Origin of the sequence: Psychroflexus torquis ATCC 700755 (assembly GCF_000153485.2) — a bacterium.
Classification (GTDB): domain Bacteria; phylum Bacteroidota; class Bacteroidia; order Flavobacteriales; family Flavobacteriaceae; genus Psychroflexus; species Psychroflexus torquis.
In genome coordinates, this window is record NC_018721.1 from 2,536,978 (window position 1) to 2,998,350 (window position 461,373).

Below are 461,373 nucleotides of genomic sequence, written 5' to 3' on the forward strand. Positions count from 1 at the left end.
CTATTTCCTGAAGAAGGCAATCTCTTTGAGAAGTGCCAGTCGAAAATGCCTGAGATCAATAGATGGCTTAAGCCTATTTTTGGGGCTGACGTGTTTAGTTTTAAAACTCATGATTTTGGATTTCAAAAGGTCCGAGACCTTTGTGGGTTCAATCAGTTTGAAGGGCAAATTGATACGGGCAAGATGATGGAAGCTTTGCTTCAAAAAGTTCAGACACTCGGCATTAAAATTTTGAATCAGGTAGACGTTAAAGGTTACTCTGAAGATCAAAATTCTGTAAAAATTGAGACGAATGCCTTTACGTTTACGTCAGCGAATTTACTTATTGCTACAAACGGCTTTGCTTCTGCCTTAGGAATTTCCAACGTGCAACCTGCAAGGAACCAGGTGCTCGTTACTAAACCTGTTAATAATCTTCAAATTAAAGGGACGTTTCATTTGGAAGAGGGTTATTATTATTTCAGAAATATAGACCAACGCATTCTTTTAGGTGGAGGTAGGCACTTGGATCTTAAAGGAGAAACGACAACGGAGATGAATTCTACTACTCTTGTGCAAGAAGCTTTGGAAAAATTGCTTGAGCAAACCATACTCCCCAGCGTTAATTTTGAAATAGAACACCGCTGGAGTGGTATACTTGGCGTTCACACCCAGAAAAAACCTATCCTCAAGCAAATTGGTCTTCGCGTGTTTTGCGGAGTGAGACTTGGTGGTATGGGCGTCGCTATAGGAAGTTTGGTGGGTAGAGATCTCGCCGATATGATAGATTAGAGGTTGCTAGTTAACATTATTAATTAGCGACTTGTCTAGAGTCGATTTTAGGATATCAAACAAAGATGATCTAGGATGTTTTACTAATTTCATATGAAGTTTGGTTTCAACAATTAATATCCTCTTCAATTAGTCTTAGAAAAATCGTTAAAAGATGAAGTTTACTACTTTAAAAAGTTTAATTGTTTAGTGAATTTAATTAATATATTTTAAAATCTTGTACCTTATACTAGATAAGTGTCAATGATTCAACCCTAAAAACGCCCGTTACCCGCTTTTAAACACTCACATTAAACATATATCCCACAAGTGCGGTTAGACCCATGGCCACGGTACCCCAGAAGGTGATTCTAAGGATAGCTTTAGAGACACTAAAGCCTCCAGTCTTTGCTGCCAGGGCTCCTAGAACAATAAGGAAAAACAAAGCAGAGCCATATAGACCATATTCCACATGGTCTAAGGGAAAGAAAAGGGTGACTAAAAAAGGGAGAGCTCCACCAATAGTAAAGGCAGCTCCAGAAGCCATCGCAGCCTGAATGGGCTTGGCTTGACTTATCTCCGTAATCCCTAATTCATCTCTAACATGGGCTGCCAAAGCATCTTTTTTGGTGAGTTCTTTGGCCACGATTAGTGCGGTTTCCTTAGAGAGACCACGGTGTTCATAAATATCGGCAAGCCTTTGTAGTTCAACTTCTGGCATCTTCTCTAACTCTATTTTCTCTCGCTCGATGTCTGCGTTTTCAACATCTGTCTGCGAACTTACCGAAACGTATTCTCCAGCAGCCATAGATAAGGCACCAGCCACTAATCCTGCTAAAGTAGCGATAAGAATAGGCTCCCTCAAATCACTGGCAGCAGCTACTCCAATAGCGAGACTCGCTGTTGATAAAATCCCATCGTTTGCTCCTAGAACAGCTGCTCGTAACCAATTACTCCTGTGGATGTAATGCTGGTGTAGATAATCGTCTAGGTCCTTAGAAGGTTCTGTCATGGGGTTTGGTTGAGCAATAGATAGAGATATTTAGTCTTATTATTTTAAAGAATCAGTTTGGTAAAGTTACTTTTTTTATAGGGAAGTCTAAATGGTATTTTAGTTAGCAGAGATTTCTGCCAGTTTTGGGCTTTTGTGTATAGGGGTGTTTTACTTTTAGATGTAGGGCGTTTTATAAAATCCCACAAGCGTATGAATTAGACTTATAAATCATCCTTTTTAATAGATGTTTACTTAAAGAGTTTCAATAAAAAGATTTAATATTTAGATCGGTAGACAAATAGACTTTGTTTTTGTGATTATAATTCTTTTCGTAAACCACACTTTTATTTTTAGTAACTAACGAAGTGGTTTAAAACTTTAACAGGTAACTAGTCATTCCAAACCCATAGCTTGATGCCTCAGTTTAAAATGGCATCTGATAAAGAGGATGTGTTTAAGGAGTCTGATTCTTCATGCCAATGGCTAGAACAGTTAATTGAGTTTCCAGCACTTATCCGTGGAGACTTGTGGTCTGGCAATTATCTGGTTAATTCACAAAATAAGCCTTGTTTAATAGATCCTGCCGTCGCTTATGCTCCTCGCGAAATGGATTTGGCCATGATGAAGCTTTTTGGAGGTTTTGATGACCGATTATTTAGTGCTTACGACGAAGCTTTTCAACTCAAATCAGATTGGAAAAAGCGAATCAAACTTTGGCAGCTCTATTATATTTTGGCACACCTCAATCTTTTTGGAGGGCATTATTACACTCAAGCTAAGGAAATAATGTTCTATTATAAATAGCTGAAGGCTTAGAGTTTATGGTTTTTATTGTAAAACATATTTCGCTAGCACTTTTTGGACATCATAAACGTTGACACCTTTATTAAACTTTTTTTGAATACTTGGGTTAGATTCACTGGAAATCCAAATTTTCAATTCCGCTTCCAAGTCAAAGGTACCTGCTGTTTCAATGCTAAACCTTGAAATACTCTTATAAGTAATGGATAGATATTCAATTTTTCGACCGGTCATTCCTTGTTTATCGACTAGGATAAGGCGTTTATTGGTAAAAATAAAAGTGTCTCGAACCAGTTTAAAACCGATCTCAATATTTTCATGTTCTGTAAGAAGTTGTTCATATTCTTTTGCCAATTGTTCTTTGTCAACGGCTCCCGCATTGCCGAGTAGTGAAGAAAATAGTCCCATTATATACTGGTATTAATCTGTCTTACTCATTTGGCTTTTCAGTTGCGCCCCGTTTATGTGGTGTCTGGACTCCACTTTTTTTAAAAATTTGAGAGTTAAGATAGTAATTTTATTCCTTGAGATTCCCTTTGATCATAAATTTTGGTAAGCAGAAAATCCGGGGTCTTGACTATTTCTGTTTATTTTATTGAATACGCTGTTGAACATATTTCATTTTACTTATTAAGTATCAGCATCTTAAATAATGGTTTAGTGATTGGTTTCATCCTGAATTTTCACTATCAATTTTAAGCTCAGAAAGTATAAGGTGTGTCGTTGGACTCCCGTATGTAATGAGTTTGTCTATAAATTGTTGAAGATGCAATTGATCACGAAGTGCTACACGCATATGTATATTATAAGGACCAGTGATTCTAAAGACTTCCTGTACTTCTGGATACGTCGTGATTTCTGATATGATATATTTAAGCTTCCCATCAAATATTTTTAACATTATAAAAACTTCTAGGCCATTCCCCATCATCGCATGGTTTAATTGAATGTTGTAAGATTTTATAACTCCTAAATCTTCTAAATTCTGAATCCGTTCACGTACGGAAGATGGGGAAAGAGCTATTTTACGACCAATTTCCGCAAATGAGGCTCTAGAATTACTTTTTAATATTTTGATTATTTGAATATCTAGATCGCTAACCATTGATTCGGTTCTTTTATTTCAAAAATAGATTTTTTATTTGTAAATATACCTTTATATCCATTCAATCAATTTTATCATTAAACCTAGCATGTTTAATTTCGACTTAAATAAATAGTCTTTTTTTTATGGATTTAACAGTTCTTTTAATCCTTACAGTCGGTGTTTTTATAGGGTTCTATGTCCAAACAGTCATTGGTTTTGCAGGGTCTTTAATTGCTTTGCCTATTCTTCTCTTGGGCATGCAATTACAAGATGCAATTGCATACATCTCAATTTTCTACTTGTTTTCAAGTGCTTTTTTAATTACCAAAGAATGGAAAAATATAGATAAAAAGATAATTTTTAAACTTGCCATCACTTCAGTAATAGGGGTTATTTTAGGAATTACATTGCTTACTTATTCAAAACCTATAGTATTAAAAAAGGGACTTGGAGTCTTTATTTTATTATATGTAGCTTATGTTTTATATGGTAAAAAGAAGATAAAGTTAAATAAAGGAGGTGTTATTAGCTTTGGAGTTATAGCTGGTTTTTTTTCAGGTTTATTTTCTACAGGAGGTCCTCTTTATGTTATATGTATAGAAAACTCTGTAAAAGATATCAAAGCATTAAGAGCAACTATGATAGGGGTTTTGGGGCTTGTTACCTTGACACGGGTTCCTGCGCTAGCTGTAAGTGGAATATTGAAATTTAGCCATTTAGAAATGACACTCTTGGTCTTCCCTGTTTTTCTATTTGCTCAATTTTTAGGGAAACGAACTTTTATAAAGATTAATGAATCTGGATTTAAAAAATTATTGATGGTTCTTTTATGTGTTTCAGGTCTTATTCTTATAGTTTAAAACCGTGGCCACAGGGCATTAGTATTTCCCATACAACAAATCAACTCTTAGTAAGAATGATATATCTAAGAAGTACCTTTCAAGGCTTGCCGCCTATGATAGCAGATTCGTTGCCAGACACCTTTGGTCATATCATTTTTCAAGAATGGTTAACGCCTAGAGGAATTTAAAAAGTAACACCATTAGAACAATTAGCCTATGTGTCAGATCTCGGTATGGGAGCGCTCGAATACAAATCTTCCTCCTGTCATGCAGAATTTATTTCAGCATCTCTCATTAACAACTTTACCATATTGTTACTCCCAGCAGTCAACGCACATCAACGAATAAACACATCACGACTTAAGCATTCATCTTCTGAATCTCCATCTCAGCAATTTGCTGCTTAAGCCAGAACCTGAAATAAATTCAGGGTTACAAATCTTCCTTCTTTTAAGCTGAATTTATTTCAGCATCTCTTATTAACAACTTCACTATATTACTATTCCCAGCAGTCAAGGCATCAACGCATAAACACATCACGAACTAACTAGTCATCTCCTGAATCTTCATCTCGGCAATTTGTTGCTTAAGCCAGACCCTGAAACGGATTTATGGTGACAAATCCTCCTTCTGTTAAGCTGAACTTATTTCAGCATCTCTTGTTAACAACTTCACTACATCGCTATTCCCAGCAGTCACCGCATCTACGAATAAACACATTACGACCTAACTAGTCATCTTCGGAATCTCGATCTCGGTAATTTTTTGCTTAAGCCAGACCCTGAAATAAATTCAGGGTGACAAATCCTCCTTCTGTCATGCTGAATTTATTTCAGCATCTCTTGTTAACAACTTCACTACATCGCTATTCCCAGCAGTCAACGGATCAACGAATAAACACATCACGACTTAAGCATTTATCTTCTGAATCTCGATCTCGGTAATTTTTTGCTTAAGCCAGAACCTGAAATAAATTCAGGGTGACAAATCCTCCTTCTGTCATGCTGAATTTATTTCAGCATCTCTCATTAACAACTTTACCATATTGTTACTCCCAGCAGTCAACGCATCAACGCATGAACACATCACGACCTAACTAGTCATCTTCTGAATCTCCATCTCAGCAATTTGTTGCTTAAGCCAGACCCTGAAATAAATTCAGGGTTACAAATCTTCCTCCTGTCATGCTGAATTTATTCCAGCATCTCTTGTTAACAACTTCACTACATCGCTATTCCCAGCAGTCAAGGCATCAACGAATAAACACATCACGACCTAACTAATCATCTCCTGAATCTCGATCTCGGCAATTTTTTGCTTAAGCCAGATCCTGAAACGGATTTATGGTGACAAATCCTCCTTCTGTCATTCTGAATTTATTTCAGCATCTCTTATTAACAACTTCACTACATTACTATTCCTAGCAGTCAACGCATCAACGAATAAACACATCACGACCTAACTATTCATCTCCGGAATCTCGATCTCGGTAATTTGTTGCTTAAGCCAGACCCTGAAATAAATTCAGGGTGACAAATCCTCCTTCTGTCATGCTGAATTTATTTCAGCATCTCTCATTAACAACTTTACCATATTGTTACTCCCAGCAGTCAACTCATAAACACATCACGACCTAACTAGTCATCTCCGGAATCTCCATCTCGGTAATTTGTTGCTTAAGCCAGACCCTGAAACGGATTTATGGTGACAAATCCTCCTTCTGTCACGCTGAATTTATTTCAGCATCTCTTATTAACAACTTCACTATATTACTATTCCCAGCAGTCAACGGATCAACGAATAAACACATTACGACCTAAGCATTTATCTTCTGAATCTCGATCTCGGTAATTTTTTGCTTAAGCCAGACCCTGAAATAAATTCAGGATGACAAATCCTCCTTCTGTCATTCTGAATTTATTTCAGCATCTCTTATTAACAACTTTACTATATTTTTATTCCCAGCAGTCACCGCATCAACGAATAAGCACATCACGACCTAACTAGTCATCTCCGGAATCTCCATCTCGGTAATTTGTTGCTTAAGCCAGATCCTGAAATAAATTCAGGGTTACAAATCCTCCCTCTGTCATTCTGAATTTATTTCAGCATCTCTTATTAACAAATTCACTATATCGCTATTCCCAGCAATCAATGCATCAACGAATAAACACATCACGACCTAACTAGTCATCTCCATAATCTTCATCTCGGTAATTTGTTGCTTAAGTCAGACCCTGAAACGGATTTATGGTGACAAATCCTCCTTCTGTCATTCTGAATTTATTTCAGCATCTCTTGTTAACAACCTCACTATATTACTATTCCCAGCAGTGAACGCATCAACGGATTAATACATCACGATCTAACTAGCCATTTCTGGAATCACCATCTCAGCAATTTGCTGCTTAAGCCAGACCCTGAAATAAATTCAGGGTGACAAATCCTCCTTCTGTCATCCTGTTCTGAAGCATCTCTTATTAACAACTTTACTATATTTTTATTCCCAGCAGTCACCGCATCAACGAATAAGCACATCACGACCTAACTAGTCATCTCCGGAATCTCCATCTCGGTAATTTGTTGCTTAAGCCAGATCCTGAAATAAATTCAGGGTTACAAATCCTCCCTCTGTCATTCTGAATTTATTTCAGCATCTCTTATTAACAACTTTACTATATCGCTATTCCCAGCAGTCACCGCATCAACGCATAAACACATCACGACCTAACTAGTCATCTCCTGAATCACCATCTCAGCAATTTGTTACTTAAGCCAATACCCTGAAACGGATTTATGGTAACAAATCCTCCTTCTGTCATTCTGAATTTATTTCAGGATCTCTCATTATCAACTTCACTGTATTACTATTCACAGCAGTCAACACATCACGACCTAACTAGTCATCTCCTGAATCTCCATTTCGGTAATTTGTTGCTTAAGCCAGACCCTGAAATAAATTCAGGGTGACAAATCCTCCTTCTGTCATGCTGAATTTATTTCAGCATCTCTTATTAACAACTTTACCATATTATACCAAATTATATTTATAATGCCGTATGAATAAATTGAATTATACTACGACGTAGCTCAGCACAGGTTTTTTGATTGATTGATTTATTGAAATAAAAAATAACTAGCATAGCCTTAGCTACGGTAATTATTTTTGATGAAAAGCAGGCGAAAAAAGCCTGTGCCGAATTCGTATCGGTAAAACGATTTATTGCGTCATTATAAGTCTAATTTGGTATTACTATTCCCAGCAGTCAATGCATCAACGAATAAACACATCACGACCTAACTATTCATCTCCGGAATCTCCATCTCGTTAGTTTGTTGCTTAAGCCAGATCCTGAAATAAATTCAGGATGACAAATCTTCCTTCTGTTAAGCTGCTCTGAAGCATTGGAGGAAACTTTGATCTTTATTTCAAGAATTTTAAACATAAAAAAAAGCCACTTAGTTTACTAAGTGGCTTTTTAAGTCGGGTGGCAGGATTACCTCCCGAAAGTCGGTGATCCTAAAATGGGGTTGTTGCTCATTAAAAGCCAAAACGCCTACAGCGTTTATAAGGCATTTTTGTATTCTCTTCGGTTTTGAAGCAAGCTTAAATCTCTAGAAAACAAAAAAGCCCTACACTTTCGTGTAAGGCTTTTAGTGGTCGGGGTGGCAGGATTCGAACCTGCGACCTCCTGCTCCCAAAGCAGGACGGATATGGTTTTCTTATTCCTTCTTACTATCTGTTTATTCCCTATACATCACATTTAGAGGTATTTATAGTTTATTTGAAACTATCTGTTATTCATCATTTTCCTTTCCTATTCACAAATTATTCACAAATAATATTTTTTGAACTCTTCACTAAACTTTTAAAAAAAAGCTCCTACAACATAAAATAATAGATATGGAAAATACAGATTCGATTACACTTAGTTTAGAACTTAACAAAAATCATAAAAATAAGCGAGGACAACACAGCGTTCGACTTTTCGTTTTTAATTCAATTACAAAAGATAAATGCTATATTAAAACACCCTTCAAACTTTTAAAAGCCGACTTTGAAGGAGCGTGGCTTAAAAAAAATTCTAAGGCAAAGTTTCGAAATCTTAGAATGGAAATGCTAAAATTCCTAGATAGTGTAGATTCATGTATCTTAGAATTGGGCAGGTTTGATAAAGATGAATTTAAAAGTGTTTTCTATGGAAATGGCCCCCAAAAAAAAGACTTAAAATATTATTACGATAAGAAGATTACTGATTTTACTGAAAGTGGTGGACTTGGTACAGCTGACCAGTATCAGTGTTCCTATAAATTCATAAAGAAATACAACAATGATAAAGTCCCTGAGTTTAATCAAATTACTCCAAAATGGTTGATTAAATTTGACAAGCATTGCACCGATAAAGGTTTACTTACAACTAGCTCGATAGGCATGTATCTAAGGTGTTTAAAGTCTATTTTTAACCTAGCTATTCACGAAGGGGCCGTCTCAAATGATAAGTATCCATTTGGAAAATTCGGTTACATTATACCAAAAGGTGAAAATATTAAAAAGGCATTGATAAAAGAACAGGTTCAAAAATTATACGAGTCAAAATCTGCAACTCCATATCAAAAAATGTCGAAAGACTTTTGGTTTTTTTCTTACCTCAGCTATGGACTTAATCTTAAAGACATTCTCATGATTAAAAATAAGGATTTAGAAGAAGGGTTTTTTTATTTTGAGAGAAAGAAAACACTTCATACTGTTAAAACTAGAATTCCCATAAAAGTATATCTCACAGATTTCACTAAAGAAGTTATAAGACAATACGGTGACTACAATCCAGATAAACCACAAGATTACGTTTTCGATATTCTGAACATAGATATGAATGATATGGAAAAACGCAAAAGGAAAAAAAATTTTAATAGAAAAATTAATCAGCATTTTTTAAAGTTTGCTAATTCAATAGGTATCCAAGAAAATGTTTCTTTTTCTTGGGCAAGACATTCTTTTGCTACAATTGCTATACTTTCAGGTGTAAGGTTTGAAGTAGTAAGTAAACGACTAACACACACTTCAGTGGAAACAACTATGCTATATTTTAAAGGATTTGAGGAGGAAACGTTTCAAGAGATAAATGACAAGATTTTAGATTTTTCGAAAAAAACTGATGCTAATGATTCAAGTAATTTAACAAAACATCTTTTATAGAAGATATTAAATGTGTAATTTTTTTTGAAAACTACTAAACTTTTTCATGAATGTCCATATAAGTATTAAATAGAATGACATGGAAAATATAAGTTTTGATGAGTTACCATCCAAAATTGGTGAAATATTGGAATATGTAAAAAGCTTAGAGGAAAAGATAGATAATCTTGAAATAAATGGAAAAAGTAAATTAAAGTACACGCTCAGTGAAGCAGCAGACTTTTTAAACTTGAAGCAAAAAACCCTTTATAATTTAATATTAACCTCGCACTTAAAGATCTTTAATTTTATGCAGCATATTTGATGCTCTCATGTTTAAAATATTTTGCTACCCTTTCGCTATCATTTTGAAGCATTTTCATATGATTCTCTAAATTTTCTTTCATTTTTTCTTGTGTTTTTGGTGCCGGTTTATCCGAGAGTCCATACTTTAAATCGCAATTCAGATATTCATCTGGGTTTCGCTCAGGTGAGTATGATGGCAGGTAAAATAGTTCTATGGTTTCGCCATTTTCTTCCGCCCATTTCTTTACAACTTTACTATGATGGACTCGTAAATTATCAAGGATTAAGAATACTTTGGTTTCTTGCGATTTGATGAGCTGTTCTAAAAATTGAATAAATACATCTGAGTTCATATTTTCTTTATATATCATAAACTGAATTAAACCCTGATTTGTAACTGTAGAAATCATGTTGATTGAAAACCGCTTCGACATATGTTTTTTAACAGGAGTTTTTCCTTTTGGAGCATAGGAACGTCCATGATGATTATTGTTTTTTACACCCGTTTCATCCCCCCAATGAATAGTTGCCTTCTCTTGTTTTGCCTTCTCTTTTATTGCTGGATATTCTTCGTCTAACCATTTTTGAACTTTTTTGGAACATTGTTCATAAGCTCTCTTTTTTGGCTTTTGAGGCGTGAATCCCCAAGCGTTGAGATAATTACCGACAGCTCTTCTTCCGATTGTAATACTAAACTCTCTTGCTATCAAATCCCTTACTGCCCTTGTAGTCCACAAAGCATAATCTAACTTTAGTTGATCGGGCATTACATCAATAATCATTTTTTGGATTGCAGCTTCTTGATCTTTATTGAGTAGTTTTCGATCTTCTGATTTGACTCCTCGTTTTTGATATGACAAAGATTTATGACCTTCTTTATTGTAAAGCTTCCACCAATCTCTAACAGTATTTACATGAACACCGTAAAACAGAGCTATGTCTTTTTTTTTATCTCCACGTTTTATCATTTTTACAGCATCCCTTCGAATTATACCTCTTTCCTGATCAGAAACACTCCTTAAGTCTATTTTTTCCATCTATAAATATACGAAATATTTAACTATAAATAAAGAACTATTGATTCGAAGTTAATACACAACAATGAAATCGCATATTGTAAGCCTTCTAAAAAAATATATTTTTTACATGAAGACCTAATGGCTTATCTCAAAAATTCAAGGTGTCAGAGCAGATATTAAAATTAGAAATTATGATGTGTTGCAGTTTTGTATTTTTAATAAAAAAAAGTCGGTGCCTATTGCCCTGCCATAGTGTTTGATTACAAATTAGCCTAAATTACTTTAGGCTTTACCGCCTATAAAATATAATACCTTTACAAAATCAGACCAGTATTTAAGTTGAAAATTTATTAACTTTAAAAACAGTCAAAAATAATTCATCAATGCCTGAAAATAGTAAACCACTAAAAAAGAGGATAGAATATCGTGGTAAGATTCTCCGTGTTTCCAGAACAGGAGGGGTTTCAGCTACTAAGACATTATCAAGAGATGGTTATGGAGCTACCATAAACACCAATCATGGTGTCAGGCTTCATAAAAAACTATTTAAAGGAGCTAGAATGGGACTTCAACGCGGGAACTTTCAATTTATAGGTCGATATGAAAGTGGTCCTTTCAACTTTAATGTTTCAAAAAGTGGTTTGAGTACTTCCATAAAAAATAAAAGAGGCTCTTATAATCTATTTAAACCCAATTACTCGAGTTTTAAATTAGCAGGTGTACAGTTAAGAGGTAAAAATGCAGCTACGCTTCAATTAATCTTTTTAGCCTTAAGTCTTTTCGTGAATATTTTTAAATTTTTATGGCGTATTTCGATGGCTGTATTGTGGTTTATGTTCTTAGCTATAAAATGGCTTGTAGATTTTTTAATTGGATTTTACAGAGGGTACACCTCTAATAATCCCACGCCCTAAAATTTGTTTTATGTAGAAAAAGTAGAACCTACTTGACTACCCTCGAAGGCAGGGAAGGTGTAATTACCAGGGGAGATCCATATAAACACGGGATGGTATAATAGAGAAGTCTGCTGAGGTCATAGTACCTACAGGAAACGAGTTGTATAAAACTGGACATGTCTCACAAGTAGGGGAGGACGGAACGTGATCCTTCCAGAAATTAGGATGGGAGCAATAGTTTTTGCTATTGGGTGACCGATTCCCTAGAAAACAGGTAGCCTGTTCAAAAAGTATGGAATCGTTTCAATTGGTGTAAAGAGCGATTGAAAAGATGGATTGCGAACCGCCGTATACGAGACCTGTATTTACGATGGTGTGAGAAGCGAAGTGACGACTTTTAAGTCGTCACCCGTCTACTCGATTGGCAACAGTTATTTTTTATTTTGTCCAAGGTTCTTTATTAGTAACATCCGTTATTTCTTTTCCATCGTAAAGGCTTATTCCTTATAACCCTGTAGATAGATTCATATTTATGTTAAGTATTTACATTATTTTTTCTAATTATTGCCAACGTTTTGCAGCTACAAGAAGTTGGCGATTTCGAAGCACTAAACTGTCTGCTACCACAAAACTTGATACGAAGCATAAAGCCTCATTTAAGCACTGAACCGCCAATTTCTTGTAGGTGCTGTTATGCGTTTGCCATTCTTTTTCGGTCATATTGTTCGTCAAATTTATTCATTATCTCTATGTATTCATTTGGTAATTTGTCCACTACAAAGTCAAGTATTTCTGTCGAAATATGTTTGTAGTAAGCCGAAGCAATTCCACCTGTAATACAAGCAATAGTATCACTGTCTCCACCTATTGATATGGCAAGTCTTATTGCGTTTTCAAAGTCCGAACTTTCAAGGAATGCTACAATTGCTTGTGGAACCGAACCCTGACAAGTAACATCAAAATTATAAGTCGGTCGTATTTCGTTAAGCGTAAAGTCAAGGTTGTAATTAAAAGTTGAAGTTATATAGTCTCTGATTTCTTGTTTTGATTTTCCTTGGCGTGCAAGAAATATTGCTGTTGCCGTAGCTTGTGCTCCTTTTATTCCTTCGGGGTGATTGTGGGTTACTTCTGCTGTCTGTTTTGCAAATTGCAATACTGTTTCTAAGTCGTCAAATGCAAAACCTACTGCACTGGCTCGCATAGCCGAACCATTGCCATAACTTCCATACGGTTTCAGATTGTCTTCTTGCAACCAATTTCTGAAATTGCCACCGTAACCACGTCCACGATATTTTCTACCATATTCCCAAATAGTCTTGGCAAAGTCTTTTTTGTCGAGTATGCAGTCAGTAACGGCAATCGTTAAGACAGTGTCGTCTGTAAAATCGCACTTTGGATTGAATAAATTAAAGTCTGTTGTCTTAATATTATTCCACTCAAAAACTGAACCTATTACATCACCAATCACTGCACCGATTATTGTGTGTGAGTTCGATTTAATTGGCGTTTTAAAGCATTTTAATTCGGAAATTGACTTGATGTAATGGGGGGTTTTTGTCATCACAGCCCATTGCAACAAGTTCGTTATATCATAATCTGTTAATTCTTTGGTATTAAGTTTTAAGCAACCTCCATAATCACCAAGAAAATAGTAATGGCGATGGTGTGAAACAATTCTACTACCTAAACAAGAATAGTGGTTACCAATTTTTGGTGTTTCAGGAAAAAAGGTACTGTGAGAAGTTTTGTTGTGTATTGCTTTACTGCTGCTTTCCTTGTCTGGGTCAAAATTCATGAATATTGCAGCTTCGTGTTCTAAATAGTCCCAAACATTTTTATCAATTTGATTAATTGGTCGTCTGTCCCAATAATGTTGAGGGTTGTAATAGAAAATTAAATCTTGTCTGTCATTTAAAGCAAAGTAGTAATGCGTAACGTAAAGTGTATTTGCGTTTTTCGTTCTTCGCAAATCATCAATAAGTTGTCCATTCATCTTTGTGTCATATCCTGAATACTCTTTCATCTGGTCGTCTTTTTATGGTTACGCATAACGTGATGTGGTCGAGTAGACCAAGGGATTTCACCCCAAGCCTCTCACAGAACCGTGCTTGAAAATCTCCCCTCACACGGCTCTTCTAATTTAATTTACAAATATAAGCTCATCCTTTATCAAGTTGGCAAATTGTAAATTAAAATTAGCCCATCCCTTTGCTCCAGTTCCATTACACAACCTTCAACACTACTACGAATGAGTCCGCCTCTGCTTATAACTTCGGTATTCTATCTCTCGATTGTTTCGATTGAATATTTCCCTTTGACTTGTAGCGAATCCTAATACGGTAGCCTTATACAAGTCTATCATCTATAAGCAGATTCCCAAGTTCCATAATTAAGCCCAAGTAAAGTTCTTGCCACCTGAATGACGCCAGCCTTACAGAAAATAAATAGGTTATCTCTGTAATTAATGTTATTGCTAACATTACTTTTCACTCCGTATCATACTCCGTAGCTTTTGACTGAAAATAGCAACTTCTCGACACCTCGTCAGTGGTTTACTTTCGTTCAACTCCATTACTCACACCTTGCCAACCTCGTGGATTGGATTCTCCTAAACGCTCAGCACCCCCGAGGCTTCGGGGCTCTTTACAACAGCACCTTTAGGGGGTTTAGAGCCATCGCCTATACAACGACTCTGATGGACCTACCATCATCTTAATTACAGCATTCAACCATTTTATTTATTGCCATGGTTGATTCTTGGCACACTATGAGCAGTTGGGGGATTTACCACCCTAACTTTTTAGTTTAGCACTCACCTTCGCTTTGGGCTTAGCCTTTCGTTTATACACCCCAAATTGCTTGTAGCCAATTTTCTGGGTTTGGCTTGCTATTCGTTTTCCCATTTGTCTTTTTCTTCCTTTTCCTCCTTTTTCTTTTTTGCTCTATTTATTAAATAAGCACCAAGAACAATAAAGCCTATACCAAACCCAATACTACTAATTGCTTGGTCAGCATAATTTGAAGTGAGACCTGCAAAACCAGTAATAACATTTATTGCACCAATAATGATTAAAATTATTCCTATAATTTTCATATCTCAATTTTTATATATTATCAGTTTCATCCTTAGTAACATCGACAAAGGCAACATCTTTTTTCTTAGAAAATAGAGTTATTATTAAACCTATAATTGGAGATAAAAACACACTAAGAGCAAAGCTCCATCCAAAACCAATTTTCCTTTTTTTACCTAATTGACCTACTAATGCTGAAAGTCCTACTAATACTATTAATCCCACAAGTTGTTCCATAATAAAAAATTTAAAAGTTAATATTTAATTCTTCTTTAGCTTTTTCTTTTAATTCAAGCAATCGCTTTATATTGTCTTTGTTCTTTGTTATTTCTTGAAATAGATTTTCAGCAATTGTATTTTTTTCTTTATCATTTGGAAAACGGTCAGGATGACATTTAATTTTTAGTTTATCATAAACCTCATTAGAATTAAATGAACTGTTTATTATATTGTCAAAATCTATTTGGTTGTCCAGTGATTCTTTTTTTAATTTTTGCTTTAAAGATTGTTTTTTGGTTAGTTTAGGTTTAAAAATTAAATATAAGATAATTACAAATTGTATAATAACAAGCCAAAACCACCAATTAACTTCCTCATTAGATTCTATATTACTTGTTTTAATAGCCTTTTTAGCGGCTTCTAAACTATTCTGCATTATTAAAATTATATTCATCTTTTTTATTTTGGCAAAGCTAAATGGTCTTTTAACTGAAATCTCACCCCGTAATTTCCGCTATCTGTTTGTACTTCTAGTGTGTCCCAACCTAGAACTATTAACCTACGTACCAATACTTCATCTGACATTACAACTTTTGCAATTTTAATTAATTCGTTTTTACTTAGCTGACGACCAGCAAAAGCTTGTATTCTAAAGCCTGTGTTCGTCCAATTAGAAAATTGATGTTTGTATTTTCTGTTACCTTTTGATATTTCAGCTTTTAAAAGAGTCGGAGCAACCCCACTTATAAAAGCATTTTTAGCAGATGAATTAAAACTCCTGACTAGATTTGACCTTACACTTCTATCTTCAAACCAATCTAAAATATCATTCCATAAATTATCTAACATATCTATTTTTTAATTTTTTCAGCTTGTTGCCAACGTGTCTCGAATATCTTGCTCTTTATTGAAAAGATCAATTCCGCTTTTAATAAATGTATGAGTTATGATTATTGCAATTATAATTTATCATATTTTCGTAATTACAGCCGTGATAATTTAGACAACTCAATAATTAATAAATCTTTATTTTTTGTAAGATTTAAACCAACAAGTTGGTCATATGCATTAAAACTAATTAATTTTATTTCGTTAATTTTAAGCTGGTCTATATCTTTATCTGTTAATAAATACATTGATGTTGCTACGTTTTGGCCATTCATATTTATCAACTTATGCCAAACAGGTGAAAGAGATAAGCCTTCAGTTCCGACTGTCTGAATAACTAAATTTCCTGATAATTTTGATGGAGATTGTTTTTTGAACAAGACAGTTGTTGTTAAAAAATATTGCTTGGTCTTAACATTTTTATATAATGACAATCCAGCTTCGTGTGAATCAGCAATGACGACAGGAGCTGGACTAAAATATTTCATAGTTACTCCATCTGGTCTATTTACTGTCTTTATATCATATTGAGAAAAGCCAATATTGCAAATAAGAAAAAGCGTTATAAAGATTAATTTTTTCATAAATAATTTATTTAAAGTTTTTTAATATTTTTATAAAGATTTTGAGAATTATTTTCCAATTCAATAATATCTTTTTCCTTCTGTTCATTAGATAGTAAAGAATATATTTTAGTTATTTTTTCTTTTAAACTTCCTTCCATAATTTCGATTAGGTTTAAGACAAGTTGGAATATTGTATTTTTTTAGACAATATAAATATCTGACTCCTTATTTTATAAGAAGTCAGATAATAAAATTAATCTTTTCTTGCAGCTTTCATTCCTGCTTTAAAACCTGTGTTATAACCATCTCTGTAAGAGTCTGAACTTTGTGGATATTCTGGGTAAGGTGGATATGGTGGGTATGGACAATAAGCATATTTTCCTTTTACATCTTTCCAACCTTCGCAATAACCATCTTTAAATCCTTCATCAAATTTAGATTCTAAAGTAACTTCGTGTTCTATTATTTCACTTTCTATATTTGTAAATGACATTAAAAAAGTTGTTCCAAGTGCCATTACCATTACTAATAATATTTTTTTCATTTTTATGAATTTTTTTACACCTACTTTTGTTTTGAGTCTTTTTTCAGTTTGTTCCGACTTTGGATGTTTGTTAATTCTGAGTAACGTTTTTTTTACACCCTGTTTTTACTGGCGTTCAGGCGGGTTTAATTTTAGTCATTCTTGCATCTAAATTAGCAATTTGTTTTTGAAGTTCGATTACTTTTCTCTTTCTTTTTTGGTCAAGATATTCGTAAACAGTAGGTGGATTGTATTGATGCTTTTTATAAAGCATATTCCAAAGTATGGTGGCTAATTTTCTTGCAGTGGCAGAAACAGCAACAGCTCTCCCTTTTCTGTAGGCAATTCTATTGAAGAAATTAGAAAGGTGGGTATCTTTTAGATTTCCAATTGAATTTGCTGCTTGTCTTAGGGCAATTTTAAGTCTATTACTACCTTTAGGTGTTCGACTGCTAAGAATTCTTCCTCCTGAGACTTTATTATTTGGTGCTAATCTAAGCCAGGATGTAAAGTGTTGTGCGTTTTGGAATTTTAAGATGCCATTTTCGCCAAGTTCACTCATTAAAGTTAGTACAGTGCCGTGACTAAAACCTTCTATAGCGTACAAATCAATTCCGTCAAAGTATTGATAAGAAATGAGGTTTAAATCTATATTTTTCGGCGTGTTTTTATTTATTCTTTTATGTACTTTCTTATCAATACAAAGGGATTTTTTCACATCATCTTGATTGATACATTGATCCAAAATCTTTTTTATTTCTATATCACATTCAAAGATTAATCTTTGTGCATCTTGATATTTTTGTAGTTCTTGTTTTAAAACAAATAAATAATCTTGACGGTTATTACTTTGTAGGGCTTTTGCTATTTCTTTTTCAGATTTTTTACAATTTCCGTGTCTCAGCTTTGCAAGTTCTTCACCGCTGGTTTGACCATTACATATTGCATTTATAATGCGTAAACCAGTGAGTCCCACAATATCTTTTACTACTACATCCAATCTAAGATTCATCAGTCTCATATTTTGAGCCATTCTTTTAGAGGCTTTTGAAGTTGTATCAATTAAATTACCACGATGCCTTACTAAGGTTCTTAGATGTTCTGTTTGTAAATCAGGCAAAAAACTTCCCCGTAAAAGTCCGAGGGTATGTAACTTTTGAATCCACATACAATCTAGTACATCTGTTTTCTTTCCTTGGATATTTTTGGTGAATTTTCCATTGGTTAGAATTACTTCTATAGCGGAATTTTGTAATTCAGTAAATAAATTTTGCCAATAGGAACCTGTAGATTCCATAGCCACAGTTTTCACGTCATTTTCAAGTAGCCACTTGAGTAATTCTTTCATATCCTCAGCGTAAACTCCAAACTCTCTTACATCTGAGAGGTCTTGATTAATTGCTACAAAATGTGAGCGACTGCCAATATCAATTCCAGCTGCATTAGGATTGATGATTTCCATTTCTAATTTTCTCTTTGCCATTATTTTTGGTTTTAGATGAATAAAAAACCCAAAGAGAATGTATATTGTAAACAAGAAAATATTCTGAACGAGATATCCATAAAGGATTCATCAGTGTAATTATCACAAGCCTTTGATAGGTCAATATCAAAGGCTTTTCACATTCCAACCAGAATTGCGCACGAGCTTTTAAGGCATCAATTTGAAATCGATCTTGCAATGGGCTAGCCAGTAAGATACAAACGTTACCTTAAAGTAATTATTTTTTTTTTGGAAAAGAGGGGAATTGCCCATAACGTATATGGTTTGTTGCGTATTTAAGCAACTAACTTAGTAAATAATTACAGACCAAGAAAATCTGCAAGGATTTTCTTAAGTAGGCGAGAACAAGCAATAAATTATATATTTTATTGCCTACAGTTGTTTTTGTATCGCCCGCTTTTCGTCCAACGTTCAGTTCTGTTTTAAGAGAGACTAACACTTAATATAAAAATTGCACTTTAATTTAAATCAATTGACATACAGTTTGTAGATAATAGCTAGTTAATGAATATTTTGATAAACAGACCTTATTATACTTATTAGTCGTTCTTCAGAAGCAAGGTATAGGTCATTATTAATTTCATTATTCCATTTATCTAATAAAATCAAGCATGCAAATTTCACAGTTGATGGTCTCGCAAAACTTAACGAAACATTACTTAAAACTGTAGAACCCAAATCGTTTGCTGTGGGAGTCATTCTTCTGCTTCTACTCTGGTACATGAAGCTTCCGGTATGTTTAGAATTATTGATTTTTGTTATTATTTTACGTGCTTTTGCTTCGCCATTTTCTCTGAAATAATCTTTGATTATGCCTTCTTTAGTCTCACTATAATTGTACATATTTTGAATTGCTAAATTAGTTCACTTTTCATAAATAACATTAACCTATTTTTAAAACTAGTAAAGTCATAAATTCCTTTATTAGCAGGTACTAATCTGTTATAATTATCTAACATAACTTCTACTAATATGTCAAAGTTTTCCATCACTGCGTTAAAATTATTTGTTGTTTTATTAGTAATTGCCATTTCTACAAATGCAGCAAAAAGTATTTCGCCATTGGCTTTTTGTATAATTTTTTCTATTAACACAGAATTTAATACATCCATTCCTATTTGTTTGTATACAACATCTCTATCATTCAAAATTTTCCTAATTACTGAATTACTGGATTTAAATGGAGATTTAAATTCGATATAATTTCTTGTCATAACTCGGGCTGTTTCACCTGGGCATCCGGGTCCACCATTATCAAGGATTTCGTAAGCTGTCATAGTTGTATTTTTTTTTAATCTGGTTTATTCCGTCAGAGTGCATTCTGCAATTGTAGGCAACATACGGATAGCACAACAAGTTGTGTTATCCGTATTTTATTTATATAAACCTAGTGAATTTTTTATGGTCTTAAAATTTTAACCAAAAAAATGTCGTTTTTATTGTTCTTTGACTAAATCAATCACATTTTTAGAGTACACACGATATTGTGATTTTTAATTCAGTGAAATTGGTCCTTTAATCATCAAAATAGAGTATTTTTGTCACAAAATTAGGGTGTTAACCCCACTAATCTATTTATGTGAAAATATTGTATACTAGAATATCGAGTCTTGACCAATCTTCCGATAGGCAAAAAGTAAATAGTAGTGATTACGATATGCTTATAGAAGATACTTGTTCTGGGAGTATTCCATTTTCGGAAAGAACCGGTGGAAAAAAAGTAATGACTTTTATAGACAAGGAGATAAAATTTGAACTGCACGTACATCAAATTGACAGACTAGGCAGAGACCTCCGTGACATAATTAACACAATACATTTATTCAATAGCTTGAAAACACCAATTTATTTTATTCAACAAGGATTGAAGACTTTAGGTCAAGATGGAAAAGAAAATCCAATTTCAAAAATGATGATTAGTATTTTAGCTACTGTTGGAGAAATGGAAAGAAACCAAATTCGAGAAAGACAGCTAGAAGGAATTTCTATTGCAAAGGCTAGGGGAGTATATAGAGGACGAAATAAAGGGACTAAAGAAAACCCAATTAAATTTTTGACCAAAACTAAGAATAAGAAAGCTACTGAATTACTTGACAAGGGCTACAAGAATGTAGAAGTTGCTAAAATCACTGGTCTTCATCAAAATACTATTACAAAAATTAAAAAGATGTCTTCAGCACTTAGCTCAAACTAATCTCTGTTTTTCTGCATTTTAACAAAAATCCTCTCTCCTTATATTTACATATTTTTTGATAGGTACATTTTTAATGTAATCTGTTACGACTATTCTTTTGTTGATTAAGCTTTGACTAATTGCGTAGGTATGTGTTTTAAAATCATTCCCAGTTTCGATTTCTATCTCAACTAACCAATCTATAACTTCTCCCTTATTTTCAACAACAGCTGCGTAAGGTCTACCCAAATCATTTCTCATGCTACTTTCAACGATTATTGTATCGTGTCTAATTTCACAATTAATTCTGCCATCTTTTTTCACAATACAATCAATATCCTTTTCTATTATTTTATAGGCTTCTATATTCAAAGTTTGGGCTATTTTTTCGATTATTGTTCTGTTGCTCCTTCTACCATTTCTAGTAACACTAAAATATTTATGTACACTTCTCTCCATCTCATAATAACTGAATTTAAATTCAATCTTTTCACTTTTGTAATGCCTGTTGCCTTTAACCTCAAATTCATTTGCTTTTTTAAGTTTGAACCCTAAGGAAATGAAAAAGTATTCTACAGTTTGTTGCATCTTTTCCACGTTAGTTTTTCTGTATTCTTCTCTTAAGCCAGGATAGCTGTATAAATAATTCTTTGTTAGAAATTCTGGTAATACATTTTTTACTGTTTTCATATCATCTTCTTTTAAGTTATAGTCAGTTGATATGAATAAGTTTAGCGGTTTATTGAATATTTAACATAATCTATTTATTATGTTAAATATTACTAATTCAGTTATTAACTTAAGAGTATCTAAAGATAAGGTAAATAAGATATGCTTAAAAAATAATGCTGATTGACCTTGAAAAGGAACTTATAGACTTGTATATAAGAAAAGAAAAAATAATAACTTGAAATTTAATTAAACATCTAATGAAGTCAATATATATAGGGGTTACAGAGTTTTCTTAGAACATATAATGACTAGACTAGTAAGACTAGAATAATAACAGCAATCTTTTTTGGTTTAGACTATTTAAAAACTCTATACATATTTATATAAATGGTTTACCATATTTAAATTCATAATTGATACTTCTCAAGAAGTCTTTTTTTATAGAAAAAAATTGAAAGAGTCTAAAAGAGAGGGTTTATAGGATATAAAACAAAGTCTACCCTTACCATTCTTTCTTTGTCAATTTTGGAGTGAAACCAAGCTCTCTATTGAGTATATTTTGCATTTCAGAGTATAATGTATCTAAATTACTTTTAGTCGTAATCAAACAATCGTGGAGTGTTATTATAGGTATATTAATTCCGTGGTTACTGTTTATTTTCCTTGCTACAATATCCAACATAAAATAGCTCTCGGTCTGTAGCATAAGATAGGAGAAGAGTTTATGATTCTCTTTTTTGAACTCATTAATCCATTTTAGGATAGTCGGAAATTCATTTTTGAATATTTTTTGCTCAATTTTGTACTGGCTTATTTTGGCATTCATCATCGAAAGAATTATTTTTTTCATAATCTTTCGTGGTTCTATCTTTTCAGTATTGAAAATACTCATGCTCTTTTTTTTAAGATATTCATCTTTATTAAAATCTTTATCTTTCTTGTCTAAAAGAGAGAGTTCATTAACAAAACAATCATAAAAAGTTCCATCTAATACTTTTTTCCCAAAAGCTTCAACCTCCTTTTTGTCCAATATATTTGCTCCTTCGCTAAACATTTTAAAAGGATACTTGATTTTAGATTGATTGATAATTGTATCCAAATATTTATTCGAATTAGGATTAGTTATCGCCTTTAAGATGTAATAACAAAAAAGTGGAACCGAATTTGATAGGTCCACTTCTGCTAAATCTTTTCCACGATAAGTAATGTAGTGCCGGAGTGGTTTACTTAAGGAGGTGATAATGGTGTGTATTCTGCCGTCAGTTTTATTATTGTAATTGATGTTAAATTCTTGGTTTAAAATAGAACATATTTGTTTGAGATTATTTCTTTGTTTAAATACCTTTTTCGTGGGGTCGAAATAACCAGTTTTAAATAACTCATCGTTCTTCATTATAGCTCCACTTTCATCAATCTCTAAATCATTATTATTGAAATACTTAGCCAAGAATTTGTACCTCCTTTTAAATTTATTATTGAAAACAATCTTATCAGGCCTTAATTTCTTAAAATACTTCAATAATTTTTTATCGGTTATTTCATAAATTCTTGCTTTACTTATAAAATAAGAAGGTGATAATTTGTAAGAATAGCATTGACCAACAGAGTATTCTTTTCGCCACAAAATCTTGTCAAACGTCCCTTGATTACTACAAAGAAACCTTAAATGCTCTTTGTAATTATAAGGGTGCTTTTCTAATATTTTTGAACATAACGCCTTCCATTCATTTTCAATATTCCCTTCAAAATCATAAGTGTTTTTAGTTAAAACCTGACTCACTAGCCAATAGAAATAATCAACATTATAATTTTTATTGGTTTTAGATTGATTCAAAATCTTGTCTATACATAGTGTTTTTGGTACTATTATGTAATATTTTTTCATCAAGTATATATATTTAGAGGGACCAATCCCTTGACTTATATTGTCAGAAATGAAAAAGTTGTGTCGTGATTTATTATTTATCTAGGAATTGATAAAAAAGAGTGATGAGTCTGCATTTATATAAATAATCTTGAACTGATTAAATTCAATTAAATGACCAGTGTGACCTAATGCTAAGACACCCAAGTGAAATACGTTAAGACATTACCGCCTTAACTAAAATTGAAAATAGACTTAGAAAGGATTCTTATATTAGATGCATAAACACTTTGATGGATGTTTCATTAAGAACCAATTTAATTGAAGTTGCCCCACCTCAGTGGGGGGATTTGAAGGGCTTTAAAGGAGTCGAAGTAGGGAGAAAGGGTAGATGGATAAGAAGTTTTAAAACTCTAGTTCGATAGCCAAATCGCTGTAGCTTCCTCTATATTTTGCCAGCGGTAAGTTTATAATTTCATCTTTTTTCCATTTTCCATTTAGCATTAGCCAAGTGCTATTCTTCTCAGAAGGGAATGACCCAATCGAAGGTTCGTAGCTGATGTGTATTTTCATTTCTCCATTTTTTCGAAGAGAATTAACTTTGTGTTTGTTTTCCTCGCTTTTAATCCAATCAACTACTAAAAAGAGTCCATTTTTTGGTATAACGATTTTAGCATTTATAACATCTTTTTCTATCCAGAAAGAACCTTCCTTAGCTACAAACCTTTCTTCATGAACAATAAGACCAGGTTCATTATTAGAATTTAAATCACAAATTTTTATTTTGAATTCTGCTTTTTCTGTTCTACAGTCAGCATATACCCGTATTTTTTTTAAATATCTAGACCCATATTCATTTTTGTATTCAAAAAACTTTGCAATTTTCCTGTTTTCATCACCACATGCGTACAAATATTTTATTTCTGACTCTGGAAAAATTATTGTTTGCTCATTTAAATCTTTTTTACTCAAATCTTCTTTGCTCATATAGTTCTTAATCTATATATAAAAATTGAGTTTTCATATTTTAAAATAAATAATATGAAATATTTAAATAGGCAAAAAAAATTTAATGAATAATCCAGCTTAATAACTCATTATAATTCAGTTAATCTAAAAATAAGGGGTAACAAGAAAGAATTTATTAAAGCTTCCTAAGGGAATACTACAAACGATGATGTATCATTATTGAACCTCCTTATAAGATACCCGCTTGGCCTGTCCTGTGCAAGGTCGAAGAGTACAGTGTTGTTGAAAGGTGCACTCTGTCAATTAATGGCGGAGCCATCCAATAGATTGGGTGTCTGGCCTTTCTTTCCTTAAACTTGGTAGCGTTGGCGTGAAAGCTCTTTTAAATTTGTAAGGTACGAGCAAACTTTAAATATGCTTGCACTTGCGTTGGCTATTTGTTTATTTCATTCAGTTTAGTTTCGAACACATTTTCTCTATGTACTTTATTATAAAAAGGCATACCAATTAATCGGTATTCTTGGTTTTGATACAATTCAATTACATTTTCCGCTTCTATTCCAATTAAAAATTGCTCTTTCCATTCGTCTTGCATTAGTAAATGGTCTCCTTTTGGCTCGATAAATAATTGATAAATAACTTCTTTATCCGAAAACTTGTCATTCATAAATACCACGAAATCTGGTTCAGTCGCTTTACCGTCACTAAATCTAAACAGTTTAAAAAATCGTTCGTTTCTAAGTAGATAAATATCTTTAAATTTTTCTTTTAGTTCGTCTAAATTATTGTGAAAATATTTCACTAAAAATTTCTCTTCAGATGAACCGTAATTCTCATTATAAGCGTACCAATCTGCATTATTTAAGTCTATAAAGTATTTTTGGTCTATATCGTTACGCATTGTTGGTTTTCCTGTTTCGGCCGTTGTATTGGTGTTTACAGAAAAAGATAATTTTTTGTCTTTAAAATACTTTCTAATAGGTTCTCTATAAAAAGATTTCGTTCCCCTGTAATCACCAAACATTGTAGAAATTTCATTAGCTATTTTTGTAGCAATAGCAATTACAATATCTAATTTTTGATTAGAAGATAACACTTTTGTGTCTTTTTGTAAACCAGTAACTTCGACTACTATTCCACCTAAGTATTTATCATTGGTAATAAAATATTCCATCGATTTTACACTTGGGAAATACTTACGAATATTGGCAAATTGGTAAAAAGGTATTTTACTTAATCCTTTATGAATTAAAGTTGTATTCCAATTATGAAATGAATGTTTATTCATAAAATTGGCTTGAACTTTATTTCGCTTTACAGAAGTGTTATCTAAAATAGTAGTACTTGCCGAACGATTGGTTCTAAGAGCATACGTATGCTTTTTTATTATATCTGGCTCTTGGTATTCTAAAAGTGTTTTAGGGCTATTCTTAACTTTTTTGTTTAAGAATATGAAACCATTTTTATATAATGAAGTTTCTTTAAACTCGTCTTTTAAAATTAAGTCTACTTCTATTTTTTCTTCTGGAAATAAACCAATTTGTCTTAAAGCCGAATTCAATTCTTGAATATATTTTGGATTGTGAGAACAATGGTAATGTAGCGTTTCGCAATTACGCAATACATTATCTAAATCATTATCGTATTTACGTTTATCTATTTCGTGATGTTCTTCTAATTTAAAAGGATAATATCTTGCTCCTCTACCAATTAACTGAGCTTCTGCAACTGTTGTTTTTCCTGGTTTATTTCCGCTTGCATCACGAGTATCATATAAACGAACAATATCGTACAAGTTTAATACATCCCAACCTTCATTTAATTTGTCTACTGCAAAAACTGCTCTATATTCGTTTTCTTTATCTTCTAAATTATTTATTACAATTTGTTTGTCGTTACTGTCATTTTTAGAGTTTACAGAGATAATTTTATCTTCCGAAAAATCTTCTCGTATTTCATCTATTAAGCCTTGTGAAGAAATATCCAAGCATCTAAAATAAGCAATTGCTTTATCTAAAATCTCATTGTCCAATTGTATTAACTTTTCCAATTTAACAACTGACATATTTCTAATTTCGTCTAAAAATGCCTTTTCCATTATGGCACTATCTTTTGTGGTTTTAGACTTAAATAATATTACGGGTTTTGCTATGATACCATTACTTGCAAATATTTTTTTTTTATACTGACTTATTAAAACTGCAACAATAGCACGTTGTATTGGTTCGTAATCTACTTGATTGGTTTGTACTTCTTTACTATAACCATCTTCTCTAAATTTCGCTAAAGGATAATTGTATAATAGTTTATTGGCATACTTACTTGCAACTGCTGGATGACTCAACTCTAAAGTTGCAGTAAATTCCATCATTATATTGTTAGGACTTGCAGATAAAATACGTTCTACTGTATGTTCCCAACTTGTAATGTTGTCTTTTTCGCCTGCTGAATGTTTCTTTTTAGTAAGTGCATTTATATGGTGTGCTTCATCACTTATTAAAACGGTTTCTTTGTCTGCAAAATCGTCAAATGTAATGCAGTTTTCTCTTGGTGCATTTAGTTTGGAATGTAAGCCTTGAATAGTAGAAAATAAAATATTTATATCTTCTGTATTGGTACTTTCAAAATTATCTACACTTGTTATATTTACATTTACGCCATCAATATTTATTTGTTCTTTAAATAAATATTTAGAGCTTTTAGGATTTAAAAAATTCTCCTTTGTTTTACGAATAATAGTATCTGTATTTACGAAGAAAATAAAATTACGATACCCTTGTTTGTACAATTCTAAAATAGCACCTGCCATTACTAAGGTTTTACCACTACCAGTTGCCATATGAAACAACACTTGTGTAGGTTTTGCCCTTAGTTTAGGATTGTTCATATAATAATTAAAAGCGGTGAAGGCTTCTTCTTGATATGGACGTGGTGCAAATTTTAAATTATTTTTTACCGTAGCGGATATCTGTATATCAATATCGCCATCTTCAATTTTAGTGGCAATACGTTTATCTAAACGTTGTACGCTTTGAGTTGGTCTAAATAAATCTGACATTAATTATTCTTTTTGTAAAATAAATAATTAAGTGCTTTGTCTTCTTTGCTTACAGTAAAGCTTTCGTCTTCTATTTCACTAAAGTTTACGTACAACTGATTTTTATCTAATATTTCTACTAAATACTGTTTCATTATTTCTAAAGCAGCCGTCTTAAAAGTATCTAAACGCTCGTTAAAAATATCTTTATTGAATTTAAAATTTAAAAATGCTTTTTCTTCCATTTCTTTCCAAACGCTTAAAACATCTTCTTTAGTTTTAGCCTCTTGTATTTTAGCAATATATTTTTGGTTATATTCTATCAATTCTGCATAAATAAAAGAACCGCCTCCTTGCCATTTTAATGATTTAGATAAGCCACCTTGTTCGCCTTCAATTACTTTTACCAGCCTGTTATATGGTAAATCTTGAATATAATCCATCTGTTCAATTCCAATATACTTTCTATTCATTTTGTGAGAAACACAAGGGGTCGTACCTGAACCAACAAAGAAATCAAGAACAATATCACCCTCGTTGGTAGCCATTTTTATAATTCTATATAATAATTCTTCTGGTTTTTTTCCATTTGTAAAGCTTACACTACCTTCATTTTGGGTGTTTTGAAAATCTATATCATCCCAGAAATCACATAATAACATTCCAAAATCTTTAATAATTGAACCATTGTAAATTACTTCGTGTACACTTTTTGATAGAGGCGTTAATTGACGACCATTGTAGAACATAGCTTCATTCTCTTCATCTTTATTTACAAAAAGGACTTGGTTTTTTAGGTTTTTAGATTTAAATTTTAAATCTTCGTTTTTATGGGACTGAGTTTGACAAATTAATTCCATATTATCTAAGTAAAACTTACGATGTGTTTTATTATTAATATTAAAATCTCTTATAGATTCTTTTTGAGAAAGTATTTTGTTTTCTTTTAAGATTTCTAAAAAAGAACTTACTGTTCCTTTATCTCTATTTAAAAAATAATTAAAATGTGTATCCCAATTACTTTTTCTTTTATATTGAGGATTAAACCTTGCTTTATTTGTTTTACGATATACTAATATAAAATCTTTCTGTTTTATTATGGTTTTGTCTTTATGAGCAGTTTTTGTTCCACTTGGTGTTGATGATTTCACAGTAATTGTATTAACGTAGTTTTCTCTTTCAAACACTTCGTCACAAACTATTTTCATATACGCTTCCTCAATTTGGTCTAAGTGTATGAAAATTAAACCATCGTCTGTCAAAAGTTCCTTTGCTATTTCTAATCTGTTAAGAATAAATGTTAACCAAGTAGAGTGATTAAAAGTGTCATTATATCTAAAACTATCATTTTCAGTGTTAAAAGGTGGGTCAATATAAATGAGTTTAATTTTGCCTCTATGAGTTTTTAATAAAGAAGAAAGTACTAAAAGATTATTACCTTTTAATATTAGGTTTTCGTCTCCTTTAATTTCTGTTACTTTATGCTCTCCATCTTTGTCGTATTTTTTGAAGTTGGTAAATGCTTTTGCATCTAATAATCTATCTACGCTGTCAGGTGCAAGTGTTTCGTTCCAAAATATTTCGTTTCTTTTTTGGTCTTCTTTGGTTTGTCCACCTTCCAATATACAATCTTTGTGTGGCCAAGCTAAAACAACATCATTTTTAGTTTTTATAAAATTGCCAGTTGAATCGTCATTTATGGTTAAACCAATTTTGTTTTTAAAAGCAGTATAACTGTCTGGTAAAAAAGATTTGTTATTTACAAAACGCTGAAACTTAATTTTATCAAAAACCAATATATTTTCTACTTCTGTAAAAAAATGTTTTTTAAATGTTGGGCTTTTAATTAGCAAACCAATTAATTGTGGTTCTACTTTTAAACCGAGTTCAATTATTTTGTTTTTGTTAAGTTGGTTGTCTATCACTAAATTTTCTTGCGTTTTTAGTAATTCTATAAGTTCGTGTTGTAGGTTTTGCATTTAAATGTTTTCTTTTTTATTAGCTATTAATAATTCAGATATATTAAAATCTAAAATACCAGCAACCTTGTATAAATCTTCTAAACTAGGTTGTCTCTTGTTTCTTTCGTATTCATTAATAGTTTGGTAGCTTTTCACCATTTTTTCCGCAAGCCAAGTTTGACTTATTCCTTTGTCTTTTAGTCCTTCTTTTATTCGGTTCATTTTAAACCTTTTTTAAATTTATCAGAAAGATAGCAAAGGTCATTGAATTATAATCAATATATTCATTGTATTGTCAGAAGTGGCGACGGGATAAAAAACAATGTGAGCCTTTTTCGCCACTCTTTTTTTTGTGCGGTTGGCTTTTTTTTGGCTTGCACCTGACGGTTATGTATATTAGCTGTAGCGTGTTTTAGCACGAACCTCTCCAAATATAAACTATCTTTTGGAAAGCCGCATATTTTCCAAATAAGAACAGACCAAGCCATAGCTTATATACGGTGTGTGTGCCCAGCATGGGCGTCTTTATTATATCGAAGATAATGTATTAATCTAGAGGGTGCAAGTCCCTTATGGGCATGGTCAACGCCTTGAGCCATTAGTAAGCTGCAAGGTTGCCAACCATGAGGTTGGGACTGAAGATTATTTGTGATTGATTAATGAGCAAATACCGCTACAAAACTAGGTACTGACGGACAGAAACCGTACACGAGGCATTTATGCACGGGTAAGCAACCAAATCATTGTAAAGCCCAAAGAATGCCAAAAGTGTATTAATGTAGATACGGCAGGAATCGAGTGAAAGAAGATGTAATTACCTGGGGAGGTCTCTTTAACCACGAGTTGGTATAATAGAGAAGTCAGCCGAAGTCATAGTAGTTAATGAGCTGAACATTAATGAAGGACCGAACAATAATGGTCTTTAATAGACAATGGAGCGTTGGTATGTTTTAAGGGCAGTTGCCTAATACCAAAATAGCCATTGATTAAGCGAGACAACTGAACGAATGAAGTATAAATGATTAAGAAATTAACATCAAAGAGAATCTATACGCAGCTTATTTCCATGTTTATCCCAACTAGGGAGCAGTGTGCAATCGTTTAAATCTACTTTACAAGCAAACGGGAAACAATACATCGGACAAGTAAAAAATTGATTTTAAGTCTTTCTTCGATGAAGTAGAACATTATGTGCTGTTAGAATTGATTTACAGAAAAGTAAAGTGCAAGCAAACCCTAAAACTATTGCGTTTATTTCTTAGAGCACCAATACTTATCAAGGGTAAATTACAGCAACGAAAGAAAGGGGTTCCGCATGGCTCTCCTTTAAGCCCTTTACTTTCAGACATCCTACTCAATGAGTTAGATAAATTACTTGAAAGTAGAAAACTAAATTACATGAGATATGCTGTTGATTTTAGTGTTTATGTAAAAAGTAAGAAAGCTGCAAAACGAGTAGGAAACAATCTATACCTGTATTTAAAGCAAAAACTTTTGTTACCGGTAAATCGAGAGAAGAGTCGTATTCGTAATCCTTTAACTTTTAGTTTACTAGGACATTCCTTTGTCGCATCCTATAAAAAGGGGTCAAAAGGGAAGTATCAATTAGTAGTAGAAAAGTCGAAATGGAGAACCTTTAAAGCAAAGCTTAAAATGTTAACCAAAAAGACAATTCCCGCTAAATTCAACGAACGAATTCATCGAATCAATTTGTTAGTCAGAGGTTGGATTAATTATTACAAACAAGCATCCATTCAAGCCAAACTTAAAAAGTTGGAAGAATGGCTAAGAAACAGACTGAGATATTGTATTTGGCATCATTGGAAAAAGCCCGAACGGAAGAGGAAAAATCTAATTCGGTTGGGGAAAGACCAAGGACAAGCTTATGCTTGGAGCAGAACGAGAATGGGAGGATGGGCAGTAGCTCAAAGTCCAATACTTGGCAAAACCATCACAATGGAGCGGTTGAAAAAGAGGGGTTATATTAGTCTAGTAGGATACTACAAACGATGATGTATCATTATTGAACCGCCGTATACGAGACCCGTATGTTCGGTGGTGTGAGGGGTGCACTCCGTCAATTAATGGAGGAGCCATCCACTCGATGTGTGCTGTGTAAGCTATAATAAAGATGGAGGTAGGTCCTCCGATGAGGGTTTTTAGGAAAACTCATCAAACCACTTCTATGACGCATCCAAGGCAACAAAGATGTGTGAAGCGATAGAAGAAAAGGCTATTTAAAATAGTCAGGTAAGGATAGAAGAGATGAGCGAAAGCGAACCTTGCGATGAAGTGACGAAAAGACTAGTTGTTGTCAAAACCTGACTTATATCGAGGAATCAGGGATAAGTGTAGAGGGAGCCTAATTACTGTCTACACGGCAACCGTCATAAAGCGGGCATGACTTCTATCTAGGCTTTATTTTGGAACCACAGGAATCCTGTGTGCTATGGGAAAAGGAAAACACAAGCAGGAAATACCTGTGAGTCGATTACTAATGAGCACATAGGTTGCGGATGAAGTTGTAGTAGCGTTGAAACTCCTGTAATGGGAGTGGAGCGAAGGACTTCAGTTATACAGTTTAAATTTAGGAACAACTTAAAATTGTAAGGATGATTTTTAAAGAACAAACAAAGTCGATCCCCATAACCAAGGAGATGGTGTGGGAATCCTACAAGAAGGTAAAAAGTAACAGAGGAAGTGCTGGAATAGACCAACAAACTCTATCGGAATTCGATAGAGTACGTTCCAAGGAACTGTACAAAGTTTGGAACAGACTAGCATCAGGAAGTTATTTTGCATCTGCGGTAAAGCGGGTTAATATCCCCAAGGCAGGGGGTAAAACCCGACCTTTGGGTATTCCCACTGTAAGCGATAGGATAGCACAACAAGTAGTTAAGCAGTACCTTGAACCTAGATTGGAATCCATATTTTCTAAAAACTCTTATGGATACCGTCCGAACAGGAGTGCACATACAGCTATTGAAATTGTACGTCTAAACGTACTGCGATATAGTTGGGTGATAGATTTAGACATACAAGAATTCTTTGAGAATGTTGACCATAGCCTTCTGTTGAAAGCTTTGGAACGTCATGTTTCAGAGAAGTGGGTGTTGCTCTACATCAAACGGTGGCTGGAAGCTCCAGTAATACTAGAAGATGGAACGGTTAAAATATCCACTGGCAAAGGGACACCTCAAGGAGGGGTGATCAGTCCACTGTTGTCTAATCTATATATGCATTACTGTGTGGATAAATGGTTAGAGAAATACTATCCACAGGTAAAGATGGTGCGTTATGCAGATGACTTGATTGTCCATTGTAGAAGCTATGAGGAATCTGTTCATACACTTGCAGTTCTAAAAGAACGTCTAACAGAGTGCGGTTTAACTGCGCATCCTGAAAAGACCAAAATAGTGTACTGCAAGAAGGATGGCAGATACCTCAAAGGGTATCCTGTGCAATTTGATTTCTTAGGATTCAGCTTTCAACCGATAAGGTTCAAATTGAAAAAGGGCGGAAGCTTCCTTCAGTTTGATTGTAAAATGAGCAGAAAGTCCAAAGTTCGAATCACAGGAGAACTCCGTAAACTTGCTTTCCATAACAAAACTCAACGTGGGATACAGGATTTGGCAAATCTGCTGAACCCTAAGCTTCGTGGTTGGATTCAGTATTATGGAAAGGTAAGTCGAAGGAGCCTACAGCCTGTGTTTTATTACCTACATAATCGTATGATCAGGTGGATATTGAACAAGTATAAACGCTTCAAAGGAAGCAAAATCAAAGCTGTAAAATGGCTTAGGTTTATTACAAAGTCTTATCCAAATTTGTTCTATCATTGGGAATTGGGGTACAAACTGGTCTAAATTTATTTAGACTTTATTGACTGTATAACAAGAGCCGTATGAATCGAGAGGTTCACGTACGGTTCTGTGAGAGGTTTAGGGGTGAAATTCCCCTTTACCTACTCGACTAGCTGCTGGGTTTTCTATTTTTTCTAAAAATGGCAATTTCTCCATAAATGTGGACAGTTCATTATCGTCAATATCTATAATCACAAGATTATTCATGCATCTTGTAAATCCTGTATATACAAGTTCTTTGTATGTTGCTTCAAGCGTGTCTTTTTGAACAATAAGAAAAAGTGTTTTTATTTCCCACCCTTTATAACTGTGTACGGTCGAGAATTTGGTAAGACCTGAGTTCATCCAAAAATGAAGTTTCTTATTCTTTCTAATTTTATCTAATTCCTTGTAGAATTTTCTTGTTTGACCATTTTTTTCTTTTAAGTGGTCGTAAAATTCTTTTGTTTCGGCCATTATATATGACCTCTCATTCGTTGCCTTTCTAAAATGGAAATCAATTTCTCGTATGGTTTCTATTGATAATGAAAGCACACAAACATCATTTGGGTGACTACCTAATTTTGTTGAATATGAACTTATGAATTCAGCTAAAACCTTAAAATCAAGAGTTCCGAAATATGTGAAGTGTACCTTATCAAAAAGAGCAGATTGAAAATCTACGTTTTCAAATTCATCAGGTATATGCTTATCTGCTAAAAATTTCTTCTGAAACTCCGAAGCAAAGGCGGTTATTGTTGGAGTTAACCTAAACGATTGATTTAGTTCTGCCCATCTTCCTGGACTGTCAGGTATAACAAGCACCTTCTTGTTTTCTACTAATGAAACTCGGTTATATATATCTTGTTTACTATCTCCAAATACAACAAATTCTCCATTATCTGTTAAAAAATACTTTTTGATTAGTCTCAACCAAACTGTTCTGTAGTCTTGAACTTCATCAATCAATATCGCAGAGTATTTTTCAATTTGGTCTTGAAAATCTTTAAATAGGTTAATATTCCCGTAATATTTGTCATTAAAGAATTGTTCTTTTTGCCAATTCTCCCAATTGTCAAAATCTTCTGGAATATCAAATTCAATTCCAAGATTATTCATCATTGAATTGAAAAAGTCGTGATAATTTAGAATATGAAAGTTTTTCCAATAGAATTCTTCTCTAACGCTGCTAATTTTGTCGTGGATATAGTTTTTGAGAGAAATGTTGTATGTTAGAACTAAAACTTTTTCGTTTGTTCGTATATGTGCGTTTACCGCTCTTTTTGCAAGGACTAAAGTTTTTCCCGCACCGACAATTCCTTTTATTTTTTGCTCTCCTTGTTTACTAGCTGAAAGCTCTAATTGTTTTTTAGTGTATTTAAAATTTCTTCCATCATCAAGAGAGTGAAATGAAGGTTTTAAGTACCTTTTAAAACTATCATATAGTTCGTTTGAGAAATTGAATGATTTTCGACTAATCCATTTTCGATATAGAAGGTCTTTTAAGTCTTTTAAGTTTAGATTATTCTTACCTATCAGTTCAATATTTTTATTTAAAAAAGTTAGATAATTTTCTTCTGACTTTTCTAATTTATCGTAAGCATCTTTCTGTGCATTTTTTTCGTTAAGAAACTCTTTTTGTTGTTCAAATGGTGAGAGTAAAAAGTCTCTTACATCATTGTCATTTTCTTTATAAAAGAATATTGCACAATTGACGATATACCAATATCTATAATCTCGTAATTTTAGTTCTAAAAGATTTTGAATATGCAAGTCATACATATTCTCCTTGTACTTCAGAACTTGAGAAATTGGAGATTTTATTAAAGCGTTATTGTAATTTACAAACCATCTTTTTCGGTAGTCTAGATGGTAGCTTTTAAGGTCCCAATCTTTTACTTCGATAATTAGAACTCCACCGCCTTTTCTCATTAGAATTATGTCTGGGCAGTCTCCGTTTAAAAACGGTTGAAAGTAGACCTCATATTCATCATTGAGGTTTTCAAGAAGAAAGTCAATCATTTTAAGCTCTCCTTCGGTTGGAGGAACTTTCAAATTTTTTATCGTTTCATATTTTGGATAAATGATTGCCATTCGTTGATTTTAACTTGCAGCTAACGTTGTTGTATAAGATTAGTTGCGTGTTTGCATGCGAGGAATTTCCGGCGGAAATTCAGACTTAGCAAACGTGCAACGGACTTTGGTAAAGTACTAATTTAGCAATTAATTTTATACGGTGTTGGCAATAGTACATTATTTTTTGTCCGCTTTGTTTTCGTTCAGTTTCTAATTCCGCCACAATTCGGCTGTTTAGCGACGCAGATTCCAACAATTCTTATTATCAGACGTTGCACTTAAAAAACCAAAAAAAATCTCCGCAATTCAGTCCAGCGTTTTAAATTCCGACATTTTTTATTAAGCTTGTCATTGGGCGCAGTCAGTCCAACGTAATTTTCCGTTCGGCAATTCAATCCAGCGTTTTGCTTTTCAGTTCCGATTTCAGTCCAGTACTTCGGCGAGCTCAGCAACCAAGTTTTTTTAGGTAGCAGTTAGTTCAACGCTTTATTTTTCTTTCCGCAATTCAGTCCGACGTTCTGCTTGGAATTCGTTCGTTCTGTTTTTATTCAGACGTTTTTTAATTCTGATTTCTGTTTTTTTTTAGTTCAGATTCAAAGAGCGATTAGTTTCAATTTAACACAGGCTTTTGCTCTGCACAGGTATTATTGCCAACGTGGGGATAACACAACTTGTTGTGTTATCCCCATTTTATTGATAATATAAACTTAGGGATTTTTTGATTGTATTAAAAGTCTTAACATTAAAAACATGCTTTACCGTGCTGATCTTCAATTTCTCCTTTATGACTCAGTAATTTTTTGAAATATTGCTTGTTGGCTATTTCGGAGTGATGGTGCAAGCTGTTTCGCTCACATGAAGCCACTTTGAAAGGTCTTATAATTAAAATTTACTTTTATTCATTCTTTAATATTAATTGATAAGATTATTTATATCAGCCTCTTTAACACTTCCCTTACTTGGGGATCCTCAATTACTTCATATTTATTTCTCCTCATCTCCAAAAGCTTATTCTCAATTGCTTTAAATTTTGTTTTTCTGTTCTTTGAGATATAAATGATAATTTCATTTTGAAAAGCACTGCTATTTTTAGTTGTTTCTATAACATGTTTCTCGATAGTTTTATAAAAGCCAATATGTTTTCCAGTTTTAATGCAGGCAAGGCTTGTGATTAATCTAATATGAACCATCAGGATGTAAATTAAGCGAGGCTCAGCTAACTTTAATGCGTAAGAAGCAAACATTATGTATTTTAATTGTTTACAGTCCTTATGGGCTTTAAATTGCAAGAATTAAAAATAGAATTTACAAGGCTTTTCACAATCAAGATAGTGGTGAAAATTTATCGCCATTCTAATCTTATGTAAATTTAGTTAAATTAGATAGTTTAAAAATTTAAGACAGACTTTAGTTTATACCTTCAGTTTTAGGCATAAAATCAGAACCTATATGATGTGCTGATTCTCCTAAAATCCCTGTTTTTCATTGGAAATATTCTCATAAATAATTTCTTCTGGCCTTGTTCTGATATATTCCTGTATTTATTATAATACTGTTAATCATTTATACACTATTGTTTTTCAAACTCACCTATTACGTCTGGTCCATCTTCCCTATGTAAGGCTACATTGGGTAGTTCCCAATTCTTAGTACCATATTCATCAATTATCATTTTACTTCTCATAATAATCGCTTCAATTTTACACCCCTTGCGTAAGCTTTATACTCTTTACTGTTTAGGAATTCCTCTTCTGTATATTCAACATCATTTAAATACCAATTTTCAACATTTTTTTGTTTTACAGCTGGACCATCTTCTCTGTGTAATTTACCATCTAACCACCATTCTTCATCACCATTATTTATTTCAACAGCTGGACCATTTTTCCTGTGTAATTTACCATTTATCCACCATTCTTTATCACCATCAAGATATACAACAGCTGGACCAACTTCTCTATGCATTTTACCATTAGGCAACTCCCAATACTCATCGCCGTTTCTATGAGTTATTAATTTACTTTTCATATCCATTTACTTGATTGTTACATATGTTATATCGCCAGATTTGAAAAAGTTTAAAAATTTAACAACAATTAGAATGGACTACGTTCCGAGAACGTGTCCTTTAATTGAATAATTAAAATACATCTATACTATCTCAAAAAAGTAATGATAGCTCTAAAAGCTAAATTTCTATATTTTATTATTTATATCTCTATACATACATACTGTGCCAATTGTGTATACATTAACTAATTGATATACAGATATATGCTGTTTATACGCTAGAGAACTCCCCCCCCTTTTTTCTTTCTTATTAATTAGTGATAAAGCCTTCTCAAAAGGCGTTTTAAGTATATAAATAAACTTTCTGTAAAATATATATATAAACCATATAGGATGCATTAAAACTGTAATTCAGTTCTCGGTTTAGTGAATCATTCCTTTCTAGGTCGGTTAAACCTCTAAAGTAGAATTATTGAAAAATAGATAAGAATAATGAAAAATTTAAAAGATTTACTAGATGAAAAAAATATTTCTTTCTCAAAAGAAATATATAATGAATTACAAAATGATGAAGCTACTATTAAGCTACCCAAAAACTTGCTTAAAGACATAAAGAAGGACTTTAAGCATGAAGACCTAAATAGCATACATAAAGACAGAGAAACTGCTTTAGAGCTAATCTATATGATGTTATCTAACTTTACATTCACGTGGGTAAGAGAAGCAAAATACAATGATAATTATGTTGATAATCGGTACATACAACTTAACAGCAGAATTTTAAAAAAACATGTTGGTAGTGGGAATGAAGAAACGAGATACAAGTTGATTTTAAAACTACTTATAGATAAAAGATATATTGAAAAAGGATTGGGTCCAAAAAGAGGTGTTAAGTCCACATCATATAAAATTAATAATAAATATTATAATGTGAATATTGAAAAACACATTTTAAACTCAGAATATGCCAAGAAACGCCATGAAATTAATATCCGAGAAAAATTAATATCCTCTCTTTATAGTACAATAGCCTTAAATGAACTTGAAAATCTATCTAGAATCGAATTACCCTGCATAAAAGAAGTTATGAAGCATCTAAAGTGCTATTCCAAATTGAAATGGACAAATAAAAAAGGGAAGCAATTGAAAGTACTGGGCAAGAAGAAACGTTTAAATCAATTCATTTATGTGGAAGATTATTTAAAATTATATGAGCTTCTAAAAAACAATTTCAACAACCCAAAAATTTTGAGTGAAAACGCAGGTTACAGAATAGCAACTAAGTTTAATATGATGCCATCTCTTATAAGAGAATTGTTTAAAGTGAAGACAAACAGTGGTAAACTAGTTGGATTAGACTTTTCTTGTTTTCATCCAAATTTGGCAATCCGTAAATTTCAAGGTGCTAATAATCAGATAGTAACGCATGAAGAAGTTGCAGAATTTCTCAAAACAAAAAAGAAATATTCAAAAAATACTGATATAGAGTTAAGACAAATAGCAAAAAAAGAACATTTATCTTTTTTCAATAAGGAGGTGAAGCACATGAAAAACAGTAGAATATATTCTTATTACGCAGAAAAATATCCTGATTTACTCAGTAAGGTAGAAAAAGATAAAATAGAAAAGGGTTATAAAAACACTTCTAGAATGTTGTTCACAGTAGAAACCAAAATAATGACAGAAATTATTAAAAAATGTCAAGCGAGAGGGATAACAACTATATATGTTTATGACGAACTGTTAGTTGAAGAATCACATGTCGATGAAGTAAAAAAAATAATGGAAAATGTCTGTAATGAACAAAAACTGAATGTCGAAATCAAATAAAAAGTACAAATTGATGTCCATTTTCTGACCTTATCACACCGGAAGGGTTGAGCGATTTTATTGCTAAGATAAAGGGTTTCATTTTTAAGTCAAGTAGCTATTATTCATTCGATTCTAGAATTTCCAGTTCTGGTTGGAGTAAATTTTGGTAACCTCTATTTCTTATTTTATTCACAACATCTTCAACTGATGAGTATATTCTTATAAAATTTAGAAAAAAGTCTATTTCACTCTGAGATAGGTATAAGCCCTCTTTAGCTCCACTTTTAAACTCATTTCAAAACAATGGATATTCTTAAATAAACAGTTTTTCAGAGATTTCGTTGACTTCAACACTTATGATTACTCCATATTTTATTAAATTAAATTTTAAATCATTTATGGACGATACGTCAGTAAATAATAGTAAAACTTTTTAATTTTCAGTTTTATATACTTAGGAAAAACAAATATATCCTCTAAAGTTTGAGGAGACAATATTTTTAAATTTTAATGAAATTCCTCTAAATCTACCTCTGATGTGCAATGAATTTTTAACTCGAAAAATTGTTTAGGTATTTTTTAATTTTCAAAGTAGGCATCCGTAGAACTAAATTTTAATTAAAAACGATTTTTATTTAACATAGTCATTCTGTTTTTAATGGTTTGACAAGTAGCTTTTTAATGTTTGAAATTCCCGAAACTGCATCTCTATCTACAAGTATTTTTAAAATCTGGCTATCTCTAATATAAGTTATCTCTTCTGTTATAACCTTACAATAGCTTTCGTCACCTTTATAAAACTCATTTACCAGTTTTTTTATACTTTTGTTTGTATTCGATTTCGTTGGTTTCATTATCTCATTCTTTTCAATAAGGTTTTTAACAGTCTTTATTGTAACTTCTCTTTCCTGACTTTTAATTTTTCCAAGAATATCAATTAAGAAAACCTCGTAATCTCCTAAGTTATAGTAATCTATTCCATTTGAATATAAAAGTATTAAAAAGTAGAGAGCCTTGTCTTTTGGGTACAATTCTACTTCTTGGTCAATATCCGGTATAAACACTTTATAACTAAGATTTCTATATTCTATGATTAGTTTAATCTTTTTTTCTTCACGTCTTTTTTTTCTTAACTCATAAAGAAAAGCACTCAAAGACGTAAGTTCTTTATCACCAAGTCTATCTAAAATATCTTCACTAATTTCCAGACCCTCAAATTTATAAATAGGAGTAGGTATAAATATCTCCAAAGGTTCAAAAGAGTTTAATTGTTTAATAAATAAATTTTTAAGGAAGTCATTTCTTTTTGTATCATCAAGATTTAGTATATCATTGATATGAACAAATTTAGCATTTAATCCATTTTCAAAAGCTTCAATCCAAAACAATCCACCTTCTTTTGTATTTTCAATGCCAAAATAATGTTCAATCGACTCTGAGAATAATTGTCTTAAATTATTCTTGTATGGTATGCTTTCGCACAAGTCTTCAAATTGATTCTTTTCTTCTCTTGTTAGGTTAAGTTTTGAAGATGCAGATTTGAAATATTTTTCTCTATCGTTTTCATTCTCCATGTCATCGATTGAAATTAATAACACCTCAGCCTCTTTTGCCAGATTTTCACAATAAGAAAGAATTGGCTTAGAAGCCTTAGCATTTTCTTCAATACTTGGTTTTAATGTATACGTTATGTTTTGTAGATATAATAAAAAACGATAATCAGGGTCTGACTTTAAGACTGGATAATATTTTGATAAAATTGTCTTCTTAGGCATGCTTTTTTTAATCATAAACTTACAACAAAAGAAGAAAAATAAAAAAATGAGGTAGAGTTTTTTATTTTTAAAAGAATAGTTAAGCTTATAGGCGATGATTTTTAATATTGATGTTAGCAAATTTAATTCCTGATATAATTAAGCTCCTCAAGATTTGAACAAGAAGAACATATCACTCATAAATTGAAAAATTAAAGGCATTATTTTATTAAACATTTAATCTTCATGTTTTTGTTAACTAAAATAAGACTATCAAGTAACCATTGTCTAGTACCATCAGTTTTTTCAACCGCTGGACTATATTTTGTATTCAATTTATCCTTTCTACCCCAGAATTTATAGCCATTAACATTTTAGAATGCTAGACCTTATTCTCTGTGGTAATTACCATTGGGTAATCTCCAATATTTAGTACCTTTTTTATCAATTGTAAATTCACTTTTCATAATGTGTTGTTTTTAGATTAATATTTGATGCAAATTTAATTGGATAGGAGGTGGGTTTTGGATTTCTGCAATATTGCAGTGATGATTTTAGCAGATGAAAAAGGAATAAATCGATATGGGTAGGTTAATTCGAGAAGTATCCTATCTACTTATTTAAATTCACCTAAAAAATAAGTCCTTCTAAATTTTTAAACTTACAAGGACTTAATTTTGATATGATTTATTTTAATAATCTGTCTAGTTTTATAGTCCTCATTTCATATTTATGTTCTTGTTCAGTATAATTTATACCATTTAGAAACCAAGCTCTTTAACAATCCTTATTTTCAACTGATGCACCATCTTCTCAATGCCATTGACCATTTGGAAGTTTCCATACTTTAGTACCGAACTTACCAATACTTAATTTAGACTTTATAATAATTGCTTTAATTTTAAATACCTCTTCCTTTTTTTATATTCTTGTTCAGTATAATTTATACCTTCTAACCACCATTCTTTATCACCATATAATAATTCCCTTGCAGGACCATCTTATCTATGTAGTAAACCATTTATGTACCATTCTTTATGACCATTCCAAATTTCCTCTGCAAGACCATCTTCTCTATGCATTTTACCCTTCACCCACCAAGGTTTTCTAATAGAGTCTTCAACTGCTGGACCATCTTCTCTATGGTATTTACCATTAGGAAGTTTCCAATATTTATCACCATATTCATCAAGAATTATTTTACTTTTCATTTAACAATTCTTTAAGTTTTATACTTCTTATTTCAAATTTGTGTTCTTGTTCAGTATATTCTATACCATTTAGAAACCAATATTTAGTACCATTTCTCAATTCAGCTGCTGCACCATCTTCTCTATGCTTTTTACCATTTAGATACCAAATTTTAGTTCCATTACAATATTCAACTGCTGGTCCATCTTCTCTATGGTACTCACCATTTATATACCAATATTTATCACCATTTTTCTCTTCAATAGCTGGTCCATCTTCTCTATGTAGCCTTTCATTTACATACCATTCTTTCCCCCCATCTTTACCTTTTATAAATTCACTTTCATACCATTCTGGAAAACAGTATTCATTAATAATCATTTTACTACACATTTAACAATTTTTTAAGTTTTTTAGACCTCATTTTATGTTTATGCCTTTGTTCAGTATATTGAATATCATTTACCCACCATTCTTTATATCCAGCTTCAGGATATTCTGTTGCTGGACCATCTTCTCTGTGCCTTTCACCATTTACCCACCATTCTTTATGTCCATCAGCGTCTATTATAGCTGGACCATCTTCTCTATGTCTTTGTCCATTAATATACCAATGTTTACGTCCATCAGCGGCTATTACAGCTGGACCATCTTCTCTATGTCTTTGTCCTTTAATATACCAATGTTTACCACCAGAATCCAATTCAGCGGCTGGACCATCTTCTCTATGGAACATAGAGGTGTTTGGTAGCATCCAAAATTTATTACCATTTTCATCAATTACTATTCTACTTTTCATAATTTGTTTTTAAGATTAATATTTGATGCAAATTTAATTGGATAGGGGGTGGGTTTTGGATTTCTGCAATATTGCAGTGATGATTTTAGCAGATGAAAAAAGTAATAAATCGATATAGGAAGGTTAATTCGAGAAGTATCTTATCTACTTATTCAAATTCACCTAAAAAATAAGTCCCTCTAAATTTTTAAACTTAGAAGGACTTAATTTTGATATAATTTATTTATAAAATCAATACTTTTAATGCTGCTACTGCGAGGATTATAAAAATACTGATACCAGTTTTACACTTACATTTTAACGCCATTATGGCTAGGATTATACAAAAAAACTGATACCAGCTTCTACACTTACATTTTAACGCCATTATGGCTAGGATTATACAAAAAAAACTGATACCAGCTTCTACACTTACACTTTAACGCCATTATGGCTAGGATTATACAAAAAAACCGATACCAGCTTCTACACTTACATTTTAACGCCATTATGGCTAGGATTAAAAAAACTGGTACCACCATTGACACTTACTTTTCGTATACCAATTGATTTTAATTTTTAGACCTCATTTTATGTTTATACTCTTGTTCAGTATATTTAATATCATTCACCCACCATTCTTTACGTCCATCATTCCATTCAACTGCTGGGCCATCTTCTCTATGTTTTTTTCCATTTATCCACCAAGACTTATAACCTCCCTTATCTTCAAATGCTGGGCCATCTTCTCTATGGAATTGTCCTTTATAATTTTTCCACTTTATATCTCCATTGTCATTTTACTTTTCATGTAATATTTTTTTAAGTTTTTTACCTCTCATTTGATATTTATGTTGTTGTTCAGTGTATTCTATACCATTTAGATACCACCATTTAACACCATTAGTACCTTCATAGGCTGGACCATCTTCCCTATGTCTCTTACCATTTATCCACCAAGTTTTATCACCATTCTTACATTCAATTGCTGGACCATCTTCTCTATGACATTTACCATTTATCCACCATTCTTTATCACCATTAGGATATTCAGCCGCTGGCCCATCTTCTCTATGTAATTCACCATTATAAAGTTCCCAAAATTTAGTACCATCTTTATAAAAAGTTAATATGCTTTTCATAATAATTGCTTTAATTTTCTACTCCTCATTTCTAATTTATAATCTTGTTCAGTATATTCTACATCATTTATATACCATTGTTTAAAACCATTCCAATGTTCAATGGCTGGACCATCTTCTCTATGTCTTTTACCATTTATCCACCAATCGTTTGACATACTATTAGTTTCCGCTGGACCATCTTCTCTATGTCTTAAATCATTTAACCACCATTCTTTAACATTACCATTCCAAGTTTCAACTGCTGGTCCATCTTCTCTATGTCTCACTCCATTTATATGCCATAATTTAGTGCCTTCGTGATTTAATTCCATTATACTAGTCATTTTTTTGTTTTTCATCCTAATAATTTTTTTAATTTTATATTCCTCATTTCTAATTTATATTCTTGTTCAGAATATCGAGTACCATTTAGATACCACAATTTAGTATCATTAGGATATTCAACTGCTGGGCCATTTTCTCTATGGTACTTACCATTTATAAGCCAAAATTTAGCAGCACCTTCACACCACTCCATTGCTGGACCATCTTCTCTATGTTTTTTACCATTGGGAAGAGTCCATTTTTTATTACCTTCTTCATCAATAGTTAATTTACTTTCCATACTAATAATTTTTTTAGTTTTCTAGACCTCATTTCAAATTTATATTCTTGTTCAGTATATTCAGTATCTTTTAAATACCAAGACTTAGAACCATCAGAATATTCTGCTGCTGGACCATCTTCTCTATGTAATTTATCATTAATCATCCAAACTTTAGAATTACTATTTTCAATGGCTGGACCATCTTCTCTATGTCTTTTACCATTTATCCACCAAGACTTATAACCTTGCTTATCTTCAAATGCTGGACCATCTTCTCTATGGAATTGTCCTTTATAATTTTCCACTTTATATCTCCATTATTATTTATACTCATTTTACTTTTCATTGTAATAATTCTTTTAGTTTTCTATCCCTCATTTTAAATTTGTGTTCTTGTTCAGTATATTCTTTACCATTTAGATACCACCATTTAACACCATTAAAATTTTCAATAGCTGGACCATCTTCCCTATGTCTTACATCATTTATAAACCAATATTTATCACCATTAGCATATTCAACTGCTGGTCCATCTTCTCTATGGAACATAGAGGTGTTTGGTAGCATCCAAAATTTATTACCATCATTATCAGTTACTATACTACTTTTCATAATTTGTTGTTTTTAAGATTAATATTTATTGTAAATTTAATTAGATAGGAGGTGGGTTTCGGATTTCTGCAATATTGCAGTGATTGTTTTAGCAGACAATTTATCGTTACAAATCAATTACTGTTCGGTTACCATGCCATCCATTTTTTTTTCTAAGTTTAGAATCAATATATCTCGCTGGTATTTCTTCAAAACCCATTTCTTTTTTCAATTCTCTTAGGGCTTTTCTACATTTTTGATAATCGTAATTCATTTCATTATAATTCCATTTGAGCTTCATCTCCATTAATTCTTCAGAAGATACATAATCGACTTTTTGACGTTTGAGTTTAAGGATTTTGTTTTTCATTTGTTTTTTGTAAACTTGTTTCGTTGCCATATTTTTTTTGTGCAAATCTATTATCATTGCTAGTGTTATTTTGATTTCTGCAATATTGCAGTGATTTAATCATCGTATTAATTCGAAACCAGTTGTTAACAAATAAGCTATTGAGTATTTATATATCTCTTCTTCTAAGACTCATCTTACCTAGAGACCAGAAGTAATAATTTCTAGTTAAACGTTCTGGGATTAAATTATCTTTGCCAATCATATCTACATATTTTAATGTTGTAGACTGTTATATAGATTAGTTTATTAAAAGTTTATTTAAAATGAAAAAAGTTGAAATTTTTATTTCATATCATTGAATACAGAGACAATAAAATTTAGCTTAATGAATGTATTTCACATTAATACAATTGTATCTAAGCCAATTATTTTATTGGGTATATTACTCGTTTTAGTGGTTTCAGGGTGTCAAAAAAAAGAACCAATCGGCACTGATACAGAGCCTAAATTCATTGAGTTAAAGAATAAGGTTAAAAGTAAAAAGGAGGAAATTTTACTTTTAATAGAGGAAATAAATTACTGAGCAAGATATTGTTTGTTTGCTGCACAACAAATGCGATATGATAAGCCTCATAATATTTGTACTGGATTCGATATTCTTCGAGACAAGGCAGAAGCTTATTCTAAAATTTCTTTAGATTCAAAAAATGTTGATGAAGCTTATGAGTATTTTAAATCTTCAGAAAATTTCTTATATAAAGCAGCAGAATTGAGCGATGATTGTAATTATAAAGAATATGACACACAGTCTATCCTATAATAAATTAGTATTGTTTTAAAATAAACCTGGATTTGATAAAGTGGAGAAAATATATTGTAGAAAATTATGTCAAAAATTTTGAGCTTAAAGTAAGTGGTAATCCTTATGACCATGAGTTTATCATTGACTTTAGTTTTAATAAGGAGGAACAAGAATATTTGGACTCTTTGTTTAATCTCAACGAATTTTTAAAGTCCAACAATCCGCTGATTGACCTGATGGATGAAGACCAAATTAAATTGGTTTCTCACCTCATTAATTTTAGTGCTATTAAAGTCGATGTCAATCAAGTAAAACAACAACAAACACTATTCACCTGTATTGTTGATTATTACCTTAGCCTACCAATAAGTGAATTAAGCAGAAATTATTTTGATTTTCAGAATGAAATTCAGCATCTATTCAAAAATGGGTACTACGTAAAGGATTCAGATATCAAATTCATGAGCCAATTTAAAGCCCGTAAAGACTCAAGACAGTTACAGTATATAATGTTTGCTTCTTTTACATTAAAGCTAGGAGAAGCTTTTAAAATAGCTATTATGATGAGTAATATCAGGCTCATTACATGCTTAACTACCATTAAGACAGGAAAACATATAGGATTTTTTAAAAATGCTGAGAGGCAAATTATAGAATTCACAAGAAATAGCAGTGCACATCAGAATGAGGTAATTAATTATATAACTAAAGAAAATAAAAAAGAATTTGAAAATGTCAAGTTGGAGCTTTTGGAGATGAGAAGGAATGTTTCTGAAGTGATTGAGGATTCCGACATCAAAGAAGTTATAAACAGAGTGATTTATACTAAATAAGAAATTTCTATAAAGGATTATCTTATTGGGCTATTATCGATAAATTCTATCCTCGATATTTAAAGTTTTTCCAAGACTTTGATGAGTCATGTGTGTTTCTAAAGAGCATTGAACTTTCGTAAAAGACCGAACGGCCTATTTGCTTTATACAGGGTTGTGAGCTGGCTTACTTTTACCTCCAGGGTCTTAACTTAATTGCCGTAGCCAACAAGCTACTCAAGCAATGTTTTGCTATCGCAAAATCTGGTAGACCTTATGATAAAAGTTACGTTTCTGTGTTGCCTAAATAAATAGCGAAAAATCAATTAAAAAAGCTCAAAGAATCAGTTATATGAATCTATGAACCTAGAATCCTAGTGTTTCAAATTAAAGTAGAAAAGAGTTGTTTTTTACCTCAGTTTTTTGTTATGCAATGGCTTTCTTACTCAATTTCTTATTAAATAATTCTGTATGTTTCGTCTCATCATCAATTAACTCTGCTAATTTCTCTATAGCATCTGATGAAAAATATACTTTTTTACGATTAGAAACTTGGTCCATTGTTTCAGTCCAAATATATTTACTTTTTGATGGTGTAACTGTACCTTCTGGTGGATTGACGACCTTAAAGTTAGAATTACTAACCCAACCTAAATGATGTATTGCTACTTTCAGTTGAACATTACTAAACTTAAATTTTGACTTCTTTTTGACTTCTTGTTCAAGACTATTTAAAATTATATGTTCCCTGTCAGTTTGGAATTCTCCAACAATCTTATAAATTGGTTTTCCTTCGTCTGTTGTTATTTTTCCAATTTCTCCTGCTGAAATAGCATTCAAAATTATATTAAATACTCCATTTTGAGTTTCGTCAATTTCAATATCACTTCCTGAAAGGATTTTATCTTTACTATTAAATCCATATACCTTATGCTGTGTAGGATTTATAATCAAAATTTCTCTTGGATTTATATCAACCATTTCGGGAAGAAGCTTTGACCAAATCTCCATAAATTCTTTACTTTTTTCATTGGCTTTTATTTGTAAAAACCTATTGAAATCAGTTGTTGATTTGTTTGCGTGTTCATTTTTACTTGAAGCACGATAATATATCGAACCTTTGGTAATTTTATATTCAGGAAAATCGTTTACTGGAATTAGAACCTGACTACTTTTCTCAATGATTAAATAATAGAATTTTTTTGTTCCGATTTGAAATATCTGTAAATCTATAGAAATACCGATTTTTACTATCTTTTCAAACTTTTGGGTTATGTCATTAAGGTCAATTTGATTTAGTAAATCAAGATTATCTATATCTAAACCTGTTTCTGTGTGAGCTCCTGATGCAGAGTCTTCATTTATTCCTAAAAGCAATATCCCGCCATCTGAATTTGAAAAAGACAATATATCTTTTGTGAAATTTAGCAGGAAATTTTCTAAAGGCGTTTTTGTTTTTGCAATATTAAGTTTCAGCTTATAATCAATTCCATTATTTTCTTTTGGAAAACGACCGTTGTCTTTTAAATCCGAAATAATTAGTTCCGTTTTTTCTTTTAATTGCTGTAAGTTCATTTATTTACTGATGTTTGTTTAGCTTGTGCCTAGCGTCTCGGCTATGGTTAGTAGGGTATTAAAAGTAAATAAACTTTAGATTAAGTACTTAGCCATAACTTTTTATTTTGTTTTATCTTTTCATTTATAAAGCTAAATCAAAAGATTTGGCGGACTTAGTTAATAATCACTAAACTTTGGATTAAACACTAAACCCGTATTAATTATATCCTTTGTTGGCAAATCGTATTTATTCCCATATTATTCTATTGTCCTCTATTTTCTCCGTTATTCGATAACCTTTGTAATCTACGAGATTTATACTTTCAGGATTAGTTTTTTGTCCTTTTTCATAATGACAATCCGTGACTTCAAATTCAATAACTTTGGTTAATTCAAATTCGTGTCTTAAAATGTCTTTTCTAACAGCAACATTACTTGTCGAAAATTTATTTCCTACACTTGGATAAATAATACATTCAAAATCAAAAGACGTTCCTTTTTGAGGATTGTCTAAAATATTTTCTGAAAACATTGCACTTATTAAATATTCATAGTGATGCTTAATAGGTTTTGAATACTCGTAACCTAATACGTGGAAATACGGTTCCATATGGTCAGTCAAAACTTTATCATGAGTTTTTTTATATTCATTGAAAGCTCTAATTGCATTTGTAGAGTTTTCGTTTACTCCAAAACCTTCTTCGCTATGAGAAATTGGATAACTGTTATATTTTCTTTCGACAGTCGGTTTCCAAACTCCAACTGTTACTTTATCTCCGATTTGTGGCTTACTTTCATTCAGAGCTGTATCAATCGTTTCAGCTCCATAAAACACATTCGTTCTTGGCGTGTTCGCTCGGTTATATTTGTTAATTTTTCTAACGATATGCATAGGTGGATATGATAGAAGACCTTTTTTGGTCAAAGATTGTTTATTACCAATCAATTGTTCGTTTATTACGACACGATAAAGTTGGTAAATAGTCAACTTGTTCGCTAAAACAGGAAAATAATTAAAAGCATAGAAGATATAATTCTCGAAATTTTTAAAGTCCTTTTGCGTGAAACTTTCAAATCCCAAGTCTTGTAAAGATTTATAAAGAATTCCGTAAAAGAGAACCAAACCTTGCATTATTTCCCTTTCGGCATTGCTAATTGGCATTCCGACTGCAAGCTTTTTAGAAATCTTTTGCTCGATAGTTTCGTGTTCTCCTTTCAACCATTTTTTAGTATCTGGGATTTTTGGTAAATCTCTAAATTCGGTTTGCCACTTCGGTTTTTTCATATGTTTGCTAAATTTCGTGTATATGGGCAGTGCGGATGAAAAATGGCTGTTGCCATTCGGTTGAGCCATTTTCTCTGTGTAATTTACTATCTAACCACCATTATTCAACTCAACTGCTGGACCATTAACTCTATTTAATTTACCATTCTTCCACCATTCCTTTTCACCATCAAGATATACAATAGCTGGATCATCTTCTCTATGGTAAACTTCGTTTGGTAATATCTAAAATTTATTTTCTTGTTTATTTTTAACCATTCTGCTTTTTATCACATCTATTTTTTCAATTTTAAAGAGGATATGACTGCTGGAAAGGCAATGAATTCCTAAAAGTTTAATGCAGATGACAAAACTTCATTTCGTTACCATAAACAGGAAGTTCATAAAATTGAAGAACCATGGGTAAAAATAAAGAAATAGTAGAAGAGGCGAAAGAAGCAACCTATCAGCTAGATAAAAAATTTGGACAAAATTCTAAAGTTCAAATTTTCATTAATATGAGGGGTCAGTTAGATTTTTTATGCTTGAAAGAAACCGAAGATTTGCCACCTAGTTATACCATATTACAAACAATTGAGTCATGGGGGCTTGAAGAACATCAAGAAAAAGAACTATTTGAAATTTTGAAAGAGTTAGGGATTAAGCTTCCATTAGATTTTTTTGAATAAATTTAATTCAGTACTCCAAAAGGTGGGGGAGGAGGCTGTAAATTAAATTCTTTGTATGTCTGAGAAGATGAAACCTTTTAATCAACAGAATGTAATATGAGCTGTCAATAATAATATATTCAATTAAAGATGCATTTTATAGAATTTTAATCACGAACCTCAGATTCAATTTTTTATTGACTCGAAATTAAAAATCTTGGCAAAAAGTCATTTTTTCAATATCAAGAGAGAGGTGAAAGAGAAAAACAGAGGTGTATTAAATGTACTTCGATGTATTTACGTATTTTTGTAATGATTGAATTTTTAGAAGAAAAATAGGTTTTACATGGGTTTTATTCACAAACTATTCACAAAAAAAAAGAGAGCTACAGAATATATATCTGTAACTCTCTCATTTTCAAGTCGGGGTGGCAGGATTCGAACCTGCGACCTCCTGCTCCCAAAGCAGGCGCGATGACCGGGCTACGCTACACCCCGAGTGTAGACTTTATTGGAATTTAGATGGATTTCACTTCATCTAAAATATATCAGCGGAGAGACAGGGACTCGAACCCTGGCGACACATGCGCGTCGACAGATTAGCAATCTGCTCCATTACCACTCTGGCACCTCTCCAATGTTTATAAGAACTTGCTCTTTTTGCGGTTGCAAATATAACTGTAATTTTGATTTTGACAAAGCGAATTGAATTTATTTTCTAGTTTCTTTTTAACTCCTTGGAGTCTGCCCTTCCAGATCAACAATAAGTTCATTCGCCTCTTTCTTTCCACTCTCTCTCCATACCATTTCACCCAAATCGTAGAGCATGTAGGTAGGAAGATTCTTTACTTTTAACGCCTTAACCAGCTGAGGGTTCTTTTCAGCATCAATTTTGATAATCCTCAACCTATCTCCTAAAGCAGCACTCACGTCTTTTAACCGGTCGTGGATACCTTCACAGTCTTCGCTCCAATCTGCAAAAAAATTGATCAGAACAGGCTTTTTCTCATCGATAATCTCACCAAATTTCGTCATCGAATTTTAATTTTATTAAACTTAGTTTAAATTACATCAACTTCCAAATATTTTAGGGTAATGTATTTACTGGGTCTGGTGTCTTTTTAAATCTCAATTTGGCTCTAAGGACCAAATAAAACATCACAGGAACTATAATTAAGGTCAAGAAAGTCGCGAAAATCAATCCAAAAATCACTGTCCATGCCAAGGGTCCCCAAAAAATTACGTTATCTCCACCCACATAAACATTTGGTGCATAATCTACAAATAGTCCAAAGAAGTCGATGTTCAAACCTACCGCTAGTGGGATTAATCCAAGTACTGTTGTGATCGCTGTAAGCAATACAGGTCTAAGTCTAGATTTACCTCCAGCAACAATTTCTTCAAAATACTGCTGTCTGGTAAGCATCTCTTCATCCTCTATGTTTAACTTTTCTTTTCGTCGGTCGATAAGGATTTGAGTATAATCCACAAGGACAATCGCATTGTTGACAACAATACCCGCCAGTGAGATAATTCCCATCATGGTCATGATAATCACAAAATCCATTTGGAATATACCAATGCCAAAGAACACCCCGCCTAAACTCAAGATCACCGCCATCAAAATGATAATTGGCTTTGAAATAGAGTTGAATTGTGCCACGAGAATAAGCAGAATCCCTCCTACGGCCAGGAGAAGTGCTTTAATAAGAAAATCTAAGTTCTCTTCTTGTTTTTCTTGTTCCCCAGTAAATTTATAATTCATACTCTCTTTCAAGTCAAAATACTGAAGCTCGCTTTCTATTTGCTGAACAATTTCATTACCGTTATAACCGCCGAGGACGTTAGAGTAAACTGTAATAACTCTCTTTAAATCTTTCCTTTTGATAGAGGAAAAGGTCGATGTTGGTGTCTTTTCTATTAAGGTAGAGATAGGTGTTTGTATGATCTTACCTTTTTTGTTTCTGAAGGTTACTGGCTGATTGAAAATTGTGTTCTCATCATACCGGGTTTTTTCATTAAATCTCACATTGATCTGGTAATCATCATCTACATCCTTATAAGTGGACGCTTCTTCTCCAAAGACAGAACGTCTTATAACTTGACCAACCTGAGCTGTAGATATGCCAAGTTTACCAGCTTTTGCTTTATCGACTCTAATGTCCATTTCTGGTTTGGATTTATTGATGTCGATTTTTAATTCTTCAATTCCATCGATGCCAGCTTCGTCGATAAATTCTCTCATGCGCTCTGCTTCAGATAACATCTGATCGTAATTCTCACCTTTCAACTCAATATTGATAGGATATCCTGAAGGAGGTCCTGCAGAGTTTTTTTCAACAACAATGGATACTCCGGGGAACCCTTTTATAGATTCTCTGACTTCGTTTAGGACTTGGCTACTTCTTACGCCTCTTCGAAGCTTAAACTCTCGCATAGATAACGTAACTTTTCCGCGATGAGGCATTTGGTTGGCTTGCCCAGCGTCTGTATTCGGATTTCCAGAGCCTTTGCCGACTTGTGAAATAGCGGACTCGACCATAAAGTTATAGCCGTCCTCATCTTCGTATTTTTTTAAAGTCTCAAAAACACGTTCCTCTACCTTCTTGGTCAGTTTGTTGGTCTTATTAATGTCTGTCCCCTCAGGATATTCTATATAAGCCATAATCTGATTTGGCTGATTTTCGGGAAAGAATAAAACTTCTGGCTGTACAATGCCAATAAACACAAAGGAGGAAAATAAAATACCTAAAGTACCAAAAAAGAAGAAGTAAGCTCTCTTTTTATATATCGCAAACTTGAGTAATTTCTCGTACGAGTTTTCCAATTTTTTTAAAGATCGGAACTGGAAGAAATAAATTGCTTTCACTAAAAATAACTTATAAACCCAAAGTAGAATAGAGGCTAATATGGCAAGATTTCCTAAACCGCGTAAGCCTCCAATATCCAAGAAAAACCCTAAGCTCAAGGAAAGAATACCTATTCCAAGAAGGATAAGACTCCATCGAATCGTTTGTTTATTTTCTAATTTATTTTCCTCAACTTTCATAAATTTTGAGGTTAACATGGCGTTGATGATGAGCGCTACAAATAGTGAAGAACATAAGACCACCGAAAGTGTGATGGGAAAGTAGATCATGAACTTACCAATGGTTCCTGGCCATAATCCCAATGGGAAAAAAGCTGCAAGCGTTGTCGCCGTAGAAGCGATGATAGGCCATGCAATTTCTCCTATCCCTTGTTTTGCAGCGGCTGTCCTACTCATGCCCTGGGCCATGAGCGAGTATACATTTTCTACAACCACGATACCATTATCCACCAGCATACCTAGCCCCATAACCAAACCGAATAGCACCATTGTATTTAGCGTAAACCCAAGTCCCGATAAGATGATAAGCGATAATAGTATAGACATAGGGATAGCTACCCCTACAAAAAGAGCATTTCTAAAGCCTAAAAAGAACATCAAAACGATAATAACTAAGAGTACACCAAAGATGATGTTATTCACTAGGTCATTCACTTGGTTTTCAGTCTTTATAGATTGGTCATTGGACAGGCTGATATTTAAGGCTTCTGGGAAATAGTTTTCTCTTTCATCATTAACGATAGTTTTAATTTTTTCTACCGCCTCAATCATATTTTTACCGGCTCTTTTTTTCACATCTAGCATGACTACCGCTTCACCGTAATTTCTAGCAAAGGTCGTAGGATCTATGGTGTGGAAATTTACCTTAGCGACGTCTCTTAAATACACTTCACCTCCATCATCTTTAACCACAATGTTGTAAAGCTCATCTGGGGATTCTATTTCTCCTAAAATCCTGATGTTCTTTTCAAATCCGTTGGATATGATGTTCCCTCCAGAGATGGTTCTGTTTTCATTACGAATAGAGGTTATAATATCGGTAAAGCTTACTTTCATAGCAGCCATTTTATAAATGTCTACGGCAACCTCTACTTCTTTTTCATCTACACCTCGGACGGTGGCCTCTTTAATTTCAGGTAGCAACTCTACCTTATCTTGAAGGTGTTCTGCAAAATCTTTTAATTGCTGAATATTATAATTACCCGTAAAGCTAATATTCAATATAGGAAGCAATTCAGATATATTAAGGTCGAACACATTGGGCTCCACCTTTGCACCATTGTCTAGTGTTGGCCAGGTAGTTTCAGATTTAACTTGGTCTACCTTGTCTTTGACAAGTTGCTTGGCGTTCTGTATTTCTACATCTTCTTCAAACTCCACAATTACCATGGAGTAGTCCTGTAAAGTAGAAGAGGTGATTTCTCGAACGCCCTTCACATCTTTAAATACTTCTTCTAAAGGTTCTGTAATAAATTTTTCAACATCTTCTACAGAAGTCCCAGGCTCAATAGAACTAACGTATATTTTGGTTTCAATAATCTCTGGAAAATCCTCTCTTGGCATTCCGTAATAAGCCATAATTCCTCCAATGAGTATAATGATGCTTATCACATATACCGTCATCTTATTGTCGATTGCCCAAGACGATAAGGCAAATTCTTTATAAGTGTTCTTTTTGGCCATTACTTACTTTTTTTGAAAGTTCAACACTCTTACTTTATCATTTTTTTTGATCGTTCTAGCGCCTTCAGCTACCACAATATCTGTAGATTTCAGACCTTCTAAAACTTCGATCTCCCCTTGATAATTTTTGCCGAGTTTTAACTCTTGGAAATTAGCGATGCCAATACTATCATTTTCCATCTGAAGAGAAAATGTAAAGGATTGTCCTGATGCATTCTCTTGCAAGATATTTTCTGGGATAACGATAGCTTGTTTGGAGGTATAGTCATTTAGTTTTAAAGTAGCAATCAAGTTGGGCTTTACAAAGTCAATACTATCTGGGATAGAGACTCGCACTCTAAAATTTCTATTGCTTTCTGAAATATTACTAGAGACTTGGGAAACCTTCCCTACAAAGCTTTTTCCTATAGCCCCAAGGGTTACAATAGCTTCAGAGCCTTCTCTGATATTACCGACATAATTTTCTGGAACATTTGCACTAACGTACATGTCTCCTAAATTCAAAATTCTAAAAATTGGTGTTTGGCCTGGGGAAACTACCTGACCTTGGTCTGTAATAATTTCATCTATTTTCCCAGAAAAAGGAGCGTAAATCACAGATTTGTTGAGTTGGCTTTTCATTTGGTCAACTGCATTATCAATTTGCTCAAAGGCTGTTTTGGCTTCAAGGTACTGTATTTCTGAACCTATATTCTCATCCCAAAGTCGCTCCTGTCTTTCGAATCTCGTTTTGGAAAGCTCTCGCTGTGCTTTCATTTCTTTCAGTTGGCTCGACTGTCCGCCATCATCAATTTTGGCTAATTTTTGTCCTTTCTTAACCTGGTCACCTTCTTTGACGTAAATATCTTTTAATACACCAGAAAACTGAGGGTAAATCATGATGTTTTGGTCTGTAGTCACGTCGCCTTGGACAGTGACATAGTGATTAAAATCTTTTGGAGCTAGACTTAAAGCTTCTACTAAGGCATATTTTGAAGAATCTTCAAATTCCACTAATTTTTTGTCCAAGGTCTTAATCTGGCTGTTGAGTTTCCTCATCGAGGTATTCAATTCCTCACGTTTTTGATTCAGTTCTGCTTTCGATCCATTTTCGACAATATCTTCGATAGACTTTTCTTTGGGACCACAAGACACACTAATAAGTAGGGAAAGTATGGTGAGGTAAGATAGATATTTCATGGGTTTAGTTTTCAAAATTTGTGAATGGAGTATTGATGATCTTTTCGATTTCTGCTTTGGAATTGATAATATCTAGCATAGATTGCAGCAATTCGTTCTGTGCAGTGTAGAGTTGTAACTGAGCTTGTCTAAGTTCAAAACTCGTACCAACTCCTTCTTTAAATTTGATTTGGTTTTTGCGCTCAATGCGTTCTGCAAGTTTCAGATTGTCTTTCGATAATTCATAATTGTCTATTGCAAATTCAAAATTGCTCTTTGCGTTATTTAACTGAAGTTTGATCTGGTTGACGGCCTGTACCTTTTGGGTTTCAGCTTTTTCCATTTCAATTTTAGCTTTTTGAGTTCGAGCACTTCGCTGAAGAGAACTGAAAATGGGAACATTTAGGCTTACCCCAATCGTGGAGAATTCAAACCAATCGGCTCGTGAACTAAAGAATTCAAAATCCTCTCCAAAACTGGTTTGTCCATAGTTTGCAAAAGCAGATAAGCTTGGCAGTGCTTTGCTTTTTTCAAGTTTCATTTCCAACTCTCGCTGCTCTACCAGATTGTTTGCAATCTTAAATTCGATGGTGTTTTCGACCTGTAAATCTTCAGTTATAATTTTTGCTTCCAAAGCTTCTCTATTGGCTAAGTTTTCTAAATCTTCCAATAATTCGACTTTAGTATAAATAGGTAAACCCAACACCATATTGAGGCTTTCTTTTGAAATATCCTTCATACGTTTGGCATTATTGAGCTGACTTTGTAATTGCTGGTAAGTAATCTGAAGTTGCTCTACATCTTCTTCCTCGGCAAGACCGTTTTCAAAAGTGATTCGTGTTTCTCTTAGGTTTTCTTTAGCAGTCTCTAGGTTACTTTCTATAATACCAATAGAGTTTTGAGTTAGTAAAACATTACCATAGGCACTCACCACATCTTTTCTTACTTGTAGCTTAGTGCGTGTTTCATTATTGTCTGAATACTCTAAGAAAGTTTTAGCAGCTTGAAGTGCAACGATATAAGAGCCGTCAAATATAAGTTGGTTAAGCGTCACCGAAGCATTCATATTTTGTCTAGGTGAAAACTCTACTGGAACAAAAGTTCCAGGCTCGCCACCTGCAAGTTCTGCTGGAAGTGGAGTTTGCCTAATGATAGGATTATATTCATAAGTTAAATCACCATCGATTTGAGGTAAACCATCGGCAGTGGTTTCCCATTTTTGTTTTAGCGCAATAGCCACATCGCGTCTGGCGTTGATGGTAGCATAGCTGCTATCAATAGCAAAATCTATAGCTTCCTGTAAGGTAAATTTATAGCTCTTCGGCTCATATTGGTCTTGAGCATATACGCTCATACTTAGTATGGCTATGAGACTGAAAATTAACTTTTTCATTCTAGTTGTTGTTTTTCTAGTTCTATTAAGCGTTGCTTTCCTTTGGTATCTACAATACTTCTTAGGTGGTATTTTAAGAATTCTTCGTAAAGTTCTTTAGGTGTAAGTTGGCTATCCTTAAAGAGTTTTTCATCTTTTAGATTTAAAATGCCTGAGATGTAGATCTTGCAGGTAAAAACTTTGTGTAAATCTTTTCTATAATAATTATCCTTTACACCACGATCAATATTTTTGCTGATGGATTCTTCCATTTTGCAAACTTGAGAATGTCGCATTTTATCGTAAATATTTGGATAATACTTTTGAAACTGAAACTGAGGCGAGGTTTTTTCATTCTTAAGCCTTTTCATTACGATTCTTTTAATCTCGAACATTTCCTCGATAGGATCTAGCTGCAGAATTTGAACTTCGTCTATTTCCTTGTGAATGCGATCTCGAATGTAATAGGCGACTTGCTCGACCAAGTCCGACTTGTTTTTGAAATAACCATAGATGGTTTTTTTGGACACACCAAGATCCTGAGCCAGATGATCCATAGTGACGCTCTTGAAACCGAATTCCAAAAACAAATCTCCAGCCTTATGTAAAATATCTTGTTTCATTTAAGAAAGCAAATCTAAGCACGGAAACTTTTTATACAAGAAAAGTTTCCAAAGTTTCGCTAAAATTTAACATTAGGCTCTAAATCATTAGGTAGGCGACTGTTGGAAAAAAATAAGACCATAGAAAAAGGCTTTATTCACATTGAATAGAGATTAAATTCAAATTATAAAAGGATAAAAATATGGTATTGAGCTGTTGTTGATATGGCATTACAGACTAACAAGCATAGCTCATCAGGATTGTGTTTGAACATAAAGCCTTGTCAAATTAAAGTTCATTGTCGTATGACTTTCTTATTAATTCTGCTTTGCTATTAATTTCTAGTGTTTTGTATATGTTTTTAATGTGTGTGCGAACTGTGTCTATGGATATAAATAAATCAATGGCAATCATTTTATAGCTTTTACCAGCGACAATGCCAGTAACTATTTCTTTTTGCCTCTCGGTAAGCACAGTGCTTTTAATCTGCTTTTGTGCAAAGTGGTTTGCTACTTTACGTGCAATAGCTGGTGACATATAAGACCCACCTAGATGTACGACCAGAATTGCTTCTAGTATTTTTTTAAGAGGTGTTTTTTTAGACAAATAGGAGCAGGCTCCAGCACATAATGCTTTATAAATACTATCGTTATCCTCAAATGTGGTGAGCATAATAATGGATACTTCGGGCAATTTCTTCAAAATTAGTGGGATCCCATCAATCCCAGACATTCCTAATAAATTGATATCTAGAAGGATGATTTCGGGATAGTTTTTAGAGAGTTTTATAACTTTAATAAAATCTTCAACCGAAGCTGTAATGAGCAAACACTCTAGGTGGGGTTGAGCATTAAAGTAGTCCTTCAGGCTCTCCTGAATTAAGGTATCATCTTCTATAATGGCTAACCTAATGCTGTCCATGTTCTAAGCTTCAAAACGGTCTAATTTTAAAAAGTACTGCTAGTATTTGTAAATATATTGTAATAAACTAGCTTGTGCAATCACATTAAGATGTGGTTTAGAGTGTGAATGGCAAAAATAACTTCACCTCAAATCCGCTTTCCTTATCAAATTCCAGTTTCCCTTTAAGGTTTACAGCTCTCATAGTCATATTAGATAAGCCTAATCCTGTTGAGGTATAGCACTCCTTTTTATTTCCATTATCTTTTACAATAAGGCAAGACCCTTTAAAGTCGTTGGTGATAGTCACAGCGACATGGGTGGCGTCAGAATGGCGTAAAATATTGGTAATCGCTTCTTTATAAATCAAAAATATATGCTGCTTGGTGGATGCTAGTAATTTTCTATTTGGGTTTTTAACGTTGAAACTATCCATTTGAAAGGAGATGTCTTTTGGTAGCAATAATTCTTCGGCCAACTCGCGCATGCGCTCTAATAAATCTTCGATGGTTTGTCGTCTGCTATCGATACTCCACACCAAATCTCGCATCTGTGAAATAGCATTCCTGCTAATGCCTGCAATTTTTTGAAGTTTAAATTTGTCGGTTTCACTGGCGTTGATTTCCATAAGTTCGGTTTGCATAGCGAGACCGGATAATAATGAGCCAACATCATCATGTAAGTCGCTTGAAATTTTTGTACGTAGTCTTTCCATAGCTAAAGCTTGTTGCAATCGATACCTAAAAATTGAGTAAGCTATGCCAGCTAAAGTCAAAAAAATAAGAGCCATAAACCACCATTTTTTATAAAATATTTGACGTACAGTAATTGGAATTGATAACATAGAAGCACTATCAATTCCTCGGGAATCTTTTCCTTTTATTTTTAAGATATAGTCACCTGCCGGCAATTGGTTATAGCGAATTGATGCCGAGTTGCCTTGGTAAAACCAGCGGTCTTCAAAGCCTTCTAGTTTAGTGCTATACGTGTTTTTTTGATTCTGAAAATAGCTTGGCATCGTCCATTTGATTTCGAAATACTGATCGTAGGGAGATAATTCTAAAGCTGTAAATTTAGTTTTGATGTAATCCTCAATAAAGCTAGATTTATTTTGGTTGTTATATCCTGACGCACTTAGAAGACTTAGTTTTGGTGGATTGGATTCCCTAAATATGTCTTTGGGCTTAAACGTGTTTAACCCGTTCATTCCCCCGAAATAAAAATGACCTCTGCTATCTTTAAAAGAAGAGGCATAATTAAACTCGAAATGTGTTAAGCCATCTTCGGTATAATAATTTTGAAAAATTTCGGTAGCTTTATCAAAATGGGATAAGCCATTATAAGTACTTATCCATAAGCCGTTAGCATCGTCTGATAGCAAACCAACCACATTGTCATTTGGTAGTTGCTGAGATTTGGTAAAGGTTTTCACTTTATTGCCATCTGCTGAAATATGGTTGAGTCCACCACCATAGGTTCCAGCCCATAGGCTTCCATCCGTATCTTCTTCGATAGCTAGGACACAATTTCGTGAAATATTTGGAGTCGTTTCTGTTGTATATTGTTTTCCTAAACGACCACTGAGATGAACTTTAAGTAACCCATTGTTTTGAGTTCCTATCCAAATAAGGCTATCTGTTTTGCTTTCTTCAAAATACCTGTAATCTGAAATATCATCGTCTATTTTAGAATCCTTAAATAAAAGCGTGCTTGTCTCATTTTCTATATCAAAAAGTGTCAATTGTGATAAACTTTGACCAAGAAGAAGCTTTCCGTTTCTCAGTTTAATCATTGGGTTTTGACCTTTAAAAGTAACGTAATTTCGAAATTCATCATAACTTTTAACGCTGCCATCCTTTAGGTTTATTTTTATTAAGGTTTCCCCTAAGGTAAAAACATGCTCTTTTTCGTCGTCTAAAACAAAAAAATTAGACGTGTGTTGAATGGCCTCTAGGTCCGCTTTATCCAATTGAATTTCTAGTGTATCCACCTTACCCTCTAGGGTTTTGTACAGAAGAATGTTGTTATTTTCGCATTTTGCAAAAATTGTTCCATTTTTATCTTCAAAAATACCGCGCATGGCATTTCCCCAACCTTCATTAGTTGACTTAAATAAGGGTTTAAAAAGTTCATCACCTATTCTTATTTTAAACAATCCATTATCTGTTGCTACCCAAAGTAATTTATTGGTATCTATATACAGATCTCTAATTATCGAATACTTAAATCGAGCTTTAAGTTGGTCTGTATAGTTTGTAAACTCACCTTCCGGACTCATCCGGTAAAGTTCATCTAATCCGGAAAACCAGATGTGTTTTTGATAATCTTCTATAGCATTATAAAATTGAATGGGTTTATCGAGGAGGCGTTTATGAGTGAGGTTGTCTTCATCAAAAATATGAATACCGCGTTCCTGTCGTGGAAAATAATAGTGAATATTGCAAGAATCATAAAAGGATACATTAAATTTTAAATCGGTTCCAAACCACTTAAAACTTGACAAATCAAAATTAGCTTCTAAATTTCCGTCGGTATCAAATTTCAAACTTCCGTTAGAGGTGTTCCATAATACGTGACTTTGAGAATCTGAAATTAATCCGGTGTAATCAACTTCTCCTCTTAAAATAGAATATTTAATTTCGAACCGATCACCATTAAATTTTTGAAGATATTGTTTTGCGTTTCCATTTTTAGCAGTTTTGTAATCATCGCTTATAATCCAAAAACTACCATCTTTATTTTTTAGCAAGCATAAAACGGAACCCATAATGTTATGAGTTTTATTGTAAGCTATCGCTTTATCAGTTATTGGATTGAGCTTAAATAGTTTTTCATTAGCTATATACCAAAGCTCATTGGTAGCATCATCAATATCGAAATCTGCCTTAATATATTCTTCTTCAATAAAAAGGGGATTACTTTTATTTGAATTATACACTTTTATATTATATCCATCATAATGCATCAAACCAACCGCTGTGCCCATCCAAATAAATTCGTTCTTGTCTTGGGTAACGGATTTGATGTCTCTATAAGGTAAACCTTGTTCAGTTGTAAAAATATCAATTTGTGAAGGGTTTTGAGCATAGACAAGATGGACTACCAAAAGTAAACCCACTTGCAATACTAAAACGAACAGGATCCTGAAGAATTTCAAAACGTGCTTATTAACTGTTTTATGAACGCTAATTTCCAAATATACATAAAGTTAACTATCAATATCACATCAATATGTGATTGACAATTAATCTATGGATACTTAATTTAGCTAATTCATAAAAACTAATAGTATCAATTCTTAAACTAAATTTTCATGAAAAAAGTAGGTGTTATCGGTGGTTCTGGATTTATTGGGAGCTATATCACAAAACAATTTTTAGATCATGGCTTTGAGGTGAAAGTGTCCTCAACCGATCTTTCTAAAAAAGAAAAATACAAACATTTAAAACAACTCAATAACTCAGATCGCTTAACTTTTAGCGAACTTAATGTTGAAAACAAAGAACAGCTGGAAACCTTTATTTCGGATTGTGAGATTGTGATTCATGGCGGAACCCCCTTTTTATTGAATTTTCAAGATGCAGATGCTCAATTGTTCAACCCAACCATTAAGGGAACAGAGAATTTTCTAGAAGTCATCAGTACGAATAAAAATATCGAAAAAGTTGTTTTTATAGCTTCAGTTGCGGGTTGGAATACCAATTTTCCATTTCCAGCGGAAGGTAAAAGTTTTACCGATACATTTGATGAAACAGAAACCCGGTTTACTTCAACCGAAAGTCATCCGTATGCGCAAGCCAAATTTATGGCTAATCAAGTGGTGGAAAAATTTATAAAAGCCAATCCAAATTTATCCTTCGAAATTACAACGGTTTCTCCTGTGGGCGTTATGGGGAAATCACTTTCCAATCGAGAAGATTCTACTTCTGGAGGTTTACAGTTTTTAATTAAAAATAAAATTGCGCCAGATGATTTTGTAAAAATGTTATTTGACAATGATATCCCATTTTCTCTGATAGATGTAGAAGATGTTGCTAAAGCTATTTTTAAAGCTGCCACAACTAAAGGCCTTCATGGAAAAGATTATCTATTGGCTAAAGAAACCTATAAAATATCGGATATGAACCTGATGCTAAATCAACAAGAGCCAAAAGAAAGTGCGGCTATTGTGTATAAAAACGATTTAGCAAAAAAAGAGTTGAATATGGATTTTAAACCTGTCAAAGACTGTTTGTATTCATTTTAATGAAAAAATACTAATAGAATTTAAAGATCAAACTCATGAAAACTAAAAAGCTATTATTTATTCTAATAATTATTGGGATAACAGCTTCCTGTACCGATACAAATACGATTAAAAAAGACATCAAAATGTACGGACAGGTTTGGCATGAATTTATAAATAAAAGGCAAATAGATAGTATAAACGACATTTATTTTGCAGAGACAAGTATAACAGTTTTAAGCTCTGAAAACAGTGGAGGGGTTGACGATTTTAACGCCTATTATAAAAACCTAATGGTGGGTTTGCCTGATCTTGAGTTTAACATTTCTAAGGTTTTCGAGCAAGATGAAAATAGTGCCTACGACCAAGATTTTATGGATGATATGGTGTTTAAGGAGCAACTAGGTATCGCATCTGGCTCTACTAATCTCACTATTATTGAGAACTTATATAAAGCCTTTGCAACTGGAGATATGCCCACAGTAGTTGGCCACATGGATTCAAACATCATATGGAACGAAGCGGAAAGCAATTCGCTTGCAGATTGTAATCCATACATAGGTTCAGAAGCTGTTTTGAATGGTGTTTTTGCTCGTATAGGTGGCATGTATGAATCTTTTGCTTTACACAATATCGAGCTACACGAAATGAGTTATGATAAAGTTTTTGCCACATTACGCTACACTCTTAAAGTAAAAGCAACAGGAAAAGAAGTGGATGTACAGGCAGCACATTTGTGGAATCTAAAGGATGGAAAAATTATTGAATTTCAGCAATACGTGGACACTAAGAAGTTAGCATATGCCGAAAAGTAATTCCAAGACACAGAAGACTGTTTATTAATATTAATCCATACACTCCATTAAAAATTTCAAAAGGTGTACTTATAATGGGTTGTAGAACAAAACTTATTCCACTACCACAGAACAGTTTTAAGGTTGACGAAGGTGATGGGCAGATTCAAATTACCACCCTGTTCAAAGGAGGAATAAAATTAACAAGTAGGAAAAATGAAATTCATCCTAAAATTGAAGAATGGATTATCAGTGAATAAGAATTATTAGAAACTAAGGGTAATTATTGGAGTGATGAATTGGAAACGGTTTACCATTTAATCTTAAGGAATAGGTCATTATAGTTAGTACAGAGTGCATAAAAAAGCAGTAGCAAAGAGTTCTACTTTATTCTGAAAAACCATTAAAAAAAGATTCGAGCTATCTCGAGAAATAAATATGGTAAAAATATTTAGAAAAATCCGACATCGTTCTATATCCGAAGGAAAAACAAAAAAATATTTACTTTATGCAATTGGTGAAATTGTACTTGTGGTTATTGGGATTTTGATTGCCTTGCAAGTAAATAACTGGAACATAGAAAAGAGCTATAAAAAAAGAGAAGCAAAATATCTCACCAATATTGTTTTGGATTTAAAGAAAGATATCGTCCGATTGGAGTATCTCGTTGCATTTAGAAAAAACAGGTTACTCGGAGATCAAAAGCTAATTCAAGAAATGAATGGTGTGCTTAATCGTGATTTAGCTGAAGTATCTAAAAATGTTGTCAACACATTAATGGAACAAAACTTCTCGCCAAACAACACGACCTTTTTAGAGCTTACAAACTCTGGAAATTTTAACCTTATAACAAATGATTCTATAAAAATATTTTTGTTAGAACTAGAAGAACTCTATAAAACCAATACTCTAAACATAGCTCATGAAACCTTTGACTATAGAGAATATATTTCAAAACCAGCAGCCAATCTTATAAGCATAGATCAACTATTTCCGGTATTTATAGGTGTAAAAACCATTGAAGAACAGCAAATAACTCGAGATAATTTTAATGCTTTGTTTAAAAGTAGAGCCTATAAAAATGGATTATTCATCATGACTTTTATGTCTAAGTCTTACATCACAGCATATGAAACTATAAAAATGAAATCAGAAAAAATCATTGAACTCATAGAACTTACAAAATAATGAAGGATTACAAATAGGTATAAAACAGTAAAACCTACATATAAATAAAAACAGATGAAAACAGCTCTTCTTACAGCCATTGCATGCCTTTTTTCAATTGTGATATACTCACAAACCTATATTACAAATGTCACGATTACTGATGTTGAAAACCAAAAAATGATTCCGAATCAAACTGTGGTTATTTCTAAGGATATCATTAGTGATATCCAATCCAGCAAAAAGATTAAAATTCCAGAAAATGCCACCATTATTGATGGCACAGGAAAATATTTAGCACCAGGATTGACCGATGCACACATTCACTTTTCTCAAAATGGCGGCTTATATACCCGACCAGACGCCATTGATTTGCGAAAATTCAGGCCTTACGAAGATGAAATTAAGATTTCAAAAATTAACATGGAAGGTAAATTGCGTCGCTATTTAAAAAACGGAATCACCACTGTTTTTGATGTGGGTTCTACGCTATACTTTCTAGAAAAAAGTAAAGATTTTGAAGATAAAGACTTTGCACCAACGATCTATATGACAGGACCATTATCAACCACATACAAGCCTGAAATTTATAAAAACTTCGCTGATGATGCGCCTTTTTCATTAACGCAAACCATTGAAGATGGGATAAAATCAGTGCAAGATCAACTGCCCTACCAACCAGATTTTATAAAGATTTGGTATATCGTTGGTGCTGACGGATTGTCCATAGAAGAAAGTGCCCGAAAAAATTTACCTATCGTCAAAGCTATTATTGATGAGGCCCATAAAAACAATTTAAAAGTTGCGGTTCATGCTACCCAGCGTATCACAGCACAGTTAGCTTTAGAAAACGGAGCTGATTTTTTGGTACATAGTGTTGACGACGAAATCTTAAAACCAGATTTTGTCCAATTAATGAAAAAGAATAAAGTGGTAATCTGTCCTACGTTAATTGTGCATGGTGGCTATGTAAATACCTTTGGTCAGAACCTTGATTTTTCTTCCTATGAGCTAAAAACCACAGAACCTCATCAATTAGGAACTTTACTAGACCTAAAGCATCTGTCAGATACTTTAACAGTAAATCGCTACAGGGCAATGGGCAATTCCAAAAAAATGTTGGCGGGTTTAAAAGTAGCGGATTCTATCAGCAGGGCTAACTTAAAATTACTATCAGATGCAGGGGTGACTATTGCCACAGGAACAGATGCCGGAAATATAGGCACCTTACATGTCTCTTCTTATTTAGCCGAACTAAAAGCCATGCAAGCAAGCGGCTTGAGTAATTGGCAAATTCTTGTGGCTTCTACCATCAATGGAGCAAAAGTTTTAAACAAAGAAAAAGAATTTGGAAGTGTTGCCGTTGGTAAAAAAGCAAATCTAATTTTATTAGATGCCAGCCCAATCGACGATCTTGAAAATCTTACCAAAATAGATAAAGTCATCAATAAAGGCAGAGTTTTTAATCCTGAAGACCTATTAAAAGATACACCAGAAGATTTGGCACAACGTCAATTGAACGGTTACAATTTTAGAAATATCGATGCTTTTTTAGAACCTTATGCAGAGGATGTTGAGGTTTATAATTTTCCAGATGAGTTGCAATACAAAGGAAAAGACGCTATGAGAAATAGCTATGCTCAAATGTTTGCAAACACACCAAATTTACATTGTGAGCTAGTGAATCGCATTGTTCAGGGCAAGATGGTTATTGACCAGGAGCTTGTGCAAGCTGGCAATCGGGTTATAGAAGCCATTGCCATGTATCATATTGAAAACGAGAAAATTCAAAAGGTATATTTTATTAAATAATTTTAAAAAAGGGCAAAGCCGAAAACCTTAATAGAGTACGGACATAAAAACCAATCAACATGAAAAATATAATAGTATTTGCAATGGTCATCCTTTTTGGTACAACCGTTTTCGCACAATGGGATTACCCAACGACCAAAAAAGTAGAAGTAATCGACACCTATTTTGGTATAGACTATAAAGACAACTACCAATGGCTGGAGGATTTAACAAATCCCGAAGTAGAAACCTGGTTTAAAGAGCAAGCAGATTTTTCCAATGCCACAATGAGCAAAATCTCTGGAAGAGATGAACTCATTGCCGAATGGCGAAAATTAGATGCCTTGCAATCAGCAACTTTTAGCGACCTAAAAAAAGTAGGTCAACGCATTTTCTTTAAAAAGCGAATGCCTGGCGATAAAGTGGGTAAAATCTATTACCGTGAAACAATGGACAGCCCAGATATCCTACTTTTTGACCCCTTAAACTTCAAAGCAGGTAAAACCTTATCCGTCGAAAGTTTTATACCCAGTTATGATGGAAAAAAACTATTGATAGGCTATTCTGAAAGTGGGGCAGAAATTTCTGTCCTTCAGGTTTTGGATATCGATTCCAACACCTTTTTACCAGATCTTATTCCTGCCACTGCAGGTGCCATGGGTTGGACTTTTGATGATAGTGCTTTTATGTATATGTGGATAAAATCTACCGACAATAAAGACCCAGAGGGGCGATTAAACCCTAAAACAAAATTGCACAAATTAGGCACAGATTACAAAACCGACGTTGATTTTTTCAGTAATGAAGCCTATCCAGATATGAATATTCCTTCCAAAGCCTATCCTTATATATCGCTTTCAAAAAACGCCAAAGACTTTGTATTTGCAGGACAGGGCACGGTTGCCAAAGAATTAATTCTGTATTATGCCCCGTTAGACCAATTTAATTCGGGAAACATTGCGTGGAAAATCTTATGCAAAGCATCAAATAAATTAATAAATGGTACATCAGACCAAGGAGGTTTGCCAGAAGTTTTTGGCACTAAAGTATATGCCATTACTTATAAAGGTGCTGAGAAATATAAACTGATTGCTACAGATTTGAAAAATCCGGACTGGGCAAATGCCGAAACCGTCGTTGCCGAAAAAGATATGAGTTTAACAGGCTATACTCGTAGTAAAGATTACCTCTTACTCAATTATAGCGATGGGATCAATTCACATCTTTTTAAATTTAATCCCAAAACAAAGACAAACACAAAAATCACTTTACCCTTTATGGGAATTGCGCGGGCGAAATGTCTCGACACTAAAACCAACGACTTTATCATAGACCTTACCTCTTGGAACAAACCCTTGACAGAATTTATGTTGAATGCCGAAACCGAAACCTTTACAGCAAGCCCTTTTAATCAAACAAACGTTTATCCTGATGCCTACAACGAACTTGTGGTAGAAGAAGTAGAAGTAAAAGGCCACGATGGCGTGATGATTCCGCTATCTATTATCTATAAAAAAGGAACAAAAAAAGACGGTTCTAATGTTTGCTTTATGCGTAGCTACGGCGCTTATGGTAGTAGTGCTAATCCTTATTTTAGTACCCTTTACAATGCACTAGTCACAAAAGGTGTGGTATATGCGGTGCCTCATGTGCGTGGTGGAGGCGAAAAAGGCGAAGCTTGGTATAAGGGAGGATTTAAAACCACCAAACCCAATACGTGGAAGGATTTTATTAGCTGTGCTGAATATATGATTGCCCAAGGCTTTACCCAATCGTCTAAATTATCTGGAATGGGCACAAGTGCAGGCGGAATCTTAATTTCAAGAGCCATTACCGAAAGACCCGATTTGTTTGCCGCAGCCATAAATAATGTAGGAACTTCTAATAAAATGAGAGGCGAATTTTCAGCAAATGGTCCTGTAAACGTGCCAGAATTTGGTACTGTTAAAGACCCCATCGAAGCAAAAGCTCTGTACGAAATGGATGGAATGCAACACGTTGTAGATCGCGTTAACTATCCCGCAGTAATTAATGTAGCAGGTTGGACAGACTCGCGCGTTGTGGCTTGGCAACCAGGAAAATTTGCAGCAGCCCTTCAAAATGCAACAGCATCTAATAAACCCGTTTTAATGAAAGTAAATTATGACAATGGCCATTTTACGGAAGACCGGGAAGTAACCTGGGCAAATTTTGCAGACCAGTTTGCCTTTGTGATGTGGCAATGTGGGCATCCCGATTTCCAACAGAAGCTTTAAAAAAGATAGTGTGTGCAAAACTTGGAGCGGTTAAAACGCTTTGAGTTTGTCCACATTTTAAATTGGAAAACCCTGCGACTATCTCAGCGTTGGTAAGGTGTGTTAGGATTAGAACCTATCGGCAATGATTTTTTTAAATCAAACAGTGGTTTTTATGTGAGATTTAATCGGAACATAAAGGAGGGGATTTCAAATTTGAGCATCAGTTCTAGTGCAACATTAAATGTTATTTTTAAGCGTAAGGAATAGATCATTATGCTTAAGTATGTAGTGCAATGGAAGGCACTATATTTAAAAGTTGTACTTCAATATGAAAAACCATAGAACATAAAAGAAGCCTGATCAAAATTTTATAACCTAAGGAAAGGTTTAAGACGAACATATTATCCACACTGAGAGAAGTTGGAGTGTAATGATAGAAAACAATACTATAACCACATAAATAAATAATTATGAAAAAAACCAATAAATACCTATGCACACTGGCAGCAGGAGTATTAATGCTAAGCCTATTGAATAGTTGCTCTGAGAAAAAAGATTCTAAAGAGGAAGTCAGCATCACAACTGAATTCAATTTAGATATTGTCAAGGCAGAAATTGAAGAGGCAAATACCAATTTTATGGCATTAGTTGCCGCTGGAGATTCCATAGGCTTAGCGAATGCCTACACCATTGATGCAAAATTCATGGGTGCTGGAGCACCATCGGTAACTGGCAGAAAAGACATTCAAACGGCTATGGCTGGAATAGTCAATTCGGGTATTACTAGAGCTGATTTAAGATTGGAAAACATTTACGGGACTGAGGATCTAATTGCTGAAGAAGGAGAACTTACTCTTTACGTGGGAGACATGGCAGTAGCAGAAGAGAAGTACATCGTCCTTTGGAAAAAAGAAGATGGGAAGTGGAAATTGTTTAGGGATATTTTCAATTCCAATTTACCTACGGAATAGTAAGCGTTTGAATTTAATGCTTAAGGTATTTATATCTGAGTGCTAAAAATCCTTCAACTAAAGTTGTACGACATCATAAATTTAATCTGGTATAACTTCTGGTGAAGAGGATTTAAGTAAGTAACTGCTCCATAAAACACTTTATAGAGGTAGCTACTTAAGTACATATTAATTTGGATTGATATAATTTCGGTTTTTGCATCATTCTAGAAACAAGGTTATGAAAGATGGTTTTCTTACTTCTAGACCTATTCAATCGATAACAAAATTCATCAAAATATCCACTAATATGGAAAGAACTTACATATGAATAGGTAGTTCTAATCCACGATTTGATTTGATGAATCATAGTGTGTAATATTTTGAAGTTTTTCCCAGAATTACTAGGTATCTGTTCGATATTAAATTCTTTAGCTATAGGTCTATATCCGCGCCACAAATCCGTGTTGATACTTGCCGTTTTTGAGATATGCTTATCAAATATTGGAAGTAATTCTTTAGCAGAAAAGTCATTTATTTGATTCACGTACATTCTTTTCACTTTTCCATTTTCTGTTAGTTCAAGGGCTACTACAGCTTTTTTTTTCTTGGTATTATAGCTTCTCCCAACCTTACCATCTTCTTTTCCACCTACCACAAATTCGTCTACCTCAACGCGATTCATCATTGGAAAGTTCTCACTAGACTTCATAGCATCACGAACCTTGTACATGAACATTCGGGCAGTATAAGGTGTAACTCCTACTCGTTTTGCCAAATAACTTGCTGATAAACTACGAGTAGTCGTTGCCATTTCAAAACAGATGATAAAAGCCTTATCTAATCCAAATTTTACTTTATGAAAAAGCGTGTTTGCAGATGCTGATTCTGTATGACTACATTTATTACAGGTACGATCATAATTGGAACGAATTTGACAAGCACTATGATTACATTTTACACATTTGAAACCATTTTCCCATTTTATTTCTGATAGGTATTCCTTACAAGAAAGCACAGAATTGAACCGAACATAAAACTCTTGGGCATTTTGCCCTTCAAAATTAATCATATAACTCTTATTTTATTCACATTCAAGATACAAAAAACTATGAAACTAAATAGCTACCTCTAACACTTTATTACAGAAGGGAAATCCCAATTTTAAAATGTATGTTTTGAATGGACTTTTAACAGGCATCAAACAAATAAATATAGAGGACTTTATAGTGTTAAAGCAGAATACTAACTTTGATAAAATTGATTTTAAAGGCATAGCATCTTATAGCGTACTTGAAAAAAAGACTATCATTTTAATAGCAATAAGAAATAAGTTTGCTCATAACCAATTGCCTAACAAAATAATAAATGATTTAGCTAATGAATTTGTTAAAAAAGAAAAAAATGAAACCTATGCTAACTATTATTTAAAGGTTTTAAAGAAAATGATTTCTGATTTAGCATAGCATATCTTAAATAAGCTCTTTGACATCCTAAAATTACAAACATAGAAAATGATTATATTTGTAATAGTATAAAGCTATTTGCTCCTTTTTTATTCGTTAAAAAAGAGCTTTACCACTTCATTAACAGGACGTTACAACAGGTAGGTTGTAACTGCCCTTATTTTGAAGGGTAAACACAACGAAATCCTGAAAATCAACTATCCTATGAAGGTTGTAACTGCCCTTATTTTGAAGGGTAAACACAACCATTTGTTCGTTAATTGGCGTAGCACTATCGTTGTAACTGCCCTTATTTTGAAGGGTAAACACAACCTCTTAATACTCTAAGTGTTAGTTTTGTTTGTTGTAACTGCCCTTATTTTGAAGGGTAAACACAACTTTGTAGTACATATTAAGAAATGTTAAAATGTTGTAACTGCCCTTATTTTGAAGGGTAAACACAACGGTTTTAGTTGCAATCAAAATTGTTTTCGTATTGTAACTGCCCTTATTTTGAAGGGTAAACACAACGCATTCTTTTGTTCGCTCCCAGCTTGCAAGTTGTAACTGCGCTTATTTTGAAGGGTAAACACAACTTTTTTGACGTAATAATTCCAAAGCTTTATGTTGTAACTGCATTTTTTAAGGCGCTATAACAGTCAGAAATATTTACAGGAATAAGAAAGAAAGGAAACTTTAGTACTTTTAGAACCCATAGAACACTCCTTATTTGATTGTTCTAAAGATTTACAGATGGAATGAAAACAAGAAAATACATCATAGATCACTGACCGAAAATAAGATTAGTAAATACCTGATTTATGCTATCGATTATATCATCCTCATGGTGAATGAAATCTTGATCGCCTTAAGCATTAATAGCTGGAATGAAAATAACAAATTAGAAAAGGAGACCTATAAAGTACTTTTATAAATGCGAGGTGAATTTTTAAGAAACATATCAAATTTGAAAAAGCCCAACTGCGTTTAGTCTTTTTTTTATTACTTCCAATATCAGGTTGATGATTAAAACATTGTAAATCTGTATTTTAGTTGGATAATTTGGTCTTTTCATCTATTCACTAATTTGGTGTAAGGTCTTTTATTATTTTGTTGTGTAAATAATTGAAACGCATCAAATCAATATAATAACACATTAAATTTTTAGATATGGAAAGTATTATAGGTTTAGGGTTATCATTCAATCCGTACAAAACGGCTGACAAACACTATTTTGGAAGTTTTTTAAATTTAGTTGAGAACAATTTGAACGCTGTTTTTGCAGAATTTAAAGAACGTATATCATATAAAGCTAAAGATGAAAATATTTCAAGTTTAATAGAAAAGCATTTTATTGATAATATGTCCATTGTTGATTATGAAAAGAAAATTTCGATTTTAAATGGATATCTGCCCATTATAGACTTTTTAGATGATGAATTAGAAAATAACCTAAACACAAGAGTTAAGAACTTTAAAAAGAACTTTATCATCTTGGCAGAAGCAATAGAAAAGCTAAGAGACTACTACACTCATTTTTATCATGATCCTATAACATTTGAAGATAACAAAGAACCTTTATTAGAATTACTAGACGAGGTTCTTTTAAAAACAATTTTGGATGTCAAGAAAAAATATTTAAAAACTGATAAAACAAAAGAGATTCTTAAAGATTCTTTAAGAGAAGAAATGGACCTCCTAGTTATCAGAAAAACCGATGAATTAAGAGAGAAAAAGAAAACCAATCCTAAAATTCAACATACAGATTCTTCACAAATTAAAAATTCTATATTTAATGATGCTTTCCAAGGCTTATTATATGAGGATAAAGGAAATAACAAGAAAACTCAAGTCAGTCATAGAGCAAAAACAAGATTAAACCCAAAAGACATACACAAGCAAGAGGAAAGGGATTTCGAAATTCCTCTTTCTACTAGTGGATTAGTTTTTCTGATGTCACTTTTCTTATCCAAAAAAGAGATAGAAGATTTTAAATCAAATATTAAAGGGTTTAAGGGAAAAGTAGTCAAAGACGAGAATCACAATAGTCTTAAATACATGGCTACACATAGAGTGTATTCTATTCTTGCATTTAAAGGTTTAAAATACCGCATAAAAACAGACACTTTTAGTAAAGAAACATTAATGATGCAAATGATAGATGAACTTAGTAAAGTTCCAGATTGTGTCTATCAAAATTTAAGTGAAACCAAACAAAAAGATTTTATAGAAGATTGGAATGAATATTTTAAAGACAACGAAGAAAATACAGAAAATCTTGAAAACTCGCGTGTCGTTCACCCAGTAATCAGAAAACGCTATGAGGATAAATTCAATTATTTTGCAATCCGATTTTTAGATGAATTTGCCAATTTTAAAACGCTCAAGTTTCAAGTTTTTATGGGTTACTATATCCACGACCAAAGAACAAAAACAATTGGAACCACAAATATCACAACTGAACGAACGGTAAAAGAAAAAATCAACGTTTTTGGTAAGTTATCAAAAATGGATAACCTTAAAAAACACTTTTTTTCTCAGCTATCGGATGATGAAAATACAGATTGGGAATTCTTCCCAAATCCTAGCTATAATTTCCTTACCCAAGCAGACAACTCACCTGCAAATAATATTCCGATTTATTTGGAACTAAAGAACCAACAAATCATTAAAGAAAAGGATGCCATAAAAGCAGAAGTTAATCAAACACAAAACAGGAATCCTAATAAACCTTCCAAAAGAGATTTGCTAAACAAGATTTTAAAAACATACGAAGATTTTCATCAAGGAGACCCAACTGCTATTCTAAGTTTAAATGAAATTCCTGCTTTACTTCATCTATTTTTAGTAAAACCTAATAATAAAACAGGTCAGCAAATTGAGAACATAATTAGGATCAAGATTGAAAAACAATTTAAAGCTATCAACCATCCATCTAAAAACAATAAAGGGATTCCTAAATCTCTATTTGCAGATACAAACGTAAGAGTTAATGCCATTAAGCTGAAAAAAGATTTGGAAGCAGAGCTAGACATGTTGAATAAAAAGCATATTGCTTTCAAAGAAAACCAAAAGGCTTCAAGTAATTATGATAAGTTATTAAAAGAGCATCAATTCACCCCAAAAAATAAAAGACCAGAGTTAAGAAAGTATGTTTTTTACAAGTCTGAAAAAGGCGAAGAAGCAACTTGGCTTGCTAATGATATCAAAAGATTTATGCCAAAAGACTTTAAAACAAAATGGAAAGGATGCCAGCATAGTGAACTGCAAAGAAAGTTAGCTTTTTACGATAGGCATACCAAACAAGACATCAAAGAGCTTTTATCTGGTTGTGAGTTTGACCATTCTCTTTTAGACATAAATGCATATTTTCAAAAAGATAACTTTGAAGATTTCTTCTCTAAATATCTAGAAAACAGAATAGAAACGTTGGAGGGTGTTTTAAAAAAACTCCATGACTTTAAAAATGAGCCTACACCTCTAAAGGGAGTTTTTAAAAATTGCTTTAAATTTTTAAAACGACAAAACTATGTAACTGAAAGTCCAGAAATCATTAAAAAAAGAATTTTAGCCAAACCCACCTTTTTGCCTAGAGGTGTTTTTGATGAAAGACCTACAATGAAAAAAGGAAAAAATCCTTTAAAAGATAAGAATGAGTTTGCGGAGTGGTTTGTTGAATACCTGGAGAATAAGGATTATCAAAAATTTTATAATGCTGAGGAATACCGAATGAGAGATGCTGATTTTAAAAAAAATGCAGTCATCAAAAAACAAAAACTGAAAGACTTTTATACGCTACAAATGGTCAACTATTTGTTGAAGGAAGTCTTTGGGAAAGATGAGATGAACTTGCAGCTTTCAGAGCTATTTCAAACTAGACAAGAGCGTCTGAAACTGCAAGGTATTGCTAAAAAACAAATGAATAAAGAAACGGGGGATAGTAGTGAAAACACTAGGAACCAAACTTATATCTGGAATAAAGATGTACCCGTTTCCTTTTTTAACGGCAAAGTAACTATAGATAAAGTAAAACTAAAAAATATTGGAAAATATAAAAGATACGAACGTGATGAAAGGGTAAAAACATTTATTGGCTACGAAGTAGATGAAAAATGGATGATGTATCTACCACACAATTGGAAAGACAGATACAGTGTAAAACCCATCAATGTAATAGACTTACAAATACAGGAATATGAAGAAATAAGAAGTCATGAATTATTAAAAGAAATACAGAATCTTGAACAGTACATTTATGATCATACAACAGACAAAAATATTTTATTACAAGATGGAAATCCCAATTTTAAAATGTATGTTCTGAATGGGCTTTTAATAGGCATCAAACAAGTAAATATACCCGATTTTATAGTGTTAAAGCAGAATACTAACTTTGATAAAATTGATTTTACAGGCATAGCATCTTGTAGCGAACTTGAAAAAAAGACTATCATTTTAATAGCCATAAGAAATAAGTTTGCTCACAACCAATTGCCAAACAAAATGATATACGATTTAGCAAATGAATTTCTTAAAATAGAAAAAAATGAAACCTATGCTAACTATTATTTAAAGGTTTTAAAGAAAATGATTTCAGATTTAGCATAGCATATCTTAAATAAGCTCTTTGACATCCTAAAAATACAAACATATAAAATGATTATATTTGTAATAGTATAAAGCTATTTGCTCCTTTTTATTTGTTAAAAAAGAGCTTTACCACTTCATTAATAGGGCGTTACAACAGGTAGGTTGTAACTGCCCTTATTTTGAAGGGTAAACACAGCCATTCCATACAAGTTTCAACATCATCAATAGTTGTAACTGCCCTTATTTTGAAGGGTAAACACAGCCAGAATCTAATTGCTGATAAGTGTAACTTGGTTGTAACTGCCCTTATTTTGAAGGGTAAACACAGCACGATGTATTGCCACTATTCAGGCGAATTGGTTGTAACTGCCCTTATTTTGAAGGGTAAACACAGCGTAAGAATGGAAGCTTTAAAACATAAGATTGTTGTAACTGCCCTTATTTTGAAGGGTAAACACAGCCTGAGTACCTACTAAACCTTCTGAAAGAGTGTTGTAACTGCCCTTATTTTGAAGGGTAAACACAGCCATAATATTTATTGTATAAAAAAACCGCTTGTTGTAACGGCCCTTATTTTGAAGGGTAAACACAGCGCTTGTGAAGGTGTTGGCAAAGCGTTGAAAGTTGTAACTGCCCTTATTTTGAAGGGTAAATACAACACCAGATTGTATATTTTGTTGTCCTACCGAGTTGTAACTGCCCTTATTTTGAAAGGTAAACACAACTTGCGATCCGTGTTGATTAATTGAATCTGGGTTGTAACTGCCCTTATTTTGAAGGGTAAACACAACTAGTTTGCTTCTATCTTTTATTACAGTCGAGTTGTAACTGCCCTTATTTTGAAGGGTAAACACAACTTTTTTGACGTAATAATTCCAAAGCTTTATGTTGTAACTGCTTTTTTTAAGGCGCTATGACAGTCAGAAATATTTACAGGAATAAGAAAGAAAAGAAACTTTAGTACTTTTAGAACTCATAGAACACTCCTTACTTGATTGTTCTAAAGATTTATAGATGGAATGAAAACAAGACATCATTAAGAGTGAAAGTATTCAAATAACTTACGAATTGAAAAAGCTGTACTAAATAAACTAACCAAAAAAGAGTCCCATTTTCATGGGAAATTAACTATGATAAAATTCTTTAGAAAAATTCGTCAAAACCTAATCATGGATAAGCAGCCTACTGGACAGGCTGGCAAGACAGGTAACTATTTTAAATACGCTATTGGAGAAATTGTACTGGTGGTGGTTGGGATTTTAATAGCATTATCAATCAACAATTGGAATGAAGCTAGAAAAGCTACTATTTTTGAAGATGAAATATTAAATTTAATAGACCAAAATTTAGAAATTGACTCTATTTCAATATCCAAAGAATTATACAAAACCAAGCAGGCTGTTGAACTCACAGATCGTTTATTACAAAAAGTGTCGCAAAAAGAGTATGGTGACAGTTTAAATAATTGGATGGGGAAAATTATTTCCTTTGAACGATTTAAATCTCAATCTAGCGCGTTTGAAGTCTTAAAAGCTAGGGGAATAGAAGCTATATCAAATAAAGAGCTGCAAATAAAATTAATATCCTATTACGACGAAAGTTTGTACAAATTATACGAAAGCCTCGATGATGTTAATGTTTCATTTAAAGCTGATTGGGTGCCTGTTATCAAAACAGATTTTTCTGATTTCAAATGGAAGGAATATTGTATACCAACAGACCCAAAGGCTTTCTTTGAAAAACCATCCTCGATCATTCTTTTTAAAATATACAAAGACAATAGATCAGGTCAAGTGGGCAATATGGAAAGTGCACTGGCCAAGTTATCTGAAATAAGAACCTTAATAAAAGAAGATTTTAAATGATTAAACTCTTTAGAAAAATGCGTCAAAGTTCACTAATCATGGAAAAGCAGCCTAATGGGCAGGGGGGTATGGCAGGTAACTATTTTAAATACGCTATTGGAGAAATTGTACTGGTGGTTATTGGGATTTTAATAGCATTATAAATTAACAATTGCAAAGAAGATAAAAGCGCTATTAAACTAACAAACCAAAGAAGATTCCCATTTTCATGGGAATTTGCCCAAGCCATTGAGAAAAAGATTTAAACACATAAAAAACGTCCCGTTAGGGATAAGCTATTGGTAAACATATAATAACGGAAAAGTTTGTGCCTTTAGGTACGACATATCATATCACGACCCTAAAGGCACGATTTTAACCTTAACCTATTGAATTCACTAAGATAAAGTCGCTAGCGGGAAGAAATAACAAACGAATTGAAAAAGCGCTATTACACTAACAAACCAAAGAAGATTCCCATTTTCATGGGAATTTGCCTAAGCCATTGTAGAAAAAGATTTAAACACATAAAAAACGTTCCGTTAGGGACAAGCTATTGGTAAACCTATACTAACGGAGAAGCTCGTGCCTTTAGGTACGATATATCAGGACCCTAAAGGCAGGTATTTTAACCTCAACATTTTTGAATTTACCAAGATAAAGTCCCTAGCGGGACCATATAACAAATGAATTGAAAAAGCCCTATTAAACTAACAAACCCAAGAAGATTCCCATTTTCATGGGAATTTGCCTAAGCCATTGAAAAAAAGATTTAAACACATAAAAACGTCCCGTTAGGGACAAGCTATTGGTAAATAGATACTAATGGAGAAGTTGTTCGTGCCTTTAGGTACGATATATCACGTACCTAAAGGCACGTTTTTTAACCTCAGGATTTTGAATTTTCCAAGATAAATTTTCTAGCGGGACTAAATAACAAACGAATTGAAAAAGCGCTATTAAACTAACACACCAAAGAAGATTCCCATTTTCATGAGAATTTGCCTAAGCCATTGAAAAAAAGATTTAAACACATAAAAAACATCCCTTTAGGGATAATTTATTGGTAAACATATACTAATGGAGAAGTTGTTCGTGCCTTTAGGTACGACATATTACATCACGACCCTAAAGGCACGTTTTTTAACCTCAGGATTTTGAATTTACCAAGATAAAGTCCCTAGCGTGACGAAATAACAAACGAATTGAAAAAGCGCTATTAAACTAACAAACCAAAGAAGATTCCCATTTTCATGGGAATTTGCCCAAGCCATTGAGAAAAAGATTTAAACACATAAAAAACGTCCCGTTAGGGACAAGCTATTGGTAAACATATAATAACGGAGAAGTTGTTCGTGCCTTTAGGTACGATATATCATATCGCGACCCTAAAGGCACGTTTTTTAACCCCAACATTTTGAATTTACCAAGATAAAGTCCCTAGCGGGACTAAATAACAAACGAATTGAAAAAGCGCTATTAAACTAACAAACCCAAGAAGATTACCATTTTCATGGGAATTTGCCTAAGCCATTGAAAAAAAGATTTAAGCATATAAAAAGCCTCCTTTTAGGGACAAGCTACTGGTAAACATATTTGGTATTAGCTGCTCTGCTTTTGCTTTTAAAAGAAACCAACTCACAATTAAACTTACAGACTAGTCCATAAAGATTTAGGATTGAACCTATTATAAAAAGTATTTAAACCCTTTTAACTGAAGTTTAAATTTACAAATACATTAAATACATTATCGGAGAAATTATTTTTGTGCTATTTTTTATTTAATTTACATAATAATGGGTGAAATACTGAATAAATAGATAAGCAATAGTGGGGGGCAATTAATCAAGAGTTGATGAAAAGTAAAATACGGTTAAATGAAATTGCAAAAATGCGAGCAAAATTAGTGCAAGCACAAAACCAAATGATAAATGGATGGATTTAATATAGTTATGGTGATTGCAATCATTCTATTCGCAAGATTAGGAGTGCGATTGGTGAAGGGATATATTAAAATGAAAGACGATAAAAAAGAAAAAGAAAATGATCAAACTCTTTAAAAAAATCCGTCAAAACCTACTTCTGGAAAATAAAACAAGTAAATACTTCAAATACGCTTTTGGAGAAATTGTACTTGTGGTTATTGGGATTTTAATAGCATTATCAATCAACAATTGGAAAGAAGATAAAAGCGAAGAAAAACAATTGCACACCAATATCATATCTATAAAGGAGGATCTACAAGAAGAATCCCTAATTATGACGACTATAATTAATACGCTTGATAATCAAGAACAAGCCTCTTTGCACATAATTCCCATTATGGAATCTGAAAATAAGGTTATTATAGATTCCTTGAAATTCATTATTGATTTCAATTCGTTTGCGACCACACCTATTTTAGTGGATAGAAATAATACTTGGGAGTTATTAACCTCTAGTGGAAAATTGGCAGAGTTCCCTGATGATGACTTACTAAAATTATTGCAGGATTATTATAATAAATACGACGAGTTAAGGACAAATTTCAACAACTCGGCAAATCCGGTTAGGTTAAAATTGAGACAGTTGAAATATGAATTATTTAGTGATTCAGAACATCGAAAGTTTTTTCCAACCGAAAGTCCAACGGTACCTAGTAAAACGCTCTATAGTTCCATTTTTGAAGACCCAACTGTGTTACCGCTTTGCCGATTTATTGGTAGCTCTGCAACTTATTTTGAAAATGAATTTGATGGATTGAACAAAGCACTTCTCGTTATTACTTATATAGATAAATATTACAGCAAAAAGTGAAAATAAAAAATGTTTTAGACCATTCGAAAACAGTTTTGTCCATCCAAAATCGAAGGTTTGCTAGACCCTTTATAAGGATACAGATAGCACAATAAACAAGGAACTATGATTAATTTTAGAACAATAAGAAAAGACCTTAAAGATGAATTAACACAATTCAAAAATTAAAAAAATGATACAACCCATAAATGCTATGAGATCATCCTTAAATCGACCAAAAAGTAAATACAGGGATTTGATAAACCTTATAGTCTTAACCATAGCAATCCTTGGGCCTTTTTTAACCGTTAATGCACAAAGCAAAAAACCTCTCATAGATTTGTTTTATGAGGCATTGAGTTTAACAGAAACAGATTCTTTAGTTAGAGAATCTGGGGATTTTTATGAATTAAGTTTGGAAAATTATGCCCTTGAAGAAATCAGCCCGGCTGCAATTATTAAAAAATTCCCCGAAGCCAAAAAATATCTAGTCAATGATTCGATAATGATTATCAAACCTTATTTTGAAATACAAGGTTTTATAGAAGATTTTTCTAAAGCAGACCCGAAGATTACCATAAAAAACTTCCAGTTTGAAAGTGATGCTTTAATTAATTTGAACCTATACGGAAAGCTTAAAGAAGAAGTATTTAATGCTTCTGATTTAAAATTTGAATACTGCCATTTCAAAAAGGAATTGCTCATCTGGTTTAGTAATTTTTCAATGACTTTTGCTCATAATACCATTGATAGGCTACAGGTCATAAATGAAACTGTTGTATCACCAAGAATAGCCATTCATAAAAATACCATTCATGTTCTTGGTATGTGGACAGCTACGCCTAGAGAGGTTATTATTGCAAATAATAATTTAGGTCTTGTTGAAATTGATAGAACCTCTGCCCGGAAATTGTTGTTTTTAAACAATACGATTACCGTTCCAAAAACTGTCAAGAAAGAATGGTACTCCACCGTGCGTGCTGGTGAGATTAGTAAATTAGTCTATTCAGGTGTGTTAAATCGAGATTCAGCTAACGAATATAGACGTTTACAAGGAAATGTGCTTTTCCAAATATCAAGTGATGAACGGTATATAAGTACTTTAGAAATTTCTGGAAATCGGTTTTTAGACCCGTCACATAAAACAGCTGTTATTTTTAATCAGTTATCTCAAAATATGGTGGTTACTAATAATGTTTTTGAGACTCCTGTGATTATGCGCCCAGTGGTGTCTAATCGTTTTGTAATGGAACAAAACCTATTTGAGACCATTACTATGGAAGCCTCTATGCCCAATACCCCACAAAACTATGTGGTTGTAGACTGGAACGACCTTAAAGGAAAATTAAACTGGCAAGAAAGCGAGGGAACGACCCCTTACTATGGCGTCAGTAAGGAAGAATTAGCAGATAAAACTCGCTTTTTTAACCTTATTGCAGGCTATAGCAGACTATTGGAAGTCTATAAAAGCTATGGAAATTTAGACGATGCCAATGATGTCTTTTTAGATATGAAGGAATTGCATCTTAAACGCTACGAATACCTCTACCAAACAGAAGGAGGAACTACAAACTTTTTTCAGTTAAACCTTAACCGTTTGCTTAAAGTATACACACGTCATGGTACCGATCCTGCTCAAGCAATGACGGCTTCCTTATGGATTATTATTTTCTTTAGTGTTATTTATTTCTTTTTCCCATCAGACTGGGACGTGTATTCAAAGTCTAAACTCATGGCCGATTTTAAGTCTTTTACAGAAAAGAATGAAAAAGGATACTTTAAGCCCTTTTTCAAGCTATTGACAGGTGTAGTATCTAGCTTCTTTAATGCCATTACCCTAAGCGTAAACAGTTTTGTGACTTTAGGTTTTGGCACAATACCGACCACAGGTCTGGCCAAGTATATTTGTATTTTCCAAGGCTTTCTAGGCTGGTTTTTACTAAGTATATTCATAGTCGCACTCATTAACCAGATACTTATTTAGGGTATGATTAAACTTTTTAGAAAAACACGTCAAAGATCACTGACCGAAAACAGATTTAGTAAACATCTAGTGTAGGTCATTGGTGAAAAAGATTTAAATACATAAAAAACGTCAGTTAGGGACAAGCTATTGGTAAATAGATACTAATGGAGAAGTTGTTCGTGCCTTTAGGTACGACATATCATATCACGACCCTAAAGGCACGATTTTAACCTTAACCTATTGAATTCACTAAGAAAAAGTCCCTAGCGGGACGAAATAACAAACGAATTGAAAAAGCACTATTACACTAACAAACCAAAGAAGATTCCCATTTTCTTGGGAATTTTCCTAAGCCATTGAGAAAAAGATTTAAACACATAAAAAGCGTCCCTTTAGGGACAAGCTATTGGTAAACAAATAATAATGGAGAAGTTGTTCGTGCCTTAGGTACGACATATCATATCACTTACCTAAAGGCACGTTTTTTAACCTCAACATTTTGAATTTACAATGATAAAGTCCCTAGCGGGACTAAATTTCAAATAAATTAATGATCCAACTCTTAAGAAAAATCCGTCAAAGTTCACTAATCGAAAACAAATTCAGTAAACATTTAGTGTAGGTTATTGGTGAAATTAATTGCTATTAGATATGGTGCTGAACTTTAAAATCAGCCTAACTCTAAATATCTAAAAAACATACCCTATCCTAAAGTCAAAAAAGTCTGCAACGTGCAGGTGCGCTTTTAAATTAAATCCTGCAAAAACGTGTTTTGTAAAAAGATAGCTGAGTCCATAGCGTTGGTATACCGAATCTGTAGAGCGATTCTGTTTAAAATAATAAACTCCTATTTGTTGGCTAAAAGTAACGCTGCCTAACCAAAACTCATGGCCTCCTAAAAACGCCCCTTGACCGAAGGCAGCATTGCTTCCTTCTAAGTTAAAGCGTTCTTTTCTGGAGTAGTCAAAAGTCCACTCGGTTCCTGCTGTTAATGCACTTCTGCCCCCTACCCATTTTGCATAGTTTCCTTGAAAACCTAAAACATAGAACTTATCTTTATCTCCCACATTGGCATTGCTCCAGCCTGAAAAATGCACCACAGACCACCGTGTTTTATCCTCTGGAGGCTCTCGCTTTCCATTTTTGGTAAGGGAGGGAAACTCAATGGGCTCTAGACTGGTGTTGAGTCCTATATTTAAACTTGGAAAATTCAATCCTTTATTGGGGGTTCTTACCCCTCCGTTAGAAATGTGATTGTATTTGGCTGCTAATCTTAGATTGAGCTTGTCTGTTAACCTGTAATTTACACCTACCCCTAATACAATCATAAAATTAAACAAGGTACTGTAGGACTCGTTTAGAGGATTACTTATTTCATCATACTGCTTGGTTAAAAAAGCACCCCCTAGGCCCATTCTTACAAATAAATTGATTCGCTTTTGAGTTAAGAAGTAAGGCTCTACATAGGCTAAAGGAATAATACCTATACCCAGCACTTCAGGGTTATCCCAATCCCAATATGCAAGGCTGACTCCTACTCTGGGAAAGCAATTGCAAAAGTCCCAAGATTCTTGCGTAATTAAGTGTTTACTCCAATCCAATTTTATGGCAAAGGGATAGGCGTCGTCAATTTGTCTAAGCGATTCTGTATGTTTTAATAAATTACCATAATCAAAACTCACCCCCAAAACCGTTGGTCTACTTTCGGTGAAAATGCCATCATCTTGAGCTTTAGTCACAAAGCTTATAACATTAAACACAATTAAAAACAGCATTAATTTTTTCATAATGAGATTGAAGTACACCAAATTAAATTATTTTTTGATGGATTGAAGTTAGAAATAATTAGCATAGCCTTGGCTACTGTAATTATTTTAATCTCTTAGGGTTTAATTACCAGCTGCTTGCAGCGTAAGTGTTAGATTTGTGTATGACCGATAGTAAATATATTCACAAATCGCATAATGTTTCGCTACTGTTTTATCATTTTGTTTTTCCTGCAAAGTATCGAAGGTTAGTTTTTGACAAAAAAGTGGATCAAACTATTAAGAAAAACTTGTCAAAAATCACTAACCGAAAACAAATTCAGTAGATATCTATTGTTGGTCATTGAGAAAAAGATTTAAACACATAAAAAGCGTCCTGTTAAGGAAAAACTATTGGGTAAACATATACTAATGGAGAAGTTGTTCGTGCCTTTAGGTACGATACATCATATCGCCTTTCTTAAGGTAAGTTTTTTAACCTCAACCTATTGAATTTATCAAGATAAATTTTCTAGCGGGACCATATAACAAACGAATTGAAAAAGTGCTATTAAACTAACAAACCAAAGAAGATTCCCATTTTCATGGGAATTTGCCTAAGCCATTGAGAAAAAGATTTAAACACATAAAAAACGTCCCGTCAGGGACAAGCTATTGATAAACATATACTAATGGAGAAGTTGTTCGTGCCTTTAGGTACGATACATCACATCACGTACCTAAAGGCACGTTTTTTAACCCCAACATTTTGAATTTACCAAGATAAAGTCCCTAGCGGGACGAAATAACAAACGAATTGAAAAAGTGCTATTAAACTAAAAAACCAAAGAAGATTCTCATTTTCATGGGAATTTGCCTAAGCCATTGAGAAAAAGATTTAAACACATAAAAAACGTCTCGTTAGGGAAAAGCTATTGGGTAAACATATAATAATGGAGAAGTTCGTGCCTTTAGGTACGATATGTCATATCACCACCCTAAAGGCACGTTTTTTAACCTCAACATTTTGTATTTTCCAAGATAAAGTCCCTAGCGGGACTAAATTTCAAACGAATTGAAAAAGCGCCATTACACTAACAAACCAAAGAAGATTCCCGTTTTCATGGGAATTTGCCTAAGCCATTGAGAAAAAGATTTAAACACATAAAAAGCGTCCTGTTAAGGAAAAACTATTGGGTAAACATATACTAATGGAGAAGTTCGTGCCTTTAGGTACGATATGTCATATCACCACCCTAAAGGCACATTTTTAACCTCAACCTATTGAATTTACCAAGATAAAGTCCCTAGCGGGACGAAATAACAAACGAATTGAAAAAGTGCTATTAAACTAACAAACCAAAGAAGATTCCCATTTTCATGGGAATTTGCCTAAGCCATTGAGAAAAAGATTTAAACACATAAAAAACGTCCCGTTAGAGACAAACTATTGGTAAATATATACTAATGGAGAAGTTCGTGCCTTTAGGTACGATATAGTGCATCACGTCCCTAAAGGTACATTTTTAACCTCAACCTATTGAATTTATAAAGATAAAGTCCCTAGCGGGACTAAATAACAAACGAATTGAAAAAGTGCTATTAAACTAACAAACCAAAGAAGATTCCCATTTTCATGGGAATTTGCCTAAGCCATTGAGAAAAAGATTTAAACACATAAAAAACGTCCCGTTAGGGACAAACTATTGGGTAAACATATACTAATGGAGAAGTTCGTGCCTTTAGGTACGATATAGTGCATCACGTCCCTAAAGGCACATTTTTAACCTCAACCCATTGAATTTACCAAGATAAAGTCCCTAGCGGGACGAAATAACAAACGAATTGAAAAAGTGCTATTAAACTAAAAAACCAAAGAAGATTCCCATTTTCATGGGAATTTGCCTAAGCCATTGAGAAAAAGATTTAAACACATAAAAAACGTCCCGTTAGGGACAAACTATTGGTAAACATATACTTATGGAGAAGTTGTTCGTGCCTTTAGGTACGATATAGTGCATCACGTCCCTAAAGGCACATTTTTAACCTCAACCTATTGAATTTATAAAGATAAAGTCCCTAGCGGGACTAAATAACAAATAAATTCATGATCAAACTCTTTAGAAAAAACCCATCAAAACTTATTTCTGGAGAATAAAACAAGTAATACCAATTTAGTTTTTTAATGTTATATCAAAAATTTGAATTATTTTTTACTTAGTTGAGGAAAAAAATATAAGCATAGCCATAGTTACGGTTCTATTTTATGACGATTAATAAGTGAAAAAGAAACTTATTTTATACGACATTTGAATGCTGATTTGGTATACCCCCTTCAAAATAAACAGAAAAACCTTAGTCATTCGCCTTAAAATGCTCCTCCCGTTTTAGGTCGGTTAACCTTCGATAAATGATGTTTTTGAAGGCTGAGGTTTCATCATTATCAAACTGGGTCTCGTAGCGTTTATAGTAGGCTAATTTTTTATTGGTATCTGTATAGAGTCGATCTGCGGCCAACGCCATTTCTACATAAGCTCTTTCAAACTTAGGGGATTCTTCTATGACGAGCTCTAGCAACTGTATACCTTCTTTTAATTTGTCTTGCTTGATCTTAGCCAGAGCCAAAGTAAAACGCTCCTGGTCTAAGCTGGTGTCCTTTAACCCAATGGAGAGCTGGGCATGGCTTTCTGCAGATTCAAAATCCTTAAGCATGGAATATACTTTTGCTAATTGATGGTGGTATCTAAAATTCTTTGGGTCCGTCCTAAGTAACTGCTTGTAGTATACAATCGACTTTTGATGTTGAGACGTATTGGCATAAGCAATCGCCATTTTCTCGACTATAAATTTTGGAGGTGTGGTGAGTCGTTCTAGATTCTCAAAAGCTTCTAAGGCTAAATTTAATTTTCGCTGTTGGTAGTAGATTTGCCCTTGTAAACCGATTATTTTTTGATTGGAAGGGTTGTAAGTAAGAGCTGTTTGGCAAGTTTCCTCTGCTTTTTTAAAACTGCGGATCTTAAAATAATATTTTGCCAAAGCATAGGCGGCAGCCTGATGACTAGGGTCTTGTTGTAAAGCCTTCAAATAAAATATATCTACAGACTTAGAGCCTCGCTCTGCTTTGGTAAGTCCTAGTTGGTAAGAGAATTCTGGATTGCTAGGATAGTGCTCGTGGAGTTGAGTAAATAAACTATCTGCAAACTTAAATTGATCATTATCTTTTAAGAGCTTGGCATATACAAATTGATATCGAGGTTTATCCTCTTCTGTGAATAAGGCCTCACTATAGGCGTCTAAAGCTTCTTTATAAAACCTTTTGGCGTGAAGACTTCTAGCTCTTAGGATTTTAGACTCAAAATGAGTAGGGGGTGAGTTTTCATAATTCTCAAGGACTTTAGAATACTCCCCCACAGCAAACAAACTATCTAGATCCTGACCAAAAGAAACTTGTACACCTCCAAAAAGGTGTACAAGAATAAGCAGGATGAAGCTTGTTTTAATCTTCATTACTAACCTTAAAAGTAATAGGCAAAGAGTAGAGAACACCTACTTTCTCACCTTTCTGTTTACCAGGTTTCATAGCGGGTAATTTATTGATGATCCGTTCCCCTTCAGCTTGGAGTATTGGATGTGGAGCCCTAGCTCTTACGTTTACTATTTTGCCAGTTTTGTCAATTTTAAATTGGACATAAACTCTATTCGTTCCTTTAAGTCCTAAACCAGATGCTAGATCGGTGTTGAAGTTCTCATTAACAAATTGACTTATCTCTTTACTCATGCATTCTTTGCGTTCATCATTAGAGTCTAAGCTTTCACAACCTGGGAAGACGGGAACATTTTCAATAACGGCGAAGGGCACATCTCCAATAGCTTCTTCTTCTATCACTTCAACGATTTCATCTTTATTTTTTATTTCTTCGAGAAATTCATCGTAAGTCTGAGTTTTAAATTTTTGAAACACAACATTATCAGAATATGTAATCTTAGTTCGCTCAGTGCTTTTTTCCTCCATTTTTTCAGCCATAAAAATCATATAAACATTTCGCCTGTAGAAATCTTCTTTGGAGTTAATCTCATTGTCTTTTTTAAATTCAAACTTGTTTGGCATATCGTCTGAAAACATTCCGTATTTTTCAACAGCGTCCTTAAGCTCATTCATATACTGGGCTTTGAGTTGTTTTGCTTCAGATTGCCCAGTAAGTTGCTGGATGTCTTCCTTGCTTTCTTCTTTACAGGCCGTGTACGTAAGCATTAAGGCAACGAGTGGTAAAATGAGAAGATACTTTAATTTACTTCTGGAATTGGAGTTCTTTTTTTGTAACATCATAAGTCTTAGTTTTAATTGTGAATGGTTAAAAAACGAGTTGGAAAACTCAAAATTTTGTGTACCAAAAGCTTGGTTAAGTAAACTTTGTGCGTACTCTTTTTTGCTTATGTGCTGAGCCGCAACGGCATCTGCTTGAAGCTCATGCACCAGTAATAGCTCTATTTTTAGCACATGATGGGCTGGACTAAGCCACAGTAAAGCGCGTACTATTTCAGAAAATAACAGATCAGCTCCATGATTGGCTTTGGCATGCTCCAGCTCATGGACTATAATTTTATCTCGCTGGTCTTCAGCAATTTGGTCTCCAATAAAAATGGAATTCCAAAAGGTAAAAGCAGTGTTGGAGGATGACAGGCTGTAACATTTTATGTTCTCTTTATAAGAGTCAAAAGTCGCTGTCGCTATAACTTGCTTAAGTTTCCAATACCCTATACTGAATTTGACGCAGAATACGCTAAAGCCTATAAGATATACAAGCTTCAAAATCGCGTCTAGACTCCAAGAGGACGTCTGGGGAGTAGAGGTTTGTCCTGAAGTCGTTAAGTTCACTTCCTCACCCATCAGAAAATAATTTTGTAATTGAGATGTGTTTTGTTCCGCAGCATTAGCACTCCCCAAATCGAAGGCCAAAAAGCCTAAGTCTAGCAGAGGAAGTATAAAAGAAAGCAGAGCAGTTCCTAGCAAATATAAGCGGTTGTAGGAATAGAAGGTTTCTTTTTTAAAAACCAGATAGAGTCCTAAAAAACAACTTTGAAAAAGGATAACATCCAAGATATAGAGTCCCATTAGTCTTCGGTTTTATCGATGTCTTTAAGTATGCTTTCCAGATCTTTGGCGCTCATATTTTTCTCTTTTACAAAAAAGGAAACCATGTTTTTAAACGATCCTTCATAGTATGAGTTTACCATCTTTTTCATACTTGCTTTCTGGTAAGTAGATTTGTCAACAAGGGCGAAATATTTAAAACCTCTGCCTGCTTTTTCATGACCTACAAATCCCTTGTCTTCCAAAATTCTTATAATAGTCGATACTGTGTTATAAGCAGGTTTAGGTTCTGGCATATCAACGATAAGCTCGGCAACACGAGCATTTTCTCTTTGCCATAAGAGGTGCATAATGTCTTCTTCGGCTCTGGTCAGTGGTCTCATAAGTTATAATTTTCAACTAATCTAAACTAATATTATAGTTAAACTACTATATTAGTTGTTAAAGTTTGTTTTTAGATGGTTTTGAAAAACCTTAAGTTTGTTCAATAATTTTGAACTTATGGCCACAATTTACCAAGTAGATGCGTTCACAGATCAGCTCTTTAAGGGGAACCCTGCTGGAGTTATGCTTCTAGAAAATGGATTTTTGGAAGAAGATCTCATGCAAAACATCGTTAAGGAAATGAATGTGTCTGAAGTTGCTTTCGTGGTTCCTAGAGAAAAAGAGTTCGATATTCGATTTTTTACTCCAAAAGCAGAAGTGCCTCTTTGTGGACATGCAACTTTATCTGCAGCGCATATTCTTTTTGAAACTGAATACGTATCCTCCTCAGAAACGATTCGTTTTAACGCGATGAAGGATGTGTTGGAAATTACATCAATAGGAGGTAAGCTTCAGATGAAGTTTCCAGAGTATGAATTAAGACCAATTTCTATTCTAGCGGCTGACCAAAATCTATTGAATATAAATGTGGAGGAAGCTTTTGGAGTAACCAACAATTGGAAGCTGTTGGTATTATCCTCGGAGGAAGAACTTCAAAAGTTTGTTCCTCAGGCTAAACAACTTCAGGATTTAGGTCTTGGTCAAAGCATATTTACAGCAGCCTCCAACACCCCAGATAGGGATATAGTTTGCAGGTGTTTTGTGCCAAATTTGGGTATTCTGGAAGATCCCGTTACAGGTTCTGCTCACTGTGCTCTAGGGGTATATTGGTCCAAAAAACTGAACACATCCTTTTTGAAATCCGAACAAATTTCTGAGCGAAAAGGACAATTAAAACTCGAGATGAAGCAGGGCAGTGTCTTTATTTTAGGAGAGGCAAAAACCGTTTTTAAAGCTGAATTTTACATATAAACCGATCTCCAATAGATTTTTTGAAAACTTCGCTCCACAACTCTGTAGACTAAACGCTCCAAAAAGTCGTCGTGTCTCATTAAGTCTTGAATTTCCTTTTCGTGAATATCTATTCTATACAACAGATGAATAAAACTTGCTGTTCTCTTATGCATTAGTTCAGAAAAGATAGGCTGTAGGCCGTTCCATAGTTCTTCTGGTGTGATTTTGGTTTGCAGCTCGATATCAGTAAGCCCTACCAAGGCGATATCTTTATTGAGTTGTTGAATAAGCTGCTCCCAAACTTCGGCGTACTTGTCCACCTGGTAGATAACCTCATTAAGCTGTGAAGGGCAATTCATTTACATCTTTCGGTTCATCAAGTTAGTGCCAAATTGGATAAGGAAGTCTTTTCCTTTTTGAGGCACCTCGATATCATCCAAACGTCCAAAAGCAATTTCAGTGTATTCTTTTATTTTGGCTGTTGTTGCTTTTCCTGCACCAGAATCTTCAAAGATTTGCTTGGCAGTTTCTATTTTATTAGAGGGGTTTTCTGGCGAAATAGTGTAGAGATGTTTCAGTTGCTCTGCGCTACTTTGGTCCGCCAATTCAAGAGCCCTTAGGTATAAGTAGGTTTTCTTGTTTTCTATAATGTCTCCGCCTATTTGTTTTCCAAAGACGGCTTGCTCTCCAAACGTGTCTAAATAGTCATCTTGGATTTGGAAGGCAATACCTAGAAGTCTTCCGAACTCATAGATTTTATTTTGTACATTTTGAGATACATCGCTTAGAATAGCGCCCATCTTTAGAGCAGCACCCACCAAAACAGCGGTTTTATACTCAATCATTTTAAGGTATTCCTCAATAGTGACGTCATCTCTTTCTTCAAAATCGACATCATACTGTTGTCCCTCACACACCTCAATAGCTGTTTTTGTGAAGAGTTCTGCTAAAGGCTTGAAATGCTCTGCCGGATAATTTTCAAACAATTGGTAGGCATTGATGAGCATTGCATCTCCAGAGAGAATTCCTGTATTGATGTTCCATTTTTCATGGACGGTTTGTTGTCCTCTTCGCAGAGGGGCGTCGTCCATAATATCATCATGTACCAAAGAAAAATTATGAAAAATTTCAATTGCTAGCGCTGCATCCATCGCTTTTTCTCGGCCTCCACCAAAAATATCGGCACTCATTAAGACCAACACAGGTCTCAGTCGTTTTCCTCCGAGTCCAAGAATATACTCTATGGGTTCATATAGATTTCTAGGTTCTTTCTTTGGAACTTGAGCCTCCATATATTCTAAAAAAGACAACTTATAAGCTTCTAAATCCAACATCAATTTTTTTGTGCTAAAATAAATCTTTTGAAGTTTCTACCTTGTTTTTTATAAAATTGTTTGCGATGGCACCCCGATTTTGTTTAAGCCTTAAGGCTTATCACATAAGTAATGATAAAATTATTCCAAAAGAAGATAGTTTTAGATAGAAATCGTAATTTTGTAAGACACATTACAAGACGTAATACCAATATGGACAAATATTCCTTTTTAAATGCGATGTCTCCATCGCTATTAGCAGATCTTTATAATCAATATTTACAAAATCCTGACGGTACAGAGCCAAGCATGAGAGCCTTTTTTCAGGGTTTCGACTTTGGTCTAGAGTCCGGAGAATCTCTTGGAGAACCCTCTAACGGAACGACAACTGTCACCCTAAACAATTCTGAAACCAAAGAAACTGAAAAGATTCAGGTGTCAGAAAATGTGCAGAAAGAATTCCAAGTTATTAACCTTATAGACGGTTATCGCCACCGAGGACATTTATTTACTAAAACAAATCCTGTAAGGGAGCGTCGTAAATATTCGCCAAAACTAGACATCGAAAACTTTGGTTTATCCCAGCGAGATCTGGATGTAAAATTTGAAGCTGGAGAAATTATAGGTATTGGTAAAACCTCCTTGAGAAAAATCATCGAGTTTTTGGAGAATGTATTTTGTGATTCTATCGGTGTAGAATACGCTTACATTCGAAATCCAAAAGAAATAAAATGGATTCAGGATAAAATTTATCACAATCAAAATAAGACTGATTTTTCTAATACTCAGAAGAAAAATATTTTAAGAAAACTGAATGAAGCTGTTACTTTTGAAACATTCCTACATAAAAGTTATGTTGGACAAAAGCGATTTTCGCTAGAGGGTAACGAATCTTTGATTCCTGCTTTAGATACCTTAATAGAAGGTGCAGCAGATATAGGAGTAAAAGAGTTTGTGATGGGAATGTCCCACCGTGGTCGTTTAAATACCTTGGTGAATATTTTTGGTAAAAGCCCAAAGACGATTTTCAATGAGTTTGAAGGCAAAGACTTTGAAATTGATGGATTTGATGGTGACGTGAAGTACCACTTAGGATGGACTTGTAAACGCCAAAGCGACTCAGGTAAAGAAATTAATCTCAACATGGCTCCCAACCCGTCTCACCTAGAAACTGTTGGTTCTATTGTGCAAGGGATAGCGAGAGCAAAGCAAGATGACCATTATTTGGGAGAAGAACAATATGTTTTACCTATCGTTGTCCATGGGGATGCCGCTATCGCAGCGCAAGGTATTGCCTATGAAATAGTCCAAATGGCACAGCTAGATGGGTATAAAACAGGAGGAACTATCCATATTGTAGTGAATAACCAAATTGGGTTTACCACCAATTATATAGATGGAAGATCCTCTACTTACTGTACAGATGTTGCTAAAGTTACCTTATCTCCTGTACTCCATGTGAATGCAGACGATGCAGAAGCGGTTGTCCATGCGATGAACTTTGCTCTACAATTTAGAATGGAATTTGGTAGAGATGTCTTTATCGATTTGTTGGGGTATAGAAAATATGGACATAACGAAGGGGATGAGCCAAGATTTACTCAGCCCAAATTATACAAGGCAATTTCTGAGCATAAAAATCCTAGGGATATTTATGTAGATAAATTGGTGGAACAAGGGATCATAAGCACAGATTACTTGGACCAATTAGAGGAAAGCGTAAAGTCTAAACTTAGCGAAGAATACGAAGACTCTAAGAAAGATGATAACGTAGTAGTTACCAAAATTCTCCAAGAAGAATGGGAGGGTTATGAAGCTGCAGATAAAGATGAGATGCTCAAGCCTGTGGATACCACCTTCGACTTGAAAGAACTTTCAAAACTAGCAGAAGCCATCACGACCTTACCAAAGGACAAAATTTTCATGAAGAAGATAAATAAGCTCATGAAAACTCGTCATTCTATGTATTTTGAAAAAAATGAGCTAGACTGGGCAATGGGTGAGCTTCTAGCTTACGCAACTTTATTGAAAGAAGGTCATGATGTTAGAATATCTGGACAAGATGTAGAGCGTGGAACCTTTTCCCACAGACATGGGGTTATCATCACTGAAAATAGCGAAGAAGAGTATATTCCCCATAATAATCTAGGTGGAGAACAATCTAAATTTTATATTTACAATTCTCTTCTTTCAGAATATGCAGTGGTAGGGTTCGATTATGGTTATGCCATGGCAAGTCCATCGTCGCTAACCATCTGGGAGGCACAATTTGGAGATTTCAGTAATGGAGCTCAAGTCATTATCGATCAATACATTTCCTCAGCAGAGGATAAATGGAAAACGCAAAATGGTTTAGTTATGCTCTTACCTCATGGTTATGAGGGGCAGGGATCAGAACATTCTTCAGCAAGAATGGAAAGATACCTTCAGTTGTGTGCAAAAGACAATATGTTTGTCGCCAACTGTACCAATCCAGCAAATTATTTCCACTTGTTAAGACGTCAGCAAAAGACAAACTATAGAAAGCCTCTCATTGTATTTACGCCTAAAAGTCTATTGAGGCATGCACAGGTGATATCTTCAAAAGAAGAATTGGCAGAGGGAAGTTTCCAAACTGTTATAGATGATGCCAAGGCTAAGGTAAAAGAGACCAAGACTCTAGTGTTTTGTTCTGGTAAATTTTATTTTGATCTTAAAAAGAGACGAGAAGAAGAAAAAAGAAATGATGTGGCTTTAGTGAGAGTTGAACAGCTCTTTCCATTGCCTAAAGAAGAGATGAATAAAATCATCAAGAAGTATAAGAATGCCAAGGATGTGGTTTGGGCTCAAGAAGAACCAAGGAATATGGGAGCCTACACACATCTTCTGTTGCAATATGATAAAACAAAAGACTTTAGAGTCTGTAGTAGACGTTTTTATGGCTCTCCTGCGGCAGGAAGTCAAACAAGATTCAAGAGAAGACACGACGAAGTTATCGATTATGTATTCGATGCTTCAAAAGACAATTGTTTAAACGACTACAAATAATAAAAACCAAGTTACGAAACACATAATATTATGGCTTTAGAAATGAAAGTCCCTTCTCCGGGAGAATCAATTAGCGAAGTTGAAATCGCAGAATGGTTAGTAAAAGATGGAGACTATGTAGAAAAAGATCAAGCTGTTGCTGAAGTAGATAGCGATAAAGCAACCTTGGAACTTCCTGCAGAAGCCTCAGGAATTATCACCTTTAAAGCCCAAGAAGGGGATGTTGTTCAGGTAGGCGATGTCGTTTGTTTGATTGATACAGAGGCAGAAAAGCCGTCTGGTGGTGACGATAAAAAAGAAAAATCTAAAGATTCTTCTAAGAACTCTTCAGAAGATAAAAAAGAAGCCCCTAAAAAAGAGGAAACGCCAGCTTCAAAGGAAACTAAAGAGGAAACGTCTTCTTCTAAAAAGACTTATGCAACAGGGACGCCTTCTCCAGCCGCTAAGAAAACCTTAGACGAAAAGGGAATCGACTCTAAAGAGGTGAAAGGGACAGGTAGAGATGGTAGAATCACCAAGGAGGATGCCATGAATGCAGAAGCGAAACATTCTATGGGGTCGCCAGGAGTTGGAAAACGCAGCGAGACTAGAAGTAAAATGTCTATGTTGAGACGAAAGGTTGCTGAGCGTTTGGTAAGTGTTAAAAATGAAACGGCTATGTTAACGACTTTCAACGAAGTCAATATGCAGCCTATTTTTGATCTTAGAACTCAGTATAAAGAGAAATTTAAAGAAACTCACGGCGTTAGTCTTGGTTTTATGTCTTTTTTCACCTTAGCCGTTGTTCGTGCGTTGGACAAATTTCCTTCTGTCAATAGTATGGTGGATGGTAAAGAAATGATTACTTACGATTATAAAGATATTAGTGTTGCCGTTTCAGGGCCTAAAGGCTTGATGGTACCAGTAATGCGTAATGTCGAAAATCTTGGTTTTAGAGGGGTTGAGCAAGAAGTAAAACGGTTGGCAACTCGCGCTAGAGATGGTAAGATTACGGTAGATGAAATGACAGGAGGGACGTTTACCATTTCAAATGGAGGTGTTTTTGGGTCTATGTTATCTACACCTATAATCAATCCTCCGCAAAGTGGGATTTTAGGAATGCACAATATTGTAGAGCGCCCAGTCGCTATAGATGGTAAAGTTGAAATACGTCCAATTATGTATGTCGCTTTATCTTACGATCATAGAATTATTGATGGTCGTGAATCTGTTGGATTTTTAGTCGCCATCAAAGAGGCATTAGAAGATCCTAAAGAATTATTGATGAACGGAAATGTAGAAAAAGCCTTAGAGCTTTAGTAAACAAGCCTTTCTAATTAAGTTATAACCCTGAAGTTTTACAAAGCTTCAGGGTTTTTTGTTTCTGTTTTAAATTGATTTTACCTTCTTTAGCTTCCGTGGGTTTCGATACATTTCTTAAGGGTTTTCGTTGGCTTTATACATCCAGCTTGGTGAGGAACATTAACTGAAGGTTATACGTTGGTTTGAATAAACCTGCATTATTCTGTAACTATTTGGTGTAAAATCGTAATTTTATCGGCATTTAATTTGGTATTAGACATGCGAATTAATCAAATTTAGACTTATGGCAGATGGAAGTTTATCACATTTTAAAGCAACCTTAGCGAGAAAACAGGAACGCAATCAAAAACGACAGGCGAGGTCCGATAGAAAATTAAAGCACAATTCCTCTGGTTCAAAAACGGAATTTGATTTCCCAGAATTATCAGAATCTGAGCTTAAAAAAGTAAAGACTGATATTCAAGCTAAAATGAAGTTGGAGAAGAAAAAACTGCTGACTAAGATTCTAATAGTTATGATTATTTTATCTTCAATATTCCTATATGTGATTTTTAAGTTCAGCTAATGACATTAACTATTTAGACAAATAAACTTCAATTCATATTTTTTAAACCAGAACAGTGCAAAAAAAAGTCCCACCTGAGTTATACCAAATTAGACCTATAATGACGCAATAAATCGTTTCTTTTTCGCCTGTTTTTCATCAAAAATAATTACCGTAGCTAAGGCTATGCTAGTTATTTTTGATTTCAATCAATCAAAAAATAATTCAATTTATTCATACGGCATTATAAATATAATTTGGTATTAAACGACAATTAACTCAGTTAAAATATGAAATCGAACACTGCCAAAATTATGAATGCTTTATTGATAGGCTTTCTGGCAGGAATTGTCATTTTTGGTGAGGTTTCTGCAGTAATTTCGAAAAATTTTGTGGTACTTATGCCTTTACTTTTTCCTATATACTTTATTTATAGGTTAATTAATAAATCAAAAAAATCAATCTGATTTAAGCTGTAAAATAAATTTGTTTCAAGCTGTAAGTGACTCGGCTATTCTACTTCAAGTACAAATAATCCGTTTTATAATCGATAACCGCTTTTCCTCTTTTAAGTATATCGGCTCCTATGATACCGTGAACTAGTCCAGCATCATGATCGCTTAGTGCCTTATTGACGTGAGTAATATCGAATAAAATCTTAACTAACTAATAAATTAATTTCAATTAAAGCAATTTGATTGTATATTTACAGCAAAACTATTGTAATGAGTGATGCTCTTAAAACAAAGCCTTTCAATACAAAAGTCAGTATTGATAAAGCTAAGCTTAGCAAAAAAAATCTTCGTAAATGGTTTTTAGTTGCCGATGGGGAGACTTTTACTTGGTCAAATAGATTAGAAAGAGTTCAGGTTATCCGTAAAGGTATCCCTTACGGCTCGATAGGGAGTATTAGTAAGAAAATCAACAGCCCTGTCAAAACAGTTTTAAATATTGTGGGGGTTCCTCAAACTACTTACAACAAGAAAAAAGGTAACCATTCTTTATTGGATAGCCGGGATAGTGAACTCATATTAAGGATTTCTGAAGTAATCGATTACGGTATTGATACTTTTAATAATGAGGATGAAAAATTTCAAAGATGGCTTCTTAAACCAAATCTCTCATTAGGGGGAAGTCCTCCAATTAAATTCTTTGATACGATAAGCGGAATAAACGAAGTGAAATTTTGTTTGACCAGAATAGAATATGGAAACTTTGCATAATGAAACTTTATCGAATTGAACGAAAAAGATATCTAAAATCGACATTGACAGGGATTGCAGCTTCGAAATCAAAAGGGTTCAGATGGAATAGTGAAGATACACGACTAGTCTACACTGCTGATACACGAGCCCTTGCCATGTTGGAAGTTTCAGTTCATTTAGACATAAGTGAAGATTTACCTGATGATAGATATTTTGTTGAAATTGAAATACCAGATGATATCTCTGCACTTGAAGTGGTATTAGTTGATCTACCAGAAAAATGGGATTCAAAACCCCCATTACTTATCACACAAATAATTGGTGATGACTTTGTTCTAAATAATGAAGCAGCAATTCTCAAAGTGCCAAGTTGTATAATTCCTCAAGAACACAATTATCTCATTAACCCACTTCATCCAGATGCTGAAAAGATTAAAGTTATAAGTCAAACATCATTGATATTTGATGAAAGATTTAAAAAATAGCACCTTATGGTTAAAGCCAATCATATACTCAGCAAGATTTAATCTACTTCAAATATAAATAACCCTTACTTTAAATAGAGGCGACTGGTTTTATAATCGATAACTGCTTTTCCTCTTTTAAGTATATCGGCTCCTATGATGCCATGAACTAGTTCAGCATCATGATCGCTTAGTGCTTTATTGACGTGAGAAAGATCAAATAAAATTAAATCGACTTTCTTTTTGGTCCACTTGCCAATGCTCACTTTGTTTCTGGTAGACGTCTTGGTAAGCATATTGGTCGCACCTGCACCAGCAGCTCTGATATTGCTATCTTCAGAAAATAAATTGAAATGCTCTGCATAACAAAAGTCGATACAAGAACTGGAAGCGCCGGTATCTATGATAAAGCTTCCTTCAACATCATTGATGAGGACTTTACATTCAAAATGATTAGTCTCAGTGCTATTCATTTTAAGTGCTTTATACTTCTTGTCTAGTAAAAATGATTTTAAGGAAGACATTTATAGAGTTTTCGGCAAATATAAAGTTTCGTTTTAAATAAATTTGCCCTTATGATAATTACAGATACACACACTCATTTATATTCTGAAGCTTTTGATGAAGACAGAGAAGAAATGATTCAAAGAGCACTAGATAATGATGTGAAGCGGTTTTTTATTCCTGCTATAGATTCAGGAACAACCCAAGCCATGTACGATTTAGAACGTCGATATCCAGAGCAAATGTTTTTGATGATGGGATTACATCCGACCTCTGTCTCCGAAACCGTAGAAGAGGAGCTAACACATGTGGAAGAACAGCTAAAGAAAAGGAAATTTTACGCCATCGGTGAAATTGGTATAGATCTGTACTGGGATAAAAGTTTCTTAGAAGCCCAGAGAAAAGCCTTCAAGCGTCAAATTCAACTTGCTAAGTCTTATAAACTCCCTATCGTGATTCACTGTAGGGAGGCTTTTGAGGAGGTGTTTGAAGTCCTTGAAGAAGAGAAAGGAAAGGACTTGTACGGTATTTTTCATTGCTTTACAGGAACAAAAGCTCAAGCCGAACAAGCTATAGGTTACCAGATGAAATTGGGAATAGGGGGTGTGTCAACGTTTAAAAACGGTAAAATAGATCAGTTTTTAAATGAAATTGACTTAAAACATATTGTTCTGGAAACAGATTCACCTTACTTAGCGCCAAAGCCTTATAGAGGGAAGCGAAATGAAAGTGCTTATGTGATGAAAGTTGCGGAGAAATTAGCAGAAGTTTACGACTTAAGTCTTGAAGATGTTGCCCTACAAACCACAAAAAACTCAAAAGAGGTCTTTGGAATCTAATATAGAATCAGTTATGTCTAAAATCTTACTCGTTTATACAGGTGGTACAATTGGGATGGTAAAAAATCCAGAAACTGGTGCCCTTGAGACTTTCAATTTTGACGAGCTTTTGTCAAATATTCCCGAGTTGAAATTATTGGAACACGATATCAGTACGGTAAGTTTTGATGACCCTGTGGATTCTTCAGACATGGATATAACAGATTATGTAAAGTTGGCGGAGTTGATAGAAATCAACTTTGAAGATTATGATGGGTTTGTCGTTTTGCATGGAAGCGATACGATGTCTTATTCAGCCTCCATGATTTCTTTTATGTTCGAAAACTTAAAAAAACCTATTATTTTCACAGGATCTCAACTTCCTATAGGTGATCTGCGCACAGATGCAAAAGAAAATTTAATCACTAGCATACAGCTAGCTGGTCTTAAAGAGCAGGGGGAAACTGTTATTAAAGAAGTTGGACTTTACTTTGAATATAAACTTTACAGAGCAAACCGAACAACTAAAGTAAATGCAGAGCATTTTGAAGCGTTCGCGTCTTCAAATTTCCCTCCTATTGCAGAATCGGGTGTTAATCTCAAGATCAGTTATGATAAATTGATCAAGCCTAATTTGAGAAAGAAAATGATAGTTCACAAGCTATTAAATGATAATATTCTCATATTGAAACTATTTCCTGGAATTAATTATAAAACTTTAAGGTATATTTTTAACATTCCGCATCTTGAGGGGATTGTTTTGGAAACTTTTGGGAGTGGAAATGCAAAAACAGATCCATGGTTTATGGAGCTTTTAAAGTCGGTTATAGATCGAGGAGTGAAAGTTGTAAATGTGACTCAGTGTGTTGGGGGATCAGTGATAATGGGCAAATACGCTACGAGTGCAGGTTTAAAAAATCTAGGAGTTATAAGTGGGGGGGACATTACCACAGAGGCAGCTGTCGGGAAAATGATGTATCTTTTATCCAAAAAATTAGGGCCTAAAGTATTTAAAACTATATTTGAAACTTCACTGCGTGGAGAAATGAATTAAAAATTAACGCTCATTTCTACTTGTAAAACTATTTTTTTTTATTTATTTGCTAATCATTACTAAAAGTTCATTTTAAAACTAGAGAGGTGACCGAGTGGTCGAAGGTGTACGCTTGGAAAGCGTATGTTCCGATTGTATCGGAACCGAGGGTTCGAATCCCTTCCTCTCTGCTATTCATATAAATTAAAACACTTAAACACTAATTATTAATTCTAAGACAGACAACAATGAAAAGATTATTTTCAATTTTAGCCATTTTGGCAATCATGGCAGTTGGTAACACAACTTTAACTGCAGCAAATACTTCTGACGTTTTTACAGAAGCTGCTGTCAATTTCGCTCAAGATGATGCGAGTGCTTCCGAAGAAGGTTCTGACGAAAGTGTAGGATTCCATCAAGAATTAAAAAACCGTTTCATTGAAGGTGGACCTGGATTTATGGGTATTGTTCTTCTTTGTCTTATTCTTGGATTAGCGATCGCTTTTGAAAGAATTATTTACCTAAACTTAGCAACAACTAATTCTAAAAAGCTTGCTCAAAGTGTTGAGGATGCTATGAAGAGTAGTGGTGTAGAGGCTGCAAAAGAAATTTGTAGAAATACAAGTGGTCCTGTAGCGTCAATCTATTACCAAGGTCTAGACAGAATGCATGAAGGCGTTGAGGCTTCTGAAAAAGCTGTAGTTGCTTATGGTGGAGTTCAAATGGGACAACTAGAGAAAAATGTATCATGGGTATCCCTATTTATTGCCTTAGCACCAATGCTTGGTTTTATGGGTACTGTAATTGGTATGATTCAAGCCTTCGACAAGATTGAAGCAGCTGGTGATATGCAACCTTCTTTAGTAGCAGGTGGTATTAAAGTCGCTCTTTTGACAACTGTGTTTGGTCTAGTTGTAGCTATTATTCTTCAAGTATTTTATAATTATATCATTGCTAAAATTGATAGCATTGTGAATGATATGGAAGATGCTTCAATTACACTTATTGACATTTTAGTTGCACATAAAAATAAATAATCAATATGAACAAAATATTTAACATCATAAAAATCGTTTTCGGTGTTGTGGGGGCTATTCTTTTTATAAGGATTCTCAACGCTGGGGACGAAGCGATAGAAGCAGATGCAGCCTTGCAATCTAGTATTTTGGCTCCGTTTATGTGGGTGTCCTACTTTATTTTAGGGGTGACCGTATTATCTGTTCTTTTCTTTGCGATTAAAGCCCTCTTTACTGGGAATATCAAAAAAACGCTGTTTTCATTAGGTGGATTTATCTTAATTATAGTTATTTCCTATGTCGTTTCTAACGGAACGGAAACAGCTTTAAGGGACGGTGGCGTTTTATCTGAGAATGGATCTAGATGGGTAAGTGCTGGATTAGTGGCCTTCTACATACTTGCAGCATTGGCCGTACTAGCTATGTTTTTATCTAGTGTGAAAAAAATCATAACCAAATAATTATGGCAAAAAGAGCAGCACCAGAGGTAAACGCTGGATCCATGGCGGATATAGCTTTCCTTTTGCTTATCTTTTTCTTAGTCACAACAACTATAGAAACGGATAGCGGAATTACAAGGAAATTACCTCCTATAGATGATGAACAAGAAGACCCACCAATATTGAAGGAACGTAATATCTTTGTTGTTCTTGTGAATGCTAATGGTGATCTTCTAGTTGAAGACGAGATTATGGAGTTTAAGAATCTTAGACAAGCCACTATTGATTTTCTTGATAATGGTGGTGGGCTAGGTGACGAAGCTTGCGATTACTGCCAAGGCCCTAGACTTACTAGTTCCTCTGATAATCCTATAAAAGCTGTCGTTTCATTACAGAATGACAGAAAAACTCAATATGGAAGATATATAGCGGTACAAAATGAACTTGTGGCCGCCTATAACGTCTTAAGAGATAGAGAGGCGAATAGGTTATACAACATCGATTTTACAGAAATGGAAGATGCTTACAACGATCCAGAATTTCTAGGGGATAAGGATAAGTTGAAGGAAAAAATTGGTGTCATAAAAAATTTATTTCCACAAAAACTATCTGAAGCAGAACCTATCTAAAACAGAACCTAAACGATAAAAATTTGAGTACTTATGTCAAAATTTAAAAAGAAAGATGATGGAGGAACTCCAGCAATTTCAACTGCATCTTTACCGGATATTGTTTTCATGCTTTTGTTCTTTTTTATGGTGGTTACTGTAATGAGAGACAATTCTCTTAAGGTTCAAAATATTTTGCCTTTCGCAGACCAAGTTGAAAAATTGGATAAGAAAAATCTGATTATGTATATCTACGCTGGGAAACCTTCACCAAGATATCAAGAGACCTTTGGTACAGAAGCCAGAATCCAATTGAATGATAAATACGCAAGTATCAACGATGTACAACAATTTATTAAAGAGGAACGTCAATCTAAGCGTGAAGAATTACGAGATAAGTTGACTACCGCTTTAAAAGTTGATAAAGAAACTAATATGGGGTTAGTATCAGATATTAAACAAGAATTGCGTAAAGCAGAAGCTTTAAAAATTAATTATACTACTAAACAAGGTGAAGCTGGGCTTAACTTAGAATAAGCTGTCGATCTCACCAAACTAAAAAAGGCATTTCTCAGTTAGAAATGCCTTTTTTAGTTTATAAACTTGCTTATCTTTCCTCTATATTTGTCATTTATGAAATTTATAGGTTTCCTATCCCTTCTCCTTTCTGTCTCTTCACTTTTTGCCCAAGATAAGCTTGAGTGGTTAAAAGAAAATAAAAATGACTCGCTCTACAGAGAGGATCAGTTTTACTTTGGGTTTAGCTTCAATTTCCTGACAGAATTACCTTCAGGTGTCGATCAATCCGGATTTTCAGGAGGTCTCATGTTCGGTTATATCCGAGACATGCCCATTAATAAACGTCGTAACCTGTCTATTGGCTTAGGGCTTGGTTTTAATCTGAATACATTTGGTCAATCTCTTCAAGTTAATTCTAATGCTGGTCAAGATATATTTCTTCCTATAAATCAAGATCAAAACTACGATGTCAACTGGTTTACGACCAATCTTGTTGAAGTTCCCTTAGAGTTGAGGTGGAGATCTTCAGATATAGATAAGTATGCCTTTTGGAGAGTTTATCTCGGTTTCCAAGTTGGCTATGTATTTCGTTTTAAATCTACTTTCAAATCTGTTGAAGAACAATATACAGTTACAGATGTTAACGCTCTCAATTCTTTTAGAACGAGCGCTAAACTTACTTTTGGTTACGGTGCCATCAACTTCTTTGTAAACATGAGCCTCATTCCCGTATTTGAAGGTGAAGTTGAGTCAACAGGAGAGCGCGTGAGCATAACCCCTATAAAAGCAGGTCTCGTATTTTTCTTTCTTTAGTTATAACCAGTAACTAAAGAAATACAATTGGGGTAAAAACCCTGCTATAATTCCTATGAAAATCTCTGGGACAGTATGTGCGTTCTGAAATAATCGAGACGAACTTACAATGCCTAGGAATAAAGTAAAGAACACTATAGACAACAGCATACTTACATGAAAGGATAAACTCAACCCAATAATGAAACAAGTTAATCCACTTATTCCTAAAGCATGAAGGCTTATCTTTACTTTAAACATACTCAAGAGCAACGAAATAATTCCAGAAAATAAGATGCCTGAGAAAAAATAAAATAGAGTTCTATAGTTGTAGACATCTATAATTCTGTTGAGCAATACTAAAATCAGAAGTATAAAAAGCATTAAAAATAGACGCCTTCCTTTGACTTTGGAAAGTTCATAATCTGAAATGAGTTTTAAATTCTTAGATATAAACAGAAAAACTACAGGTAAGAAAATGGTAAGAATGGAAATGGCAAGTAATTTTGCCATGATGAGTTGGTTATCTAAGTAATTTGGAATAGCATAAAAGTAATACAAGCACCCGAGTAATGGCATCCAGAGTGGATGACCAAGAATGGATACTGCTTTAGAAAATTGCCTTAGTGATTTCATATTTCCTTACGAAGTCTGGCTACAGGTAAATCCAATTGTTCTCTATATTTAGCAATAGTTCGTCGAGCTATAGGATAGCCTTTTTCTTTTAAAATTTGAGCCAATTTAGCATCGGTATGCGGTTTCTTCTTGTCTTCTGCATCAATAGTCATTTCTAAGATTTTTTTAATCTCCCTAGTAGATACTTCTTCTCCTTCTTCGTTTGTCATTGATTCTGAAAAGAAACTTTTAATCAAAAAAGTTCCATAAGGGGTTTCCACATATTTGCTATTAGCCACTCGAGAAATAGTACTGATGTCCATATTGATTTTCTCAGCGATATCTTTTAGGATCATTGGCTTTAAGCTCCTTTCATCACCAGATAAAAAATAGTCTTTTTGATGAATCATAATAGAATACATGGTAGAGTACAAGGTGTCTTGTCTTTGTTTTATAGCATCGATAAACCACTTTGCAGAATCTAATTTTTGTTTGATGAAAAAAACTGTTTCTTTTTGTTCTTTGGTTTTTTTAACAGATTCTTTGTATCCCTTCAGCATATTAGAATAATCACGAGAAATATGCATTTCTGGAGCATTTCTCCCATTTAAGGTCAGCTCCAGTTCTCCATCTTTTATGTGAATGGCAAAGTCAGGAATTACATGTTCTACCGATCTACTATTTCCAGAAAAAGAAGCGCCAGGTTTTGGGTTGAGATGTTCAATTTCTTCAATAGCCTCTTTGAGTTTTTTTTCGGAGATGGAAAATTTTTGAATGAGCTTTTCGTAATGCTTTTTACTGAACTTATCAAACGTTTCATCTACGATTCTATAGGCTAGGTCTACGCTCTCTGTCTTATTTTTTCTGTGAAGTTGAATCAATAAAGATTCTCTCAAGTCTCTGGCTCCTACCCCAGCTGGGTCTAGAGATTGAACTATTTTTAGGACCTTTTCTACGGTTTCTTCGTCGGTATAAATATTCTGAGTAAAAGCCAAATCATCTACAATATCTATAAGTGAACGCCTTATATAACCACTATCATCGACACTACCGACTAGAAAAAAGGCTATTTCTTCCTGATCTTCTCTAAAACTGAAGGTTTGCAATTGTGTTTTAAGAAACTGAGAAAAGGAAGTGCCAGAGGCATAAGGAACTTGTTTGTCTTCGTCATCTGCACTGTAATTATTGGCCTTTAATTTATAACTAGGAACTTCATCGTCACTTAAATAATCATCTACATCAAATTCCGTCTCAATAATATCCCTTTCCTCTTCGGCAGTTTCATTACTGAATTCATCTTCAAATTCGTCCTTTTCCTTACCTGCATCCAAGGCAGGATTTTCTTCATATTCCTGCTTTACTCTTTGCTCAAAAGCCATGGTAGGTAGCTGTATCAGCTTCATCAACTGGATTTGTTGAGGAGACAGCTTTTGTGATAACTTTAAATTTAGGCCTTGTTTAAGCATTATAGTATATTCATTTTTTTTCTTATTCGGTGGACAGCCCTTATCAAAATCAGGTTAGGTTACCACATTTCAAATCTAAAAGATTACAAACTTCTATTTATAAATTTAACGAATTTATGTGGTACTTCTGTTTCGAAACTTAAACTTTTATCAGTTTTAGGATGACGGAGTTCAAGAGAGGATGCGTGCAGCATTAGTTTATTAGATAGCGTTAGGGAACCATAAGTTTTATCTCCAACTATTGGGTGACCGATTTTTGAGAGGTGTATTCTCAGCTGATGAGTCCTCCCGGAGCTTGGCTTTAAGCTCAGTAAACTGAACTCGTCTTGGTTTATTTTAAACATCTTTTCAACGCCATAATTGGTAGAACTTTGCTTTCCATCAATATCTAGACTTATGATATCACTAAGACCTTCAAAGTGTCCTTCTACAATAGCTAAGTAGATTTTATGAACTTTATTATGCTCAAATAAAACTGACAGGTAGGATTTTGATGATAGCGTTTTAGCAATAATCAATAGGCCAGATGTTGGATTATCCAGTCTATGAACAGGCTGTGGATAGGGGAGTTTATCTTTTTCTGAAGAGGTTTTTAGATTATAGGTTAAGGCATTTTCAATGGTTTTAAAATAATTCCCATTGGTAGGATATCCTTCAGGCTTATTTACAACGGCCATAGAGTCATCCTCAAAAATAACTTTAAGTTGTAAGGGGAAAACTTTCTTTTTATAAAGAAGTTCTTCAGCAAACAACTCCAGAACTTGGCCTTCTTCTATCCAATCTGATGTTTCAGCAACCCGACCATCAAGAAAGAGGAGACCCTTCTTAATGGCCTTTTTTAAAGCGCTTTTAGTTTTAATTGAAACAAACACAGTAAATCCATAGTCCTGAAGCCTTATCTGTTTTTCTAGGGCTAAGACGTGATGACTTTCAATGCAATTTCCTGGTTTAAAATTCTGCATTTTGAGGGCTTCTAGGGTAAGGAATGACATCTCTTATGTTCGACATTCCTGTAGCAAACAACACAAGGCGCTCAAAGCCTAGTCCAAAGCCAGAGTGAACACAAGTTCCAAATTTTCTGGTGTCTAAATACCACCACAACTCTTTTTCATCTATTCCAATTTCTCGCATTTTAGAAAGCAAAACATCGTAGCGCTCTTCTCTTTGTGAACCTCCTGCAATTTCGCCAATACCGGGGAAAAGAACATCCATGGCTCTCACGGTTTTACCATCGTCATTCAGTCGCATGTAAAAGGCTTTGATATCAGCGGGGTAATCATAAATCACTACGGGACATTCAAAATGTTTCTCTACGAGATAGCGTTCGTGCTCACTTTGTAAATCTGCCCCCCATTCTTTAATGATATAACTGAATTTCTTCTTTTTGTTAGGTTTCGAATTTCTTAATATATCAATAGCCTCTGTATAGGAAACTCTTTTGAAATTATTTTTGAGGACAAAATCTATTTTTTCACGCAGAGGCATCGGTGATCTGTCTTTCTCTGGCTTAGATTTTTCCTCTTCAAGAAGTCTGTTTTCTAAGAATTCTAAATCTGACTTACAATGCTCTGTGATATATTTCAAGACCTGTTGAATGAAATCTTCGGCTAAATCTATATTGCCTTTTAAATCACAAAAGGCTACTTCTGGTTCAATCATCCAGAATTCCGCTAGGTGTCTAGTTGTATTGGAATTTTCTGCTCTAAAGGTGGGTCCAAAGGTGTATACTTTACCTAAGCCCATAGCGTAAGTCTCAGCCTCCAATTGGCCGCTAACCGTTAAATTGGTTTCTTTTCCAAAAAAATCTTGGGAATAATCAATTTCGCCATCTTTAGTTTTTGGTGGGTCTTTTAAGTCTAAGTTGGTGACTTTAAACATTTCTCCTGCTCCCTCAGCATCACTACCAGTAACGATAGGCGTGTTCACATAAAAGAAACCGTTATCATTAAAGTATTGGTGAACAGCAAAAGATAATTTGGATCGCACTCTCATTATCGCACCAAACGTATTTGTTCTTACTCTTAAATGGGCTTGCTCTCTTAATTTTTCAAAAGAGTGCTTTTTAGGTTGAAGAATGGTTTTCTTCACTTCTTCTGGATGGGCTTCTCCAAGAATGTTGATGGATTTCACTTCCAATTCTACACTTTGTCCTTTTCCCTCACTTTCTTTTAAAGTACCAGAAACAGAAATCGCAGCACCTGTTGTTACTTTCCTTAAAACTTGATCATCGGTGTTTTTAAAATCGACGACGCATTGTAAGTTTTCTAAACAAGATCCATCGTTTAAAGCGATAAACCGATTACTCCTAAAGGCTCTCACCCAACCATTAACTTTATATTCCTGTAGAACTTGATCGCTTTCGAGAAGCTCAACTACTTTTTTAATTATCATTTCATTTATTTTAAGAGAGAGGCAAATATAATTTTTTCCCTAAGGCTTTACAATACCTTTCTCTAAATAGATGAAGAGTCTTAAACTTGTACTCATTTTAGAATCTTGTGGTAATTATGCTTAAAAGCGTGTTGATTTTCATGAAAGCTTCATATCTTTGTTTAAAACCATTCTAAATAAATGTTAACGATCGCTAGTTTAAAGAAAGGACAGAGAGCTATCATTGGTGAGATGACTTCTCAGGATATACCACTCAAGCTTTTAGAAATGGGATGTTTGCCAGGAAATCATGTTGAATTGATACAAATTGCTCCCTTTAAAGACCCGCTCTACCTTAATATTAATGATACTTTTTTATCCATTAGAAGAGAAACAGCAAAGCTGATTCACATTGAACTTATTCCCGATGAGTAAACAAATAAATGTCGCTCTAGTTGGAAATCCCAACACAGGTAAAACTTCGGTATTTAATAACTTGACCGGTCTCAACCAAAAGGTTGGGAACTATCCTGGCATAACTGTGGAGAAGAAAGAAGCGGTTGTAAAACTATCCAGAAACCTGAAAGCTCATATTCTAGACCTTCCAGGAACCTACAGTCTTAATGCAACTTCTTTAGATGAAAATGTGGTCATTGAATTACTGTTGAATAAAAATGATAAAGATTACCCAGATGTTGTTGTCGTTGTAAGTGATGTTGAAAATTTAAAGCGAAACCTGTTATTGTTTACCCAAATCAAGGATTTAGGTTTACCTACCATCTTAGCTATTAATATGGCAGATCGTATGGATAGAAAAGGTATTCAACTAGATGTGGGTTTATTAGAAAAACGCCTGAAGACCAAAGTTAATCTTATAAGTGCCAGAAAAAATAAAGGGTTTACAGAGCTTAGGCAATCTATAATGGATCATCAAAAGCTATCTGTAAATCCATGTTTAGAGGCTTCAAAAATAGATAAAGAGTACTTTGAATCTTTAAAAAAAGCTTACCCTAAACAAGATTTGTACAAATTATGGTTGGTGATTACTCAAGATGTCAATTTTGGTAAAACCAATAGGAATAGGATTACATCACAAAATGGATTTAAACCAAAATCAGATTCAGAAATTAAACGCCTTCAGCAAAAGGAAACTATAAAGCGGTATCAATTTATCAATGAAACCTTAAAAGAAACCTTGACGAAGGATTTAGCTTTAGCAAAAGGCTTAAGAGCATCTATAGATAGGCTCTTGATTCATAAATTCTGGGGCTATGTCATTTTCTTAGCTATTCTTTTTTTGATTTTCCAGACTATTTATGACTGGTCGACCTATCCCATGGATTTTATTGACGAAAGTTTCTTGGCGATGAGCGAATACGTTAAAGATGTTTTCCCTTTAGGAATGCTTTCAGACCTAATTTCTGAAGGAATCATACCAGGAATAGGAGGGATCGTTATTTTTGTTCCACAAATTGCCTTTTTGTTTTTGTTCATTTCTATTTTGGAAGAAACGGGTTATATGAGTCGAGTCGTCTTTTTGATGGATAGAATCATGCGAAAATTTGGGATGAGCGGGAAGAGTATTGTCCCTCTAGTCTCCGGAACGGCGTGTGCTATACCAGCGGTCATGGCTGCTAGAAATATAGAAAGTTGGAAAGAAAGGCTAGTGACTATATTAGTGGTGCCTTTTACGACTTGTTCGGCTAGGCTTCCTGTATATCTTATCATTATAGGCTTGGTGATTCCAGATGAACGCTGGCTTGGAGTGTTTAATTATCAAGGAATTACCTTGATGCTTTTGTATCTGCTTGGGTTTGTAACTGCCATTGGTTCTGGCTGGTTAGCTAGTAAAATGCTAAAAATTGAATTTAAGTCCTACTTCGTCGTGGAGATGCCAGATTATAAGATGCCTATTTTTAAAAATGTGTTTTATACGGTGATCGAAAAAACTAAATCTTTTGTTTTTGGAGCTGGAAAAATTATTCTTGCGATTTCTATTGTTTTGTGGGTTTTGGCAAGTTACGGCCCTACGGATGATTTTGATAACGCTGAATCTATCGTTACTGCATCCTTAGATGTGACAGAGCTATCCCAAGAAGAAATCAATACTGAAATCTCATCCTATAAGCTCAAGAATTCTTATATTGGTTATGCAGGTAGAGCTATAGAACCAGCTGTTATTCCTTTAGGTTACGATTGGAAAATAGGAATAGCGATTATCAGTTCTTTTGCAGCTCGGGAAGTATTTGTAGGCACCTTAGCGACGATTTATAGTGTTGAAAATGATGATGAGCAAACCATAAAAAGCAGATTGGCAGCAGAGACCAATCCAGTTTTAGGAGGCCCATTATTCACCTTTGCAAGTGGAATTAGCCTTTTGCTATTTTATGCCTTTGCAATGCAGTGTATGAGTACATTAGCCATTGTGAGGAAAGAAACTGGAACCTGGAAATGGCCGATGATACAGTTATTTGGAATGTCAGGATTTGCTTATGTGGTTGCTTTAATAGCTTTTCAAATTTTAAAATAATAGATTGATGTTACAAGAAATTCTAGTTCTTCTTATTTTTATAACAGCCATAGCTTTTTTGATTAAGAAATTCTTTTTCAAGTCTAAAACAGCCTCGTCCTCATGTGGTTCTGGAGATTGTGGTTGTAAAGACTAGCCTTGTGAGAACGTATAAACAGTTTTTGGAGTAATGCAATAATCTAAAGCAATGTCAAAATCTTCGACCCCTAAAACACCTTCTTCCGGAGGAAAAGAGGAGAGACCTACTTTGATGACGTCTTTTTTACATCTCGATAAAAACCTGTCATAGAATCCTTTTCCATAACCAACTCTGTTCCCTAAAGTATCATATCCAAGTAAAGGAACAAAGACAAGATCCAGTTGTTCAGGATCTATTTTAATTCCGTTCACAGGTTCTGGAATCTTCCATTGGTTAAGTTTTAGTTTAGTGGTATCTGTCAATAAATAATGTTGAAGATCTTTACCTTTCATTTTTGGGATGACCACATTGGCGTCTTTTCCAAAGATGATTTGAAGTATATATTCTGTATTGATTTCCCTTTGGTTTTCAATAGCTAGAAAAATATGGTAAAATTCAAAATTCCAAATGTCGAGTTTTAAACTTTGGTTGGCAATTTGAAGGCTTAGCTCATCAATTTGGTCTAAGGACATATCTCGTCTTAGTGCTTTATACTTTTGTCTTAGACTGCTCTTATCCATCTGTGTCCTCTTTGGAAATATGAAAAATCGCATCACCTTGATAAACGATCGGGGATTGGTTAGCATTAATAATATAACCTGTGTTGCTGGCATTTACCTTATGCCTAAAACTTCCATAGGGATCTGTAATAGTGGCTACAAATTCTCCTCGTTGTACGTATTTTCCAATAGGAACTTTGATGTGAAGAAGTCCGCTATATTTAGCTCTCATCCAATAGGTGCTGGAAATAAATTTTGTTGACTCTAGAGGATCTTCAGCATTAAAATCAGATTTTAGCATGTCAAAATGTTTCATGATTCGCTTTAAACCATCTACACCGTATTTTGAAATGTGTTTGCTGCTATCTTGAGATTTACCCCCCTCGAAGAGAAGAATGGTCTTGCCCTGTTTGAGACAAGTACTCCTGTAAGAATTCTTGATAGTTGAAGAGTAAACCGTAAACGGAGCGTTGAAAACTTTGGCTAGATCCTCAGAGTCTTTGTCGGTTTTGTCTACGCGAATTTGCGCAGCATTAAAACGACTAGCACCACCCGTGTGAAAATCGAAGCAGTGATCTGCAATAGGTAGAATTTCAGTCGCAAATTGATAAGCAAATCTACTTGCTAGAGCTCCTCTTTTGGATCCAGGGAACATCCTATTAAGGTCTCTTCCATCTGGAAACTCACGTTTCATATTTAAAAATCCGAAGACATTGAGAACGGGTACACAAATAACCGTTCCACGGGTAGGCTTGTGAATGCCTTTGGCTATAAATTGCCTTACTGTTTCTACCCCGTTAATTTCATCGCCATGAATTCCAGCGGTTACCAAAAGGATAGGGCCTGGTTTTTTTGCCCGTTCTATAATTACAGGAACCTCTACTGAAGTTGTAGTGTATAGTTTTGCAGTATTAAAATTGATACGCGCTTTTTCTCCAGGAAATACTTTTCTCTCTAGGATGTGAAGAACATTTTTAGAATCGATGTGTGGCATTACACATTTTTTTCAATAAACTGTATGATAGTCCTAGCGATGTCTTTCCCCGTTGCTTTTTCAATACCTTCAAGACCAGGCGAAGAATTCACTTCCAAAATTAATGGACCTCTAGAACTCTGTAATAAATCAACTCCAGCCACTCCTAGACGCATAGCTTTAGCTGCTTTTATTGCTGCAATTTCTTCTTCGTCTGTAAGTTCAATGACTTCAGCAGAACCACCTTGGTGAAGGTTTGAACGGAATTCTCCTTCTTTCCCCTGTCTTTTCATAGCACCAACAACATGGCCGTCCACCACAAATACTCGTATATCTGCCCCTTTAGCTTCTTTGATGAATTCTTGAACAATCACTCTAGCCTGAAGACCATTAAATGCTTCAATAACAGATTTGGCTGCGTTTTTAGTTTCGGCCAAGACCACCCCTAATCCTTGTGTGCCTTCTAGAAGCTTAATAACCAAGGGAGTGCCGCCAACTTGTTGAATCACCCCATTCACATCTCTAGAATAGTTGGTGAAGACCGTTTTTGGAAGGCCTATTTTTGCTCTCGATAAAACTTGTAAGCTTCTTAATTTGTCTCTACTTCTTACCAAGGCTTCAGAATCTATAGTGCTAAAAGCTCCCATCATTTCAAACTGTCTCACAACTGCAGTTCCATAAAAGGTAACCGAAGCTCCAATTCTTGGGATAATAGCATCGGTGTCCAGAATATATTCTCCCTTATAGTATATGTTTGGATTGCGCTTTTCAATGACCAAATCACATTTTAAAGGATCTATAACCTGAACGTTATGTTTTCTTTTTTCGGCAGCTTCTACAAGTCTTTTTGTAGAATATAAATTTGGATTTCTCGATAAAATTTTAATGTTCATGCTGAAAATTATTATAGGATATATTCTTTAATTCTGGGTCGACTATAAATTTTTTATTCAAGAATTTACGCCCCAAAAGTACGGGATGTTTCATCTCTTTTCTATTGCTCAAAGAAAGTGAAATTTTATAAACTTTTCCGAAAATTTCGATGTTAGACTTTATTTCATATCTTTTTTGAGCAATTCCATTGCTGCTTTTCACTCTTATTTTATTGTAATTACTGAAAATGAAAGGCTTATGGTTGTATTTTGAATGCTCTTTATCTAAAAAGAGACAGTGCAGACCATCTTCTTTTTCCTCCATATCTTCGCAATGAATTGACGACGTATAGGCACCAGTATCCACTTTTATAGAGATATCCTTTAAGTTTAAGTCAGGAAAATTAGCTTTGTCTAATCTTCCAATAATTTTTTTCTTCATGGTATTGCAAACTACAAAAATGAAATTCAATATAATTTTAAGACTTAAATATTATTATATTTATCAAAAATTTAATCCATGTCTACCGAAGATTTTTACGAAAATATAAAAAAATCAACAAAACTTAATCACTTCGCCAACTTAGTTACCCTTGCTGCGATAGATGGAGAAATAAAGCCAATTGAGGAAAAGTTATTAAAGCGTTTTTCAAAGAAATTTGATGTTTCTGAAGAGAACTATGAAAAAATCCTCGATAATTCAGCCTCATTTCCAGTGTTTGCAATCAATTCTAAAACCCAAAGGCTAGAATATTTATTTGATCTGATAAGGATCATTTATGTGGATAGTAAAATGGACGAAGCTGAGGAATTTTTAATCATTAAATATGCTGTAGGTCTTGGTTATTCTGAAGATTTGGCACGAAGCATTGTGAACAAGTCCAAAAAACTTTTTGAAGGAAACTTTTCATTCGATTTTTATAAGCATTTTATAGAATCTGAAGATTAAGCCCCAGTAGTTTTTGCCTCTTTAGGATGAGCTGCTTTCATAAAGTCTTCCGCTTTCTCTACCATTTTATTACTTCCGCAGAAAAAAGGAACACGTTCGTGTAACTCTGTGGGTTGGATATCCAGGATTCTTTGGAAACCATCGGAGGCCTTTCCATTCGCTTGTTCAGCAATAAAAGCCATGGGATTGCATTCGTAAAGTAATCTTAGTTTTCCTTTTTCTGCACTCGAGCTTTTAGGATACATGTAAATGCCTCCTTTTATCATATTTCTGTGGAAGTCAGACACTAGGGACCCTATATATCTAGAGGTATAAGGATCATTATCGCGTTGTTCCTGGCAGTATTTTATGTAGTCTTTAACCCCTTGTGGAAAATGGATATAATTCCCTTCATTAATGGAATAAATATTTCCATCGTCTGGAAACTTCATGTCAGGATGAGAAAGATAATAAGTTCCAATAGCGGGGTTAAGCGTAAATCCATTTACGCCGTGACCTGTGGTGTAAACCAGCATTGTAGAGGTGCCGTAAATGATGTACCCCGCGGCAACTTGTTGATTACCTGGCTGGAGGAAATCCTCCATTTCTACAGGCTGTCCAGTAGGTGTAATCCGTCTATAAATTGAAAATATAGTCCCTACCGAGACATTCACATCTATATTGGAACTACCATCAAGTGGATCCATCAAGACCACATATTTGTTCTTATGATCTTTATTGTTGCCATGTACGGTTATAAAACTATCATTTTCTTCTGAAGCAATTCCACAAACAATCTCTCTATTAATGAGGGTTTGAATAAAGGTCTCGTTAGCATAAACATCCAACTTTTTCTGATCTTCACCTTGAATGTTCTGGCTGCCATAATCACCGACGATATCTACTAAACCGGCTTTATTCACCTCATGGTTAACCACTTTGGCAGCTAATCTGATAGAATTAATGAGCCTAGAGAGCTCCCCAGAGGTATATTTAAAAGATTCTTGATTTTCAATAATAAACTCACCGAGAGTTTGATTGGTTTTTTTCATAGCGAAATCGTTGTAATTGCCCCAAAAATAGAAAAAAAAACATAATGTAATCATGAAAGTGAATCGTTTTAATTTTTACTTCATTATTTTTACTTCAAAATTATTGAAAAATGGATTTCAAAGTGCGGTTTGCTACTCAAGAGGATTTACCAGATATGCTAGAGCTTATTCAAGAACTTGCTGTCTATGAAAATGAACCCGATGCTGTTCAAGTTACCATAGAAGAACTTCGCAGGTTCGGTTTTGGAGGACATCCTCTATACAAATGTTTTGTCGCCGAAGTCAATTCTAAAGTGTTAGGTATGGCCTTGTTTTATTCAAGATTTTCTACTTGGAAGGGAGAAACGGTACACCTTGAGGATTTAATTGTTACCAAACCTGTGCGAGGAAAATCTATTGGAAAAGCTTTGTTTGAGTCTGTTATAATGTACGCACAAACTCAAAAAATTAAAAGGGTAGAGTGGGTGGTACTAGACTGGAACACAAATGCTATTGATTTCTATGAAAAATATGGAGCAAAAGTTTTTAAAGAATGGCGTACCGTCCAACTTAACGAAGAGCAAATCAACCATTTTAAATCTTAAGTAAATGCAAGTATTCAAATTTGGGGGAGCATCTGTAAAAGATGCCAAAGGGGTAAGAAATGTAGCTACAGTTTTAGAAACGACAGGTCCTAAACAGAAAGTCGTTATCATTTCTGCCATGGGTAAAACCACCAATAAGCTTGAAACTATTATCTCGCTTTATTTTAGTAAAAGCAAGGATTTTTCAGTAGCGATTTCTGAACTCAAAAACGATCATTATGAAATTTTAGATGAATTGTTTGAAGACAGATCTTATCCTGTTTATACCAGAACCAATTATTTCTTTGATGAAATGTCGATTTTCTTCGATAGAAATAAGTCCCCAAATTACGATTATGTTTACGATCAAGTGGTTGGTTTTGGGGAGCTTATTAGTACGAGTATTGTTAGCTACTACCTCAAGTCTGTTGGTTTAGACAACGTGTGGCATGATTGTAGGAATTTGATAGACACAGATGACACCTACAGAGATGCTGAGGTAAATTGGGGAAATACTCAGCAAAAAATCCTCAACTATATTAATAAGGAGGAATTAAGTATCACTCAAGGTTTTATTGGCTCCGATTCTAATAATTTTACAACCACTTTAGGACGAGAAGGGTCCGATTATACAGCGGGTATTTTTGCTTATTGTCTTAATGCAGAAAATGTCACGATCTGGAAAGACGTCCCTGGCGTGCTTAATGGTGATCCTAATGTCTTTGAAAATACTAAACTCTTGGAGCAGATTTCTTATGAAGAAGCCATTGAGCTTGCTTTTTTTGGGGCCTCTGTCATTCACCCTAAAACGCTACAACCTTTGCAACAAAAAGAAATCCCGCTTTTTGTAAAGTCGTTTTATAATCCCAAAAATACAGGTACAAAAGTTGGGAAAGGTAAATTGATCAACCCTTTGTTACCCTGCTTTATTGTTAAAAAAGATTTGGTTTTTCTTTCACTTTCCACCTTAGATTTTTCATTCTTTGTAGAAGAAAATATCAGTGAGGTTTTTGCTCTTTTTCACAAACATCAAGTCAAGGTAGATCTTATTCAGAATTCAGCGATTAGTTTTTCAGTTTGTGTAGATAATAAATTTAAAAACGTAGATAAATTGATTGATATATTTAGGGCGAAATTCAAAGTTGACCATCAGAAAGGCGTCTCTCTGTTTACCATACGTCATTATGACGATGCAGCAATAAAGCATATAGTAAAAGATAAAACTGTGCTTTTAAAGCAATCGTATAAAGAAACGATTCAATTTGTAACCGTTTAATGGATTCGCTAACACAAATTGTTTTAGGTGCCGCCGTAGGAGAACTGGTTCTAGGACGTAAAGTGGGCAACAAGGCAATGATATACGGAGCCGTCGCTGGTACTATTCCAGATTTGGACGTCTTTATAGGTAATTTCTACGATACCGTTACTGCTTTAGAGATTCACAGAGGGTTTTCACATTCTATCGTATTCTCAGTTCTTATGGCTCCTGTTTTGGGTTATTTGCTGTCCAGAATTCATAAACAGGCGAGCTGGAAAAACTGGTCTTCACTTGTATTTTTGGGTCTCTTTACCCACCCGTTACTAGATTGTTTTACAACCTGGGGAACTCAACTATTCTGGCCTTTAGACCTAAGAATAGCCTTCAAATCAATTTTTGTAATAGATCCTTTATATACCTTACCATTCTTAATTTGTTTAATTGCGGCTTCAAGGTGCCAAAGAACTTCTGTAAAGCGGCGTCGATTAAATCGATTGGGATTGATACTTAGTTCTAGCTATCTTATTCTGTCTCTTGTGTCGAAAGGATTTGCCTTCGATAAATTTGAAAATGCTTTAGCCGCTCAAAACATCACCTATTCTGAACTAGAGACCAGGCCATCACCACTTAATATTTTATTATGGTCTGCCAATATAAAAACGTCAACTGCATTTCTTATTGGTGAGTATTCTATTTTCGATTCGCAACCTATTCAATTTAGAGTCTACCCTAAACAGCATGAAAAAATAGAAGGCTTATTGAAATACGAAAATTTAGAGCGGTTAACCAACATAACCAAAGGTTGGTTTATAATTTCTGAACGAGAGAATGAATTGTATTTAAATGATTTGCGTTTTGGTTTGGTAAGTTTAGATCCAGCGTCGGAGAAATTTGTGTTTTCTTATAATTTATCTGAAGTTGATAACGAATTAATAATTACTGAAGAGCCAAAAAACAGAGAGGATGTAAAGGCCCTGTTTTCTGAATTGTGGACAAGAATTAAAGGCAACTAGTCTTTTAAAATATCTATAATAACCATGTCTTCCTCATCTATAATTCTGCGTTTTAAGCGATAAGAATTATTTTTAAATTCCTTAAAAGCAGTATCCTTATCCAAAGTATCCTTTTCTCGAACAAATATATAGGTTTTATTGGGAAGAGTCTCCAGCATAAATAGATCTGGAAATTTAGGTTCTGCTTTTACAAAAGGTAAATAACCGAGAAGTTTTTCATTTCTAATTCTTTGATCCATCGTCATATTAAGTGCTACCGATTCTACAAATTCTAGGTCTGATGCTCTGTAATATCTAGACTCTGCATCAAGACTACTCCAGTAGGAGATAAGCGCATTGTATTGATCTAATACATTCTGGGTCACTTCAATCCAATCATAAGTATTTATAGTAGTGCGTTGTAAATTGATAAATTGAACAGGAGTAGATCTAATCTGATATTTAATGTTTTCAATAGTATTTTCAGAAACGGTTTGATTCACGATAAGTGTTAAACTAGAAAAAGATTCAGCTTGCCTGGTCACCGAGCTAAATATTTCTATTACCTTTTTATGGATGTTATTTAAAGAAATAGTATCTCCTTCGATACTTACATTTTCATCATTGATAATTTCAATGGTAGCGATGTTTTCAATTTTATTACTACTTTGTGCCTTTGTGTTAAAATGCAATAGGAGTATTAGAATAAACGACAATAAGTGAACTTTCATAACGTATATTTAATTCAAAAATACTTAAATATACCTATACCTAGTTTTGTTTTATGTCGTTTATACCAAATTAAACCTATAATGTCACAATAAATCATTTTACCGAAATGAATTCGGCACAGGCTTTTTTCGCTTGTAAGGTTCTAGTATTTCTGTTGAGTTTTTAGTAATTTGAAAAAGTTTTTAAAATATTTAAATATTGAATTAAAATATTTTTTTCTATTTTTGTTCTATTAACAATTAATTAATAGTCATGAAAATTAAAAAAACACTTTTTATTCTCATCGTTTCATTTTTTTCAATAGGATCTCTTATAGCTCAAGGTGGTCCTCCTGGTGGTCCTGGTGGTCCTCCGGGTTTGCCTGGATCAGGGGGAGAAACAGAAGGAACCACTTTTAATGTAAGTGACAATGACAATGCAGCTCCAATTGATGGACAAATATGGGTAGGTCTTATTGGTGGTCTGGCAATTGGTGGTTATTTCTTCATGAAAAAACGCGCGATTAAGATCGATTAAAAGATTTTGGATAAAAAATTTCTAAACTTAAGCTTACAATCACTATTGCATATTGCAAAGTGATGAGTAAGCTTTTTTCGTTTACGACATCGGTTTGGTAAGCTGCGTAACTCAAAATCACTAAATAAGACCAAATCAGCATATATTTGTAAGTGGTGAAAACACTTAAAACCAATGGTAATAACAAATACCAAGGATGTACTGTTGTAGACAGTAAATAATAGCCTGTAATGGCCCAAAGCATATGTATAAAAAGTTTTTTTAAGTCAATTTTCTTTTTTCTAAAGCTTAACCACAAAATGATTAAAAAGGCTAAAAAAGCCAGAGTTTTCCCAAAAATAGCGATAAGATTGTAGCCTGCAAATTGAAAACCAATCCATCGCAATAGATAGTAAATACTTGCATTAAATTCAAAATTATTGAAATACAGCCCCAAACTGCTTTGGTAATTACCTATAAAAGCCTCGTCCCAAAATATAAAATAGGCTCCAGCAAAACACAAACCAACAATTATATAAAAGCTTAAAGCAGTTTGTATTGATTTTATAAAACTCGTTTTCTGTTTCCTAAAAAAGGCCCACAGAAGTGGTAAAAACATGAGCGTCATCAGTTTCGAAAGTGCTGAAAGAGACCAAAATACTGCCGCAGTTTTAAATTTATTTTGTGAGAGCTGATACAGCACAAGGATAAAAAAAGCAATCATCATAACTTCAAAATGAAGATTTCCAGTAGATTCTATAATGACAAGCGGATTTAGAATAAAAATTAATATCTGTCTTTTTGGTAAATTTATTTTTTTTAAAACTTTCAAACCATAAATCAATATTCCAAGTTCTGCAATCAGATTGAAACATCTTAATAAAACAATATTTAGCAGTAGATTCTCACCAGCAATTTGCCAAGAAAACGCATAAACAAATTGCGCTACGGGTGGATAGTTTGAATAATTATTGGCACTCAGTTCGCCCATCTTATCATAAAGTAGCACATTGAAACTTTCAGAATTAAATTCTGTAGTAGTCATCAGTTCAACAGGGAGATGTGAATAAGGGTTATAGCCTTTCACTGTTAGCATGCCGTCCCAAATAAATCTATAAAAATCTTGAGATAATTCAGGAATAGCAAAAAGGAAAATGAACTTTAAACTAAAGCTTAGACCGATTAAATATTTTAATTTGACACCGCTTTGCATTAAGTAATAGGAGGTCGCAAAAGCTGTTGTGTAAAGAGAAAATAGTAACCAAAAGCTGCTTTTATCCAATCTATAGCCTATCCAATAGTAGAGAATACAAAGTAATGTCACGCAAATAAACCTCAGGAAAATATGTAAAGCTTTTGAGTTCATCAGTGATTGGAAAATAAGGTTTTAAAAGAAATATAACCAAAACCAAAGGTGAGCATCAAATGGAAAATGACCAAACCAAAATCTTGAGTTAAATAAGCACTATATAAACCATATATGAAATAACAAAAGAGCAAAAACTCTATGCCGTTAAGAATAGAAAGTTTTTTGTTGATGTATGTTTTATCTTTCCAAGTATCTGTATCAGACGAAATATTGAATTTCGGTGTGCGAATAAAAGCTGATTTTTTATTAAAATGACCTTCTAAAATCGCTAGACTATTATGAACGGAAAGCCCCATAGCAATAGAGAAAAAAGTGATAAACAAGCCTACAAACTTTAAAAAAGAAACCAATCCACCTTTATGTATTTCTTTGTAACTGGTCCAATATCCATATATAAAAATGAAGGTGCTAGATCCCATAGCTGCCAAAATATAAAATATAATATCCCAAGACTCCTGTTGAAATTTAATATAAAGGATAGGGATGCTCAAAATAGCTACGATTAGAATCAATAAGAACATACTGGAATTAAGTAAATGAAAAAAGCTGTGTAATTTAGAAAGTGGTTTTAGATCATCGCTTTTCCAAATTTTACAAAAATTCTTCTTGAAGTTTTCTGCAGCCCCTTTATTCCATCGAAATTGTTGAGACCTTGCGGCACTTAGAACGACTGGGAGTTCTGCTGGAGTCACAACATCTTTAAGATAGATAAAGGTCCAACCCTTGAGCTGGGCTCTGTAGCTTAAATCTAAATCTTCTGTAAGCGTATCTCCCTGCCAATTCCCTGCATCCAAAATGCAAGATTTTCTCCATATTCCTGCAGTTCCATTAAAGTTGATGAAATGGTCCCCATATTTTCTTCCTACTTGTTCAACGAGAAAATGAAAATCTAAAGCAAAGGCTTGTATTTTGGTCAATAGGCTGTAATTTCTGTTCACATGTCCCCAACGGGTTTGCACTACACCAATATGAGGTGCGTTAAAATGAGGAATAGTTCGCTTTAGCCAGTTAGGCTGAGGTAAAAAGTCCGCATCAAAAATCGCTATAAATTCTCCTTCAGCGACATCCAGACCCTCGCGTAGAGCTCCGGCCTTAAAATCTTTTCTATTGGTTCTATGGATGTATTTAGCATTTATACCCCCTTGAATTAAGTCTTCAGTTAGCTCTTCTGTACAATCTTTTGATTCGTCTGTAGAGTCATCGAGAACCTGAATTTCGAGTTGGGAGGAAGGATACTCTAGTTTAGAAATATTATCCAATAAGCGCTTAACTACATATTTTTCATTGTAAAGGGGAAGTTGGATAGTCACTTTTGGCCACTCTTGGGGTTCAATAGGGTTTTTTGAAACTTGCTGTTTAGCCTTTTTATAATTTAGAACAAGTTGAAGTTGTGCTAAACTGTACAGTAAAATAATCAATAAAGCAATGCTGTAAATACCAATTATAATATAGTCAAGTATCATTTAAATGTATATTTAAAAATCCAACCTAGTATCTTTATGCCAGCCATGACTGCCCCTTTCACAGTTCCAGAGACTTTAGATTGTCCTATTCGATTTCTATAACGAACTTCAACTTCAGTGTAAGACAAAGAGTGTCTTAGAGCTTTCAGTTGCATTTCTACAGTCCACCCGTAGGTTTTATCTTCCATCTTTAAATTTAACAGTTTCTCATACTTTATAGCCCGGAAAGGGCCTAGATCTGTAAATTTTGATTTAAAGAAAACTCGCATCAGTGATGTCGCTAGCCAATTACCAAATACTTGCGGAAAAGTCATTGAGCCAGACTCTCGTTTTGATTTGACTCTAGCTCCTATTACAAAATCAATATGATCATTGATAATTGGTGCGAGAATTTTATCTATTTCTTCGGAGTAGTCACTATAATCGCCATCTAAAAAGACAACTATATCGGTTTGCTGATCCAGAGTTTTTAAATAAGACAAGCCCTTCAAGCAAGCATTCCCATAGCCAGATTCGGGTTCTGAAAGAACGGTTGCACCAGCATCTGCAGCAACTTTGTTGGTGTGATCTGTAGAATTATTGTCCACGACAATAATCTCTGTCACGTGAGGAGGGATATCACCAATAACCTTAGAAATGGACTTCTCCTCGTTAAACGCTGGTATAATAACTCTTATCATCTTCATAAGCCGCGAAAATACGATTTTAGAGATATAGTCGTGTGAAACTGCAATTGATTTCAAATAATAAAGTAAACCTTAAGAGGTCTATTTTCGTAGATACATGCAGTCAAGATTAAAGTTTTTGTCATGGTTGTTTTTTTGTTGATAGATCGGAAATTGTGGTTAGCATTCCACAATTTCCTTTTTTTAAAGAAGAATTGCCAAATGATTTTAATTAAGTAGTTTTAGAAAAATTATAAATGCAACCAGACGAGCTCATTTTACAGTTGAAAAAACAGAATGAAGTTGCTTTTTTCCAAATCTACGATACGTACTCTGAACATATTTTTGGAATCATAACTAATATAGTTAAACATGTAGAAATTGCTGAAGAAGTTCTTCAAGATGTCTTCATTAAAGTGTGGAATAAATCTGACTCCTATTCCTCTGATAAAGGACTTTTTTTTACTTGGCTATTGAATATATCTAGAAATGCAGCGATAGATAAAGTCAGGTCAAAGGCTTATAAAAACAAACGTAAAAACTTTAATTTTGATGACTTCTTCTTGTTCATAAAAGAGGATATGGATTTAGATAGTCAGAGTGATGCGTATGGCCTGAGACAATTTGTAGACAGACTTAAGCCAATGTGTGTAAAATTAATCGATTTACTATTTTTTAAAGGGTATACGCAAAAAGAAGTTTCAGAGACATTAGACATCTCTATAGGAATAGTATAGTCGAGAAATAGAAGCTGCTTAAACTCACTAAGAGAAACATTAGGATAATATGAATACCAAAGACTATATAGAATCTGGATTGCTTGAGCTTTATGTTTATGGAGTACTTTCAACCAAAGAACAAGCTGAAATTGCTCATGATATAGCTAAAGATCCTGAACTTCAAGCGGAAGTAGAATCAATAGAAGCCATTTTGTTGAAGCTTTCAAAAGCAACATCTCCAGGTGTAAAACCCTCCATTAAAGAACTAGTAGTAACAAAATTAAGATCAAAATCTTTTCAACACAGACCCAAGGTAAAAATTATCACTTCTAATTACTCCTACTTTGGATGGGCTGCAGCAATTCTTTTTTTAGGGGGTATCCTTTGGTTATTGAAATTGAACCAAGATCTACAAAATGACATAGAAGTGGTGAATTCTCAATTAGAAACGAAAGAGATTCAGGTTACTGAAGTTTCACAGAAAGTTGAGACTTTGGAAGAACTGTTTTTACAAATGGGAGATCCAAGTACTCGTAAACTGACGTTGCCAGGAAATAAATTAAATGCTCCAAATAGTTCTGTAGTAGCCTTTTATACAGATGAAAAAGAAGAGCTGATTTTGGACATCAGCAGGTTGCCAGAGGCCTCAGATGGTATGGTTTATCAAGTATGGTCGTTTAAATTTGATCCTCTCACACCAAAAAGCATAGGGCTTTTAGCTGAGGCAAATTCTTCAGAAAATAAAGTGTTTAGGTTTCAGAATGTTCCAGAACCTGAAGGTTTTGGTATTACTTTAGAACCTGCTGGAGGAAGTGAGCAGCCTAATTTAAAACAACTTTACGCTTTAGGAACTATCTAAAGGAATTTAATTTAGTCTCCAGATTTCAAAATTAAGCGCAGTAGCATAAGCGATCCAAAGTATGTAAGGAATAAGAAGATATGCCGCTGTTTTATTGATAATCTTAAACCATTTGAAAGTGAGTAAGACGAGTATATTAAGAGCTATAATGGTAATTAAGCCTATAAGAGGTGACTGGTAACCAAAGAAAACAATAGACCAAGAGGCATTTAAAATCAATTGAATACCGAAGTGATAAAGTGCAGTTTTTACCCACACATGATAAAAACCTTTGCTCCAAACAATACCAGCAGAAATTCCCATTAAAATAAACAGAGCTGTCCATACAGGAGCAAACAGCCAGTTGGGAGGATTAAAGCTAGGTTTATTTAAAGTGGCGTACCAAGTATTTACACTAGTTTGAGTAGCGATGGATCCTAAAAATCCTATCCCTAAGCATATGAGTATTGCAATAAAGATTCTAACCAATGTAGAGGCTTTCATAAGTTTAGTTCTCTAAGCAAAGTATTACTATTTTTCCAGATGTGCAACGCTTAGCTTTACTAGAGTCTTTGTTTATATTTGTGTGAAATTTCAAGAATGCAAAATCAAGATTTTATATATAAGGTCACTCCTGTTTTACCAGAACTAGGAAAGTACTCTTCTGAAGCCCCTAGCAACATCGCTTTGGTAAAATACTGGGGAAAGTATGGAGAACAATTACCTAAAAATACGTCTATAAGCTACACCCTAGAAGACTGTAAGACCAAAACTGAGGTTGTGCTTAAAAAGAAGATAAAAGCTGATGATCAATTTCATTTTGAAGTGTTTTTTGAAGGAAAACGAAAAGCATCTTTTGAGCCTAAAATTGAAACGTTTCTAAAGAGAATTGAAACTTATGTTCCTTTCTTAAAATCTTTTGAATTTGAAATTCACACAGAAAACACCTTTCCACACAGTAGTGGAATAGCTTCTTCAGCTAGTGGAATGGCAGCCCTTGCTAAATGTTTTATGAAAATAGAGGTATCTGTATCTCCTGAAATTTCGAACCTATACTTAGAGCATAAAACGTCTTTTTTGGCAAGATTAGGTTCGGGAAGTGCCTGTAGAAGTACGGGGGGAAAGCTTGTAGTTTGGGGAGAACATAAGGAGATCGAAGGCAGTTCCAGCTTTTATGGTATAGATTACCCTTACGATGTCCATCCGAATTTTAGGTCATTTAGGGATTCCATTTTACTTATTGATGAAGGACAGAAGCAGGTAAGTAGTAGTCTTGGCCATAACCTTATGCATAACCATCCCTTTGCAGAGCAGCGCTTTCAACAAGCTGATGAAAATATTTTAAAGCTTAAGTCTATCTTAATTTCAGGAGATTATGAAGCATTCTTTGCTTTGGTAGAGTCAGAAGCTTTGTCTCTTCATGCCATGATGATGACAAGCTCACCCTATTTTATTCTTATGCAGCCCAACACGTTGCAGGTGATTGAGAAGATTTGTAAATTCAGAAAAGAGGAAAACGTTTATTTGGGTTTTACTTTAGATGCAGGCGCCAACGTCCATTTGTTATATCCAGAATCTTCAGAAACTATGGTGAGGCCTTTTATCGATTCTCAATTGCTACCGTTTTGCTCTAATAACAAGGTGATTCATGACCGAATTCAATTTTAACCCCACTTAAAGATTTTAGACTCAAATTGAATTAAAAGCATTAATTTTGCAGCGCAAGTAGTTTAAAGCGAGACGATATTTTTTTAATAAAAGGAGGTATTATCTCTTAATTTTCATTAATATTTGCACTATAGAATAGACGTATTCTAAAATTAACTACTATGAAAGGACCTTTATTTTATTCTAAGATATTGTTATTCGGTGAATATGGTATCATCAAAGATTCCAAAGGCTTATCCATCCCTTACAATTTTTATAACGGTGCCTTAAAAGTGGATGAACAACCGGATGCAAAGGCTGTGAAATCCAATACCGATTTAAAACGATTTTCTTTCTATTTGGAAGAATTTCAAAGTGAAGTTGATACTCCTGTTCGTTTTGATATTACAGCGCTTAATGCAGATCTTGAAAAAGGAATGTATTTCGACAGTAGCATTCCACAAGGATATGGTGTGGGGAGTAGCGGTGCACTTGTAGCTGCTATTTACGATAAGTACGCTTTCGACAAGATTACTGTTTTAGAAAATCTGACTAAAGACAAATTGCTAAAACTGAAAACCATTTTTTCCAAAATGGAATCTTTTTTCCATGGAAAATCTTCAGGCCTTGATCCCCTTAATAGTTATTTAAGCTTACCAATTTTAATTAATTCTAAAGATAATATAGAACCTGCAGGTCTTCCATCACAATCTCAAAATGGTAATGGTGCTGTATTTTTATTAGATAGCGGAATTGCTAGTGAAACCGCTCCAATGGTTCAGATCTTTATGGAAAACATGAAGCAGGAAGGCTTTAGAAATATCATTAAAGATAAGTTTGTAAAGCATACGGATGCTTGTGTAGATAACTTTTTAGAAGGCGATTTTAAAACTCTTTTTGGAAACATCAAGCATTTGTCGAACGTCGTTTTAGAAAATTTCAAACCTATGATTCCAAAACAGTTCCACGAACTTTGGAAAAATGGTATAGAAACCAACGATTACTACCTAAAACTTTGTGGTTCTGGAGGAGGTGGTTATATTTTAGGCTTTACTGAAGATTTCGAAAAAGCTAAAAAAGCTTTAGAAGGTCACAAGTTAGAAGTTGTTTACACTTTTTAAAACCGTTTAGATGTCTTGGGAGAACAAACGTATTTGGCTCAAATTCTTGAGCTTGTTCTCGGTAATTCGTGGATACAATATTCTCATTATTATTATTGCCCAATATTTGGCGTCCATTTTTATAATGGCTTACCATTTACCGTTAAGCCAAGTGGTATTCGACATTAATTTATTTCTTATTGTAGTGTCTACCGCCCTCGCAATTGCTTCCGGCTACCTTATCAATAATTTCTACGATTCCGAAAAAGACCTCATTAATCGGCCTAGTAAAACGTTGCTGGATAATTTCGTCAGCCAAAAAACCAAACTCAGCGTCTATTTTATTCTCAACTTTTTGAGTGTTATCATTGCGAGTTACATCAGTTTTAAAGCGGTTCTTTTCTTCTCCTCTTACATTTTTCTACTTTGGTTGTATTCTCATAAAATTAAACGTTATCCTTTCTTAGGAACACTCACGGCAGGCCTTGTGGCAATACTTCCATTTTTCATCATTTTCGTGTACTATAGAAATTTTGAAGAGGTGATTATAGTTCACGCTGTCTTTTTGTTTTTTATTATTCTTATTCGAGAATTAGTTAAAGATTTGGAAAACCTAAAGGGAGACTTTACATTGGACTATTCTACTATCCCTGTAAAATATAGCGTGGAATTTACCAAAAAATTGATTTCTGTTTTGGTGATTTCAACTATTGTCCCAGCCCTTATTCTTATTTTATTTTTCGACTCGGGATATATGGATTATTACTTCTTGCTCTGTGTTGTTTTACTTATTATTTTCTTGTGGCAACTTTGGAGGTCAGAACAAAGGCCACATTACTTAATCTTGCACAACCTTTTAAAATTTGTAATTGTCCTCGGTGTTTTTAGCATTATGCTAATCGATATCGAAACCCTGATAAAACGCTTCTTTTAAACTGTTTCTTCTGAATTTGCTCTGTGTTGTTTTATCCATTTCGACATCGAGCTTTAAGAATTGAGATAAGATCTATACAATCGTCTTGGACTTATACCAAATTATATTTATAATGCCGTATGAATAAATTGAATTATTTTTTGATTGATTGAAATCAAAAATAACTAGCATAGCCTTAGCTACGGTAATTATTTTTGATGAAAAGCAGGCGAAAAAGAAACGATTTATTGCGTCATTATAGGTCTAATTTGGTATTATAAATGCTTCAAGTTAGCTTTGTAATTATTGCTGCCGTGAGGCCTGAAGCTTTATCGACAACAGACGTAAAACTAAGTTTGTAGAAAGCGGCAAACTAGATATCGCAAATGAAAGAGGTGAGCAGAGGCAAATTCAGTATAAAAATTTGTCCCAATTTAAATTTACAAAGTCGTACACATAAACTGAATTATAAGACGTAGCTCAGCACAGGTTTTTTGATTGATTGAAATTAAAAATAACCAGATTAACTTTAATTACGGTAATTATTTTTGATAAAAAGCCTGTGAAAAAAGCCTGTGCCGAATTCGTTTCGGTAAAACGATTTATTGCGACATTATAGGTTTAATCCAGTATTAGTCTTCTGGGAGATATTCTAGTCTAAGGATATCGATATCCTCGATGAGTTGTTCTATTTCTTCAAGATTGGTGCCGTCATAAAAGCCTCGGATGCGTTTTTCTTTATCTACTAGCACAAAATTTTCGGTATGGACAAGGTCATATTTACCACCGTTACCTTCAGTTTTTGAAGCTAGATATTCTTTCCTAGCTAAGTTGTAAATTTGTTTTTTATCGCCAGTCACCAGATTCCATTTGCTGTCGATAACTCCTTTTTCCAGAGCATATTTTTTGAGCTGCGCAACATCATCAATTTCTGGTGTAACGGAGTGGGAAAGCAATAAAATATCTTTGTCATCTTCAAATTCATTTTGCAAAGTTTGCATGCTTTTGGCCATGTCTATGCAGATGCTCTGGCAGGTGGTGAAAAAGAAATCGGCCACATAAATTTTATCTTTATAGTCCTTTTGGGTAATGGTATCTCCATTTTGGTTCACCAGCTTAAAGTCTTTTACTTTGTGGTATTTACGAATGTACTGGACCGTCGTGTCCACAAGATCTGCAGTGACCATGCTAGGTTGGTATACTGGAAGTTTTGGAATAGGATCAAGTTGATTATAAATTAAGGTGATGATTATTCCGGAGAGAATGAACATCACTATAGCGAAAAACTTGTATTTGGCGAAAAACTTTAGCATGGCGATATAATTGCCACAAAATTACGCGTAAATACACGACTACAAAGTGTTAGAGTTACAATTAAATGTTAACTATACAGGGAAGCGATTCAAAAATTTTTTATGCCCCAATAAAAGATTACTTTTGCGACTGAAAAATTACAAATTAATGGATACATTTTTTATAAAAGCAATACAACTCTTATTGAGTTTATCTATACTTATAGTACTTCACGAACTTGGTCATTTTATACCCGCCAAGTTGTTTAAAACTCGAGTAGAGAAATTCTATCTCTTTTTTGATGTTAAATTTTCGCTCTTCAAAAAGAAAATAGGGGATACGGTGTATGGAATCGGTTGGTTGCCACTAGGAGGATATGTCAAGATTTCTGGGATGATCGACGAAAGCATGGATAAAGAACAAATGTCCAAACCGCCAGAGCCGTGGGAGTTTAGAAGTAAGCCTACATGGCAACGTCTTATTATTATGCTAGGTGGTGTAACGGTGAATATTGTCCTTGGCTTTCTTATTTATATGATGGTCTTATTCGTTTGGGGCGAAGATTACCTAGACCCAAAAGTATTTGATGATGGTCTGGAAAGTGCCGAGTTGATGAAAGACTATGGTTTTTTGGATGGCGATAAAATCTTGAATGTTGACGGGAAACCTCTGCAAAGTCAAATAGATATTAATAGACACCTTTTGTTGCGGGATGTGAATGATATTGAGGTGCAACATGCCAATGGAGCAATAGAGAGCCTCTCTATGCCAGAAGACATAGGGCAGCAGTTATTTCAATCTGGAAATTTTCAGCCTTTTTCTCCTGTTAGGAAACCCGTTATAGATAGTGTAATTCCCGATTCCCCAGCGGAAAGAGCAGGGTTGACCCAAGGGATATTGATAACAGCTGTAAATGGTGAAAAGGTAACTTACTGGCATGAGTTTAGAAAAAAAGTGAAAGCTACCGATGGCCAAGCCTTCGATCTTAGTTTCATTTCTGCCACTGGTGAAAACCAAGCTCTTAATAAAGAACTCAATGCAGAGGGTATAGGAACCGTAAATATTACCACTAACGAAGAAGGCGATATTGGTGTTTATACTTCTGCTTTTAGCCAAGAAAATATTCTGACTAAGACTTATAGTTTTGGTGAAAGTATACCCGCAGGATTCGACTTTGCCTACTGGACGCTCAACGATTATGTATCGCAATTTAAATATGTATTTACCAAAAAAGGCGCTACACAAGTTGGTGGTTTTGGAGCTATAGGAAGTCTGTTTCCAGACACATGGGATTGGCAGTCTTTTTGGACCACAACTGCTTTTATTTCCATTATTTTAGCCTTTATGAATATCCTGCCTATTCCAGCATTAGACGGAGGACATGTGGTTTTCTTACTTTATGAAATGGTCTCTGGGCGTAAGCCCAACGAAAAAGTGATGGAATATGCGCAGATAGCCGGTTTTTTCATCCTGATTGCCTTAGTTCTTTTTGCAAATGGAAATGATGTTTACCGCTGGATTACGGGAGACTAAAAAACTAATTCTTTTCCAGAAAAATATTTTGCAAGACTAAATATTGGTTTATATTTGCAATCGCAAAAGATGACAGTTCATTACATACGATAAATTCCTCCTTAGCTCAGTTGGTTAGAGCATCTGACTGTTAATCAGAGGGTCCAAAGTTCGAGTCTTTGAGGAGGAGCAAGTAAGCCTGATATGAAAATATCGGGTTTTTTTGTTTTTAAAGAATAGTGTTTCGATGATTTATAGTGTCTACATCCTGCATTCTCAAAAGCTTAATAGGTTTTATACTGGATTTACTTCAAACTTGGAAAAACGACTGGAGTTCCATCATAATGCTGAATCTCACAAGTTCACATTTAATACCAAATTAAACCGATAATGTAGCAATAAATCGTTTCTTTTTCGACTGCCTTTTATTAAAAATAATTACCATAACTAAGGCTATGCTAATTATTTTTAACTTCAATCAATCAAAAAACCTGTGCTGAGCTATGTCGTAGTATAATTCAATTTATTTATACGACATTATTAATTTAATTTGGTACGAGGCGAAGGATTGGGAAGTGTATTTAAAAATTGAATGCAAATCTAAGGGACAAGCCTTAGCTATTGAGAAACCCATCAAAAAGATGAAAAGTAAAGTATATATCCAGAATTTGAAAAAATATCCTGAGATGAAAATTCAATTGCTAGATAGATACAGTGAAAGTTCGCCCCGATAGGTATCGGGGTTGAGGAGGAGCAAGTAAGCCTGATATGAAAATATCGGGTTTTTTTGTTTTAAATTTTTTCCTTCCTTAAGTACTGGATTTACTGCTGTTCCACGAGATTTTAGCCAAAGTCAACTTTTTCCTTATAAAAATCAGGGTACCTATTTTAGATCTAAAAAGGTCGAGAAAAAGGTAACAAGGTTTTTAAAAAAGGTAACACATACTGAACTGTATATCAATTAATTAAAATTGATATGAAAACATTAATTCTATCTAAATCCTAAGTAAAATATCACATTTTCAAACTCAGAACATCACTTAAACAGATTCCGCATCGCGGCTATTGCCTTGCACGGAATGACAGTTATGAATTGGTGGCTGAGTGACCCGTTTTTTTTGTAGCGGGGTGTATTGAAGCCACGTTGAGGTAGATCTTTCGTCACTGCATTTCCCTCAAGATGACAAAGCCAGGTTGATTCTCCCGACACCTCGGGATTGGGCAATGCAAAAAAGTAATGAAAGCATTAATTCTTTCTGTAGCTTAAATAAAGAGTGAAACGTTAAGCTTAAATACACCACTTACACAGATTCCTCGTCGAAGCAAAACGGCTTCTCTGTCGGAATGACACTTATGAATTAGTGGCTGAGTGACCCGCTTTTTTTGTAGCGGGGTGTATCGAAGCCACGTTGAGGTAGATCTTTCGTCACTGCATTTCCCTCAAGATGACAAAGGCAGGTTGAATGTGATACCTCATAAAGCTTTCTTATGATCTCTAAGTGGTTTTGGGATCACTTCAGCATCTTCATTAACTTATAACTACTTCTCGATACGATTTTCTATCGAAAATCACTCGAAGTGACAGTCTTGAGGTAACAAGTTTCTCGATGTTTAGAAAACGGCCTACGAAAAGAGGTCGTAAAAATTAAAGTGAAGGTGTTGTAAAATTTTAGACTGTTTGAGACCGACTTTAGGAGGTTGAGTTTCTAAAATTTAGACATCAAGCGTAAATTTTAGACTGAAGTTCGTAAGCCTAGTCTTTTTTGTTTCTTTTTTGGGCGATGCAAAAAAGAAAGAGCAATTAAAATAGTAAAACTCAGAACATAACTTAAACAGATTCCGCATCGCGGCTATCGCCTTGCACGGAATTTGAAGCTTCTCGATGTTTAGAAAACGGCCTACGAAAAGAGGTCGTGAAAATTAAAGTGAAGGTGTCGTAAAATTTTAGACTATTTGAGGCTACCTGAAGGAGTCACTAGTCGTGAGAGGTGAGTCATGAGCTTTGTCATGCTGAATTGATTTCAGCATCTTTATTAATTAAGCTTAGACCCTGTAACAAGTTTAGGGTGACAAATATCTAGACTCTGTCAGTTTGAGTGAATTTTACTTTTGGAAAAGGTGAAATTTGTATAGAGAACTTTTTAGCTCATAACTTAAAACTACTTCTCGATGCGATTTTCTATCGAAAATCACTCGAAGTGACAGTCTCAAAGTGGCAAGCTTCTCGATGTTTAGAAAATGGCCTACTTTTTATGGAGATTAGAAAACAAAAAAGTGATGAAGAAAGGACAAAGGAGCAAAGCGCTAGTGAAACGGTTTGCTTTGCCTGAAGGAGTCACTAGTCGTGAGAGGTGAGTCATGAGCTTTGTCATGCTGAATTCATTTCAGCATCTTTATTAATTAAGCTTAGACCCTGAAACAAGTTCAGGGTGACAAATATCTAGACTCCTTAATTTGGCTGTTTTGGTTTTGTAAGGATTTCGATAATTAAACGACTAACTTTTGAAAACAATTCAATGAATAAAGGAGCAAGTAAACCTCAAGAAGATCCAAATATTATTAAATGGGCACTTAAATTTGCAGGTTCTGCAGGAATAGCCGGAATACTTTGTTGTGTTGCCCCGGCTGTTTTATTTATGTTTGGTTTAATGGGTGGCATTTACGCCATTTCCTTTGCTGATTTTTTTTATGCTGATGATGGTTCAATTGGTCTTGGTTCGTTGATATTAAGGGGCTTAGCTCTTGCTATTGGTTTATTTGGTGTTTATATGTTTAGAAAGAAACAAAACCAATGTTCAATCAATCCAAAACGTAAAAAGAAGAACCTGATTTTAATGACTACCATAACCCTTGTTCTTGGTGTTGGTATATTTCTATCCTTAGAAAAATTGTCATCTTGGTATTTTAACGAATATGTTGTCCCTGCGCAACAAGAAGAATTTAGAATGATGGATCAAAACAAAAAGTAAGCTCTAATTTATCTCGTTTTTTATGCTCTTTTAGATATAACTTTAGTATTATTTATTTCATAAGATGGGATTGGAATAGATAGTCTGTTTGTGAAAACAGAATTTAAAAAAATTCTTCGTATATAAATCACTGTATGTGCTAAGAAATAATAGTTCGTTAAGGTTTTTTAGAAGAGTATGATGAGAAAGATGAAGACACCTTTTATTATGATAAAACACCTAAAATGCAACAATAGATGAGTATGAATTATCTTATAAATTCGTAACGAATCAGTTTGGTTAAATCGATAGCTATTAGCGCTATATTTCACGCAAAGCACACAAAGAAAAAAATAAGTATTCAAATATATTTTGCGGTCTTTGCGAAAGCTTTGCGGACTTAGCGTGAAAACTTTTTATCTTGTTTAGTCCGCAAGGAGTCATAATATAATGGAGTTATAGTATAATTGACGCTTTACAATATCTGACTAGTCACAAAAAAGGAGATACCTTTCGATAACCCCTTTTTTTAATTTTTTACTGAATTAATTAAAATCTCATACCAATACCTACTCCAATAATTAGCGGATTGATATCTACATCTGCACCAACAGTCGCTCCTAAAGCAGTAGTTGCATCTACAGTTGCATCAGTTGATAATGTTAAATATTTAGCATCTACGTTTAAAAACCATTTTTCATTTAGGTCATAATCTAATCCTGCTTGAAAAGCAAATGCTACAGAATTATCATAACTTACATCATCTGCTGTAGGTCCCTCATCTGCACTATAAAATAGGGTATAGTTTAAACCAGCTCCTAAATAAGGTCTAAATCCATCTTCAGTTAAAAAATGATATTGTAATGTTAATGTTGGAGGTAATATCCAAACATCACCTAATTCAATATCTCCTGCTGCTGTAGATACTGCTTTTACATCGTGTTTAGCAGTTCCTAAAATTAATTCTGCAGACCAATTTTTGGTAAAGAAATACGTAAAATCTAATTCAGGAACAACAGCTGTAGAAATATCAATATCTCCACCAATAGTTTCAATTGTTGCACTTTCATTAGGTGCAATCGTTATTAGTCTAAGACGTACTTGCCATTTATTAAAATCATCCTTTTTTGTGTCTTCTTGTGCATTCACATTAAAAGCAAACGCTATTAAAAACAATCCTATTACTACTTTTTTCATTTGTATATAATTTAATATTTGTTGAACAAAAATACTTACGAATTAAAAAGTAAAACATGACTAAAGTCACTGATTCTAAAAAAAGTGAAATGTCTTTTTTAAATATTATTATCGTTACAAAAGAATAAATAAGAGTATACACAAGAGGACATCAAACCAATTTATGATTCCTTACCATTGACTGATTTTAACATTAAGTCGATAAATATCCAGTAGAATTAAAATAATAGGAATATGCTGAAAGTAAATCACATTAAAAAAACATCAATGACAGTGGTTTCAGCATCTTTTATTGATTAAGTAAAATGACTTCCAAATGAAACCTAAATAATTAGGGAACTTTTAGTATCTACAAGCTATCTAATTGCATTGTTTCGCCCTGTGGGTTGTATTGCTTCAACTTTTTGGAATATAAACGGCATCGATTTACAAAGTATGTTTATCTGTTCTTTCTGCCCTAATGCTTTAAGTGAAATTAGTGAAAAAAGTGAAGGCTTAAACAAACCCTTTTTTTTGATTGGCTTTCTTAAATCCAGTTGTGAGTACATCAGTTTCTTTTTGGATATGTTCCTTTTCAAAACTATCCAAATGGCTTTCAGTAACATGAACTGAACTATGTCCAAGTAATTCGCTAATCATTTCAATTTTAGCCCTTGACTGCTTTAAAACTGTTGCGAAACTGTGGCGTGCATAGTAGATTGTAACCCCCTTATTTATTTCTACTTCTTTAGCTATTTGCTTAGCGTATTTATTTATATTTTTAGTTAAGCCTTGGTAGGAAATTCTCATCTGAATTGCATTCATATTTTTGTTAATGTGTGGAAATATATAAGCATTATTATCCAAATTTGACTGCCCACATCGCTTTTCGGATTTTATGTACCGTTGCCTATATAGGTTCGTGAGGTTTTGGTACCAACCGTCGTTGAATCTCTTTGCTTAAAAAACCCTTTTTTGTTACAGTTATAAGGCAAATGGTCTAATACCAAATCATAAAATAAAGATTCGAACTTTCCAGTAGTGTTCGACTTTTCAATGTCTGTATAGCTCCACACGCTTTGCGCTGATAAGCCCATTTATTTCTTAGTCCCTAGTGCTGGGAATACCAGCATCTATAAAAAATAACTCCCTCTTTGTCGCTTTGTTCTTTATGTTATAATTTACATCTTTACTTGTCTGTAAAATATACTGCAAATGAAAAAATATTCACATATTAAACTCTAACACATATCAGGAATTAGTCCGTAACATTGGAGTGTTTACAGATATGCAATAATCTTTCTTATTTTTAAAAAAGTATGTAGTCTTTACTTTTAATTTGGCTGTTTTGGTTTTGTAAGGATTTCGATAATTAAACGACTAACTTTTGAAAACAATTCAATGAATAAAGGAGTAAGTAAACCTCAAGAAGATCCAAATATTATTAAATGGGCACTTAAATTTGCAGGTTCTGCAGGAATAGCCGGAATACTTTGTTGCGTTGCCCCGGCGGTTTTATTTATGTTTGGTTTAATGGGTGGCATTTACGCCATTTCCTTTGCTGATTTTTTTTATGCTGATGATGGTTCAATTGGTCTTGGTTCGTGGATATTAAGAGGCTTAGCTCTTGCTATTGGTTTATTTGGTGTTTATATGTTTAGAAAGAAACAAAACCAATGTTCAATCAATCCGAAACGTAAAAAGAAGAACCTGATCTTAATGACTATTATAACCCTTGTTCTCGGTGTTGGTATATTTCTATCCTTAGAAAAATTGTCGTCTTGGTATTTTAACGAATATGTTGTTCCTGCGCAACAAGAAGAATTTAGAATAATGGATCAAAATAAAAAGTAAGCTTCAATTTATCTCGTTTTTTATGCTCCTTGAATTCAACTCATAAATGTGTTCGTATGCTTTTCATTTATTATTAATTACTTCTGTTGCAGAATATTAAAAAATGCTAAAAGATAGTATTCATCATATATTTTAGTAAAATCCAGTTTAAGTTCATGAATTCTTAATTATTTTTTCTGTTTTTTTTAATTTCAGGTTTAGTGAAATTAAAAATGTATCCTCAGTGTTTTCTGTTTAATTACACTAAAAGTTTTGCGGATTTAAAGTTTACGATGTAGTTAAAAAACTACGGTGTGTTTCTACCTTTATATACTACCTATGTTGATTCTAAAAGGTTATGTAGGGTATGTCTTTTGAGACCATAAGTTTTTTGTATGTTTACTCAATAATGTAAATCGGTTTTTCAAAATTTAACTATTTTAATGAACTATTATTTTCAAATATATAAAAAATCATGCATCACGCTTCTAGCAGTGTTGGCAACTTTATGTATGTTTTCAAAAGATCATGAGTCCTTATTTATTCAAGAAGATTCTCAAATAACAGGATTAGATCGCATACATAGTTCGCCTTATTTAGCGTTTTCTCAAGGAATTATTTACGTAAAAGATAATGCTGTTTTTTATAGCAGTGAAAAAACAACTACTGCAAAAGTGGTTTATTTTTCAGGTATCAAAACACCCCCAAAAAAGAAAAAGCAACCAAATACAAGTAATCATTCTGAATTAAGTGCTAAAAAGCAATCCACTCAATTTATCTACACAATAGCTCCACAGGGCAAATTTCCTCTTCAAGGCGGAGTTTTTTCCAATTATAACTATTGCATAGCCACCGCAACAACAAATATTTTTAAAAAAAACAAACCAAGTTCTTTTACTACAAAGTACACTTATCCTACTAAAGGAGACTTGGTATATGCCGTTATTTGCAGTAAAGGGATATCACATACCTATCCATATGGTACTCCACACCATAAAATAGCTGTATTAAGAAGCTATTACTCACTACCACCACCCATAACATAAAACTAAAATAGCCTTGCCAAAGGCAGCAAAAAAGTTTCTCCTATTTAGACAAGCTTAGTGCAGCGTTTTAGGGGGGATACTAAGATGGGTTTCCTATAACTTTTACATTTACCAATTTCATTAAAATCAAATAAGATGAAAAAATTACTATTAAGCGTTATACTAATTGCAGCAAATTTTACACTAAGTGCCCAAGTAGGTATAAATACAACAGAGCCAAGAGCTACTTTAGACGTAGTAGGAGATGCAGCCACCTCATCCGTTTTAGATGGTATTTTAGCACCACGTCTTACAGAAGCCCAATTGAGAGCAAAAACCTACACTATCGCCCAAGACGGTGCTTTGGTATACGTAACAGCAGATGCAACACCAGTAGCAGGACAAACCGAAAACGTGACCACTAAGGGGTATTATTTTTTTGATGGTGATGCTTCTGTACTAAAATGGACTGGAATTGCAGAAAAAGCACCAACAGTAGTAACTGACAAAATAGTTTTTACCGCAGAGTATGCTGGCGCCGCTTTAGAGGCAGATGGTTCTGACAACCTAGGTTTTTTAACCAGTGATAATGCAGGTTCAGCATATAACTGGATGAATTATTACTCTTGGGAGAACACCCAAACAGATGGGGGTAAGAACGATTATGATATCATCTTGCGTTTTACACTTCCGGCTAATTTTGTGGGTTGGAAAACCGATGCAATTGATGTGGATTATGCTGCAACTTCAGGCGCAGATGTTCTAGCAAGTGTGTATGCAGAAGAAAATCCAACAGCTATAGCAACTTCATTAGCTCCATCAAGAGCTGATGAAAATGACTGGACCTCAACAACTATTGCATCAGATGCTGAATTATCAACTCTAGTAGCAGGAAGTACAGGAATCATTGTTTTAAAAATGACTGTAACAGATGCCGGTTCTGTAACTACGAGTATAGTACGTTTAGGAGATATTACTTTAAATTTTACAAGAAGTAACTAATTTAATACTATAACACTGGTTTTATAGTAGTGTTATGGTTTAAAACAGGATTACAATTGTATAAAAAAGTAAATCTTATAACCGAATTAAAGAAACAAATCATGATAAAAATAATAAAAATGATTCTATTTGTTCTAGGGGTAGGCAGCTTTGCTGCTACTGCTAGTACAGTAGAGACCGATAGTTTGTGTGAATCATGCACAAGTAGACCCCTTTTAAAAGAAGCTATGCCAATAGCAGATCAAAGCCTTTGTAATAAGCAAACTGTAAAAACTGACACCTATTACATAGACAAAGATGTAGTCCAGCCAGAAGTACTATCCAAAGCCATTAACAACCAAAACGAAGGAGTTTTCCATTTGTTTACCCACGGTAAACCAGGCCAACTCCTCATCAACGACAAATGGCTTAAGAAAGAAGCTATAGCGCAATTTATTAATTTAGAATTCAAAATTCAAAATTTAGAATTTCTGAATATATACGGCTGTAATTTTGCAAAAGGCGAAAAAGGTCTTGAAGCCTTGGCTTACCTAGAAAAGCAACTCGGTATTTCCGTAGCAGCTTCTACAAATGTAACTGGTAAGGATGGTGATTGGAATTTAGAGGTAGGAAATCAATTTTTTTCAGATCTTGCTGTACCAAACTATAAATACAACCTACAAAAAACAATTGCTAGCGATGATTTTAGCAGTGGGAACAGTTCAGGAGGATCGGGTTGGGTAAATAATTGGACTTTAACAGGTGAAAGTTCTTTCACAGGTGGTGAGCTTTTTATGGATGGAGGTTCGCCTTTGGACGTTGCAAGAAGACCAGTAAATTTAAGTACCGTATCATCAGCTCAATTATCACTATCTGGAAGATTTGAGGATAGTAATTCTGGTTTTAAATACATAAAATTATGAAAAGAATCTACAACTTAAGAATTAAACAAGCTTGTTTGTTTTTCTCTTTTTTAATAATACCCCTATTCGGAAGCGCACAAGTTGTTTTAGAGAGTACAACGAGTGCTTCGTCCACAAGTAGTTCCCTCACCTTTCAGCACAATAGAGGGGCTGCTGCAAACACACTAACTTTAGTATCTGTTCAATTAGGTAGACAAACCAGTATTTCCGGCAATGTTACGTATGCAGGAAATAATATGGCTCTAGTGGGATCTACTAGTATTTCAAGTGGAAGTGGTCGTCGTAATACGGTACTTATTTACAGGGCTTTTAATGTCCCAACAGGTAACCAAACCGTGTCTATTAATGCATCTGGAAATAATCGCATTGTAGCAGGTGCAACCTCTTTTTCTAATGTAAATCCAAACACACCCCTCAACGCGTATAGAGGTAATACTGGTGAATCAACTAGTGCCTCCATACCTAATATTGTTACTGGACCAGGTCAGATTGTCTTTAGTGCTATTTCGCATACCGCAAATAAAACCATAGGTTTAGGCAGTGGACAAACACAACGCTGGCAATTAAAATCAGGAACAAATGAAGATCGTGCAAAAGGTGTTGGGAGCACAAAATCTATTGCTTCTGGTGTTTCAACCTCTTTGTCTTATTCAAACCTTGATAGAGAAAGATGGGCTGCTGGAGCGGTCTCAGTTAGACCAAATCCTTGTCCAGTCTCTGGAACTGTAAATAGCACAAACATAAGTTGCGGGAATGCTACAGGGAGCATTACTATTAGTAATCCAACAGGCGCTGCAAATGGTAATTATCAATACAGATTAAATACAGGAGCGTGGCTTTCAACTTCAACTTTTACAAGCCTAGTGGCTGGTACATATAGCGTTGGTATTCGTGATGCAGATGATACCTCTTGCGATGTAACTATTGCAACTGTAACTATATCAAATACCAACAACGACAGAGATTGTGATGGTATTCCAGACAGTACAGATGTTGATGATGACAATGATGGTGTTTTAGATGTTGATGAAGGTCTTACTGGTTGTATTTCAGTTGATGATGCAATTACAAGTATAACAACTGATTTACCCTTCACAAATGATGGAGGCCTAGAGGCTACTACTTCAACTTTATTTGATGGTGATATAGACGGTCAACAATTATTTTACTTTGATAATAATCAGTCGTATCCAGGAAGTAACCAAGACATATTTGATATTGGCTTTGATCAACCAATAGCTTTAACAGAAATTATAGTTCAACTAGATAGAACAGGTTCATTTTTAGAAAGTGGTGTGCAATATAAAACTCAGGGTTTTGATGGCTCAATTTGGGTTGACCTTACTGGCACTATAACATCAGATGGAAATGCTAGCGGAAACCAAGAGGTTTTTAGCTTTTCTAGTAATACCATAGCTTACGCCAATTACCGTATTTTATGGACTGGAGGTGATCAAGTTGGTTGGGACCCTTGGATAGAAGAAATACTAGTAACTGCATTGCCTTGTTCGGGATTCAACAGCCCAGATACAGAGGGTGACAACATACCTAATCATCTAGATTTAGATAGTGACAACGATGGTATTCCAGATAATATAGAAGCACAGACATCGCTTGGATACATTGCACCAACAGGAAATGTTGGGGATAATGGCTTAGATAGTGCTTATGAAAATAATGATACCTCAACTGCAACAGGACTTACTCCTGAAAACACAGATAATACTGACCTTCCAGACTTTTTAGATTTAGACTCAGATAACGACGGTATTTTTGATGTTGAAGAATCGGTGTTTCCAGTATTAACTAATGATGGTAACGGTAAGGTTACAGGCGCTTTTGGTACTAATGGATTGTTGTCAAGTCTTGAAACAGTAGATGATTATTCTGATGTTAATGGTGCGTTTGATGATACGACACCAGCAAATGACTTTATAGATGTAGATAATGACGTAAATTCTGGTGGTGATGTAGATTATAGAGATATTGATATGGATAATGACGGCGTTTCAGACGATCAAGATGTAGATGCTGATAATGATGGGATTTTAGATAGCGTTGAGTGCAATACAAATTCTGAAATTATAATCGACGATAGTCTTATAGCCAATGGTGATTTTAATCAACCTAATGGAAATCCTTATGAAGGTGATGAAGATGCAACGAATGGTGCAGATACTAATTTTGCTCCCTCGCCCTGGGGAAGATTTGATACCCCAGACTTGAATACTGATTTGACTATCGCATTTCAGGGTAATGAAACGGCTAGAGCTTCTTTGCCCGGTTTTCAATCTTCTCCTTCAGGAGGGTCATTTATGGGTTTTAGAGATGATGAAGGTATTTTCGGGGATATTATTATAAATGATCCTGATGAAGAATTAACCGTTAGATTCCTTTATACCGAATATAGAAATCCTGGTACAACTGGAGGTAACCCGAGTGATGTTGATATTGTTTTTCGTTTTAATTCTACTTCTACAGTCACAGGACAACCAATTGGTACAGTCCCCAATTTAATTGACTCTGGAGGTACTCCTGGGACATGGGAAACACGTACTTTTACTTTGGTTCCTTCCGCTTTAGGGATTTCAACCGCTGGCACGTATAATATTTTTATTGGAAGTAATATAACTGATCTTAGAGAAATTTGGGCATTTGTAGATAACTTTGTAATTATAGAAACATCAAGTATACCTTGTCCAGATTCAGATGGAGATAGTATAGCAGATTATCTAGACCTCGATTCAGATAATGATGGTATTGCAGATATTATAGAGGCAGGAGGTTTAGATTCCAACACTGACGGTCGAGCAGACGATAATACAGATACAGACAGTGACGGTTGGGCAGACACCTTTGACCCAGATAATGGCGGCACCGCCCTTGCAGACACTAATAGCGACAGTGATTCCTACCCAGATAGAATAGACATAGATGCAGACAACGATGGTATTGTAGATGTCTTAGAAAGTCAATCTACCCTAGATTACTTTGCTCCAACAGGCACAGATGCAGATAATGACGGTATAGATGATGCTTTTGATACAGACGAAGGAGGTGCTTTTACGCAAACCTTAGCCGATACAGATAGTGATGGCGTCCCAGATATGTTTGATGATGACAGCGATGGTGATGGTGAAAGCGATACGATAGAAGCCTACGATACTAATAATGATGGTGTAGCAGATACGCTTCCTCTTGGAGCCGATGCAGACAAAGACGGTTTAGATGATGCCTTTGATTTGTTTAATTTACTCACTACTTCTACCGGTCTAAACCCAGCTAACGGCTCACAAACCGCAGGTAGTTTTCCAGATACAGATAATCCAGGTAGCGAATCTAACTGGAGGGAATTTCTTTTTAGAGACTATATGAGACATGGAAAATTCTTTAGAAATAACGTAGAACAGCCTATGGATTTTGGAAAGAGTTCAAATTAAGATTATTTCATTACTACTTGTTCCTAACGAGTAACATAAAAAGAATTTTAATAACCTTTACATATTAAAACACCCTTAACAGAGCTGTTAAGGGTGTTTTTTTGATGCTTTGTAAGCAACTCGGCTTTGTTATGTGGGACGAAGTTTCAGCATCCTAGGTCAACCACATAAATTGTCATCCTGAAACACTTCAACAAGCTCAGCGCAAAGCGTGGTCCAAGGAGACAAATCCACAAGTCATTATTCTGCTGAACTACGTTTCAGCATTTCTCGTATGCTAAAAAGTGTCCTGATAGCTGCCGACCAATTTAATTTTATGGTCCATTATCAAGTACATGTTAAACAAACCGATTCTGGTGTTACAAAAGAATTAGCAGATAGCTTAACCAGCAAGTTTTTAAATCAAATAGCATCTTTGAGCTTAGACAAAGGCACTTACAGCAAGGAAAACAAACAATATAGTGGACACTTTAATCCCTGTTGCAATTATGCCTAAAAAGGCTAAGCCAAACAAAGAAGAATAGGCAGCAGCAGCATTTAAAAAATTACGCAAGGCTCCTTGTGCTGTGGAATCAAATATTAATCAACTAGAATGGACTAGGGGAGATGTAGAGCCACCTCAATCTATTTTTATCTAACTATTCCTTTCAAATACAATGTATAGCCATAGGTTTCGGCGATGATTTTGAGGTGGGTCATAACTATTTTTTAATATAAAAAATAGTTATGCAATTCATAATATGTATAAATTAAAATATATGATAAATTGATTGCATCTTTACACTATAAATAAAAAAATTTATAGATGCGAAAAATCACGGTAGCAAAAGGAGACGGAATTGGTCCTGAAATAATGGATGCCACACTAGGAATTTTATTAGCCGCAGGTGCTAAAATTGAAATTGAAGAAATTGAAGTTGGTGAAAAAGTTTATTTAGCTGGCAATACAGCAGGTATTGCTTCTGAATCTTGGGAGACCATAAGACGAAACAAAATTTTTTTAAAAGCACCTATTACAACTCCACAAGGAGGCGGTTATAAAAGTTTAAACGTCACCACTAGGAAATTCCTTGGATTATATTCAAACGTGAGACCTTGCAAGAGTTTGCATCCATTTATAAAAACAAAGCATCCCATTATGGATCTTGTCATAATAAGGGAAAACGAAGAAGATTTGTATGCTGGCATAGAACATCAACAGACAGATGAGGTCGTGCAATGCTTGAAACTAATAAGCAGGCCTGGTTGCGGAAAAATTGTGAGATATGCATTTGAATATGCTAAACAACAAAACCGCAAAAAAGTAACCTGCTTTACCAAAGACAATATCATGAAGCAGACAGACGGTTTGTTTCATCGAGTATTCGATGAGATTGCTAAAGAGTATCCTGACATTGAAAACGAACATTGGATTATAGACATTGGAGCAGCAAAAATGGCAGATACACCAGAGGCTTTTGATGTGATCGTGATGCCAAATTTATATGGAGATGTTCTTAGCGATGTAGCCGCTCAAATAACTGGATCGGTAGGTTTGGCTGGGTCAGCAAACATTGGCGAAGAATGCTCTATGTTTGAAGCAATACATGGTTCGGCTCCTAGAAGAGCGGGACAAAATTTAGCCAATCCTTCAGGTTTGTTACAAGGCGCCATAATGATGCTAAATCACATCGGGGAAACAGAAGCGGCAGAAAAAATCCAGAATGCATGGCTAAAAACGCTTGAAGATGGGATTCATACCTATGATGTTTTTGAGGAAGGATCCAGCAAGCAAAAAGTGGGAACTAAAGAGTTTGCACAAGCTGTAATTGAAAATTTGGGACAGAAGCCTTCGATTTTAAAGCCTGTTTCATACTCTAATAATTTAGCTCTAAATCTGCCAAAATACAAAAAAAGACCTCCAGCCAAAAAGAAGCTGGTAGGTGTTGATATCTTTGTTCATTGGAATGGCGTAGATCCAGATGAAATCGGAGAAAATTTAAAAAAAATTGGCAAAAATGGAATCGAGCTTACTATGATTACCAATAGAGGTATTAAAGTGTGGCCTGATGGATTTAGTGAAACATTTTGTACGGATCATTGGAGGTGCAGATTTAAGCGTACTAATGGTTCAGAAATCACTAAACAAAATATCAATGAACTTTTAAAGTATGCAATTGATGAGAATATTGATACTATAAAAACTGAAAATCTATATGAGTTTGACGGCGTTCAAGCCTATTCAATGGGGCAAGGACAATAATAAATTAAAAAGTTTAAAAAAATGCAAACGCATCACATTAGATTGATCGATAGCTCTTATGACCTTGAAATTGCTCAGCAGCTTTTAGGTAGAATTTTTTTTCAAAAGATGGCTTTTATACAAGATCGAATCAATGAAACAGATCCAAATGACGATGATGAACTCAATCAATTGAAGTTAACACTAAGCGACCTGAATTCTGAATGCAGATCTCTTGACTTATTAATTGAAGAGCATGATGGAGAACATGTTGAGATGCAAATAGGCTGCACTATTGTGATGTCTATTAAGAAAATCGAAACAACATAAATTATCGAGTGCTTAGCTCTAAATAATTATTACAGGTTTTAGATTAAATACATCACCAATTATACCATAGAGAAAGCTTCCCTTCTCCATGGTATTTTTTTATGGTGTTCTCTGTTTGCACTTTTTCTTTCGTCTATTTTCTGAAAACTGTCATTTAGGCTTGTATAAATGTGATAGCCAAAACGAAAATGTTTAAAAATTTCATTTTCCTGATTTCATTTTGTTTAACTAAATATTGAACCGAAATGAGTGGCACAAATTGAACCGTTGTATCCAAAGTTTATTGAAGACTATATTCATTGGTATAATACAGAAAGGTTACATTCTAGTTTAGGATATCTCTCACCACTAGAAATGAAATAAAATTGAGAGGGAATATTAAAAAAGTAGCTTAATGAAATAGTCACAAATTTACTAGGTAGTCCAGACACACTTCACCTGAAGGCTTTGCACTTAGTAATTGGTTTATTTTTATTTTTTTATCGGCACTTGTACTACTAAACAAGTATTTTTTTAAACTTCACCTAAGAATAGTTCAAAAAATATAGATTTAAGGTACTTGAAGTACTGGGAATTGAATAGTATTAAACAAATATATTTAGTCGAAGAAAGACAATTACTTAATGTCGAGACTTGACCTAAGTGGACTAAAAACTAAAGCATTTAAAAGGAGGACAATTGAATGGCTAAAGCCAATATTCTCAAAAGAAACCTCCAAAAAAGAAGGGGATGATTTTCAACTTATTCTAACTTTATTACCTTATATAACGCTAGATTTACATTATATATGTAAGGTTAAATTATTACTATGAATTGTCTTTTAACAGGTGGGACTGGTATTGTTGGTAGTCACATCGTATTTGAATGGATACATAAAGCACTTGTTGAGGAATCTGTAAATCATCTTTATGTCGTCATTAGAGATGGGAATAAATCGGCACAACAGCGTTTGATCGATATTTTACAAAGCCATACTCGTCCTTGTTTTTTAGACAACTTCACTCTAGAGGCGTGTCTGGAAAAAATAACGGTTCTTTCTCATGATCTGTCTACCATTACTAAAGAGTATTTAGAGCAGTATGTCTTTGATTCGGTGATACATTGTGCGGGTTCTACTAGTTTGCTGCTTACTAGTGAATCTAAAAATAAAGTACATGCGCAAAATTATTTGGTAACAAAGCAACTCATTGAGGAGTTGCCAGAGCGTGTAACTCGATTTCTTTATATAAGTACAGCCTATTCTTTTGGTATTCAGGATAAAAAAGTAAAAGATGCCATAGAACAGTATGAGGTTACTGATTTTAGAAACCCCTATGAGAAATCAAAATATGAGAGTGAACGTTTTGTAAAAGAAACCTGCAAGGCAAAGCATATAGCATTTCAGATTTTAAGGCCAAGTATAATTTGCGGCCGATTAATTGATGCACCATTTTTTGAAACACCAAAATTTGACGTTTTCTATTCTTGGGCTATCTTTTTAGATAAATACGCCAAGAAATCTACAGAGAATTTTAGAATTTGGATCGATAAAAAGAGCGGCTTAAATATAGTCCCTGTAGATTTTGTTTCTAAAGCTGTGTTATATGCTTATTTCAATCCTGATATAAAGGAGCTTAACATAGTAAATCCAAAGCAAATACTCCATAAAGATTATGTGGGCGATGTTTTGGAGTCTTTCGACATTAATGCTTATGAGTATATAGAGGAAATGCCTGAAAACCTCACTATTTTTGAACAGTTGTACTATAAAAGTATTGGGAGCCTTTTTGAGAAATATGTGTCTGTCCCAGATTTACAGTTTCAGCCCGATCAAATTTTAAAACTGATAGATCAATTAGAGTTGGATATTAACTTGGGTGTCCACGAGAACTTCATGAACTTGATCAATTTTTCAGTTGAAAAAAAATTTCGAAAAAGTTATTAAAAAAAGATCGCTTATATTTTAAACAGGTGGATTGTGGATATGCTGAATAGTCATACTAAGCTTTAACTTCTTTTTTTTCTTTAGCTATTATGCTATTAAATAATGCCTACTTAAATTTAAATTAGTAAGATAAATATTTCGTGTTGTTGCTATTTATATTAATTCCCTACATTTATAAAAACCCAAATCATGAAGCATATTTTAGCATTTTTTCTATTCTTACTGTCACTTGCCTCCTTATCAGCTCAAGAGCACTATATCTATTGTGGAAACTTAATAGACGTAAAGTCCGGCGAAGTCTTATCCTCCAAAACAATTATCGTTAAGAATGATGTGATCCATTCTGTAGAAGATGGATTTATTAAAGTTCCTTCAAAAGCTAAATTGATTGACCTTAGAACCTCTACTGTACTTCCTGGTTTATTCGATATGCATGTTCATTTAGAATCTGAAACATCTAAAGATAATTACATCAAACCCTTTACGATGAATGAAGCGGATGTTGCTTTTGAAGCTCAAGCGCACGCAAAAACCACTTTGATGGCTGGATTTACATCGGTGAGAGATCTTGGCGGAAGCGGCGTAAATACGAGTTTGAGAAATGCCATCAATAAAGGTTTGGTAGTAGGGCCTACAGTATATTCAGCAGGAAAAGCTATTGCAACCACTGGCGGTCATGCCGATCCTACAAATGGTTATAAAGCTGACTTGATGGGAAATCCTGGTCCGGAAGATGGAGTGATTAATGGTGTTGATGAAGCAAGGCAAGCTGTACGTCAACGCTATAAAAATGGAGCAGACGTGATTAAAATTACCGCAACAGGAGGTGTTTTAAGCGTTGCGAAAAGCGGACAAAATCCTCAGTTTTTTGAAGATGAAATAAGAGCTATTGTTGAGACGGCAAATGATTATGGAATGATCACTGCTGCTCATGCTCATGGAGATGAAGGAATGCAAAGAGCTATACGAGCTGGAATCAAAACCATAGAACATGGAACCTTAATGTCTGAAGAAACCATGGAACTCATGAAAGAATACGATACTTACTACGTGCCTACTATCACCGCTGGAAAAAGTGTTGCTGAGCTCGCAGAAATTGAAGGCTATTATCCAGCCCTCGTTGTTCCTAAGGCTAAAGCTATAGGTCCAAAAATTCAAAGTACGTTTGAAAAAGCCTATAAAAAAGGAGTGAATATCGCTTTTGGGACAGATGCCGGAGTGTTTAAGCATGGGAACAATGCCAAGGAGTTTGGCTATATGGTAGAAGTAGGTATGCCTGCTATGGAAGCGATTCAGTCGGCGACGATTATTCCTGCGCAATTATTAAAGGTAGAAGCTTCCTACGGTTCTATTGATAAAGGAAAAATGGCTGATATTATTGCAGTAAAAGCTAATCCGTTAGAGGATATCTCTACAATGACAGAGGTTATATTTGTGATGAAACATGGGAAAGTGGTTAAGCGATAATCGGTTGAGTTTTATGATGCTTGCTTTTTAATTTCTTCTTGAGGATCTTGATTATTTAATAATTCTTTTGAAGTTTGCTTAGCATGCATAAAGTACAAAAAAAAACCACCTGAGGAATCAGATGGTTCTTGGGTTAATTATCTTTATTCTTTTTACGGTCTTTTACAATTTTAGCGTACATCACTACAATGTAAATCATGATAAGAACGATGCCTAAATAAATCCAATTCTCTTGAATGAATTCTGAAAATTCAAAGGCTCTATAGGATTCATTATCATGAGGTTTAGGAAGTTCACTTTGCATAATTTACAATTTTATTCAAAATTATAAACCTTTTATAAAACTACCAAAGGAATCACCAAAACTTAGTTGAGTATCGACTTGGTTTCTATCTAGTTTTTTATGAACAGATAAGCCCCAAAGGATAAATTCCATCCAAAAGTACTTTTCACCTTTTTCATAATTGGAGACATATTCATTCAGCATTTCCTCTAAAGGCTTTATTTTATCTAGAGCAGATTCATATTCTGCATTAGAGTCATCTTCAAAAAACTGAACATCGTCATTCTTCATAAACCAATTCAAAACTTTGTCATACGACTGGTCCTCATCCTGTTTTTCTAGTTTTTTGATTTCAGGAAAAAATTTGGGATATAGATTTAAAATTGCAGCTTCTATAAGTTGCTGAGCAACAAATTCAGTACCTTCTTCTTCCCCTTCATAAACCAATTCAACCTTACCAGTAATAGCTGGTATAATACCATTGAAATCACTTAATCTGAGACATGTTTTATGATCTCCATTTACAAGAGCTCTCCGTTCTGCTGTACTCATTAAGTTTTCGAAAGCAGTAATACTCAGTCGTGCACTCACACCACTTTTAGAATCTACATAATGACTCTGCCTTGCTTCAATAGAAATTTGTTCTATTAAGGTTCTTGCTAAATCTGGAACACTAATATTTTCTTTTTTGAAGTCAGACAGTTGAGCTTCCTGTTTGGTGATTTGCTTAGCAATTTCAATATCTTTAGGATAGTGTGTCAAAATTTGAGAGCCTATTCTATCTTTTAAAGGAGTAACAATACTTCCTCGGTTGGTATAATCTTCTGGATTGGCTGTAAAGACAAATTGAAGATCCAACGCCAATCTTAAGTTGAAACCTCTTATTTGAACATCTCCTTCTTGAAGAATATTGAAAAGAGCAACTTGAATTCTAGCTTGTAAATCTGGGAGTTCGTTGATGACAAAAATGCAACGATTTGCTCTGGGAATCATACCATAATGAATGACCCTTTGATCGGCATAACTCAACTTTAAGTTAGCCGCTTTTATAGGATCGATGTCTCCAATCAAGTCTGCTACAGTAACATCTGGAGTCGCTAGTTTCTCGGCGAAACGCTCACTCCTGTGCAACCAAGAAATAGGGGTGTCATCTCCTTTCTCTTCAACAAGTTCTTTGGCATATAAGGAAACAGGGTGGAAAGGATCATCGTTGATTTCAGACCCTTCAACTACGGGGATGTATTCATCCAGTAGATTTAAAAGTTGCCTTGCTATTCTTGTTTTGGCCTGGCCTCTTAAGCCTAGTAAATTGATATTATGCTTGGATAAAATAGCCTGTTCTAGTTGGGGAATAACGGTGTGTTCATAACCGAAAATCCCTTCAAATGAAGATTTATCATTTTTTAAATTATGAATGAGATTATCTCTTAACTCCTCTTTTATAGATTTGGATATATAAGAATTGGATTTTAAATCACCAAGTGTCTTTAGTGCAGTCAATTGCATATTATATTTTTTTTCGTTTGTTATTTTCGTAATCTTCAAAAATCATTTCTCCTAAACCTTTAAGTCCAGAGAAGTATGCTCTGCCTTGGTTGGACTTGGTAAATTCCCTTACAAATTTCTGTAAATAGGGATCAGAAGCAATCATAAAGGTGGTAATAGGTATTCTCAATTTTCTGGCCTGTGCAGCCATGTTGTAGCACTTTTTAGTGATGACCTCATCTAAGCCTGCACTATTTTTATAGTAGCTCCCATCTGAAAGTTTTAAGCAACTTGGTTTACCATCGGTGATCATAAAGATTTGCTTATTTGCATTTCTCTTTCTGCTTAAGATTTTCATGGCTAGTTGAAGTCCGGCCACCGTATTGGTATGATAAGGACCCACTTGTAAATAAGGCAAGTCTCCGATTTTTATAGGCCATGAATCGTTTCCAAAGACGATGATGTCTAACGTGTCTTTGGCATATTTAGTAGTGATCATTTCTGCCAAAGCCATTGCCACTTTTTTGGCTGGTGTTATTCTATCTTCACCATATAAGATCATACTATGACTGATGTCTATCATAAGCACCGTGCTCATCTGTGTTTGGTGATGAGTATCGTTGACCACTAAGTCATTTTCAGACATCTTAAATTCATCAATGCCGTGATTAACCTGTGCATTTTTGAAACTTTCGGTCATGGAAACTTGGTCAAAACCATCTCCAAACTGAAAGGCTCTTAAATCGCCTGTTTTTTCGGTGCCTAGCCCAGTATGTTTGGTTTTATGCTTGCCGGAACCGCTTCTTCTGAGTTTCCCGAATATTTGTTCTAAAGCATGCTTTCTTAAAGCTTGTTCCGTTTTATTGGTTATTTTCACTCCAGAATTACCATCTGGTTTAACTTCTTCACGGATATAGCCTTTTTTCTTTAAGTCTTCTATGAAATCATCAATCGTATACTCTTCCGTGGTAATCTCGTATGCCTTGTCCAATTCTTTGAGCCAATCAATAGCTTCATCAAAATCGCCAGAGGTATGAGTAATCAATTCCATAAAGATATCCAGCAGTTTATCAAACAAACTAGTGTTTTCTTCATGGGGTCTAAAAATGATACCTTTTCTATAATTTGCCATAGTTTAAAAGTAATTGAATTATAAGGAGCTAGGGAGTAAGATTGTGTTAAACTGTTTTTAAAACTAAACTGGTTTTTTCTACGTTTTATCGAGGTACTTGTTTCGAAATTTAACCACTAGAGCTAAGCTCCTAATGAGCATCCAAACAAAGAAGGCAATCCAAATCGCGTAGAGCTTGAGTCCCAAATAATCTAAAATTAACAGAGTTGGCCAAAACCCTAAGAATGTCGCGGCGATTAGGACGTTTCTGAGGTATTTTGCCTCTCCTAGACCTTTAAAAATTCCATCAAACATAAATGCAATAGCATTAACGGGTTGCATGATGAGAACTATCCAAAATACGGAAGAAAACAGAAGTAACACTTGCTCGTCTTTATTAAAAATAAGTCCGATTTCATCGTAAAAAAGAGCACAAGAGCTAGCTAGAATTAAAGCAATAGTTATAGCATATTTACTTATATCTTTACTGAGGTTCCAGAGCTTGGTATACGCTTTTGCACCGAGTAGTTTGCCCCCAATTGCATTTCCTGCATTGGCATACCCATCGATAAAAAAGGAAAAGAATAGCCAAATATTCATGAGTATGCTTTGTGCAGCTATGTAATTTTTTCCGTAGTCTGTAGCGTATGAATTGGCTAAGTAGATGGCGATATTTAAAGCTAAGGTTCTTAAAAATAAATTAGCAGCCATTGAAATTAGAGGCTTTAAATTGGGATTTATCTTTAAACTTGGTTTGAGATGAAAAGGAGTCTTCTTGAAGAAAAAATATAAGGCCATGCCTAGCATCACTCCCTGGGCAATTACACTTGCAATCGCGGCTCCTTCCAAGTGCAAAGCAGGGATAAAACCTTCTATTCCGTAAACGAGTAAAAAATCGAGACCTATGTTTACAGCCGCTCCAACCAAGCTGCATTTCATGGCCCAAAGTGTGTTTTGGAGACCTCTAAAGACACCGAAAATCGCAAAGGTTACTAAGGTGAGAGGAAAGCCTAAGGCTCGTATTTTGTAGTAGCTTTTGGTGTAGTCTAAAATTAATCCTTCAGCATTATACGCACTAAAGATAAGTTCAGCAAAAAAGTCAGTCACAAAGTAAATGATTAAACTCAAGATAAAATTGAGCAGGATAGTTTGGGGCACTAATGTCTTAACGGCATGCAATCGGTTAGAGCCCAAATGCTGTGAAACCATTGCTGATATAGCAGTTTTAGTTTGTGCTAAAATCCAAATAATAGCCGATAAGAAAGAGCCAACAATTCCAGCAGCAGCCAAAGCTTCAACAGCGTTTTCTTCTACATTACCAATGATGGCGATATCACTGAGAGAGATGAGGGGTTCTGCAATACCCGCTACAATGGCAGGTAGGGCAATGGTATTAATTTCCCTGAAAGAGACTTTTGGTGTTTTTATGCTTTTTTTAGAAGGCATCCATTAGGGTTTCCAATTGCATCCCTCTGGATCCTTTTATCAAAATAAATGAAGAGGCCTTAGGTTTGTATTTCGATATAAAGGCTGTCAGGTCCTTTTTAGTTCTAAATGAAGATATATTTTCAAAGCCTTTAGACGCTTCAGAAAAATGCTCACCGCAGGCAAGAATAGAATCAAAATTTAAAGTCTCACAGGTTTTTAAGATTTGACGATGTTCCTCAAGAGTAGTTTCGCCAATTTCAAACATATCCCCTAAGATAACGGTTTGTGACTGTGAACTCATTTTTTTAAAGCTTTCAAGTGCAGCCTTCATGCTCGTCGGGTTTGCATTGTAAGCATCTAACAAAATCTTTAAATCATTTTTTTCGATAACTTGTGAACGCATTTCTTCAGCCTCGAAATTTTCAATAGCTTCTTTGATTTCATCCTTTCCAACTCCAAAATAGCGGCCTACACCTATAGCAGCCGCAATGTTTTTAAAATTGTACTCGCCTATTAATTGGCTTTTAATTTGAAGATGAGAATATTCTAATTCAACAAAAGGATTGGCATCCATAAAAGTGACTCTACAGTCTGATAGCGGTTTTTCTCCAATGCTATAATTTTTGTAATTGACAGCTTTTTTAACCTGAATATCGTCGTCTCTGTTGAAGAAAATTAAACCATCATGATGAATTAAATAGTCGTAAAGTTCAGATTTCCCTTTTATGACTCCTTCTACTCCTCCAAAACCTTCCAGGTGAGCTTTTCCGAAATTGGTAATATAACCGTAGTTCGGTTCTGCTATTTTACACAGGGATTCTATCTCTTTTTGATGATTAGCACCTATCTCAATGATGCCTAAATCCAATTCAGCAGTAAACGAAAGCAGAGTTAGAGGAACGCCAATGTGGTTGTTCAAATTACCTTTAGTCGCTCTGACTTTAAATTTTTTAGAGAGCACTTCTGAAACTAGCTTTTTGGTTGTGGTTTTTCCATTACTTCCTGTGATCGCTACAATTGGTATCTTGAGTTGCTTCCTGTGGAAATGAGCGAGATCTTGTAATGTTGCTAGAACATTTTTAACAAGGATCTTACGGTCTCCTTGTAGATCTGGGTTGTCTATCACTGCAAATGAAGCTCCTTTCTCCAAAGCTTGGTCAGCATAAAGATTACCATCGAAATTATCGCCTTTTAAAGCAAAGAAAAGACAGTTAGACTCAATTTTACGAGTGTCTGTACATATGCTGCTGCTATCAACAAATTTCGAATATAAGTCTGTCATCGCTGTCATAATGAGAAATAAAAAAAGCTCCAATACAATATTAGAGCTTTTAAGTTGAAAAATAAATATATTTTAATTTCTTGTTCTTCGTCCTTTGTTAGATTTAGATCCGACTTTAGACATAGCATTTCTAAATCCAATATCATCTGTAGCCATATCTTGAGGGAAATATCTTCTTTGCGCTGGATCTAGCCAATACTCTCTATCTCTCCAAGACCCTCCTTTATAGACTCTTACATTATCATCGATAAGTGTTGTTCTGGTTGAAGATCCATCATATCGTCTGTCGATTTCACCATTTTTCAGAGTCACTTCGTTATCAGGAGAGTTGTACATGTCTTCACCTTTTACAGTATTTCCTTGCTTATTGTAATATCTTGAAGATGATTTATCACCATCTCTGAAATTAATATTATCACTTTTCGAAAATTGCGTTCTTAAATAGGTTTCTTGATCACCAATACTGGTTTGAGCTAATTCTCCAGGAATATTTCTAGCGATAATCTTACCATTGCTTAAGGTGTCATAGATAACTTCATCTGCAGTTAAAACCTTCACTTTACCTTCTTCAGTAATTGCATTTTTGGTATAAACATTTCCTCTAAAATAATTGAAGTCGTTATACTCGTTATCAAGCCTAGGTCTATATACATCAGCAACCCATTCAGAAACGTTACCAGCCATATCATAAAGGCCGTAATCATTAGATTCATAAGATCTTACTTCAGAAGTAATGTCTGCTCCGTCATCACTCCAGCCTGCTATCCCACCATAATCACCTTGACCTTGCTTAAAGTTAGCTAGTTGATCACCGATGGTTCTTCCATCTTCAGATCTGGTATATTGACCATCCCATGGATATTTTTTTCTACCCCTATAGGAATTATAATCTCTTAAAGAACTCTGCCCTAATGCAGCATATTCCCATTCGGCTTCTGTAGGTAATCTATAAGCGGGAAGAAGTTCTCCATCTCTTCGCTGCACGTAGACATTACTACTATCTGGATTATTTCTTAACTTTCTATCCGTTTCTCTTCCTCCTCTGGTAATAGAATCATTACCTCCGTACACTTTACTAGGTGCGTTAAGATAAGTTTCTGTACTAAAAATATTATCAGCACTGCTATTTTTATAGGCATCTCTTGAGGTGTACCCTTTATCTGATAGACGTTTTTCGTTAACACGGTCCGTTCTCCATTGACTAAATTCAGTAGCTTGAATCCAATTTACTCCAACAACTGGATACGTATGAAAGGCTGGATGTCTCAAATAATTATTGACCATGTTTTCATTAAATCCTAAAGGGTTTCTCCAAACCAAAGTATCTGGTAGAGCACCTGTATAAATATTTTTGTAACGTTCTTCGGTCGGAGGAAAAACTTGCTTTAACCAATCTAGATATTCTAGATACATCACATTGGTGGCTTCAGTTTCATCGATATAAAAAGATTGTACATGTTGTTGAGTTGGGGTATTGTTCCAATCATGCATGACATCATCTTTTACTCTACCCATGGTGAAAGTCCCTCCCTCCACGAAAACAAGACCTGGACCTGGCTCCTGTTCTTCATAGTCGGTTTTATAACTCACACCACCATCTCTGCCACTTAAGTCCCACCCTGTGGCTCTAGAACTACTATTGTAATCTCTAGAATTATTGCAGCTTGTTGCAAGGATGACTAGTGATACAAGGATGCAAGATTTTAAGAAGTTTTTCATAATTATGATTTTGACCAAGATTTTGTTGGCAATATAATGATTAACGAGTTATCAACAAGTATATTTTTTAGTCTATCAATTATTTTAAATCTAGCTTCAATTTTTATTATAATATACTATCATTGTAGGCTATCCGTTATAGCATTAACTAAAAGATTTTAAAAATGAAATTCTTTATTACGCTTTCATTCCTTTTTATCTATTTCATCGCTGCTTCACAAGTTGATAAAGTTAATATAAATTGGCGTAATGATAATAAAATTGCTCAATCTTCAGAAGAAAATATTGATTTATCTCAGCTAGATGCTAATTACTTTGATTATGATGATGGCAGACAAAGTTTGAATTATACTCATTTTTTTAATTTAAATTCTATTAATTATAGACTTTCAAATGTTCAATCCGTTGTGGTTTCTGAAAAGATTTCAAATCAAATAAATTCTATTCCTGATGAATTATCTTATAAATTTAAATTAGCTCAAGGACCTGACTTTACAAAGTTGGCTTTAATCTTAAACCCCTTTTATTCTGAAAACAATTCTATTTATAGAATTGTTTCTTTTGAGATTGTTCCTTCAGCCACTTCTCAATCTTCCGCAACCATTAATAGAAATGAAAATCTTTCAAGAAACACTTCTGCTGTTTCCAATTCGATATTTAATGGCGGGAATATTTCTAAGTTTTATGTTAACAACACGGGTGCTCACCGTTTGGATTTTTCATTCCTTAGAAGTTTGGGGATTACTGAAAGTAATATTCCCTCTAGTAACCTTAAAATCTTTGGGCATGGTGGAGGAATGCTCCCTTTAGTAAATCAAGACAACCTTTATTTTGATCCTCCAGAGTTATCTATCCAAGTTATTGATGGTGGAGACGGAGTTTTTAATTCAGGAGATTATATTTTGTTTTATGCAACCAATACTGAAGGGTGGAGTGAAGAAAGTGAAACCAACTTAAATCTTTATGCAGATAGGTCGTATTATTATTTGACAGTGAATTCCTCTGGGGGTAAACGCATGTCAACTTTAGGTCTGCCTGTGGCTGCAGCAACGACTACAATTACAGAATTTGATGATTATCAATTTTATGAAGTCGATGAAACCAGCTTATCACTGGTAGGGCGTAAATGGTTTGGTGATAGGTTTGATGTGGAAACTGAACGAACTTATGAGTTTGCGTTTCCTAATCTTGTTCAGTCGGAGTCTATCCAATTAAATATTAACCTAGGAGCTATTTCCCCATTAAGATCCTCTTTTACTGTTTCGATCAATGGACAGCCTCTAAACAGTCCGATTAATCTTTCGGCGACTAGAGATAATAACCCTTCAAGCGGTGCTCAGTTTTTAACCCAAGTTAATTCAAGTAACGATGAAGTCACGATACAACTTACTTACAACAAAAACGGGAATCCTGGAGCTAGGGGGTTTTTGGACTATATTTCTTTAGAAGCCAGAAGAGATCTTATCGCCAGTGAAGTTCAATTTAAATTTAAAAACACGGATGTGAGTACTTTGCCTGGTGTTGGAGAGTACCTTATCCAAAACTCTTCAGGGGTAGATCAAGTTTGGGATATCACAGATCCTATAAATCCCAGCTTTATATCAAATCCTAATGAAGCCAATACTTTTTCTTTTAAAAGCCCACTAGGATCAGCGAAAGAATTTCAGGCGGTGACTTCCACTTATTTTTCGCCAAGTATAGAATTTGGTAATGAGCAAGTTCCTCGTCAAAATTTGAAGGGGAGTATTCTCACAAATGCCCAAGGTCAGTTTCAAGACATAGATTACCTAATAGTGACACGTTCAGATTTTATGTCAGCTGCCAATAGACTTGCTCAATATAGAAGAGACACTGATGGGCTAGTAGTTAAAACTGTTACAGTTGAGGACATCTACGAAGAATTTAATTCTGGCAAACAAGACATAGGAGCTATTCGGAATTTTGTAAAATATATCTATGATAATGCCTCTTCGCCTGCAAATAGGATTAAATTTTTGGGGTTGATTGGAGATGCTTCTGTAGATTATAAAAATAGGTTGCAAGGAAATACCAATATAGTTCCTACTTATCAAAGTTTAGGAAGCTTTTCTACTACTGTTTCCTCATTTATGTCAGACGATTATTTTGTGATGATGGATCCAAGCGAAGGACAAATGGGTTCTGGTGAACTCATGGATCTAGCCGTTGGTAGAATTTTAGCAGACACTCCACAACGGGCTAATGCGATGGTCGATAAAATAATTTCTTCAGAACAAAAGGAATCATATGCGCAATGGCGAAATAATTTTGTTCTTATTTCTGATGATGCAGATGATTCTAATGATTATGGTCTGCAAGTTGATTTAGATAATCTCGGTGATGAAATTTCGGCGAACAAACCCACGGTTAACGTCAAAAAAATTCATTCTGATGCTTTCCAGCAAGTCACTAGTGCTGGAGGAAATCGATATCCAGAAGTCAACCGTTCTATAACAGACGCCATAGAGGTGGGAGCTGCTGTGGTTAATTATTTTGGGCATGGCGGGGAAGATGGCTTGGCTCAAGAGCGAATCGTTACACAAACTAATACTCAAGACTGGAGAAATCCAGCTCGTTTCAATTGTTTTGTGACGATAACTTGCGAATTCACCAAATTTGATAATCCACTTCGTATGACTGGGGGAGAGCTTACCTTTTGGAATGAAGATGGAGGAGCTGTTTCGTTAGTAACGACGACTAGGGCTATAAGTGTTTTTGCAGGAGTACAGTTTAATAATGTTTTTGCTCCCTTCTTATTTGACTTTTCAAATAATAATGAAACCATAGCTCAATCTGTAGCTAGGGCAAAACAAGACATTTCTGGAAACGGTAAGCGAATTGTCTTTTTCGTTGGAGACCCAGCGATGAAGCTCCCCCTTCCTAAGTCAAGAGTTCAATTATCTAGTATAAATGACATTTCTATAGGTCAATTTACAGATACCTTACAAGCCTTAGGTAAATACAAGTTTAAAGGTCAAATCCTAAATGCCAATAACCAACGACTTCAAGAGTATAAAGGAGATCTTTCGGTTATTGTGTTCGATAAGAGAATCGATAGACAAACCCTAGGAAACGACGGAGCTAGACGAAATGGAGAACTTGCTGTTTTAGACTTTACCACTTTAGGAGAAAGCCTTTTTAGAGGCCAAGCTAGTGTGGTTAATGGTGAGTTTGAATTTGAATTTGTGCTGCCAAAAGACACACGCTTACCCGTAGATAAAGGGAGAGTGAGTTTATATTCTTCTAGTGAAAATCAACTTGAGGAGTATAGTGGGTTTAATACCGATATTTTGATAGGGGGTTTAAATGAAGATGCACCAGAAGATAACCAAGGCCCACTTATAAATCTTTACATGAATGATGAAAACTTTGTGAATGGAGGGATAACTGATAATCAGCCATTTATTTTCGCACTTTTGGAAGATGAAAATGGGATAAATACTGCGGGAGGGATTGGTCATGATATTATAGCGATATTGGATGGAGACGAGTCAAACCCTATCGTATTAAATGAATATTATGAAGCTGAACAGGATGATTTTACAAACGGTAAGGTTTACTTTAGACTCAGAGACTTGGAAGATGGTGAGCATACCTTAAGTTTTAAAGCCTGGGATGTGTACAATAATTCTCAAACTCAAGATATTCAATTTGTAGTCGCCGGAGAAGATGAGCTTAAAATAACTCGGGTCTTAAACTATCCTAATCCATTTATAGATTACACAGAATTTTGGTTTAACCACAACCGTCCTTTCGAGCCTTTGGAAGTGATGGTCCAAGTATTTACAGTTACTGGGAAATTGGTCTGGACACAAAATCAAATTGCTAATACCAACGGATTTCTTTTTAGAGACTTAAGCTGGAATGGGCGAGATGATTTTGGTAATAAAATAGGGAAAGGAGTTTACGTCTATAAATTAACAGTCAAATCTACATTAACTCAACAAAAAGTCGAAAAATATGAAAAACTTGTCATCCTTTAAATTATATATATTTGTCAATTCAAAACTCCATATGAAATCAATACCATTATTTTTAATCGCCGTTTTATACTTAAGCAACAGTTTACAGGCTCAAGACAATAGAAGAGTCATTACTACAGGAGTCCCTGTCCTTCTTATTGCTGCAGACGCTAGGTCTTCTGGTATGGGAGATCAAGGGGTGGCCACCAGAGTCGATGCCTTTTCTCAACAATGGAATGCTGCTAAGTTTGCCTTCTCAGAAACAAAAACGGGGATAGCCCTGTCCTATACACCTTACTTAAGAGAGCTCGTAAATGATATAAATCTAGCAAATCTTTCCTATTTTAATAGGATTAATGAGCGAAGTGCTTTCGCAGCGAGTATTCGTTATTTTGCTTTAGGTGAAGTTGAATTAAGACAAACTGCAGATCAAGTTCCTAGAATTGAATCTCCAAATGAGTTTGCTATAGATCTAAGTTACTCTTTGCGTTTAAGTGAACAATTTTCTATGGCGGTAACAGGCCGTTTTATCAACTCCAATTTGAGGATTCCAACTGGAATCGCAGATGCTTCTGCAGCGAGTAGTTTTGGAGCAGACGTCTCTATGTTTTATAGAAGTGAGGAAAAGTTTTATAAAGATTTTAATGGTCGCTGGAGAGGTGGTTTAGCTATAAGTAATATCGGACCCAAAATAAAGTATGATGCTGCTGGAGATGAAAACTTCCTGCCAACTAACTTTAAAGCGGGTGCTGGTTTTGACTTTATTTTAGATGCTTCCAATACTATTGGTATACATTTAGAGATCAATAAATTATTAGTGCCGACACCACCTGTATTCGAGATTGAAAACGGTGTGTTAACCCCTGAAGCTCAACAGGCGTTTTTAGATTATAATCGTCAAAGCGAGTTTGGAGCTATTTTCTCATCGTGGGGAGATGCACCTGATGGGATTTCAGAAGAACTTCGAGAAATTACTTGGGCCCTAGGCGCAGAGTATTGGTTTGATAATAGCTTTGCGTTAAGATTGGGTTATTTTAATGAATCTCGAGACAAAGGCTTTAGAAAATTTGTAACAATGGGAGCTGGTTTTAAATATTCAACCATCAATATAGACGCCTCCTATTTGTTTTCGACTTCTACGGTTCAAAATCCACTGGAAGGAACCTTAAGATTTGGTCTTACGTTTAATATCGGAGACGGAACTTATATAGAATATTAATTATAATTAAGAAAAAAAAGGTTTTAAAAGTATCAATTGAATTGATACTTTTTTTGTCTAAATGATATAAAAAATTATGATAGAAAAAGAACTAAAAACAACTATTCAAATTTTTGATGATATAAACGAGCTCCCATTGTCTATTCAAAATCTTATGAAAAGTGCTTTTGAAGCTAGAGATAATGCATATGCTCCTTACTCAAAATTTAAGGTAGGTGCCGCATTGATTTTGGATACTGGAGAAGTGGTGACGGGTAACAACCAAGAAAATGCATCATTTCCTTCTGGGCTTTGTGCAGAGCGTACTGCTATTTACGCAGCTGGAGCAAATTATCCTAAGGCTATTATCAAAGCCATGGCAATTTCAGCAACTTCAGAAAAGCATGACGTTTTAGAACCTATAGCTCCATGTGGGGCTTGTCGACAGGCTATTGCTGAATATGAGCAAAAGCAAGAGCAACCCATAGAAATATATTTTACAGGAACGGCTGGTAAAGTCATAAAAGTAGATGCTTTACTAGACATTTTACCTTTAGCCTTTAATAATAAGTTTCTATAAAGTTAATAGTCCTCAAAGAATTTTAAATTCTTACATAAAGTATTACTTTTGTATCTTGATTTTCAATAAATAAGAGCAAATAAAATTAGGCTGTAAATGAAAAAAATAACGAAGAAGACGTATTTGAAATGGTATGAAGACATGCTGTTTTGGAGAAAATTTGAAGATAAGTTAGCTCAAGTCTATATTCAACAAAAGGTTAGAGGTTTCTTACATCTATATAATGGACAAGAAGCTATCCTAGCTGGTGCTCTTCATGTGATGGATTTGGAGAAAGATAAAATGATTACGGCATATAGAAATCATGTTCAGCCTATTGGTATGGGTGTAGACCCAAAACGAGTTATGGCAGAATTGTTTGGAAAAGCAACTGGTACCTCTCAAGGTTTGGGTGGATCTATGCACATTTTCTCTAAAGAACATCGTTTTTATGGTGGTCATGGTATTGTTGGAGGACAAATCCCTTTGGGAGCGGGTCTTGCCTTTGCGGATAAATATTTCAATACCAATGCAGTGACTTTATGTTTTTTAGGTGATGGTGCCGCTAGACAGGGTTCTCTTCATGAGACCCTTAATATGGCTGCAAACTGGAACTTACCAGTAGTATTTTGTGTTGAAAACAACGGTTACGCGATGGGAACTTCAGTAAAAAGAACCTCTAGCTCCGAAGACATTTGGAAATTAGGCTTAGCTTACGAAATACCCTCTGGGCCTGTAGATGGCATGGATCCTACTAAGGTTGCTGAGGCTCTTGATGAAGCGATTACTAGAGCAAGAGATGGAAAAGGGCCTACTTTTCTCGATTTAAAAACGTATCGTTATAGAGGTCACTCTATGAGTGATGCTCAAAAATATAGAACAAAAGACGAGGTAGAGGAATATCAAAAAATTGATCCTATTTCTAAAGTGAAGAAAACACTTTTAGATAAAAAATATGCTACCGAAGATGATCTTAAGACGATTGATAAGCGGGTAAAAGACAAAGTTAAAGAATGTGAAAAATTCGCCGACGAGTCTGATTATCCAGACAAAAACGTGATGTACGATGTTGTTTACGAACAAAAAGATTATCCTTTCATTTCTCATAAATTATAATTTAGATGGCTGAAGTAGTAAATATGCCAAGACTTAGTGACACCATGGAAGAAGGTGTTGTCGCTAAATGGCTAAAACAAAAAGGAGATAAGGTAGAGGAAGGCGAAATTTTAGCTGAAATCGAAACCGATAAAGCAACGATGGAGTTTGAATCTTTCCACGACGGTGTGCTTCTGCATATTGGAGTTGAGGAGGGTGAAGGAGCTCCTGTAGATACCCTTCTAGCCATCATTGGTGAAGAAGGAGAAGATATAAGCGATCTTATTAAAAACTCTGGCAAAGAAAATTCCTCTGATGGAAAAGCTGAGAAAACTGAAGCAGTGGATTCTACAAAATCCACTTCCAAAGAAGAAGCAATTGAAGACACTGATGAAGACGATGCCGAAGTTCCCGATGGAGTAGAGGTGGTTACTATGCCAAGGCTAAGTGACACCATGGAAGAAGGAACAGTCTCCACTTGGCTAAAGTCAGTAGGAGATGATGTAAAAGAAGGCGAAATTTTAGCTGAAATCGAAACCGATAAAGCGACGATGGAATTCGAATCTTTCTATACAGGTAAACTTCTATATATAGGTATAGGTGAAGGTGAATCTGCACCAGTTGATGATGTTCTTGCGGTTATAGGACCAGAAGGAACAGATGTTGATAAAGTTTTAAAATCTCTTAAACCCGAAGGAAAAAGTTCAAAATCAAAATCTGACTCTAGTTCAGACAAAGAAAGTGAATCATTTTCTGAAGAGACTAAAGAGGTTCCTAAGGCGTCAGCACCACTGGAGTTAGACGTTGATGAAAATGCAGATAACACAGATGAACAAGGAAGAATACTAGCCTCTCCTTTAGCTAAGAAAATTGCTGAAGATAAAGGGATAGACCTCAGAAAGGTTAGTGGATCTGGTGATCATGGAAGAATCGTGAAGAAAGATGTTGAAAACTTCAAGCCTTCAGTGCAACCAGCTGAAGTTAAAACTGAAAAAGTTTCCATAGAAGAACCAAAAGAACAACCTTCCTTACCAGTAGCTGAACTGTATACTCCTGCTGGGGAAGAGTCATTTGAAGATGTGAAAAACTCTCAAATGAGGAAAACGATCGCTAAACGATTGTTAGAATCTAAAAATTCTGCTCCTCATTATTACCTCAATATTGAGGTGGATATGGAAAATGCCATGGCTTCCAGATCTCATATCAACGAAATGCCAGACGTTAAAGTTTCCTTTAATGATCTTGTGATTAAAGCTTCTGCGATGGCATTGAGAAAACACCCTCAAGTCAATTCATCATGGGATGGTGAGGTAACTAAAATAGCAAATCATATTCACGTTGGTGTAGCTGTAGCGGTTGACGAAGGTTTACTTGTTCCTGTATTGGAATTTGCAGATCAACAGAGTTTAACTCAAATTGGCTCCAATGTAAAAAACCTTGCCGGTAAAGCAAAAAATAAAAAATTACAGCCTAACGAAATGGAGGGCAGTACATTTACAGTTTCCAACTTAGGTATGTTTGGAATTACTGAATTTACGAGCATTATTAACCAACCCAATTCTGCGATTTTATCAGTAGGTACTATTGTAGAGAAGCCAGTGGTTAAAAAAGGTGAAATTGTAGTAGGACACACCATGATTTTAACTTTAGCTTGTGATCACAGGACTGTAGATGGAGCCACGGGAGCAAAATTCTTACAAACTCTTAAAATCTATTTAGAAAATCCAGTGACAATGCTCGCTTAGATTTAAAATAATTAAAATTTTTACTGCCTTTTTAGACTCATATAGCTGTCTTTAAAGGCAGTTTTTTTATATTCACCTTATGAAAAAAATACTACTATTACTTTGCGTGGGTTTCCTTTTAGCCACTTCTAGTAAGACTTCAGCGCAAGAAGCAAAAAAACAAGTTTCAAACGGAAGTGAAGCTGTTCAATTTAAGTATTCAGCATCAACAGCTCTAGACTATTTATCTTCAGATGAATTGAATGGACGAGATACAGGTTCAGAAGAGATTGATGAAGCTGCTTCTTTTATCGAAAAAGCTTTTGTTAGTTTTGGCGTTCAACCTTATTTTGAAACTTATCGCGACTCTTTCAAGTTAAAAGAAGTCGACGGTTTCAATGTCGTTGGAGTTTTAAAATCTTCAAAAACCAATGCGAATTTAAAGCCTCTTGTGATAGGTGCTCATTACGATCACATCGGCATCATAGAGTCTGTTGAAGGGGATAGTATTGCAAACGGAGCAAATGATAACGCTTCCGGTACAGTTGCAGTACTCGAGCTGGCGAAATTCTTAGCGGATCAAGACTTAGGTAGAGATGTGATTTTCGCTCTTTTTTCTGCTGAAGAAAAAGGCTTGGTAGGCTCTAGGCATTTAGCCGAGAAAATGAAAGCCCAAGACGTCGTCCCTTATGTTGTTTTTAATATTGAAATGCTTGGCGTTCAGATGAAGGACAAGGAGTACAGAGCCTATGTTACTGGATATAAGACTTCAAATTTAGCTGAGGTTTTTAATAGTTATTATGAAGTTGAAGATCAATTTTTAGGATTTCTTCCTCAAGCTGCTGAATATGGTCTTTTCAAACGCAGTGATAATTATCCGTTTTTTGAAGTCTTTAATGTGCCTGCTCAAACCATTTGCACATTCGACTTTACCAATTATGAGTATTACCATCATGTGAACGATGAATTTGAAGAACTCGATGTGGATGCTTACCTAAAGCTTTTAGAGGACCTCAAGCCTGGCGTACTTCAATTGACAAATTCTGAAGAAAACACCGTAAAATTAAATTAATGTCAAAAACAATTGTCATCACAGGGACCAGTAGAGGAATAGGTTTTGAACTTGTTAAGCTCTTTGCTTCTGAAGGTCATACCGTATTTGCTTTATCCAGAAATGAAAAGCCCGTTAAACAGCTTGGTTTAGAAAATGTTCATGCTTTGTCTTGTGATTTGAGTGAATCTTTGAGTGTAGAAGCTGCTATAAAATATATTCAATCTCACACTCAAACTTTGGATATTCTTATTAATAATGCGGGTCAGTTTTTAAAACAAGAATTTAAAGACACCGTGATGGAAGACGTCAAGAAGGTATATGAAACCAATGTGTTTTCAGTTTTTGATGTGACTCATCGTTTGCTACCTCTTATGAATTCTAAAACTCATGTGGTGACTATAAGTAGTATGGGAGGAGTACAGGGGAGTATGAAATTCCCAGGTTTAGCGGCGTATAGCTCTAGTAAAGCAGCAGTAATTACGCTAACAGAGCTATTGGCTGAAGAATACAAAGAAAATGGGCCATCCTTCAACGTGCTAGCTTTAGGTGCAGTTCAAACTGAAATGCTCGAAGAAGCTTTTCCTGGCTTGCAAGCCCCTAATTCTGCTTTAGAAATGGCAAATTATATCAAGGACTTTTCTGAAAAAGGACAGCAATTTTACAATGGGAAATTACTGCAAGTTTCCAGTTCAACACCCTAATTTTTGAATGAAAGACACCCTCCAGAAATATTTGCCAGAGCGTTCAGTTGAACCGATTTTAGGTATGATTAAGGCCTATAATATTCAACTAAAAATAGTTAGTCAACGGCAAACTAAACATGGGGACTATAGACTAAAACCTGATGGATTTCATCAGATAACGGTGAATGCTAATCTCAATAAATATAGATTTTTAATTACTACGGTTCACGAAGTAGCTCACTTACTCGCCTTCAAGTCTTATGGATTTTCGATTAAGCCTCATGGACCAGAGTGGAAAGACACGTTTCAAAAATTGATGTTGCCATTTATCCATCCTCAAATTTTCCCCAACGATATCTTGCCGGAATTAGCGAGGCATTTCAAGAAACCAACGGCCAGTAGCGATACAGATGCAAGCCTTTCTTTAAGCCTTAAGCGCTATGATAAATCCAACGATAAAAACTATATATTTGAAATACCTGTTGGTAGCATTTTTAAAATCCACAATGGAAGGATGTTTAAAAAAGGGAAAAGGATTCAAAAGCGATACGAATGCCAAGAAGTAAATACCGGTAAAGTGTATGTGTTTCAACCCAATGCTGAAGTAGACCTTTTAAAATAGTACAATTTTATGGATGAAAAAGATAAATATGCCGTGATTATGGCTGGTGGAGTAGGCTCACGCTTTTGGCCAGTAAGTAGAACAGCTTATCCCAAGCAGTTTCAAGATATGTTAGGGACTGGAAAATCACTACTCCAACAAACTTTTTTAAGACTAAATAAGATTGTACCTCAAGATCATATTTTTATTCTTACCAACACCGACTATGTAGGTTTAGTTACCGAACAGCTTCCTGAAGTTTCAGGTCAACAAATTATCGCTGAGCCTGCGATGAGGAATACAGCTCCTTGTATTCTTCTTTCTGCGCTTAAAATTAATAAGGAAAACCCAAAGGCTAGTATGATCGTTGCTCCTAGCGATCACTGGATAGAAGATGAGGAGGCCTTTGCTAAAGACGTTAACAAAGCTTTTGAAGCCTGTTTTCATAAAGATCTCTTGGTAACTTTGGGTATAACACCAACATTTCCAAACACAGGCTATGGTTATATTAAATATGATAAGCATAACAAAGACACTATAAAGTCTGTAGAAAAGTTTACTGAAAAACCTGATTATGCTTCAGCACAGTCTTTTTTGAAAGAAGGAAATTATTTATGGAATGCAGGTATTTTCATCTGGAAGACTTCTTTTATTATCGATCAGTTTCAAAATCATCTTCCCGATATGTTTGATTTATTTAAACAGGGCTGGGGAAAATTAAATACTACCGACGAAGAAGCCTTCTTAAAAGACAATTATCCTAATTCTGAAAGTATTTCTATCGATTATGGAATTTTAGAAAAGGCAAAACAGGTTGGCGTCATCGAAGCTACTTTCGACTGGAGTGATTTAGGGACTTGGGGCTCCTTACACGATCAACTGGATAAAGATGAGAATGATAATGTAAGTATTAACGCGAGATCTGAATTTATAGAATCGTCTAATAATATTCTGAGAACTACAAAGGGTAAAATAGCCATTATAAAAGGTTTAAATGACTACATAGTTTTAGAGAACGAAGACCTCCTTGTCATACTGCCTAAAAAGGATGAACAAGACATTAAAACAATACGTAACTTAGTCATGGGTAAGTTTGGAGAAAACCTTGGTTAACTTATGGAAGACAATAAAGACAAAACCTCAGAAAACACTAAGAATGATTTAAATGCTGAATCTTCAGAAAAGGTAAAAAGCAGTTTAAAAGAGTCCTTTGGTAGCATAAAACATTTTCTTTATGAGCTTTTGGATATAGCGCATGATACGGATAAGGATGCTACTACGGAAGCTATTCTTAAAGATATTCCGTTCAAAGGGCACACGGCATGGATTTTAATATTCTCTATAATAATTGCCTCAATAGGTTTGAATGTTAGTAGTACTGCTGTAGTTATTGGAGCTATGCTTATCTCTCCTCTTATGGGGCCTATTGTTGGGCTAGGTTTTTCTGTCGCTATTAATGATGTGGACTCCTTGAGGAGGTCACTCATCAACCTTGGAGTGATGGTAGGTTTAAGTTTACTAACGGCCTTTCTCTATTTCCAGTTATCTCCTTTAACACAATTAACACCTGAGCTAGAAGCTAGAACATATCCTACAATTTTGGACGTTTTAATAGCTATTTTTGGTGGGTTAGCTCTAATTATTGCTAAGGCTAAACGAGGAACTATAATTACCGTTATTTCTGGTGTAGCCATTGCTACTGCTTTGATGCCTCCGCTTTGTACAGCAGGTTATGGCTTAGCGGTTTGGGACTTAAGTATCTTTGGTGGCGCCATGTATTTATTTACTATCAATACAATTTTTATAGCTTTAACGACGTTTTTAGTTTCAAAATTTTTAAGATTCCCCTTAGTGAAATATGCCAATTCACTAAGGAGAAAAAGAATTGCACAGATCGCTTCCTCAATTGCAGTTATCGTTATTATTCCCAGCATATATCTGTTTTATAATCTATTGAAAGAATCCTACTTTACCAATGATGCGAATACTTTTGTCCAAAAAGAATTAGAAAATTACAAACAGTCTTTTCTTCAAAAAAATTCAACAGTCATTTCTTATAATTCTGGCACAGATCCAACTATAGAAGCTTCGTTTTTGGGAAAAGAAATTCCAAAAGAAGTCATTATGTTATGGAAAGACAAGCTAAAAAATTATGCGTATTTAGAAGATACCGAGCTTAAAGTCCTCCAAAATGAAAATTCCGAAAATTTTGATCAACTCAAATATATGGTTGAATTAAAAAAGAGGGATTCTTTAGAACTTGCTATGTCTAAAGCCGAAATCGAAGATTTGCGTTACGAACTAAGGACCATGCAAAAAAGTAACAGAATTGTAAAATTCGATAGATTAGTGAAAGAGATTCAATTGAATTACAATAATGTAGTAGAGGTTAGTTTTGCTGATGTCATCAAGTCGAACTTTGAAAATATGGATACCATACCAACGTTCAGCATCAAATGGAATGCTGAATTAGATTTAGAAGAGAAGGAAATGAAACTCAATAAATTGAAAGAATGGTTATCTTATAAATTGAGCTTGGAAAATATTTCAGTACACTCCATTAACTAAAGGCCTTCTCTTTGCGAAATTCTTACTTTTTGAAATAAATTTGAGGCATAAACAAAGTCAGTTAATTTCTGATTATCAGTCTTGTAAATAGTGTCTTTGTTGCCCTCCCATGCTTTTAAGCCGTTTTCCAGATAAACGATGTTTTCACCTATTTCAAAAACTGAATTCATATCGTGAGTATTAATCACTGTTGTGATATCGTTTTCATGTGTAATTTCTTGAATAAGATTATCAATTACAGAAGCTGTTCTTGGGTCAAGACCCGAGTTGGGTTCATCACAAAATAAAAAATTAGGTTTGTTGACAATAGCCCTTGCTATGGAAACTCGTTTTTGCATTCCTCCACTAATTTCTGAGGGAAACTTATCATTAGTATCTATAAGATTCACCCTATCTAAGACTTCTTCAACGCGATTTTTCATCTCGCCTTTGGTCATTTCTGTAAACATTTTTAATGGGAAAACCACATTTTCTTCAACAGTCATAGAATCAAATAAGGCTCCGCCCTGAAACACCATCCCCATTTGTTTGCTCAACTCTCTTTTTTCATTTTTAGAAAAGTTCTGATAAGCTTTGCCGTTATATAGAATGGTTCCTTTATCTGGGATGAACAAACCAAGTAGGCACTTTAAGAAAACTGTTTTACCTGAGCCAGATTGGCCTATGATAAGGTTGGTTTTACCTTTTTCAAATACAGTATTGACGCCTTTTAAAACTTCTAGATCCTCAAAAGACTTATGTAAATCTTCGACTTTTATCATATCAACTTAATAACAATTGGGTGATGAAATAATTCATAAAAATAATAATCACACTCGTCCATACAAAAGAGGTGGTTGCTGCACGCCCTACTTCAAGTGAGCCTCCTTTCATATAGTAACCATGAAAAGCAGGAACTGTAGCTAAAATAATCGCAAAAACAAATGATTTTAAAAAGGCATAGAAGACTTGAAAAGGTATGAAGTCTTCTTGAAGCCCTGCTAAAAATTGTTCTGAACTTAAAAATCCACCATAAACACTCGCTGTGTAAGCTCCTATTATTCCAACAAACATGGAAATCGCAATGACAAATGGAAACATGCACATGGCAATAATTTTGGGAAAGACAAGGTAATTTAAAGAGTTTATCCCCATCACTTCTAAAGCATCTATTTGTTCTGAAACTCGCATAGTACCAATACTAGAGGTGATATAAGACCCTACTTTACCTGCCATAATAATAGCGACAAACGTAGGAGCAAATTCTAAGATAATAGACTGTCTCGCTGCAAATCCGATTAATGATTTGGGGACAAAGGGATTAGAAAAGTTTAAAGCTGTTTGAATAGCGATAACTGCTCCTATAAAAAATGAAATAAAGACTACTATTCCTAAAGAACTAATGATAAGGTCATCTAACTCTTGTAGAATAAGCCTCTTCAATTCTGAAGTTTTGGTCATCTTTCTAAAGGTTTCGTAAATCATGATGAAGTATTGACCAATACTTTTAATGTAATTTGATAGCATTCGCTCTAAGCCTTTTGAATTTTTGATAAAAATAGAATAAAAACACGAGGATTCAATTTAACTAAAGCATAAACTTAAAACCTCTACAACTTCCTATATTTGCATCAAAAATTAATATATCATGAAAATTGTATTTAGCCTTTTATTAGTTCTAATGACCCACATAAGTCTTTTTGCACAGCAAAACACGAAACTGGTTGTTGGTGTAGTCGTTGACCAAATGCGTTACGATTACTTAACTAAATTTGAAAACCACTATTCTGAAGATGGTTTTAAACGTCTGCAGAGAGAAGGGTTTGAAATGAAAAATTTTCATTTTGATTATGTGCCTACCTATACAGGACCTGGTCATACCTCAATATATACTGGTACAAGTCCTATGAATCATGGTATTATCGCAAATAACTGGTATGATAAATTTGAGAAAACTAGCGTGTATTGTGCCTCAGATCCTTCAGTGAATGCCGTCGGAATCGAGCCAGATAACAAAGCTGGGAAAATGTCTCCACAACGCATGTTAACGACTAGTTTTGCAGATCAAAACCGATTACACACTCAATTTAAAGGGAAGACAATTGGAGTTTCTTTAAAGGATAGAGGTGCGATTCTACCTGCCGGTCATACTGCTAATGCTGCGTATTGGTTTGCAGGATATGATCGTGGTGACTTTATTACAAGTGATTACTACATGCAAGACTTGCCACAATGGGTGAAGGATTTTAATAGGTCTGGTACAGCAAAAAGTTACCTTAAAGAATGGAACACACTTAAGGATATCTCCACTTATATTGAAAGTGGTCCCGATAAGAACAATTATGAAAACGGTTTTAAAGGGAAAGAAGAAGCTACATTTCCATATGACCTTAAGGAATTAGCGAAAGACAACGGTGACTTCGGCGTTATAAGACCAACACCATTTGGAAACGACTTACTTCTTGATTTTGCAAAAGAAGCTATTAAAAATGAAAAGTTAGGTCAAGATGAATTTACAGACGTTTTCACTTTAAGTTTTTCTAGCCCAGATTATACAGGTCATAATTTTGGAGTGAATTCTAAAGAAGTCCAAGACCTCTATATCCGATTAGATCAAAATATCGCTGAGTTGCTGAAGTTTTTGGACAAAGAAGTAGGCGAAGGAAATTACACCTTATTTTTAACGGCAGATCATGGTGCAGTTCATGTGCCTCAATTTCTTAAAGACAACAAAATCCCTGCTGGATATTTCGAAACAGGGGAGATGCAAAGCGCATTAGAAGCCCATCTAAGTGAGAGCTTAGGCCTTGTCGATATTATAGAGGAAATACAGAATCAACAAATTTTCTTAGATGACTCTAAGTTTAAAACTTATGCTGATTTTGTATCTGCTCAAAATGAAATCAAGCGCTTCTTGCTACACTACCAAAATATCGATAAAGTCTACACTAGGGAAATGCTGGAGCATAGTGACTTTAGTGGGAATCCTGCAGAACTTATTTTAAGAGGATTTCACCAGAAGCGAAGTGGAGATGTGGTTTATGTTCTTCAGAACTCGTATATATCATACTCAAGAAAAGGGTCGACACATGGTAGTGGAAATAATTACGATACTCAGGCACCGCTATTGATGTTTGGAAATGGTATTCAACAAGGTAAAACCTATACTAGATATCACATTCCAGATATCGCTCCTACTATTTCAGCCTTATTAGGAATTGCACTTCCCAATGGCGCAACAGGGAAGGTTATTTTTGAGGTGTTAAAATAAGCGCTGCTTAATTTTATGCCATCTATATTTTCTAATAAAGGCTCCTTCTTTTTCATTGATTAAGAAGGAGTTTTTTTTGTAGTTAGATTTTAAATAAGCGAGCATTGCTTTATAGAAAAAATCTAGTTTCTTTTTATTTAATGCCATTTTAAAACAGGTTAGAAAGGCTAATGCCAAACTATATCGCATTCTAAATAGAGAGATTCCAAAAACTTTTGGTAGACTTTTAGAGTAATGAAGTCCAGTGGGCTTAAGATGTTTTACAATTAGTGAATTTTTGGTTTCTACGTCCCATCCATAATATCTCGCCTTCATCTCATCAATCGTGTCCCAGCCCATAGCAGAGGTCAAGCCTCCAATATCCCTAAAGCAACTTTGGTGATAAGATTTTAAGGCTCCACGGATATGATCTGGATTGGTTAATTTTTCAATCTGCCAGACTCCATCAATTTCGATACTACAAAACCCTGCAAACATACCGAGTTTTGAGTTGGCTTCAAAAGCTTTATGTAAGGTTTCTAAATAATGATTTGGAAAAATAAGATCTGCATCAAACTTACAGAGGATATCATAGGAGCTAGCTAAACCAGCTAGACCAAAATTAAAAGCCTCTACAATTTTACTTCCAGGTTCATGGCTATAGCTTTTTTCTCTTGAGGTGTAGGTTAAATTCTCATGGGCAGAAGATAAGCTACTTAAAATTTCGGGTGTTTTATCTGTAGATCCGTCATCGACCACCAAAATATGTTTTGCCGAATAGATTTGATTCACCAATGAGGTCAAACATTTTTCAATATGGGCTTCTTCGTTATAGGCAGGAATAATAATGACGATGTCCACGGCTTAAGATTTTCTTTGGCAATATACCAAGTAATATCTAGGAGTAATTAGTCTAAGTAATGGTCTAAAGCCAATTTTTCGGACGGGATGGGTAAAGGTTTTAGCTTCTATGATTTCCCAGCCCGCTTTTTTTAATAACCAATTGAATTGCCAAGTTTCAAATTCGTGATAATGCCTGTCCCATGGATCAGTTTTACTTTGATAGGCTTTCGAAAACCAAAGTTTGAGAGGAACACTAGCAAATAGATGCTCACTCTGTACACTTTTTAGAATTTCTAATGGAGATAAGAGGTGTTCAAAAATTTCAAAAGCAGTCGTTATTTTTGCTGAAGAAGAGAAAAGTTGATTTCGATCTACATCTAAATCTTGACCTTTAGTATTTTCAACAGAAAACCCTTCCGCAGTCATGAGTTTTGAAAATGGATTTTCAACCCCAAGATCTAAAATCGTAGAAGGCGAATGAGCATGACTTTTTAAAAACTCCATGGTAATGTTGAAACGCTTTTCTGGGTAATGCTTTTCGTACATGGACAGTCTAGATTTCGTAGACTATAGCATTTATGTTCATACCTGCACCAACACTAGCAAACATAATGGTATCTCCAAGCTTTAAACTTTCGTGTTCAAAATTTCCTTTTAAAAACATGTCGTATAAAGTAGGTATGGTTGCCACGCTACTGTTTCCAAGTTTATTGATGCTCATCGGCATGATGTCTGAAGGCGTTTCTTTGTCAAACAGCTTAAAGAATCTATGGACAATAGCCTCGTCCATTTTTTCATTAGCTTGGTGGATAAAGATTTTTTTCAAATCAGTAATGGATTTGCCACTTTCTTCTAAACACGACTTCATCGCTTCAGGAACTTTAGATAATGCGAAATTATAGATTTTTCGACCGTACATTTTTATGTAGGCTCGATCATCTTCGCGTTTAGGTGAAAAGGATTTATCAAAGTAGATATAATTGGCCTCTGTCTTAGCATAGGTTGCTGACTTGTGTGCTAAAATACCACCAGACGAATCTATATTCTCAAAAACGGTAGCACCAGCACCATCAGAGTATATCATACTATCCCTATCATTGGGATCAACCACTCTCGAAAGGGTTTCTGCGCCAATGATCAAGCACCGCTTAGCCATTCCTGCTTTCATAAAGGCAAAGGAATGTATACAACCTTCTATCCAACCGGGGCAACCAAAGAGTAAATCATAGGCTACACAGCTTGGATTCTCAATTTGTAACTTTTCTTTGACGCGGGAAGCAATGCTTGGAACTGTATCTGCTTGTTGCTTATCGTGACTTACATCCCCAAAATTATGGGCAACGATAATATAATCTAGAGTTTCTGGATCTATACCTGAATCTTTTATAGCTTTTTCAGCGGCAAATGTTGCTATGTCTGACATGTTAAGTTCGCTACCAACATATCGTCGTTCCTCAATGCCAGTGATAGCTTTGAATTTTTTGATAATGACTTCAGGGGGAGCATCAAAAGCAGTTTCATCTTGATTGAAAAATTCACTTTTCAAAAAGTCTTCATTCTTTTTGATTATATCTGGGATATAGCTTCCAACACCAACAATTTTAATATTATTCATTTGTGAATACTTTTTATAGCAAGTTACTTTCAATGTAACTTAATTGTAAATATATAGACAAAATTAATCTATTTTCAAGTCTATTTTGAATTTGATTTTAGACAACTTCAAATTTTATATATATTTTTTTGTTTAAAAAGTTCTCTTTATAGTCATTCAGAATTTCTGATCTCTCCTTATATAGTCTGAAGTAAATTAAGTAAAAGGTGATAAATGAAAGCATCGTAAAAAATGCTAAAATAACCATAGATAAATCTTGAGTTTCACTAAGCCTACCGAGATGAGGAGCCAATAGTAAAGGCATGAAGATGATACCAATTTAAACCTATAATGTCGAAATAAATCGTTTTACCGAAATGAATTCGGCACAGGCTTTTTCGTCTGCTTTTTATTAAAAATAATTACCGTAACTCAGGCTATGCTACTTATTTTTAATTTCAATCCATCAAAAAATAATTCAATTTATTTATACGATGTTATAAATTTAATTTGGAATAAATGGAAATAGAATTAGTAGACACAAGAAGTTGATCTAAGTAAAAGTAGTTGTCTCTTTTCTTTAATCCTTTAATTTCCTTGTGATGTTTGCGAAAATAGAAGATCAATCCAAATATAATTACTATGATGAACACACCAGCAAGGACAAAGGGCATAGAGTCAAGTGAGATCATCGCAGAATAGATAATCAAAAAACATGCGGTTGCTAAAAACCAAAATCTCGGTTTTGATACGTTATCTCTAATTACTTTCAAAATCACTTTTTTGTAAAAGTAGGTTTTGATTTCCTTTATATAATAATCAGAAACATCTGAGAATCGAATTACACCATAATTTTTATATGCATTTTGAAGCGCCTCTTCAAAAGAAAGAGTCTCCTCTTCTTTGATTTGCTGTAAAATGTGGTCCTCCAAATCTCTAGCAATAAGTAATCTTACATCATTAAAGTCAACGTAGTGATTTTTTGTAAACTCAATGAGTCTTAGTTTTTCAGTATGAGATAAGTTCATAGTTTAAAGGTATCAGGTATAAAAAACCTCCTCAAGGTTAGTTCACTTAAGGAGGTTTTGAATCATTTTTCAATGGTAAGAAACTCTAGATATAAGCTTCTATTGGAGCACAGGTACAGGTGAGGTTCCTATCACCATATGCTTCATCAACTCGTCTGGTGGTTGGCCAAAATTTGTTTTCTGAAACAAAGGGTAATGGGAAAGCAGCTGTTTGTCGGCTGTAGTCGAAGTCCCAATGATCTGCGGTGAGCATCCCCATGGTGTGGGGTGCATTCTTCAACACATTATTAGGATTATCAACTGTACAAGTTTCTACCTCCTTTTTAATAGAAATCATAGCTTCACAAAATCTATCTAATTCTGCTTTACTTTCACTTTCTGTAGGTTCTATCATCATAGTTCCCGCTACTGGAAACGAAACTGTAGGGGAGTGAAATCCGTAATCGATAAGTCGTTTGGCAATATCTTTCACTTCAATACCATACTCTTTAAAATCTCTACAATCAATAATCATTTCGTGAGCAGCTCTTCCTTTTTCTCCAGAATACAAGGTTTTGTAATGTCCTTTTAGTCTATCTTGAATATAGTTAGCATTCAAAATAGCATACTCTGTAGATTCTCTAAGCCCTTTTTCTCCTAACATTCTGATGTAAGCGTATGAGATTAGGCATACAAAAGCAGATCCAAAAGGAGTTGCAGAAATGGAAGATATGGCATGAGTCCCACCAGTTTCTATTAAAGGATTGTTTGGTAAAAAAGGAGCAAGTTGCTTTGCAACACATATAGGACCAACTCCAGGGCCACCACCTCCATGAGGAATAGAAAAGGTTTTGTGTAAATTTAAGTGACAAACATCTGCGCCAATTCTTCCTGGACTCGTTAAGCCTACTTGGGCATTCATATTGGCGCCGTCCATATATACTTGTCCACCATGTTCGTGAATAAGGGTAGTAATTTTTCTGATATCCGATTCAAAAACACCGTGAGTAGAAGGATAAGTCACCATCAAGGCCGCTAGGTTTTCGCTATGTTCTTCAACTTTAGATCTTAAATCTTCAATATCGATATTACCTTTTTCGGTGGCGTTAACTACCACGACCTTCATTCCAGCCATAACTGCACTTGCAGGGTTGGTGCCGTGAGCAGAAGAAGGCACTAAACAGATATTTCTATGAGAATCCCCTCTGGATTTGTGATAAGCACGAATCACCATTAAACCAGCATATTCACCTTGTGCACCAGAATTGGGCTGCAATGAGGTAGCTGAGAATCCTGTGATTTCCGTTAAATAATCTTCTAAACTATTTAGGATTTCTTGATAGCCTAAAGCTTGCTCTTTTGGAGCAAATGGATGAATATTCCCCCATTGTGGGTTGGATAAAGGAAGCATTTCTGATGCGGCATTCAGCTTCATAGTACAAGATCCCAATGGAATCATGGAATGGTTTAAAGCTAGATCTTTTCTTTCTAGCCTTTTTATGTAACGCATCAACTCTGTTTCAGAGTGGTAGACATTGAAGACATCGTGGGTTAAAAATTCCGTTTGTCTACTTAATACACTAGAAGAGATGATACCTTCTTTTAAGTCTTCAAGTTTTAAAGTTTCTTTTTCATTCGCTTCTCCAAAAATACCGAGAATATCGTTGAGGTCCTCAAAAGAGGTGGTTTCATTTAAAGAAATGGAAACACTTTCAGAATCTGGATAATAAAAATTGATTTCTTTTTTTTCAGCTAAATCTTTAATCTTATCCGCATCAGCTTTGATAAGAATAGTATCGAAGTAAAGTTTATTCACTTGGTAGTATCCCAATTTTTCAAGAGCGTCTGATAGACTTACTGTTTTTTTATGAATTTGACTTGCAATATGCTTAAGACCTTCTGGCCCGTGGTATACAGCATACATTCCAGCCATGATGGCAAGTAAAACTTGAGCAGTACAAATATTGGAAGTTGCCTTATCTCTTTTGATGTGCTGTTCCCTAGTTTGTAAAGCCATTCTTAAAGAGGTATCTCCATTGAGATCTTTGGTAACTCCTATAATTCTTCCTGGGATGCTTCGCTTATAATCTTGTTTAGTTGCAAAGTAAGCAGCGTGTGGCCCTCCATAACCAAGCGGAATTCCAAAACGCTGCGTGGTTCCAACGACTACATCAACTCCCCAATTCCCTGGAGCCTCAAGTAAAACAAGGCTAAGTAAATCTGCAGCGACAGCTACTTTAATGTCATTCTCTTTTGCTTTTTTGGTAAAGTTTTCAAAATCATTAATTTCTCCACATTTACCAGAATATTGAACCAGTGTACCAAAGAAACTAGAATCAAAATCAAATTCATCATATTTTCCAATGACCAATTCGATTGCTAGAGGCTCAGATCTGGTCTGTAATAAAGCTAAGGTTTGAGGTAACACATTATCACCGACAAAAAACTTAACAACTTTATTTTTCTTTTGTCCCTTTGTTCTTACAGAATATAATAAATTCATGGCTTCAGCTGCAGAAGTAGCTTCGTCGAGTAAAGAAGCGTTGGCCAATTCCATACCTGTTAAGTCAGACACCATTGTTTGAAAATTCAGCAAGGCTTCTAGTCTACCTTGAGCAATTTCAGCTTGATAAGGAGTGTAAGCGGTATACCATCCTGGATTTTCAAAAACATTTCTTTGGATTACTGCAGGAAAAATAGCTTCATGGTAACCAAGACCTATATAAGACCTAAAAGTTTTGTTTTTTTTAGCAATAGAATTAATATGCTTAGAAAATTCATACTCAGTAAGCGGAGCGGGTAAGTCTAGCTTTTGTTCCAACTTTATATCGTCTGGAATAGTCTCGTAGATTAATTGTCCTGTTGATTCAGCTCCAACGGCTTTAAGCATTTCTTTTATGCTCTTCCCACGAGGACCAATATGTCTTGATGCAAATGACTCTATATTCATTTAAGATTTTTTAGAAATTTGGTCACAAAATTACATTATTTTAAATGAAACGATTGTTAAAGATGGATTGACTATCGTTAAGTTTTAAAGAAAATTACTTTGAATAAACTTTACTTTTGTGGGTATGAATTTTTTACAACAAACCTTTAAGTTTTATATCAATTCAAGTCTTCATGTAGCGCTTGCCGTTGTCTCTTTTACAATGGTGACTTATCAGAATTTTAATCTACCAGTGGACAGTGATATAGTGGTGTTCGTTTTTTTCTCGACAGTAGTGGCTTACAATTTTGTTAAATACTATCCAGTATTAAAATTGAAGCGTGAAACCATTACTATTGAATTGAAGAGAATAGTTTTGTTGTCCCTTCTATCCATCATTCCGTTGGGAATGATTTTAGTGACTATGACACCTGAAGTTTTTCTTTTTATCGTTTGCATGGGGATCTTAACTCTACTATATGTATTGCCTTTTTTGCCAAAGACAAAAAACCTTAGAGATGTGAGTGGCCTAAAGATATTCGTCATCGCCTTAGTTTGGACTGGAACAACTGTGGTATTGCCTTTTTTTGAGACTGGTCAAGGTTATAACCTTTTAGCTACAGAGACTATGTATTATGCCTTAAGTAGATTTTTCTTGATTATAGTGCTTACCATTCCTTTTGAAATCAGGGATACAAAACTTGATAGTCTGTACCTAAAAACACTTCCTCAGTGGGTAGGGGTTAGAAGTGCCAAAGTGATAGGAGTATTATTAAGTTTGTTATCCTTGTTTTTTTTAGTTTTAGGTGGGGAGGACTTATTCAGTCTTTATAATACATTATATATAGTGGTAATAGGATTCGTATTGTTCTCAAACCAAAACAATACTCTTTACTATTCTGCATTTTGGGTGGAGAGTTTTCCTTTACTTTGGTTTGTGTCGATTTTTATTTTCGGCTAATACTTTTGATTACCAGTCCTTTACCTTCGGATAGAATTTTAATGCAAAGAAATCGCATTATTGATTAGGTTAGAAGGGAAAAAAGGTTGTAGTTTTGCACTCCGCTAAACGAGGTGTAAGAGACGCACAGAGGCGTAAGGTAATACAGATTGGGTTATAGGGTTTGTAGAATTGGTTTTGATTTGGTTTTGATTTATTAAAGTTCTTTAAAATAAAGTTTAATTTTTTTCTTCAAAACGCCTTGTTAGGTTAAAAATAAGTATTAGGTTTGCAACCGCTTAGAGAAGCATACGAGTTTAAGATCATTTGGATATGATTTAAACAACAAGAATTAAAAGTTCATTGACATATTGAATTGACAATACAAGTAAGAGATTACTTGTAGAATTAGAAACATTAAGATTATACTCTAATATTAGAGTTGATTCCTGAGAATAAGATGTAAGAGTCGAATTTAAGAAAAGCGTTAAGATATATAAGATTTAACGATGAAGAGTTTGATCCTGGCTCAGGATGAACGCTAGCGGCAGGCTTAACACATGCAAGTCGAGGGGTAACATTGTAGCTTGCTACAGATGACGACCGGCGCACGGGTGCGTAACGCGTATACAATCTACCTATTACTAAGAGATAGCCCAGAGAAATTTGGATTAATATTTTATAGTATTATCGATTGGCATCAATTGATAATTAAAGATTACGGTAATAGATGAGTATGCGTCCTATTAGCTTGATGGTAAGGTAACGGCTTACCATGGCTACGATAGGTAGGGGTCCTGAGAGGGAGATCCCCCACACTGGTACTGAGACACGGACCAGACTCCTACGGGAGGCAGCAGTGAGGAATATTGGACAATGGGAGCAATCCTGATCCAGCCATGCCGCGTGCAGGAAGACTGCCCTATGGGTTGTAAACTGCTTTTATACAGGAAGAAAAAGGTTCACGTGTGAACTGTTGACGGTACTGTAGGAATAAGGATCGGCTAACTCCGTGCCAGCAGCCGCGGTAATACGGAGGATCCAAGCGTTATCCGGAATCATTGGGTTTAAAGGGTCCGTAGGCGGGACAATCAGTCAGTGGTGAAAGTTTGCGGCTCAACCGTAAAATTGCCATTGATACTGTTGTTCTTGAGTGCTTGTGAAGTGGTTAGAATGAGTAGTGTAGCGGTGAAATGCATAGATATTACTCAGAATACCGATTGCGAAGGCAGATCACTAACAATTCACTGACGCTGATGGACGAAAGCGTAGGTAGCGAACAGGATTAGATACCCTGGTAGTCTACGCCGTAAACGATGGTTACTAGCTGTTCGGACTAATTGCGGTCTGAGTGGCTAAGCGAAAGTGATAAGTAACCCACCTGGGGAGTACGTTCGCAAGAATGAAACTCAAAGGAATTGACGGGGGCCCGCACAAGCGGTGGAGCATGTGGTTTAATTCGATGATACGCGAGGAACCTTACCAGGGCTTAAATGCAGTTTGACAGGGGTGGAAACATCTTTTTCTTCGGACAAATTGCAAGGTGCTGCATGGTTGTCGTCAGCTCGTGCCGTGAGGTGTCAGGTTAAGTCCTATAACGAGCGCAACCCCTTTGTTTAGTTACCAGCATGTAAAGATGGGGACTCTAGACATACTGCCAGTGTAAACTGTGAGGAAGGTGGGGATGACGTCAAATCATCACGGCCCTTACGTCCTGGGCTACACACGTGCTACAATGGTAGGGACAGAGAGCAGCCACTGGGTGACCAGGAGCGAATCTACAAACCCTATCACAGTTCGGATCGCAGTCTGCAACTCGACTGCGTGAAGCTGGAATCGCTAGTAATCGCATATCAGCCATGATGCGGTGAATACGTTCCCGGGCCTTGTACACACCGCCCGTCAAGCCATGGAAGCTGGGGGTACCTGAAGTCGGTCGCCGCAAGGAGCCGCCTAGGGTAAAACTAGTAACTGGGGCTAAGTCGTAACAAGGTAGCCGTACCGGAAGGTGCGGCTGGAATACCTCCTTTTTTAGAGTATTGCATTTGATAAAATGTAATAGATGCTTTTTTAAAGGGAATCATTAAGACTTTAGTAGTAAAGTTGCTTTTGATGTTTCTAGTTGTCAATTTAATATTATTATAAGGTCTACAGTCTCATAGCTCAGCTGGTTAGAGCGCTACACTGATAATGTAGAGGTCGGCAGTTCGAGTCTGCCTGAGACTACTTAAGTCGAGGGAAGACGAGAAGTTTATCCTGAGTAGCTACTTTTTTTATAAAAAGAGCGTATCGAAGGGAGTTGCCTGAGACTACTTAAGTCGAGGGAAGACGAGAAGTTTATCCTGAGTAGCTCTTTTTTTTTATAAAAAGGGCATATCGAAGGGAGTTGCCTGAGACTACTTAAGTCGAAGGGAGTTCATCTTAGATTATGATTTAGTCATATTGGCAGGATGCATATAATGCAAACAGTCATGAAGACACTAGACATCAACTTATAATATAAAACAAGTAGTATCTAATTGGTTTTAGATATTACAACAATACTCCACCATCTATTTTATGTAAATGGTTTTTATTTATCGCCTTCGGGAGATTGATAAGGGGTTGAAAGTTCATTGACATATTGAAGATATATAAGAATACGAGAGTAAGAGAATTATTATTTCTTTTAATTAAGGAGTAAGAGTACTTTAGAGTAAAATAAATAAATAATTATCGAATAGATAAGCTTATTAAGGGCGTATGGGGGATGCCTAGGCTCTCAGAGGCGACGAAGGACGTGACAAGCTGCGAAAAGCTGCGGGGATTAGCACATATGAATTGATCCGCAGATATCCGAATGGGGCAACCCACTATACTGAAGGTATAGTATTCCGCAAGGAAAGCGAACCCGGTGAACTGAAACATCTAATTAGCCGGAGGAAGAGAAAACAATAGTGATTTTGCTAGTAGCGGCGAGCGAACGTGAAACAGCCCAAACCAATACTGTTACGGCAGTACTGGGGTTGTAGGACTACGATATCGTCATTAATAATGAACCCGAATACTTTGGAAAGAGTGTCCATAGAAGGTGACAGGCCTGTAGGGGTAAGATATTAATGATGTAGTAGTATCCTGAGTAGTGCGGGGCACGAGAAACCTTGCATGAATCAGCCGGGACCATCCGGTAAGGCTAAATACTACTGAGAGACCGATAGTGAACCAGTACCGTGAGGGAAAGGTGAAAAGAACCTTGAATAAAGGAGTGAAATAGACCCTGAAACCATACGCTTACAAGCGGTCGGAGTCTTCAATTTATTGGGGATGACGGCGTGCCTTTTGCATAATGAGCCTACGAGTTACCACCGTTAGCAAGGATAAATAATTCAGTTATGGATCCGCAGCGAAAGCGAGTCTGAATAGGGCGACTAAGTTAGCTGTGGTAGACGCGAAACCGTGTGATCTACCCTTGGGCAGGTTGAAGCTGTGGTAACACATAGTGGAGGACCGAACCCGTTGACGTTGAAAGTCTTGGGATGACCTGAGGGTAGGGGTGAAAGGCCAATCAAACTCGGAAATAGCTCGTACTCCCCGAAATGCATTTAGGTGCAGCGATTAAATAGTTTTATAGAGGTAGAGCTACTGATTGGATGCGGGGGCTTCACCGCCTACCAATTCCTGACAAACTCCGAATGCTATAAAATGTTTTTAATCAGTGAGGGCATGGGTGCTAAGGTCCATGTCCGAGAGGGAAAGAACCCAGAGCATCAGCTAAGGTCCCAAAATATATACTAAGTTGAACAAACGCGGTCAGACTGCTTAGACAGCTAGGATGTTGGCTTGGAAGCAGCCATTCATTTAAAGAGTGCGTAACAGCTCACTAGTCGAGCGGTCAGGCATGGATAATAATCGGGCATAAGTATATTACCGAAGCTATGCTCTTACAATTAGATTTGTGAGAGGTAGGGGAGCATTCTAAACAGCGCAGAAGGTGTACTGTAAGGTATGCTGGAGCGTTTAGAAAAGAAAATGTAGGCATAAGTAACGATAATGCGGGCGAGAAACCCGCACACCGAAAGACCAAGGATTCCTCAGCTATGCTAATCAGCTGAGGGTTAGTCGGGGCCTAAGGCGAACCCGAAAGGGGTAGTCGATGGACAAGCAGTTAATATTCTGCTACCTGCTTTAAATTAAACGAGACGGAGAAGGAAATCTAGTGCGTGCAGACGGAATTGCACGTTGAATCTACTGTAAGGTAGAGATAGTACACCAAAGCTACGGTGGCGGTGATAATCTAGAGGCCGTTCTTCCAAGAAAATCAATTAAAGCAGCCCGTACCGTAAACCGACACAGGTAGTTGGGATGAGAAATCTAAGGTGCTCGAGAGATTCATGGCTAAGGAACTAGGCAAAATGGGCCCGTAACTTCGGGAGAAGGGTCGCCCTCACTTTTGAGTGAGGGCCGCAGTGAAGAGGTCCAGGCGACTGTTTATCAAAAACACAGGGCTCTGCTAAATCGAGAGATGCAGTATAGGGCCTGACACCTGCCCGGTGCTGGAAGGTTAAGAGGAGATGTTAGCTTTGCGGCGAAGCATTGAATTGAAGCCCCAGTAAACGGCGGCCGTAACTATAACGGTCCTAAGGTAGCGAAATTCCTTGTCGGGTAAGTTCCGACCTGCACGAATGGTGCAACGATCTGGACACTGTCTCAGCCATGACCTCGGTGAAATTGTAGTATCGGTGAAGATGCCGATTACCCGCTGTGGGACGAAAAGACCCCGTGAACCTTTACTATAGCTTAATATTGACTTTGGATAAGTGATGTGTAGGATAGGTGGGAGACATTGAAGCGGCCTCGCTAGGGGCAGTGGAGTCATTGTTGAAATACCACCCTTTACTTGTTTGAAGCCTAACCCCGACTTAAGTTGGGGGACATTATTTGGTGGGTAGTTTGACTGGGGTGGTCGCCTCCAAAAGAGTAACGGAGGCTTCTAAAGGTTCCCTCAGCACGCTTGGTAACCGTGCGTAGAGTGCAATGGCATAAGGGAGCTTGACTGAGAGACCTACAAGTCGATCAGGTACGAAAGTAGAGCATAGTGATCCGGTAGTTCCGCATGGAAGGGCTATCGCTCAAAGGATAAAAGGTACTCCGGGGATAACAGGCTGATCTCCCCCAAGAGCTCACATCGACGGGGGGGTTTGGCACCTCGATGTCGGCTCGTCACATCCTGGGGCTGGAGAAGGTCCCAAGGGTTGGGCTGTTCGCCCATTAAAGTGGCACGCGAGCTGGGTTCAGAACGTCGTGAGACAGTTCGGTCTCTATCTACAGTGGGCGTTAGAAATTTGCGTGGATCTGACTCTAGTACGAGAGGACCGAGTTGGACAAACCTCTGGTGTATCTGTTGTTCCGCCAGGAGCATAGCAGAGTAGCTACGTTTGGAAGGGATAAGCGCTGAAAGCATATAAGCGCGAAACCCACCACAAGATGAGATTTCTTTAAAGGATCCCCAAAGACGATGGGGTTGATAGGTCACAGGTGTAAAGGCAGTAATGTCATAGCCAAGTGATACTAATTATCCATATAGCTTATCTATGAGACGATTATTAGTTTATTTTATCCTTACTTAACATCTTGTTATATATCTTTAACTATGTCACGATATTAGAATTCCCGCATTAGCTGGAACTACTTATAAAGGTGATTGAGACGTACTCAATTAACTTTAATGATTTAAGGTGGTTATAGCAACGGGGCTCACCTCTTCCCATTCCGAACAGAGAAGTTAAGCCCGTTTGCGCCGATGGTACTGCATACTTGTGGAAGAGTAGGTCGCCGCCTTCTTATACTAAACCCTTCATTGCTTAACGTAATGAAGGGTTTTTTTTGTTTATAGGATTTCCTAAATCCTCATTCTATTTAGTATTTTAGCATAAAAAAACGTGTCTCAAAAAAGCCCTCAGAAAGTAACTCCATTAATGAAGCAATACAATGCCATCAAGGACAAATATCCTGATGCGATGCTTCTCTTTAGAGTTGGCGACTTTTATGAAACTTTCGGAGAAGATGCTGTTTCTGCTTCCCGAATTTTAAACATTGTTCTTACCAATCGTAATAATGGAGGCGAACGCTCAGAACTTGCTGGCTTTCCTCATCATTCCTTAAATACATATTTACCAAAACTTGTCAAGGCTGGATTAAGGGTTGCCATATGTGACCAGCTTGAAGATCCTAAGCAGACTAAAACGATCGTCAAAAGAGGTGTAACAGAATTAATTACTCCTGGAGTCTCCTTAAATGATGATGTCTTGTCTAGAAATTCCAATAATTTTTTATGCTCGATATTTTTAGGTTCCAAACAAAACTATGGTATTTCCTTTTTAGATGTTTCTACAGGTGAATTTCTTGTTTCTGAGGGGTCGCTTGAAGACATAGATAAGCTGCTTCAAAACTTTAATCCGAGTGAAATTCTTATTTCTAAAAAGCAAAAAAATGCTTTACACGATACTTTAGGAAAACAACACCCTTTTTTTTACTTAGATGATTGGATATTTAAAACGGACTTCTCTCTGGAAGCGATTCATTCTCATTTTAAAACCACTTCAGTAAAAGGCTTTGGAGTTCAAGATTTTGAAGAAGGTTTAATTTCTTCAGGGGCTATTCTTCACTATTTATCTGAAACCAATCATTTTCAACTTGAGCATATAAACACCATTTCAAGAATTGCGAAAGAAGACTATGTTTGGATGGATAGGTTTACAATAAGGAATCTTGAATTATATCATTCTTCTACCCCTGGTGCTGTCACTCTTATCGACGTGATTGATAAAACTGCTTCAGCAATGGGAAGCAGGATGCTTAAACGTTGGTTAGCTTTTCCTTTGAAATCTGAATATAAGATTAATCAGCGTTTAGAAAATGTCAGTTTGTTTAAAAGCAATTTTGATTTGCAAACCGAGATAAGATCCTACTTAAAACAGATCAGTGATATTGAACGTTTAATTTCAAAAGTGGCGACCTTAAAAATAAACCCTAGAGAGTTGCTTCAGCTTAAAAACTCTATGGATGTTATAAAATCTTGCATGCTTTTGCTTAGAAAATCTGGCCATGAAAGTTTAAAAACAATTGCAGATCAGTTAAATTCCTGTGATGTACTTAGGGCCAAAATCGACTCAGCACTATCTGATGAACCTCCCGTTAATATTCTTAAAGGTAATGCTATTAAAAGCGGTTTTTGTGAGGAGTTAGATGATATTCGAAAAATCGCGTTCTCTGGTCATGATTTCTTAAATGAAATGTTAGAGAAAGAATCCAAGCTTACCGGTATTCCTAGTTTAAAAATAGGCAGCAATAATGTGTATGGCTATTACCTCGAAGTGAGACATGCTCATAAAAATAAAGTGCCAGAGGAGTGGACACGAAAGCAAACCCTTGTCAATGCAGAACGTTATATTACTGAGGAGCTTAAAGTGTATGAGGAAAAAATTCTTACCGCAGAGGAAAAAATTTCAACACTAGAGCAGCAGCTCTTTCATGAATTAGTGATCTGGACCCAAGATTATATCAAAGTTATACAACAAAACGCAGTTCAAATCGCACAGCTAGATTGTCTTTCTGGTTTTGCTCAATTGGCAATGGAACGTAATTATAATAGACCTATAATCAATGGAAGTTTAGAACTCAACATTAAAGAGGGGAGGCATCCAGTCATTGAAAACCAACTTAAAGCAGAAGAAGAATATATCAGTAATGATCTCTACTTAGATCAGGAGACTCACCAAATCATAATGATTACAGGTCCCAACATGAGTGGTAAATCCGCTTTACTAAGGCAAACAGCTCTCATTGTCTTATTAGCTCAAATGGGAAGCTTTATACCTGCTTCTTCTGCAGAGATCGGCATTGTAGATAAAATTTTTACTAGGGTAGGCGCAAGCGATAATATCTCTATGGGAGAATCAACATTTATGGTAGAAATGAACGAATCTGCTAGTATTTTAAATAATTTATCGGGAAGAAGCCTAGTTTTATTAGATGAAATTGGACGAGGTACAAGTACATACGATGGTATTTCTATCGCTTGGGCTATTGCTGAGTATATTCATGAGCATCCCACAAAGGCTAAAACACTTTTTGCGACTCATTATCATGAGCTTAATGAAATGTCTAAACAATTTGAACGCATCAATAATTACAATGTTTCTGTCAAAGAGCTAAAAGACAAAGTTTTGTTTTTAAGGAAACTAGTTCCTGGCGGGAGTGAACATAGTTTTGGAATTCATGTGGCTAAAATGGCAGGTATGCCTCAATTTGTTGTTCAGAAGGCTCATAAAATTTTAAAAAAACTCGAATCTTATAGAGATTTAGAAGGAGATGCGAGTCTATTGAAACAGGCAATTCAGCCAGAGCCACAACTGAGTTTTTTCAATATGGACGATCCTTTATTAGAGGAAATCAAGGATGAAATCCTCAGTTTAGATATCGACACCCTAACCCCTGTGGAAGCCTTGATGAAACTCAATGAAATAAAAAGACTACTTAAGCCTAAAGCAAAAAAGTAGATAAAGTTTAAGAAATCTTCTCTAAAAAATTATCTTTTCAGATTTTACGTAAAAGGTTTTGAAAAATCAAATAATATATTAAATTTGCACTCGCAATTAATCATGCGAAAGTAGCTCAGCGGTAGAGCACCACCTTGCCAAGGTGGGGGTCGCGGGTTCAAATCCCGTCTTTCGCTCTATTTCGCTCGGATGGTGGAATTGGTAGACACGTTGGACTTAAAATCCAATGACCATTGCGGTCGTGCGGGTTCAAGTCCCGCTCCGAGTACCAAACCCTTTGAGAAATCAAAGGGTTTTTTTATTTGATATCTATCTCCTATGCCTAGAAAACTAAAAAACAGAGAGCTCATTCGTAAAACAGATGAAGAATTTAAGGATTCTCCAAAAACTCCACTGATTTTGATTCTTGATAACATAAGAAGTCTAAACAATATTGGCTCTGTTTTTCGAACGTCTGATGCCTTCCTTATTCAAAAGATCTATCTGTGCGGCATCACAGCGACACCTCCTCATAAGGATATCCAAAAAACTGCTTTAGGAGCCACTCAGACCGTAGACTGGGCTTATGTAGAAAATACTCTAGAAGTCGTCAAAGATTTACAGCAGCAAGGTGTGAAGGTCATGTCGATAGAGCAAGCTGAAGATTCGATATCATTAAAGGACTTTAATCCTAGACAGAATCAACTCTATGCCCTAGTCTTAGGTCATGAGGTAAAAGGGGTTCAACAAGAGGTTGTAGACCAATCTGACGGGGTTCTTGAAATTCCACAATTAGGGACCAAGCATTCTTTAAACATCTCAGTAACAACTGGCATTTGTGTGTGGGATTTTATGTCAAAAACACAGGGTATTTAATTTATTGAATTTTGAAAAGTTGAAGTCTCTCTAAATTCTCTTTTACGCTTTTTCTTCCTCTACTTTTTTTTGAAGCATTTTCAATTCATCTCTAAATCTAGCAGCTTCCATAAAGTCAAGATCCTTCGCAGCTTTTTCCATAGATTTTCTCACCTTGGTCATTCTCTTTTTCAAGTCGCTTTCAGAATAATTAGCGACAGCTTCTTCTGCAGCTTCAAGGGTTGGCATTTCTATCACTTCGTAGGGTTCCTTTTTCTTTCCACTTAAGGCAGAATCCAAGGATTTTTTGACAGCCTGTGGTGTAATGTTATGTTTTATATTGTAATCAATTTGTTTTTGGCGTCTATAATCGGTTTGGTCCATGGTTTTCTGCATGCTAACTGTAATTTTATCTGCATACAGTATGCCTTTGCCTTCCAGATGTCTAGCGGCTCTCCCTATAGTTTGAGTCAGTGTTCTGTTACTTCTTAAAAAGCCCTCTTTATCCGCATCCAAAATGGCCACCAAAGATACTTCAGGTAAATCTAGACCTTCCCTCAGTAAATTTACACCCACCAAAACATCAAACACTCCTTTTCTTAAGTCAGACATAATTTCAACTCTTTCTAAAGTGTCGATATCACTGTGGATATACCGGGTTCTTATTTTTACTCTGGTCAAATACTTGGACAACTCTTCTGCCATTCGTTTGGTTAGAGTTGTTACCAATATTCTTTGATCTTTATCAACTCTGATATTAATTTCTTCAATGAGATCATCGATTTGATTCTGACTAGGTCGTACTTCTATCACTGGATCCAATAATCCTGTTGGTCTTATGACCTGCTCAACAACTACTCCACCAGATTTTTGCAATTCATAATCAGCTGGAGTAGCACTCACATAGACCACCTGGTTTTGCAAAGCTTCGTATTCTTCTAGCCTTAGCGGCCTATTGTCCATGGCAGCAGGTAGTCTAAATCCATAATCTACCAAGTTTTCCTTACGAGATCGGTCACCACCATACATAGCCCCTACTTGGGGAATGGTAACGTGACTTTCATCCACAATCATTAAAAAATCGTCTGGAAAATAATCAATCAAACAAAATGGTCTTGTGCCTGGCTTCCTTCCGTCTAAATACCTAGAGTAGTTTTCAATTCCAGAGCAATAGCCTAATTCTTTTATCATTTCAAGATCGAAGTTGGTTCGTTCCTCGATACGTTTAGCTTCTAAAGGTTTTCCTATATCTTTAAAGTATTCAATCTGTTTTCCTAGATCGATAGCAATTTGATCGATAGCTTGATTTAGGATATCAGGGGAAGTCACGAAAATATTGGCAGGATAAATATTTAATTTATCATATTTCGCCATAACCTCTTTGGTTTCAACATCAAAAGCTTCAATCTCTTCAATTTCGTCACCAAAGAAGTGAATGCGATAAGCATGATCAGCATAGCCCGGAAACACATCTAAGGTATCTCCTTTTATTCTGAAATTACCACGATTAAATAGAGCTTCTGTTCTAGAGTATAAACTTTGTACCAAACGTTGAAGAAGTTTAGTTCTTGAAATCTGCTGATCCACTTCGATAGAAATAACATTCTTTTGAAATTCTGCGGGGTTTCCAATACCATACAGACAACTTACCGAAGCAACAACTATAACATCTCGCCGTCCTGAAAGTAATGAGGAAGTGGTGCTTAGTCTAAGTTTTTCAATTTCATCATTGATGGATAGATCTTTTTCAATATAAGTTCCACTTGAAGGGATAAAGGCTTCTGGCTGGTAATAATCATAATAGGACACAAAATATTCAACGGCACTATCAGGAAAAAACGCTTTGAATTCTGAATAGAGTTGTGCCGCTAGAGTTTTATTATGAGCCAGAACCAGTGTTGGTCTTTGAACCTCTTCCACCACATTGGCCATGGTGAAGGTCTTTCCCGATCCTGTGACGCCCAATAAAGTTTGATACCGCTCATTATTATGAAGACCCTTTACCAGTTTATCGATCGCTTGAGGTTGGTCGCCAGCAGGTTTGAAATCTGATTTCAGAGTGAATTTCATAAAGTTAATTTTTGGCGAATATACTTGGAAAGGAAGTCATCGCAAACTTTCTTTATGTCCTTTGGCATTACTTTCACAAGTGAATATACTTCAAAATATAGGTAACAATTCGACTCTTTATGTTACTGAAAAATAATCTCTTTATTGGTTTTTGGTATTTTTTTGACTTGATATGGAATCAACAGAGGTAAGGTGACCATAGAACCTTCTGGAGAGTTATTTTGAATTTTGAAGACAAGTGTGGTTTCATTTTCACTTTCAAATAAAATATCAATAGAATACCCGCTGGTATTTCTAACTTCATCTGTAGCTATTAATAGTATATCTTGTTGAAAGTTGATTGGGTTTTCATCAAAATAACTTAGAAATGATTCTTTGTCTGCAAAGGTGTTTTCAAGTTCAGATTGATTGCTGATACTGAAATTTTGATTGGCTAGGGATCTATTTTCATCGTTAAAATTGCCGTCTTTGACGAATTCTAATCTAGAATCAGCTTTAGTCATATCATCCTCTGAAGAGCAGCTGAAAAGCACCATGGAAAGCAGTAGAAGAAGGATAGGTTTCATAATTCATTTTTTATTAAGAGGCTAAAAGTGGGTAAGGCATGCTTTAGTTTAATGAAAACCTTACTAAAACTTCACTCTTCACTTCCATTTGATCAAAAGATAGGTTTGGAGAATAGGTTTCATTTATAGAGGAAGCTCCTCTTATCTGTACACCAGAAGCTTTTCCTTGTAAAGCATAGGTATAGGAGTTGGTTTCCGAAATATATATCGCCTTACCAATATCTTGCCCTATAGCTTTAGACATTGCTCCAGCAGCTTCTTTTGCATTAGTTACCGCTTTTGCTTTCATCTGTGATTGAATAAGATCAATTTGAGAGTGTTCCGTTTTTCCTAAGTTGATATTAGAAATCTCAATGTCTTGTAATGCGTTTAAGACCTTACCTAAAGTAGAGGCCTGATACACCAAAAGGCTGTAGGACTTATTTTTTAGAACTTTCTGACCAGACAAAAAATAAGATTTAAAGTTACTCCCAGCATCAGCTACAAAGAGTTGCTTTTCAATATCAATAGATAGTTTTTCTAATTCTGAAATCATCTTTTGTTCCAGCTTTTCGACGCTTGTTCTTCCATTGGTATCGTCTTTAGATATTAAAATATCCAAGTAAATCCTGTCTGGACTTACTAAAGTGTCAGCGGTACCTCCAATACCAATTTAAACCTATAATGTCGCAATAAATCGTTTCTTTTTTGCCTGCTTTTCATCAAAAATAATTACCGTAACTAAGGCTATGCTAATTATTTTAACTTCAATCAATCAAAAAACCTGTGCTGAGCTACGTCGTAGTATAATTCAATTTATTCGTACGACATTATAAATTTAATTTGGTATAACTTCTATATAAGGTTGATCTATAAAGTTTTTTTGCTGAGCTATAGCGTTGGAGATACATAAGAAGAATATTAAAAAGCTGAGTAAAGATTTCATAAGGTTTCAGTTTAAAAAAGATTAAGTTAGTTTTATGTACAGGTCAGCGTTTCAAAGTGAAATTACCTGTTTCTACCCGACCATCTGAAAATTGGATGCGGAACCAATAGTCATCCGTGGGCATATTTTCACCAGTATAGGTTCCATCCCATCCCCGATCTTGATTCGTAAACGAAGCTAGCAGTTTACCATAGCGGTCATAGATCTCCAGCTGAATATTCTGTTGATTGGTTCCGGATAAACCGCTTATTTTCCAAATATCGTTAATGCCATCTCCATTGGGCGTAAAAAACTCCATAATTCCCAGTACACTCACCGTTTTTTGGGAGACTCCGCAGCCCAATTTATCGCGAACAAAAACAGTATAAATTCCAGGATTCAAGTTTTTGAATCTATTGGATTCTTGAAAGTTGATCGGTTCATTTAATGCATACTCATAGATACCTAAACTAGAACGATTAATAGTAATTTCAATAAATTTATTATCCCTTGAAGAATCTTCTACATTCACCTCAAAATCAGCGATATTGGACTCGATAACTTCAAAGGTTTTAAAGACAGAACAACTAGAATTAGGTTCTTTTATTTCAACGCTATAGAGTTCAGCTTGGTTAACTCCTAAATTTTGAGATATTTCTCCTGTAGACCATGAAAACTCATAGTTTGATGAATTTTCATCACCATTTAAGGCATCGAGGACAATTGGATTTGGGAAATCTTCAATACAATAAATAACCAACTCATCGTCCAAATTAACATCAGGAAACTCTTGGATAGTCAGATCGACCTCTACTATAGATGTGCAAATACCAAAAGTGATCACTTTAACAAATAGAGATTCTAATCCTTCGTTATTTATAAAGCTAGGAGATGTAGGTATCGGGTTATTTTCTAAATCAGCATCTTGAAAGTTTCTATAAAAAATCAAGTTGATCTCATTAGGGTTCACTTGAGTATCATTAGCGAGAATAGTATTGATTTCAGTTAAATCAAAACTAGCAAATTCCTCTTGGACTTTTTTACAAGCAATAAGCTCTGTGTTATTGTATTTTGGACCTTTATTGAAGGTGACTCGAGCTACACCTATTAAAGGACATTCGCCAGTATTCAGGTCTACTTCTAGACTATAATTTTCTTGAAGAGGAAAATTTGAACTTGTAGGTATACTTATCTCTAAAAAATATTTAGTCTCCCCAAATAAAATGTCGCCTTCCTTCTTCCAGACATAACTAGCCCCAGGTCTATCTTCATAGATCAGCGTATAGGAGTATTTGTCGCAAAGGCTTACTTCTTCTATGACTTCATCTGTGGTAGTATCAACAATAGGAATCCGTTTATTGAAAAGCGATTGGATAAAAGGAGGGAGTCCGAAAGTAGCAATTCTGCCATTAAGAGAAATCGCTCCTTGAGAGGCGCTTTGGCTATAGTTGCTAGCGGTACCAAGTTCGTTTGGATTGGTGATGACTCCTAAAGTAGAAGTACTTCTTAAAGAATGATAAATTTTACCATCAGGTCCTAGTTGAAGTGCCGTCCTAGTCACACTTAAGTTGGTGATGGATGTGATAGAACTTGGAATATCCGTAGAATTTAAATCCCATTGATAAATTTTATTGGATGTATCATCTACCGTGGCATAGGCTTTTGTTCCATCTTGGGAAAATTCTACTCCGTAAGCATTCACTCCAGCAATCAATTCAAGTGGGTTTGTAACAGCTCCAGTTAAATTATCAAAATCATAAATATAGACATTACCATCACCAAAGTCGCCATTCCCATCGATAGGGTTGAAGTTTGTGGTGTTATGAGCGATAAGTAATTTGTCTCCAAGAGGAGAGGCTTTTAAGTAACCTATAGCCGCTCTGCGATAATTAGTAACCTCTAGGAGAGGCGGGACTAATGAAATCATGGGGGTCTCATCTATCCCAGTTTGATCTATAAAAAACGCATAAAATTTATTTCTGAAGTGAGTAATTACCCATACTGAGTTGCAGTCGCTACCTCTGACGGCTGTAATTTTTTCGGAAGCTTTGTATTTTATCTGTTCAGAATCAATAACATCATAAGTGATTAGTTTCTTGTTCCTTTCACTTAGGATTACGTTTCCTAATCCGCCATCAAGGCTTAAGTCTACTATTGAATAATTCAAACCATTATTAAATCCATCATCAGTTTCTGGAACACCTTGATTAGTATCAGTATATAAAGGAATTGAATTTCCATTGCTATTTGCAGGGCCCTGATTAGGATAAGCGTTGGCGTTTTCATGGTGAGGCTCATCGATGGTAAAAACAAAATAAAGATCAGGATTTGTGGGATGAGGAACAATAAGTCCGCTGGAGGTACTGGATGGATCGCCATTTAATCCTGTGCCATTAAAATAATCTGCATTGGACATGATTTGGTGATTCCTATTCCAAATCGTTCTCCCATCGGTATACATCAATAGATTGCCATTAGCATCAGAAATCGAAGAACAGCCTTCATTAGTAATCAGCTGTCCGTTAGTAAGCGCCGAAGGTGGATTGGTGTTGAAGGTGATTCCAGCTTGGGAACCAAAATACCAGTTATTGGCTTCACCCTGAGCTAAAGCTCCCCAGAAAGATAATAGAAAAATAGAGAAGATAACTTTATTCAAACTCAGTTTTTCCTCAAATATAATTTAAAGATCTCTTTTCTGAAGGAGTTTCCAAGAGGAATAAATAAATATGAAACTCCATCCTAGTACAATTAAAACGGCAGACCATTCTACATCATAGGATTTGGTAAACTCTGAATTTAGCTGAACTGCAGTTGATTTTACAATTCCTAATCGGGTTAAGGGTTCTACAATAAGATTGCTCATGGCTTGAAGGGGGAGGAAATTAAGAATAAAATCTAAAGACTCTGCCTGAAACTTGACTACAAGCTGAACGATACCTTCAAACACCCAGATCAAAAATAAAAAGCCTAGGGCAAAGGCAGATCGCTTAAGAAGAATGCCAAAAAATAAACACATGGAGAAAAATCCTACCAGTTTGAGAAAATAGGCCAGAATATATTCTAAGTCAGAGAAAATAATTCCGATTTCGTCGTAGTCAGAAAATATCAATCCCAAGGTTAAACTCACTATAAACAAGAGAAGTGTAGAGACTAAGGCAAACGCAATAACGCCGTAAAACTTTGAAAGGATAAATTCTTTTTTGCTCAACCCATCTATTAAATTCTGCTTCAAGGTTCTATGGGTATATTCGCTAGAGACCATAGAGACAATTACGATAGCTAAAAACAACTTTAGAAAAGCCACGAAATAGGCGTTGAAATGCCAGATGTAAGGAAAGTTAAAAATCCCTTGGTCGGCAAGCCTAAAGTCTATAGAACCAAAGTTGAAACGTATAGAAGCAAATAAAGCGATAGCACTAAAGAGTAAAAAATAAATAAGACTCAATACTTTGGCCGCTTTATTATTTTTGGCTCTAGTTTAATACAGCTATTATATGTATATTTAGATTATGAACATAGATAATCTAAAAGAGGAAATACTATCACTATCCACTCTAGATCGTGATAATCTGTTAAAGGATATTACAGATTCACTTGAGCATAATCAATTGGTTGAGCGGGCTTCCCGTCGCCATATTTTAGATAATAAAATGGGCGGATGCCCACATTGTTTACATGAAAAATATGTTCGTTTTGGAGTTGACAAAGGCTCGCAGCGCTATAAGTGCAAGTCTTGCAATAGAAGCTTTACTGAATATACTGGCACTTGGATGGCGGGACTTCAAAGAAAGGATATGATTTCATCTTATTTAAGTCTTATGGTTCAAGAAAAAAGTTTAGATAAAATAAGTTCAGAATTAGGCATCAATAAAAAGACAGCCTTTGATTGGCGTCATAAGATATTAGCTTCATTCGATACTAAAAATGACGATGACCAAGACAACTTTACAGGTATTACAGAGAGTGACGAAACCTTTTTCCTAAGATCAGAAAAAGGTATGGAGGTAAAAGATAGGGAATCAAGAAAAAGAGGCGGTAAGTCTAAAAAGAGAGGTATAAGTAAAGATCAAGTTGCGGTAATTGTAACACAGGATAGAAAATCAACATTAGACCTTAGCGTGGCTAAACTCGGTCGAATAGGAAAAGTAGATATAGAAAATGCTATCGGTAAACGTGTTATAAAGGATATAACCATATTGTGTAGCGATGCCCATCACAGTTATAAAGGGTTTGCCAAAGATAGCGAAACAGAGTTCCACATCGTAAATGCATCAAAAGGAGAAAGAGTAAAAGGAAAGTATCACATACAACACGTTAATTCTACTCACAATAGAGTTAAAAAATGGATTGAAAATACCTTTTGGGGAGTATCAACAAAATATCTACAACAATATATGAATTGGTATCGAATAAAGGAAAATATAAAGTCTAGAAGCGATAGAGCCAACGCCTTTGTGGAAGAAACAATTGCTCTAGGTACATTGAAACGGTATAATCAAATCGAATCTAGATATGAAAACTTAATATCAACGCAGACCTAAACTAGAGCCTTATTTTTTAATTTATGGAATTCAATGGATAGTAGTCTTAGCATAACTGTGAATTATTGTTCTTTGGTGAGTTTTAAAAATTGTTCCTCCAAGGTTTCTTTTCGCTGGACAAGGTGAGTGAGAACGATGTCTTTATCAAAACTCTCTTGGTTTAGTAATTGAGCACTATATGGCTTTGAAAGGATCGCTTTAATGATATCCGTTTCACCTTCCTCATAACTTTCTATAGCAGGATGATTTTCTAAAAATACTTTGAGCTCACTGTTAGATTCGCTTTTCAATTCAAAAAAACCATGAGTGGCATTCATTTCATCCACGGGACCAGAATATAGTTTTACTCCTTTTCGAATCACAACCACATGCGTACAGACTTTTTCAACCTCATCCAACAGGTGAGAGGCCAAAAGAATAGTCATGCCTTCACTGGCAATTTTTTTCATGATTTCTCGAATTTGATGGATTCCCTGTGGGTCTAATCCATTGGTAGGCTCATCTAGAATAAGAATTTCTGGGTCATTCAGCAAAGCAGAAGCAATCGCAAGTCTCTGTTTCATCCCTAACGAATAACTCTTAAAATGGTCTTTTTTACGATCCAAAAGATTTACAGTCTCCAACACCTCGTCTATTCTTGAGGTATGAATGCCTTTAATTTTGCAAACCAATTTAAGGTTGTCCTCAGCACTCATGCTTGGATAAAAGTTTGGACTTTCTATAATAGCACCTACTTTTTTAAGAGCTTCATGGGTGTTAAGAGTTCCATCAAACCAATTAAATGAGCCAGATGTAGGGTTTACAACATTTAAGACTATGCCTAAAGTTGTAGATTTTCCGCTCCCATTGGGGCCAAGAATGCCATAAACGTTTCCTTTTTGAATATCGAAGGATAAATTATTAACGGCTGTAAGACTCCCAAATTTTTTAGTTAGTCCTTTTAGTTGAAGTATGGTTTCCAAAGTCAATTGATTTATTATAAGACGAGAAGCATAGAGTATTGTTACAATTTGAGAAAGCAAATTTGCTACCTTTGAAAAAAAAGAACATGGAAAAGAAACTCATGTCTAGGAAAAAACCAACGTTTCCTATCAACGTGCAACTCAATAGATATTTGCAGACTTACAATAGGAATACAAAGATTCCTGTGTCTTACGATGACTTGTTGAGATTTTCAGGTTCTATTGTGGTATACGACAGAGCAGATGAAGATACCTTGTGGGTGAGATGCTATTATTCTGATTACGAACGAGAAGAAATAGACAATAGCCTTAAGCGGGTTTACCTCATCTTACATTCTGATGGTCGAAGTGATCATATGGATTTTCTTAATGTGGATGCTATTGATTACTGCACCTTTGGAAATTCAAAGCCCTTTAGAATAAAGATAAGGAATGTACTTAATGACAACTTCACTTACTTTTACGTCAAGAAAGCAGATGCTTCCAGAATATATGGGTTGGAATTTGAACACATACTGTCTCCAAATCGCATCAATTTTTTGGTGTATAAAGACACTTTAATTGAAGAGCATATCGTTGGTATTCCAGGCGATGTTTTTATCAAAGAGCAGTTACCAAAGTGCAGCGATCGGGCTAGGAACGAAATTGCAAAACAATTTGTAAAATTTGATGAACGCTGTACTCTTAGGCTTTTAGGGGATATGCGTTCTTATAATTATGTGGTGATTCCTACTCACGATTTTGATCATGTGGATTATAAAATAAGAGCTATAGATTTTGATCAGCAGAATTACGAAGGCAACCTAAAGGTGTACCAACCTCATTTTTTTAAGGAAAATCGGTCCATGGTTAAATTGGTCTCGGATCTTCTTCAGGAGTCCTCTATAAAACAATACCAAAAAGAGGAACGTTCCCAAGTTGCTAAACGCCTTATTACTTCAGAAAAACGGTTTAGGATGTTGATTCGCAGTATGATCAAAGACAGAATCTCTTCAGAAGGAAATGTAAAAATGCTACGGAATCAACTAGTGGCCTATACCAAAGATATAAGATTTAAGCGTTGCAAAACGATGGGGCACATTTTAAAGACAGCTTTAGACTTTGTCAAGCGAAATTATTTGGAGGTAGAATAATTCAGGGATGACCTTCTTTTATAAGCTTGGTTTTTCCTATTTTTAGCGTCAAATTAAATTTATATACATGAAAAAAATCAGTTTTCTTTTCTTAGCTATAGGATTTGGATTCTTATCTATGCCTTCAGCTCATGCTCAGCTAGACAATAATCAATCCGATTTTGATGAATTTATGGACAGGTCTGGTAACCGATACCGATCTTCCTCAGGTAAACCTGGTCCAGACTATTTTCAAAATGAAGCCGATTATAATATCAAAGTCAATTTAGACCCAGAAACTCATACTGTGTCTGGTCAGCTGACGATGACTTATACCAATAACAGTCCAGAAAATTTGGAGTACATCTGGATGTATCTAGAACAAAATAGATTTACAGAAAATTCTAGAGGAACCTTAACGACTCCCGTTGAAGGCAATCGCTACAATGGCGATCCTCTAAATGGGGTTAAAATTACAAATCTCCAAGCCAAAGTAAAGAGATCGACCTCTAGTAAGCACCTTATTACCGATACGCGTATGCAAGTGTTCTTCAATAAACCTTTGAAAGCAAAAGGTGGAACTGCTGAGGTCTCAATGAATTTTGAATTTGAAGTTCCTGTAAATGGAATGGATAGAATGGGGCGTCTAAGCACAGAGAATGGAGAAATTTACGCTATGGCCCAATGGTTTCCTCAGGTAGCCGTCTTCGATGATATTGAAGGTTGGAATGTAGAGCCTTATCTAGGAGCAGGTGAATTTTATTATGATTATGGCGATTTTGACATTGAAATTACGGTGCCTCATAATTATGTTGTTGTTGGTTCGGGTGAATTACAAAATCCTAAAGATGTGATGTCTTCTATCTTGTACGATAGATATAAAAAAGCTTTGGAGAGTCAAGAAACAGTGACTTTGATTTCTTCTGAAGAAATTGGAGAGTCAAAAATGTTTGCCAATCAAAGCGGCACTCAGACTTGGAATTATGAAATTGAAAATTCAAGAGATTTTGCATTTGCTGCTTCCAAAGCTTTTATTTGGGACGGAGCACAATTTAATCTTCCTAGTGGTAAAACAGGTTTGGCTCATTCGGTCTATCCTATTGAAAGCGATGGACAAGACGCTTGGTCTAGGTCTACAGAATATAGCAAAGCATCTATAGAATACTATTCCGAAAAATGGTATGAATATCCTTATCCATCAGCTGTCAATGTTGCAGCGGATATAGGTGGTATGGAATATCCTGGTCTTAATTTTTGCAGTTGGAAGAGTAAAGGCAGTAGTCTTTGGGGAGTTACCGATCACGAATTTGGTCACAACTGGTTCCCTATGATAGTGGGGAGTAACGAAAGACGTTATGCTTGGATGGACGAAGGCTTTAATACATTCATTAATTACTACAGTACAAAAGCTTTTAACGATGGCGAATACCCTACCCGACTGAATCAACCAAGAAGTTTAACCGGTTGGTTTTTAGGCGATAATCGAGAAGGAATTGATACCTATCCAGATATGGCTAATCTTAGAAACCTAGGAATGATAGCTTATTACAAGCCAGCACTGGGATTGGTGATGTTAAGAGAATACATTTTGGGGGAGGAGCGTTTTGATTATGCATTCAGATCTTATATTGAAGCCTGGGCCTTCAAACATCCGCAACCTATAGATTTCTTCAATCATATGGAAAATGCTGCTGGAGAAAATCTGTCTTGGTTTTTTAAAGCTTGGTTTTATGGCACAGGAAATATTGATTTAGCAATTGATTCCCTAACAGAAGAAGATGGCGCCTATTTTCTAACAGTTTCCAATAAGGGCGAGATCCCTATGCCTATGCACATGCAAATCACTTTTGAAGACGGTTCCACTGAAATGAAAAGTCTTCCTGTGGAAATATGGCAAAGAAGGGACACTTGGACACATAAGTTTGAAACTGAGAAACCTATAAAATCCATTGAACTTGATCCTACAAAGATCTTGATGGACGTTAATTTCTCTAATGATAAATGGCCTTTAGATATCTATAAAGATTGATTTCTAAGTCAAACTATACACCAAAAACGACCTCAATTTGAGGTCGTTTTTTTATTCATTTAATTGAGGAATTTAGGTTATAGTTAATACCGATTTAAACCTATAATGTCGCAATAAATCGTTTCTTTTTCACCTGCTTTTTCTCAAAAATAATTACCACAGCTAAGGCCATGCCAATTATTTTTAACTTCAATCTATCAAAAAACCTGTGCTGAGCTACGTCGTAGTATGATTCAATTTATTCATGTGACATTATAAATTTAATGTAATCAGTTTTTATGGTTAGTATCAAAGTCGAACATCTATATCTTACCTACCGATAATAGCCATAATTCCAACACAATTATCAGTGATTTTAAAGTAAATACCGTTAGAGCCACCACCTCTTCATCCCTTTCTCATAAATTCAAAGCCTATCAATCCTCTAGTATTTGTTATTTACTTTGATTAGTGAAAGCACTATTTTCGGCTCTTTCAAATTTCGAATTAATCCAGTCAATTTGAATTTATTGTTTTCTAGCTTGTCTTATTAAGTCATTAACAAGTTTGCTTTTACTAGCCTATTCTTTACAATTGTCCCGATCTTTTAACCATTCATCTTTTGGTTCAGTAAATGGTATATTTTATCTGCTTATAGTTTGGTGTAAATCATACCAAAAAATCTAATCTATAGTTCTGCTCTTCTGATCAATAATGAATTAAAGTCCAGAAATACTTTCCGCAGTGACTTGTCTATCCACTTTCTTCAACAAGCCTTGTAAAACTTTTCCAGGGCCTACTTCTGTAAAGTCTGTGGCGCCATCGGCAAGCATCTGTCGCATGGTTTGTGTCCATTTGACGGGGGCGGTTAATTGTTTGATCAAATTGATTTTGATCTCCTCAGGATCAGATACTGCAGTGGTCGTTACATTTTGATACACAGGACATTTTGGAGTCTGGAAGGGCGTTGACTCTATCGCTTTAGCAAGTTCTTCTCTAGCAGATTCCATGAGAGGAGAGTGAAAAGCTCCACCTACAGGAAGCATCATAGCTCGTTTTGCACCTTTTTCTTTTAAAGCTTCACAGGCTTTTTCTACAGCGTGATGAGTCCCTGAAATCACCAATTGCTCAGGACAGTTATAGTTAGCAGGAACGACGATACCTTCTATGGTTTTGCAGACATCTTCTACTACTTTGTCCTCTAGACCAATTACTGCGGCCATGGTAGATGGATTGATTTCACAGGCTCTTTGCATCGCCAAAGCTCGCTTATGGACCAGTCTTAAGGCATCTTCAAACTCTAAAGTCCCGTTAGCGACCAAGGCTGAAAATTCACCTAAAGAGTGTCCGGCGACCATATCGGGTTGAAACGATGTACCTAAGACTTTACTTAAGATGACGGAGTGAAGAAAGACTGCAGGTTGAGTGACTTTAGTTTCTTTCAAGTCCGCTGCGGAGCCTTCAAACATGATTTTGGAAATATCAAAGCCAAGAATGTCGTTGGCTTGGTGAAATAGAGCTCTAGCTTTTTCAGACGAATTATAAAGATCTTTACCCATGCCTGTAAACTGAGCGCCTTGTCCTGGAAATATATATGCTTTCATAAAGTTGTATTTTAAAATATATGCATCAAATATACTATTTTGACGGATTTTTGAAAGACTATGATCTAAAGCTCTGCCTCGATTTATAAAAATTTCGTCAATGACATTTGTTTCTGCGAACTTTATAACCCATCTGTCAAAGATACAGTCGCAAGGGTGCTGAGAGCGTAGGGTAAAGTAGCACGAAGTTCTGGACTTCGCCTGCCTAACAAAAAAGATTCTCGACTCCGCTCGAACATAAACAAAGGGTTAGAGTTTGTTTTAATATCGAGCTGAAAGTTTAGGCTGAGTTATCGTCGAAGTGAGCTGGGTTTTGGGTAAAGCAACACAAAGTTATCGACTCCGCCTGCTTAACAAAAAAGGTTCTCGACTCCGCTCGAACATAAACAAGGTGTTGGTTTTTATTTTTTTTGAATAGAAAGGCTCGAACATCAACAAGGAGTCAAATAGCGCAGGGTTCTCGACTCCGCCTGCCTAAAACAAAAGGTTCTCGACTCCGCTCGAACATAAACAAGGTGTCAGGAAGGCTCGAACATAAACTAGGAGTCAAATAGCGCAGGGTTCTCGACTCCACCTGCCTAACAAAAAAGTTCTCGACTCCGCTCGAACATAAACAAAGGGTTAGAGTTTGTTTTAATATCGAGCTGAAAGTTTAGGCTGAGTTATCGTCGAAGTGAGCTGGGTTTTGGGTAAAGCAACACAAAGTTCTCGACTCCGCCTGCCTAACAAAAAAGTTCTCGACTCTGCTCGAACATAAACAAGGTGTCAGGAAGGCTCGAACACAAACCACTAATAAAAATTAGATAAAGATGTTTATATTTATAAGACTTATCCTTAAAAATGAAAATTTATTACGTTTACATCCTCAAATGTTCAGATGATAGTTTTTACACTGGAATGACGAATGATCTAGAACGAAGGTTTGAAGAGCATCGTTATGGACATAACAAACTAGCATACACGTTTAATAAGCGCCCTTTAGAACTCAAGTTTTTTGAAACATTCAACGACGTTGATCAAGCATTCTATTTTGAGAGAAAAATCAAAAAATGGAGCAAAGCAAAAAAGCAAGCCTTAATCGATCAGAACTGGGATAGATTAAAAGATCTTTCGATATGTAGAAATGACACTCATTATTCAAATAAGAAATAGTTTTTTTAAGGGACTATTCGAAAGGGGGTTCTCGACTTCGCCTGCCTAACGAAAAAGTTCTCGACTCCGCTCGAACATAAACACGGAATCAGGCAGGCTAGAGCATAAACAATGAGTAAAGTAGCTCAGGGTTCTCGACTTCGCCTGCCTAACGAAAAAGTTCTCGACTCCGCTCGAACATAAACAAGGTGTTGGTTTTTATTTTTTTTTGAATAGAAAGGCTCGAACATCAACATGGAGTCAAATAGCGCAGGGTTCTCGACTCCGCCTGCCTAACACAAAAGTTCTCGACTCCGCTCGAACATAAACAAGGAGTCAGGAAGGCTCGAACGTAAACAAGGAGTCAAGTAGGGCAGGGTTCTCGACTCCGCTCGAACATAAACATGGTGTAGTAGGTTGTTTTTATGAATAGAATGCTTGAACATAAACCAGGAGTCAAGTAGCACAGGGTTCTCGACTCCGCTCGAACATAAACAATGTGTCAGGTAGCGCAGGGTTTTCGACTCTGCTGGAACTTAAACAATGTGTCAGGAAGGCTCGAACATAAACAAGGAATTATAAAGGCTTGTGATTAAAATAAGCAACAAAATTTTAACACCTGTCCAAATCAGGGGAAATGAATATTATTCTTATGTTTGCAAGATGCTTAAAACAAATAACAAATCTTGGTGGTGGTCTTTATTACGTCAAACGTCGTGACTTAGATCCTGCTATGTAAATATATCATAAAGGCTTGTCTATCACGACAAGCCTTTTTTCATTTATAACATTTGAACAAACACTATGAGTTATTCACTTAAAACCACTCACCAAAAGCTTCTGGCCGATACCTTTACGCCAGTAAGTGCCTACCTAAAGATAAGGGATAGATACCCGAATTCTCTTCTTTTGGAAAGTAGCGATTACCATACCAACGATAACAGCTTCAGTTATATCTGTTGTAATCCTATTGCCCATTTCAAGGTTGAAAATGAACGGATAGAACTCAAGTATCCTGATGGCAGCTATAAACATATCGATATTGATGCTGAGGTAAATGTTACCGATGAGCTTCAAAAGTATTTGGCTGAATACGACGTAGAAGAACAAGATTTTAAATTTCTAACGCAAGGTCTTTTTGGCTTTACCACTTACGATGCGGTACGGTATTTTGAGAAACTGACAATCGATAAGAGCAAGTCCAAACTCAACTTACCTGATATGCTTTACAATGTCTTTCAAAATGTGATTGTAATCAATCATTTCAATGATGAGGCTTATATTTTTGACCATAGTTATGATGGATCTAGTCGCCTTTCAGAATTGAAATCTTTGCTAAAGAATCAAAATTATACCGAATATGATTTTGAATTAGATGGTAAAGAAGAATCCAATATTACTGATGAAGAATTTATGGCTTCTGTGAGCAAAGCGAAGGTGCACTGCCAACGTGGGGATGTTTTTCAAATGGTGATGTCAAGACGATTTTCTCAAGGTTTTAAAGGCGACGAATTTAATGTATATCGCAAATTGAGAAGCATCAACCCAAGTCCATATTTGTTTTACTTCGATTTTGGTGACTATAAAATTTTTGGAAGTTCTCCGGAAGCCCATTTGGTGGTTCAAGATGGAAAAGCAGAGATACACCCTATTGCTGGGACTTTTAAGCGGACTGGGAATGATCAAGACGATGCTGCTATGGCCTTGAAATTGTCTGAAGATGCTAAAGAAAACTCTGAACATGTGATGCTGGTGGATTTAGCCAGAAACGATTTAAGCCGAAATGGGAAAAAGGTCAAGGTAGAAACCTATAAAGAGGTGCAATATTTTTCGCACGTGATTCACTTGGTGAGTAAAGTAACGGCGGAGGTAAAGCAAGAAGACAGCTTAAAGCTCCTTGGCGACACCTTTCCTGCTGGAACGCTAAGCGGCGCACCAAAACACAATGCGATGACTTTAATCGAGAGCTACGAAAACATAAGCCGTGAAGCTTATGGCGGAGCTATAGGGGTTATTGATTTTAAAGGGAATATGAACCAAGCGATTATTATCCGCAGTTTTGTGAGCAAAGATTTGAAATTATATTACCAAGCGGGAGCAGGAGTCGTGAGCGACAGTACAGAAGAAAATGAATTACAAGAAGTCATCAACAAACTTGGAGCTTTGCGTAAAGCTCTAGACCACTAAAATTCAAACCATGAAAAAAATATTAGTTATAGATAATTATGATTCTTTTGTGTACAACTTGGTGCATTATTTGGAAGAATTTGATGCAGACGTGACTGTTAAGCGAAACGATGAGGTCAGTCTAGAAGAGGTGGAGTCTTATGATAAAATCTTACTCTCTCCTGGTCCTGGTATTCCTGACGAAGCTGGCCAGCTGAAGGCGATCATAAAAGCCTATGCTCACCAGAAACCAATGTTAGGTGTTTGCCTTGGTCAACAAGCTATCATGGAAGTTTTTGGTGGTGAGTTATTTAATTTAGACAAGGTACACCATGGCGTGGCTTCTGAAATTAAAACCCTAGTAGACGATGAAATTCTATACAAGGATTTGCCTAAAGTTATGATGGTAGGGCGTTATCATTCTTGGGTCGTTAAGCCTGAATTGCCAGACTGTCTTATGGCAACATCCATCGATGAGCAGGGACAAATCATGTCGTTACGCCACAGAGAATTTGACGTGAGAGGGGTTCAGTTTCACCCTGAGTCGGTACTGACTCCAGAAGGAAAACAAATGATTAAAAACTGGATCGAAAGCTAATTCACTCTCAAAACGACTATAAAATGAAATATATACTCAATCGCTTAATCCAACAGGAACAGCTTTCTAAAGATGAAGCCAAAGAAGCTCTATTACAGATTTCTAACGGCGATTTTAGTGATTTACAAATCGCCTCTTTTCTAACTGTTTTTATGATGCGAAGCATCAGTGTGGAGGAACTTGAGGGCTTTCGCGATGCCTTGCTCGAGCTTTGTATTCCTGTAGATTTTCAAGGAGAAACCCTTATGGATTTGTGTGGTACTGGTGGTGATGGTCAAAACACCTTCAATGTGTCTACAGCGGCTTCGTTTGTAGTGGCTGCGATGGATGTAAAAGTTGCTAAACACGGTAACTACGGGGTATCTTCGGTGAGCGGAAGCTCTAACGTTTTGGAGGCGATGGGCATCAAATTTTCCAACGAACAAGGCTTTTTAGATTCTTGTATGGAGAAAGCCAATATTGCCATTCTTCATGCACCGCTGTTTCATCCCGCTATGAAAAACGTAGCACCTATCCGGCAGTCCTTAGCCCTAAAGACATTTTTTAATATGTTAGGACCTATGGTGAATCCCGCTCGTCCAGACTTGCAATTAGTTGGAGTTTATGATTTGGAGCTCTTGAGAAAGTACCAATACCTCTACCAAAAAACGTCTAAGACCTATTGCATTCTGCATGATCTCAACCAGTATGATGAGATTTCGTTGACGGCGAAAACCAAATGCGTGACCAATTCCAAAGAAATCTTTCTTTCTGCTGAAGATTTTGGAGTATTACCAGTGTCGAAAGAAGAGATTTATGGCGGTGATACGGTTAAAGCTGCTGCCGATATTTTCTATCAAATCCTGAGCGGAAAAGGGACGGTCGCACAAAATCATGTGGTATGTGCCAATGCTGCAGCGGCTATTTCCACTGCAGAGCCTGTAGCGATAAGTGACGCCTTTATAGAAGCTAAAGCTATTTTGGAAGGTGGTAAAGCTTTAGAAGTATTAAATCAACTAAAAACCATAAGTCAGTCATGAAGCGGATTTTAGAAGAAATTATAGAGTACCAATACGCAGTAGTCAAACATAAGAAACTCAGTATGCCAGTGGAGGTTTTAAAAGCCTTCCCTGAGTTTTCTAGACCTACACGAAGCTTGAAGTCAGCAGTGGTAAATTCAGAATTGGGGATCATTTCAGAATTTAAGAGACGCTCACCAAGTAAAGAAGCCATCCATCTAAAAGCAGATGTTATGGAGATTGCTCAAGCTTATGAACAGATGGGTGCAACAGGCATTTCAATTTTAACCAATCAGCGTTATTTTGGAGGGAGTCTGGAAGATTTGCAATTGGCAAAATCGGTTTGTGACTTGCCTTTGTTGCGTAAAGATTTTATGGTCGATGTTTATCAGGTTTATGAAGCTAAAGCCTATGGTGCCGATGCTATTTTATTAATAGCAAATGCTCTGCCAGCTCAAAAACTAGAAGAATTAGCAATTTTGGCCCATAATTTAGGTTTAGAAGTCCTTTATGAAATTCATGAAGCAGAAGAAATCCATAAATTATCGGAATCGCTTATCGACCTGATTGGAGTGAACAATCGGAATCTTCAGACTTTTGAGGTGTCACTTCAGCAAGGCTTAGACATGTTGCCACATTTACCAACAGATCTTCTAAAGATCTCCGAAAGTGGGATACAAGATGAGAGTACTATCAAACGTCTTATCGAACAAGGCTTTAACGGTGTCTTAGTGGGTGAGTTTTTTATGAAACAACATAAATATAGCAAATCATGAAGATAAAGGTATGTGGAATGAAAGACGCCGTAAACATTGAGGCGATCAGTCACTTGGAGGTAGATTACTTAGGTTTTATATTTTACAAAGCCTCCCCTCGGTATGCAGAGACTCCAGTTTACCTTCCGGAAAATATCCGAAAGGTGGGAGTGTTCGTCAACGAAACTCAAGAATCAATTTTGGAGAAAGTCAAGCAATTTGGTTTGGATATCATTCAGCTCCATGGTCACGAAACCCCTTCGTTTTGCGAAGGTCTTTCGGAATCTTTAGCTAAAAAAGGACATCCTAAGGTTGAACTTTGGAAGGTGTTTTCGATCAAAACTCCAGAGGATTTTGAAGGAATGGAGGCTTATAGTTTTTATGTCAATAAGTATCTACTGGACACCAAAGGACAATATAGAGGCGGTAATGGACAAAAATTCGATTGGCAAATGCTTTATCAGAAGGACTTCTCAAAACCCGTGATGTTAAGCGGAGGGATAGGGCCTGAGGATGCCGAAGCGGTTGTAAAACTGTATCAAGATGGTATAATAGAAGGCGTAGATGTTAATAGTGGCTTTGAAGACGAACCCGGACTTAAAAATAAAATAGCAATAAAAGAATTCATTAAAACCATTAGAACTTATGAGCAAGTATAGCGCGAATGACAAAGGATTTTATGGTGATTTTGGGGGGGCTTACATCCCAGAATTATTATATCCTAATGTGGAAGAATTAAGACAAAACTATAAACAGATTATTGCTACGGATGATTTTCAGAAGCAATTTAAAAGTCTATTAAAAGACTACGTAGGGCGGCCAACGCCTTTATATCTAGCTGAAAATCTCAGCGAAAAGTACAAGGCTAAGATATACCTGAAGCGTGAAGATTTATGTCACACCGGCGCACATAAAATCAATAACACCGTAGGGCAGATCCTACTTGCTAAGGCATTGGGCAAGCACCGCATTATCGCGGAGACAGGAGCAGGCCAGCATGGGGTGGCAACAGCTACGGTTTGTGCATTGATGGGACTGGAGTGTATCGTCTATATGGGAGCTGTCGACATCGAGCGTCAAGCCCCTAACGTGGCGAGGATGAAAATGTTGGGAGCGACGGTTGTCCCAGCGAATTCAGGAAGTAAAACCTTGAAAGATGCTACTAACGAAGCAATTCGGGATTGGATTAACCATCCTAGAGATACCCATTACATTATCGGTTCTGTGGTAGGACCGCATCCGTATCCCGATATGGTCACTCAGTTGCAAAGTGTTATTTCCAAGGAAGTCAAAACGCAGTTGCTAGAGAAGGAAGGTCGAGAATTACCAGATTACCTCATCGCCTGTGTTGGAGGGGGGAGTAATGCTGCGGGATTGTTTGCGGATTTTATGGATCACGAAGAGGTAGGGATCATCGGTGTAGAAGCCTCTGGGAAAGGAGTGGAGACAAATGAGTCTGCGGCGACAACTATTTTAGGTCGAGAAGGCATCATCCACGGGAGTAAAACCTTGCTGATGCAAAATACCGATGGACAAATCACCGAGCCGTATTCTATTTCTGCAGGACTGGACTACCCAGGGATTGGACCTATGCACGCGAATCTCTATAAAACGGGGCGTGGGAAATTTGTCTCTATTACTGATGCAGAAGCTATGGAAGCAGGCTTAGAGTTGAGTCGTATAGAAGGGATTATCCCTGCGATAGAAACGGCACATGCTTTTGCGATTTTCAAGTATTTGGATTTCAAAGAAGACGATGTGTTGGTCTTTAATTGCTCAGGACGTGGCGATAAAGATTTAGATACCTACAGAACGTATTTCGGATATTAAGATCTTCGGAAAGACATACAGCTAGCTTAGACGCTTAGCAAATTTAATTTAAACCTCTTATGAATAGAATTAATAGAGCCTTAGCTCAAGATAAAAAATTGATTTCCATCTATTTCACAGCTGGATACCCGCAGTTGGAAGATACCACGGAAGTCATTAAACGCCTTACTGATTCCGGTACCGATGTGATTGAAATTGGATTGCCGTATAGTGACCCTTTGGCCGATGGGCCTGTGATCCAAAAAAGCTCAGAGCAAGCCTTAAGAAATGGCATGAGTACCAAAAAACTATTTCAACAGTTGGAAGGTATTCGTGATCATGTGGATATTCCTCTTATCGTAATGGGGTATTTTAACGCGATGTTACAGTTTGGAGTGGAAGATTTCTGCAAAGAATGTAAAGCTATTGGAATTGATGGAATTATCATGCCCGATTTACCCATTGATATTTTTGAAGTGGATTACAAAGAATTATTTGAAGCACACGGCTTAAAATTTATTCCGCTCATCACTCCAGAAACATCTGCAAACCGAATTAATACCATCGATGCTTTAGGGGATAGTTTTGTCTATATGGTAAGTTCATCCAGTACTACTGGTGGCCAGCAAGGTTTTGGAGACGAGGCCTTGTCTTATTTTAAACGCATAGCCGATATGCAGCTTAATAATAAGTTGATGGTAGGCTTTGGAATCAAAGATGCGTTGAGTTTTGAACAAGCCAGCAGATATACAAGTGGTTGTATAATTGGGTCAGCTTTTATTCAAACCCTTACCGAAAAAGGTTTGGACGGGATCACAGGGTTTATTCAGTCATTGAAGTAGGTAGGGCCGCATATTCGAATAGTCAAGGTTAAGCTATGAATTCATATTTTTTTTGACTCACGACTCACCACTCTTCACTGTCATTCCGTGCATGAGGATAGCCGTGATACGGAAGGAAAATTTATTTAATTGCTTTAGCCCCTTTAGCTATAAATCTATAATTTAATTTAGGGGAGACAATCGCAGCGATGTCTTCCTTACTTTTACCAGCATCTTCGGCATAATGCTTTAGTGTTTCCACATCTGTTTTTTCTATAAACGCTCTTCCTTCTACAACCATCTCATGACCTTTACTGTCCTTTGGTACATAGAACCCGTAATTTTTAAAAGTTACATGCACATTCATGTCTTCGGGGAGATCTAATTTCATCCAACAGCCTTTTTTAGCACAAACGCTTTGGACTTGAGATTGAAATTGAACTTGAAGGGTATCTCCAAGAGATAAATCTTGGTACATTTTCAACATATCCTCTGCTTTTTTAACCTCTTTATTTTCAAAAGACACTCCAAATTGATCATCGGTTAGAATACTTAATTCTTTTTCTTCTGAAGGAGTTTCTGTGGTTTTTTCAATTGGTTTTTGTTTTTCTTCAGAGGAATTCTGCTGTCCACAAGCCAAAAACATTAATAAGATTGGTAATAAAAGAAGCTTTTTCATGATAATAATTAAAAATTTATAATAAGAATTACAACAAAGTTAGGAATCTTCCTGAATTAACCTTGCTAAATTTTAGTACATTTGCAAAAACTTAAAAGTAATGAATAGCACCGATATACGACTAGATATTACTAAAATCCCTAAGTCTCGAATTGACGCTGTGGATTTTGAAAATCTCCAATTCGGGAAGCAGCACGCTGACCATATGATGTACTGCGACTTCATAGATGGAGAATGGCAAACGCCAAAGATTGTTCCTTATGGACCAATGCAGTTTGAACCTTCTGCTAAGGTGTTTCATTATGGTCAGGCGGTCTTTGAAGGTATGAAAGCCTTCAAAGATGAAGAGGACAAGGTTTGGTTATTTCGACCAGAGCAAAATTTTCAGCGTATCAATAAATCTTCCAAACGGATGGCTATTCCAGAATTTCCTGAAAGCCATTTTTTTGCGTCTTTAGAAGCTTTATTAAAGCTCGATAAGGATTGGGTTAGGAAAGGTGGAGGAAACTCCTTGTATATCCGCCCTTTTGTTATCGCTACAGAAAGTGGAGTATCGGCTTCTGAATCTGACCGGTACCGGTTTATGATCATCACCTGTCCTGCACAAGCGTATTATAGCAAACCTATCAAAGTTATTTTTGCTCAAGATTATAGCCGTGCTGCCGATGGTGGTGTTGGTTTTGCTAAGGCTGCAGGAAATTATGGTGCACAATTTTATCCTACTAAACTAGCCAAGGAAAAAGGCTTAGATCAAATTATTTGGACCGATGCTAGTTCTCATGAATACTTAGAAGAAGCGGGGACGATGAACATCTTTTTTAGAGTGGGAGATAAACTTTTTACAGCACCAACCAATGATAGAATTCTCGATGGGGTGACTCGTAAAAGCATTATCCAACTTGCTAAAGATAAAAATGTAGAAGTAGTCGTTGATAAGGTTTCTGTGAAACAAATCGTAGAGGCCGCTAAAAGTGGAGAGTTAAAGGAGATTTTTGGAACAGGAACAGCAGCTGCAATCGTGAGAGTCGAAGGCTTTGAGCACGATGATGTGTATTATGATCTTCCAGATATTGAGGAGCCATACGGTACTTTTTTTAAGAAAAACCTTCAAGACATTCAATATAACCGTGTAGAAGATACTCACGGATGGACTCGTCAAGTGATATAAGAAATTGTTATAACTAATCAAAGAAGCCCGATGTACCCTCATTGGGCTTCTTTGATTTATATGCTGCCCCAATTTTGGGATAATTTCAGCATCTGTCAGTTCGAGTAATGGGTTTTGGTGGTGAGTCGTGGATTAGTATAGTGGTGAATAGTTCCTGTCAATTCGAGTGATGGGTTTGTGGCGATAGACCAAAGCCATTGTATCGAGAACTTGATTAAGCCTAAGGGAGCTATTAGAGGTGAGTCAAAATAACTATTAATTGATAATTAAGAATTTTTAATTCAAAAAGTAGTTTTATTGAAGCACGAGGTGAAACCTCATAAAACTTTGTCATGGTGAATTTATTTCAGCATCTTCATTAACTTAATCTTAGACCCTGAAACAAGTTCAGGGTGACAATATTCAGGGCTCTTCTGTTAATGTCTGTTCTCGATTAAACTCAGAACTTCATTACACTTCTCGATACGATTTTCTATCAAAAATCACTCGAAGTGACAAGTTTCTCAATAGCTAGAAAACGGCCTACGAAAAGAGGACGTAAAAATTAAAGTGAAGGTGTCGTCAAATTTTAGACTGTTTGAGGCTGCCTGAAGGAGTCACTGAGTCACTAGTCGTGAGAGGTGAGTAAAACCAATTAAGAATTTTTAATTCAAAAGTAGTTTTATTGAAGCACGAGGTGAAACCTCATAAAACTTTGTCATGGTGAATTCATTTCAGCATCTTCATTAACTTAATCTTAGACCCTGAAACAAGTTCAGGGTGACAATATTCAAGGCTTTTCTGTTAATGTCTGTTCTCGATTAAACTCAGAACTTTATTATACTTCTCGATACGATTTTCTATCAAAAATCACTCGAAGTGACAAGTTTCTCAATAGTTAGAAAGCGGCCTACGAAAAGAGGTCGTAAAAATTAAAGTGAAGGTGTCGTAAAATTTTAGACTGTTTGAGGCTACCTGAAGGAGTCACTGAGTCACTAGTCGTGAGAGGTGAGTAAAACCAATTAAGAATTTTTAATTCAAAAAGTGGTTTTATTGAAGCACGAGGTGAAACCTCATAAAACTTTGTCATGGTGAATTCATTTCAGCATCTTCATTAACTTAATCTTAGACCCTGAAACAAGTTCAGGGTGACAATATTCAAGGCTTTTCTGATTATTTTTTGGGCGATGCAAAAAAGAAAAAGAGAGTAATTTAAACACTAAAATAGAAAACCTTAGTGCGCTATTTAAAAAGATTCCGTATCGCGGCTATTGCCTTGCACGGAATGACATTACGTTTTGTCATGTTTAAAAAGAGCGACTAGTCAACAGTGGTGAGTTTTGAGTGGTGAGTAGGAATAGAAGTGGACTAATTATTAACTGATAATTATTGCTATGATGCCCCAGTCTCGAGATAATTTCAAAATCTGTCAGTTCGAGTGATGGGTTTGTGGCGATAGACCAAAGCCATTGTATCGAGAACTCGACTAAGTACCTAACATTAAAGCACTTCTCGATACAATTTTCTATCGAAAATCACTCGAAGTGACAGGTGTCGTAAGTGGTGAGTCAAAATAATTATGAATTGATAATTAAGAATTTTTAATTCAAAAAGTAGTTTTATTGAAGCACGAGGTGTCAAGCTTCTCGGTACAAAGAAAACGGCCTACGAAAAGAGGTCGTAAAAATTAAAGTGAAGGTGTCGTAAAATTTTAGACTGTTTGAGACCGACTTCAGGAGGTTGAGTTTCTAAAATTTAGACATCAAACGTAAATTTTAGACTGAAGTTCGTCAGCCTAGATTTTTTTGGTTCGTTTTTTCATCAATGGAAAAAATGAATGAAAACACTAATTCTTTCTAAAATTTAAATAAGGATATACACTTGAAAAGATTTCGCATCACGCTATCGCATGCAAGGAATGACAATGCCAAGTTTAGGGTGACAACTATTGAAGATTTTTTATGCTGCCCCGAAGTCTCCGGATTATTCCAGCCTCTGGTCGAAGTATAAAGGCTCATTTTAGCATCTAGTTAAAACCTTACTAAACCTTAGCTGAGGCTAAAATAATCTCGCTAAATTTATCTCAAATATCAATTAATTGTATGCGGGTTTTAATTACAGGAGCAACAGGATTAGTCGGGCAAGCTTTAGTTAAGTTATTCCATGAGAAAGGCATATCTGTAAACTATCTAACCACAAGCAGATCTAAAATTAAAACTCTACCTAATTATCAAGGTTTTTATTGGGATCCTTCTATGTCAGAATTAGATGTAGAGAGTTTAAAAGACGTCACGACTATCATTAACCTAGCTGGAGCGAGTGTGGCAAAAAAATGGACGTCTTCCTATAAAAAAGAGATTCTAAATAGCAGATTAGATACCTTAATGACGCTCAAAAAAGCATTGTCTATCGAAGACCATCAAGTTGAGCAACTTATTTCTGCCAGTGCTATTGGGCTTTACAAAGATTCGTTGACCAAGTTTCATGAGGAAGAACAGTTTTCTCCAGGTAACAATTTTTTGGCAGATGTCGTATTGCAATGGGAAGCCGCTGCCGATGAGGTTGGTAAACTCGGAATAGACGTCGCTAAAATCCGAATTGGATTGGTTTTAGCTAAAGATGGCGGTGCCCTTGAAAAAATAAAACAACCTATCGAAAATTATATAGGGGCGCCTCTGGGAACTGGGAAACAATGGCAATCATGGATTCATATCGACGATCTAAACAGGATTTTTCTCTACGTCATGGAGCATAAACTAGAAGGGGTTTTTAATGCTGTAGCGCCCAGCCCAGTGAATAATAGAGAATTAACGGAATGCATCGCTAAGCGTCTTGGAAAGCCACTTATCCTTCCAAAGGTTCCTGCCTTTGTTCTGAAATTAATGCTAGGAGAAATGGCGACAATAGTTTTAGGGAGTCAGTTAGTGAGCTCTAAGAAAATGCTGTCTACAGGATTTCAGTTTAATTATGCTCAGCTAAAGCCTGCTCTTGCCGATTTGCTATAATAATCTTAGTAGCTGATTATTTCCTATTTTTTGAGTAAATTTAGATTCTTGAAATGATAAGTGCACCGCAATTAAATCTGTATTTATAACAAGATAACAGAAATTCAACGTTATTGAGATGAAAACATTCATTGCCCTATTTTTACTAATCACTATGACCTCTACTTTTGCACAAGATTCTCTTAGTTATTTAGCCTTAGGCGATTCCTATTCTATAGGAGAGCAGGTCTCTGAAGAGGAGTCTTGGCCTGTCCTATTGACCAGCTTTCTTAACCAGCAAGGATATCCTGTAGAAAAGCCTGAAGTTATTGCAGTCACAGGTTGGAGAACAGACGAGCTACAAGATTTTATCGCTTCGCTGCATTATAAGAAAGAGTCTTTTGACTTGGTTTCTCTGCTTATTGGAGTCAACAATCAATATCAGAAAAAACCTTTTAAAAAGTTTAAATCTGAATTTGAAGATCTTTTAAAAACTGCAATTGAATTAAGTAGTCAACACAACAAAGGTGTTTTTATAGTGGGTATTCCAGATTATAGTTTGTCTAAATTTGCTCAAGATGAAAAGTTAAAAAAAGTTTCTTCACGATTAAAACGCTACAATAGATACATCGAGAAAATGAGTCAGCGCTACAATGTGGTTTACTTTCCTATGCAACAATTCAGCAAACCCTTGCATAAAGAGAAACTCATGTTAGCCGAAGATTTATTACACCCAAGCGGACTTCAATATAAGGCCTGGGTAGATAGTTTTAAGGATGAAATCCTCTCTAAAGTAAAAAGTTTTTAATATGCAAGAAGCCTTTCTTCATAGCGTTTGGAAATATAAAAAATTGGATACTAGCCAATTGAAAACAACGCGTGGAGAATCTCTCCAGATTTTGAATACAGGGTTTCATAACGAAACAGAATCTGGCCCTGATTTCTTTAAAGCTGAAATAGTCATCGATGGGCAACACTGGGTAGGAAATCTGGAAATACATATCATTTCATCAGATTGGTATGCCCATAAGCACGAGGTGGATTCTGCTTACGATAATGTTATTTTGCATGTGGTTTGGGAAGAGGATGTTGGCATATTCAGGAAAGATGAAACACTAATACCTTGTTTGGAACTTAAACACTATATCTCTGCAGAACAGGTTTTAGCTTGCGAATCTTTGTTAAGCAATACCACTAAACAGTGGATTAATTGTGAAACCCATTTTAAAGACGTGGATACTTTTAAACTTAATAACTGGCTAGAGCGACTCTATATAGAGCGTTTGGAAGATAAAAACGAACTAATTCTGAATTTATTAAAAGTGTCTCATAATAGCTGGGATGAGGTGGGCTTTAAGCTTATGGCCAGAGCTTTTGGCTTGAATGTAAATGGAGAAGCCTTTTTGCAAATGAGTAATGCTGCCGATTTTAAAGTCTTTCAAAAATGTTTTCAGCATCCTCTTCAATTGGAGGCGTTGTGCTTTGGATTAGGTGGACTATTGAATTCAGACTCAGAAGACGTTTATTTTAAAAAGCTTCGGGATGAATACGGCTTTTTAGCGCAAAAATTTCAGTTACCCACAAAGGTAAATAGTCAATTAAAATACTTTAGGCTTCGACCAGACAATTTCCCGACCATAAGGTTATCTCAATTTGCGAGCTTATATCATAAAAAGCCAAACTTATTTTCTGAGCTAATTCAGTGTAAAACCAAACAAGAATTAAGCAATAACTTAGACGCAAAAGTGTCTAGCTATTGGAAAACCCACTATACCTTTGGGAAAGAAAGCAAATCCAAAACGAAAGCCTTAAGTCAATCGTTTAAAGATCTTTTAATTATAAATACCGTTTTGCCTTTGAAGTTTGCTTATGACAAATACAAGGGACAGGACGATTTTGAAACGACTATTTATCCGATTATTACCGCCTTAAAACCAGAACAAAATAGCATCACCAAAGGATTTGATACCTTAAAAACCAATGTGGTGGGTTCTGCTTTGGAAAGCCAGGCTTTTATTCAATTAAAAACCAAGTATTGCGACCTTAATCGCTGCTTGAAATGCCAGGTCGGCCTAGAACTTATATACTCATGAAAAATTTTATATATAATCTACGGACATTTTTTGAAAAGCACGGATTTTATGTGAGCTCTCGCCTTGCTGATAAGTTAGGAATGAAAGCAAAGTCAGTGCGAATTTTTTTCATTTACATCTCTTTTGCTACCTTCGGTTTTGGTTTTGGACTTTACCTGACTTTAGCATTTTGGTTGAAATTGAAAGACTTGGTCTATACCAAGCGCACCTCGGTATTTGATTTATAAAACGGATTTATGAAACGCAGTATCATTACCACAAAAGATGGTTCCAAAACGATAAGACTTGAAGATTGGGATGAGCATTATCATTCTACTCATGGTGCTATCCAAGAATCTCAACACGTTTATATTGAAGCAGGTCTAGACTATTATAATGATTTGTACCAACCTAAAACTCTGAAAGTTCTGGAAGCTGGTTTTGGGACTGGTCTCAATGCCTTGCTGTCTTATTTCTGGGCGGAACACCATGGAGTTTCTGTGGATTATACTGGATTGGAGGCTTATCCAATTTCTAATGAGGAACACTTAGCAATGGAGTACCACAGAGAACTTGTCTCTGCATCTGCTCAACAGGTCTATGAAGATTTACATAAGGCGAAATGGGAAGACTGGACATCGATTTCCAAGGCCTTTCAGCTCAAGAAAAATAAGATGTTTTTTTCCGATTTAAAGTTAAAACAAGAGGTGGATATCGTCTTTTATGATGCTTTTGGTCCAAGTGTCCAGCCTGAATTATGGGAAGCTCCACTATTTTGGAGGTTCTATGAGGCCTTGACTCCAGGAGGTTTTTTTGTTACCTATTGCGTAAAAGGAACCGCCAGAAGAGCTTTGCAAGCTATTGGCTTTGAGGTGGATATTATAGAAGGTCCTCCGGGGAAACGGCATATGATGAGAGCTCAGAAACCTTGCCGTTAAGTCTTAATAAATACAAAACTACTTCTTAAAGATTTTAGGGTTTTGAGTTTGAATGCAAAGCATATTTTTTGCATATTGCGGGATGTTTTGAAATCTACAAGATTCCGACATGGCTTTTTACAATGAAAATATTAAATTATAAATAACCTTATGGTAAGAAATATCAGTCTGATTGTTTTTCTAATGTTCACTGTTTCATTGACATTTGCTCAAGATTTACAAGTTGAAGAAACCTTAATTAACCCTTCAGAACAAATTAATGACGGTCAAATAGAATTGAATGTATCAGGAGGAATTCCTCCTTACACTTACGAATGGAGTGATGCAGAAACACCATTAAGTTCAGCTAAATCTAGTCATCTTACAGAAGGGATAACCCATGCTGTAAAAGTAACAGATGCCAACGGGGACTTTGTTGAAAAATCTTTCGAAATAAAAACTGAATCTATTGTAGAAAGTTTTAATGGTACGTTTAAACCTATTGTAAACAGCATGGGAAGTGTTCTGTTCTGGGATCCCTTTGCAGCAGTTGGTATTTACGATCCAGTAGTCTACACGAAGGAAAAATTATTATTTGCCCCACGTTGGGAACCTAATACTCAAAATAAATTTCTGCTCAAGCAATGGCTTGTCCAAGAAAATGAAACGGTCAAAAAAGGACAAGATATCGCCATCATAGAGGTTGATGGAGAAAGTGAAATTGTAAAGGCACAAGCCAATGGAAAAATAGATCACCTGACAATGGAAGGGGACTATATTTATGATCCTAATAATAAACAAGATGTCATTACCCAAAATGCTCATAAGTTTGGTAAAATTACATTTGATGATCCAGTAGCGCTGACCCATCCTAATGGAACTCCTTTAACTAAGGATATACCCTTTATAGTCATTTGGCTGATCTTTGGGGCGGCATTCTTTACCTTTAGAATGGGCTTTATCAACATTAGAGGTTTCAAACACGCTTTACAACTCGCCAGAGGAAAATACGACGAGCCTAATGCACCAGGTAGAATTACGCATTTTCAAGCTTTAGCAACTGCAGTTTCTGCTACTGTTGGACTTGGGAATATTGCGGGTGTAGCTATTGCTGTTTCCTTAGGAGGTGCTGGTGCTACTTTTTGGATGGTTCTTGCTGGTTTTTTAGGGATGTCTTCTAAATTTGTAGAATGTACCCTGGGTGTAAAGTATAGATTTATCAATAAAGAAGGCCGAATCTTTGGTGGTCCAATGAATTATTTGAGATATGGTCTTGAAAAACGGAATATGGGTAAATTGGGTAAATTTTTAGCAGCTTTTTTTGCTATTTTAGCTATTGGAGCTTCTTTTGGAGGAGGTAATATGTTCCAAGCCAATCAATCTTTTGCGATTTTGTCCGGTCAAATCCCATTTTTAGTAGGAAATGGCTTTTGGTTTGGAGTCTTTTTAATGGTGTTGGTAGGAGTTGTCATTATTGGAGGTATCAATAGTATTGCAAAAGTAACCGGTAAAGTAGTCCCGGTTATGGCTGGGGTTTATATCTTAGGAGCACTAGTGGTTATAGGGATCAACATTGATAATCTAGGCCCAGCTCTTAATGCAATCTTCTCTGGTGCATTTACACCTACAGCGCTTAAAGGTGGCTTTATAGGAGTGCTGGTTGTCGGTTTTCAAAGAGCAGCTTTTTCAAACGAGGCTGGTGTAGGTTCTGCTGCTATAGCTCACTCTGCTGCCAAAACTAACCATCCACCCTCAGAAGGCTTTGTTGCTTTATTAGAACCATTTATAGATACGGTGGTTGTTTGTACACTTACGGCTTTGGTATTGATCTTTACAGGGATGCATGAAGTAGAAGGAGTATCTGGTGTGCAATTGACAACTGATGCGTTTGGAAGTGTGATCTCATGGTTTCCATACGTCCTATCTGTTGCCGTATTCTTATTTGCTTTCTCTACAATGATATCTTGGTCTTACTACGGAATGAGAGCTTGGACTTATATTTTTGGAAGAAGTAATCGATCAGAATTGATTTATAAAATTATATTTTTATTGTTTGTAGTCTTAGGAGCTTCTGTGAGCCTAGGAGCTGTATTAGATTTCTCAGATATGATGATTTTAGCGATGTCTTTTCCTAATATTATTGGACTTTATATCATGTCTGGTGAAGTGAGAAAAGATTTAAAAGAATACATGACCAAGTTAAAATCAGGGCAAATCTATAAAAAGGAAGTTTTGAAAAAATAAGAATCCACTCATGAACTCTTCAAGGAAATTCCGTTTTGGCTACACTAAAGGTGACCGAAACGGAATTTTTCTATTTAGCCTTATTTTGACTGTAGGTATAGCTACCAATTACTTTAGCTTGAATACATTATCTGATGCCAACACCCCCTTTGAATTTTCTAAAACAGCAGATTCTCTTCATCGCGTTGTAGATTCGTTAAAAAAACAACAAAGCCTTGAGGGTCAAAGAGTCATTTATCCTTTTAATCCTAATTTTGTAAATGATTATAAAGGTTACACTTTAGAAATGACTACCGACCAGATTGACAGGCTTCATGAGTTTAGAGCTAAGAAACAATGGATCAATTCCAATGTTCAATTTCAGAAAGTGACTGGGGTTTCCGACCAATGGATGACAACCTATAGTCCTTATTTTAAATTTCCAGATTGGGTGATTGAACGCCGACAACAAGACATCAAAAAACCGAGGCGCGAGTCATTAAAATATTCAGAAAAGAAAGACCTGAATACCGTTGAAGTTGATGATTTGATCTTGGTATCTGGAATAGGAGAGACCTTAGCCAATAGAATACTAAGGTATAGAAGCCAGTTAGGGGGTTTTGTCAATTCAATTCAACTTAAAGATGTGTACGGCTTAAAATCAGAAGTGATAGAACGTTTGGAAGAGCTAATCGTTTTAAAAACGCCTTTAAAAATAGAGAAGCAAGACTTCAATACTATTAGTGTGCTTGAGCTGTCTGAGCTTCCTTATTTCGATTATGAAATGTCTAGGAGCATAGTCAACTTTATAAAATTGAGAGAAAATATCAGTAATTTTGAAGAATTATCAAAAATTGAAGGGTTTCCAAGTTATAAATTAGACAGAATTCAATTATATTTGGAAATTATAGAATAATACTTAAAATAATAGACTTAGAGATATGGATCACATGTATTTTAGTGAAGAACATGAAATGTTCAGAAAGAGTTTAAAGGAATTCCTTCAGAAGGAAGTTGTTCCTCATTTAGATAAATGGGAAGAAGAAGGGAGCATAGAGCGTTTTATTTGGAAAAAGTTTGGAGATATGGGCTATTTTGCCCTAGCTTCTCCAGAGAAATATGGGGGCTTAGATTTAGACTTATTTTATACTATTATCCTTTTAGAAGAACTTCAGAAAATAAATTCAGGTGGTTTTGCTGCAGCGATATGGGCACATGCTTATCTAGCTATGACTCACGTCAATAAAGAAGGAAGTGAAGAGATAAAAGAAAAGTATCTATCAGGTTCTATTTCTGGAGACATGATTGGATGTCTCTGTATCACTGAACCTTATGGGGGCTCTGATGTTGCTGGAATGAAAACCACGGCGGTAGAAAAAGAAGACACTTTTGTGATCAACGGGTCTAAAACATTTATCACTAACGGCGTTTATTCCGATTACCTCATAGTAGCTGCTAAAACAGCTCCGGAGAAAGGAGGAAAGGGCATGAGTATTTTTCTAGTGGATAGAGATACACCTGGGATTTCTGCTACCAAGCTGAATAAGTTAGGTTGGAGGGCCTCCGATACGGCTGAGCTTGCTTTCGATAATGTTGAAATTCCTAAGTCACATTTGATGGGAGAGCGAAATCAAGGTTTTCCATATATCATGCAGCACTTTGCTCTTGAGCGTCTTATTATGGGTGTGAATGGTCATGCAAGAGCAGAATATGCCTTGGAATATGCGATTAAGTACATGTCGGAGCGTGAAGCCTTTGGACAGACTATCGATAAATTTCAAGCTTTAAGGCATAAAATCGCAGAGCGAAGTAGTGAAGTTGAAATGGCTAAAGCTTTCAATTATACAACTGCAAAACGTCTAGATGCTGGAGAATACGTTGTGAAAGAAGCAACCATGTCCAAGTTGCTTTCTACTAAAATTGCCGATGAGGTTATTTACGATTGCTTGCAGATGTTGGGTGGTTATGGTTATGTAGAAGACTATCCTCTAGCTAGAATGTTTAGAGATAGTAGATTAGGACCCATCGGTGGTGGTACTTCTGAAATTTTAAAAGAAATTATCGCCAAAATGGTGATTGATAACAAGGACTATAAGCCAGCTACTTAATTGATTGAGGGCTTAAAGTTTTGATAAAGATGTTTGGCGAAAATATCCTCAAAATTATCTTCAAAATGGTGATCGATAATAAGAATTATAAACCAGCGACTTAGTTGGTATTTAATTATAAATTTGTAACCATGTTCTCTTAGGGACATGGTTTTTTTATGATATATATTGATTCTTTTTTAGAGTACCTCCTACTGGAAAAGAAGTATGCTAAGCTTACTATCATTTCTTACGCTACGGACTTAGCGCAATTTCAAGTGTTCATATTAGAAACATACGATACAAGGGAAATGTCTGAAGTCAATTACCCTATGATTCGACAGTGGATTGTTGGTTTTATAGAGTTAGGGTTAACACATAAAACCATCAACAGAAAGCTATCTACCCTCAAGACTTTTTTTAAATTTCTTTTGAAGATACAAGTGATAGCGGTGAATCCGATGGTGCAGCATAAGTCCTTAAAATTGCCAAAACGTCAGCAAGAGGCATTTTCCGTCCTTGAATTGGAGAAAGTTTCCGATTATTTTGAAGATGTCACCTTTGAAGGTCTTAGGGATCATCTTATCATTGAATTGTTGTATGCTACAGGGATGCGAAGGCAGGAGTTAATCGACCTTCAGTTAAGCAGTCTCGATTTAAAACAACAACAGCTTAAAGTGCGCGGTAAACGCAACAAAGAGCGACTCATTCCCTTGCTTGACTCTATCTCTTTTTTAATAGAGCGCTATTTGCAGGAAAGAAGTGTTTTGCTGCCTCAAGGGAGTCAACTCTTTGTTACTTCAAAGGGAAAAGCTATTTATCCGAATTTAGTTTATAGGGTGGTGCATTCTTATTTTGAAAAAGTATCTACAAAGAAAAAATTAAGTCCCCATTTATTAAGGCATGCCTTCGCTACGCATTTGTTAGATAAAGGAGCTGATATTTCAGCTATAAAGGATTTATTAGGACATAGTAGTTTAGCGTCTACAGAAGTTTATACCCATTCGAATTTTAAAGAGTTAAGCAAAGCTCATCAAGCCGCACATCCACGCTCACAGGGCGATGAGTAAGCTGATTAGATTTATTTTCAATTTAATTAGAAAAAAAGTAAAAAATAATTTTCAGATATCAAAAATCGTTTTATATTTGCATCCCGTTACTAAAAGTAGCGATTGACATACTGATAAGCCGATGTAGCTCAGCTGGCTAGAGCAGCTGATTTGTAATCAGCAGGTCGCGGGTTCGAGTCCCTCCATCGGCTCTATTATCAGATTATTCGGGGAGATACTCAAGCGGCCAACGAGGGCAGACTGTAAATCTGCTGGTTTCACCTTCGCAGGTTCGAATCCTGCTCTCCCCACAACCAAGTCGGATAACGTCAGACTTTGAATTGAAATAGTGATTAAATAAGCGGAAGTAGCTCAGTTGGTAGAGCGTCAGCCTTCCAAGCTGAATGTCGCCGGTTCGAACCCGGTCTTCCGCTCTATTTTATTTCAATTTCAAATGTGTGAATGCCGACGTAGCTCAGGGGTAGAGCGTTTCCTTGGTAAGGAAAAGGTCACGAGTTCAATTCTCGTCGTTGGCTCAATTTTAAAGTCTCAAAACTTAGTTTTGTTGGCTTTTTATGTTGTTATAAACACTAACACTAATATATAACTAAGATTAAATAATTATTACTATGGCAAAGGAAAAATTTGATCGATCCAAACCGCACCTTAATATAGGTACTATTGGTCACGTCGATCACGGAAAAACTACTCTTACAGCTGCTATTACTAAGGTTATGGCAGATGCTGGATATTCTGAAGCTAGTGCTTTTGATCAAATTGATAATGCACCTGAGGAGAAAGAGCGTGGTATTACCATCAACTCTTCTCACGTTGAATATCAAACAGCCAATCGTCATTATGCACACGTTGACTGTCCAGGTCACGCCGATTATGTGAAAAACATGGTTACTGGTGCTGCACAAATGGACGGTGCTATTTTAGTAGTAGCTGCAACTGATGGTCCAATGCCACAAACACGTGAGCATATTCTTCTAGGACGTCAGGTTGGTATCCCTAGAATTGTTACTTTCTTAAACAAGGTTGACCTTGTAGATGATGATGAGCTTTTAGAGCTTGTTGAAATGGAAGTAAGAGATTTACTTTCTTTTTACGAATATGATGGTGACAATGCTCCTGTTATTTCAGGTTCAGCTCTTGGTGCTTTAGAAGGTGATGAGAAGTGGGGCAAAACTGTCCTAGATCTTATGGAAGCAGTTGATGATTACATTGAATTGCCAGAAAGAGATATTGAAAAAGATTTCTTAATGCCTATTGAAGATGTGTTCTCAATTACAGGTCGTGGTACTGTTGCAACTGGTCGTATTGAGACTGGTGTTGCAAATACAGGTGATCCTGTCGAGATCAACGGTATGGGTGCTGAAAATTTAAAGTCAACAGTTACTGGAGTTGAAATGTTCCGTAAAATTCTTAATAGAGGTGAAGCAGGAGATAACGTTGGTATCTTGTTAAGAGGTATTGAAAAAAACCAAATCACTAGAGGTATGGTTATTGCAAAACCTGGTTCTGTTAAGCCACATGCTAAATTTAAGGCTGAAGTATATATCCTTAAGAAAGAAGAAGGTGGACGTCACACACCATTCCATAATAACTATAGACCACAGTTCTACGTAAGAACAACAGATGTTACAGGTACAATCAATCTTCCCGATGGAGTTGAAATGGTTATGCCTGGGGATAACTTAACAATTACTGTAGACTTAATTCAAGCAATCGCCTTAAACGTAGGTTTAAGATTCGCTATCCGTGAGGGTGGACGTACAGTTGGTGCTGGTCAGGTTACTGAAATCATCTAATTCTTTTATAAGAATTATTAAAAAATCAGTTAAGGTGTCTATTAGAGATACCTTAACTTTTTAAATTTTCTTTTTTTAAGTGCATTTTATTTTGTTTCTTTGCACGCTTTAAAAAATGAACCATTTACGGGTTTAGCTCAGTTGGTAGAGCACTGGTCTCCAAAACCAGGTGTCGGGAGTTCGAGCCTCTCAACCCGTGCAAATCTTAAGAAGATGTCAAACTTTAAAAATTACGTAAGCGAGTCTTACGAGGAATTAAAAAATCATGTGACTTGGCCAACTTGGGCTGAGGGACAAAAACTCATGGTTATTGTAGCTGTATTTTCAATCCTTTTTTCGCTCGCCATTTGGGGAATCGATGAGGTTTTTAGCGGAGCTGTCAAGCAATATTTTAATTGGGTTAAATCATAGCACATGTCAGAAACAAGTTTAAAGAAATGGTATGTGGTTAGATCCATTAGCGGTTCTGAGAACAAGGTGAAAGATTATATTGAAAAAGAAATCTCACACCAAGGTCTTAGTGATTACGTCGATGATATCCTCGTCCCTACAGAAAATGTGGTTCAGATCCGTGATGGAAAGAAAATAACCAAGGAAAAAGTTTATTTTCCGGGTTACATTATGGTAAATGCTAACCTCGAAGGAGAAGTTGGACACGTGATTAAAAACGTGAATGGGGTTATTGGATTTTTGGGTGAAACCAAAAGAGGAGATCCTGTCCCAATGCGTGAATCTGAAGTAAATAGAATGTTGGGTAAAGTCGATCAACTTTCTACACAAAAAGAAAATGTGGCTATACCATTCAATATTGGTGAATCTATTAAAGTAGTTGATGGTCCTTTCAATAGTTTTACTGGAACTATTGATAAGATAAATGAAGATAAACGAAAGCTCCAAGTTATGGTTAAGATCTTTGGTCGTAAAACACCAGTAGAACTTAGCTATATGCAAGTAGAGAAAATTTAAATGTTACATATAATACAGAGTTGTTTTTATTTATAATGCTTCCCACTGAAAACAATTCGACTAAATTTTGAAAAATGGCAAAAGAAGTAAGTAAAGTAGTAAAACTCCAGGTAAAAGGTGGTGCAGCAAACCCATCTCCGCCAGTTGGACCTGCTTTAGGTGCTGCTGGGGTAAATATCATGGAATTCTGTAAGCAATTCAATGGTAGGACTCAAGATAAAGGTGGGAAAATCCTTCCTGTAGAAATTACAGTATACAAGGATAAATCCTTTGATTTTGTAATTAAAACACCACCTGCAGCAGTTCAATTGATGGAAGCATCAAAAATAAAGAAAGGATCTGGCGAGCCTAATAGTAAAAAAGTTGGTACCGTATCATGGGATCAGGTGAAAGCTATAGCTGAAGATAAAATGCAAGATTTGAATGCATTTTCTATGGAATCTGCTATGAAAATGGTAGCTGGTACAGCCAGATCTATGGGAATAACTGTAAAAGGTAATGCACCATTTTAACAAAACGAAATTAACATGGCAAAAATAACTAAAAAGCAAAAAGAAGCGCAAAGTAAAGTGGATGAGTCTAGAACTTATTCAGTAGCTGATGCCTCTGCTTTATTGAAAGATATGGCTTACGCTAATTTCGACGAATCTGTTGATTTAGCTGTAAGACTAAATGTAGATCCTAGAAAAGCTAACCAAATGGTTCGTGGAGTGGTCAAACTTCCTCACGGAACTGGTAAAGATGTAAAAGTTTTGGCATTAGTCACTCCAGATAAAGCGAAAGAAGCTGAAGATGCTGGTGCTGATTATGTAGGATTGGACGAATACCTTGATAAAATCAAAGGTGGATGGACCGATGTTGATGTTATCGTAACTATGCCTAGTGTAATGGGTAAATTAGGTCCTTTAGGACGAGTATTAGGCCCAAGAGGTTTGATGCCTAATCCAAAGACTGGTACAGTAACTATGGACATCGCCAAAGCAGTTTCAGAAGTGAAAGCTGGTAAAATCGACTTTAAAGTTGATAAAACTGGTATAGTTCATGCTGCTGTAGGTAAAGTATCCTTTGATGCAGAAAAAATTGCTGGAAATGCAAGAGAATTACTAACTACGCTCGTCAAACTTAAACCTCAAGTAGTGAAAGGTATTTATATAAAAAGTATCTACATCGCTTCTACAATGAGTCCAAGTATTGAAATCGATACGAAACGATTTACCGAGTAATAATATTAAGTTATGACAAGAGAAGAGAAATCTACAGTAATAAAAGATTTAACTACTAAGTTAGCAGATTCATCGAATGTATACCTAGCAGACATTTCAGGGTTGAACGCAACATTAACATCAGACCTAAGACGTGCTTGTTATAGAGCAGACGTTAAGTTGATGGTAGTTAAGAATACTCTCCTAGCTAAGGCTATGGAAAGTTCAGATAAGGAATTTGGAGAGCTTACAGGTATTCTGAAAGGAAGTACTTCAATTATGCTTTCTGAAACAGGAAACGCTCCTGCTAAAGTGATTAAAACCTTTAGAAAGAAAAATGAGAAGCCAGTTTTAAAAGGCGCCTATGTTGCAGAGTCAGTTTATGTTGGCGATGAATACCTAGATGCTCTTGTAGATATTAAATCTAAAGACGAAGTGATTGGTGATATCATTGGATTGTTACAATCTCCAGCTATAAACGTTATTTCAGCGCTTAAATCTAGTGGAGGTAAACTGGCAGGTATCCTAAAAACCCTTTCAGAAAAAGAAGAATAAACACGCACTAATTACTAAATATTAAATTACACTAAAACGATAGAAAATGGCAGAATTAAAAGATTTCGCAGAACAATTAGTTAATCTTACTGTAAAAGAAGTAAATGAATTAGCTGATATTTTAAAAGATGAATATGGTATAGAACCTGCTGCTGCTCCAGTAGTTGTTGGTGGCGGTGCTGCTGGCGCTGAAGAAGTTGAGGAGCAAACAGAATTTGATGTCATATTAAAAGCTCCAGGTGGATCTAAATTAGCGGTTGTTAAACTTGTTAAAGAATTGACAGGTTTAGGTCTTAAAGATGCTAAAGGATTAGTAGATAGTGCACCAGCTCCAGTTAAAGAAGCTGTTTCTAAAGACGAAGCAGAAGCATTGAAAGCACAATTAGAAGAAGCAGGTGCTGAAGTTGAGCTTAAGTAAGCCTAACAATATTTTTAACAATAGGTTTAGACCACAAGATTTAGTCATCTTGTGGGCCTAAACCATTTTGCGTATCTATACGCGACGTGTTTATTTTACTTTTTATAAGTTAATATTGCTGATGAATTTTATAAAATTCAAAGCATTAAAATCTTCCTTAGATGTTAGCAATTCATAATGAAAGAATTAGTTTTTCTTCCGTACAAAACAAGCCAGATTATCCAGATTTTCTGGATATCCAAGTTAAATCTTTTCAAGATTTTTTTCAGCTTGAAACTAAACCAGAAGAAAGATCCAACGAAGGCTTATATAATACCTTCAAAGAAAATTTCCCAATTACAGATACGAGAAATCAATTTGTACTTGAATTTTTAGATTACTTTGTAGATCCTCCAAGATATTCGATACAAGAATGTATTGAAAGAGGTCTTACTTACAGTGTGCCTTTAAAGGCGAGATTAAAACTTTACTGTACTGATCCAGAACACGAGGATTTTGAAACGATTGTACAGGACGTCTATTTAGGGACTATTCCCTATATGACACCCAGTGGTACGTTTGTGATTAATGGAGCAGAGCGTGTTGTTGTTTCACAATTACACAGATCACCAGGTGTATTTTTTGGTCAGTCTTTCCATGCTAACGGAACTAAGCTATATTCCGCTAGAGTTATTCCTTTTAAAGGATCGTGGATTGAATTTGCGACTGATATAAATTCTGTGATGTATGCCTACATCGACAGGAAAAAGAAATTACCTGTTACTACACTTTTTAGAGCTATAGGTTTTGAAAGGGATAAAGATATTTTAGAAATATTTGATCTTGCTGAAGAAGTCAAAGTTTCAAAAACAGGTCTTAAAAAATACCTTGGTAGAAAATTAGCTGCAAGGGTTTTAAATACATGGTATGAAGATTTCGTAGATGAAGATACAGGAGAGGTAGTGTCGATTGAAAGAAATGAAATCGTACTCGACCGTGATACCGTTTTAGAAAAAGACCATATTGAAGAGATTTTAGAAACGGGTTCAAAAACGATCTTACTTCACAAAGAAGAGAATTTGACCGGTGACTATGCCATCATATACAATACATTACAAAAAGATCCTACTAACTCTGAAAAAGAAGCAGTAGAGCATATTTATAGACAACTTCGTAATGCTGAGCCGCCTGATGAAGAAACAGCTAGAGGTATTATTGATAAGTTGTTTTTCTCAGATCAACGTTACAACTTAGGTGAAGTTGGTCGTTATAGAATGAATAAAAAGCTAGGTCTTAATATCAGTATGGACAGTAAGGTCCTTACAAAATTAGATATTATTACCATCATCAAGTATCTAATAGAACTTGTTAATTCCAAAGCTGAAGTTGACGATATTGACCACCTTTCTAACCGTCGTGTAAGAACAGTTGGTGAGCAATTGTCTCAACAATTTGGTGTTGGTTTAGCTAGGATGGCAAGAACCATTAGAGAGAGAATGAATGTTAGAGATAATGAAGTCTTTACACCAATTGACTTGATTAATGCGAAGACATTGTCATCTGTCATCAATTCTTTCTTTGGAACAAATCAGTTGTCTCAGTTTATGGATCAAACCAATCCATTGGCTGAATTAACTAATAAACGTAGGCTTTCTGCTTTAGGACCTGGAGGTTTATCTAGAGAAAGAGCTGGGTTTGAGGTTCGTGATGTTCACTATACTCACTACGGAAGGCTTTGCCCTATTGAAACTCCTGAAGGCCCAAACATTGGTTTGATTTCTTCAATGTCAGTTTATGGAAAAGTGAACAGTATGGGATTTATCGAAACTCCATACCGTAAGGTTGAAAATGGAAAAATTGATTTTAAATCAGATCCTTTATACCTTTCAGCAGAAGAGGAAGAAAATAAATTGATTGCGCAGGCCAATATCCCTATTTCAGAAGATGGAGCTATCACTTCAGAACGTGTTATTGCACGAATGGAAGGTGACTTCCCTGTTGTAGATCCAAAAGATGTGGATTATATTGATGTTGCACCTAACCAGATTTCATCGATCTCTGCTTCATTAATTCCATTTCTGGAACACGATGATGCCAACCGAGCTTTGATGGGATCTAACATGATGCGTCAAGCACTTCCATTATTGAGAGTAGATGCTCCTATCGTAGGAACAGGACTTGAAAGAAGAGTTGCTCAAGATTCAAGAGTCTTGATCAATGCCGAAGGTGAAGGGCGTGTTCAGTATGTTGATGCTAGAAAAATCATCATAGATTACGACAGAACTGAAAATGAAAGACTTGTTAGTTTTGACGAAGATCACAAAACTTATAATCTGATTAAATTCAGAAAAACAAACCAAGGTTCTACGATTAACCTAAAACCTATCGTTCGCGTTGGTGATAGAGTTACTAAAGGACAAGTTCTTTGTGAAGGTTATGCAACAGATAATGGAGAGCTAGCTTTAGGTAGAAATATGAAAGTGGCATTTATGCCATGGAAAGGCTATAACTTTGAGGATGCTATTGTAATTTCTGAGCGTGTGGTTAAAGATGATATTTTAACTTCAGTTCATATCGATGAGTATTCTTTAGAAGTGAGAGATACCAAGCTTGGTAATGAAGAATTGACCAGCGATATTCCAAACGTTTCTGAAGAAGCGACTAAAGATTTGGATGAGCATGGTATGATAAGAATAGGTGCAGAAATTAAGCCTGGAGATATCCTCATCGGTAAGATCACACCAAAAGGTGAAAGCGATCCTACTCCTGAAGAGAAATTACTGAGAGCTATATTTGGAGACAAAGCTGGCGATGTAAAAGATGCTTCTTTAAAAGCTTCTCCTTCACTTAACGGTGTCGTTATTGACAAAAAATTGTTTACTCGAGCTGTTAAAGATAAGCGTAAGCGTGCTCAGGATAAACAAGAGATTGATGCTTTGGAAGGAAATTTCCAAATTAAATTTGAAGATCTAAGAAACCGTTTGATAGATAAGTTATTCGGAATTGTAGGAGGAAAAACTGCTCAAGGTGTACAAAATGATTTAGGGGAAGATACTCTGCCAAAAGGTAAGAAGTATACGTTGAAGATGTTGAATTCTGTGGAAGATTTCAGTCACTTAACTAAAGGGACTTGGACTACAGATAAAGGCACCAATGCTTTAGTAGCAGATCTACTGCACAACTATAAAATCAAGCAAAACGACCTTCAAGGAAACCTTAGAAGAGAGAAGTTTACTATAACAGTTGGAGATGAACTTCCATCTGGTATTCTAAAACTCGCTAAAATTTACGTAGCTAAGAAGCGTAAATTGAAAGTAGGTGATAAGATGGCTGGTCGTCACGGAAACAAAGGTATTGTCGCTAAAATCGTAAGAGAAGAGGATATGCCATTTTTGGACGATGGAACTCCTGTAGATATCGTATTGAATCCATTGGGCGTACCATCGCGTATGAACATTGGACAGATCTACGAAACTGTACTAGGTTGGGCTGGACAAAAATTAGGTAAGAAATTTGCAACTCCAATTTTTGATGGAGCCACTTTAGACCAAATTAATGAATTGACCGACGAAGCTGGAATTCCAAGATTTGGACATACGTATCTTTTTGATGGTGGAACTGGTGAGCGTTTTGATCAACCTGCAACTGTAGGTGTGATTTATATGCTGAAACTAGGTCATATGATTGAAGATAAAATGCACGCTAGATCTATAGGACCTTATTCTTTAATCACACAGCAACCTCTAGGTGGTAAAGCACAATTTGGTGGACAGCGTTTTGGTGAGATGGAAGTTTGGGCTTTAGAAGCTTACGGAGCGTCTGCCACATTAAGAGAAATTTTGACTGTAAAATCTGATGATGTTGTCGGTAGAGCCAAAACTTACGAAGCAATCGTAAAAGGTGAACCAATGCCAGAGCCAGGATTACCAGAATCTTTCAATGTATTGATGCACGAATTGAAAGGTCTAGGACTAGATATCAGATTAGAAGAGTAATAACAATCCCACCTAAGGGTGGGGTTGATTATCACATTATATTTCAATAATTCTTTAGCACTTGTATTATGACAAGAAATAATGATAAGAATACACAAAAGAGATTTAATAAAATCTCTATAGGTTTATCTTCTCCAGAGAGAATTCTAGGTGAATCTCGAGGTGAAGTTTTAAAACCTGAAACTATTAACTACAGAACACACAAGCCGGAAAGAGATGGATTGTTTTGTGAACGAATTTTTGGCCCTGTCAAAGATTATGAATGTGCTTGTGGAAAATACAAAAGAATACGCTACAAAGGAATTGTTTGCGACCGTTGTGGAGTTGAAGTAACCGAAAAGAAAGTAAGAAGAGACCGTGTTGGACATATCAACTTAGTCGTTCCTGTTGCTCATATTTGGTACTTTAGATCGTTACCTAATAAAATAGGTTACCTTCTTGGGATTCCTTCCAAGAAACTGGACATGATTATTTACTACGAGCGTTATGTAGTCGTTCAGCCAGGGGATGCTAAAAATGAAGAGGGAGAGTCACTCAAAAAAATGGATTTCTTAACGGAAGAAGAATATTTGAATATTCTTGAAAAAATTCCACAAGAGAACCAATATTTAGACGACGACGATCCAAACAAATTCATCGCCAAAATGGGTGCTGAGTGTCTTTTGGAAATTTTAAAGCGCTTAGATCTTAATGAACTGTCTTACGACCTAAGACATAAAGCTAACAATGAAACTTCTAAGCAAAGAAAAACTGAAGCTTTAAAGCGTCTACAAGTTGTTGAAGCTTTAAGAGATTCTACAAAAAATAGAGAGAATAATCCTGAGTGGATGATCATGAAAGTGATCCCTGTAACTCCACCAGAATTAAGACCACTTGTGCCACTTGATGGTGGACGTTTTGCGACCTCAGATTTAAATGACTTATACCGTAGAGTGATTATTAGAAACAATCGTTTAAAGCGATTGATGGAAATAAAGGCTCCTGAAGTTATTTTGAGAAACGAAAAGCGTATGCTGCAGGAATCTGTAGATTCTTTGTTTGATAATACAAGGAAATCTTCAGCGGTTAAAACTGATTCTAACAGACCTCTGAAATCGCTTTCAGATTCTTTAAAAGGAAAGCAAGGACGTTTCAGACAAAACTTACTTGGTAAACGTGTGGATTATTCAGCACGTTCGGTTATTGTTGTTGGTCCTGAAATGAAAATGTTTGAATGTGGATTGCCAAAAGATATGGCTGCAGAACTTTACAAGCCCTTTGTTATCAGAAAACTGATTGAAAGAGGAATTGTTAAGACTGTAAAATCGGCTAAGAAAATAATTGACAAAAAAGAACCAGTAGTTTGGGATATCCTTGAAAATGTACTTAAGGGTCATCCTGTATTGCTTAACCGTGCGCCAACGCTTCACAGGCTTGGTATACAAGCTTTTCAACCTAAGTTGATTGAAGGTAAGGCGATACAACTGCACCCATTGGTTTGTACTGCATTTAATGCCGATTTTGATGGTGATCAAATGGCGGTTCATTTACCACTTGGTCCAGAAGCTATTTTGGAAGCTCAACTTTTAATGTTGGCCTCTCATAGTATTTTGAATCCTGCAAATGGTTCTCCTATTACTGTTCCTTCTCAGGATATGGTACTTGGATTATACTATATGACTAAGCCAAGATCTTCTACTCCAGAACATAAAGTGAAAGGAGAAGGCCTTAGGTTTTATTCTGATGAAGAAGTTAACATTGCTTACAATGAAAAGCAAGTTGAATTAAATGCATTAATTACAATTAGAACTAACGATGTTGATGAAAATGGAGATATCGTTAAGAAAAATATAGAAACGACAGTAGGACGGGTCTTGTTTAACCAAACTATCCCTGATAGTGTAGGTTTTATCAACGATGTAATGACGAAGAAAGCATTACGTGATGTTATAGCGAGAGTGCTTAAGAAAACATCTGTTCCTGAAACTGCTGAATTCTTAGATGAAATTAAAAGTCTAGGGTACAATTTCGCCTTTAAAGGTGGATTGTCTTTCTCTCTTGGTGATATTATTATCCCAGCAGAAAAGCAATCTATGATTGATGATGCAAATGAGCAAGTAGAAGGTGTTATAGGAAACTATAACATGGGTCTTATCACAAACAATGAACGTTACAACCAAGTTATTGATATATGGACTGCTACCAATGCAAATCTAACAGAACTCGCGATGAAGCGTATCCGTGAAGATCAGCAAGGTTTCAACTCTGTATATATGATGCTTGATTCTGGTGCAAGGGGTTCTAAGGAGCAAATTCGCCAGTTAACAGGTATGCGTGGTTTGATGGCTAAGCCTAAAAAATCTACATCTGCAGGTGGAGAAATTATTGAAAATCCTATTTTATCTAACTTTAAAGAAGGTCTTTCAATTTTAGAATACTTTATCTCTACTCACGGTGCTCGTAAAGGTCTTGCCGATACGGCTCTTAAAACTGCCGATGCTGGTTACTTAACCCGTAGACTGGTAGATGTTTCTCAAGATGTAATTGTAAGAGAAGAAGACTGTGGAACCTTAAGAGGTATTGAAGTCTTTGCATTGAAGAAAAATGATGAAGTTGTAGAAAGTTTAGGAGAACGTATCGTTGGTAGAACGGCTCTGAACGATATTATAGATCCTATTTCTCAAGATTTACTTGTAGAGTCTGGAGATGAAATCCATGAAGATGCTGCAGATAAAATTGAAGTCTCTGCTTTAAACTCAGTTGAAGTTCGCTCTCCATTAACTTGTGAGGCTAAACAAGGAATTTGTGTGAAGTGTTATGGTAGAAACCTTTCAACCAATAAGACAGTCCAGCGAGGTGAAGCTGTAGGAGTTGTCGCTGCCCAATCTATAGGTGAGCCAGGTACTCAGTTAACCCTAAGAACTTTCCACGTTGGAGGTATTGCAGGTAACATTTCAGAAGAAAACAAATTGGAATCTAAGTTTGATGGTGTTGCAGAAATTGAAGACTTAAAAACAGTTGAAGGAAAAAATAACGATGGCAAGAAAACAGACATTGTTATTTCAAGAACTTCAGAAATAAAAGTCATCGATAAAAAATCTGGAATTGCTTTAAGTACAAATGTTATCCCTTATGGTTCTGAACTTCTGGTAAGTCCTGGAGATAAAATCAAAAAAGGAGATGTTATTTGTAAATGGGATCCTTATAATGGTGTAATTATTTCAGAATTCTCTGGTAAAATTGAATTTGAAAATATCACTCAAGGTCAGACTTTCGATGTTGAAAGTGATGAGCAAACTGGTTTCCAAGAAAAAGTAATTATTGAATCTAAGAATAAGCGTAAGATTCCTACACTTCACATCAAAAATAGCGGTGGTGAAATTATGAGATCTTATAACTTACCTGTTGGAGCTCACTTAATGGTGGATGATGACGAAGAAATCAAAATCGGAAAGATCTTGGTTAAAATTCCTAGAAAATCATCAAAAACTGGTGATATTACGGGGGGTCTTCCAAGACTAACAGAATTGTTTGAAGCAAGAAATCCTTCAAATCCTGCTGTAGTAAGTGAAATTGATGGTGTTGTTTCTTTTGGAAAAATTAAAAGAGGTAACCGTGAAATTATCATAGAGTCTAAACTTGGTGTGATTAAAAAATACTTGGTTAAACTTTCTAATCAGATCTTAGTACAAGAAAATGATTATGTAAAAGCAGGTATGCCATTATCCGATGGTTCTGTTACTCCAGAAGATATCTTGAAAATCAAAGGTCCTAGCGCTGTGCAACAATACCTAGTGAACGAGGTGCAGGAGGTCTATAGATTACAAGGAGTGCAGATCAACGATAAACACTTTGAAGTTGTTGTAAGACAGATGATGAGAAAAGTTAGGATTCAAGACTCTGGAGATACGATATTCTTAGAAAACCAATTGGTGCATAAAGAAGACTTTATCGAAGAGAACGATAACATTTTTGGTAAGAAAATTATAGAGGAGGCAGGTGACAGTGTGAACTTAAAACCTGGTCAAATTGTCACGATCCGTGAATTAAGAGATGAAAATTCTATCTTGAAACGCGAGGATAAGCAATTGGTTACTGCGCGAGACGCAGAGTCTGCTACTGCCGCTCCAATCTTACAAGGAATTACAAGAGCATCTCTACAAACCAAATCATTCATTTCGGCTGCTTCTTTCCAAGAAACAACCAAAGTATTAAACGAAGCTGCTGTAAGTGGAAAAGTAGATTACTTAGAAGGATTGAAAGAAAATGTAATTGTAGGACATAGAATTCCTGCAGGTACAGGTTTAAGAGAGTTTGACGACATCATAGTTGGTTCTAAAGAAGAATTGGCTAATATGATGGAGAAAAAACAACAAGTAAATGTAAACTTTAATTAATCATGAGCGATCAAAACGATAAGAAACAACAGAAGCTCAATATACAGATAGACGACGATGTCGCTCAGGGTATATATAGTAACTTGGCGATTATCAATCATTCTCAAACTGAGTTTGTACTGGATTTTGTAAACATAATGCCTGGATCTCCTAAGAATAAAGTGAGATCGAGAATTATACTTACACCACAACATGCTAAGCGTTTGATGAGGGCATTGAGTGATAACATCAATCGTTTTGAAAAAAGTCAGGGTTCGATTAAAGAACAAGATAAAACCAATATTCCTTTGAATTTTGGTGGACCTACTGGTGAAGCTTAATTTACATTGTAGATCTTTAAAAAAATCCCCTCAAACATTAGCTTGAGGGGATTTTTATTTGAATAAAATCTGATAGGTGGTTATTCAGCTTTGTAAGCTTTCAAATTCAAAGCAATTTTTACTCAATCGTTAATAAATATATCACCTAAACTCTCAATAAAAGATTTAGACATAAATATTTCTCATTCTGTTTTGTCTCAGACCAATGTCCTCTGATGTCAAAATCAACGAATCATCACCTTCGTTCATAGAGACTTGAACAGTGAAAATGATGTTTATAGAGGTTTCCTTCAAGTTTCAATTCCAAGATAACAGAGTCAGCCTATCTTTATTTTCTACACTGTTAATTTCAAAATTCGCTTCAGGATATTTATTCACGTTATAGAAGTGATCTTCTTTATCATTTGTATATCCTTTTAAGTGATTTTCTCACTAGCATCCGAAAGTTTTTAGAAAGAAGTAAGAAACATGTTTCTACCCCAATGTTTACATTAAAAAGCTCACTTTACCCAGAAAATAAGTCCCTCTCTAACACTAATACTTTTTGTGGTGAAATTGTCACTTTACGAACACCTTCTCTGACTTCATTGCACACATAGTCTAGTGATAAGTAGTGATATAAGCAAAATCTCACTTTTTCTGACAAATTAGAAAAAGCAACTGCTTTTTTGGAAATAGTTCGCTTTATAAGCTCTAAAAGTAGATAATTTATCAGCGCTACATATATTTGCGATTTTACTGCATTCTCACTGGTTCCCCAGAAGGTTTTTACTTGTAGGTTTTGTTTTAAAGCTTTAAAAAACAATTCAATATCCCAACGTTTCTTATATAATGCTGCAATGGTATTGTATTCCCAATCAAGTTGGTTGGTAATAATGGCAATTACTTTGTTTTCATCTTCTTTATAAACATGTACCAATCTTAGTTTATGCTTTGAAATACCCGTTTCTATCGCCCTACCTGATGTAAGTTGTATTATTTCATCTTTAAGAATATGTTGGTCAACATCATCAGCAAGCTCCAGCTCCTCTATCGTTTCATACAAAGTGTTGGACTTAATTCTAGTAACAAATACATTTTCTGCTTTTATTCTATTGAGCATTAATTCAAAATCGAAATAAGCTCTGTCTTCAACTATAATAGTGTCTTTAGGGAAAATCAGTTGCTTTAATCCATATCTGTCATGAACCTTTGCTTCTGTTATATTTACTACATCAGGTATCATTAAATTATAATCCCAGCTAGTGTGCAATTTAATACCTCCTTTAGCTGTCCGAAACTCTGCCCAATCAAACATAGCCAGACACAAGGAAATCGTTGAGCTATCTATTAGTTTAACTACCTTGCCCTTAATCTCTTCTATAATATGGGTGTTATGATGCTGTTTTAGCACCGATTTATAGTGACTTAATAAACGATAATACAAGCTCTCAAACACCTGCCAGTCACGCTTTTTATTGCCATCGCTCATTGTAGAACGAGCAGGGCTTTGGGTTAAACCTAAGTCGCTTATAAAAATCTCGCTAACTCCAATTCCTGCTGATATATCATTGAGGCTCTGGCACTTATTAAGCTGTCCGAAAGTTAAAGCAACAAACTGGTCGTAAGTTCTATACTTATGAACACCTTTATCTGTTTTGTAGGTATTGGTGCAACTTCTAAATAACCAATGGGGTACTAAATCTAAAATTTGTCGAATGACTGGTTTATTGTTATTTTTGTTTCGCCTGAAGAGTCCCATATTTGAAAAGTTTTTGGTAGAACTCAAAAATACGTGATTCTGAGGGCTTTTTAAAATCCCGACTTTCGGATGCTAGTGTGATTTTCTATATCTTTCTTTTCTTGACTTTTAAGATAAAGTACACTTTATACCAAATTATACCAATTTAGTTATTAAATGCCGTATTAAAAGCCGTATTAAAAGCCTTTAGAAAATGATGGTTTCCTGTTATAGATTTAATGGTTTCAGGTTTCATTTCGCAGACCATTTCGCTTAGCCATTCTTTTAAACTTTTCATCGATTCGAATCTTTGATTCTTAAATCGATTTTTAATGTATTGCCATACTTGTTCGCATGGGTTTAGTTCAGGATTGTATGGGGGTATTCTTAACAAGACTATATTTTGTGGCACCTCTATATTTTTTGTAGAATGAAACCCTGCATTATCAATCACTACAATTTTATATTCCTTTGGATTATGTGTTGAAAATTCCCGCAGATAGGCTTGAAATATGTTAGTACTTACACCATTTATTTCCCAAACAAAAGAGTCTCCGTTTATTGGAGAGTAACTACCATATAGATAGGTCGTTTTATAAATCTGTTGATAGGTCACTATTGGCTTTACACCGCTAGCAGTTATGTATTTTCCAAGATGATTCATCATTCCAAATCGAGCTTCATCTTGAAAGTATAAATTAACAGAGTCGTAACTATCTTTATTAAGACTAATTCTAATGTTATCTAGCGTATTAGGGAGTTTTTAAAAAAGCTTTTTCAGCCTCTACATCTTTTTTGTAGTGAGATTTCCTAGGAGTCTTGGGTTTTGTTTTAAAATGTTGAATCAAATACTCACGGATCCGTTGGTACTTAACAACTACGCCATACTCTTGTTCTACCCAATTTTGAGCATCCCAGTATCCCAAAAAAGGATTATTTGGGTCATGTACTCTTTGGGATAAACCCTTATGTATTTGTGGTGTAATAATTTTAGACGTTTTATTTTTAGGCTTATCAGTTAACATCATCTCAACCCCACCAGCATTGTAGTTCACAATCCACCTTTCTAGGGTTCTGATATGAATCCCTAAAAAATCAGCTAATTCTTGTCGGGTTTCAAATTTGCCAGACTTAATGGCTAGCAAACTCTTTAAACGTTTTTCTGCTTTTAAGGTTTTCTGTTTTAACAAGAGTTTGTTTAGCTCCGAATCTGATTCCTTGATCTCTAAAATTGCTTTTCTTCCCATTCATAAATATACTAAAAATATACGGCAATACAAAACATATTTGGTATTAGACCTATAATGACGCAATAAATCGTTTCTTTTTCGCCTGCTTTTTATCAAAAATAATTACCGTAGCTAAGGCTATGCTAGTTATTTTTGATTTCAATCAATCAATTAAAAAATAATTCAATTTATTCATACGGCATTATAAATATAATTTGGTATTAGACCTATAATGACGCAATAAATCGTTTCTTTTCCGCCTGCTTTTCATCAAAAATAATTACCGTAGCTTAGGCTATGCTAGTTATTTTTGATTTCAATCAGTCAAAAAACCTGTGCTGAGCTATGTCGTAGTATAATTCAATTTATTCATACGGCATTATAAATATAATTTGGTATTAGTCGTTATATCAATAGTAATATATCCACCCTGAAGTTCTCCTGTATTTACTTTCAACCTGCTTTCAGATAAATAAACTTGACCGTTGTATTGTTCAGCTGGTTTTGAACCTGTCCAATTAATTTTAGATTGCTCTAAATTGACATTATATGTTGAAGCTAAATCAGAAGTTACTATGGTTTCCTTGACAACAGAAGTTTCAGTTTTTATCGCTTTTACAAATTGTCACTACAGCGATTAATAATGCAAAAAGAGAATTAATTACTTTTCTATTTTTAGATTTAAAAATTAATATCTAAAAATAGTCCAGAGTAGAACACTGTCATTATGGCATTAGAACACAATTGGCAATACATTTGCCATAACATACGTAAATTTATAATCGATGAGTGAAAATAAATCAAACAAAGACGATATAGAATCAACACAAAATGATGTTGATGTCAATTCAGAAGTGGAAACTTCAGAAGTCCATGAACAACAAAGTGATGAAGTAGGGGATACTCCCGAAGTTGAGCTGTCAACAGAAGAGAGACTTCAGCAAGAGTTAGATGCTAAAGATGATAAGTACTTAAGACTTTTTGCTGAGTTTGAAAACTATAAGCGCCGAACTTCAAAGGAAAGAATGGAGTTGTTCAAAACAGCTAGTCAAGATGTGATGCAAGCTATGCTTCCCGTTCTTGATGATTTTGATCGTGCCTTACTCCAAATCAAAAAATCTGAAGATGAATCTCTTGTAGAAGGTATTGAGCTCATTAATACTAAACTAAGAGAAACTCTTATTCACAGGGGGCTTGAGGTGATGTCAATAAAAGAAGGTGATGCTTTTGATTCTGAATTACATGAAGCTATTACTCAAGTGCCTTCCCCAAGTGAAGACATGAAAGGTAAAATTATTGACGTAGTTGAAAAAGGATATACATTGGGTGATAAAATTATTAGATACCCTAAAGTAGTGACTGGAAAATAAAATTTTATGAAAGAAGATTATTACGACATACTAGGATTATCTAAAGGAGCTTCACAAATTGAAATTAAAAAAGCCTACCGAAAGATGGCTATTAAGTTTCATCCAGATAAAAATCCAGACAATAGCGAAGCTGAAGCCAAATTTAAAAAAGCGGCAGAGGCCTACGAAGTTTTAGGAAACGAAGAAAAAAGACAGAAGTACGACCAATTTGGTCATGGTGCTTTTGACGGTTCCCAAGGCTTTGGTGGAGGTGGAATGAACATGGATGACATCTTCAGTCAATTTGGAGACATTTTCGGCGGAGGATTTGGAGGTAGATCTCAAGAATTCTCTGGATTTGGAGGCGGTTTTGGCGGTAGACAACGTGCTAAAGGTGGAAACCTGAGGATACGCGTTAGTCTTACACTAGAAGAGGTCGCTAAGGGGGTAGATAAAAAGATGAAAGTCTCTAGAAAGAAAAAGCCAGAAGATACTACATTTAGGACCTGCTCAACATGCGGGGGTTCTGGTCAAGTCACCAGAGTGACAAATACCATTCTAGGAAGAATGCAAACGGCATCCGTATGTACAGCTTGTGCAGGTTCGGGCCAAATTATTGATAAAAAGGGTCAAGGCACAGATGCTCATGGTCTAAAAATGGTCGAAGAAGCGGTATCCATTAAAATTCCACCAGGAGTTGAAGATGGTATGCAACTGAAAGTTTCCAACAAAGGAAATGAACCTGTTGGAGATGGTATTCCTGGAGACCTTATTGTTCTTATAGAGGTTAAGGAGCACGAAAGTCTTCAACGTGATGGAGAAAACTTGCATTACGATCTCTACATCAGTTATCCTGAAGCTGCACTTGGGGCTAGCAAAGAAATTCAAACTGTAAATAGTAAAGTTAGGATTAAAGTAGAGCCAGGTGCGCAGAGTGGTAAAATCCTAAGATTAAGAAACAAAGGTCTGCCTAATTTAAACGGGTATAGCGTTGGTGATTTACTTGTGCATATTAATGTATGGACGCCACAAACCTTATCTAAAGAACAAAAAGAATATTTTGAAGAAAATTTAGGGGACTCAAACTTTGAACCTAATCCTGACCGAATGGATAAATCTTTCTTTGAAAAGGTAAAAGATATGTTCTCATAAGTTGGTTAACATTTAATTATATATATTTGAACATCGTTATTTTTTAGCGATGTTTTTTTTTCATAGCAATTTTTTTCCCACTCTACATCGTAGAGTGGGTTTTGTTTTTTTAGAAGAACGAAGTTTAAAATACATAAAAAATGAAGATGCTTTTTTCTAAACCATAAGATATGGTCTATATTTAATTTTTATAAATACGAAAAGCGATGTCCAAAATTTTAATTATTGAAGATGAAGATGCGATAAGGCGTGTTCTCAAAAAAATATTACTTGAAGAAGAGCAAAACTACATTGTTGAAGAAGCTGAGGATGGTTTGTTAGGTATTGAGCTCATTAAAAAGAACAATTATGATCTTATCCTTTGTGATATAAAAATGCCAAAAATGGATGGTTTGGAAGTCTTGTCAGCTTGTCAGAAACTAAATCCAGATCTTCCTGTAGTCATGATTTCTGGACATGGGGATATTGAGACTGCTGTAGAAACCATGCGTATGGGGGCTTTCGATTATATCTCTAAACCTCCAGATCTTAACCGCTTATTGAATACTGTAAGAATAGCCTTAGATCATACTCAATTGGCACAAGAAAACAAGCAGCTGAAAAAAAAGGTGTCTAAGAAATTCGAAATGATAGGTAATTCTGAGGAGTTGGAACAGATAAAATCTATGATTAATAAAGTGGCCCCTACAGAAGCAAGAGTTTTGATTACTGGTGAAAATGGTACAGGGAAAGAGCTTGTCGCTCATTGGCTTCACGAAAAAAGCGAACGAAATAAAGGACCATTTATAGAGGTGAATTGCGCAGCTATACCCTCAGAATTAATTGAAAGTGAACTTTTTGGTCACGTTAAAGGAGCTTTTACTTCTGCCAATAAAGATAGGGCTGGAAAATTTGAAGCTGCTAATGGAGGGACTATTTTTCTTGATGAAATAGGGGATATGAGTTTGTCTGCTCAAGCAAAAGTTTTAAGGGCTTTACAGGAAAATAGAGTGCAACGTGTAGGAAGCGATAAAGACATTAAAGTAGATGTGAGAGTTATTGCAGCAACCAATAAAAACCTAAAAGATGAAATTGCTGAAAAGAGATTCAGAGAAGACCTTTACCATAGGCTCGCTGTAATTCTTATTCATGTTCCTTCTCTAAATGAAAGACGAAGAGATATTCCAGAATTGATACGGCATTTTACAGAAAAAATAGCCGGAGAGCAAGGAACCAAGCCCAAAACCTTTGACGATAAAGCTATTTCAATTTTAGAACAACTGGACTGGACTGGTAATATTCGAGAGCTTAGGAATGTTGTCGAGCGCCTTATTATATTAGGCGATCAGCAAATTTCAGATAAAGATGTGAAGCAATTTGTGCAACTCAAGTCGACCTAATTGTCAAGCGTAGGAGGGACGTATTTTAAAAAATACATGATATCGCCACTCGGGTGTTCCCATTCTTTCACCATCTCAAACCCATACCTTCTGTAAGCAATACTCACCTTTCTAACTCGAGTTTCCGCATAAATAGGCAATTGAAGTGATTTAGAAATACGATACATTTCGTCTTTCATCTTGTAGGGGGTTTTGTCGCTGCTGTTGCCTCTAGCATCAGGTAAAATTCCCCAAAACCAACAGTATAGAAATTCCCCTTCAGTGGGGCGTTGCTGCCTTACAAATTTTTGGGATTTCAAGGCTTTAAGTCCTTTTCTTAATCCTGTGACGTTGACGGCAAGTTTTAAGTCGCTCAACAATTCCGCCCAAAAACCGTCGCTTTTCCCATCCATTTTGAAGAAAATAGCGATGCCTCTTCCATTATCAGAAACCAAAAGGGCCTCTTTATTTATGGCTTTCTCAACCATGTGCTTAGCTAAATATCTAAACCTTTCTTTCTTCTTGGAATCGTCTTTGACGATCTCTAGAGAAGTTGGTATTTCTTCTAGAAGTGTAGCTACATGGCCAATGATTTCATCTTTATCAAAATCTTGCTTCAAATCTGCTTGTTTTCAAGTTTAAAATTCAAATATAATTTAAAAATATTATCCATTACCAGAATTGGAAGAGCAAGTTTATGTCTGTAGGTCTAAGTTGTAAATGATTCTATTTTTTTTTAGATTTAAAGATTTTACAACACACGATCTGCCTTTTTTAAATCCCAAAGCGTACTTTTGCACATCAAAAAAAAACAGCCTTGAATTTATCAACTTACACCAAAGAATTTCCTAAAAACTTCAGTCTTGCTTTTCCCATAATGATGGGACAGCTGGGCCATGTTTTAGTAGGTTTTGTAGATAATTTGATGATAGGTAATTTAGGAGCAGCTCCATTGGCTGCTGTTTCTTTGGGTAATACTCTTATTTTTTTAGCCCTTTTTCTGGGTATAGGTTTCAGCTTTGCAATCACTCCCTTTATCGCAGAAGCGGATGGAGAAGCAGACATTCAAAAAGGGCGTGTGTTTTTTCAACATGGCCTAGTAATGTGTACTGTTAATGGAATTATATTATTCCTCCTCCTTTTATTAGCCAAACCTATTTTATATCACCTCGATCAACCTAAAGATGTTGTGGACTTAGCATTACCCTATTTAGACATTGTAGCATTTTCTTTGATTCCGCTGATGATTTTTCAGGGATTCAAGCAATTCGCAGATGGTCTTTCCATGACCAAATATGCTATGTACGCTATACTTTCAGCAAATGTGGTCAATGTTATTTTTAATTATTTATTGATTTATGGGGTTTGGTTTTTTCCAAGATTGGAATTAGAGGGGGCTGCAATTGGGACTCTTATCTCTCGAATTTTTATGCTTGTTCTTCTGTATTTAATTTTAAGTAAGCGGCCTAAGCTCAAGCCGTATTTTGTGTTGATGAAAAAGTCTTTGGATAAGAAAATATTTAAACGTTTGATCAATCTCGGTTTCCCTACGGCCTTACAGATGCTGTTTGAGGGGGGGATTTTTACAGCCACCGTCTTATTAGCAGGAACTTTAGGAACCAATTCTCAGGCTGCCAATCAAATTGCCCTAAACTTGGCCTCTATGACCTTTATGATAGCGGTTGGTTTGGGAGTCACTGCTACTATTCGCGTTTCCAATCAAAAGGGAAAAAAACAGTTTAAAACTTTAAGGGATGTAGCGTATTCTGTATTCTTACAAGTATTTATTATAGAAGGTTTTTTTGCGCTTGGGTTTATCCTGCTTAAAGGATTTTTACCTACTCTTTATATAGATGATGCAGAAGTCCTCATGCTAGCTTCGCAACTACTTGTTATTGCAGCACTTTTTCAATTGAGTGATGGTTTGCAAGTTGTTATTTTAGGAGCTCTACGTGGTCTTCAGGATGTTAAGATTCCGACGTTGATTTGTTTTGTTGCTTATTGGCTAATTGGATTTCCTGTGTCTTACTTTGCTGGTAAAGCTGAAGCTCTAGGAAATATAGGTATTTGGCTCGGTTTACTCACTGGCTTAACAGCATCAGCTATTATGTTATATATTCGATTTAATATGCTCTCCAAAAAACAAATTCTTACTTTTGAAAAAACAAAATCTACTGCATAATGAAATTACCCCGGTTTATATTAGGTGATAATACAGATGTTCCAGATTCTATATTTATTATTCATACAGAATTCCCAAGATTTATCATCGATCTAAAAACGGATGATATTGAGTGGTTTGAAAATTTTGATGTTGAAAATGAAGAAGAATTTCTTGAGGAAACCAATAATCTAGTAAAAGAAGCTAGTGAATTTTACGATAGAGAAGTAGATCGTTATCAATAATGTTGGAAACTTTAAAACAGATAGATCGCGAACTTTTTCTTTATCTCAATAATCTTGGAATTAAAGAATGGGATTGGTTTTGGGTGCTACTTACCGAAAAGGAAACCTCCATTCCGCTTTATGCTATTCTTTTATTTTTGATTTTCAAAAAAATACGATTGCGAGGTTTATTGATTACAGTAGTTGTTGTAGCGTTAATGATCACCTTTACAGATCAGATGGCCAACTTTTTTAAAGACAGTTTTCAAAGATTACGACCTTGTAACGAACCCTTTATTGAATACGGTAGGTTTTTGGCTAAGCGTTGTGGTAAATATGGCTACTTCTCTGGGCATGCCATCAGTTCTTTTGCGGTTGCAACTCTAGTGTCCAATGTTTTGAAACCTTACTATAAATATGTGTTTTACTGGCTCTTTTTCTGGGCTTTTATGGTGACTTATAGCCGTATTTACGTTGGAGTTCATTATCCAGCAGATATTTTTACGGGAGCAGTTTTTGGAATAGCCATCGGATTTTTGTTTTATAAATTATGTAAGTACCTGCGATTCAGGTTCGATAAATAATTCAAAAGCAAGACTTATAATTTTGCTTTTTTTAAAAGATAATCTGCAGCTTCAAAGGGACTCATTTGTTGAGATTGAATTTTCTTAAGGACTTCAGGAAATTCAGCTTTAATGGTTTCATTTTGGTAGAATTCTCTTTTTAATGAGTCTTCGATGGTTTGCGTGAGCCAAAACTGATTTTGATAGGCTCGTTTGTTCTCAAAGAAACCGTTAGATTTCACTATCGTAGCATATTTTGAAATCATAGTCCAGACTTTCTCAATTCCTACATTATTTAGAGCGCTGGCTAATTTAACTTTAGGAGACCAGCCGTTTTGTTTTGCTGGGTACATGTGTAACGCATTGGTGAATTCAACTTTAGCTCTCTTAGCAGGTTTAATATTTTCACCATCCGACTTATTGATGATAATAGCGTCCGCCATTTCTATGATGCCTCGTTTGATGCCTTGTAATTCGTCACCTGCTCCCGCTAGCTTCAATAATAAAAAGAAGTCGGTCATACTATGTACTGTAGTTTCACTCTGTCCAACGCCGACAGTCTCAACAAGTAAGATGTCAAATCCCGCAGCTTCGCATAGTAATATACTTTCCCTTGTTTTTCTGGCAACTCCACCCAGAGATTCACTAGAGGCAGTTGGTCTAATAAAGGCATTAGGCTCTTGAACCAATTTTTCCATTCTTGTCTTATCTCCAAGAATACTTCCTCTAGACACAGAGCTTGAAGGATCCACTGCTAATACTGCTACCTTGTGACCTTCATGAGTAAGACGAAGACCCAATTGCTCAATGAAAGTGCTTTTACCAACACCAGGGACTCCCGTAATACCGATTCTTAGAGATTTATTGGCATGAGGTAAACACGATGAAATGACTGTTTTTATATCATCAGTATGCCTTTTACTTCGACTTTCAATTAGTGTAATAGCTTGACTTAAAGCTGTTTTATTTCCTTTTAAAACACCTTGTATAAGCTCATTAATATCTTTTTTCTCTCGCCTCAAAGATTTAATTCTCTCAGCAGAGATAGCGCTCAAATTGGAATGAGAATCGCTTTTTTTCTCCTGAAGTGCTGATTTATTTTTTGAAGAAGGCATAGTTTTACATTTAGTACAAATTTATGAATTCATTTTTTTAATGCGCTATTGTGATTAGTATATTCGATTGAATTAAAAATTAAAATAATGAAAACACTTTATACTGCGAAAGCTACAGCAAAAGGAGGAAGAAAAGGACATGTGAAAACCGAAGATGGTTCAATAGATTTACCACTAAGTATGCCTAAAGAACTTGGAGGAGATGGTGCAGATGGAGTTAACCCTGAACAGCTTTTTGGATCTGGATATTCTGCTTGTTTTGGAAGCGCCTTAAGTCTTGTTGCTGATAAGCATAAAGTTGACTTAGGAGATTTTAGTGTATCAGCTTATGTGAGTATTGGTAAGGTTGAAGATGGAAATCTACAGCTATCCGTAATTTTAGATTCCTTCTTACCTGGTGTGGAAGACATCAAGACTGGGGAAAATTTAATAAATGAAGCTCATGAGCTATGTCCATTCTCAAGAGCGACAAGAGATAATATAGATGTCACTCTCAATCTTTTAAGAGACGAGTAATCAATTACTTGTAAAATAGTTTAAAACCTCAGTACTGCTGGGGTTTTGTTATTTCATAGCTTTAATACTTACTTATATGTTGAGTTTATTAAAAGACCACTTATCAGAAGAGTTCTTTTCTATATTAGGCCCCGACTTTTCTGAAAAGGATTACATCCACTTAGATTTATCTTCACGAAAAACATCTGAAGTTAACTTAGATTTATCGACAGAATTCGCCCTAGAAAACTATATCCATTCTTATTTGAACCAGAAAAAGGCTAAAGCCGCCTTTGGAGGATATCTGGAACAAAGAAGTCTTTATTCTAGAAGCTCTTATTTTGGTATAGAAACTACAGGAAACAAAAGGGATATCCATTTGGGTCTTGATATCTGGGCACCTTCAGACACTCTTATTTATGCACCCACAACTGGTGTAGTGCATAGCTTAAAGAATAATATAAACCATGGAGACTATGGGCCAACACTAGTTTTGGAACATCACATCCATAAACTTCGTTGGTATTCTTTATATGGACACCTCGCTTTAGATACCTTGTCTAAGTTTAATATTGGAGAAAGAATCACTAAGGGAGAAGCTTTTGCTAGTCTTGGGTCTAATGAGGTTAATGGAAATTATCCTCCACATTTACATTACCAATTAATCTTTGATTTGGAAGATTACGTTGGCGATTATCCTGGAGTGTCTTCAGAAAGAAAACTTAACTATTACCGCAATAATTGTCCTGATCCCAACCTTATCCTAAATTTTGAAATCTAATTTTTTAACAATAGTTTACCCATAGCCTTTTAGTTATATTTGCAAAAAAGAAAAGAAAAAATTGAAACCACAAATAATAAACGAAACTTCTAGACTTAAATCTGTAATTCTAGGTGTTGCCAATTCCAATGGAGGTGAGCCCGATCTTGAAGATGCTTACGATCCAAAATCAATTAAACACATTAAGGAAGGGACTTACCCTGAAGAAAAAGACATGGTAGAAGAGATTGAAGCTGTTGCTTTTATCCTAAAAAAACACAATGTTGAAGTTTTTAGACCTCAAGTTATTAAAGGGTATAATCAGATATTTTCCAGAGATATCGGGTTCGTGATAGATAATAAATTCGTCTTTGCTAATATTCTACCTGATCGAGAAAAAGAAATAGAAGCCATTGATTTTGTCTTAGATACAATTGATGATGACCAAAAAATAAAACTTCCAGAACAGTGTCATATTGAAGGCGGAGATGTTATGCCTCATGGAGATTATATTTTTGTAGGAACCTATAGAGGCGAGGATTATTCAAGCTTTATTACTGCTAGAACTAATGTAGAAGCTGTAGATGAGCTTCAAAAATTATTTCCTCAAAAAACTGTAAAATCGTTCAATCTTAGGAAATCTAATACAGATCCTAAATCAAATGCTTTGCATTTGGACTGTTGCTTCCAGCCTATAGGAGATAATTTTGCGATTATCCACAAACATGGATTCTTAGAGGAAGAGGAGTATAATTGGTTAGTTAACCTATATGGAAAAGATCAAGTCTTTGAAATCGATGCTCAAGAAATGTATGATATGAATAGCAATATTTTTTCAATTTCTGAGAAAGTGGTTATCTCTGATGTATATTTTAAGCGATTAAATGCTTGGCTAACTTCAAAAGGGATACAAGTAGAAACTGTAGATTATAGAGAAATTGCTAAACAAGAGGGTTTGTTGAGATGTTCAACATTGCCTTTAATAAGAGAATAAATGAAACAAATTACAGATACCTTAGTCATGATACGCCCTGTTAACTTCAGAATGAATGAAGAAACAGCAGTGAATAATTACTTTCAACACTCTACAGGAGACTTACAGGAAAGTGTCAATGCCAAAGCACAGAAGGAATTTGATACGTTTGCAGATAAGTTGAAATCAGTTGGGGTTAACATCATAATAATCGACGATATTGCTTCTCAGGATACTCCAGATTCTATTTTTCCAAATAACTGGGTTTCTTTTCATGAAAATGGAGATGTAGCTCTTTATCCCATGTTTGCTAAAAATAGGCGAAAGGAGAGACGTGAAGATATTTTTAAGACCATTGAAGCTGAAGGTCGATTCATCAGGAACTTTATAGATTATACTTCTGCGGAGCAAGAGGATTTTTATCTAGAAGGGACAGGGAGCTTGATCTTGGATCGGGTAAATAGTAAAGCCTATTGTGCGTTATCACCAAGAGCAGACGAAGATTTAGTTATCGAGTTCTGTGAAGATTTTGAGTATACTCCAATTATTTTCAATGCTTACCAAAACTTTAAAGGAGAAAGACTTCCTATTTATCACACCAATGTTATGATGTGTGTAGCCGAAGAATTCGCAGTGATTTGCTTAGATACTATCGATGATAAAAAGGAACAGAAATTAGTTGCTGATAGTCTTATGCAAGATGGAAAAGAAATTATTTCTATTTCTGAAGAACAAATGAATAATTTTGCAGGAAATATGCTTCAGGTTCAAGGCCAAGCAGATAAATTTTTAGTAATGAGCCAAACTGCGCATCAGGCATTGTCTCAACACCAGATTAAAATTATAGAACAGTATTGTAAAATTTTAAGCAGTGATTTAGAGACTATAGAAACGCATGGCGGCGGTAGTGCAAGATGCATGCTGGCAGAAGTGTTTATACCTAAAATTGTTTAAAAAAATTGCATATAAATTAAAAAGCCAGCTTTTAAAAGCTGGCTTTTTAATTTAATTAGCTTCTTCGCTAATAAATTTTATTCGGTAAAGTCTCAATTCTTCTTCATCGTAATCGCCATCAAACTCTTCAATAGCCGCGTTGATGCTATCTGAATTAGCTTCCAAGAAGTAATCGTGAATTTCCTCTTGTTGATCTTCGTCTAAAATATCATCTAACCAGTAATTGATGTTTAATTTAGTCCCGCTAAATACAATAGCTTCCATTTCTTTGATAAACTGCTTCATTTCGAAACCTTTGCCATCAGCAATGTCTGTCAATGGTAATTTCCTATCTATATTTTGAATGATATACAGTTTGTTAGCACTATTGGCACCAGTGCTTTTTACTACCAAATCGTCTGGCCTTAAAATCTCATTTTCTTCAACATAATATTGAATCAACTCTATAAACTCTTTCCCAAACTTTTTAGCCTTCCCTTCACCGACACCGTGAATATTGACCATTTCTTCTGAATTGATAGGATATTTTAAAGCCATGTCTTCTAAAGAAGGATCTTGAAATACTACAAATGGTGGGATCTCCTTTCTTTTAGCTACTTTTTTTCTAAGATCTTTTAGCATCTTAAGTAGCTTTTCATCGGTACCTCCAGAAGGTTTGGAGGAGGTGTTGATAGTAGATAAGTTAGTGAAGTCATTATCTTCTGTCATCATAAAAGAAGTATTGTTCTTTAAAAACTCTTCTCCTTTAGGTTGTAATTTCACAACTCCATAAGACTCTAATTCCTTTTTGAGGAATCCAGAAATTATCACTTGGCGCAATAAAGCTGTCCAGTAGCTCGCAGGCTTATCTTTCCCAGCCTTGAAAATTTTAAGATTTTCAGTTTTATTAGACTTGATAAGGACGTTGATACTTCCGCAAAGCGTGTGAACTATTTCTTTAGATTTAAATAACTGTCCGGTTTCTATTACCGTTTTCAGTATTAAATCAACATCGTCTTTAGCCTCTTTTTTCTTTTTAGGATAGCGTATATTATCGTCCATGTCACCGCCGTCACCAGTCTCATTGTCAAATTCTTCGCCGAAATAATGTAAAATATATTTTCTACGTGAAATAGAACTTTCAGCAAAAGCAACCACATCTTGAAGTAAAGCATGACCTATCTCTTGTTCAGCAATAGGCTTTCCGCTCATAAATTTCTCAAGCTTTTCAATGTCTTTATGATTGTAATAGGCAACACAATGGCCTTCACCACCGTCCCTTCCTGCTCTTCCCGTTTCCTGATAGTAACTTTCTATACTCTTCGGAATGTCATTATGAACTACAAATCGAACATCGGGTTTATCGATCCCCATCCCAAAAGCAATAGTTGCCACTACGACATCTATATCTTCCATCAAAAACATATCTTGATGCCTGCTTCTTGATTTAGCATCAAGTCCAGCATGATAGGGAACGGCTTTGACGCCATTGACTTGAAGTGCTTGAGACAATTGCTCTACCCGCTTTCTGCTTAGGCAATAGATAATACCACTTTTACCCGAGTTTTTCTTAACAAATTTTATAATGTCAGAATCTACATCATCTGTTTTTGGACGAATTTCGTAATATAAGTTAGGCCTGTTAAATGAATCCTTAAAGGTTTTAGAATTTGGAATCCTTAGGTTTTTAAGGATGTCTTCTTGGACTTTAGGGGTGGCAGTCGCTGTAAGACCAATGATAGGAATATTCTCTCCTATGCGTTCAATAATATTTTTTAAGTTCCTATATTCAGGTCTAAAATCATGCCCCCATTCGGAGATACAATGGGCTTCATCTATGGCTAAAAAGGAAATGTTTTCACCTTTTAGAAACTCTATGTATTCAGTTTTAGTAAGAGATTCTGGAGCAACATAGACCAACTTGGTAATGCCGCTAGAAATATCTTCCTTGACTTGTTTGACTTGTGTTTTATTCAAAGATGAATTCAAAACATGAGCAACCCCGTGGTGTTCAGAAATATTTCTTATAGCATCCACTTGGTTTTTCATAAGGGCTATAAGCGGAGAGACAACTATGGCTGTTCCCTCTTTAATTAATGCGGGTAGTTGATAACATAAAGATTTGCCTCCACCAGTCGGCATGATCACAAATGTATCTTTGTTTGAAATAATGCTTTTTATAACCTGTTCCTGAAGACCTTTGAACTCGTTAAAACCAAAGTATTTCTTTAATTCTTGATGTAAATTGATTTGTTCCAATTGAAATTTTACTATTTAGTTTTATTTACCTTTGTAAAATTAAATATACGCATTCTTTATAAAGTGCAATTATTAAATGTAGCAAATTATGGAAGATGTAGCGATACAATCTTACGCCAAAGATATCATATTAATGGAATCTAAGGCAATACAAAATCTTGAAGCTTTAATTGATAAGTCTTTTTCTGATGCTGTGAAGGCTATTTTTGACTCTAAGGGGCGAGTGATCATTACGGGCATTGGTAAAAGCGCAATCATCGCTACTAAAATTGTAGCGACTTTAAATTCAACAGGAACCCCTGCTGTCTTTATGCATGCTGCAGATGCCATTCACGGAGATCTTGGAACAATTTTGAAAGACGATATTGTGATTTGTATTTCAAAAAGCGGGAATACACCAGAAATAAAGGTCCTTGCACCGCTTATCAAAAATTTTAAAAATACATTAATTGCAATTACAGGAAACAAAGATTCTTTTTTGGGTAAGCAAGCCGATTTTGTGCTTAATACATTTGTTGAAAAAGAAGCTTGCCCCAATAATCTTGCGCCTACGACTAGTACAACAGCTCAATTAGTCATGGGAGATGCTCTAGCGGTATGTTTATTGAAATTACGCGGATTTTCAAGAAATGATTTCGCTAAATTCCATCCAGGCGGAGCTTTGGGTAAAACGTTATATTTGAGAGTAAGCGACATCACTTCACAAAATATGAAGCCACAGGTGAATCCAGAAACTCCTCTTAAGGATGTGATTATTGAGATTTCAACTAACATGCTTGGGGTAACGGCAGTTTTAGAAAATGATGAAGTTATCGGTATTATTACAGATGGAGATTTGAGGCGGATGTTAAGCACTACTGAAAACTTTACCAAACTGAAAGCCAAAGATATAATGACCAAAAACCCAAAAACTATTGCCAATTCTGCCATGGCAATTGATGCTTTGGATCTTTTGGAAACTTATGATATTACGCAACTTATCTCTCATGAAAATGGAAAATATGCTGGAGTAGTTCACCTTCATAATCTCGTAAAAGAAGGCATTATATAATATGGCTAAATCCAAGCAAACGAAAAATCCAAACGAAATGTCCTTTTTAGATCATCTTGAAGATTTAAGGTGGCATTTATTGAGGGCAACACTCGCTATCCTTGTTGGGGGTGCGATTGCTTTTTGGTTGAAGTCTTTCATTTTTGACGTGATTATATTTGGGCCAAAGCGGGCAGATTTTTATACCTATAGTGTATTATGTAATATTTCTGAATACCTCGGGTTGCAAGAAAGTTTTTGTTTTGATGAGCTTCCTTTCAGAATACAAAGTAGGACCATGGCAGGACAATTTAGTGCTCACATTTGGACCTCTATTACTGCTGGTTTTATCATGGCTTTTCCTTACGTTATTTATCAATTTTGGGCTTTTATAGCGCCTGGATTAGCCTCTTCCGAAAAGAAAAACGCAAGGTGGTTTATCATTGTCACCTCTTTCTTATTTTTCTTAGGGGTCTTATTTGGGTATTATGTCATCACTCCTTTGTCGGTTAATTTTTTAGGGAGTTATACCGTGAGTAAAGAAGTTTTCAACGATTTCGATTTAAGCAGCTATATAGGTTTGGTGAGAGCCTCTGTACTCGCTAGTGGCTTAATTTTTGAACTGCCTGTTATTATATATTTTTTGACCAAAGTAGGTTTGGTAACTCCAGAATTTCTAAGGCAAAACCGAAAGTACTCTTTGGTGTTTATATTGATTATTTCAGCATTGATAACACCTCCAGATATCGCCAGCCAAGTGATTGTTGCTATACCGGTTTTGGTCTTGTATGAGGTGAGTATTTTCATTTCTGTATTGGTTTTAAGAAAGCAACGTAAAGAAGAAAAAAGAAAAAACAAATAGATAATTATGATGGATTTAGTAGATGAATTTGAGGCGTATAGAGCCAAAATGAATGGAAAGATTTTAGATGAAAACAATAAAGTTCTTAAACGAATCTTTAATTTAGATACCAATTCCTTTACAGAAGGAGCTTTGGATGTAAAGACTAAAGAATTATTGGGCCTCGTTTCTTCTTTGGTCTTGAGGTGTGATGATTGTGTGAAATACCATCTAGAGTCTTCTTATAAAGAGGGCCTGAAAAGAGCTCAAATTGTTGAGGCTTTAAGTATTGGTACCTTAGTAGGTGGGACAATAGTTATACCACACTTAAGAAGGGCTTTTGAATATTGGGAAGCTTTAGAACAGAAGTTTGGAAAAACAGAATAAAAACAACTAATTTTCGGGTATGAAACCATTGTTACCAACTATAGTTAGACTTTTTGCTTATGCAGGCCTTATGTTTATTATGGCTTTAGTCATTCAATTTGATTTTGCTGAAGGTGAAGTGAAAGAAGATTCTCTTATTGAAATCACACAAGAAATTTTGCTTTTTGTAAGCTCCATTCTCTTAATTGTCTTTAGCTCAAAGGCTAAAGGTTATAAAATATTTCACTTGACATTGGCAGGTTTTCTTGGGGTTCATTTTGTTAGAGAATTTGATTTTTGGTTAAATGTACAGTTATTTGATAAAGCTTGGCAGGTTCTAGCCCTCATCATTCTTGTCCTGATTATTGTTATGGTCATTAGAAATTGGAAAAAATTCATTTTTGAATTTGTAGCAATATCCAAAACCTATGGGTTTGCCTTTTTCTTTTCAGGACTTATTATCCTTCATGTTTTTTCAAGACTCTATGGGCGTAAACTGATGTGGATAGACTTATTAAGAGATACCCATGACAAGTATGTTATTGAAGATAATGGGGAAAAGGTTATTGCTTTAAGAGATTTTATGCGACCGGTGAAAGATGCTTCTGAAGAGAGTATCGAGCTATTAGCCTACTCGATTATTTTTATTGGTGTAGTCGAGATGATTATGTTCAGTGTAAAATCTTCTAAAAAAATACAGTCATGAATTCAAACCGTGCCACATTAAGAGCTGAAAACTTAGTTAAAGCCTACAAAGGCGTTAAGGTCGTTAAAGGTATAAGTGTTGAAGTCACTCAGGGAGAAATTGTTGGCCTTTTGGGGCCTAATGGTGCAGGAAAGACTACCTCTTTTTATATGATTGTGGGTTTAATAAAACCCAATGCGGGTCATATCTACCTTGATAAGACGAACATCACGAAATTCCCGATGTATAAGAGGGCTCAAAATGGTATTGGCTATCTTGCTCAAGAGGCGTCAATATTCAGGAAATTGAGTATTGAAGATAATATTATGAGTGTCTTGGAACTCACAGATCTTAATAAGAAGGAAAGAGAAGAAAAAATGGAATCTCTTATTAGTGAATTTGGTTTAAATCATATTCGAACAAATAGGGGTGACCTTTTGTCTGGTGGAGAAAGACGCCGGACCGAGATTGCCAGGGCTTTAGCCACAGACCCTAAATTTATTCTCCTTGATGAACCTTTTGCAGGAGTAGATCCTGTAGCCGTTGAGGATATTCAAAAAATTGTCGCCCAGCTTAAAAATAAAAACATAGGTATCTTAATTACAGATCACAATGTTCAGGAAACATTGGCGATTACAGATAGAACTTACCTCATGTTTGAGGGTGGAATTCTAAAACATGGTGAACCTGAAGAATTGGCTAACGATGAAATGGTTAGAAAAGTTTATTTGGGTCAGAATTTTGAGTTGCGTAAGAAAAAAATCTTTGAATAAAGTCTTAGGTTTTTTGCTTTTTCTTTTCAGCAGCAGGAAACAAAATATTATTGAGTATAAGTCTATAGCCAGGAGATTTCGGATGTAATTCCAATTCTGTTCTCGGGTCGCCTACTCTGTGTTGATAATCTTCTGGATCATGCCCGCCGTAAAAGGTAAAAAAGCCTTTCCCCTTTATCCCGTGAATGTATCTCGCTTCGTCATTGAGCTTATTTTTACCCATCACAAGAACATTAGATTTAATTTGATTAGGCCGAAAGGCGGTGGTTTGGCCCATAAATCCTTTTACCACTGCAGTATGATTTTGACAAAGCATTGTAGGGATCGGATCCCACTTTGCTGAATAATCCATTAAAGTGAAATAATCTTTAGTCTTTGGGATATTTCTGGTACTGGTCATATCTATGGACGAGTATTCATAAACCATAGGATCTTTTTCTAGGATATAATCGGTAAAAGCCATAGTTTTTGAATAGTCGATTTTATTTTGGTAACCAGAATCTGAAGGATCTCCGTCAAACATAGGCTCGCAGATATCAGTACCTTCAGCAGAAAGAGCAATATCAAAAGAATCGGTCGCACTGCACATGGCGAACATAAAGCCCCCACCAATCACATAAGCATTAATCTTTTTAGCAACGGCTAATTTCGCTTTAGACACTTTAGCATAACCCAGTGACTCTGCTAAAGCTTCAGCTTTTTTTTTCTCCAGTATATACCAAGGAGCAGAGCGGTAAGCCCTATAGAATTTTCCATATTGACCTGTGAAGTCTTCATGGTGGAGATGCAGCCAATCGTACAATAGCAACTCATCATTCAAAACACCTTCGTCATAGATCGTTTCGTAAGGGATTTCTGCAAATTCCAGAACCATAGTCACAGCGTCATCCCATGGTACATTACCTTGTGGAGAGTACACTGCAATTTTTGGTGCTTTTTCGAGAAGAACAGCTTCCATGTTTTGCGAAGGACTGTTGATGATTTCTAAAATTTGTTTTGTCTCAGCATTGGACTTAATTTCAAAAGATACGCCTCTAATGGTGCATTCACGTTCTAAATCTTCGGAATAAGGGGATAAAAAAGATCCGCCTCTATAATTAAGTAGCCATTGTATTTTTTGCTCTTTTTCCAATAACCAATAAGAGATGCCGTAAGCTTTTAGGTGATTGTCTTGAGTCTCAAAATCCATAGGAATTAGGATGAACTTAGAATACCCCGTAAAGCTTATTAGAAATACTAGGCCAAAAAGCAAACTCTTCATAGTTGACTAGTTTTAAAAAGGAACTTCATCGTCCTTGCTATCTATATTTTGACTTGGTGATGGTGAACCAAAGACATCTTCAGCATTCGGGAAAGAAGAGGTTTCTGATTTCCCTGCATTCATGCTGGAATTGATTTCAAAAGGAGAATCAAAATTATCTAAGTTTTCAAATTTACCAAGCTGACCGATAAACTTCAATCGAATACTATCCAAGCCACCATTCCTATGTTTTGCAATAATAAACTCAGCTTGACCTTGGGTAGGGGATTGATCCTCATCATCCCACTCGTCAATATCATAATATTCAGGACGATAAATAAAAGAGACAATATCTGCATCTTGTTCGATAGCCCCAGATTCTCTAAGGTCACTAAGTAATGGTCGCTTACTGCCACCTCTGGTTTCTACGGCTCTAGAGAGTTGAGACAATGCCAAAACAGGAATGCTTAATTCTTTTGCTAGGGCTTTTAAGTTCCTGGAGATGCTAGAAATTTCCTGTTCACGATTCCCTCCTTTTTGAGATCCTCCACCAGTCATCAACTGCAAGTAATCCACGACTATCAATTTTATACCGTGTTGAGAAGAAAGTCGTCTTGCTTTTGCTCTTAAGTCAAAAATAGACAAAGAGGGGGTGTCATCGATAAAGAGAGGAGCTTGTTCTAGGGATTTCACTTTTACATTCAACTGCTCCCATTCGTGTGGCTCTAGATTTCCTGTTCTTAGTTTTTCTGAACTCAATCCAGTTTCAGAAGAAATAAGACGTGTAATCAACTGAACAGAAGACATCTCTAAAGAAAAGAAGGCCACGGGGATATTTTGGCCAACAGCAATATTTCTTGCCATGGTAAGTGTAAGCGCTGTTTTACCCATACCAGGACGAGCAGCAATAATCACAAGATCACTAGGTTGCCATCCTGAGGTTAACTTGTCCAAATCTGTAAATCCTGAAGGCACACCACTTAATCCCTCTTTATTGGAGATTTCTTCTATTCGTTTTTTGGCCTGCATCACCAAGTTTTGAGCAGTCTCCGAAGATCGCTTGATGTTTCCTTGAGTGACCTCGTATAATTTGGATTCTGCATGATCTAAAAGATCAAAAACATCGGTGCCTTCATCGTAAGACTCTTCTATAATTTCATTGGAAATCTTAATTAGGCATCTTTGAATATACTTTTGCAAAACAATTCTAGAGTGATACTCAATATGCGCCGAAGAAGATACCTTTTGGGTGAGTTGAATCAGGTAATATTCACCACCTGAGGCTTGTAGTTTTTTTTGTTTTTTTAATTCTGTGGAAACCGTTAACAAGTCAATGGGGTCTCCCTTTTCAAATAAGATTATGATGGCCTCATAAATATTTTTATGGGCTTGCTTATAGAAAACGTCGGAATGTAAGATATCTATAACTTCATCGACACCTTTTTTATCAATCATCATCGCTCCAAGTATAACCTCTTCAAGGTCAGTAGCTTGTGGCGGTATTTTCCCTTTTTGTAAACTGATAACATCTCCTTTTGGAGAATTTTTAAATGAAGATTGGGTTGCATTTTCCATACTACGAATGTAAATAAAAGGTTACTAATAAAGTGGAAAAAGCATTAGCTTAACACTCAGCTTTTTCAACAGTAACCTGTTGATAACTAAAAATTTATGTTGATAACTAAAAAAATCCAGATAATTAGTATCTGGATTTTGAGATAAATTGAGCTATGCTAGGATTTACTCATTGTAAACTCCTATATCAACAAATTTTTGCATCCGTTTTTGCACTAATTCTTCTGGGGATAACTTTTTCAATTCTTCTAATTCTGCAAGAATAGTCTTCGTTACAATTTCAAAAGTTTTTTCTCTATTGCTATGTGCACCTCCAAGAGGTTCTTTGATAATTTTATCGATAATTTTCAATTTCTTCATATCGGTTGCTGTTAGCTTTAAAGCTTCGGCGGCCGTTTGCTTATTTTCCCAGCTTCTCCATAAGATAGAAGAACAAGATTCTGGAGAAATCACAGAATACCAAGTGTTTTCTAGCATCATTACTGTGTCTCCAACAGCTATTCCTAAGGCTCCTCCACTAGCGCCTTCTCCAATAATGATCACGATAACGGGAACCTTAAGTTGACTCATTTCCATGATGTTTCTGGCAATAGCTTCACCCTGTCCTCGCTCTTCTGCTTCAAGTCCTGGAAAGGCTCCAGGGGTATCTATAAAACTGACAATTGGTAAATTGAACTTTTCAGCTTTTTTCATCAAACGTAAGGCCTTTCGATAACCTTCTGGATTGGCCATTCCAAAGTTTCGGTACTGGCGGGTTTTGGTGTTGTACCCTTTTTGTTGACCAATAAACATAAAACTTTGTTCATTGATTTTACCAAGTCCGCCGATCATAGCTTTGTCGTCGCCAAAGTTTCTATCGCCATGCAGTTCCATAAAGGTGTTGCCACAAATAGCGTTGATATAATCTAGGGTGTAGGGTCTATTAGGATGTCTAGATAATTGAACTCTTTGCCAAGCATTAAGATTGGAATAGATTTCTTTCTTTTTATTATCTAGTTTAAGTTTGATCTGCTTGCAAGTCTCTGTGACGTCTACCTCACTATCTTGACCTATTTCGCAAGCCTTTTCGAATTGCTCTTGAAGGGCTTTAATCGGTAATTCAAAATCTAAATATTCCATGAATACAGTGTGTTTCTTTAAAAGTCAGTCCGCAAATATATAAATATATGTCTGTTTAAATGATAAATTTTAGATTAGCGTTTAGCTTTGATAAGTAAATAAATAGCTAAAAGACCAAACAAAATATTGGAGAACCAAACAGCGATTAGTGGTGAGAATGTCGATTTTTCTGCAATGGTTCCAAAAACCTTATCTAAAAAGATAAAGGCGAAAGCAATAACAATTCCTATCGCGAGATTAGCTCCCATACCTCCTCGTCTTTTCATCGCCGATACAGAGACTGCGATGATTGTGAGAATAAAGGCAGAGACTGGAACACTCCATCGCTTATAGGCTACAATCTGATAACTACTAATGTTGGCAGATCCTCTTCGCTTTTCAGTTGTTATAAAGTCTTTTAATTCCCCATAATCTAGAGTTTCTGCGATATATTCTACTGGAGTTAATTCACCAAATTCAAAAGGCAAAATCGTATCTAAAGAAGACTGTCTTTCTATAACATCTTCCCTTTCATTTATAGTTCTCTTTTCAAAATTATTTAAGGTATATGTGGAATCTTTTGCATTGAATTTTAATCGAGAGGCCGAGATTTTAAAAGTCATTTCTTGGCCCTCAAAATGTTCTAGGGTAAAGTTTCTAGCGGTTCCTGTACTGGTTTGAAAGTTTGTAGCAAAAATAAACTCGTTATCATTGACTTGCCGATAAACATTTTGCGTCTCTTGCGATTGTTTACCTTTTTTGAAATACTGATATTTAAATTCGTTAAACCCTTGACTTGCATTGGGCACCAGATACATAGTGAACATAAGGGCAATGCCACATACCAAAGTAGCACCGATAAGATAGGGTCTTAAAAATCTCGAAAATGAAATGCCTGAACTCAGAATGGCAATGATTTCTGTATTATTCGCTAATTTGGAAGTAAACCATATGATGGATAAGAATAGAAAAATAGGGAATAATAAGTTGGCAAAGTATATGGTGAAGTTGCCATAAAACACCAGAACTTCTTCAATTGGTACCTCATTTTCTTTGATATCGTCAATCTTTTCTGAAAGATTGACGATAATGCCTATGGGTATAAACATCAAAAGCAAAGCAACGAATGTTGTTAAGTAGCGTTTTAGTATGTACCAATCTATAATTTTCAATGCTCTAGTATTAAAGTCTTATCGATAATTTTTTAACCATAGTATCCTTCCAGGTTCTAAAGGTGCCTGCTTGTATTTGTCGCCTAGCCTCTCTTACTAACCATAAATAGAACCCTAAATTGTGTATGGTAGCAATTTGTTTTCCTAACAATTCTTTGACGGAGAAAAGATGTTTTAAATACGCTTTAGAATATTCCGTATCTACCCAAGTGTAAGCTGCTGGATCTAAAGGTGAAAAATCCTCCTCCCACTTTTTATTTTTGATGTTAATGGTGCCTTCAGAGGTGAATAACATGCCGTTTCTACCATTTCTGGTAGGCATAACACAATCGAACATGTCTACACCCAAAGCTATATTTTCTAATAGATTAGAAGGGGTTCCTACCCCCATTAAGTAGCGTGGTTTGTCTTCAGGTAAAATGGCATTTACAACTTCGGTCATCGCATACATTTCATCATCAGGTTCACCTACTGAAAGCCCTCCAATGGCGTTGCCCTCTGCACCAACATTAGCGATATATTCTGCAGACTGCTGTCTTAGGTCTTTATATGTACTTCCTTGCACGATAGGAAAAAGCGTTTGTTCGTGTCCATAAAGCGGTGATGTATTTTTCATGTGATTCATGCAACGGTCTAGCCATCTATGGGTCATGTGCATAGATCTTTGTGCATATTTATAATCACAAGGATAAGGTGTGCACTCATCAAAAGCCATGATAATATCTGCACCAATTTCCCTTTGAATATTTATAGCACTTTCGGGAGTGAATAGATGGGTTGAGCCATCAATATGAGATTTAAACTTCACCCCTTCTTCTTTGATTTTTCTATTTGCAGAAAGTGAATAGACTTGGTAACCGCCACTATCGGTAAGGATATTTCTATCCCAGTTCATGAATTTATGGAGTCCTCCAGCTTTCTTAAGGATTCCTGTTCCGGGTCTTAGATAAAGATGATAGGTATTTCCTAAAATAATGTCAGGATTAATTTCTTCTTTGAGTTCTCTTTGGTGAACTCCCTTAACAGTGCCAATAGTACCAACTGGCATAAATATAGGAGTTTCAATAACGCCATGGTCTGTGGTTAGTTTTCCAGCTCTAGCCTTGGAATTGGGGTCTTTACTTAGTAATTCGAATGTCATATAGATTTCAATAGCCTGCAAATATACTCTACTCTATTAAAACTATTTTCAACAGATGAAGATAATAGGAAGCCAAAATATGAGGGACTCTGTTTTATAATAAATTCTTACTTTTGAGCAACTTTTAAAATTCTTATTTATCTCATGTCAACAACACAACATTTACAAGATTTTGTCACGCAAGTAAGGAGAGATATTCTTCGCCAAGTCCATCAAGTAAATTCTGGTCATCCTGGAGGTTCTCTTGGTTGTGCAGAATACTTTTCTGTCCTTTATCAAGACGTCATGGAGTATTCCGTCGACTTCGATATGGATGGAAAAAACGAAGATTTATTCTTTTTATCTAATGGACATATTTCTCCAGTCTTCTATAGTGTTTTATCTCGGTCCGGATTTTTCCCTGTAGAAGAGCTTAACACGTTTAGAAAGATAGATTCTAGACTACAAGGTCATCCAACTACTCATGAAGGTTTGCCAGGTATAAGAATTGCTTCTGGATCTTTAGGGCAGGGAATGTCTGTCGCCATAGGAGCAGCACAGACCAAAAAATTAAATAAAGATACACATCTCATTTATAGTCTCCATGGTGATGGAGAGCTACAGGAAGGTCAAAATTGGGAAGCGATTCTCTATGCAGGATCAAAAGGTGTAGACAATCTTATTGCGACTATAGATTATAATAAAAAGCAGATAGACGGGGCTACAGACGATGTGTTGCCTCTTGGAAATCTTAAGAAGAAATTTGAAGCTTTTGACTGGAAGGTTATAGAATTAAAGGCAGGAAACGATATCACTGCCATAAAAGAAGCTCTAGAAAAGGCAAAAGGATTAACGGGTAAAAAACAACCTGTTGTTATTCTTATGGAAACTGAGATGGGAAATGGTGTAGATTTTATGATGGGAACTCACGCTTGGCATGGTAAAGCTCCTAATGACGAGCAACTCGAAAAAGCACTTTCTCAAAACCTGGAAACTCTTGGTGATTACTAAGGAGTCGTTTAGAATAACATTAATTTTTTCACATTAGATTATAAAGACCATGAAAATATATAAAAATACAGGAAATATAGATACCCGATCTGGATTTGGAGCTGGCCTAGCTGAACTTGGTAAAACCAATCCTAATGTCGTAGCTCTTTGTGCAGACCTAACAGGATCTTTAAAAATGGATGAATTTAAGGACAATCATCCAGAGCGTTTTTTCCAGATAGGAATTGCAGAAGCCAATATGATTTGTATTGCTGCTGGAATGACTATAGGAGGCAAAATTCCATTTACAGGCACATTTGCTAATTTCTCAACGGGTAGAGTCTATGATCAGATCAGACAATCGGTAGCTTATTCTGGTAAAAATGTCAAAATTTGTGCTTCCCATGCTGGTTTAACCTTAGGAGAAGATGGTGCTACTCATCAAATCCTTGAAGACTTGGGTATGATGAAAATGTTGCCTGGAATGACTGTGATAAACACCTGTGATTATAACCAAACCAAAGCGGCTACTCTTGCGATTGCAGAACATGAAGGTCCGGTTTATTTGAGGTTTGGTCGCCCTAAAGTGGCTAACTTCACCCCAGAGGATCAGAAATTTGAAATTGGAAAAGCTGTTCATTTAACCGAAGGCAATGATGTCACTATTATTGCTACCGGGCATTTGGTTTGGGAAGCTTTAGAGGCTGCCAAAATTTTAGATGAGAAAGGGATTTCTGCTGAGGTGATTAATATTCATACGATAAAGCCTTTAGATGAAACGGCTATTTTAAAGTCAATACGAAAAACAAAATGTGTAGTGACTGCAGAAGAGCATAACTTTTTAGGAGGACTTGGTGAAAGCGTAGCTAGAACTCTGACTCTCAATCACCCAGCGCCTCAAGAATTTGTTGCTACTAACGATACCTTTGGAGAAAGTGGAGAGCCACTTATGCTCCTTGATAAATATGGACTAAATGCAAAAGCCATTATTGAAAAAGCGGAAGCTGTGATTTTAAGAAAATAATAGTTTATTTTTAATTTTAAGAAAAAGCCTTCTGGAAACATCCTAAAGGCTTTTTAGCTGGAAAGAGTTTTTACAAAATCGTAGAGGACCTTCAGCACTGGGTGATTTTTGCTGGACGTATTCCCTAAAAATATATCCTCAAGATTTAAATTTTCTTTGCCTACTATTTTTTTTATGTGGTGGTCATGTACCTTCTTATAGGCCATGGACCAGTCTTTAAATTGGCGTTCACTCAAGTCTCCAGAATCTAAAAGAATCATGTCTTTATGCCTAATATCCTTACTGATAGATTCATACACTTTGTCGATCTCTTGTGCAGGACCTTCTATATATTGAACAAATTTACCCTGAATAAGAAGCAATACCCCAGTTATCGTTAATTGTTTATTTTTCTCCCTTACCTGAAATAAAAAATCTTCAATACTTTTACTGGACATCACTCTAGACTGAGAGCTCATATAAGATACAAATTTCAATGACATTTGATTTTTTTTTGAACTCTAATTTAAGCTTTTTTTTGAAATCTTAATGTCCAAAAATAAAGGCTTTCATAAAAACATCTCAATTTTTTAAGATTTGAAGATTTCCTTAATTTCAAATCATAACTTTGTAAAAAGATTCACCATGGAATTAAAATTGACCCGCCCCATTTGTTTTTTTGATTTAGAAACTACTGGGATTAATATTTCAAAAGATAGAATTGTTGAGATTTCTATCTTAAAAGTTTTTGAAAACAACAATAAAGAGAGTTATACCTGGAAGGTGAATCCAGGAATTCCTATTCCAAAAGAAACCACAGCAATTCATGGAATAAGTGATGAAGATGTGGTGAATGAACCAAAGTTTGATGAACTCGCTCCGAAAATCAATGCTATGATAAAAGGCTGTGACCTTGGAGGCTACAATAGCAATAGATTCGATATCCCATTATTAGCTGAAGAGATGTTGAGAACGGGAATTGATTTTGATCTTAAGAAAATAAACGCTGTAGATGTTCAAACTATTTTCCATAAAAAGGAAAAGCGAACCTTGGAAGCCGCTTATAAATTCTATTGTGATAAAGATTTGACAGATGCCCATAGTGCAGAGGCAGACACCAACGCTACTTATGAGGTTTTAAAATCTCAACTCGACCGGTATCCAGATTTAGAAAATGATACCAAATGGTTATCTACCTTTAGTGCACATAAGAAATTCGCCGATCTCGCTGGGTTTCTCGTTATGAATAAAAAAGATGAAGAGGTTTTCGGGTTTGGAAAATTTAAGGGTAAAAAAGTTGAAGATGTCTTGGAAAAAGAACCTGGCTATTTTGGATGGATTCAAAATTCTGATTTCCCACTTTATACCAAAAAAGTGCTTACAGCCATTAAATTGAGAAAACTGGCCACTAAATAAGACCAACTCCTCACAAAGCGAACTTGTTTTACCAGCAATTTTTAAACTAGTAAGGGCTAAATTTAAAATCACTAGATAAAATTCTATGAAATATTTATTTATTTTTATTTTGAGTATAAATTTCATGAATGCTCAGAACGTTAGTAATTTAGATTCGGTAGTGAATGTTTCTTTACCTTCTTTATCATACATGACTTTAAATACATCAAACCTTTCATCAAATAAATACAATCAAAATTTTTTAAATTTGAAAGTGAAAAAGCATTACCGAGATATTAAAGAAGGTTTTTTTGTTCTCTCTAAGTATGCTTTTAAAAACTATGATCAATTTGATTATGATGTTTTTAATTACACACCAGAAGATGCACTTAGAAAAATTACTCCTAATTACGACCTCCATAGTGCGCCGCTTCCTTCTCCTATGTATTATCCAATTGATTAATCGATCAGTATTTTTAGGCTTTTAATTGTCTGTTTTATGATTTTAAGTGATTAATTTTGTAGAGTTTTAATTAATTTAAATTTTCTTATGAAGCTAATTTGTATTGGTAGAAATTATGCAAAACATATTTCTGAACTAAAAAACGAAAAGCCTGAACATCCAGTGGTTTTTCTTAAGCCAGATTCTTCAGTGCTATTAAAAAATAATCCGTTTATTATTCCTGCATTCACTAAAGAGGTGCATCATGAAGTGGAAATTCTAGTAAAAATAAATAAAGTAGGAAAGCATATTCAGACGAAATTCGCTCATAAATATTATGATGAGATAGGTTTGGGTATAGATTTTACAGCAAGAGATATTCAAAATCAATTAAAAGAGCAGGGGTTACCTTGGGAAAAGGCTAAGGGTTTTGATGGGGCTGCGGTTATAGGAGAAACATGGTTACCTAAGGACAGATTTCAAGATCTCAATAATATTGATTTTAGATTAGAAAAAAACAAAACAGCAGTTCAATCAGGATCTACTTCAGAAATGCTTTGGAGAATCGACGAGCTTATCGCTCACGTTTCAGAATACTTTACGCTTAAAATTGGAGATGTCATTTTTACAGGAACTCCGGCAGGAGTAGGAAGAGTCGAAGAAGGAGATCATTTAGAGGGATTTATCGAAGATACATCATGCTTTTCAATTCAAGTAAAATAAAACTATGCAGGCAGAAATAATAACCATAGGAGATGAAATTCTCATCGGTCAAATTATAGATACAAATTCAGCTTATATCGGCAAACAGCTCAATAAAATAGGGGTAGAGGTGTATCAAATTTCGTCGATTCAAGATGAGGAGTCCCATATTTTAAGAGCTTTTGAAGAAGCGTCCAAACGCTCAAATATTGTGATTGTAACTGGAGGCCTTGGTCCTACCAAAGATGATATTACAAAACACACGTTTTGTAAGTATTTCAATGACGAATTAGTTTTAGATAAAAAGGTTTTGGCACATGTCGAGGACATATTTAAAAAATATGTGGACACTCCTATTTTAGAAGCCAATAAATCTCAGGCTTGGATTCCTTCACAATCTATCACCCTACACAATGAATATGGAACTGCTCCAGGAATGTGGTTTGAAAAAAAAGGGGTCGTTTATATTTCTATGCCAGGAGTGCCTTATGAAATGAAATCCATATTGACCGAGCAAGTTATACCTAGACTTCAAGATCGATTTAAAACACCCTTTATCATTCATAAAACCGTTCTTACTTATGGATTAGGAGAAAGTGCCATTGCAGAGCGTATTGAAGATTGGGAAAATAAATTACCTAAATTTATAAAATTAGCATACTTGCCAAGTCTAGGACGAGTAAGGTTAAGGTTGAGCGCTAGGGGAGAGGATGAGAAGCTGCTTAAAGAGAGTTTAATTACAGCTGTTGAACGTCTAAACAGAGTTATAGGTGATATTATAAAAGGATATGAAGATGAGCAAACTCTAGAAGAGCGCATCGCTCAAGCCTTTGTGGATCGTGGACAATCTTTAATTACAGCAGAAAGTTGTACCGGAGGACGGTTAGCCTCTAAGTTTACAGAAATACCTGGTGCTTCATCATATTTTATAGGATCTATCGTCAGTTATGCTACCTCTGCCAAAAATGATATCCTTCATATTCCAAAGGATCTTATTTCTAAGTACTCTGTAGTGAGTTCAGAAATCACTGAAGCAATGGCCAACAGAGCTAAAGCCATGTTTAAAGCTGATTATGCTATTGCAACAACGGGAAACGCAGGACCTTCCAAAGGAGATAGTGATGCAGAGATAGGAACGGTGTTTATCGCTATTGCTTCACCAGAAAAAACGGAAGTTCATGAATTTCAATTTGGAAAACATCGCGAAAGAGTGACTCAAAAAGCAGTGAATAAAGCCCTAGAGCTGATTTACGAAGCTATTTTAAAAAATTAAAAAACTCTGAGATTTATTTTTATTAATTGAGAAAAATGTCGTTAATTTGCATCCTGTTTTTAATAACACATAAAAGTATATATAATGTCAAGAGTTTGTGAGCTTACTGGAAAAAGAGCAATGTCCGGAAATAATGTTTCCAAAGCATTAAATAGAACTAGACGTAAATTTAGCGTCAACTTGGTTAAGAAAAGATTTTATATCCCAGGTGAGGATAAATGGATAACTTTAAAAGTATCCACTTCTATTTTGAAAACCATCAATAAGAAAGGAATTCACGCTGTTTTGAAAGATGCACGTGCTAAAGGATTCTTGACAAAATAGAGATTATAAAGCATTTATATTATGGCAAAGAAAGGAAATAGAGTTCAAGTAATTATGGAGTGTACAGAGCACAAAGAGTCTGGCCTTCCAGGGACATCTAGATACATTACAACGAAGAACAAAAGAAATACTCCAGATAGGTTAGAGCTTAAGAAGTTCAATTCTATTATGAAGAAAATGACTGTTCACAAAGAAATTAAATAAGTTATGGCAAAGAAATCGGTTGGTACAATACAGACAGGAACAAAAAGACTTACCAAAGCTATTAAAATGGTAAGATCACCAAAATCAGGTGCTTATGTTTTTGTAGAAAAAATAATGACTCCAGAAGAAGTCAATGACTTTATAAAGACTAATTAAATTTAGTTTTTTTATTATATACAAAGCTGTCGCATTTTATGTGATGGCTTTTTTGTGCTTTTAACTATCTTTGCGGTCATAATCAACAAGAAGTTGAGGTAAATAGAATTATATCACAGAAAAAATGAGTTTTTTCAAAAAAATATTTTCCAAAGAAAAGAAAGACAAATTAGATGAAGGTCTCAAGAAATCTAAATCAGACTTTTTTGGTAAATTAAGTAAAGCGGTAGCCGGAAAATCTAAGGTAGACGAGAGTGTACTTGATGACTTAGAAGAAATTTTAGTCTCTAGTGACGTAGGAATTACAACTACCATTAAAATTATTAACAGAATAGAGGCGAGGGTTGCTAAAAATAAATACTTAGGCACGGATGAGCTCAATTTGATTTTAAGAGAAGAAATCGCAGGGTTGTTGAGTGAATCTGAAAACGGAGAACTCGAGAGTTTGGAATTGCCCGAAAGTAAAAAACCTTATGTTATTATGGTCGTTGGCGTGAATGGTGTTGGTAAAACTACAACAATCGGTAAGTTAGCGAAACACTACAAGCTCAAGGGGAAAAAAGTGGTCCTTGGGGCTGGTGATACCTTTAGAGCTGCAGCCGTGGAACAGCTTCAGATTTGGGCAGATCGTGTAGGAGTGCCTATCGTTAAGCAAAAAATGGGAAGTGATCCTGCTTCTGTTGCCTTCGATACGGTTCAGAGCGCCATTAAGCAAAATGCTGATATCGTAATTTTGGATACTGCTGGTCGTTTGCATAATAAAGTGAACTTGATGAATGAGCTCATAAAGATTAAACGGGTTATGCAAAAAGTTATTCCCAATATTCCTGATGAGGTTCTTTTGGTTTTGGATGGCTCTACAGGTCAAAATGCATTTGAACAAGCTAAACAATTTACCGCTGCTACCCAGGTTACAGCCTTAGCGATTACTAAACTTGATGGCACAGCCAAAGGAGGTGTTGTGATTGGAATTAGTGATCAATTTAAAATTCCTGTGAAGTACATCGGTGTTGGTGAAGGTATTGATGACCTTCAGATCTTTAATAAATATGAATTTGTTGATTCTTTTTTTAGTAATAAATAATTATGACAGACAAAATACCAAGGCCTTTTTCATCGGACAAGAATAAATTGATTATCACTAAAATAATCGTGATTTATTCCGCTTTTTTCTTAATTCTTAAGTTATCATCTATCTTTCAAGGCGGTTGGGTGATGGCTAATTTATTAGTAGCCCTTCCCTTGGTCGTCCTTGGGTTATTAGGGTTTTATTTTTTGAAATCAAACTCTACCAACTGGATTTATGCTCTAGGCAGCATAGTTATTATTTCAGCTATACGGTACTATGAACAAGACTTAATCGTTTGGATTCATAATTCAATCTAAGCGGGTACATTAAATAGACACACTTAAGCTTTTATAATAGGTTTAAGGGTGTTAAATCATATTACAACTTAAGAGATTGTATATTCGCAACTAAATTTTCAAGAAGCAGATGAGGACAAAATCAATAAAAAAAAATAAAATCAATGTAGTCACCTTAGGGTGTAGTAAAAACATCTACGATTCCGAAATTCTGATGGGACAACTCAAAGCCAATGGTAAAGAGGTTGCTCACGAAACAGAGGGTGATATAGTAGTGATTAATACCTGTGGTTTTATTGATAATGCAAAAGAAGAATCTGTTAATACAATTCTTGATTTTGTTCAGAAGAAAGAGAAAGGTGAAGTTAAAAAAGTGTTTGTGACAGGTTGCTTGTCAGAACGTTATAAACCAGACCTTCAAAAAGAAATACCAGACGTAGACCAATATTTTGGAACAACTGAACTCCCAGCGCTTCTTAAAGCCTTAGGGGCAGACTACAAACACGAACTTATTGGGGAGCGTATAACGACGACTCCAAAAAATTATGCTTTCCTGAAAATTGCTGAAGGTTGTGATCGTCCATGTTCATTTTGCGCAATACCGCTAATGAGAGGAATTCATAGATCTACACCGATTGAAGATCTTGTAAAAGAATCTAAAAGCCTTGCTGCAAATGGAGTTAAGGAATTAATATTGATTGCTCAAGATCTGACTTATTACGGACTTGATTTATATAAAAAGAGAAATTTAGCGGAATTGCTTAGGGAATTGGTTAAAGTAGAGGGTATAGAATGGATTCGTTTACATTACGCATTTCCAACTGGTTTTCCAGTCGACGTCCTTGACGTTATAAGAGAAGAGCCAAAAGTTTGCAATTATATTGATATTCCATTGCAGCACATTTCAGATCATATACTGAAATCTATGCGAAGAGGAACTACCCATAAGAAAACAACAGACTTGCTTATCAAGTTTAGAAAAGAAGTTCCTTTGATGACCATCAGAACTACACTTATCGTGGGTTATCCTGGTGAGACTGAAGAAGATTTTGAAGAGCTAAAACAATGGGTAGAGGAGATGCGTTTTGAGCGTCTTGGCTGTTTCACCTATTCTCATGAAGAAAATACACATGCTTATAACCTTGAGGATGATGTGCCTGAGGAAGTTAAAATGCAACGTGCCAATGAAATTATGGAGATTCAGTCACAAATTTCTTGGGAGTTGAATCAACAAAAAATTGGAAAGACCTTCAAATGTGTCATCGACCGAAAAGAAGGCAATTACTTTGTAGGAAGAACGGAATATGATTCCCCAGATGTGGATAATGAAGTTCTCATAGATAGCAAATTACATTACTTAAAAACTGGAGATTTCGCTCATATAAAAATAACTGAAGCTGCTGATTTTGATTTGTATGGTGAGCCGGTTTTAGTAGAAGCTATTTTGAATTAATTTAACTTTAATAGCCTTTCATCACGCTTATTTATATTTGTGAAGATTCAAACTTAAATTTATGGCCGACTGTTTATCTTTCCGTTCAACAGGTTATTTTAGTGATCTTATTTCAGATTATATCGAGCAAAACCAAGATTTAAAGCCGTTTTATAATAGATTTCCATCCATTGATAGTTTTAAAGATCAAATTACAGAAAAGCAGAAGGGTTATGATAATGATAACAGAAAGGTTTTAGTTGAAGTTCTGAAAGAACAATACCAGACCCTATCATCATCGGAGGACACGAAATCTCATATTGAATCCCTTCAAGAACCTTCTACATTCACAGTAACCACTGGGCATCAGCTTAATTTATTCACAGGTCCGCTTTATTTTCTTTATAAAATAGTTTCTACACTAAATTTAGCTAAATCGCTAAAGGAAAACTATCCAGATTTCAATTTTGTTCCTGTCTATTGGATGGCCACAGAAGACCATGATTTTGAAGAAATTAATTATTTTAATTTTCAACAAAAGAAGTTAGAGTGGAAGACCAATGCTGAAGGAGCTGTTGGTCATTTATCTACTGCGGGTTTAGACGAACTTAGCAAATCCATTGAAACAGAATTTGGGAAAAGTGATAATGCTGAATATCTAAAAAATTTATTTAAAGAGGCCTATCTAAACCACGAAACCCTTGCTGAAGCTACACAGTTTTTAGCTAACGAATTATTTGGAGACTACGGGCTGGTCATTTTGGATGCTGATGATGCACGCTTAAAGTCCAAGTTTGGTAAGCAAATAAAAAATGATTTAGTCTATCACACTGCTTTTCGTCAAATCGAGAAGCAATCAGATAAACTGTCTAAACTCGGGTATAGCGTTCAAGTCAACCCAAGAGAAATCAATCTTTTTTATTTGCATGAAAAAACACGATCTAGAATAGTCCAAAAAGATGAAAACTACTATGTGTTGGATACCGATTTGAAATTCACAAAAGCAGAAGTTTTAGAGTTGGTCGATCAACATCCAGAGCGTTTTTCGCCCAACGTAGTGTTAAGGCCGCTTTACCAAGAAGTGATTTTACCAAATTTAGCATACATTGGTGGAGGAGGTGAGTTGGCTTATTGGTTGGAGTTGAAATCTTATTTTGAAGCGGAACAGGTGACCTTTCCTTCCCTCGTTTTACGAAATTCAGTTTTGCTATACTCAGATAAAACCTCGAGTAAGCTCAATACATTAAATGCTAAAATTCAAGATCTCTTTCTTTCACCAGATAAGCTAGAAGCCATGCATACCAAAAAACTTTCAAAGATAGATATCGATTTTGGAAAGCAGAAGCAAGTTTTAGAAAAGCAATTTGAAGATTTATATGAGCTAGCTAAAAACACAGATAAATCATTTTACGGTGCTGTTGCAGCACAAGAGAAAAAGCAAAAAAACGGCCTTGATCATCTTGAGAAGCGTCTGCTAAAAGCACAAAAGCGTAGATTAAAGTCGGAGAATGAACTTGTTTTGAAGATACAAACGGTGTTATTTCCAAAGCGATCACTTCAAGAGCGATCTCTAAATTTTAGTGAAATCTACATAGATTATGGAGCGCGTTTGATTCCTAAATTAATGGAAGAACTGGACCCTTTTCAAATGAAGTTCCTCTGCCTAGAGTTAACCATTTACAACAAAAAACATTAAATTATGAAAAGCATGCACGCCGTAGACATGGATACTATCGAAATGACACTCGATATCATGAAATACGCTATCAATAGAATATCGAATACTTCTCCAGAGTTGGGTAAACCAAAACAGGAAAAAGAGCTTTTAAAACTTGTTGGAGATACCGTTACCAAAGAAGGTATTGGAGGTGAGAAAGCGTTTCAGTTGTTTAAAGATGTTTTGGTGAAAGCTGCTGTACCTGTAGACCACCCTCGACATTTGGCTTTTGTTCCTGCTGCTCCAACACGTGCTGCAGTGTTATTTGATTTGGTGACCTCGGCTGCAAGTATTCATGGCGCCTATTGGATGACCGGCGGTGGTGGTATTTTTTGCGAAAATCGAGCAATGGAGTGGTTGGTGTCTCTTACTGGAATGCCAGAAGGAACTTTTGGAGTTTTTACCAGTGGTGGAACTGCAGCCAATCTTTCAGCAATAGTGACGGCTAGAGAGTATTGGAGGTCTTTAGATGATGAAAATAAAGCATTGAAGGGTTTGATTATTACTTCTAGTGGAGCCCACTCTTCCGTTAAATCTATGGCGCAAGTTATTGATGCCGAAATTATTACTGTAGATAATAATGATGAACACAAACTCACACAGGAGTGTTTGGAAAAAGAAATCAAAGGTTTGTCTGAATTTGACAGGAAGCGGTTATTTGCTGTGGTAGCGACAGGAGGAACCACAAACGCTGGGATTATTGATGATCTGAGTGGCGTTGCTGAAGTGTGTGAACGCGAAAATTTGTGGTTTCATGTTGATGCTGCTTATGGTGGTGCAGCCTTGGCTGCTCCTTCAGTAAGGCATTTATTTAATGGTATTGAAAAAGCAGATAGCGTAACTATAGATCCTCATAAATGGATGTTCTCTCCTTACGATTGTGGAGCGATTATTTATAAAAATATGGATCTAGCTAGTAATGCCCATTCTCAAAAAGGAGCTTACTTAGATATATTTAAAGACGAAGGAGCTCAAGGGTTTAATCCATCAGATTACCAAATTCAATTGACAAGACGCCTTAGAGGCTTGCCTTTATGGTATTCTTTGGCAATGCACGGTACAGATCGATATACTGTAGCCATAGAAAGAGGTCTTGAATTAGCAAATAACGCTGCTAAACAAATTGAACAATTGCCTTTTGTAGAACTGGTTCGAGAGCCGGGACTATCCTGTGTTTTATTTTCTAGACTAGGGTGGACTGCAGAAGATTATAGAGAATGGACCTATACCAATCACGATAGTGGTTTCGCCTTAGTTACTCCTACCAAATGGACAGGGAAGGACGGTGAAATTACCTGTGCTAGGTTTTGCTTTATCAATCCAGATACGACTGAAAAGGACGTTAAAGAGATATTAGAGTCTATGAAATAAACCCTTTAAAAACAAGACCTCCTCATTTTCTAATGAGGAGGTCTTGTAAATTTAATTTATGTTCGTTAATAAGTGTGCTATAATTTCTGAATCGGAATTTCCACGAAAGTATCATCCCAACCCATCAAAAGGTCGGAGCCGTATTCGGTAGGTTTAAAAGTGACAGAGAAATCTTCAAGAGTAGCGGCTGTATTTCTTGCCTTTACGGTTGTTCTTAAAATATCTAAAGAGTCTTTATAGCTGTACGCTCCCCAAGTGTTGATTACTTTATTAAGGCTCTAGTTTAGGTCTGCGTTGATATTAAGTTTTCATATCTAGATTCGATTTGATTATACCGTTTCAATGTACCTAGAGCAATTGTTTCTTCCACAAAGGCGTTGGCTCTATCGCTTCTAGACTTTATATTTTCCTTTATTCGATACCAATTCATATATTGTTGTAGATATTTTGTTGATACTCCCCAAAAGGTATTTTCAATCCATTTTTTAACTCTATTGTGAGTAGAATTAACGTGTTGTATGTGATACTTTCCTTTTACTCTTTCTCCTTTTGATGCATTTACGATGTGGAACTCTGTTTCGCTATCTTTGGCAAACCCTTTATAACTGTGATGGGCATCGCTACACAATATGGTTATATCCTTTATAACACGTTTACCGATAGCATTTTCTATATCTACTTTTCCTATTCGACCGAGTTTAGCCACGCTAAGGTCTAATGTTGATTTTCTATCCTGTGTTACAATTACCGCAACTTGATCTTTACTTATACCTCTCTTTTTAGACTTACCGCCTCTTTTTCTTGATTCCCTATCTTTTACCTCCATACCTTTTTCTGATCTTAGGAAAAAGGTTTCGTCACTCTCTGTAATACCTGTAAAGTTGTCTTGGTCATCGTCATTTTTAGTATCGAATGAAGCTAATATCTTATGACGCCAATCAAAGGCTGTCTTTTTATTGATGCCTAATTCTGAACTTATTTTATCTAAACTTTTTTCTTGAACCATAAGACTTAAATAAGATGAAATCATATCCTTTCTTTGAAGTCCCGCCATCCAAGTGCCAGTATATTCAGTAAAGCTTCTATTGCAAGACTTGCACTTATAGCGCTGCGAGCCTTTGTCAACTCCAAAACGAACATATTTTTCATGTAAACAATGTGGGCATCCGCCCATTTTATTATCTAAAATATGGCGACGGGAAGCCCGCTCAACCAATTGATTATGCTCAAGTGAATCTGTAATATCCTTTAACAGATTATCACGATCTAGAGTGGATAGTGATAGTATTTCCTCTTTTAGATTATCTATGTTCATAATCTAAATATACATATAATAGCTGTATTAAACTAGAGCCTTTATTAATTATAACAACCCAGTTTTCTTTATTAGGAATGGTATATAATGTATAAGTGCCAGCTTTTACTTTTTCACTATTAAAAAGGACATCTTCATAAAATGTAATTTCTGTAGCTTCGTTTGCTCCTGTCCTCCATATTTTACCATAGGGAACTAAGTCTCCAAAGATAACGCGATTCTTCTTTTTTGGCCTGCTGTAAATTATTCTAGTCAGTGGGGAGTTGTCTTGATTCCTTGTGATTACCGCATCCATAGGACTTTTATCCAGATCTTTAAAATCTTGCGCAGATAAGGATACTGTTGTAAGCATAAGCACAAGGGGAAAACATAAGTTGAGTAATTTCATTTTTTTAATTTTTATCAAATTAAATCTATGGATTCTCCTTTTGAGTTTAATTTGTGTTAAAGTAATATATAATTTTACTAAAATTGGATTCTAAGCTGACATCATAATAATCTAAAGCAAAATACTACAATTGAAATTAACTTCAATAAAATCGATTTAAGTAGGTTAAAATCATCAGAAAACATATCCAATTTACTATATTTGTCTGTTGTTAATTTAATAAAAGTTATGAGCGAAGAAGTCAAAAAAAACAATTATTCAGCTGATAGTATTCAGGCTTTAGAAGGGATGGAGCACGTGAGAATGCGCCCATCTATGTATATAGGAGATGTTGGGGAAAGAGGTCTTCATCACTTGGTATACGAAGTAGTTGATAATTCCATAGATGAAGCTATGGGAGGGTATTGTGATAAGATTGACTTAGTCATTAATGAAGACGGATCCGTCACCACCTTAGATAATGGTCGTGGTATTCCTATCGATTTACATAAAAAAGAAGGCGTATCTGCTCTGGAAGTGGTTATGACCAAAATTGGAGCAGGAGGGAAGTTCGATAAAGATTCCTACAAGGTTTCTGGTGGACTTCATGGCGTTGGAGTTTCAGTTGTAAATGCACTGTCTGTTAAACTTCATGCTAGAGTGTTTAAAGATGGAAAAGTTTGGGAGCAAGAGTACGAAAGAGGGAAAGCCATCTATCCTGTTAAACCTACTGGAGATACCGAACATAAAGGAACGGAGATCACCTTTAAACCTGATTCTGAAATTTTTCAGGAGTCTGTAGAATTTAAATATGAAACACTTGCTAAGCGTTTAAGAGAGCTTTCTTACTTAAATAAAGGCATAAGAATATCTATAATCGATAAGCGTCAAACTAATGATGATGGCGAGTATAGACAGGATGAATTTTATTCTGAAGAAGGATTAAAAGAATTTATAAGGTTTATAGACCAAAATAGGGAGCCCATTATCACCGATGTAATCTCTATGGAAAGTGAAAAAAATAATATTCCCGTAGAAGTTGCTATGGTGTATAACAACTCGTATAGTGAGAATTTACATTCTTATGTAAATAACATCAATACCCATGAGGGGGGAACACACCTCTCAGGATTTAGGAGAGGCTTAACCGCAACTTTAAAGAAATATGCAGATAATTCTGGTCTTCTAGATAAGTTGAAATTTGAAATCACAGGTGATGATTTTAGAGAGGGACTCACCGCGATAGTCTCTGTAAAAGTGGCTAACCCTCAATTTGAAGGACAAACAAAAACTAAGTTAGGAAATAGAGAATTGACTTCTGCTGTATCTCAAGCAGTTACCGAAATGCTGGAGATTTATCTTGAAGAAAATCCTAATGATGCTAAAACCATTGTGCAAAAAGTCATGCTTGCTGCACAGGCAAGACATGCTGCTAAAAAAGCGCGTGAAATGGTTCAGCGTAAAACCGTCATGAGTGGAGGGGGACTTCCAGGTAAGCTTTCTGACTGTTCAGAACAAGATCCAGAAGCTTGCGAAGTATTTCTAGTAGAGGGTGATTCTGCTGGTGGTACAGCTAAGCAAGGACGAGATAGGAAATTTCAAGCTATTTTGCCACTTAGAGGTAAAATTCTGAATGTTGAAAAAGCGATGCAACATCGTGTTTTTGAAAACGAAGAGATCAAGAATATTTATACGGCTCTTGGTGTAACTATAGGTACTGAAGAAGATAGTAAAGCCTTGAACCTTTCCAAATTAAGATACCATAAAGTAATTATAATGTGTGATGCGGATGTGGATGGTAGCCACATTGCCACACTTATCCTGACGTTCTTTTTCAGATATATGAAAGAGCTTATAGAAGCCAGTCATATTTATATCGCTACTCCTCCTTTATATTTAATTAAAAAAGGAAGTAAAAAGCGTTATGCTTGGAATGAAAAAGAAAGGAATGAAATTGTAAATGAATACAAGACTTCAGTGAGCGTTCAACGTTATAAGGGTCTTGGAGAGATGAATGCAATACAACTTTGGGATACCACTATGAATCCTGAAAACAGAATTCTAAGACGCGTTACTATTGTTGATATGGCTGAAGCGGATAGGATTTTTTCAATGTTGATGGGAGATGAGGTCCCACCTCGTAGAGAGTTTATCGAACAGAATGCAGTTTATGCGAATATTGATGCTTAAATAAATATATATCATGAAACTTTATAAGCTTTTACTTTCTTTAACTTTCTTTATTACATTTTCAGTGACTTATTCACAGAATGGTCTTGAGAACCTCTTATCTTCTGGTTTAGAAGATGCCAATAGATTTATGAATTCTTATACAGAACCAGGTTCTGAAGCTTTAATTTATAGTCTTTCTAATGGGTGGTATAATTCAGCTAAGGTCAAAGGGCTTGGTGGTTTTGAGATTTCATTTATCGCAGGAGTTTCTCAAATTCAAGATAAGAACACAAGGTTTACCTTAAATGAAAATGACTACGATTTTTTAAGATTCGCTTCTGGGCCAAGTGAACAGGAGGTCGGTACTTTATTTGGTCAGAATTCCCCTGACATTAATATGAACATTTTAGAGGGAAATCAAACTATAGGTTCAATCTCTTTACCGCAAGGTCTTGGTTCAGAAAACATAGAATACATTCCTAATCTAATAATTCAAGGTAGTGTAGGTCTTCCTTTTAGTACAGAACTCAAGTTGAGGTTTTTACCAGAAATTGAGACTAAAGATGTTACTTCCCAGTTTTATGGTGCAGGATTACAGCATGAGTTTACAAATTGGATTCCTGGCTTAAAGCTTTTACCTATTGCATTCTCTGGTTTTGTAGGATACAACAGTTTTGAAGGAGAATACAAGTTTTCTGAGCAAAGCACTCTTATTTCTGGCACCAATCAATCCATTTCTACCGATATCGACTCTTGGCACTATGCAATTTTAGTTTCTACAAAACTACCTATTATTAATTTTTATGGGAGTATAGGTGGGGTTTCAGGCTCTGCAGTTACGCGATTAAAAGGGGAATATAATATCAATACTGGCGTTTCAGAAATCCAAGGTGATACTCTTATAGATCCTTTGCGTTTAGATGCCTCAGTAAGTGGTTATAGAGCAACTTTAGGTACAAAATTATCATTGGCTTTTTTCAGACTGAATATCGATTATAGTTTTCAAGAGTTCAATAGCCTAAATGTTGGAATTAGCTTTGGAATTTAGTTACTAATTATATAAAACAATTAAAGATGAAAATTACAGTAGTAGGTGCAGGTGCAGTAGGCGCTAGTTGTGCAGAGTATATAGCCATAAAAGATTTTGCTTCAGAAGTAGTTCTGCTTGATATTAAAGAAGGCTTTGCCGAGGGAAAAGCTATGGACTTAATGCAAACTGCAACGCTCAATGATTTCGATACTAAAATTACAGGAACCACTGGAGATTATTCAAAAACAAAAGATTCTCAAGTGGCGGTTATTACCTCTGGAATTCCTAGAAAACCAGGAATGACTAGAGAAGAACTCATTGGAATTAATGCTGGAATTGTGAAAGATGTTGCTACTCAATTGGTAAAGCATTCTCCTGATGTTACAATTATAGTCGTAAGCAATCCAATGGATACGATGACTTATCTTGCTCATAAAGAACTAGGACTTCCAAAAAATAGAATTATTGGAATGGGAGGTGCCCTAGATAGTGCAAGATTCAAATATAGATTAAGTGAGGCATTAGGCTGCCCTGGTTCTGATGTTGAAGGCATGGTGATAGGAGGGCATAGTGATACCGGAATGCTTCCGCTAACCCGTTTAGCCACTAGAAATAGTGTGAGAGTAACTGAATTTTTATCAGAAGAGCGTTTGAATCAAGTGTCTGAAGACACAAAAGTTGGAGGAGCCACTTTAACGAAGTTGCTTGGCACAAGTGCTTGGTATGCTCCAGGAGCTGCGGTTTCTTCTCTTGTTCAATCTATAGTTTGTGATCAAAAGAAAATGTTCCCTTGTTCTACTTTATTAGATGGAGAATATGGTCTAAAAGATCTTTGTATTGGTGTTCCAGTTATCATTGGAAAAAATGGAATTGAAAAAATTGTTGAGATAGATCTCAATGATGCCGAAAAAGAAAAACTTAAAGAAAGTGCAGAAGCTGTGAGAAAGACAAATGGTCTTTTAGAGTAAGTTTCTGATTCATATAACCTTAAACCCGACTTAGGTCGGGTTTTTTGTTTGTTTTCGATATCGATTTGGGCTTTTGACCACAAAAAAAGATGACTCAAAAGTTAAAATTATCTTTAATAAAAAAATTGCCATTTCTATATCGAAAACCTATATTTGCCTGATTTAAAACAAGACACTAATAATTTTAAGAATGCAGAATAAAGGACTCATTAAACTATTTGCTGTACTATTTGCTTTGGTAAGTATTTATCAATTGTCATTTACTTTTATAGCGAGTAACGTTGAAACAGAAGCAGAAATTTTCGCAGAAAGTGAAATACCAGAAAGTGTAGAAAACTTTACACAGGAAAGGAATAATGCTGCCGAACAGTATCTAGACTCCATTGGGAATGAGTCAATCTTTGCAGGTATTAGCTACAATACTGCAAAAGGTAAAGAGCTCAATAAAGGCCTGGACTTGAAGGGTGGTATCAATGTTATACTTCAAATATCGGTCGGTGATTTATTAAAAGGATTAGCTAACAATTCAAAAGACCCCGCTTTTAACCAAGCTATAGCTGATGCTGGCGAAGCAAGGAAAAATAGCCAAGATAGCTTCTTGGAATTGTTTTATCAGGCTTTTGAAAGTAAAGAAGGAGCTAGTTTAGCTTCTCCTGATATTTTTGGAACTAAAGCTTTATCCGATGAGGTAAGCTTTGACATGGAAAACAGCAGTGTGAAGCCAATTATCAATAGAAAAATTGATGAAAGTGTGACTTCAGCTTTTGAGGTCTTGAGAGAACGTATTGATAAATTTGGTGTTACACAGCCTAACATTCAACGTCTTGGAGATTCTGGAAGAATTTTAATTGAACTTCCGGGGGCTAAAGACATCAGCAGAATCCAAAACCTTTTGCAGAGTACAGCCCAGCTTGAATTTTGGGATGTTTATAGAGCTAATGAATTCTCGGATTATTTAGTAACCGCAGATGCTATTGTTTCTGAAAATATTAAAAGTGAGACTGAAAAGTCTGAAGAGACCCAAGTAGAAGCTGATGAACAAGAAGAGACTGAAACTGATGATTTAGAAAGTTTACTTTCTTCTGAAGATGAAGAAATTGAAGATTTTTCAAAGTCTAATCCTCTTTTGAGTTTGGTTCAGACTGTTGGACAACCTCAAGGCCCTATTATAGCTTATTTTGCTATAAAAGATACTGCTAAAGTGAATTCTTACCTATCAATGCCTCAGGTTAAATCTCAATTGCCTGCTGGTAAAAAGTTCGCTAAATTTGTTTGGGGAAAACCAGCAAAGGATTCAGAAATAATTGAATTATACGCCTTGAAAGGCAATAGAAATAACGAGCCACAATTAAGCGGTGCTGTAGTTACAGATGCCCAACAAACTTACGACCAAGTAGGTCGTCTGGCAGTGAGCATGCAAATGGATGGACGTGGTTCTAAAATCTGGGAAGACATGACAGGTAAAGCGTCATCTCAAGGCTCTCAAATTGCTATCGTCTTAGACAATATAGTGTATTCTGCACCAGGTGTTTCAAGTGGTCCTATAACTGGAGGTAGAAGTGAAATTTCAGGAGAATTTTCTATTGAAGAGGCGCAAGATTTAGCGAATGTTTTAAGAGCTGGTAAGCTTCCTGCTTCAGCAAATATTGTACAAAGTGAGATAGTAGGACCTTCTTTAGGTCAAGAAGCTATTGACAGTGGAGTTTTATCTTTTGGAATCGCTCTTATTTTTGTTCTTCTTTACATGATTTTCTATTACGGAAAAGCTGGGATCTATGCTGATATTGCTCTAGTTGTAAACATTTTATTCATATTTGGAGTTTTGTCTGGACTTGGAGCTGTTCTTACCTTACCTGGTATTGCCGGTATAGTCCTTACCATTGGTATGTCTGTAGATGCAAACGTTCTTATCTTTGAAAGGATAAGAGAAGAGCTTGCAAAAGGCAAAACACAAGCCGAAGCGATTAGCGACGGTTTTAAAAATGCGCTGTCGTCTATACTTGATGCCAATATTACCACAGGCCTTACTGGATTAATTCTTTTGACTTTTGGTACAGGACCTATTAAAGGGTTTGCAACCACTTTATTAATCGGTATCGTCACTTCATTATTCTGTGCGATTTTCTTAACCCGATTATTTATTGCTGGAGGAGGGAAAAAAGGTAAATCTTTACCATTCTCTACAGGTATAACTAAGAATTGGTTTTTGAATATTGATATCGATTTCTTAAAGAAAAGAAAAGTTGCTTATATCATCTCCGCGCTAGCTATACTTATCAGTATAGGTTCTTTAGCTACCAAAGGCCTTAACCAAGGTGTAGATTTTGTTGGAGGAAGAAGCTATACAGTAAGATTTGAGCAACCAGTAAACCCTACTGAAATCCAAACTAAATTGGTTCAAGATTTACTGAGTGTAGAAGCAAAAACTTACGGCTCTTCAAGTCAGCTTAAAATAACAACTAATTATAAAATCGAAGAGGAAGGAACGGTCATAGATGACGAGATTCAGGCCATTCTATTTAATAATTTAAAAGAGTACCTCCCAGGAGGAATGATATTAAAATCTTTTAAGGTTGGTGAATCTGGAAATGATGAAAAAGAGTTTGGTATCATGTCTTCTATAAAAGTGGGACCAACGATTGCAGACGATATTAAGACGGCATCTTATTATGCTATTATTGGGTCTCTTATCGTTGTTTTCTTATATATTCTTTTGAGATTTAGAAGATGGCAATTTTCTCTAGGTGCCGTAGCTGCTGTTATTCATGATGTCATTATAGTTCTAGGTCTTTTCTCACTACTCTCTAACGTATTACCGTTTAGTTTAGAAATAGATCAAGCATTTATTGCTGCGATTCTTACGGTTATTGGTTATTCTTTAAACGATACCGTAGTTGTTTTTGATAGAATAAGAGAGTACTTCAATGAGCATCCAACTTGGAAGATGCATAAACTGATTAACTTAGCGGTAAGTTCTACGATAAGCAGAACAATTAATACCTCTTTAACCACACTCGTGGTATTGACTGCTATTTTTATTTTCGGTGGAGATAGCATTAGAGGATTTATGTTTGCTCTTATTATAGGAGTGGTTGTAGGTACATATTCTTCCGTATTTATTGCAACGCCTGTTATGTTTGATTCAGTAAATAAAAAAGGAATTGATCTAAGTACAACTGTAGCTGAAGAAAAAGGCCAAGTTAATGCGTAACACAATAATCTTATAATTCCATAAAAAAAGCCTTGAAATCATTTTCAAGGCTTTTTTTATGTCTAGTTCGTATGAGATATAGCTACCAGCGAATGATAACACTTCCCCAAGTGAAACCACTTCCAAAAGCAGCCATAACTACTAAGTCTCCTTTTTTAATCCTTCCTTCTTCCCAAGCCTCCGTGAGCGCTATAGGGATGGAAGCTGCCGTTGTGTTTCCATATTTTTCGATATTGTTAAGGACTTGGTCATCCTTCAAGCCTAATTTCTTTTGAATAAATTGAGAAATCCTCAGATTCGCTTGATGAGGAATAAACATATCGATATCCTCCTTGGTTAAGTTATTGAATTTTAAGCCTTCTTCAATCACTTGAGAGAATCTTGAGACTGCATGTTTAAAAACAACCTGTCCATTCATTTTTGGAAAGTAAGGAATATCTTCTTGCGAGTTTTCAGCGATGATTTCTGGTACCCATTTCTCAGTCGACGGACCTCTTAAAGATAATTCGTCAATATATTCACCTTCCGAGTGTAGGTGTGACGATAAAATTCCTGACTCATCGTCACTTCTACCCAAAATAGCAGCACCTGCACCATCACCAAATATGACAGATACGTGGCGACTTCTATTGGTCATGTCCAGACCACCACTATGGTTTTCACTTCCAATTACAAGCACATTTTTATACATACCTGTTTTTATAAATTGATCGGCTACAGAAAGTCCATAAACGAAACCACTACACTGGTTTCTAACATCCAATGCAGGACAGGTTTTGATATCCAATTCTTTTTGAATCTGAACACCACAGCCAGGAAAGTAATAATCTGGGCTTAACGTTGCGAAAACGATAAGCTCTATATCATCTTTGTCAATTTTCGCTCTTTCAATAGCCAGTCGAGCTGCTTTTAAGCCCATTATTGCAGTAGAATTTCCATCTCCTTTTTTAATATGGCGTCTTTCTTTTATGCCCGTTCGTTCTTGAATCCATTCATCGGAGGTATCCATGACTTTACTCAAGTCCTCGTTGGTAACGACGTGCTCAGGGACAAATTTTCCTAAACCTATTATTTTTGATGTATACATTGAATTATATATTTAGCAACGCAAGTTACTTATAATTGAGGATTCCTTAAGATTAAGACCTAAAAAAAACGCTCTTCTACTAATTTTCAAAGAGCGTTTCTCAATCAACTTAATCAATAATCTTTAGATGATTTACATATATTTCTTGTAATCATTAATATCAACCTTTGCATTCAAATCGTGAAGCAAATTATAAAGACCAAAAAACGTCCGGTTAATATAAAGGAAATGCTTACTTCCTCTGTTACCATTCATTTTTCTTAATTCTTTATCACTACTATACTTTTCGCTTAATCCTGAAATCTTAGACCAAAATTCTGAATCTCCAAAGTCAAATGTGTCTTTATGAAATGGACTGGTGAATAAACTAAGCATCTCGTGAAATAAAGATGAGAAGTATTCGATTTCCCTTTCAGAATCATCGAGTCTTATGATTTCTAATTCTTTAAGTTTTTCAAAAAAGAATTCGGGATTATTTATATTTTCAGGTATTGCCAATTCAAAATAGGGTGTGTAAAACTGAAGTGGAATCGTTTTGATACATCCAAAATCGATGGCGATTAAATTATGGTCTTTATCGATTAAGAAATTTCCTGGATGTGGATCAGCATGGACTTCCTTAAGTTTGTGAAATTGGAACATATAAAAGTTCCAAAGGGTCTGTCCTATTGAATTTCCTGTTTCTTCACTAAATTCCAACTTAACAAAATCACTTAAATGTTTACCATCCATCCAGTCCATGGTAATAATTCGCTCACTCGATAAATTCTCGTAATACTTTGGAAACTTCAAGTTCGGAATTACTGCACACGCTTTAGAAATACGTTGGCTCTGTTCAACCTCAAGGATATAATCTGTTTCCTCTATGAGTTTATCTTCAATTTCTTTAAAGTATCTTTTAGAATCTTCACCTTTTAAGTTAAACATCCTCGTCGCTATAGGCTTAACCATAGCAAGGTCAGAACTAATGCTATCTGCTACTCCTGGATATTGAATCTTTATAGCGTACTTATTCCCATCTTTTTCAGCCCTGTGAACTTGACCAATACTCGCTGCGTTTACTGAATCTGCAGTGAATTTGTCGAAGATTTCTTCTGGGTACTTACCGTTATACTTTTTGAACGTTCTTCTAACTAAAGGCGCAGATAATGGAGGAACACTAAATTGAGCTAAACTAAATTTTTCCACATAGGCACTTGGCAATAGACTTTTGTCCATGGATAGCATCTGTGCTACCTTAAGCGCACTCCCTTTTAGATTTTTTAATCCATCATAAATATCGTTGGCATTGTCTTCATCCAGACTATCTCTAGTCAATTCAGGATTGAAGGCTTTTTTGGAATAATATTTTAAATAATTAGCACCAACTTTAGTCCCTGTTCCAATCAATTTTGAAGTACGACTAAATTTGCCTGTGGGTATTTTATCAATTGTTTTCATCGCTTATTTCATTGTTTCTTTGTAAAGGAATTTTCCGAAATCGAAAACCTTTTCAAGAGGGGTATTATCAAGTACGTCAAAAATGGTGTTGACGGATTTTTCAATAGCAACATCTGTTTTTTCAAAATCTGCTGATTTATCATCTTTCCAGAATTTCAACAGAAATAAAAATTGAATCCATGCGGCTTCAGAATAGATAGATTCATTTCGTTTTAGAAAGCTGTAAGACTTCTCATCATTGTCATCTTCTATCAACTCCTTTGCAAAAGATTTGATATTTCTACGCAAGCCTTTTAATTGTTTTAAGTTCTTAAGCTGATCTTCATTTTCCTCAAGAACATAAAGTACGTAACTTCTATTAGCAGTCAAAATTTCAAAGAAGGTAAAAAAGAAGGTGAGCATTTTCTCTCTACTTCCATAATTAGCAACTTCTTCATTTTGATTCATCAGGGAATGGGCATTATCAAAAAAGGATTCCCAGATATCTTCCCTTAGGGCTTGAAAATTACCGAAGTATTTATAAAAATCTTTCTCTTCAAATTTGTTATTCTTAGCAAACTTATAAACCGACCTAGGAATGTGTTCATGCTCTAAGACATGATCCATATAATAAGTTATGATGTCGATCTTAGATAAGTTCTTTTCAACTTTAGGTTTGGTTGCCATAATATTAAATTTATATACAAATATAATTATTGTTTGATTTTCATGGTTTAACTTTAAACGAAATCTTTTGTTAAATCTACTGTCCTTATGTCAGATTGTCACAAAAGCATTAGCGGTATTTAGTTTGCTATTGATTAGTAAATTAAAAATAATATATATGGCTACCGGTAATATTAACGTTTCAGTAGAAAACATTTTTCCACTGATTAAAAAATTCCTTTACAGCGATCACGAAATATTCCTAAGGGAATTGATTTCCAATGCAACTGACGCGACTTTAAAGCTGAATCATTTGATTAGAATTGGTGAGGCTAAAATTGAAGCCAAGCATCCTAAAATTGAAATCAAAATTAATAAAGAAGACAATACACTTCATATTATCGATGAAGGTGTAGGAATGACTAAGGATGAAGTTGAAAAATATATTAATGAAATTGCTTTTTCAGGTGCTGAAGAATTTTTAGAAAAATATAAAGATTCCGATTCGAAAGATACGGGGATTATAGGTCATTTTGGTTTAGGCTTCTATTCTGCCTTTATGGTGGCTAATAAAGTCGAGATCAAAACCAAATCTTGGAAAGACGAGCCAGCAGCCCATTGGACTTGTGAAGGGACTACTAAATTTAGCTTAGAAGAGTCTGATAAAACTGATCGCGGTACTGAAATTATTCTTCATATCAATGATGACGAAAAAGAATTTCTAGAAGACCAAAGGATCACCGAACTTCTTGTGAAGTACAATAAGTTTATGCCTATTTCCATTAAGTTTGGAACAAAGGAAAAAGAACTTCCAAAGGCTGAGGATGCTAAAGAAGAGGATGAGCCAAAAAAAGTGACTGTAGATAATATTATCAACAATCCTAATCCAGCTTGGACTAAGCAACCTACAGAACTTGAAGATGCAGATTATAATTCATTTTATAGTGAATTGTACCCAACTCAATTTGAAGAGCCTTTATTTCATATTCACTTAAACGTAGATTACCCGTTTAACTTGACAGGGATTCTCTACTTTCCAAAATTGGGTAACGACCTATCTGCACAAAAAGATAAAATTCAACTGTATCAAAATCAGGTTTATGTCACAGACAATGTAGAAGGCATCGTACCGGAATTTTTGACGATGTTGAAAGGTGTTATCGACTCACCTGACATTCCTTTAAATGTTTCTAGGTCTTATTTACAAGCAGATGGTGCTGTCAAAAAGATTTCTAGTTATATCACTAGAAAGGTTGCCGATAAGTTGAAATCCATATTCAATGATAATAGAGAAGATTTTGAAAAGAAATGGAACGACATCAAAGTAGTGATAGAATATGGAATGCTTTCTGAAGACAAGTTTTTTGAAAAAGCCCAGAGCTTCGCTTTATATCCAACTACAGATGAAAAATTCTACACCTTAGAGGAACTGAAAAATGAGATTTCAGAACTGCAAACGGATAAGGAGGATAAGCTAGTAATTCTTTATGCTTCAAATAAAGATACGCAACATAGCTATATTAAAAGAGCTGAAGCTAAAGGGTACAAAGTGGTCTTGTTAGACTCTCCTATCGTATCTCATTTAATTCAGAAAATAGAACAGGAAAACGAGCAAAAAGTTTCTTTCGTTAGAGTAGATAGTGATCACGTTGAAAACTTGATTAAAAAGGATACTGAGCAAGTGTCTAAACTTAGCGATGAAGAAAAAGAAACCGTTAAGACTAGTTTCGAAACTGTAGTTCCTAAAGAACGCTACACCGTACAGTTGGAAGCGCTAGATTCTGATACTGCTCCAGTAGTGATAACTCAGCCTGAGTTTATGCGTCGAATGAAAGAGATGCAGCAATCCGGTGGCGGAGGAATGTTTGGAATGGGAAATATGCCAGAAATGTACAATTTAGTGGTAAACACCAACAACCCATTGATCTCTAAAATTCTGAAAGCAAAAGAAGATTCTAAAAAAGAAGCTCTAATTAAGCAGAGTTTAGATTTAGCACTTCTTTCTCAGAATTTATTAAAGGGAGAAGAATTGACGAATTTCGTTGAGCGAAGCTTCAAAATGATTAAATAATACAAGATTTCATATTAAGTTTTAAAAACCACTTCCTCGGAAGTGGTTTTTTTATTTCAAGATCTCTGACTACCAACGAGACTTTTAAAGATTGAAATAGAATTTGATTGTATGCCATATTTGAAAGAAAAATTGCTGCAAAAAAAATCAGATTAAATTTCTAAAGAAGCTGTTTAAAAACCTGAAATTTTGTCACCTTCTCCCAAGCTTATTGAGTTTCAAGGTCTACGTTTTAATTAATTGAGATTCTGAAATAAATTCAGAATGACAAAATTTTAAGTTTTTAGAAAGTTTTTTTATTTTTAAAGATAGCTGGTGTCCATGTGACTTTTAAAGGTTGAAAAAAAATCTGATTGTGTGCACTATTTAAAGGATAAATGGACATATGGTTCTGTATTGAACCAAACAAAAGCCATTTGATATTGCAAAGAAAGATTATCTAACTATCTTTGCACGAAATTAGAAAGAACGATGATAAATATTACTTTACCTGATGGAAGCGTAAAGCAGTTTGACAAAGGATCAACACCTATGAATGTTGCTTTTAGCATAAGTGCGGGATTAGCTAGAAACGTCATTTCTGCTAAGTTTAATGATAATGTTGTCGAAACTATTACGCCGCTTGAAGAGGATGGTAATTTAGTTCTTTTAACCTTTAAGGATGATGACGGTAAGCAGGCTTTTTGGCATTCTACCGCTCATCTTTTAGCTCAGGCTATTACCAAACTATACCCAGGTGTAAATCTTACCATTGGGCCTTCGATAGATAAAGGATTTTACTACGATGTAGACCCTAATGGTCAATCAATTTCTGAAAATGATTTTCCTGAAATTGAAAAGAAGATGCTCGAACTCGCTAGAGGTAAGCATGACTTCCAGATGCATCCTGTATCGAAAACAGAAGCCTTAGAGTATTACAAAACAAAAAACAACCCTTATAAAGTTGAGCTTATAGAAAACCTCACCGACGGCGAGATTACTTTTTGTGACCACGATGATTTTACAGATTTATGTAGAGGCGGACATATTCCAAATACAGGCTTTATAAAAGCTGTTAAATTGATGAACATTGCAGGAGCTTATTGGCGAGGCGATGAAAATAATGCTCAACTGACTCGGATTTATGGAATTTCATTTCCAAAACAAAAAGAGCTTAAAGAATATCTAGAACTTCTAGAAGAGGCCAAAAAAAGAGACCATAGAAAGCTGGGGAAAGAATTGAAGTTGTTTGCATTTTCTCAAAAAGTGGGACTTGGTCTTCCTTTATGGTTACCAAAAGGGGCAGCGTTAAGAGATCGTTTGGAGAAATTTCTAAAAGATGCTCAAGAAAATGCAGGCTACCAACCGGTTGTATCACCTCATATAGGACAAAAAGAATTATATATGACTTCTGGTCATTTTCAGAAGTATGGAGAAGATAGTTTCCAGCCTATAAAGACACCTCAGGATGGAGAAGAATACCTTCTTAAGCCTATGAATTGTCCTCACCACTGTGAAATCTATAATGCACAAACTTGGAGCTATAGAGATTTACCACAAAGGTATGCGGAGTTTGGAACAGTGTATAGATATGAACAAAGTGGTGAACTACATGGGCTTACTAGAGTAAGAGGATTTACACAAGACGATGCTCATATTTTTTGCACACCAGAACAGCTGGATGAGGAATTTAAGAAAGTTATAGATTTAGTGCTTTACGTATTTGGGTCCTTGGGATTTGAAAATTTCACGGCTCAAGTCTCTTTAAGAGATCCGGAAAATCCATCAAAATATATAGGATCTGATGAAAACTGGAAAAAGGCAGAATCTGCCATATTAAATGCGGCAGAAGAGAAAGGACTAACCTATAAAATTGTAAAAGGTGAAGCTGCATTTTATGGACCTAAGCTCGATTTTATGGTCAAAGATGCTTTAGGAAGACAATGGCAACTCGGAACTATACAAGTTGACTATAATTTGCCGGAACGTTTTGAATTGGAATATAAGGGAAGTGATAATGAAATGCATAGGCCTGTGATGATTCACAGAGCACCTTTTGGGAGTCTAGAACGTTTTATAGCTATCCTAATAGAGCATACTGGCGGAAATTTTCCGCTATGGTTGATGCCTGAACAAGCTACTATCCTATCAATCAGTGAGAAATATGAAAATTATTCTAAAAAAGTTTTAAGTTTACTTAAAAAACACGAAATTCGCGCTACTTTTGATAACAGAGGAGAAACCATGGGCAAGAAAATCCGTGAGGCTGAAATGAACAAGACACCTTATATGCTCATCGTTGGTGAATCTGAGGTTGAAAATGAAACGGTTTCTGTAAGAAAACATGGAGGTGAAGACTTAGGTCAGATGTCCATTACAAGTTTCGCTGAAATTATAAATGCACAAATAGATAAAGAAATCTATAAATTTGAAGTTTAATTAAAAAATTATATAGCCATAGCAATACGTAGAAAAAAATCAAGACAGTCACCGAGGCAGATAAAAGAGAACCCTCATAAGATCAACGATAAAATAAGAGCTCCAAAGGTTCGTCTTGTTGGTGAGAATGTGAAAGTAGATATCTATTCCTTAAAAGAGGCTCTCGCCATGGCGGAAGAGCAGGAACTCGATTTAGTTGAAATATCTCCAAAAGCAGATCCTCCTGTTTGTAAAGTTATGGACTACAAGAAATTCTTGTATGAACAAAAGAAGCGTGAAAAAGTTCTAAAAGCAAAGACAACTCAAGTTGTTGTGAAAGAGATTCGCTTTGGTCCCAATACCGATGATCACGATTATGAATTTAAAAAGAAAAATGCAGAGAAGTTTCTCAAAGATGGAGCTAAACTGAAAGCATTTGTATTTTTTAAAGGTCGTTCCATCGTTTTTAAAGATAAGGGACAAATTTTATTACTTAGACTTGCTCAAGATTTAGAAGATCTGGCCAAAGTCGAACAAATGCCGAAACTAGAAGGGAAAAGAATGATCATGATTCTTGCTCCTGTTTCAAAAAAATAATTGCGATAATTCCAAATACAGATCCAAATGCCAAAGATGAAAACAAAATCGAGTGCTAAAAAGCGTTTTAAAATTACCGGTACAGGTAAAATAAAACGTAAACATGCATTCAAAAGTCACATTTTGACCAAAAAGTCAAAAAAGAGAAAATTGAAGTTAACGCATTCTACTTTAGTTGATAAAGCAGACGTACGTAGCATCAAAACTCAATTACGCTTAAAATAAGACAACAGGTTACTATTATTAATCCATGGAGTTAGGCTCATAAAATGTTTATTATAAACTGCCTACTACAAAAAACATCAAATTATGCCAAGATCAACAAATTCCGTCGCTTCCAGAGCCAGACGTAAAAAAATAATGAAGCAAGCCAAAGGTTACTTCGGACGTCGTAAAAACGTTTGGACAATAGCCAAGAATGCAGTCGAAAAAGCAATGTTATATGCTTACAGAGACCGTAAAACCAAAAAGAGAAATTTCAGATCGCTTTGGATCATTAGAATTAATGCTGCAGCAAGATTGCACGGATTATCTTACTCTCAATTTATGGGAAAAGTAAAAGCTCACAACATAGAGTTAAACAGAAAAGTTCTTGCTGATTTAGCAATGAACAATCCTGAAGCTTTTAAAGCTGTCGTAGATAAAGTAAAATAATTTTAATTAATTATTATCGCAATTTAAAACCTGTTCTTATCGAACAGGTTTTTTATTTTAATTTAGTCTAATCATTTATAAAGAGATATTCTCAACAATTTCAATAGTATGATACGTTAAATCCTTAATTTAGTAATGAATGTTTAACTAAAAAAAATAATTATGGCTATTAGATTTGCGAATAACTGTGGAAACTGTAAGCACTTAGTAGAAAATGCATTTTGTAGTCAACATAATGTTATGGTGTCTTCAAAATATACCTGTGACCAGTTTAAAATGAAAGCAGCTCTCAAAAATGAGAGGAGTTGCTCAGATTGTAGTAAATATGAATCTGAATTATGTGCTCATCCTAAAAAGGCAGCTCCTGGAATGCTTTGTAACTCCTGGAGTCCTGAATAAAAATACAATTTTCTATCTAAAATCTTTAAACTAGCTGAAATATCGATTTGTATTTTTTAGTTTAGAGCTATGAAAGATCAACTAGGTAGAGGACTCCATTTTGAAACTATTCCCCAACGTCTAGTTTGTCTAGTTCCAAGCTTAACAGAACTACTTGTAGATTTAGGGTTAAGGTCAAAACTAGTAGGCGTGACCAAGTTTTGTGTTCATCCAAAAGATATTAAAGAGAGTGCTGAAATTATTGGTGGTACCAAAAATGTAAAGTTGGATAAGATCAAGGCCTTACAACCTGATTTTATTTTAGCCAATAAGGAAGAAAACACTTTTGAAGATATTGACTTGTTGTCAAATGAACTCAAAGTTTATGTAAGTGACATAAATAATCTAAAAGATTTAAAAGGTTTAATTTCAGATATATCCTTTCTGTTTGGTGTCGCGGAAAAAGGACGACAGCTGATAGAAGATATTGAAAGCCAATTTCTAGATTTTCAAAATTTCATAAAGAATAAACCAAAACTTAAAGTCGCTTACTTTATCTGGAGGAATCCGTGGATGGTTGTTGGGTCTTCAACTTTTATCAATTATATGTTGGAGTTAAATAACTTTGAAAATGTTTATGCTCACCTTCAACGTTATCCTGAAGTCGATATTAAGGCTCTTAAAAGAGTAGATTGTGTTTTGCTATCCTCAGAACCATTTCCATTTAAAGAGGGCCACAAAACGGAATTACCAGTTGAAGATCGTAACATAGAAATTGTAGATGGAGAATACTTTAGTTGGTATGGTTCGAGACTTGTAAAAGCCTTTTCCTATTTTAAATTATTGAGAGACAAATTATAAAATTATAACATGATTTTCGGTTATTTGTCTTATCAAGGCTAAACTTATTATATTTGCATTAAAAACTTGATAAACCACTCTATATATCATCATGACACTTCCCAACAATGGGTCACTTTTGTTCATGGTGCTGGTGGAAGTTCATCTATTTGGTTTAAGCAATTAAGAACATTCCGTGTTCATTTTAATATATTACTACTTGACTTGAGGGGGCATGGGAACTCTAAACCTAAACTTCAAGATTCGCTTAATGAAAATTATACTTTTGATGCTATTACAGATGATATTATTGAGGTTTTAAACTTAAATGACATTGAGAAATCACATTTTGTAGGAATTTCTTTAGGGACTATCTTAATAAGGAATTTAGCCGAGAATTACCCTAATCGAGTCTCAAGTATGATTATGGGAGGCGCTATTATGAAAATGAATGTAAGATCTAGATTTTTAATTAAAGTAGGCGTCATCTTTAAGTCAGTTGTCCCTTACATGATTCTTTATAGATTATTTGCATTTATCATCATGCCGAGGAAAAACCATAAAAAATCAAGAAATCTCTTTGTAAATGAAGCAAAAAAACTTTATCAAAAAGAATTCATTAGATGGTTCAAGCTGACTTCTGAAATCAATCCATTATTAAAATTCTTTAGACAAAAGCCAATTGATATCCCTTCTCTGTACATGATGGGAGAACAAGACCATTTGTTTTTACCAGCGGTTAAAAAGATTTCAGAAACTCATAAGGAAGCCAAGTTATTTATAGTGAAGAACTGTGGACATGTAGTTAATGTAGAACAGCCTAAAGTATTCAATACTCAAGTGATCGACTTTATAAAAAGCCTCGAATACCCAAACGCGTCTTTGAAATTGGTTTAATTTTGGAGGGCGAATACTCTACTTAATAATAGGAAAGATGATTCATTTATGTCATTCCTAATTTCAATTTCTTCCATTTTAATCAGTTGACAAATTCCCTTCAATACCTGTGAAGTCAGATAATCCATTAAATTAGGGTTGATTTCTTTTGTTTAAGGGTATTTGGATGTATCGCTGTATGATTGCTTCCTATATTTAATCAGATCTTACTTTCTTGAAGTTAGATTCTGCCATAGGTTGAAATCTAATGTATTATCTATTTCCTATTCTAATAATCTGTAGCATCTGAAGGGCCGCACTAATAAAATGGCTTTTGAGTTTTCAGATGGAAGGTCTTTAATGGTTTGCTATAAATAGCTGAGCAGCTTTTTTGCAGTCTCTACAGCAGCTTTATTTAAGGCACGAACCCCTTTTTTATGTTAATGATTCCAAGCCCATTCTTTAGAGTATATTTTCAACTGTCTCATTCGCTAATCAATTCAATTTTGACCATTAGGTTTAAATAAATGACATCGTCTTCAGAGAGCTTTGATATTTTTTTGTTGATAGCTAGTTAAGGCTTCTTTTAAGCCTTTTCTTATTTACTCTCCAGTTAGAATTTAAGACTTCGATATCTCTTAAAATCTGTTGAAGTTCAGCTCATGAAGAAGCTAATACCGCTCTTTATGCTATTCTCAAATATAAAATCCGTCTCATTGGTGATATCTATTAAAAAAGCCTACACAATAAAGTGTAGGCTCAAATTAATTTGTAAAAAATAAAACTTACTATTTGATTATTTTTTTCACAGCTTTTTTATTTCCAACTGTAATTTCAACAAGGTAAGACCCTTTACTAAGATTACTAAAATCTAACTGAGTTTCTAAACTGTTAGGAGAAACTGTTAAAATAGTTTGTCCTAATAAGTTGTAAACAGAAACATTATCAATAGTGTTAGCAGACTTAATGTTCAAAACATTTACAACTGGGTTAGGGTAAGCTTTTAGCTCAATAGAATCGAAACTAACTGAAGAAAGAGTACCTTCTACAAAAAGGATATCATCAATCCAATATTCGCAATTTGCATCATTGGCAAAAAAGTCAATGCCTCCTAAAACTGTATCTTCTTGAAATGGTATTGGAGTTTCATTTGCTACTTCTCCGTTAATAGATAGTTGATACGTAGGAACATCACCACCATCTAGATCGAAGAAAAGTGAAACTTTAAACCACTGTCCTTCAGGATAATCAAAACTGTAATCAAATTCTGGTGCATTTAAGAATTCATCTATTCCCAATCCAGGATCTACTCCGTTCGGATTAAAATTAACATTACCGGAATTAAATACGCCTGTAACAGTTCCATCTGGTATTGCTCCTTGAATATTAAAATATCCACCTTTTCCCGCTGGGATATACATTTGGAATTCTAAAGTATAATCTCCGGATTCTAAATTACCTAATTTTAGAACTGCATCTTGTGGTCCAGGCCCAGCACCTATAAATCCAGATAGTGATCCAGAAAATTGTTGGTCAGCACTAACTAAGATACTTTCAGCTTCTACGAAACCATCAGACCAAGTTCTCCAGATATCAGGATTTTGTTGTTCCATAGGCCCTAAATTGTAATCTTCAAAATCATCAACGATGATTTGGGCATTCGCACTAAATGCAAATAATAGTGCTGTAATTGATAAGTAAATTTTTTTCATAATACTTAATTTTAAGATTTAATTACAAAAATAACAAATTATATAACATATGTAATGGAAAATGGCAATAATGTTGATAATACGAGTGAGTGGTTTTTAAGTAAAAAGAATTCTATAACTATTCTTTTAAAAATCAAAACCGTTGAGTTGAATATTTCGTAATTTTACCGTACAAATTTTCATAATAATTCAATACCATAATGGAGCAACAAAAACCATACACACCCCAAAATCAAATCAGAATTGTTACCGCTGCCTCTTTGTTCGATGGTCACGATGCCGCTATCAACGTGATGCGTCGCATCATTCAGTCCACTGGAGTTGAAGTTATTCACCTTGGACACGATAGGAGCGTAGAAGAAGTAGTCAACACGGCGATTCAAGAAGATGTTAACGCTATAGCTATGACTTCTTACCAAGGAGGACATAATGAATACTTCAAATACATGTACGATTTGCTTCAAGAAAAGGGAGCGAGTCATATCAAGATTTTTGGCGGTGGTGGTGGAGTCATTCTTACAGAGGAAATTGAAGAATTAATGAAACACGGCATCACTAGGATTTATTCTCCCGATGATGGACGAGAAATGGGACTGCAAGGAATGATCAACGATTTGGTCAAAAAATCCGATTTCCCAACTCCAAAATTGAATGCACCAGACAAAATTGCAGAGCTTCTTAAACAAAAAGAGGCCAACACTATCGCTAGATTAATTTCTTTAGCAGAGAATCGGCATGATGAATTTAAAAAAATATTCTTACCGATACAGAAAGCCCATAAAAATGAAGTCCCTGTTTTAGGAATCACGGGAACAGGAGGCTCTGGTAAATCCTCATTGGTAGACGAATTGATCAGGCGGTTCTTGGTCGATTTTGAAGACAAGCAAATAGGAGTTATCTCTGTAGATCCTTCCAAGCGAAAGACAGGAGGAGCCTTGCTGGGAGACAGAATTCGTATGAATTCTATTAACTCTCCACGAGTGTATATGCGTTCTTTAGCCACACGTCGATCTAATTTAGCTTTATCGAAATATGTTCAAGAAGCGGTTGAGGTCTTAAAAGCAGCTAACTACGATTTAATTATTTTAGAAACCTCAGGGATCGGCCAAAGTGATACTGAAATTCTGGACCATTCCGATATTTCTCTCTATGTGATGACGCCAGAATTTGGGGCAGCCACACAATTAGAGAAAATAGATATGTTAGATTTCGCAGATCTTGTGGCGATCAATAAATTCGATAAGCGTGGCGCAAAAGATGCGCTTCGAGATGTCAAAAAACAATACCAACGCAATCATAATTTATGGGATGCTAAACCAGAAACCCTTCCTGTTTATGGAACTATAGCTTCTCAATTTAATGATCCTGGAATGAATATTCTTTACAAAAGAATTATGGATCAGCTTTCAGAAAAGACGTCTACTAGTCTAAAAAGTGATTACCATATCACGGATGAGATGTCAGAGAAAATTTTCGTAATCCCACCGGCACGGACGCGTTACCTTTCAGAAATTTCAGAAAGCAACAGATCTTATGATGATAAAGCCAACTCCCAGGTAGAGGTTGCTCAAAAACTCTATGGTATATTTAAAACCATAGAAAGTGTGACAGAAAGCAAACTTCAGCTTGATAAAAATGGGTTAGATGAAGCGCAATTAAAAGAAACAATCACTGAGGATAACAAAACTTTAGTCGAATTGCTTAAAAAAGAATTTGATAGAGTGAAGATGGACCTTGACCCTTATAATTGGGGGAAGATTCTAGATTGGGAAAATGTCGTTCAGAAGTATACAAATGAGGTCTACACTTTTAAAGTTAGAGATAAAGAGATAAAAATCGATACATATACCGAGTCACTTTCTCATCTTAAAATACCCAAAGTTGCTTTACCAAAATACAAAGCTTGGGGTGATTTACTAAAATGGCTATTACAAGAAAATGTCCCAGGTGAATTCCCCTATACAGCCGGATTATATCCTTTTAAAAGAACGGGAGAAGATCCAACCCGAATGTTTGCTGGAGAAGGCGGACCAGAAAGAACCAATCGACGGTTTCATTATGTAAGTGCTGGATTACCTGCAAAACGACTCTCTACAGCTTTTGATTCGGTGACACTTTACGGAAATAATCCTGATTACAGACCCGATATTTACGGTAAAATTGGTAATGCGGGGGTGTCTATTTGCTGCCTAGATGATGCTAAAAAATTATACTCGGGATTTGACTTAGCAGATGCTATGACTTCTGTGAGTATGACCATCAACGGTCCTGCTCCTATGTTGCTTGGCTTTTTTATGAATGCCGCAATCGACCAGCAGTGTGAAAAATACATTAAAGAACAAGGACTAGAGAAGGATGTAAAAGCCAAGATAAAGGCCATCTATAAAGAAAATGGAAGTGGGATACCAACCTACCAAGGTGAGCTTCCTGAGGGAAACAGCGGACTTGGACTGATGTTGCTTGGTGTTACTGGAGATATGGTTTTGCCTACCGATGTTTATGAGAAGATCAAGCGGGAGACTATTGCTGTAGTGAGAGGAACCGTACAGGCCGATATTCTTAAGGAAGATCAAGCTCAGAACACCTGTATTTTCTCAACAGAGTTTGCCATACGACTCATGGGAGATGTTCAGGAGTATTTTATAGAAAATAAAGTGAGAAACTTCTATTCTGTCTCTATTTCTGGATATCATATTGCTGAAGCAGGTGCCAACCCAATTACGCAATTGGCTTTAACGCTTTCTAACGGATTCACGTATGTGGAATACTACTTAAGCCGTGGAATGGACATCAATAAGTTTGGGCCTAATTTAAGTTTCTTTTTCTCCAACGGAGTAGACCCAGAATATGCGGTTATTGGTAGGGTCGCGAGACGAATCTGGTCCAAAGCTATGCGCGACAAATATGGAGCAAATTCACGAGCGCAAATGTTGAAGTATCATATCCAGACGTCTGGTCGTTCGCTTCACGCCCAAGAAATAGATTTTAATGACATTAGAACTACTCTCCAAGCCCTATATGCTATTTACGACAACTGTAATTCACTACATACCAATGCGTATGATGAAGCGATTACAACACCTACAGAAGAATCTGTTCGTCGAGCAATGGCTATCCAGTTAATCATCAACAAAGAATTAGGCTTAGCCAAGAACGAAAATCCTATCCAAGGTTCTTTTATTATTGAAGAATTGACAGATCTTGTCGAAGAAGCCGTCTTGTTAGAATTTGATCGTCTTACGGAGCGTGGCGGAGTTTTGGGAGCGATGGAGACGATGTACCAGCGAAGTAAGATACAAGAAGAGAGTCTGCATTACGAAATGCTTAAGCACACAGGCGAATTCCCAATTATTGGGGTGAATACATTCTTGAGTTCCAAGGGATCGCCAACGGTAAAACCAAGGGAAGTGATTCGGGCGACAGAAAAGGAGAAAGAGTTCCAAATCAATACGCTCAACAAACTGCATACGGTTCATGAAGGTAAAGCACAAGACAACCTAAAACGCATACAAGAAGCGGCTATCAAAAACGAAAACATCTTCGAAGAATTGATGCAAGCGACCAAGTATTGTTCTTTGGGTCAAATCACAGAAGCTCTTTTTGAAGTCGGCGGACAGTACCGTAGAAACATGTAATTTTTTTAAAAAGTAGATGGGCGTGACCCCGTTCCGATAAAGATCGGGACGGGGTCGGGCTTTTTGCTATTACGCCTCCACAAAAGCAAAAGTCTTACTCAGGTAAGACTTCTGCTTTTTTAGTTCGGGGTAACCGCTACAATCCCTCACGCGAGGCTTTTTATTATTTTGTTTTCTGAAGAATGAATTATGTTTATCTTAAAAATAGATAGGGGTAAAGGTTTAGTTTAAAACCCTAAGAAAGTTCATTGGATAATATGTATGAAAGTGTTAGCTTAGTTGATCAAAAAAAAACCTCATAAATTGTGATATGCCCTATATTATAGATTTGAATAGGGTTTATATGGATGTTGGCTGTAATTATAAAAATAGATAAATGGACTTTATTGGATTATTATTTATTGTGTTAATGATTATTCTTGGAATAGCTATATTATCCATTTTACCAGTATTGACTTTTTTCTTGTACCGTAAATTTAAGGCCAAAGGAAAAATTTACAAGTATGGTGGATTGACATTTTTTTCACTTACAACAATAGGGATGATTGTTCTTGTCATTAACATTATAATTAGTCCTAGTGGATTTGGACCTGAATACGAATCAATAGAAATAAAGCAAAATATAGGAGGGAAACTATTATGCGAATCTGTTTATAACGCTGACCTTCACTCTTGGCAATATGACGTCACATACAAATATTTAATGGAGAATGGAGATTCTATAAATTTAGGTTATGGAGGATATTATGGTAGGCAATGGGATAAAAACGAACAGCTTATAAAACAAGATAATTGGTTAATACTAAAAACTGGAAGTTTTCACGGGTCTGACAGAATCATATTAAAGAATACTAAAACAGATTCAACTATAATTTATGATATAAACAACCAATTCATAGAGAACGACATTTTATGGAGAAATCAAGAAATAAAATCTTTAATTAATTATTGCTGTGCAGAATCTTTCATAGAAAAAATATCAAATAATAAAGTTTTTGTAAAATATAAGTTTAGGACAAGCGAAACATTGACAAAAGAGTATGGTGAACGAATGATAGAATATCGCCTAAATAATACTGGACAACTTATGATGACTAACATAAAGTAGACAACTACAGCCAACATCATCTATATTTTATAGGGCAGTTGGTAGTAAATTGAAACAGTAAAGCAATTAATAAACTCCGCCAAAACTTTGTTTTGGCGTTTATCAGTAGAAAAAGTTAAACACCAAAGCCAAAGTTTTGGCTAATTAGCTAAACGAAAATAAGTACTTTTAAATCGCCCTACAAAAACATAGATTAGGCGTTAGCCACAAGTTGAAGAAACAGATGAACTACGAAATACCTAATTCATATAATTGGTTTGCAAAACTGAATTTAACGCAATTCATTCCTCGGAGTTTTGAAACAGAAATCAACCCGAATTCTTCAATCAATGAACGATTTAAAATCGAGTGTGAACAAAATCGAGAAGTTCTGACTTTTGGACGCAGACAAGATATGGACACATTTGTCGGATTTGAAATTAAGGACGGAAAAGTAACGGAAAACTTAGTTGTTTTCTATCCATCATTTGGACAAAACGTAAAAGGCTGGGATATTATCGATTCTGAGCATTCTGACTTCTTTGAATTTATGCAAAAAAGATTCCTGAATGGAATGTTGTAATCCGACATGATAAAATTTTAAACCAAGACTTAAGTATTTTTTTTAATGAACAAATGAAGAAAAAATATGGCCTCTAGTAACTAAGTATTGGCATGGTTGATATCCTAAAATGATTGCTCTTTTTGATATAACCGATTATTTGTCGACGATCTATGGGGATGAATTGATTTTGGGAATGGTTTTTTAGGTCTAGATGAGTAATCCTTTTAATTGGGTTGTTTATTATTAACTTAAGTGCACACAAATTCATGTCATCTAGGCGTCTATCTATGTTCTGGTTAGCCTTTCATTACCATAGCAAAGAAAGTAGAATCAATTCACTAAAACCGAAGTAATAAGCATTTGAGTTTTGTCTATTCATAACAAACTCATAGAAAAGCCCCTTGGATAATATATATGAAAGTGTTAGTTTAGTTAAAAATAAAACATACTCCTTAATAGATATATACCCTATACTAAAGACTTGAATGGGTTTTATACGGATGTTGTAGCACATTAAAAAAAAACTATGGGATTCTTTAAAAACCTTTTCGGAAATAAGAAAAAAGTGAGTGAAATTCCTCAAAAGAAAGCGGAAAAAGTAGCTGATGAAATCGAAGACGAACCTTATGGAATTGATAAAGATAATGCTCACGAAAGAGCAGTCGAATTAATCCCAGAAGAATTCTTTTGGTCTTGTGTTGATGAATTAGCCCCATTTGGCTCTGACGAAGGCGATATGGCTTTATCTGAATTTAGAGATTGGAAAAAAGACAATCCAAATACACAAACCTTTGAATGCATAAGATGGACTATCGAAGGAGTTTCTAAGAAAAATTTAGCCGAATACAATGAAAAAATACTCGACAGAAATTTAATTCAATCTCAACTTGAAAACGAAAATTTTAATGACCAACAATATATTTTCACAGTTGACATTTCTGTTATTGCAACAGGATTTGCACAATTAATAGATGAAGGAAAAATAGACAAAAAAAATAAACCAATAATTCAATTAGCAATTAACCGACAAAAAATTTGGGCTGAACTTACAACAGAATGGGAATACGGAAATGAATATATTGAGAAACTAAAAGTATTGAACAGAGCGTTAAAAGTAGCGTAGAAAAACGTGCTACAACAATGGCTATAGTTAATACGGGTTTTAGTGCTTAACCCAAAGATTAGAGCTTTTTAACAAAGTCCGCCAAATCTTTTTGATTTGGCTTTAGAACAAAAAAGATAAAACAAAATAAAAAGTTTTGGCTAAGTGCTTAATCGAAAGTTCACTACTTTTAATTCCCGCACTAACCATAGCCGGGACGTTATACCACATTAGAAAAACTATCTTAATGAGAAAATCAATATTTTTTTTCCTCCTACTGATCACCTCCTCTATTGGATTTGGGCAATCTGTTGACGAGCCCTTTTCAAAGACTAAAATGCTAAAAGATTTAGCTGTTTTTAAAGAAATTCGACAAAAAGTAAATTCTGGACTTCATAAATATAGAACGCAAGAACAAATTGACAGTATTTACATTTGGGCAGAAAACGAAATTAAAAACCTAACCACATATAGAGAGTTTTATAATTTAATTTCAGAAGTAACCGATTACGAAGGCAGCCTTCATAACGATACATATATACCCAATAAGAAAAGGCAAAATTTACGGAAAGAAAAAACTGGTTATTTCCCATTACCACTTAAATGGATACAAGGCGAATGGTTGATTAATTCAAAAAATGGAGAAATACCTTTAGGCGCTAAAATTATTTCAATTAATGATATTCCTATATCTGAGGTAATATCTGAACTCAATAAATATTACACAACAGACTGACAAAACCTGACTGGAAAAAGACTTGGAATAAGAACACATTTTTCGAAATATTTCAGATTAAATTATGGCTTACAAAGTAATTTCAAAATTGATTATAAGAAACACAATGCTAATAAAAGTGAAGAAATCATCATAAATAGCGTGAGCTACTCAAAATATTATGAAAGATTTAGAGCTAGGCATTCAAAACCTTTTGATCAAATCTACTATGCTGATTTAAATTATGATCAAAAATATTCCTTTCAAAAAATTGATTCATTAAGTGGATTACTAACTATCCATTCTTTTAGTATGGGTAATGAATCATCAGCAGAACATAAAGAATATGCTAAATTTTTAGACAGTGTATTTACCAAAATCAAAGAAAACAAAATTGCAAAAAGATAAGGTCACCCAACAAAAATGCGTTCACAGGTAACATCTATTTATTAATAAGTCCAGCAGTCGCGTCTGCTGGTAGTTTATTTGCCTCCATGGTTGCAGGAAACCAAAACACCATAACGATAGGTGAGGAAACAATCGGTGGATATTACGGACACAATGGACATACCCCCATGGAATATAAATTACCTAAATCAAAAATCGTAACACGGTTTTCGATAGCGAATTTAGAACAAGACGTACCACAAAGGTCTAATCAACCTTATAATAGAGGCCTATCACCAGATTTAGAAGTGACACAATCATTTGAAGATTTTATAAAAAATGTAGATACACAAATGAACTATACTATTGAATTACTAAATGTGGAATAAAACGCTATGCACAATTTCACTTTTTATGGGAAAACAAATAATTACTTTTGGCTAATGCTAGATAAGTGGAGAAAAGGCAAAAAATCTAAAAACAAAAAGTGTAAACAATTTATTTTCATAACATCATTAAAAAGTTACTCAGAATCAAACATTTAAAGGTGATTTTATTGGATTTTGATTTTTAAAAAGTAATTTAGGTAACGAAAAACTATGGTTAAGTGTGAGCTCGATTTTTAACTGGAGTAATGGATTTATTCAACTCGTGCAGAATTCTGAGTCGGGAGTATTGCGAAAAGTAAAATGATAAAGCGAAAGCTATTACGAAGACATTTATTTTAAACTATATAACATGCACACTTCTTTTGACTTTTTTTATCGTGGTGAATAAACCTACACTTCCAGTATGGAAAGGTTATGTATGCGCCCAACTTAAATATGAATACTAATATTAATGGAAATCGATGTTTTCGCTGTAGACAATAAAAACTAATACCAAATTATATTTATAATGCCGTATGAATAAATTGAATTATACTACGACGTAGCTCAGTACAGGTTTTTTGATTGATTGATTGAAATCAAAAAAAACTAGCATAGCCTTAGCTACGGTAATTATTTTTGATGAAAAGCAAGCGAAAAAAGCCTGTGCCGAATTCGTATCGGTAAAACGATTTATGGCGTCATTATAGGTCTAATTTGGTATAACACCATCTAAATGAATAAATTAGTAATATTTGGAACACTATTCCTTCTTTCATTATCCCTTTTTGGACAAATAAGCGCAAAAGATTCAACTGTTCAAGTCATTGGATATTGGTCAAATCAAGAAACACAATCATATGATGTTTCTTATGAGAAATTTAAAATAAAAAGAAAGGATACAATTTCAAGAGAATTAATGAAGTATGAGGTAGATATTAAAATAATTGATTCAACAGAAAATAGCTATACAATTGACTGGTTTTATAAGAACTATTCCATAGATACCGAAAATGAATTGGTTAGAAAATTAACATCAATCGCTAATGATATTTCTGTTAAAATAAAAACAGATGAATATGGGGCATTTATAGAAATTGTCAATTGGGAAGAAGTTAGAGATTATCTAGTAAAGGTGACTGAGAAGCTTAAAGTTGAATTGAAAGAGGTTCCAAATTATAAAGAAATAATTGCTAATGTTATGAGTATATACTCAACAAAGGAATCTATTGAGGCAAATGCAATTAAAGATGCCTTACAGTTTTATCAATTTCACGGCGTAAAATATAATCTTGGAGAGGAATTAGAAGGGGTCTTAGAAACGTCAAATAATTTTGGAGGTAAACCCTTTGAAACACACGTCCGATTCAGTTTGGACGAAATAAATGAGATTGATGGAAATTCAGTATTCAGATCAAATCAAGTTATAAATTCAAAGCAATTAACGGATGCAACCTATAAACAATTAAAAATGCTAGGAACATTTGGCGATAAAATTCCACCAAGAAATGAGTTTCCTTCATTGACCAATGAGACCAATACAGCCTCAAGAATTCATGGAGAAAGCGGATGGATAATATATAGTATTATGACCAAAGAAATAACAGCTGAGGAAACAACTAATATTGAGGAAAGAGTAATTGAAATAAAATAACGGGGCCAAATCAAACCTCCTTAAAGTCATTAACAGTGTTAAGCTAATTTTAAAAGATTATGCTGAAATTCAAAGAAGTCTCAGAAGAAGAATTGGATTTATATGTATATTGATGACAAGCTGTAAACAATTTTTTATGCCAACGTCAATAAAAGGTTTGCAAAAGAAGGAACTTAGTCTTCCGGAAATTAAGAAAGTCAAATAGAATGAAAAAATTAAGATAGAATACATGCATTATAAGACCGAAATTATCATCAACAAACCTAGGCAAGAGATCATCGATGTGTTTGAAAATCCAAGTTTACTTCCGCTTTGGCAGAGAGGGCTCAAACGAAGTCGGCTTCTAAGTGGTAAAAATGGTGAAGAAGGTAGTAAGCGAAAACTGTATATCACCATAGAAGGTCAATCTATAAAAATGACAGAAACAATCATAAAAAAGAATCTACCCGAAGAATGGCATGGGGAATATTCTTCTAAAGGTATTGAGAGCGTTCAAAAAAATTATTTTGAAGACATCAACGAGAATCAAACTAAATGGACCTCTTATAGCGAATTTAAATTTTCAGGCTTTATGAAAGTGATTAGCAAATTGCTGCCTGAAATCTTTAAAAAACGATCTGTTTTAGTCCAAAAAGATTTTAAAGCTTTTATCGAAGACGGTAAGAGTGTGAAAACAAATTGACTATGGCTTGATTTATAATAATAAATAACTTTATTTGTAAAAAATTAAATACCGATGAAACAGATTATTTACATTGCTTTATTGACTTTAAGCTTAAGTGCTTTTTCACAGACTAAAGTAGGCACCATTAATAATGAATACATTTTATCTCAGATGCCCGAGATAAAAGATGTTGAAGAAAAATTAAAAATTTATAGCGCCAAATTGGATAGCACCATTCAACAAAAATACTTAGAATACCAAGAAGTGGTAGCCAACTATAAAGAAGGGGAAAAAGATATGAGCGACCTGATGAAGAAAATGAAGCAGGGAGAAGTTGTCGACTTAGAAGAGAATTTACAAAAACTGCAAGAAAATTCCTCTAAAATGCTTCAAATACAACAGGATGAATATCTGAGACCACTTTATAATAAAATAGGAAAAACAGTAGAAGCTATTGTCATAGAAGATGGGTTTACTCAGATCTTTGATGAAAACAACAGCATCATTTATATCGACCCTAAATTTGACATCACTCTTAAAACCTTGGAGAAAATGGGAATTGAGGTCAAAGACAATCCAGACGTAACCCCTGAATAAGTTTTAGGTTTAAGAATAAAAGGAAAAAGCTCGAAATACTATTTCGAGCTTTTTTTATATAAACATTAATTATCTACTATAATTAGGAGCTTCTTTAGTAATGATGACCCCATGTGGATGACTTTCTGTGATACCAGAACTTGTAATTTGAACAAACTGAGCATTTTCTTTTAAAGCTGAAATATCTTTTGCTCCACAATAGCCCATACCTGCTCTTAATCCGCCAATAAATTGCACCATACTCTCTACCAATTCTCCTTTGTAAGGAACACGGCCTACAATGCCTTCTGGTACTAGCTTTTTGATATCATCTTCAACATCTTGGAAGTATCTATCTTTAGAGCCCTTATGCATAGCTTCTACAGATCCCATTCCTCTATAAGATTTAAACTTTCTACCCTCATAAATGATGGTTTCTCCAGGAGATTCTTTGGTTCCAGCCAGCAACGATCCAAGCATCACGCAATCTGCGCCTCCAGCAATAGCCTTGGGAATATCACCTGTATATCGAATTCCTCCATCTGCAATTACAGGAACACCAGATCCTTTTAAAGCTTCAGAAACTTCCATAACCGCAGATAATTGAGGAGAACCTACTCCAGCAACAATTCGTGTGGTACAAATAGAACCTGGACCAATTCCGACTTTCACGGCATCTGCGCCAGCCTCTACCAAATATCTTGCAGCCTCTGCTGTTGCTATATTTCCAACCACAACATCGAGGTTTGGAAATTCTTTTTTAATGAGTTTCAAAACATCTACCACCCCTTTCGTATGGCCATGTGCTGTATCAATAACAACGGCATCTACACCAGCTTTTACTAAAGCGGTCGCTCTTTCTACAATATCATTGGTCACTCCCAATGCTGCAGCAACCCTCAACCTCCCGTACTGATCCTTATTTGCGAATGGCTTTTGAGTTAATTTTGTTATATCCCTGAAGGTAATAAGACCTACGAGTTCGTTATTTTTATTGATAACTGGAAGTTTTTCAATTTTATGTTTTTGCAAAATAACTTCAGCTTCCTTAAGGGAAGTCCCTTCACTAACTGTGACCAAATTTTTGGTGGTCATGACCTCCTTAATAGGTCTATCGTTTTTTTGTTCAAAACGCAAATCGCGATTGGTAACAATACCTATTAATTTTTTAGAATCGTCTACAATAGGAATACCTCCTATACTGTGCTCTCTCATGCTATCGTTAGCATCTTTCACAGTAGCGGTTATGGGAAGTGTAACAGGATCTATGATCATTCCACTTTCAGCACGCTTCACTCTTCTAACTTTAAGGGCTTGTTGCTCTATGGTCATATTTTTATGAAGAACGCCAATTCCACCTTCTCTTGCAATAGCAATGGCCATTCTAGATTCTGTTACCGTATCCATGGCGGCAGAGACTATTGGAACATTAAGTGATATATTTCTTGTGAATTTGCTTTCGATGCTTACAGTCCTGGGAAGGACGTCTGAGTAAGCAGGAACTAAAAGAACGTCGTCGTAGGTAAAGCCTAATCCTTTTACTTTTGAATGTGTCATTGCAATTAAATTTAATTGCGTGCAAATATAGTTTTTTTGAAATTAAATTACTGAGACTTTAAGGTTTAGTTTTGAGTGTCAAATGTAATACCCTTTATATGTTATAAATTCAGAACCAAATTATAGGGTTTTAACGGCTGAAATTAAAACATAACCTCTCAAGAAGATAGGTTTACCTGAATAGTCAAAGTTTTGGAAGTATGAAATCTCTTATTCACTTTGAAATCTACTTGAACATAGTATACCCTATAATACCAAATTAGACCTATAATGACGTAATAAATCGTTTTACCGAGACGAATTCGGCACAGGCTTTTTTCTCCTGCTTTTCATCAAAAATAATTACCGTAGCTTAGGCTATGCTAGTTATTTTTGATTTCAATCAATCAAAAAACCTGTACTGAGCTACGTCGTAGTATAATTCAATTTATTCATACGGTATTATAAATATAATTTGGTATAACTAACCCGTAAACTTATTCACAGTCAATTTTTTTAATCTAAAATAGAATCGGTTAAAATAATTTCATGACTGGTTAAACCAAATCCAGAATCCCCTAATTCTTGACTTGTAATTGTCCAATCTTCATTATTAACTGGTGAAAAAGTTAAGAGTGGATCAGATAAGTTAGAAGCCTCATAAACTTCAATCTCTTCGAAGGAATCTTCAGGAAGTGGATTAAGCCCAATTACACTATCCTCTAGTATTAGTAAAGAAATATTAGAAGATATAACCGTTGTGGTGTCAATTTCAGAACCTAATTCTTCAGTTTTTTCGAAAATTAGTATCAGGTCTTTAGTTGTTTCGTTATTAATAAAATAGTTTGCTGAACCAGCATAATCAACAACTATTTGACCATCATCATCATTATCACTACAACTTACAGATAATACTAGTATTAGAATCAATAGTAATTTCAAGATTTTATTTTTCATAATTATAGATTTTTTACATTTTAAAGATGTGAAAATTTAGATATAGTTGCGTCAATTTGTTGACAACGTTTAAAATTTATAGTAGAGTGTAAAAAAGATACTAGCTTTTCAGTTTATCAAAAAAACAGAAGAGAGAAATATGCTACGTAAATTTTTCCCAAGTTGAAACTTTGGATAATGATTTTTAAAGTTTAGTTTAGAGAAAGACTTATGATTACTTTTCCTTCTGCCTTTCCTGAAGCTAAGTATTCGTAGGCATCTATTCCATTTTCAAGAGAATAAATAAAATCTACTATGGGTTTTATAGCTCTATCTTCAACCATAGTTGCAATTTCCTTCAGTTGTTTTGCATTAGGTTGCATCCAAGTTAGCTCATAATCAGCGGACTTCTCATCAATTAACTTTGATAATTTTTCGGGTAGTGTATAATTGGTCATACCCATTTGCTTTGCTGTTTCCTCGTCTGGCGGACCTACTATTGTCGTTACTTTTCCACCTTCTTTAATGATTTGAAAAGCATCAAAAGTATAATTGTCTCCTAAAGTGTCGAAAACGATATCCAAATTAGTAGCAACTTCTTTATAATCTTCTGTTTTATAATCGATTACACGGTCGGCGCCCAAAGCTTTAACCCAATCTACATTTTTAGTACTGGTAGTCGTATACACAATAGCTCCTTTTGCCTTTGCATACTGAATGGCAAAACTACCTACACCTCCAGAGCCGGCATGAATTAGGATTCTATCATTTTCCTTAAGACCAACACGCTCTAAAGCTTGGATTGCAGTGAGTCCAACTAATGGTAAACCAGCAGCTTTTTCAAAAGAGATATTATCTGGTTTTTTAGCGACGAAGTCACTATTAATCGCTACAAATTCTGCTACTGTCCCCATTTGTTCTTGCGGGACTCTAGAATAGACTTCATCTCCAATTTCAAAATTATTTACATCTATGCCTTTTTCAACAACTACACCACTCACGTCAAAACTAATTGTACAAGGTAAGTTTAAAGAAATCATACCTTTCAGTTGACCTTCCACTATTTTGTAATCTATAGGGTTTAATCCTGCAGCTTTAACTTCAACTAAAATATCATTCGCCTTTACGGCTGGTTTTTTAATTTTATTGATGGATAATCCATCTTTTATTTCATCATATTTTACTATTTGTAAGGCTTTCATATCTAGTGCTTTTTATTATTAGTAATTTAAGGATTATTTCTGTCACTATGCTTTTCTGAAAGAATATCGCCCCGATTGTTTAAACTATCTCCTAAAAACATAAGGTTTACTGTTTTTTGCCCCTAGGGTTTTGGATCTGTTTTTTGGAGTTGAAGTGGCATCTTTTTTCAGTTCTTTTCTCCTTTCGGAAATTTAATAAGAACTTTCTTTTATAGAATTTCGACGATCAATTTTATGCACTCCATTCACTTTATAAGTGGAGATACAGTATTGGTGTTTTGAAGTAACATCTTACCGATCTGGTCAATTGATAAATCAACATTCTCCCATAAAAACAAGTAAGACAAAATACTGACGGCAGGTCAAGCCTAAATCTCCCAGAAATGGTTTATATGCTTTCGTTATTAAACAGGAACGAATATATAAGAAAGCAGATTTGATTATTTAATTTTCGGAATTTCTCCATGACTGCCATGCACCAGATGACCAAAGTGCCCAGGCTATAAAAACAGGCTGAAAGAAAAGCCTTATCAATCTTGCCTTATCGGAATCTAAAGCTCCAAAAGCATCTTTTCCATCCAGATATTGAGAAATACTTCCAGGGGAAACTAAAATAAAAGGGTCTACTGCGAATTTAATGGAATCATATCCTTAGTAAAAAAAGAGGTATATATTTCCAGAACAACTTTTTGATTTATCATTGGGTTTAAATGATAGTTGGAAATAAGAAGGAATTAAAGCGGATTAAAAAGACCCTAAGTTTTGGAGCTTATAAATATTTAGGTTAACAATTATAAATTCAATCGCCTATCGTCAAGTCGAGTGTTTTTTTCGACTGATAAGAAGAAAAAAATGTATTTCGACAAAAGCTCAGCAGAACTATCGAAACCTAATAGTAAATATAACTAAAAACTTCTCGATAAATTTTTAATTATCTCCTATCGTCGATAAGTAAAAACACCTGCCTGCCGGCGAGGCTGGCTCGAAGTGACCGTATATTTTGGCTTAAATCTTTACCTACTATAACCGCAGTAGAAACAAATAGAAAAAATACCACCAATACTCAGCCAATTTTAGCACTTTCATTTTTCCAAAAAGTTAAGGCAATGTCCAATCCCATTTCTATTATACTTGACAAGATCGCTACCAGATCTTTGCTCAACGGTATCTAATCTGACATTTGTGCCTGAAAGTCGATTCTATTAAAAGTAAGGTGACTAAATCCTGTATAAATCATAAAAATGGCCAATAGAATTCTGAAAATATTTTGTGTCAATGTTGTTGTCACCTGTTTTTTGATGTCAGCATAACTTAGAATTTAAAGACTCTTACCAGTATTGGATTGGTTTAAGTTTAATGGTGTTAATCTTGAAGGTTTTATCTTTAACATTTGCTTTTGCAAATACCGGAATCTTAAAAATGCAGCTATATAACCAATCAATAGTAAGACTAGCAAATGAATGATTTCATTAAGATACAAATGACTTTCGACGCCCATAATAGCGAGTTTCTTTAGAAAAATAAAAAAGGGTTTTAAAGGAATAAGGTTTGAAATAAACTGCAAAAACAATGGCATTTCGCTTACCGACCAAGTAATACCTGTCACTAAAAATACAGGGTATGATGTAAAAGCTATTATTTCCATAGCTCTTGTTTGCGATTTAAAAAAGGAAGAAATAAACCATCCATATACTATAGTAGCCGAAAAGAATATCAACGATACGATTATTAGTATAAAGAAATTCCCTTTTACAGGTAAATCAAAAAATGGATAGACCACCAAATAAGTGAGTAATAAATAAGCAAAATACAGTAGTAAATAGAATCCTGTTTTACCAAGAATGTAATTCAAAAAATTATTTTTACTTTCTTCAAAACCAACCTGCATAAGCCCTTTTTCTCGATCTGACGCTATACTTTCTGCTAAGCCAATTAATAAGGTTTGGTGCAAAATGAGAAATAGCAAGGCTGGCAGTAGAAAGTTTCCGTAATTATTAGTAGGATTATAGACGGCGTGGATTTGAGCCGTTATAGGATTAGCCTTTTGCTCCGCAAACGAAGGATTGATGCCCTTAGACTCAAAGAACTTTTGGCGTGATTCCAAGGCATAGTCTAATGACACCAAGTTCACGGTCTTATTAATATCGTTTGAAGACAAAAACTTTGTATTATTCAATATGAGCCCTATAGGTGAGCTTTCATTCTTCTTTAGTTTTTTCTCAAAACCGCTGGGAATAGTTATAATTCCCTGTACGTCAAATTTGTATAATCCACTTCTAGCTTCTGAAAGATTGGTATAGCTTTTGGTTATAGCTACTTTTTGTGTTGTATTTATTTTATTTAGAAATGCTTTACTACTTCTAGTTTGGTCCAAATCTACTATGCCTACGCTCACGTTCTCTTCATCCTTATTCACGTAGGTGCTGCCAATTAATAAAAAATAGAGCAATGGCGCAGCCAACAAAACCAATAAGATGCTGTAGTCATTAAGTACCAATTCGGCTTCTTTTTTAAATAGACTCCATATTATTTTCAGGCTCATATCACATCGACTTTTTGAGTTAGAAAAACTTTCTTTCTGTTAATAATAAGTCCCGCAGTAATTAGAAGCACCCCTACCAAAAGAAAAAGCATGAGTTTCCAGACCTCTGGCCAAATAAAATGTAAAGGCGTATCTAATTGATAGATCTTAAGAAACCCCGTCAAAAAATGAGTGTAAGGTATGAGCTGGGCATACATGGCGTTGAACCAAGGCATCGCCCAAATTGGAAATGTAAAACCACTAAACACAAATGCGGGAGAATTATACAATATGGCTACATCCAGGGCAATTATCTCATTTGGAATAAGCAATGAAACCCCAAAACCAAGTAAAATATTGACACTCATAAAAAGTAATAATAGAGCCAGTAGATGTCCAATATTTCCATAGATAGGTATTCCAAATACGGGAAATACAATAGCAAATATCAATCCGCATAGTCCAAGTCCATATACCAAAAATGCGAAGTACTTACCCAAAACCATGGTGAGAACGTTTCCATCTGAAGTAGTATATAGTTCTGTGTAGGTTTTTATTTTCCATTCGTTATTAAAAGCCCTCGAAGCAACCATAAAAATGATCATTTGCAATAAGGCTGTTGTGAGTCCGGGTAATAAATAATAGACATAATTGTATTGAGGATTTCCCAATACCTTTGTGTTGATGTCGATGGGAAGGACCGTGCCCATAATTTTGGCAGGATTAATCCCTAATGACGCTATTCTTTTAATCACTGCAGCACCACTAAGTAATTGTGTGACTTCTAGTGCAGATTTGTACACCAGATTTCCAAAAACGATGTTGGTGGAATTGGTGTATATTTTCACCCGTACTGGTATATTTTTAAGTACATCTTTATGAAAATTATTTGGTATGTAAAACACGCCCTGAACCTCATTTTTTACAAAAGCATTTTCAATGGATTCTTCAGATGATAAATAATGGGTTACCTTTAAATTGGGCGATGCTTCCAAAAATCGGATATAGGTGCGGCTTAATGTGCTATTATCATTATCATATACTGCAATGGGAACTTCCCTTAGTGCCCCTTTATAGTAGATGGCCCCCAATAGAAAAAACACAACAACGGGAACAATAATAAATAGATTTCTTGCGGATTTCTGTCTGGCCAATCGCAGCAGCTCCCTTTTAAAAACAAGATATACTGGCCAATTCTTAAACATATCATTTATTTGTAAATCTGTATGGACATACCAGGACGTAGTTCATCGATACGTTCTTGAGGCTTTAGGTGAATCTCAAAGGTTTTAAGCTCGTATTCGCCTTTGGCTTTTACGGGCACCCAAGTGGCAAAATCTGCCATAGGCGAAATGTAACTGACCTTAAAGCTCACTTCCTCGTTACCCAAACCGGGTACTTTTGCCTTGTAAAGGTTATCCATTTGAAAATCTGCTAAATGATTTTCTCTGACGTTGAATATGGCATATATTTTTTCTGGTTTTTGTAGCGTTAAAATAGGATATCCTGCGGCCATGACCTCTCCTTCTTCAGCAATTTGATTACTTATTATTCCTGAAGTGGGTGCAATTATTTGAAGTTCGTCGTAATACGCTTCAACTTCATTAAAAACTTCTTTAGCCCTTTCATAGCCTCCATGAGCTGCTTTAACATCTTCTTTTCTAACTCCGCTTTTGGCCATCTCCCAAATGGATTTTGCAGCATTCATCTGCTCATTGGCCGCATCATATTTAAATTGAAGTTCATCCATTTCCTGTTTAGAAATAATGTCATCAGCATAAAGGGCTTGATATCTTTTATAGGTTATTTCGGCAAAATCAAATTGGCTTTTGGCTACTTGATATTGGTTTTGAAGCGCACTAATTTCCTCTATTCGCGTACCGAATTCTGCCTTATCAACCAAAGAACGGGCGGCTTTTACCATACCTTTAGCTTGGCCTTTTTTTGCATCAAATATATCGGGTTCTAATGTGGCTAATACCTGTCCTTTTTTTACCCTATTTCCTTTTTCTATTAATATAGCATTTACCCTTCCTGGAATTTCAGAGGAGATATTTATTTCGGTAGTCTCTAACATGCCTACATATATTTTTGGTTCAGTACGGTTTGCTCTAATAATGAAATATACAATTGAAAACAGGATGATTAATATCGGAATCGCTAAGGTGATATATGCTTTTTTCATGTTGAAACTTATTTGCCGATGATTGGAATTATTTTTTCTGGTTCTCCTATAGTAGTGTATAGATTGGCGATGGCTCTATAATAACCGTCGAGAGCTACCAATTGGTCTACTTTTGATTTTTCATACAAAAGCGAAGCATCTATAACATCAATGGACTTTCCGAGACCTTCTTCAAAACGTCGCGTATTAATTCTAAGGTTTTCCTTGGCCAAGTCAACTGTTACTATATGACTATTGTACAGTTTTTGCTGATTAAGGGCATTGGTATAATTACTCTTAACAAGCAAATGAATCTGTTGTGTGGCATATTTTTTTGCATTCTTCACTTCGTTTTGTAAATGCTTACTAACTTTTAATTTGTTAAGGTCTTTAAACCCATTAAAAATGTTTAGTTGTGCTTGTACTCCAACTATAAACTTAGGAGGAATAATCGGTAGTTGATCGCGGAACATAGTGTAGGTGCCAAAAGCGGCTATATTCGGCATAAACTTAGATTTCTCGATTTTATGAGCTTGTTTCGCCATGATCTCCTTTTGGTCGATCAGTTCCAAAATAGGTTGCTGGGCATAGGCAGTATTTAAAAGCATATCAAAATCAAGGTAAATATTTTGATATGTAATACTATCCATGACCCTAAATTGTATTGAATCTGGCAAATTCATGGTAGAACGCAGAGCCATTTCTGCCAATTGCATTTTATTTTGGTCATTATTAAGATCTTTCTCCGCATTGGCGACTGCTACTTTAGCCCTCAACAAAACATGTTTGGGAAGAATCTCCAACTGAATGGCTCGTGCTGCCTGTTCCTTATGTTTCACCATTCCATCATACGCCTGCTGGCGTGTTTTAATGACCTGATTTAAAAGCATCACATCAAGGTAACGTTCTATAAGTTCATTGGCAATGCCATCCTTAATCTGTCTTAACTCTATATTGGCAGACTGTAACTCGGCTTTTGCATATTTATTTGACGCAATAATTTTCCCTCCCATGAAGATAGGCTGTGTAGCAGTGATAGCTGCCGTTGGTATTTGTTGGTTGTCGATAATAACATTGTATGACGGAAGTTGCCCTAAAGAGTTTACAATAGTACTATAAGCCGTTTCTGATGTTATGCCATCCAAGCCTATCTGATCGCCATAGGCATCCACAAAAGCAGCACCATATCTGCCGCCCAAATCATCTAACGAACTTTTAAGTTGAGACGTGTTCACCTCCATATTTTCACTCAAATAGGTAAAGCCGCCCAAAAGATTAATCGATGGTAAAAAATTGCCTTTGGCTGCCTTATTCTCATAGATCTTTTGCTGTACGCGCTCGGAATACCGTTTTATTTTCTCATTGTTATTATAGCTTAATTCTAATGCATCAGAGATGTTTATTTCTCGCTCTTGTCCTTTCGCAAAGAGGGTAAATAGCACTAGGGACACAAGGGTCATGAATATTTTTGAAGAGGTCTCCATTAATTTTTTTATCTATTTGTAAAAGACATAGACTTAAATCTCTTTCACAAAGGTGCTGAACTTTGTGAATAATTTTATTGACCTAGATCATGTAAAAGGCATGATCTAGGTCAACATATTTGAGAAGTTCCCACCATTACTTTGTGCCATAATTAAAAGTTTACTTAAAAACTAACATTATGGATATTCCTATCTGGCAGTATATCATCTCTATGATTGCTTACACTGCTTTTCTACTCTTCTTTATAGAGTTTAACCGTAAACATCCAAAATTTGCAGCTATTTTCTGGATATCCTCATTATTCACTTTCCCGCTTTGGAAGGGGAATCTTTTTGGATGGTTTAGATGGGCCAAAACCGTTAGTGTATTAATTCCTATCGCCTTGATTGTTGGATTAGCAAGAATTTCTCACCTCTATAAAAAAGAAGGATGGTGGAAATTCTTTCGCAAAGACTGGGTGCTTTGGGCGCTTTATATGGTGTTATTTCTTAATATTTTTGAAGCCACTTTAAAGGATTTTGGAACAGGTAATTATTTTAATGGCATTGCTGGTGTGATACTTTGTATAACTATTCCTTGGCCCCATTATAAGGGCATTAAACAAAGGTTTTGGGGATTCTCCAAAAAAGCGCCTGGCGACTTATTGGTCTACACCACCTTTGCTTGGAACTTTTTATACACGACATGGAATCTCGCCTTTGTATTCGGCGAGAACGCTGGCTTCTTTGCGAGTTCTATTTGTATTCTAATGGCTGCCGAGCTCTACCCGATTATTAAAGGAAGACCAGAACTCTATGTAACAGCTAGGATATATACTTTGGCATTTCACATATTGCTTCGTTCCACCTACGACATCTTCACGCCTTTGATGGATTCTACATCATGGGCCAATGACAACGTCTTATATATATGGGGAGTTATCAATATGGCGCTGCATGTTCCCTACGGAATTTGGTGGATCACAAAATATTATAAATCTAAAAAAGAAGGGATTCCATTACCCTTAAAAAGTATGGAAAGTCAAACGTCATAAACAATAATTTAAATATTTAAAAATGAAAAATAATTTCAAAAATATAATAACCTTATTTTTTACTGTAGGTACACTATTCTCGACGATGTATGCTACATCCCAAGAAACAGTGAAAATACCAGAACCTTCAACTTTTTTACAAGAAGTAGACCATGGCTATGCCAATTCTGATGGTGTTAAAATCCATTATGCAGAAGTTGGTAAAGGGCCTTTGATTATCATGATCCACGGTTTCCCTGATTATTGGTATACCTGGCGTCACCAGATGGAAGTATTATCGAAAGACTATCATGTTGTTGCGATAGACCAACGAGGCTATAACAAGAGTGATAAGCCTAAGGGAGTGGAAAATTATTCCCTTAAAAAATTAGTTGGTGATGTTGCCGCTGTAATCCACCATTTCGGCAAAGAAAAAGCAATTATTGTAGGCCATGATTGGGGTGGGGCAGTAGCTTGGCAATTTGCCATACATCTACCTCAGATGACCGACAAACTGGTTATTCTTAATGTGACTCATCCCAATGGTATGCGACGAGAACTGGCCACGAATCCTGTCCAACAAGAGAGCAGTAGTTACGCCAGAAAGTTTATAGACGGCACACCAGATGACCCTACAATTTTATTTGGCAAACCTATGACTGCAGAAAATCTTGCCAGTTGGGTAAAAGATCCAGAAGTACGTATTCATTATATAGAGGCTTATCAAAGATCGGACTTTACCGCCATGCTAAATTATTATAAGGCCAATTATGCACGTCCACCTTATCAAAAAGCATGGGAAGATGCTCAAAAAAACCCTTTACCAAAACTTAAGATGTCTGTATTGATTTTTCATGGCCTTGACGATTGGGCAATCAATGCTCATGGTCTCAATAATACTTGGGAATGGTTGGAGAAAGATATGACTTTGGTAACTGTGCCAGGAGCTAGCCACTTTGTGCAGCAAGATGCTTCAAAATTGGTTTCGACAACACTGCAATGGTGGCTTGCTTCACGTGCAAACCAAGCTGAACAAAAAAATTAATAAGACCATAAAATTAAAATAGCATGAAAAAATTTATAATCACAGCAGTATTGACCTCCTTTATTATAGGACATGTCACCGCACAAGTAGAGGGTAAAGCAGATGTGGATCTCGCAAAAATGAGTACTGAGTTTTTAAACCCCCTCTCCGATATCTGGAGTTTACAAATTCAAAATGATTTTGTGTTTTTAGAAGGTGATGCCATTTCAGGAAACCGCAAGGCTAATTTTACAAACTTTCAACCTATCATGCCCATTCCTATAGGTGAAAAGTGGAATTTGGTAAACCGACCCTTAATCCCTTATGTTGTTCTTGAAACACCACAACTGGATGGGAGTTATCAAAACGAGAGAGGTTTGGGTGATATAGAATTGATTCAAGTGTTTACTCCAACAAATGGCCTAGGCTACTTTAATCTGTTTGGGTTTGGGGCCACATGGATCTTTCCAACGGCTACCAATTCAATAATTGGAGCTGAGCAATGGTCGGTCGGTCCTACATTTGGTATTGGAAGAGTTGATGACCAGTATTTTTTTGGATTTATAGCCCAACAAAACTGGTCTTTAGGAGGGCAACAAAATAGCACGGATATTAATAGATTCAAGCTGCAGTATTTTCTAAGATATCGTGTTAGCCCCACTTTCAATATAGGCATGAGCCCGATAATTGAAGCTAATTGGGATAAAACGTCTGGCAATGTATGGTCCATACCAATAGGCCTTGGTTTCAGTAGTACTTTTAAAATGGGTAGACTTCCCGTAAATCTTAGTTATGAAACCCAGTATTATGCCGAATCTCCAAATATGGTGGGCCCTGAATGGAATTTTAGATTTACTCTAACGACGGGAATGATGAATCCTTTGAAGAAATAACAACAGAACCTTGTTTGCGGTTTATATCCCTTAACCTCTTATAAACTGCGAATTGGATTAATGGAACTTTACTATTTAAATATATTCCACATGGGTTATCTATATGAAGTACCGGGACTAAATGCATGGGCGATTATGCTATTTGTGATCCTTACGCTTATCGCTTTTAATGAATTTGGTAGAACCACTAAATGGGGAGGGATACTACTTTTCCTTATTGTTCCTATAATTCTAACGATTTTCGTTTGGCCAAAAACGGCAGCTCCAAATAATGAATATGGAACAGGAACTTGGTTTAACTGGGTGAAAACCTATTCTGCACTTGCTGGTTGCCTTGGTTTTATGGCCATTCGGTTTATTCCAGCATTGGCAAAAAGGAAATGGGTACTAGTATTCCCTGCTGCCATACTTGCCATAAATATCCTTGAGGCTTGTTTTCGCGATTTTCAAGTGTATAGTTTTGGTCTTTGGGAGGGCGGTTATGTCGATAACCTATGGGTGATGTCTGGGTCTTGGAATATAATGAACGGTATTGCAGGACTTTTAAATATTGTTACCATTTGCGGTTGGACGGGTATCGTTATTTCAAAGGATAAATCTAAAGATATGATCTGGCCTGATATGATTTGGGTTTGGATTATTGCCTACGATTTGTGGAATTTTGCCTATACCTATAACTGTATTTCCGATCACTCCTTTTATGCGGGTGTTGCCTTACTGCTTTCCTGTACAATTCCAGCATTTTTTATTAAAAAAGGAGCGTGGCTTCAGCATCGGGCTTCCACACTTGCTTTATGGATCATGTTTGTGATGACCGTTCCGCAGTTTGCTGACCAGATTGCACCGGTTCCTACCACACACAATCCTCAAGCTTTCTTTATTGTTAGCCTCATTGCACTTATTGCAAATCTAGCCCTCTTTGTTTATCAAGGTTTACGGATAGTGAGGCTTAAAAAACACCCATTGAAAGATGAAATATATAAGGACACAAAAACGTATCAAAACGTACTAGCAGAAAATGTATAAACATTGAAAATATTTTAAACACTCACGATAGCTTGCAAAATAACCTGCATAAAATAACAAAAACAATCATGAAAAATTTAATCCCAAAATGGATACTACTTTTATTCACTTTTGCTCTGACATCGGCAAATTTGTTCGCTGCCGAGTACGGCGAGTATGTAGATACGGATTATTCATCTGAAATCAATACAACCCCAAATGATATGCAGAACGCTAAACCTAAAGATATAGGTAAGCTTCAAGGCAATATGGAAGGCAATACAGGTGAAGGAGATAGTTACTTCTCTCTTGATTTTAGAAATGATGGTACTGTTACAATTAAAAAACAATTTTCGGGAAATAATCTGACGGAAGAAAAAACATGGAATACTAACGGAAAAGCTTTAGAAATAATAAGTGATAAAGGAAGTGAAATCCATGATTTTGATGGGAAACAATTGAAATATGTAAAGAGCGAAACCTATTCAGTTGAAATGGGTACTAAAACATTAATGCTTACAGAAAACCATAAGGGTCTTTCTTTTATTCATCTTATAGGAGTTCTTCTTGTATTGATGTTTCTAAACGAATTGTTTCGTAGATATAAATGGGCTGCATATTTATTTTTTGGTTTGATACCGCTCATAATGATTCCGATATGGATGGACAATGGCATCGTATATTGGTTTAGATGGGTAAAATTGTACTCTGTGGTCATGGCTTGTGTATGGTTCGTGGCTATTCGATATACCAAATTAGGGACTTTTAAATTTGCGGTATTTATTGCGGCTGCATTTCTTGCTGTTAACATTTTTGAAGCAGTTACACAAGACTTTTCTCTGGGTTTCTTACCTAACACGCTTAATGCCATAGCCGGAATCTTAAGTATTATTACTCTGTCTAAATGGAAAAACATAGGGCCAGACCAATCAAAACATAAAGATATGGTATGGCCTGCTATGACCATGTTCTGGATTATTGCTTATGATATATGGAATTTCACTTTTGTATACCTCAATTTTCCGGGACATGCCGCCTTCCATTTTATGGTATTACTGTCTTGTACCTTACCCATTCTTCCAAAACGAGGTGCCTGGCTTCAGGCACGAGCTTTTACCCTTGGGATATGGATGATGTATCTCTTTACTTTTGGGTCTTTTGTTGATAGCGTAATCGTAGAATTGCCTCGTAATTATAACTTTATGATGTTTTTTGCGATATTCAGTATTGTTGCAAATTTAGCATATGCACTATATCATTTCAGATATGTGCTAACAGGAAAAACACCTAAAAATTTCCGTGTGGGACAAGACGAAACTGAAGAAGTAAACACAACAGAGCAGGTTGTATAGATTTTTATAATCCAACAAAGTGGAGGCCAGAACCCATTAGAAAAACGGCACGGAACCGAAAAGTGATATGAGTAGGACAAAAACATTAAAATAAAACATCATGAAAAAAATAACAAAAAAATTCGATAAAGTGTTAGACGCATCTCCATTTCCAGGACATGTAGAACACGCTCCAGATGCGAACAAGGAAGTAGTGGGCAATTCGAAAGATCAACCTATGCCTTTTGCTGATCTCACAGGAAACTACCAACGTAATAAAGGTATCCCTTCTAAATCTTTTAAAGACAGTAAAGTCTATATTGTAGGAAGCGGTATAGCGGGTCTATCTGCTGCCTATTACTTTATACGAGATGGTCACATCCCCGGTGAAAATATTCTTTTTCTCGACAAATTAGCTGTAAAAGGTGGCTCTCTTGATGGTGCTGGAAATGCTAAAGACGGTTACCTTGTTAGAGGTGGTAGAGAAATGGAAATGACTTATGAGAACCTTTGGGATATACTTCAGGATATTCCTGCTATAGAAATGCCTGCTCCCTATAGTGTTTTAGATGAATTTCGTTTGCTAAACGATAATGACCCTAATTATTCAAAAGCTAGGTTAATTCATAATCATGGAGAAATACAAGATTTTAGCAAATTTGGCTTAGACAAATTAGATCAATTGGCTATTGTTAGGCTTTTACTAAAAAAGAAAGAAGACCTAAATGATATGACTGTTGAAGATTATTTTAGTAGCTCATTTTTGAAAAGTACCTTTTGGACTTTATTTCGTACCATGTTTGCTTTTGAAAACTGGCATAGTTTACTAGAATGTAAGTTATATCTGCACCGCTTTTTACATCTTACCGATGGATTTAAGGATCTATCGTGCTTGGTATTTCCAAAATACAATCAGTACGATTCATTCGTAAAACCTTTAACAGATCATTTAAAATCAAAAGGCGTTAAAATACAGTTTGATACCTTGGTTAAAGATTTAGATATACAGATCAACACAGAAGGTAAAGTGGTTAGAGGTATAATTACCCAACAAAAAGATAAAGAAGTAAAGATTCCAGTAACTGAAAACGATTATGTAATTGTGACTACAGCTTCCATGACTGAAGATACCTCTTATGGTGATAATACAAATGCTACTATGGAAGCTACTAATACTAACGAAAGTGGTAAGAGTTCAGGATGGCAACTATGGAAAAATTTAGCAACAAAATCGGCTGAATTTGGTAAACCTGAAAAATTCTGTAGCTCTATTGAAAAATCATCTTGGCAGTCTGCTACATTAACGTGTCGTCCTTCAGCCTTAACTGAAAAAATTAAGGAATACTGTGTAAACGATCCCTACTCTGGAAAAGCAGCTACCGGAGGAATAGTTTCTATTACCGATTCTAATTGGCTAATGAGCTTTACCATTAACCGTCAACCCCACTTCCCAGAACAACACGACGATGTTTTGGTCATATGGGTTTATGCTTTATTCATGAATAAAGACGGCAATTATAATAAAAAAACGATGCCACAAAGTACAGGAAATGAAATTTTATCTGAATTATGTTTTCATATTGGATTAGAAGACCAAATAGATACTATTATTGAAAACACAATTGTCAAAACAAGTTTCATGCCCTACATAACCTCTATGTTTATGCCTAGAGCAGAAGGAGACAGGCCGCAGATAGTTCTAAGTGGTTCCAAGAACTTAGGACTTGTAGGACAGTTTGTAGAGACGAACAACGATGTTGTATTTACTGTAGAAACTTCGGTGAGAACGGCTAGAATAGCTGTTTATAAATTACTAAACCTTAACAAGCAGGTGCCAGATATTGCTGCTAGCCAGTACGATATTCGTCAGCTATTAAAAGCGACTAAAGCCTTAAACGATTACAAACCATTTCTAGGAGAAAGTGTTTTAAAGCGAATACTAAAGAACACCTATTTTGAACACATTTTACCTGCAGGAGAAGAGAATGAAGAGGATGAAGAGCACCACGACTCTTTCTTTAGTGAGCAGTTGGATAAACTTAAGGATTGGGCAAATGGGCTAAAGCATTAACTTTTTAGGGGATTTGGTTTAAAATACCAAATCCCCTAAATTAATAATTAAAAAAATATGAAATTTAAAAATATTACAGTAGCAGGAAGTGGCGTTTTAGGATATCAGATTGCTTTTCAAGCAGCCTTTCATAATTTTAATGTCATTGTTTACGATATAAATGATGATGTTCTTGAAAAAGCAAAAGCCAAATTCACCACAATGAGTGAGGCTTTTAAAAAAGATTTAAATGCCTCAAAAGAACAACTGGATAGTGCATATAGCAATTTGAGTTATATCTCAAATTTATCTGAAGCAGTAAAAGATGCCGATTTATTAATTGAAGCCGTACCTGAAAACCCAGATGTTAAAACAGAATTCTATAAGAAATTGGCAAAAGTAGCCATAGAGAAAACAGTATTTGTAACCAACTCGTCTACCTTATTACCAAGTCAGTTTGCAGAGGTTACTGGGAGACCTTCCAAATTCTTAGCCTTACATTTTGCAAATGATATATGGAGGAATAATACAGCAGAAATTATGGGCCATCCACAAACAAACCCAGAAACATTTAAGGACGTGGTTAACTTTGCCAAGGCCATTGGGATGCTAGCACTACCGCTGCATAAAGAACAGCCTGGTTATATTTTAAACTCATTGCTAGTGCCATTGTTAAGTGCAGCTACAAATCTTTTAGCAAAAGAGGTTGCAGATTTTCAAACTATAGATAAAACATGGATGAAAGCAACAGGTGCTCCAATAGGACCGTTTGCTATCATTGATATCGTAGGTATTAATACGGTATATAATATCTATAAAATGGCTTCAGGAAAATCACAGGATCCTTTGAAAATTAAAACGACAGAGTATTTAAAGGAAAAATTTATTGATGCAAATAAATTAGGAGTTTCCAACGGAGAAGGTTTTTATACATATCCAGAACCAGCTTATAAAAGCAAAGATTTTTTAAATTAAAAAAATCACTTTAATCACCTATTTTGGGAAGATACTTTAAGCGTGGTATATTTAAATACGCACATCAAAAACATATTGACTACAACTGAATTTTGTCAATATTATGATATTCCTGATTTATTTATGAGGTCGTCAAGAGAGTCTGAGTTACTAAAATCTTCTGGCGACAGGGTCTAATCTTGTATGTACTTTATCAAAAATTTTGTTAGATGACAGGAATGTTTGGGATGAATTTAAACAAAGTGCTGATCGCCTATAAAACTCTTACTTAGGGCTTGCTGATTTTCTTATAATTATCATATTAGACCCAGTTTTTGCATTGGAAATTAAAAATGTTTCATTTTCATTATAAATATCCTGAATCGGCAACACGCGTTAATTGCATTTTATCCAGGATCGTTATATTTCTTTTCTCCATTAATATCAATCGGTCATCTTTAAGTTGTGAGAGTGTTCTGCATAATGTTTCTTTTGCGATCCCTATCAATCCCGCAAGATCTTCCCTTGTGACATTTATACCTTTGAGTGCATCGTTGTTGAGGTTTGTTTTACTGCTCAATTCTATCAATTTTTTAGCGATTCTTTGCCGTACCGAGCAGTAAGCTAAGCGCACAAGCTGATCTTCACGTTCCACTAAGTTATCAGACAATAACTTTATGAAGGCATTGGATACCATTTTATTGCTAAAAATTAAATTAGTGAAATCATCTTTTGAAATAGCACAAATCTCTGCGTCTTCATTGACTATGGCTGATTCGCCGTAAACTCCTGATTCTCCTAAAAGCGACATAGCTCCCAAGAAATCTCCCGAACCGAACATTCCTGTGATAAATTCTTTTCCCGAATCTGCCATTTTATAGGTCTTGACTTTACCACTTTGAATAAAATAGAGTTTATACGCCAAATCCCCCTCCATATAGATATCTGTTTTTTTTCGATACTTAATTAATCTACGGTCTTTGGAAAGGTTTTTTAATTCTTCGAAACTAGACGCATCGGAAAAAAAGGTCTTGATCCCTTTCAAATTCGTTGTAATTTCTTTTTTTAAAAGGTCATTTTTCTTAAGCCGGCTCCCAACGGCATTCAGTAGTTCGATCTCCTCGAAAGGTTTTGTGATATAGTCGTCAGCTCCCATATTCATTCCCTTCCGCATATCATCTTTTTCTGATTTAGCTGTTAGAAAGATAAAAGGAATACCAGAGGTTTTTGTGTTTTTACTCAAAAGAAAGAGTACGCCATAGCCGTCTAATTTGGGCATCATGATATCGCAGATGATAATATCGGGCTCAAATTGTCTTGCTATCTCAACACCTATTATCCCATTTTCGGCAGTGGCCACATTATAATTGGCCAATTCTAAAAGATCTGCCGTATTCTCTCGAATCTCTTGGTTGTCTTCAATTAATAATATTTTTTTCATCGGTCTTATAGGCTTAGCATTTCTATTGCATATTAAACATGTGTTAATGAGACCAAAATTAAGTGCAAGTCTTATTTGTTGAAATGAGAAAGGTCAGTTTTTTGAATTTTTAAAATCTGCTATTTTTTTTTCATCAGAAGTAGCTAAAGATCCAATTGCCATTCTTTCTAATCGTATCACTGTAGTAGTTAATTGAATTCCAAAAGTATCAAAGGATATAAAACCCTGTATTTATCAGTTGCTGAAATTGTATCGATTTCTCTCTAAAAGTTTTGATTTATCACAACTGATCTATTGCTTCATTCTCAAATAGTTTTAATTGTTCTTTGTTGTAGCTTGTTATACTTGTCAGTATTTAAAATCGTATCAATACTTTTCTAAGTAAGTTATCAAGTTTTTTTATGTCTTTAGGCTACTCAAGCCCAATTTTGGGGCTCGGAAATCTGGCTTAGGTAGTGATGAAAAATATGATCAAAATGATCGTTAAAAAGAAAAACTTTCTGGCTAAAACTATTTGATAACTAAAATTAAGACTGCAGAATCGATAAGTTGTATTATTTTTGAGTTTGTTTTTAATTCAACACTATGAAAAAAGAGCTTCACGAAAAATTCATGTTGAAAGCTATTAATTGGGCAAAGAAGGGGAAGGATACCGATGGAGGAGGAGCCTTTGGCGCTGTTATAGTAAAAGAGGGTCATATCATTGCCGAAGGTCATAACCAAGTAGGATCTAAGACCGATTGTACCCAGCACGCTGAACTCGCTATGGTACAGGAGGCTTGTAGAAAGCTAAAATCTAAATCTCTAAAAGGTTGCGTGCTATACACGAGTTGCGAACCCTGCCTGATGTGTTTAGGAGCGACTAGATGGGCAGATCTTGATCAGGTTTTTTATGGTGCTTCGGCAGATGATGCTAAAGAAGCAGGATATATCTATAGTGATCTTTTTTACAAGTCAAATACAGAGAATCGTCACCTAGAGTTTAAATTAAAACAAATGCTCCGCGATGAAGCTATCGCAGTCTGGGAATCTTAGCTATAAGCGAAGAAATACTAGAGAGTGTAAATCAAGAGCTGGGGCAAGCTGATGATAGTGAAATTGGTTAGGTCAAAAGTCACGGAGAAATTCTAAAAGAACAAATTTGTGAAGGACAAGAGATTTGTCTGGTTCTTAAATATGGCTAGAGGTTAAAATTGATTTACGATGATAATTTATATACCACATCAGGTGTTTTATAATCTAAATATAAGTCTACACTCATTTCGTTGTAAAGATTAATTGGATTTTTGTAGCTCTCTTAGCCTGTGTTACGTTAGCAAAGGTTTGATCGAGATAAAACTCATTTTTTAATATTCCATCTACACATTCTGCTATTGCATTTTCGTGACAATGATTTTCATGTGTTAAACTAATATCTACATTTTTTCTTTTGAAAGGTTTGCTGTAACGTTTAATTACTTTGTCATTTTTGTACATAATGTTTGAAATTATGTAGTCTTCTTTTAGGAAAGTACAGTTTCCGTTTTACCTAGATAAGCAGAATAAAAACACAACAAAAGACTCAAAGATTCACAAACTTGAATCTTTGAGTCTAAAATAATAATAACTCAAAATAGACGAGAATAAAGTTACTTTACTTCAGTTATTTAATGGTAATACTTTTCTTTTCCTTCGCCATATTCCTGTTCCGATGGTTAGAATACGTATTGAGATTAATCCAATAAATAAAATATTAGTCATTTTTCCTGTAAGCATAGTGAACAGTAAAGTATCTGATTTGCCTGTTTCTATAAATACCCAGTCGCTTGCTATTCTTGTCGCTAAATCTGGATGACCAGTTTCTAAAATAATTAGCCCATCTCCAGTTTTGGGATTTATTCTTATTGCAGTATTAATAGGCGGTGTACTTTGTCCATCATGTCCGAAAATGTTATCATCATTTTCGATATCGATATAAAGCATGGTGCCTAACCCATAAATACTTGCGCCCATCATATCCCAATGTGGTTTTCGCATTAATTTTAAAGATTCAGGGCTTATTTGACCCCTGCCAATAGGTTCTCCGTTTTTGCCTTTAAGAAAAAATTGAAAAAACAACTCCAAATCAGACAATGAAGTATATAGAGAAGTAGCTGCTAAAGAAGTATAATAAAAATGTGGTGCCGCAGTAGTATTGGAATTATAAAATTCACAGAGTCTATCTTCTAATGAATCATTTAAAATATAGGTACTGCTGGTCATATTCAAGGGTTGAAATATATTAATTTTCATAAACTCGTTAAAAGTTTGCCCGCTCGTTTCCTCCACTAATAACTGTAAGAGTGTAAAGCCTCCTCCAGAATATATCCATGCAGAATTAGGTTCAATTCCTACTTTTACTTCACCACTTAATCCAGCATCTGTATCTTTGACTTTAGTTAATGAGGCTTCTGTGGTCTGAATAGAATCACAGTTTGTAAAACCACTATAGCCAAGTCCATCAGTTAAACCTGAGGTATGACTTAATAATCTTCTTACTGTGACTTGTTCATGGTCAAATTCACTTGGTGGTAGTTGCCATCTTTTTAGGTAATCACTTACGGGGGTGTCTAAGTTGATTTTACCCATTTCCACTAATTTCATTATTTCAACTGTTGACACAAATTTTGAAAAAGACGCTACTTGAAAAATCGTGTTTTTATCAACTTTCTTATTTGCAGAATGAAACAATTGTTTTTCAACACGACCCTCTTTCATAATGGCCATCGCGAAGTTGCGCACAAATTCTTTTTCGATTTGAGTTTTAGTTGCAACTGTAAATAGTTCTGGGTCAGTACTTTTTGTAAACGGCTTGTGCAACCATCCATTTACAGTTCCAAAAAATACAAGAATGCTCCATAAAGCTGCTGTTAAAATAAGCGCAAAGAGGCATTTGATTATTCTTTTCATATGAATTCTAGTTTTTTTTGGCGTTGTTGCTAACGGTTTTTCGTACGAAATGTAGCGTATAAAAAAGCGCTAACTTTACAATTACACTCCACTCTGAAAACTCCACAGGAATTTTCAGAGTATGCGAGAAAAAGCAATTGCTTGTAGCCATTATGTGAACACAGCATGGGCATCTTTACTATATCGAGATATGGTATTAATCTATAGGGTGCAAGCCTGCCTTGCCGTCAGGCAGGTCCCTTATGGGCAGGGGTAACCTTTTAATTTTACTCAGGACTGGCTCTTTGAATCATTAGTAAGCTGAAAGGTTGCCAATCGTGAGTTGGGACTGAAGATTATTTGTGATTGATTAATGAGCAAAGACCACTACAATCCCGATAGCTATACGGGACAGTTCTGAGCCCGTAATAATAACGGGGCAGGGCAGGCCAAACCAAAGCAGAAACCCCGTATACGAGGCATAAATTCACGGGTCAGCAACCACAGCTCTACTGAGCCTGCCTGTCGTGCCTATTCAGTAAGGCCTGACGAAGTATTATTGCATTGCCCAAAGAGTAAAAAAAGTGTATCTATGTAGATACGGCAGCAATTGAGTGAAAGAAGATGCAATTACCTGGAAGACGGAGCATTAAAAAATGATTTGGCAAATCATTTTCGCCACAGTACTTTGTTGGCAAATCGTTTTTTATTCTTGGAAGCCTTAAATTGTATCGGCAAAAATAATTTTAGTTAATCTAACTTTGTTGGCTAAAGGCTTTTATTTACTTCATGGTTTCAGATATGATTATAACCTAATGTTAAGTATGTTGCCATTTTGAAATACTACTTATGATGTTAAACCGCACTTTCTGAAAAATAATATACTACCATAGTTAGTATATCGAAAACGAAATGAGCAAAAATTAAAGGGAATAGTTTTCGTTTAGCAACCAAATAAAATATACCGAAGGATAAGGCAATTAATCCTGTAATAACCATTCCCATTGTTCCATGGTAACTGTGCATAAACCCAAATATTACTGCTTGAGTAATTAAAGCCAGAGCCCAACTTATTTTGATATTCCCAAATATGCTTTTTAATTGATTCAATAAAAATCCACGAATTAAAAGTTCTTCACCCAGACCTGCTCCAAAACCAATTCCAATTACAAGATACACGATGAAAACAACTGGTTTACCTAAGAAAAAACTAAACTTATCCGTAGCGCTTGTGGCTTGCTCCAATCCGAAAAGAGGTTTTAACACAAATAGTGTAATAAAAGTGATAAGAAAAATAGAACCTATGGCTAAGAGTCCTATACCTAGTTGTTTAAGCCATTGTTTTCTTCCTTTGGGCAAGCGCAGGCCAATGTCTGCCCATTTAATACTCCTTCTTTTTAAAAAAAATGTTGCTACTAAGATTCCTAACCAAATTCCTATGGAACCAGCGTAAGCTGATGGAATGATTTGAATTTGATCACATATTGTTTTGGTTCCAGACATGACTCCAAGAACTATGATGGCCTCAACTATTAATACTGTTTTTGATTTGATTATTTGCTTCATGATTATCTGTGTTTTAATAATGAAGCAAAGCAAAGGTTTATATAAAAGTTTAACCATTATTTTTAACCAACGAAGTATTTAATACGCTGTATAGGTTCAATAAATCTATAAACTTAGTTCATGGGCAAAAAAGACGCTTTGGTTGATGATTTTTTGTTTTTCATTGATAAGAATAGATGATATAATGTCATTGTACTATGTTTGTTTAATGATACGAACTTTTATATACAACAATAAAAAGCGTTTTATAACTCACGTATCGATATTGTTAAGTATTGCAGTTTTATTTTCATTGATTTTAGTTATTTCTTTAGAAAGTGTTTTTTCTTTTGGAATTTTTTTCGACTATCTATTACAAGCAATAACCACTATATTTCTTCTATTAGCACCACCTATTTATCTAAATATTTATTGGCTGATTCCTCGTTTTATAGAACAAAAAAAATACTTTAATTACGCAGTTATAGTTCTCGTTTTAATAATTGTCTGGGGCTACGTATTAGGTGTTGTTGAACCATGGATGGACGAGCATTGGTTTAATCAACCAAAACAAGATTCTAGCATGCAAACTGGTGTTGCAGTTATGATTTTTATTCTAATTTCTACAACATTACTTTACCTTTCCTATAAATGGTACATACAACTCTCTAAAATTAAACAGGTAGAAAATGATCAATTAAATTTAGAATTATCTTCGTTAAAAAACCAAATTAATCCTCACTTTTTCTTTAATACATTAAATAATCTATATGCATTATCCCTAGAGAAATCTGATGAAACACCTTCAGTAATTTTAAAACTTTCAGAAATGATGCGCTATACAATTTATGACTGTAAAGAATCGAAAGTTTCTGTAATGGATGAAATCACCTATTTAGAAAACTTTATAACACTTCAAAAAGTGAGACATCATGAAAGAGGATTGATTACCTTTAAAAATGAAGTTGTTAATTCTGATATGCAAATAGCACCTATGATATTGATTGTGTTTTTAGAAAATGCCTTTAAACATGGTTTTGATTTGATAGATAAAGACGCTTTTATCAATTTAAACTTAAAAATAAAGAAGAATACGCTGCATTTTTATACTGAAAACAATTTTATAGAAATAGAAAATGGACATCAAATAGGAATTGGTTTAGAAAATGTAAAAAGAAGATTGTCCTTAATCTATCCGAAAACGCACGAGTTGGAAGTGATTAAAAGTAAAAATGTATTTAGTGTTGATTTAAAATTATATGTAGAATGAAATGTTTAATAGTAGATGATGAACCGTTAGCACACAGAATAATTAAAAATTACTGTAATAATCTTTCGTTTCTAGATATCGTTAAAGAATGTCATTCGGCTTTTGAGGCAATCAATTATTTAAATGAAAATCAGGTAGATTTAATTTTTTTAGATATTAATATGCCTAAGTTAAAAGGCTTAGATTTTTTAAGAACATTAAGCAATCCTCCATTGATTATTATTACATCGGCATATCAAGAATATGCTATGGAAGGTTACGAATTAAACATACTAGATTATTTACTGAAACCTTTCAGTTTTGAACGTTTTTTAAAAGCCATAAATAAGGCAGTTTCGCAAAAAAAACTCCTTGATACATCTGAAAAAACACCTAATATAAAGGTAACACCAGTTTCTTTACCTAATAATGAAAACCAAGAAAGTATTTTCATTAAAGGAGATAAAAAGACGCATCAAGTACAATTTGATTCTATTTTATATCTTGAAAGCATTGGTAGTTATGTAAAAATTCATTTAGAGAATGAGACTATTATCTCATTAGATAGGCTAACAAATTTTGAAAACAAACTGCCAAAAAATATTTTTTTAAGGATTCATCGCTCCTATATTATAGCTATTAAAAAAGTGAATACAATTGAGGGAAATAGAGTGAAAATAAATAAAAAAGAAATTCCCGTTGGTAGTGTTTATAAACATAATTTAACAAAATTCATGAAATAAACTATTCCAAACACATTGCCACTTTGTTCTTATCGTCGTTTCGTAAAAAGAGATTACGATCCTAAAGAAACTTTAAGGAGTGCGCATTATTGTAAATACATAAAGGGAGATGTGTATTTATTCGTTTATGAATTTGGGTTTTTAACGAGGGCAAAGCACGGTTTTGAAGAGTGCTTTTTAATACATTAGTAAAAATATATGAACTAAATATTTTTAAGTAAATTGCAGTTATTTGGTTAATGTTTGCCAACGTTGGCAATATGCGTAGGCTGGGATTTCGAAGCTCCAACTTATCAAACCGTTACAAATTTGAGTAAATGTACAAAAGTTTAAATTACCTACATCGCCCGGCTTACGTATATTGCGTGTTGTACCCTGTGCTTTATTCATTTACAATCAATTTTTCTTCTAGTCTTGGTCGTAAAAAATCAATCAGTTTTAAGCGTTGATTACCATTCGAAATTTCATAATCAATATTGTCCCTTTTTGTCGTAATTGTTATTTTGTCCTTTTCAATTATTATCTGTCTAATCTTTTTATATCTCACTTCAGGATTTACCCAAAAATCCTTGTACTTTAAGTATTTATCATTTAACAATATTGAAAAGTTCTCATTAACGGTTAATCCCATTGAGATAAAAAATAATCCTAGATAAGAAGTACTATTAATCCCACAATATGCAAAATCATTGTAATTCGAACGAAATCCTAGAATGAAAAATACCAGTCCTCCAACAACTCCAATAATCATACTCCATTTGGCAGAACTATCTTCTCCTAATCTTATCGCTTTACCCGTTTTAAGGTTAATCCTTAAAGTGAAGAAATCATATGCATTCATAAAAATTAAAATAAATGTAATTATTGGAAGCATTATATAACTGTCAAATCGTTTGTAGACAATGTAGAATATGAAAAAAAGGGTCAATAAAATGGTGAGTCTGATTATTGTCTTCATGTTATGTATCTATTTGTCTATTCTGGTTAAACATTAATTAATTTCATTCTACTTACTGTGTTATTGCTCTGACGCGGCATGGTGCACAGTTTTTATCTTTTTATTCTCTTGATTTCAGGTACGTTAATTATTCCGGAGCCGTTAATAAGCCAATTATTTTCCTCAAATTTCAATTTCAAAGTCAGTTTAAAGTCTGCCCATTTTACACCTTTGACTATTAAATACTCCGAATCAGTATTGTCGATTTCAAATTTGCTAGGGTTGTCTTGAGCATCAAGCACTGGGTCAAAACCTAATCCGAGTTCGGGGTCATTTTTTTCGGCTTCGTCAATAATTCTTTTAAGTTCTGCTTTGAATCCAACTGTCACATCAGTCCGCTTATTTACCCATTCAATTAATCCAACTTCAGATTTAAAGTCATTAGAATAGGCGAGGTAGTCATTTATGAACTGTATTGCGACCTGATAATTTGGCTCAAATGTCTGTATCGTTTCCTTTTTGGACGGTTCGGATTTTGAATCTGTTGTTTTGCAACTTAAAACTGTCAGTCCGAGGAGGAGTAGTATTATAGTTTTCAATGTCTTTTTTTAATTGGCTACAACCTCTAGTATAAGAAACGTAGGGCAATTAATATGCACTTCCGTTTCGGTTTATTACTTAGCCAAATATAAATATTTTGCTTTTATTTTTCATCTTAAACGCCAAGTTTTATATTTGGCGGACTTTGTTAAAATGCACAAAACTTTCAGTTTAGTACAAAGTGCCCTATGTTTTTTATATAGTGTTGAACTAATCCTCGTACCTCGGAAGCTTTTTCAGTTAGTCATAAAATTACATTATCTTAATGGATTCACAAAATATCTATAATGATGTATAAAAAAAAAGTAAGATTATTGAGCAAATCGCTTTGAACGGAGTTCCAGAATTTGAGGTATTAGTAGATAAACTCACACAGAGCTTTGCCATCACTGGTAAAGCAAAAAGCACCTTAAACAATTACTTGCGCTGCCTTGCTTATGTAGAAACCACGCTGGTTTATTTGCAGGTGTCCAATTCTGGAAGTTCAGTGAAATTCAGTCCCCTGGATACCTTGTATACAAGGTAATGCAACCCAAACATAGAGTAGCAGAGGTATTGAATCTAGAGGTAGATCGTCTGCAAGAAATAGCCTATACCAGTTGGAATCAGCGCGCTTTGCATGCGATAAGAAAATGCCGCACTAAAGCTCTTGGTGGACATTTAGATTGGTGTATGAATTGCAAGAAGCTCCATTTGCAATTCAATTCCTGTCGCAATAGGCATTGTCCTACTTGCCAATGGCATAAGCAGCATGAGTGGGTTGCTGCAAGAACGCAAGAACTCCTTCCTGTGCCTTATTTTCATGTTGTTTTTACACTCCCAGACCATCTCAATTCTGTGGCAATACCTTATCCCAAAGTGCTATATAAAATCTTATTTGATAGCGCATGGGAAACCCTCTCTGCCTTTGGCAACAACCCCAAACATCTAGGTGCAAAACTAGGGATGATTGCCGTGCTACATACTTGGGGTCAGAATTTACAATTGCACCCGCATTTGCACTGTATTGTTCCAGGGGGAGGTGTTTGTGAGGCAGGATTCTGGAAAAGAGGAACAGCAAAAGATGATTTTCTATTTTCAGTAGAGGCGATGAGTGATAAATTTAGAGGTCGTTTTGTGTCTAAATTACGAAAGGCACTTCCCCAATTACCGCAATCTTTATATGATAAGTTGTTTAAAAAAGAGTGGGTGGTGTATGCCAAATCTCCTTTTGGAAAACCAGAACATGTGATTGAATATTTAGGTAGGTACACCCATAAAATAGCGATAAGTAATCACCGTATCTTGTCGATTGATAAAGAAAAAAGGAGGATTACATTTAGTTTAAAAGACTATAGAAAAGGTGGGCAAAAAACCACACTAACACTCTCCACTAAAGAATTTATACGGCGTTTTCAACTCCATATTCTTTCCAAAGGCTTTACTCGAATAAGGCATTATGGCTTTTTGAGTAGTAGTTGGAAAAAAGAAAAGTTACCGCTATTGCAATTACAATTAGCCAATAAGGACTTATCATATATGGAAACCTTTGAAGTTCAAGAGGAATCTCTATATCGCTGTTGTCCGAGTTGTAAAAAAGAGACATTAATCACACTTTTTACCATTGATAGTCGTGGTCCACCAAAGGATTACAAAAAAATTATAAAGGATAAACTGGAATACAAAAATTAAAAAACAGTTCTAAAAAGAGCCTTGACTTACTAGTGCCTAAACTGAAGGAAAATGATAAAAAACAGCAGATTCTCACACAAAAAAAGCATGATCTCTCTAAAAAGTGCCTTATTTAGATAAGCAACTGAATAAAAAGGGATGCAAAGCACTCTAAAAACAACCTTCTCCTCTTGTAAGGTTCCTGCCAACTCATTGAATTCCCCCTTACCAGCAATCCCGGATCAGTCAACAAATCATATAGCTTTGGCCTATCGGCAAGCCATATGCTTAGTTATTGTGCGTAGTTTTTTATTCCGTTTTAATTAAGTCTATTTCAGTCCTTTTTTCAGGAAACTCAAAAAGTTTGTTTTTGATAATATACATTTCGGCTTCAGAGTCTTTTAATATTAAACTATCTCCTTTTTTTTCATATTTGCCAACATAAACTCTTCCGTTATTATTTTCGTCACACAAATAAAAGTATTCATTATTCTTTCCGATGCTCAATTCATAAACAATATCGTTTACTGAGAATTTATATTCCGTATTATTTCTTTCGTGATAATTCATAAACCACAAACTCCAAAAGGCGTAAAAAATTAATGGACAAATAATAGAGTTAGCAAAAAAAAATTTCGACAATGGTCTTTTTAGAAAATAGAGGATAAGACCTATTATCAAGTTTATTCCAAAAAGAATTGGTACAATTAATATTATTCCAATAGAAACGCTTGGGTCAGGTTTCATTGCATAAATCCATAATCCAAGAAGAATAATTTCAAGAATGAGAATTCCAATTCCGTATTTTATTTTTGTTTTAGAGTTCATTGCTCAAATTACGCACAACGTTCGTGTATAAGAATAGTAGGGCTGAAAACAGTCGCAAACCATTCGGTTAAACACAAGCCGAATTTTTAAATTTTTCTTATTATTTTTTTATATCAATAAGCCAAATTTAAAAATTTGGCGACCTCGCAAAAGTGCCTTGCCCTTTAGGTTAAGCACTCATTGCCCTATTATTTTTATACGTTGTTGGCAGCTGCTTTTATATTTTAATATTGTATTGACCATCTAAAAATTCTCGCTGTTTTGCATATATCTTTCCGCTTAAAATATCAGTAATAATTTTTTGATTTTGCTCATTTGTTTTAGGGTTGTCCCTAATGTCAGACAATACATTGCGAACTATTTCATTTTTGTAATATTTGATTATGTTACGATTTTCCAAGTGTATCGGGAAAATCAATTGAATTAAGTCATCTGTCAGTATTTTGTCCTCTTTATATAGGTAGTTGCAAGCATAAAGAATGTCGATATTATTCTGGAGGTCTTTCTTATGCATCAGTAGCATTGCAATCATTTTATTTTGTCTCGAATTCGTTGCATCTGCAATATAAAAGATTACATTATTTATGTATTTCTTTGGCTGTTCATACATTTCAATGAATTTCTTTGAAAGAAAAACATCTTTTTTACTGGTTAGGTCAACGACAATGGATTCAATAGAGTCAATATATTTTGAGAATTCTTGATTGTCAATATTTAAATCGAGCGAGTCAATTCTAAACCCTTTATTAAAGTCATAATTAATTGAAATATTAGTTGGTCCATAATTATCCGTTTGACAGGAAGTTAAAAGTGCGGTGAACAATATGATTAAAACAAACTTCACTTATTATTAGAGTTTAAGTTGCTGCCAACGTTGTTGTATAAAAAAAGTTGCGTGTTTTAAGCAATAAAGTTCGTAAGTAAGCTATTACCAGCAATTTTTTTTATACGATGTTGGCAACTGTATTTTTCTCTCAAATTTAATTATTATTTATCCTCTGCTTATTGATTGAAGTTTTTCAATTTGTATTATTTCATTTTTTCCATTTGAATAATTTTGAAATCTAAATGTTTCTTGACTTGAATTATAATCTTCAAAAATTCCTGTAATCCCTTCTCCGTTTTCATTTTGCATATAAATAATGTCTCCAGCTTTTAATTTCAATTCTTTAAAGCTGTAAATACTCATATTTTATACAATTAAGTTTAATCTCCATTTGCAGTAATACCAATTCCAAAAAACAATAACGCTCCTAAAATTATTAAAGGTGATATTAGGGCAGCAATTAATGCAATTCCGATTTTTTTAAAAAAATTAGTTTCTATATCGTTCGGATGTTATGAGTTGATAACCTTAAATAAAGATATAATAAACATAATTATTGCAATTGTAATATATTGAACCATATCAGATTTTTTTTATTTTTAAAAAAATTGTCTACTGTTTTTTAGCTCCGGTAATTGTTAAAAGCATTATGTTTCCATCTTCAGTTTTTTTCTCCATTATTATTATTAAAACCCCACTTTTTGCAATATTTCCAAAAACGCTGAATTTACCTCCAAAAGCATCTTTCATTTGTAAGTATTTTACACCATCATTTTCTTTTTCGCCTAAAAACAACAATTTCATAGCATCAATTTGTCCTTCTCTGTTTTCGTATAAAATTTCAATAGATTTAAAAAAAGTATCGTAATAAATAAAAACTCCTTTTCCAAAAGGTATTTTAGTTAATTGTTCTCCTTTGTCGTTTTGTAAAACAACATAAATTCCATCTGCTTTGTATTCAATAATTTCCTTTTCAGATTGTGAATACATAAAATTATTCACACTGAATATTATTAGAAATAAAATATATTTTCTCATAGTTTAAATTTTCGCGGATATAGTTGCAACAACGGTTAGTGTAAGAATAGTAAGGGATTTTGAAACATTTACTTTTCGGTTGAGCACTTAGCAAATTTTTTAATTTTACCTTTTTTAATATACTTGCAAAATTGAAAATTTTGCGGACTTAATTAAATGCTCAAAACTTTCTATATAGCACTAAAACCCTTATTATTTTTACACAGTGTTAGCGGCTTTTATTCTACATTTATATTCTTGTACATAATATTTCCACTTGCCTTGTCAAGATAAATTTCCACACTATAAGTTGAACGAATTGTAGCTCCAAAACTGTTTTGGGAATCAACATAACCAACTACTTTATACCCATCAGTTATAGATGTTATCTTAGTGTCTCTAAGTCCCGAAAAATCCGCTGTAGATGGCGATTTTAATAAAGTTTCTACTTGTCCTTCCGCAACCGCTTTTGCTTCGTGTTCAGAAATAGAAGTTCTTTTTTCAGGTGTACTATCACTCCCGCTACCAAAAGCAAAAAACAGAAATGCTGTTATTGTTAAGGCGGAAAAAATGTGTTTCATTATTTTTTTCATATTGTTTCAGTTTTAAAGTTTAAATATTCTGTGAAAATTAAAATAGGAAGAATTGCACCTAATGAATAAAGTAAAACATCTATTAAATCAAAGGTGCCTGGAACTATGTTAAAAAGTTGTCCTAATTCAGATAATATAATGAGAATTGGAATAATTGCTATCCAAAAGAAATTCTCTCTATTTATTTTGTTTCTCCATATTAACAAAACCAATGATGTATATGAAAAAATCCAAAGTCCATCTGGAAGTGAAAACAAAAACCAATCAGGTAAACTATTTTTAGCAGTCAAGGTCATTCCTCTTATTAATTCAATTGGCGTGTCTATCGAAGCAGCAGAAAACCATTTGAACATTAACAAAGAGTCTGTCCGAAATGCAACGTATATCAGCCCTCCAATGAATAGGGTCAAAAGGTGTCCGAAAAATAGTTGTCTCTTCATTTTAAATTGCCGCTAACGTCTCGCGCATAACATAAGTGGCGACTTAAAATGGACAAGTTTTTCGGTTAAACTTTAAGTTTCTGAAAATTCACAAAACTCTCGTTTCAGCACAAATCTCGCCATTTTTGTTATGTGCTGTTACCACACGTTTTTATTTATTCCTAATGTTCAACGCTAAATGTAATAATTACCTATATCGAATTATTAATTAAAATGCATCAACTATAATTCTAACAACCATATGGTATTGTGCGAAAAATTAATTTCAATTCATTATCTTTTATTTCATAAATATCAAAACCTGTCGATTCATATCCTATACCACGAAAAAAATATTCGATGCTACCATTATCGTTTAAATCAGTAACTCCAATTAATGCTAAACCATTCGACCAACTTTCTATTTCTCCAATAAATTCGACGTAATCATTATTAAGTTTAAAAACCATAAATATTGATTCATTTAAAATAGAGCCTTCAACTAAAACCTGTAAACTGTCTTCTTTTTCTGTTGTGAATGAATCTAATATTTTTAAATAATTGGTTTTGTAATTGAAAAAATTATAATCATTTCCTGTTTTTCCATGTTTTCTAATTGAGTATGAAATCAACATTTTTTCTTTGATAATTTCAGAATGTTTTGGGTCAAGACTTATCGTATCAGATTGATTAATGAAATTATCATAATCGGGGAAATTCGTTGCAAGACTAAATTTATTTTCTAAATTAAGGTGATATTTATTGCTTGCACCAACAGTTAACTCGGAACAAGCGAAATTCTTTTCTTCAATTTTGTCAATATTTATAACTTCATTTATATCAGAATATTTTATATAAAATTCATTGTACTTATTTAATAATGAATTTCTTTCTTTTATTTCTTTTTTATTATCATTATCCCAATCTGTAATTGGAATTATTGTATCATTATTAATTTTGCCAATTATAATTAAATCCTGATAATTATACTTTTTATCTTGAACATAAATAGATATTAATTCGTCTGAAGGTCTTTTATTTTTTTCGGAATGACAGCTTATTAAAAATGAAAATGTTAACAAAAAAACTATTTTATTATTTTTCATGATATTATATTTGAATTAATCTAATCTTTAAAAACATGTACTTTTCTTATCCATAATAATAGATTATATATTTCTGAATGACTAAAATTATTATTTACAAAAACAATTGAACCTGGCCTCATAAAATCTCTTTCTTCATAAATACAATAAAAAATATCTCCATTATTTCCATCTCTGATAGATGTTTCACTTATGCCATTATTCCACGAATCAAGCTCAGCTTTTATTTCAGTAACTGCATGTAGCAATAAAATACATAATAAATCGTCTAAAGGAAGTGTCTGTAGTATATCATTTAAATATCTTTGATTTTGATCCCATATATTAACACTTTTATTAGAACCAGATTTTTGTAATTGGATGTGAATTTGTTTGGGACGGGCACCACACCATATTTCCCACACGGCATAATTGCCTTTAGTACCACAAACTTCACAATTTCTTTCAAGGAGTTTTTCACTAAAAACATTTAAAAGATCATGTCTTGAATAATTTTGAAAACTTTCTGCGCTTGTTAAAAAAGATGTTAAATTAGGAAATCGCTTGTTACAACTTTTACATAAAAGTGTGTAATTAATTGTGTTAGAAATCATTTTATTTGTTTTAATGTTAGATTATTATTTCAGTTCAAAATGTGTGGTAACGTTTAGTATATGAAAAGTAGGCGATTTCGAAGCACGAAACTCTGGGTTAAGCGCAAGGTTTGATATGAGCCAAAACCCATGAATTTAGCACTAACTCGCCTATTTTTTATATACATTGTTGTAAGCTGTTTTTCTTCCGTTATCATCAGAAATACAGACTTTTATTAATACTTGTTTTAATTCCTAAATGATTTGGAAACATTGGTAAAATCTGTTCTAAAGTTTCCTCACTATAAACGAATATTTCGTTAATGTAATAAGAGGGTATTTTTTCTTTTGCCAAGACTTCTGAACACATTATTCTGCTTTGTTCTCGTTTAATATTGAATTCATAATGGTTCCACGAGCCACTATTTATTAAGGTCCAATTAATATTATTAAACTCTTCTATATTGTTATAAAACTTGGTCGAGCGAACAGAAGCATTACCGTCTGAAAAGGAAACGTTTTCAGCCAAAAGTATATGTGGATTTACTTTAAGTAATATCAATTTGTTTCTATCTGTATTTTTGCACAAAGTATACAACATTGGATTTTTGTGATTAAAATACAAAGGTGTATAGTCGTGAATATTCCCACCTAAATTGGGGTCAATTCTGTTTCTTCGTGCATTTACTTGTTGGTTTGAAATATCAGTACTTACAAATCCATTACTATGTGCTAAATTATGAGACAAAATTCCAAGTTTTAAAATACTTGCAACATTGTCTAAATGTGTTATATAAAAAAGACCTCCAAAGGGTATTTTAGTTAGCAATTCTGTTTTAAGCTGCTGTCTTCTTGATAAGATTTCTCTTTTGTCTACCGTATCAATAAACACTTTAACCTCTTCTTTTATTTTTTCAAATACTTGCTGATAATTTTCTAATTGACTGCTGTTCATTGAAATAAAATAGTTGTCAATTTTTGAAAAAAAGTGTTTGTAAAATCTTATGAACCTTGATAAAACCTTATTGTAAAGATTATCAAGCCAATTAATTTCTTCGCTCTCTAATTTTAGAATTAAATGATAATATGAATTCCCTTTTGAATGTGGTCCTGGATTTGAAAGGTAAAGAGGTTTGTATATTTGGCTTATTTTGCAAACAATATGTTTTTTGATTACTGGTTTACTAAAAATATCATTGTAAAACATTTCTAAATCATCTATTTCACTAAAGTTGTTGTTTTGAATAATAGAGGTTAGGAAATTTTCAATAACAGCCATTTCATCCTGTAAAAGTTTGAGGATATTTATGTAATCGTTGTCGTTATAGCTGTCAATGTGTTTCATAGGTTTACTCGAAATAAACAATTTTAAGTCCTCTATTTGGCATTTCCAATGTAAACTGCTCAACTTCATCAAAGTCATCATAAGTTACTGTGAAAATATAATCTGGGTCATCTCCTTTGTATTTTACACTATTACCGTTTCTTTCTAATTTGTAACTTTTTTTAGGCGAAAGAGAAGGTGCAATTCCAACAACTAATACTTCTTTATTATCGATAAAATTCAAATTTATCGTTCTCTCAACTTCGCTTTCCGAGACAAGCGAGTTGTTTTCATAACGCTTGTGTTTACTAGAGTAAAAAATTGCAGGTTCAGTTTCTACTTCGTCAATTTGAATGCCGTGATTTTTTTGAAAATAATCTCTCAAAAAATCCCACATTCCATCCCATAATACGTTTTGTTGAATACCCATTAAAGCAGACATAGATTCCTTTTCAGAGTATTGAGGAATTAATTCTTGTGCAGATTCAGTAAATAATTGAGCATAAATTATTGCATTTTGTGTGTCCTTATTTTTTAAAATGTTTAGACAAGCATTATTAATAACTTCAGCCTCAACATCGGCCATTGTAATTTGCCCTCTTCTGTTTTGTAAATTTGTAATGGAATGTGCTAATAATTGTTTTGCAGTGTCTTTATTCATATTAGAATAATTTTTTTTGAATGTTTTTAATATCTGGTCGCATTGCGTAATTGAAGCATTTTGAAATAGTTGTTTCTCCAATGCCTTTAAAAGACGATAGTTGTCCCATATTTTTCAAATCTTCATTTTCTAAAATTTCTGTGATTTTTTTAATCTGATTACTCTTTAAGTCAGTTAATCGCTTTAGGCTTTCCAAATTGTTAGATAAAAACGCAGTTTTGAAAATGTTATACAAATCGTCTGAAGCATTCTCTTTATAAATGTAAATTTCGATTGGGATTTCTATTCCTTTCAAATGTTTTTGTAACAGTTCAAGTGATTCATCTTTGGAAAGTCCTCCATTTTGAGCACCTAATAATGGAAAAGCAATTGATTGAATTTTTTTTTGCTCGTAAGTTTCTTTGAATTTTAGAAGTCCTTTTTCGAGGTAAATTGGTTTTGTTGGGAATTTCCAATGATTTTTTGTCGGAAAGTTTAATATCCATTTGGTATTGGATTGATAAAGGTAAAGTTTACCAATATCAAGTAATTTTTTGTCGCACATTTCCTTGTAACGCTCAAACATTTCGGGATAGCGATATCTACATTCGAGTGCAATTCCTGCACCCATAATTCCGAAACAATTCACAGTATTGACTATTGTTTGACAATCGGTTGTAAATATGTTTCCTTCAATTATTTTCAATGTGTTCTACGGTTTTTCTTAAATGGCTTACAACGGTCTTGTGTATGGTTAGTTGCGTGGTTAAGCAACTAATTTAGCAAATAAATCACAGATAGAATATTCCGCAGGAATGTTCGTAAGTCGGCAGTGACCCAGCAATTAATTATACACCGTGTTGGCAACAGGCTTTATTTTCAGTTTGTTTAATTCTTTATGTTCGTTTTTAGTTAATATTTTGTCTATTGATTCCCAGTCATTATTTTCAATCAGAGTTTTAATTTCCGTCCACTTTTTTAATTCCAATTCATTCTCGAAATGTGTGCTGACTTCAATTAATTTCTCAAGAATCTCAATTGATTTATTTGCTTTGTGTTGTTTGATTTCGGCAAACAGAATTAACAAATGACTATTGTAAGTATCAAATGTCAAATGTGAAGCTTTATAAGGAAAAATATACGGTTGCCTTGTTATTTTTTTTGTCGAGTTATATTTCTCAAAATATGGAAGAATATTTTTTATAATTCTTTCTGATATATAATCTGCTAAAATCAAATATTCTTTTGAAATTCTAAAATGATTTCGGATGGTCTTGTCAATTTCCTCAATTGGTTTTGAACCAACTAAATAATGTTCTGTTGTCAAACCTTGCCAACAGTATGGAACTAATCCAATTCGGATTTCAATATCATCTCTCGCTCCAGACCAACTTCCACGATTATCAATGTCTATAATTTCCAACAAGTCATTTGTCAGTCGATAATGTTTTCTGCCTTTCTTTTTAAATCCGTATTCTTTGAGGTTAGCACCAATTATTTTATTCAGTTCGTTGTAAGCTGGTTTCCATTGTTCTTTTGGTAAGCTTTTAAAAACCTTAATTTTTTCAAATTCCGATTTTTCAGATTCAGAATTTGAGCTCTGCCTTTTGGTTTTTCCGAAAAGATTGAAGTTCTTCATTGTCCTTTTTTTCAGCTTGTTGCCAACGTACGGATAACACAACAAGTTGTGTTATCTCCATTATTAAAACACTAATCTAAGGGATTTTTTATTGTTTTAAAAGTATTTGTTGCTACATGAGTGTAAATTTCTGTCGTTTTAGTCGATTGATGCCCTAATAATACCTGTATTTGTCTTAAGTCAACTCCCGCTTCTAGAAGATGTGTAGCAAAACTATGCCTGAGCATATGAGGAGTTACAGGAATTCTAATCTTTGCTTTAAAGGCCGCTTTCTTTACAACGTTAACAACCGCTTGACCACTGTACTTACCACCCCTCTGCCCTTCAAATAAATATTCTTTCGGTTTCCATTTTTTGTAATAGCAGCGTAAATCTAACAATGCATTTTGCGATAATAGGGTAAGCCTATCCTTATTCCCCTTGGCCTTTTTTATCCGCACAAGCATACGTTTACTATCTATATCTTCAAGTTTTAAATTAATGGCTCTAGTTTAGGTCTGCGTTGATATTAAGTTTTCATATCTAGATTCGATTTGATTATACCGTTTCAATGTACCTAGAGCAATTGTTTCTTCCACAAAGGCGTTGGCTCTATCGCTTCTAGACTTTATATTTTCCTTTATTCGATACCAATTCATATATTGTTGTAGATATTTTGTTGATACTCCCCAAAAGGTATTTTCAATCCATTTTTTAACTCTATTGTGAGTAGAATTAACGTGTTGTATGTGATACTTTCCTTTTACTCTTTCTCCTTTTGATGCATTTACGATGTGGAACTCTGTTTCGCTATCTTTGGCAAACCCTTTATAACTGTGATGGGCATCGCTACACAATATGGTTATATCCTTTATAACACGTTTACCGATAGCATTTTCTATATCTACTTTTCCTATTCGACCGAGTTTAGCCACGCTAAGGTCTAATGTTGATTTTCTATCCTGTGTTACAATTACCGCAACTTGATCTTTACTTATACCTCTCTTTTTAGACTTACCGCCTCTTTTTCTTGATTCCCTATCTTTTACCTCCATACCTTTTTCTGATCTTAGGAAAAAGGTTTCGTCACTCTCTGTAATACCTGTAAAGTTGTCTTGGTCATCGTCATTTTTAGTATCGAATGAAGCTAATATCTTATGACGCCAATCAAAGGCTGTCTTTTTATTGATGCCTAATTCTGAACTTATTTTATCTAAACTTTTTTCTTGAACCATAAGACTTAAATAAGATGAAATCATATCCTTTCTTTGAAGTCCCGCCATCCAAGTGCCAGTATATTCAGTAAAGCTTCTATTGCAAGACTTGCACTTATAGCGCTGCGAGCCTTTGTCAACTCCAAAACGAACATATTTTTCATGTAAACAATGTGGGCATCCGCCCATTTTATTATCTAAAATATGGCGACGGGAAGCCCGCTCAACCAATTGATTATGCTCAAGTGAATCTGTAATATCCTTTAACAGATTATCACGATCTAGAGTGGATAGTGATAGTATTTCCTCTTTTAGATTATCTATGTTCATAATCTAAATATACATATAATAGCTGTATTAAACTAGAGCCAAATTAATCAATTCACTGCGGCGTAAACCAGAGCCATACAGAAGTTCAACAATACACCTGTGTTTAAGGTTATTGGTGTGAGCAATAACGGCCAGAACCTCTTCCTTGGAAATTATAGTAGGGAGCTTATATCAATTTAGTTTTTAAATGTTGTATTAAAAATTTGAATTATTTTTTACTTAATTGAGGAAAAAAATATAAGCATAGCATTAGTTACGGTTCTATTTTATGACGATTAATAAGTGAAAAAGAAACTTATTTTATCCGACATTTAGATACTATATTGGTATGAAACTCCTTTCTAGGTCTTTCTACCTCATAAAACCGATTGGGCATACCCAATACAACTTCATAATAAAATTTGATGGCGTTAATGGCTTGATTAACGCAAGAGTTGGACTTACCTTGGCGAATAAGCAGTTGCAGATACGCCCGTATGTGGCTTTCATTAATGGCCTGCAAATCTATATGTGGATACTGGTTTATAAAGTGTTCAAAAAAATGAACATAAGTTCGTATCGTGCTATTCGCATACCGTTTAAGCTCTAGTTTTAGTAAGTATTCTTCTGGACAACGGCGGTGCTGTTTTGTGACTTTTCGTTTTTTGTACCAGTCAATATCTACCTCTTCGTTAGAGGTATGAATAGGTCTATTGGTTAGAAATCGGTTATAATTAATCCAAGCCACTCCTTTAAAAGTAGTGTAAATAGTAGACAGGTTGTTTTTGGTATTTAAAACATAGGCCATATTATAACGTGCACTCCACTTAGGCTTATCTAGACTTTTTATAAGCGCCTGTAAAACCTTATCTGGTGTAAACTTGATACCTATCATTTTTTTATTGTTGAGCATCAAATGATAGAGAGTGATGTTTTTTCGCATAGTCATAATTCAATACTACATTAGTTTTAACTAATAAAAAGTATATTAGTCGTATAATATACGTTTGAAAATGATTGATCATAAAATCTGTCCAGTTTGTGAATCTCCTCTCAAAGGAAGATCAGATAAAAAGTTTTGCTCTACAAAATGCAAGTCGATTAACCAGTACGAAACTCGGCAGGAAAAAGAAGCCTTCTATTTGGAAGTAGACCGACGATTGAAAACGAATCGGAAAGTATTAAAAACATATAATTTTAGGGGATTTACTACTGTGCGGAAAGAATTGCTTATCAACGATGGTTTTGATCCAAATTTCTTCACACACTACTGGAAAAATAGCAAAGGAAATATCTATCTTTTCGTTTACGATTATGGATTTTTAGACCTTAAAAAGTCAGGGAAGGACAAATACCTTATTGTTCAATGGCAAGAGTATATGAGGAAATAAATAGTTTATTAGGCTTACTCCATTTCACAGTGACCGAGAAAAAACTCCCGCCAATCTCTAGGATAGATTAAAGATGTTTCACTACAGAAGTCATAATCAAAAGAAACCTTTTGAAATAGAGGGTTAGTGCCTTGACTGGTGGAAACTTGACTTCATCCTTTTAGAGTAGGAGGCAGGCCTGCCTGCATTCCTTGGAAGGCAGGTCGAACCACTTACATGTATTTTGACTGTAGCAATTTCAGTTTTCTTTTACCACTTCCTCCTTTCCAACACTTTTCTCTTCCCCTAGCTTCTTTTCTGTGGAAACAGTCTTATACTTAAGTAAATTTATAAAGACGTTTAAATAAATTGAATTAAACGACGACCTAACTCAGCACAAGTTTTTGATGGATTGAAGTTAAAATAATTTGCACAGCCTTGGGTTACGGTAATCAGTTTTGATGAAAAGCAGGCGAAAAAAGCCTGAGCCGAAATCATTTTGGTAAGACGATTTATTGCGTCATTATAGGTCTAATACCAAATTATATTTATAATGCCGTATGAATAAATTGAATTATTTTTTGATTGATTGAAATCAAAAATAACTAGCATAGCCTTAGCTACGGTAATTATTTTTGATAAAAAGCAGGTGAAAAAGAAACGATTTATTGCGACATTATAGGTCTAATTTGGTATAATTTGGTATTACGCCCTAATCGAAATATTGCAAATAGTGATGTTGATAACTGTACGATATAAGAAACTCGTAGATTAGATTAAAGTTTGAAGTTTAACTACAATGCTTATATTGATGACATCAGAATAATCATTTTAGAAGCTTTGGAAATTCACCCCGAAATTTTAAAGACACCTGAGCCAGACGTTCGGTTAGATTCAATTGGTGAACATGATATGAAAATCACCTCCCATACTTAGATAAATTCTCATGAGTATCGACCAGCTTATTGGGAACAAATGGAGGCCATTAAAAAATCATGAGACGACCATAGAATAGAAATTCAAATTTCTCACCGTTTGGTATTTCATGGTGGAAAATTCAAACTTAATTCAATTTAATTAGTACCGTATAAACCTATTAAGTAAGGGATTTCTTGATGCGTTCTAAGGCTTCTTCAATATTAGCTTCGCTGGCAGCATAAGAAATTCTAATGCAGTTTGGATTACCAAAAGCTTCACCAGTTACAGTAGCTACATTGGCAACTTCCAATAAAAACATGGAGAAATCAGTTGCGTTTTCTATTTTCTTACCATTAAAGGTTTTGCCGAAATAAAAGGAGATATTCGGAAACACATAAAAAGCACCCATAGGTTCATTACATTCAAAACCCTGAATTCCGCTAATTAAATCCAATATCAATTTGCGTCTTGATTTGAATTTATCAATCATGAACTGAATCTTTTCCACAGGAGCTTCTAGTGCTGTAATAACTGCTCTTTGGGCAATACAATTGGCACCACTAGTAACTTGACCTTGAAGTTTCTTACAGGCATTAGCTATCTTCTCTGGAGCACCTATATATCCGATTCTCCAACCTGTCATGGCAAAAGCTTTGGAAACCCCGTTTACAGTAACAGTTCTATCGTACATAAAGTCAATTTCCCCCATAGAGAAAGTTTTTTTCTCTCCAAAATTAATGTGCTCGTAAATCTCGTCACTTACCACAACAATATCTGGATAATCTTTAAGCACCTCAGCCAAAGCTCGAAGTTCTTCTTCGGTATATACAGACCCACTTGGATTGCAAGGAGAACTGTACCAAAGCATTTTTGTTTTGGGTGTTATGGCAGATCTAAGCTGATCTGCAGTCATTTTAAAATCTTGTTCTATGTCTGTCTGAACTTCAACTGCAACACCTTCGTTCAATTTTACCATGTCTTTATAACTCACCCAATAGGGGCATGGTAAAATGACTTCATCTCCTGGGTTTAAAACGACAGAGGCAATATTGTAAAGAGACTGTTTAGCTCCCGTAGAAACCACAATTTGGTTGAGATTATAATCTAAATTATTATCCCTATTAAATTTTAATTGAACAGCTCTTTTTAAATCTTCATAACCATCTACTGGCGTGTAAGAATTATAATTATCATTTATAGCTTGAATAGCAGCTTCTCTGATAAAATCTGGAGTATTAAAGTCTGGTTCTCCGAGGCTAAGTCCTATAATATCTTTGCCTTCAGCTTTTAATTCTCTGGCTTTGGAGGCCATAGCTAGGGTTGCTGAAGTTTCAAGTTTTTGAATTTTATCAGAAAGTTGAATCATAAATATAAGTAAATTAAGAAAGTTGAGGTTCGCTGCCTAACGTTCGTAAATGTCTGAAGTGAGATTTAATAGCTTCTCGAGTAGATTTATACTCGTTGTAAGGCAAATTAAATTCTTGAGCTGTTTCCTTTACAATTTCACTGATGTTATTGTAATGAACATGGCTAATATTTGGAAATATATGATGCTCTACTTGGTGATTAAGACCACCGCTAAACCAATTCATGATCTTATTGTTAGTGGCGAAGTTTGTGGTTGTAAACAATTGATGAATAGCCCATGTATTTTTCATTTCTCCGACTTCGTTTGGCATTGGCATATCATTTTTCTCAACCATATGAGCTAATTGGAAAATTACACTCAACATGATTCCTGCAGTATAATGCATTACAAAAAAACCAATCAACACTTTCCACCAACCAATTCCAATTAAAATAGGAATTACAATCCAAATAGAAATATATAAAGCTTTAGTAATGGCCAATAACCCCCATTGTTTAAAAGGACTTGGCATTTTACCGTAAGATAATTGTCTTTTCAAATAGCGTTTAGTTTGTTTAAAATCTGATGTTAACGCCCAGTTAAACGTTAATAACCCATATAAAAATACAGAATAAATGTGCTGAAATTTATGAAAACGATGCCACTTCGCATTATGAGAAAAACGAATAATTCCACTAGCATCAATATCTTCGTCATGACCGTGAATATTGGTATAGGTATGATGAAGAACATTGTGTTGAACTTGCCAATTATAAACATTTCCAGCAAGTATATAAATAGAACTTCCCATAAACTTGTTTACCCATTTTTTCTTTGAATAAGTCCCATGATTTCCATCATGCATAACATTCATACCAACACCAGCCATACCTATTCCCATAAGAACAGTGAAAAGCAATTTCCACCAATCTGAAATATCTAGGAATAAAATTAAGAAGTAAGGGCTTAAGAATAAGCTAAACATAACAATAGTCTTAACATGCAATTTCCAGTTTCCTGTTTTCTTAATGTTGTTGTCGTTGAAGTAAGCATTGACCCTTTTGTTAAGCGTTTTAAAGAACTTTTGTGGATCTTTCCTTGAAAATTTGATACTTGAATTTACCATTGTAACAATTATTATAATAACAAATATAAAAATTAATTCTTATCAACATTAAGTATGCCTCCCAATTGTGTTTGATTTATAATAATTTCAACTAGAAATTTGTTTAATTAAGTATTTCTCTTCAGGTAAACAATTTGAATAAATAAGGTAAAACAAGTGTTTACCTCTAAAAACAAATAATATCTGTTATTTTTGACGTTCATTAAATATATAAGCGTGAGTTTACTATTAAAATATTTCCCCGATTTAGACGACAATCAATTAAAGCAGTTTGAGAAAATCTCTGAAGTCTATAAAGATTGGAATCAGAAAATTAACGTTGTTTCTCGAAAAGATATCGATGAAATCTATATTCGCCATGTCCTACATAGCATGGGGATTGCGAAAATTCAACCTTTTTTACCTGGCTCAAAAGTTTTAGATGTTGGAACTGGCGGTGGGTTTCCAGGAATTCCATTGGCAATTTTATTTCCAGAAACTGAATTTACTTTAGTGGATAGCATTGGTAAGAAAATTAAAGTTGTGGAGGACGTGGTTGAAGAACTCGGTCTTCAAAACGTAAAAGCTATTAACGATAGGGTTGAAAATATTTCAGGTGAATTTGATTTTATAGTCAGTAGAGCAGTTGCTGTTATGCCTAGCTTTGTGCATTGGGTAAAAGGTAAAATCGCAAAGCACTCACTACACGAAAGAAAAAACGGTATTCTTTATTTAAAAGGTGGAGATCTATCAGAGGAAATAGAGCCCTACAGAACTGTAGAAGTCTTTGAGCTCTCAGATATTTTTGAAGAAGAATTTTTCGACACCAAAAAAGTGGTTTATTTACCGATGAAATATAAAGGCAAACCATAGCTTTAAAATTGAAAAAGCCTCTGAACTAGGTGTCCAGAGGCTCTTTCATGTCAATTTAGTCCAATCAATTATCCCATATGTGGGTAGGTATAATAAGTAGCTGGTACAAAAGTTTCTTTGATCAATCTTGGAGAAGACCATCTCAATAAATTGAATTTTGAACCTGCTTTATCGTTAGTTCCACTATTTCTAGCTCCACCAAAGGGTTGGCGTCCTACAACAGCACCAGTGCATTTGTCATTGATATAGAAATTACCAGCAGAATTTTGTAAAATATCTGTAGCTACAGAAGCCGCATAGCGATCTGTAGAGATAATTGAGCCTGTTAGCCCATACTGACTTGTTTCATCGACAAGGTGAAGAGTATCTTCAAACTTAGTGTCATCATAAACATAAAGGGTCAATACCGGACCAAATAATTCTTCCACCATAGTTTCATACTGTGGATTGGTGGTCACAATTACTGTAGGTTCTATAAAATAACCTTTAGACTTGTCATAATTACCACCTACAATAATTTCAGCTTCATCACTATCTTTGGCTCTGTCGATGTATTTTGCTAGTTTATCAAAGGACTGTTCGTGGATAACGGCACCGATAAAATTATCGAAATCACCTGTAGAACCCATTTTAATAGACGTAACGTCTTTCACTAATCTTTCTTTTACACTAGGCCATAAGCTGTTAGAAATATAAGATCTTGAAGCTGCACTACATTTTTGACCTTGAAATTCAAAGGCACCTCTTAATAAAGCAGTAGCAACCATTTGTGCATCTGCAGATTTGTGTGCGATAATAAAATCTTTACCACCAGTTTCTCCTACAATTCTAGGGTAGGTATTATAGGTATGTATGTTTTCTCCAATTTTAGCCCAGATTCCTTTAAAGACGTCAGTGCTTCCTGTAAAATGGATTCCAGCGAATTCTTTTCTTGCTAAAATTTTATCAGTAATCATGACAGGATCTCCCATAATCATATTGATAACACCGTCAGGTAAACCAGCTTCTTTGAAAACTTCCATAATAACTTGAGCAGATAACATTTGGCTATCACTTGGCTTCCAAACGGCAACATTACCCATTAATGCAGCACTAGAGGGCAGATTTCCCGCAATGGCTGTAAAATTAAAGGGAGTGATAGCGTACACAAATCCTTCTAAAGGTCTATGCTCTAGTCTATTCCATTCATTGTCTGCAGATTCTGGTTGCTCTCTGTAGATTTCAGTCATATATTCTACATTGAATCTTAAGAAATCACAAAGCTCACAAGCTGAATCGATTTCGGCTTGTAAAACAGTTTTAGATTGACCAATCATGGTCGTTGCATTTATTCTGTCTCTATATGGCCCTGCAATAAGATCTGCAGCTTTTAGAAATATAGCAGCTCTTTGTTCCCAAGGAAGTTTGGCCCATTTTTTTCTTGCTTCAAGAGCAGAATCAATGGCTTGTTCTACGTGCTTTTCTTCAGCATTATGAAAGATGCCAACTTCGTGTTGATGGTCGTGAGGTGGTCGGATGCTTTTAGTATGCCCTGTCTTAATTTCTTCACTTCCAATATATAAGGGGACTTCAGCTTTTTCGTTATACACCTTTTTATACATTTTTTGTATCGATTCTCTCTCTGGAGATCCGGGTGCGTATGATTTGATAGGTTCGTTTATTGCTTTTGGCACTTGAAAATATCCTTTTCCCATAATTTATCTGTTATTTAATATTTATGTAAATATAATTGATATAATTTAACTATAAAGTTTAGTATGATAAGCTTTTATTAATACCTGTTAATAAGGATTTAATTAATAATATTTCTACTAGTCCCATTACCTATCCCTATAACTTTGTCGAATCTTGCTCCGATGTCTCTATAGTAGACTAGAATCTGATAATCGTTTTCAGTCTCGTCGTGGTCTCCACTTATAAAACCACCATCAAAATTTCCTTTGGTGTTTAGATAAATGTATTTAAAATTATAAAAGCCTTGTTTTAAAATCAATTCATTGGTAAGCATAGATCTAGATTCATCCATGGTCATCAAGGTGCTATCATCTAATGCATAATTATTGAATCTCCCATAAAGGTGAATTTCTCCACCTTCTAAGTCTTTGTAATTGTCTAAAGAAAAATGAACTTTTGCATATTCAGATTCAATGTCTAGATCATCACCTTGGACAGTATTGATTCTAAAAGCCCCATTAATATCTGGGTTAAAAGTGTATTCTCTTCCGTCTCTTACGAAGTTACGGTAAAGATAAGAGTTGTAGATGTCTAGCAATTCTATGCGTTCAATTCTTAAAGTTCCTTGCCTAATATCTTTATTATCAAAATTTAAGTATTCGTTGCCTCCCCAAAAGGCAGACTCGTCATTATATCTATAAACTAAAGTATTACCTTGAACAAATTGGGGTTTTAGATCGTAAATGGCTGTATTGAAATCGTTATTTTGAACCACAACGGTTTGAACAGTTTGTTCAGGATTTCTGAAAATGAAATTATCTCTGCCTATTTCAAAATTTACCACCTGCTTTTTATCGATGTAGTCAAGTTCTCGAGACCGTCTTATTGTAAGATCTACATTAACTAAATTTTCATAGACAATAAACTTCCTAGAAAAAATGATCTGCCTATCGTCGTTAAATATTTTTAACATGTAGTTTCCACTGACTTTAAGCTGTCTTGTATTGGTGTTAGGTAATCTTAATTCATAATGCGTGTAAGGTTGAAGGGTCGTAAATGAGTTTCTGAAATTAAAAAGTCTAATGTTATCAAAACCCTCTAAAACCTCATTTTTTGAGAGAATGGAAGGAGTCCAGTCAAAATTATAATGTTCTACCTCATAATAATAATCATTTTCCGCAGCTCTTAAGTCATCAAATTTCAAAATCAAACTTTCTCCTCTAGAAATGATAGGAGTCCCGCTGAATTCCTCATTAGAGCCGAAGAATTCGATGGTTTTGATAAAATCTGGGGGCAAGGTTTCGTAGTCCTGCTGAGAATGACTTAGAGAACTTATAAACATGGCTATAAAAACAAGACTTAATTTCATTTTTAAAATATTTGAGAGTAAAGTTACAAATCTAAAATTTATTTGTTTAGAATGATTATAAATAATATAACTATAAGATTCCTTTGCCATAAGAATGCAAGTTTAATTATTAAATTTGTGCAACAAAATTAAACGATAATCTAAGATGCCCACAGACGTTAAAATTAAAAAGGGTTTAAAGCTAAATCTAAAGGGTGAAGCTACTGAAACTTTTGAACAAGGTGAAAATACTAAAACTGTAGCTTTAAGGCCAGCTAATTTCTATTCTCTAGTTCCTAAAATGGTACTTAAAGAAGGGGCTAAATTAAAAGCTGGAGATGAGGTTTTTTTCTCAAAATATTCAGCAAAAACTAGAGTGGTATCCCCTGTAAGTGGCACACTCAAGGAGGTTCGTAGAGGTGCAAAACGAAAAATTCTGGACGTCATCATCGAAGCAGATGAGACTCAAGTGTACAAAGATTTTGGAGTGATGGATCCCTTAAAATCGGATTCTACTGAGGTTAAAGATCGTATATTTTCAACAGGCTTAGGAATTTTCTTAAACCAAAGACCTTATAATATTCCAGCAAATGCCGATGACACCCCAAAAGCAATTTACATATCTGCCTATAACACAGCTCCGTTAACTGGTTCAGCAGAATTTATTCTAAAAGCCAGAGTTGAATTTTTTCAGGCTGGTATAAATGCTTTAACGAAACTTACAGGCGGAAAAGTATACCTAGGTGTTGATAAACAATCTGCTTCTTTTTTAAAGGATATTGAGAATGTGGAAATTTTAAATATTTCTGGTCCTCATCCAGCAGGAAACTTAGGAACTCTTATTCATGAAACAGAACCTATGAATAGGGGCGAGAGAGTTTGGACTGTAAACCCTGAAGATGTCGCTATAATTGGAGAGCAATTTAAAACGGGAAAGTATAATGCTCAACGAACAGTCGCTGTTACTGGGACATCTGCAAAAAATAGAAAATACTTCAAAACTATCGCTGGGGCAGAAGTAAAGTCGATTTTAAAAGACTTTGAAGATAACTCAAGGATCATAAGTGGTAATGTATTGACTGGTGAAAAAGTAGAGGCAGATGGTTATTTAAACTTTTTTGCTAATGAACTTACTGTTATTCCTGAAGGAAATGAATTTAGGATGTTTGGATGGATACCTTTTATAGATAACAATATTCACTCCATGTCCAAAACTTCATTATCCTGGTTGTTTCCTAAAAGGAAATACGAAGTCAATACCAACATAAATGGAGAAGAGAGAGCTTTGGTGGTGACTGGGGAAATGGAAGAGGTCATGCCTTTAGATATTTTTCCAATGCAACTCATTAAGGCTTGTATGGCAGGTGATATAGAAAAAATGGAAAGCTTAGGAATTTACGAAGTTGTTCCTGAAGATTTCGCACTTATAGATTACACGAACACGTCTAAAATCGAAGCGCAATCGATTATTCGTGGTGGTTTGGATATTATGTTAACGGAAGTAGGATAAATTTATAATAATTATGAATTGGATTAGACACAAAATCGATCAAATTAAAGAGCCTTTTGAGCCAGGTAACAAACTTCAAAAGTATCGCCCAGCTATTAATGCATTGGATACCTTTTTATTTGTTCCAGACCATACAACCCAAAAGGGAGCTCATATTCGAGATGCTGTAGATTTAAAGAGAACTATGATCACAGTAGTTTTGGCTTTAATTCCTGCTTTGCTTTTTGGAATGTGGAATGCTGGTTATCAACATTACATTCAATTAGGCGAGAATCCAGCTATATTTGAGGCTATTCTTCATGGAGCTTATAAAATTGTTCCAATGATTGTAGTATCTTATGGTGTAGGATTGGGTCTTGAATTTGCGTTTGCGATCATGAGAGGTCACGAAGTGAATGAAGGTTACCTCGTCACAGGATTGCTTATTCCTATGATTATGCCTGTAGACATACCGTTGTGGATGGTAGCCTTATCGGTTATCTTTGCAGTTTTGATCGGGAAAGAAGCTTTTGGAGGTACGGGGATGAATATCTTAAATCCTGCTCTTACAGCTAGAGCCTTTGCATTTTTTGCCTACCCTACGTATATGTCTGGAAACAAGATTTGGGTGAGTGAAGCATCGAATGTTGATTCTATATCTGGTGAAACAATTCTAGGTTCACTAGCTGCCAACAAGGAAATAACTTACAATACAGCAGAAATGTTCACTGGAATTATACCAGGATCAATTTCTGAAACATCCACCCTTTGTATTGCTATAGGTGCTTTAATTCTTATTTTGACAAAAGTTGGGAGTTGGAGGATTATATTGAGTGGTATTATAGGAGCAGCGGTAATGGGGATGATCTTTAACGTCTTAAATATTGAAGGTAATGGCCTAACTAATTTCCCTTGGTATCAGCATATAATTGTTGGTGGATTTGCATTTGGAATTGTATTTATGGCAACAGATCCTGTGAGTGGAGCACAAACGACACGTGGGAAATGGATTTATGGATTTTTAATAGGACTCTTCGGAATTATGATTAGAGTGTTTAATCCGGCATACCCCGAGGGCATTATGTTATCCATATTATTACTTAATGTTTTTGCCCCAACGATAGATCATTACGTCATTCAAGGTAATGTAAAGAAAAGACAGAAGCGTTTACAAATGAAAACAGTTAAAACAGCTTAACAATGGATAAAAATAGCAATTCTTACACTTTTATTTTTGCAATAATCATGGTGGTTGTCGTTGCGGTAACACTTTCTTTTACTGCAACTACATTAGGACCCCTGCAAAAGGAAAATGTGCGTAAAGAAAAAATGCAAAATATACTTTCTACTATTGGCATTGAAACGAGTAGAGAGAATGCAGAAGAATTATTTAACAAATATATTACTCAGCAAATCTCTCTAAATTCAAAAGGTGAAGAGAAAGAAGGTGTCAATGCCTTTGATGTCAAATTATCTAAAGAATTATCAAAACCAGAGGAAGAACAAAGTTTTCCTATCTATGTAGCGAATTACGAAGGTTCCGAATTTTATATCGCTCCATTGAGAGGTAACGGACTTTGGGATGCTATTTGGGGTTATATCGCACTTAAAGAGGATGCTAATACTGTCCAAGGTGTTGTTTTCGACCACAAAGGAGAAACCGCGGGTTTGGGTGCAGAAATTACAACGGACTGGTTTCAGCAAAGCTTTGTCGATGAGAAAGTTTTCAACGGGCAGGGAGAGCTTGTTGGGGTCAGCGTTAAAAAAGGATATAGCGGAGGAAACAATAAGGATGATAACCAAGTTGATTCAATTTCAGGAGCGACCATAACTAGTGATGGAGTTTCTATAATGATCGAAAAGAGACTAAAGAATTATCTACCTTTCCTCAAAAAGCGTCAAAATATTAAAGTTGCAATACGATAAGTTATGAGCTCAGAAACAAATCAAAACTCTAAAACTGAAGCCGAAAAGAAGAAGGTTGAAATGCTTCTCTTTTTATCGAGTTCAGAAGAGAAAGAACATTTTTTGTCAAAGGCAAATCGCAAAATTTTAAAGGATCCTTTAAATGATAACAATCCTATTACCGTTCAGGTTTTAGGAATTTGTTCAGCATTAGCGATTACAGTTCAGCTTAAGCCTGCAATTGTAATGTCACTAGCAGTGGTCTTTGTGATGGCTTTCAGTAACGTGATTATTTCTTTACTTAGAAACTCAATACCAAGTCGAATCCGAATTATTGTTCAACTTGTTGTGGTAGCAGCTATGGTGATTCTTGTAGATCAAATTTTAAAGGCTTATGCTTTCGATGTGAGTAAACAACTTTCTATTTTCATTGGTCTTATCATTACAAACTGTATAATCATGGGTCGTCTTGAAGCTTTTGCTTTAGGCAACGGTGTTTATAAATCGTTTTTAGATGGAATTGGAAATGCTGCAGGTTATGGACTTATTTTAATTGTTATTGCTTTCTTTAGAGAGCTTTTTGGTTCAGGTAAATTGCTTGGTTATGAAGTTTTAGGACATAAAGGTGTAACCTTAGCAGAGTCCACTGGATTATATGGCTTAGGTTATGAAGATAATGGATTTTTTCTATTATCCCCAATGGCACTTATCGTGGTAGGTATCATTATCTGGGTTCAGAGATCAGGTAATAGAAAATTAATTGAAGAAAATTAAATAAAAGCATTAGTAATGGATTTAGTAAACCTATTTGTTAAAAGTATTTTTATAGAGAATATGATCTTTGCATATTTTCTAGGGATGTGTTCTTATCTCGCAGTCTCAAAGACAGTAAAAACCGCGGTAGGTCTTGGAGCTGCTGTCATATTCGTATTGTTGATTACAGTTCCTGTTAATTATCTTCTCGATAATTACTTGCTTCAACCAGGTGCTTTATCTTGGTTAGGTGCCGAATTTTTAGACGTGGATTTGAGTTTTCTTAGCTTTATCATGTTTATTGCTGTAATTGCTTCTATGGTTCAGCTTGTTGAGATGATTGTAGAGAAATTTGCTCCTGCTTTATATGGTTCTTTGGGTATATTTTTACCCCTTATTGCTGTAAATTGTGCTATATTAGGGGGGTCCCTGTTTATGCAACAAAAAGATTTTAATGGCATAGAAGGTGCTGTAGTGTATGGGCTTGGAAGTGGACTAGGATGGTTTTTAGCTATACTTGCTATTGCGGCAATCAGAGAGAAAATAGCTTATTCAAATGTGCCAGCACCGCTTAAGGGATTAGGGATTACATTCATTATTACAGGACTGATGGCGATTGGATTTATGAGTTTTATGGGTATTAAATTATAAACAAAAAGGATTATGACAGTTATATTATCGAGTGTTGCAGTATTCTTAACTTTAATTTTGTTGTTGGTGGTTATTTTACTATCAGCCAAAGCGAAATTATCTCCGTCCGGACCAGTTAAGGTCAATATAAATGGAGAGAAAGATTTAGAAGTGGGTTCAGGATCTACTTTATTAAATACGTTGAGTGAAAACAAATTGTTTCTACCCTCTGCTTGTGGAGGCGGTGGAACTTGTGTACAATGTAAATGTATTGTAAAAGATGGTGGTGGTGCAATTCTTCCTACGGAAGAGCCACACTTTACAAGAAAAGAAATTGCTGAAGGTTGGAGACTGGGCTGTCAGGTGAAAGTGAAACAAGACATGAGAATCCAAATTCCTGAAGAAGTTTTTGGTATTAAGAAATGGAAAGCCACTGTTGTTTCCAATTATAACGTAGCCTCTTTTATCAAGGAATTTATTGTTGAAATTCCTGAAGATATGGGCTACAAAGCCGGTGGATATATTCAAATTGAAATCCCCACTTGCGAAGTGAAGTTTGAAGATTTAGATATTTCCGCACATCCAGAAGAGCATCCTGGTGATGTAGATAAATTCAAAGCAGAGTGGGATTCTTTCAAACTATGGCCTCTTGTTATGAAAAATACAGAGACCGTAGAAAGAGCATATTCTATGGCTTCTTACCCAGCAGAAGGCAGAAAAGTAATGCTGAATGTACGTATTGCTACTCCTCCTTTCGACAGAGCAAAAGGGGACTGGATGGATGTAAATCCTGGTGTTGCTTCCTCATATATTTTTGGATGCAAAGCAGGGGATGAGGTTACAATTTCAGGACCTTATGGAGAATTTTTCATCAATGAAAGTGATTCAGAAATGCTATATGTAGGTGGTGGTGCCGGTATGGCCCCAATGCGTTCTCACTTATACCACTTGTTCAGAACCATCAAAACAGGCCGTAAAGTCACATTTTGGTATGGTGGTCGTTCAAAAAGAGAATTATTCTATACAGAACATTTTAGAGCATTAGAGCGTGATTATCCTAATTTCAAATTTTACCTAGCTTTATCTGAACCTCAAGAAGAAGATAATTGGAAACAGAAAGATGGAATTGATGGAGAAGGTGATGGCTTTGTTGGATTTATTCACCAATGTGTGATCGATAATTATTTAAATCATCATGAAGATCCTGAGGATATGGAATTATATTTCTGTGGTCCACCATTGATGAACCAAGCGGTTCAGAAAATGGGTGAAGATTTCGGTATACCCGATGAAAATATCAGATTTGATGATTTCGGCGGATAAGATGGATTGAATTTTATAACCCCAAACAGGAAACTGTTTGGGGTTATTATATTAAAGAAATATGGGGTTACTTACAGATCAACAATTACACAACCTTGCTATGAATCTCGTTGGTAAGGATCTCGAAGAACTGGGATATGAATTTTTAGCTGTAAACAGTAAAAAATCTAAAAACCCACAGTTTGTTGCAACCAAAGAAAAGAAGTTGATATTTGTTGTTGTCCGAGCAGTCAACTACCCTGATAACCCCGTGCTTTATGATGAGGAGTTAATGGGGAAAGTTAGTAAACATGGCATTAATTACGAGGCTAAAACTTTTTATGCAGGTGTTGGTGTAGCCAATTCTGTAAGCTATGAACTGCCTGTAGACTCCGAACAAGATTATGTTTTAAATTACACAGGTTTAATAGAAATTAAATGAAATATTTTTTTTTAACCTTAAGTTTTCTACTCCTATCTTGCGAAAAAAACACAACAAATTCACACTCCTTAAGTGGAAGTGCTTTAGGCACTACGTATTCTGTTAAATATTTTTCAGAAGACTATATCCTAAAAGAATCTGTAATTGATTCTATCCTAAAGGATATCAATTTATCTATGAGCACTTACATGCGTGAGTCTGATATTTCAAGAATCAATGCTGGAGAGTCAGTTGTTGTTGATGATAATTTCCAAAAGGTTTTTAGAGCTTCTCAACGAATTTATAATGATACTGATGGATATTTCGATCCTAGTGTAGGGATGCTTGTGAATGCTTATGGGTTCGGGCCTCAAGGCTATTCAGAAGATGTCAAAGAGAGTCAGATAGATTCTCTATTTCAATTTGTGGGCTTTAACCATATTCAATTATCTGAAGAGGCTAAAGTTATTTCAAACCTTCCTGTGCTCTATTTAGATTTTAATGCCATAGCTAAAGGGTATACTGTGGATGTGTTTGGAAACTATCTAAATTCCAAAGGTGTTACTCATTATTTAGTAGAAATTGGTGGAGAAGTGAGAGTGAAAGGCAAGAACCTAGAGAAGGCTTCTCCTTGGAAAGTTGGAATAGAACTTCCATCAGAAAATAATTCCAGAGAATTGATGTACGGCATTCAACTTAAGGATGAGTCTTTAGCCACGTCGGGAAATTATAGGAAGTTTAGATTAGATCCCTTGTCAGGTAAAAAGTATGTACATACTATCAATCCGAATACGGGACAATCTCAAAAAACAGATATTTTTTCAGCCTCCGTCATTACAAACACTTGCGCCGATGCAGATGCTTATGCGACTGCATTTATGGCGATGGGATTTGAAAAGTCTCTGCAATTCATCGAGAAACAAAATGCCCTTAAAGTGATTTTAATTTATAGTGACTCAGAGGGAAATCAAAAGACTTATATCTCACCAGAGATTCAATCTTCAGTTGAGAAATTCTAAGAGGGTTTAAAGCAAATGGGGAGTAGTTCACCTTGGCTAAGTCTAAAGTAATCAACTTCTTCTTCCGTCAATTCAGAAGTGAAATCCACTTCCTTAACTTGGAACCCTATTTCCCTTAGTTTATCAAAATAATCGCGACCATAGATTCTTAAATGGTCGTACTGTCCAAAAATTCGAGATCTGTCTTTTGAATCCGTTATAGAATCATCCTCAAATGTAGTTGCTCTCGAAAGATCTTGTGGGATTTGGAGTATAGCCATTCCGCCAGGTTTAAGAACTCTTAAAAGTTCTTTTATGGCTTGAGAATCGTCTTTTATATGCTCTAGGACATGATTGCAAATCAGCGTGTCGAAAAAATCAGTCTCAAATGGTAAATCACAAATATCTGCCTTAACATCTGCAATTGGAGAATTGAGGTCTGTGGTCGTGTATTCCAAATTTTCCATGTCCTTAAACCTTTTAAAAAAAGCTTGTTCAGGTGCGAAATGGAGTAGCTTTTGTGGTCTAGTAAAAAAGTCTGTTTTCCGTTGTAGATACAACCAAAGCAAACGGTGCCTTTCTAAAGATAAGGTAGAGGGACCCAAAACATTAGGCCTTTGTGTTTCATACCCGTAGGGTAGAAATTTCGAAAAGGTTTTGCCATCTATAGGATCTTTATAGGCAGTTCCTTTATAAACCAAAATCAATACTGGCTTTACGATTAAGCTCATCTGAATCAGGAAAGGTCTTGGGAATAAGTTGAGAAGGACTTGGAATATTTTTTTCAAAATTTAATTTTACTTTTCAAAAGTAAAATTAAAGCTAAATCACCACTTATTTAAAATTATGCCTCACTAATACCCGTTTAGACAATGAATTTCTACATATCAACTCCTAGCCATTTCTTCATAAAGGATTGTTCCTTCATAAGAGAATTAGAATGATCTGATCTTAAAATCAGATCAAATCTTTATTTTTTTCAAAATAATCCTGAGATTGTTCCCTTTCTATCTATTTTAATCTTTTCAGATGAAGGGGTCAAAGGCAAACCAGGCATCCTAAGTATGTTACCAGCAATTGGAATAATAAATCCAGCTCCTGCAGCTATTTCAAACTCACGGATGTGTATGTCAAAATTTCTAGGGCGGCCTAGTAATTTTTCGTTGTCACTCAAGCTTTTCTGGGTTTTAGCCATACAAATGGGTAGGTTACCATAGCCTAAACCCTCAAATTTGTTTAGTTGCTTTTTTGCTTTGGCTGTAAGCACCACATTGTTAGCTCCATATATCCTTCTGCAAATTTTCTCTATTTTAGTTAAGGAGGAATCTTTCAGATCATAAGTAGGAGTAAACTTAGCTTTACAAGTTTGAGCAGCAGCTACTACTTTTTCAGCTAATTCGATACAGCCTTTCCCTCCTTCAGCCCAGCCATAGCTTAAAACTACAGGTACTCCTATTTTTTTACAATAGACATAAATAAGGTTTTTTTCAGCTTCGGTATCACCGTTAAAGGCGTTTATAGAAACAACTATGGGCAACCCAAAACTTTGAATGCTTTCTATATGCCTCTCCAAGTTTGGGATTCCTTTTTCTAAGGCCTCCAGATTTTCTTCCGTTAAGCGATCCAGTGGCAGTCCTCCATGATACTTGAGCGCTCTTATTGTTGCCACGATTACTACAGCCTTGGGCGATAAATTGGCTTTTCTGCATTTTATATTCAAGAACTTTTCAGCACCTAAATCGGCCGCAAATCCAGCTTCAGTAACGACATAATCCCCTAGGCTCATGCCCATTTTTGTAGCGATAATAGAGTTGGTTCCTTGAGCGATATTAGCAAAAGGTCCTCCATGTATAATCGCTGGATTTCCTTCAAGTGTCTGAACCAGATTAGGTTTGATGGCATCTTTTAATAAAACAGCCATAGCTCCAGAAGCATTCAAGTCTTTAGCATAAACGGCCTTACCTTCAAAAGTATCTCCAATATAGATGTTACTGCACATCTCTTGTAAGTTTTCTAAGTTTTTGCACAAACATAGAATAGCCATAATTTCTGAAGCTGCTGTAATGTTAAACCCTGTCTCACTAGGAATTCCACCTGCTTTACCCCCAAGGGACGAAACGATATTTCGAAGAGAGCGATCGTTCATATCCATACAGCGTTTCCATATGACAGTGCGAGGGTCTATGCCTAAGTTTTTACTTCTGTTTTGTATATTGTTATCAATGAGTGCTGCAAGTAAATTATTAGCCATAGCAATGGCATGAAAATCACCTGTAAAGTGTAAGTTGATGTCTACCATAGGAATAACCTGACTCCAGCCTCCCCCTGTAGCTCCACCTTTCATACCGAAAACAGGCCCAAGGCTTGGCTCTCTGAGGACCACAACTGACTTTTTGCCAATACAGTTCAATCCATCGCTTAGGCCAATGGAAGTCGTTGTTTTTCCCTCTCCTGCTGGGGTTGGCGTGATGGCCGTAACCAAGATAAGATTACTCTGATCAACTTTCTCCTTATCTATTAAGTCTAATGGTAGTTTAGCCTTTTCATTCCCATAATATTCTAAATAGGCTTCTTTGATGTCTAATTTTTCAGCTATTCTTTTAATGTGATCCGCTTTAACTTTCTGTGCAATTTCTATATCAGTCATTTACTTTTCTCTGAAATTTGGAATGTGTTTGCTTAATTATTTACCACTGTGTATTTGTAAAAAAATCGGTATTGAAACCCCAGAACAATTTAGTGTTTTACAAAGAGAAGAAATAAATAAACCCTTTAATAAAAAAGGTAAAAGGCTTTATTTATGCTTTTATTAAGGGGATGTATAGTTAGATTATTCTTTTTCATTGCTTTTCTTGTAGTAAAATGTTTTGGAATCTTTTTTCTTTTTCATTTACTAGTTTCGTCCTTTTTTTGAATTCAATTCAAATAAAAGATAAGGAATCCCAATACCCATTGAAGTCCAAAACGAATAATTTTTGACTTCAGGGTTTTCAATTCTTTTTGCAACTAAAAGTCCGCTTATACTAAGTAATACCAAATTAAATTTATGCTACATTATAGGTTTAATTTGTTATAAGTAAAATTGAAAGATCCGGAAAATGAAAGCTCTTCTGAATTGATGGAAGGTCAACTTCATTGTCATTACAACCTATAAAGAGTAGGAAAAATTAGATTAAAGTAGGTGGTTAACAGATCATTAAATCATCTACAAGTTGTTCTGTAATTTTCAACTTGTGTTAGTGATTAGACTTTTCATAGGATTTATAGGTGTGTGAAAGCTCACGAATTGCTTTTTCTATCACTGGACGTTTTACACAAGAGTACCCGAAAATAAAACCTTGTTTATTATTATTTATAAAACAATTACTGTAGTGGTGGACGTTGATATTTAAGATGCTTAAGTTATCCTTTATAATCCTATCAGACAAGTGGTCTGGAATTTCTGCTAAAAGATGTAAACTTCGAGCTTCTGAATACATTATTTTTACTGAAGGTGGCATATACTTTTTGAAATTATCAATAAATATAGAGCGGCGTTTTTCTGCTATGTTGACAACATTTTTGATATGGTTATAAATGTAATTTTTTTCAATAAACTGGCTCATAATAAATTGATTTGAAGGCGAAACGAATCTATGTGAGTGTTTTTGTAAGGCCTTAATAACATCCAATAAATAGTAAGGGACTACCATGTAACCTAAACGGACAGATTGATGTAACAATCTATTAAACGTACCTAAAAACACAGTTCGGTTCTCTCGATCTAAACTGAAAATGGCTTCTTGTCTATCTTTCCAATTACTGATCTCGTGATCGTAGTCATTTTCGATGATAACTGCTTTATGACTACTTGCCCATTCCAAAATTTCAAGCTTCCTCTGCTTACTCATCCTCACGCCTGTAGGATAATGATTTGAAGGTGTAAGGTGAATAAGTTTTGGGGATGTATTACCTTTTGATTTATAATCTTTAATTTTAATGCCTTGGTTATCTAGAGGAAGCTCATTAATTTTAGTTCCTAAACTTTTAAAAATAGATTGCACATTGGGAAATGTTGGGTTTTCCATCACAATAGTATCTTTTGGATTCAATAAAGCATTCCCAATTAAATATAAAGATTGTAATGAACCCGATACTATGATAATTTGTTGATAATCACATTTAATACCACGAACAAGATTTAAATAATTTGCAACATTCTTTTTAAAAACCTCTATACCCGAGGAATCAGAAAAAGATAGAGATGAAAACTTTACTCGTCTCCAATATTCATCAGAAATTTTCTTCCATTGGTTAATAGGGAAGACATCCAAGGGAGGTAAACCTGGCCTAAAGGCTACAAATTTTTCATCTGTGGAATGGAGTAGACCTACGTTTTTTGAAAAGAGTTTCCCACGTTTAGAAATTTCAGGATAATTAGAGAGTTGACTTATTCTTTCCGTTTTGGTATATGAGATGTCAATTTTTTTAACCCAATAACCAGACCCTGGTCTAGATTCTATGCTACCTTCTATCAGTAAAAGCTCAAAGGCCTTCACCGTTGTACTTCTTGAAACGCCCAACACTTCAGAAAGTTTTCTCGTAGAAGGAAGCTGGCTTTCTCTAGGAATACTTTGATCTTCAATTTTTGCTTTGATGAAGATTTTGATTTTCAGATATTTAGCAAGACCGAGTTCACCCTCTGTTAAGCTTAATTCCCCTTTTATGAGGTTTAGAATGAAATCGGAACTGGTATGCATTATTTTTTTGGATTGGTATGCAAAATATAAAGAAAAAACTGTCTATTTTACATTATTAAAAATATTACTAACCAAAATTTATAGATATGAAAAATATTTACCTTTTATTTTGTTTATTTTATATAGGTGCATTTTCACAAAATGTAACTATAACAAAGGTTATTGAGACAGGCTGTTCAAATCCTTTTGTTAAAACAGTAGAGCTCTATGTAGACGGTACTGTAGATTTTGCTAATGATGATATAGTTTTAAATTATATGCAAAATGGAGATGCTTGGCAGGATAATCAGATTGACATCTCTGGTTTAGGAGTTCAAACAGATGCTTTCGTTTACATTGTCAGAGACATTCCACTAATGCAAGCTGAATTTCCTTCAACTATTTTTGATGCTAGCAATACAACAGAGGTTGGAACTTCAACAAGTGGCGATGATGGCTACCAATTGGTTTTAAACGGAACAGTAGTTAGTCAGTTTGGTAAAACTGAAACAGACGCTGATGATGACACTGAATCTAATTGGAATCATAATGATGCTGTAGCTACAAGATTAGATGGTATCTCAGATACAGGAACTTGGGATCCTGCGCAGTGGTCTATTACCGCAGAAGACGATTTAGATGATCATACTGCTTGCCAAGGAAGTGGAGCAAGTCCTAATTTAGAAACCTATTTTGGAACCTTAGGAAGTACATTTCCTTTAGGTTCAGGTTCTGGTTGGACCCCTGTTGGAGAGGTATGTACAATAGCTTTAGGAAGTACATCTGTAATTTGTACAACATTTTCAAATGGAGATACTGACGACACTTATACTGCTACGCTAGATTTTATAGGTGGAAATAATGATAATACTTTTGTGGTAAACTCAACTGCAGGCACAGTTGGTGGCGATGATCCTTCAAATACCGAAACGGGCACTATTGTAATTACCAATATCCCAGAAGGTACAGATATTACCGTTTCGGTTAGTGATTTAGCAGATGGTGGTATATGTGATTTATCTGATGATATCAACAGTCCCGGTTGTGTACCATTGGTTTTGAATGAAGTCCTTTTTGATCCTCCTAGCGACGATGACCAAACAGCAGAAGTAGAAGGTGATGCCAATAACGATGGAACTAGAGATGCTTCAGAAGATGAATTTATGGAATTTTTTAATAATTCGAATGAAGATTTAAACATCAGTGGATATACTATATTTGACTCTAACGGTTTATCTTCTGATACACCAAGACACGTGGTGCCCGCAAATACAATAATTTCAGCTAATAGCGCTTATGTTGTTTTTGGAGGTGGAACACCAACTGGCAGTTTCGGAACGGCCATTGTTCAAACATCCTCATCAGGTGATCTAAATTTAACAAATAGTGGAGATGATATTATAGTCAAAAATTCATCAGGCTTAACGGTAATCGATTTTGATTCTGATGACTTAAGTTTAAATTTTGGTGACAATCAATCTATTACTAGAAGCCCAGATATAACTGGTGATTATGTACTTCATACGGATGCAAATGCAGATTTAGTTTATTCGCCAGGATTGCAAGTAGACGGGACAACCTTATCAATTCAAGATAATCGCTTGAAATTTGATATTACATTTTATCCAAACCCTGTAAAAAACGGATTTGTGAATATCAATTCTAAAATTGAGGGCACCAAGACTATCGAGTTATATGACCTCACCGGTAGACTGGTCATGTCAACAAAATTAAGTACAAGCATATTGGATGTTTCCAGTATAGGAAGTGGCATTTACTTGTTAAGGGCTACGATTTCAAATCGCACTTCAACAAACAAATTGATTATCGACTAATGACTAATTCCAAAGGCTGCTATTCTAAATAGCAGCCTTTTTTATTAAGTGATAATAAATCTGTGACTTAAAATGCGCATAACTAGTATTTAAATTTGTTTAAGAACGCAACACAGCGTTAACTTTATAATTCTATGACTCATGAGTAAAAGCAAGACTTTAAACGGTATTTTTGGCATTTTTTTGCTAAGTCTTTTACAGTACTCCTGTACTACAGATGATATTTTACCTGCTTTAGAATTGACAACAAGTGATACCAACCTAAGCGAAGATGAGGGTAGTATTCAAATAACGGCAACCTTAAATTCAACAAGTAGTGAAACTGTAACGGTACCTCTGCTAATTAGTGGTACTGCAACTGAGGGTGTTGATTTCTCTATTTCTGCAACAGAAATTACAATTAGCAACGGACAAACTTCTGGAAGTATTTCCCTCAATGGGCTTCAAGACCAAGACATCGAAGGTGTGGAAAACCTAAACATCTCCTTAGAGAGTGGTGCAGGATTTCTAGTTTTATCAGGTTCTAGCTTAGAGATACAAATTTTGGATGATGATACAGATACCGATAACGATGGTGTTTTGGATTCTGATGATGAATGTGTCGATGTAGCTGGCGATATCGAAAACAACGGCTGTCCTTTTTTAGGATTTTTAATAAATGAAGTTAATTACGATCCTGCCTCAGGTGCTCTAGGAGATGCTAACGGAGATGGCACAAGAAGTCCTCTTAATGATGAATTTATAGAATTTTTTAATTCTGGTTCAGCTTTAGATATTTCAGGCTATACCCTTTCAGACGCAGATCAAATTAGGCATACTTTTCCTCAAGGAACTATTTTACCAGTAAATAGTGTATTAGTCGTTTTTGGCGGAGGCACACCAACAGGTGCTTTTGGTGGAGCAATTGTTCAAACCGCATCAGAAGGTCAATTAAATATGAGTAACTCTGGAGATTTTATGACTCTAGCAGACCCAAGTGGAGATCCAGTATTAACCTTTGATGTTGAGCCTTTATCCAATAATCCAAATGAGTCTTATACACGTAATCCAGACCTTATAGGAGAATTTGAACAACACGCAGGACTAGATGCTGCAAATGGGGCTTTGTTTTCTCCAGGTACAAAACTAGACGGGAGTTCTTTCTAACCTTATAAAAATAAATGGAATACTTAGGAGTAATTATAGCGCTTGTTTTTATAGTCATTGTAGCCCGGTTGCTATTAAAAAAACAAAATCCACATGCCGTCTTATTGGTTTCTGGATTGCTAATGCTATGTATCTCTTATTTTTTAAATTACAAATTGCCTGTCTTAAAAGAGGAAACTGGTTTTATTGGCTTTGATTTTTTTAGATACATCAAAGAATCTTTTAGTAAAACCAATGCTGGCGTAGGTCTTATGATCATGGCCATTGGTGGTTTTGTTGCTTATATTGATAAAATTGGCGCTTCTAAGGCCTTGGTTCATGTCGCTATGAAACCACTAAAGCTTTTTAAGAAAAAACCTTACATAGCTGCTTCTATGGTTATACCTATAGGTCAAATATTATTTGTTTCTATCCCATCTGCAGCAGGTTTAAGTTTATTGCTCATGGCATCATTATTTCCAATACTGGTCAATTTAGGAGTAAGCAGATTATCGGCAGTGTCTGTAATTACAGCAACAACGGCCTTTGGCATGGGACCAGCATCTGCCATAACTGTAAGTGCCTCAGCATTATGCGACATACCAATTATAGATTATTTAGTAGACTATCAAATTCCTTTAGTATGGCCGTTGAGCATTTCAATGATGGTGACCTATTATTTTGTAAATAAACATTTTGACAAGAAAATCGAAAAAGAAAAGGTGGTAGAAACCGAAAGTGATAAAAAATCAGACGTTCCTGTAATTTATGCGCTCATCCCCATTTTACCCATAATTCTGCTCATTGTTTTTTCAAAACTATTCAACTTATTTCCTTCACCCATCGCATTAGACACCACTACAGCCATGTTTATTAGTCTATTTATAGCCTTGATATTCGAAGCGATTAGAAGAAGAAATATCAAAGAGGTTTTTGATACGCTAAAAATATTTTGGAGCGGAATGGGTAACATTTTTAAGACTGTAGTCACCTTAATTATAACAGCTGATATTTTTGCAAAAGGATTGATAAGTTTAGGTCTTATAGATGGTTTGCTAGCTTTTGCTCAAAATGCAGGTTTTGGAGCAATTGGGATAGGTATTGTTATGTCTGTGATGATATTTTTAGCCTCCATGCTTATGGGTAGTGGAAATGCTTCATTTTTTGCTTTTGGCCCTCTAGTCCCAAAAATCTCAAAAGCCTTGGGGGTTGAATCTAGCTCTATAATTTTACCTATGCAATTTTCAGCTTCAATGGGACGAACTGTTTCTCCTGTTGCTGGTGTCATTATTGCAACGGCTGAAATTGCTCAGGTATCTGCCATATCTATAGTGAAACGAAATATCATCCCCTTAGGAGTGGCTTTAATCATCATGTTAACCTATCATTTTATCTAGAACAATGCTAAATTTACTTAGAAATACACAATTATACGCCCCATCAAAAATGGGTAAAAAAGATATTTTGATAGCAAATGATAAAATCATAGCTATTGAAGATAACCTTAGCGAATTTGAAAATAAACATGTAAAGATTATTGATGCTGAAGGCAAAATAGTAACCCCTGGCTTAATAGATCAACATATACATGTCATAGGTGCTGGTGGTAAAGAAGGTTTTGGGTCTATGACGCCAGAAGTAAAACTTAGCGAACTCATTGCCTGTGGTACAACAACCGTTTGTAGTCTTTTGGGAACAGATGGCACTGCCAGAAACATCAGAACTTTATATGCAAAAGTAAAAGGCTTAAATCAAGAAGGCATTTCAGCATACATGTTTAGCGGTTATTATGGTATGGACACCGTAACCATAACAGAGAGTATTCAAGGTGATATGTTGTTTATTGATAAAGTATTGGGTGTAAAAATAGCCATTAGTGATATTCGATCTTCTTATCCATCGGCTACAGATTTGGTAAGAAAACTTAGAGACATCATGGTAGGTGGCATGGTTGGAGGCAAAAAAGGGATACTACATATTCATTTAGGAAACTTACCCAGCAAAATGGACCTGTTGTTTGAATTGGTTAATGACTTTCACTTTCCTATTAAACACATCTCTCCAACGCATGTTGGCCGTTCAAAAGAGCTTTTTGACCAAGCAATAGAATTTGCCAAACTTGGCGGTATGATAGATATAACAACAGCGGCATCTCAATATACAGCGCCTTATAAATCGGTTTTATATGCATTAGAACACGGTGTAGATATTAGCAAAATGACCTTTAGTACAGATGGCCATGCAGGCTTAACAAAATTTGATGAAGAGGGTAGCGCCATTGGCGTAAGAAAAGCACCAATAGATAAAAATTTATCTGAAACCTTACTATTGGTCAAAGAAGGTAAGTTACCAATTGAAAAAGCCTTTCAACTAGTCACCAGTAATCCTGCTGAAAACTTAGGGCTTAAGCACAAAGGAAGCATACAAGTTGGTAATGATGCCGACTTCTGTTTTTTTGATGAAGACTTAACTCTTACTGATGTGTTTGCAAAAGGACAACAGATGATGAAAAATAAAAAAATTATAGTTAAAGGAAATTTTGAACTATAGTATGAAACACATAAATATGAAAATTTCCAGAATTATTTTTGTTGTATTGGTTAGTGTAAGTCTATCTCATCTCTATGCACAAAACACAAAATTGAGTAGTTATGATTTTGGAGAGGGTTTTAATTTTACCAATCCAAACGGAAGTACCATCAAACTACAAGGGTATATTCAGCCTTTTTCAGAAACAGAAATTTACGAAGACTCAGACCTAGCCAATGAAACGAGATTTAGAATGAGGCGATTGCGATTAAGGCTGTCTGGTCAATCTGCAAACGAAAGATTTGGGTATAGATTGCAAGTAGATTTAGCAGGACAAGACGAAGCTCAAAGAGAAGGCGACGTGAGCGATTTAAGAAACTATTTATTAGACGCTTATGTCTCCTATAAAGTGGCAAGAAGAGTAGAGCTTATATTTGGTCAGCGTGCCACTTACACAGATAACAGAGAATTATTTATGAATTCTAATGCACTCCAACTGCCAGAACGGAGTAGATTAACATCTGCTTTTGCTAGTATTAGAGAATTTGGATTATTTGCAAAAGGTACTTTTAAAACCGGTCGAGGTACTTATTTAAAACCTTACGTAACCATAACCAACGGAGATGGGGCTAATGTGTTTAATAATGATAATGGGGGTTTAAAATATGGCGCACGTTTAGATTTCTTACCCTTCGGATTATTTACCAATTTTGGACAGTTTAGACAAGCTGATGTGGTAAGAGAACAAACCCCTAAATTGGTTTTTGGAGTGACGGCAAATTATAACGATGGCATTACGAGTAGAAGAGGAAGAAATAGCGGTAGAATAGTATACCTTAACGATATAAATGCCAATGGTGCATTGGATGATGGTGAGGAAAGACTTCCTGATTATTCTAAAGTAGGGATAGATTTTTTGTTTAAATACAAAGGGTTCTCTGTGATTGGTGAATACCATAAAAGTTTTGCCTCCGATATTGCTGATGATATTAATTTAAGAAATGACATTTTTGGAGACGACAACACTGTGTTAACCGATCGTTTTAGAGGTCGTGTAAATCCAACCTCAGAAGATTTCAGGGATTTCACACCAGATGAATATGTGCGACGACAAATGATGCTAGGGGAAGCCTACAATATTCAAGGAGGATATCTCTTTAAAAATGGCTTTTCTCTAGATGCTAGGTATACGCATATCAATGCCGATGAACATTCGTTTTTAAATAATGCTACATTTTTTAATAGAACAGATTATTACACTGTTGGTGTAAGTAAATATTTAAACCGAAGCTATGGTGCGAAAATTCAAGCCTCTTACACTTGGATAAACGCAGGAGAATTCGGCATCAGCGATAACCAAGGAGATCCTCTACCTGGAGACGAAAGACTGTTGAGACTAATTTTAACCCTAGCCTTTTAAGATGAAAAAACTAGTTATCATATTAATTTTAATAATGAGCTTTACCATCCATGCTCAATTTAGTCCTCAGACTAAAAAAATTACCAATAAATTCTTTCCAGACAGTGAAGAAGTTTTAAACACAACGCCAGCGCTTCAAAAGAAAAGAGGATTTACCAATTATAAAGAGCTGATTGCATTTCTAGATAAATTAGTTAATGAGCACTCAGATATAGTATCCTTATCCTATATAGGAGAAAGTCAAAAAAAGAGACAAATTCCCTTAGTAAAGTTGGTCGTACCCAACGGAAAAGAAAAAATAAAAGTCTGGATGCAAGGCGGCTTACACGGTAATGAGCCTGCAAGTACAGAATCTATGCTGTATTTACTAGACCGCCTGCTTAATGATGAATCTTATGCTGATATTTTAGAAAATATAGAACTTGCAGTTGTACCTATGGCCAATATAGATGGGTATCTTAAAAATGATAGATATGCTGCTAACGGACTAGATTTAAACAGAGACCAAACCAAACTCATGGCGCCAGAGAGTGTGGTATTAAAACAGGCGTTTTCTAACTTTAATCCAGATGTAGGTTTAGATTTTCATGAATATAGACCTTACCGGAGAGACTATGCCAGAATGGGAGATTTTGGACTGACTAATATGTATGATGCTATGTTTCTGTTCAGTGGAAACCTGAATGTTCCACAAAACTTAAGAACGTTAACCGACGAATTATTCGTAGAAAACGCAAGGCAACACTTAGATGAATATGGATATACCCATCAACCTTATATATCTACTCGAAAAGTAGAAGGCGATATTCATATTAATCAAGGATCAATTAGCTCAAGATCAAGTGCCTCAAATTACGCTTTAACCAATACCATATCTTCATTAATAGAAATAAGAGGTGTTGGTTTGGGTAAAACGTCCTTCAAGCGGAGAATACATTCTAGTTTTCTCATTGCCATATCCTATTTAAAAACAGCTTCAGAACACATGAATCTGGTAAAAGATGAAATTGAAATTGCAACAGCTCAAACTAATGATGTTGTTTTAGAAAGTAATAGAGGAATATATAAAGACTCAGTTCAATTTATTGATATAAATACGAATGAATATGTCCAATTTGAAATGACTGTGCGCGATGCCTGGAAAGCTGAAGCAAAACTCACTAGAGCACGCCCAAAAGCCTATATCATTGAGGCAAATCAGACTGAAATCATTCAAAAACTACAAACCTTAGGGATTAAAATTGAATTTCTAGAAGAAGATAAAACCTATGAGGTAGAAACCTACGAAGTGGCTTCCGTTTACAGAAAACCAATTCGGTATGAGAAAATGAAACTACAAACGGTCGAAGTAGATTTAAAAAAAGAAGGAAAAACTTTTAATAAGGGTACTGCAATCGTCATGATGAACCAACGGCGTGCAAATATCGCAGCAGAGGTTTTAGAACCAGAAGCCCCAAATAGCTTTGTGAGTTTTGGTATTTTAAGAACAAACAAAGGCGAAACTTTACCCATTTATAGATTACTTAACTAAGCGCAATAAAACGAAATCGATATGAAACGATTAATAAACACAATTCAATTTTTTATTCTTGTATGCTGTATAGGTATTGCTAGCTCAGGTTACGCACAAGAAGAAAGTGTAGAAGAAGAAACAGGTTCAGAAACTGAAACTGAAAGAAACAAAGCGTCGTATAGCTTAGGAAACGGTTTAAACTTTGCTTTTAATGAAGAGGCTTACCAATTTAACATTACTGGGTTTTTACAACCTGGCTATTTTAACGAAAGAGTAGAGGGTTTGGAAGATGTAAACCAATATAATTCCAAACGTACGTTTTTACAATTTGGTGGTGCAGCCTTAAAGGAAAAAGTGTCCTTTTTTGTACAGTTGGATTTTAGCTTAACCAATCCTTTAATGGATGCATGGATAGGGTATGAACCCATAGAACAGGTAAAAATAAGCTTTGGACAAAAACAAACTTTTGTCAATAACAGAGAAATGACTTATAGAGAAGATAGGTTACAATTTGTGAGTAGAAGTATGTTAAGCCAGAGCCTTTCGCAAACGGGTCGTGAGTTTGGTGTTTTTGTAGAGTCAAAATTTAAGTTGGGAAATACAATGGGAATTGCTCCCATGGCTGCCCTTACTTCTGGCGATGGAAGAAATTCTTTTGGTGAGGACTCTAGGGATTCTGACATTGGAGGAGTGAAGATTGGAGGTAGATTGGACTTTTACCCACTTGGTTTTTTTAAAGAAGGAAATGAATTAACTAACGTGGATCTTGAAAGAGAAGACATTTTTAAATTTGTTATTGGTGTCGCTGGTAGTCAAAACAATGGGGCGAGTGGTGCTGCTGGTGAAAGCCATGGTGACTTTTTCTTATTTGACGAAAATGGTAACAATAGCCTTCCAGATTATAGACAACTCTATACAGATATACTTATGAAGTATAAAGGCTTTTCATTTTTAGCAGAATATGCCAATACCTCAGCAGCTGGTATAGACAAAGTATTTATTGACGACGCTGCAACACAAATTCTTGCACCTCAACAAATTAGTGAATTTCTAGCCTTAGGAGATAGCTATAATTTTCAATTGGGATATATTACAAAAAATGGGTATAGCTTCGATGTCAGATATGGAACCGCTACAGCAGAGTTTGAAAATTATGCAGATTCAGTATTATCTGATATGAATGAAACAACTTTTGGACTGTCTAAGTATTTTTATAAAAATGCACTAAAAGTTCAAGCCTCATACTCTAGGATTGAACCCTCCATGGGCGAAACTATAAATCAAATTGAACTCATTTTACATATAGCATTATAGTGAAATTTCTAGCATTCATATTTGTAGTTTTGATATCGACGGTTCAACTTGTTGGGCAAAATTTAAGTCAAAACAGCACAGGTTCATTTACATTCACACCAACAGGTCCCTTGAGTAATCAACCTGTAGAAGTTTATTACCATATCCCCAATGGCGATATTAGCACGATGCCTATTGTAATGTCCTTTCATGGAAGCAGTAGGAATGGAAGTGACTATAGAGATTATTGGATAACTATGGCCAATGCAAATGGTTTTATGGTTTTTGCACCAGAATTTTCAGACTCTAATTATCCTGGTTTGGGCGACAGTTACCTCATGGCTAATATCTTTGATGATGGTGATAATCCAAGTCTATCATCTTATAACAATCCTGACGAATGGACGTTTTCTGTTTTAGACCCCATTTTTGAAGACATAAAATCAGATATATCTGGCACACAAGAAGTTTATAATGGATGGGGACATTCAGGGGGTGCACAATTTCTACATCGCTTTATCATGTACATGCCAAGTAGTAAACTAGATGTTGCGGTTTGTTCAAACGCTGGTTGGTATACGGTGCCTGAAAACACAGTGTCTTTTCCTTATGGTATATTAAACGGACAGTTGCCCAGTAGTACTTTAATAACTGCATTTTCAAAAAAGCTTATCGTACATCTAGGACAGAACGATACCGACCCTAATTCTCCAGGATTACGGCGTAATAACGTTGTGGATAATCAACAAGGGATCCATCGTTTAGAGAGAGGTCAATATTTTTTTAGCACGAGCCAATCAATAGCACAAGGGCTAAACACAGCTTTTAATTGGGAAAAGCACGAGGTTGCTGGAATAGGACATGATGCCCAGCAGATGGCCAACGCTGCCCTGCCTTATATCTTGATGAGAACTTTGTCTCCAACTGAATATGAATCAAAAACAGACGTTAACCTTTATCCCAATCCTACATCAAACCACATTTTTTTTGATAATTCAAGTGTAAGACTCAAAAAAGTGAAGCTTTACACTAGTCATGGCCAGTTTGTAAAAACCTTCGAATTTAGCACCTTTGAAAAATCACAAAAAATTAATTTATCAGATTTGAATTCAGGGCTTTATATTCTTAAAATAAATGAGAACTATATAAAGTTATTGAAAAAATAAAATAATGCTTTATTTTAATAGCATGATCAATAGAAAACTACTAAGCTTTGAAAACCAAGGCTGTTTTTAATTGTATCTAAAAATACGTTGATTAAACCTCTAGAATTTGCGAAAATCAAAACCATATATCTTTAAACTCTTAGGCCCTTTAGCCTTTGTACTATTTCAATTTATCAAACCACCAGAAGGTTTAAATCCAGTTGCTTTTATGCTATTGGGTATTACGGTTTGGATGGCCATTTGGTGGGTTTTTGAAGTAGTTCCTATTGCGGTTACGGCACTTTTGCCAATTATATTATTTCCGATTTTCAACATACTCTCTATTTCTGAAACCACGGCTCAATATGGACATAAATTTGTGTTTTTGTACTTAGGAGGTTTTATTTTAGCAGCAGCTATAGAGCGATGGAATTTACATCGTAGAATCGCACTTCACATCATAAATGCAATTGGCTCGAAAGCTTCTTATTTAATTTTAGGGTTTATGCTATCCACCGCATTTTTATCGATGTGGATTTCAAATACTGCTACTACTGTAATGATGCTTCCTATCGCTATTGCTATAGCCAACCAAATCAAAGAGCAAAACCAAATTGAAGATAAATCAACTTCCAATTTTTCAAAGGCGTTGATGCTTTCTATCGCTTATAGTGCATCGATTGGTGGGCTTGCAACGCTTATTGGAACACCGCCTAACTTGGTTTTGGCTGGAGTTTTAGAAAACACGTATGCCATTAAAATCGGCTTTTTTGAATGGATGACTTTTGCATTACCAGTGTCCTTAATTTTACTTTTTATATGTTGGAAATATTTAACGCTGGTGGCATTTAAGCTAAAACACATGAAATTTACCGTTGGCAAAGACCAAGTAAAAAACATGATTTCTAAATTAGGGGAGTTTTCATATGAAGAAAAAGTCGTCGGACTGGTTTTTCTTTTTGCTGCTTTGGGTTGGATATTTAGAGGGCTATTGGAAAAGCTAATTCCAGGTCTTGATGATACCATAATAGCAATATGTGCAGCAATGTTGCTATTTTTAATTCCTTCCAGAGAAAGCGGAAAAAAACTATTAACTTGGAAAGAGGCTGTAAAAATACCGTGGGGAATTATCATCCTTTTCGGTGGAGGTATGGCTTTGGCCAAAGGCTTTACAGAAACTGGTCTAGCAAATTGGATCGCTACTCAAATTACATTATTTGAAGGGTTAAGTATGATTGTTTTTATGCTCTTGGTAGCGACCTTGGTTAATTTCCTTACAGAAGTGACTTCCAATTTGGCGACTACTGCCATGTTACTTCCTATTCTTTCTCCTGTAGCACTTAGCTTCGACATGCATCCCTTTTTAGTGATGTTTGCAGTGACCTTATCCGCTTCCTGTGCTTTTATGTTGCCTGTGGCCACACCTCCAAATGCTATTGTTTTTGGGTCCAACTACCTTAAAGTGTCAGACATGGTTAAGAAAGGCTTCCTGATGAATATTATTTCTATTATTGTGATCACACTGGCGGTTTACTATTATATGCCGGTCGTCTTTGGTTTGGATAGTTTGAGTTTCCCTGAAGCTTTAAAATAGAGGCATGCATAAAAAATAAGTATTAAAGCAGTTTTTTAATTGGGGTCTTGATGTCTATTTTCTAGCTGTTATTAGAGGTCATTTAATTTGTCCCAAATGCACCTTAACGATTGGAATTATTAAAAGTCAGGGATTTTGAAACTCTAATTTGACTTGAGATAAATTACCCCCAAGATTTCACCATTTATTAAAGCCTGTTTTTAATGTTAAGACTTTTAAGGCAATAAAAAAATCACTAAGTTTATACTGTTAGCAAAATGGGGATAATACAACTTGTTGTTTTATACGTGTGTTACCTCATATTTAGAGAGATTTAAAACCTTATTCAGATTCTGATATACTGTTCTCTTTTATGAATCTACTTACATCTAACAACGGTAAAACTAGATTAATTGGTAAACTTGCCGTTTTATAAGCAAACATTCCTCTAATTGCGCCTATTGAAGCATCTAAAAATAGATTCATCAAATCATCACTTATATATATCTCATCATTTTCATCTAGAAATTTTAACTCATCTTCTGAGACATCAAATAATTTAAATATAGTTTCAGTCTCTAATTTAATAAATTCAATCTTTTTATTTTTCTCTTCATCCTCAAATGAATAGGATACAAAAACTGTTAATGACACAGTATTTTTATCAGAACTACCTCTAACAAACATCCCAATATTAAGATCTAATTTATCCTCAGAAAAATTATCCACTATAAAATCTGTCAATTTATTAACAAAAGATAATTCTCTTATGTTAATAATTTTAAGCCCAATATTTGTATTTTTTTCTGACATTTCTAAAAAATAGGTGCATAATTTTTTTCATATTTAAAAGATGGAGAATATCTTCTGTATGAATTATCTGAATTTTCAAAATGTTTTGGTTAGTAAATTGTGCTTTGTTTCAACAAAATAATCTCAATTTTATTTACCGTTGCTCCTTCGTTAGCGACTACTTCTAACAATCTTTCACCTAAAACAGCTTCAATTTTTGCTAAAGTTTTCAATGTAAAGTTATGAGAACCTGATAACCATTTACTAATTTCAGATTCATTCTTTTTTAATTCCCTAGCTAAATCTTTTTGTTCCATTCCCTTCTTATCTAGTAGATATTGTATTCTACCGGATAAATCGAATGTATTATCAACAAAAATATCAATATACTTAGCTCGAACTTTTCTTATTCTTTCTAAAATCTTACTTCTTTTCATCTTGTATGTAAAAAGTTAAATAACCTGTTAATACTTTATTATGCTCAAAAACTTTACCATTTTGAATCCTAGAATTCAAAATGTGATTAATATCCTGTAACACTTCTACACAATTATTTAAATAAGGGTCTTCATTATACGTTTTTGTATTTTTTTCTCCACCATTTCTAAGAATAACAATATTCTTTGATAATCGAATTGCATATAATCTTAAATTAGCAACATATAATCTTTCAGGAATAGCTCCTACTTGATCATTCATTTTACCTTCAGGTCTGAAGTATCTTAATTCAGCTCCTTTCTGACCTATTTTTTCAAACATTCTTGATATAATATCAATATCTTCTTCAAATTTTTCTTCATCGCAAAACCTAATAAAAAAATCATCAGCTTCTGACTCTTTCTTTAAATCATAATTGAGAGTATAGAAATTTACTTCTTCAAACTCTTCATACAGCTCTATTTTAATCTTTTTCTTAGACTTCACTTATAAGTTATGTGCAAATTTAAATTAAAAATCAATCAAAAAAAATATTTCGGTCTTAACTCTATTTATTAGTTTAGATGGAATCAAATTTTTTCACAACAAATATAATAATTCATAATTTAAAGTTTGTATTGATTAAAAAAACGCAAGGCAATAACTAAGCATATGGCTTGCCGATAAGCAAAAGCTATATGATTTGTTGACTGATCCGGTATTTTTAAATAAGGGGGAATTCGATGAGTTGGCAGAAGCCTTACAAGAGGAGAAGGTTGTTTTTAGAGTGCTTTGCATCCCTTTTTATTCAGTTGCTTATCTAAATAAGGTACTTTTTAGGGAGATCATGCTTTTTTTGTGTGAGAATCTGCTATTTTTTATCATTTTCCTTTGGCTACTATTCTTTCATAAAGATCTTTGCAAGATATGTTGTACTTGACTGTCGGCAGGTTTACAGACCTTAAAACTGAACATAAATAACAAATTATGACGTTTTTGATTGCCTATTTATAGCTATAAACAACATTTTACTATGTTTAATAGTTATTCTTAAAGTATTCATAATAGAGTGTAAACTAAAAATGTGATTTGAGATGTAGAGTAATTACCTCCAAGATTTCACCATTTATTAAAGCCTGTTTTTAATGTTAAGACTTTTAAGGCAATAAAAAAATCACTAAGTTTATATTATGAATAAAATGTGGATAATACAACTTGTTGTTTTATAAGTATGTTGTGATTCATTGAGAAGAACCGATAAAAATGACAATTATGAGTAATTTAAAAGACATTAAATCGGAAATTGAAATATATGCGAATGACTCAAATTTGACTGAATTACAAATCGTTGAGAAACTGGAAAAACATTACTTTAACAAAAAAGTAAATGAGAATTTAAAACTGTATAAAAAGGGTAAGAAAAAAGTGAGCGAAATAACAAAAGACCTGAAAATATCGCCACGAAAATTTTATGCGATTTTGGAAAAGAAAAATATTGAACATAAGAAATATAAAAAAGAGTAGTTTAAAATAAAACGTTTGACTTTTAGCTCGTTTGTGGAATTAAAAATTGAATTTAAAAGCAAAACCCGAATTGAATACGGAGTATATCAAGTTGCGGAATTGCCCACTCAATCGGAAATTTAAAAACATAAATTAATACCAATAAAAATGAGAAAATGCATTCTATATATCGCATTAATTGCAAGTGTTATTATTTTAATTTCAAATATTGTTAAATTAGATTTTGATAGTTTAAGTAACAATTCTTTTGGATCAATAATATCAAGTCTAATATTTTCTATAGTTTTTATAATTTTAATAAGAAATAAAAATAATCATATAGAAAAGGAAATAACAGTAAAATAAACAACGAAATGCCAACACCGTATATAATTTATTGCTAGTTCTAGCCTACTTACGAATCCCGAAGCGTCGGGACCGCTGGGATTTTATATTTACTAGACTAGTTGCTTAATCACGCAACTAGTCTAGTGTACCAAGAATCAGCCATGGCAATACATAAAATGGTTGAATGCTGTAATTAAGATGATGGCAGGTCCATCAGAGTCGTTGTATAGGCGATGGCTCTAAACCCCTAAAGGTGCTTTTGTAAAGAGCCCAGAAGCTTCGGGGGTGCTGAGCGTTTAGGAGAATCCAATCCACGAGGTTGGCAAGGGATGAGTAAAGGAGTTGAACCCTTCATAAAGCTCAGGATAAACTTCAGTGAATCATTGATGAGGTGTCCGCGAAAAATCGGGGCAAGCTTGGTGAGGAGAAACTTTCAAGCACGGTGTCACACTGAGTCTGTCGAAGTTTTCTGTGAGAGGCTTGGGGTGAAATTCCACTTTTCTACTGGATTACGTATACGATATCACACATTTGAAAAAAAATATTCTGCATCATATGAAAATCATTAATTTGACATTAAATCTTCTCAAAATTCTATCAATATTCTCGCTTCTGATTTTATTATTTTCTTGCCAAGAGACAATAAATAACTCGGAAAAAACTCAAAGTCAATCTATCGGACCAACTAATGGAGCGTTGTTAATTGGTGGTGGTGGAATAACAGATGAAATGTGGCAAGTGTTTTATGATTTCGCTGATGGAAAGTCAGCTAAACTTGTTATAATTCCAACCGCTTTTGATGAAAATTCGATAAACTATGACCCAGAATTTAAAATTTTAAAAAGACAGTTTACTGCACGGGGATTTGATGACATTCTATTTATGCACACAAGAGATACTTTGGTTGCAGATAGCGATGAATTTGTACAACCTTTAAAAACTGCAACAGCAGTTTGGTTAACAGGCGGAAGGCAATGGCGAACAGCAGATGCTTATTTAGATACTAAAACTCATTTAGAATTAAAAAACGTTTTAAAACGTGGCGGAATTATTGGGGGACATTCGGCAGGCGCATCTATTCAAGGTTCTTATTTAGCAAGAGGCGGAAGAGATCTAAATGGCAATTACAAAATAATTAGCAATTCCGAAGTAGGATTTGGATTTGTAACGAATACCGCTTTTGACCAACATCATCTTGATAGAAACAGACAGTATGATATGTTTGATTTATTAAAAATTAGACCGGAATTGTTAGGTGTTGGTATAGATGAAGATACTGGGATTTTAGTACAAGGAAATGAATTTCAAGTTATTGGTAATAGATATGTGTCAATTTATGATAACACATTTTGGTCGCCCTATTTCAATGAGATTGACACACTCGAAACTGGAAAAAATAAATTCTATATTTTAAAAAATGGAGACAAATATAATCTAAAAGAGAGACGTGTTCAACGAAATAAGTTTTTAGAACCAAAAGACATTGCTTCCAACGAGCAAAAGGAATATTTAGGTACTTATTTATTTGAAAAAAGCAAGGTATTTTGGAACAACATCGTAATTGAAAATGACACTTTGAAATTCCAAATTGTACGTAGAAATAGTGTTCGTGACCCGATTCCAATATACACATACGAAAAAGACATATTCTTTGATACAGACGCAGAATTATGGTTTCACTTTAAACGAGATAGTTTAGGGAAAATCATTGGATTTGTTAAAAAAACACATAAATTTATCCATGGTCTAAACCAAAGATTTAATAAGATTGCTGAAAGTCATACTGCCGACAAAGAACTGAGGTAAAAAACAGCTCTTTTCTACTTTAATTTGAAACACTAGTAGTATAGGCACATGGATTCATAAAACTGATTCATCAAGCTTTTTTAATTGATTTTTCTCTATTTATTTAGACATCGCAGAAACGTAAATTTTATCATATGGCCTGCCTGATTTAGCGATTGCAAAACAGTGTTTGAATAGCTTGTCGGCTGCGACGATTAAGATAAGCTTCTTTTACTCTCTTCCTTTTGTTGACGATACGCTCTTAGAGCTCTCTACAGGTCTTAAAGGAGAATAAATAACAAATTATGACGTTTTTGATTGCCAATTAGTAGCTATAAAGCAGCATTTTTTTAATATGTTTGGAGGTTATTCTTAAATCAAAATAGTAGAGTGCACTCTACTATTTTGATTTAAGAAGTACTGTGGCAAAAAACAAGTAAAAAGTCATTATTTTTCACCAAAGTAATGCGATAGGTAGCCTTGTAGATCAAACCGAATTTAGCAATTGCAAAGGCTTGTTTAGACAGCTTAGAAAGACCACAAGGATTGTACAATTCCTGTTTCTTTATTTTTGATTAAATCTATCTGTATCGATGCCTACAGACGAACCTTCGAGTGATAAAACATGTTTTTTCGAAAAAAAAGCATCTTATCTGGCGCTTTCACCTGTTATTTTTAAGATCTACACCAAGGCTACTTTAAAACCTAGGAGGGAGGAATGCTTATGAGTTATGTTCCTTATATTAGATTTTACCATTTTAATTATAGTTGAGACCTCTGGAAATTTGAGACGTATTGATGAGGTTATGTGATACCGAATTCAATTCAATTTTACGGTTTATTTTTTATTAGAAACGATATTTTATCTTAATTTTTTGTTGGTGATAACTTTTTTAGACCTTCTTTAGAAAGAACTTTTGTATAAATGCCCCCTTTGATGTGGTTCACATCGAATTCAATAATAAAGGCATTCTTATCTATAGAATCAATTAAATTATATGTTCTTCTGATATCAATCCTATTGATGACTGTATGGATGATATCATTTTTAGCTTGAAGACCTCTTTTTCCAAAACCTCCCGATCCCCTATATAATGTGGTTCCTGTTCCTACAACCCTGATAAGCTCTTCGTTAATTGAAGTTGTATTTTCAGAAACAATCATTAAGCCCACGTAATCTTCAAAACCTTCAATCATAACATCGATAACCTTAGCGGTAACAATAAAAGTCAATATAGAGTACATCGCTATTTCAAGAGAAAGTAACAAGGCAGTAGATCCAAATAAAATCACATTAAAAAAGAGGATGACCCTTCCTATGCTAATTCCAAAACGTTCATTTACGACTATTCCCAATACTTCTGAACCGTCTAAGACAGCGCCATTTCTAATAGATAATCCAATCCCAGCCCCTAAGAAAAGGCCACCGAAAATTGCGATGAGAAGTTTATCTTCTGTGACCGAAGCGAAGTTTTCAAAATGGATAATTACTGCTAATAAGATTATTGAAATTAATGATTTTGTGAAAATTCGCTTAGACAAGCTAAACCATGCTAAAGTGAGGAATGGAATACTGACAAGTATGAGGAAAAAGGAAATATCAATATCGAATAGTTCACTCAGTAATATGGCAATCCCTGTTGCACCACCATCTAGAAACCCATTGGGAATTAAAAACATTTTAAGCCCTATACTAGCAAGGAAAATACCTATTGCAATTTGAAAAATCTCTGATAAAATTCTCTTCATAGTATTTATGTTTTTGCTCTTCAGTTTGAATACCTGAATCGTGCCTAAAAATAACATTATCTGGTATCGCTTTCATCTTTTTTAATCGATAAAACTGAGTAAATCATTTTATTTTTAAGTTCATAGGGCAAAGATTTTAAATCAATTAGATCAGTTCGTCTCACTCCAACCTCTTTTTCATGCTTTGCTGTTCTTCATTTAGATATATGAGATGACAAAGGATGTGGAGATCATATAATAAAATAGCTTTGTAGAGAGGGCTCTTATTATTTTAGTGTTCAGAGATCCTTTTAGAGTCTTTTCTCGTCAGAGTAGTCTATTGTAATCCATCCTTAGTCTGGATTAAATAATTTACTTCAATTAACCAATTTTAGGAATTAGCTTAAATAGATGTGTCTGATAATCTCCTACAGGTGATGGCATACAGAAATTATACTTTATATTTACCTTCATTTATGAGGTCTAAACTAAAGTTTTTTACAAAAGGTTTAGGAGTATATCGATAAGGTAGAATTGAGACTAATTTGTTATTAATATAAGATTTTCTATGGGTTTTTATAATAAACTGAAATGGGTTCTAGGTATTTTAATGGTTTTTGTTATTATCGTTTCAACAAATTTAATCGATAGAAATAATTTTATTCGTGTTAGGGATTCGGTTGTTACCATTTATGAAGATAGACTTGTAGCTACAGATTTGATTTTTGAAATGTCGGAAGCCGTCCATACCAAAGAGCTAGCGATAGCTTTAGTGGACTCGATCTATTATACGAGGCAAAACAAAGAGGTAAACCAAGAGATAGGGGAGTTGATCTCGAGATATGAGTCAACGAGGCTAACTGAAAACGAAAGCAAGATTTTTAAGGAGCTTAAGAATAATCTTGAGACTTTAAAGACTTTAGAAATCACTTATATCAAGTCAAAATTTAAGCAAAAAGACCTCTTAAATCAGCGCATTTCAGAATTGAAGCAAAACTTATCTGAGTTGTCTAAAATCCAGATCAGTGAGGGAAAAAGACAGATGTCTATCAGCAAAAAAGCTATCGATATAGTTGAATTGTTTACTCATATTGAAATCTACTTACTCGTTTTTTTAGCGATTATAATTCAGATTATCGTGATGTATAAACCGAAAAAAAAATAATAGATAGCTGAGGTATTCCTTACAGAAGTAACCTCCAATTTGTCCACTACAGCCATATTGCTTCCTATTCTTTTTCCTGTAGCACTTAGTTTCGACATGCATCTCTTTTTAGTGATGTTTGCAGTGACCTTATCAGCCTCCTGCGCTTTTATGTTGCTTGTGGGCCACATTTCCAAATGATATTGTTATTGGGTCTAGCTACCTTAAGGTTTCGGACATGGTTAAGAAAGGCTTCCTGATGAATATTATCTTTATTAGTGTGATCACACTGGCGGTATACTATTTTATGCCTGTCGTCTTTGGTTTGGATAATTTGAGTTTCCCTGAAGCTTTAAAATAGAGGCAGGTATAAAAAATAAGTATGGAAGCATTTTTTTAATTGGGGTCTTGATGTCTACTTCTCTAATTGTTAGATAAAGTCATTTAATTTGTCCCAATACTAATTGGTAAATGATCAGACCCAATATTTTCTCCTACAGATCTGTCTAAAACAATTAAATTTTTCGAAACTAAACAATGGTCAAGAGTTGTTTGGAGCACTCCAAAACTTGCAGGCCACGTCGGCAAAAGTCCAAAACCAATTCTGCTATCTTTTAAATTTCCTTCAACTAGAGCCCTAAAATGATTTGAAAAGGAGGAGGTATTAAAATCTCCTACAACAATTAAATTTTCTGAAAAGTTAGATCGCTTGTCCACAATATTCAATAGTTGTTTGTTTCTATTTTCAAATGCTGACTGACTCATAGGAGGCATGGGGTGTGTAGCAATGAGTGTAAAGCATTCGTTTTCAATCTTTAATTCAGCACGTATAGAGGGTTTGTTATTTAACTCAAAATAGTCAATAGAGCTGTTCATCTCAAATTTGCTCAGTAATGCAATTCCAAAATTATCAGCTCTTGCGACGAATTTTTTATAGGGATAATTTTTTTGTATCGGCATTATAAGGCTTTCCCATTCTGGTGTAAACTCCATTAGAACGAGTATATCAGGATCCTCTTTTTCGATATAACTTTTGACTAAGTTGATTTTTGTATTACTTGATAATAGATTAAGACTTGAAATTTTAAAGTTGCTTTTCGATATTAATTTAGGAGGGGTCAGATAATAAGGAACTATATAATAACAGTTCCATAGTATCGATATCACAATAAATCCTATAGCCAAAACCTTATGTTGCAGTGTTAAGCTGGAAATAATGAGCAACAGAACTGATATGATTAGGTATTGTAATTTGAAATTGGAAAGGATATCGAATAACCAATAATCAGGACTGATATTCGGTAAAATGGAGACTATTAAAATCCCAATGATACATATCCAAGTTCCTCTTCTTAGAAAAGATCTACTCATATCCTTAAATTATGTCTGCCGATATCGAAGATTTAGTAGTCGGCATAATTATATTTTTTTCACTAATGTTTTAAAGGCTATAAGTTAGCACTAATCCTTAAATACCAATTAGCGCAGTAACTGTTTTGCTTCCACTCCTATTCAAGGCTAAATATATGGCTAATAACAAGAGTATATTTATTTTTTATGTGTCCGCGACATTTTCTAAAAAATGAAACTAATTCGCGCTACTAAAGTGTGATGGTATTAAATCCCTACCACACTAGCGTAAAGTAATTTTTTGTCTTCCAGTATGATTCGTTTACCCGAAATTGAGACAGCGCCCTCCTTTTATAGCTAGAACTCAACATATCTATAAGTGTTATTAGGGTATTCTTTAAATATTTATAATAGAGTATACTCTAGTGTTTTGATTTGAGAGGTAGATTAATCAGCTTCGAGATTTCACCATTTATTAAAGCCTGTTTTTAATGTTAAAACTTTTAAGTTTTTTTAATACAATAAAAAAATCACTAAATTTATATCTTTACTGAGATGTGGATAACACAACAAGTTCTGTTATCCGTACGTTCTACGAAATTTGACAAAACTTTATGGATAGAAATCTAATTATTGGGCTAATTTTTATGACAATAGCATTATGGTTTTGGGCTATAATTGACATCACAAGGTCAAGGTTTAAAAATCCAATTATGAATACTGTTTGTCTATTAGTTGTTTTGTTTTTCCCTGCTTTAGGCTCAATTCTTTTTTTAATTTTAAGAAAAAAATTGATTACCAAAGAGAAAAGAAAATTCCAGCCGAATTTCACTAGAACTGAATAAAAAATATGAAACCAAACATTCTGACTTCTATTATTGGAATTGTCGTTTTTACTATAATAATATTTTTCGGATTTAAATATGCAAATGGAAAATGGAAAATATCTGAATCAAAAAAAACCGACTATCAGAAGTGGACAAATAAACACGGAAAAACAATAAGAAAAGGATTAGTTATAATATCAATCATCTACGGAATTTCAATGTTGATTCAAATTTCTAATATGATTTAACGGTATAAAAAACTGTGCCCAATAACTAAGTATATGGCTTGGCGATAGGCCAAAGCTATATATCTTGTTGACTGATCCAGTATTTTTAGATAAGGGGGAATACGATGAGTTAGCAATAACCTTACAAGAGGAGAAGATTGTTTTTAGAGTGCTTTACATCCCTTTTTATTCAGTTGGTTATCTGAAGGAGGAATTTTTAGGGTGATTGTTTTTTTTGTGATAGAATCTGCTGTTTTTTATCATTTTCCTTTGGCTACTATTCTTTCATAAAGATCTCTGCAAGCCTTAAAACTGAACATAAATAATAAATTATGAGATTTTGATTGCCTATTTATAGCTAGAAATCAACATATCTATACAGGGCGAACGCATTAAAAAAAGTTTAAGTTAATTGGGTAAAAATGAGTGTTAATCACTTAAAATTCATCATATTATTTGTTGTTTTTTAGTTTAAAATATTGTATATTATATTGATAACCAATACTTTATACATTTTGAAAACTACCCAAAAGCTAAAGACCATATTTGGTCAAATACCCGACTTTAGACGTTCTCACAAGCAACTTTACGATTTAGAAAGCATCCTTCTCATCGGGATTATTTCAGTGATTTGTGGAGCAGATTCATGGAATGAAATGGAAAACTACGCCAACTCAAAAGAAGAATTTCTTCGTAGCTTCCTTGATTTGCCTAATGGTATCCCCTCGCACGACACATTTAATCGCGTTTTTTCTAATATTGACAGTAATCAATTTGAAAAATGCTTTATACAATGGGTTAGTGCTCTTGCACAACTACAGCCCAGAGAAATCATTGCTATAGATGGTAAAACAATTAGAGGTGCTAAAGCTGGCGGTAAAAAATCCCCAGTACACATGGTTAGTGCTTGGGCAAATGACAATAATTTGGTTTTAGGACAAGTGAAAGTTTCCCACAAGTCAAATGAGATCACTGCCATTCCAAAATTATTAAAAGTCTTATCCATAGAAAATACTATTGTAACTATTGATGCTATGGGATGTCAAACTAAAATAGCTAAGGCCATCGTTAAAAAAAATGCAGACTATATCTTGGCTGTAAAAGAGAATCAACCTCAGTTACTAGAGCATATTGAAGATGAATTTAGATTTGGAAAAACTATGGAATCAAACCTTAGCCAAGAATTAGACCATGGCAGAATAGAAACCAGGACGTGCAGTGTAATAAGCAACTTTAAGTTTATTTTAAAAAACAATAACTGGGAAAACCTAACAAGTGTTATAAAAATAGAAAGCAAACGTGAGTTTAAAAACTCACAAAAGCCTGCACAACACGCAATACGATATTATATTTCAAGTATAAAGGCTAGCTCCCAAGATTTTCAAAAAGCCATTCGTTCTCATTGGTCTATAGAAAATAAGTTACACTGGACTTTAGATGTTGCTTTTTCAGAAGATGCTTCTAGAAAAAGAACAGGTAACTCCACTCAAAATTTCTCCATACTCAATAAAATTGCATTAAATTTATTGAAAAATGAAAAATCATTAAAAACAGGGGTGAAGAGCAGAAGACTTCAAGCGGGATGGGACAATCACTATCTGATAAAAGTGCTGAATCTAATGAAAGTTTAATGCGTTTGCCCTGCATATCTATAAGTGTAATTAGGGTATTCTTTAAATATTTATAATAGAGTATACTCTAGTGTTGTGATTTGAGAGGTAGATTAATTAGCTCTGAGACTTCACCGTTTATTAAAGCCTGTTTTTAATGTTAAGACTTTTAAGTTTTTTAAATACAATATAAAAATCACTAAATTTATATCATGAATAAAATACGGATAACACAACTTGTTGTGTTATCCGTATTTTGTAGCCAATTAGAAGAACACTTTAGATAGACTTCAAATTTGAATGAAAATGAAAATTATAGACGCAATTATATATTCTCTACCAATTGAATTTATTGAGGCAGTATATTTGGTTGGGGAAAGTTCAGATTACTACAAATTGTATCTTGAACAAAAAGATAGTTGTATAATTAAAATAGATTTGAAAAGTAATCTAGAAAACAACTTCATAAGGTTTAAGATGTTTGATAGTGTATATAAAGGGCATTTAACCCAAGAATTGAGTGCAAATAAAGCATTGAGCCTTTTGGAGTCTTGTAACTGGGAAAATGGATTAAAGCCAGATTTAAAAACACTTAAGATTACAAAGGAGCTGTTGAAGATTGGAAATTTCAAATCTTTTAAAAAAAAGACAGATAAAAATTTACCCTTTTTCTTTTGGATAAAAAAGCAAGAAGAACGAGATGATTTGATTGGAGACTTGGCTTATGACATTTTGCGAGATAACGAATTAGGATTTTTTAAAACCTATAAAGAGCTTGAATCTTATATTTCGTTCAATCAAACTGGGAATTGGGAAATCAATTCATTTAAAGATTCAAAGAGAAAATCAGGAAATATTAGTCCATTGTTATGTTTAAAATTGGCGAAAATGGAATATGATATTAGTAAAAAGAAAGAACGTCTTAAAGAGTTTCGGGTTCCTAATACGAAAGGATATATCTATTTTTTAAAACCTCAGAATGAAGAAGGTCCAATAAAAATTGGGCGAGCTAGGAACATAAAACAAAGAATTAGTCAGTTGCAGACATCCTTACCTTATGACTTAAAATTAATTGGATACATTGAGACTTCAAACTATATAAAATTAGAAAAAGAAATACATAGAATTTATCAAAACAAAAATATAAAACGCGAGTGGTTTGACCTTAAGTTAATTGAAGTTGAGAGTATTATTAATAAACATAATGGAGAAATAATTGGCTACAACAATGGCTATAATTAATACGGGTTTTGTTGCTTAGCCCAAAGTTTAGAGCTTTAAACCAAGTCCACCAAATCTTTTTGATTTGGCGTTAAAAATGAAAAAGATAAAACAAAATAAAAAGTTTTGGCTAAGTGCTTAATCGGAAATTAATCGCTTGTTAATTCCCGTACTAACCATAGTGTGCCAAGAATCAGCCATGGCATTAAACTGGCTGCATGCTGTAGATAAGATGATGGTAGATCCATCAGAGTCGTTGTATAGGCGATGGCTTTAAACTACTTAAAGGTGCTTTGATTAATAGTCTTGGTATTGAGCGTTTAGGAGAATCTAGTCCTAGAGATTAGCAGGTGCGAATAAAGGAGTTGAACTAAAGTGAACCATTGAAGAGGTGTCGAGAAGTAGGAACCTCCAGTCAAAAGCTACGAAGTATGATACGGAGTGAAAAGTAATAGTATTGATACTATTAATTACAGAGATAACCTATTTATTTTCTGTAAGACTGGCGTCATTCAGATGGCAAGAACTTTATTCAGGCTTATTTACGGAACTTGGGAAACTGCTTATGAATGATAGACTTGTGTAAGGCTACCGCATTAGGATTCGCTACAAGTCAAAGGGAAATATACAATCGAAACAATCGAGAGATAGAATACCGAAGTTATAAGCAGAGGCAGATTAATCCGTAGTAGTGAAGAAGGTTTTGTAATGAAACTGGAGCAAAGGGGTTAAGTTGTACAGTTGCATTTTACGAATCAACTTACAAAATGTGAGGATGAATTTATGGAATGAAACAAAATCAATACCGATAAGTCGCCTAATGGTTTGGGAGGCTTATCAAAAAGTGCGTTCCAACAAAGGAAGTGCGGGAATAGATGCTATTGGTATGCAAGAATTTGATGCCAACCGCAGGAAACACCTTTACAAACTTTGGAATCGGATGGTATCAGGGAGTTATTTCCCCCCACCTGTCAAAGAAGTAGAGATATCGAAGAAAGACGGTACAATCCGTAAATTGGGTATACCCACTATTAGTGACAGAGTAGGGCAAATGGTGGTTAAAATGTTTTTTGAACCAAGATTAGAGTTAGTATTCAGTCCAAATTCTTACGGCTATCGACCAAAAAGAAGTGCCCATCAGGCATTATCAAAAGTTAGATTAAATTGTTGGAAACAAAATTGGGTAATTGACTTAGACATCAAAGGTTTCTTTGACAATATAGACCATAACAAACTGATGCTTGCAGTAGAGAAACATGTACCTGAAAATTGGGTTAAACTCTACATCACACGATGGCTGGAAGCACCCGTTGTTACAAAGTCTGGAAAGCTGACCCAAAGGAAAGGAAAAGGAACGCCACAAGGCGGAGTAATCAGTCCCTTACTGGCAAATCTTTTTCTGCATTACGCTTTTGATACATGGTTGGAAAAGGTAGACAAAAATGTAGTTTTCACTCGTTATGCCGATGATGTGATATTACACTGTAATACAAAAGCTCATGCGGAACAAATACTGCAATTAGTACATCAAAGAATGGAATCGGTAGGATTAGAATTACATCCACAAAAGACAAAAATTGTCTATTGCCGAGATTACAGAAGAAAAGAAAATCACCCAATGGTCAGATTTGATTTTTTGGGATACTCTTTTCAACCAAGAACAGCTTATTCTAAGAAAAAGAGAAAGCTATTTTTAGGTTATGATTGTGCTATAAGTATTAGTTCAAGAAAACGAATCGCAGACAAGCTCGAAGAACTCAAGGTAAATAAACTTACGTTTAAAAGCATTGTAGGAGTGGCACAATACCTTAATCCAATGATTAGGGGATGGGTGCGTTACTATGGTAAATTTAAGATGTATGAACTTACAAAAGTCTTTCGATTACTAAGTAAACGATTAGTTTGGTGGGCAAGGAAGAGGTATGAACGATATAAAACCAGTATTAGGAAAGGGTACAAATGGTTGGCAACGGTAAGAAAGCAATTTCCTACTTTGTTTTACCATTGGAACTTTTCTCAGATAAACATTATCGCTTAGATTTGTACAACAAGAGCCGTGTGAGGGGAGACTTTCAAGCACGGTGGTGCACTGAGCCTGTCGAAGTGTTCTGTGAGAGGCTTGGGGTGAAATTCCCCTTGTCTACTCGATGCCTAGACGTTATAAGCAATTAATAAAATGAACTTCGAAATAATATTTGATTATAAAAAACCGATTGCAAATCACTTCTCAGAGGATAAGAATATATTCATTTGTTTATTTCCTTTTTACCATCAAATATTTGCTGACCACTATTCTTGGGAAAGTAATATCGACAATACATTCAAGCTATTAAGAACTGAAACTTGGAACTCAATATCTAATGAAATTGGATTCAACTCAACCAAAAGACTTGTAAAAGGCATTCTTGAATTAGATAAACAATTCCAAAATGAATTAGTCGAATTCTGTGATTTTAAGAAAATTGACTTACCTGATTACGCAGCTGACAAAATACCTGAAGTAATACTTATTCCCTTTTTAAAATTTTTGAGAAATATGGGTGTGGAAAATATTGAAACTGTTTCTAACTTAAGGTTTCCAGACGCTGAAAATAAAAAGATGAAAATTCAAAAAAATATATTTGATGCATTTAGAGAAATTGAATTTTCGAAACATATAAAAACAAACAATATAGAAATTATTCTTCCAGATTATGACTGCCCATACTGCTTAATAGTTGGAAATATCAGAATGTGTTTAGACCTCATAGAATATGGGAATTTTGAATGTTTAAGAGTAAATGCGAATACAAAATTTGATTGGTGGGATTAAAAAAAATGTATCCTAATAACTAAACATATGGTTTGACGATAGACCAACACTTTAACAGGCCTGCCTTCAAAGGCACGACAGTAAGACTCACTGGAGTCCGCTATATGATTTGTTGACTGATCCGATATTTTTAGATAAGGGGGATTACGATGAGTTAGCAATAACCTTACAAGAGGAGAAGATTGTTTTTAGAGTGTTTTACATCCCTTTTTATTCAGTTGGTTATCTGAAGGAGGAATTTTTTTGGATGATAGACTTGTTTAAGGCTACAGCATTAGGATTCGCTACAAGTCAAAGGGAAATATACAATCGAAACAATCGAGAGATAATCCTGATAGATATCGGGAGAAGTTGTAAACAGTGGCAGACTCATTTGTAGTACTGTCGATCCCGACAAGCGGGACTGTAATGCAACTGGAAATTTTAATTTACAATTTGCCAACTTGAAAGAGGATGATCAGACATTTGTTTCAACTCCTTTTTTTAAGAACTTTAAAACTATTAATCTGTTTGATGATACAATTTACGCAGTGTGAATTTTGATGCTCCCTCCTTATAGTCTAAATATAGTTATAAAGCATAAGGGTATTACTCTCCTAAATCAGGACTACCTTCATAAAGGTCACTAAAGGTTTTCTCTGAAGTGTAATCATCTTTCAGAACTCTGTAGACACTATAAATTAGAGCTATCTGCCCTAGACAGGTTGCATAAAAAATCCATCCAAAAGACAAGTTCATCATTGCAAAAATAACCACAGTTAATAAGAGGAATGTGCTCATACCTAAGCATTTTATACCAGTAATCTTCATAATTTTTTTAATTCAATATAACTATTTCTTTTCAGTAGTATATTAATCTATTCCTAAAAAAGATAATTGTCAACTGATAAAAATCATCTTTTAAGGATGCATTTCATGGCATTTTTGCAAGAGGAATAGAGTGAATTATGGAAACTTGTTATCACTGTGGCGATGCTTGCCCTGATCCAGCAATTGTACATCAAGAGAAATATTTCTGTTGCAATGGTTGCAAAACTGTGTTTGACATTCTCAACGAGAATGATCTTACCTATTACTACGATCTCCAGGCTACTCCAGGTAAAACTCCTCTAGATTTTGAAGACCGTTTTGATTATCTGGATAATCAAAATATTATAGATCAGTTATTGGAGTTCGACGAGCAAGAGACACAAGTTGTTTCATTTGTAATCCCAAACATTCATTGTAGCTCTTGCATTTGGGTGCTCGAAAACTTAGATAAACTCCACCCCGCCGTTAAAAGTGGCTTAGTCAATTTTCCTCAAAAATCTATATGTATTTCTTATGATTCTTCAGAGATCAGCTTGAAGGAATTAGTTCTTTTACTATGTAGAATTGGCTATGAACCCAATATCTCTTTGGAAGATTTCAATAAAAAAGAAAAAAACATAGACCGATCTCTTATCTATAAACTCGGTGTTGCAGGGTTTGCTTTTGGTAATATTATGTTTTTGTCATTTCCAGAATATTTTGAAGTGAGTGAGTTCTGGCTAGACGAGTTTAAATTTTTATTTCGTTGGCTGATGTTTGCTTTTGCATTACCGGTGGTGTTCTATTCTGCGAGAGATTATTTTATATCAGCCTATAAAGGCCTGCGTGCTGGGATCTTAAATATAGACGTCCCTATTGCTATTGGAATTCTGGTATTATTCCTTCGCTCTACCTTAGAAATAATTATGGATTGGGGGACAGGCTTTTTCGATAGTATGGTAGGTTTGGTATTTTTTTTACTGCTAGGAAAGTTTTTTCAGCAAAAAACGTATGCTTTTTTATCTTTTGAGCGAGACTACAAGTCTTATTTTCCCATTGCAGTCACCCAGCTTATTAAAAGCAAGACAGCTGTTGCTGAAGACAATTGTGATAGCCAAAGTCAACCTACCAAAACAAAACAAAATGAACTTCAAACTCCTGTTTACGAGGTCAAACCCGGGGATCGTATCTTGATTCGAAATAACGAGCTTATTCCTACAGACGGAATTTTGATGAAGGGAAATGCATTAATCGATTATAGTTTTGTTACTGGTGAAGCGGCTCCAGTTGCTAAAAAATCAGGTGATAAAATCTATGCAGGAGGGAAGCAAAAAGCTGGAATCATAGAAATAGAGGTGACTAAAGCTGTTGAGCAAAGCTATCTTACTCAACTTTGGAATAATAAAGTGTTTAGTAAGACCAAAGCCACCACTTTCGAAAACCTAACCGACCAGATTAGCCGTCGCTTTACCATTAGTATTTTAAGCATAGCTTTTGTTGCTGGGATCATTTGGATCATTTTAGATCCTTCAAAAGCCTTCAATGTGTTCACTGCGGTTTTAATCGTAGCCTGTCCTTGTGCCATTGCTTTAGCGGCTCCTTTTACGCTAGGCAACATGTTGCGTATTTTTGGTAAACAACAGCTGTACCTCAAAGACAGTAGTCTTATCGAGCAAATGGCTCAAATTGACACGGTGGTTTTTGACAAAACAGGAACACTGACTTCACACCAGAAGAATCTCATCGTTTATAAAGGAGTAACACTCACCGAAAATGAGCAACAAGTTCTTACGAGTACTTTAAGGGCGTCCAACCACCCTTTAAGCAGGGCATTGTATGAAATGCTTCAAAGTCAGGGTATTTGTACGTTAGATAATTTTAGCGAAGTAACAGGAAAGGGGGTTGTCGGAGTTTACGGTAGTACTAGTGTAAAGGCTGGTAGCTTCGCTTTTGTAAGCTCTGGGGAGCAAGAAGAAAATGCTACAAATACACAAGTACACGTAAGTACTAATGATGAATACAAAGGCACTTACGTCTTCTATAATAATTATAGGGAAGGTATGGAAGCCTTATTTTCTGAAATGAGCAACACAGTAGAGCTAGTTATACTCTCCGGTGATAATGATGGTGAAAAAAACTATCTCAAAAGTATCTTACCAAAATCGGCGCAATTGAAGTTCAATCAAAAACCCGATGACAAATTAAATTTCATAGAAGCTCTTCAACAACAAGGAAAAAAAGTAATGATGATAGGTGATGGTCTTAATGATGCCGGAGCCTTGGCTCAAAGTAATATCGGTATAGCTGTTTCTGAAAATGTGAATGTATTTTCTCCAGCTTGCGATGGGATTATTGATGCCACTAAATTAAAGGAATTAACCGCCTTTATGTCGCTTTCAAAAGCATCTGTACGCGTCATTAAATACGCCTTTATCTTTTCTTTATTTTACAATCTCATAGGCCTCGGCTTTGCACTTACGGGTAATTTATCTCCTGTGGTAGCGGCTATCTTGATGCCATTAAGCTCCATCAGTATTGTCATTTTCACAACACTTAGCACTTTTTTATTAGGTAGGAGATTCAATTTTTGAATTTAAAAGAAGAGAAATAATAAAGGTGTTGAAAAGTCAATTTTGAGTCAAAACTATCCACGAGAATCAATTTGGACAGTTATAAGATACTGATAAATGTTATTTTTTTTAACTATTTATCAACAACTGACAAAAGTCATCTTTTAAGGATAATCATCATGATATTTTTACAACATAATTAAACTAGGTATGAGCATCATTTATTTACTGATTAGCGTGAGTGTTTTAGTCGCTATCATTTTTTTTATCGCTTTTGTGTATTCTGTAAAAAAGGGGCAGTACGATGACACCTATACTCCTTCAGTACGGATGCTTTTTGATAATGAATTGGTAAAGACTAAAGACCAAAAAGGAAAGCTAAATGGAGAAAATCAAAAAAAGACTCAAGCAAATCTGAAACTACTTCTTTCAATAAGAGGAAAATGCTGAGGTATTTATATATCAAAACCAACACTCAAATTTTAAAATCAACTTAATACATTAACTCATAGAATATGCAAACAGAACAATTTTACTACGATAATAAGATCGTGAAGAAGTTCGTAAATGCCACCATATTTTGGGGTATTGTAGGAATGACCGTTGGACTATTGCTGGCCTTTATGTTTTTATTTCCAAACGTAACAGACGGAATTTCATGGTTGAGTTTTGGGCGGTTACGTCCACTTCACACCAATGCCGTCATCTTTGCTTTTGTAGGTAATGCCATCTTTGCTGGGGTTTATTATTCCTCACAGCGGTTGTTAAAAGCACGTATGTGGAAAGATTGGTTGAGCAACCTTAACTATTGGGGATGGCAAGCCATTATAGTTGGTGCAGCAATCACTTTACCATTAGGCTACACCACTTCTAAAGAATATGCAGAGCTAGAATGGCCTTTTGATATTGCCATTGCAATTATCTGGGTAGCGTTTGGCGCCAACCTAATAGGGACCATTTTAAAAAGAAGACAGCGCCATCTCTATGTAGCAATTTGGTTCTACTTAGCAACTTTCGTTACTGTGGCTGTTCTTCATATTATAAACAGTGTAGAATTGCCTATTAGTATTTTAAAAAGCTACTCGGTCTATGCGGGAGTTCAAGATGCTTTGGTACAATGGTGGTATGGACATAATGCGGTTGCATTCTTCCTTACTACCCCTTTCCTTGGCTTGATGTATTATTTTGTCCCTAAAGCGGCAAATAGACCTGTATATTCTTACAAACTTTCTATTGTTCACTTTTGGTCGTTGATTTTTATTTACATCTGGGCAGGACCTCACCACTTGTTATATTCTGCATTACCAGATTGGGCACAAAATCTGGGTGTAGCTTTTTCCATCATGCTTATTGCTCCGTCTTGGGGTGGTATGATAAATGGACTTTTAACCTTACGGGGAGCTTGGGATAAAGTGCGTACTGATCCAGTTCTTAAATTTATGGTAGTGGCTATTACTTGTTATGGTATGGCAACCTTTGAAGGCCCTTTGCTTTCGCTTAAAAATGTAAACGCCATTGCTCATTATAGCGACTGGATTATTGCACACGTTCACGTGGGCGCCTTAGGCTGGAATGGATTCTTAACTTTTGGTATGATTTATTGGCTGGTACCTAGACTTTTCAAAACGTCATTATGGTCTATCAAACTAGCCAATGTTCACTTTTGGGTGGGGACCTTAGGTATTATTATGTACGCCTTACCCATGTATGTTGCAGGATTTGTACAAGCGTCTATGTGGAAGCAATTCAACCCAGATGGAACCCTTATGTATGGTAACTTTTTGGAAACACTCAACGAAATCGTTCCTATGTATTGGATGCGGGCCATAGGGGGAACTCTCTATATTCTAGGAGCCTTTGTCATGCTTTATAATGTTGTGAGAACCGTGAGACAAGGAGGCGAGGTTACCGACGAATTAGCGGAAGCTGAATCACTACAAAGAGTGACTAGAAAGCGGACTGCTAAAGAAGGTTACCACACTTGGTTGGAAAGACGACCAGTGAAACTCACCATTTTTGCGACTATCGCTATTTTAATAGGAGGTATGGTGCAAATTATACCCTCACTAATTGTAGACGATTATGTTCCCATTATATCTACTGTAAAACCGTATACCCCCTTAGAACTTGAAGGTCGAGATCTTTATATACGAGAAGGGTGTGTGTCTTGCCATTCGCAGATGATACGTCCCTTCCGAAGTGAGGTAGAACGCTATGGAGATTATTCGAGATCTGGAGAATATGTCTACGACCATCCTTTCCTATGGGGAAGTAAGCGAACGGGACCAGATCTGTTTCGTGTTGGTGGAAAATACAGTGACAACTGGCACTTAAATCACTTCTACGATCCGCAAAGCACCTCTTCGGGTTCTATAATGCCATCCTATAAATGGCTCATCAATAGCAAACTTGATAAAAGTCAGACGGAGGACAAAATGGAAGCCATGATGACACTTGGAGTTCCTTATAGTTTGGATGAGGTAGAGCGTGCTCAAGAATGGATGGCAGAACAAGGCGCGCAAATTGAGAAAAATCTATATGCAGATCCCGATTTTGTAAAAACGTATGAAGCAGATAAAAAATATGCCGCAGAAAATGGAGAAGATTTTGTAGAAATGCGTAACCGTGAAGTTGTCGCTCTTATCGCTTACCTGCAACGGTTGGGAACGGATCTTAAAATTAAGTCTCCGGATGAAGTCACATTAACCAAAAACCAATAATTATGTTGAAATATATAAAAGGCAATTTGGAAAATATAGATGGGGTAGAGATCTACCCTATCATTTCCTTAGTCATATTCTTCGTTTTCTTTGTTGCTCTTTTCTGGTGGGTATTCACTACCAAAAAGGAGCATATTCAAGAAGTGAGTAATATCCCATTAGAGAATAACCCAAAAGATGACATCTTATGAAGACCGCAGCATTTTTAAGACTATCAGGCTTTGCAATTTTTGGGTTTTTATTCCTGAATTATATTGGGACAACAGGCGAGGCCTCTATATTTATAGAGAAGCCTTGGTTGTGGGGAGCGTACGGAATACTCATGCTTATTTACATTGCTGGTGAAGTCTGTATTGCAGCACTAAGCAGCATATTGTATAGAAGTTTAGAACCTGAAAAGCAGGCAAAATACGATGAGGACCTCGCTCTGGCCAAAGAAAACCAGTTCAGTTGGATTAAGACCACTTACAAAAACCTAGTGGGAATTAAACCTGTAGAAGAAGAGGGTGAGATTGTTTTGGATCATAACTATGATGGTATTCGCGAACTGAATAACAAATTACCACCATGGTGGGTTTACGGATTTTATGCGACCATCATTTTTGCTATAGTTTATATGGTTCGTTATCATGTTTTTGACGGTACCGATCAAATTGAAGAATATCAAATTGCTTTAGCCGAAGCGAAAATTGAAATCGAAGAGTATAAAAGGACAGCAAAGGATCTCGTTGATATAAATACAGTCGTACGACTTACTGAGGCTAGCGATATAGATGCTGGCGAGGGTATTTTTGCAGGCAATTGCGTCGCCTGCCACAAGGTAGATGGTGGTGGTGGGATAGGTCCAAACCTTACCGATGACCATTGGATATTAGGTGGAGGAATTAAAAATGTATTTAAGGTAATTTCTGAAGGGGGTCGTGCTGGTAAAGGCATGGTGTCTTGGAAGGCTGAATTGAAGCCCGCTGAAATGGCACAGGTAGCGAGCTATGTCTTAAGCCTGCATGGCACCAATCCTGCAGATCCAAAAGAACCACAAGGTGAAATTTGGGTAGACCCGATGGCGTCTGTAGAAGACGTAGAGGCGATGATAAAAGATCAGCCTGTGACTGAAGATATAATTAAAGAATAGTAATACTGAAGCCTAAATATGAAAGAAATAGCAGAAAAGTTAAAAGTAAGTGATCAGCCTGTCATCAAAACTATTTACAAAGGAAGAGATATGACCATCATCGCTATAGGTTTAGGACGTGGGGTGGAATCTGCAGAACACTTAGCTCCTTCTAAAACTAAATTAATGGTTGTACAAGGTGAAATTAATTTTAACACTGAAACAGAGAGTAGGCGTTATGCTTGTTTTGAAAGTTATGATATTCCTATGAATCTAAGATATAGTCTTGAGGCGTGGGAGGATGCACTAGTTCTACTTTTTTTAACTGAGGGATAGACCATCTTAAGGATAAAGAATCAAAAGCTCCAAAAGCTCAAAATTTAAATACTGATCTATATCGGCAAAACATAAAATAATGGCAGAACAAGGCAAGGATAATTTTAGGGATACCATTGGAACGCTAAATGAAGAAGGAGATAGAGCCTGGATTTTTCCAAAAAAACCTGTTGGTAAATGGTACGAATATCGAAAATATGTGAGTTATGTGCTTTTAACTTTCTTATTTGCTGCACCCTTTATTAAAATTGGTGGGCATCAATTTTTGTTATTTAATGTTTTAGAACGGCGGTTCAATATTTTTGGATTCCCTTTCTGGCCTCAGGATTTTTACATTTTTGTAATCATGATGCTCACTGGTGTCGTTTTCGTCATCCTCTTTACCGTCGCCTTTGGAAGACTCTTCTGCGGTTGGATCTGTCCACAAACTATTTTTATGGAAATGGTATTCCGTAGGATTGAATATTGGATAGATGGAGACCGAGGAAAGCAGAAGCGTCTCGCAAAAATGCCTTGGAATAAAGAGAAAATCCGTAAGCGTTCTTTGAAATGGTTTGTCTTTTTTGTGATTTCCTTTTTAATTGCCAATGTTTTCTTGGCCTATCTCATAGGGAGTGATCGCTTACTAAGATACATCACAGATGGCCCTATGGAACATTTAAGTACTTTGATTTCGCTAGTGATCTTTACAGGAGTGTTTTATTTTGTATTTGCTTGGTTTAGAGAACAGGTGTGTATTATCGTTTGTCCTTACGGAAGGTTGCAGGGCGCCTTACTCGATGATAAATCTATTGTTGTTGCCTATGATCATAAACGCGGAGAAAAGGAGGAGGGACGCGCCAAATTTAAGAAAAACGAAGATCGCGAAACTTCGGGAAAAGGGGACTGTATAGATTGCCATCAATGTGTAGATGTATGTCCTACTGGAATAGATATACGCAACGGTACTCAACTGGAATGCGTTAACTGTACAGCCTGTATAGATGCTTGTAATATTATAATGAAAGCGGTGGATCTCCCTAAAGGTCTAATTCGCTATGCTAGTGAAGAGAATATAGAAAAGAAAACAAAATTTGAATTCACTCCGCGTTTAAAAGGGTATACCGTGGTCTTGGGGATATTGGTTTCGGTGCTGGTAGGGATGCTTTTTTTACGGAACGATGTAGAAGCGGATATCTTTAGACTACCTGGACAGCTCTATGAGTATAAGGCAGATAACCTTATAAGCAATGTGTACACCTATAAACTCATTAATAAAACGAATACGGACATTGAAGATGTACGCTTTGAACTGGTGTCCCATAAGGGAAGCGTTGAAATAGTAAGCCGAGACACCTTTACAATTCCTGCAGGTGGTATGGCAGAAGGGACGCTTTTTGTTGAATTGAATGCGGGTTCACTGAGTGGTGATAAGGATAAAGTTGTTATAGCAGTATTTAGTGGAGATGAACAGATTGAAACGACGCGAACAGCATTTTTAGGACCGCGGACTTATAAGTAATTCGGAGTTATAAAATGCGTGAGGGATAGTAGAGGAAAGCCCACAGCTCGCCTGAAGGCTTTCTGGAGAGCGAGGACTTGCAACGTATAGCCCGACCTTTTTGATGCTTTTGCGAAAAAAGGACACGCCCAAAACAGTAAAAATAAATATAGATTAAATCAATATAAATTAAATCAGGATGAAGGAAAATATTAAGAAGGATTGCTGCCAAGGTTGCAAAAATGGTCAATCAGGAAAGAATCCTTTATGTAAGGCAAAACTGATGAGCTCAAAACTCGATGCTGAAAAGCAAAATACCAAAAAATAGGAATTATGAAAATAAATTGGGGAACAGGACTAGTCATTGGAATGGTGATTTTTATAGGCTTTATTCTCATTTTGGTGTATAAAATGACGACCGATCATAATCTTGAGCATGATTTGGTCACCGATGGGTATTACCAAAAAGAAATGGAGTTGCAGGACGATATCTATGCGCGACAGAATTCTATGGCCATGGAAGAGCAGATTATAGGACAGAAAAATACGAAGGGCTATGTGCTTGAGTTCCCAGAAAGTTATGATCCTAAGAACATAGAAGGAATGGTGTTCCTTTATAGAACATCCAGTAAAAAACTGGATTTTGAACTTCCACTAGACCTTACAGATTCCAATTTTCTTATTCCTGATGAATTCTTGCTAAAAGGCCGATGGAATATTACAATAGATTGGGAGTATGAAGGAAAAAAATTTCGTTTTAAAAAGGAGATAACGTATTAGGTATGTTGATTTCAGCACTCATATTCGGTTTGTTAGGAAGTTTCCACTGTGTGGGAATGTGCGGTCCTATAGCGTTTTTGCTACCTGTGGATCGTCATAATCCCGTCAAACGCGTGCTGCAAATAATCAGTTATCATGTGGGAAGATTATTGACTTACGGCACTATTGGGTTGCTGTTTGGTTTCTTGGGCAGACGCCTAGATTTATTTGGATTCCAGCAGTACATTTCCCTTGCTGTAGGAGTCTTGATGGTATTAGCAATTCTGTTACCTTCAAAACTATTTAGGCGGTATAACGGCTCTTCCTTTATGTACAGATGGGTAGGTAAAGTGAAAAGTGCTCTTGGTGCAGAATTGAAGCGGAAGTCAATGGATAGTTTCTTTACCATTGGTTTCCTAAATGGATTTTTACCTTGTGGTTTGGTCTATATGGCAGTTTTTGCTAGCATTGCTGCAGGAAGTGCTTTTGAAGGTGGAGTGTATATGGTGTTTTTTGGATTGGGAACAATTCCTCTCATGACTACAGCAACCTATTTAGGCAATTTCTTAAACGCTACTTTTAAACAAAGCATCTTGAAGGTGATACCTGTATTTGTTGTGATTGTTGGAGTGCTTTTTATTTTGAGAGGATTAGGTCTTGGAATTCCTTATATATCTCCTGCAGAAATGGTGTCTATAGAACAGGTATCAGCAGAACAATCTTGTCATTAATTTTTTACTTATAAACTTAAAATATTTTCTTATGAACACCTATTTTTTACCACTTGTTAATTGGGGTCTAGGAACAATCATGATTGCTGTTTTTGCTGTGGTTTGTATCCTTCTTGTAGCCGTAATTTTTAGTCTTGCAAGCAGCGATAAAAAAGCGCCCAACACCGATGATACGACAAAAGAATCTAAGCATACAAATTCAAATCCATAGGTATGATATTATACCAATTTAGTTTTTAAATGTTGCATTGAAAATTTGAATTATGCTACGACGTAGCTCAGCACAGGTTTTTTACTTAATTGAGGAAAAAAATATAAGCATAGCTATAGTTACGGTTCTATTTTATGACGATTAGTAAGTGAAAAAGAAACTTATTTTATACGACATTTGAATGCTAAATGGGTATTATTTACACTAGTACTTCGAGACTGATGGTCTGGGTGGGGTAGAATGTCGTATTTAGGGTATTGCCCTTATAGGCAATGCAACATTCCTTATCTATAAAATCAGCAAAGGAAAAGATCTCAAACTAAGAAATAAAAGATTGCGCGATAAAGATATAGAAAAGCACCAAAAAGAGTGAAGCTCCACTAAAAAACCAGCTTTCTTATCTCTTAATTTTTGTTATTTTAATTTGACTCCCATTTCTAAATTCTAGACATGGGAGGAAGATTTTTGTGTTTTTTATAGACTTTTTTAAGATTTTGAACTAAATCTAATGGCATGTCCGTTTTCTGTTCTAGTGATTAAAAATCCACGCCTAACCTTGCCTAGCTTTTGTTGTCCCGCCCCTAAAAAGAGTAAAAATTCACGCCTAAGGTTGACTTTTTTTTTCGGCCCCACCCCTAAAAGGACCAAAAATCCTAAGTCAGTTATTGGTTTTTACAATAGCGCCATCCTTTAGTCCCCATAATTATTGGTAGGGCAAAGCGATAGTCGGCTAATTAATGTTTAGCGATGTTAACGGACAATGCACAATTTTAATAGCTAGCTGCTTTGAAGCAGCTTCAGATCGAAAGTGTACTTCATTTTGAACCCCTCTTTTTGACTAAATTCTAAAAACAGAATTAAACAGTCATTGAGAACAATTTGGTTTTTGGTTTTTTACGTTGCAATCTCAAATCAAATGGCAAACATACATTGCGTACAAATGGCTTTCCTGCTTCGGTAACGGCAATACTATCTTCAGCGATGTCTACCAATCCGTCTGCCTCCATTTCTGAAAGCTTAAACACGATATCCTCCATTTGAGGGATTTGTAGATGTTCCTCTTCCCATGAGGTTTTGAAACTGCACATTAAGTTGAGAATATGTTTACGGATGATGAGGTCTTCCTCAGTTAGTAGGTGACCACGCAGTAAGGGTAAAGTGCCCTTCCGCACCAACTCATAATAGTCTTTTAAGGTCTTCACATTCTGCGCAAAGCCATACCAGCTATCTCCAATGGCAGAAACTCCGAGACCTATCATGACATCGGTTTTTGAAGAGCTATAACCCATAAAATTACGATGGATCTGTCCTTTTTGTTGCGCTTTATAAAGTTCATCTGTTTTTAAGGCAAAATGATCCATACCAATCTCTACGTAACCAGCCTCTAGCAATCCCTTTTTACCAGTTTCGTATTGCAAGCGTTTTTGCTCTGGCGTTGGTAAGTTTTCTTCGCTATAGCCACGTTGTCCATTTCCTTTTATCCACGGTACATGAGCATAACTGTAGAAGGCAATACGATCTGGCATTAACGCAATGGTCTGTTTTATAGTATGGAGGACGTGCTCCTGTGTTTGGAAAGGCAGCCCAAAAATAATATCGTGTCCTACAGAGGAGAAACCCGCTTCGCGAGCCGTTTTTGTAGCCTGTTCTACATGCTCAAAAGGTTGAATGCGATTGATGGCTTTTTGCACGGTTTCATTATAATCTTGAACACCGTAACATACTCTAGTGAAACCGTTATGGTTAAACATTTCTAGGTGCTCTTTTGTTGTATTGTTAGGATGGCCTTCAAAACTGAATTCGCAATCTGCCGTCTTATCTGCTATCTTAAAAATACCCATTAGCAATTCCTCCAAATTTTCGACAGAAAAGAAAGTTGGCGTTCCTCCACCTAGATGAAGTTGTTGAATGACTAGTCCATCTCCCAGAACCTCACTATACATAGAAAGTTCTTTAAGTAAAGCTTTGATGTAGGGCAGTTCTAGAGTGTGATTTTTGGTAATTCGCTTTGTACATCCGCAGAAGGTACACATGCTCTCACAAAAGGGTAAGTGGATATAAAGGCTAATATGTTTTGCTTTAGGTGTAACTCCCAATCCTCTCTGTAGGCTACCTTTCCATTTGTCGACTGTAAAGCTACTCTCATCCCAATAGGGAACAGTAGGGTAGCTTGTATATCGAGGGCCTGGGACATTGTATTTTGAGACAAGTCTGTTTTTTGTAGTCATAGTCTTTGAGTTATGATAATTACCAATTAAGCGGTGTTTTATTTTAAAAATAACATAGCTTAAGGCTTCTTAGCTTCATGCGAAAATAGGAGGGATGTCTCGAGTATACGATGACTTTCATCAGTTTACAAAAAGATTTTAATTGTAAATAAGAGCTTGAGTTTTTAAGGCAAGGCTATAAGGGTATACCCCTCAAAATTTAAAACTAGGAGAGTTGGTCTAGCCTCTTTTAAGTACAAATGGTCTCTGGATTAAATTCATTTTATGTTTTTAAAAAAGAATTTATTCTGAATTTGTTCGCAACTCTATTTTATGCTCTACACTACATTTCTTAACACTCCATCTTAGCTTTCAACATCCATCTTGGAGGGTTGTTATGGTGAAGGTCCTGGGATTATATGGTTATTTTGAAGTTTGATTTTATGAAATTAATTTTTAACAAGTAATACTTAGGGAATACAATGCCTGACTATGCTAAAAAGAAATTGGAACGTAAAATTAAAAATCGTTTTGGGGCTGGTAAAGTGATTATTTTAATCGGTCCCAGACAGGGAGGTAAAACCACTTTATTCAATAAACTACTGGCAGAAGAAGAATATCTGTTTCTAAATGGAGAGGATCTAAGGGCTAGAAGATTAGTACTGAATCTCAAATTAGATCAACTTAAAAATCCTATTGGGAACTTCAAAATTGTTTTTATAGATGAAGCTCAACGAATAGATAACATAGGGCTCACTTTAAAATCGATGGCAGATCAACTAAAATCTTTTCGATTGATGGGAAGTGGCTCGTCCGCTTTTGAGTTAAATAACCAAACACAAGAGCCACTTACAGTTTGAAAGTTGGAGCATCAATTATACCCAACTTCTTGGCCTGAATTAGAATTAAATATCGGTTATCTCAAAGCAGAGCAACACTAAGAGTTGTAGAGTAATCAGCTCCGAGATTTCACTATTTATTAATGTATGTTCTTTCTATTAAGACTTTTAAGTTTTTTAAGACAATAATATAATCACTAGATTTATACTGTAATTAAATGGGGATAACTCAACTTGTTGTTTTACTCATAGGTTAGTCACAAGCTAAAAAGTCAATGCATAGTCAAGCACATTTCATTTTTATCGTGCCTAAAAAAATAAAAATGGCTTGCCTTTTGCCACCGCCACCCAGACCAAATAAATTATGTTTCATATCAGTTTAGACAGGAATAAACTGACTTAACTACTTTAAAAAGTAAATTTTGTGTATAATTATTTGTATCATTGTGGTCAGTTTTAAACTGACAGATAGACTATGAGAATAAAAAACATCTCAACTCAATCAAATAATATCCTGACTTATTTCAATACGTTAGACCAAGATTGTTTTGCTTATGCTGAAGCAGAAAATGCATTACCTAATTCGAGCAATAGTGCCTTGAAGGAATTATTGAGTGATATGGTAAAAAGGGGACTCTTAATGCGTTTAAAAAAAGGTCTCTACTATATCATTCCTTATGAAAAAGACGCGGAATCTTTTATGCCTGATTGGCATCTCATTGCAGGACATCTTTCAAAAGGAGACAATCACTATATTGCTTATTACTCTGCCTTGCACATACACAATTTGATTACTCAACCATCAATAAAAGAACAAATTGTTGTCTCAAAACAAATTCGACCTTCAATAATTAAAATAAAGAATGTTGATTTTCAATTTATTTACCATAACAAAAACCATTTTTTTGGAGCTAAAAAAATATGGATTGATAGCTTTAACAAAGTCCTTTGTTCTGATTTAGAAAAAACATTTATTGACTGCTTGTTTAAACCTGATTATGCAGGTGGAATTGTTGAAATAGCTAGAGCAATTTATACTTCAAAAGATAAAATTAAGTTTGATAGACTTTTTGAATATGCAGAACGCTTCAAATCGCAAGCGGTTATTAAACGTTTGGGGTTTTTATTAGAAATATTAGAAGTGGAGACGGATATTATTCCTAAGCTGAACAGAATAAAAACAGCATCTTACGTACTTTTAGACACCGAATTACCAAAATCAGGTAGAATGATTAGTCGTTGGAGTATTCAACAAAATTTAGAAACGGAAACCATTAAATCAGCTATTTACACGTGATAAAATCAGGAGAAATACAAAACAAAGCTCGTGCAGATGGTGTATGAGACCAGCAAATCGAAAAAGACTATGTGCTTTCTTGGATTCTTCAAGGCGTCTCTGAACATTCAACACTTTCAAAAGCAATTGTTTTTAAAGGTGGAACGGTTTTAAAGAAAGTGTATTTTGAAGATTACCGATTTTCAGAAGACCTTGATTTTACTTTACTTGATAAAGCTGTAAGCGACGAGTAAATTTTTGAATGGTTCGCAGAAGTGTTTGAATATATAAAAGAAGAAGCAAATATTCCACTTGAAATTATTGATAATAACGAACATCAAGATGGCGGCATTAATTTCTACATGAGCTATGTTGGTCCGCTTGGTGGATTGGGTGCAAACAAAAAAGTGAAAGTTGACATTTCGAGAAGTGAAGAATTAGTATTTGAACCTGTTTTAAATAAAGTATTTATTAGCTATTCCGACCAAGAAGAACACCAATTACTGTGCTATTCTTTAGAATAAGTATTGGTTGAAAAGCTACGTTGTGTCATGCAAAGAATGCAAGCTAGAGATTTTTATGACATTTGGTATTTGTTGGAAGTACACAGCATGGACCTTGATTTTTACATCGCAGAATATGACAAGATTAACGCAAACGAAATTTAGGATGAATATAAAACCAATTAGAAGCGAGGCGGATTATCAAAAAGCACTGGAGCGTTTAGAAATAATCTTTGATGCCAAAAGAGGAACTGATGAAGGCGACGAATTGGAAATTCTTGCAATCGTAATTGACAACTACGAAAACGAGAATTTTCCGATTGGAATGCCAGACCCAATTTCAGCCATTAACTTTAGAATGGAGCAAATGGGTTTAAAACAAAAAGATTTGGTAGATATGATTGGTTTCAAAAGTCGTGTGAGCGAAATAATGAACAAAAAGCGCAAACTGACTTTAGAAATGATTAGAAAATTAAACGCCAAATTGAACATTCCGACTGAAGTTTTGATACAAGATTATTGAGCAATATTTCGGAAAGCACTATGGGCAACAACTTATAAAAATAATAGGAAAATTGTGGCTTAACCCAATGGTAAATGTACTTTTTCAAAGTCGTCAAATTTTTAAATTTGGCTTATCACGAATAAAATATAATAAGAAAAAATTAATCCCGAAGCTTTGAGGCGGGTAGTGTTTAATTGAATGGTAGTCGCGTTTTTTTAGCCCTACTATTCTTAGTGTGCCAAGAATCAGCCATGGCATTAAACTGGCTGCATGCTGTAGATAAGATGATGGTAGATCCATCAAGGTCGTTGTATAGGCGATGGCTTTAAACCACCTAAAGGTGCTTTGATTAATAGTCTTGGTATTGAGCGTTTAGGAGAATCTAGTCCTAGAGATTAGCAGGTACGAATAAAGGAGTTGAACCCTTCGTCAAGCTCAGGATAAACTTCAGTAAATTAGTGATGAGTTGTCCCCGAAAAAACGGGGCAGGCTTGGTGAGGGAAAACTTAATGCACGGCTGTGCACTGAGCCTGCCTGTATTGCCTTGGCAGGCAGACCTGTCGAAGTGTTTGATGAAGGGGCCGCTGATTTTTTATTTATTTTGTTACTTTTAAAGCGACAAATTTGGGTAAACAATCAGGCTCTACTCTACCCCATAATTAAAAAAATATGAGAAAAATTATAAACATTATCGGAATTATTACATTGATTTCATTTTTTGGTTGTGAAAATTATGAACCAGATTCTAAATCAATGAATTTTGGAGAAATGAGAATGGATGATGAAGAACAACAAATTGTCGAACCAAATAATGAAATACAAAGAAAACTTATTAAAAACGGAGATATTGAATTTGAGTCTGAAAATATAGTAGACACTCGAAAAGATATTTTTAACGCCATTGAAAAATTCAATGGCTATTCCTCTTCTGATAATGAATATAAAAATTCACACGAAATTAGTAACACATTAATTATAAGAGTTCCATCCGAAAATTTTGTTAATTTATTAAATGAAATTACAATTGGAATTACAAGATTTGACAGAAAAGAAATTAATATTAAAGATGTTACTGCAGAATTTTTAGATATTGAAGTTCGTTTAAAAACAAAAAAAGAACTTGAAAATAGATACCTAGAGATTTTAAAGAAGGCAAATACAGTAACCGAAATTCTCGAAGTTGAAAAACAGATTGGAGATTTACGTTCTGAAATTGAATCGATTGAGGGTAGATTAAAATTTCTTAATAATCAAGTTTCATTTTCAACACTAAATGTTAGAATTTATGAAACTATAGCTGAACAAACTGAATTTGGTAAAAAGTTTAAAAACGGGTTCAAAAATGGTTGGGACAACCTTATATTATTCTTTGTGTTTTTAGTAAACGTTTGGCCATTCATCTTGATAATTATAGGGTTTTTGATTTTAATTAAAATTTTGAGAAAAAGAAAAAAAACATAAAATAACTCTAGCTAACAAAGAACTGAGGTGAAAAACAACTCTTTTCTACTTTAATTTGAAACACTAGTAGTCTAAGCTCATGGATTCGTAAAACTGATTCTTTGAGTTTTTTTAATTGATTTTTCTCTATTTATTTAGGCAACACAGAAACGTAACTTTCAACATACGGCCTGCCTGATTTTGCAATGAAAAAACACTGTTTGAGTAGTTTGTTGGTTATGGCAACGAAGGCTAGTTCCTTCCTTTTTCCTTTGTTCACTATTCTTTCATAAAGATCTCGGCAAGATGTGTTCCACCATCCTGTCACCAGGTCTACAAGTATTAAAACTGCTTATAAATAATAAATTACGACGTTTTTGATTGCCTATTAGTGGCTATAAAACAGCATTTTAATTTGTGTTTGGAGGTTGTTCTTAAAGCGTTTATGATAAAGCGTAGTCTAATGTTATGATTTGAGAAAAATTTTAATGATATACCAATTTTTGGTACATTTGAATTAAATTGAAAACAAATGAACAAAAATACATCAATATCACTCGGAGATTATTTTGATCAGTTTGTACAAAGTAGTATAAGTGAAGGAAGGTTTAAAAATGTTAGTGAAGTAATACGTGCGGGATTAAGACTTTTAGAAGAAGAAGAGAGTAAAGTAATTGCGTTGAAAAAAGCAATTAAAGAAGGAGCTGACAGCGGAATAGCTCACGATTTTATCCCAAAAAATCATCTCGAATCTCTAAAAGCAAAAAAACACTCAAATGGCTAACTATAAGTTGACGAACAAAGCTGTTGAGGATTTATCAAAGATTTGGAATAATACATTTGAAGTTTGGTCGGAAAAACAAGCTGACAAGTATTACAATGAACTCATTTATAATTGTGAGGAAATTGGTGAAAATCCTGAATTAGGAAAAAACTATGAAGGAATTTCGAAACAACTTCTAGGAATGAAAGCAAATCGACACATAATATTTTACAGAACTGAAAGTGAAAATTATGTTGAAATAACTAGAATATTGCACGAAAGAATGGATTTGAAAACAAGAATAAAGAAGTGAAAGAATAAAAACTGTACACAACAAAGTACTGCGGTATAAAATAAGTAAAAAGTCATTAATTTCTCACTAAAATACTTCGATAGGTAGTATCGAAGATCAAACCTGATTTAGCAATTGCAAAGTTTTGTTTCAACAGGGTATTACAATTTGGAGTGTCTACCTTTAATATTGTGATTTAAAATTTAGAGTAATTAGTTCTGAAATTCACCGTTTATTAAAGCATGTTTCTAATGTTAAGGCTTTATAGATAATTAAAAAATTGTTAAATTTATACTATTATCAACCTGCAGATAACCCGACCTGATGTGTTATCTGCAGGTTAGCATCAATTTGAAAAAAATGACAATGAAACACTTACTATTAGGTTTTATATTTGGAATATCAATATCACTTATATCTTGGATAGTCGGAATGGTACTTAACGGTATTCTTGTTAAAACTGAATACTATAAGAAACTATCAAATCTGAACTTTATTGAAAGTAAAGCTTTAAATAAAAATATCGGAATCGGTTATTTTAAGTGGATTGTGAAAAATACGTTTTTCAAATTTTTTAATCAGAAAATTAAGTTAGAAAACAGAAAAGTTGATTTGACCGAAATTCGAAATGAGATGACTCTTTCAGAAATAAGTCATTTAATCGGATTTATTTTTGTGACAGTTTTTGCCATTTATAAAAGTTTTACACTAAGCTTAGTATTTGGACTCACAATGATGATCCCGAATATTTATATGAATTTATATCCTTCATTATTACAACAGGAAAATAAAAGACGAATCAACAAATTAATGAAACGAAATATAAAAACGGAAGCTAACCCCCTATAAAATTAATTGCTGGTTTTAGCCTATTTGTCAATCCTAAAGCATCGGGATTCGCGAACTTTCTACCTGTATTTTATTTGCTAATTTAATGCATAAATTTTGTAACTAATTTTATTTACAGAACAACGGTATCTACAACCTAAAAAAAATAATTTGTAACATTTTGAAATTCCTTGTCTCTAAATGAAAACTAAAAGGAAACAAAATGAAAAAAACATTAACAGTACTCGTATTTATAGTAACTACACTAATCGTTAACTCTCAAACAATTTATTCAAAAGCATTTGGCAATCCAAATGATAAGCCGCTCATCTATCTTCACGGTGGACCAGGATATAATGCTGTAGGTTTTGAAGCAACAACAGCTCAGAAACTTTCGGAAAATGGTTTTTATGTCATTTCTTATGACAGACGTGGTGAAGGAAGGTCACCAGATAAAAATGCAAAATTCACTTTCAATGAAACTTTTGATGATATCAATTTAATTTACGATACATTCAATTTGACATCAGCAACCCTAGTAGGACACAGCTTCGGTGGTGTAATTGCAACCTTATACGCAGAAAAACATCCAACTAAAACGAAATCTATTATTCTTGTCTCAGCACCGTTATCCATGCAAGAAACGCTTTCAACCATATTAAAATCATCAAAATCAATTTACATTAAAAATAAAGATTCTGTTAATCTTAATTATATAAGTATGTTAGAAAAAATGGATAAAAATTCTATTGAATACAGTTCATACAGCTTCAGTCACGCTATGCAAAATGGATTTTATTATCCAAAAGAGCCAACCACAGATGCTTTAAATATCTATTCAACCTTTAAAACAGATAGTTTGCTTATAAAGTATGGTTCAAAAATGACTTATAAAGCACCAAGAGGTTTTTGGCAAAACGAAAAATATACAATGCTAGATTTAAGTGAAAATCTAAAACAAATAGTAAAGAATGGCACACCTGTTTTCGGTTTATATGGTAAAGATGATGGTTTGTTTTCAGAAAGTCAAGTCAGAACTATTGAAAATTTAATTGGAGAAAATAATTTGGAATATCTGTCCAACTGTTCTCATAACCTCTTTATAGACCAGCAAACCAAATTTATGGACGCATTAAAAAAATGGACTGAATAATGAATTTTGAAACTATTTATAAAACATATTGGCAAAAGGTTTTTAGGCTGTGTATGGGATATGCAAATGATACAGATGTAGCGAAAGATTTAGCCCAAGAAACCTTTATAAAAGTATGGAAGCAATTACCCAAGTTTAGAAACGAATCTTCTATTGGAACTTGGATCTTTAGAATTGCATCTAATACCTGTTTGCGTCAAATTCAAAAAGATAATAAGATGCCTAAGTCTGAATTACCATTGGAGATTAAGGATGAAATTTTAGACACCAACATAGAAGAAGATATACAGTTATTATATCACTGTATTTCAGAACTACAAGAAGTAGAACGAATCATCATATCCTTGGAACTAGAAGATATGAATCAAAAAGAAATAGCTGAAATTGTTGGTTTGTCTGAAGGTAACGTTCGAGTTAAGATTCACAGAATAAAAGAAAAATTAACACAAAAATTCAAGAAAAATGGAAACTAATATAGATTTAAAAAAAATATGGAACACACAAAAGATAGAGACTCCAAATGTGGAAATTCTTTATACCAAAGCAAATAAACTAAAAAGTAGAAGCTTTTTAAAGCTAGTAATGGTCAATATTTCACTTTTACTAACCATTATATTTATTGGTTTTATTTGGTATTATTATCAACCTGAATTAGTAACGACTAAAATTGGAATCATATTAACTATGTTAGCGATGCTTGTTTTTTTGCTACCTTTTAGCAAACAATTTTCTTTACTGACTAAGACTAAGACAGAACTCAATAGTAAGGAATACCTTCAACAACTTATAAGGTTAAAGGAAATGCAAGTATACCAGCAGACAACGATCTTAAGTGTCTATTTTATACTTCTTTCTTTAGGAATTGGCCTCTATATGTTTGAATATGTTTCTAAAATGACAATGACTTGGGGAATAATCACTTATGCAATCACCGCATTTTGGTTTGCGATCAATTGGTTTTATTTAAGACCTAAAGCAATTACAAAACAAAATGCAAAACTGAATAAGCTATTAGTTGAATTTGAGAAATTAAATAATCAAATGAATAACTAAAAGGCAGTATACAACGCTTTTTATAAAAAATAGCTGTCTAAATGCTGAAATGAAAATGAAATTTATAAATGTAATGTCAGTTTTAAACTGAAAGGGTAGTGCCTTAAAATCCGCTACTTTTTATGTACTAAATTTTAGCGACAATTGTTTGAAAATGAAACACTTCAAAGCAATATGTAATAAAATGAATGCTGATAAACATGGAATGTTTTTTAACCAATTATATCAAAATGATAATTGATTGAAAAACTATATGAAAAAAGGAAATAAATTAGGTGTGGGAATAGCAATTGGAATTGGAAGTGCAATTGGAGTTGCCACCGACAATCTAGGTTTATGGCTTGGTGTTGGAGTAGCAATAGGCATCGGAGTCGGAAATTCTTTAAAGCAAAAGGGCTATAAAAAAGATAACAATAAATCTTAAAATCATAGAAAGTAAAAAGTAGTTAAAAAAGAAACGAGGTAAAAAACAACTCTTTTCTTATCAATTTTGAGACACCAGTCCTATAGACTCAAAGATTCACAACTTCATAACAAACTGATAAACAATAGGTTTTGCAACTCCGTTGGTCTTTCAATGCAAGGTGATTGAAGAGCTATTGGAGGCTATTAATCAGGAATTAAATAGCATATTAATATATGTTTGGAGGTTATTATTTAAGTATTTATTAAAGTCTACTCCGGTGTTAAGATTTAAGATTTAGATTAATTACCTCTGAGATTTCACCGTTTATTAAAGTTTTTTTAATATTAAGACTTTTAAGACAATAAAAAAATCACTAAATTTATACTATTGCTATAGTATAAATAACACAACTGGTTTTGTTATCTCAATGTTAAGGCTAATTAAAATGAGAACAATAAACTTCATATTATTAATAATGATCCTTATTTCAGGTTGCTCTGAAAAGAAAGATTCAAATACAGTTTCTACAAACCGAGCGACAAAAGAGGTAAGTATAAAACTTCCAAAGAAGGATTCTATAATTACAGCAACGAACCAGTTTATTATTGTTTCTCATAATTATGACTTCGAAAAAGATTATTACGGAATCATAATAAATGAATTCACTTTAAAAGGGACCAGTTTAGAATCAACCAAAGATTATGTGAGTTTTGGAAAATTCAAGGATGTATTAATGGGTGGTAAATACAATACATCAGGAGCAAACTACCCTGTACAATTAAATCTAGCTAAAACTAAAGTCTATTTATCCATTTATAGTGCAGATGAAATGGAAGGAACCTTTGATTACAACAAAATTTTAGAGTATGACATGGAAAATGACTCTGTCCGCGAGATATATTCCTTTTCAGATTACTTTTCTTCTTGGTATTTATCTGAGTCAAACAACAAAATATATGGATTTGACTATACTAGTAAATCTTTAGTATCTATTGACACAGAAAATTCAAATCTTGATACTTTATATTCCTCAACTACATCTTTTGAAGAAATTGAATATCATTTAAGAAGTAATGGGGCTCTCGATATTATCACATTTGATCGAGACAATGGAGTAACAAAATTTAATGTAAACTTAAAAACTAATGAACTGATTATAACTGCACTTCTTCCGTTGAACTCCTTTTCTAGCTACAAGAGCGGATTTATAGTGGAGACCTTCAAGGATTTCAAAAATGATATTGAAGAACTAAGAATTTACAACGGTTCAAATAAAAGATCGATTCCATTTGATTTTGAAAACTTCAAGACCTTTTGGATTAATGACTCGGAATTCATTGTAATAAAGGAAAACCTCATTCAAAAGATAAATACCGATCTAGAAATAATGAATGAATTTACTTCGAAAGATATACATGTCATAGATGTCACATCTAAAAGTATAATTATTTCTTACACGGAAAATAGTATCAAAAAAGCTGGTTTTCTAGATCTTGACTTTAATAATCTAGTTGAAATATCAAGTGTTGAACCTAATAAAATAGTATTGATTAAAGATAAATAACATCGCCCTAACACTATGTATAGTGCATAGCACCCTACGGGATGCTATGCAATATACACTAACCGTTATCTACAATTTGAAAAAAACAACATTCTATATATCATCCATAATTCTGATTTTAACTTTAGGGTGCAAAATGGAAAATAAAACTGATTTGAAAAAATCTGAGATATTAGATGCTCAAAGAACAATGGAATTAATGACGCAGATTTTAAAAGACGAAAGCGAAGGCTATCTACAATCGAGTTGCATAACGGAAAAACCAAGAGCAATTTCGCATCCAGTGGTATCGAATTTTAACAAATATGTAAAAAATAATTTAAACATAATAGACACTGTTCATTTCAAACTTCAAACAAGATTATATGCTAAATTTAAGTTCACCTCGGATTTAGTTCCCAATAAGAAAATTATAACACAAAAACAATTTGAGGAATTTGAGAAAAAATCTGAAAATGAAGGTTTTCGATTTTGGGATTGGCTTGACACGAATTGTGAAAAAGGATATTGCTCAATAAGTAAACCGATATTTAATGAAACATATGATATGGCATATGTTCAAATTGGAACAGTATGCGGAGGATTATGCGGTGGTGGAGAAGAAAGAATTTATGAACTTCTTAACGGGAAATGGACTGAAAAAGAAAGCCTTGGAAGTTGGGTAAGCTGAACAAAAAAAACGGTGAGCAACAAAGAACTGTGGTAAAAAACAAGTAAAAACCCATTAATTTTTCGCCTAAGTACTTCCATAGGTACCATAGTAGATCAAACCTGATTTAGCTATTGCAAAGGCTTATTTTAACAGGGTATTACAGACTGCTATTAGTGCTAGTTTTTTACTCTTTCCTTTGGCAACTATTCGCTCGTAAAGATATCTACAAGCCTTGTTGTATTTATACACATTAACACCATGTAAATTTAATTGCTTCTAGCTTACTTACAAGTGTACTAGGGGACTTTCTATCTGTGATTTATTTTTAACTTCATTACTTAAACACGAAACTAACCATACATATCACACTATGCTCAATTAAAAAATTTCGTTTCATTCCACAATTATAGTTAAATGATTTTATCTTTGATACTATCAAATGATATTATCGAAAATGAAACCACCTTACGAAATAACATCTTCTATTTTAAAATTAATAACTTCTATTTCAGAAAAAATAGGAGAAGTAAATGCCAATTTACTAAACAAACCTTCTCCTAAATTAAGAAAACAGAATAGAATTAAAACTATTCATTCTTCTTTAAGAATTGAAGGAAACACACTTACTGTAGAGCAAATAACAGCGCTTATTGAAAATAAAAGAGTTATTGGTCCAAAAAAAGATGTCGTTGAAGTTTTAAACACCATAAAAATCTATGAAAATTTAGATACTTACAAGCCATTTAACGAAAAGTCATTTTTAAAAGCCCATAAAAACTTAATGGAAAACCTAATTGAAGATGCAGGAAAATATAGGAAACAAAGTGTTGGAATTGTAAAAGGTGCAAAAATAGAACATGTAGCTCCACCTTTTGGAAATCTTCCTTACTTAATGAAAGACCTTTTTAAATACTTAAAAAAGTCAGACGAAATTGAGTTAATTAAAAGTTGCGTTTTCCATTATGAAATGGAGTTTATACATCCTTTTTTAGATGGAAATGGAAGAATTGGAAGATTATGGCAAACTCTAATTTTAATGGAAAAATATCCAATCTTTGAGTTTTTACCTTTCGAGACTTTAATTAGTAACGACCAAGAAAAATATTATAAAGCTTTAGCAGAAAGTGATAAGTCTGGAAAATCAACAAAGTTTATTGAATATATGTTAGGAGTAATTGATATGTCAATAAGTGAATTATTGAATTTTAATAATCGGACGTTAAATGAAAAAGACAGATTAGAATATTTTGTTTCTTTAAATAAAATCAAATTTACGAGAAAAGACTATATGGTTATTTTTAAAGATATTTCTTCAGCAACTGCAAGTAGAGATTTGAAAAAAGGAACAGAGTTAAAAGTATTCGAGAAAATTGGGGAACTAAATAAAACGATTTATAAACTAATAACTACTTACACTAACTAAGAATATGAGATGCCGATAGACCAACATTTCGAGAGTCTCACCAGAGTTCGCTATATGATTTGTTGACTGATCTGCCGTCTTTGATAAGGGGGAATTCGATAAGTTGGCAAGAATCTTACAAGGAAAAGGTTTTTTTAGAGTGCTTCGCATCCTTTTTTTTCAAATTGGTGTAAGCAAATTGCACAAGAGCTATCTCTAATTATGAGAGGTGAAGGCTTATGATGTATTCAGAATTACAATCTAAACTCTAGTAATGCATAAAAGGTTCTTGGCTGGCTGGGTATAATCCCTGGCCCTGGATAGCCTGTGGCGCGTCTTGTAAAATAACTATTATTCAGGACATTATTAACACCCGTCTCTAGTGTAAATTGATTGTACGTATACTGAAAAGAAGCATCTAGAATTCCATAAGCAGGAATTTCTCCTACAATACCGCTTGGGAGTGTAAAATCTCTTTCGGCATTTGAAGCATCTGTAAACTGAGAACTTAAGTAGGTATATTGAATACTTCCTAAAAAGTTTTTATACCCAAAGCTCATTCCTGTCTTGAAATTTACAAGAGGAATAAATTCTACCTTGTTGCCAGTTACATTATTAAAATCTGACCTTATATATTCACTTTCAGTTATCGACAAATTAGAAAATAAATTAAACTTGTAATCTTCTTTTTTGAAAAAGGTTTCGTTGATGTTCCAATCCACAAAAGACTCTATTCCATAACTTACTGCATCTCCTATATTACTTCTAAATAGATCTAATCCCTGGCCCACTACCCCTAAACGATCAGTATAGCTCAATAAAAAAGCACCAATATCATAACGCACTAAGCGTCTAAAAGTTCCTCTTGTACCTATGTCAAAGGTGTATCCATTTTCATCTCTAATGTTTTCATCAATGATTAGGGAAGGATTGTCAACTCTAATATCATCAAAAGTTACTGAACGATAATTTTGACTCACATTTCCGTAAAACTCCATGCTTCTTGACGCATCATAGCTAATGCCTAGCCCAAGCAATAAAAAATTACGCTCAAAATTCCTGTTTTCCTCTATGGTTTCATTTAGAATGGGGTTGCCTGCGTTATCCAGATTGATGTTTTTATAAAACCCCTCCGCGTTGGTGTTAATATATTCGAAACGGGCTCCTGGTGTTACTTTAAATCCTTCTGCAATATTGAAAATTTGCTCCCCAAACAAGGCGATATTGGTATTGGGGAATGTGAATTGATTTTGACGTTCATAATCTGGAAATTCATCTAAGGCAAAGTTAAAGTCGGCATCACTATTAGTTGTTCCAGGGCCTTGTTGAGACACGTTATTAGACTGATAAAATTTTGCTCCCAGAAGTGCTGTTGTTTGCATATCAAACAAACTATATTCCGTTAAAAATCTACCCTCAGCTCCCCAGTTTTTAAAAGCACCTACAATAAGCTCCCTAGGCGCTTCTAGGTCATCTACTTGCGAGACTCTGTTTTCTCTAAAACCAACCGATTCCCTAGAAGCGTCTAAAGCAAAAATATTTAGGCTAGCTCTAGTTTTTGTTGAAAAATCATGGGTGAGTTTTAAGGCATACAATTTCCAGTCTACCTCAAACCAATTACGTGTTCTGTTGCTAAAGCTAGGATCTTCTTCAAATTGAGCGTCGGTTAAACCTCCGGGTTGTTGGGCCAAATAATTTAAAGAGGAAAACTCAAACACCGCTTTGGTTTTTTCTGAAAATTGATACCCCAGGTGTGCAAAACCTGTAAAGGATTCAAATTGAGAATTAGGTCTGAAGTCATTTCCATTTTTATAATTACCGAAGGCATAATAGCTAAATTTACCTACTGTGCCACTCACGCTATTAAAGCTTGTAAACAAATCATAACTCCCCACAGACTGCCTAGAAATCCATTCTATTTTTTTGTTGGGATTGGGTTGTTTTAATTTAAAATTAATAAGCCCGCCAAATTGCGTACCGTATTGTAATGAAGCGGCACCTCTCACTATTTGGATTTCTTCAAGTGCCTCAGCAGGTGGTGTATAATAACTCTCTGGATAGCCTAGCACATCTGCGCTAATATCATAGCCGTTTTGACGGGTATTAAAATTAGCTGTCCTATTCGGGTTCAAGCCACGTGCGCCAATATTTAGTTGTAGCCCTGCATCATTATTTTCATAAATATTAAGCCCCATTACCTGTGCATAAATTTGGCGTGCGTTTCCGCTAGCAAGATTTACGGTAAGGTTATCCACCACGACGACTTCACTTTTTTTACCCGCATAAATGGCAGTACCTTCTACATCTCTCAATTGTTTTAAAGCAAAAATCCTTTCTTTTCTCTTAGTAATAACGACTTCGCTTAAAGACTCGCCCAAAGGTTGTAATTCAAAATTAAGTCTTGTATTGGTATCAATTTCTTTTGATACTTCAAAAACATCAAAGGCAAAGGCAAATGCCGCAATAGTGTAGGTGCCCGCAGGAAGATTTTGAAAAATATATTCGCCGTTTTCATTTGTCTTTACTGAAGTAGATAAAGTTATATTATATACCTCGGCATTGGCAATAGGTAATTGGTCTATGGCTGAATCTATGGTGCCTGAAATGCTGTATTGGCCAAAAGCGTGAAAATTTAGAACTAATAAAAAAATACTGATTAATATTCTCAATTGCATAAAGTTTTATTGTGATGATTTTGACTCTTGTAGCTAGATGGCTTCATTTTTAGAAATGTTCTAAAAACTCGACTATAGTCCTTCTATTTTATCATTAAATGGCAAAAGCCAATCTTTTGGTGCAAAACTATTTTTTACTTGCATTAAATCTATCTTGGGATCAATATAGGGTTGACTCAATCTACCATTCAGCGCGACATAACTTTCTACAAATACCGCTATGTTTTTATGACCTTGTGATCCAAAATGGGTTCCTAAAAAGTGAGCGTATTCTAAAATAAAATCGGGTTGGGTACTCATTTGTTTTTCTTGGAAAGGGGTTAAAAAGTCCCTATTGTCTATGGCAAATTGTTTTCCAGATTGGGTGTCTTTTACCGTAAATTGAGCATAACCTGCTTTTTCCATCAACATGACTCGCCATGAAAACCGATAGCCTTCTTCAGTCCAAAATAGCTCGCCAGGATAAGCAAGATAACGCCATGGTACAAGGGCTTGGATGCATAAAAAAACAGCTATAGTGATAGGGGCGATTCTTGAAATTGATTTTTTTGTTGAAAAAGAAGCTAACGCATCTATTTTTTCTTTTGAAATTTTAAACAACCTACTTATAAAAGCAAGTATTTTATGATGTACGGACGCATCAAAAAAGATGAGCGCGCTCACAATCATGACGTAAGGGAAAATACCGATAGGAAACAGCACTCTGGTTAACACATGAAAGACAACCACTACAGCAAAAGCAAACCAGCGGGTGCGTTTATAGAATAACAAAAAAGGGATGAGTAAATCGTAGCCTGCACCTCCATAACTAAACGCGTAATGCACCCATTCCTGTTGCATTAAATCCCCTAAGAGGGGAATATCATATTTTGAAGGTAACCATATTTTGAGAGGCATAGCTTCTACTAACCAATCGCTATTGAGTTTTGCTAAGCCCGCAAAAAAATAAACAACCGTAAGCATTACCTTTAGACTATCTATAGTCCATTGAGGAACAGTAAATGAAGCTAGTGACCTATTGCGATAAGCATCAACAGAAAAATAACGATGAGCTGGAAGAAAAATCATCATAAAACTCACACAACTCACAAAGTAATAATGATTGAGGTAAGTGGTTTTATCCATCAGTTCTATATAGGTAAAACTCAAGAAGAAAAGGATAACAGCTATTCTATATTTAAAGCCTAAGGCTACACATAAAGCTGAAATACCACAGACGGCGAATAGTCCATAGGTATAGATTCCCAAGGGTTGTATCCACTCAAAACCATAATAACTAAAAGAAAAGGAAGGCTGAAGGTATAACTTATCAATCCATCCATAGGACCAAAAGCGTATGACACTAAAGAGCATCATCACTCCAAAGAAAACGCGAAAGACCGCCAAAGGGGCGGCCTCTACTTGCTGCTTATAATATGTTGTGAACGTGTTGTTCATTAGTCGCCGTCAGCGTCTACATAGTCCACATCAATGCTTAATGCTTGTAACATATCAACTTTGATAAAAACGACGTTGCGTTGCAATTCATTATAGGTTTCTAACATTTTATTGTTATCATTTTCAATTTGGATAGTAAAATTGTCATTTAAGGTTTTAGCCTTTTCCTCAGCAATATTAAATTGTTGATTGATCAAAACACTTAAATCGTCCCCTTCTTTAATGGTGTTTAAAAAATCTAAATAATCCTTAAAACCAATTCCTGCGGTAGTCCCATCAAAATGCTCTCCATTAAAAAAGTTTTGTGTGGTTTCTATAGAAGCCAACAAAAGCTCTTTGGAAATATCACCTTTATAAAGTGCCTCTACATTTTGTGGTAAAGGATCGTTAGAAAAAATACCTGCTGGAATACCTACCTTTCCTGCACGAAGGGATTTTTCGTAATAGTAAATAAAATCATTAGTCAATTTATCTACAGACCCATTGGCTGAAGAAGCTATATTTGCAACAAACGAATCTCTAAATGGACCTGTCCAACTTGTAATTACTTCTTCTGTTAGTGAGTGAATCGTTTGTGAAACACTACTTAATAGAGTTTTATAAGAGTCAGCATTGGTATGAGTTGTGAAAAAACCTAGAGTTTCTTCATTGGTCTCACCCAAACCATACAAGAGGTAATCTAAAGCGGGGAATCCTTGTGCATCAAACGAAGATGGAAGTGCAAAATTGATGTTTCCATTTTCTATATAATCATCAATTTTTGAGACATTGGTAGGATAGGCATTTAGCCTAATTCTATAATTAATTTCCTCAGCTTTGCCTATTTCAAATAGCGACACCTCTTGAAAACTTATATAGGCATTAAACCAACTGGATTGTAAGGATTCTAAATTAACAGTAGTTGGATCATCTACAAAGGTCTGCGTTGCTACTTCAAGAGCACTTGTTTTAGTCCCAAAATCAGTAAAAGAAGGAATAATGATGTTATCCGCCCAATTAGTTAACATTACGCCACGATCAAAAGTAGGATTTGATCCTTCATCTGGAGTTACAGTATCATCGTCAGAACAGGAGTACGTTGCTAATGCACCTAAAGTTAATAAGGTTACTATAATATATTTTTTCATTTTCATTTTCATTTTTTTTTGGTAAGCGAATTAATCATTATTTGCCTCTTCTACAGTGAAATCGAACCTTGCAGCTATTGTATTAGAAAGCTCGTCCAAAGTTGCAAAAGAGATATCCCACAAGCCATTATCAGAACTTTCAAGCATTGTTGTTAAATACCCATCAACTTCTTCGCTTGAAAAATTAGGCGCGTTTGTGTCTGGATTTCTAGTAAAACGCAAGCTGTAAATAAACCCATAGCCTTCAGATAGATCGTGAAGCGCTGCTCCTAAATTGCCATTGTCGAATTGAACTTTTGCAATTTGTAAATAGTATACCGCTCTAATGCCAATCATTTCTGAAATTTCTTTACGGACTATTTCTGCTTGCTCATCTCTTAGTTCATAATCTTTAGCTACAATAGCCGCACGACCTAAGGCAAAAGCATTAAATACTCGTTGAGGAGCCTCTTCAAAATCTGGATCTCCTGCTTGACGTCCCAAATATTTATTCAAATAGTTGTCATCATTACCAACAGTAGCCAATGGGTTTGCCGCGTCTGGAGCATTTCCGAAAATATAACCATAGGCTTCATCCCATTTGTGCTCCATAGTTGTATAAGGCTTTCCTTCATCTGTAATATCATTAGTGTTGTTTTCAACATTTTGTCCAGCATCTAAAACAGCTGTGCTAAAATAATTGTTTAACATTTGGTCTGTCATCAAAGCACCTAACAATCCTTTTACAAAAGCTTGATCGTATTCTAGACCCTTGGCACTAACGTATCTTGTAGTTGTACCTTCAGCAATCTGACCAGCAACTCCTATCGACGCTTCAGTATTCCAAAAAGGAAAGACACTATTCACTTGACCTGCAATAAAATCTTCAAAGTCTTGTTGTATTTTTGCAGATTCTACAGTGTTAGAGGCAAAGAAATCGATTGAAGCAGCTACTTTACTTTTTATATTTTTACCTGAACTGTTCAGCGCATCATTAGAAAAATTATTAGCACCTTCTTCGTGGGCGTACATCCCATTTAAAGATTCGATTGTACTACTGGATGGATCAAAAAAGGCAGGAATCATTTCTTCAGCCATTTGTAGTCTAGTAGTTTGACCACTAAAACTTACTGTAGACTCTCCGTCACGTTCAAAAACATATTCCGTTGGTGTTGTGATTTCATTTTGAGTCTCAGGAATATTATCATCATCATCACAAGAGAAGAATATAAAAGAAGTTAGAGCTAAGGGGTACAAAAATAATTTTTTCATTTAAAGTTATTTAGAGTGAATATAAATAGTTGACTTATAAAAGCACAAAAATAGATATAAAACTGACTTGCGCAAATTTATTTAGATTAAATCTTAATAAAAATAATGTTAAACTTCAAACTTGTTAGAGTTAATAAGTCTTGAACTATTCAGCTAGAGCTTGCCTTTTTTTAGTTTTAAAATTTAAATATAACCGATGTAATTATGGGTTTAAATAAAAACAGTTGAAGAATTCAATAGTGGTGGAAGTTGACCTATATTGGTATTGAACCTGATATTATAACTTACCCCGACAATTTGATATTATTTAAATACGTCGAGAACTTATTTAAATGCTGTGTCAATGAACTTCATTTTGGAAAAGCTAAACTAAAGGTTTTTGTAAAGTAAATAATTGATTTTTATTTGTTTTAATGATGATAGAAGTCATCTATTTTAAATGATTCCATTATTAATTTTATCTTATTTTTTTTAATATCCACGAGCAGCCATGAAAGAATTACGCTCTATATTTTAAGAGAAAATGAGCTTACCACGAATATTGAAGCCAATTATTCTGGAATCTATAGGTCTTTGGAAGAAAACTTAATTATGATTTCAGCGTCTAGTCAAACTCATGTTGATAAGGTTGTCATGCAGGGCTATTTTGAGAGTTTAAAACAATTATTGATGCATCATTTTTAGTGGTTAATTAAAAGTCTCTTGGATAAAATGTTTGAAAGTGTTAGTTTAGATAACAATAAAAAACATCCTAAATAAATAGATCCCTTTTACTATAGATTTGAATAGGGTTTAGCATGGATGTTTGGTAAAATATTAAAATGGAAATCAATACAATTCCTACCTATTCAGATATATTTAACGAACCAGAACCAGATATTGATTTTCTACTTAAAGAAATTCCTTCAAGTATGATAATAACTCTTTTGAGTTATATTAATTCGGAGTTATATTTAAATAGTGATAATAAAACACAAATAAAAATATTTCAAAAAGTAACTGAAAGATTTGATTTCACAATAAAGACTGAAATTTATAATAGCCTAAATAGATTAATCCAAGAAAACCCTAGAATTAATATTTTCACAATCAAAATAAACCTTGAATTTATACATTATGTTCTAGTCAATTGTGAAAATTTTGATTATGAAGATTCCACTCCAGAAAATGAATTGAATTTTTTTAAAGTATATCTATTAATTACAAATATTGTAACCGAAAAATACAAACCAAAAGATTTGAGTCAAAACCCCAAAAAGGATCAATTTTTTAGAGAGTATTTATGGCCAATAATTGTTGACCAAATTGACATTAATCAAACAGCAAACCCAGTTGTTAGTTTAATAAAAGGATTAAATTTATTAAATTACTTCAAGGAAAGTGAATATTCAGAAAATGTAGATATATTTCTTAGCAAAAACGGTGAAACTGATATTTGGAATTATATACTTAAATTATTGAACTCAAGTTTCGCACCTATTATTCACAGGGTTTAATTGGAATAAAATAGCATGAAAACCAAGGGGAACCCCTGGTTTTACTGTATCTTTAAGTAACTAAACACAAAGTACAAAACATGTTACAACACGAATATATTGCAAAAGTTCAAGAAATAAAAGGGAAGTTTAATAAGGTTTGGTTTAATTCAGACTATTTACGGGCACATCTAAATATTTTAGGCTTCAATAGAATAAAAAAACAATTCAGTTGGTGCAAAAAGGCGGGTTTTTCATTTGAGGATTTGATCGCTACACTCTTGATTTTGCCCCTTATTGGAATTAATTCTATTTATGGGCTTACAACTGACAAAGATCCAGAACTTAATAAATGTGGAAAAGATTCATACTATCGAATCTTGGCAAATCAAAAAATTAATTGGAGAGCTTTTTTGGCCCAGTTTGTAAAGCAATATCTATTGAAAGATGAACTCTTCACGCCCTCAGCAGACCCTACAAGATGCTTGATCTTTGATGATACTGATCTTTCAAAAACAGGAAAGACTATTGAAGGAGTCTCAAAGATCTACAACCATGTGTCAAAGACCTACTATTTAGGTTTCAAGCTACTTGTGGCTGGGTATTGGAACGGAAGTGTTTTTATCCCCATTGATTTTAGTCTGCACCGTGAGAGCAAAACCTCAAGATTAAAATATGGTCTAACCGCAAAGCAGCGTAAGGCCCAAAAGAAGACACCAAGATGTAGTAAAACAGTTGCGGCAAAGAGGTATAGGGAACTCAATAAAAAGAAAACAGACCTAGTAGTGCAAATGTTTTCTAGGGTTGTAAAGCGTAAAATTCCTGTAGACTATATTTTAATAGATACCTGGTTTACAAGTGTGGGATTACTTAAAAAGTTACGAAGTATTTGCAGTTCAACCCATATTATTGGGATGTATAAATACAATAGTAAAATTGAAGTCAGGTCAAAGGTCAAAACTTTAGCACAACTTAAAAAGCAGAAAGCAAAGCCCAAGCGCTGTCGTAAATTCAATTACTACTACCATCATTACATAGCTGAAATTGATGGGCTCAAGGTTGCTCTCTTTATTTCAAAACGTGGGAAAAACGGCAAATGGCATACGTTGATGACAACCGAAACAGCGTTAAAATTCGTAAAAGCAATTGAAGTATATAGTATTCGATGGTCAATTGAAGTCTTTTTTAAAGAAGCCAAGCAGCTCTTTGGCCTTGGAAAGTGTCAGTCTACCAATTTTGATGTTCAGATTGCACAAATAACAATTGCAATGACCCAATATCTGCTTACAAGTATTCGGTACAGAATGGAGGCTTATGAAACCATAGGCGGATTATTTAAAGATTTAAAACAGGATTATATTGAAAATAAGCTGAATATCAGAATATTGGCAGTTGTCAACTTAATTCTAATCATTTTGGAAAAACTAGTAGAATCAATTGATATTGAACTTATTACATCCAAAATAATAGAGGATATTGAAGAATTTGGGTTTCTAAAAAATACTCATATCTTTAATTATCAGGGTGTTAAGTGAAATTAATTAGGTGCGAAACTTGAGTTATTGAACTTATTACAAAATTCTTGGAATCAATTGGATTCAGAATTTCCATCATTTTTGATTAATGACAATGATTTATTCCATTCATTATTCGACACATTTATTTTAGATGTCGAAGAATACAAATTGAAATTTAAAAATGGAAGTGATAGTTATTCAGGATTAAAAGAGTGGCCACTTTTAAAAAACAAAAAGAAATTTATTGTATTAAACTGGAATTTTATATCTAACAAGCTTTATGAAGGTTTGATATTTGATTTTTACAAGAAATCAGGAATCAATAATAATCCGAAATTTAAAAATTTCACCAATTACAAGAATCTTATTGCTAATAAAGTAACAGAAAAAAGACTTTTTGAAAAAATTTTACCAAAGTATTTAAAAGGAAAAAATACAGTTTTGAAATTTGATGAAAATATTATACAAGGATTTCCTGATGCATATTTCAGAAGTGGAAAATATATATTTTTATTTGAAATTAAGGATGCATATTTTTCTGCCGCTGCTGTGAATTCTTATTCGCATATAAAAATAAAAGAAGAAATTGATAAAAAATATAATACCAAAAATAAAGGAACAGGACAGATAATTAAACACTTAGTAAAATTAATAAAGGATCCTTTTGAAAACAAAACATACAAAGAATTAAATATTAAAATAAAAAATTTGGTCATCTACCCAGTTATTATTTACACGAGTTCTATTTTTGAATCACCAGGATTCAATAAGTATTTAATTGAAGAATTTGAAAATAAATTAAATGAAAATAACTTGGACAACTCTTTTGGTCAAATTAAAAATTTAACATTTATGAGCCTATCTTTTTTAATTAATAATCTGAGTAATGCCGATAAATTTATATTCAAAGATATAATTGATAATTTTCATAATAAAGTTAAGGAAATAGAAAAAAAACACAATAAAACAAACAATATTGATCTGCTAAATAAGTCAAATAATAACTTTGAGTATTTTTCAAAAGATTATTTATTAAAAAGGAATGTTGTTATGTCAAAACCTATTTTTAAAGAAGCCGTTAAAATTTTAGAATTAAAAAATACTTAGCCCTGCAATGAACTGAGGGAAAAAACAATACTTTTCTTTATTTATTTTTGAAAATATTCATTGAGGTTTTTGGATTTATAAACTGGATCTACAAGTTTTTTTTTGGTTGTTATTCAATTATTTCACCCCAAGAACCAAAATATATGTTTCATCATATGGTCTGCCTGATTTTGCAATGACAAAAAATTGCTTGAGTAACTTGTTGGCTACGACGATTAAGTCTAGCCTCCATATTTTGCCTTTGATCACAATACGCTTGCAGAGCTCTCTACAAGCCTTATTGTGTTTACAGGCGTTAAAAATACACATGGATAATCTGTTACTCAGTTTTTAATTTCCTATTTTATTGATGGTGCTACGTCCATTTAAACTACTTCCACTTTTATATTCACTGGTGTTAGACCTGCATAACTCACTTCCATTTTAAAATGGTCAAAGCCATCTGTCAAGACAACCAACATTACAGCTGTTTTATTCCCGATCCTTGGTTTTTTTTTTAGGCGCGTTAAAACATCTTGATGCTCTTGTTTGGTCAATACTCATAGTTTGCCAAGGTTTTTATCTTCATTTGAACTTGTTTTAAACTGCTTTTAAAATAGGAAAACACCTTTATTCAACTAATTATATTTGAAAATAAATAGTGTCCCTGAAAATAATTGTGGATAAAAAGATGACTAAGACCTGCGTTTGCCCTTTAAGTAAAAAGATTAGTGAGTAGTGTTGGTGTCTTCGTTGGGTTATAAACTTGAATGCAGAATTTACAGTGGTTAATTTAGAGTCTATTGAATAAAGTACACAAAAGTGTTAGTTTAGTTGAAATACAAACAATTCCTTTAGTTTGTATGTACCTTATGCTTAAGATTTGAATAGGGTTTATATGGATGTTGGCAGTAATTTAAAAAATGACTAAACAAAGAAATTCAGATAATCCGAGCGAAGACGGCTTCAGATATCACAAAAGTGATTATAGAGAACGACATCGATTTTGGGCGGGTCAGACTTTGACTCAATTTGGTAATGCGAATAACTTTTTCATAATCATTGGGTTCGCAATATTGGGCTATCTGGTGAAAGAATTCGATCAGTTTTCAAATCTCGAATTCACTTGTGAATGGGAGAAATTTAATTCTAAGGCAACTTTCTTGATTGTTTCGTTGATTCTCACACTTCTATCATTGCTATCAGGAACATTAACAATGCTTTCAAGACTTTATGACTTAAGGCTTACAAGAGACATCAACACAATTAGAATTAAGTCCTACTCTAAAAAATATGATTACGACAATGAATTACCCAATGATTATCTTGATATAAAAGGAAAATTAAAGTTCCTGGAATTTCAAATTGCGTTATTCAGAAAATTTTGGGGAAGCATTTTTAATAATGGATACTTCCTAAATGACAAAGACTTAGAAAACAGAAACGACCGACATAGAAAGTTCTTGGATTTGCGTGAGAGAACTCTGATGCTTGGACGATTTTCTTGGATTTCTTTCAAATGGTAGATTTTATGGATTTTATTGGCTATCACAATATTCATAATATTCTGGAAATAAAAAACTGCTGCTAACAAAAAATAAAACCCATTGAAAACGGTTTTTATTTAGCCGTTATTTAAAAAACGAGATAACAGACACGACAACTTACAAAAGTGGAAACCAGTGACCATTTAAGAAACGGGATGTTAAGGCAAAGCCTAATTAGAAGTGAAAATTAATAAGATGAAATTATTTTAGAAATACAATTGGACAACGGAACAATACTACCATTACATGGATAACACTTTTAATACTTCCTTCTGGCAGTAGGGCAAAACATATAATTAATAACGAAGATGATTATGATAATTGCTGGTATTGAAAGCACGATAAACATAGAACTCAATAAACCTGCAATTATAATTGTTAAAGCAGGTATAAGGACTGTTATTAATGTGACAGGTGAAATGGCATTGCCAATTTCACAAGCAGTTTTAATTGCTGGCATTGACAATACAGTGAATGGGTTGACAACTCAAAATCGGGGGCGAATAATTTCAGCACATAGAGATGAATTTGACCTTGGATCAATAGCCTGTTTTGATAAAATTGAAATTGGTAGTTAATAATAACAAAGAAACCAGTCCATAACAGCACACAAGAACTAATCATTCATGTGGTCGGTTCAGTTTGTGCCGTATTTTCGGTAACTCAACATGAATGATCCGATCATTTGGGGTTGAATGGACCGACTGTTTGTAAATGATTCTTTGTGGATTATTTGATTTTTGCGGAATAGTCATTAAGTAGTAAGACGAGTACTTTTTTTTATTGCGTAGTTCATTACAAACCTAAGCCTATTCAAATTTAATATTAACTTCGAATCAATAGTTCTTTATTTATAGTTAAATATTTCGTATATTTATAGATGGAAAAAATAGACTTAAGGAGTGTTTCTGATCAGGAAAGAGGTATAATTCGAAGGGATGCTGTAAAAATGATAAAACGTGGAGATAAAAAAAAAGACATAGCTCTGTTTTACGGTGTTCATGTAAATACTGTTAGAGATTGGTGGAAGCTTTACAATAAAGAAGGTCATAAATCTTTGTCATATCAAAAACGAGGAGTCAAATCAGAAGATCGAAAACTACTCAATAAAGATCAAGAAGCTGCAATCCAAAAAATGATTATTGATGTAATGCCCGATCAACTAAAGTTAGATTATGCTTTGTGGACTACAAGGGCAGTAAGGGATTTGATAGCAAGAGAGTTTAGTATTACAATCGGAAGAAGAGCTGTCGGTAATTATCTCAACGCTTGGGGATTCACGCCTCAAAAGCCAAAAAAGAGAGCTTATGAACAATGTTCCAAAAAAGTTCAAAAATGGTTAGACGAAGAATATCCAGCAATAAAAGAGAAGGCAAAACAAGAGAAGGCAACTATTCATTGGGGGGATGAAACGGGTGTAAAAAACAATAATCATCATGGACGTTCCTATGCTCCAAAAGGAAAAACTCCTGTTAAAAAACATATGTCGAAGCGGTTTTCAATCAACATGATTTCTACAGTTACAAATCAGGGTTTAATTCAGTTTATGATATATAAAGAAAATATGAACTCAGATGTATTTATTCAATTTTTAGAACAGCTCATCAAATCGCAAGAAACCAAAGTATTCTTAATCCTTGATAATTTACGAGTCCATCATAGTAAAGTTGTAAAGAAATGGGCGGAAGAAAATGGCGAAACCATAGAACTATTTTACCTGCCATCATACTCACCTGAGCGAAACCCAGATGAATATCTGAATTGCGATTTAAAGTATGGACTCTCGGATAAACCGGCACCAAAAACACAAGAAAAAATGAAAGAAAATTTAGAGAATCATATGAAAATGCTTCAAAATGATAGCGAAAGGGTAGCAAAATATTTTAAACATGAGAGCATCAAATATGCTGCATAAAATTAAAGATCTTTAAGTGCGAGGTTAATAAGTCAGGTCCCTTGCTATACGTTGGTTATAATGTCTTCAGCAATATTTTTGACTTATATAACTCGGGGTTGCCAAGACAGCAAGCTGGCTCGTTCGCTTTTGGTACCCCTCCGCCATACAGTTAATCAGATATACTGGCCTACGAGGATAGCTAAGTAGGTTCTGCTTTTTTTACATAAAATAAATCACAGGTCATGGGTAACTAAAAATATGCCCTTTGTATATTTCAATAAATATCAAACTAATCACAAATAATATTTTTAAATTACGATTTAAGATTTTTATTTAATTTTTCAAGTATGAACAAAAAAGATAAATCAATAATACCTTTAGAACAAAATGCCTTTATAAGGCTTGAAAATTCAATGGTAATTACCAATGAAATATTAAGTTGTCAAGAATCTCGACTTTATAAGCTCGATTGGGATTTTATTATAAGGCATAGAGTTTTTTTTAATGAATTTTTATCTTCTTGTTACCCTTTTACAGAGAGAGAAATAATAGATTTTATTGAAAACATTGAAATGGGAGGTATGTTTTACTTAGGTGAAGAAATAGATGAAGAAATAGATGAATTTATTTATTTTTTTGGATTACTCTTCAATAACAAAATTGAATTTTCAAAAAAAATTAAGAATATAATAGAAAATAATATGCAAGATGATGGCTTAAATGAAAAGGATATGCCGAGAAATAAAATTGAAAATATTGAAAGAGATAAAAAGGGGTGGAAAGGGATAATACTTGAAAAATTAAATAAAAAAAAATACAGTTGGGAAGAGGCTGAAAACAAATTATCAAATATAGATAAACACTTTAGTCGTGTTATTTATGATAAAAAATTTAATAGTGAGAGGATAATAAAGATTATAAGAATAGAAGGAGAAGCACGAAGTTATATAGCAAATCAATTCTTTTGTGAAGCTTTATTTAATAAGATAATGATAGATATTGATGATTTTAGCATAAAAAAGTTTTACCAAATATCTCAGTAATGGTTATAGAGTCTTTATTTGAAAATATATCTGCAAGGTTAAAGCAAGAATTGTGGAAAGCTGATAAAAGCATTTATATAGCTATGGCTTGGTTTACAAATGTTGATATATTTAATGTCATAAAAAACAAAGCACGGAGTGGTTGCACCATAAAAATTATTGTGAATGATGATGATATCAATAAATCAACCATAGATTTTGATAAATTTAATGAAGATAACCTCGAAATTTTCAAGGTTAAATCTATTGGCAATTTAATGCACCATAAATTTTGTGTTATTGACAATAAAACTGTTATTTCTGGATCTTATAATTGGAGTAATAAAGCAGATTCAAATTTTGAAAACATCATTATAAACCAAAACGACAATGTTTTAGCTAGTCAATTTATTAATGAGTTTAATAATATCCTTCGCAAGCATTTTCCCGACCATACCATAAATAAGGCTGATGATCCATTTGATAAAATTATCTTGAGGATGGAGATATTAAAGAATCAAATACTTCTTGGTGATTCAAATGAGTTGAAAAATAATCTAGTTATAATTGAAGAGTACAATAAAACTTCAAATATTAATCTTGATAAGCTAATTGATTTAATAAAGAAAAAGAAATACACAAGGGCAAACATAGAAATACAAGATTTTATTTCAAATAGCAGAAAGCTTGTGTCATTTAATAATCCTATAATTTCTTCATTAGAGCTTGAAATTAAATATTTAGAAAATCAACTTACTGCTTTTGAGAGTGAGAGGATAGAACTAGAAAAAATAATATTAGAATTTCAAAATCGTCATGCCATAGAGCTCGGAGAAATAATACTTGAAATACTAAAACTTAAAAAAAATAAGCACAGGAACAATCAGGAAAAATTTAAACAAGCAGAAAGAGATGAAGAAAGATATCAAGAACAATATAATTTTGAAAAGAAAAATGAAATAATAAAATTATCCAATGAACAGAAATCAGAAATCAAAAAAAAATTTAGGAAAGCTACTTTCTTATGTCACCCTGATAAAGTAAATGATGAATTTAAGGAACTTGCTGAAGAATATTTTGTGAAATTAAAGAGTGCATATGACTTAAATGATTTAGGTAGAGTGTGTGAAATTCTAAGTGAATTAGAGAGTAATAATTTCTTAAAATTAAATTCTGAAAAAATCACTGAAGTTGATTTGCTTAATTTAAAAACATCCAAATTAAAGAGACAGATTGAACACATTCAAAATGAAATAATTTCAATTAAAAAAAGTAAAACATACCAAATCGTATATCAAATAAAGGATTGGGACGAATATTTTCAAGAAACAAAATTAAAACTCAAAAATGAACTTGATTATTTGAACAAAGAAATTAGTAATTCTTAAACAGACTTTAGTTTACATCCTCAAAAAGAACATTGATTTTTATGTAAAATTTCACTACCAACTTAAACATAGAATGATTCATTGTTAGCCTCCTCGCCTTTAGCAAATAGTTCATAAGGATCTATACCATTCTTTTCGATTCTTTTAATGTAATTAGTACTTAACAATGAACTCATTTTGTGCTGTCACCATCAATTTCTGTAAGAACAAAGAAGTAATAGTATTCATCAGTTTTCTTGCTAGTAGCTTTCTTCAAAACGCTAGTAATAACTGCATCTTGAACAATTCTAGCAAATCGCTTGATGTTTCCTGCATTATTAGTTTACCTGATTTTTTTATCGCGATACCAGTCTCGTCATCTATGGATATGACTTTTGGCAAATTGACACTTATAAATTATCTGGAAAATGGTACTGTGATAACTCAGGTATGAGTGATTTTATGCCTGATTGTAATTATCCGTTTTTTATATTTTACAAAGGAGATATTCCTTGTAAGGCTATAAAACTTTTTAACTTTTTTGAGTACCCAAAAGTTAGAATTGAAAGAGGTGCATCACATATTATGAGTGACTTTAGGGAAGTAGCCTAAAACTTTATGTTTAGTTTTGAATAGTATTTCTAACGCATTAGTTTAAATCGACTATGGGTTTTAGTGTGGAATTATTTTTTGAAATAAAAGCCAAATCCCCTTAAAGAAATAGCTTGGTCAATACTGAAAATAGTGGTTTGCTTTTTATTCGTGAAATTTACAACAAACCCTTTAAGTGTGAAATTTTTTGGCGTTGTGATACTTTTAATTTGTAGTATTAAAAAGGAATAAGAAAAATGAATGAACTTGTTTAGTCATAGTTAAGGTAAAATATCCGAATTATAAAAAAAAACCACAAATAGAACTGGAATCATTTATTTGAAAGGCTTTTCAACCTAGTTCTATAAAACGGCAATTTCGAGGAACCAATAAGTAAAAATTTTAGAACTTAATTGAAAGTTAAAACAGATCACTTACTATATCAGTCATTCTAAAAGGACAAGGCTACATAGGAGTACACTAAATTCTCTCAGGCCAGATGTTGGGTAACTCGCCACTGAATCCTATTTGAGGAAGTTCATTGATTTTTTTCATCTCTTCTTTAGATAGTTCAAAATCGAATACGTCAATGTTTTCCTTTATTCTTTCGGGCGATGAAGATTTCGGAATAGCGATGACATCGTGTTGAATTATCCATCGTAAGCAAACTTGTGAAACGGATTTCTGATATTTTTTTGAAAGCCCTATTAGCAAGTCATTACCAAAGACTTTTCCTCTTGCTAAAGGAGACCATGATTCTACAGCTATACCGTGATTCTTACAAAATTCAGTGACTTGAGGTTGCCAATAACCGGGATGGAACTCAATCTGATTCACTGAGGGACTTACTTTGGCCGTTTGAAACAGGGCTTCCAGATGTTCAGGCCAAAAGTTACTAACTCCAAGAGATTTGATTTTTCCTTCAGCTTGTAACTCTTCCATGGCACGCCATGTATCAGCATTAGTTTTTTGCCAATCCTTGTAGTTTATCGCATTAGCCGGCCAATGAATAAGATAGAGGTCTATATAATTTAAATCTAACTTTCTCAACGATTCGTCTAAGGCTATTCTAGTCTGTTTATATCCTAGATTCTCCCGCCAAAGCTTAGTGGTTACAAAAATTTCCTCCCTTAAAACTCCACGAGCTTTGATTGCTTTACCTACGGCTTCTTCATTTTGATAAATTGCCACAGTATCGATTAACCGATAACCCAAAGTCAAAGCACTCTTCTGGATTGATTTGATTCCTTCTTCTTCATTTGCCTTATAGGTGCCAAAACCTACAATTGGAATTCTATTGCCATCGTTTAAATTTTTTTCCATCAGTTTAAATTTAATTGATTTTGATTAGAAAGAGGTAGATTGAATGCTGTCCCTCTTGTGTGTTTTACATCATTTTAAAATTAATCTGACCCTATCCAGTCCTTTTATTCGTAAAACCTTAGCATGTTTTTTATGGTGTATTAGGACTGTCATATTTGTTTTCATTTTGGATTAGTCCAGTAGTCTACCACAAAGACTTTTTCTAAATAGGGTTGCAGGCTAGCTACAAACGCTTGGTGATTTGGATGTGGGGTATATATGCTGTCTCTATCACTTTCAGATTCAAACGTTACCATATAACAATGGGTAAAATCTTGATGAAAATTTTCTGGACTATCATTTATTCCCCATTCAAAATCCTGTATTTCAGGAATTGCTTTGGGCAAAGCGTTAAAAGATTGATTTAACTTCTCAATTTCCTCCGCAGGGGCATCATCCTTAAATTTAAATAGAACAACATGCCTCAAAAGTTTGTTTTGTTTCTCCATATCTTGTTTATTTGTTACTTCTTTTTTGTTGTTTTCTTCTTCTTCTTTTACTTCTTGTTTACAGGCTGTACCTACTATGCTACATATCAGTACCATTGGAATCAGCGCTTTTTTGATAAGATTCATTGTCATGATTTTTAATTTATATGTATTGAGTGAATTTGTTCATTTTTATATCCTTATATTACTTTAACCGTAATTATGTCTTGGATGTTATAATTTTTGTCTGCATTGACTATATTTCTATACAACCATTATATATCATCCCCCAATCCCTAATGGGCTAAAAATGAACCAAATAATCAACACCAAAACAATCAATACCACAGTTAGAATTACGTCAGTGCTCCATTTAAAAGATGTCCTTTTTTTCTTTTGAAAAGTTACAGCTTCCAATAATAGAAGGGATTGTGGAGTCCCCAGCTTGCTAATAATCATCAATTCGGCAGAACAAAAAAGAAAAAGGAACAAGGCAAAGTGCAAGAAATTAATATCTAGAAAATAACTCAAGGCACTATCATCGGTTAGTAGCAAGGAACCCTCATTGACCATGAATTCTGCTACCAAACGAAACATTCCTATTACAAAACCGGTCCATAGAGTAACAATTGCGGCACGGGCATTTATCCATTTATAAAAAAGGCCTAGCAGAAAAACAGCCGCTATAGGCGGGGCTATATAGGCTTGAATACTTTGTAAATAGTGAAATATACCCCCACCCATTAGTGCGTTCATAAAAGGTATCCAGCCCAAACTAAGCAAGACCAACACTATTGTGGCAATCCTACCAAATCTAACAAGATCTTTTTCAGAGGCCTCAGGTTTGAACTTCTGATAAAAGTCGATGGTCAGCAAAGTGGAACTGGAATTAAAGGCGGAAGACAGTGAACTCATCAAAGCAGCCAAAAGGCCAGCAATAGCTAATCCCTTTAATCCGGTTGGTAAAAATTCTGTAATCATAGTGGGAAGGGCTTGGTCTGCATTCTCCATAGAGAAACTTATCATGCCTTTTTGCATAAGGGCATAGGCAATAACTCCTGGTAGAAAAAATAGAAATACAGGTAGCAGTTTAAGGTATCCCGCGAACAAAGCCCCTTTTCGGGCATTGCTAACATCCTTTGCGGATAAGGCACGTTGAACGATAAACTGATCGGTACACCAATACCAAACTCCCAAGATTGGTGCGCCGAACAACATCCCTGTCCATGGATATTCAGTATCATCGGTAGATCGCCACAGATTAAAAAATTGATCTACAGGTGGATTCCCAGATGTGTTTGCCGCCATGTCGATGGTGCGTATCATTTCATTCCAGCCACCCAATTCGTACAATCCGAAAAATACCACCCCCATAGTGCCCAGTATTAATATAAAAGCTTGCGCCATATCGGTATAAATAACAGCTTTTAGTCCACCTAGAACCGTATAAAATCCGGTGGCCACCACCGTAATAATTGCACCCGTCCAAAACGGAATGCCCAACACTTCAAAGACCAGCGCTCCGGCAAAGATGATAAGTGAAATTTTGGTGATGATATATGCCAAAACGGATATAACGGATAAATAGTTACGACAGGCTTTTGAATAACGTTTTTCCAAAAATTCAGGCATTGTGTACACCCCTGTGCGTAAATAAAACGGGACGAAAACCCAACCGAAAAGGATTAACACCAAGGAAGCTAGGATCTCAAAATTCGCCATAGGCATGCTTCCCCGTGCCCCTGCACCGGACACTCCTAGAATAATTTCTGAACCAATGTTAGAGGCAAACAAAGAAGCCCCTATGACAAACCAGCCCTGGTTCTTACCTGCCAAAAAATAATCGACAGACGAAAAGGCCGCATCCTTTTTTCCCTTTGATGCCCATTGTGCAATCCAAAGAATGATGCCAAAATATAATACGATGATCGCGATATCCAGAAATTCCATTTTTAAAGTTTTACTCGGTTTAGTTATATTTAATTTTAGTGTACACTAAAAATGGGGCTACCCGAATGAGGCCCCACTTGCAAAAGTATTTTACCATCAATTACCAATCTTTCAACCCCAATAATTTCTCCCCGAGATCCGATAATTCTGCTCTTTCATATTTTGTCTGCTCCCAGTTCCGTGGATCCCCAGGAAAGGCATAGCCTACAGGAGACTCACTGTTCTTCCAAGAATTAGTCCTCCAACTCCTCAATGCTTTATCCTCCTCCTGTGCGGGCATCATAGAAATATACTGCGCTATTCGAACTTGGTCTTCGGATGTATTTGGGCGAATGCCGTGGGGTTGTGAACTATTAAAGATTAAAAGGTCTCCTGCCTCCATGGCAACTTTCACTAATTTATCCTCCAAGTCCGCTACATCTGGTTTAAAGTGATCTCTGTCTTCCGGTTGTGTCAATTTCCATGTGGCATAATTTCTGTACAACCATGGAATACATTGAAAACCTCCCATATCTTTATCGGTCTGATCAGCCAAAGCCAATACCCCTTGTACGTTTTGAGGTTTTGTTTCTGGATCGTAGTCCCAATGAATGAAGCCTTTGTATTCATGGCCAGGGCGCATAGGGAAATTCAAATTAGCTCGGTCTATGGTTACCCATAATCTTTCGGTTCCCCAAATATCGCTAAAAGCGTCATAGACCCTTTGCGCTTGTCGGTTATTCCATAAATGTTGGTTGTTATAGACCTCTACCATTCCTGTCCCTGCCAATTCCTTCATTTTTATTTCGGCCCGGGCCTTGGTGTACCATGTTTTCTTGTCGTTAGAGTCTTTTTCTTCAAATTCCCAAAGAAATGCTGCCGTTTTTTTAGCTTGTTCTGAGGATACTGCATTTTTAACGACTATATAACCGTTCTCTTTCCAAAACTTCCATTGCTCCAAGGTCAAGACCTTAAGTGAATTGACAGCTGCCTCGTTTCGTAGTTGCGCTTTACTGCTTTTTGCAGTAGAAGGGTTCCCTGGAATTTCTTTGTGTTCGTTGCCAGGAACCATTGCCTTAGCTGTATTTTTCATGTTGCAAGAATTTTAATTTAATTCACAATAACGTTATTGTTTTTTTATTTAGAAATAGTTTCACCCTATTGATATTTATTTCAATTCGTAAATGCCATTGTATTGTACTCACTATGCGTTTCGTTAAAGAGTATAGTTTTAATAACTGGGCGAAACCGCTCTGATTGCATTACTAGTTTAATTTTATCGCTTTGGAACTGTACTAAATCCTTTGTATTAAAGTGGTTTTTTAGATAGGTATTAGCATATTTACAAACATGTTCTTTTGATTATAAACTATCTGATTTTAAACATATTATATTTCATGAGATTAATACCCTAATTCTATTTCTATAAAGTGGTTCCATGAAGTTAACTATGCACCTCTAATAACTCTTCGACACAAAAGTCAGCATCAACACTTTGGGAAAGTTTACCTCAGTTAGCCAAAACTTGTACTAAATTGATTTTTTATGTTGTTGTAAGCAAATCTAATATACATTCTTATACCTTAGTATCATGAAAGTTCAGTTAGAAACCATCACCAACAAAGTAAATAGATCGTTCAGCATCATCTTCGACCCAAGGTTGAATGATCTTTTCTTTTGGCATTTTCATCCAGAGTATGAACTGGTCTATATAGAAGGTGCAGACGGTCCCAGACATGTAGGCAATCATATTTCAAACTACCAAGGCAGTGATCTGGTATTAATAGGGTCGAACATTCCTCACTTAAATTTTGACTATGGAGTTAAAACGGGTTATAGAAAAGTTGTGGTTCATTTGAAGAAAGAGTTGGTAGAGACCAATTTTCACAAAACTCCAGAATTAATATTGATCAATACCATGTTCCAAAAATCAAAGCATGGCCTAGTCTTTAAGGGAAAACTAAAAAAAGAATTGGGAGTTAAATTGTTTGCATTAAAGGGCTTGGAACCTACAGAACAGTACCTGCAGCTGCTTGAAATATTACGTGAGCTATCTAATTCAGAGAAAACTGAGCTTTTACACAATCGGCCTTACGACAATCAGGTTAGCGATAAAGATCAGAAAAGAATCAGTGCGATTTTCGCTCATATCGATAATAATTATCACCATAAAATAAAACTTCAAGATATGGCTGTTCTCAGCCATATGACCAAAGAAGGGTTCTGCCGTTACTTTAAAAAAAGGACAAAATACACGTTTACCGAATTTTTGAACCGGTACCGTATTAGCCAATCAAAACGAGATCTAATGACGGGCAAAAGTGTGAGCGATGCCTGTTTTGCTTCGGGCTTTGAAAGCTTGTCGTATTTCAATCGTATTTTTAAGAGGATTACCAATGAAAATCCGCGTGAGTTCCGTAAAAAGTATGCTTAAAACAAATAAATTGATAAAAAAATTGCGTCACATTATACGCTCTTTTTGTAACATGATATATTTTTCTTATAAAATTAAGATTTATGGGACTCAAAGATTTTCTTTTAATTGCTAAACACCCTTTCAAAATTCTAATACTACCAAATTAAACCTAATTATCACTTAATTAAACTAGTATATTTAATTCCACCTTTAATTAGACTTTACAACTAAGACAAAAAAGTAGATGTAGACTATCTGAAACGAGCGTTTATCTATACTTGGTAGAATTTGACTTGATCTTTATATTAATAAATGTTTAATATGCATGATATGCTTGTATAACTTTTAAATTATACTTTAATCACCATATTTACTGGTAATTGTTATCTTAGTTGACATTAAGTGGATGTGCATCAGTGATGTGATCAAATTGAAATAATACCAATTTAGTTTTTAAATGTTGCATTAAAAATTTGAATTATACTACGACGTAGCTCAGCACAGGTTTTTTACTTAGTTGAGGAAAAAAATATAAGCATAGCACTAGTTACGGTTCTATTTTATGACGATTAGTAAGTGAAAAATAAACTGATTTTATACGATATTTGAATGCTAAATTGTTATAGTATACTATTTTACAGAAAATCGAACTATGAAATACTTTAAATTTTTAACACTTCTTTTATTTTTATTTACTGCTGAAAATTTTTATTCCCAAGTTGATTCTACCATAGATAATAAAATAGATTCCTTCCTTAACAAGTTAACTGATGAAGAATTTTCAGGGACAATTTTAGTAGCAAAAAATGGTAATATTACTCAAAAACGAGCTTATGGATTAGCGAGTAAAGAACTTGATGTAAAAAATAAAACTGACACAAAATTTAATATCGCATCTATAACAAAAACCTTTACTGCCGTTGCGATACTTCAATTACATGAAGAAGGGAAAATTGATCTAAACACACCGATAGGAAATTATCTAAAAGATTATCCAAATGAGAAAGTTAAAAATTCTGTAACCATCTCTCAGTTATTAACCCATACTGCAGGATTACCAAACTTTTACGTGACTAATTTTTTGGATGAATGTAAATTTAAATTCAAGGACGTAAAAGACTTTGTTCCATTATTCGTAAATGATTCCTTGCTTTCAGAACCGGGAACAGAATATAATTATGATGCCGCTGGATATGTATTACTCGGATTAATTATAGAAGAAATTACTGGAAACAATTACTACGACTATCTAAACCAAAATATTTTCAGAAAAGCTAAAATGATAAATACCGCTGCTTATGATGTTGACGCCATTATAGAAAATAAAGCAAACGGTTATACTTTTGCAGGAGATACAACTAAGCCTTTAAAGAACAATGTCTTTTACTTGTCAAAAGCATCTCCCGGGGGTTTTCACTATTCTACCGTTGAAGATTTATTTAATTTCAATAAAGCTCTTTTTAGCTATAAATTGATAAATAAAGTAACTGTGGATCTTATGATAAAGCCTCGTATTAAAGGATATAATACACATTTAGGTTACGGAATAGATGTAGATAAAAGGTATAATGAAACTATTTTAGGTCATAGTGGTGGATGGTATGGAATAAGTGGTGAGATAATCTACTTGCCAAAATCTGATTATACTATTACAATTTTATCAAATGTAGATTCGAGTATAGATTCAGGTAAACCAATGGTATCAGACTTTTTTAAAGTATTACTGGCAGGTAATATCTAAGCACATAATTCTATGTCGGACAGAAGAATCGATTAAATCGTATTGCATAAAATAAGCGGTCGGAATTGAACATAGTTACGCAAATGGAATTCAAAATCTCTGTACTTAAATAGAACTTTAAATTTTTTGCGTAAAACTAAATTTGAAATAGTGACGGAAAGTATATTTACTAACAATGGCTATAAAAAATGGTGGGCAGTAAGTGCCATATTAAAAGGTACGGTATATTTACGAAGACCGCCGAATCTTTTGATTTGGCTTTCATAGAAAAATAATATAAAAAGCTTTGGCTATAAGCTTAATCAAAAGTTCACTACTTTTAATTATCATACTAAACATAGTCTAGACAGTACCAATAATTTGTACAGACATCAATCTTACATATTAATATTTCTGCTTTTCATGGGATTTATTTCCTATGCACAATCTAATTTTGCTGAAATCGATAAGCATGTAGCAAATATTGGATTCAATCCAAAAGACAAACTTGCCAAAAAAATAACGTCGGAATTCAATACTGATTTATAAAAAGTGCGTGCTTTATTTGTGTGGATTACGAACAATATTACTTACGACTTTGAATTATTAGAAAGTAAGAAACTAAAGCAGGAATTTTATATTTCACAGGACAGCGTTATAGATAAAACTTTAGAACGGAAAAAAGCAATTTGTAGTGGCTATTCACTTTTGTTTAAAAAACTTTGTAACGACCTCGATATACAATGCGAAGTTGTGAATGGATATTCAAAACAATGGCTTGATAGTTCTATTTCTAAAAATGTTTCTGACCACGCTTGGAATGCAGTAAAAATTGATGAGAAATGGTTTTTAATAGATGCAACTTGGGCAAGCAAAAATGAAGATAATACCGAAAGAGATGACTTTTGGTTTATGACTAATCCAGAATCCTTTGTGTATTCTCATTATCCTGAAAACGAAAAATGGACTTTGTTGGAAAACGGACTCACAAAAGAAGACTTTGACCAATTACCGTCAATTACTGACCGAAGTTTTTTTGAAGATGGAATAAAAATTTTAGTTCCAAATAAAAAATAATTGATGTAGAAAGAGATCGTATTATTAAAGTCGAATTGGGAACAAATAATACAGAACGCGAGATTTTATTACGCGGTTATCCTCATGAAACCTATGCCTCAAAGAACAATTTGGAATTTCCAAGTGATGAGGAATATGCAAAACTGACTTCAGAGGAAAGGAATAAATACAATAAAGTTATTCCGAGTATAGAAATAATGAAAATTGAAACAAAAGATAATAAAATTCTGATAGAAGCACGTTTAACTTCTGAAAACATAAAGAAATTTGAAATTGTAGTGCAAGGAAATGATATCGCTACAATTAAAGTAAATTTGAAATAAAAACTATTGGTACCAAGGTGTATAATTAATTGCTTTGGCAAGTGCTTATCTAAAATACTCTGATGGACTTTTCTCTAGTCCGTAGTTGTTTTACCAATTTAAGTTGCTTAATCATGTAAGTAACCATGAATATTCCGTTATGTATAATTATTAAAATACTATTAAATTTTATATTCCTGCTAGTTTTAAGCCATTTGTCTTTTAGTCAAAATAGCGAAAGCGCAAACCTAAATTTGGTTTTTTACAGCGAATGTTCTGGTAAAATTATAACGCCTGAATTTGATATAGATATTGTACCTGAGTCGGACACTATTAAAATACTGACTTATTATATTGAGAGAGCAGAATGGATTTCACAAAATACAATCACTATTGATTTAAGAAAAAATGACACTATAAAAATACCGAGAATACTCTTTGGTAGAGGAAATGAATTATATAGCAAACGGTATCCACCCCACCAACCACATATTGACCACCTGACTTTCTCTCGATAGCTTTGCTCTAAAATAATATTTATTATGAGCAAACACGAAGAAATGTACAAATTGGTAACGGAATATCAAAGTAGTGGCCTTTCGTCAAAAGCCTTTAGCAAAGAAAGAGGGATCAGCCCTTCTACTTTTAGTTACTGGATACGCAAAAAGAAAGAGGAAGATCACCCGGGCGGTTTTGTGGAAGTAGACACTGGATTGAAATCTTCAGCCAGTGCCATGGAATTTATTTACCCCAATGGGGTCAAGCTTCAAATGAGTTCACCGGATCTGGCATTAATTGCAAGGTTAGTAAAACTTTACTAATGTTCTCGCTAGGTTCTTCCCATTGTTATCACTTTTACCTCAAGCCCTGTGATATGCGTAAATCCTTCCATGGCCTAAGCGGACTGGTAAGAAATGAACTGAATAGGGAGCCCACAAGTGGCGATGTGTTCGTTTTTCTTAACCGGAATCGCACCCATCTGAAGCTCCTTCATTGGGAACGGGGCGGCTTTGTTTTATACTATAAACGCCTGGAGCGGGGAAGCTTCACTCCACCTGCAATAAGGGAAGGCCAGACTAGTTTCAGCTGGCCGCAACTGGTGCTGATGATCGAGGGTATTACGGTTAAAAAAAGTGTTCAGAAACTGCGCTATTCACACTAGGAAATAATCGTATTTTATCAGTAAAAACAGGGGTTAACGCTAGGTTCAAAGTATCGGTTTTTGTATATTTATCCTATGCAAAATGCCCTGGAAAACCTTACTAAAGACCAACTTTTGAGCCTACTTCAGAAGAAGGGAAAGGATGTTGAAAAGGCACACTATAAGATCTTGGATTTGGAGTTTCAACTGGCTCAGTACAAACGGATTGTTCACGGACAGAAAAGAGAACGCTTCGAGGGTGATAAGGATCAAATGAGCCTTCCCTTTGAGATGGAGCCAGAAATAGCACAAAGGCAGGAAGAAGAAGTAAAGGAAAAGCTTACCTATGAGCGCCGAAAAAGGAAATCTGCTCATAAAGGTCGAGTACCGCTTCCGCAGCATCTTCCCGTGGAAGAAATCAAGATCTACCCTGAGGGCGATTTAAGCGATATGGTCTGTATTGGAGAAGAAATCACCGAGGAATTAGAATATGAGCCTTCCAAATATTACATCAAACGCTACATCCGCTATAAATACGCTCCTCGGAATAAAGAAGGAGTTGTAATAGGAGCGCTTCCAGAGCGAGTTATTGAAAAAGGAATACCGGGAGCCGGGCTTTTAGCTTCCATTCTGGTCGATAAGTATGAAGACCATCTCCCTCTTTACCGCCAGCTTCAGCGTTTTAAAAGAGCTGATATTCCTATTGCCTCTTCCACTTTGGAAGGCTGGACCAGGCAAAGCCTTAAAATATTGGATATTCTTTATCAGCATTTGCTGGAAGATATTCGGTCAAAGGGGTATCTCCAGGCCGATGAGTCCCCCATCAAAGTCATCGATAAGAAAAAGAAAGGCACCACCCATCAGGGATACTACTGGGTGTACCATTGTCCTATAGATAAAACGGTGCTTTTTGATTATCAGTCGGGGCGCAGCGCCCAGGCTGCAGCGCATGTATTATCAGGATTTAAGGGCTACCTGCAAAGTGATGGGTATTCTGTTTATGATAAAATTGGAAAACGCGAAGGGGTTACTCACCTTAATTGCTGGGCTCATGCCCGAAGGGAATTTGATAAAGCCCGGGACAATGATAAACTAAAGGCAGAGATAGCGCTTACTTTTATCCAGAAGCTCTACAAAGTCGAGGCTAAGGCACGGGAGAATAATTTAAATCCAAAAGAGCGAAAAAAGCTTCGGCTGGACGAGTCCTTGGGGATCATTGATGAATTTGGAAAATGGATGGTAAACCAGCTAAAGGATCACCATATCCTGCCAAAAAGCACAATAGGTAAAGCTATGAGTTACAGCCTGAACCGGTGGGACCAGCTCAGTGCCTATTTATATGATGGGGTTCTCGAGATAGATAATAATCTCACTGAAAATGCTATAAGAAAATTAGCTTTGGGACGTAAGAACTATCTCTTTGCAGGCTCTCACGATGCGGCACAACGAGGGGCAATTATGTATTCCTTCTTTGCAATCTGTAAAAAACACGAGGTGAACCCTTATCAGTGGTTAAAGTACACTTTGGAAAATATTATGTCCATCAACCACAAGAATATTAAAGATTTGTATCCCCAGAATTACAAAAAACTACAGAATACATAAGAGAAGTTTTTTACCCGGAATTACCTGATAAACATAATCAGTTTGACTTGCTATATGTAGTTGGTGGGATGGATACAGCAAACGCTGGACTTATCTAAACTGCAATAAAATTTGCAAAGGAATAGAAACCGACTATTATTCTAACGGGAATAAAAGGCTTGTAGGAAATTTTGAGAACGGAAAACCATCAGAAATTAAGTTTTATAGAGAGAATGGAACTTTTGAATCTCAAGACATCTATGAAATAGGAACTTTGCATAAAACAAGAGTGAATTATTATAATGAAGATGGAGAACTAATTGAATATGAAATTCACAAAAACCAAAAAAGAAAAACGGTGATTAAAACATTTAACAAAAATCAGAAACGAATTAACAAAGAAGTGCGATATTATCACATTCAATAAAATAAATATGGGCAACACCGTATTTAATTTACTGCTTGGTACGGGTCCATTTTACCCTGCTTCCACTTTTTCATAATCACAGGTGCTAGACCTGCATAACTCACTTTCATTTGTAAAACGATTAATACCATCTGCCAAGACAACCAAAATTTCAGCTATTTTATTTTCAATCTCTGGTATCGTTTTTAGGCGCGTTAAAACATCTTGACGCTTTTGTTTAACTATTACTAATAGTTTAGTTTTCCAAGGTTTTTATCTTCTTTTAAACTTGTTTCAAACTGCTTTCCAAATAGGGGAGTACCTGTATTCCTCTCATTATTTTTGAAAATAAATAGTGTCCCTAAAAATAATTATGGAAATTAAGATGACGAAAACCTGTGTTCACCCTGTAATGAAAAAGATAAACGAGTAGTGTTGGCAAACCTTCGGTGCATTAGAATCTTGATTGCAGCATTAGTAGTGGTTAATTAAAAGTCTCTTGGATAATATATATGAAAGTGTTAGCTTAGGTGAAAATAAAACAACGTCCTATAATAGATATATACCCTATACTGAAGATTTTAATAGGGTTTATAAGGATGTTGGCTGTAAGCCGAAAAAACAAAACTGAAATTATTTAATAAATGAATAAAAGGACATTAAACACCTTTTTATCGCGAGGGTTCCCAACAGATTTGATTGATAAAATTGATAAATTATCATTAACATATTCTGCTTTAAATAATATTTCCAAAAAAACTCTAATCAAAATAGGATTTGATGAAAAAGAAGCTCTAATAATTCATACAAAAACTGGCAGAAATAGAATTGAAAAAGAAGTCATAAAATCATTAATTGAAAAGAGTGGAGGTTGTTGTTGCTTTTGTGAAAATGGTATTAATAACCAGCCCTATCAAATACATCACATCGAGGAATATCACCTAAGCCAAAATAATAATGAATCAAATTTATTAGTTGTATGCCCTACTCATCACTTTGTAATTCATTCCGAAAAAATAAGCCAAACTGAACAAATAATCAAAAAAAATAAATGGAGTAAAATTTGGGAGATTTCTAAAGAATATAACAATAAACAATTATCATATCCATTTAAATCATTTTCAATAATAGATTACATAAAAGAAGGAACGTTAGCAGAGGTTCTTTCATTTAGCATTTCTAATAGTAATTTATGTGAATCATTAACCTTTGGAACTTTAGCTGATAATGCATATAGCATTCTTTTAAAAACTAATACTCTAATATTGGCAGGTAATTCAGGTAGTGGTAAGTCTACATTTTCATTAGGAATAGCTGGGAAATTTAAAACAAGTACTGTTTTAAAGTATGAGCCCAAAATAGATAACAAAATTGAAGATATATTAAATCTTATATCATTCACTGTGAATGAATCAATTTTAATAATTGACGATGCTAATTTATACTTTAGTTCTAATGAAATAGAAAAAATATTAAATGCTACAACTAAAAAACTTAAAATTATTATAACTTTTACTTCAGGAACTGTTGATGAAGGAGTCGAAAACCATTTCCCTCTTAATTCAATATTTCTTTCCTGGCCCGAGTTAGAAATTAGGTGCAAACAATATTTTCTTGATAAAGAAGAATTACTAATCAATTATTTGAATGAAAATAACATCAATAATTTTGATAATAATACAATTGGTTTTTCATTTCCGTCTATTACATTACAAAATCTATTTGATAGTTTTTCAAATAGAATAGATAAAATAAAAACAGTTTGGGAATTTATCTATTTATTATCAAATGGTCATTCAAAGATTGATAATATTTCCACTAAACTTTATGCCAAAGAAAGGTTAGATATCGTTGTCTTTTTTTGTTCTGTCGTTCAAATTGGAAATATTGACTCTGGAGTTACTATAAGTGAAGTTCAAACTTTATATAGAGAAAATAATATATTAAATCTATCTTCAGAACCCGAACAAAAGTGGTTATTAACCATATTAGATAAATTATGTTATGAGCGTATATTAAAAACAGACAGAGGCAGATACAAGACTATTCATAGAAAATTTGCTCAAAACTTCATTGAATCATTTTCATTTAAACACCCAGAAGAAGCTGACAATATTTTAAAAAGTTATCTTGACAAACAAACAAATGCGAAACCGATAGTAATTTTATGGTCTTGGTTAAAATTAACATCTGCAAAATTTATAATTCCTAAGTGGTTAAAAAGTAAAGGTTATAACTTCCATATTAATTTTATATCAAAATGTGCTGAAGAAGATTTTGCAATACTAACTAACTATTTAAGTCTTATTGAGCATTCAATTCAACGAGATAAAGTTGTTTTTGAAAAAATCATCAATCTAAATATTGAAGGAATATCAAGTTCAATGAACAATTATAATGAACCTATATTTTACTACCATGGAAATTTATATAGAATCTTAAAACAAAATGTAAATTCAATAGCTGAACAAGTTTTTAAAAAATTAGATATTAATATTTTTACAGATAAAATTAAAATTGCTTCACCGAATGAATACTTTAACCTTAACTGGATGTTTAACTCACTAATTGAAATCAATAGTGATATAGTTAAACAAATAGCTGAAAAACTTAGTTTTTCAGATTGTCTTAATACATTAACAAACGTTGAATCAGGAAATGTTTCAAATATTGAAGAGGTAATTATATTTTATCGTAGATATATATTGCGCTTTAAAAGGAGTTATTTTCATAAATGTATTCAAATTATTATTAGTAAAACATCTAATTCTTCTTATTCCAGTTTGAATTTTCCATATTTTTATTCAGGTTTGACTGAATTTATTTTTATAAAAAAAGAAATTAAGGCTGTATTAAAAAATTTAGATTTTGAAAGGTTAACCAAAGAATTGGTATGTTGTACTCCAAGAGATTGGAATAATATTGGAGTATTCCTTCTTTATACTAATTTATATTATCCTGAATATTCAAAAAACTTTATAGACCTTATTGATTTACCGAAATTAGACGAAACTATTTCAAAATACTATAAAATGGATAGATATAATTTTAGGTGTTTAATCCATTTCCTTGGGTGTAGTAGTTCATCTAAAAAGAAAAAAATATCAAAATTTCTATTACCTTTAATCAATGATTTATTAACAAACTCATTAAACAAATATGAACTAAAAGAAATATTAAAAGCTTTTTATAAAATTGACAAAATAGAATCAATAAGATTATCAACGGAATTTAAAATTAGTATTTCATTTGAAGAAGATGAACGAAATGAGTTACCAAATTTTGACGATTCTTTTAACTCTAATGATTTAAGTACAGATTATTTTTTAGACGATTATCGTAAGTATTAAAGTACAAACAAAGCCAGTTGCCAACAATGTATAAAAAACATAGGGCGTCTGTGTTAACTCCAAAGTTCAGTACTTATGTACAAGGTCCGTTAAATATAAAATTTGGCATTTAAGAGAAAAAATAAAAGCAAAATATTTATATTTAGCTAAGTAATAAACCGAAACGATAGTGCTTATTAATTGCCCTACGTTTCTTAGTGTGCCAAGAATCAGCCATGGCATTAAACTGGCTGCATGCTGTAGATAAGATGATGGTAGATCCATCAAAGTCGTTGTATAGGCGATGGCTCTAAACCCCCTAAAGGTGCTGTTGTAAAGACCCCCGAAGCCTCGGGGGTGCTGAGCGTTTAGGAGAATCTAGTCCTAGAGATTAGCAGGTACGAATAAAGGAGTTGAACTAAAGTGAACCATTGAAGAGGTGTCGAGAAGTAGGAACCTCCAGTCAAAAGCTACAGGGCGGAGCGTTAAGAAAATGTCCTGAGGACATTTTTAGCGAACGAGCCAGTTGGTGTGAGGCATACGGAGTGAAAAGTAATGTTAGCAATAACATTACTTACAGAGATAACCTATTTATTTTCTGTAAAGTCCCGATATCTATCGGGATCATTCAGGTGGCAAAGCCTGCCCCGTTTTTTTCGGGGAACTTTACTTGGGCTTGGCTAGTGTCTGGTTGGAAATACAGCAAAATCAAAAATGTTTTTTTTTGCGATTTTTGTCTTTAATTTTAATCGCCTGATGCTATTGCATCACCTCATAAAATACAAAAACAAATCTCATCAAAAATAATTCATTTTATAAAATCTGTCTATTTCCAACCAGTCACTAGTTTCGGAACTTGGGAAACTGCTTATGAATGATAGACTTGTGTAAGGCTACCGTATTAGGATTCGCTACAAGTGAAAGGGAAATATTCAATCGAAACAAGCGAGAGATAGTCCCGATAGGTATCGGGAGAAGTTGAAAGCAGAGGCAGATTAATCCGTAGTAGTGTTGATCCCGATAGATTCTGTGTTAATAATCAAGTGATATTTCAATTTATTTAATTAATATTGATATTTGAAGGCAACTATAAGTTAGCCTGCAAGGGTACCTCCGCATTTGTGTGGTGTACCCTTTTTTGATGATAGTCATTTTCATAGGGATTCTGGTTTTTATCTATCACAAAAATAAGTTCAAGCATTTTTCTCTGCACAGCAATCAGCGCCTTCATTTTGATTCCACTTTTTGATACGATCCTAACATATAAGTCTTTATGCGATTGGTTGTATTTAACAGAGGATAGAGATGGAAGGTGCATTGATTTTCTTAGATGTCTGTTGCCTCTCTTTGATATTCGAGGTTTACCTTTTATTGATGTTCCTGATTGTTTTTCCTTGACATCAAAACCGGCGTAACTGGTCAATTGCTTCTTGTTTCTAATGAGTTCGAACCCATTAGTCTCTGCCAGTACCGTTACAGCAGTCAGTTCTCCTACCCCAGGTATAGTACAAATATTATCTACTCTTGTCTTTACCTCTGGGTGACTTTTAAGTAATGTTGCTATGTCCAATTTGATTTCTTTTTCCTGTCGATTTAAAAATTTGATTCTATCTTCGATTCGAACAAGGCTCTTTTGGTTAGGCATAGCTTCTGTCTTTTCTGCATGTCTCTGGTTTTTTACCATTGATCTTTCTTCAACGATCTGATCACGTTCTCTGGTCAATTGTTTTAATTCTCTATAGATGTCCTTGGGCCGTATCCAATTATCCAGTTTACGCTCTAAACCAAACTGCGCAATAGCTTGAGAAGCTGTCTTATCTGTTATAGTTTTAATATCAAGAGACCTTGCATAGTTGCTGATCTTATTGGGTAGTATAACGCTAACATCAATATTCATGCTTTCCAATGCGTATGCTAATCTCTCGTGGTACACGCCGGTCGCTTCCATTACATATCGCATCTGAGCAGCATTCTCACAACAGGAGGATACCCATTCGATCATAGATTGGATACCATTGTCACTGTTTACAAATACTTTGTATGCAAAGATTTCAATACTTAAGCTCTCCAACAGCCTACCTAATGACACCACTAATTCCTTTTGGGCGACATCAATACCCGCGACTTCTTTTAAAACCTTTTCCAATTGTCTCATTTTAAGTTAGTTAAATTAAATAATAAAGTGAAATATCTCTTCACGTCTTTTCTCCTAGTTGGATATTCTGGATACCAAATTACTCAGTGGCTCCTTACATTCTGTTCAGACTCCAAGAAATATAAGGGAATAAGGTCATTTCTATCGGTCGATATATCTTGAAGATTACCTAGCCATCGGTTGACTCTTATTCCCTTTCACTTATATTTACAAAGCTAATTTTTCATAGTAATACAAACATAGGAGCGATCGGGAGTGTAATGAAACTGGAGCAAAGGGATGAGCTAATTTTAATTTACAATTTGCCAACTTGCAAAAGGAAGAGCTTATATTTGTATACTAAATTAGAAGAGCCGTGTGAGGGGAGACTTTCAAGCACGGCGGTGCACTGAGCCTGTCGAAGTGTTCTGTGAGAGGCTTGGGGTGAAATTCCCCTTGTCTACTCGACCACAAACACGTTATCTGCAAGCTGAAAAAAATGACAAAAAACTACTTCTTCATAATTTTATTACTTATTTCTCTAACAAGTTGCGGACAAGAAACATTTGAATTTGAAAGTAAAATAAACCCAGAAAAGATTTACACTCTTTCAATGAATATGTCATCAACGAATAAAACCAAGTATTTAACCGAAAGAACTGACCTAAAAGATAAAACCTCTGAGGGAATATCTTCAACTGAAATGACTAGAATCACAACAACTAAAAAAATTGAAGAAAACGGACAATTTGCTGCAACTATAGAATATGGAAAAATAATTAAGATTGCAAATGGTAGTAAAACTGAAAATCCGATTACAGGTACTATTGTAAATGGGTATTATAAAGAGAATACATTAAACGTTCAAGAAGTAATATCCGAACAACTCAATGAGAAAACAAAGAATAGTATTAAATATACATTAGAAAATGTCAAACCCGATATTGATTTTCCGAAAAAACCTTTAAAAATTGGAGATAGTTTTGAACACAAAATGCCTATGACAATTCCTGTAGATGGAGCAAATCCTGTGAAAATTAATATTATAAAAACATTCAAATTAAAAAGCGTGAAGGATAATATTGCATTATTTGATTTGGAAGAGATAATACAATTAAACACAGAAATTGAACAAACAAATGTTATTGCAAATGGAAACGGAAATGGATTTGTAGAATTTGATATTTCAGAGAATCATTTAATTAAAAATAATGCCTCTTTTACAATTGAACTGAATGTAAAAATAAATGATGAATTGACCGTTAATACTGTAGTTGGCTCAAATTCTGAGATAACTACAATAATTGAATAAAGCCAGCTTGTAACAACGTGTATAAAACATAGCTATTACAGGCTTTACGAGAGGTTTTGTACATTTATAAAGTACGCCAATTTTTTTATTTGGCTATATTTAGAAAAGAAAAATAAACATAAAAATAAAAAATTCGGCTTGTGTTAAATTCAAAAAGTTGGCGTCTTTTTACACGCTACACTTTATACACAAGACCGTTATCTGAAACTGAATAAAAAACCGTTAAACAATATCAAATTGAACAAACTTGAAATAAAAAATATATTCTTTGATGATGTTGAAAAGTTATTTGATACTTCCCTAAATCAGGTTGCTAAAGAAGCAGGAGTGAATGCAAAAGATATTTATAAAAAACAATGAGGAAAAATCACATGCAAAATTCATCAAAATAAAAGTAGCTAACAAAACCTATACGTAATAC

General features: G+C 34.8%; 410 protein-coding genes, 12 tRNA genes, 3 rRNA genes, 9 pseudogenes and 1 CRISPR repeat array (1 of these 435 only partly in view). Of the genes and pseudogenes, 266 read left to right on the plus strand and 168 right to left on the minus strand.

Annotated elements, in window-relative coordinates; genetic code table 11:
* On the plus strand, nt 1-771 hold the 3' portion of the coding sequence (locus P700755_RS10780; RefSeq protein ID WP_015024702.1) for an NAD(P)/FAD-dependent oxidoreductase. 342 nt of this gene lie to the left of the window's left edge; 771 of the gene's 1,113 nt are visible here — the last part of the coding sequence; its start codon lies off the left edge, out of view; it ends in the stop codon at nt 769-771.
* 277 nt (nt 772-1,048) lie between these two features.
* Here the strand turns inward: P700755_RS10780 and P700755_RS10785 are convergent, their stop codons facing one another.
* Nucleotides 1,049-1,762, minus strand: a complete 714-nt coding sequence (locus P700755_RS10785; protein WP_015024703.1) for a VIT1/CCC1 transporter family protein — start codon at nt 1,760-1,762, stop codon at nt 1,049-1,051.
* Between the two features lie 390 nt (nt 1,763-2,152).
* Between P700755_RS10785 and P700755_RS10790 the strand changes: the two are divergent.
* A pseudogene (locus tag P700755_RS10790) lies at nt 2,153-2,548 on the plus strand (fructosamine kinase family protein); the annotation flags it as partial.
* Nucleotides 2,549-2,572: 24 nt separating this feature from the next.
* Here the strand turns inward: P700755_RS10790 and P700755_RS10795 are convergent.
* Nucleotides 2,573-2,953 (minus strand): PH domain-containing protein, encoded by a 381-nt coding sequence (locus tag P700755_RS10795; protein WP_015024704.1) that lies wholly within the window; start codon nt 2,951-2,953, stop codon nt 2,573-2,575.
* A gap of 262 nt (nt 2,954-3,215) precedes the next feature.
* Complete coding sequence (locus tag P700755_RS10800) at nt 3,216-3,650, minus strand: Lrp/AsnC family transcriptional regulator (RefSeq protein ID WP_015024705.1); 435 nt, start codon at nt 3,648-3,650, stop codon at nt 3,216-3,218.
* A 125-nt stretch (nt 3,651-3,775) separates the two neighbouring features.
* Between P700755_RS10800 and P700755_RS10805 the strand changes: the two genes are divergently transcribed.
* The 3 genes from P700755_RS10805 (at nt 3,776) to P700755_RS10815 (ending at nt 9,975) form a co-directional block, all read left to right on the plus strand.
* Nucleotides 3,776-4,492 carry a sulfite exporter TauE/SafE family protein gene (locus P700755_RS10805; protein ID WP_015024706.1) on the plus strand — a complete coding sequence of 239 codons (717 nt, stop codon included), beginning with the start codon at nt 3,776-3,778 and terminating at the stop codon, nt 4,490-4,492.
* 3,886 nt (nt 4,493-8,378) lie between these two features.
* Entirely contained in the window at nt 8,379-9,671 is a 1,293-nt protein-coding gene (locus P700755_RS10810; RefSeq protein WP_003440253.1) for a tyrosine-type recombinase/integrase, read from the plus strand.
* Between the two features lie 79 nt (nt 9,672-9,750).
* Nucleotides 9,751-9,975 carry a MerR family transcriptional regulator gene (locus tag P700755_RS10815; RefSeq protein ID WP_015024707.1) on the plus strand — a complete coding sequence of 75 codons (225 nt, stop codon included), beginning with the start codon at nt 9,751-9,753 and terminating at the stop codon, nt 9,973-9,975.
* Here the strand turns inward: P700755_RS10815 and P700755_RS10820 are convergent.
* A complete protein-coding gene (locus tag P700755_RS10820; protein ID WP_015023751.1) occupies nt 9,959-10,993 on the minus strand; it encodes an IS630 family transposase in 1,035 nt (344 codons plus the stop codon). The two genes, P700755_RS10815 and P700755_RS10820, sit on opposite strands and share 17 nt — an antisense overlap.
* 365 nt (nt 10,994-11,358) lie before the next feature.
* On the opposite strand from P700755_RS10820, the gene P700755_RS10825 reads away from it, so the two are divergent.
* The gene (locus tag P700755_RS10825) at nt 11,359-11,889 is read left to right on the plus strand and encodes a hypothetical protein (RefSeq protein ID WP_015024708.1); all 531 of its coding nucleotides are present in this window, start codon (nt 11,359-11,361) and stop codon (nt 11,887-11,889) included.
* A 673-nt stretch (nt 11,890-12,562) separates the two neighbouring features.
* On the opposite strand, the gene P700755_RS10830 is transcribed toward P700755_RS10825, so the two are convergent.
* The 11 genes from P700755_RS10830 to P700755_RS10880 all read right to left on the minus strand — a co-directional run bounded on the left by P700755_RS10830 (nt 12,563) and on the right by P700755_RS10880 (nt 19,922).
* Entirely contained in the window at nt 12,563-13,894 is a 1,332-nt protein-coding gene (locus P700755_RS10830) for an ADP-ribosylglycohydrolase family protein (protein ID WP_015024709.1), read from the minus strand.
* A gap of 864 nt (nt 13,895-14,758) precedes the next feature.
* A complete protein-coding gene (locus P700755_RS10835; RefSeq protein WP_015024711.1) occupies nt 14,759-14,965 on the minus strand; it encodes a hypothetical protein in 207 nt (68 codons plus the stop codon).
* A gap of 10 nt (nt 14,966-14,975) precedes the next feature.
* Nucleotides 14,976-15,182 carry a hypothetical protein gene (locus tag P700755_RS10840; RefSeq protein WP_015024712.1) on the minus strand — a complete coding sequence of 69 codons (207 nt, stop codon included), beginning with the start codon at nt 15,180-15,182 and terminating at the stop codon, nt 14,976-14,978.
* A 10-nt stretch (nt 15,183-15,192) separates the two neighbouring features.
* On the minus strand, nt 15,193-15,618 hold the full coding sequence (locus P700755_RS10845; RefSeq protein ID WP_015024713.1) for a hypothetical protein: 426 nt from the start codon (nt 15,616-15,618) through the stop codon (nt 15,193-15,195).
* Nucleotides 15,619-15,623: 5 nt separating this feature from the next.
* Nucleotides 15,624-16,013: a hypothetical protein gene (locus tag P700755_RS10850; RefSeq protein WP_015024714.1), complete on the minus strand. Its 390-nt coding sequence runs from the start codon at nt 16,011-16,013 to the stop codon at nt 15,624-15,626.
* Nucleotides 16,014-16,147: 134 nt separating this feature from the next.
* Nucleotides 16,148-16,636, minus strand: coding sequence for a hypothetical protein (locus tag P700755_RS10855; RefSeq protein ID WP_015024715.1), 489 nt, complete (start codon nt 16,634-16,636; stop codon nt 16,148-16,150).
* Between the two features lie 11 nt (nt 16,637-16,647).
* Complete coding sequence (locus P700755_RS20995; RefSeq protein ID WP_015024716.1) at nt 16,648-16,776, minus strand: hypothetical protein; 129 nt, start codon at nt 16,774-16,776, stop codon at nt 16,648-16,650.
* A 95-nt stretch (nt 16,777-16,871) separates the two neighbouring features.
* Nucleotides 16,872-17,162, minus strand: a complete 291-nt coding sequence (locus tag P700755_RS10860) for a hypothetical protein (RefSeq protein ID WP_015024717.1) — start codon at nt 17,160-17,162, stop codon at nt 16,872-16,874.
* 115 nt (nt 17,163-17,277) lie between these two features.
* Nucleotides 17,278-18,624, minus strand: coding sequence for an IS110 family RNA-guided transposase (locus P700755_RS10865; RefSeq protein WP_003441052.1), 1,347 nt, complete (start codon nt 18,622-18,624; stop codon nt 17,278-17,280).
* Nucleotides 18,625-19,146: 522 nt separating this feature from the next.
* The gene (locus P700755_RS10875; RefSeq protein WP_015024719.1) at nt 19,147-19,488 is read right to left on the minus strand and encodes a hypothetical protein; all 342 of its coding nucleotides are present in this window, start codon (nt 19,486-19,488) and stop codon (nt 19,147-19,149) included.
* Nucleotides 19,489-19,499: 11 nt separating this feature from the next.
* Entirely contained in the window at nt 19,500-19,922 is a 423-nt protein-coding gene (locus P700755_RS10880) for a hypothetical protein (RefSeq protein ID WP_015024720.1), read from the minus strand.
* Between the two features lie 311 nt (nt 19,923-20,233).
* Between P700755_RS10880 and P700755_RS10885 the strand changes: the two genes are divergently transcribed.
* Nucleotides 20,234-20,839: a recombinase family protein gene (locus P700755_RS10885; RefSeq protein ID WP_015024721.1), complete on the plus strand. Its 606-nt coding sequence runs from the start codon at nt 20,234-20,236 to the stop codon at nt 20,837-20,839.
* A gap of 18 nt (nt 20,840-20,857) precedes the next feature.
* Here the strand turns inward: P700755_RS10885 and P700755_RS10890 are convergent, their stop codons facing one another.
* The 6 genes from P700755_RS10890 to P700755_RS10915 all read right to left on the minus strand — a co-directional run bounded on the left by P700755_RS10890 (nt 20,858) and on the right by P700755_RS10915 (nt 29,543).
* On the minus strand, nt 20,858-21,508 hold the full coding sequence (locus P700755_RS10890) for a hypothetical protein (protein WP_015024722.1): 651 nt from the start codon (nt 21,506-21,508) through the stop codon (nt 20,858-20,860).
* Between the two features lie 484 nt (nt 21,509-21,992).
* The gene (locus P700755_RS10895; protein WP_015024723.1) at nt 21,993-23,375 is read right to left on the minus strand and encodes a hypothetical protein; all 1,383 of its coding nucleotides are present in this window, start codon (nt 23,373-23,375) and stop codon (nt 21,993-21,995) included.
* 384 nt (nt 23,376-23,759) lie between these two features.
* Nucleotides 23,760-24,341 carry a hypothetical protein gene (locus P700755_RS10900; protein ID WP_015024725.1) on the minus strand — a complete coding sequence of 194 codons (582 nt, stop codon included), beginning with the start codon at nt 24,339-24,341 and terminating at the stop codon, nt 23,760-23,762.
* A gap of 415 nt (nt 24,342-24,756) precedes the next feature.
* Nucleotides 24,757-27,381, minus strand: coding sequence for a DEAD/DEAH box helicase family protein (locus P700755_RS10905; RefSeq protein ID WP_015024726.1), 2,625 nt, complete (start codon nt 27,379-27,381; stop codon nt 24,757-24,759).
* Nucleotides 27,381-29,339: a DNA methyltransferase gene (locus P700755_RS20760; RefSeq protein ID WP_015024727.1), complete on the minus strand. Its 1,959-nt coding sequence runs from the start codon at nt 29,337-29,339 to the stop codon at nt 27,381-27,383. Before P700755_RS20760 ends, P700755_RS10905 begins: the two co-directional genes overlap by 1 nt.
* Nucleotides 29,340-29,543 carry a helix-turn-helix transcriptional regulator gene (locus tag P700755_RS10915; protein ID WP_015024728.1) on the minus strand — a complete coding sequence of 68 codons (204 nt, stop codon included), beginning with the start codon at nt 29,541-29,543 and terminating at the stop codon, nt 29,340-29,342. It lies immediately after the preceding gene.
* 930 nt (nt 29,544-30,473) lie between these two features.
* On the opposite strand from P700755_RS10915, the gene P700755_RS10920 reads away from it, so the two are divergent.
* Nucleotides 30,474-31,334, plus strand: coding sequence for a reverse transcriptase domain-containing protein (locus P700755_RS10920; RefSeq protein WP_083858499.1), 861 nt, complete (start codon nt 30,474-30,476; stop codon nt 31,332-31,334).
* 599 nt (nt 31,335-31,933) lie between these two features.
* Complete coding sequence (ltrA, locus tag P700755_RS10925; protein WP_015024730.1) at nt 31,934-33,187, plus strand: group II intron reverse transcriptase/maturase; 1,254 nt, start codon at nt 31,934-31,936, stop codon at nt 33,185-33,187.
* Between the two features lie 75 nt (nt 33,188-33,262).
* Here ltrA (P700755_RS10925) and P700755_RS10930 read toward each other — a convergent pair whose 3' ends face one another.
* The 3 genes from P700755_RS10930 to P700755_RS10940 form a co-directional block, all read right to left on the minus strand.
* Entirely contained in the window at nt 33,263-35,257 is a 1,995-nt protein-coding gene (locus tag P700755_RS10930; RefSeq protein WP_015024731.1) for an NERD domain-containing protein/DEAD/DEAH box helicase, read from the minus strand.
* Nucleotides 35,258-36,168: 911 nt separating this feature from the next.
* Nucleotides 36,169-36,528, minus strand: coding sequence for a hypothetical protein (locus P700755_RS10935; RefSeq protein WP_245535933.1), 360 nt, complete (start codon nt 36,526-36,528; stop codon nt 36,169-36,171).
* A gap of 391 nt (nt 36,529-36,919) precedes the next feature.
* Complete coding sequence (locus P700755_RS10940; protein ID WP_157609279.1) at nt 36,920-37,267, minus strand: hypothetical protein; 348 nt, start codon at nt 37,265-37,267, stop codon at nt 36,920-36,922.
* A 474-nt stretch (nt 37,268-37,741) separates the two neighbouring features.
* Here P700755_RS10940 and P700755_RS10950 point away from each other — a divergent pair, with 474 nt between their 5' ends.
* On the plus strand, nt 37,742-39,079 hold the full coding sequence (locus P700755_RS10950; RefSeq protein WP_015024734.1) for a hypothetical protein: 1,338 nt from the start codon (nt 37,742-37,744) through the stop codon (nt 39,077-39,079).
* Between the two features lie 626 nt (nt 39,080-39,705).
* Here the strand turns inward: P700755_RS10950 and P700755_RS10955 are convergent.
* The 10 genes from P700755_RS10955 to P700755_RS11000 all read right to left on the minus strand — a co-directional run bounded on the left by P700755_RS10955 (nt 39,706) and on the right by P700755_RS11000 (nt 45,506).
* A complete protein-coding gene (locus P700755_RS10955; RefSeq protein WP_157609280.1) occupies nt 39,706-40,836 on the minus strand; it encodes a hypothetical protein in 1,131 nt (376 codons plus the stop codon).
* Between the two features lie 980 nt (nt 40,837-41,816).
* Complete coding sequence (locus P700755_RS20765) at nt 41,817-42,026, minus strand: hypothetical protein (protein WP_015024736.1); 210 nt, start codon at nt 42,024-42,026, stop codon at nt 41,817-41,819.
* Entirely contained in the window at nt 42,016-42,399 is a 384-nt protein-coding gene (locus tag P700755_RS10965) for a hypothetical protein (protein WP_245535934.1), read from the minus strand. Before P700755_RS10965 ends, P700755_RS20765 begins: the two co-directional genes overlap by 11 nt.
* Nucleotides 42,392-42,805 (minus strand): hypothetical protein, encoded by a 414-nt coding sequence (locus P700755_RS18775; protein WP_015024738.1) that lies wholly within the window; start codon nt 42,803-42,805, stop codon nt 42,392-42,394. The genes P700755_RS10965 and P700755_RS18775 overlap by 8 nt, the downstream gene beginning before the upstream one ends.
* A gap of 779 nt (nt 42,806-43,584) precedes the next feature.
* The gene (locus tag P700755_RS10975) at nt 43,585-43,926 is read right to left on the minus strand and encodes a hypothetical protein (RefSeq protein ID WP_015024739.1); all 342 of its coding nucleotides are present in this window, start codon (nt 43,924-43,926) and stop codon (nt 43,585-43,587) included.
* Complete coding sequence (locus P700755_RS10980) at nt 43,923-44,252, minus strand: hypothetical protein (protein WP_211206081.1); 330 nt, start codon at nt 44,250-44,252, stop codon at nt 43,923-43,925. Before P700755_RS10980 ends, P700755_RS10975 begins: the two co-directional genes overlap by 4 nt.
* 11 nt (nt 44,253-44,263) lie before the next feature.
* Nucleotides 44,264-44,533 (minus strand): hypothetical protein, encoded by a 270-nt coding sequence (locus P700755_RS10985; RefSeq protein WP_015024741.1) that lies wholly within the window; start codon nt 44,531-44,533, stop codon nt 44,264-44,266.
* The gene (locus P700755_RS10990) at nt 44,518-44,820 is read right to left on the minus strand and encodes a hypothetical protein (protein WP_015024742.1); all 303 of its coding nucleotides are present in this window, start codon (nt 44,818-44,820) and stop codon (nt 44,518-44,520) included. Before P700755_RS10990 ends, P700755_RS10985 begins: the two co-directional genes overlap by 16 nt.
* 37 nt (nt 44,821-44,857) lie before the next feature.
* A complete protein-coding gene (locus P700755_RS10995) occupies nt 44,858-45,127 on the minus strand; it encodes a hypothetical protein (protein WP_015024743.1) in 270 nt (89 codons plus the stop codon).
* A gap of 106 nt (nt 45,128-45,233) precedes the next feature.
* Nucleotides 45,234-45,506 (minus strand): hypothetical protein, encoded by a 273-nt coding sequence (locus P700755_RS11000; protein ID WP_157609281.1) that lies wholly within the window; start codon nt 45,504-45,506, stop codon nt 45,234-45,236.
* A gap of 565 nt (nt 45,507-46,071) precedes the next feature.
* Here P700755_RS11000 and P700755_RS11010 point away from each other — a divergent pair.
* The 3 genes and pseudogenes from P700755_RS11010 to P700755_RS21315 all read left to right on the plus strand — a co-directional run.
* The gene (locus tag P700755_RS11010; RefSeq protein ID WP_157609282.1) at nt 46,072-46,278 is read left to right on the plus strand and encodes a hypothetical protein; all 207 of its coding nucleotides are present in this window, start codon (nt 46,072-46,074) and stop codon (nt 46,276-46,278) included.
* A 32-nt stretch (nt 46,279-46,310) separates the two neighbouring features.
* A complete protein-coding gene (locus P700755_RS11015) occupies nt 46,311-47,093 on the plus strand; it encodes a DUF7829 domain-containing protein (protein WP_015024747.1) in 783 nt (260 codons plus the stop codon).
* A 185-nt stretch (nt 47,094-47,278) separates the two neighbouring features.
* Nucleotides 47,279-47,383: pseudogene (locus tag P700755_RS21315) on the plus strand (IS110 family transposase); the annotation flags it as partial.
* A 115-nt stretch (nt 47,384-47,498) separates the two neighbouring features.
* On the opposite strand, the gene P700755_RS11020 reads toward P700755_RS21315, so the two are convergent.
* Nucleotides 47,499-48,647, minus strand: coding sequence for an ATP-binding protein (locus P700755_RS11020; protein WP_015024748.1), 1,149 nt, complete (start codon nt 48,645-48,647; stop codon nt 47,499-47,501).
* Nucleotides 48,648-48,876: 229 nt separating this feature from the next.
* The gene (locus P700755_RS11025; protein WP_041758325.1) at nt 48,877-49,914 is read right to left on the minus strand and encodes an RES domain-containing protein; all 1,038 of its coding nucleotides are present in this window, start codon (nt 49,912-49,914) and stop codon (nt 48,877-48,879) included.
* Nucleotides 49,915-50,312: 398 nt separating this feature from the next.
* Here P700755_RS11025 and P700755_RS11030 point away from each other — a divergent pair, with 398 nt between their 5' ends.
* The gene (locus P700755_RS11030) at nt 50,313-50,582 is read left to right on the plus strand and encodes a hypothetical protein (protein WP_015024750.1); all 270 of its coding nucleotides are present in this window, start codon (nt 50,313-50,315) and stop codon (nt 50,580-50,582) included.
* Between the two features lie 402 nt (nt 50,583-50,984).
* On the opposite strand, the gene P700755_RS11035 is transcribed toward P700755_RS11030, so the two are convergent.
* The 9 genes from P700755_RS11035 to P700755_RS11075 all read right to left on the minus strand — a co-directional run bounded on the left by P700755_RS11035 (nt 50,985) and on the right by P700755_RS11075 (nt 62,303).
* Nucleotides 50,985-51,059 (minus strand) — tRNA-Pro (locus P700755_RS11035).
* Between the two features lie 54 nt (nt 51,060-51,113).
* A tRNA-Ser gene (locus P700755_RS11040) sits at nt 51,114-51,197 on the minus strand.
* 93 nt (nt 51,198-51,290) lie between these two features.
* The gene (locus P700755_RS11045) at nt 51,291-51,596 is read right to left on the minus strand and encodes a thioredoxin family protein (RefSeq protein WP_015024751.1); all 306 of its coding nucleotides are present in this window, start codon (nt 51,594-51,596) and stop codon (nt 51,291-51,293) included.
* Between the two features lie 52 nt (nt 51,597-51,648).
* The gene (locus P700755_RS11050; RefSeq protein ID WP_015024752.1) at nt 51,649-55,113 is read right to left on the minus strand and encodes an efflux RND transporter permease subunit; all 3,465 of its coding nucleotides are present in this window, start codon (nt 55,111-55,113) and stop codon (nt 51,649-51,651) included.
* Nucleotides 55,114-55,116: 3 nt separating this feature from the next.
* Nucleotides 55,117-56,292 carry an efflux RND transporter periplasmic adaptor subunit gene (locus tag P700755_RS11055; RefSeq protein ID WP_015024753.1) on the minus strand — a complete coding sequence of 392 codons (1,176 nt, stop codon included), beginning with the start codon at nt 56,290-56,292 and terminating at the stop codon, nt 55,117-55,119.
* A gap of 4 nt (nt 56,293-56,296) precedes the next feature.
* Nucleotides 56,297-57,664 (minus strand): TolC family protein, encoded by a 1,368-nt coding sequence (locus tag P700755_RS11060; protein WP_015024754.1) that lies wholly within the window; start codon nt 57,662-57,664, stop codon nt 56,297-56,299.
* Nucleotides 57,661-58,266, minus strand: a complete 606-nt coding sequence (locus P700755_RS11065; protein ID WP_015024755.1) for a TetR/AcrR family transcriptional regulator — start codon at nt 58,264-58,266, stop codon at nt 57,661-57,663. Before P700755_RS11065 ends, P700755_RS11060 begins: the two co-directional genes overlap by 4 nt.
* Before the next feature lie 268 nt (nt 58,267-58,534).
* Nucleotides 58,535-59,167 (minus strand): response regulator, encoded by a 633-nt coding sequence (locus P700755_RS11070; RefSeq protein WP_015024756.1) that lies wholly within the window; start codon nt 59,165-59,167, stop codon nt 58,535-58,537.
* A 97-nt stretch (nt 59,168-59,264) separates the two neighbouring features.
* A complete protein-coding gene (locus tag P700755_RS11075) occupies nt 59,265-62,303 on the minus strand; it encodes a sensor histidine kinase (RefSeq protein ID WP_157609283.1) in 3,039 nt (1,012 codons plus the stop codon).
* Between the two features lie 156 nt (nt 62,304-62,459).
* Between P700755_RS11075 and P700755_RS11080 the strand changes: the two genes are divergently transcribed.
* The 7 genes from P700755_RS11080 to P700755_RS11105 all read left to right on the plus strand — a co-directional run bounded on the left by P700755_RS11080 (nt 62,460) and on the right by P700755_RS11105 (nt 70,331).
* Entirely contained in the window at nt 62,460-63,392 is a 933-nt protein-coding gene (locus P700755_RS11080) for an NAD-dependent epimerase/dehydratase family protein (RefSeq protein ID WP_015024758.1), read from the plus strand.
* A 35-nt stretch (nt 63,393-63,427) separates the two neighbouring features.
* Complete coding sequence (locus P700755_RS20770) at nt 63,428-64,186, plus strand: nuclear transport factor 2 family protein (protein WP_015024759.1); 759 nt, start codon at nt 63,428-63,430, stop codon at nt 64,184-64,186.
* 74 nt (nt 64,187-64,260) lie between these two features.
* Nucleotides 64,261-64,425 (plus strand): hypothetical protein, encoded by a 165-nt coding sequence (locus P700755_RS19995; RefSeq protein WP_015024760.1) that lies wholly within the window; start codon nt 64,261-64,263, stop codon nt 64,423-64,425.
* 178 nt (nt 64,426-64,603) lie between these two features.
* Nucleotides 64,604-65,353, plus strand: a complete 750-nt coding sequence (locus P700755_RS11090) for a DUF6090 family protein (protein WP_015024761.1) — start codon at nt 64,604-64,606, stop codon at nt 65,351-65,353.
* Between the two features lie 54 nt (nt 65,354-65,407).
* Nucleotides 65,408-67,144, plus strand: coding sequence for an amidohydrolase family protein (locus P700755_RS11095; RefSeq protein WP_015024762.1), 1,737 nt, complete (start codon nt 65,408-65,410; stop codon nt 67,142-67,144).
* 59 nt (nt 67,145-67,203) lie between these two features.
* A complete protein-coding gene (locus tag P700755_RS11100; RefSeq protein ID WP_015024763.1) occupies nt 67,204-69,378 on the plus strand; it encodes a prolyl oligopeptidase family serine peptidase in 2,175 nt (724 codons plus the stop codon).
* Nucleotides 69,379-69,830: 452 nt separating this feature from the next.
* A complete protein-coding gene (locus tag P700755_RS11105; protein ID WP_015024764.1) occupies nt 69,831-70,331 on the plus strand; it encodes a YybH family protein in 501 nt (166 codons plus the stop codon).
* Nucleotides 70,332-70,488: 157 nt separating this feature from the next.
* On the opposite strand, the gene P700755_RS11110 is transcribed toward P700755_RS11105, so the two are convergent.
* Entirely contained in the window at nt 70,489-71,382 is an 894-nt protein-coding gene (locus tag P700755_RS11110; protein WP_015024117.1) for an IS1595-like element ISPto10 family transposase, read from the minus strand.
* A gap of 106 nt (nt 71,383-71,488) precedes the next feature.
* Here P700755_RS11110 and P700755_RS11115 point away from each other — a divergent pair, with 106 nt between their 5' ends.
* The 8 genes from P700755_RS11115 to P700755_RS11135 all read left to right on the plus strand — a co-directional run bounded on the left by P700755_RS11115 (nt 71,489) and on the right by P700755_RS11135 (nt 82,948).
* Nucleotides 71,489-71,776 carry a hypothetical protein gene (locus tag P700755_RS11115; RefSeq protein WP_157609284.1) on the plus strand — a complete coding sequence of 96 codons (288 nt, stop codon included), beginning with the start codon at nt 71,489-71,491 and terminating at the stop codon, nt 71,774-71,776.
* A 709-nt stretch (nt 71,777-72,485) separates the two neighbouring features.
* Nucleotides 72,486-72,689: a hypothetical protein gene (locus P700755_RS20000; RefSeq protein WP_157609285.1), complete on the plus strand. Its 204-nt coding sequence runs from the start codon at nt 72,486-72,488 to the stop codon at nt 72,687-72,689.
* 236 nt (nt 72,690-72,925) lie between these two features.
* Nucleotides 72,926-76,363, plus strand: coding sequence for a type VI-B CRISPR-associated RNA-guided ribonuclease Cas13b (gene cas13b / locus P700755_RS11120; protein WP_015024765.1), 3,438 nt, complete (start codon nt 72,926-72,928; stop codon nt 76,361-76,363).
* A gap of 143 nt (nt 76,364-76,506) precedes the next feature.
* A CRISPR array of direct repeats spans nt 76,507-77,202; the repeat unit is 36 nt; unit sequence GTTGTAACTGCCCTTATTTTGAAGGGTAAACACAGC.
* Between the two features lie 312 nt (nt 77,203-77,514).
* Nucleotides 77,515-78,210 (plus strand): DUF6090 family protein, encoded by a 696-nt coding sequence (locus tag P700755_RS11125; RefSeq protein ID WP_015024767.1) that lies wholly within the window; start codon nt 77,515-77,517, stop codon nt 78,208-78,210.
* 17 nt (nt 78,211-78,227) lie between these two features.
* Nucleotides 78,228-78,353, plus strand: a complete 126-nt coding sequence (locus P700755_RS21000) for a hypothetical protein (protein WP_281015283.1) — start codon at nt 78,228-78,230, stop codon at nt 78,351-78,353.
* Between the two features lie 1,767 nt (nt 78,354-80,120).
* Complete coding sequence (locus P700755_RS21005) at nt 80,121-80,249, plus strand: hypothetical protein (RefSeq protein ID WP_015024768.1); 129 nt, start codon at nt 80,121-80,123, stop codon at nt 80,247-80,249.
* Nucleotides 80,233-80,985 carry a DUF6090 family protein gene (locus tag P700755_RS11130; RefSeq protein WP_015024769.1) on the plus strand — a complete coding sequence of 251 codons (753 nt, stop codon included), beginning with the start codon at nt 80,233-80,235 and terminating at the stop codon, nt 80,983-80,985. The genes P700755_RS21005 and P700755_RS11130 overlap by 17 nt, the downstream gene beginning before the upstream one ends.
* Nucleotides 80,986-81,157: 172 nt before the next feature.
* Complete coding sequence (locus P700755_RS11135) at nt 81,158-82,948, plus strand: potassium channel family protein (protein WP_015024770.1); 1,791 nt, start codon at nt 81,158-81,160, stop codon at nt 82,946-82,948.
* A 671-nt stretch (nt 82,949-83,619) separates the two neighbouring features.
* Here the strand turns inward: P700755_RS11135 and P700755_RS11140 are convergent.
* The gene (locus P700755_RS11140; protein WP_245535935.1) at nt 83,620-84,717 is read right to left on the minus strand and encodes an acyloxyacyl hydrolase; all 1,098 of its coding nucleotides are present in this window, start codon (nt 84,715-84,717) and stop codon (nt 83,620-83,622) included.
* Between the two features lie 143 nt (nt 84,718-84,860).
* Here P700755_RS11140 and P700755_RS19350 point away from each other — a divergent pair.
* A pseudogene (locus P700755_RS19350) lies at nt 84,861-85,016 on the plus strand (transposase); the annotation flags it as partial.
* Between the two features lie 2,014 nt (nt 85,017-87,030).
* Here the strand turns inward: P700755_RS19350 and P700755_RS11145 are convergent.
* The 3 genes from P700755_RS11145 to P700755_RS11155 are packed head-to-tail and all read right to left on the minus strand — an operon-like array spanning nt 87,031 to nt 90,150.
* A complete protein-coding gene (locus tag P700755_RS11145) occupies nt 87,031-88,182 on the minus strand; it encodes a tetratricopeptide repeat protein (RefSeq protein WP_015024772.1) in 1,152 nt (383 codons plus the stop codon).
* Nucleotides 88,172-89,788 (minus strand): M56 family metallopeptidase, encoded by a 1,617-nt coding sequence (locus P700755_RS11150; protein WP_015024773.1) that lies wholly within the window; start codon nt 89,786-89,788, stop codon nt 88,172-88,174. The genes P700755_RS11145 and P700755_RS11150 overlap by 11 nt, the downstream gene beginning before the upstream one ends.
* Nucleotides 89,788-90,150 carry a BlaI/MecI/CopY family transcriptional regulator gene (locus tag P700755_RS11155; RefSeq protein WP_015024774.1) on the minus strand — a complete coding sequence of 121 codons (363 nt, stop codon included), beginning with the start codon at nt 90,148-90,150 and terminating at the stop codon, nt 89,788-89,790. The genes P700755_RS11150 and P700755_RS11155 overlap by 1 nt, the downstream gene beginning before the upstream one ends.
* A 118-nt stretch (nt 90,151-90,268) precedes the next feature.
* On the opposite strand from P700755_RS11155, the gene P700755_RS11160 reads away from it, so the two are divergent.
* Complete coding sequence (locus tag P700755_RS11160) at nt 90,269-91,063, plus strand: PhzF family phenazine biosynthesis protein (protein ID WP_015024775.1); 795 nt, start codon at nt 90,269-90,271, stop codon at nt 91,061-91,063.
* On the opposite strand, the gene P700755_RS11165 is transcribed toward P700755_RS11160, so the two are convergent.
* Together P700755_RS11165 and P700755_RS11170 are read right to left on the minus strand one after the other, a co-directional pair.
* Entirely contained in the window at nt 91,054-91,404 is a 351-nt protein-coding gene (locus P700755_RS11165) for a hypothetical protein (RefSeq protein ID WP_015024776.1), read from the minus strand. The genes P700755_RS11160 and P700755_RS11165 overlap by 10 nt on opposite strands.
* The gene (locus P700755_RS11170) at nt 91,405-92,379 is read right to left on the minus strand and encodes a polyprenyl synthetase family protein (protein WP_015024777.1); all 975 of its coding nucleotides are present in this window, start codon (nt 92,377-92,379) and stop codon (nt 91,405-91,407) included.
* A 192-nt stretch (nt 92,380-92,571) separates the two neighbouring features.
* Between P700755_RS11170 and P700755_RS11175 the strand changes: the two genes are divergently transcribed.
* The 3 genes from P700755_RS11175 to P700755_RS11185 all read left to right on the plus strand — a co-directional run bounded on the left by P700755_RS11175 (nt 92,572) and on the right by P700755_RS11185 (nt 97,252).
* A complete protein-coding gene (locus tag P700755_RS11175) occupies nt 92,572-95,385 on the plus strand; it encodes a 2-oxoglutarate dehydrogenase E1 component (protein ID WP_015024778.1) in 2,814 nt (937 codons plus the stop codon).
* Nucleotides 95,386-95,415: 30 nt separating this feature from the next.
* The gene (odhB, locus tag P700755_RS11180; protein ID WP_015024779.1) at nt 95,416-96,684 is read left to right on the plus strand and encodes a 2-oxoglutarate dehydrogenase complex dihydrolipoyllysine-residue succinyltransferase; all 1,269 of its coding nucleotides are present in this window, start codon (nt 95,416-95,418) and stop codon (nt 96,682-96,684) included.
* Nucleotides 96,685-96,970: 286 nt separating this feature from the next.
* Nucleotides 96,971-97,252 (plus strand): hypothetical protein, encoded by a 282-nt coding sequence (locus tag P700755_RS11185; protein ID WP_015024780.1) that lies wholly within the window; start codon nt 96,971-96,973, stop codon nt 97,250-97,252.
* A gap of 495 nt (nt 97,253-97,747) precedes the next feature.
* On the opposite strand, the pseudogene P700755_RS20775 reads toward P700755_RS11185, so the two are convergent.
* Nucleotides 97,748-97,888, minus strand: a pseudogene (locus P700755_RS20775) (acid protease); the annotation flags it as partial.
* 68 nt (nt 97,889-97,956) lie between these two features.
* Here P700755_RS20775 and parS point away from each other — a divergent pair.
* Nucleotides 97,957-98,454 carry a type II RES/Xre toxin-antitoxin system antitoxin gene (gene parS / locus P700755_RS11190; RefSeq protein WP_015024782.1) on the plus strand — a complete coding sequence of 166 codons (498 nt, stop codon included), beginning with the start codon at nt 97,957-97,959 and terminating at the stop codon, nt 98,452-98,454.
* Nucleotides 98,454-98,921, plus strand: a complete 468-nt coding sequence (locus P700755_RS11195) for an RES family NAD+ phosphorylase (RefSeq protein WP_015024783.1) — start codon at nt 98,454-98,456, stop codon at nt 98,919-98,921. The genes parS and P700755_RS11195 overlap by 1 nt, the downstream gene beginning before the upstream one ends.
* Nucleotides 98,922-98,986: 65 nt before the next feature.
* Here the strand turns inward: P700755_RS11195 and P700755_RS11200 are convergent, their stop codons facing one another.
* Nucleotides 98,987-99,424 carry a retropepsin-like aspartic protease gene (locus tag P700755_RS11200; RefSeq protein WP_015024784.1) on the minus strand — a complete coding sequence of 146 codons (438 nt, stop codon included), beginning with the start codon at nt 99,422-99,424 and terminating at the stop codon, nt 98,987-98,989.
* 51 nt (nt 99,425-99,475) lie between these two features.
* Between P700755_RS11200 and P700755_RS11205 the strand changes: the two genes are divergently transcribed.
* The 8 genes from P700755_RS11205 to P700755_RS11240 all read left to right on the plus strand — a co-directional run bounded on the left by P700755_RS11205 (nt 99,476) and on the right by P700755_RS11240 (nt 104,651).
* Nucleotides 99,476-100,243 (plus strand): TatD family hydrolase, encoded by a 768-nt coding sequence (locus P700755_RS11205; RefSeq protein ID WP_015024785.1) that lies wholly within the window; start codon nt 99,476-99,478, stop codon nt 100,241-100,243.
* A 13-nt stretch (nt 100,244-100,256) separates the two neighbouring features.
* The gene (locus P700755_RS11210) at nt 100,257-101,276 is read left to right on the plus strand and encodes an asparaginase (RefSeq protein ID WP_015024786.1); all 1,020 of its coding nucleotides are present in this window, start codon (nt 100,257-100,259) and stop codon (nt 101,274-101,276) included.
* Nucleotides 101,277-101,356: 80 nt separating this feature from the next.
* Nucleotides 101,357-101,446: transfer RNA gene (locus P700755_RS11215), tRNA-Ser, on the plus strand.
* Nucleotides 101,447-101,503: 57 nt separating this feature from the next.
* Complete coding sequence (locus P700755_RS11220) at nt 101,504-102,292, plus strand: MotA/TolQ/ExbB proton channel family protein (protein ID WP_015024787.1); 789 nt, start codon at nt 101,504-101,506, stop codon at nt 102,290-102,292.
* A gap of 5 nt (nt 102,293-102,297) precedes the next feature.
* Nucleotides 102,298-102,732: a hypothetical protein gene (locus P700755_RS11225; protein WP_015024788.1), complete on the plus strand. Its 435-nt coding sequence runs from the start codon at nt 102,298-102,300 to the stop codon at nt 102,730-102,732.
* A gap of 2 nt (nt 102,733-102,734) precedes the next feature.
* Entirely contained in the window at nt 102,735-103,340 is a 606-nt protein-coding gene (locus P700755_RS11230; RefSeq protein WP_015024789.1) for an ExbD/TolR family protein, read from the plus strand.
* 33 nt (nt 103,341-103,373) lie between these two features.
* Nucleotides 103,374-103,856 carry an ExbD/TolR family protein gene (locus tag P700755_RS11235; RefSeq protein ID WP_015024790.1) on the plus strand — a complete coding sequence of 161 codons (483 nt, stop codon included), beginning with the start codon at nt 103,374-103,376 and terminating at the stop codon, nt 103,854-103,856.
* A gap of 96 nt (nt 103,857-103,952) precedes the next feature.
* Complete coding sequence (locus P700755_RS11240) at nt 103,953-104,651, plus strand: porin family protein (protein WP_015024791.1); 699 nt, start codon at nt 103,953-103,955, stop codon at nt 104,649-104,651.
* Here P700755_RS11240 and P700755_RS11245 read toward each other — a convergent pair whose 3' ends face one another.
* The 4 genes from P700755_RS11245 to asnS all read right to left on the minus strand — a co-directional run bounded on the left by P700755_RS11245 (nt 104,652) and on the right by asnS (nt 109,102).
* Complete coding sequence (locus P700755_RS11245; RefSeq protein ID WP_015024792.1) at nt 104,652-105,266, minus strand: hypothetical protein; 615 nt, start codon at nt 105,264-105,266, stop codon at nt 104,652-104,654.
* The gene (gene rpoN / locus P700755_RS11250; RefSeq protein ID WP_015024793.1) at nt 105,263-106,711 is read right to left on the minus strand and encodes an RNA polymerase factor sigma-54; all 1,449 of its coding nucleotides are present in this window, start codon (nt 106,709-106,711) and stop codon (nt 105,263-105,265) included. The genes P700755_RS11245 and rpoN overlap by 4 nt, the downstream gene beginning before the upstream one ends.
* Before the next feature lie 83 nt (nt 106,712-106,794).
* The gene (locus P700755_RS11255; RefSeq protein WP_015024794.1) at nt 106,795-107,673 is read right to left on the minus strand and encodes an RluA family pseudouridine synthase; all 879 of its coding nucleotides are present in this window, start codon (nt 107,671-107,673) and stop codon (nt 106,795-106,797) included.
* Nucleotides 107,660-109,102 carry an asparagine--tRNA ligase gene (gene asnS / locus P700755_RS11260; protein WP_015024795.1) on the minus strand — a complete coding sequence of 481 codons (1,443 nt, stop codon included), beginning with the start codon at nt 109,100-109,102 and terminating at the stop codon, nt 107,660-107,662. The genes P700755_RS11255 and asnS overlap by 14 nt, the downstream gene beginning before the upstream one ends.
* A 180-nt stretch (nt 109,103-109,282) precedes the next feature.
* On the opposite strand from asnS, the gene P700755_RS11265 reads away from it, so the two are divergent.
* From P700755_RS11265 to P700755_RS21455, 3 genes are read left to right on the plus strand one after another with little or no spacing between them, the layout of a single operon-like run.
* The gene (locus P700755_RS11265; protein ID WP_015024796.1) at nt 109,283-109,516 is read left to right on the plus strand and encodes a FeoA family protein; all 234 of its coding nucleotides are present in this window, start codon (nt 109,283-109,285) and stop codon (nt 109,514-109,516) included.
* Entirely contained in the window at nt 109,509-111,611 is a 2,103-nt protein-coding gene (gene feoB / locus P700755_RS11270; protein WP_015024797.1) for a ferrous iron transport protein B, read from the plus strand. The genes P700755_RS11265 and feoB overlap by 8 nt, the downstream gene beginning before the upstream one ends.
* A gap of 7 nt (nt 111,612-111,618) precedes the next feature.
* On the plus strand, nt 111,619-111,747 hold the full coding sequence (locus tag P700755_RS21455; protein WP_083858501.1) for a FeoB-associated Cys-rich membrane protein: 129 nt from the start codon (nt 111,619-111,621) through the stop codon (nt 111,745-111,747).
* On the opposite strand, the gene P700755_RS11275 is transcribed toward P700755_RS21455, so the two are convergent.
* Genes P700755_RS11275 through P700755_RS11290 form a run of 4 tightly spaced genes read right to left on the minus strand, consistent with a single transcriptional unit; the run spans nt 111,744 to nt 114,576 of the window.
* Complete coding sequence (locus tag P700755_RS11275) at nt 111,744-112,310, minus strand: 5-formyltetrahydrofolate cyclo-ligase (protein WP_015024798.1); 567 nt, start codon at nt 112,308-112,310, stop codon at nt 111,744-111,746. The genes P700755_RS21455 and P700755_RS11275 overlap by 4 nt on opposite strands.
* The gene (locus P700755_RS11280) at nt 112,303-113,283 is read right to left on the minus strand and encodes a succinylglutamate desuccinylase/aspartoacylase family protein (RefSeq protein WP_015024799.1); all 981 of its coding nucleotides are present in this window, start codon (nt 113,281-113,283) and stop codon (nt 112,303-112,305) included. The genes P700755_RS11275 and P700755_RS11280 overlap by 8 nt, the downstream gene beginning before the upstream one ends.
* Nucleotides 113,283-114,155: a 30S ribosomal protein S6--L-glutamate ligase gene (gene rimK, locus P700755_RS11285; RefSeq protein WP_015024800.1), complete on the minus strand. Its 873-nt coding sequence runs from the start codon at nt 114,153-114,155 to the stop codon at nt 113,283-113,285. The genes P700755_RS11280 and rimK overlap by 1 nt, the downstream gene beginning before the upstream one ends.
* Nucleotides 114,145-114,576: an ATP-dependent zinc protease family protein gene (locus P700755_RS11290; RefSeq protein ID WP_041758330.1), complete on the minus strand. Its 432-nt coding sequence runs from the start codon at nt 114,574-114,576 to the stop codon at nt 114,145-114,147. Before P700755_RS11290 ends, rimK begins: the two co-directional genes overlap by 11 nt.
* A gap of 78 nt (nt 114,577-114,654) precedes the next feature.
* Here P700755_RS11290 and P700755_RS11295 point away from each other — a divergent pair, with 78 nt between their 5' ends.
* Nucleotides 114,655-115,083, plus strand: a complete 429-nt coding sequence (locus tag P700755_RS11295) for a tellurite resistance TerB family protein (protein WP_015024802.1) — start codon at nt 114,655-114,657, stop codon at nt 115,081-115,083.
* Here the strand turns inward: P700755_RS11295 and fbp are convergent.
* Nucleotides 115,080-116,114: a class 1 fructose-bisphosphatase gene (gene fbp, locus P700755_RS11300; RefSeq protein ID WP_015024803.1), complete on the minus strand. Its 1,035-nt coding sequence runs from the start codon at nt 116,112-116,114 to the stop codon at nt 115,080-115,082. The two genes, P700755_RS11295 and fbp, sit on opposite strands and share 4 nt — an antisense overlap.
* 110 nt (nt 116,115-116,224) lie before the next feature.
* Between fbp and P700755_RS11305 the strand changes: the two genes are divergently transcribed.
* The 3 genes from P700755_RS11305 to P700755_RS11315 are packed head-to-tail and all read left to right on the plus strand — an operon-like array spanning nt 116,225 to nt 118,948.
* Nucleotides 116,225-116,698 (plus strand): GNAT family N-acetyltransferase, encoded by a 474-nt coding sequence (locus P700755_RS11305; protein WP_015024804.1) that lies wholly within the window; start codon nt 116,225-116,227, stop codon nt 116,696-116,698.
* A 4-nt stretch (nt 116,699-116,702) separates the two neighbouring features.
* Entirely contained in the window at nt 116,703-117,953 is a 1,251-nt protein-coding gene (locus tag P700755_RS11310) for an aspartate kinase (RefSeq protein ID WP_015024805.1), read from the plus strand.
* The gene (locus P700755_RS11315) at nt 117,953-118,948 is read left to right on the plus strand and encodes a metal-dependent hydrolase (protein WP_015024806.1); all 996 of its coding nucleotides are present in this window, start codon (nt 117,953-117,955) and stop codon (nt 118,946-118,948) included. Before P700755_RS11310 ends, P700755_RS11315 begins: the two co-directional genes overlap by 1 nt.
* Here P700755_RS11315 and P700755_RS11320 read toward each other — a convergent pair.
* On the minus strand, nt 118,945-119,658 hold the full coding sequence (locus P700755_RS11320) for a hypothetical protein (protein WP_015024807.1): 714 nt from the start codon (nt 119,656-119,658) through the stop codon (nt 118,945-118,947). The two genes, P700755_RS11315 and P700755_RS11320, sit on opposite strands and share 4 nt — an antisense overlap.
* 253 nt (nt 119,659-119,911) lie before the next feature.
* On the opposite strand from P700755_RS11320, the gene P700755_RS11325 reads away from it, so the two are divergent.
* Nucleotides 119,912-120,175: a hypothetical protein gene (locus tag P700755_RS11325; RefSeq protein ID WP_015024808.1), complete on the plus strand. Its 264-nt coding sequence runs from the start codon at nt 119,912-119,914 to the stop codon at nt 120,173-120,175.
* On the opposite strand, the gene mptB is transcribed toward P700755_RS11325, so the two are convergent.
* From mptB to P700755_RS11340, 3 genes are read right to left on the minus strand one after another with little or no spacing between them, the layout of a single operon-like run.
* On the minus strand, nt 120,162-121,478 hold the full coding sequence (mptB, locus tag P700755_RS11330; RefSeq protein ID WP_157609288.1) for a polyprenol phosphomannose-dependent alpha 1,6 mannosyltransferase MptB: 1,317 nt from the start codon (nt 121,476-121,478) through the stop codon (nt 120,162-120,164). The two genes, P700755_RS11325 and mptB, sit on opposite strands and share 14 nt — an antisense overlap.
* A 41-nt stretch (nt 121,479-121,519) precedes the next feature.
* Nucleotides 121,520-122,986, minus strand: coding sequence for a cellulose synthase family protein (locus tag P700755_RS11335; protein WP_015024810.1), 1,467 nt, complete (start codon nt 122,984-122,986; stop codon nt 121,520-121,522).
* On the minus strand, nt 122,983-123,672 hold the full coding sequence (locus P700755_RS11340) for a glycosyltransferase family 2 protein (protein ID WP_015024811.1): 690 nt from the start codon (nt 123,670-123,672) through the stop codon (nt 122,983-122,985). Before P700755_RS11340 ends, P700755_RS11335 begins: the two co-directional genes overlap by 4 nt.
* Before the next feature lie 236 nt (nt 123,673-123,908).
* On the opposite strand from P700755_RS11340, the gene P700755_RS11345 reads away from it, so the two are divergent.
* Together P700755_RS11345 and P700755_RS11350 are read left to right on the plus strand one after the other, a co-directional pair.
* Entirely contained in the window at nt 123,909-124,388 is a 480-nt protein-coding gene (locus tag P700755_RS11345) for an RNA polymerase sigma factor (protein ID WP_015024812.1), read from the plus strand.
* 49 nt (nt 124,389-124,437) lie between these two features.
* The gene (locus P700755_RS11350; RefSeq protein WP_015024813.1) at nt 124,438-125,229 is read left to right on the plus strand and encodes an anti-sigma factor; all 792 of its coding nucleotides are present in this window, start codon (nt 124,438-124,440) and stop codon (nt 125,227-125,229) included.
* Nucleotides 125,230-125,235: 6 nt separating this feature from the next.
* On the opposite strand, the gene P700755_RS11355 is transcribed toward P700755_RS11350, so the two are convergent.
* A complete protein-coding gene (locus tag P700755_RS11355) occupies nt 125,236-125,712 on the minus strand; it encodes a TspO/MBR family protein (protein ID WP_015024814.1) in 477 nt (158 codons plus the stop codon).
* Nucleotides 125,713-125,808: 96 nt separating this feature from the next.
* On the opposite strand from P700755_RS11355, the gene P700755_RS11360 reads away from it, so the two are divergent.
* The 3 genes from P700755_RS11360 to P700755_RS11370 all read left to right on the plus strand — a co-directional run bounded on the left by P700755_RS11360 (nt 125,809) and on the right by P700755_RS11370 (nt 128,889).
* Nucleotides 125,809-126,876: a diphosphomevalonate decarboxylase gene (locus tag P700755_RS11360; RefSeq protein WP_015024815.1), complete on the plus strand. Its 1,068-nt coding sequence runs from the start codon at nt 125,809-125,811 to the stop codon at nt 126,874-126,876.
* A 161-nt stretch (nt 126,877-127,037) separates the two neighbouring features.
* Nucleotides 127,038-127,976, plus strand: coding sequence for a mevalonate kinase family protein (locus tag P700755_RS11365; RefSeq protein WP_015024816.1), 939 nt, complete (start codon nt 127,038-127,040; stop codon nt 127,974-127,976).
* Nucleotides 127,977-127,986: 10 nt separating this feature from the next.
* On the plus strand, nt 127,987-128,889 hold the full coding sequence (locus P700755_RS11370) for a geranylgeranylglycerol-phosphate geranylgeranyltransferase (RefSeq protein ID WP_015024817.1): 903 nt from the start codon (nt 127,987-127,989) through the stop codon (nt 128,887-128,889).
* Between the two features lie 611 nt (nt 128,890-129,500).
* On the opposite strand, the gene P700755_RS11375 is transcribed toward P700755_RS11370, so the two are convergent.
* On the minus strand, nt 129,501-130,181 hold the full coding sequence (locus P700755_RS11375; RefSeq protein WP_041758332.1) for an SCO family protein: 681 nt from the start codon (nt 130,179-130,181) through the stop codon (nt 129,501-129,503).
* A 148-nt stretch (nt 130,182-130,329) separates the two neighbouring features.
* On the opposite strand from P700755_RS11375, the gene rseP reads away from it, so the two are divergent.
* From rseP to P700755_RS11395, 4 genes are all read left to right on the plus strand, one after another.
* Nucleotides 130,330-131,694, plus strand: coding sequence for an RIP metalloprotease RseP (gene rseP, locus P700755_RS11380; RefSeq protein WP_015024819.1), 1,365 nt, complete (start codon nt 130,330-130,332; stop codon nt 131,692-131,694).
* 95 nt (nt 131,695-131,789) lie between these two features.
* A tRNA-Asn gene (locus P700755_RS11385) sits at nt 131,790-131,863 on the plus strand.
* Nucleotides 131,864-131,920: 57 nt separating this feature from the next.
* The gene (locus tag P700755_RS19360) at nt 131,921-132,064 is read left to right on the plus strand and encodes a GIY-YIG nuclease family protein (protein WP_083858502.1); all 144 of its coding nucleotides are present in this window, start codon (nt 131,921-131,923) and stop codon (nt 132,062-132,064) included.
* 2,125 nt (nt 132,065-134,189) lie between these two features.
* The gene (locus P700755_RS11395; protein WP_015024820.1) at nt 134,190-134,642 is read left to right on the plus strand and encodes a hypothetical protein; all 453 of its coding nucleotides are present in this window, start codon (nt 134,190-134,192) and stop codon (nt 134,640-134,642) included.
* Nucleotides 134,643-135,170: 528 nt separating this feature from the next.
* Here P700755_RS11395 and P700755_RS11400 read toward each other — a convergent pair.
* The 3 genes from P700755_RS11400 to P700755_RS11410 all read right to left on the minus strand — a co-directional run bounded on the left by P700755_RS11400 (nt 135,171) and on the right by P700755_RS11410 (nt 136,894).
* On the minus strand, nt 135,171-135,818 hold the full coding sequence (locus P700755_RS11400; RefSeq protein ID WP_015024821.1) for an OmpW/AlkL family protein: 648 nt from the start codon (nt 135,816-135,818) through the stop codon (nt 135,171-135,173).
* Nucleotides 135,819-136,313: 495 nt separating this feature from the next.
* Entirely contained in the window at nt 136,314-136,664 is a 351-nt protein-coding gene (locus P700755_RS11405; protein WP_211206082.1) for a tyrosine-type recombinase/integrase, read from the minus strand.
* A gap of 29 nt (nt 136,665-136,693) precedes the next feature.
* Nucleotides 136,694-136,894, minus strand: coding sequence for a hypothetical protein (locus tag P700755_RS11410; protein ID WP_015024823.1), 201 nt, complete (start codon nt 136,892-136,894; stop codon nt 136,694-136,696).
* A 304-nt stretch (nt 136,895-137,198) separates the two neighbouring features.
* On the opposite strand from P700755_RS11410, the gene P700755_RS11415 reads away from it, so the two are divergent.
* The 11 genes and pseudogenes from P700755_RS11415 to P700755_RS11465 all read left to right on the plus strand — a co-directional run bounded on the left by P700755_RS11415 (nt 137,199) and on the right by P700755_RS11465 (nt 149,941).
* Nucleotides 137,199-137,651, plus strand: coding sequence for a hypothetical protein (locus P700755_RS11415; RefSeq protein WP_015024824.1), 453 nt, complete (start codon nt 137,199-137,201; stop codon nt 137,649-137,651).
* A gap of 422 nt (nt 137,652-138,073) precedes the next feature.
* Nucleotides 138,074-138,676 carry a hypothetical protein gene (locus P700755_RS11420; protein ID WP_015024825.1) on the plus strand — a complete coding sequence of 201 codons (603 nt, stop codon included), beginning with the start codon at nt 138,074-138,076 and terminating at the stop codon, nt 138,674-138,676.
* A gap of 135 nt (nt 138,677-138,811) precedes the next feature.
* Complete coding sequence (locus tag P700755_RS11425) at nt 138,812-139,657, plus strand: hypothetical protein (protein WP_015024826.1); 846 nt, start codon at nt 138,812-138,814, stop codon at nt 139,655-139,657.
* Between the two features lie 101 nt (nt 139,658-139,758).
* Nucleotides 139,759-140,559, plus strand: a complete 801-nt coding sequence (locus P700755_RS11430) for a DUF4347 domain-containing protein (RefSeq protein WP_157609289.1) — start codon at nt 139,759-139,761, stop codon at nt 140,557-140,559.
* Nucleotides 140,556-143,999 (plus strand): hypothetical protein, encoded by a 3,444-nt coding sequence (locus P700755_RS11435; RefSeq protein WP_041758340.1) that lies wholly within the window; start codon nt 140,556-140,558, stop codon nt 143,997-143,999. Before P700755_RS11430 ends, P700755_RS11435 begins: the two co-directional genes overlap by 4 nt.
* 274 nt (nt 144,000-144,273) lie before the next feature.
* Complete coding sequence (locus tag P700755_RS20275) at nt 144,274-144,495, plus strand: hypothetical protein (protein ID WP_041758341.1); 222 nt, start codon at nt 144,274-144,276, stop codon at nt 144,493-144,495.
* 309 nt (nt 144,496-144,804) lie between these two features.
* Complete coding sequence (locus P700755_RS11445) at nt 144,805-146,241, plus strand: NADP-dependent isocitrate dehydrogenase (RefSeq protein WP_015024829.1); 1,437 nt, start codon at nt 144,805-144,807, stop codon at nt 146,239-146,241.
* Between the two features lie 21 nt (nt 146,242-146,262).
* On the plus strand, nt 146,263-146,550 hold the full coding sequence (locus tag P700755_RS11450) for a hypothetical protein (protein ID WP_015024830.1): 288 nt from the start codon (nt 146,263-146,265) through the stop codon (nt 146,548-146,550).
* Between the two features lie 282 nt (nt 146,551-146,832).
* Nucleotides 146,833-146,945, plus strand: a pseudogene (locus tag P700755_RS21320) (integrase core domain-containing protein); the annotation flags it as partial.
* A gap of 413 nt (nt 146,946-147,358) precedes the next feature.
* Nucleotides 147,359-148,474 carry an SDR family oxidoreductase gene (locus tag P700755_RS11460; RefSeq protein WP_015024832.1) on the plus strand — a complete coding sequence of 372 codons (1,116 nt, stop codon included), beginning with the start codon at nt 147,359-147,361 and terminating at the stop codon, nt 148,472-148,474.
* Nucleotides 148,475-148,663: 189 nt separating this feature from the next.
* Nucleotides 148,664-149,941 (plus strand): metal-dependent hydrolase family protein, encoded by a 1,278-nt coding sequence (locus tag P700755_RS11465; RefSeq protein WP_015024833.1) that lies wholly within the window; start codon nt 148,664-148,666, stop codon nt 149,939-149,941.
* Nucleotides 149,942-150,074: 133 nt separating this feature from the next.
* On the opposite strand, the gene P700755_RS20280 is transcribed toward P700755_RS11465, so the two are convergent.
* From P700755_RS20280 to gldJ, 6 genes are all read right to left on the minus strand, one after another.
* On the minus strand, nt 150,075-150,245 hold the full coding sequence (locus P700755_RS20280) for a hypothetical protein (protein ID WP_015024834.1): 171 nt from the start codon (nt 150,243-150,245) through the stop codon (nt 150,075-150,077).
* Between the two features lie 21 nt (nt 150,246-150,266).
* Nucleotides 150,267-151,730, minus strand: a complete 1,464-nt coding sequence (locus tag P700755_RS11470) for a hypothetical protein (RefSeq protein ID WP_015024835.1) — start codon at nt 151,728-151,730, stop codon at nt 150,267-150,269.
* A 1-nt stretch (nt 151,731) separates the two neighbouring features.
* On the minus strand, nt 151,732-152,841 hold the full coding sequence (locus P700755_RS11475) for a vWA domain-containing protein (RefSeq protein ID WP_015024836.1): 1,110 nt from the start codon (nt 152,839-152,841) through the stop codon (nt 151,732-151,734).
* 78 nt (nt 152,842-152,919) lie between these two features.
* Nucleotides 152,920-154,266: an MATE family efflux transporter gene (locus P700755_RS11480; RefSeq protein ID WP_015024837.1), complete on the minus strand. Its 1,347-nt coding sequence runs from the start codon at nt 154,264-154,266 to the stop codon at nt 152,920-152,922.
* Nucleotides 154,256-155,539, minus strand: a complete 1,284-nt coding sequence (locus P700755_RS11485) for a UDP-N-acetylmuramoyl-tripeptide--D-alanyl-D-alanine ligase (RefSeq protein ID WP_041758342.1) — start codon at nt 155,537-155,539, stop codon at nt 154,256-154,258. Before P700755_RS11485 ends, P700755_RS11480 begins: the two co-directional genes overlap by 11 nt.
* Nucleotides 155,540-155,602: 63 nt before the next feature.
* The gene (gene gldJ / locus P700755_RS11490) at nt 155,603-157,249 is read right to left on the minus strand and encodes a gliding motility lipoprotein GldJ (RefSeq protein ID WP_015024839.1); all 1,647 of its coding nucleotides are present in this window, start codon (nt 157,247-157,249) and stop codon (nt 155,603-155,605) included.
* A gap of 164 nt (nt 157,250-157,413) precedes the next feature.
* Here gldJ and porU point away from each other — a divergent pair, with 164 nt between their 5' ends.
* The 10 genes from porU (at nt 157,414) to P700755_RS11540 (ending at nt 170,711) form a co-directional block, all read left to right on the plus strand.
* Nucleotides 157,414-161,250, plus strand: coding sequence for a type IX secretion system sortase PorU (gene porU, locus P700755_RS11495; protein WP_015024840.1), 3,837 nt, complete (start codon nt 157,414-157,416; stop codon nt 161,248-161,250).
* Between the two features lie 31 nt (nt 161,251-161,281).
* Entirely contained in the window at nt 161,282-162,448 is a 1,167-nt protein-coding gene (gene porV, locus P700755_RS11500; RefSeq protein WP_041758344.1) for a type IX secretion system outer membrane channel protein PorV, read from the plus strand.
* 76 nt (nt 162,449-162,524) lie between these two features.
* A complete protein-coding gene (gene cdd / locus P700755_RS11505; protein WP_015024842.1) occupies nt 162,525-163,007 on the plus strand; it encodes a cytidine deaminase in 483 nt (160 codons plus the stop codon).
* Between the two features lie 96 nt (nt 163,008-163,103).
* A complete protein-coding gene (gene pdhA, locus P700755_RS11510; protein WP_015024843.1) occupies nt 163,104-164,102 on the plus strand; it encodes a pyruvate dehydrogenase (acetyl-transferring) E1 component subunit alpha in 999 nt (332 codons plus the stop codon).
* 5 nt (nt 164,103-164,107) lie between these two features.
* Nucleotides 164,108-165,826, plus strand: a complete 1,719-nt coding sequence (locus tag P700755_RS11515; protein WP_015024844.1) for a pyruvate dehydrogenase complex dihydrolipoamide acetyltransferase — start codon at nt 164,108-164,110, stop codon at nt 165,824-165,826.
* A 79-nt stretch (nt 165,827-165,905) separates the two neighbouring features.
* Nucleotides 165,906-166,877, plus strand: coding sequence for a M20/M25/M40 family metallo-hydrolase (locus P700755_RS11520; RefSeq protein ID WP_015024845.1), 972 nt, complete (start codon nt 165,906-165,908; stop codon nt 166,875-166,877).
* Nucleotides 166,877-167,560: an SDR family NAD(P)-dependent oxidoreductase gene (locus tag P700755_RS11525; RefSeq protein ID WP_015024846.1), complete on the plus strand. Its 684-nt coding sequence runs from the start codon at nt 166,877-166,879 to the stop codon at nt 167,558-167,560. The genes P700755_RS11520 and P700755_RS11525 overlap by 1 nt, the downstream gene beginning before the upstream one ends.
* 7 nt (nt 167,561-167,567) lie before the next feature.
* Nucleotides 167,568-168,164, plus strand: a complete 597-nt coding sequence (locus tag P700755_RS11530) for a SprT-like domain-containing protein (protein WP_015024847.1) — start codon at nt 167,568-167,570, stop codon at nt 168,162-168,164.
* 9 nt (nt 168,165-168,173) lie between these two features.
* Entirely contained in the window at nt 168,174-169,256 is a 1,083-nt protein-coding gene (locus tag P700755_RS11535) for a mannose-1-phosphate guanylyltransferase (protein ID WP_015024848.1), read from the plus strand.
* Nucleotides 169,257-169,259: 3 nt separating this feature from the next.
* Nucleotides 169,260-170,711: a DUF389 domain-containing protein gene (locus P700755_RS11540; protein WP_015024849.1), complete on the plus strand. Its 1,452-nt coding sequence runs from the start codon at nt 169,260-169,262 to the stop codon at nt 170,709-170,711.
* On the opposite strand, the gene P700755_RS11545 is transcribed toward P700755_RS11540, so the two are convergent.
* Together P700755_RS11545 and P700755_RS11550 are read right to left on the minus strand one after the other, a co-directional pair.
* Nucleotides 170,708-171,472: an ABC transporter ATP-binding protein gene (locus P700755_RS11545; RefSeq protein WP_015024850.1), complete on the minus strand. Its 765-nt coding sequence runs from the start codon at nt 171,470-171,472 to the stop codon at nt 170,708-170,710. The genes P700755_RS11540 and P700755_RS11545 overlap by 4 nt on opposite strands.
* A 1-nt stretch (nt 171,473) precedes the next feature.
* On the minus strand, nt 171,474-172,217 hold the full coding sequence (locus P700755_RS11550; protein ID WP_015024851.1) for an MlaE family ABC transporter permease: 744 nt from the start codon (nt 172,215-172,217) through the stop codon (nt 171,474-171,476).
* 121 nt (nt 172,218-172,338) lie between these two features.
* Here P700755_RS11550 and pafA point away from each other — a divergent pair, with 121 nt between their 5' ends.
* Entirely contained in the window at nt 172,339-173,961 is a 1,623-nt protein-coding gene (gene pafA, locus P700755_RS11555; RefSeq protein ID WP_015024852.1) for an alkaline phosphatase PafA, read from the plus strand.
* Here the strand turns inward: pafA and P700755_RS11560 are convergent.
* From P700755_RS11560 to gcvP, 5 genes are all read right to left on the minus strand, one after another.
* Nucleotides 173,953-174,801, minus strand: a complete 849-nt coding sequence (locus P700755_RS11560) for a glycosyltransferase family 2 protein (RefSeq protein ID WP_015024853.1) — start codon at nt 174,799-174,801, stop codon at nt 173,953-173,955. The two genes, pafA and P700755_RS11560, sit on opposite strands and share 9 nt — an antisense overlap.
* 3 nt (nt 174,802-174,804) lie before the next feature.
* Nucleotides 174,805-175,329, minus strand: a complete 525-nt coding sequence (locus P700755_RS11565; protein WP_015024854.1) for a class I SAM-dependent methyltransferase — start codon at nt 175,327-175,329, stop codon at nt 174,805-174,807.
* A gap of 7 nt (nt 175,330-175,336) precedes the next feature.
* Entirely contained in the window at nt 175,337-176,398 is a 1,062-nt protein-coding gene (locus tag P700755_RS11570; protein WP_015024855.1) for a 3-oxoacyl-ACP synthase III family protein, read from the minus strand.
* Between the two features lie 476 nt (nt 176,399-176,874).
* Entirely contained in the window at nt 176,875-177,405 is a 531-nt protein-coding gene (locus P700755_RS11580) for a hypothetical protein (protein ID WP_015024857.1), read from the minus strand.
* 85 nt (nt 177,406-177,490) lie between these two features.
* On the minus strand, nt 177,491-180,334 hold the full coding sequence (gene gcvP, locus P700755_RS11585; RefSeq protein ID WP_015024858.1) for an aminomethyl-transferring glycine dehydrogenase: 2,844 nt from the start codon (nt 180,332-180,334) through the stop codon (nt 177,491-177,493).
* Nucleotides 180,335-180,458: 124 nt separating this feature from the next.
* Between gcvP and P700755_RS11590 the strand changes: the two genes are divergently transcribed.
* From P700755_RS11590 to P700755_RS11630, 9 genes are all read left to right on the plus strand, one after another.
* Nucleotides 180,459-181,274 (plus strand): UbiA prenyltransferase family protein, encoded by an 816-nt coding sequence (locus tag P700755_RS11590; RefSeq protein WP_015024859.1) that lies wholly within the window; start codon nt 180,459-180,461, stop codon nt 181,272-181,274.
* Between the two features lie 485 nt (nt 181,275-181,759).
* A 16S ribosomal RNA gene (locus P700755_RS11595) occupies nt 181,760-183,283 on the plus strand.
* Nucleotides 183,284-183,405: 122 nt separating this feature from the next.
* Nucleotides 183,406-183,479 (plus strand) — tRNA-Ile (locus P700755_RS11600).
* A gap of 495 nt (nt 183,480-183,974) precedes the next feature.
* Nucleotides 183,975-186,825, plus strand: a 23S ribosomal RNA gene (locus tag P700755_RS11605).
* 138 nt (nt 186,826-186,963) lie between these two features.
* Nucleotides 186,964-187,073: ribosomal RNA gene (rrf, locus tag P700755_RS11610) — 5S ribosomal RNA — on the plus strand.
* The 16S, 23S and 5S rRNA genes sit together here with 1 tRNA gene alongside, the layout of an rRNA operon.
* A 98-nt stretch (nt 187,074-187,171) precedes the next feature.
* Nucleotides 187,172-189,790, plus strand: coding sequence for a DNA mismatch repair protein MutS (gene mutS / locus P700755_RS11615; protein ID WP_015024860.1), 2,619 nt, complete (start codon nt 187,172-187,174; stop codon nt 189,788-189,790).
* A gap of 104 nt (nt 189,791-189,894) precedes the next feature.
* A tRNA-Gly gene (locus P700755_RS11620) sits at nt 189,895-189,966 on the plus strand.
* 7 nt (nt 189,967-189,973) lie between these two features.
* A tRNA-Leu gene (locus P700755_RS11625) sits at nt 189,974-190,061 on the plus strand.
* Nucleotides 190,062-190,108: 47 nt separating this feature from the next.
* Nucleotides 190,109-190,645, plus strand: coding sequence for an RNA methyltransferase (locus P700755_RS11630; RefSeq protein WP_015024861.1), 537 nt, complete (start codon nt 190,109-190,111; stop codon nt 190,643-190,645).
* A 42-nt stretch (nt 190,646-190,687) separates the two neighbouring features.
* Here P700755_RS11630 and uvrB read toward each other — a convergent pair whose 3' ends face one another.
* The 5 genes from uvrB to P700755_RS11655 form a co-directional block, all read right to left on the minus strand.
* On the minus strand, nt 190,688-192,694 hold the full coding sequence (gene uvrB, locus P700755_RS11635) for an excinuclease ABC subunit UvrB (protein ID WP_015024862.1): 2,007 nt from the start codon (nt 192,692-192,694) through the stop codon (nt 190,688-190,690).
* 122 nt (nt 192,695-192,816) lie between these two features.
* Nucleotides 192,817-193,260, minus strand: a complete 444-nt coding sequence (locus P700755_RS11640; RefSeq protein ID WP_015024863.1) for a protease complex subunit PrcB family protein — start codon at nt 193,258-193,260, stop codon at nt 192,817-192,819.
* A gap of 43 nt (nt 193,261-193,303) precedes the next feature.
* A complete protein-coding gene (locus P700755_RS11645; protein ID WP_041758345.1) occupies nt 193,304-193,912 on the minus strand; it encodes an SIMPL domain-containing protein in 609 nt (202 codons plus the stop codon).
* 316 nt (nt 193,913-194,228) lie between these two features.
* Nucleotides 194,229-196,820, minus strand: coding sequence for a T9SS type B sorting domain-containing protein (locus P700755_RS11650; RefSeq protein ID WP_015024865.1), 2,592 nt, complete (start codon nt 196,818-196,820; stop codon nt 194,229-194,231).
* 24 nt (nt 196,821-196,844) lie between these two features.
* Nucleotides 196,845-197,609, minus strand: a complete 765-nt coding sequence (locus P700755_RS11655) for an ABC transporter permease (RefSeq protein ID WP_015024866.1) — start codon at nt 197,607-197,609, stop codon at nt 196,845-196,847.
* 64 nt (nt 197,610-197,673) lie between these two features.
* On the opposite strand from P700755_RS11655, the gene P700755_RS11660 reads away from it, so the two are divergent.
* Nucleotides 197,674-198,705 carry an IS1595-like element ISPto1 family transposase gene (locus P700755_RS11660; protein WP_015022784.1) on the plus strand — a complete coding sequence of 344 codons (1,032 nt, stop codon included), beginning with the start codon at nt 197,674-197,676 and terminating at the stop codon, nt 198,703-198,705.
* A 62-nt stretch (nt 198,706-198,767) separates the two neighbouring features.
* Here P700755_RS11660 and P700755_RS11665 read toward each other — a convergent pair whose 3' ends face one another.
* Entirely contained in the window at nt 198,768-199,667 is a 900-nt protein-coding gene (locus tag P700755_RS11665; RefSeq protein WP_015024867.1) for an ABC transporter ATP-binding protein, read from the minus strand.
* An 86-nt stretch (nt 199,668-199,753) separates the two neighbouring features.
* Between P700755_RS11665 and P700755_RS11670 the strand changes: the two genes are divergently transcribed.
* Complete coding sequence (locus tag P700755_RS11670; protein ID WP_041758347.1) at nt 199,754-200,800, plus strand: hypothetical protein; 1,047 nt, start codon at nt 199,754-199,756, stop codon at nt 200,798-200,800.
* A 67-nt stretch (nt 200,801-200,867) separates the two neighbouring features.
* Nucleotides 200,868-202,808 carry a M1 family metallopeptidase gene (locus P700755_RS11675; protein WP_015024869.1) on the plus strand — a complete coding sequence of 647 codons (1,941 nt, stop codon included), beginning with the start codon at nt 200,868-200,870 and terminating at the stop codon, nt 202,806-202,808.
* A gap of 698 nt (nt 202,809-203,506) precedes the next feature.
* Here the strand turns inward: P700755_RS11675 and fabD are convergent.
* Entirely contained in the window at nt 203,507-204,391 is an 885-nt protein-coding gene (fabD, locus tag P700755_RS11680) for an ACP S-malonyltransferase (RefSeq protein WP_015024870.1), read from the minus strand.
* Between the two features lie 840 nt (nt 204,392-205,231).
* Here fabD and P700755_RS11685 point away from each other — a divergent pair.
* From P700755_RS11685 to trpA, 8 genes are all read left to right on the plus strand, one after another.
* Nucleotides 205,232-205,543: a GIY-YIG nuclease family protein gene (locus P700755_RS11685; RefSeq protein ID WP_015024871.1), complete on the plus strand. Its 312-nt coding sequence runs from the start codon at nt 205,232-205,234 to the stop codon at nt 205,541-205,543.
* Nucleotides 205,544-206,326: 783 nt separating this feature from the next.
* The gene (locus P700755_RS11690) at nt 206,327-207,709 is read left to right on the plus strand and encodes an anthranilate synthase component I (protein ID WP_015024872.1); all 1,383 of its coding nucleotides are present in this window, start codon (nt 206,327-206,329) and stop codon (nt 207,707-207,709) included.
* Nucleotides 207,710-207,719: 10 nt separating this feature from the next.
* Nucleotides 207,720-208,286, plus strand: coding sequence for an anthranilate synthase component II (locus P700755_RS11695; RefSeq protein ID WP_015024873.1), 567 nt, complete (start codon nt 207,720-207,722; stop codon nt 208,284-208,286).
* A gap of 23 nt (nt 208,287-208,309) precedes the next feature.
* The gene (gene trpD, locus P700755_RS11700) at nt 208,310-209,305 is read left to right on the plus strand and encodes an anthranilate phosphoribosyltransferase (RefSeq protein WP_015024874.1); all 996 of its coding nucleotides are present in this window, start codon (nt 208,310-208,312) and stop codon (nt 209,303-209,305) included.
* Entirely contained in the window at nt 209,302-210,060 is a 759-nt protein-coding gene (trpC, locus tag P700755_RS11705; protein ID WP_015024875.1) for an indole-3-glycerol phosphate synthase TrpC, read from the plus strand. The genes trpD and trpC overlap by 4 nt, the downstream gene beginning before the upstream one ends.
* Nucleotides 210,057-210,698, plus strand: a complete 642-nt coding sequence (locus tag P700755_RS11710) for a phosphoribosylanthranilate isomerase (RefSeq protein ID WP_015024876.1) — start codon at nt 210,057-210,059, stop codon at nt 210,696-210,698. Before trpC ends, P700755_RS11710 begins: the two co-directional genes overlap by 4 nt.
* Complete coding sequence (gene trpB, locus P700755_RS11715; RefSeq protein WP_015024877.1) at nt 210,685-211,869, plus strand: tryptophan synthase subunit beta; 1,185 nt, start codon at nt 210,685-210,687, stop codon at nt 211,867-211,869. Before P700755_RS11710 ends, trpB begins: the two co-directional genes overlap by 14 nt.
* Before the next feature lie 59 nt (nt 211,870-211,928).
* Complete coding sequence (gene trpA / locus P700755_RS11720; protein ID WP_015024878.1) at nt 211,929-212,690, plus strand: tryptophan synthase subunit alpha; 762 nt, start codon at nt 211,929-211,931, stop codon at nt 212,688-212,690.
* A 121-nt stretch (nt 212,691-212,811) separates the two neighbouring features.
* Here trpA and P700755_RS11725 read toward each other — a convergent pair whose 3' ends face one another.
* Complete coding sequence (locus P700755_RS11725; RefSeq protein WP_015024879.1) at nt 212,812-213,348, minus strand: DUF4920 domain-containing protein; 537 nt, start codon at nt 213,346-213,348, stop codon at nt 212,812-212,814.
* 100 nt (nt 213,349-213,448) lie between these two features.
* On the opposite strand from P700755_RS11725, the gene P700755_RS11730 reads away from it, so the two are divergent.
* The 25 genes from P700755_RS11730 to P700755_RS11850 all read left to right on the plus strand — a co-directional run bounded on the left by P700755_RS11730 (nt 213,449) and on the right by P700755_RS11850 (nt 239,452).
* Complete coding sequence (locus P700755_RS11730; protein ID WP_015024880.1) at nt 213,449-214,516, plus strand: branched-chain amino acid aminotransferase; 1,068 nt, start codon at nt 213,449-213,451, stop codon at nt 214,514-214,516.
* Nucleotides 214,517-216,597: 2,081 nt separating this feature from the next.
* Nucleotides 216,598-217,500, plus strand: coding sequence for a TIGR01777 family oxidoreductase (locus tag P700755_RS11735; protein ID WP_015024881.1), 903 nt, complete (start codon nt 216,598-216,600; stop codon nt 217,498-217,500).
* A 118-nt stretch (nt 217,501-217,618) separates the two neighbouring features.
* A complete protein-coding gene (locus tag P700755_RS11740) occupies nt 217,619-218,287 on the plus strand; it encodes an SGNH/GDSL hydrolase family protein (protein ID WP_157609290.1) in 669 nt (222 codons plus the stop codon).
* A 1-nt stretch (nt 218,288) separates the two neighbouring features.
* Entirely contained in the window at nt 218,289-219,572 is a 1,284-nt protein-coding gene (locus P700755_RS11745) for a DUF2851 family protein (protein WP_015024884.1), read from the plus strand.
* Nucleotides 219,569-219,799, plus strand: coding sequence for a hypothetical protein (locus P700755_RS11750; RefSeq protein WP_003440851.1), 231 nt, complete (start codon nt 219,569-219,571; stop codon nt 219,797-219,799). Before P700755_RS11745 ends, P700755_RS11750 begins: the two co-directional genes overlap by 4 nt.
* A 9-nt stretch (nt 219,800-219,808) precedes the next feature.
* The gene (gene mnmC2, locus P700755_RS11755; RefSeq protein ID WP_015024885.1) at nt 219,809-220,489 is read left to right on the plus strand and encodes a tRNA (5-methylaminomethyl-2-thiouridine)(34)-methyltransferase MnmC2; all 681 of its coding nucleotides are present in this window, start codon (nt 219,809-219,811) and stop codon (nt 220,487-220,489) included.
* A 150-nt stretch (nt 220,490-220,639) separates the two neighbouring features.
* Complete coding sequence (locus P700755_RS11760) at nt 220,640-222,712, plus strand: amino acid carrier protein (protein ID WP_015024886.1); 2,073 nt, start codon at nt 220,640-220,642, stop codon at nt 222,710-222,712.
* A gap of 10 nt (nt 222,713-222,722) precedes the next feature.
* The gene (locus P700755_RS11765) at nt 222,723-223,607 is read left to right on the plus strand and encodes a helix-hairpin-helix domain-containing protein (RefSeq protein ID WP_015024887.1); all 885 of its coding nucleotides are present in this window, start codon (nt 222,723-222,725) and stop codon (nt 223,605-223,607) included.
* A 25-nt stretch (nt 223,608-223,632) separates the two neighbouring features.
* The gene (locus P700755_RS11770; RefSeq protein ID WP_015024888.1) at nt 223,633-224,799 is read left to right on the plus strand and encodes an acyl-CoA dehydrogenase family protein; all 1,167 of its coding nucleotides are present in this window, start codon (nt 223,633-223,635) and stop codon (nt 224,797-224,799) included.
* A gap of 158 nt (nt 224,800-224,957) precedes the next feature.
* Nucleotides 224,958-225,848: a tyrosine-type recombinase/integrase gene (locus P700755_RS11775; protein ID WP_015024890.1), complete on the plus strand. Its 891-nt coding sequence runs from the start codon at nt 224,958-224,960 to the stop codon at nt 225,846-225,848.
* Between the two features lie 117 nt (nt 225,849-225,965).
* Nucleotides 225,966-226,039, plus strand: a tRNA-Thr gene (locus P700755_RS11780).
* Nucleotides 226,040-226,056: 17 nt separating this feature from the next.
* Nucleotides 226,057-226,138 (plus strand) — tRNA-Tyr (locus tag P700755_RS11785).
* Between the two features lie 50 nt (nt 226,139-226,188).
* Nucleotides 226,189-226,261: transfer RNA gene (locus P700755_RS11790), tRNA-Gly, on the plus strand.
* A gap of 30 nt (nt 226,262-226,291) precedes the next feature.
* Nucleotides 226,292-226,363, plus strand: a tRNA-Thr gene (locus P700755_RS11795).
* Between the two features lie 93 nt (nt 226,364-226,456).
* Nucleotides 226,457-227,641 carry an elongation factor Tu gene (gene tuf / locus P700755_RS11800; protein ID WP_015024891.1) on the plus strand — a complete coding sequence of 395 codons (1,185 nt, stop codon included), beginning with the start codon at nt 226,457-226,459 and terminating at the stop codon, nt 227,639-227,641.
* Nucleotides 227,642-227,767: 126 nt separating this feature from the next.
* A tRNA-Trp gene (locus tag P700755_RS11805) sits at nt 227,768-227,840 on the plus strand.
* A 14-nt stretch (nt 227,841-227,854) separates the two neighbouring features.
* Complete coding sequence (gene secE / locus P700755_RS19370) at nt 227,855-228,052, plus strand: preprotein translocase subunit SecE (protein WP_015024892.1); 198 nt, start codon at nt 227,855-227,857, stop codon at nt 228,050-228,052.
* Between the two features lie 3 nt (nt 228,053-228,055).
* Complete coding sequence (gene nusG / locus P700755_RS11815; RefSeq protein ID WP_015024893.1) at nt 228,056-228,607, plus strand: transcription termination/antitermination protein NusG; 552 nt, start codon at nt 228,056-228,058, stop codon at nt 228,605-228,607.
* Between the two features lie 74 nt (nt 228,608-228,681).
* Nucleotides 228,682-229,119 carry a 50S ribosomal protein L11 gene (gene rplK, locus P700755_RS11820; RefSeq protein ID WP_015024894.1) on the plus strand — a complete coding sequence of 146 codons (438 nt, stop codon included), beginning with the start codon at nt 228,682-228,684 and terminating at the stop codon, nt 229,117-229,119.
* Between the two features lie 15 nt (nt 229,120-229,134).
* Entirely contained in the window at nt 229,135-229,830 is a 696-nt protein-coding gene (rplA, locus tag P700755_RS11825) for a 50S ribosomal protein L1 (protein ID WP_015024895.1), read from the plus strand.
* 12 nt (nt 229,831-229,842) lie between these two features.
* Nucleotides 229,843-230,364, plus strand: coding sequence for a 50S ribosomal protein L10 (rplJ, locus tag P700755_RS11830; RefSeq protein WP_015024896.1), 522 nt, complete (start codon nt 229,843-229,845; stop codon nt 230,362-230,364).
* A gap of 46 nt (nt 230,365-230,410) precedes the next feature.
* Nucleotides 230,411-230,782: a 50S ribosomal protein L7/L12 gene (gene rplL, locus P700755_RS11835; protein ID WP_015024897.1), complete on the plus strand. Its 372-nt coding sequence runs from the start codon at nt 230,411-230,413 to the stop codon at nt 230,780-230,782.
* Nucleotides 230,783-230,943: 161 nt separating this feature from the next.
* Complete coding sequence (gene rpoB / locus P700755_RS11840) at nt 230,944-234,756, plus strand: DNA-directed RNA polymerase subunit beta (protein ID WP_015024898.1); 3,813 nt, start codon at nt 230,944-230,946, stop codon at nt 234,754-234,756.
* Between the two features lie 68 nt (nt 234,757-234,824).
* On the plus strand, nt 234,825-239,132 hold the full coding sequence (gene rpoC / locus P700755_RS11845; RefSeq protein WP_015024899.1) for a DNA-directed RNA polymerase subunit beta': 4,308 nt from the start codon (nt 234,825-234,827) through the stop codon (nt 239,130-239,132).
* Between the two features lie 2 nt (nt 239,133-239,134).
* Nucleotides 239,135-239,452 carry a DUF3467 domain-containing protein gene (locus P700755_RS11850; RefSeq protein ID WP_015024900.1) on the plus strand — a complete coding sequence of 106 codons (318 nt, stop codon included), beginning with the start codon at nt 239,135-239,137 and terminating at the stop codon, nt 239,450-239,452.
* A gap of 505 nt (nt 239,453-239,957) precedes the next feature.
* On the opposite strand, the gene P700755_RS11855 is transcribed toward P700755_RS11850, so the two are convergent.
* The 3 genes from P700755_RS11855 to P700755_RS11865 form a co-directional block, all read right to left on the minus strand.
* On the minus strand, nt 239,958-241,193 hold the full coding sequence (locus P700755_RS11855; protein WP_015022770.1) for an IS4-like element ISPto2 family transposase: 1,236 nt from the start codon (nt 241,191-241,193) through the stop codon (nt 239,958-239,960).
* Nucleotides 241,194-241,338: 145 nt separating this feature from the next.
* Nucleotides 241,339-241,911, minus strand: coding sequence for an IS630 family transposase (locus tag P700755_RS11860; protein ID WP_083858505.1), 573 nt, complete (start codon nt 241,909-241,911; stop codon nt 241,339-241,341).
* Between the two features lie 13 nt (nt 241,912-241,924).
* The gene (locus P700755_RS11865; RefSeq protein WP_015023771.1) at nt 241,925-242,419 is read right to left on the minus strand and encodes a helix-turn-helix domain-containing protein; all 495 of its coding nucleotides are present in this window, start codon (nt 242,417-242,419) and stop codon (nt 241,925-241,927) included.
* Between the two features lie 767 nt (nt 242,420-243,186).
* On the opposite strand from P700755_RS11865, the gene P700755_RS11870 reads away from it, so the two are divergent.
* From P700755_RS11870 to P700755_RS11880, 3 genes are all read left to right on the plus strand, one after another.
* Nucleotides 243,187-243,771 carry a nucleotide exchange factor GrpE gene (locus P700755_RS11870; protein ID WP_015024902.1) on the plus strand — a complete coding sequence of 195 codons (585 nt, stop codon included), beginning with the start codon at nt 243,187-243,189 and terminating at the stop codon, nt 243,769-243,771.
* Nucleotides 243,772-243,777: 6 nt separating this feature from the next.
* On the plus strand, nt 243,778-244,902 hold the full coding sequence (gene dnaJ / locus P700755_RS11875) for a molecular chaperone DnaJ (RefSeq protein WP_015024903.1): 1,125 nt from the start codon (nt 243,778-243,780) through the stop codon (nt 244,900-244,902).
* A 206-nt stretch (nt 244,903-245,108) separates the two neighbouring features.
* The gene (locus tag P700755_RS11880; RefSeq protein ID WP_015024904.1) at nt 245,109-246,281 is read left to right on the plus strand and encodes a sigma-54-dependent transcriptional regulator; all 1,173 of its coding nucleotides are present in this window, start codon (nt 245,109-245,111) and stop codon (nt 246,279-246,281) included.
* Here the strand turns inward: P700755_RS11880 and P700755_RS11885 are convergent.
* Nucleotides 246,278-246,880, minus strand: coding sequence for a hypothetical protein (locus P700755_RS11885; RefSeq protein ID WP_015024905.1), 603 nt, complete (start codon nt 246,878-246,880; stop codon nt 246,278-246,280). The genes P700755_RS11880 and P700755_RS11885 overlap by 4 nt on opposite strands.
* 197 nt (nt 246,881-247,077) lie before the next feature.
* Here P700755_RS11885 and P700755_RS11890 point away from each other — a divergent pair, with 197 nt between their 5' ends.
* Genes P700755_RS11890 through P700755_RS11900 form a run of 3 tightly spaced genes read left to right on the plus strand, consistent with a single transcriptional unit; the run spans nt 247,078 to nt 249,229 of the window.
* On the plus strand, nt 247,078-248,442 hold the full coding sequence (locus tag P700755_RS11890) for an MATE family efflux transporter (RefSeq protein WP_015024906.1): 1,365 nt from the start codon (nt 247,078-247,080) through the stop codon (nt 248,440-248,442).
* A complete protein-coding gene (locus P700755_RS11895) occupies nt 248,442-248,666 on the plus strand; it encodes a hypothetical protein (protein WP_003440919.1) in 225 nt (74 codons plus the stop codon). The genes P700755_RS11890 and P700755_RS11895 overlap by 1 nt, the downstream gene beginning before the upstream one ends.
* Complete coding sequence (locus P700755_RS11900; RefSeq protein ID WP_015024907.1) at nt 248,666-249,229, plus strand: phosphatase PAP2 family protein; 564 nt, start codon at nt 248,666-248,668, stop codon at nt 249,227-249,229. Before P700755_RS11895 ends, P700755_RS11900 begins: the two co-directional genes overlap by 1 nt.
* A 14-nt stretch (nt 249,230-249,243) precedes the next feature.
* Here P700755_RS11900 and meaB read toward each other — a convergent pair whose 3' ends face one another.
* Entirely contained in the window at nt 249,244-250,323 is a 1,080-nt protein-coding gene (gene meaB / locus P700755_RS11905) for a methylmalonyl Co-A mutase-associated GTPase MeaB (protein ID WP_015024908.1), read from the minus strand.
* Nucleotides 250,324-250,410: 87 nt separating this feature from the next.
* Here meaB and P700755_RS11910 point away from each other — a divergent pair, with 87 nt between their 5' ends.
* The 4 genes from P700755_RS11910 to ctlX all read left to right on the plus strand — a co-directional run bounded on the left by P700755_RS11910 (nt 250,411) and on the right by ctlX (nt 253,505).
* Complete coding sequence (locus P700755_RS11910) at nt 250,411-250,839, plus strand: organic hydroperoxide resistance protein (RefSeq protein ID WP_015024909.1); 429 nt, start codon at nt 250,411-250,413, stop codon at nt 250,837-250,839.
* 76 nt (nt 250,840-250,915) lie between these two features.
* Nucleotides 250,916-251,599, plus strand: a complete 684-nt coding sequence (locus tag P700755_RS11915; RefSeq protein ID WP_015024910.1) for a peptidoglycan DD-metalloendopeptidase family protein — start codon at nt 250,916-250,918, stop codon at nt 251,597-251,599.
* A gap of 61 nt (nt 251,600-251,660) precedes the next feature.
* Nucleotides 251,661-252,572, plus strand: a complete 912-nt coding sequence (locus P700755_RS11920; protein ID WP_015024911.1) for a dimethylarginine dimethylaminohydrolase family protein — start codon at nt 251,661-251,663, stop codon at nt 252,570-252,572.
* The gene (gene ctlX / locus P700755_RS11925) at nt 252,573-253,505 is read left to right on the plus strand and encodes a citrulline utilization hydrolase CtlX (protein ID WP_015024912.1); all 933 of its coding nucleotides are present in this window, start codon (nt 252,573-252,575) and stop codon (nt 253,503-253,505) included. It abuts the gene before it with no gap.
* Between the two features lie 51 nt (nt 253,506-253,556).
* Here the strand turns inward: ctlX and P700755_RS11930 are convergent, their stop codons facing one another.
* Nucleotides 253,557-255,743 (minus strand): ATP-dependent DNA helicase RecQ, encoded by a 2,187-nt coding sequence (locus tag P700755_RS11930; RefSeq protein ID WP_015024913.1) that lies wholly within the window; start codon nt 255,741-255,743, stop codon nt 253,557-253,559.
* Nucleotides 255,744-255,831: 88 nt separating this feature from the next.
* Between P700755_RS11930 and P700755_RS11935 the strand changes: the two genes are divergently transcribed.
* The 5 genes from P700755_RS11935 to lptB are packed head-to-tail and all read left to right on the plus strand — an operon-like array spanning nt 255,832 to nt 259,438.
* On the plus strand, nt 255,832-256,794 hold the full coding sequence (locus P700755_RS11935; RefSeq protein ID WP_015024914.1) for a KpsF/GutQ family sugar-phosphate isomerase: 963 nt from the start codon (nt 255,832-255,834) through the stop codon (nt 256,792-256,794).
* A gap of 1 nt (nt 256,795) precedes the next feature.
* Nucleotides 256,796-257,635 (plus strand): twin-arginine translocase subunit TatC, encoded by an 840-nt coding sequence (tatC, locus tag P700755_RS11940; protein WP_041758350.1) that lies wholly within the window; start codon nt 256,796-256,798, stop codon nt 257,633-257,635.
* A gap of 6 nt (nt 257,636-257,641) precedes the next feature.
* Nucleotides 257,642-258,001 carry a carboxymuconolactone decarboxylase family protein gene (locus P700755_RS11945; protein ID WP_015024916.1) on the plus strand — a complete coding sequence of 120 codons (360 nt, stop codon included), beginning with the start codon at nt 257,642-257,644 and terminating at the stop codon, nt 257,999-258,001.
* A gap of 19 nt (nt 258,002-258,020) precedes the next feature.
* Entirely contained in the window at nt 258,021-258,686 is a 666-nt protein-coding gene (locus P700755_RS11950; RefSeq protein WP_015024917.1) for a hypothetical protein, read from the plus strand.
* On the plus strand, nt 258,683-259,438 hold the full coding sequence (gene lptB / locus P700755_RS11955; protein ID WP_015024918.1) for an LPS export ABC transporter ATP-binding protein: 756 nt from the start codon (nt 258,683-258,685) through the stop codon (nt 259,436-259,438). Before P700755_RS11950 ends, lptB begins: the two co-directional genes overlap by 4 nt.
* A gap of 4 nt (nt 259,439-259,442) precedes the next feature.
* On the opposite strand, the gene P700755_RS11960 is transcribed toward lptB, so the two are convergent.
* The 5 genes from P700755_RS11960 to tgt all read right to left on the minus strand — a co-directional run bounded on the left by P700755_RS11960 (nt 259,443) and on the right by tgt (nt 265,664).
* A complete protein-coding gene (locus tag P700755_RS11960; protein WP_015024919.1) occupies nt 259,443-260,699 on the minus strand; it encodes a hypothetical protein in 1,257 nt (418 codons plus the stop codon).
* 12 nt (nt 260,700-260,711) lie between these two features.
* Nucleotides 260,712-262,253 (minus strand): replicative DNA helicase, encoded by a 1,542-nt coding sequence (gene dnaB / locus P700755_RS11965; protein ID WP_015024920.1) that lies wholly within the window; start codon nt 262,251-262,253, stop codon nt 260,712-260,714.
* Nucleotides 262,254-262,418: 165 nt separating this feature from the next.
* The gene (locus P700755_RS11970) at nt 262,419-263,372 is read right to left on the minus strand and encodes an acetyl-CoA carboxylase carboxyltransferase subunit alpha (RefSeq protein WP_015024921.1); all 954 of its coding nucleotides are present in this window, start codon (nt 263,370-263,372) and stop codon (nt 262,419-262,421) included.
* A 74-nt stretch (nt 263,373-263,446) separates the two neighbouring features.
* The gene (locus tag P700755_RS11975; protein WP_015024922.1) at nt 263,447-264,523 is read right to left on the minus strand and encodes an LptF/LptG family permease; all 1,077 of its coding nucleotides are present in this window, start codon (nt 264,521-264,523) and stop codon (nt 263,447-263,449) included.
* Between the two features lie 10 nt (nt 264,524-264,533).
* A complete protein-coding gene (tgt, locus tag P700755_RS11980) occupies nt 264,534-265,664 on the minus strand; it encodes a tRNA guanosine(34) transglycosylase Tgt (protein ID WP_041758351.1) in 1,131 nt (376 codons plus the stop codon).
* A 144-nt stretch (nt 265,665-265,808) separates the two neighbouring features.
* Here tgt and P700755_RS11985 point away from each other — a divergent pair, with 144 nt between their 5' ends.
* The gene (locus tag P700755_RS11985) at nt 265,809-266,654 is read left to right on the plus strand and encodes a transketolase (protein WP_015024924.1); all 846 of its coding nucleotides are present in this window, start codon (nt 265,809-265,811) and stop codon (nt 266,652-266,654) included.
* Nucleotides 266,655-266,703: 49 nt separating this feature from the next.
* The gene (locus tag P700755_RS11990) at nt 266,704-267,657 is read left to right on the plus strand and encodes a transketolase family protein (protein ID WP_015024925.1); all 954 of its coding nucleotides are present in this window, start codon (nt 266,704-266,706) and stop codon (nt 267,655-267,657) included.
* Between the two features lie 53 nt (nt 267,658-267,710).
* On the opposite strand, the gene P700755_RS11995 is transcribed toward P700755_RS11990, so the two are convergent.
* Nucleotides 267,711-268,139 (minus strand): BLUF domain-containing protein, encoded by a 429-nt coding sequence (locus P700755_RS11995; protein ID WP_015024926.1) that lies wholly within the window; start codon nt 268,137-268,139, stop codon nt 267,711-267,713.
* Nucleotides 268,140-268,281: 142 nt separating this feature from the next.
* Here P700755_RS11995 and P700755_RS12000 point away from each other — a divergent pair, with 142 nt between their 5' ends.
* The 12 genes from P700755_RS12000 to P700755_RS12050 all read left to right on the plus strand — a co-directional run bounded on the left by P700755_RS12000 (nt 268,282) and on the right by P700755_RS12050 (nt 278,017).
* Nucleotides 268,282-269,052, plus strand: a complete 771-nt coding sequence (locus tag P700755_RS12000; RefSeq protein WP_015024927.1) for a 3'-5' exonuclease — start codon at nt 268,282-268,284, stop codon at nt 269,050-269,052.
* A gap of 85 nt (nt 269,053-269,137) precedes the next feature.
* The gene (locus tag P700755_RS12005; protein WP_015024928.1) at nt 269,138-269,494 is read left to right on the plus strand and encodes a hypothetical protein; all 357 of its coding nucleotides are present in this window, start codon (nt 269,138-269,140) and stop codon (nt 269,492-269,494) included.
* 87 nt (nt 269,495-269,581) lie between these two features.
* Nucleotides 269,582-270,196 carry a fumarylacetoacetate hydrolase family protein gene (locus P700755_RS12010; protein WP_015024929.1) on the plus strand — a complete coding sequence of 205 codons (615 nt, stop codon included), beginning with the start codon at nt 269,582-269,584 and terminating at the stop codon, nt 270,194-270,196.
* A 4-nt stretch (nt 270,197-270,200) separates the two neighbouring features.
* The gene (locus P700755_RS12015) at nt 270,201-271,448 is read left to right on the plus strand and encodes a competence/damage-inducible protein A (RefSeq protein ID WP_015024930.1); all 1,248 of its coding nucleotides are present in this window, start codon (nt 270,201-270,203) and stop codon (nt 271,446-271,448) included.
* An 84-nt stretch (nt 271,449-271,532) separates the two neighbouring features.
* Nucleotides 271,533-271,772, plus strand: a complete 240-nt coding sequence (gene rpmB, locus P700755_RS12020; protein WP_003440977.1) for a 50S ribosomal protein L28 — start codon at nt 271,533-271,535, stop codon at nt 271,770-271,772.
* A gap of 21 nt (nt 271,773-271,793) precedes the next feature.
* Complete coding sequence (gene rpmG, locus P700755_RS12025) at nt 271,794-271,976, plus strand: 50S ribosomal protein L33 (RefSeq protein ID WP_015024931.1); 183 nt, start codon at nt 271,794-271,796, stop codon at nt 271,974-271,976.
* Nucleotides 271,977-271,979: 3 nt separating this feature from the next.
* A complete protein-coding gene (locus P700755_RS19380) occupies nt 271,980-272,132 on the plus strand; it encodes a DUF4295 domain-containing protein (protein ID WP_015024932.1) in 153 nt (50 codons plus the stop codon).
* A gap of 124 nt (nt 272,133-272,256) precedes the next feature.
* Nucleotides 272,257-273,216 carry a signal recognition particle-docking protein FtsY gene (ftsY, locus tag P700755_RS12030; RefSeq protein WP_015024933.1) on the plus strand — a complete coding sequence of 320 codons (960 nt, stop codon included), beginning with the start codon at nt 272,257-272,259 and terminating at the stop codon, nt 273,214-273,216.
* A gap of 2 nt (nt 273,217-273,218) precedes the next feature.
* A complete protein-coding gene (locus P700755_RS12035) occupies nt 273,219-273,518 on the plus strand; it encodes a hypothetical protein (protein WP_015024934.1) in 300 nt (99 codons plus the stop codon).
* A gap of 109 nt (nt 273,519-273,627) precedes the next feature.
* The gene (rimO, locus tag P700755_RS12040; RefSeq protein ID WP_015024935.1) at nt 273,628-274,950 is read left to right on the plus strand and encodes a 30S ribosomal protein S12 methylthiotransferase RimO; all 1,323 of its coding nucleotides are present in this window, start codon (nt 273,628-273,630) and stop codon (nt 274,948-274,950) included.
* 61 nt (nt 274,951-275,011) lie between these two features.
* Nucleotides 275,012-276,625 (plus strand): bacillithiol biosynthesis cysteine-adding enzyme BshC, encoded by a 1,614-nt coding sequence (gene bshC / locus P700755_RS12045; protein ID WP_015024936.1) that lies wholly within the window; start codon nt 275,012-275,014, stop codon nt 276,623-276,625.
* A 3-nt stretch (nt 276,626-276,628) separates the two neighbouring features.
* Nucleotides 276,629-278,017, plus strand: a complete 1,389-nt coding sequence (locus P700755_RS12050) for a pyridoxal phosphate-dependent decarboxylase family protein (RefSeq protein WP_015024937.1) — start codon at nt 276,629-276,631, stop codon at nt 278,015-278,017.
* A gap of 77 nt (nt 278,018-278,094) precedes the next feature.
* Here the strand turns inward: P700755_RS12050 and P700755_RS19385 are convergent, their stop codons facing one another.
* Genes P700755_RS19385 through P700755_RS12060 form a run of 3 tightly spaced genes read right to left on the minus strand, consistent with a single transcriptional unit; the run spans nt 278,095 to nt 279,720 of the window.
* Nucleotides 278,095-278,280, minus strand: coding sequence for a DUF2911 domain-containing protein (locus P700755_RS19385; RefSeq protein WP_281015279.1), 186 nt, complete (start codon nt 278,278-278,280; stop codon nt 278,095-278,097).
* A gap of 20 nt (nt 278,281-278,300) precedes the next feature.
* Nucleotides 278,301-279,332 (minus strand): IS1595-like element ISPto1 family transposase, encoded by a 1,032-nt coding sequence (locus P700755_RS12055; protein WP_015022784.1) that lies wholly within the window; start codon nt 279,330-279,332, stop codon nt 278,301-278,303.
* The gene (locus P700755_RS12060; protein WP_015024938.1) at nt 279,319-279,720 is read right to left on the minus strand and encodes a DUF2911 domain-containing protein; all 402 of its coding nucleotides are present in this window, start codon (nt 279,718-279,720) and stop codon (nt 279,319-279,321) included. Before P700755_RS12060 ends, P700755_RS12055 begins: the two co-directional genes overlap by 14 nt.
* 228 nt (nt 279,721-279,948) lie before the next feature.
* Here P700755_RS12060 and gyrB point away from each other — a divergent pair, with 228 nt between their 5' ends.
* From gyrB to secDF, 4 genes are all read left to right on the plus strand, one after another.
* Complete coding sequence (gene gyrB, locus P700755_RS12065) at nt 279,949-281,889, plus strand: DNA topoisomerase (ATP-hydrolyzing) subunit B (protein WP_015024939.1); 1,941 nt, start codon at nt 279,949-279,951, stop codon at nt 281,887-281,889.
* Nucleotides 281,890-281,902: 13 nt separating this feature from the next.
* Nucleotides 281,903-282,919 (plus strand): DUF6588 family protein, encoded by a 1,017-nt coding sequence (locus P700755_RS12070; protein ID WP_015024940.1) that lies wholly within the window; start codon nt 281,903-281,905, stop codon nt 282,917-282,919.
* A 26-nt stretch (nt 282,920-282,945) separates the two neighbouring features.
* Nucleotides 282,946-283,869 carry a malate dehydrogenase gene (locus P700755_RS12075; RefSeq protein ID WP_015024941.1) on the plus strand — a complete coding sequence of 308 codons (924 nt, stop codon included), beginning with the start codon at nt 282,946-282,948 and terminating at the stop codon, nt 283,867-283,869.
* A gap of 190 nt (nt 283,870-284,059) precedes the next feature.
* Entirely contained in the window at nt 284,060-287,080 is a 3,021-nt protein-coding gene (gene secDF / locus P700755_RS12080) for a protein translocase subunit SecDF (RefSeq protein ID WP_015024942.1), read from the plus strand.
* An 82-nt stretch (nt 287,081-287,162) separates the two neighbouring features.
* Here secDF and P700755_RS12085 read toward each other — a convergent pair whose 3' ends face one another.
* The 3 genes from P700755_RS12085 to P700755_RS12095 all read right to left on the minus strand — a co-directional run bounded on the left by P700755_RS12085 (nt 287,163) and on the right by P700755_RS12095 (nt 290,273).
* Nucleotides 287,163-288,167, minus strand: coding sequence for a 3-oxoacyl-ACP synthase III family protein (locus tag P700755_RS12085; protein ID WP_015024943.1), 1,005 nt, complete (start codon nt 288,165-288,167; stop codon nt 287,163-287,165).
* A 132-nt stretch (nt 288,168-288,299) separates the two neighbouring features.
* Nucleotides 288,300-289,607 carry an ABC1 kinase family protein gene (locus tag P700755_RS12090; RefSeq protein WP_015024944.1) on the minus strand — a complete coding sequence of 436 codons (1,308 nt, stop codon included), beginning with the start codon at nt 289,605-289,607 and terminating at the stop codon, nt 288,300-288,302.
* A 3-nt stretch (nt 289,608-289,610) separates the two neighbouring features.
* Entirely contained in the window at nt 289,611-290,273 is a 663-nt protein-coding gene (locus P700755_RS12095; protein ID WP_015024945.1) for a TetR family transcriptional regulator C-terminal domain-containing protein, read from the minus strand.
* 157 nt (nt 290,274-290,430) lie between these two features.
* On the opposite strand from P700755_RS12095, the gene htpG reads away from it, so the two are divergent.
* The 8 genes from htpG (at nt 290,431) to P700755_RS12135 (ending at nt 298,086) form a co-directional block, all read left to right on the plus strand.
* A complete protein-coding gene (htpG, locus tag P700755_RS12100; RefSeq protein WP_015024946.1) occupies nt 290,431-292,323 on the plus strand; it encodes a molecular chaperone HtpG in 1,893 nt (630 codons plus the stop codon).
* Nucleotides 292,324-292,794: 471 nt separating this feature from the next.
* On the plus strand, nt 292,795-294,741 hold the full coding sequence (gene thrS / locus P700755_RS12105; protein ID WP_015024948.1) for a threonine--tRNA ligase: 1,947 nt from the start codon (nt 292,795-292,797) through the stop codon (nt 294,739-294,741).
* Between the two features lie 60 nt (nt 294,742-294,801).
* Nucleotides 294,802-295,317, plus strand: coding sequence for a translation initiation factor IF-3 (gene infC / locus P700755_RS12110; RefSeq protein WP_257984588.1), 516 nt, complete (start codon nt 294,802-294,804; stop codon nt 295,315-295,317).
* A gap of 27 nt (nt 295,318-295,344) precedes the next feature.
* Nucleotides 295,345-295,542, plus strand: a complete 198-nt coding sequence (gene rpmI / locus P700755_RS12115) for a 50S ribosomal protein L35 (protein ID WP_015024950.1) — start codon at nt 295,345-295,347, stop codon at nt 295,540-295,542.
* An 84-nt stretch (nt 295,543-295,626) separates the two neighbouring features.
* Nucleotides 295,627-295,971, plus strand: coding sequence for a 50S ribosomal protein L20 (gene rplT, locus P700755_RS12120; RefSeq protein ID WP_003441019.1), 345 nt, complete (start codon nt 295,627-295,629; stop codon nt 295,969-295,971).
* 162 nt (nt 295,972-296,133) lie between these two features.
* A complete protein-coding gene (locus P700755_RS12125) occupies nt 296,134-296,370 on the plus strand; it encodes a hypothetical protein (RefSeq protein ID WP_015024951.1) in 237 nt (78 codons plus the stop codon).
* Nucleotides 296,371-296,439: 69 nt separating this feature from the next.
* Entirely contained in the window at nt 296,440-297,210 is a 771-nt protein-coding gene (locus tag P700755_RS12130) for a helical backbone metal receptor (RefSeq protein ID WP_015024952.1), read from the plus strand.
* Nucleotides 297,211-297,276: 66 nt separating this feature from the next.
* Nucleotides 297,277-298,086: an alpha/beta fold hydrolase gene (locus P700755_RS12135; protein ID WP_015024953.1), complete on the plus strand. Its 810-nt coding sequence runs from the start codon at nt 297,277-297,279 to the stop codon at nt 298,084-298,086.
* Here P700755_RS12135 and P700755_RS21325 read toward each other — a convergent pair.
* Nucleotides 298,083-298,229 (minus strand): DUF4197 family protein, encoded by a 147-nt coding sequence (locus P700755_RS21325; RefSeq protein WP_483474994.1) that lies wholly within the window; start codon nt 298,227-298,229, stop codon nt 298,083-298,085. The genes P700755_RS12135 and P700755_RS21325 overlap by 4 nt on opposite strands.
* Nucleotides 298,230-298,853: 624 nt before the next feature.
* Nucleotides 298,854-299,777, minus strand: coding sequence for a T9SS type A sorting domain-containing protein (locus P700755_RS12140; RefSeq protein WP_015024954.1), 924 nt, complete (start codon nt 299,775-299,777; stop codon nt 298,854-298,856).
* Between the two features lie 200 nt (nt 299,778-299,977).
* On the opposite strand from P700755_RS12140, the gene P700755_RS12145 reads away from it, so the two are divergent.
* The 10 genes from P700755_RS12145 to P700755_RS12180 all read left to right on the plus strand — a co-directional run bounded on the left by P700755_RS12145 (nt 299,978) and on the right by P700755_RS12180 (nt 310,551).
* Nucleotides 299,978-303,412, plus strand: coding sequence for a methylmalonyl-CoA mutase family protein (locus P700755_RS12145; RefSeq protein ID WP_015024955.1), 3,435 nt, complete (start codon nt 299,978-299,980; stop codon nt 303,410-303,412).
* 376 nt (nt 303,413-303,788) lie between these two features.
* The gene (locus P700755_RS12150; RefSeq protein WP_015024956.1) at nt 303,789-304,520 is read left to right on the plus strand and encodes a hypothetical protein; all 732 of its coding nucleotides are present in this window, start codon (nt 303,789-303,791) and stop codon (nt 304,518-304,520) included.
* 223 nt (nt 304,521-304,743) lie between these two features.
* Complete coding sequence (locus P700755_RS12155; protein WP_015024957.1) at nt 304,744-305,082, plus strand: hypothetical protein; 339 nt, start codon at nt 304,744-304,746, stop codon at nt 305,080-305,082.
* Nucleotides 305,083-305,590: 508 nt separating this feature from the next.
* Nucleotides 305,591-306,187 carry a hypothetical protein gene (locus tag P700755_RS12160; protein WP_015024958.1) on the plus strand — a complete coding sequence of 199 codons (597 nt, stop codon included), beginning with the start codon at nt 305,591-305,593 and terminating at the stop codon, nt 306,185-306,187.
* A 226-nt stretch (nt 306,188-306,413) separates the two neighbouring features.
* A complete protein-coding gene (locus P700755_RS20430; protein WP_051007961.1) occupies nt 306,414-306,902 on the plus strand; it encodes a hypothetical protein in 489 nt (162 codons plus the stop codon).
* A gap of 141 nt (nt 306,903-307,043) precedes the next feature.
* Nucleotides 307,044-307,289, plus strand: a complete 246-nt coding sequence (locus P700755_RS20435; protein ID WP_051007962.1) for a hypothetical protein — start codon at nt 307,044-307,046, stop codon at nt 307,287-307,289.
* Nucleotides 307,286-307,657 carry a S41 family peptidase gene (locus P700755_RS20440; RefSeq protein WP_342626359.1) on the plus strand — a complete coding sequence of 124 codons (372 nt, stop codon included), beginning with the start codon at nt 307,286-307,288 and terminating at the stop codon, nt 307,655-307,657. The genes P700755_RS20435 and P700755_RS20440 overlap by 4 nt, the downstream gene beginning before the upstream one ends.
* 715 nt (nt 307,658-308,372) lie before the next feature.
* Nucleotides 308,373-309,290: a hypothetical protein gene (locus P700755_RS12170; RefSeq protein WP_015024959.1), complete on the plus strand. Its 918-nt coding sequence runs from the start codon at nt 308,373-308,375 to the stop codon at nt 309,288-309,290.
* A gap of 229 nt (nt 309,291-309,519) precedes the next feature.
* Nucleotides 309,520-309,972, plus strand: coding sequence for an SRPBCC family protein (locus P700755_RS12175; protein WP_015024960.1), 453 nt, complete (start codon nt 309,520-309,522; stop codon nt 309,970-309,972).
* Between the two features lie 54 nt (nt 309,973-310,026).
* Nucleotides 310,027-310,551: an OmpH/Skp family outer membrane protein gene (locus tag P700755_RS12180; RefSeq protein ID WP_015024961.1), complete on the plus strand. Its 525-nt coding sequence runs from the start codon at nt 310,027-310,029 to the stop codon at nt 310,549-310,551.
* A gap of 69 nt (nt 310,552-310,620) precedes the next feature.
* Here the strand turns inward: P700755_RS12180 and guaB are convergent, their stop codons facing one another.
* The 8 genes and pseudogenes from guaB to P700755_RS18795 form a co-directional block, all read right to left on the minus strand.
* Nucleotides 310,621-312,087, minus strand: a complete 1,467-nt coding sequence (gene guaB / locus P700755_RS12185; protein ID WP_015024962.1) for an IMP dehydrogenase — start codon at nt 312,085-312,087, stop codon at nt 310,621-310,623.
* Between the two features lie 495 nt (nt 312,088-312,582).
* Entirely contained in the window at nt 312,583-313,008 is a 426-nt protein-coding gene (locus P700755_RS12190; protein ID WP_245535936.1) for a hypothetical protein, read from the minus strand.
* Between the two features lie 206 nt (nt 313,009-313,214).
* Nucleotides 313,215-314,204, minus strand: coding sequence for an NADP-dependent oxidoreductase (locus P700755_RS12195; protein ID WP_015024964.1), 990 nt, complete (start codon nt 314,202-314,204; stop codon nt 313,215-313,217).
* Between the two features lie 444 nt (nt 314,205-314,648).
* Nucleotides 314,649-314,822 (minus strand): annotated as a pseudogene (locus P700755_RS21460) (DoxX family protein); the annotation flags it as partial.
* Nucleotides 314,823-315,522: 700 nt separating this feature from the next.
* Complete coding sequence (locus tag P700755_RS12200; RefSeq protein ID WP_015024965.1) at nt 315,523-316,746, minus strand: ABC transporter permease; 1,224 nt, start codon at nt 316,744-316,746, stop codon at nt 315,523-315,525.
* Nucleotides 316,743-317,930, minus strand: a complete 1,188-nt coding sequence (locus P700755_RS12205; RefSeq protein WP_015024966.1) for an ABC transporter permease — start codon at nt 317,928-317,930, stop codon at nt 316,743-316,745. Before P700755_RS12205 ends, P700755_RS12200 begins: the two co-directional genes overlap by 4 nt.
* A 5-nt stretch (nt 317,931-317,935) precedes the next feature.
* Nucleotides 317,936-318,910 carry an HlyD family secretion protein gene (locus P700755_RS12210; protein WP_015024967.1) on the minus strand — a complete coding sequence of 325 codons (975 nt, stop codon included), beginning with the start codon at nt 318,908-318,910 and terminating at the stop codon, nt 317,936-317,938.
* Between the two features lie 8 nt (nt 318,911-318,918).
* Nucleotides 318,919-320,373: a TolC family protein gene (locus P700755_RS18795; protein ID WP_015024968.1), complete on the minus strand. Its 1,455-nt coding sequence runs from the start codon at nt 320,371-320,373 to the stop codon at nt 318,919-318,921.
* A 179-nt stretch (nt 320,374-320,552) separates the two neighbouring features.
* On the opposite strand from P700755_RS18795, the gene P700755_RS12220 reads away from it, so the two are divergent.
* The 7 genes from P700755_RS12220 (at nt 320,553) to P700755_RS12250 (ending at nt 328,664) form a co-directional block, all read left to right on the plus strand.
* Entirely contained in the window at nt 320,553-321,407 is an 855-nt protein-coding gene (locus P700755_RS12220; protein WP_015024969.1) for a hypothetical protein, read from the plus strand.
* Between the two features lie 85 nt (nt 321,408-321,492).
* Nucleotides 321,493-322,431 (plus strand): alpha/beta fold hydrolase, encoded by a 939-nt coding sequence (locus tag P700755_RS12225; protein WP_157609292.1) that lies wholly within the window; start codon nt 321,493-321,495, stop codon nt 322,429-322,431.
* Between the two features lie 23 nt (nt 322,432-322,454).
* Nucleotides 322,455-323,303, plus strand: coding sequence for a hypothetical protein (locus P700755_RS12230; RefSeq protein ID WP_015024971.1), 849 nt, complete (start codon nt 322,455-322,457; stop codon nt 323,301-323,303).
* A gap of 90 nt (nt 323,304-323,393) precedes the next feature.
* A complete protein-coding gene (locus tag P700755_RS12235; RefSeq protein WP_015024972.1) occupies nt 323,394-324,329 on the plus strand; it encodes a DUF5692 family protein in 936 nt (311 codons plus the stop codon).
* A gap of 68 nt (nt 324,330-324,397) precedes the next feature.
* A complete protein-coding gene (locus P700755_RS18800) occupies nt 324,398-325,660 on the plus strand; it encodes a DUF5692 family protein (protein ID WP_015024973.1) in 1,263 nt (420 codons plus the stop codon).
* Between the two features lie 100 nt (nt 325,661-325,760).
* On the plus strand, nt 325,761-327,710 hold the full coding sequence (locus P700755_RS12245) for an oleate hydratase (RefSeq protein ID WP_015024974.1): 1,950 nt from the start codon (nt 325,761-325,763) through the stop codon (nt 327,708-327,710).
* 57 nt (nt 327,711-327,767) lie between these two features.
* On the plus strand, nt 327,768-328,664 hold the full coding sequence (locus tag P700755_RS12250) for a 3-hydroxyacyl-CoA dehydrogenase (RefSeq protein WP_015024975.1): 897 nt from the start codon (nt 327,768-327,770) through the stop codon (nt 328,662-328,664).
* Between the two features lie 346 nt (nt 328,665-329,010).
* Here the strand turns inward: P700755_RS12250 and P700755_RS12255 are convergent, their stop codons facing one another.
* Nucleotides 329,011-330,084 carry a response regulator gene (locus P700755_RS12255; protein ID WP_015024976.1) on the minus strand — a complete coding sequence of 358 codons (1,074 nt, stop codon included), beginning with the start codon at nt 330,082-330,084 and terminating at the stop codon, nt 329,011-329,013.
* Nucleotides 330,085-330,669: 585 nt separating this feature from the next.
* Here P700755_RS12255 and P700755_RS12260 point away from each other — a divergent pair.
* The gene (locus tag P700755_RS12260; protein ID WP_015024977.1) at nt 330,670-331,119 is read left to right on the plus strand and encodes a nucleoside deaminase; all 450 of its coding nucleotides are present in this window, start codon (nt 330,670-330,672) and stop codon (nt 331,117-331,119) included.
* Nucleotides 331,120-331,341: 222 nt separating this feature from the next.
* Here the strand turns inward: P700755_RS12260 and P700755_RS12265 are convergent, their stop codons facing one another.
* The 3 genes from P700755_RS12265 to P700755_RS18805 form a co-directional block, all read right to left on the minus strand.
* Nucleotides 331,342-331,560 carry a hypothetical protein gene (locus tag P700755_RS12265; protein WP_051007964.1) on the minus strand — a complete coding sequence of 73 codons (219 nt, stop codon included), beginning with the start codon at nt 331,558-331,560 and terminating at the stop codon, nt 331,342-331,344.
* 162 nt (nt 331,561-331,722) lie between these two features.
* Nucleotides 331,723-333,012, minus strand: a complete 1,290-nt coding sequence (locus P700755_RS12270) for a serine hydrolase domain-containing protein (protein ID WP_015024978.1) — start codon at nt 333,010-333,012, stop codon at nt 331,723-331,725.
* An 834-nt stretch (nt 333,013-333,846) separates the two neighbouring features.
* Nucleotides 333,847-334,614: a CPBP family intramembrane glutamic endopeptidase gene (locus P700755_RS18805; RefSeq protein WP_083858507.1), complete on the minus strand. Its 768-nt coding sequence runs from the start codon at nt 334,612-334,614 to the stop codon at nt 333,847-333,849.
* A 151-nt stretch (nt 334,615-334,765) separates the two neighbouring features.
* Here P700755_RS18805 and P700755_RS12280 point away from each other — a divergent pair, with 151 nt between their 5' ends.
* Nucleotides 334,766-335,806, plus strand: coding sequence for a sensor histidine kinase (locus P700755_RS12280; RefSeq protein ID WP_157609293.1), 1,041 nt, complete (start codon nt 334,766-334,768; stop codon nt 335,804-335,806).
* Nucleotides 335,803-336,528 carry a LytR/AlgR family response regulator transcription factor gene (locus P700755_RS12285; protein ID WP_015024981.1) on the plus strand — a complete coding sequence of 242 codons (726 nt, stop codon included), beginning with the start codon at nt 335,803-335,805 and terminating at the stop codon, nt 336,526-336,528. Before P700755_RS12280 ends, P700755_RS12285 begins: the two co-directional genes overlap by 4 nt.
* A 382-nt stretch (nt 336,529-336,910) precedes the next feature.
* Here the strand turns inward: P700755_RS12285 and P700755_RS12290 are convergent, their stop codons facing one another.
* Both P700755_RS12290 and P700755_RS12295 read right to left on the minus strand, forming a co-directional pair.
* Entirely contained in the window at nt 336,911-337,486 is a 576-nt protein-coding gene (locus tag P700755_RS12290) for an EbsA family protein (RefSeq protein WP_015024982.1), read from the minus strand.
* 92 nt (nt 337,487-337,578) lie between these two features.
* A complete protein-coding gene (locus P700755_RS12295; protein WP_015024983.1) occupies nt 337,579-338,064 on the minus strand; it encodes a hypothetical protein in 486 nt (161 codons plus the stop codon).
* Nucleotides 338,065-338,393: 329 nt separating this feature from the next.
* On the opposite strand from P700755_RS12295, the gene P700755_RS20780 reads away from it, so the two are divergent.
* Complete coding sequence (locus P700755_RS20780) at nt 338,394-338,591, plus strand: hypothetical protein (protein WP_041758353.1); 198 nt, start codon at nt 338,394-338,396, stop codon at nt 338,589-338,591.
* A complete protein-coding gene (locus tag P700755_RS12305; protein ID WP_015024984.1) occupies nt 338,591-339,736 on the plus strand; it encodes an IS91 family transposase in 1,146 nt (381 codons plus the stop codon). The genes P700755_RS20780 and P700755_RS12305 overlap by 1 nt, the downstream gene beginning before the upstream one ends.
* Nucleotides 339,737-340,024: 288 nt before the next feature.
* On the opposite strand, the gene P700755_RS12310 is transcribed toward P700755_RS12305, so the two are convergent.
* The 15 genes and pseudogenes from P700755_RS12310 to P700755_RS12380 all read right to left on the minus strand — a co-directional run bounded on the left by P700755_RS12310 (nt 340,025) and on the right by P700755_RS12380 (nt 351,076).
* The gene (locus tag P700755_RS12310; RefSeq protein ID WP_015024985.1) at nt 340,025-340,543 is read right to left on the minus strand and encodes a hypothetical protein; all 519 of its coding nucleotides are present in this window, start codon (nt 340,541-340,543) and stop codon (nt 340,025-340,027) included.
* Nucleotides 340,544-340,760: 217 nt separating this feature from the next.
* Nucleotides 340,761-341,387 (minus strand): hypothetical protein, encoded by a 627-nt coding sequence (locus P700755_RS12315; protein WP_157609294.1) that lies wholly within the window; start codon nt 341,385-341,387, stop codon nt 340,761-340,763.
* 147 nt (nt 341,388-341,534) lie between these two features.
* Nucleotides 341,535-341,732 (minus strand): hypothetical protein, encoded by a 198-nt coding sequence (locus tag P700755_RS12320; protein ID WP_015024987.1) that lies wholly within the window; start codon nt 341,730-341,732, stop codon nt 341,535-341,537.
* 249 nt (nt 341,733-341,981) lie between these two features.
* The gene (locus P700755_RS12325) at nt 341,982-342,407 is read right to left on the minus strand and encodes a hypothetical protein (RefSeq protein WP_041758354.1); all 426 of its coding nucleotides are present in this window, start codon (nt 342,405-342,407) and stop codon (nt 341,982-341,984) included.
* A 218-nt stretch (nt 342,408-342,625) separates the two neighbouring features.
* Nucleotides 342,626-342,979: a hypothetical protein gene (locus P700755_RS12330; RefSeq protein ID WP_015024989.1), complete on the minus strand. Its 354-nt coding sequence runs from the start codon at nt 342,977-342,979 to the stop codon at nt 342,626-342,628.
* Entirely contained in the window at nt 342,976-343,419 is a 444-nt protein-coding gene (locus P700755_RS12335) for a hypothetical protein (protein ID WP_015024990.1), read from the minus strand. The genes P700755_RS12330 and P700755_RS12335 overlap by 4 nt, the downstream gene beginning before the upstream one ends.
* Before the next feature lie 230 nt (nt 343,420-343,649).
* Complete coding sequence (locus P700755_RS12340; RefSeq protein ID WP_015024991.1) at nt 343,650-344,504, minus strand: hypothetical protein; 855 nt, start codon at nt 344,502-344,504, stop codon at nt 343,650-343,652.
* A 20-nt stretch (nt 344,505-344,524) separates the two neighbouring features.
* Nucleotides 344,525-345,097, minus strand: coding sequence for a hypothetical protein (locus P700755_RS12345; protein ID WP_015024992.1), 573 nt, complete (start codon nt 345,095-345,097; stop codon nt 344,525-344,527).
* A 196-nt stretch (nt 345,098-345,293) separates the two neighbouring features.
* Nucleotides 345,294-346,421, minus strand: coding sequence for a DUF4433 domain-containing protein (locus tag P700755_RS12350; RefSeq protein ID WP_015024993.1), 1,128 nt, complete (start codon nt 346,419-346,421; stop codon nt 345,294-345,296).
* A gap of 4 nt (nt 346,422-346,425) precedes the next feature.
* Entirely contained in the window at nt 346,426-347,061 is a 636-nt protein-coding gene (locus P700755_RS12355; protein WP_015024994.1) for a hypothetical protein, read from the minus strand.
* Between the two features lies 1 nt (nt 347,062).
* Nucleotides 347,063-347,746: a macro domain-containing protein gene (locus P700755_RS12360; protein WP_015024995.1), complete on the minus strand. Its 684-nt coding sequence runs from the start codon at nt 347,744-347,746 to the stop codon at nt 347,063-347,065.
* A gap of 138 nt (nt 347,747-347,884) precedes the next feature.
* Nucleotides 347,885-348,679, minus strand: a complete 795-nt coding sequence (locus tag P700755_RS12365) for a DUF4304 domain-containing protein (protein ID WP_015024996.1) — start codon at nt 348,677-348,679, stop codon at nt 347,885-347,887.
* 71 nt (nt 348,680-348,750) lie between these two features.
* A pseudogene (locus P700755_RS12370) lies at nt 348,751-349,161 on the minus strand (tyrosine-type recombinase/integrase); the annotation flags it as partial.
* Nucleotides 349,162-349,170: 9 nt separating this feature from the next.
* Nucleotides 349,171-350,202: an IS1595-like element ISPto1 family transposase gene (locus P700755_RS12375; RefSeq protein WP_015022784.1), complete on the minus strand. Its 1,032-nt coding sequence runs from the start codon at nt 350,200-350,202 to the stop codon at nt 349,171-349,173.
* A 295-nt stretch (nt 350,203-350,497) separates the two neighbouring features.
* Nucleotides 350,498-351,076 (minus strand): phage integrase N-terminal SAM-like domain-containing protein, encoded by a 579-nt coding sequence (locus P700755_RS12380; RefSeq protein WP_041758810.1) that lies wholly within the window; start codon nt 351,074-351,076, stop codon nt 350,498-350,500.
* A 118-nt stretch (nt 351,077-351,194) separates the two neighbouring features.
* On the opposite strand from P700755_RS12380, the gene P700755_RS12385 reads away from it, so the two are divergent.
* Entirely contained in the window at nt 351,195-351,572 is a 378-nt protein-coding gene (locus tag P700755_RS12385; protein ID WP_015024997.1) for a hypothetical protein, read from the plus strand.
* 762 nt (nt 351,573-352,334) lie between these two features.
* Entirely contained in the window at nt 352,335-352,487 is a 153-nt protein-coding gene (locus P700755_RS20025; protein ID WP_157609295.1) for a hypothetical protein, read from the plus strand.
* 160 nt (nt 352,488-352,647) lie between these two features.
* Here P700755_RS20025 and P700755_RS12395 read toward each other — a convergent pair whose 3' ends face one another.
* Nucleotides 352,648-353,835 carry a pyridoxal phosphate-dependent aminotransferase gene (locus P700755_RS12395; protein WP_015024998.1) on the minus strand — a complete coding sequence of 396 codons (1,188 nt, stop codon included), beginning with the start codon at nt 353,833-353,835 and terminating at the stop codon, nt 352,648-352,650.
* 13 nt (nt 353,836-353,848) lie between these two features.
* Complete coding sequence (locus P700755_RS12400) at nt 353,849-354,943, minus strand: fatty acid desaturase family protein (RefSeq protein WP_015024999.1); 1,095 nt, start codon at nt 354,941-354,943, stop codon at nt 353,849-353,851.
* Between the two features lie 216 nt (nt 354,944-355,159).
* On the opposite strand from P700755_RS12400, the gene rsmG reads away from it, so the two are divergent.
* Nucleotides 355,160-355,795, plus strand: coding sequence for a 16S rRNA (guanine(527)-N(7))-methyltransferase RsmG (gene rsmG / locus P700755_RS12405; protein WP_015025000.1), 636 nt, complete (start codon nt 355,160-355,162; stop codon nt 355,793-355,795).
* Nucleotides 355,796-355,863: 68 nt separating this feature from the next.
* Here rsmG and pruA read toward each other — a convergent pair whose 3' ends face one another.
* Together pruA and P700755_RS12415 are read right to left on the minus strand one after the other, a co-directional pair.
* On the minus strand, nt 355,864-357,489 hold the full coding sequence (gene pruA, locus P700755_RS12410) for an L-glutamate gamma-semialdehyde dehydrogenase (RefSeq protein WP_015025001.1): 1,626 nt from the start codon (nt 357,487-357,489) through the stop codon (nt 355,864-355,866).
* 98 nt (nt 357,490-357,587) lie between these two features.
* Nucleotides 357,588-358,838, minus strand: coding sequence for a type IX secretion system plug protein (locus tag P700755_RS12415; protein ID WP_041758812.1), 1,251 nt, complete (start codon nt 358,836-358,838; stop codon nt 357,588-357,590).
* Nucleotides 358,839-358,983: 145 nt separating this feature from the next.
* Between P700755_RS12415 and P700755_RS12420 the strand changes: the two genes are divergently transcribed.
* From P700755_RS12420 to P700755_RS12455, 8 genes are all read left to right on the plus strand, one after another.
* Nucleotides 358,984-360,327: a Na(+)-translocating NADH-quinone reductase subunit A gene (locus P700755_RS12420; RefSeq protein ID WP_015025003.1), complete on the plus strand. Its 1,344-nt coding sequence runs from the start codon at nt 358,984-358,986 to the stop codon at nt 360,325-360,327.
* A 13-nt stretch (nt 360,328-360,340) separates the two neighbouring features.
* Nucleotides 360,341-361,504: an NADH:ubiquinone reductase (Na(+)-transporting) subunit B gene (locus tag P700755_RS12425; RefSeq protein WP_015025004.1), complete on the plus strand. Its 1,164-nt coding sequence runs from the start codon at nt 360,341-360,343 to the stop codon at nt 361,502-361,504.
* A gap of 2 nt (nt 361,505-361,506) precedes the next feature.
* Nucleotides 361,507-362,232, plus strand: coding sequence for an NADH:ubiquinone reductase (Na(+)-transporting) subunit C (gene nqrC, locus P700755_RS12430; protein WP_015025005.1), 726 nt, complete (start codon nt 361,507-361,509; stop codon nt 362,230-362,232).
* A gap of 3 nt (nt 362,233-362,235) precedes the next feature.
* The gene (locus P700755_RS12435; RefSeq protein ID WP_015025006.1) at nt 362,236-362,985 is read left to right on the plus strand and encodes an NADH:ubiquinone reductase (Na(+)-transporting) subunit D; all 750 of its coding nucleotides are present in this window, start codon (nt 362,236-362,238) and stop codon (nt 362,983-362,985) included.
* A 15-nt stretch (nt 362,986-363,000) separates the two neighbouring features.
* The gene (gene nqrE, locus P700755_RS12440; RefSeq protein WP_015025007.1) at nt 363,001-363,615 is read left to right on the plus strand and encodes an NADH:ubiquinone reductase (Na(+)-transporting) subunit E; all 615 of its coding nucleotides are present in this window, start codon (nt 363,001-363,003) and stop codon (nt 363,613-363,615) included.
* A gap of 12 nt (nt 363,616-363,627) precedes the next feature.
* Nucleotides 363,628-364,917 carry an NADH:ubiquinone reductase (Na(+)-transporting) subunit F gene (nqrF, locus tag P700755_RS12445; RefSeq protein ID WP_015025008.1) on the plus strand — a complete coding sequence of 430 codons (1,290 nt, stop codon included), beginning with the start codon at nt 363,628-363,630 and terminating at the stop codon, nt 364,915-364,917.
* A gap of 61 nt (nt 364,918-364,978) precedes the next feature.
* Nucleotides 364,979-365,338 (plus strand): hypothetical protein, encoded by a 360-nt coding sequence (locus P700755_RS12450; protein WP_015025009.1) that lies wholly within the window; start codon nt 364,979-364,981, stop codon nt 365,336-365,338.
* Nucleotides 365,335-366,336: an FAD:protein FMN transferase gene (locus P700755_RS12455; RefSeq protein WP_015025010.1), complete on the plus strand. Its 1,002-nt coding sequence runs from the start codon at nt 365,335-365,337 to the stop codon at nt 366,334-366,336. Before P700755_RS12450 ends, P700755_RS12455 begins: the two co-directional genes overlap by 4 nt.
* On the opposite strand, the gene P700755_RS12460 is transcribed toward P700755_RS12455, so the two are convergent.
* From P700755_RS12460 to pdxR, 3 genes are all read right to left on the minus strand, one after another.
* Complete coding sequence (locus P700755_RS12460; protein ID WP_015025011.1) at nt 366,333-367,103, minus strand: class I SAM-dependent methyltransferase; 771 nt, start codon at nt 367,101-367,103, stop codon at nt 366,333-366,335. The genes P700755_RS12455 and P700755_RS12460 overlap by 4 nt on opposite strands.
* A gap of 191 nt (nt 367,104-367,294) precedes the next feature.
* Nucleotides 367,295-368,962 carry a formate--tetrahydrofolate ligase gene (locus P700755_RS12465; protein WP_015025012.1) on the minus strand — a complete coding sequence of 556 codons (1,668 nt, stop codon included), beginning with the start codon at nt 368,960-368,962 and terminating at the stop codon, nt 367,295-367,297.
* 589 nt (nt 368,963-369,551) lie between these two features.
* Nucleotides 369,552-371,054 carry a MocR-like pyridoxine biosynthesis transcription factor PdxR gene (gene pdxR / locus P700755_RS12470; protein ID WP_015025014.1) on the minus strand — a complete coding sequence of 501 codons (1,503 nt, stop codon included), beginning with the start codon at nt 371,052-371,054 and terminating at the stop codon, nt 369,552-369,554.
* An 86-nt stretch (nt 371,055-371,140) separates the two neighbouring features.
* On the opposite strand from pdxR, the gene P700755_RS18810 reads away from it, so the two are divergent.
* The 9 genes from P700755_RS18810 to P700755_RS12515 all read left to right on the plus strand — a co-directional run bounded on the left by P700755_RS18810 (nt 371,141) and on the right by P700755_RS12515 (nt 383,487).
* Nucleotides 371,141-372,868 carry a T9SS type A sorting domain-containing protein gene (locus P700755_RS18810; RefSeq protein WP_015025015.1) on the plus strand — a complete coding sequence of 576 codons (1,728 nt, stop codon included), beginning with the start codon at nt 371,141-371,143 and terminating at the stop codon, nt 372,866-372,868.
* A 141-nt stretch (nt 372,869-373,009) separates the two neighbouring features.
* Nucleotides 373,010-374,014, plus strand: coding sequence for a lamin tail domain-containing protein (locus P700755_RS21330; RefSeq protein WP_015025016.1), 1,005 nt, complete (start codon nt 373,010-373,012; stop codon nt 374,012-374,014).
* Nucleotides 374,015-374,028: 14 nt separating this feature from the next.
* On the plus strand, nt 374,029-375,390 hold the full coding sequence (gene dcuC, locus P700755_RS12485; RefSeq protein WP_015025017.1) for a C4-dicarboxylate transporter DcuC: 1,362 nt from the start codon (nt 374,029-374,031) through the stop codon (nt 375,388-375,390).
* A 4-nt stretch (nt 375,391-375,394) separates the two neighbouring features.
* Nucleotides 375,395-376,543 (plus strand): beta-aspartyl-peptidase, encoded by a 1,149-nt coding sequence (iadA, locus tag P700755_RS12490; protein ID WP_015025018.1) that lies wholly within the window; start codon nt 375,395-375,397, stop codon nt 376,541-376,543.
* A 16-nt stretch (nt 376,544-376,559) separates the two neighbouring features.
* The gene (locus P700755_RS12495) at nt 376,560-377,942 is read left to right on the plus strand and encodes a hypothetical protein (protein ID WP_015025019.1); all 1,383 of its coding nucleotides are present in this window, start codon (nt 376,560-376,562) and stop codon (nt 377,940-377,942) included.
* 1 nt (nt 377,943) lies between these two features.
* Nucleotides 377,944-379,473 carry a M14 family metallopeptidase gene (locus P700755_RS12500; RefSeq protein WP_015025020.1) on the plus strand — a complete coding sequence of 510 codons (1,530 nt, stop codon included), beginning with the start codon at nt 377,944-377,946 and terminating at the stop codon, nt 379,471-379,473.
* Between the two features lie 21 nt (nt 379,474-379,494).
* Nucleotides 379,495-380,769: a hypothetical protein gene (locus P700755_RS12505; RefSeq protein ID WP_015025021.1), complete on the plus strand. Its 1,275-nt coding sequence runs from the start codon at nt 379,495-379,497 to the stop codon at nt 380,767-380,769.
* Nucleotides 380,769-381,914, plus strand: a complete 1,146-nt coding sequence (locus tag P700755_RS12510; protein ID WP_015025022.1) for a T9SS type A sorting domain-containing protein — start codon at nt 380,769-380,771, stop codon at nt 381,912-381,914. Before P700755_RS12505 ends, P700755_RS12510 begins: the two co-directional genes overlap by 1 nt.
* A gap of 106 nt (nt 381,915-382,020) precedes the next feature.
* Entirely contained in the window at nt 382,021-383,487 is a 1,467-nt protein-coding gene (locus P700755_RS12515; protein WP_015025023.1) for an SLC13 family permease, read from the plus strand.
* 321 nt (nt 383,488-383,808) lie between these two features.
* Here P700755_RS12515 and P700755_RS12520 read toward each other — a convergent pair whose 3' ends face one another.
* The 3 genes from P700755_RS12520 to P700755_RS12530 all read right to left on the minus strand — a co-directional run bounded on the left by P700755_RS12520 (nt 383,809) and on the right by P700755_RS12530 (nt 385,182).
* Nucleotides 383,809-384,279, minus strand: coding sequence for a hypothetical protein (locus P700755_RS12520; protein ID WP_015025024.1), 471 nt, complete (start codon nt 384,277-384,279; stop codon nt 383,809-383,811).
* An 89-nt stretch (nt 384,280-384,368) separates the two neighbouring features.
* Nucleotides 384,369-384,695 (minus strand): helix-turn-helix domain-containing protein, encoded by a 327-nt coding sequence (locus tag P700755_RS12525; protein WP_015025025.1) that lies wholly within the window; start codon nt 384,693-384,695, stop codon nt 384,369-384,371.
* Entirely contained in the window at nt 384,682-385,182 is a 501-nt protein-coding gene (locus tag P700755_RS12530; protein WP_015025026.1) for a hypothetical protein, read from the minus strand. The genes P700755_RS12525 and P700755_RS12530 overlap by 14 nt, the downstream gene beginning before the upstream one ends.
* Before the next feature lie 765 nt (nt 385,183-385,947).
* On the opposite strand from P700755_RS12530, the gene P700755_RS12535 reads away from it, so the two are divergent.
* Both P700755_RS12535 and P700755_RS12540 read left to right on the plus strand, forming a co-directional pair.
* A complete protein-coding gene (locus P700755_RS12535) occupies nt 385,948-386,199 on the plus strand; it encodes a hypothetical protein (protein ID WP_015025027.1) in 252 nt (83 codons plus the stop codon).
* An 882-nt stretch (nt 386,200-387,081) separates the two neighbouring features.
* Nucleotides 387,082-388,332 (plus strand): cyanophycinase, encoded by a 1,251-nt coding sequence (locus P700755_RS12540; protein WP_015025029.1) that lies wholly within the window; start codon nt 387,082-387,084, stop codon nt 388,330-388,332.
* Between the two features lie 846 nt (nt 388,333-389,178).
* Here the strand turns inward: P700755_RS12540 and P700755_RS12545 are convergent.
* Complete coding sequence (locus P700755_RS12545; protein ID WP_015025030.1) at nt 389,179-390,060, minus strand: YitT family protein; 882 nt, start codon at nt 390,058-390,060, stop codon at nt 389,179-389,181.
* 547 nt (nt 390,061-390,607) lie between these two features.
* Between P700755_RS12545 and P700755_RS12550 the strand changes: the two genes are divergently transcribed.
* Entirely contained in the window at nt 390,608-391,204 is a 597-nt protein-coding gene (locus P700755_RS12550) for an MCP four helix bundle domain-containing protein (protein WP_015025032.1), read from the plus strand.
* A 423-nt stretch (nt 391,205-391,627) separates the two neighbouring features.
* Here P700755_RS12550 and P700755_RS12560 read toward each other — a convergent pair whose 3' ends face one another.
* On the minus strand, nt 391,628-392,554 hold the full coding sequence (locus tag P700755_RS12560; RefSeq protein WP_015025033.1) for an endonuclease/exonuclease/phosphatase family protein: 927 nt from the start codon (nt 392,552-392,554) through the stop codon (nt 391,628-391,630).
* A gap of 626 nt (nt 392,555-393,180) precedes the next feature.
* Here P700755_RS12560 and P700755_RS21335 point away from each other — a divergent pair.
* The 6 genes from P700755_RS21335 (at nt 393,181) to P700755_RS12590 (ending at nt 399,230) form a co-directional block, all read left to right on the plus strand.
* Nucleotides 393,181-393,378, plus strand: a complete 198-nt coding sequence (locus tag P700755_RS21335; protein WP_425357621.1) for a PLD nuclease N-terminal domain-containing protein — start codon at nt 393,181-393,183, stop codon at nt 393,376-393,378.
* Nucleotides 393,379-393,383: 5 nt separating this feature from the next.
* Nucleotides 393,384-393,608 (plus strand): hypothetical protein, encoded by a 225-nt coding sequence (locus P700755_RS12570; RefSeq protein WP_015025035.1) that lies wholly within the window; start codon nt 393,384-393,386, stop codon nt 393,606-393,608.
* Nucleotides 393,609-394,102: 494 nt separating this feature from the next.
* Nucleotides 394,103-395,218, plus strand: a complete 1,116-nt coding sequence (locus P700755_RS12575; RefSeq protein WP_083858537.1) for an ISAs1-like element ISPto5 family transposase — start codon at nt 394,103-394,105, stop codon at nt 395,216-395,218.
* A 279-nt stretch (nt 395,219-395,497) separates the two neighbouring features.
* A complete protein-coding gene (locus P700755_RS18815) occupies nt 395,498-396,439 on the plus strand; it encodes a GIY-YIG nuclease family protein (protein WP_015025036.1) in 942 nt (313 codons plus the stop codon).
* Between the two features lie 754 nt (nt 396,440-397,193).
* Nucleotides 397,194-398,456, plus strand: a complete 1,263-nt coding sequence (ltrA, locus tag P700755_RS12585) for a group II intron reverse transcriptase/maturase (protein ID WP_015025037.1) — start codon at nt 397,194-397,196, stop codon at nt 398,454-398,456.
* 138 nt (nt 398,457-398,594) lie between these two features.
* Nucleotides 398,595-399,230, plus strand: coding sequence for a hypothetical protein (locus P700755_RS12590; protein WP_015025038.1), 636 nt, complete (start codon nt 398,595-398,597; stop codon nt 399,228-399,230).
* A 588-nt stretch (nt 399,231-399,818) separates the two neighbouring features.
* Here P700755_RS12590 and P700755_RS12600 read toward each other — a convergent pair.
* Nucleotides 399,819-400,010, minus strand: a complete 192-nt coding sequence (locus P700755_RS12600; protein WP_245535938.1) for a hypothetical protein — start codon at nt 400,008-400,010, stop codon at nt 399,819-399,821.
* Between the two features lie 167 nt (nt 400,011-400,177).
* Here P700755_RS12600 and P700755_RS12605 point away from each other — a divergent pair, with 167 nt between their 5' ends.
* The 10 genes from P700755_RS12605 to P700755_RS12650 all read left to right on the plus strand — a co-directional run bounded on the left by P700755_RS12605 (nt 400,178) and on the right by P700755_RS12650 (nt 409,937).
* A complete protein-coding gene (locus P700755_RS12605; protein ID WP_015025039.1) occupies nt 400,178-402,610 on the plus strand; it encodes a heavy metal translocating P-type ATPase in 2,433 nt (810 codons plus the stop codon).
* A gap of 189 nt (nt 402,611-402,799) precedes the next feature.
* Complete coding sequence (gene ccoS / locus P700755_RS12610) at nt 402,800-403,039, plus strand: cbb3-type cytochrome oxidase assembly protein CcoS (RefSeq protein WP_015025040.1); 240 nt, start codon at nt 402,800-402,802, stop codon at nt 403,037-403,039.
* A 65-nt stretch (nt 403,040-403,104) separates the two neighbouring features.
* On the plus strand, nt 403,105-405,309 hold the full coding sequence (gene ccoN, locus P700755_RS12615; protein WP_015025041.1) for a cytochrome-c oxidase, cbb3-type subunit I: 2,205 nt from the start codon (nt 403,105-403,107) through the stop codon (nt 405,307-405,309).
* 2 nt (nt 405,310-405,311) lie between these two features.
* Nucleotides 405,312-405,500 (plus strand): CcoQ/FixQ family Cbb3-type cytochrome c oxidase assembly chaperone, encoded by a 189-nt coding sequence (locus P700755_RS12620; RefSeq protein WP_015025042.1) that lies wholly within the window; start codon nt 405,312-405,314, stop codon nt 405,498-405,500.
* Entirely contained in the window at nt 405,497-406,441 is a 945-nt protein-coding gene (locus P700755_RS12625; protein ID WP_015025043.1) for a cbb3-type cytochrome c oxidase N-terminal domain-containing protein, read from the plus strand. Before P700755_RS12620 ends, P700755_RS12625 begins: the two co-directional genes overlap by 4 nt.
* 18 nt (nt 406,442-406,459) lie before the next feature.
* Nucleotides 406,460-406,756, plus strand: coding sequence for a cupin domain-containing protein (locus tag P700755_RS12630; protein ID WP_015025044.1), 297 nt, complete (start codon nt 406,460-406,462; stop codon nt 406,754-406,756).
* Nucleotides 406,757-406,835: 79 nt separating this feature from the next.
* Nucleotides 406,836-408,257, plus strand: a complete 1,422-nt coding sequence (ccoG, locus tag P700755_RS12635) for a cytochrome c oxidase accessory protein CcoG (RefSeq protein WP_015025045.1) — start codon at nt 406,836-406,838, stop codon at nt 408,255-408,257.
* 312 nt (nt 408,258-408,569) lie between these two features.
* Nucleotides 408,570-409,016: a FixH family protein gene (locus tag P700755_RS12640; RefSeq protein ID WP_015025047.1), complete on the plus strand. Its 447-nt coding sequence runs from the start codon at nt 408,570-408,572 to the stop codon at nt 409,014-409,016.
* 2 nt (nt 409,017-409,018) lie between these two features.
* Nucleotides 409,019-409,726, plus strand: coding sequence for a sulfite exporter TauE/SafE family protein (locus P700755_RS12645; protein ID WP_015025048.1), 708 nt, complete (start codon nt 409,019-409,021; stop codon nt 409,724-409,726).
* A gap of 31 nt (nt 409,727-409,757) precedes the next feature.
* On the plus strand, nt 409,758-409,937 hold the full coding sequence (locus tag P700755_RS12650) for a hypothetical protein (RefSeq protein WP_041758360.1): 180 nt from the start codon (nt 409,758-409,760) through the stop codon (nt 409,935-409,937).
* 857 nt (nt 409,938-410,794) lie between these two features.
* Here the strand turns inward: P700755_RS12650 and hemN are convergent.
* Nucleotides 410,795-412,165 carry an oxygen-independent coproporphyrinogen III oxidase gene (gene hemN, locus P700755_RS12655; protein ID WP_015025049.1) on the minus strand — a complete coding sequence of 457 codons (1,371 nt, stop codon included), beginning with the start codon at nt 412,163-412,165 and terminating at the stop codon, nt 410,795-410,797.
* A gap of 485 nt (nt 412,166-412,650) precedes the next feature.
* Here hemN and P700755_RS12660 point away from each other — a divergent pair, with 485 nt between their 5' ends.
* The 7 genes from P700755_RS12660 (at nt 412,651) to P700755_RS12685 (ending at nt 416,728) form a co-directional block, all read left to right on the plus strand.
* Nucleotides 412,651-413,004, plus strand: coding sequence for an ATP-binding protein (locus P700755_RS12660; protein ID WP_157609297.1), 354 nt, complete (start codon nt 412,651-412,653; stop codon nt 413,002-413,004).
* 454 nt (nt 413,005-413,458) lie between these two features.
* Entirely contained in the window at nt 413,459-414,280 is an 822-nt protein-coding gene (locus P700755_RS12665) for a type IV toxin-antitoxin system AbiEi family antitoxin domain-containing protein (protein WP_015025050.1), read from the plus strand.
* A gap of 71 nt (nt 414,281-414,351) precedes the next feature.
* Complete coding sequence (locus P700755_RS20795) at nt 414,352-414,513, plus strand: nucleotidyl transferase AbiEii/AbiGii toxin family protein (protein ID WP_245535939.1); 162 nt, start codon at nt 414,352-414,354, stop codon at nt 414,511-414,513.
* Between the two features lie 21 nt (nt 414,514-414,534).
* Nucleotides 414,535-414,783: a hypothetical protein gene (locus P700755_RS20800; protein ID WP_051007968.1), complete on the plus strand. Its 249-nt coding sequence runs from the start codon at nt 414,535-414,537 to the stop codon at nt 414,781-414,783.
* Between the two features lie 3 nt (nt 414,784-414,786).
* Complete coding sequence (locus P700755_RS20805; RefSeq protein WP_281013609.1) at nt 414,787-414,927, plus strand: nucleotidyl transferase AbiEii/AbiGii toxin family protein; 141 nt, start codon at nt 414,787-414,789, stop codon at nt 414,925-414,927.
* Nucleotide 414,928: 1 nt separating this feature from the next.
* Entirely contained in the window at nt 414,929-415,285 is a 357-nt protein-coding gene (locus P700755_RS12675; protein ID WP_015025051.1) for a helix-turn-helix domain-containing protein, read from the plus strand.
* A 651-nt stretch (nt 415,286-415,936) separates the two neighbouring features.
* Nucleotides 415,937-416,728: a DUF4349 domain-containing protein gene (locus P700755_RS12685; protein ID WP_015025053.1), complete on the plus strand. Its 792-nt coding sequence runs from the start codon at nt 415,937-415,939 to the stop codon at nt 416,726-416,728.
* 130 nt (nt 416,729-416,858) lie between these two features.
* On the opposite strand, the pseudogene P700755_RS21340 reads toward P700755_RS12685, so the two are convergent.
* Nucleotides 416,859-417,096 (minus strand): annotated as a pseudogene (locus tag P700755_RS21340) (IS110 family transposase); the annotation flags it as partial.
* A 143-nt stretch (nt 417,097-417,239) separates the two neighbouring features.
* Here P700755_RS21340 and P700755_RS12690 point away from each other — a divergent pair.
* The 9 genes from P700755_RS12690 to P700755_RS12730 all read left to right on the plus strand — a co-directional run bounded on the left by P700755_RS12690 (nt 417,240) and on the right by P700755_RS12730 (nt 423,436).
* Nucleotides 417,240-417,491, plus strand: coding sequence for a type II toxin-antitoxin system ParD family antitoxin (locus tag P700755_RS12690; protein ID WP_015025054.1), 252 nt, complete (start codon nt 417,240-417,242; stop codon nt 417,489-417,491).
* Nucleotides 417,484-417,783, plus strand: a complete 300-nt coding sequence (locus P700755_RS12695; RefSeq protein WP_015025055.1) for a type II toxin-antitoxin system RelE/ParE family toxin — start codon at nt 417,484-417,486, stop codon at nt 417,781-417,783. Before P700755_RS12690 ends, P700755_RS12695 begins: the two co-directional genes overlap by 8 nt.
* A 345-nt stretch (nt 417,784-418,128) precedes the next feature.
* Nucleotides 418,129-418,611 carry a glycosyl-4,4'-diaponeurosporenoate acyltransferase CrtO family protein gene (locus P700755_RS12700; protein WP_015025056.1) on the plus strand — a complete coding sequence of 161 codons (483 nt, stop codon included), beginning with the start codon at nt 418,129-418,131 and terminating at the stop codon, nt 418,609-418,611.
* Between the two features lie 202 nt (nt 418,612-418,813).
* Nucleotides 418,814-419,743, plus strand: coding sequence for an alpha/beta fold hydrolase (locus tag P700755_RS12705; protein WP_015025057.1), 930 nt, complete (start codon nt 418,814-418,816; stop codon nt 419,741-419,743).
* Nucleotides 419,743-420,216, plus strand: a complete 474-nt coding sequence (locus tag P700755_RS12710) for an RNA polymerase sigma factor (RefSeq protein WP_015025058.1) — start codon at nt 419,743-419,745, stop codon at nt 420,214-420,216. The genes P700755_RS12705 and P700755_RS12710 overlap by 1 nt, the downstream gene beginning before the upstream one ends.
* Complete coding sequence (locus P700755_RS12715) at nt 420,206-420,796, plus strand: hypothetical protein (protein ID WP_015025059.1); 591 nt, start codon at nt 420,206-420,208, stop codon at nt 420,794-420,796. Before P700755_RS12710 ends, P700755_RS12715 begins: the two co-directional genes overlap by 11 nt.
* Before the next feature lie 241 nt (nt 420,797-421,037).
* A complete protein-coding gene (locus P700755_RS12720) occupies nt 421,038-421,220 on the plus strand; it encodes a glycine zipper domain-containing protein (protein WP_041758362.1) in 183 nt (60 codons plus the stop codon).
* Between the two features lie 427 nt (nt 421,221-421,647).
* On the plus strand, nt 421,648-422,766 hold the full coding sequence (locus tag P700755_RS12725) for a hypothetical protein (protein ID WP_015025061.1): 1,119 nt from the start codon (nt 421,648-421,650) through the stop codon (nt 422,764-422,766).
* Between the two features lie 136 nt (nt 422,767-422,902).
* Complete coding sequence (locus P700755_RS12730; RefSeq protein ID WP_211206083.1) at nt 422,903-423,436, plus strand: hypothetical protein; 534 nt, start codon at nt 422,903-422,905, stop codon at nt 423,434-423,436.
* A gap of 126 nt (nt 423,437-423,562) precedes the next feature.
* Here the strand turns inward: P700755_RS12730 and P700755_RS20815 are convergent.
* A pseudogene (locus P700755_RS20815) lies at nt 423,563-423,661 on the minus strand (IS110 family transposase); the annotation flags it as partial.
* A gap of 211 nt (nt 423,662-423,872) precedes the next feature.
* On the opposite strand from P700755_RS20815, the gene P700755_RS12735 reads away from it, so the two are divergent.
* Nucleotides 423,873-424,841, plus strand: coding sequence for a Fic family protein (locus P700755_RS12735; protein WP_015025063.1), 969 nt, complete (start codon nt 423,873-423,875; stop codon nt 424,839-424,841).
* A gap of 233 nt (nt 424,842-425,074) precedes the next feature.
* On the opposite strand, the gene P700755_RS12740 is transcribed toward P700755_RS12735, so the two are convergent.
* From P700755_RS12740 to P700755_RS12755, 4 genes are all read right to left on the minus strand, one after another.
* Entirely contained in the window at nt 425,075-427,495 is a 2,421-nt protein-coding gene (locus P700755_RS12740) for a carboxypeptidase regulatory-like domain-containing protein (RefSeq protein WP_015025064.1), read from the minus strand.
* Nucleotides 427,496-427,567: 72 nt separating this feature from the next.
* Nucleotides 427,568-428,932: an HTTM domain-containing protein gene (locus P700755_RS12745; protein WP_015025065.1), complete on the minus strand. Its 1,365-nt coding sequence runs from the start codon at nt 428,930-428,932 to the stop codon at nt 427,568-427,570.
* Nucleotides 428,932-430,065: an imelysin family protein gene (locus tag P700755_RS12750; protein ID WP_015025066.1), complete on the minus strand. Its 1,134-nt coding sequence runs from the start codon at nt 430,063-430,065 to the stop codon at nt 428,932-428,934. Before P700755_RS12750 ends, P700755_RS12745 begins: the two co-directional genes overlap by 1 nt.
* Before the next feature lie 24 nt (nt 430,066-430,089).
* Nucleotides 430,090-431,310, minus strand: a complete 1,221-nt coding sequence (locus P700755_RS12755) for a DUF4856 domain-containing protein (RefSeq protein ID WP_015025067.1) — start codon at nt 431,308-431,310, stop codon at nt 430,090-430,092.
* Nucleotides 431,311-432,131: 821 nt separating this feature from the next.
* Here P700755_RS12755 and P700755_RS12760 point away from each other — a divergent pair.
* The 3 genes from P700755_RS12760 to P700755_RS12770 all read left to right on the plus strand — a co-directional run bounded on the left by P700755_RS12760 (nt 432,132) and on the right by P700755_RS12770 (nt 435,409).
* The gene (locus P700755_RS12760) at nt 432,132-432,806 is read left to right on the plus strand and encodes a hypothetical protein (RefSeq protein WP_015025068.1); all 675 of its coding nucleotides are present in this window, start codon (nt 432,132-432,134) and stop codon (nt 432,804-432,806) included.
* Nucleotides 432,807-432,886: 80 nt separating this feature from the next.
* On the plus strand, nt 432,887-434,320 hold the full coding sequence (locus P700755_RS12765; RefSeq protein WP_015025069.1) for an IS4 family transposase: 1,434 nt from the start codon (nt 432,887-432,889) through the stop codon (nt 434,318-434,320).
* 27 nt (nt 434,321-434,347) lie between these two features.
* Entirely contained in the window at nt 434,348-435,409 is a 1,062-nt protein-coding gene (locus P700755_RS12770; protein WP_015025070.1) for a hypothetical protein, read from the plus strand.
* 365 nt (nt 435,410-435,774) lie between these two features.
* On the opposite strand, the gene P700755_RS21120 is transcribed toward P700755_RS12770, so the two are convergent.
* Nucleotides 435,775-435,945, minus strand: coding sequence for a hypothetical protein (locus P700755_RS21120; protein WP_157609298.1), 171 nt, complete (start codon nt 435,943-435,945; stop codon nt 435,775-435,777).
* A 366-nt stretch (nt 435,946-436,311) separates the two neighbouring features.
* Between P700755_RS21120 and P700755_RS12780 the strand changes: the two genes are divergently transcribed.
* The 5 genes from P700755_RS12780 to P700755_RS12800 all read left to right on the plus strand — a co-directional run bounded on the left by P700755_RS12780 (nt 436,312) and on the right by P700755_RS12800 (nt 441,242).
* Nucleotides 436,312-436,914, plus strand: a complete 603-nt coding sequence (locus P700755_RS12780; RefSeq protein ID WP_015025071.1) for a hypothetical protein — start codon at nt 436,312-436,314, stop codon at nt 436,912-436,914.
* Between the two features lie 329 nt (nt 436,915-437,243).
* Nucleotides 437,244-437,513, plus strand: a complete 270-nt coding sequence (locus tag P700755_RS12785; RefSeq protein ID WP_041758364.1) for a hypothetical protein — start codon at nt 437,244-437,246, stop codon at nt 437,511-437,513.
* A gap of 302 nt (nt 437,514-437,815) precedes the next feature.
* Complete coding sequence (locus P700755_RS12790) at nt 437,816-438,850, plus strand: IS630 family transposase (RefSeq protein ID WP_015023751.1); 1,035 nt, start codon at nt 437,816-437,818, stop codon at nt 438,848-438,850.
* A 329-nt stretch (nt 438,851-439,179) separates the two neighbouring features.
* Nucleotides 439,180-439,875 (plus strand): hypothetical protein, encoded by a 696-nt coding sequence (locus P700755_RS12795; RefSeq protein WP_015025073.1) that lies wholly within the window; start codon nt 439,180-439,182, stop codon nt 439,873-439,875.
* Nucleotides 439,875-441,242, plus strand: coding sequence for a phospholipase D-like domain-containing protein (locus P700755_RS12800; RefSeq protein ID WP_015025074.1), 1,368 nt, complete (start codon nt 439,875-439,877; stop codon nt 441,240-441,242). The genes P700755_RS12795 and P700755_RS12800 overlap by 1 nt, the downstream gene beginning before the upstream one ends.
* Nucleotides 441,243-442,292: 1,050 nt before the next feature.
* Here P700755_RS12800 and P700755_RS12805 read toward each other — a convergent pair.
* From P700755_RS12805 to P700755_RS12820, 4 genes are all read right to left on the minus strand, one after another.
* The gene (locus P700755_RS12805) at nt 442,293-443,135 is read right to left on the minus strand and encodes an aldo/keto reductase (protein WP_015025078.1); all 843 of its coding nucleotides are present in this window, start codon (nt 443,133-443,135) and stop codon (nt 442,293-442,295) included.
* 161 nt (nt 443,136-443,296) lie between these two features.
* Complete coding sequence (locus tag P700755_RS12810; RefSeq protein WP_015025079.1) at nt 443,297-443,749, minus strand: Dabb family protein; 453 nt, start codon at nt 443,747-443,749, stop codon at nt 443,297-443,299.
* A gap of 135 nt (nt 443,750-443,884) precedes the next feature.
* Complete coding sequence (locus P700755_RS12815) at nt 443,885-445,552, minus strand: sodium:solute symporter (RefSeq protein ID WP_015025080.1); 1,668 nt, start codon at nt 445,550-445,552, stop codon at nt 443,885-443,887.
* A gap of 100 nt (nt 445,553-445,652) precedes the next feature.
* Entirely contained in the window at nt 445,653-446,624 is a 972-nt protein-coding gene (locus P700755_RS12820) for a phytanoyl-CoA dioxygenase family protein (RefSeq protein ID WP_015025081.1), read from the minus strand.
* A gap of 498 nt (nt 446,625-447,122) precedes the next feature.
* Between P700755_RS12820 and P700755_RS12825 the strand changes: the two genes are divergently transcribed.
* The 9 genes from P700755_RS12825 (at nt 447,123) to P700755_RS12865 (ending at nt 457,527) form a co-directional block, all read left to right on the plus strand.
* Nucleotides 447,123-447,965, plus strand: coding sequence for an AraC family transcriptional regulator (locus tag P700755_RS12825; protein ID WP_015025082.1), 843 nt, complete (start codon nt 447,123-447,125; stop codon nt 447,963-447,965).
* A gap of 634 nt (nt 447,966-448,599) precedes the next feature.
* Nucleotides 448,600-449,688 (plus strand): serine hydrolase domain-containing protein, encoded by a 1,089-nt coding sequence (locus tag P700755_RS12830; protein ID WP_015025083.1) that lies wholly within the window; start codon nt 448,600-448,602, stop codon nt 449,686-449,688.
* Between the two features lie 402 nt (nt 449,689-450,090).
* The gene (locus P700755_RS21010) at nt 450,091-450,216 is read left to right on the plus strand and encodes a hypothetical protein (protein WP_281013629.1); all 126 of its coding nucleotides are present in this window, start codon (nt 450,091-450,093) and stop codon (nt 450,214-450,216) included.
* Nucleotides 450,217-450,219: 3 nt separating this feature from the next.
* Nucleotides 450,220-450,744 carry a transglutaminase domain-containing protein gene (locus tag P700755_RS12835; RefSeq protein WP_083858513.1) on the plus strand — a complete coding sequence of 175 codons (525 nt, stop codon included), beginning with the start codon at nt 450,220-450,222 and terminating at the stop codon, nt 450,742-450,744.
* 35 nt (nt 450,745-450,779) lie between these two features.
* Nucleotides 450,780-451,067: a hypothetical protein gene (locus P700755_RS12840; protein WP_041758367.1), complete on the plus strand. Its 288-nt coding sequence runs from the start codon at nt 450,780-450,782 to the stop codon at nt 451,065-451,067.
* A 521-nt stretch (nt 451,068-451,588) separates the two neighbouring features.
* Entirely contained in the window at nt 451,589-451,867 is a 279-nt protein-coding gene (tnpA, locus tag P700755_RS12850; protein ID WP_015024194.1) for an IS66 family insertion sequence element accessory protein TnpA, read from the plus strand.
* Nucleotides 451,867-452,208 carry an IS66 family insertion sequence element accessory protein TnpB gene (gene tnpB / locus P700755_RS21345; protein ID WP_015024193.1) on the plus strand — a complete coding sequence of 114 codons (342 nt, stop codon included), beginning with the start codon at nt 451,867-451,869 and terminating at the stop codon, nt 452,206-452,208. Before tnpA ends, tnpB begins: the two co-directional genes overlap by 1 nt.
* Nucleotides 452,209-452,283: 75 nt before the next feature.
* Nucleotides 452,284-453,792, plus strand: coding sequence for an IS66-like element ISPto8 family transposase (locus P700755_RS12855; RefSeq protein ID WP_015024343.1), 1,509 nt, complete (start codon nt 452,284-452,286; stop codon nt 453,790-453,792).
* Between the two features lie 1,029 nt (nt 453,793-454,821).
* On the plus strand, nt 454,822-457,527 hold the full coding sequence (locus P700755_RS12865) for an HNH endonuclease signature motif containing protein (protein ID WP_015025085.1): 2,706 nt from the start codon (nt 454,822-454,824) through the stop codon (nt 457,525-457,527).
* A 1,066-nt stretch (nt 457,528-458,593) separates the two neighbouring features.
* Here the strand turns inward: P700755_RS12865 and P700755_RS12870 are convergent.
* Complete coding sequence (locus tag P700755_RS12870) at nt 458,594-459,661, minus strand: IS110 family RNA-guided transposase (RefSeq protein ID WP_015025086.1); 1,068 nt, start codon at nt 459,659-459,661, stop codon at nt 458,594-458,596.
* Nucleotides 459,662-460,139: 478 nt separating this feature from the next.
* Between P700755_RS12870 and P700755_RS12875 the strand changes: the two genes are divergently transcribed.
* Nucleotides 460,140-460,952 (plus strand): hypothetical protein, encoded by an 813-nt coding sequence (locus tag P700755_RS12875; RefSeq protein ID WP_015025087.1) that lies wholly within the window; start codon nt 460,140-460,142, stop codon nt 460,950-460,952.
* 237 nt (nt 460,953-461,189) lie between these two features.
* Nucleotides 461,190-461,312 carry a hypothetical protein gene (locus tag P700755_RS21015; protein WP_015025088.1) on the plus strand — a complete coding sequence of 41 codons (123 nt, stop codon included), beginning with the start codon at nt 461,190-461,192 and terminating at the stop codon, nt 461,310-461,312.
* The last annotated feature ends 61 nt before the right edge of the window (nt 461,313-461,373 follow it).

Excerpts from the sequence above, each read along its gene's own strand:
- gcvP (WP_015024858.1), bottom strand. The coding sequence starts at position 180,334 with ATGAATATAGAGTCATTTGCATCAAGACATATTGGTCCTCGTGGGAAG.
- pruA (WP_015025001.1), bottom strand. The coding sequence starts at position 357,489 with ATGGGAAAAGGATATTTTCAAGTGCCAAAAGCAATAAACGAACCTATC.
- P700755_RS12710 (WP_015025058.1), top strand. The coding sequence starts at position 419,743 with ATGAATTTTGAAACTATTTATAAAACATATTGGCAAAAGGTTTTTAGG.
- P700755_RS11335 (WP_015024810.1), bottom strand. The coding sequence starts at position 122,986 with ATGATACTTGACTATATTATAATTGGTATTTACAGCATTGCTTTATTG.
- P700755_RS11760 (WP_015024886.1), top strand. The coding sequence starts at position 220,640 with ATGGTAAGAAATATCAGTCTGATTGTTTTTCTAATGTTCACTGTTTCA.
- cas13b (WP_015024765.1), top strand. The coding sequence starts at position 72,926 with ATGGAAAGTATTATAGGTTTAGGGTTATCATTCAATCCGTACAAAACG.
- ccoN (WP_015025041.1), top strand. The coding sequence starts at position 403,105 with ATGCAAACAGAACAATTTTACTACGATAATAAGATCGTGAAGAAGTTC.
- P700755_RS10795 (WP_015024704.1), bottom strand. The coding sequence starts at position 2,953 with ATGGGACTATTTTCTTCACTACTCGGCAATGCGGGAGCCGTTGACAAA.
- P700755_RS11395 (WP_015024820.1), top strand. The coding sequence starts at position 134,190 with ATGAATAAAGGAGCAAGTAAACCTCAAGAAGATCCAAATATTATTAAA.
- P700755_RS12090 (WP_015024944.1), bottom strand. The coding sequence starts at position 289,607 with ATGAAAACAATTGATAAAATACCCACAGGCAAATTTAGTCGTACTTCA.
- P700755_RS11140 (WP_245535935.1), bottom strand. The coding sequence starts at position 84,717 with ATGAAAAAATTAATGCTGTTTTTAATTGTGTTTAATGTTATAAGCTTT.
- pdhA (WP_015024843.1), top strand. The coding sequence starts at position 163,104 with ATGAAAAAAATAACGAAGAAGACGTATTTGAAATGGTATGAAGACATG.
- P700755_RS12810 (WP_015025079.1), bottom strand. The coding sequence starts at position 443,749 with ATGAATCTTATCAAAAAAGCGCTGATTCCAATGGTACTGATATGTAGC.
- rplL (WP_015024897.1), top strand. The coding sequence starts at position 230,411 with ATGGCAGAATTAAAAGATTTCGCAGAACAATTAGTTAATCTTACTGTA.
- P700755_RS11160 (WP_015024775.1), top strand. The coding sequence starts at position 90,269 with ATGGCCACAATTTACCAAGTAGATGCGTTCACAGATCAGCTCTTTAAG.
- P700755_RS11365 (WP_015024816.1), top strand. The coding sequence starts at position 127,038 with ATGAAAGGACCTTTATTTTATTCTAAGATATTGTTATTCGGTGAATAT.
- P700755_RS12760 (WP_015025068.1), top strand. The coding sequence starts at position 432,132 with ATGGAAATCAATACAATTCCTACCTATTCAGATATATTTAACGAACCA.
- P700755_RS12455 (WP_015025010.1), top strand. The coding sequence starts at position 365,335 with ATGAAATATTTTTTTTTAACCTTAAGTTTTCTACTCCTATCTTGCGAA.
- P700755_RS11960 (WP_015024919.1), bottom strand. The coding sequence starts at position 260,699 with ATGAAGAGTTTGCTTTTTGGCCTAGTATTTCTAATAAGCTTTACGGGG.
- P700755_RS12640 (WP_015025047.1), top strand. The coding sequence starts at position 408,570 with ATGAAAATAAATTGGGGAACAGGACTAGTCATTGGAATGGTGATTTTT.
- P700755_RS12685 (WP_015025053.1), top strand. The coding sequence starts at position 415,937 with ATGAGAAAAATTATAAACATTATCGGAATTATTACATTGATTTCATTT.
- P700755_RS11450 (WP_015024830.1), top strand. The coding sequence starts at position 146,263 with ATGCAAACGCATCACATTAGATTGATCGATAGCTCTTATGACCTTGAA.
- P700755_RS12650 (WP_041758360.1), top strand. The coding sequence starts at position 409,758 with ATGAACACCTATTTTTTACCACTTGTTAATTGGGGTCTAGGAACAATC.
- rpmB (WP_003440977.1), top strand. The coding sequence starts at position 271,533 with ATGTCAAGAGTTTGTGAGCTTACTGGAAAAAGAGCAATGTCCGGAAAT.
- P700755_RS12150 (WP_015024956.1), top strand. The coding sequence starts at position 303,789 with ATGGACTTTATTGGATTATTATTTATTGTGTTAATGATTATTCTTGGA.
- gldJ (WP_015024839.1), bottom strand. The coding sequence starts at position 157,249 with ATGAAAAACTTCTTAAAATCTTGCATCCTTGTATCACTAGTCATCCTT.
- fbp (WP_015024803.1), bottom strand. The coding sequence starts at position 116,114 with ATGAAAAAAACCAATCAAACTCTCGGTGAGTTTATTATTGAAAATCAA.
- P700755_RS11340 (WP_015024811.1), bottom strand. The coding sequence starts at position 123,672 with ATGAAGATGATAAGAGTTATTATACCAGCGTTTAACGAGGAGAAGTCC.
- P700755_RS12180 (WP_015024961.1), top strand. The coding sequence starts at position 310,027 with ATGAAACAGATTATTTACATTGCTTTATTGACTTTAAGCTTAAGTGCT.
- htpG (WP_015024946.1), top strand. The coding sequence starts at position 290,431 with ATGGCTACCGGTAATATTAACGTTTCAGTAGAAAACATTTTTCCACTG.
- P700755_RS10995 (WP_015024743.1), bottom strand. The coding sequence starts at position 45,127 with ATGAAAAGTAGTATAGTAACTGATAATGATGGTAATAAATTTTGGATG.
- P700755_RS12250 (WP_015024975.1), top strand. The coding sequence starts at position 327,768 with ATGAAATTTAAAAATATTACAGTAGCAGGAAGTGGCGTTTTAGGATAT.
- P700755_RS12730 (WP_211206083.1), top strand. The coding sequence starts at position 422,903 with ATGGAAAATAAAACTGATTTGAAAAAATCTGAGATATTAGATGCTCAA.
- P700755_RS11485 (WP_041758342.1), bottom strand. The coding sequence starts at position 155,539 with ATGACAGCGATGACAGACTTATATTCGAAATTTGTTGATAGCAGCAGC.
- P700755_RS20275 (WP_041758341.1), top strand. The coding sequence starts at position 144,274 with ATGCTAAAAAGTGTCCTGATAGCTGCCGACCAATTTAATTTTATGGTC.
- P700755_RS11295 (WP_015024802.1), top strand. The coding sequence starts at position 114,655 with ATGTCTACCGAAGATTTTTACGAAAATATAAAAAAATCAACAAAACTT.
- P700755_RS12765 (WP_015025069.1), top strand. The coding sequence starts at position 432,887 with ATGTTACAACACGAATATATTGCAAAAGTTCAAGAAATAAAAGGGAAG.
- P700755_RS12755 (WP_015025067.1), bottom strand. The coding sequence starts at position 431,310 with ATGAAAAAATTATTTTTGTACCCCTTAGCTCTAACTTCTTTTATATTC.
- tuf (WP_015024891.1), top strand. The coding sequence starts at position 226,457 with ATGGCAAAGGAAAAATTTGATCGATCCAAACCGCACCTTAATATAGGT.
- P700755_RS12350 (WP_015024993.1), bottom strand. The coding sequence starts at position 346,421 with ATGAAACACATTGACAGCTATAACGACAACGATTACATAAATATCCTC.
- thrS (WP_015024948.1), top strand. The coding sequence starts at position 292,795 with ATGATAAATATTACTTTACCTGATGGAAGCGTAAAGCAGTTTGACAAA.
- P700755_RS11945 (WP_015024916.1), top strand. The coding sequence starts at position 257,642 with ATGATGGATTTAGTAGATGAATTTGAGGCGTATAGAGCCAAAATGAAT.
- P700755_RS11220 (WP_015024787.1), top strand. The coding sequence starts at position 101,504 with ATGAAAAGATTATTTTCAATTTTAGCCATTTTGGCAATCATGGCAGTT.
- P700755_RS11690 (WP_015024872.1), top strand. The coding sequence starts at position 206,327 with ATGAGTTATTCACTTAAAACCACTCACCAAAAGCTTCTGGCCGATACC.
- asnS (WP_015024795.1), bottom strand. The coding sequence starts at position 109,102 with ATGATAATTAAAAAAGTAGTTGAGCTTCTCGAAAGCGATCAAGTTCTA.
- P700755_RS11995 (WP_015024926.1), bottom strand. The coding sequence starts at position 268,139 with ATGTCATTGAAATTTGTATCTTATATGAGCTCTCAGTCTAGAGTGATG.
- P700755_RS12000 (WP_015024927.1), top strand. The coding sequence starts at position 268,282 with ATGGAATTAAAATTGACCCGCCCCATTTGTTTTTTTGATTTAGAAACT.
- P700755_RS11185 (WP_015024780.1), top strand. The coding sequence starts at position 96,971 with ATGGCAGATGGAAGTTTATCACATTTTAAAGCAACCTTAGCGAGAAAA.
- secDF (WP_015024942.1), top strand. The coding sequence starts at position 284,060 with ATGCAGAATAAAGGACTCATTAAACTATTTGCTGTACTATTTGCTTTG.
- P700755_RS12005 (WP_015024928.1), top strand. The coding sequence starts at position 269,138 with ATGAAATATTTATTTATTTTTATTTTGAGTATAAATTTCATGAATGCT.
- P700755_RS12140 (WP_015024954.1), bottom strand. The coding sequence starts at position 299,777 with ATGAAAAAAATTTACTTATCAATTACAGCACTATTATTTGCATTTAGT.
- P700755_RS11670 (WP_041758347.1), top strand. The coding sequence starts at position 199,754 with ATGGAAAAGAAACTCATGTCTAGGAAAAAACCAACGTTTCCTATCAAC.
- P700755_RS12270 (WP_015024978.1), bottom strand. The coding sequence starts at position 333,012 with ATGAAAAGAATAATCAAATGCCTCTTTGCGCTTATTTTAACAGCAGCT.
- P700755_RS10840 (WP_015024712.1), bottom strand. The coding sequence starts at position 15,182 with ATGGAACAACTTGTGGGATTAATAGTATTAGTAGGACTTTCAGCATTA.
- P700755_RS12060 (WP_015024938.1), bottom strand. The coding sequence starts at position 279,720 with ATGAAATTACTCAACTTATGTTTTCCCCTTGTGCTTATGCTTACAACA.
- P700755_RS12550 (WP_015025032.1), top strand. The coding sequence starts at position 390,608 with ATGGGTTTTTATAATAAACTGAAATGGGTTCTAGGTATTTTAATGGTT.
- P700755_RS11880 (WP_015024904.1), top strand. The coding sequence starts at position 245,109 with ATGTCCAAAATTTTAATTATTGAAGATGAAGATGCGATAAGGCGTGTT.
- P700755_RS11565 (WP_015024854.1), bottom strand. The coding sequence starts at position 175,329 with ATGTACGAAAAGCATTACCCAGAAAAGCGTTTCAACATTACCATGGAG.
- P700755_RS12875 (WP_015025087.1), top strand. The coding sequence starts at position 460,140 with ATGACAAAAAACTACTTCTTCATAATTTTATTACTTATTTCTCTAACA.
- P700755_RS11465 (WP_015024833.1), top strand. The coding sequence starts at position 148,664 with ATGAAGCATATTTTAGCATTTTTTCTATTCTTACTGTCACTTGCCTCC.
- tatC (WP_041758350.1), top strand. The coding sequence starts at position 256,796 with ATGGCTAAATCCAAGCAAACGAAAAATCCAAACGAAATGTCCTTTTTA.
- P700755_RS12015 (WP_015024930.1), top strand. The coding sequence starts at position 270,201 with ATGCAGGCAGAAATAATAACCATAGGAGATGAAATTCTCATCGGTCAA.
- P700755_RS10785 (WP_015024703.1), bottom strand. The coding sequence starts at position 1,762 with ATGACAGAACCTTCTAAGGACCTAGACGATTATCTACACCAGCATTAC.
- P700755_RS12235 (WP_015024972.1), top strand. The coding sequence starts at position 323,394 with ATGGGTTATCTATATGAAGTACCGGGACTAAATGCATGGGCGATTATG.
- P700755_RS12075 (WP_015024941.1), top strand. The coding sequence starts at position 282,946 with ATGAAAATTACAGTAGTAGGTGCAGGTGCAGTAGGCGCTAGTTGTGCA.
- feoB (WP_015024797.1), top strand. The coding sequence starts at position 109,509 with ATGAGTAAACAAATAAATGTCGCTCTAGTTGGAAATCCCAACACAGGT.
- P700755_RS10845 (WP_015024713.1), bottom strand. The coding sequence starts at position 15,618 with ATGAATATAATTTTAATAATGCAGAATAGTTTAGAAGCCGCTAAAAAG.
- ftsY (WP_015024933.1), top strand. The coding sequence starts at position 272,257 with ATGAGTTTTTTCAAAAAAATATTTTCCAAAGAAAAGAAAGACAAATTA.
- P700755_RS10865 (WP_003441052.1), bottom strand. The coding sequence starts at position 18,624 with ATGGCAAAGAGAAAATTAGAAATGGAAATCATCAATCCTAATGCAGCT.
- P700755_RS12540 (WP_015025029.1), top strand. The coding sequence starts at position 387,082 with ATGAAAATCATTAATTTGACATTAAATCTTCTCAAAATTCTATCAATA.
- P700755_RS11325 (WP_015024808.1), top strand. The coding sequence starts at position 119,912 with ATGAAAATTAAAAAAACACTTTTTATTCTCATCGTTTCATTTTTTTCA.
- P700755_RS12230 (WP_015024971.1), top strand. The coding sequence starts at position 322,455 with ATGAAAAAATTTATAATCACAGCAGTATTGACCTCCTTTATTATAGGA.
- hemN (WP_015025049.1), bottom strand. The coding sequence starts at position 412,165 with ATGACTACAAAAAACAGACTTGTCTCAAAATACAATGTCCCAGGCCCT.
- P700755_RS11910 (WP_015024909.1), top strand. The coding sequence starts at position 250,411 with ATGAAAACACTTTATACTGCGAAAGCTACAGCAAAAGGAGGAAGAAAA.
- P700755_RS12395 (WP_015024998.1), bottom strand. The coding sequence starts at position 353,835 with ATGATTCAACTTTCTGATAAAATTCAAAAACTTGAAACTTCAGCAACC.
- rpoB (WP_015024898.1), top strand. The coding sequence starts at position 230,944 with ATGTTAGCAATTCATAATGAAAGAATTAGTTTTTCTTCCGTACAAAAC.
- P700755_RS21000 (WP_281015283.1), top strand. The coding sequence starts at position 78,228 with ATGCGTCAAAGTTCACTAATCATGGAAAAGCAGCCTAATGGGCAGGGG.
- P700755_RS11470 (WP_015024835.1), bottom strand. The coding sequence starts at position 151,730 with ATGCAATTGACTGCACTAAAGACACTTGGTGATTTAAAATCCAATTCT.
- rplK (WP_015024894.1), top strand. The coding sequence starts at position 228,682 with ATGGCAAAAGAAGTAAGTAAAGTAGTAAAACTCCAGGTAAAAGGTGGT.
- cdd (WP_015024842.1), top strand. The coding sequence starts at position 162,525 with ATGATAGAAAAAGAACTAAAAACAACTATTCAAATTTTTGATGATATA.
- P700755_RS10825 (WP_015024708.1), top strand. The coding sequence starts at position 11,359 with ATGCCTGAAAATAGTAAACCACTAAAAAAGAGGATAGAATATCGTGGT.
- P700755_RS12280 (WP_157609293.1), top strand. The coding sequence starts at position 334,766 with ATGATACGAACTTTTATATACAACAATAAAAAGCGTTTTATAACTCAC.
- P700755_RS10895 (WP_015024723.1), bottom strand. The coding sequence starts at position 23,375 with ATGAAAAAATATTACATAATAGTACCAAAAACACTATGTATAGACAAG.
- P700755_RS11685 (WP_015024871.1), top strand. The coding sequence starts at position 205,232 with ATGAAAATTTATTACGTTTACATCCTCAAATGTTCAGATGATAGTTTT.
- trpC (WP_015024875.1), top strand. The coding sequence starts at position 209,302 with ATGAAGCGGATTTTAGAAGAAATTATAGAGTACCAATACGCAGTAGTC.
- P700755_RS11475 (WP_015024836.1), bottom strand. The coding sequence starts at position 152,841 with ATGGCAAATTATAGAAAAGGTATCATTTTTAGACCCCATGAAGAAAAC.
- P700755_RS10830 (WP_015024709.1), bottom strand. The coding sequence starts at position 13,894 with ATGAAAGAGTATTCAGGATATGACACAAAGATGAATGGACAACTTATT.
- P700755_RS12535 (WP_015025027.1), top strand. The coding sequence starts at position 385,948 with ATGAGTAATTTAAAAGACATTAAATCGGAAATTGAAATATATGCGAAT.
- porU (WP_015024840.1), top strand. The coding sequence starts at position 157,414 with ATGAAATTCTTTATTACGCTTTCATTCCTTTTTATCTATTTCATCGCT.
- P700755_RS11070 (WP_015024756.1), bottom strand. The coding sequence starts at position 59,167 with ATGGACAGCATTAGGTTAGCCATTATAGAAGATGATACCTTAATTCAG.
- P700755_RS11370 (WP_015024817.1), top strand. The coding sequence starts at position 127,987 with ATGTCTTGGGAGAACAAACGTATTTGGCTCAAATTCTTGAGCTTGTTC.
- P700755_RS12255 (WP_015024976.1), bottom strand. The coding sequence starts at position 330,084 with ATGAAAAAAATATTATTAATTGAAGACAACCAAGAGATTCGAGAGAAT.
- P700755_RS10815 (WP_015024707.1), top strand. The coding sequence starts at position 9,751 with ATGGAAAATATAAGTTTTGATGAGTTACCATCCAAAATTGGTGAAATA.
- P700755_RS10905 (WP_015024726.1), bottom strand. The coding sequence starts at position 27,381 with ATGTCAGATTTATTTAGACCAACTCAAAGCGTACAACGTTTAGATAAA.
- P700755_RS12220 (WP_015024969.1), top strand. The coding sequence starts at position 320,553 with ATGGATATTCCTATCTGGCAGTATATCATCTCTATGATTGCTTACACT.
- P700755_RS18815 (WP_015025036.1), top strand. The coding sequence starts at position 395,498 with ATGAAAATGAAAATTATAGACGCAATTATATATTCTCTACCAATTGAA.
- P700755_RS11265 (WP_015024796.1), top strand. The coding sequence starts at position 109,283 with ATGTTAACGATCGCTAGTTTAAAGAAAGGACAGAGAGCTATCATTGGT.
- mnmC2 (WP_015024885.1), top strand. The coding sequence starts at position 219,809 with ATGAAACGCAGTATCATTACCACAAAAGATGGTTCCAAAACGATAAGA.
- P700755_RS10940 (WP_157609279.1), bottom strand. The coding sequence starts at position 37,267 with ATGAAAAGTAAATTAATAACTCATAGAAACGGCGATGAGTATTGGGAG.
- P700755_RS11400 (WP_015024821.1), bottom strand. The coding sequence starts at position 135,818 with ATGAAAAAAGTAGTAATAGGATTGTTTTTAATAGCGTTTGCTTTTAAT.
- P700755_RS11735 (WP_015024881.1), top strand. The coding sequence starts at position 216,598 with ATGCGGGTTTTAATTACAGGAGCAACAGGATTAGTCGGGCAAGCTTTA.
- P700755_RS11320 (WP_015024807.1), bottom strand. The coding sequence starts at position 119,658 with ATGAAAGTTCACTTATTGTCGTTTATTCTAATACTCCTATTGCATTTT.
- tnpB (WP_015024193.1), top strand. The coding sequence starts at position 451,867 with ATGTTCTCGCTAGGTTCTTCCCATTGTTATCACTTTTACCTCAAGCCC.
- P700755_RS12855 (WP_015024343.1), top strand. The coding sequence starts at position 452,284 with ATGCAAAATGCCCTGGAAAACCTTACTAAAGACCAACTTTTGAGCCTA.
- P700755_RS11415 (WP_015024824.1), top strand. The coding sequence starts at position 137,199 with ATGAATAAAGGAGTAAGTAAACCTCAAGAAGATCCAAATATTATTAAA.
- P700755_RS12200 (WP_015024965.1), bottom strand. The coding sequence starts at position 316,746 with ATGAGCCTGAAAATAATATGGAGTCTATTTAAAAAAGAAGCCGAATTG.
- P700755_RS12570 (WP_015025035.1), top strand. The coding sequence starts at position 393,384 with ATGAAACCAAACATTCTGACTTCTATTATTGGAATTGTCGTTTTTACT.
- P700755_RS11985 (WP_015024924.1), top strand. The coding sequence starts at position 265,809 with ATGTCAACAACACAACATTTACAAGATTTTGTCACGCAAGTAAGGAGA.
- P700755_RS11025 (WP_041758325.1), bottom strand. The coding sequence starts at position 49,914 with ATGAAAAAACCGAAGTGGCAAACCGAATTTAGAGATTTACCAAAAATC.
- pdxR (WP_015025014.1), bottom strand. The coding sequence starts at position 371,054 with ATGCATACCAGTTCCGATTTCATTCTAAACCTCATAAAAGGGGAATTA.
- P700755_RS12330 (WP_015024989.1), bottom strand. The coding sequence starts at position 342,979 with ATGAAAAAAATAATGAAACACATTTTTTCCGCCTTAACAATAACAGCA.
- rpoN (WP_015024793.1), bottom strand. The coding sequence starts at position 106,711 with ATGCTTAAACAAGGCCTAAATTTAAAGTTATCACAAAAGCTGTCTCCT.
- P700755_RS20765 (WP_015024736.1), bottom strand. The coding sequence starts at position 42,026 with ATGAAAAGTAAAATAATTCTTGATGAATATGGTGATAAATATTGGAAA.
- P700755_RS12865 (WP_015025085.1), top strand. The coding sequence starts at position 454,822 with ATGAATAAAAGGACATTAAACACCTTTTTATCGCGAGGGTTCCCAACA.
- P700755_RS11230 (WP_015024789.1), top strand. The coding sequence starts at position 102,735 with ATGGCAAAAAGAGCAGCACCAGAGGTAAACGCTGGATCCATGGCGGAT.
- P700755_RS11290 (WP_041758330.1), bottom strand. The coding sequence starts at position 114,576 with ATGAAGAAAAAAATTATTGGAAGATTAGACAAAGCTAATTTTCCTGAC.
- P700755_RS12735 (WP_015025063.1), top strand. The coding sequence starts at position 423,873 with ATGAAACCACCTTACGAAATAACATCTTCTATTTTAAAATTAATAACT.
- nqrC (WP_015025005.1), top strand. The coding sequence starts at position 361,507 with ATGGATAAAAATAGCAATTCTTACACTTTTATTTTTGCAATAATCATG.
- P700755_RS12725 (WP_015025061.1), top strand. The coding sequence starts at position 421,648 with ATGAGAACAATAAACTTCATATTATTAATAATGATCCTTATTTCAGGT.
- P700755_RS10950 (WP_015024734.1), top strand. The coding sequence starts at position 37,742 with ATGAAAAATTTAAAAGATTTACTAGATGAAAAAAATATTTCTTTCTCA.
- P700755_RS12125 (WP_015024951.1), top strand. The coding sequence starts at position 296,134 with ATGGCTATTAGATTTGCGAATAACTGTGGAAACTGTAAGCACTTAGTA.
- P700755_RS20280 (WP_015024834.1), bottom strand. The coding sequence starts at position 150,245 with ATGCAAAGTGAACTTCCTAAACCTCATGATAATGAATCCTATAGAGCC.
- P700755_RS12665 (WP_015025050.1), top strand. The coding sequence starts at position 413,459 with ATGAGAATAAAAAACATCTCAACTCAATCAAATAATATCCTGACTTAT.
- P700755_RS11225 (WP_015024788.1), top strand. The coding sequence starts at position 102,298 with ATGAACAAAATATTTAACATCATAAAAATCGTTTTCGGTGTTGTGGGG.
- P700755_RS10980 (WP_211206081.1), bottom strand. The coding sequence starts at position 44,252 with ATGACTAGTATAATGGAATTAAATCACGAAGGCACTAAATTATGGCAT.
- P700755_RS12700 (WP_015025056.1), top strand. The coding sequence starts at position 418,129 with ATGAAACACTTACTATTAGGTTTTATATTTGGAATATCAATATCACTT.
- P700755_RS11550 (WP_015024851.1), bottom strand. The coding sequence starts at position 172,217 with ATGCTATCAAATTACATTAAAAGTATTGGTCAATACTTCATCATGATT.
- P700755_RS12815 (WP_015025080.1), bottom strand. The coding sequence starts at position 445,552 with ATGGAATTTCTGGATATCGCGATCATCGTATTATATTTTGGCATCATT.
- P700755_RS12225 (WP_157609292.1), top strand. The coding sequence starts at position 321,493 with ATGTATGCTACATCCCAAGAAACAGTGAAAATACCAGAACCTTCAACT.
- P700755_RS21330 (WP_015025016.1), top strand. The coding sequence starts at position 373,010 with ATGAGTAAAAGCAAGACTTTAAACGGTATTTTTGGCATTTTTTTGCTA.
- rpoC (WP_015024899.1), top strand. The coding sequence starts at position 234,825 with ATGACAAGAAATAATGATAAGAATACACAAAAGAGATTTAATAAAATC.
- P700755_RS12790 (WP_015023751.1), top strand. The coding sequence starts at position 437,816 with ATGGAAAAAATAGACTTAAGGAGTGTTTCTGATCAGGAAAGAGGTATA.
- P700755_RS11675 (WP_015024869.1), top strand. The coding sequence starts at position 200,868 with ATGAAAAAAATCAGTTTTCTTTTCTTAGCTATAGGATTTGGATTCTTA.
- P700755_RS11660 (WP_015022784.1), top strand. The coding sequence starts at position 197,674 with ATGAACATAGATAATCTAAAAGAGGAAATACTATCACTATCCACTCTA.
- P700755_RS11740 (WP_157609290.1), top strand. The coding sequence starts at position 217,619 with ATGAAAACATTCATTGCCCTATTTTTACTAATCACTATGACCTCTACT.
- P700755_RS11770 (WP_015024888.1), top strand. The coding sequence starts at position 223,633 with ATGGATCACATGTATTTTAGTGAAGAACATGAAATGTTCAGAAAGAGT.
- P700755_RS20995 (WP_015024716.1), bottom strand. The coding sequence starts at position 16,776 with ATGGAAGGAAGTTTAAAAGAAAAAATAACTAAAATATATTCTTTACTA.
- P700755_RS12705 (WP_015025057.1), top strand. The coding sequence starts at position 418,814 with ATGAAAAAAACATTAACAGTACTCGTATTTATAGTAACTACACTAATC.
- odhB (WP_015024779.1), top strand. The coding sequence starts at position 95,416 with ATGGCTTTAGAAATGAAAGTCCCTTCTCCGGGAGAATCAATTAGCGAA.
- P700755_RS12355 (WP_015024994.1), bottom strand. The coding sequence starts at position 347,061 with ATGAATAAAGACACTGCAAAACAATTATTAGCACATTCCATTACAAAT.
- fabD (WP_015024870.1), bottom strand. The coding sequence starts at position 204,391 with ATGAAAGCATATATATTTCCAGGACAAGGCGCTCAGTTTACAGGCATG.
- P700755_RS11630 (WP_015024861.1), top strand. The coding sequence starts at position 190,109 with ATGCCTAGAAAACTAAAAAACAGAGAGCTCATTCGTAAAACAGATGAA.
- P700755_RS11525 (WP_015024846.1), top strand. The coding sequence starts at position 166,877 with ATGTCAAAAACAATTGTCATCACAGGGACCAGTAGAGGAATAGGTTTT.
- P700755_RS12055 (WP_015022784.1), bottom strand. The coding sequence starts at position 279,332 with ATGAACATAGATAATCTAAAAGAGGAAATACTATCACTATCCACTCTA.
- P700755_RS20760 (WP_015024727.1), bottom strand. The coding sequence starts at position 29,339 with ATGCAAAACCTACAACACGAACTTATAGAATTACTAAAAACGCAAGAA.
- rpmG (WP_015024931.1), top strand. The coding sequence starts at position 271,794 with ATGGCAAAGAAAGGAAATAGAGTTCAAGTAATTATGGAGTGTACAGAG.
- P700755_RS11205 (WP_015024785.1), top strand. The coding sequence starts at position 99,476 with ATGATAATTACAGATACACACACTCATTTATATTCTGAAGCTTTTGAT.
- P700755_RS11745 (WP_015024884.1), top strand. The coding sequence starts at position 218,289 with ATGCAAGAAGCCTTTCTTCATAGCGTTTGGAAATATAAAAAATTGGAT.
- P700755_RS12805 (WP_015025078.1), bottom strand. The coding sequence starts at position 443,135 with ATGGAAAAAAATTTAAACGATGGCAATAGAATTCCAATTGTAGGTTTT.
- P700755_RS11570 (WP_015024855.1), bottom strand. The coding sequence starts at position 176,398 with ATGAATAATATTAAAATTGTTGGTGTTGGAAGCTATATCCCAGATATA.
- dnaB (WP_015024920.1), bottom strand. The coding sequence starts at position 262,253 with ATGGAAAATGCAACCCAATCTTCATTTAAAAATTCTCCAAAAGGAGAT.
- P700755_RS12305 (WP_015024984.1), top strand. The coding sequence starts at position 338,591 with ATGCAACCCAAACATAGAGTAGCAGAGGTATTGAATCTAGAGGTAGAT.
- P700755_RS12145 (WP_015024955.1), top strand. The coding sequence starts at position 299,978 with ATGGAGCAACAAAAACCATACACACCCCAAAATCAAATCAGAATTGTT.
- tgt (WP_041758351.1), bottom strand. The coding sequence starts at position 265,664 with ATGACATTCGAATTACTAAGTAAAGACCCCAATTCCAAGGCTAGAGCT.
- P700755_RS11150 (WP_015024773.1), bottom strand. The coding sequence starts at position 89,788 with ATGGGACTCTATATCTTGGATGTTATCCTTTTTCAAAGTTGTTTTTTA.
- rimK (WP_015024800.1), bottom strand. The coding sequence starts at position 114,155 with ATGAACATTAAAATTTTATCGAGAAATCCAAATTTATATTCTACAAAA.
- P700755_RS10955 (WP_157609280.1), bottom strand. The coding sequence starts at position 40,836 with ATGCCTAAGAAGACAATTTTATCAAAATATTATCCAGTCTTAAAGTCA.
- P700755_RS10975 (WP_015024739.1), bottom strand. The coding sequence starts at position 43,926 with ATGAAAAGCATATTAACTTTTTATAAAGATGGTACTAAATTTTGGGAA.
- P700755_RS12600 (WP_245535938.1), bottom strand. The coding sequence starts at position 400,010 with ATGAGCACATTCCTCTTATTAACTGTGGTTATTTTTGCAATGATGAAC.
- P700755_RS12825 (WP_015025082.1), top strand. The coding sequence starts at position 447,123 with ATGAAAGTTCAGTTAGAAACCATCACCAACAAAGTAAATAGATCGTTC.
- P700755_RS21335 (WP_425357621.1), top strand. The coding sequence starts at position 393,181 with ATGACAATAGCATTATGGTTTTGGGCTATAATTGACATCACAAGGTCA.
- rplA (WP_015024895.1), top strand. The coding sequence starts at position 229,135 with ATGGCAAAAATAACTAAAAAGCAAAAAGAAGCGCAAAGTAAAGTGGAT.
- P700755_RS12290 (WP_015024982.1), bottom strand. The coding sequence starts at position 337,486 with ATGAAGACAATAATCAGACTCACCATTTTATTGACCCTTTTTTTCATA.
- P700755_RS11080 (WP_015024758.1), top strand. The coding sequence starts at position 62,460 with ATGAAAAAAGTAGGTGTTATCGGTGGTTCTGGATTTATTGGGAGCTAT.
- P700755_RS11425 (WP_015024826.1), top strand. The coding sequence starts at position 138,812 with ATGAAAAAATTACTATTAAGCGTTATACTAATTGCAGCAAATTTTACA.
- P700755_RS18775 (WP_015024738.1), bottom strand. The coding sequence starts at position 42,805 with ATGAAAAGTAGAATAGTAATTGATGAAAATGGTAATAAATTTTGGATG.
- P700755_RS11950 (WP_015024917.1), top strand. The coding sequence starts at position 258,021 with ATGAAACCATTGTTACCAACTATAGTTAGACTTTTTGCTTATGCAGGC.
- P700755_RS11165 (WP_015024776.1), bottom strand. The coding sequence starts at position 91,404 with ATGAATTGCCCTTCACAGCTTAATGAGGTTATCTACCAGGTGGACAAG.
- P700755_RS12750 (WP_015025066.1), bottom strand. The coding sequence starts at position 430,065 with ATGAAAATGAAAAAATATATTATAGTAACCTTATTAACTTTAGGTGCA.
- ccoS (WP_015025040.1), top strand. The coding sequence starts at position 402,800 with ATGAGCATCATTTATTTACTGATTAGCGTGAGTGTTTTAGTCGCTATC.
- P700755_RS11410 (WP_015024823.1), bottom strand. The coding sequence starts at position 136,894 with ATGGGCTTATCAGCGCAAAGCGTGTGGAGCTATACAGACATTGAAAAG.
- P700755_RS12385 (WP_015024997.1), top strand. The coding sequence starts at position 351,195 with ATGATTGATCATAAAATCTGTCCAGTTTGTGAATCTCCTCTCAAAGGA.
- P700755_RS11935 (WP_015024914.1), top strand. The coding sequence starts at position 255,832 with ATGGAAGATGTAGCGATACAATCTTACGCCAAAGATATCATATTAATG.
- rseP (WP_015024819.1), top strand. The coding sequence starts at position 130,330 with ATGGATACATTTTTTATAAAAGCAATACAACTCTTATTGAGTTTATCT.
- ltrA (WP_015025037.1), top strand. The coding sequence starts at position 397,194 with ATGAATTTATGGAATGAAACAAAATCAATACCGATAAGTCGCCTAATG.
- P700755_RS11100 (WP_015024763.1), top strand. The coding sequence starts at position 67,204 with ATGAAAAATATAATAGTATTTGCAATGGTCATCCTTTTTGGTACAACC.
- uvrB (WP_015024862.1), bottom strand. The coding sequence starts at position 192,694 with ATGAAATTCACTCTGAAATCAGATTTCAAACCTGCTGGCGACCAACCT.
- guaB (WP_015024962.1), bottom strand. The coding sequence starts at position 312,087 with ATGACACATTCAAAAGTAAAAGGATTAGGCTTTACCTACGACGACGTT.
- P700755_RS10860 (WP_015024717.1), bottom strand. The coding sequence starts at position 17,162 with ATGAAAAAAATATTATTAGTAATGGTAATGGCACTTGGAACAACTTTT.
- pafA (WP_015024852.1), top strand. The coding sequence starts at position 172,339 with ATGAAAATTGTATTTAGCCTTTTATTAGTTCTAATGACCCACATAAGT.
- P700755_RS19380 (WP_015024932.1), top strand. The coding sequence starts at position 271,980 with ATGGCAAAGAAATCGGTTGGTACAATACAGACAGGAACAAAAAGACTT.
- P700755_RS11855 (WP_015022770.1), bottom strand. The coding sequence starts at position 241,193 with ATGGGACTCTTCAGGCGAAACAAAAATAACAATAAACCAGTCATTCGA.
- P700755_RS11020 (WP_015024748.1), bottom strand. The coding sequence starts at position 48,647 with ATGAACTTACAGCAATTAAAAGAAAAAACGGAACTAATTATTTCGGAT.
- parS (WP_015024782.1), top strand. The coding sequence starts at position 97,957 with ATGAGTGATGCTCTTAAAACAAAGCCTTTCAATACAAAAGTCAGTATT.
- rimO (WP_015024935.1), top strand. The coding sequence starts at position 273,628 with ATGAGGACAAAATCAATAAAAAAAAATAAAATCAATGTAGTCACCTTA.
- P700755_RS11000 (WP_157609281.1), bottom strand. The coding sequence starts at position 45,506 with ATGGCAACGAAACAAGTTTACAAAAAACAAATGAAAAACAAAATCCTT.
- P700755_RS12415 (WP_041758812.1), bottom strand. The coding sequence starts at position 358,838 with ATGAAATTAAGTCTTGTTTTTATAGCCATGTTTATAAGTTCTCTAAGT.
- P700755_RS11315 (WP_015024806.1), top strand. The coding sequence starts at position 117,953 with ATGGATTCGCTAACACAAATTGTTTTAGGTGCCGCCGTAGGAGAACTG.
- P700755_RS11095 (WP_015024762.1), top strand. The coding sequence starts at position 65,408 with ATGAAAACAGCTCTTCTTACAGCCATTGCATGCCTTTTTTCAATTGTG.
- P700755_RS11590 (WP_015024859.1), top strand. The coding sequence starts at position 180,459 with ATGAATTTTTTACAACAAACCTTTAAGTTTTATATCAATTCAAGTCTT.
- meaB (WP_015024908.1), bottom strand. The coding sequence starts at position 250,323 with ATGCCTTCTTCAAAAAATAAATCAGCACTTCAGGAGAAAAAAAGCGAT.
- P700755_RS19360 (WP_083858502.1), top strand. The coding sequence starts at position 131,921 with ATGATTTATAGTGTCTACATCCTGCATTCTCAAAAGCTTAATAGGTTT.
- P700755_RS11640 (WP_015024863.1), bottom strand. The coding sequence starts at position 193,260 with ATGAAACCTATCCTTCTTCTACTGCTTTCCATGGTGCTTTTCAGCTGC.
- P700755_RS11850 (WP_015024900.1), top strand. The coding sequence starts at position 239,135 with ATGAGCGATCAAAACGATAAGAAACAACAGAAGCTCAATATACAGATA.
- P700755_RS10930 (WP_015024731.1), bottom strand. The coding sequence starts at position 35,257 with ATGGCAATCATTTATCCAAAATATGAAACGATAAAAAATTTGAAAGTT.
- P700755_RS12520 (WP_015025024.1), bottom strand. The coding sequence starts at position 384,279 with ATGTCAGAAAAAAATACAAATATTGGGCTTAAAATTATTAACATAAGA.
- P700755_RS12010 (WP_015024929.1), top strand. The coding sequence starts at position 269,582 with ATGAAGCTAATTTGTATTGGTAGAAATTATGCAAAACATATTTCTGAA.
- P700755_RS11110 (WP_015024117.1), bottom strand. The coding sequence starts at position 71,382 with ATGATTAATTTTGAAGGGCAAAATGCCCAAGAGTTTTATGTTCGGTTC.
- P700755_RS11750 (WP_003440851.1), top strand. The coding sequence starts at position 219,569 with ATGAAAAATTTTATATATAATCTACGGACATTTTTTGAAAAGCACGGA.
- P700755_RS11355 (WP_015024814.1), bottom strand. The coding sequence starts at position 125,712 with ATGAAAGCCTCTACATTGGTTAGAATCTTTATTGCAATACTCATATGC.
- P700755_RS11345 (WP_015024812.1), top strand. The coding sequence starts at position 123,909 with ATGCAACCAGACGAGCTCATTTTACAGTTGAAAAAACAGAATGAAGTT.
- P700755_RS10900 (WP_015024725.1), bottom strand. The coding sequence starts at position 24,341 with ATGAGCAAAGAAGATTTGAGTAAAAAAGATTTAAATGAGCAAACAATA.
- P700755_RS12450 (WP_015025009.1), top strand. The coding sequence starts at position 364,979 with ATGGGGTTACTTACAGATCAACAATTACACAACCTTGCTATGAATCTC.
- P700755_RS10985 (WP_015024741.1), bottom strand. The coding sequence starts at position 44,533 with ATGGAAAGTAAATTAACTATTGATGAAGAAGGTAATAAAAAATGGACT.
- secE (WP_015024892.1), top strand. The coding sequence starts at position 227,855 with ATGTCAAACTTTAAAAATTACGTAAGCGAGTCTTACGAGGAATTAAAA.
- P700755_RS11240 (WP_015024791.1), top strand. The coding sequence starts at position 103,953 with ATGAAATTTATAGGTTTCCTATCCCTTCTCCTTTCTGTCTCTTCACTT.
- P700755_RS12130 (WP_015024952.1), top strand. The coding sequence starts at position 296,440 with ATGAAAGATCAACTAGGTAGAGGACTCCATTTTGAAACTATTCCCCAA.
- P700755_RS12210 (WP_015024967.1), bottom strand. The coding sequence starts at position 318,910 with ATGAAAAAAGCATATATCACCTTAGCGATTCCGATATTAATCATCCTG.
- P700755_RS12645 (WP_015025048.1), top strand. The coding sequence starts at position 409,019 with ATGTTGATTTCAGCACTCATATTCGGTTTGTTAGGAAGTTTCCACTGT.
- P700755_RS12675 (WP_015025051.1), top strand. The coding sequence starts at position 414,929 with ATGAATATAAAACCAATTAGAAGCGAGGCGGATTATCAAAAAGCACTG.
- ltrA (WP_015024730.1), top strand. The coding sequence starts at position 31,934 with ATGATTTTTAAAGAACAAACAAAGTCGATCCCCATAACCAAGGAGATG.
- P700755_RS10835 (WP_015024711.1), bottom strand. The coding sequence starts at position 14,965 with ATGAAAATTATAGGAATAATTTTAATCATTATTGGTGCAATAAATGTT.
- porV (WP_041758344.1), top strand. The coding sequence starts at position 161,282 with ATGAAATCAATACCATTATTTTTAATCGCCGTTTTATACTTAAGCAAC.
- P700755_RS11195 (WP_015024783.1), top strand. The coding sequence starts at position 98,454 with ATGAAACTTTATCGAATTGAACGAAAAAGATATCTAAAATCGACATTG.
- P700755_RS11540 (WP_015024849.1), top strand. The coding sequence starts at position 169,260 with ATGGAAGACAATAAAGACAAAACCTCAGAAAACACTAAGAATGATTTA.
- P700755_RS12170 (WP_015024959.1), top strand. The coding sequence starts at position 308,373 with ATGAATAAATTAGTAATATTTGGAACACTATTCCTTCTTTCATTATCC.
- P700755_RS12620 (WP_015025042.1), top strand. The coding sequence starts at position 405,312 with ATGTTGAAATATATAAAAGGCAATTTGGAAAATATAGATGGGGTAGAG.
- P700755_RS12795 (WP_015025073.1), top strand. The coding sequence starts at position 439,180 with ATGAACAAAAAAGATAAATCAATAATACCTTTAGAACAAAATGCCTTT.
- P700755_RS11275 (WP_015024798.1), bottom strand. The coding sequence starts at position 112,310 with ATGGATAAGAGCAGTCTAAGACAAAAGTATAAAGCACTAAGACGAGAT.
- P700755_RS11515 (WP_015024844.1), top strand. The coding sequence starts at position 164,108 with ATGGCTGAAGTAGTAAATATGCCAAGACTTAGTGACACCATGGAAGAA.
- P700755_RS11105 (WP_015024764.1), top strand. The coding sequence starts at position 69,831 with ATGAAAAAAACCAATAAATACCTATGCACACTGGCAGCAGGAGTATTA.
- ccoG (WP_015025045.1), top strand. The coding sequence starts at position 406,836 with ATGGCAGAACAAGGCAAGGATAATTTTAGGGATACCATTGGAACGCTA.
- P700755_RS10855 (WP_015024715.1), bottom strand. The coding sequence starts at position 16,636 with ATGAAAAAATTAATCTTTATAACGCTTTTTCTTATTTGCAATATTGGC.
- P700755_RS12525 (WP_015025025.1), bottom strand. The coding sequence starts at position 384,695 with ATGAAAAGAAGTAAGATTTTAGAAAGAATAAGAAAAGTTCGAGCTAAG.
- P700755_RS12465 (WP_015025012.1), bottom strand. The coding sequence starts at position 368,962 with ATGACTGATATAGAAATTGCACAGAAAGTTAAAGCGGATCACATTAAA.
- P700755_RS11865 (WP_015023771.1), bottom strand. The coding sequence starts at position 242,419 with ATGGGAAGAAAAGCAATTTTAGAGATCAAGGAATCAGATTCGGAGCTA.
- P700755_RS11915 (WP_015024910.1), top strand. The coding sequence starts at position 250,916 with ATGTTGAGTTTATTAAAAGACCACTTATCAGAAGAGTTCTTTTCTATA.
- iadA (WP_015025018.1), top strand. The coding sequence starts at position 375,395 with ATGCTAAATTTACTTAGAAATACACAATTATACGCCCCATCAAAAATG.
- P700755_RS12715 (WP_015025059.1), top strand. The coding sequence starts at position 420,206 with ATGGAAACTAATATAGATTTAAAAAAAATATGGAACACACAAAAGATA.
- P700755_RS12420 (WP_015025003.1), top strand. The coding sequence starts at position 358,984 with ATGCCCACAGACGTTAAAATTAAAAAGGGTTTAAAGCTAAATCTAAAG.
- P700755_RS12155 (WP_015024957.1), top strand. The coding sequence starts at position 304,744 with ATGAACTACGAAATACCTAATTCATATAATTGGTTTGCAAAACTGAAT.
- P700755_RS12425 (WP_015025004.1), top strand. The coding sequence starts at position 360,341 with ATGAATTGGATTAGACACAAAATCGATCAAATTAAAGAGCCTTTTGAG.
- P700755_RS10810 (WP_003440253.1), top strand. The coding sequence starts at position 8,379 with ATGGAAAATACAGATTCGATTACACTTAGTTTAGAACTTAACAAAAAT.
- P700755_RS10850 (WP_015024714.1), bottom strand. The coding sequence starts at position 16,013 with ATGTTAGATAATTTATGGAATGATATTTTAGATTGGTTTGAAGATAGA.
- P700755_RS11545 (WP_015024850.1), bottom strand. The coding sequence starts at position 171,472 with ATGATAAAAGTCGAAGATTTACATAAGTCTTTTGAGGATCTAGAAGTT.
- P700755_RS12070 (WP_015024940.1), top strand. The coding sequence starts at position 281,903 with ATGAAACTTTATAAGCTTTTACTTTCTTTAACTTTCTTTATTACATTT.
- P700755_RS11135 (WP_015024770.1), top strand. The coding sequence starts at position 81,158 with ATGATACAACCCATAAATGCTATGAGATCATCCTTAAATCGACCAAAA.
- P700755_RS11305 (WP_015024804.1), top strand. The coding sequence starts at position 116,225 with ATGGATTTCAAAGTGCGGTTTGCTACTCAAGAGGATTTACCAGATATG.
- P700755_RS11360 (WP_015024815.1), top strand. The coding sequence starts at position 125,809 with ATGCAAAATCAAGATTTTATATATAAGGTCACTCCTGTTTTACCAGAA.
- P700755_RS12605 (WP_015025039.1), top strand. The coding sequence starts at position 400,178 with ATGGAAACTTGTTATCACTGTGGCGATGCTTGCCCTGATCCAGCAATT.
- P700755_RS12690 (WP_015025054.1), top strand. The coding sequence starts at position 417,240 with ATGAACAAAAATACATCAATATCACTCGGAGATTATTTTGATCAGTTT.
- P700755_RS12375 (WP_015022784.1), bottom strand. The coding sequence starts at position 350,202 with ATGAACATAGATAATCTAAAAGAGGAAATACTATCACTATCCACTCTA.
- P700755_RS11535 (WP_015024848.1), top strand. The coding sequence starts at position 168,174 with ATGGATGAAAAAGATAAATATGCCGTGATTATGGCTGGTGGAGTAGGC.
- P700755_RS11235 (WP_015024790.1), top strand. The coding sequence starts at position 103,374 with ATGTCAAAATTTAAAAAGAAAGATGATGGAGGAACTCCAGCAATTTCA.
- P700755_RS12285 (WP_015024981.1), top strand. The coding sequence starts at position 335,803 with ATGAAATGTTTAATAGTAGATGATGAACCGTTAGCACACAGAATAATT.
- P700755_RS11170 (WP_015024777.1), bottom strand. The coding sequence starts at position 92,379 with ATGTTGGATTTAGAAGCTTATAAGTTGTCTTTTTTAGAATATATGGAG.
- P700755_RS10800 (WP_015024705.1), bottom strand. The coding sequence starts at position 3,650 with ATGGTTAGCGATCTAGATATTCAAATAATCAAAATATTAAAAAGTAAT.
- P700755_RS11430 (WP_157609289.1), top strand. The coding sequence starts at position 139,759 with ATGATAAAAATAATAAAAATGATTCTATTTGTTCTAGGGGTAGGCAGC.
- P700755_RS11350 (WP_015024813.1), top strand. The coding sequence starts at position 124,438 with ATGAATACCAAAGACTATATAGAATCTGGATTGCTTGAGCTTTATGTT.
- trpA (WP_015024878.1), top strand. The coding sequence starts at position 211,929 with ATGAATAGAATTAATAGAGCCTTAGCTCAAGATAAAAAATTGATTTCC.
- P700755_RS12560 (WP_015025033.1), bottom strand. The coding sequence starts at position 392,554 with ATGAGTAGATCTTTTCTAAGAAGAGGAACTTGGATATGTATCATTGGG.
- P700755_RS18810 (WP_015025015.1), top strand. The coding sequence starts at position 371,141 with ATGAAAAATATTTACCTTTTATTTTGTTTATTTTATATAGGTGCATTT.
- P700755_RS11010 (WP_157609282.1), top strand. The coding sequence starts at position 46,072 with ATGCGATATGATAAGCCTCATAATATTTGTACTGGATTCGATATTCTT.
- P700755_RS11895 (WP_003440919.1), top strand. The coding sequence starts at position 248,442 with ATGAAATTACCCCGGTTTATATTAGGTGATAATACAGATGTTCCAGAT.
- P700755_RS12310 (WP_015024985.1), bottom strand. The coding sequence starts at position 340,543 with ATGAACTCTAAAACAAAAATAAAATACGGAATTGGAATTCTCATTCTT.
- P700755_RS18800 (WP_015024973.1), top strand. The coding sequence starts at position 324,398 with ATGAAAAATTTAATCCCAAAATGGATACTACTTTTATTCACTTTTGCT.
- P700755_RS21005 (WP_015024768.1), top strand. The coding sequence starts at position 80,121 with ATGGATGGATTTAATATAGTTATGGTGATTGCAATCATTCTATTCGCA.
- P700755_RS12195 (WP_015024964.1), bottom strand. The coding sequence starts at position 314,204 with ATGAAAGCCTTACAAATAGTAAAATATGATGAAATAAAAGATGGATTA.
- lptB (WP_015024918.1), top strand. The coding sequence starts at position 258,683 with ATGAATTCAAACCGTGCCACATTAAGAGCTGAAAACTTAGTTAAAGCC.
- P700755_RS12095 (WP_015024945.1), bottom strand. The coding sequence starts at position 290,273 with ATGGCAACCAAACCTAAAGTTGAAAAGAACTTATCTAAGATCGACATC.
- dcuC (WP_015025017.1), top strand. The coding sequence starts at position 374,029 with ATGGAATACTTAGGAGTAATTATAGCGCTTGTTTTTATAGTCATTGTA.
- P700755_RS11200 (WP_015024784.1), bottom strand. The coding sequence starts at position 99,424 with ATGTCTTCCTTAAAATCATTTTTACTAGACAAGAAGTATAAAGCACTT.
- P700755_RS12785 (WP_041758364.1), top strand. The coding sequence starts at position 437,244 with ATGATTATGATAATTGCTGGTATTGAAAGCACGATAAACATAGAACTC.
- P700755_RS11725 (WP_015024879.1), bottom strand. The coding sequence starts at position 213,348 with ATGAAAAAGCTTCTTTTATTACCAATCTTATTAATGTTTTTGGCTTGT.
- P700755_RS11090 (WP_015024761.1), top strand. The coding sequence starts at position 64,604 with ATGGTAAAAATATTTAGAAAAATCCGACATCGTTCTATATCCGAAGGA.
- P700755_RS19995 (WP_015024760.1), top strand. The coding sequence starts at position 64,261 with ATGGGTTGTAGAACAAAACTTATTCCACTACCACAGAACAGTTTTAAG.
- P700755_RS12345 (WP_015024992.1), bottom strand. The coding sequence starts at position 345,097 with ATGATTTCTAACACAATTAATTACACACTTTTATGTAAAAGTTGTAAC.
- P700755_RS12740 (WP_015025064.1), bottom strand. The coding sequence starts at position 427,495 with ATGCAATTGAGAATATTAATCAGTATTTTTTTATTAGTTCTAAATTTT.
- P700755_RS10915 (WP_015024728.1), bottom strand. The coding sequence starts at position 29,543 with ATGAACCGAATAAAAGAAGGACTAAAAGACAAAGGAATAAGTCAAACT.
- P700755_RS11255 (WP_015024794.1), bottom strand. The coding sequence starts at position 107,673 with ATGCAGAATTTTAAACCAGGAAATTGCATTGAAAGTCATCACGTCTTA.
- P700755_RS11175 (WP_015024778.1), top strand. The coding sequence starts at position 92,572 with ATGGACAAATATTCCTTTTTAAATGCGATGTCTCCATCGCTATTAGCA.
- P700755_RS12695 (WP_015025055.1), top strand. The coding sequence starts at position 417,484 with ATGGCTAACTATAAGTTGACGAACAAAGCTGTTGAGGATTTATCAAAG.
- P700755_RS12035 (WP_015024934.1), top strand. The coding sequence starts at position 273,219 with ATGACAGACAAAATACCAAGGCCTTTTTCATCGGACAAGAATAAATTG.
- P700755_RS12365 (WP_015024996.1), bottom strand. The coding sequence starts at position 348,679 with ATGAAGAACTTCAATCTTTTCGGAAAAACCAAAAGGCAGAGCTCAAAT.
- P700755_RS12820 (WP_015025081.1), bottom strand. The coding sequence starts at position 446,624 with ATGAAAAATACAGCTAAGGCAATGGTTCCTGGCAACGAACACAAAGAA.
- P700755_RS11520 (WP_015024845.1), top strand. The coding sequence starts at position 165,906 with ATGAAAAAAATACTACTATTACTTTGCGTGGGTTTCCTTTTAGCCACT.
- P700755_RS12325 (WP_041758354.1), bottom strand. The coding sequence starts at position 342,407 with ATGAGAAAATATATTTTATTTCTAATAATATTCAGTGTGAATAATTTT.
- trpB (WP_015024877.1), top strand. The coding sequence starts at position 210,685 with ATGAGCAAGTATAGCGCGAATGACAAAGGATTTTATGGTGATTTTGGG.
- P700755_RS10875 (WP_015024719.1), bottom strand. The coding sequence starts at position 19,488 with ATGTACAATTATAGTGAGACTAAAGAAGGCATAATCAAAGATTATTTC.
- P700755_RS11530 (WP_015024847.1), top strand. The coding sequence starts at position 167,568 with ATGAAAGACACCCTCCAGAAATATTTGCCAGAGCGTTCAGTTGAACCG.
- P700755_RS12545 (WP_015025030.1), bottom strand. The coding sequence starts at position 390,060 with ATGAAGAGAATTTTATCAGAGATTTTTCAAATTGCAATAGGTATTTTC.
- P700755_RS11210 (WP_015024786.1), top strand. The coding sequence starts at position 100,257 with ATGTCTAAAATCTTACTCGTTTATACAGGTGGTACAATTGGGATGGTA.
- nqrE (WP_015025007.1), top strand. The coding sequence starts at position 363,001 with ATGGATTTAGTAAACCTATTTGTTAAAAGTATTTTTATAGAGAATATG.
- rpmI (WP_015024950.1), top strand. The coding sequence starts at position 295,345 with ATGCCAAAGATGAAAACAAAATCGAGTGCTAAAAAGCGTTTTAAAATT.
- P700755_RS11435 (WP_041758340.1), top strand. The coding sequence starts at position 140,556 with ATGAAAAGAATCTACAACTTAAGAATTAAACAAGCTTGTTTGTTTTTC.
- P700755_RS11030 (WP_015024750.1), top strand. The coding sequence starts at position 50,313 with ATGGGTAAAAATAAAGAAATAGTAGAAGAGGCGAAAGAAGCAACCTAT.
- P700755_RS12495 (WP_015025019.1), top strand. The coding sequence starts at position 376,560 with ATGAAAATTTCCAGAATTATTTTTGTTGTATTGGTTAGTGTAAGTCTA.
- P700755_RS12175 (WP_015024960.1), top strand. The coding sequence starts at position 309,520 with ATGCATTATAAGACCGAAATTATCATCAACAAACCTAGGCAAGAGATC.
- P700755_RS12400 (WP_015024999.1), bottom strand. The coding sequence starts at position 354,943 with ATGGTAAATTCAAGTATCAAATTTTCAAGGAAAGATCCACAAAAGTTC.
- P700755_RS11125 (WP_015024767.1), top strand. The coding sequence starts at position 77,515 with ATGGATAAGCAGCCTACTGGACAGGCTGGCAAGACAGGTAACTATTTT.
- P700755_RS11730 (WP_015024880.1), top strand. The coding sequence starts at position 213,449 with ATGAATAGCACCGATATACGACTAGATATTACTAAAATCCCTAAGTCT.
- bshC (WP_015024936.1), top strand. The coding sequence starts at position 275,012 with ATGGCCGACTGTTTATCTTTCCGTTCAACAGGTTATTTTAGTGATCTT.
- P700755_RS11055 (WP_015024753.1), bottom strand. The coding sequence starts at position 56,292 with ATGAAATATCTATCTTACCTCACCATACTTTCCCTACTTATTAGTGTG.
- P700755_RS12160 (WP_015024958.1), top strand. The coding sequence starts at position 305,591 with ATGGGATTCTTTAAAAACCTTTTCGGAAATAAGAAAAAAGTGAGTGAA.
- P700755_RS12870 (WP_015025086.1), bottom strand. The coding sequence starts at position 459,661 with ATGAGACAATTGGAAAAGGTTTTAAAAGAAGTCGCGGGTATTGATGTC.
- P700755_RS12435 (WP_015025006.1), top strand. The coding sequence starts at position 362,236 with ATGAGCTCAGAAACAAATCAAAACTCTAAAACTGAAGCCGAAAAGAAG.
- P700755_RS12630 (WP_015025044.1), top strand. The coding sequence starts at position 406,460 with ATGAAAGAAATAGCAGAAAAGTTAAAAGTAAGTGATCAGCCTGTCATC.
- P700755_RS10805 (WP_015024706.1), top strand. The coding sequence starts at position 3,776 with ATGGATTTAACAGTTCTTTTAATCCTTACAGTCGGTGTTTTTATAGGG.
- P700755_RS11155 (WP_015024774.1), bottom strand. The coding sequence starts at position 90,150 with ATGAGACCACTGACCAGAGCCGAAGAAGACATTATGCACCTCTTATGG.
- P700755_RS10890 (WP_015024722.1), bottom strand. The coding sequence starts at position 21,508 with ATGAAAACAGTAAAAAATGTATTACCAGAATTTCTAACAAAGAATTAT.
- P700755_RS11695 (WP_015024873.1), top strand. The coding sequence starts at position 207,720 with ATGAAAAAAATATTAGTTATAGATAATTATGATTCTTTTGTGTACAAC.
- P700755_RS21010 (WP_281013629.1), top strand. The coding sequence starts at position 450,091 with ATGGGATTTATTTCCTATGCACAATCTAATTTTGCTGAAATCGATAAG.
- tnpA (WP_015024194.1), top strand. The coding sequence starts at position 451,589 with ATGAGCAAACACGAAGAAATGTACAAATTGGTAACGGAATATCAAAGT.
- P700755_RS11045 (WP_015024751.1), bottom strand. The coding sequence starts at position 51,596 with ATGACGAAATTTGGTGAGATTATCGATGAGAAAAAGCCTGTTCTGATC.
- P700755_RS12320 (WP_015024987.1), bottom strand. The coding sequence starts at position 341,732 with ATGAGTATTTACAGCTTTAAAGAATTGAAATTAAAAGCTGGAGACATT.
- P700755_RS11580 (WP_015024857.1), bottom strand. The coding sequence starts at position 177,405 with ATGAACTTATCTCATACTGAAAAACTAAGACTCATTGAGTTTACAAAA.
- P700755_RS11870 (WP_015024902.1), top strand. The coding sequence starts at position 243,187 with ATGAGTGAAAATAAATCAAACAAAGACGATATAGAATCAACACAAAAT.
- ctlX (WP_015024912.1), top strand. The coding sequence starts at position 252,573 with ATGAAACAAATTACAGATACCTTAGTCATGATACGCCCTGTTAACTTC.
- P700755_RS10820 (WP_015023751.1), bottom strand. The coding sequence starts at position 10,993 with ATGGAAAAAATAGACTTAAGGAGTGTTTCTGATCAGGAAAGAGGTATA.
- trpD (WP_015024874.1), top strand. The coding sequence starts at position 208,310 with ATGAAATATATACTCAATCGCTTAATCCAACAGGAACAGCTTTCTAAA.
- P700755_RS11375 (WP_041758332.1), bottom strand. The coding sequence starts at position 130,181 with ATGCTAAAGTTTTTCGCCAAATACAAGTTTTTCGCTATAGTGATGTTC.
- P700755_RS11775 (WP_015024890.1), top strand. The coding sequence starts at position 224,958 with ATGATATATATTGATTCTTTTTTAGAGTACCTCCTACTGGAAAAGAAG.
- P700755_RS12800 (WP_015025074.1), top strand. The coding sequence starts at position 439,875 with ATGGTTATAGAGTCTTTATTTGAAAATATATCTGCAAGGTTAAAGCAA.
- P700755_RS11710 (WP_015024876.1), top strand. The coding sequence starts at position 210,057 with ATGAAGATAAAGGTATGTGGAATGAAAGACGCCGTAAACATTGAGGCG.
- rplT (WP_003441019.1), top strand. The coding sequence starts at position 295,627 with ATGCCAAGATCAACAAATTCCGTCGCTTCCAGAGCCAGACGTAAAAAA.
- P700755_RS12380 (WP_041758810.1), bottom strand. The coding sequence starts at position 351,076 with ATGATAGGTATCAAGTTTACACCAGATAAGGTTTTACAGGCGCTTATA.
- dnaJ (WP_015024903.1), top strand. The coding sequence starts at position 243,778 with ATGAAAGAAGATTATTACGACATACTAGGATTATCTAAAGGAGCTTCA.
- P700755_RS18795 (WP_015024968.1), bottom strand. The coding sequence starts at position 320,373 with ATGGAGACCTCTTCAAAAATATTCATGACCCTTGTGTCCCTAGTGCTA.
- P700755_RS12340 (WP_015024991.1), bottom strand. The coding sequence starts at position 344,504 with ATGAAAAATAATAAAATAGTTTTTTTGTTAACATTTTCATTTTTAATA.
- P700755_RS12335 (WP_015024990.1), bottom strand. The coding sequence starts at position 343,419 with ATGAAGAGACAACTATTTTTCGGACACCTTTTGACCCTATTCATTGGA.
- P700755_RS12745 (WP_015025065.1), bottom strand. The coding sequence starts at position 428,932 with ATGAACAACACGTTCACAACATATTATAAGCAGCAAGTAGAGGCCGCC.
- P700755_RS11310 (WP_015024805.1), top strand. The coding sequence starts at position 116,703 with ATGCAAGTATTCAAATTTGGGGGAGCATCTGTAAAAGATGCCAAAGGG.
- P700755_RS12830 (WP_015025083.1), top strand. The coding sequence starts at position 448,600 with ATGAAATACTTTAAATTTTTAACACTTCTTTTATTTTTATTTACTGCT.
- P700755_RS11145 (WP_015024772.1), bottom strand. The coding sequence starts at position 88,182 with ATGAAGATTAAAACAAGCTTCATCCTGCTTATTCTTGTACACCTTTTT.
- P700755_RS10965 (WP_245535934.1), bottom strand. The coding sequence starts at position 42,399 with ATGTGTAGTAAAATGATTATTAATGAATACTGTTTTCCAGAATGGTAT.
- P700755_RS21455 (WP_083858501.1), top strand. The coding sequence starts at position 111,619 with ATGTTACAAGAAATTCTAGTTCTTCTTATTTTTATAACAGCCATAGCT.
- P700755_RS10880 (WP_015024720.1), bottom strand. The coding sequence starts at position 19,922 with ATGACAGCTTACGAAATCCTTGATAATGGTGGACCCGGATGCCCAGGT.
- P700755_RS11420 (WP_015024825.1), top strand. The coding sequence starts at position 138,074 with ATGAACTATTATTTTCAAATATATAAAAAATCATGCATCACGCTTCTA.
- P700755_RS11280 (WP_015024799.1), bottom strand. The coding sequence starts at position 113,283 with ATGCCACACATCGATTCTAAAAATGTTCTTCACATCCTAGAGAGAAAA.
- P700755_RS12260 (WP_015024977.1), top strand. The coding sequence starts at position 330,670 with ATGAAAAAAGAGCTTCACGAAAAATTCATGTTGAAAGCTATTAATTGG.
- nusG (WP_015024893.1), top strand. The coding sequence starts at position 228,056 with ATGTCAGAAACAAGTTTAAAGAAATGGTATGTGGTTAGATCCATTAGC.
- P700755_RS12205 (WP_015024966.1), bottom strand. The coding sequence starts at position 317,930 with ATGTTTAAGAATTGGCCAGTATATCTTGTTTTTAAAAGGGAGCTGCTG.
- P700755_RS12505 (WP_015025021.1), top strand. The coding sequence starts at position 379,495 with ATGAAACGATTAATAAACACAATTCAATTTTTTATTCTTGTATGCTGT.
- P700755_RS12085 (WP_015024943.1), bottom strand. The coding sequence starts at position 288,167 with ATGTATACATCAAAAATAATAGGTTTAGGAAAATTTGTCCCTGAGCAC.
- P700755_RS12500 (WP_015025020.1), top strand. The coding sequence starts at position 377,944 with ATGAAAAAACTAGTTATCATATTAATTTTAATAATGAGCTTTACCATC.
- P700755_RS11445 (WP_015024829.1), top strand. The coding sequence starts at position 144,805 with ATGCGAAAAATCACGGTAGCAAAAGGAGACGGAATTGGTCCTGAAATA.
- P700755_RS20430 (WP_051007961.1), top strand. The coding sequence starts at position 306,414 with ATGAGAAAATCAATATTTTTTTTCCTCCTACTGATCACCTCCTCTATT.
- P700755_RS12050 (WP_015024937.1), top strand. The coding sequence starts at position 276,629 with ATGAAAAGCATGCACGCCGTAGACATGGATACTATCGAAATGACACTC.
- P700755_RS12590 (WP_015025038.1), top strand. The coding sequence starts at position 398,595 with ATGAACTTCGAAATAATATTTGATTATAAAAAACCGATTGCAAATCAC.
- P700755_RS12245 (WP_015024974.1), top strand. The coding sequence starts at position 325,761 with ATGAAAAAAATAACAAAAAAATTCGATAAAGTGTTAGACGCATCTCCA.
- P700755_RS11900 (WP_015024907.1), top strand. The coding sequence starts at position 248,666 with ATGTTGGAAACTTTAAAACAGATAGATCGCGAACTTTTTCTTTATCTC.
- P700755_RS11065 (WP_015024755.1), bottom strand. The coding sequence starts at position 58,266 with ATGAAACAAGATATTTTACATAAGGCTGGAGATTTGTTTTTGGAATTC.
- P700755_RS11460 (WP_015024832.1), top strand. The coding sequence starts at position 147,359 with ATGAATTGTCTTTTAACAGGTGGGACTGGTATTGTTGGTAGTCACATC.
- P700755_RS11245 (WP_015024792.1), bottom strand. The coding sequence starts at position 105,266 with ATGAAATCACTAAGGCAATTTTCTAAAGCAGTATCCATTCTTGGTCAT.
- nqrF (WP_015025008.1), top strand. The coding sequence starts at position 363,628 with ATGACAGTTATATTATCGAGTGTTGCAGTATTCTTAACTTTAATTTTG.
- P700755_RS11060 (WP_015024754.1), bottom strand. The coding sequence starts at position 57,664 with ATGAAAAAGTTAATTTTCAGTCTCATAGCCATACTAAGTATGAGCGTA.
- P700755_RS11970 (WP_015024921.1), bottom strand. The coding sequence starts at position 263,372 with ATGGAATATTTAGATTTTGAATTACCGATTAAAGCCCTTCAAGAGCAA.
- P700755_RS12265 (WP_051007964.1), bottom strand. The coding sequence starts at position 331,560 with ATGTACAAAAATGACAAAGTAATTAAACGTTACAGCAAACCTTTCAAA.
- P700755_RS11050 (WP_015024752.1), bottom strand. The coding sequence starts at position 55,113 with ATGGCCAAAAAGAACACTTATAAAGAATTTGCCTTATCGTCTTGGGCA.
- P700755_RS11130 (WP_015024769.1), top strand. The coding sequence starts at position 80,233 with ATGATCAAACTCTTTAAAAAAATCCGTCAAAACCTACTTCTGGAAAAT.
- P700755_RS11990 (WP_015024925.1), top strand. The coding sequence starts at position 266,704 with ATGAAAATATATAAAAATACAGGAAATATAGATACCCGATCTGGATTT.
- P700755_RS12780 (WP_015025071.1), top strand. The coding sequence starts at position 436,312 with ATGACTAAACAAAGAAATTCAGATAATCCGAGCGAAGACGGCTTCAGA.
- P700755_RS18805 (WP_083858507.1), bottom strand. The coding sequence starts at position 334,614 with ATGGTTAAACTTTTATATAAACCTTTGCTTTGCTTCATTATTAAAACA.
- rplJ (WP_015024896.1), top strand. The coding sequence starts at position 229,843 with ATGACAAGAGAAGAGAAATCTACAGTAATAAAAGATTTAACTACTAAG.
- P700755_RS12625 (WP_015025043.1), top strand. The coding sequence starts at position 405,497 with ATGAAGACCGCAGCATTTTTAAGACTATCAGGCTTTGCAATTTTTGGG.
- P700755_RS11765 (WP_015024887.1), top strand. The coding sequence starts at position 222,723 with ATGAACTCTTCAAGGAAATTCCGTTTTGGCTACACTAAAGGTGACCGA.
- P700755_RS11480 (WP_015024837.1), bottom strand. The coding sequence starts at position 154,266 with ATGCCTTCTAAAAAAAGCATAAAAACACCAAAAGTCTCTTTCAGGGAA.
- P700755_RS20770 (WP_015024759.1), top strand. The coding sequence starts at position 63,428 with ATGAAAACTAAAAAGCTATTATTTATTCTAATAATTATTGGGATAACA.
- gyrB (WP_015024939.1), top strand. The coding sequence starts at position 279,949 with ATGAGCGAAGAAGTCAAAAAAAACAATTATTCAGCTGATAGTATTCAG.